Origin of the sequence: Moraxella nasibovis (genome assembly GCF_029581575.1) — a bacterium.
Classification (GTDB): Bacteria; Pseudomonadota; Gammaproteobacteria; order Pseudomonadales; family Moraxellaceae; genus Moraxella; species Moraxella nasibovis.
In genome coordinates, this window is sequence record NZ_CP089975.1 from 1438081 (window position 1) to 1899453 (window position 461373).

Genomic DNA, 461373 nt, shown 5'->3' on the forward strand with positions numbered 1-461373 from the left:
TCGGCGACAAATCAAAACCACGCTCACAAATCTCAATAAATTCATCACGGTTATAAGCGATACCACCGCCAGAGCCACCCATCGTGAATGACGGACGGATAATCACAGGAAAACCAAAGCGAGCTTGGATTTCCAAAGCCTGTTCCATCGTCTCAGCGACATCAGCTCTTGGGCATTCTAGACCGATTTTTTTCATTGCCTTGTCAAACAGCTCACGGTCTTCGGCTTTTTCAATCGCCTCTTTGGTCGCACCAATCAGCTCGCAGCCATATTTGGCAAGCACGCCATGCTTATCCAAATCAAGCGCACAGTTTAGAGCCGTCTGTCCGCCCATCGTCGGCAAAATCGCATCTGGGCGTTCTTTTTCAATGATACGCTCCACCGTCTGCCAAGTGATCGGCTCAATATAAGTGGCATCCGCCATCGCAGGGTCGGTCATGATGGTCGCTGGGTTGGAATTGACCAAAATCACACGGTAGCCCTCTTCTTTTAGGGCTTTACAGGCTTGCGCACCTGAATAGTCAAATTCGCACGCCTGACCGATGACAATCGGACCTGCACCGATGATTAGAATGGATTTTATGTCGTTACGCTTTGGCATAGGGTTCTCTCTCGCTCGTTTTATTTACTAAAATTCATAATCGGTTTGATTAATCATTATCGGATTGGGATTTGCCTTAACCCACAATACCGCTAAATTACTCAACTCAACCGCTTCATCATAACTATTGGGATTACCTTGATAAACTTTGGCTTTTAAATATTCAGCTTGATTTAATTGCTCATTGTTCAAAGGATACCCCATTTTAAAATAATTTATCAAGGCATTTAACATTTTTTGATAATCAGCTTTCCAATTCATTCCACCATTACGGTAAATTTCGCCTGCTATGCGTCCTGTAATGCGAATAACTTCGCCCTGCACGGTTGAACATTGTCCTGTTGGTAATACCAAAAAATCCCATAATTGTTTAAATGTCGCTTGCAAATCATCATTATCTGGAACAATAATTTGTGAATGACCATCATATAATTGGCGTGGCTTGATAGGCTCAACACCAAATAAACGATACAATTCATTCATTATGGATTCATTTCTTTCTATAATATATTTAGAATATTCAGACAATGTTGGATTTAATTTTTTATCTTCAAACCTTTTGCCCATTACCCCAACATATTCTTTCATTTGCTCGGTAATTGGCACACCTAAGGATAATAATAATTTGGCAATTTCCAAAGTTTCTGGAATTGGAGCAAATTGATATAATGCTTCCGTTAATGGCGAATTAAAACCTTTATCACTACCAATAGGGTCTGCACCGTGCTTTAATAAAATTTTAACTGCTGTTGGATTCAGTGAACGACACGCCAAAATTAACGGTGTTGAACTTGTATTGGTATTAACTTCTGCCCCCAATTCAATTAACAATTCAATAATTTCTGAATTATCATAGTGGATTTGCAATCCCTGCTCAAAAAATTTTTTATAAATCTCATTATCTTTTTCATTGCTCGTAAAACACGATTGTCGCCCTAATGGTGTGTAACCAAAATTATTACAATAATGAATATCTCCACCTTGCTCTACAAACCAACGCACAAATTCAGGTGTTAAGCCACGAAAAAATAAAGCCGTATCCGAACCATAACGCTCGTGAGCATTGATTTCACATTTTTTAAATACCGCTTTTAATTCGTCCAAATCGCCACGCTGAACGATCTCTTCAAAATCTTTGGGTAGTGTTTTATTTTTTCGTGCCATTTTTACACCGTTATCCCATACAAACAATAATGGTTTTGGTTTGTGGAAAAGTGGTATTCACCTTTTCTAGCCGTGAAATACTGTGAATGACTTCCACAATATTTTTGCGAGCCAAAAAACGGTTTTGTTCAAGAGTTAGGTTAAATTTATCTTGCATATGCTTTTTATGTTTCAGTTGTAAGGTGTCTATTATGCACCTTGCAGATTGAACATATTACATTCTCGCAAAATATAACCCGTATACTCATCAGACATTCGTCTTCCAAGATATTCTGCCTGCGATGTGGTTGCCCCTCCCAGCGTTGCCAATTTATACAATACCGTCACATTTTCCACATTCTCATACATTTTTAATTGTTTTGTATAGTAATCTGTACCATAGTTAGTCATTCCACTTTTACTCAAAGAGATATTTCTTACCAACTCAAGCAATTTTTTATCACTTAAAGCTGCTTGATATGCTTGAATTTCAGATTTTGTTTTATTTTGCATAAAATCAGCAATTAGTGGTAATAAAAACTGAGCATAAGTTGTATCATTACTATGATTTAGCAAACACTCAAATATTTGTTTTTTTGCAATAGGGATGTTTTGCTTGTCTAATTTCTGATATTCAGTATTTAAAAGCTGATTAAAAATTGTACCTCCTGCGTGAATATAAGCAACTTTTTCAGCAATCTGCTGATTTTGTTCGTTGTTAGCAAACACCGATTGACAAGCAATCATAGCCATGAAAATAGCAGTTATTTTTCTTTTTAACATATTAACCAACCTTAAACAAAATCAACAAATTAGCCCTTAAAATCACGCCTTAACCTTCGCCATCTCATCGGCAAAACGGTCAAATAACACCGAGCAATCGTGCGGGCCGGGGCTGGCTTCTGGGTGTCCTTGGAAACTAAATGCCACACGGTCGGTGCGTTCGATGCCTTGGTTTGAGCCATCAAACAGTGATCGGTGAGTCGCACGCAGATTGCTCGGCAAGGTCGCCTCATCTACCGCAAAGCCGTGATTTTGACTGGTGATCATCACTTTGCCATCATCAAGATTTTGTACAGGGTGGTTGGCACCGTGATGACCCAGCGTCATTTTGATGGTTTTTGCACCGCTTGCCAAAGCCAGTAGCTGATGTCCTAGGCAGATACCAAACACAGGGATTTTGGTGGTGTCGCAGATGGTCTTGATCGCCTCGATCGCATAGGTGCAAGGCTCTGGATCGCCAGGACCATTAGATAGGAAAATGCCATCTGGATTGTGTTTAAGCACTTCATCGGCAGGCGTGGTCGCAGGCACGACAGTCACATGACAGCCACGATCAACAAGCATTCTTAAAATATTGGTCTTAACCCCAAAATCATACGCCACGATGTTAAAACGATGTTCAATGTCCTCGCCCAGCTTTTTAAAGCGACCGCCAGTCTCAGTAGTTTTGGCATTGCGACCATCATTGGCAAGCTCCCAAGAACCTTGTGTCCAAATAAAGCCCTCTTGATCACAGCACACTTTCGCCAAATCCTGACCTTTCATAGACGGGGCAGATTTGGCAAGCTCGATGGCTTTTTGTTCGTCAATATTGCCATCAGCATCAGCGGTCAAAATACAGCCGTTTTGTGAGCCAGTTTTACGCAGTAGTGTCGTCAAACGGCGAGTGTCAATATCGCCAATCGCTACAACATTATTGGCAATCAAATACTCAGACAGCGAGCCTGACGCACGAAAATTGCTGTGCAATAATGGCAAATCACGGATAATCAGACCTGTCGCCCACACCTTATGAATGCGACCAGACTCCATATCTTCATCGTTACAGCCAGTGTTGCCGATGTGCGGATAAGTCAAAGTCACCATCTGACCTGCGTAGCTTGGGTCGGTCAAAATCTCTTGATAGCCTGTCATCGCCGTATTGAAGACCACTTCGCCGACGCTGCTACCGCTCGCCCCGATACTCACACCACGAAAAATCGTCCCATCAGCTAGGGCTAAAATGGCTTTTTTTGTTGTCATGACACGCTCCGAAAAATGTTTGGTTTTGTTGTAAATGTCAAAAAACGGCGGCTTTTGGCAAATTTTGGACAAAATTTTTTGGCAAAATTTGCCGAGCTTGTTTTGGCGAAACTGCCAATTTAATAAATTTTTAAATCGCCAATAAAAAAAGCGAACAACCAAAAAATCACTAACTTAATTTGCAAATTTGGCAAGTGTTAAGTCGCATTTTTCATGGTTGCTCGCTTTGGCATAGATTTTAGCCATTATACATAATTTTACAAAAAATGGCTAGCAAATTTTTATTTTATTTGCAAAGTCAGTGTTGACCCATCTATGTGCTGCGTTAAGCAGGATTTCTTTTGTTATACTGTATCGAATTATAGACAGACAAAGCAATGAACGCAATGCCGATCAAGCCTGTGATGATCTCTGGCACATGGAATTTGGTAGAAAGTAGCATGATGACCGCCAAAGCACCGATGGCATAGTGCGCGCCGTGTTCAAGATACACAAACTCGCTCAGCGTGCCTTTATCCACCAAATAAATCGTCATCGAACGCACGAACATCGCACCGATGGCAAGACCAATCATGATAATAACCACATCATTGGTGATGGCAAACGCACCAATCACACCGTCAAAGCTGAACGACGCATCCAGCACTTCTAGGTATAAAAAGCCTGCCACACCGCCTTTTAGAATCGTTGGCGACACGCCTGCGGTATTGGTGATGGGATTGCCTTTGGCGTCATAGACGACCTCATCAGGGTCACTCTCACCTTCTAGCAATGCCGACAAGACACTCACACCCAGATACACCAAGATACCCCAGATGCCTGCCACCAAAACGACGCCCTGCTTAGCCTCATCCACCCAGCTCATCGAGATCATGAGTACCACCAGCGCCACAAACACGCTCATCGCATCGACTTTGCTGAACTTCACCAAACGAGACTCAAGCCAAGTAAACCAATGCACATCTTTGTCGCCAAACATGAATTTTAAGAACACGAGCAATAGGAACATACCGCCAAAGGCAGAAATCTCAGCATGATGAGCATTCAGATGTTCAGAATATTTGACAGGGTTATTGAGTGCCAAATCGATGACTTCAAACATGCCAAGATTTGCCGTCACCGCCACGATGACGATTGGGAATACCAAACGCATACCAAAAACGGCGATCAAAATACCGACGGTCAAAAAGATTTTTTTCCAAAAATCATCCCAGCCCTTCAAGATGGACGCATTAACAACCGCATTGTCAAAGGACAGCGACACTTCCATCACCGCCAAGATCGCCGTCACACCAAGCGCCAAGAGCATGCCAGACACACCGCCATGTGAGTAGCCCCACCAAGCAGCGATGAAAAAACACACCACCGTAAAAATAATATCAAATAAAAAATGTCTCATGTCAGCCCTTAGCGCTTAAATTTTAGACATACGAATAAAACCAATAATCGCTTTGATTATTGGTTTTATGGAAAATGGTGGGGTCGGAGAGACTCGAACTCTCACACCTCGCGGCGCCAGAACCTAAATCTGGTGCGTCTACCAATTTCGCCACGACCCCAAGTTGTATCATCAAGACCTCTAAAAGAATTTTACAATGTCGTCTTGATGGGCGGTATTATACTTGGATTTTAAAATTTGGCAAGTCATTTTTTAAAAAATTGCGAAAAAATTTTATAAGCTATTGATTTTAAATATCTTTTAATTCTACCAGCCGAACACCCAAAGCGTTCATTTGATGAGCGGCAGCCTGATACGAGCCATCCACATCGATGGCGGCGGACAAATCTGTCACCACCGTGCATTCATAGCCTAATCTGGCAGCATCCATCGCCGTCCACGCCACACAAAAGTCCGTGGCAATGCCTACCACGACGACCTGCTCCACGCCAAGCTGCCTTAGATAGCCATCAAGCCCTGTCGGCGTGCCGTCCGCCTCAATGAATGCCGAGTAGCTGTCCACATCGGCACGGCAGCCTTTGCGGATAATCAAGCGTGCATGATTGATGGCAAGCTCATCGGATAGTTTCACACCCCACTCGCCCTGCACGCAGTGATCCGCCCACAAAACCTGCCGACCATAAGGCGCATCCAGCACGCCAAGCTCTGGCAAATCGTGCGTACTGGCAAAAGAAATGTGCTTAGGCGGATGATAATCTTGGGTCAAAACCACCAGCTCAAATCGCTTGGCAAATTCATTGATCGGCTTAATAATATCAGACGCACCCGCCACCGCCATCGTGCCTGTGATAAAGTCATTTTGGACATCGACGACGATGAGTGCGGTCTTTTTGGCAAATTGCTTGGCTGTGTTTGTCATTTTAAATTACCAATAATTTTCCACGGCAATGTTACCCACGCCACGGCGATTCATGGTTAAGCCCTTATCCTGCAAGGCTTTTTTGGTATCATCAATCATTTGCGGATTACCGCACAGCATTGCATGGCAATCACTTGCAAACGATGCGCCTGCCACTTGCTCCAGCTCGCCACTGGCAATCAACGCAGGAATGCGAGCATTTAGACAGCCTGACACCGACTCACGAGTAACGATTGGCACATAGATGAATTTGGCAGGATTGTCGCACAGCTTGCCAAAAGTATCGGCAAGCTCATTGATGCGGTCGGTGTAGGCAAGCTCGCTTAGCGTTCTGGCGCTATACACCAAAATAATGCTCTCATACTGCTCCCACACGCTCAAATCGCCAAGCATGGACAAAAACGGTGCAAGCCCTGTGCCAGTCGCCAGTAGCCACAGCGTCTTTGGGGCAGGTTCTTGATAGCGAGATAAAGTCAAAAACCCAAACGGCTCAGGATTAAGATACAGCGTATCGCCCACCGCCAAATGCTGTAGCTGACTGGTAAATGCCCCATCAGGCATGACCACCGAGAAAAATTCAAGATGTTCATCATAGGGGCTGGACGCCACCGAATAAGCACGAAAAATGCGTTCATCAGGGGCATTGTCGGTGTGCTGTAATTCGCAAGGATTTACGCCCAAACGAGCAAACTGCCCTGCCTCAAAACGAAAACCGTCAGGGCGTGTGGTGGTAAAGCTAAACAAAGTGGGCGACCAGACGGTCTTGGAGAGTACTTTGATGGGGGTGGCGTTTTGGTCGGACATGGTTTGCTCTTATGTTGTTATTTTTTATGATATACCTACCGAACCGACAAAGTAATACAGCTTATGTAGGTTGGGTTAGCGATAGCGTAACCCAACATTTCTATCACAAGTCTTTGAAATTTTTGGGTTTTCGAAAGCTCAACTGAACCTACGACATCACATAATTTTGTGGTAATTATATTATTCGGTAGATATATTCATCATTGTAACAATGAACCAAAAACAAAACAAGTGCCAACTTGACACTTGTTTTATTATGCTCTTTTATATTAAGGATTAAGGTGTGATGGTAGCAAGCGCCGCCAAATTCATCAGCCCATTTGGCAAAATACCAAATACAATGATGAGCGCCGTGACGACAAGCAGCATGACACCGCCCGCCTTGATGCCCCATTCGTGGTGCGCATCAAATTCAAAATGCGCTTTTGGTCGCTGATACAGCGCCGTCAAGACACGCAGATAATAAGACAGACCAATCGCACTGCCTGCGATCACCAACAGCGCCGCCCAAAATCTCATGCCCTGCACCGATGAAAAAATCACCATAAACTTCGTCATAAAGCCTGCCGTCAGCGGAATCCCTGCCAAAGACAACAGCATGATGGTCAAAACCGCCGTCAAAACAGGGCGACGCCAGAATAACCCTTGATAAAACCGCATCTCATCCGCCTCGCCCGAGATGGAAGTGCGACCACGCTCTTTATATGGGCTAGACATCAGCGTAATGACACCAAACGCACCAATGCTCGTCAAGGCATACACCGCCATATACATGCTGATCACCCCCGTACTGCCAGCGCCGACGCTAAGCAGCGCCACCAGCGCATAGCCGATGTGGGCGATGGATGAATACGCAAGCAGGCGTTTTAGGTTGGTCTGGCGGATGGCAAGCAAGTTGCCCAAAATGATGGAGCTGACGATGATCAAAATCAGCACCGCATTAAAGGCAGTCAGTGACGGTATGGCGGTCACCGTCAAAAAGCGGATGGCAAGCGCCATCATCGCCACCTTGCTGACACTCGCCAAAAATGCCGCCACGGGTGCAGGCGCGCCTTCATAGACATCAGACACCCACGAGTGAAACGGTGCGGCGGACAATTTAAAGGCGATCGCCACCAGCATCATCATCGCACCTGCCACAAACCAAAGACCGATCTGACCTTGTGCCAAAGCCAGCCCCAGCGTTTTAAAGTCAAGTGCGCCCGTATTGGCAAAAATGAACGCCATACCCATCAGTAGCGTGGCAGACGCAGTCGCTGACAGCACCAAGTATTTTAGTCCAGACTCAAGCGATCTGGCACGCAAGAAAGTATAGGCAAGCATCCCATACATCGGCACTGACAGCAGCTCTAACGCCATAAAAAACGCCGCCAAATGATTGGCACTCGCCATCAGCATCGCCCCAAGCGTGGCAATCAGCATCAGCAAATACAGCTCATCTTTATTGTCTTTTAGGGTTTCAAAATAACCATAAGACAAGGTGCAGCACGCCAAAGACGCAATCAAAATCACCGCCATATTAAAGACAGCAAAGCCATCGATGACAAATAGATGATTTGGCACACCCATCGGCAGTACGCCCACAGCTTGTAAAATCAGCACAATCAGCGCAATATTCAAACCCACCACGCTCAAAGTCGCCGACCAAAAGTGCGAACGCTTCACAGCGATGGCAAGCATCACCACCAGCGCCGTCACAGCCACCACAAGCATCGGCGCAAATGACAATAAGGATTCAAGAAAATGATTCATCACACTACTCCTTATTTGTCGTGCGTATTGGTTGAGTGGGTGGACGCATGGTCATGACCTTCATGATGATGGTCGTGATGTCCTTGATGGTGATGGTCGTGTTCATGATGATGGTCGTGCATGTGATCAATGATGCCGTGCGGTGTGTGATGCTTAACGGGCAATTCACCTGCATAAGCCTTAGCAATCCAGCCCATCGATGATTCGGACGCATTCAGTACAGGCTGCGGATACAAGCCTAGCCACACCAAACCTGCCGCCAACACCGCAAGTAAGCTGATCTCTCGCTTACCCAAATCTCTTAGGCGACCGCCATTGACTTTGGCAAGCTTAGGCGCTGTATTTTCGCCAAACAACGCCTGATAAATCAAAATCAGCGAATACAAACCACCAAGCACAAGGCTGATGGTTGCAAGCACCACAATCACAGGATACTGCTCAAATGAACCCAGCAAAATCAAAATCTCGCCAATAAAGTTGCCCGTACCGGGAATGCCCAAAAGTGCCGCACAAAAGAACATGAGTAGCGGTGCAAAGTAGCGAAATTGCCCCCACATACCGCCCATCTGTGTCAAATCACGAGTGTGCAAGCGTTCGTACAGCTGACCTGCCATGATAAACAGTGCCGCACTGGACAGACCGTGTGCGATCATTTGCACCATCAAGCCCTGCAATGACATCAGATTGCCCGCATAGATGGCAAGCAGCACAAAGCCCATGTGCGAAATACTGGTGTAGGCAAGCAGGCGCTTGATGTCAGTCTGAGCAAAGGCAATGAACGCCCCATAAAAAATACCAACCGCACCCAAAGCAATCGCAATCGGTGCAAATTCTGCCGACGCATTTGGAAATAGCGGCAATACAAAACGGAGCAAACCAAACGCCGCCGTTTTAATCAAAATACCCGCCAAATCCACCGAACCTGCGGTTGGGGCTTGGGCGTGCGCGTCAGGCAGCCAGCCGTGCAACGGAAATACGGGCAATTTGACCGCAAAACCGATAAAAAAGCACAGCATGATGACATATTCCCAGCCGCCCAGATTCAGACCCAATAGGTCATGATAATTAAAACTTAGCACACCAGATTGACTAAAATGAATGATGACCAGCATTAAAATGCCAATCAGCATGATTAAGCCTGATGCTTGGGTATAAATAAAAAACTTAGTCGCTGCGTATTCTTTGGTCCTACCACCTGTGGCATTATGCCCCCACAAAGCAATCAAAAAGTAAATCGGCAGTAGCATCAATTCCCAAAAGAAAAAGAATAAGAATAGGTCAATCGCCAAAAACACGCCAATGACACCACCCAAGCTCCATAGCAAGTTTAGGTGAAAAAAGCCCACTCGACGAGTAATCTCACCCCACGAGCAGCCCACCGCCATCACGCCCAAAAATGCCGTCAAAGCCACCATCAACAAGGACAAGCCGTCCATCGCCAGATGAAATGAAATGCCCAAAGACGGAATCCAAGGCAGCACAAACTGAGCCGCCCAAGGCAAAGCGCCTGCATCAGCGCCATCAGTGACAAGCAGACGAGCAAAGTCGCCCTGCTGCCACAGCAAAAGACTGATGCCAAAAGTCATGAGCATGGCAAGCAGTGCAATCCAGCGTGGCAGCTTGTCATTTACCTTTTCAATCAGCCAACACAAAAACCCTGCCACAAAAGGAATGGCAATCAATGTCGGCAAAAGCCAATTTTGTTCTGTCATCTTACACCACCATCATCATTGCCAAGATTAACACCAGCACCAGTCCCAAGCCAAAGCTCACGGCATGACTGCCAAGCCGCCCTGTCTGAGCCTTAGCGCTTAGGCGATTGCCCACGCTTGCCAAGGCGGGCAGCACATTCCACAGCTTATCCACAGGATCGGCTTTTAAGAGCTTACAAATCGCCAAAAACGGCTTGACGAACACGATGTCATAAAGCGCATCAAAGCCTAGCCCATGATGACACCAATGCACACAGGCAGCGCCTAAGGTGGAATTTGTCCAAGCGCTGAGCAGCTTGCCTTTGTTTAACACATATAAAAAGTACGCAAGCACCAAGCCGAGCGCCGTCACCGTCATGGCGATGATTTCTGCCGTGTGCTTACCTTCGCTTAGCGTACTGCCCACACTTGCTGGCAACACATGAGCCAATGGCGGATGAATGAGCGCCCCCACACCGGTTGACAAAACAAGCAGTACCGCCAAAGGCAGCGCATAGCTGATGCCAGACAAAGGCTCGGCGTGCGTTTTGGCTTGTCCAAAAAACACCAAATAAATCAAACGGAAAGTATAAACGGCAGTCAAAAACGCCCCAAACACGCCCGCCCAGAATAGCGTCATATGCCCTGTGGCGTAGGTTTCCCACAGAATGGCTTCTTTGGAATAAAAACCCACCGTAACAAATGGTACCGCCACAAGCGCACCGCCACCGACCATAAACGACCAAAAAGTCAATGGGATTTTTTTGGCAAGTCCGCCCATCTTAAAGATGTTTTGCTCGTGATGCGTGGCGACAATCACCGCACCTGACGCCAAGAACAGTAATGCCTTAAAAAATGCGTGCGTCATCAAGTGAAAAATCGCCACCTGCCACGCACCCACGCCCAGAGCAATGAACATATAGCCCAACTGACTCATCGTAGAGTAGGCAAGCACTCGCTTGATGTCGGTCTGCGCCAGTGCCGAAAAGCCCGCCACCAGCATAGAAACTGCCCCAATGCCGCCCACCACATACAGTAGCACCTCAGGCGTTAGGATAAATAATGGGTGCAAACGAGCAATCAAATACACGCCTGCCGTGACCATCGTCGCTGCGTGAATCAGTGCTGACACAGGCGTCGGACCTGCCATCGCATCGGCAAGCCAAGTATGTAGCGGAATCTGAGCCGATTTACCAAACGCACCGCCCACCAGCATGAGCGTGATCAAAATCATCGTTGGGTTATTTAGGCTAAAAATTTCAGGCGCTTTGGCGATGATGGCGTGAATGTCTAGCGTGCCAAATTCTCGGAACAACAAGAACAAGCCAAGCGCCAAAAACACATCGCCCACACGAGTAACGGTAAATGCCTTGATCGCTGCTCGTCCATTGGCTCGATTGTCAAAATAATAACCAATCAACAGATACGAGCAAATGCCCACGCCTTCCCAGCCTAAGTAAAGTAATAATAAATTATCCGCCTGCACCAATAAGAGCATACTGGCGACAAACAGATTTAGATAACTAAAAAATCTGGCAAAACCTGCATCGCCTTTCATGTACCAGCTGGCGAACAGATGAATCAAAAAGCCCACGCCTGTGATGATGGCGGTCATCGTCAAAGACAGACCGTCCAACGCCAAGACGAATTTTGGGGCAAAATCCCCTACTGACAGCCAAGTCCAAAGCGGCACAAGCACCGTCTGACTGCCATGATGGCTCAAATAATTGACACCCACCACCGCTGTGGTGATGGCAGATAAAAACAACGAGCCGACGCCAATGACGGTCGCCAGTTTCTCAGAGATTCTGTCTCGTCCGATTGCCAAAATCAAAAAGCCAATCAAAGGGAAAATAAAAGTCAAAGCCAACATATTCATGACACCATCACCCCTTTAACTTACTGGCATGATTGACATCAAGGCTCTTAAAGCGATGATAAAATTGCAATAAAATCGCAAGACCAATCGCCGCCTCAGCCGCCGCCAAAGTCAATACAAAAATAAACATGATTTGCCCATCAGGCGAACCCCAAATATTGCCACCAATCACGAACGCCAATGCCGCGGCATTCATCATGATTTCAAGGCTCATGAGCATAAATAGCACATTACGGCGTGCCATCACACCCACCAAGCCTATGACAAATAAGACCGCCGATAAGATCAGCGCATGCTCAGCAGGCACACCCAAGGATGCCGACTGTACAGATGTTAAGACTGCACTCATGAGTTTTCTCCCTGATCCGCATGCTCATCGATTTGATCTTGAAAATGACTGACATTTTCATCATCCAGCGCTCTTTTGCCCAAATGATATGCCGCCACAAGCGCACCCAAGAGCAAAAATGCCGCCACTTCAACGAGTAGCACATATTGGGTAAACAGGCTGACGCCCACCGCCTTGACATCAATGGTGGCGTCGCTTAGCATAGCACGCTCGCCACCCACCAAAAAGCCGACAAGCACACCGCCGATGATCAGCGTCAAGCACACAGGCGTCGCCCAAGCACTGGCGGTCAGCCATGATTTTTCTTCCAAAGTGTCCGTGCCGAGATTGAGCATCATGATCACAAAGACAAACAGCACCAAAATCGCCCCTGCATAGACGATCATTTCAAGCACGCCTGCAAAGGGCGCACCGATGATAAAGAAAATGCCTGCCACCGCAAGTAGGCTTACGATCATTGATAAGATGGCATGCACAGGGTTTGCGTGCGTCACCACTCTTAGGCTCGACCACAGCGCCACAAAGCCAAGCGCATAAAATCCGACGACCTCGCCATTCGCCAAAAAGCGTGTTAATAATTCCATCATGGCAACAGACTCCGCACATCGATCGGCTGACTTTCACGCTCATGCGACCCTTTTGGTTGATTTTCGGTCGCCATGCCCGTCACACGATAATAGTTATATTCTGGATATTTGCCCGGTCCTGAGATGAGCAGATGCTCTTTTTCATAGACCAGATTTTGGCGGTTGTATTCGCCCAATTCAAAATCAGGGGTGAGCTGAATCGCTGTCGTAGGACAAGCCTCTTCGCACATGCCACAAAACACACAGCGGCTAAAATTGATGCGGAAAAATTCAGGATACCAGCGACCATCTTCTCGCTCGGCTTTTTGTAGGCTGATACAGCCCACAGGACAAGCGACCGCACATAGGTTACACGCCACACAGCGCTCATCGCCATCTGGATCTCGTGTCAAGACAATACGACCACGAAAACGGGGTGGCACTGGCACGGGCTGTTCTGGATATAAAATCGTGTCTCGCTTACGCAGGGCGTGGCTATTCACCATCCACATCGAGCGGACAATGCTTGCAATACCGACTGCGGTATTTTTTAAAGTTGAAAGCATAAAAATCTCCACCCCTTATTGCATTAACAAAATCACGGCTGCCGTGACCAGCAAATTGACCAAAGTAACAGGCAAGCACACTTTCCAGCCAAAATTCATCACCTGATCATAGCGTGGACGCATGAGCGAGCCACGAGCCAAGACAAATAAAGTCATAAAAAACAAAGTCTTAATCATGAACCACAGCACTGGCGGTACAAACGGAATGTCAATACCGAACGGCGGCAACCAACCCCCAAAAAACAAAGTCGTCATCAACGCTGAAATCACCACCACATTGACATACTCACCGATGAAAAACATACCAAATTTCATGCCAGAATATTCCACATGATAACCCTCGGCAAGCTCTTGCTCTGCTTCTGGCTGGTCAAATGGGTGTCGGTGCGTCACCGCAACGCCTGCCACCACAAAAGTCAAAAAGCCAAAAAACTGTGGCACGACATTCCACACGGTGGTCTGCGCCATGACGATTTCACGCAGATTGAACGAGCCCGCCATCGCCACCACGCCCATCAAAGACAAGCCCAAAAACACTTCGTAGCTGATGGTCTGCGCCGCCGAACGAAGTCCGCCAAGTAGCGAGAATTTATTCGCCGATGCCCAGCCGCCAAACATCACGGCATACACCGCAAGCCCTGCCATGGCAAAGAAAAACAGCAAGCCGATGTTCCAGTCGCTCGCCCCCAAAGTCGGAGACAGCGGAATGATGGCAAAACTTGCCAAAGCAGTGAACATGGCTATCGCAGGCGCCAGCGTAAAAATACGCTTGTCGGCAAAATTTGGCGTCCAGTCTTCTTTAAAGAAAATCTTTAACATATCAGCGACAAGCTGCAAAGAGCCTTGCCAACCCACACGGTTTGGACCGTAGCGATCTTGCCACAAAGCCAGCATACGGCGCTCATAGACGATCATCAAGGCGGCGACCAGCACCAGACCTAAGAAAATCACCAACGCCTGCACAGTCAGATAAACGACCGACCACCACTCAAATGACAAACCAAGCCATGATGGCATTTCAGGAATGATACGCATCTTTATGCCCCCACCTCTTGTTTGACCGCCATTTGTGTCAATGGCTGATTATTAAAGCCTGCTTTTGGCGTAAATATCGTCTGTCTGTCGTGTGCCGCCAGCGCCTGCACGCTCTGGACATAGGCTGGAATGAAGTTTGGCGCATGATCATCGGCTTTTTTCATCACAGCTGGCACATTTGCCTCAAAAGGCACGACGCCAGACAAGAAGCCCACACACCCTTCAGCAACATAATCCACCAACGCCACAGGCAAAGTCACCGCCACGCCCTGCTGAGTGATGGTCAGTTTATCGCCATCTTTTAGCAGCCATCGATCGGCGTCATCACGCCCGATCATCCAAGTGGTAGGCTTGATTTGGCTTGCCACAACAGGACTTCGGCACACCATCGGCGTACTGGCGAACATCCGATACACTGGCACCAGCACCGCACGACCATCAAAGACACTGCTTAATGGCTCATCACCAAGCGCCAGTTTGTCAAACACCGTCTCATTCATCGGCAAATGATCAAACAAACGAATGCCGACATCACCACCTTTTAGGCGACCACCGACTTTATCTTGATATTTATTCCACGCTTGTGGCGAGTTCCAGCCTGCCGCCCACGCAAATGGAATGAGACTGGCATCGGTCTTATCGCCCACATAACCTTCCATCGAGAAAGTCAAACCGCTGTCCTTATCCTTAGGCTGCATTGGCTCGTGGATGGAGATTGGCGCACGCAGCACGGTACGACCCGAGTAGCGACGCGGCTCACGAGCGACTTTCAGACCAGTGATGCGATAGTTCGCCTCAGGGGCGACTTGCTTGATCATGGCAAATTGGGGATGGCTTGCCGCCAGCTCATTGACCACATCATCCAGATGGCACCAGCTTGGCTCGCCCGACATACCTTGTGCGGCATTATCCAGTGCGTGCAGCCAACGCCAGCTGTCCTTGATGTCACTCGTCGGCTCATAGTATTTTTTATCATAAGCAGCAAAGAACCGTGCCGCACGCCCCTCTGCCGACACCAAAGTACCATCACTTTCGGCAAATGAACCACAAGACAGCACCATGTCCGCCTGATGATGCCAGTCATAGCTTTGATGATCCAGCACGATCACGGTCTTATCCAAAAGCTTGGCTCGTTGATTGACGCTCAGATTTGCCAAATCATGCTCCATCACCAAAGCCGCCTCAAAGTCGTTTGATAAGACCTCTTCGATAGACTGACCGCCCATCAGACTCAGCCCCACGCTGTTGGCATCTGGCATGGCAAGGTACACGCCTGTTTTTTCGGCATAGTGCGCATTGACTTTTAGCAGGCGAGATTGTAGCGTTTTTTCAAAGTCAGCAGGATCACGCTCGGTCTGATGCTCGCCATCGACTTTGGCACTCTTATCAGGGTCGGTGAATTGTCGTGCCACTTCATCACGAATCTTGGCATTTTCCACTTCGATGAATTCACGCTCAACATGGGCGATTTGCGCACGCTTGGCGGTCAGAGTCTGAGCGATATAGGCGGTGGCTTGTAGCAGCGCTTTGGATGACAGGCTGGTACCAGAGATCAGTAGCGGTCGGTCTGCCATCACCAGATCATAGGCGATGTGATGCGCCAAAAACTCCATCGCCATGTTCTCATCGATGACCAGATTTGGCGCTTTTTCTTTGGCGAAAATGGCGTTCTCGGTTTCGGTGATGGCGGTCAGCTCATCAGCATAGCCTTTGATGATGTCGCCAACCATAAAGCCAAGCTTTGCGATGTCATTTGCCGTGGCGATGGCGGACACCTTAGCGATGTCATCAAGCTTGGTATCCACCACGCTCGTCAGATAGATTGGGCTGTGATTTTCTTGTCCGATGCGCTTCACCGGCTCAGCCAACCAATGCTCCGTGCGAAGTGCCGTCGCCATCTGTCGAGCTTTGTTTTTGGCAGCTTGGCGCAGTGACAATGCTGCACGGCTGGCGGTCTGAGTTAAGTCCTCACCCAGTACAAAGACGCAATCCGCCGTCTCGATCGCCGCCACAGACACCTGATGCACGGCATGATTTTGCAAAATGCTCGTCGCATGCGCCACCAAGTCTTTCACCGCTTGGCGCTCACCGGTGCTATAACGAGCCTCGCCCACCAGTTTTTTTAGGGCAAAGTTACTCTCTAAGCTTGCCCGAGTCGAGCCGATGCCGATGACTTTTTTGCCACGGATCAGATTTGCCGCCTGATCAAGAGCGGTGTTGGCGTCTAGCTCTTGCTTGCCTGCGTGCGTGTTGGCATACGGTCTGATTGGGCGGTCGCTACGATTGATGAAGCCCGTACCAAAACGCCCTTTGTCGCACAAAAAGTAGCCATTAACATCGTGGTTGTAGCGGTTTTCGATGCGGCGAAGTTCGCCATAACGCTCGCCTGCCGAGATGTTACAGCCCACCGAGCAGCCGTGGCAAATGCTTGGGGCGTATTGCATGTCCCATTTTCTATTGTAGCGGTCGGAGTGGGTTTTGTCGGTGAATACGCCAGTTGGGCAGACTTCGGTTAAGTTGCCACTAAATTCACTTTCAAACTGACCGCTCTCTTCTCGCCCAAAATAGACACGGTTATTAGACGCATACACGCCAAAATCTTCGCCGCCTGCATAGTCCTTATAAAAGCGCACACAGCGATAGCAAGCGATACAGCGGTTCATCTCGTGATTGATGAACGCACCCAAGTCTTGGTTGTGGTGCGTGCGTTTGGTAAAGCGATAACGACGCTTGCGATGCCCACTCATATAAGTCATGTCTTGTAGATGACAATGTCCGCCTTCTTCGCAAGTTGGGCAATCGTGTGGGTGGTTGGTCATCAAGTATTCTACGATGCGTTTGCGAAAATCACGGGCTTCGGCATCGTCTACCGAGATGTACATATCATTGGTAGGGGCGACCATACAGCTCATCACAAGGCGACCACGCCCTGCTTTATAATCGTCTTCGTTATTGTACTGCTTGACCGCACACTGACGGCACGAGCCGACCGAGCCAAGTGCAGGGTGATAACAAAAATACGGCACATCAATGCCAAGCGACAAACAGGCTTGCAATAAATTATCGGCACTATCAACTTCTACCGTTTTGCCGTCAATATGAATGACTGCCATCACACGCCCCCTTGGTTGTCTGACGCACTTGCTTGTGCTGATTCAATTTTTTGTTCAAATTCGTGGCGGAAATATTTTAATGCACTCATCAAAGGCTCCATCGCCCCTGGTGCGTGAGCGCAAAAAGTCTTACCAATCCACAAATCACGAGTCAGCTCAGACAGTTTATCAATGTCGTCCGCTTGCCCTTGTCCGTTGTCAATCGCATCAAGGATTTTTACGCCCCACGGCAAACCATCACGGCAAGGCGTACACCAGCCGCACGATTCTCGTTGGAAAAATTGTTGTAAGTTTTTAGAAAGGCTTACCATATCCTGCGTTTCATCAACGACCATCATCAGGCAGGTGCCAAGTCGTGAGCCTGCTTTCATAATCGGATCAAAGTCCATGACAAGGTCAAGATGTTCATCGCTTGCGGTCAGAAAATCGGTACTCGCCCCGCCAGGTAGCCACGCTTTGAGCTTAAGTCCATCTTGCATACCGCCAGCAAGCTCAATCAGTTCACGAGCCGTATAACCAAATGGCACTTCCCAAAGACCTGCGTCTTTTACTCGTCCACTACAACCCATAATCTTGGTGCCAGGGGTTTCGGATTTGCCCTTAATCTTGGCAAGGTCCAAATACCACTGTACCCCATTTAGCATGATTGCCGACATATTGTTCAGCGTTTCGACATTATTCACAACAGTCGGACGACCCCACGCCCCTGACACTTGGGGGAATGGCGGTTTGGTGCGTGGGTTGGCTCGGCGACCCTCTAGGCAGTTAATCAACGCCGTTTCTTCGCCACAAATATAACGACCCGCCCCAGTATGGACATGCAAGTCAAAATTAAAATCCGTACCCAAGATATTATCGCCAAGCAAATTGTTGGCAATCAGCTCATCAATCGCCGCTTGCAGACGCTCTGCCGCCAAAATGTACTCGCCACGGATAAAAATATAGCCTGCGGACGCACCGATGGCATAAGCGGTGATCAGCATACCTTCAATCAGTTGAAACGGTAGGCGTTCCATCAGCAGACGGTCTTTAAAAGTACCCGGCTCCATCTCGTCAGCATTACAAATAAGGTAACACATACCCCCATCAGGCGGCGTCATGAATGTCCATTTTAAGCCTGCGTTAAAGCCGGCACCGCCACGCCCACGCACATTGGCGTTTTTGATCATCTCGCCCACTTCCTTTGGCGTTTTTGATAAGGCGATTTTAAAGCCTTCAAAGCCTTTTAGCGCCAAATAATCCGCCAGTTTTAGCACGGCATCTGAGTGGAACAGTCGCCAAGTCAAAGGGTGCGTCAAAGAAGTCGGCTCCTGACCCTCTGCCAGACCCACACCCCAGATTGGGGTTTTTTGGCGGTTAAGCTGGCTTGGCGCAAGTCCGTTTTGACGAGCTTGGATTTGACTTGCCAAATCCGCCTTATTATTCGCTGCATTATAAATCATTGATAGTACTCCAACAGCATCGCCACTTCCTCAGGACGCACAGGACCATAGGTATCTTCATCTATCAGCACGCTCGGACCTTTGTCACAGTTGCCAAGACAGCAAATCGGCAATAGCGTAAAGCGACCATCAGGCGTGGTTTGTCCATAATCAATGCCAAGCGACTGCTTAAAGGCATTGGCAAGCGCTTCATAACCTGTCAAATAACAAGCGATCGAGTCGCAAAGCAAAATCACATGGCGACCGACTGGCTGACGATAAATGCGGTTAAAGAAAGTCGCCACGCCCTCCACATCTGCCACAGCAATGTCTAGCATATTGGCGATGGCGGCGACTTGGGCATCATTGACCCAGCCATTTCGTTTTTGCACGAGTTTCAACGCATCAAGGACGGCAGCCCGAGCCTGTGGGTAGTGATGGATATACTCATCAATGCCTGCAATCTCTTCGGCGCTTAGGATAGATTTGACATCTACCTTGGGGGTTTTGTCGGTTACTATTTTCATAAAGTTACCATTTTTTAGTTCGCTAAACCGTCTATCGGTTGGCTATTTTTTAAGTTTTTGATTTGTTAAAATTATGAACTTTTTATGATTGATAAATTTAACAAATCTTTAAAGAATCGGGTTTGGCTACTCCACCGCCAGTTCATAATTGATCCATTCGTTATTTTGTGTCGCTCCCAAGCGTTCATAAAATTTCATGCCCTTTTCGTTCCAAGGGGCGACCGTCCATTTGATGACGGGGCAATGATGTTCTTTGGCAATCTTTTTTAGCTTTAACATCAATTTTTCGCCGACTTTTTGATTGCGATAAAGCTCAGCCACATACAGCTCTTTCATATAAATGTTTGGGCGATTTTGGGCGGTATAAGGCAAAAAATAATACACGAGCATGCCAGCAATCACGCCATCATCGTCCGCCACCAAACAATAAAAATCGTGATTATCAATGCCTTTTTCTTTGACAATCTCTGGCGTGATTTTAAAGCTGTCAATATAATGCTCAAAAATCGCCAATTCCTTCATCAACGCAAAAGTTTGGTTAATGTCGGTCTCACGCATACAACGGATTTGCATTATTTTTCCTTAAAATTTTAACTATTCTGCCAGTCTATGTAGGGTGGGTTTAACCCACCGTTTTTAGTATAGCGATTTGGGTTGACAGATAAAGCCAATTCTATGCTCTATTGGCAAATTCACGGTCAAATTTATAATCCTTTGGCAAATGAATTTGAATATTTTTAAAAACTTCTTTCATTGTTGCATTGGGATTATAATGATAGGTTTTTTATGGCTATCACTTTGTTTAATTTCTTTTGTCTTCATCATCTTATCATTTCATCACACATCAATAATAATTTAAGCCACACCAACATACAACAAAACGCCCACCAATGCCACCAATGCCGTATTGATAACAGCAACCATTAAGGCGGTGCTTATCAATCTTTGTTCTTGTTGTGTGTCAGCTTTGGCAAGTCCTGCAATGATTGCCACCACTGGCAATGATGCCAACGCAGATGCCCCCGCCGCACTGTTCATTATCGCCGCCAAAATGGGGTTATTGTCTGTCAAAATGGGCAACATCAACACATTACCACCCACATTAGATCCTGTCAAATACCCCCCAATCGCTCCTAGCATTGTCAAAATGGGTATTTGGGCAACAGCAGGCAAACCACTTAGCAATTGGTGAAATCCCTGCAAAAACTCGCCTTTTACCATTATCTGCGACATTAACAAAAAACACAAGATGGTCGTCAATGGGCGATAAGCCCTTTTTAACCATTGGTGTATGACTGTGTTCAACGCATACTGCTGACGGTACGCCCACCAAACCACTATCACCGTCAAAGCCAAAGCAATACTGGGCGAATTTATCGGCTTAAAACTTGCCTGTACGCCTTGCCAAGCCCAATGTTGCCACCCTGTTAAAAACCCGACCACTTTCAAGAATAACACCGAGCCAAACAGTACAGCATACACCCAAATCGCTTTGGGAATGGGTGATTTTTTGCCAAGCAACAAAAAATACGCCACCACCGACAGCCCCGCCAACACGCCTGCTATCTCCACACCCACCGTTTTTGACGCACTTGCCAACACGCAGACAAACATCATACAAACCATCAAGGCATTGATAAGAGCTTGTTTGTCCAATAATTTTGCCAAAGACAATGCCCAAAGTGCAAGCCACATAAACACAGGGCTACTTACCATCGCCGAATACAAACCCAATTCAGCGGCGGACAATCCAAGCATTGATGCTCCTGTAACCGTTGCCAAGCCCAATGTTCCCCACGGCATAATCGCCATACCCACCAATGCCGTTTTTAGGGCGATTTCTTTGGGCAACAATGTCAGCAAAATCGGTATTATCGCGATCAGCGACACCCCAAATCCCGTCAGAGCTTCAAGCATTGGGGCAATGCCAAGCATCACAAGTAACACACTTTGTGATTTTGGCAAATTAAGTAAGCCAACCCAAGAAGTAAATGCCTGATTGGTTGGTGTTTTTTCAAGCAAGACCACAAGCAAAAGCCCCATTGCAATCACAGATGCCACGCTCGCAAACAAAATCATCGTATCTGTAATGATTGCCCAAGCCAACACTTGTGAATAAGGCGTTGCCACATCGCACAGCCACAAAATCAAAGCACTTAACGCCCCAAAGAACGCCGCTTCAATCGGCGAACGCTTTAAGACAATAATCAGTAGTAGCACACCAAGAATCGGTAAAAGCGTCATCAGCTCCATTGTTTAGCCTCCTGATGCGTGAACATTACTTACTTTGATTGTTTGTTTCCTTTTTAACTTTAATAAATTTAAATTAAAAACAACATTCAATTTGTTGTTGATTTTGGTATTGTAAGGGTGCGTGATACGCACCTTACACACCACACACCATTAAACATCATCTATCACAATCCGCCATGACAATATCAATACTTGCCAAATAAATAATCGCATCTGACACAAGCGAGCCATTAATCACACTTGGCATCTGCTGCAAATGAGCAAAGGTTGGTGTACGGATACGAGTACGATAGCTCATCGTTGAATTATCCGATGTGACATAATAGCTGTTTAGACCTTTTACGCCTTCTACCATACACGCAGACTCGCCTGCTGGCATCACAGGTCCCCACGACACGGAGACAAAGTGGTTAATCAAGGTTTCGATGTCTTGGAGTGTGCGGTCTTTTGGCGGTGGTACAGCCAGTGGATGCTCGGCTTTGTACGCACCTGACGGCATATTATTTAGACATTGCTCAATGATACGAAGTGATTGGCGAATTTCTTCAATTTTTACCAAACAACGGTCATAAGCATCGCCATTGTAGAATACCGGCACTTCAAATTCAAAATTCTCATAGCCCAGATACGGACGAGCCTTTCGTAGGTCAAAATCAATACCGGTAGCACGCAAACCAGCCCCTGTTACGCCCCACGCCAGTGCGTGCTTGGCATCGTACTGGGCAACAGCTTGGGTACGCCCTTTTAGGACGGTGTTGGTCATGGTCGCCTTGACATATTCATCAATGCGTTTTGGCATCCAGTCAAGGAATTCACGCACCAGACGCTGCCAGCCATTTGGCAAATCGTGAGCCGTACCACCGATTCTAAACCACGCAGGGTGCATACGATAGCCCGTTACCGCTTCGATGACATCATACGCCTTTTGACGGTCGGCAAACATATAAAACACAGGCGTCATACCACCAGCGTCTTGGATAAATGTACCCCAGTACAAAAGGTTATTGGTAATGCGGAAAAACTCACTCATCATAATGCGAATGGTATTGGCACGGTCAGGCACGGTAATGCCAGCCAATTTTTCGACTGCCATAATATAAGGCAGCTCATTCATCACACCGCCCAGATAGTCGATGCGGTCGGTATAAGGGATAAATGAATGCCAAGTTTGGCGTTCTGCCATCTTCTCCGCCCCACGATGATGGTAGCCAATATCAGGGATACAATCGACAATCTCCTCACCATCAAGCTGTAAGACAAGGCGAAACGCACCGTGTGCGGACGGGTGGTTCGGACCGATATTTAGAAACATAAAGTCCTCATCTCGACCCGAGCGTTTCATGCCCCACTCTTCTGGGACGAATCGTAGATTTTCTTGTTCAAACTGCTGTTTGGCGGTGTTCAAAAAATAAGGCGTAAACTCGGTCGCACGGGCGTGATATTCTTTACGAAGTGGGTGTCCTTCCCAGTATTTTGGCAATAAAATGCGTGTCAAGTGCGGATGTCCGTCAAACACCACGCCAAACATATCCCACACTTCTCGCTCATACCAGTTGGCATTTGGATAAATTTGTGTGGCAGACGGAATGCTCTCGCCTTCTGCCAATGCAACCTTGATACGAATGTCGCTGTTTCGCTCCAAACTCATCAAGTGATAAAACACCGTAAAATCACTTGCTGGCAAGCCATAACGATGCTGACGCAAGCGTTCGTCAATGGCGGACAAATCCACGAGCATCACAAAAGGCTTAGGTAGCTTTCGCAAATACAAAAGCACATCAAGCACTTGGGTTTTATCCACCCAAACGGTCGGAATGCCATCTACGGTTTCTTGAATGGTTAGGTTCTCAAACTTAGCATTAAGCTCGTTTAAAATCTCAAAATCGTGAATGTGGTTAATGCTCATAATTTCCAACTTATCAGAGAGTTGCCATCTTATGATGATTGTGTGATAAAATGTTTAAAAATTTATTCTGATAAAAAAATACATTTTTAAATATTTTAATCATTATTTTATTAAGGTGGTAGGGTGCTTTTATTAAGCACCTTACCTTAATCAAATCCAATTATTGACCTGTTACCATCGCAATAAACTCGACTTCGGTTAATTTTGGTGTGTCATTGGCAAGCTCATAATAACACGCCTTTTTATCAATAAAGATTTGTGATTTTAATTCAAATTTCACATCATCAAATAATCCTGCTGACAGATAATAATTATCCGTGCCTAATTGATGAAAATACAAATGCGTGCCACACGTTTTACAAAAGGCTCGTTCGCCCCATTCGCTAGATTGAAAACTGGCGATATTATCAGCATTGTTGGTTTTTATGCCTTGTACCATCGTTGTAAAACCTGCTGAACCGCCCCATTTACGGCAATGATTGCAATGGCAAGCGTGCAATTCTTGATTATCCGCCGTTTCAATGGTAACGGCTTTACATAAACATTGACCTTTCATATTTCCCCTTAAACCATATTGTATTAATCTTTTAATTAACATTTAATATAAAAATCAAAACGCCTCATCAGGACTTCTTAGATTTTTTACCGCAATCCTTTCCGCATTTTTTCTATCCCGCTCTGGGGTCATTACTGGCTGGATAATACCCTGTTCGTCCAGATGAATGCCCAGCGGACGGCGTTCGTGCGTGATGGAGTTTTGTAGTAGCATCAATGCCTGAATGACCGCTTCTGGGCGTGGCGGACAACCCGGAATATACACATCGACAGGCAAGATTTTATCCACGCCTTGCACCACCGAATAAATGTCGTACATACCGCCAGAGTTGGCACACGCACCCATACTAATGACCCATTTTGGCTCAAGCATTTGCTCATACAGACGCAAAATGACCGGTGCCATTTTGACAAAACAAGTCCCCGCGACAATCATCACATCAGCTTGGCGGGGAGATGCACGAATGACTTCCGCCCCAAAGCGAGACAAGTCATGCACGCCTGTCAAAGTCGTGGCGTATTCCACATAGCAGCAGCTTGTACCGAAGTTAAACGGCCACAGCGAGTTTTTACGCCCCCAGTTGGCGGCGGCGTGCGTTAGGTCTTCAAGCTTTGCCATAAAGACATTTTTGTCGATTTCTGCTTGCGTGATGTCATCCACCACTTCTCGTGTGGTGTGCGGATATTGGTTGCCTTGCTCGTTTGGGCGGGTTAGAGTGTATTTCATGGTCATATCATGTAAGTTGAGTATTTACTAAATTAGGATTGTCAAGCATCTTGATTATTTTTTTGGCACATCTTTGACTTTCTTGGCACCAAAAATCAAGCAGACAACCACCGAACCAATAAAGGCAGAGTTTTCAAGGGTGATTGCCATCACAAAAAAAACGATGGCAAGCATCAAAAAAATGGTGCTAATTCGATAGCTGCCGAATGTCATTGATAATCCCTAATCAAACTTCTGCGTGGTCACTCGTCCTGTATCATTGATGTGGTCGATGTTCGCCATGTCAGCTTTGTCTTTTTCAAGCACCGCTTGCAAGTCTTTTCGTCCTGCAAAAACCTTGCCAGACGACTGGGCAGGCACCTTGCCTGTGGGGTCGGTGTGCAAATCGTCAATCGTGGTAAATGCGGTGATGCTTGCCAAATCAAAATCGGCAGGACGAGACAAAATGCGTGGCTGTTTTTTGCGTTTGTCAGCAGGCGCCCAGTTCATCGCACCAAGACGCATCTCATAGACCAGACCGATAAACAAAATGGCAATAAACACTGCCGCCGCCGTAAAGCCAAGCCAACCAACTTCTCGCACGCTGACCGAATAAGCGTACAAATACAGCGCTTCTAAATCAAAAATCACAAAAAAAATCGCCACCAAATAAAATTTAGCGGACAAACGAATGCGGGCGGTACCAGCAGATACCACCCCAGCTTCAAAGTTTTCATGTTTTTGAGAACCTGATGAGCGACCGCCCAACAGACGAGGCACGACTAGCATAAAGACCACTAGCCCCAGTGCGGCTAGCAAATAGATAATGGCTGACCATTCGGCTGGCATAAATCACCCCTGCGTGATTTTTTTGAATAAAGAATTCAAGGATGGTCAAAACCTTCTGACACACCCAAATTTTGACGCATTATACCACAATTTGACACAATACTTATGAAAGATAGCGATTATTTTATCAGTTTTGCCAATAAACAGGAATACAAAAACACAAAATCCCAAGCAAATGATGCTTGAGATTTTGTAATAAAATATTTCTAAGGCAAAAACACCTCAACTCATTGGCTGATGACCTCTGCACCTCGTGGGGCGGTGAAGTTGAACTGGCTGGCGTTGATGCGCTTATTTACGCTGATGTTGCTAAATCGGATGGTGGTCTGCTGACCTGCCACATCGGTGACGATCATCTGCACAGGCTTGCCGCCATTAAAGCTGATATAAAGCTCGTTAAAGCCTGCATTGCTCGACTTTGGCGTCAGCTTAAAGTAATTTTTTTTGCTATTGGGCTGGCTGACATTAAAGCTGTTGGCGATTTTGGCAGGGTCGCCAGAAAGCAAAATGGCAGGCGAATCACCGACTTGATTATTGGTGGACTGCTTGATCACTTGATTTAAGTCAGGATCATACACCCACATGGTCGAACCATTGGCAACGATCAGCTGCTCAGCAGGCGACTTGGTTTGCCAGCGAAATTGGTTTTGGCGTTGTACTGCCATCGTACCGCTGTAATTGGTGGTTTTTTTGCCCGCTCTGGTGGTCTGGGTGAAGTTAGCAGTCATCGAATTGGTCGCCGACAAAAGGTTGTTTAGATTTTTGATGGCGGTTTGCTGACTGGCTGGTGCAGCGATGGCAACGCTTGGCAACATGGCGGCACCCACACCCAAGGCAGCACTTGCACCTAAGCACAGCGACAGACCAAAAGCTTTCATGGTATTAGATTTTGACATTATTATCTCCCAATTTAAATGGATGGTAAAAAGACGACACAAGACCAAAAGATGCATGGTCGTCTCATCAAGACAGGTGCATTGTGCCAGTTTTTGATGTTGCAATCTACTAGAAATTTGCAACCAAACAGGGCGGATTGTTGCAGATTGGCGAATTTTTGGCGCAATGGTCATCAATTTTGGCAAATTGTTACTAAATATTTCAAAATTAGCAAAAAACCTCGCCATCAAATGATGATTGGCAAGGTTTTTATAAAAACTGCCTTTTAAAACCAACAGCGGACAATTTTTCGCCTTTTATACAGCACAAGGCAATGACATTAGCCCAGTACCGCTTGCACTTTTTGAGCGATGTCTTTGGCAAGACTCTGGCACAGCGCCTCGTCTTGGCATTCCACCATCACACGAATCACAGGCTCGGTGCCTGATTTACGAATCAAAAGACGACCCTTGCCAGACAGCTTAGCCTCTGCATCAGCAAACACCTTGACAAGCTCATCATTTTCATAAGGATCTGACATCTTAGACAGGCGCACATTGATGAGTGTCTGCGGATAAGGGGTGTAGCCTTTGGTAAGCTCGCTCAAAGCCACGCCCTGCTCCACCATGCACATCAAGACTTGTAGACCTGCGACAATAGCATCGCCTGTGCGAGATTTGTCAAGGTATAGGATATGACCTGACGGCTCACCGCCAATGGACAGTCCATGCGCCTCCAAATCCTGCATGACATAGCGGTCACCCACTTTGGCACGATGAAACTCAATGCCTCGCTCACGCATGGCAAGCTCCAAGGCGACATTACTCATCAAAGTACCGACAATGCCCGCAGGCTGATGATGATTTGCCAGCGCATACAAAATGGCGTCACCATCGACGATATCGCCTTTTTCATCCACCATGATGATGCGGTCGCCATCACCGTCTAGGGCAATGCCGACATGAGCGCCATGCACCAAGACCGCTTGCTGCAAGGCTTCTGGGTGAGTCGAGCCACAGTTGTCATTAATATTGATACCATCCGGGGTGTTGTGGATGGCGATGACCTCAGCGCCCAGCTCTCTAAGCACTCTTGGGGCGACGCTATAACCTGCGCCATTGGCACAGTCCACGACGATTTTTAGGGTATTGAGATTTAAATGATAAGGAAAGCTGCCTTTGCAATACTCGATGTAACGACCCTTGGCGTCCTCCACACGATAAGACTTGCCAATACTGTCCGCCTTAATACCCGCCAAACGAGACAGACGAGCGTCCGTATTACCCACCAAAGCATCAAGCTCGACATTGATCAGCTCTTGCAGTTCGTCAGAGATTTTCTTGCCTTCATGAGAGAAAAACTTGACGCCATTATCATGATAAGGGTTGTGCGAAGCAGAAATCACCGCCCCCATGTCCGCATGGAAACTCTTGACAAGATGCGCAATGGCAGGCGTAGGCAAAGGACCCAAAAGATAAACATCCACACCTGCGGCATTAAAGCCTGCTTGCAGTGCCGCCTCGATGACATAGCCTGACAGACGAGTGTCTTTACCAATGACGACGCTTGGGCGTTTTTTGGACTTGCCCACCTGACTCACCAACACTCTGCCCGCCCCAAAGCCTAGGCGCAACAAAAAGTCAGGCGTGATCGGAAACACACCAAATTCACCACGAATGCCATCTGTACCAAAATAACTCATAGTCTTACTCCAAATCAATACTCACAGCAAAATACGCTGCTTTTTAAGGCTTGTGATACACCAAAGCCACGCCGAGACGCATTTTTGCCTTTATTTTGCCATTATTATAACACGCCTGCTCATTTTTGGCGCAGTTTTGATGATTGACCGTCCATTTAGGCGTTTATCACGACTGCTTAACATCGGTTTTGTAAGCTCATTTTGTAGTCTGTCCGTCATTTAACCAATCTTAGGTCGTTGTTTTTTCATGAATTTTCATGATTTTTCATAATTTTTATGCGTGCTTGCTGTGTTATAATGTGCTTTAAAGACATATCTTAATAAATCTTGGCAGACATCAATCATCGTTGTTTTTCAAGATTTTTAAGATTTATAAACCAAACCGCTCACCAATCCATCATGACAAAATCCATCATGAAAAAGCCCAGCCCACCACCGTCAAAAATCTACGCACTCATCTTATGCGTGCTTTTGTCTGTGGCAATCTTAGTCGCACAGACGCTGTTTGTCTGGGGGTTTGGGCGAGCGTTTGGCTTGACTGTGTTTCAGGCAAGTGAAAACAGCTTGGTGGTCAGCTTATCTTTGATGGCGACAGCGCTTTGTCTCACTGCCCCCATCATCGCTGTATTTTGGCTCAAAAATGCTCGCACCAAGCCATGCGGCACCGTGGCGCATTTACAGATGGCTGTCAGGCGGTTTGCTTGGCGTGATTTTGGCTGGTGCGTGCTGCTGCTTGGGCTGTATCTTGTCATCAGCGAAACACTAACCCGAAAGCTTAATCGGAACCCCACAGACTTCATGGACACACTCATGGACGGCTCATGGCGTGGACTTTTGGTGGTTGTGGTGGTGTTTATGGCGCCGATTTATGAAGAAATCGTCTTTCGTGGGGCGATATTTAACACGCTAAAAAACGCTTGGCAGACGAGCAGGCACGCCACCATCATCGCAAGCGTCCTTAGCAGCCTTGCCTTTGCCGTCATTCACTTACAATACGAGCTACTTGAAATGAGCATGGTGTTTGGTCTTGGGCTGATATTTTGCTACGCCAAGGTGCGCACCGGCTCGCTCATCGCCCCCATCTTACTGCACATCATGAATAATGGCTTGGCGATGCTGGTCTATCTTTTGCAAAGAAGTGCTTAATCCAAAGGCGGTAGAACGCCAGTCGAACCTTAGCCATCTGCATTGAGCGCCAACACCGCCATGCCCGCCTTCTCAATTTGACTTAGGCTCAATGATTTTTGACCACTTAATGACTGCCGCCATTTACGAGCGCCCGTCAAACCCTGAAATAGCCCCAAATAATGACGCATTACCTGTGTCAAAGGCGTGCCATTTTTTTCAAAATTTTCCAATAAAATCAAAAGCTTTTCAAAAATTTCTTGATGGCTTGGCACACTCTCACCCCAAAGCTCATTGCACCATCCCAAAAGCATGGGATTGTGATAAAACTCTCGCCCAATCATCACACCATCCACTTGGGTTAAATGGGTTTTGATTTCGTCAAGCGTCTTGATGCCGCCATTGATTTCTACAAAAAGCTCTGGAAATTCTTGTTTTAAGCGATAAACATCGTCATAGCGAAGCGGCGGAATCTCACGGTTTTCTTTGGGTGATAAGCCATTTAATAGGGCAATGCGAGCATGGACGATGAAATGATTGCAGCCAGCATTCGCCACCGCCCCCACAAAATCACGCATGAACTCATAGCTGTCAAACTCATCAATACCAATGCGGTGCTTGACCGTCACGGGCAAAGAGCAAGCGTCCTGCATCGCCTTGACGCAGTCCGCCACAAGATGAGCCTCCGCCATGAGACACGCCCCGATCTTATTAAACTGCACACGATCAGACGGGCAGCCGACATTCAGATTGACCTCAGTATAGCCATACTCTTGGGCAAGTTTGGCACACTGAGCAAGCTCAGTGGGGCTACTTCCGCCCAGCTGCAAAACCAAAGGCGGCTCATTGTCAAAAAATCGCAAATGATGCGCCGCATCACCCTTTAAAATCGCCCCTGTACTGATCATTTCGGTGTACAGATAAATATGAGGGTTAAACAGGCGAGCAAAGGTGCGGTAATGACTGGTTGTCCAGTCTATCATCGGAGCAACTGATACCCTCTTAGTTTCTTTAAAATCAATCATTTATATAAAATCTCTTTTATTTCAATAACATAATATAAAAATACAGCTTGTTTTTACTTGTTGTTGTTTGTTTTTACTTGCGTTTTGTTGTTGGTGTGTTGTACCATATTTACACCATTTTTATGCGATTAAAAATGGTGTAAATTTACCACGCAGGATCAGTACAAATGGGTGCAATATCAGAACGCCAAACAACATCGGGCAAAACTCGCTACCGTGCGGTAATACGCATCAACAAAGGTGGTGTTAAGTATAGCGAAAGTAAAACTTTTAGCAAGCGAAATTTGGCAGAAAGCTGGCTAAAAAAACGAGAAGCCGAGATCGAGCTCAACCCTGACATCATCCATCAGAGCGAACAAAAAGACGACATGCGTTTTTCAGACGCCATCAGCCTCTACTTAGAACAGGCGGGGGCAGATTTTGGGCGTTCGCACAAAAAGGGGCTATTATTCATCGCCAAGCAAGCCATCGGCGCCAAGTATCTCACCAAGCTGACCAATGCAGACTTTGCCAATTTCGCTGAGTTTCGCTTGCAAACAATCAAGCCGCAAACGCTCACAGGCGACATGATTGCCATTCGTGCCGTGTTAAGATACGCTAAGATGGTCTGGGGTATGAATGTCAATTTGGCAGGCTTTGAAGAAGTGGTGCTTGGGCTGCGTTACGCCAGAAAGATCAAGGGGTCAGACAAGCGCTCAAGATTGCCGAGCAATGAAGAATTACAACAACTGACCGACTACTTTTATGCTGTTTGGCAGCGTGGCAACCAAGTCTACCCCATGCACCTGATTATGTGGTTTGCGATATACACATCGCGGCGTGAAGGAGAGATTGTCAATCTGCTGCTAGATGACCTAACCCACACCGAAGATGGCTACTGGTGGCTGGTACGAGACATGAAAAACCCCAAAGGCTCAAAGGGAAACCACATCGAAGTCAAGATACCCGAAAAAACCATATCAGTCATCAACGCTCTTAAAGATACAGCGATCAAAAAGCGCATGCAAAAATCATCATACTACGACGACAAAAAACTTATCCCGTTAGACAGCAAGACCATCTCAAAATCTTTTACTGATGCGTGTAGAATACTAGGTATTGACGACTTAAATTTCCATGATTTACGCCATGAAGCCGCTACTCGCCTTGCCGAACAGGGTCTCACCATTCCCCAGCTTCAACAAGTGACAGGGCACCGTAGTTGGAGTAGCTTGCAGCGTTACACCAACTTAAAGCGTCGCCCCACCGTGCTTGATTTTGAAGATGCCATCGAGCAGGCAAAACAAAACCACGAGCATGGTCGTGGTTCGTTCTGATACTTTGGGGTTAGGCGTGCATGGCTTTATGGTCTAATGTTGCTTCATTTTTAATGGCATCAATCCAGCCAGCCAGGCTCTCAATCGGTACAAGATATTTTGGGCGCTTGTCCGAGCCGGTATTGATACAAGCAAAATTAAGCTGTTGATTTTTTGCCTTGCGGTGCAGCTCGGTCTTGCTGATGTCGCTTAGATAGTCATTAGCGACATTCTCCAGCGGTATCAAAGCCTTAAAGCCGTATTGCATGGCAAGCATTTGCATGGTCGTCATATTCATCAATTATTCTCCACAGGCAGCCCAAACGCTGCATTAATATTCACGATATTTTGTGGCACTAGCGGATAATTTGACTTACCTTGGTTTTCAAATTTACCGAGCAAAGATTGCGATTCTGGCCACACTTTCCACAGCTTTTTAAATGTATTGACACCAGCCAGCATCGCCTCCGCATCTCTTCTGGCATAGTTCATCTTATCGCACTCATCCTCATGAGCTTGCAAAGCCGCCAGATATTTTTTGATGATCTCATCATCTTCGGTCAATCCGTGAAAATTCTTTCCGACAACCGGCCCGAACGCCAGACCTACACGATAATCAGACAGTGAGACACGCAACCAAAAACAATTTTTAGACGATTTAATACCTTCCAGTCTTAGCTCTCTTGTGCGATTAAAGAGTAGCTCAGGCAATTTTTTAATATCATCAAGATGCTTGCCAAAAATATGCTGGTAAATCTCGTCGCCCGCCGCCTCCACAGCCTTGTGTTTGGCTCGGATATTTTCTTGGAACTTGCCATTTTTTAGTAGCTCGGCGATCATTAGAGCCTTGGTATCTTTGGTAATCCTGGTCATTAGTAATTCTCCTTGGCGTTTTTCTCTAATGCACGATATTCTGCGATTTTGGCTCGTTCGCCCTCGTAGGCTCTATCCCATGCGGCAAGCGACATCGAGACACAGCCTTTGAGTGCAAGCACGGACATGATGATGACCAGTGCAGATAGGCAGGTTTGTTTTACGGTTGGCATGATTTTACTCCATCTTGGTTACTTCATGTGATAATAGTAACTTTTCTTTCTTTATTTGTCAATAAAAAAAGTAAATAAAGTTTCTTTTTTTGTAAAAAAATTACCAAGGGGATAAAAAACCACCCATATAGGGTGGTTTTTAGCTAGTCGGTCGAACTTTTTATTTTTTTGTGCAGACTTTTTTGGATTTGCTGATGGTGCCGTCTTTGCACATGAATTTACCGCCGGAGGTACATGAGGCAATACCGCCTTTCTTGCCGCTACAAGGCTTATTGCCTTTGGCGTAAGCCATTGGGCTTGTCAAGAGTGCGCTCACAGTAAGCAATGTGATTAATTTTTTCATAACTTCATCCTTTTGAAAAATTAAGATTATCGGCATAAAGATTCACATGGCGTGCCGTCGCCATCTTTGTCCAGCTTAGACAATCCGCAAGTATTGAGATAATATTTCGCCTCTTGACAGCTAGACATCTGACCGCAGGTCTTTTTTGTGCCACATTTGCCGCTCTGTGATTTATTTAGCGCTTGGTTGAGCTTAGGGGAAGCTGTGGCACTTTTTGGCTTCGCTTGCAGGACGCTGGCGGTTTTGTTACTACGCCATGCGCTTGGATAGACAGGGTTTGGCTGTGACCACAGCCCTACGCCAGATGATCGTGCGGCATTTTCAATGGTGGCGTAGTCAAAGTCGATGAGATATTCTTGATAAGCCCACGCCATGCCGTCACGCACCATCATTTTATTGATATTTTGATGGTCAGAAAGTCGGTACACCTCCGCCAAAGTGCGGCTATACCTATCTGTGCCTGTCACCACTAAGCCAACGTTTTGCCCGTAGATGTGATCGGAAAGCGCCTGTTTGGCGACGCTGCCATAATCTTGACCGCTCTCTGGTGCATCGATCTGATTCATACGCACCTTGATCTGTATGTTAAGCTCATCAAGGCAAGTGAATGTGTCACCATCAGACACGCCCACGACTTTACACTGGACATCATAGACCTTCATCGGCGTATATGAGATGTTCTGAACGCTGGTTGTCTGAGTGGTGCTGGTAGGCTGAGTCGCCACAGATGGTGACGACTCGGACTTAGAAAATATGCCGTGCAGTACGCCGACCGCCAAACCTTTCGCCGCATCCTTGGCGTATTCTTTCCAGTCCGCCGACGCTGGGGCGATCATCATGGCGCCCAGCGCCGCCACCAATACCAGTTTTTTCATATTTATTCCTTTGAATTTGAACATCAAAATACAATTTATGAAAAAACCACCTATTAGGCGGTTTTTTTGCAGAAAAAAATAAATAATCAATATCACTTAATTGCAATAAGTTTTTGGATAATATCAGCCAATTTAATGTAAATATCTCCCTGTACTTGGGATGATTGCTGCTGATTATAGTCATGCCTGCTTTCAATGTTGCTATGGAATTCACAGTACTCCACCCATTGATTATAATCATCTAAAATATTCATTTTTTTTTCTTGATGATTATGAACAAATCTTATACATCGCATGGGCAACTTAGAAACTACATGACTTTGCAGTTTTGGGCTAATCTTAGTTACACACCGCTTAGTATGACTGTCAATACCTAAAAATTCCTCCAAACTCGCTTTAGCAATTTGACGATGCAAAAAATACACCTCATAAGACGAATGAGGATTTTGTAGCGAGTCTGCAGCGATTAAAGCTATAGTCTCCATGCGCTTAATCGTCTCATTAAGTAGGGCAAGCTGTCGATTTTTTTTAATCTGATAATAACAGATGCCAGAAGCAACTATGACGGATAGCAATGATACACCTAAGCCAAGATATTCTATCACTAATTTACTTCTTCGATGTAGCGATGAACTTTTTCGGCGATTTCTGGATTTTCGTTGGCAATAATGCAAATTTTATTTTTAAAATCCTGTTTACCAAGGATGCCATCACGAATCAACCCTGCGAATGCTTCTTCCAAAAATGAGGAGCCCGCACCTAAAACACCATCAAAATTTACTTCAATGGATTCGTTTGATTGGCTAAGTAAGTCTTTTAGCTTTTCACGAAAATGCTCGCCAGTATGACTACCATCCTTCTTATATCGCCCTGCAGGCAAAAGTGCGAAATCTTTCGCCACTTGAATTGTGCGTGTCATAATCAATCCTATATCAAAGCAATATGCCAAGCAATGATCGTCCCATCAATTCGATCGGGAAAATCCTCAAGCTGGCCATTTAACGAATGCTCAATTTGCTTATTATGGTCTCTAGCAACAACATAGCTACCATGCCGGCTTAATATCATGGTGGAAATAAAGCGGATACCATAATCCTTTAGTTCCGCATTTCCTAATTCAAAAATATCATTAAAACCCTTACCACGGTTTGGCATCTGAGTGCTTGAATAGTCAGTTTTTGTGGCAAGTTTTATTAAGCCTGAATCACTTATTGATGCAGAATCTACTAAGTGATTCTGGGTGTTAAACTGAACAGTGTAAGGTACAGATACACCTAAGTCCGATACTACCACAGAAATAGATTTATTGTCAATATTTGTCATTAAAAACCATTTACAATACTCAGGCTTATCTGGATAAGCGTGAGATACATTTTCAACAGCACCAAGAATACCTTGAATGAGCTTTTGGAAAAGCAGCTTATCCAGACGGTCTTGCATCTCCTGTATATGTGCCTGCATAGCATCACTAAAATTAGCAGTAGTGCCGTCAAAACACTCCCATCCTGCAATCTCAGGTAATTTTGCGATATGGATAGGGCAAGGCGGCATGGGGAAATATTGTGTCAATCGAAATCTTTCAAACACACCCCTAGGAATGAGGGATTTTGGACCAATTGTCTTAAATTGCCCACAGCCATATTTATCAATAATATGGTACAAATACAAAAAAGTCAGTGGATTGAGCGTTGCCACTTCACTAAAATCAATCAAATATCTTTTGTGCTCTTTAGACTTAATTATCTCTATAATTTTTAAAATCTTTTGTCGCTCACCACCAACAAATAGACTAAACTCCCCTTTTAGTTTAATATGCATCGAATTAGCATTGTCATAAGCCTGAAAGCGCTTGCGTTGCTGTCGCTGATTATGTCGCACCCTTCGTCTTGCTTTTTTCATAATTTTACCAACACTCAAAACGCCACCCACTTGCCGACAACCTTACCCACCAGCTCCCATTCGCTTTTGGGTACCATTTTTTGTTCGTGCCAATCAGGGTTGAGCGGCTTTAGGTACATGTCTTCGGCGGTATCGCCGATAATCAGTTGCTTAAATGTCGCCTCGTCATTCTCACCCTCACGCACCACGACCAGATCGCCGTTTTTAAGCTCCAAAAAGCCATAATTAGGATCAACATAAATATAATCCCCCGGCTCAAACTTAGGCATCATCGACACCCCACGCACTTTCAGCGCAAAGCCATTTTCAGGAAAATTAAACGGGCGTGGCAGATAATCAAACGCATCATACACCATCACCGCATTGGCATGAGACCATGACCCAGCTGCCACCCATTCAACCACAGGTACAGGGTTATTGATGGACAGTGCATTGCTGGGTTCAAGCGCCTCGGAGTGTGCAACTTTGCGGTTTTCGATCGCTGCAATTTTATCTTTTAGCTCTTTGAGAATATCAATGTCAAGCTTTTGGCGAATAGGCTCAACAAGCTTGGCGTTCTGCCCACCAGTTGCGAGCCAGTCAAAAGACACGCCAAAAAACTTTGCCAATGCTTGTACATGTTCAACCTTTGGCATATTTTCGCCATCTTCCCAGTTTTTGATGGCGGTTTTTGATACGCCAATTTTAGTACCCAGCGCATCTCTAGCCAGCTTTTTTTCTTTTCTAAGTTTATACAAACGCTCTGAAAAAGTACTCATAGTTACCACCTTTTAATTAATTTACTATCTTACCACTTGATAAGATAAGTTTTGTGTGCAATAATAGGTAATATTTTTTACTTTTTATCCAAAAAAGGAAACTTAAATGACCAAACAAGAAGCTCTAAAAGTCGCCAAAGGCTCAGTGAATGAACTTGGACGCCTGCTCGGTATTAGTCACGCTGCCGTTTCACAATGGAACGATGAAAAAATTCCAGAATTGCGAGCCTATCAGGTCAGAGAAATCATGGCTCGTCAGCAAGCACAGGCTCGCCCATGAAACCCAAAAAAACCCACCAAATCACCGTCCATCTCTCCGAAGAGTGCCATGCCGTCATCGGCAGACTGGCGGACGAATGTAATTTGTCCAAGTCAGAATGGCTATGTCGTCTCATTGAAGACGACCTGCGGGACCGCTACCATCGTGCTTATCATGCCATGCAAGTGCTGTCATTGCTAGAGAACGATGAGATTGTTGCGAGCGTTGAGAGCCGGCACAACACAGATAAGGACTATCCACTATGACCACCCAGACCCATTGCGACACCCTGCTCGCCCACCTGCGACTTGCTCCCATCACCCACAAAGAAGCGGTGCAAAAATATCTCATCATGGGATTTTTGGCTCGTATCAGCGAGCTAAGACAGATGGGGCACGCCATCAAAGACCGCTATGAGACCTCGACCACAGGGGCAAGGTACAAAGTGTATTATTTAGAAGGAGAATCATCAGATGCTCGCATTTAATCGCCCAACTTGCAATCTACAAGCCCAAGAACAGCTCATATCAGACGCCATCGCCAGTGGTGTGCGTGTGACAGTATTGCCAGACCACGCGCCCAAGCCACGACCAGCGCACACGGTCAAATCATGGAAAGTGATGGACCTACCCAAGCCCAAAAAACCGCCCACCGCCATCAAGCCCAGAGAAATCCACACCAACAAAGAACGCAGAAACCGCCTGCTCAAATGCTTGGAGCGTGTCGGCATCATGACGCCGGAGCAAATCACAGAAAAATTTGGCTACGCCAAGCCCGAAAAAGCCGTCAGTAAGATCAACAGCGAACATGATAGGCTCATCATCCGCACCAAAAAAGTAGCGGTCACCGGCAAAAGACGCAAAGCCGTCTACTTCTGTTATGTGGGGTGATGATGAACTTTTATAATTTTCACATCAATGATTTTAACGCCGCCACACGCCATCTGTCGCACCTAGAACGGTCGTTTTATCGTGATCTGATAGACATGTACTACGACACCGAAAAGCCCATTACGGGCGATTTGGTGGCGTTATGCCGCCGTCTTGCCGTCCGCAATGATGACGAGCGTCAAGCACTGCAAAATGTACTGGACGAATTTTTCACGCTCAAAAACGGCAGCTACCGCCACGCACGCATCGATCGTGAAATCAAAAACTACCGCCACCGCCACGGCGAGAGTAACGGGCGTAACGACCGTAACGAAAAAGTAACGGAGCGTAACGCAAAAAGTAACGGCAATAGTAACGCAAAAAGTAACGCCAATCCGTTATCCAATGCCGAGCGTCAAGCACGCCGCCGCCAAAAAGTCAAAATGCTCAAAACCCTTGAAAATAAAGGCGTAAAGATGGCAGAGGGGGCGACTTTTGACGAGATTTTGACCGCCTATGAGAGCGTAACGAATACCCCTACCGTAACGGAGCGTAACGCAAAAAGTAACGGCAAAAGTAACGCCATAACCAATAACCAAGAAATAGATATATTAGCTAGCTACGAGCAGGAGAAAAATTTTGAAAAAAACAATGCAAAAAATCAAAAACCAACGCCTACGGTCAAAACACCGACAACGCCAAATCCGACATTTGCGTTCAGTCAAGCACAACGAGACCTTTGCACCACCAAAGGTCTGAACATTGATGAGACTTTTGCCAAATTTCGCTTGTTTTACACTTCTCGCAATTTCAACTGCACCGAGAAAACTTGGATCGCCATGTTTGACAATTGGCTTGCCAAAGAACGCCTACCATCTGATCTCAACGCTAAAACCACGGCAGGCACAGGGTCAGCAGGCACAGGGTCAGTAACACCCGCAGGCGAAAGCTACATGGATTATCTTGCCAAAATCCAAGCAGAAAACCGAGCCTTCGCCATCGAGCATGGCATGGTCAATTAGGGGCTAATCATGCGAGTGTATCACAATCCCACCACAGACCAGACCGCCATCATCAACAGCGACAAGGCAGACAAAGACGGCAATGTGTGGGTAGAAATTGACGGCAAACTGCCAGAACCAGTCAATTATGACGAATTTATCCACCAATTTACCACCATCGGAGAGTTAAAACCATGAAAAATCATCACAACCACCGCCTACCCCAAACCCCCAAGCGTGGGCAAATTTGGTCGCCAAAAGATGCCGCCCACCACGATGTCATCATCGCAGACACCGCCCCAGAGATAGTGCATCTGCAATATGTGGAAAGCCCAGAATTTACTTTCATGATGGATAAGGCGACCTTTTTACGGTACTACACATTTCGCCGCCACCTCAAGCCCATCGTGCCAGTTTGCACCATCTACAATGAACCATTTTTTGCCTAATCTGCCGTTTTCGCCATCGCAATCATTCGCAATGGCGAAATCCCCCACAAAATGGGTCGTATATGCCACGCTAAGCCCCTTATTTCGCTAAGTTTTGCATCGTCCGACCCATACACCACCGCACCCATCTCGCCCTGCAATCAAAGCGAGAGATTAAAACCCCGCAAGGGGGAGGGGGCATCGCACGGCTCGCTGTCGGCGACAAAAAAACAAAACCGCCAGCGTGGGCGGTCTTGTGGTGGAGAGAAAGGATTATTGGTTAAGGGTCTGGTCATGGGCGAGTAAGGCAGCCTTGACGGCTTTGGCGACTGAACCGTAACGCTCAACCAGTCTATCCAGTGCGGCGAGAGCTTCGGCATCCTTTGGCATGAACTGCACGGTGGTGGAACGCAGAGCCTTGGCGTTGTAATTGGCTTTGGCTCGCTTGGTGTATTCGGTATTGGCATAGTTTGACATGACAAACTCCTTATGGTAGTATAATCGGTAATGTAAGGGGTGGGCGGTGTTTCCAGTCGCCCTGCCGTAGGTTAAACCCTTAGGCACTTGGTATTAGTACGCTGGAGTACTAATCATTACCAAGACCACAACGATCAGAAGTTTTACCAGAACTTTCATCTCGTTTCTCCTTACAGGTTGTCGCTGGTTTTGCTTAACAGGTCAGCGAATTAACCTACAAGGCAAGGCTCCTACCCCTTGCCTTGTTGTTTGTATTATATCCTAGATAGTATATAAAGTCAAGTAATTTATGCCATAACTGCGTGAATTATTTGGCTTTTTTTATTGCCAAAGCCTTTTGTTGTAAATCCATCATCTACAACACGCCATCATTTACCCCCACGCCATTCATCGACATAATAGCCAACAAGCAAAACGCCCAAAGCTGGCAGGCTCTGAGCGTTTTTAATTTAACCCTTTTAATGCAGAAAAGGATATAAACTTAGATGAATTTTAACATAGATTTTGGGCAGTGGGTAGTAAAAATGCTGGAAAAATATGAAAGTTCCCCAAAAGTAAGATTCTTAATTAACTGGCTGGTGGCGTGCTTAACAATTTTTGTTTTGGCGAGCCTTATCACAGCAATTCGCTGGTGGTAGGGCTTGACAAGGGTGTGGTAATGGGCTAATCAAACCCCTTTTCGTACGCACGCACCGCTTCTACAATGAGCTGGTTTTGGGGCAATCCTAGACGCTCTGCAACTTGTTCAATCATAGCGATGTCATCTAAGTGTAGCTTAAAGGCTTTGATTTTAATACCCCTTTTAGCATCGCTATCAGCTTGGATTTGGGTGCGTGATTTGGGGTTTGTGGTAACTTTTGGCATTTGACTTTTTCCTATGGGTTTGTTAATATAAAAGATAAGGAGTGGCTAGGCGTTTCCACCTAACCTGCCTTAGTAGTTCGGAGCTACCTTAGGCTTTTACTGTTAGTAAGCTGGATAGCTTAGCAACAGCAGAGCGATGATTACGATTAGTTTAAGTGCCGTTTTCATCGTTTACTCCTTGTTTTTTGATGGTAACGATGGCTACCACCTTACCAATCAAGCAACCCTTGCTTGATGGTGTATATTATAGGTTAAACCTACATTAAAGTCAAGTATTTTCTGGCTTTTTGCTAAAAATATTTGACTTTTTTATCGCCTTAAAGAAAGGGCTTGACAAAAGCTCACTCAATACGCTATGATAATTGCAAGGTGTCGAAACCTCAATCATAAGCGGATAACCGCAACCGAAATTTTAGCGGTTTTTTAATATCCAAAATTCACTATACGAATTTGTATGGTGCAAAAATCCCCAAATTTCCACTGTTGGAATTCCAACACTGCAAAAGTTTATGTTGGGGGTGGTGGCGAGATAAGGCGAGCAATCGCACGAATAAGCCCAGCCGACTTATGACGGCTTTCGAACACCCCTAACGCCCTAATCGGCAAATTTCGAAAAATTTCATAAGGAGTTCATAATGAACAATCTTTCTGTTGCCAATATCGCAATCTCCACTTACAACAACCTTTTTTCCTTGAACGATTTGCACAAAGCAAGTGGCAACGAAAATAAACACCGCCCAACTTTCTTTTTTCAAAACCAACAAACCAAAGACCTAATCCACGAAATTGAAAGCGAAAACACCATTGCCTACCACACCGTAAACGGTGGTAAAAATCGTGGCACTTATGTCTGTGAAGAACTGGTCTATGCCTATGCGATGTGGATTAGTGCTAAATTCAATCTAATGGTAATCCGAGCGTTTAAGGCTCTTAATACTGGTGCTATTCCTTGCCTAGCCAAAACCACCACCGACGACCGCCGTCATCTGGTGCAAGCGGTCAATGCCTTGGTTCATAAACACAGACTGCCCCACGATGAAGCCTATCGCATGGTGCATCAGTATATGGGCGTTGGTGGTATTGATGAGATTGCCCTTGATGATTTGCCAAAGGCGGTCGCTTATGTGCATCGTCTGACACTAGGCAGTAGCCATGATGAAACGCACGCTAAGAACAATGCCTTTTGGCGTACTGTTGGCATGATAGAATACGAGCGTCTGTGTGAAGACCTAGATGCCATCTCATCTGTCATCACCCGAGCAGGGCAAACGCTAGCCAATCTCAATCGTTCAAAGGCGCTGATTTATGACGCCTTGGCTGAACAGCGAATGGCTTGTCATGGCAAATACGACCGCCAAGCCATCACTGATGAAGCCTATGCTTTCATTGGGCGAGCATATCAACGATAAAAAAGAATGGCAGACCTAAGCCCACTCTGCCAACTCATCAAACATGTCTGGTGTACTGTCATTGCTCGGTAGACTTGGTGGTCGTCTGCCCTGCGGTAATTTGATGGCAGGGTCTGGGGTGGCGGACGGCGACAGTTCGCCATCGCATTCGCAGTTGTAAGTACCAGTCCAGCCACAAGATAGGTTTTGGCACTGCACCCACAGCCGTCGCAGTAAGATGTGTTCGTTACGACTGGTGCGAATGCGGATGGTTTTTTGTTTGCAATGTGGACAGATCCAAGACATGATTTAGCTCCTTATTTTTTTGTTAATTATACCACCGATGATTGAGAACAAAGGGACAAAATGGCTATTTTTTGGCTTTGGCGCGAGCTTGTTTTTTCTGTTCGCGGGCTTTTTGTCCGTCTTTGGATTTGGGGTTTTTGGCGGTTTTGGATTCGTCCTTGCCATCTTTGCCTTTTTTGGACTTTTTGTCGTCTTTTTCGCCTACGGTGACGGGCGGTGCGGTCTCGTCAGACTCGGACAAGAGCCGTTCACATTCGATGCTGCAAGTATAGCCGCTTTCATCCAGCTGATGGACAACATTGGTCAGCGTCCAGTCGTGGGCGTCAATACTGTCTTTGATACCGACTACCATCACAGGCATCTGTGGCATGAGTAATGGGTCGCCGTGGGCGAGCGTATAGCTTAGCTTGGCGGTATCTCGGCGTGCGCGTTTGTAGGCTGCCATCGCTGCTTCGGTGGCGCTTTTTTGGTCGCGATGCACATAGCGTATCTCACGCACGCTGTCATCTTCTGTGCCGACCAGCACGGGCACTTTGTCTTTTTTGGCAACATCATAAAAATGCGTGCGCACACCTGAGATGCTGTCTGCATTCTCGGTGTAGCTGTGGCGGTCGCCTAGGGTGCGTGTGATGACCATCGTGGGTAGTGGCTCGCCTGACACGCTCTCATGCACACCAAGCGGCATCATCAGCAAGATGTCGTCCTTAATCATTGCGGTGGCGTCAAACTCTTCGGCAAGGCGTGTTAATAGACTGATGTCCGATTCGTTCTGATCAAGGTGATAAATATCTTTTTTGGCAAGTTCTGGGTGGATCTTGGCGGTCAGACCATGCTCGTGGGCGATTTGTTGGGCGATTTTGTCCAGTGTGGTTTTTTCAAAACTGCGTTCTTTTTTCTGGCGAATGGTCTCTTTTAGATCGGCGGACATGGCTCGGATGGTGAGCGTGTCTGGTGCGCCTTGGTGGGTAATTTCGTTGACAATGAACGCCCCTTTATAGACCATGCTGGTCGTGTGCCAGCCCAAATGCAGCTCAATGAACGCTCCTTTGAGTGGAATTTCAAGCGCCCCATCATGGTCAGATAAGCTGACTTCCAGCGTGTCGGCTTCAAGCCCACGGTTGTCGGTCAAAGTCAAACTCATCAGCCGTGAATGAATGCCATCGGTCATGTTTTGCCCGTTGATGATGAGCGACCAGATGGGCTGTGGGTAGCTTTGTTCTAAGGCGTTGGCAATGTTGCCTGCCGCCAATGAGATAAAGTCCGCCCCTGCGTGCAGGACGGTTTTGCCTTGTTGCTTTAAAGCATCGATGCGTAAATTTGTCATTGCGTTCATCATTACCCCCTCCCTTTATTGCCCTTGACCAATATCCAACCCATAATCATTCGCCAAGCCGACCACTTTGCCAGTATCTACGCCATACGCGGCGGCGGTCTGTAATGCTGCACCGCCCACCGCTCGCAAGGTGTTGTCTTTCAAGGTTTTTGGCGTGCTGATTTGGGTCAATTCGATGATAAATTCCACCTTTCTTGCCGTGCCGTTCTTGAAGAACACGCTGTGTGTCTCATTGATGGACTCGATCACATATTGCCCCCACACACGCCCATTGCCACAGATGAGCGGATAGGCTTTGCCTTTGTCTGCCATGTTAGACAGCTGAATCAGTGATTTTTGGTTACCAAACTCAGGAACGATAGAGCCTGACAGCGTAATGCTGTTCTCTCCACGCCCCAAAAACTGATACGCTGGCAATGTACCAACACGGCTATTACTGGCGTGCCGCCATTCTGTTTTTTGGACAAGCTGCTGATAAGCGGCGGTGCTGATGCGAAATACGAACATACCAATAATCATCATCATAATTTCATCTCCTGTTAATCGGTCAATCTGGCACGGTGGCGAGCGGCAGATTTGGCTTGGAATTTTTCCAGCTCTTCACGCACTCGCATGGCGAGCGTGCGTTCGTCCATGCCAGAGGTTGCGTGGATATTGATAGTGATGTTGCTTGCGCTAGTATGCGATGCGCCCGCTGATGATGCGCCAGCGCCCGCCGTCACCGCATTAGCAGATCTGATGGGTGTCACATGAGCAGGCTTTGGCATCTGGGTAGCATTGCGACTCATGAGCTTAGGCAAATGGTTCAATGCCATGCCAACCAACGGATTTGCACTCAATTTTGGGGCGACCATACACACCAAATCACCAGCGACATTGTCAGAGCCAAGCGATTTGCCCACCGTTTGTGCCATTTTGATAGCAGGGGTGGCGATATTTGGGCGGCTAAGATAATCCATCACACCGCCATAGGTCTTTTTGAGCGGCTCAAATCGTCGGGCAATCCCCACCGTCATACCATCCATGATATGACCACCGATTTTTCTCATGACGCGGCTTGGGCTGTGAATGTCCATGCTTTTTCGGGAAAAACTTGGCATGTATGAATTGACCTTTTGCCACACGCCTTTCAATCGCTCAAATCCTGCTTTGATACCACCAATCAAGCCATCAATGATGTTTGTGCCGATGCTACGCATTCTTGCACCCAGACCAGACAAATAGCCGATGACAGCGTTAAACGCCGACTGAATGGCATTTAAAATGGCACTACCGCGGAAAATAGCGACTAGGCTATTCCAGGCATTACTGATGATGCTTTTGATTCTTGCCCAAACACCAGAGATGAACGCCATCACTGCATTAAATTTGGCGACAATTGCCGACCAGATGGCAGATGCTCCTGTAACAACATAAGATCTGATCATTGTCCAAGCATTCAGTGCCATCATGCTAATGTTTGTCCAAACACCAGAGATGAACGCCACCACTGCATTAAATTTGGCGACAATATCCGCCCAAATACCAGCAACAAACCCAGCGATGAGCGTTTTGATTGCTTGCCAATAGGTTGAGATGGTCGCTGTGATAGACTGCCACGCACCACTGATGGCAGCGCTAATATTGCCCCAAAGCGTGCTAAAAAACGCACTGATACTGCCCCAGTTGGCAATAATCATCCGTGGGATACCGATGATTGGGAAAATAAAATTTAAAACAGGATTATTGGTAAAAATACCATCAATCGTACCGATAATATTCTTAAATGCATTCACCACGCCATCAATCGCCCCCAAGACAATGTTTTTTACACCATCCCATGCCGAGCTGGCTGACTGACTGATGCCATCCCAAATGGCACTTGCTTTTTGCTGAATGCCATCCCAAATACCACCCACCCAAGTCGTGAACTGCGTCCATTTGGCCTTGATACCATCCCAAAAAGCCATCAGATACGGCTTAATCTTATCCCAATTGGCATAGATGAGATAAGCTGCCACCGCAATCGCTGTGATGACGGCTACGATGGGATTGGCAAGCATGAATTTACCCAACATCAAAAACGCCTTGCCCACCCCAAAAATGGCGGTTTTGGCAAAGCCAAGCACCCCTGACAAAGGCTTTAAAATATTACCAAATTTAGTAAAGATCGTCCCTAGTGTTACCGCTCCACCAGACAGGTTTGCTAAAAATAGATTTAGCGAAAAGAAGGGCATGAGCATCAAACTTGCCACCCCCGCCAAAAGTGCCAATGACCCTAAAAGCGCCACCACCGCCACCGCTGCTTTTGCAAAACCCTCAAAGAGATTAGGATGAGCGCTTGCCAATGCTGTTATCTTATCCATCACAACCGAGACACGCTCTGCAATATCTGCCAAGATTGGCAATAAATGCTTGCCGAAATCTTTGCCGAAATTTTGCATCTTAACTTTGACCTGTTCAATCTTAAAGCCTGTTGTCGAGATGGCAGAATCATATTCAGCATCGACCGAACCACCAACCTTGCCCTTATCTTTGACGGCAGCAGTATAATTTGCAAATTTGGCAGGGTCATTCATCATCTGTGCCAGCACTGGCAAAGCTTCATCACCACTAATCATACTAGCATATGCCAAGCGCTGTTCTTCGGGCAGCTTACCAAGCATTTCAAGGTATTTTTTGATGGCTTTTTCTGGATCTTTGAGCATATCTACCGCCATCTGTTCAGCGGTCGTCCCCAGAGATTCCCAAGCCTTTCTTTGAGATTTGGTCGCAGAATCTCCTTTGGTGAGTGATTTGATGATATTTTTAATGCCTGTGCTGGCACTGGATGCGTCAATACCTGACAAACTTGCTGCCATTGCTGCAATTTGCTCACCTGAGACACCAGCTGCTGCACCGACAGAGCCTGCGTATTGCACCACTTCTAGCAGGTATTTGGCGTTGTTGGTCGAATTGTTCCCAAGGTAGTTAATTTTATCAGCCAAACCCTCTACTTCATTTTGAGACAACTTCATGGTTGAGCGAAGCTCAGCGATTGCCTGACCCACATCAGATGCCGTCATATCCCACGCCACCGAAATTTTGGAGGCAGATTCGGCAAACTGCATCAGCTCATTTTTGGCAATACCACCTTGAGCGCCACCTGCAACAATGGCAGCGACATCAGCAAAACTCTTGCCAAGACGGTTTGACATCTGCGTCATCTGTGCTTCAAACTGATGATATTCTTGGGCAACTTTGCCATCAATCTTTAAACCATCAACAACTTTGGCAACATCTGCCATAGACTTCTCACCGTCAATGGCAAGTTTGGCAGGAATACTAAGGGCTGTTCCTGCAACGGTGGCAGATTTCATTGCTACGCCTGCAAGATCTTGCAACCGGGCTTTTTGTTCTTGGGCTTTTTGGTGTTGTGCGCTGACTTGTTGCAGCCGCTGATAGTTTTGCTCTTGTTTTTTTAGGGCGGCGGTAGTGCGAGCAATATCTTGCTCCATGATTTTTTGTACCTGTGCAAAACTTTTGCCTTGATGCCCTGCTTGGTTAAGTTCTTTTCGGTAACTTAATAACTGCTTTTGACTGCCAGAAACTGTATTTTCTAGCTTTTTAGTCTCATTCTGAGCCTTTTTAAGTTCTGCTGCCAGCTCTTTGCCGCCACCTTTCGCCATTTGTTGTTGTAATGCGGCGATTTTTTTTCTGTTATTGTCAAGTGCTTGGCTGGCTTGTTCAAAATCCGCCTTCATCTTGATAAAACGATCGTTTTTTAAATTTAGCTTCTCAAGTGCTAGAATTTTTTTCTGCGTATCGCCAATCTGACTCTCGAGTTTTTTAGCGGACGAATTCATTTTTTCAAGAGCGCCTGAAAGTTGATCGCTACCTTTGAAATTAATGTTTAAAAATAATACACTCATTGCAATCCTTGACTTTCACTCAAATAATGGTAAGATAAAACAAACTTAGGGGGCTTATAATGACTGACAGACTTGACGAACTTCTGAAAAAACAACTCTACCCAGAAGAAATTGCTCGACAAAAAAGAAGAGAAGAAACCCTAGAGCTTATTGCTAGAACAAACAAATCCCTAGAAGAAGCTCAAAGACAACGCCGGTTATGGGCAGAGAAAAATGCCAAACGAGCCAAAAAACGCTCAAAATTCAGCTTACTTAAAGCCGTGGGGTTATCTGCCATTATCTATTCTCTATTCTCATAATTTACTCAATAAAAACCCCGCCATTTGGCGGGGTTTTTATTATGATGTTTGATGACGCTCCACCGCCAGATTATTCCAGCTCATCAACTCATCAAGCGTAAAGTCCGCACAATCTGACAGCGTCCAGCCAAAGACCACCGCCAGATTAGCAATGACCTCTTCTACTCGCTTGGGGTAGCCGTGTTCTCGTCCGCCAAAAAACCAAGCACCTCACCGACCAGCTCCATAAATTCGCTGATTTCCATGCGTTCAAGGGCGGGCTGTGGTAGGCTTGGCGTGGTAACACGAGGAATGAGTTTTAGTAGCTCTTCGGTATCAAAATTAAACAGCTTGGTAAGACTGATGCCTTTTAGGTGGCTGACAAAAGGCTTGGCGATGGTGATTTCGGTGATGGTGTTCTCACCAAGTTTGACGCCGTGTGTTAGGGTGATTTGTTTACTTGTCATAGGATTTATCCTTTTTTTTAAAATGGTGGGAAAGCCCACCGTTACGAGTTAAAAATTACGCACCGATATTTTTACGGTGTTCCGCCAGCATGTCTTTACCATTGACATTCTCAATCATATTTGGAATATCAACCTCAATCACCACTTTGCCATCAATGGTGAGCTTGTAGTAGCTCCAAATCGTCTTGATGGTCACTTCGGTATCTTCGCCAGATTGAGCGTTGCCTAAGTCGATCTCCTCATGGCGACCACGCACCACGATTTCTACGGCGGTGGTTTCGCCTGTATCGTCCTGCTGGTAAGAGCCCGCAAAGCGTAAGCCCACCCCTGCAACGGTTGGCGTGCCAAATTGTTCCAGCACCGTCTTATCAATACCGCCCAATTTCCACTCAAATTCTGTGATGTCGTCGGATAAGCCTAGGTCAATCTTGACCGAGCCATTCATACCACCGCCACGCCAGTCTTCAAATTTGCGGCCAAGCTTAGGTAGGGTAACTTCGCCTGTCTGACCAAGGTAGCTATTACCTTCGTTGAACAGGTTCATGAGTTTTAATTTTTTTGGTAATGCCATCTTTTAGCTCCTTTTAGGCGTTCACACGAGCCGCAAACTCAGCCAAATAGCTGTCAGTAATGCGTTGGCGAAGTGTTAAGTTTTCCAGCGGCGGCACTGGTGTGTAGTCATAATCCAGACGCAGCTGACCATCTTTGAGCGTCTCTTTGGTGTTCAATTCTGGGTCGTACCAGCATGAACCATCAATGATGTAGCCTTGGGCTTTTAGGTCACGGAATTTGGCGTTAATGCCTTCGATGATGTCTCGGATAAGACTTGGATGCATTGGCTTATCCACCGCCCACATGTGAGCTTCTGCGATGGTATCTGCCAACACCTGCGCTGTGCGAGTATAATTTTCAAATGCAAATAGCGGGTCGCCCGAGCAAGTGCGAGAACCCCAAAATCTAAAGCCGTCTCGCTGAACGAGTGTGGTTACTTCGTTTTCGTTGAGATACCCTGCATCTGTCGCTGATGATTGCAGCTGAAAATAAACATCTTTGGAGATGCCGGTTACGCCGTTGACAGGGACATTGGACAGGGTCTTATGCCAGCCGACCTCTTGGTCAAGCTTTGCCCGTAAGCCTAGTGCATACGCCACGGCAGGGGCGGTGGCGTTGGCATTCTTCACAGTATCCCACGCCAAAAAGTCCGGCCAGATAACCATCATTTCACGACTACCGTGTGTGTCTCGGTAGGCTTTGGCTTCCTCTTTGGTATTTGCACCATGTGCCGACACATAAGCAAAGGCTCTAAGCTGCTGCGCCACCGCCGCCAACGCTGTCGCCACCGCTGGTGTATCAAGCCCCGGTGCGCCTAGGATGCGTGGTTTGACACCAAGTTTGGCCTCCGCCGTCAAAAGCGCTTTCATGCCAGTATAGACGCCGTTTTCGGTCGTGCCGACGATGGCCGATGCCTGCGTAGATTCGTCATCATGATGCGGCACACGCACCACCACCGTGATGGCGTTGGTCTGATCGCTGATGGCTTGTAGGGATTTGGCCAGCGTGCCTTGTTTGCCTGCCTTACCCACAGCGGATTGGACATTGGTGATCAGAACTGGCGTATTTTCTGGGAAAAATTGGGCATCGGCATCGCTTGCGGTGGCAACAAGTCCGATGACTGCTGTCGATACGGTACGAATGGGGCGTGTGCCTTCGTTAATCTCCAGCACTTTGACGCCGTGATGGTAATCGGTCATATAGACTCCTTAGGTGGTCAAATTCAAAAACACCCTTAGGATAACGACACCCATAACAAAAATCGCTCACCCCATGTTGTAGATGATTGATTTACAACAACCCACACGCCACACATCGCATGATGATGGTTAAGATAAGGCAAAATTAATTTTGGTTTGACTTATGAGCCACGACATCATCCGCAGACTTGAAAATCTTATCCGCATTGGCACAGTCGCCAGCGTGGATCATGCTGCTGCACGCTGTACAGTGGACTGCGTGGGTATCATGACCGCCCCGCTGCCGTGGATCGCCGCACGAGCTGGCACAGATAGGACTTGGGATGCTCCGACAGTGGGCGAACAAGTGCTGGTCTTTGCCCCTGGTGGCGAGATGATGCAAGCGGTGGTGCTGATGGGGCTGTATCATGATGGCAACCCAGCACCCGCTGCCCAGCCAAATATTAAGACACGACACTTTGAAGATGGCTGTACCATCACTTATGACACGAGCGCCCACGCCCTATCAGCGATTTTGCCAAGCGGCGGCACGGCAGTCATCACAGCAAATGGCGGCGTTACCATCAATGCCAACGCTGGTATCACCATCAACGCCTCTGGTGGTGCAACCATCAACGGAAACACCAAAATCAACGGCAATCTCAACATCTCAGGCGGTATCGCAGGCGGTACCGGCGGTGGCGGCGGTGCGACGATTAACGGCACAGTCAAAGCAACAGGCGATGTGGTGGCGGGCAATATCAGCGTCCAAAATCACAAACATCGTGAGCAAGGCGACGGTGCGATGACTTCGGGGGCGATGTGATGATCAGCAGACATGACGGGCAAGTGATGAGCCACATTGACCAAATCCGCCAATCCATCACAGACATTCTCACCACGCCCGTCGGCAGCCGTGTCATGCGTCGTGACTACGGCTCGCTGTTGCCTGAACTGATTGACCGCCCGATTGATGATGTGCTGATTTTACAAGCCTATTCTGCGATTTATACCGCCCTTCTTCGGTGGGAAAACCGTGTCATCATTGAGGCGATCAGCATCGGACAAGTCAAGCAAGGCATTTTGGAGGTGCGACTTTACGCCCATCTTGCCGAGTTTGGCGTGGATGGCGTGCTGGATGTCGGTGTCGCATTAAGCTAGAACTGGGGATAAAAATGAATGTTGATTTTAATACACTTGCCATGCCTGACATGATCGAGACGCTTGATTATGAAACGATTTTAAATAATCGCAAACAAGCACTCATCGCACGCTTTGATGGCAAAGAGCAGGACAATATCCGTGCAATTTTGGCTCGTGAAAGTGAGCCTTTGACGAAGTTTATTGAGGAAAATGCGTATCGTGAGCTGATTTTGCGTCATCGCATCAACACGGCCGCTCGTGCGTGTCTGTTGGCGTATGCCACGGGGGCGGACCTTGACCACATTGCTGCTAATTTTAATGTCTCTCGTCTACTGATAACACCTGCCACTGAAGATAGTCCTGCCGTCTATGAGTCGGACGAGGTATTTCGTGGGCGAGTGCAAAGAGCCTTTGACCGCCTATCAGTGGCAGGGCCAGAGGCGGCGTATAAATACCACTGCCTGTCTGCTGATGGGCGTGTGGCGGATGTGGCGGTGATTAGCCCCAGCCCTGCCGTGGTGAATATCGCCATCTTGCAGGCAGACAGTCAGACAGGCGAGGCATCAGATGAGCTGGTGGACATAGTCAATCGTGCGGTCAATGCCGAACATGTACGCCCTATCGCTGATCGTGTGAGCGTCCAGTCCGCCACCATCACACCCTACCGCATTCGCGCCAAGCTCTACATCACCAAAGACCCAGAGGCATCGGCGGTACTTGCTACCGCCAAAGCCAAAACCCAAGCCTACACTCAAGCAAAAAATCGCATCGGTCGCTCGGTACGCCTGACCGCCATCCACCACTGTCTGCACATTGATGGTGTGGCACGCATTGAGTTGATTGAACCAAAGGCCGACATCGCCATCAGTGCATTACAGGCGGCGTATTGTGAATCCATTGACATTAGCATTGGGGGTATTGAGTGAATATCAATCATCTGCTACCGCCCAACGCCACCGCCTTTGAACACGCCATCACAAGCGAGCTTGCCAGTAGCACTCATCTTGATGTCAATATTGACACGATAAGCCGCATTGATGAAGTCAGTGATGATTTTTTGGGCTTTTTAGCGTGGCAATATTCAGTGGATAGCTGGGACGAAAGCTGGCAACCATCACTCAAAAGAGAATTGATTAAAAAATCATTTCGCCAGCACCAGCTCAAAGGCACCAGAACAGCAGTACGTGAAATCTTAGAAAAATTTGGCTATGAGGCGACTTTTACTGAGTGGTGGGAGGCTGAGCCAAACCTACCAGCAGGCTCGTTTCGCCTAGAATTATCCACCGCAGGGGCGGCCATGAGCGAGGCGGTCTACCAAGAGCTTAATCGACTCATCAACGACGCCAAGCCAGTCAGCCGCCACCTGACCAATTTATCCATTACTTTAACGCCAAAAAGCGACCTATATCTGGGCGTGGCGGTGCAGATGGGTGATGAGACTACCATCTATCCTAGGGAGACAACATGACCACTTATCATACGCTGATTACCAATAACGGCAAGGCACAGATTGCCAACGCCATCAATACCAACACCAAAGTCGCCATCACACACCTTGCCGTAGGCGATGGTCGAGGGGCGACACCTGCGCCCAATGCCACCGCCACACGCCTTACCGCCGAAAAAGCTCGTGTGGCGGTCAATCATGTCGGACGCCACGCCACCACCGCCAACTGGATTGAGGTTCATGCCATCATTCCATCAAGCACGGGCGGATTCACCGTGCGTGAGTTCGGTCTGTACGCTGGCACGACACTCATTGCCGTAGGCTCATTTCCTGCGACCTACAAGCCATCCGCCACCGAAGGCGGCGCCCGTGAGATGAGCATCAAGCTCATCATCGCCGTGGAAAACGCCAGTGTGGTCAATGTAACACTTGACGATTCGCTCGTCTATGCAACACGAAAATGGGTGGAGGATAATTTTGTCAATCATGACGAAGTAATTGATAATCTAACCTCTACCGAAACAACCAAGCCGCTATCTGCTCATCAAGGCAAAATCCTAAACGACAAAATCACCGCCACAGACGCCAAGGCAGACACCAAAGCCAATCAGTCCACCACCATCATCGCAGGTAATGGCTTGACAGGCGGTGGCGATTTATCCACCCATCGTACGCTATCACTTGGCACACCCAGTAAAATCACCGCAAACAGCACCAATGTGGCAGTCTCCAATACCCATAGCCACGAGATTGATAAGGCAAGCACGACCATACAGGGCATTGTCCAACTTAATGACACCTTGACCAGCACAGCGACCAATCAGGCTTTGACAGCGAATCAGGGTAAAATCCTTGATGAGAAAATCACCGCCGTCAATGCCACTGCCAACACCAAAGCCAATCAGTCCACTACCATCACCGCAGGCAATGGCTTGACAGGCGGTGGTAATATGACCGCCAACCGCACGGTCGCACTTGGCACGCCAAGCCAAATCACCGCAAGCACAACCAACAGCGTCACAGCAACCAGCCACACCCATGCTATCGATAAGGCAAGCACGAGCGTGGCAGGTGTTGTCCAGCTGAATGACACCTTGGCAAGCACCGCCACCAATCAGGCTTTAACAGCGAATCAGGGCAAGGCGCTGAATGATAACAAACTGGATAAAACTGGAGGTGTCTTGACAGGGACACTCTATGCGGCGAACAGCGGTATTAAAGCTGCCAGCGATAATGATACAGGCATTGAGTGGTTGCGTGATGGTGTGGTGCGAATGATTGCCGATGGTCGAGAACGCTTAATAATTGAGCATGGTGGTACAACTTTAAAAACCCAAGACGGCATTAAACTTTCTCTGCAAAACGATAAAAATCTTGTGCTGTATGATGAACAAAATCGCCCTGTTTTTTCCAGTAATGCTGTATTGTCAGACCTAGCAGGCAAAGTCAATAAAGCTGGCGATACAATGACAGGACATCTTGCTGTTACCTATAATTCTGACTGGGTGGGTATGGCAGTCAAAAACCCAAATAATCAAAAAAATGGTTTTTATGATGTGAATATTGGTGGCGTAACCAGAGGGTCATTCCAAATTGCTCACGCAGGTAATAACGCTTACAACGCCATCATCAATATCACTCCACAAGGCGACAATGCAGAGGGAAGAATTGCAGGTCTAACGGTTTCAGCAACAGGATTACATTCTCACACCTATGGACATTTGCACGAGTATTTTGTAAAAACTCGTGACGATCAAACCATTGATGGTAACAAGACTTTTAGTCAAGAAGTGGTTACAACTCAAGCCAATGGCTTTCGCATTAAAAACTCCGCCAAAAATCGTTCAATTTTTTGGCGGTTTGATGGAGATGTATTGTATTTATTAAAAACCCCAAATGGAGACCCGAATGGCAACTGGGATGATGCTCGTCCCTTGGAATGGAATGTTAATACCAATCAGCTTGTGGTGCGTGGCAATGCCGATACTACAACACGACTCCAAACCGCCCGTAACATCGCAATGACTGGCGATGGCTCGTGGAATGTCAATTTTGATGGTTCTGGTAATGCCATAGGCGTGATGACTTTATCCAATTCTGGCGTAACCGCAGGCTCTTATAACTCAGTAACAGTGGACGCAAAGGGTCGTGTTACTCGTGGACTAACCCAAACGCACGGATTAGTAACAGCAACCAGTGCGACAGGCACAACCAACACCGCCACCACCAACACCAACACATTCTTGAACATCGTGGCAAGTGGCGTGGGGCAAACTGCGTCCGTTGGCTCAAGTACGCAAATCACAGGCACGAATGGCATAAGCGTATCATCAGATACTGCTGGTAAGCTTATTGTTACTCGTGATAGTAACTCGCCTACCGCTACCAAACTCCAAACCGCCCGCACCATCAGCCTAACTGGGGCGGTAACTGGTAATGTCAATTTTGATGGGTCGGGGAATGTGAGTTTAACTACTACTCAACAAGGATTTACACAAGACTTTGCTGAAAGTGGGTATTCAAAGTTGCCCAATGGATTAATCGTTCAATGGGGGAAGACACCTTTAATACCAGATGAAGGCAATGCTGATATTAGATTCCCTATTGCTTTCCCAAGGGGGGTCTTATCCATACAGCTCACCGAAGATAACAACACCACCAGAAATGCTCATGCCAGCCATTGTATTGCGAGAAATGCAAACCTGACCGGTTTTAATTTTTGGTTTAATTCAACTTTATCCATTAGCACAAAATGTTACTGGATGGCTATTGGCTATTAGGAGATTTAAGCAATGAAACAATTTAGCCCAATGACACAAGCATTTTATGATAGCGAGTTTGAATACCCATCATTGCCAGATGATTTAATTGAAATTGATGACGTCCAACACAAGCTATTGCTGGCAAATATCAATAAAGGGTGCCACATTAGAGAGGATTTGACCGCATCGCAACCACGTCCAAACCCTAATTATATCTGGAAAGATGGCGATTGGGTGCTTGGCGTAGATAAAGCTGTTTTGCAGTCCCAAATCTGGGAACAAATCAAAGCTCATCGCCATGCTGTCACCCGTGGCGGGGTCTATGTCAAATCCGTCAAAAAGTGGTTTCATACAGACGACAGCTCTCGCACGCAGTACTTGGCTTTGCAAATCTTGCCAGAATTGCCAGCAGATTTGATGTGGAAAACGATGGACAATAGCTTTGTCAAATTAACCAAGCCACTTTTGACTGAGCTTGCGATGACGATTTTGGCGAATGAACAGGCGGACTTTGCCAATGCTGAACGCCACCGCATGGCAATGTTACAGGTGGATAATCCCTTGGATTATGATTATTCAGACGGCTGGACAGCCATTTATGAACCAACTACCAAATAAGGAGATGGGCTGTGAATCAAGTCTATTTAGCCTGTTATCACGGACGAGCAAGCCGATTAAGCCACCGTATCTGTGATGGCATCACTAAGTTTTTTACCAAAGGCGGGTATTCACATTGTGAAATTGCTATCAGTCTGTCTGATGGTCGCTATCAATGCTACTCAAGCAGTTATCGTGATGGCGGCGTGCGTACCAAGACCATGCGTCTGTCCTCTGATAAGTGGGATTTGCTAGCACTTGATGGCTTGCCAGCCGCCCGCATTGAAGACTACTTTGCCCAGACCAAAGAGGCGGGCTATGACCTCTTTGGGGCGCTTGGTTGTGTGGCGGGATTAAGACAGCACGCTGATCGGTATTTTTGCTCGGAGTGGTGCTTTAATGTGATTTTTGGCAGCAATCAAGGCTGGCGATTTAGCCCCAATCAGCTTGCCCAGATTGCCTGCCATCTGGGTCATATCGGAGAATAACAGTGAATGATTTATACAACTATCTATCGGAGGTGTGGTTACACACCAAGGTCGCCACCATGAGCTTTGTCATGGCGACACTGATGGCGGTATTTCGCACCAAAGCACAGCATGGGCGTGTGGACTTGCTTGAGTCTATCATGTGCGGATTATTCGCCATCGGTATTTGGTCGTTTTTGGATTGGTTTGGTATTCCACAGACGGCAAGTGTCGGCATTGCGTCCGCCATTGGGTATTTTGGCACGCATTGGCTGGCTGACTTTATCAAAAACTATCTGTCCAAAGGAGTTAAAAAATGACTTTTATCAAAGATAATGTCTTTCAATATTTATCCGTAAAACTACCAGCACTCGGGGCATTCATCATGCTGGTACTCATCCCCGCCCTGCAAGTGGCGGTAGATTATCAGATTATCCCCACCGAATATCATGCCTTTATCACAGGTGGGGTAATGCTGGTCTTAACCATGCTGGGGCGTAAGATTTATCAACCAAGCCTACACACCCAAAGCGATGGTACGCCATCAGCCAAAGAAACGGTGAAACAGGCGGTCAAGGCAGTCGCCCACGATGCTGCCTATCGTGAGCTACACCGCCAAATCATCAAAAAACCTAAGCGTAAAAAATAAGGAGATACAATGACCCAACTCACCAAAAACTTCACCCTCTCCGAGCTAACCCGCTCAGCTACCGCCACACGGCTAAGGCTCAACAACACCCCAGACGAACGCACGACAACGAATCTAAGAATCGCCGCTCGTGCCTTGTGGCAACCTGTGCGAGACATCTTGGGCGTGCCAATGGTTGTAAGCAGTGGCTATCGCAGCCCTACGCTCAACCGTGCCATCGGTGGCAGCACCACATCAGCTCACTGTTACGGGCTTGCGATTGACTTTACCGCCCCAGCCTTTGGCAACACTCGTAAAGTCGCCCGCCACCTGGTGGCAGAATTAAAGGAGCGTGGCATTAAGTTTGACCAGCTGATCCTTGAATTTCCAGACAGCCCAAATTCATGGATTCACTTAGGCTACAAGCACCCGAACGGACAACAGCGTGGGCAAGTCTTGACCGCCGTCAAGCGTGGCGGTCGTACGGTGTATTTGAGTGGATTAAGATAAAAAAGCAAAACGCCCAAAGCTGGCAGGCTCTGAGCGTTTTTAATTTAACCCTTTTGATATGGAAAAAGGCTAAATATGAATATTGATGATTATACCAAGATTTTTGCATTTTTGCTAGACAAGGTGGATAAAATGAAGAACTCCCGTTATTGGTCGCTGTGGTTTTTTGGACTATTTACTGTTACCTTGATTTTTGCACCCAATTTTATCCATGCGATTAAATGGTGGTAGGGCTTGACAAGGCATAGGCAATGAGCTAATATAAGCCCAAGGTGTCAGAACCCCAATAACTAGCGGATAACCGCACCCGAAAGCCCAAGCGGTTTTTTATTGCCTAAAATTCCCTTTCATACCGTTCATCAAATTTGATGAACGCTCAAAATATAACCGATGTTGAAATTCCAACATCGAAAACCGAACCGCAAATTAGCGGAACGAAAAGTTATGTTAGGGGGGCGGAGAGATAAGGTGGCTTGCCACACGAATAATCCCAGCCGACTAGTTACGGCTTCTGAACCCCCTAGCACCCTAACAAGGGTAAATTTCAGAAAATTTAACTAGGAGTTCCTTATGAACGCACTTACCATTGCCAATCACTCAATCCGTACATCAGGCGATTTGTATTCACTCAACGACCTGCATAAATCATCTGGCGGAAATGCCAAACATCAGCCAGCCAACTTTATGCGTAACGAACAAACCCAAGAACTTATCCACGCCATTGAAGAAGAAGGCTCTGTCGCTTATCACACCATTCGGGGTGGCAACGCCAAACAACAAGGTACATTTGTCTGCCGTGAGTTGGTCTATGCCTATGCGATGTGGATCTCTGCCAAGTTTCACTTAATGGTCATTCGTGCTTTTGATGCGTTAAATACTGGGGCTATCTCTTGTCTTAGCAATCATCAAGGGCTGTCTGTCTGCCAAGCCGCCACATTACAAAAAGCAGTCAAGGCAAAGTGTCGCTATGACCGCCGTCATTATCAAAGACTGTACAATGCCCTGTATGATGAATTTGGCGTGAAGAGCTACAAGGATATTTTGCCTGAGGACTTTGAGACGGCGATGGATTTTATCCAAGCATTTCGGTTTGATGAACATGAAGAACTGGCACGCTCTGCCGAGCTACTGGCATGGCATACCAAGCACATCTATGACTGGTACAAGCAAATCGAACACCCCTTACGAGCCATCGCTCCACAGCTGTCGGCACAGGTGCATGACCACATCATCTATGCCAATGGCTATGCAGGTCAGGTGGGGCGTAGGCTTGCCATGACTAGATAAGCCCTTCTAGGTAGTCTAGCACCGCCTCATCAATTATCTGCTTATCCTCGTCCGAGATACCCAGTAGCTCACGCACAGGATAGGCGGCACTCGTGCCACGCTTGGCATTGATGCGGGCGGTGAGTCCGTATTGATGCACTTCGGCGACTTGTGCCATGCGTCCGACATAGCCGATGGCAAAGCCTTCACTGCTTTGTTCTATTTTCATGTGGCGGGCTTGCTTGATGGTGTTCATCATCTTTTTACGCACTCGTTGCCCACGGCGTTTACGCTGGGGCTTTTTGGGCGTGTAGGCAGAGCCATCGACATTCTGCTGGGCGGTGATACGCTTTTTTTGGTTGTTGCGTACTTTTTGGGCGAGCGTCTTTTTGAGCTTTAACATTTGCCCATCAGACAGCCCATCAATGATACGCTCTAAATGCTCGGGTAGGTAGGACAGCTCAGCCACGAATATCCACCAACGGCATCTCAAGCATCCATTTTTCTTCTGGCATGCCTGTGGGAAATTCGCCCAGCACCGCATCATTCTTGGCGTCGATGATTTGCACCTTTTGGGTGGGCGTTGGGCGTGTGTAAGTAGGCTCGGCTGGATAGTCAAAGACCGCCTTGCCGTCCGTTTCTTTGACAATAACTCGCTCGGTCAATGGCAAAGTGATGGACAGATCTACTTTGCGATTATCCAAAATATCCGCCACGAATTTTACGCCGTCTTTTGCCTTATCAAGATTTGCCAAAAGCTCGCTTTGGTGGTCTCGTAGCCATGCGTAGAGTGCCACCGCTACCGCTGCCATGTCCTCGGCAAAGTCGGTGATGATGACATTGAGCGTGTAGCGATATTCGAACGACAGCCCATTGGCAAGCGTATTAACCATTCGCCCCTCATCAACAAAGATGAGCAGACGGTCAGGGTTTTTGGCAAGTTCTGGTAGGCTTGCCAAAAGGTGCGAGCGTAGCAGATTAGGCTTTTTCATAGCGACTCCAAGCGTCTTAATTCTGCCAAAAACTTATAATCATAGCCCAGCTTTTGGTAGTCTTTGCCGTTATATAGCATAAAGACCTTATCCCAGTCGCCTTTTTGCAGTGCGTCTAATAGTCCTTTTTTGGTTTTGATGAAGCGCACAAAGGCATCGAGCTGGTGGCTCTCGCTTGTCTGCATTTGCATCACAAAGTCATCGATGGATTCATAGCCCAATGCCTGCCAATTTTCGCCCATGATTTGAAAACAGCCCCAGCTTGCCGAGCTGTGTGCCAAATCTTTATCAATGGTCTTGGCAAAATTGAGCCGTACATATTCAGATAAGCCACCTTTGTAGCCGCCTGTTTTTGGGTTGATGATATTTGGGTGGCGAGCCGTCAGTTCGTCCGCTCTGCTTTTGCCATATTTGGCTTTAACTAGACGGTAAAATACATGGCGTTCAAATAAGATTTTAGGCTTATTTGACCCAATAAAACCACCACCAGCACTCTCCACCTTAGCAAAAGCACGCACCACATTGACAGGCACGCCAAGCTCAGTCGCCGCCGTCTCATAGTCTGCCATAGACAGCAGATGAGTTGACGGCTCGCCCTGTAATGCCTGCCATGTCTTAATACCCACCACGCCATCAACGGCAAGACCTGCCTTACCCTGATAATTTATGACCGCTTTTTCGGTGGCACTGCCAAAGTCGCCATCGATGGCAAGTTTTGCCCCATGTTCATTGAGTTTGGCTTGTAGCTGGGCGACTTTTTCGCCCTTGCTGCCGTATTTAAGAGGTTTCATTGTTTAGCTCCAAAGTTGAATGGTTTGTTTGACGGGGTTGGTTTTGATGAGTGTGGGCAAGATGACCTTTGTGCCGATGGGCAAGATGACATCTGCACGGGCAAGATGCGGATTAACCGCCAGTATCTCTTCCACCACTGACCTGCCATAGTAGCGATAGCTGATGGCATCAATACTGTCATTTTGAATACTATAAACGGTGCGGTTCATATCAGCTCCACCACCGTTTGATTACGCCCCTGCATCTGGGCGATTGCCCACATTTTATTTCGCCGATATTCATCAATCGTTGCCGACAGCTCCGCCGCCTTGTCAGAGCCTTTGTTGGTGCTGTCGTAATTGCGATATTTTTCACACACTTTCGCCCCCACACCGTTGGCGATGGCGGAAAAATACCACACTTCAAAGGCGTTTCTGCCGTCAATGACAGCTGTGGATAAGTCGGTAAGTCTGCCAGCTTTCTTGGTCAATGGGTCAAGCAGTCGCATGACATCCAGCGTCTCTTCTAAGATAATCTGATGCAAGCGAAAATCCGTCACCGAGCCATCAACCCGCACAAAATCACGCACCTCACTTACGCTCACCGATGGGAAAAATTCCCCACCGTCAATCTGTGACAAGGCTGTGGATAACTCGCCATTGGCAATCAAGCTCATCTTTTATCTCCAAAAAATAACTTGCAAAATAAAATTCAATAGGCTAATATAACCACAAGGTCTCAAAAGCCTATTATCAAGCGGTCATCACACCGTCATCGTGATTTTTTTATGCCTATACCATATATGATAAGTTATGGTTAGCGGTGCGATGATATAAGGTAGCTTGCTACACGAATAAATCCGCCTGACTTGATACAGGTTTTGAGCCGCTAACCGCCCTAATTTCCCACTTACCCAATTTGGGTAAGTGAAAAAACAGGGATTATATTCAACCTATCAAAAAGGTATATCAAGATGAAAGCATTAACTTTCCAAAACATCACTCTTTCCCCTGCCAAAGTAGATAATCAAATTTGGCTAACTTCTACTGATATTGCACAAGCCTTAGGCTATTCTCAACCAAATGCGGTTACCAAGCTGTATAATCAAAATGCTGATGAGTTTCGCTCAGATACAACGCAAGTTATAGATAATCCAAAACAGAAAAATTCAACAATCCGCATTTTCTCCCTGCGTGGTTGCCATCTTATCGCTATGTTTGCCCGCACCAAAGTCGCCAAAGAGTTCCGTCAATGGGTGCTAGACATCTTGGATAAAGAAGTGGGCGAGCCTACCATCTGCACCTGTGAGCCACGCCTATCTGACCGCCAAGCCGCCACACTCCATAAAGCCATCAAAGCCAAATGCCGCTATGAACGCCGTCATTATCAACGGCTGTATAACGCCCTGTATGATGAGTTTGATGTCAGAAGCTATAAAGCCATCAACCCTGCCGACTATCAGGCGGCGATGGACTTTGTGCGACGGTTCGAGCTTGACCCCATCGCCAGTCTCAATCTGCCAGCCATCCACAGTATCCTTACCGACCAAATCCGCCAAAACCGTGAAGCCAGAAGCGAGATTGATGGTCTGCTTAGTGGATTTCGCCGAATGCTGGAGCATATCGACGACTTACAAAGCCGCCTGCATGTCAGTGAATGCAATGTCGCTGCTCTACAACGGCAACTGTTAGGCTAGGTTCACTACCCCACAGCTTAAAATCCCACCCCACGCAGCCCGACTGTGTGGGGCGTTGGTGCTACCACCAGCGAACAGCAGTGATGATGTCTGGCAATGCAAAAAACAACAGACCCATCAAAATAACCGACAAGATTGCCAAAAATCGCCAAGTTTGCATTTTTATTACCTTATCTAGTAAAAAATTAAGAAGTTTGATATAATCTTCCACAAGATTTAATCCTTCTGCATTAAGGTTAAATTTAGAAAAAGTCCAGACCGCCACAGTTTGGGCTTTTTTGTTAATTTTATTAAAAACACGGGAACGGCTGACGGCATGGTTGCAAGATAAATCAGCAATCAAGACATCAGCAGACCCGTGTTGGCGCGAGGCACGCTTTTAAGCGGCGGCAAGTTTTTTGGCGGACGCCAAATCTGCTTTACCACCGCATTTGTCATGTAGGGCTAATGCCATAGACAAGGCATCCACCGCCAAATCCGCCCCTTGACCTGTCTGCTTGGCACACGCCAGATAATGCCGACCGATGGCAAGATACAGCTTGGCACGCACTTCATCCGGCATATCACGAGCGGTGGCAGCTAGGCTTTCATCACCCAACAAATCATGCAAGGCGTGCAATGCGTCCGTGTCAATCGGCTCGTTTTGCTTTTGGCGTTTTAGCTCATTTTCGGCAAGCTCTTCGGTCAAGATACACGCCACCGTGCGTTTGAACGCATCGGGCATCACCAAAGAATGCACCAAAGCATAGCGACCGATCTGCAAGGCTTTGGCGTACTGGCGCAAATCCAAGCACCACACCAGCATCGTCATCACAACTTCATCTTGTACGCCAGCGTTGGCGGACAGCACGCCGTCCACATAGGGCAGATGATGTTCAATAAGTTTGGCTTTTAGCTCGTTTTTAAGCTCCAAGCCTTGCAGCTGTTTTAGCCTATGCCTGTCATTGGCAAGCTGTGCCAGCTGTAACTCGTACGAGCTGGCATTTTGCATAGAGCCGTATTCTGCCGCACGCTCAGCATCGGCTTTGGCTTGGTGCTGTAGAAAATGTCGTCTAGCAAGGTTCATAACGCCCCCTTATGCCACGATTTCGATGTTTTCCGCCATCGCACACAAGCCCAAATCTTCAATAAAGTAGCCTTCGTTGGAGCTTTCGTAGTTTTCGATTTGATCTCGCTTGGCGTTGTCAACGATGGTGCGACGGCGTGCGCCTTCTTGGACATAGATGGACAGATTGTCAAAAGTTGTGACCAAAATCGTCCCTTCTGGGAAAAACGGCACGGCATACACAGGCAGATTGCCCATGCGTTTTTGTGCGATGATGGTGTCAGCAGCCAGGCTTTCGGTATTTTGCTGGTCTTTATTGACCAGTGGGAAATACTTATCAGCGACCATTTTACGACTGGTAATCACCACCAAATCAGGATTATTCTGGTGCCACGGCTCAATCATCTCATCGACTAAGTTCATCACTAGTGCGTCTAGGTTGTGGTAGTCGCATTCATCGGTTTTGCCGATTTTGATTTTTTGGTCGTCTTTACCTGCTTTGAGCGTGCGAGATTCATTCTCGGTGCGTTGGTGCTGTAACCAGCCAATATTGACATCTTGCAAAAGTTGATTGGTATTAAAATCAGTCTCTTTGGCGACTTTAACGCCATTAAAGCCGATCATGATGCGATCTAGGGCCTGGCGCTTGACAATGACATCACGGAACTTGGCATAAAAATCTGGGAATTTCGCCCATTGATCCAGCTTAGCGTAAGCAATCGCCGTGTCAAAATTGGTCTTGGCGCATTCGTACTGGCGAGAATCCAGCATGGTCGGATCAATCGGCTGGCGGTCTTTTGCCTGCGTGTCAGTACGGCTGGCAATCGGACGGCTCACGCCAAGACCAATGCCCTGACCTTTCATTTCACGCACCAAATAGGTGTTAATTTTGCTCAAAAATTCGCTAGATTCTTGAATTTTGGTCTCCAAGGTCTGCTGTACGGACGGCTCAACGGTGAATTTTTCGTGGACCGAAGTAACTTGGTTAATGGCGGCAAGACTTGCCATTGCTTGATTAAATAATGCTCGTGTTTCGTTACGCATTTTTTTGCTCCTTAGCAATCAATCGCATGATGAATATGGGTATGGCTCACCGCCAGCGGTCTGTCAGGGATGGCGGCGATGCTGTCAATCTGGGTGCTTAGCGTCTGCACTTGTTGTTTTAGCTCACGGATCTCGTCAGACTTGGCGTCCAGCTGTTCTTTGAATTGCTGACACAATTCATCAAAGCACTTGGTCAGATCAACGATTTCAACTTCGTCTTCCGTCTCTTCTTGACCTTCTAAGTCGTCTTGTTCGTCCGAGCTGTCTTTGGCGTCTTTGTCGGTGAAAAACTGAGCGATGCGCTCTACGATACTATCCGCCAGCGACTTAGGCTCACTAAAATCAAAGTCCGTCAATACCGCTGCTGTGAACAGATTACCCTCTGACTGTTTGCGGTCAGCAAGGGGATTTTGTTTAGCATTAGCACAAAAGGTCAGCATCTCAGTACCAAGGCTTGCTGGGCTGTCTGTTACTGCCAAGCCCACCAAATACGCCTTGCCAGTCTTAGCAAAGTTAGTATCAATCTCCACCGAGGTGTAGATTTTTTGATTTTTAGCATTGAGTGCTTTTAGTTTGTCATTAGGCTTAATTTGGGCAAACAACGCCAAACGCTCTTCACCATCAACCATCACCGCGTCAGATTTGAGTGCCAGTACATCACCGTACGCACCAAACTCACTGTCAGGATACCAACCACGCACATGCTCTACATTGATGCGTGCGCCATAGATGGCTGGGTCATAAGTTGCCGCCATCTGCTCAATCCACTCAGGCTGAATCTCTCTGCCGTCGGTGGTTTGCCCTGCCGTAGCAATGCGAAACCATTTCATACTCATAGGAAATCTCCAAAATTCATAGACAGCAAAAGACTAACCCACCACCACCGATAAAACAAACCACCAATGTTGTAAACCTGCCATCTACAACAGCCCACACGCCACACATCGCATGATGATGGTTAAGATAAGGCAAATTTGACGACAACCGCCTTATGAGTAATTTAACCGACATTGCCAGCCTTGAATTGGTGCTAGATAACCGCCTCAAAGCCAAATTTTTATGTTGGCTGGGCTGGCGTAATGCCGACATCGCAGAAGCTCTGGGCGAAAATGAAAACACCATTGCCAGCTGGAAGTCCCGTGACAAATGGGAGCAGATACACGGCGAAAATCGTGTAGAACAAGCCCTGCAAGTACGCCTCATGACCCTTGTCATGAAAGAAAAGAAAAACTCTGGCGACTATAAAGAAATCAGCGAATTGTTCAAAAACTACAAAGAATTTGTGCGACTAGAACGCTACCGAGACGGTGGCAACGAAGCCGACCTAAACCCCAAAGTATCAGAACGAGGCAAAGCCAAAAAACGCAAAGCCAATACTTTTGATGATGAAGCGGTGGAAAAGCTGGTACTTGCCTTTGAAGAGTCGTTATTTGATTACCAGCGCACTTGGTATCAAGCTGGTGATGAGCGAACGCGTGTGATTTTAAAATCACGCCAGATTGGGGCGACTTGGTATTTTGCTCGTGAGGCATTAGTAGACGCTGTTACCACAGGACGCAATCAAATCTTTTTGTCAGCATCAAAAGCCCAAGCCCATATTTTCAAAGAATACATCAAGCAGTTCGCCCATTCTGCCTGTGGCGTGGAGCTATCAGGCGACCCGATTGTGCTGTCGAATGGGGCAAATTTGACTTTTTTAGGCACGAATGCCCGAACCGCACAGGGTCATCACGGCAATTTTTACTTTGATGAATTTTTTTGGGTTTATGGTTTTGACGAGCTAAACAAAGTCGCCTCAGGTATGGCCATGCACAAAAAATGGCGTAAAACCTACTTTTCCACGCCGTCCACTATGGCACACGAAGCCTATACTTTTTGGACTGGATCACGATTTAACAAGGGCAAGCCCAAAGACAAGCACCTTAATATTGATGTATCGCACAAAGCACTCAAAGACGGCAAACGCTGTGATGACAAACTCTGGCGGCAAGTAGTAACGATTATGGACGCACAAGCTGGTGGCTGTGATTTGTTTGATATTGACGAGCTTAGATTTGAATATTCAGCGGCAGACTTTGCCAATCTTTTGATGTGCGAATTTGTCGATGACGGCGAGTCAGTATTTCCACTTAATATGCTCCAGCCGTGTATGGTGGACTCTTGGGAAGTGTGGCGTGAAGATTATCGCCCCTTACACAGCCGCCCTTTTGGCAATAAACCTGTGTGGGTGGGCTATGACCCTGCTGAGACTGGTGACAGTGCAGGTCTTGTCGTGGTTGCTCCGCCTGCGGTGGCAAATGGTAAATTCCGTGTGCTAGAACGACAGCAGTTTAAGGGTATGGACTTTGCCGCACAGGCGAACATCATCAAAGGCATTACCCAAAGGTACAATGTTACCTACATCGGTATTGACACCACAGGCATGGGAACGGGCGTGGCACAATTAGTCAAATCATTCTTTCCTGCTCTGACGACTTTTCACTATTCGCCAGAAGTCAAAACCCAATTGGTTCTAAAAGCGTGGGATGTGGTCAAAAATGGACGGCTGGAATTTGACGCAGGACATACCGACATCGCCCACAGCCTAATGAGCATCAAAAAGACGCTCACCGCAAGTCAAAAACAGATGACCTTTGTCGCTAGTCGCAATGATGACATCGGTCATGCTGACCTAGCGTGGGCGTTAATGCACGCCCTACACCATGAGCCACTGGCAGGACAAACCGAACAGACGACAAGTTTTATGGAGTTTTCTTAATGAATATCGACTTACATCAAGGCGACTGCTTGGATATTTTAAAACAAATTCCAGATGGCTCGGTGGATATGGTGCTGACCGATCCACCGTATGGCATCAATTATCAGTCGTCGCGCAGATACAAGGTCAAGAAATTTGACAAGATCTTAAATGATGAAACGCCATTTACTCAATTTATCGCACATTTACCACGATTATTAAGCAAAGACGGCTGTGGCATGATTTTCACAAGATGGGATAAACAACAAATATTTATTGATGAGTTAAAAGCCCACGGCATCAATCCCAAAAACATCATCATTTGGGATAAGGTCGCACATGGCATGGGAGACCTAAAAAGAGCCTTTGGCTCAAGATATGAAAGCATTATTTTTTATTGCAATCATGGATTTATGTTTAATGGCAAACGCCCAACCGATATTGTGCGTTTTAATCGCATAGGGGGGAGTTTAATACACCCAAATCAAAAACCGATTGAATTGTTGCAATACTTAATAGAAAAATGCACCAGACCAAACTCAACCATTCTAGACTGCTTTATGGGTAGCGGCTCAACAGGCGTCGCTTGTGTTAATACTGGGCGAAATTTTATTGGCATTGAATTAGATGAACATTATTTTTCGGTCGCCAAAAATCGCATTAACAATCAACTTAACGAACAGGAAACATCATGACAAACCAACCCGTCGCTTTTACCTTTGGCGAGCCTGTCGCCATGCACGACCGAGAAATTTTTGACTATGTAGAATGCTGGCACAACGGTCGCTGGTACGAACCGCCTGTGAATTTACACGGTTTGTCCAAAGCCTACAAATCCACACCGTATTTATCCAGCGGTATTATTTTTAAACGCAATTTTCTTGCCAATTTATTCATCCCACACGCCAAACTTGGCCGCAAAGCCTTTGAGCAGATTGCCCTAGACTTCATCTGGTGTGGCAATGCCTATCTTGAAGAAATCCGCAGTGTGCGTGGCGGTGTGTTACGCTACCAGCCAAGCCTCGCCAAATACACCAGAGCAGGCAAAAATGGACAATTTTTCATGCTTTATGATGATGAATTGGGCTATCAAGAGCATAAATTTAGTAGCCGAATTTGCCACATCAAAGAATGCGACATTAACCAAGAAATCTATGGCTCGCCTGAATATTATGCCGCCTTGCAGTCAGCGTGGCTCAACGAATCAGCGACGCTATTTCGCCGCAAATACTACAATAACGGCTCGCACGCAGGCTTTATCTTGTATGTCAATGACCCTGCCAACGACCCCAATGACATTGACGCACTCCGCCAAGCATTAAAAGACAGCAAAGGACCGGGCAATTTTCGCAATTTGTTCTTTTACAGCCCGAATGGCAAAAAAGACGGCATTCAAATTATCCCTGTATCTGAAATCGCCGCCAAAGATGATTTTGGCACAATCAAAAACATCAGCCGAGATGATGTACTATCCGCACTGCGTATCCCACCACAACTGTTAGGCATCGTGCCAACCAACGCCGGCGGTTTTGGATCAATCCGCGATGCATCTGAGATGTTTTGGCGAAATGAAATTTTGCCACTACAAGCTCGGCTAGAAATCATCAATGAATGGGCTGGGGATGAGATTGTGAGGTTTAGGGATTATAAGGTGTCTGGCAACGAAGAATAAACCAAAAACCCAAGTCAAAACTTGGGTTTTATTGTATAATTTAACACCAAATTTACACCATTTGATATTTATTTTATAAAAAAATATTTAATTTCAATAACTTATATTAAATAGTGGAAATATCTATCATCGGTGCGACACTAATTCTCTTAGTATTTGATTTTAAAGCATTTTGTAGGGGAAGCATTGATTTATAAGCCTTGTAAGGAATTAGGATTATGGATTATTTTTGTGTATTTTAGCGTAATTTTGCGACTTTTTGGGGAATTTTATGTCAGACAAACCAGCTTTTGGCACTGATTTAAAAACACCTTAAAAAAACAAAGGCTCGACAACCATCGAGCCTTTGATGTGGTGAGTATGTGATTATTTTTTGACAGACCAGTGGCGTGCTTGCCACAGATCGAGCGGGTCTGTATTGGAAAAGCCTTGAACATGTGGCTTAACCAGTCGCACATTGGCATAGTACAAGACATCAATCTGCGTACTGTCATTTTCCATGATTTTTTCAGCCTGATTGTACAAATTGACACGACCTTGGGCATCAAGCGATGGATCCAGCGTCTTTAACATCAGCTGATCAAAGGCAGGATTGACATAGCGTGTCCAGTTGTTTGAGTTGTTGGATTTGCGCAGATTTAGGAAGGTGGATGCCTCATTATAATCACCACACCATCTTGCACGCACCATCTGATAATTACCCGCACGGCGAGAGTCAAGATAAGTCTTCCATTCTTGATTGGTCAGGCTGATGTCCACCACGCCCAGCGCTTCGCTCCAAAGACCTGTGGCAGCGACAGCGATTTTTTTGTGCTGCTCATTGGTGTCATACAAAAGCTCAAATTTTAGCGGATTTTGCGCACTATACCCCGCCTCAGCCAAGAGTTTTTTGGCTTCCTCAATGCGCTTTGCCTTATCCCACGCTTTCCACTCAGGGGTGTTGCTCACGCCACCTGCGATAGAAATCGGTGTGAATTGATAAGCAGGAATTTGACCTTGACCCAAGACCTTCTCTGTGATGATCTCACGATCCAGCGCCAATGCCAACGCACGGCGGACTTTTGGATCATCAAACGGTGCTTTGGTGTGATTTAGGTCATAATAATAAGTGCATAGGGTCGGTGCGGTTTTAAGTTCATCGCCCAAAGATTGTTTGAGCGCCTCAAACTGCTCTGGCGGCAGCTCGCTGGCGGTGATGTCCACCTCGCCTGCTTGATAGCGCTGTACATCGGTGGTTGCTGATGTGATTGGCAGCACGACAAGCTTGTCAAGCTTGGTGTTAGCATCGTCATAAAAAGCTGGGTTTCTTTCTAGGACGATTTTTTCATTGACAATCCATTCGACAGGCTTATAAGCGCCATTGACGACGATGTTCTTTGGGTCGGTCCATTTTTCACCGAAAGCCTCAACCGTCTTTTGATGTACAGGCACGACGGTGCTATGAATCATCATGTCAGGCAAATATGGCACAGCCTCTGACAGCGTGATTTGTAGCGTGTGGTCGTCCAGTGCCTCGATGCCAAGCGTGCTTGGGTCTTTTTTGGCATTGATGACATCCTCAGCATTTAAGAGCTTGGCATCTTCTAGGTAGCTGGCATAAGGTGAGCCAAGCTTGGGATCGACCAAACGGCGAAAGCTGTACACAAAGTCATGCGCCGTCACCGGATCGCCATTGCTCCACTTAGCATCGCTACGCAGCTTGAAAGTCCACACTTTATTATCAGGCGTACTCCACTCGGTCGCCATCGCAGGGACGGTCTTGCCGTCTGCGTCGGTCTGCACCAAGCCCATGCTAAACTGACGAATGATGTTCGACTCCTGCACGCCTTGGGCAAGCTGTGGGTCGAGCGTCTCGGGTTCGCTGGCGTTATTGATGGTAATGACCTGCTCGGCAGCACTGCCATCTGCGGCAGCGGCAGGTGCGGCGGCATCAGTGGCAGGCTTATTGTCATTGCCACAGGCGCTAAGACCAAGTGCGGCGATGAGTGCGAGTGCAAGTTTGTGTTTTGGTAAAATGTGGGTCATGGCAGATTCCTTGCAAGCTTGAATGAATGGTGTTAATAAATCGTCCAATTCAATCTGGACTCTGCTATGCTACACCAATATTTACCAAAGTACAATACAATAGCAAATAATATTTCAGCCTTTAATATGGTTTTATGAATAAAAGTTATCAAATCCACCACGAGTTGGCTATTGGTATTGACTAAGTAGCGCCTCAAAGTTACGACTGGTGATCTCTGCCATCTCTTCGCTCGTCTTGTCATAGACTTTGGCGAGTGCCTCCGCCACATAAGGCACATAAGTCGGCTCATTGTCACGCCCACGCTTAGGCACTGGCGCAAGGTATGGACTGTCCGTCTCGATTAGGATGCGGTCAAGCGGCAATTTTTTGGCAACTTCTCTGAGCGCATCAGATTTATTAAAACTGACAATGCCTGAAAACGAAATATACATACCCAAATCAAGCGCTCGCTTGGCAAAGGCATAATCTTCGGTAAAACAATGAATGATGCCGTGTTCGCATTTTTCGGCAGTCAACAGATCTAGCGTGTCGTGATAAGCACTGCGAGTATGTACGATGATGGGTTTTTTGACGCTTTGGCTGGCGTGAATGTGCGTGGCAAAGCTGTGTTTTTGGGCAACTTTTTTGGTGTCGTCCCAATGATAATCCAGACCCGTCTCACCAAACGCCCAGACCTTATCGTGATTATAAGACAGCAATTTTTCCACCGTCACGCCTGCCAGCACACTCTCATCTTGACAAGGGTGCAGCCCCACACTCATGCCAATGTCAAGCGCCTCGTCGGATCTGTCCACCCACGCCTTGATGTCGTCAAATTCATCATAATGACACATGATCGCCATCGCTCGGCTGACATTTGCCGACTTCATGGCATTTAAAAGATTTTGCGGCTGATGGTCGTGATTGTCCAATTTTAGATAGGTTAAATGGCAATGGCTGTCTGTAAACATGGCGTACAAGCTTTTCGTTTTGGTTATTGGGTTTTGGTAAGTCATTTAGATCCAGTGGCGATACAAGCACTCATAGCAAATCTTCACCCGCTCTGCTGCCTTAGGCGCTGCAAAGTCTTGTATCGCCACCAGATTCTGTTAAGGCAGGTATTATAACAGCTTAGCAGCACATACCGCAACGCCACAAGCTAGCCTCTCCCCGTACTAAGCCCCGCCTTCCCATTCGCCACAATCGTATTAAACAGTACTTTCCAAGCGGACAATTTCGGATTGGGCGATTTGCCTTCACCAATCAACCGCATTTGCGACATATACCAATCCATTTCAAGCACCGCCCCCACTTTTTTATCAAGCGGTGCAAAGCCTGTTTTAATGCGGTTTGTGGTCAAAGTTTGATACGAGCCATTTTGAATTTGCTTGGGCAAATCAGGCATTAGGGCAAGCGGACGGGCAATGCCGATTAAATCCAAATTGCCACTTTTTAACGCGTCATTCATCGCTGTTTCACTTCTAAATCCGCCCGTAATAATCAAGGGTACTTGGCTGATTTTGCGTCCCTTTTCGGCATAATCTAGGAAAAAGGCTTCTCTTTGGCGAGTGCTGGATTTTTCAGCCAACATTGCAGGGCTTTCGTAGTTTCCGCCAGAAATTTCAATAAAATCAATGCCCAATTCCGATAATTTGGCGACCACCGCAAGGCTGTCGTTTTCATCAAAACCGCCTTTTTGAAAATCGGCTGAATTTAATTTCACGCCCACCAAAAAATCAGAACGGACAGCTTCACGAATGCCTTGATAAATTTTTAATAAAAAATTCATACGGTTAGTCAAACTTCCGCCCCAGTCATCGGTGCGAGTGTTGTGGTGTGGCGACAAAAATTGGCTAATCAAATAGCCGTGTGCGGCGTGAATTTGCACACCGCTAAATCCTGCTTGTTCGGCGATTTTGGCGGTCGTGATGAATTCGCCAATAATTTGTTCAATTTCAACCGCTTGCAAGGCTCGTGGCGGATTGATAAAACCGTCCATTCCCTTTAACGGCACGGCACTTGGGGCGACAGGTTCACGATTGACCGCTTTGGGCGATTGTTTGCCTGCGTGGTTGATTTGCATAATCATCAGCGTGCCTGCGGTTTTGCCTGCCTGAGCCCACGCTTTGAGCATAGGGAGAGAGCGGTCGTCCGACACCACGACATCGCCCACCGAGCCTTTGCCGTTTGGCGACACCATCACATTGCCCGTAACCAGCACGCACGCCCGCCCCGCCCAATGCCCAAGTGCGGTACAGATTGACAAGGGCTTGGGTCGGCTGGTTGTCTGTGGCGAGCTGTTCTTCCATTGCCGATTTGAAAAAGCGGTTTTTGGCGGTCGTGCCGTTGGGGAAAGTAAAAGGTTGAAATAGCATAGGGGGTTCTCTTTTTGGTTTATAGGTTTAAAAATTTAAACTTATTATAAGGGGGAATGTGGGGGAAGTCAAGGGAAAATTCTGTTTGTTAATCTGTAAGGTGCGTACCACGCACCCTTAAAAATTCACGCCTAAAATGGTGCGTATTACGCACCTTACGCCTAAAAATCATCTAAATATTTTATTTTTCAAGCACCCAACTCCCAAATTTCCCCTTTCTCCAAAATCCCCGTTTTATTTTTGGCAACTGCTTGTATCATTGCCTTTGCCAAAGCATCGGTCGGCATAGGTTTGGCGGATAACAATAAACCAAAGTGATTTAAAAATGATAAGGCTTTTTCGCTGACCATTTCGCCCAAACGGTCGCTGTTTTCTCGTTTTAATAAAGGCGGTCGCAAAATGGTTAAATGGGTTAAACCAATATTTTGCAAAGCCGTTTCCAATTCGCCTTTTAAACGATAATAAAACAATCGGCTATTTGCATTCGCTCCGTCCGATGACAATACCAAAAATCGTGCAATGCCATTTTGTTTGGCGATATTGGCAAACACAAGCGGATAATCAAAATCTATTTTGCGTTGATTTTGTTGATTGCCCGCTTGTTTTAAAGTTGTGCCAAGACAGCAAAACAGCACATCGCCTTTTATTTTATCCGCCCAATCATCGGGCGTATCAAAATCAATCAAATGCACGGTTAATTTTGGGTGCGTGATTGCCACAGGTTTTCGCACAAAAATCATCACACTTTGGTAATGCTCATTATTTAATAATAATTGGGTCAGGGCATTGCCTGTCGCCCCTGTTGCACCAATAACAATTGCTTTCATTTTATTTACCCTGATTACTCGGACAATATCTTTTCATCAATTCAACCAATTCGCCCATTTTTTCAATTTCATCTTTCATTGCCAAACTGTAAAAGCGTTCTTTGCCGATTTGTTCTACGCTGACGGCATTGGCAGAAAGCATAATTTTCAAATGGTGAGACACCGCAGGGCGAGACAAATGCAGATTTTCGGTAATGTCATTGACCCGCATCGCCCCATTTTCCAGCAATAATTTCAAAATCAAATGGCGGTTTTCGTCCGCAAGCACAGTAAAAATCGGAATGCACGACTTTAACAGCGTCATAGAATTATCAATATCAGTATTTGGCATATTTGTCAAAAAGTTTAAAAATTTGGACTTATTATAGCAAAGTTTTTGGCATCTGGCTTAGATTTATGATGACTATGAATAATCCCTCGCCCCAAACAGCGCCGTCCCCACACGCACGATGGTCGAGCCATGCGCCACCGCCTCCGCCATGTCGCCACTCATGCCCATCGACAGCACATCCCAATGCGGCAGACTTGACGACGCCGCCACTTCGTCAAACAATGCCTTAGCACGAGCAAAAGCATCGCCACCCTCTTTGGCAGGAATGATCATCATGCCACGCAGGCAAAGCTTGGGCAAGTCTTTGATTTGATTCACCAAATCCATGAGCTCATCTGGCTGCACACCAGATTTGCTTGCCTCGTCATCGATATTGACCTGAATCAGCACATTCAAGGGCGGCAAATCGCCCCGCTGCTCGTTCAGACGCTTGGCGATGATGTCTCGCTCGATGGTGTGCACCCAGTCAAAATGCTGTGCGATGTCACGAGTCTTGTTGCGCTGAATGCTGCCGATGTAGTGCCAAACAATCGGCAAATCAGCCAGCTCACTTTGTTTGGGCAGCGCCTCTTGTAGGTAATTTTCACCAAAATCTCGCTGCCCAAGCTCAAACAGAGCACGAATGTCTGTCGCAGGCTTAGTCTTGGACACCGCCAGCAGCTGTGCTGGCTTTAAAAAGCCTGTTTTGGTGTTGGCAAGCGACAGCTGATGAGTGACGCTTTGATAATTATGCAAAAGCTGCTGATTCATGATAAGACCTGATGTTTGATGTTATAAAGTAAGTCATTGTATCACAGATTGTATCACAGTTTGCCATCACAAATCAGCCAAAGTCGCACCACCCTCCCCATCACTTTTTAGAAAAATGATTTGGCAAGTGCGACAAAACATGCTTTAATAAAGCGGCTTTAAGATGGTTTTGGGACAGTTTTAGGACGGTATTTATGGATAATTTGCACGCATTGCTTGCCTACGCCAAACAAAACAACGCCTCAGATGTACACCTGTCGGCAGGCGAGTCGGTGCGTCTGCGTATTGATGGGCAGACGCACGCCATCAGTACGCCGCCTTTGAGTGACGATGCGGTGCGCCATCTCATCAAGGGTGTGATGAGCGATGCTCAATACGCCAAGCTTACCTCACAAAAAGAGCTGGATTTTTCTTTTGAAATTGATGGCTTGTGCCGATTGCGTGCCAATATTTTTCACCAAAACCGTGGCATCTCGGCCGCCTTTCGCCTCATTCGTGACGACATCATGAGCCTTGATATGTTGAATACTGGCGATACTTTGAAAGATTTTTGTCAGTTAAATCAAGGGCTTATCTTAGTCACTGGCGCCACAGGCTCTGGCAAATCCACCACGCTTGCCGCCATGATAGACCACATCAACCGCACAAGAGCGGTGCACATTCTCACCCTTGAAGACCCCATCGAAGTCATTCACACTTCCAAGCACGCACTCATCAATCAGCGTGAGATCCACCGTGACACGCACGACTTTGAAAGTGCGCTGCGTGCCGCCATGCGTGAAGACCCTGATGTGATTTTGATCGGTGAGCTGCGAGATCTTCCCAGCATCCGTCTAGCGCTGCGTGCCGCCGAAACAGGACATCTGGTGCTGGCGACGCTACACACCAACAGCGCTGCCAAAGCCATCGACCGCATCATCGATGTCTTTGACGCACACGAAAAAAACATGATTCGCACCATGCTCTCAGAGTCGCTCCAAGCCGTTATCGCTCAGACGCTCGTGCCTAAGATTGGTGGCGGACGAGTCGCCGCTTTTGAGATCATGACCGCCACAAGCGCCGTGCGTAATCTGATCCGTGAAAACAAAGTCGCCCAGATGTACTCCGCCATTCAGACGGGCAGCGCTGACGGCATGGTCAGCCTTGACACCAGCCTAAGACAGCTCGCCCAAGCAGGCATCATCAGCGCTCAGACCGCCAAAAGCCTTGCCAAGCACCCAGAAAACTTCTGACAGTCTGTTGGGTTGGGTTAATCTTGAAAAATACAACAAATTCAATGAGTTACACCGTAAATGTTGGATTACGCTGTCGCTAACCTGAGCCTACGGGCTGTCCATCACTTCAATCCGATAAATCAAAGTTATTCCTGCTGGCAAATTGGGGTGATAAGGCGTGTCGCCATAGCCATTCAGATGATTTGGTACATACAGCTCAATAACGCCCCCTTGCCCAATTTGTGCCAAACCCTCACGCCAAAAACTCTGATAACAGCATTCAGATAGTTGCAAAGTCTGTTCGCCAATTTCTTGGGTGTTTTCTATGACCTGCCTACCATAAGGCTTACCCCACAGCACCAAGCCATCAATGGTACTGACTTGATAATGCACCACCACTTCATCGCCCAAAATTTTGCCTGTGCCTTGCTTGATAATTTTGTACTGTAAACCTGACGGCATTGTTTTGATATTTGGGTCTTTGGCATTGTTTGCCAAAAAGTTTTCGCCAATTTTACGATTAAACTCACCTTCTCGCCTTTTTTGATTGGTTTGTTGGATTTGCAATTCGTCATTGGCTCTTAAAAACATTTGTTCGCTATAAGCCATTGACTTGCCCGTTATCCTATCTTGTATGCCTTGTGCGTAGGCTCGTCTATCCCTATTACTCGCAACGCCCCGCTCCAACATCATATCAATGTACGCCTGCCGCTCTTGTTCATCCTTGATATTTGCGACACTTTCTGCGTGCATATAGCCAAAATAATAGCTGACAATTTTGATGTTTTTTATCATTTGTTCATCAAGTGCAATCTTTTGATGATTTGGTACGACAAAATTTTGCTGAATGTTTGTTTGACAACCCACCAAACCACACATTAGCCCAATTAGAAATATTCTTACATTCATCTTAATGCACCCAAAATCCATAAAAAACACCGCCCAATTTTGAACCACACCCCAAAAGCCCGTAGGTTGGGTTGAGGTACGAAACCCAACAAATTCAATGAGTTACGCCATAAATGCTGGGTTACGCTGTCGCTAAATTAGCCTACTGTTCTTTTTGATACATACGCAAAAGTTTAATCAATTCATCTTTATACTCATCGTTATATGGAATAAAATATTTTTTATCATTTATTGATATAAGTATTTTATCATAAACGTAATGTGAAGTTATTCTACTCCATGGCGTCATTTTTTTAATCTCAATTAATTCAATGTTATTTAAATATTCATATTGAAACGGTGAAAATTTTAATGCTATTTTTTCATCAAGAAAAAATATTCCTAGAGCGGTTTTTTTTAATAAATATCTATATGCAAGATTTTGCAAACTAAACCCAAAACCAGCAATGCAAAGAAATAGTGAAAAATATGTATGAGATGATGGAAGTAGTCCAAAGAAAATATAAAATGAACAGAGAGTAACAAAAATGGTTGGTATCATTTCAAAATTCTTTGCATCTAAATATTTTGGATTGATGTATTTATTATACCTATCATAATCCAAATTTTTAATAATATTCATTTTATCTCTCTGTCATTGGCAAGAAGTCCGTAGATACCATCTCTCCCCACCCCTTGTCAAGCCATATTATCTATCCTAACTTGTGGGGTGTAGGGAGTTTGGTGTTTGATCACACCAAAGCAGATTTGCACCAATTTACGCATACAAGCACATAAAGCTTGCATTTTGCATTTGCCATTTTGTTGTAAGCGTTCGTATTGGTCTTTAATGTCTGGATTGTACTTGGTGGCAACGACTGCTGCCATATACAGCTTAGCTCTTAATTGAGCATTGCCTGTTTTGGCAAGTCTTGATCTGCCTTTAAACAATCCTGATTCTTGTTGTTTGGGAATCAACCCTAAAAAAGCAGAGACTTGTTTGGCATTGTTAAATTGTTTGGTATTAAACAAACTAAGCATTTGTCTTGACACCACCTGTCCCACTCCTTTGATGCTTTGTAAGAGTGTTTGCTCTTCTTTAAGTTTGGGGTGGTTGTTGATATGAGTGTCAATGTCATCGTTTAATTTGCTGATTGCCAATTTTAATGCCACAATCATCTCGTCAATGGATTGTTTAACAATGGGGGTTGTGTCTGCCACTTCTGCTTTTTCTTTGCGGTTTTCTTCTCGCTGTAAGTCTTCATTTAGAGCATCAAGACGAGAAAGCAAAGACTTTAAATGACGAGCTTCAATACTTGGGGCAATCCAAGCATCAGGGTGGGTGGCTCTGCCATATCTGGCAAGGACAATACTGTCTTTTTTATCTGTCTTTTGTCTTACGCCTAAACTGTCCGCATAGTGTTTGACAAAGGCAGGATTGATGATAGAGACTTTAAAGCCTAAATCGTGTAAATAATACGCCAAAGGTTCGTGATATACCCCTGTGGCTTCCATAATAAGATGAATGTCGTTAAAGCTGACACTTGCACCAAGATTGGTTTTAAGCCAATGAATGATGTGTTCAAAGTCATCAAAGTGATTATTAAAGACTTTGGTTTTGACTTTCATTGTACTTAACTCTTTAAGCCAAGCCACATCCAGCTTGTGCTTGCTAACATCAATACCAACATAATAAGTCATTGTCATCTAGCCTTGTTCATTCAGCGTCATGATTGAAAATCAATCAAGCGCTTGGATACCATTCAGATTGTACGATGATAAGAAAGCTACTTGGGTTTAATCTACGAGACAGCATCAAAGTACTCAGGTTGGGTAGAAACTACCAAGTAACTTAGGGTGATGGTATAATCTACCATGCCATCACCAAGATAGCTAGTCTTGGTGGTGAGATACAAGGTTGGGTTGGGCTGAGCTTGCGAAACCCAACAAATTTAATGAGTTATGCCATAAATGCTGGGTTACGCTATCGCTAACCCAGCCTACGAGCTGCCATATCAGCAGCCACATTGACATCTCAGCATAGGCAGTGGTACATATTAATGCCTATATTTACACTCCGAATGTCTTGATTGCCATGATAAATCCACATACACATAAGGAACATTCTCTGATGTAATGTTAGTGCCAAAGGATAAGGCAATATCTTCTTTACAGTACAGCGCTCTATTTACATCTTGTTCAGTTAAAATCCATTGGTTGTTTTTTATATTTTGATGAATTTTTTGCATGGTGTGTTCGGTGGGATTGTAATAGTAATACATAAGTACCACAGCTCCACCCTGACGGTCAATCTGCCACTGTCGGTCAGGTTTGGTCAGGTCATAAACAATTTGATTCATCAGTCTTGGAAATTCGGTTTCAAGCAAATGTTGGCGATCACGGTAATTATGAGGTTTTGATTGATAAAAACCTTTAATTTCAACAAACATGTAGAATATAAAAACACTAGCAATGATGATATGCAAATACCCTTTAGGTTTCATTTTCCACTCCTTAAAATCAACCGCTTAATCTCAGCCCGTAGGTTGGGCTTTGCTTGCGAAACCCAACAAATTCAATGAGCTACACCACAAATGTCGGGTTTCACATTCGTTCAGCCCAACCTACCGTGCTATACTTTTGATATTTTTTATCAAGATGATATCTAAAAATTTAAATCCTCAGACTAATATTTTCTTAAAAAACAACAAAATCAATGATTTATTCCATAATGCCAAATTTTTACCATCAACCGCACCCGACCGCTTAATGGCTCATCGGCATAAACTTGGTAATAAAAATAGCCCAACTGGGCTATTTTCCAACTAAAAAGATGTTTGGATAGTACATCAAATTGATGATGCACAAACCTGACAAATGTCAGCTCTCCAAAGTCTTTTGACACTCTTCATCGCTACACACACCATGTAGCACCAAAGAATGCGCCGACAGCTTAAAGCCGTGCTCTTCTGCCACACGCAGCTGCTCTTCTTCGATGGCTTGGTTGTTAAACTCAACAATCTTACCACACACATCACACACCAGATGGTCGTGATGGTCTTCTTGAACAATCTCAAATACCGACAGATTATTCTCAAAATTATGACGCTCCACGATGCCCGCCTGCTCAAACTGGGTCAGCACACGATACACCGTCGCCAAGCCCACATCCTCACCCTGTGATGCCAGCGCACGATACACATCTTCTGCGCTCATGTGATGATGCTCAGCCGTCTCCAAAAGCTCCAAAATCTTGATGCGTGGCAGCGTTACTTTAAGTCCAGCCTTACGCAAATCTTTATTGGTAAATGCCATAGTTTTTCACCTTTTATCTTAGTATGATTGATTTTATCAAACATCGCCATCAAGGCAATTATCATCTGATAATCAATTGCAATTTTAGGCATACTTTATCACATTTTCATCAAAATTACAGCTAAAAAATGTGTAAATTCATCATAATTTCTCAACGATGACGCAATGGATTAAAAATCAACCTCATTCACATTTTACGCCATCATAAGACGGACGCACAAAAAACTTGCATATTTCATGGCTTGCGTTTAATATGGTAAGGATTTTATTGTTATTGTTTTGAGTTTTATCATGAAAAAAATCTTAGCAACCGCCCTACTGGCTTCTGTGACCGCACTGTCTGGCTGTCAAATTTTTCGTGTTTATACCATTGATTTGCCACAAGGTACGCCAATCAGCGCCCAAAGTGCCGCAGCCCTACAAGTCGGCATGACGGCAAACCAAGTGCTGTATTTGGTGGGTAGTCCTGCCGTGCGAGACACCCTAAATCCAAACCGCTGGGACTATCTGTATGACTACACCGCAGGCACAGACGGTCGCCGCAAAGGCAAAAGCGACATCAAAAATGCCAGCCAATACATGAGCGTCTATTTTGATAACAACGGACGAGTGGTGCGCATTGACGGACGAGACAGCCTACCCACAAAGGCGCAATAAGCCACACGCTCATCTTGGCTTAATTGGCATAATCGCATAATAAAAAAGCACGCATTTTAATATTGCGTGCTTTTTTAGGAATGTTACATTTTTAAAAATGCTACATTTTGGCGGTCTTAGACTTCATGCGTGATTTGGATTTTTGTTTGCGTTTTGCCATTGGGTCGTGCGTCAGCGGACGATAAATCTCAATGCGATCGCCATCGCACAGCACCGCATCTAGGCGTTTTTTTTGACTATATATGCCCACACGCCACGCCTTGTGGTTGGGGTCGGCATCTGCATTAAGCTTGCACCAGTCGCCAAGACCTTGCAGCGCTGGCAAATCAAGCCAACCACTGATGATGAGTGCTTGATGAATGGTCGTCCCCGCAGGCACGGCAAGCTCAGCATACAGCTGCTCACCATCGGCGCTCACACACCCCAAAGCGATGTCAATCACGCCAGCCATTCCATGACAAGCCCAATCAAAGCTGCGACGATCGCCAGTGGCACGACGATACGCACGAGCACTCGCCAAAGATTATAGCGCGCCTCGCTGCCAAAGTTGAGCGTCTTTCTAAGATGGCTGATTTTCATCACAAAGCCTGCAAACACCGCCAGCACCAGCACACTCGCCAAGCCAAGCACCGACAGCGCCACGATAAGCACGCTCGATGGCAAAAGCCCAAATGCCACGCCAAGCACCAATAAAATCACGCCGCCCATCACCATGCCAAAGCGAGACATGAGCTGACCGCCTGCATAAAACAGCAAAAAAGCCGCCAAGAAAATCATGCCCACGCCACTCACAGCAAAAGAAAGAGGTGTCACCATCGCACTTGCCGCCAAGAGCGCCAATGAACCAAAAATCAGCTGCGTCAGCCAAATGGGCAAAATCATGCCCGTCAAAGATTTCTTAGACTGTACAAGCTCTGGTGCCGTGCCACTACTGCCAAACCAGTAAAGACCCGTACCCACACCCACGGACAACAGCGCAAACAACACCGCCCGCCCCCACTCACCAAGGCTAAGCTCGGTCATCACAGGAATGCTCACACCACTGGCAAGCCCGCCATCAAACAGCGAAATCAATGAACCGATCAAGATGAGTGCCAACGCCATCGGCAACAGGCGTGATTTTAATAAACTTAAAATCAGCACAATCACCATCAGCCCCACACTCAGCCCAAAGCTTGGCACATTGATGCTCTGATCAAATTGGGGGAAATGCGCCTGCACGCCCTGCGCCACTCGTGCGGTGATGTTGGCTGCGATCATCACAGACAGCACCACCGACAAGCCTGCAAAAATACGCCACACCACCGACGCATCTGCCTCACGAGTCAGTTTTTGCATACCCTGCCAAGGCGGTGTGGCGCTGCGAGCCGATAATGCAAACTCTACAAACAAAATCGGCAGCCCAATCAGTGTCATCGCAATCAGCCAAACAAGCCAAAAATCAAGCTCTCTTGCCATGTTCGGCGCAAGCTGCTGAGCAAAGAGCAGCGGCAAGGCACACGCCACAAAAAACACCATCTGTCTATGGAACATATTTTTACTCATTTAATAAAGATGCGTCATTGTATCACAAAACCACAGTGATACAAGAAACCACGGACAACAAAAAACCCCAAGACGGGGCTTTTTGCATTAGCAGCAGTAGAATTAGTGAACCGCTGACAAGAACTCAGACAAGATCTTGATGTCTTTATCAGACAGCTTAGCAGCGACCATCTGCATCATGCCTTTTTCGCCTTTCTTGGCGGCATCATTGGTACGCAGCTGCTCATCCATCAAGCCTTCATCCTCACGACCTGCTGCACGGAACATTTTTAGCTGAGTCGCCAGATAAGTAGCGTGCTGACCGCCCAGACGGGGGAAAGCTGCCCACTCATTGCCCGCACCTTTGGGATCATGACAGCCTGCACACGGAATGATGCCACGAGACTTGTCACCGCCCAGATAAAGCTTTTGTGCTGCGGCATAAGTCGCCTTATTACCATAACCTGGTGTCCATGGCGCTTGACTGGCATAATAACCTGCCACATTCGCCAAGTCCTGCTGAGTCAAGCCTACAAGCTGAGCTTCCATCACCCCATTGCGGCGCGCTTTGGTCTTAAAATCCACCAGCTGCTTGTACAGATATTTGATGTTCTGACCACCAAGGTTTGGCTGAGCAGGGGCAACGCTCACACCGTTAGCACCGTGACAGGCGGCGCAGTTGGCATCAACGATTGCTTTACCCGCCTCGACATTATAGCTAGGTACAGTAACGATGGCACTGGCATTCATGCTGGCAATACCAAAACCCGTGGCAAGGACAAGTTTGGCAAGAAGGGCTTTATTTGCAGGTTTCATAACAATTTCCTACTAACTACTGGGACTATCCCAAGTCTTGGGTTTTGTTGAAAATAACTCAATTTTAAAAATTGGCTTTTGGCGGCAGACCGACCACACCAAAATAATTGCTATTATAGCAAGACTTCACTAAATTTTCCTACAAAAATTGTGGTTTTGGTAACATTTTTTTCATTTTTTTCGCTTTTTTATTGAAATTACAAGAAAAATGCAGACGATACTGCATTTTATACCGACCATCGCACTCATTTTTATTAAATAAATTTCATTAAAATCTAAAAATCATGAAAATAAATCAAAATATCACAAGACATTCATCCATCATCATAATCATTTATCATCATAATCCGTTTCAAAAACTCATTTCATCAAACCCACTTTGATGGGATTTTTTTATCCAAAGTCACTTATCGCCATGCTTATTCTTTTGGATTTTGAATGTTGCACTTCTTTAGACAAAGCTCATTTATCGCTATTTTTTGCCTTTTGTGCTACACTATTTTTATTTAAAAACAACAAGACGCAACTTATGACCACCACCGATTATCAAAAAATCATACGCCAGACCACCTTTGCCTTGTCCGCCCCCACCTTGAAACTTTGCCCTGCTGACACAGGCTTTGAAGTGGCGTTTGCGGGTCGCTCAAACGCTGGCAAATCATCCGCCATCAACACCATCACTCATCAAAAGCAGCTCGCCCGCTCATCCAAAACCCCAGGGCGCACGCAGATGATTAATTTTTTTAATGTCGGCTCGCCCCACAGTCGCATCGTCGATTTACCTGGTTATGGCTATGCGCAAGTACCAGAGGCGATGAAAATCAAATGGCAAAAAGAGCTTGAAAATTATCTGGTGCATCGGACGAGCCTGACGGGTTTGATTTTGCTCACTGACATTCGCCATCCGCTCAAATATTTTGATGAGCAAATGCTTCACTGGGCAAAGGACGGCGAGCTGCCGGTGCATGTACTTTTGACCAAAGCAGACAAACTAAAACGAGGCGCACAAAAAACCGCCCTGCTACAAACAAAAAAACAATTGCAAGCCCTAGATTTGCCATTTTCCATTCAGCTTTTCTCAGCGCTCAATAAAGAGGGGCTTGATGAGCTGGCGGATGTTTTGGGCAATTGGCTGCATTTGGGCGAGGAGCTGTCTTTTGATGACAATGCGACCGATGACTTGGCGCATGATGAGCCAGAAAATGATGAGCCAGAAAGTGCCACTTTGGACAATGCACAAGGATAAGTAATGACAGGCATTTTATACATTGTCGCCACGCCGATTGGCAATTTGGGGGACATAACGGCACGAGCCATTGACACTTTAAAGGCAGTAGATGTCATCGCCTGCGAAGACACACGCACAAGCGGTAAATTATTAAATTTTTTTAATATATCTACACCCACCATCGCCTATCATGAGCACAATGCCGACACCCAAACCGCACGGCTGATTGAACGCCTACAAAGCGGACAAAGCATCGCTCTCATCTCGGACGCTGGCACGCCACTCATCTCCGACCCCGGCTTTCGGCTGGTCAAAGCTTGCCATAAAGTCGGCGTGCAGGTAGTGCCTATTGTGGGAGCGTGTGCGGTGATTGGGGCGTTGAGCGTGGCTGGTTTGCCGTCTGATAAGTTCAGCTTTGTGGGTTTTTTACCCGCCAAACAGCACGGACGAGTAGAAAGCTTAAAGGCTTATCAAAACCATAGTGAAACCTTGATTTTTTATGAAGCACCGCACCGCATTGTGGAATGTCTGACCGACATGGTGGCTGTATTTGGCGGTGAGCGAGAAGCGACACTTTGCCGAGAAATCAGCAAGACTTTTGAGACAATTAAAAAGCTACCACTGGCTGATTTGTTAGAATTTGTAAAAAATGATGACAACCAACAACGAGGTGAAATCGTCCTTGTGGTCGCAGGAAATACCGCCCAGACGACCGCCACCGATTATGACGACTGGCTACTTGCCATCGCCAAAGAGCTGCCGCCCAAAAAAGCAAGCGGTATTGTCGCAGAAGTCTTAGGGCTTAAAAAAAGCGAAGTGTACGACAGGCTGCTTACACTGACCAAATGACGATGAGCCAGCGGTGATGTCCGTGCGCCAATGATGACTTATCAGTCTCATTGGCGCACCCAAGCCATCACACTCTGACCAAACTTTTACTATCTTTTTCCATCACCTGCTTTTGCCATCGCCTAGCCTAAGCGGTGGCAGTCAAAGATTGGCATGCTTTGGCGAATCTTGGTTTGTTTGGCTTTGTCAAATTCACCATAAATCACCAAATATCCTTGTTCACCTGTCTCAGTCTGCTCACTGTGGGCGATGATTTGCCCTTGCGCATCAACCATCATCGAATGACCCCAAGTTTCACGAGTGCTTGTGCCGATGCGATGCGTGCCACCTTGGGCGCTACCAATCATCAGGCATTGGCTGTCCAAGGCTCGAGCCTGCAATAACAGCTGCCAGTGCGCCTGACCTGTCCGATAAGTAAAAGCGGCAGGCACGCTGATGATGTCTGCGCCCATCTGACGCAGCCGCTGCGCCATCGCAGGAAATCTGGCATCAAAGCAAATCATCATGCCCAAATGCACAGTCTCCCCTTTGATGTTCATGGGCGCCACCACCAGTCGCTCACCCGCCTCAAAAGTCTTGCCCTCATCATAGCTGCCAGTGCTGTCATCAACAGTAGCACGAAACAGATGAATCTTATCATAGCGAGCGACTTGCACCCCTTGCGGGTCAAAAAGCAAGCTCGTCTGGCGGTATTTATCCTGTGTCGTCGGCGTGCCATCTGCTCGCACAGCACAAGGCAAAGTCCCCGCCAAAATATAAACGCCACACTGCTTGGCAAGCGCTGACAGCTCACAAACCATCTCATCAAATCTCAAAGCAAGTTCGCCTTGCCTGCCCATCACGCACATATTTTCAGGCAGTACGATGACATCGGCACGCACGGCAGCCTCGGTACACGCCCGTTTGATGATGTCAAGATTTGCGTCGATGTTGGTTTGGCTGTTTAGCTGAATGCTGGCGATTTGAACGCTCATGATTACTCCCCTAGCCGCCACCGACCGCTTGCACAACTTCAATACTCATGCCTTCACAAATGGTCGTGTCAGACAAGCGAGACTTTGGCACGAGCATGCCATCGATCTCCACGGCAAATCTACCCTCGGTCATGCCAAGCTCGGTCAAGAGTTCAAGTACGCTGGCGTGGTCTGTATTGCGACTTTCGCCGTTTAAAGTGATGTTTTTCATGATGGATTATAATCTTTACTTTATTGGTTTTAAAAATTGTCAAAATTTAAAGTCATCGGAATTTTATGGTGTAAGCTTAGGTTTTACTAGGTTTTTAAAGTGGTGGTCAAACTCTTAAAAGCGGTAAAACTCTTAAAATATATGGCTAAATCAGCTTTTTATTTGGCTGATTTTGATGGCAAGATGAAAGCAAGGCAAAGCCAGCCTAAAATCATCAGCACGCCACCGATGGGCGTCACCATGCCCAGCCACTTGGGCGCACCCAGTGCGATGGCATATAGCGTACCGCTAAAAATCAGCACGCCTGCTTGTAAAAGACCGGCAGGCAGATGGACACGATGACGCCCAAAAGCATCAAGCACGCCCAGCGCCAACAGCCCCAATGCATGCACAAATAAATACAGCGTGGCAGTCTGCCAAATGCCAATCTCATAAGCGCCCACCATGTCTTTTAAACCATGCGCACCAAACGCCCCCAAGGTCACACCCACCGCTAAGTTTAGGGCAGCGATTTTAAGCCAAGTCATCACACTCCACCAGATTAAAATTTACCAAAACCAAACACCAAAAAAACCAAGCACCAAGAAATCAAGCCCAACCTGACTCAATCACTCAGCATGGCGCTGTCTAGGGTCATCGCCTCACGAATCTTATCCATGGCGTTTTTTTCGATCTGACGGACACGCTCGGCGGAGATGTTGTACACCGCAGCCAAATCATGCAAAGTGGATTTTTGATCGGCAAGCCAGCGCTGAGTGATGATGTCTCGTGAGCGCTCATCCAGCTCATCCATCGCCTCTTTAAGGGCGCTTGTCGTATTTTCCTCCCAGTCAGCCTCCTCGACGACATCGGCAGGGTTGATGGCGTCCTCCAAGAACAGCTGTGGTGCATAACGCCCCTCGTCTTCGTCCGAGTCCTGCATCTCAAAAGACGCATCATAGCTCGTCAGACGACTCTCCATTTCAAGCACCTGCTTGACCGTCACATTCAAGTCACGGGCGATCGCCTCCGCCTCTTCTAAGGTGAGCTGATTGGACGATTTTTTAAGACTTCTTAGATTAAAAAACAGCTTACGGTGCGCCTTGGTGGTGGCGACTTTGACGATTCGCCAGTTTTTGATGACAAATTCATGAATCTCCGCCTTAATCCAATGCACCGCAAAGCTCACCAGACGCACGCCTTTGGTGGGGTCAAAGCGTTTCACCGCCTTCATCAAGCCCAAATTTCCCTCTTGAATGAGATCCGCCTGAGACAGCCCATAGCCAGAATAACTGCGAGCAATATGAATCACAAAGCGCAGATGACTCATCACCAAAAGCCGTGCCGCCTCGACATCGCCATCATGATAATAGCGCTCGGCAAGCTGCTTTTCTTCCTCTGGCGTCAAGATAGGAATCTGATGCACGGTATTAATATAAGCGCCCAGATTCACCCCTGGTGCTGCCAAATGAGTCGGCATGGCAGGCACCAGATCTCGTGTCGCCACCGCATAATCTGGCGCTTGCTGAGCTTTGTGGGTATGCTCGATGACAGCTCGGCTTGATTTGGCAGGCTGATAATCATCATCCAGCTCGTCGTAGTCGATGTCCTCGATGTCATCAACTTCATGAAACCCATCACCAAGCATCGCTTCATCAAGCGCATAGCCACTTACATAATCCTGCTCAAAGCCGCCCTCAAAACCACCTTCAAAGTCATCTTGAAAGTCGTCGTCATAGTCATCAAAATCGTTGCGTTTTTTTGTCATTGTCGTACTATTAAAAAAATCCCAACCCTATTGTAAGGCTTAATGACGCTAAACGCTAGCCTTTTTTGTGATGATAAAGTGAAAAAAGTTTTCTGTATTGTGCGGCTGTGTATCACTTTGCCAAGTGACGACCTCATGACCTTGTTTTTGGCAAAACGCTACCAAATCAGTCTGAGAGTTTTTGTCACTTGCCACCAGATACAGGCTCTCGCCATCTGCCACCGAGCGCAGGGCAATTTTTGCTTTTAAAAGTGGCATCGGACATGGCATGCCTCTGGCATCAAAATAAGCGCCAAGCACTTGATCTTGACTGACAAACTTATCACGAATGCTCTCATGAATTAAAGCGATGTCATCATCGCCAAGCTTGTCGCTAAGCGCATCGCTGATGGTAAGATGAAATGAAGTGGTGCGTGCTGTCATGTTGGTTGATTCTCCACATATAAACTTGATGAAACTTGCTTAAATATGGCTTATAAATCTACAACTTATCAATTAAAGCCCAAGCACATCAAAAGCTCGTTTCACTTTTTTGGTATATTTTAGCACATTTAACATTGGTACATAACACTGGTACATTTAACAAAAGGCGTCTCATCAGCGTGATGCACTGGCACCAAAAATCAAGCAACCCTCAGTCAAATCTCAGCACTGGCAAAGGATGAGCAAGCTTTTATAAAATCCAGCAAGCTTTGGCTACCAATCATCGCTTGATTATCACTTGTATTACATTTATAGTGGCTAAATTAGGATTAGCATCATCAGATTTATGAAAAAACTCAGCATCAGCGTCGCCGTCTCGTTGATGGCGATGGGCGCAGCAGCCGAACCAAACAGCCATCTGCCCAGCCAAGACACCATCAAAGCACCCGCACTCAGCGCTGGCGTCAGCTTTAATGAACAGCATCACAATCGCCAAGTCGCCCTGTGGTCGCTTAGGCAGATTAACGCCGCCTTGCCACTCATCGATGACGCATGGTCCACCCAGACACTCTACGCCATGACAGCGCAGATGAATGCCACGGTGCGCACCCAGCCCATTCTTGCCACACCCATCATCAGCGACCCTAGCATCAACGCTTTTGCCGTGCCAGGTGGCATCATCGGCATCAATACAGGGACCATTTTGCAAGCAAAAAGCTTAGATGAAGTGGCCAGCGTCCTGGCGCATGAGATCGCTCACCTTAGTCAGCGCCATTATGAACACCGCCAAGAAAACAACAAAAAACTGATGGCGCTACAACTGGGCGGTCTCTTAGCAGCGATCGCCGCCAGCGCCGTCAATGGCGATGCGGCACTGGCAGCAATGGCAGGCGCTCAGACCGCCAGCGCTGAAAACGCCGCCGCCCACAGCCGTGAACACGAACGAGAAGCAGATCGAGTCGGTCAGCAGATCTTGGTGCAAGCAGGCTACGATGCACACGCCATGCCCAGATTTTTTAATCGCCTGTACAAGCAAGTCAGCCTTCATCAATCCAAAAACGCCTTTGCGCCAAGCTTTATGCAATCACACCCCTTTACGATGGAGCGTTTATCTGAGTCCACAGCACGCGCATCAAGCCACCCCAGCACATCCATGCACGATAAGCAAAGACACGCCAAGACTTTTGATTTGCTGTATTGGCGGCTTAAATACCTAAGCAAGCAAACCACCTTGGCGGAGCTTAGCGCCAACGCCAAGCAAAGCCAAGGCGCACGGTTGGCGATGGTCATGCACCTCACCGATCATCACCAGTATCAAAAAGCCCAAAAAAGCTTTGATGAAGGTCATTTTTCGTCAGAAGATGTGCTCGCCATGATGGTGCAAGCCGATCTTTACACCGCTCAGCACCGCCACAAGGACGCCATCCGAGTGCTGACGCCATTACAAGCCATCTACCCCGAGCGGCGTGACTTGCGTCTGTATCTGGCAAAAAATCTCATCTTAGACAATCAAACTGCCGACGCCCTAGCCTTGGTACAAGACCTCACCCAAAGCCTGCCGCATGATTTACAAGCTTGGCAGCTCATCTGGCGAGCCTACGAACAAAAAGCCCGCCAAGACACAAATCATCAGTCGCTATCCACGCTCTACGCCCTACAAGCACGCTCACAAATCGAGCTTTGGACGGGCAAATACGACGGCGCACTACAATCCAACGCCCAAGCTACCAAAACCTTAGAATCCCTCATGAGTGACGACTCATACAGCGCCAGTAGCCTACACGCTTTAAGCCACTTACTTCAAAAAGACAAAGACACCATCTTGGCAGCCAAGGCCTACAAGCCCAGATAAAGCCAAAACATAAAAAAGGGTGAGTCCCCCACCCTTTTTAATAATCATATTTTTATATGTTTCAACAATCACACGGCTTTGTCGGTCAATACAGTGATGCCTTAAAGCTCATGCCAAAACTCATCATGCCGTTAAGGCTTTTTTGACCAAGCCTGAAATCACCGCAGGATCCGCCTGCCCTGCCGTCTTGTCTTTGACAGCATTCATCACACGCCCCATGTCTTTCATGCCCGCTGCGCCAAGCTCTGTGATGGTGGTGGCGACGATCTGGCTCAGCGCCTCATCCGACAGCTGCTCTGGCAAAAATTGGCTGATGACATCGATTTCAAACTGCTCTTTTTGCGCCAAATCCTCACGACCATTGGCAGTGTAGATGCCCAAAGACTCTTGGCGCTGCTTGATTTGCTTTTGCAAAATTGCCAGCACTTCTTTGTCATCAAGCTCACTTTGCCCGTCGATTTCGATTTGCTTGATTGCCGCTTGGACATTACGCAAGACCTTCACCTGCTCCATTTCTTTGGCTTTCATGGCGGTCTTGATGGCGTCGCTAAGCGTGGTTTTTAGTGTCATGATTTTCTCCAAAATTTAAATCGCCTAGATGGCGTGTGTCGTTTATGGGTTTAATTTGCCTTTGATGAAGCCGATGATCACAGGCAGCGTGGTGAATGCAATGATGCCAAAAATCACATTAGTGTCATGATTTTCTCCAAAATTTAAATCGCCTAGATGGCGTGTGTCGTTTATGGGTTTAATTTGCCTTTGATGAAGCCGATGATCACAGGCAGCGTGGTGAATGCAATGATGCCAAAAATCACATAGGTAAAATTGTCTTTGACCACTGGCTGATTGCCAAAGAAAAACCCAAGCAAAATAAAAGACGCAATCCAACAAAAGCCGCCGATCACATTATAAGCCAAAAACTTCTGATAATTCATGCTGCCTGCACCCGCCACAAAAGGCGCAAAGGTGCGAGCAAAAGGCAAAAATCTGGCAAAGATGATCGTCTTACCGCCATGCTTGTCAAAAAAAGCCTGCGTTTTTAATAGCTGCTGTTGATTGATGAAGCGATAGTTTTTTTGAAATACCTTAGGACCGATGTATCTGCCAATGTGATAATTTAAGGTGTCGCCAAGCACAGCAGCCACGAACAAAAGCCCAATGAGCAAGGCAGGATTGAGCGCACCTGTCACCGCCGCCAGCGCACCTGCGGCAAACAGCAGGCTGTCCCCCGGTAAAAACGGCATGACCACAAAGCCCGTCTCGACAAAGATAATCACAAACAAAATGCCATAAATCCACAAGCCATAATCCGTCAAAAACTGCGCCAAATGCAGGTCGATGTGCAAAATAAAATCGATGAGTTGTAGAATGATGTCCATGCTTGCTGTCCGATGGGCTTTGGTCAAATCAAAATTGCGTAACGAATCATTTTATCAAAATCTGGCTGTCATCACAAGTCATCTGTCTTTTTGGTTGGCAAGCTTTGATGAAAATTTTTAAGTTTTATGCTAATATGGTGAAAATTTTTAATTCATCAGCAGTACATTGATATGCTAGAAATTCGCCACCTTCAAATGCTTTCCACACTGGCACGCCACGGCTCACTTGCCACCACTGCCGATGAGATGAATCTGACCGCCTCAGCCATCTCGCATCAGCTCAAAGAGCTTGAAAGCCACTATGACATCACGCTGGTCAACCGTCGCACTCGCCCCGTGTCCTTCACTCCTGCTGGTAAGCTACTGCTACAGCTTGCCAATAACATTTTGCCACAAGTGGCACGCACCACCTCTGAAATCAAGCGTCTTGCGCACGGTCAGGCAGGCAGACTACGACTTGCCAGCGAGTGTCACAGCTGCTTTGACTGGCTGATGCCGATTTTGAATGTCTATCGCCGTGAGTATAGCGATGTGGAGCTTGACTTCGCCACAGGCTTTGAGCCAGAGCCACATCAAATGCTCATCGATGGCGACATTGATCTGCTCATCACCACCAGCGACTTGCCCATAGACGGCATCAGCTATCAGCCACTGTTTACTTATGAAAGCCGTCTGGTGCTGTCGCCTGCACACCGCCTTGCCAGCCAAAGCGCCATCAGCCCAGAAGACCTGACCGACGAGACGCTCATCGTTTATCCTGTCGAGCAAGAGCGCCTTGACATCATCGCCAAATTTCTAAGCCCTGCCAACATCACCCCAAAACAGCTGCGCACCACAGAGCTTACCGCCATGCTCATTCAGCTCGTCGCCAGTGAGCGTGGCGTGGCAGCACTGCCCGACTGGGTGTCCGCCGAATACGAAAAAAAAGGCTGGATCGTCAGCCGACCTTTGGGCAGCGGTGTGCATTGCCAACTGTATGCCGCCGTACGCACACGCAGCTTAGATGCTGCTTATATGAAAGGCTTTTTGGCGCTCTTAGACGGCATTGTCAAACCCTAAACATGAGCTAATCAGTCATTTAAAATGATGGTATTTTTTAAATAAATGAATATTTTAGTTTTATCATACAAACAAAATATCAGTACAGAGTCTTTAACTGCTATAATAAGCGTGCAACAAATGGAATTATTACAAGTGTGCATTTGCTGATTGTGTGATTGGCTGCCACTTGTAATTGCGGTTTGATGTTGAATTTTTATCAAATCACCAATTAACCGAATTTTATGACACGATAAATTGGAGTTTTTATGAGCAAATCTACCATCATCTACACTTATACAGATGAAGCCCCAGCCCTTGCCACCCACTCTTTACTTCCCATCGTCCAAGCCTTTACCAAAAGCTCTGACATCGACTTTGTCACCAGCGACATCTCATTGGCAGCACGCATTCTTTCTCAGTTTCCTGAATACCTAAGCGAAGAACAGCGTCAAGCGGACGCTTTGGCTGAGCTTGGTGAGCTTGTCAAACAGCCAGATGCCAATATCATCAAACTGCCAAACATCTCAGCGTCGATGCCACAGCTAACAGCCACCATCAAAGAACTCCAAGACAGCGGCTACAATGTACCAGACTATCCAAGCGACGCAAACACTGACGAACTAAAAGACATTCAAGCTCGCTACGACCGTGTCAAAGGCTCAGCGGTAAACCCTGTACTTCGTGAAGGCAACTCTGACCGCCGAGCTCCCAAAGCGGTGAAAAACTTCGCCAAAAAATTCCCGCACTCAATGGGCGAGTGGTCAGCGGACAGCAAAACCCATGTCGCTACCATGAGCGATAACGACTTTTTCAACAACGAAAAAGCCATTACCGTAGAAAAACCAACCACCGTTCGCTTTGTTTTCACCGACAAAGATGGTAATGAAAAAGATCTACGCAAGCCGCTACCACTACTTGCTGGCGAAATCCTAGATGCCACAGTTCTAAACAAAAACGCCTTGGTTAAATTCCTAGACGAGCAAGTCGCTGATGCCAAAGAAAAAGGCGTGCTATATAGCCTGCACATGAAAGCCACGATGATGAAAGTGTCTGACCCCATCATCTTTGGTCATGCGGTCAAATCATTCTTTAAGCCTGTCTTTGACAAATACGGCAAAGAGCTAGAAGATGCTGGCGTGAATGTCAATAACGGTTTTGGTGATTTGCTTGCCAAGCTTGACAACCTTGACCCTGCGGTCAAAGCCGATGTTGAGAAACTCATCGATGAGACCTACGCCAACAACCCTGATGTGGCAATGGTTGACTCTGACAAAGGCATCACCAACCTACACGTTCCAAGCGACATCATCATTGACGCTTCTATCCCTGCCATGGTGCGTAGCTCTGGCAAGATGTGGAACAAAAATGGCGAGCTTCAAGACACCAAAATCATCATTCCTGACAGCACTTATGCCCCTCTATATGAAGCCGTGGTGGAGTTTTGTAAAGAACATGGTGCCTTTGACCCAACCACGATGGGTACTGTGCCAAATGTCGGCTTGATGGCTCAAAAAGCCGAAGAATACGGCTCACATGATAAGACTTTTGAGATTGAATCAGACGGTAAAGTTGAAGTCAAAGACCAAGATGGCAATGTCCTACTGTCTCACGACGTTGAAGCAGGCGACATTTGGCGTGCTTGCCAAACCAAAGACGCCCCCGTCAAGGACTGGGTTGCTTTGGCGGTCAATCGTGCCAGACTATCGAACACGCCTGCGGTCTTTTGGCTTAACGAAAAACGTGCTCACAGTGCCGAGGTCATCAAAAAAGTCAATGCTTATCTTGCCGAGCTTGACACCGACGGTCTAGACATTCGTATTTTACCATTGGCTGCGGCTGCCAAATTTACTTTGGAGCGTCTGGTCAATGGCAAAGACACCATCAGCGTTACTGGTAATGTCATGCGTGACTACCTAACCGACCTATTCCCCATCATGGAGCTTGGCACTTCTGCCAAGATGCTCTCTATCGTGCCACTCATGAATGGCGGCGGTATGTTTGAGACTGGGGCGGGCGGCAGCGCACCAAAGCATGTTCAGCAGTTTAATAAAGAAAACTACCTGCGTTGGGACTCACTTGGCGAGTTCTTGGCGTTGGCGGTGTCACTTGAACACCTTGCCCAAAAAACAGGTAATCAAAAAGCTCAAATCCTAGCTGATGCTCTGGACAAAGCCACCGAAGAGCTGCTGATGAACGACAAGTCGCCACAGCGTAAACTGGGCTCTATCGACAACCGTGGAAGCCACTACTATCTTGCCAAATATTGGGCAGAAGCCTTGTCTGAACAAACGGACGACAAAGCCCTAGCCGATGAGTTCGCTCCCATTGCCAAAGCATTGAACGAACAAGAAGAAACCATCGTGAGCGAGCTAAATGGCGTACAAGGCGAGGCCGTTGAGACCGAAGGCTACTACTTTGCCAACCGTGAGTTGCTTGATAAGGCCATGCGCCCAAGCGCAACTTTCAACCAAATCATCGCTCAGCTGTAATCTCACTTCACAAAAAATGCCATCTGTCTAGGTGGCATTTTTTCTTGATTGGGCATTAAAATCAAGCAAAACACGCCGATTTCCATGAAAAAATCCTTTACAACCATCGTCAGTTATCTTGTGATATTTTTGCTTATTTATGGCGTCATCAACTGGTGGCGAGCCCCCGCCATGCCCCAAACGCCACAGCTTTTGTATCAAGACCGACACACAAACACCACCGATGTCATCGCCCAAAGCCATGACACGCCTATTTTATTGTACTTTTGGGGGACATGGTGCAGTGTCTGCACGCTGACCACACCACACATACAGACTTTGCACGCTGACGGCACACCCATCGTTAGCATTGCTGTCACATCGGCAAGCACGGCAGAATTATCCACATACCTAACAACGCATAATTACACTTTTATTACCATCAACGACCTAGACGGAGCGATTTTTAACGCATGGCAAGGCAAGGTGACGCCTTCTTTTGTCATTTTAAAAGACGGCAAAGTCCAGCAAAGCTTCACTGGCATCACGCCCTTGTGGCTGCTAAAATTGCGATTATACTTGGCAAATATGGGCTAAATTTTAGCGATACTCGCCCATTTTCATTAGAGTTTTTCATTATCAGGGCTTGTGTTATAATAGCAAAATTTCCACCATTAAAGAGAAACATTATGAGCGCACAAGGCACACTATACATCATCACTGCCGCATCAGGCACAGGCAAAACCAGTCTGGTCAAAGAACTGCTCGCCAGCACTGATAAGCTACAAGTCAGCATTTCGCACACCACCAGACAGCCCAGACCTGCCGAAACGGACGGCGTGCACTATCACTTTACCACCAAAGAAAATTTTGAAGCGCTCATCGCTGACGATTCTTTTTTGGAATATGCCGAAGTTTTTGGCAATTATTATGGCACCAGCAAGCAGGCGGTAGAAACCCTGCTTGCACAAGGCATTGATGTGATTTTGGAAATTGATTGGCAAGGGGCATTACAAGTGAAAGAAAAATTCGCCCAAGCGGTGATGATTTTTATCCTACCGCCAAGCAAAGCCGCCCTACAAAGCCGCCTGTCCAACCGTGGTCAAGACAGTGAAGAAGTCATCAACACTCGCCTAGCAGGGGCAGTTACCGAAATGAAAAATTACCATCATTTTGACTATGTCGTCATCAATGATGACTTTAATGTCGCACTTGGCGATTTACAAACCATCATTCACGCCAAACGCCTAAGCACCGCCCAACAACAAATCCGCCAGCGTGCATTACTTGACGCACTGCTTGCGAGCGACTGATGGCACGGCTGATTCTTTTTGGTTTATTGGCTGGATTTTTCTTTAGCAGCACCTTTGTTTTAAACGAATTGATGGCAAGTCAAGGCGGACATTGGTTCTGGTCGGCAAGCGGTCGCTATATTTTTATGTGGCTGATTTTAAGTCTGGTCATCAGCCTAAAATACGGCACATCAACCCTACTGGCACTGTGCCGACTGTTCCACGCTCACGCAGGTTTTTGGTGTGTGGCAGGCAGTATTGGCTTTGGCGGTTTTTATGCCTTTTTATGCTTTGGGGCGGATCATGCCCCCAGCTGGGTCATCGCCGCCACTTTTCAATTTACCAGCGTGGCAAGTTTGATCGTCCTTGCGATGTTTGGCGAGAGCCTAAGCAAATCCGTCATCGGCACAAGCCTGCTCATCTTTACAGGTGTTTTGATTGCCAATGTGGGCGAAGGCTTACATGATGACAGTATTTCTTTGGGTGATTTGCTATTGCTTGGGGCATTGCCTGCCCTGTTGTCAGGATTTTGTTTTCCGATTGGCAATCAGCTCGTCTGGTACGCCGCCAACAAAGCCCAAAACCCATCTGCCATGCCAAGTCGCCTACCAAACGGCGTGCCAAGCATGACATCGCCACTCATTCACAGTGCCGTGAATAAAGTCTGGCTTTTGACCACAGGCTCGTTGCCGTTTTGGTTGGTGCTAGGACTTGTGGTGGCTCCAGAATCACCCAGCTCATCACAAATCATCAACACATTTTTGGTGGCGTTATTTGCTGGTGTCATCGCCACGAGCATTTTTTTATTTGCTCGCAGTCAGGCCAGCACAGGCGGACAGGTCGCTGCCATTGACGCCACCCAAGCCAGCGAAATGATTTTTGCGATTTTTGGCGGCATGATATTACTCGGCTCATCCGCACCGTCTGCTTTGAGCTTGGCAGGCATTGGCATGGTGGTGCTTGGTCTGTATCGCTTTGCCAACATGAAATCTTAGGATTAGGATACTGATGATGGCGATATTTAGCCCAGAATTGATGATTTATCTGATGGATATGGTAGGCGTGGTGGCGTGTGCGATCGCAGGAACGACGCTCGCCTTGCACAAACGCTTTGATCTGTTTGGCTGTATTTTGGTCTCCATGATCAACGCCATCGGTGGTGGTACGATTCGTGATGTCATGCTTGATCGCCATCCGCTGTTTTGGATGACGGATTTGACTTATGTTGTCATCATCACACTCACTTCGCTCATCTGTCAGATATTTTTTAATCATTATCAAAAAATAGACCGCACGCTCAAATTCTTTGATGCGATTGGTCTGGCAGCGTTTAGCGTGATTGGGTTAAAGGTCGGCTTGTCATTTGGCGCACATCCGATGATTGCGGTGATGATGGCGGTTTTGACCAGCATTGCAGGCGGCATCATGCGTGATATGATTTGCAATGAAATCCCACTGGTTCTACAAAAAGAAATCTACATCAGCGCCAGTATCGCAGGCTCGCTGTTGTATTTTGCCTTAGAAGGCTTGGGCGTGGCAAATGGCGTTCAAGACACGCTGACACTCGCCACCATCTTTGGCGTGCGAATGCTGGCGGTGCATTTGGATTGGCATTTACCCTCCATTCGCCTAAATCATCGCAGCAACGATCCATAACCCAACAAAAAAAGGCGTGGTACATACGCCTTTTTTATATAGTAAATTAAACTCAAAATGCACCATATTAGGTTTTTTGCTCACAGTGAGCTGTCGAACCATAACAGCAAACCATTCCACCCGAAGGCAAGCTTAATGACGAACGGTTTTGGTGATTTTTAAAGTTAAATCACTACACGACCACCTTTACTGGCCTCATTCCCTTCATTTCAATCCGATGAATTTACAAATAACGACCCACCAGCTGTGCCATCAGCTCAATATGCAATTCGTCTGTATTTAACGCAGGAATGTACTCATAAGACTTGCCACCAGCGCTTAAAAAGTTATCACGATTTTCAACAGCAAGCTCTTCTAGCGTCTCAAGACAATCTGCACTAAATGCCGGGCTTAGCACCTGCACCGACACGCCCGCCTGCCCCCACTCGCTCAAAAGCTCATCGGTATAAGGCTTAAGCCATTCTTGAGCCCCGAAACGAGACTGAAAACTGATCGCCCATTCATGCGTGGCAAGTCCCAATTCAGACGCCACCAATACGGCAGTTTTACGGCACTGCTCGGCATAAGGGTCGCCCTTGTCTGCATAAGGCTTAGGGATGCCATGAAAGCTCATGAGCAGACGATCTGCTCGCCCATGCTCATCCCAAAAGCGGCGAATGCTCTGTGCCAATGCCTGTATGTACAAAGGATGATCGTGATAATCGCGCACAAATTGCACCATCGGCATATTGCGTTGTTGTTTGCAATAATCCGCCACCTTATCAAACACCGCCGCCGTGGTCGTCGCTGAGTATTGCGGGTACAGTGGCAACACAATCAAATCATCATAACCCTTATCTTGCAATGTCGCCATCACATCTTTGATGTTAGGATTGCCATAGGTTGTGGCGGCAAAAACAGGGATATTTTTTCCGTCTTTGATGAGTTTGTCTTGTAATAACGCCACTTGTTTTTTTAAAATGGCAAGCAGTGGTGAGCCATCAGCCGTCCAAACGCTTTGATAGGCATGGGCGACTCGCTTAGGACGAGTGGTCAGGACAAATACATTTAAAATGATTTGCCAGATGGGTTTTGGAATTTCAATCACCCGAGTATCGGACAAAAATTCACGCAGATAACGGCGGACGCCTGCTGGCGTTGGCTCATCAGGCGTACCCAGATTGACAAGTAAAATTGCAGTTTTCATAAAAATCGGTCATCAGGTTTTGATATTACCGCTTAGTTTATCATTTTTTGGATGAAATGACAGTTTATTTGCACCAATCTTTGTATTTTATTTGATAAATAATCCAACTTACCGCAACCAATCGCCCCAGCCTTCGACCAAAACTTTCGGATTAAAAATTGCTTAAAAGCCCTGCAAAGTGTTACAATAACGCCACATTTTACACAATGCAGCTTTTACGCAGTTTTAAAAAACACGCACAAATAACGGAATTTTTCGTGGAACAGACTACCGCCCCTTATCTTGATCCGCCATCTGTCGGCATTGTAACGCCGCAGGTTTTGCATTTTGACGAGCCACTTTTATTAGAATGCGAGCGAACTTTGCCAAGTTTTGATTTAGTGATTGAAACTTATGGCACGCTAAATGCCGACAAATCAAACGCCATCTTAATCTGTCACGCCCTGTCAGGCAGCCATCACGCCGCAGGCTACCACAGCGAGACGGACGAAAAAGCCGGCTGGTGGGACGCACTCATCGGCAATGGCAAGGCGATTGATACCAGTCAGTTTTTTGTGGTGTGCCTAAACAACATCGGCTCATGCCACGGTTCCACAGGTCCCACCACCATCAATCCTGAGACAGGTGAGATGTGGGGGGCAGATTTTCCACTCATCACCATCAAAGACTGGGTCAAGACCCAAGTCATGCTCTCCGACCGTCTAGGCATTGAAAAATGGCACGCCATCGTCGGCGGCTCGATGGGCGGTATGCAGGCGCTGCAATGGTCGGTGGACTACCCCGACCGCCTTGCTCGTGCCGTCATCATCGCAAGCACGCCCAAGCTGTCCGCTCAAAACATCGCCTTCAATGAAGTGGCACGCCAGTCCATCTTGTCCGACCCCGATTTTCACGGCGGCTCTTATGCCAAGCACGGCACCTACCCCAGACGAGGGCTGATTTTGGCACGCATGGTCGGACACATCACCTACATCACCGAGGAGGCGATGCGAGCCAAATTTGGACGAGATTTGAAATCTGGCAAATTCATGTACGGCTTTGATGTCGAATTTCAGGTGGAAAGCTATCTGCGTTATCAAGGTGAGCGATTTAGCAAAAATTTTGATGCCAATACTTATCTTTTGATGACCAAAGCTTTGGATTATTTTGACCCCACCCGAGATTACACGCCTGAACATCTGGACGAAAAAAGCGCCCTGAAAGAGACGCTGTCACGCACCAGCTGTCAGTTTTTGATCGTGTCATTCACGACCGATTGGCGATTTAGCCCAGAGCGCTCGGTGGAGATTGTCGATGCACTCATGGCAAATGGCAAAGATGTCAGCTTTGTTAATGTGGACGCACCGCACGGGCATGACTCGTTTTTGTTTGACATTCCAAGATATGTGGGCGCAGTCAAAGGATTTTTGTCCGCTTCCTTGCCGACCCAGACTCCCAAAAACAACCACATCAGCCCACAAGAGATTTCAAAATTAGCCAGACAATGATTTTATAATCAATAGACAATACAATCAAACCGACAATCAAAAACAAGGAAAACCATGACCAGCATCGACCACCAACTTGCCGAAAGATGGATACAGCCCCACGCCAAAGTGCTTGATTTGGGCTGTGGCGATGGCACGCTTTTGGCGCACTTAAAGCAGCATCTGGGCGTGTCAGGCTACGGTCTTGAAATTGACCCCGATAAGATCAATCAAGGCATCGCCAAAGGTCTAAACATCATCGAGCAAGACCTTAACGATGGTCTGGCTCGCTTTGCCGACAACAGCTTTGATACGGTGGTCATGGCTCGTGCCTTGCAAGCAGTCAAAAACCCCCAAGATCTACTCAATGACATGCTGCGTGTCGCCAAAGAAGGCATCGTTACCTTTCCTAATTTCGCCTATTGGCAAAACCGTGTGTACCTAGGCATCAAAGGCATCATGCCCATGAGTGAAACGCTGCCGCACCAATGGTACGACACGCCGAACATCCATCTTTGCACTTTCAAAGACTTTGAGCGACTTTGTCATGACAATGGCATCACCATCCTTGATACAGTCGCCATCAATGATGACGCCAATTTGCCCAACAAACTCATGAGCCGATTTGTCAAGCATGCGCCGAATCTACTGGCCGATGTGGCGATTTACCGCATTGCGAAAAATTAACTCACAAAGCCTGCACCTTTTGTAACATCTCATTCATTGAATTTTGGGTGTCAAAGTGCTAACATAGATGGATTGTTTATTTGAGTTTATGCTTTGGAGTCTTTTATGAAAATGCTTAAAATTGCCCTACTTCCTTTGGCGCTTGGTACGGCGGTGCTTAGTCATGCGCAGACCACCACGACCACGAGCAGTTTTGAAAGCAGCAATTTTGAACGCATGGACATCAACAGCCTAACCGCCAGAGCCGCTCAGGGCAACCATCACGCCCAGTTTTTCCTAGCAAAACGCCTACAAAAAGGTGAAGGCGTCGCCAAAGACCCTAGCCGTGCTGCTTACTGGTACACCCGAGCCGCCGAGCAAAACGCCTCGCCTGCTCAGCTAAATCTTGGTCTGATGTATCTGCGTGGCGAAGGCGTCAAAGCAAACATGAATGAAGCTCGTAAATGGCTAGAAAAAGCCGCTCACTTGGGTGACAACCGTGCCAGCTACGCCCTTGCGGTGCTTGATGAGCGTGAAAAACGCCTAGTCGATGCCTACAAATGGTACGACCTATCCAGCCGTGATGGCATGCTCGACCAAAACATCAAAAACAAAGCTCAAACCAAAATCGGTCAGCTTGCGCTAAACCTTTCCTCCAAAGACATCGAAAAAGCCAAAACCAGCGCTAACAACTGGTTTCAAAACCGCTGATGCCCACCTGCACAAAAAAAACCACCCCAAAAAATAGCCTTTCTGGGGTGGTTTTTTAACCACTCTTATCCAAAAATTTTCTTCAAACTTAAAAAAAATCATAAGATTAAAAAAAGCTACCTAGAACAACTCGCCCTGACCTTTGATTTCTGGCGTTTTTACCACAAAACCATAAGCGGACAATTTTTCTTTTAACATCATGATGTTATAAAACGAATGGGCGTTGGTCGTATTTTGAAAATAAATAAAAAGCTCATCAAAATTGGTACGATGACTAAAAATCTCATCAGCGATTTTACTAAGTTCATCCTCGCTATAACGATAATCGTGTCGCTCTTTGGTACTCTCTTTTTCCCACCAATCGCTACGCCGTCCGTGCAACCGATAATAGGCGGTGCGAGCATTCGCCCAAAAAGGTGTATTGGGTAAACCGATGTTTTTAGGATAATCGGTATTGACCCAAATCAGATTGGGCGAGTTGGCAAAATGGGTAAAGACAGGCTTGATGTGCCAACTGGGGTGGCGAAATTCTATGGCAAGTGCTTGATTTTCAAACCATTTTACCATTTCTGCCAAATACTGACGGTTGGCAAAATTTCGCTCAAAGCTGTGGGGAAATTGCAATAATAAGGGGGCAAGATAACCTTGCAAAGGTGTAAGAATGTTCAAAAACGCTTGGGCGGTTTTGGCGGTGGCGGTAAAATTGTGGCTAAAATCTTGGTGCAGTTTTAGGCTAAATTTAAGTCGTCCATCCGCTTTGTTTAGCATACCCAATAAGGTTTTTTGCCCAATGGAGGCGTGAAAACTTGCGTTAATTTCCACACAGTCATAATGATTGGCATAGTGGTGCAAAAACTCGCCAGCCTTTGCACCGTGTGGGTACAGCGTGCCAATCAAATCGGTATCGCTATACCCACCTGTGCCAATATAAATGGTTGATTTAGTCATCAATCAATCGGCGGTGTATAAGTACCGTTTTTGATGTCGTCTTTAATCCGCTCCGCCTCACTCAACACTTGCGCAAGCAAGGCTTGTACATTTTCAAGCGTGGCGATTGGGCTTAGCGTCGTCATCTTTAATGATTGCACATTTTGACGGCTATCAATCACCCGAGTAACGCCAATGTTGGCTTCACCACGAGCAAATAACTCATCAGCGACATTTTGGTTCAAATTATCAATGAAATCGCTAGGATAATCTTTTGGCACAACACGGAACAGCACGGACGCAAATTGTGGCTCAACCAACAACTCTAAACCATCAGTCGCTTTAATATAATCCGCCACTTGGCGAGTGAGTTTGACCCCATGGTCAATCATTGAGCCGTACAATTCTTCGCCCAACGCCTCAACCGTCATCCACAGTTTCAACGCATCAAAACGGCGAGTGGTCTGCAAAGACTTTGACACCAAGTTTGGCACGCCATGCTCTTCGTCATAAGCAGAGTTCAAATACTCCGCCTCGTAGTGCATAAAGCGGTAATTTTGCTCATCTTTAAGCAGGAATGCACCGCACGAAATGCTTTGGAAATAGTGCTTATGAAAATCAAGCGTTACCGAGTCCGACAGCTCAATGCCGTCCAGCATATTACGGTATTCGTTGGACAACAGCAATGCCCCACCCCACGCCGCGTCAATGTGCAGCCACGAGCCGAACTCATCGCACAGCTTGCGAATGGCTTTGATGTCGTCAATCGCCCCTGCGTCCGTTGTGCCAGCCGTTGCCACGACACACGCCACGATATTGCCTTTGGCGTGCAAATCCGCCATTGTTTTGGCAAGGGCGGTGGTGTCCATTTGGGCGTTGTCATTGACAGGGACAGTTACGACCGATTGAAAGCCCATGCCCATCATCGCCATGTTTTTTTGTACGCTAAAATGGGCGTTTTCTGAACAGATGACTTTCACTTTTTGCATTGCATCGGCAGGGATACCGTCTTTTTGCACGCTCCATTCTTTACCGTCAGCATTTTGGTAGTTTTTGGCGATTGCCCAATCACGAGCCAAAAGCACGCCCATCAAGTTAGACTGCGTACCACCTGATGTGAACACGCCTGCCTGCCCTGCCCCATAGCCGACCTTTTGGCGTAACCAGTCAATGAGCTGAACTTCCATCAATGAACCTGCTGGCGACTGGTCCCATGAGTCCATGGATTGATTGGTTGCATTGATTAAAACTTCGGCGATTTGCGATGTTACCATCGTTGGACAATGCAAATGTGCCAAAGAATGTGGGTGATGTACTTTTAGGCTTTTGTTCAAAAACAATTCCACAAGGCGGTCAAGCGATTTTTGTACACCCAAGCCGTCTTTTTGTGGGTTAAAGCTAATCTCTGAGCGTAGCTGTTTGATGCTACCGCCTGTGTACATTTTGTCATTTTTAAGCCAGTTTGAGACGGCTTGAACTGCTTGATTCATCGCTTGCTCATAGTCAGCGATAGAGTTTGGGTCGTTGCAAAGTAGGGCTTGGCGGTGTTGTTCAAAAGTTGGCATGGCTACATCCTAAAAGTAAAAAATGCTTTATTTTAGCATATTTGCATCATTTAATACACCTTATTATTTTCGGTCAATTCATTAACTTTTTGCACCACTTGATAGCCTACTTCATCATTTATTTCAAAAAATCGTTTGGCACACGCAATTTTAAACCGCTCTTCCCACCTCAATTTATCAACCACCACCCCATCTTGAATGGATTTATCGCCTGTATTTTTAGTCTCAGCAATAAAATAAACCTGCTCGCCATTTTTATTGATGACAACCGCCCAATCAGGATTATAATTACCAATTGGTGTTGGGATTTTAAACTTTTTGGGTAATTTAAAATAAAACGCCACTTGCTCATCATAATTTTCACAATCGGTTGCAAACTGATGCTCAGTGGTTGAATCCAAATCCAATATACCATTATAAATGGTTTTATCCATTTTATTGACATCAAAAGTATAATCATTGGCATAAATTTGATAAGTTTCAAACAAACTTTGCTCATACATATCATTAAGTTGTTCATATTGAATGCCATTTATCATCAATGATTGCAACTGACGGTTAATAATCTCTGCCACAATTTCAATAAAGCGTTGTGGGTTATTTTTAATCTCATCAATTCTGCCAGATTGCTTTAAAATCTCTACCAAAGTTTGGCGGGTTAGACCTGTTTTTTCTTGCAATGCCTTTAAAATATCAGGTATGGCAATTTTTTTGTCCAAATACTGGTAATCAGAATAAACCTCTTCTGCCTGTACACCCATTTCGCTATTTTGAATGAGTCGTGCTTTTTTAATTTCAATTTTTGGTTTGGCAATGGCTGGCATTTTGTTTAATGCTTGGCTTGCCAATTTAATCAATTCATCGCTATCAAATGCAACACGATATTTGGTTTTTTGGCGAACACGCTCCCAAATTTGTAAAAATAGTGGGTCGGTAAACGCATCAAAACGATAAGTTACCGTGCGTTCATTTTTAGCGTCTTTGATATTAGATTTTTCAAATTTAACACCACAATCATCAACATATTCCTGCTGTAAACTGCTGGCAAATTGCTCATAACTTTCATTGGGAATCACGGTCAAAATATTAACCTGTTCATCATAAATTCGCTCACCTTTTTGATTCACAGGTAAACGAAGTCCACGCCCAATTTCTTGGCGTTTTTTAATGGTAGATGTGGTTTCATTTAAAGTACAAATCTGAAAAACATTGGGATTATCCCAACCTTCTTTTAATGCCGAATGACTAAAAATAAATCGCACAGGCTCATCAAAAGACAATAACCGTTCTTTATCTTTCATAATCAATTCATAAGCATCGTTATCATCTTTGGTTGTGCCGTTACTATTTTTGGCATTGCCTTTTTTGTCTTGGCTAAAATAGCCATTATGTACGCCACTTGCTGATTGTTTGGTTTCTAATTCATACAATTCTTCAAACCACTCATAAAATTTCCCCAATTCACCTTGTGCATTGGTGCGATAATTTTCCACTTTATCAATAAAAAATAGCGACAATACTTTAATGCCTAATGGATTTAACTGCTTTTCACGCTGCAGATGTGCTTTAATTGTGGCGTGAATTTGCTGTTTCATAATATCATCTTTAAGATAATCCAAATTTACGCCACGGGCAATTTCTACGCCATTAGAAAATCTAACTATTTTGTTTTCTAAATCAATGCCTGTAACCATAAACCCTTGATAGTTGGGATTTTGTTTTGATAGTTTATATAAATCATTATTTTTGTCATTGGTTGTTACAGTAACAACTTTTCTTTTTAATTCTTTATTTTCATTAACATCAATAAGTATTTTGGCTTTTAATCCGCCTTTATTGACCACTTCTTTTAATTCAATAAAAGCATTATTTTTATCCTGCGACACCACAGAATTGACAACAATTTGTTTTACCAAATTCTTTTCAAATGCTTGTACAGGATTTAGGCTATATACTTTATTGATAATTTCTTTATGCGTTGCCGAATATCCAATCGTAAATAATGGATTTAAATTTTCAATGGCATTTTTGCGTTTATCACTGCTGATATTTTGTGGTTCATCAATAATAATGATTGGGTTTGTTGCTTGAATCAAATCCATTAACACGCCATTTTCTCGCTGTTGATTGATGATATTGCTTTCTTTTTCAAAAGACTGAATATTCATCACCAAAATTTCAATATTTGTACTTGTCGCAAAATGTTTTAATACATTGGTTTTTTGACCGCTATATTCGCCATAATGATAAATGGGCGAATTAAATTCATCTTTAAAATGGGCTTTTGTGCTATTTAAAGTTTGCAATACACCTTCACGAATGGCGACACTTGGCACAACAATGATAAATTTTCTCCAGCCATAGCGTTGATAAAGCTCAAAAATGGTATTTAAATAAACAAAAGTTTTGCCTGTACCTGTTTCCATTTCTACACTAAAATACAAACTATCCAATTTATCTGCAAAATCCATACCTTTTTGACCACCTATTCCAGCCCCAAATGGACAAAGATTCCAATTTAAAATGACCAGTCATTCCGATAAATGCTGGTCATTTGATTTTTTTATATGATTGTTATTTGGATAAATCTAATTGATCATATAAGTCGATTTTTTCCGCATGGATTCCCCTGTTAATGTAATAGGATATGATCGGTGAATAATGCGATCTAATATAGCGTCAGCAATGGTCGCCTCAGAAAATAAATCATGCCAATTTGCAACAGGATACTGACTAGTTATCATCAGACCTCCAACACTAGATTGCTTGTCAATAATGTCCAGTAACACAGGGCATATCTGTGGTAGCAATTCACCTATGCCAAAGTCATCAATGATTAACAAATCCACCTTGCAATATTTTTGCTTAACCTTGGCAATACTACCATCAGCGATTGACAAAATGATATCTTCATACAAATCAGCAGCTTGAACAAACATCACTTTTCTTAAATTGCGGCAAGCATGATTACCCAAGGCACAAGCCAGCCAAGTTTTACCCGTGCCAGTAGCTCCTACAATAATGACACCTCGATGTTTATCTATCCATTCATCTTCCAATAAATGCGAAATGGCATCAGGGTTTAATCTTTTACTACTATAATCCATATCTTCAATTCTGGCTTTACTGTAGCGAAATTTGGCATTTTTGATTAATTTATTGACATAATTATTATGTCGTTGATTAATCTCATGCTCCAACATGCCATCAATGAGTTGCGCTGTACCAATTTGAGGATTGCTTGGCGTTAGATATTGAGCTTCATAGTAATTGGCAGCATGGCTAAGTTTTAACTGTTTGAGTTTAGATATTATTTTGTTGTTAGACATACTTATCTCCTAGATTGAAATCGTGTTGTATTGATTTGCATAGTAACTTGAGCCACGGATATTTTCGTGTGTTTGATTTTTAGAAAACACAACATCTAACTCTTCCATGGTTGGAACAATCAGATGATTATTCTTTTGATAAACTTTGTTTTTAAATACCGAAACAATTCTGTCAATCGCATTGATATTAAGTTTTTGTATATAGTCAAATCCCTGTTCGATTTGCAAGGCTGGAACTTTGTTTTCAAACAGATATCGCTTTAATTGATTAAGCTTTTTAAGATTGTTGGCATATCCTGATTTGTTACTCAATATCTTTTGAATGACGAAACTGATTTGCACACCGATGCTTTGCGCCCAAGCAACCAGTCTGTCTGGTTGCATCTCATCTTGTAGTTGATGATTTCTTGGCATGTGTTCATTTAAGATGCTATTGCCTGATAGGATACGTGCATGGCTGGCAATCAATTCTCTATTTAAGTACAGATCAATTGTCCGATCTGTCATTTTAGCATCGACATATTGACCAATAAACTGATAAGGTACGGAATATCCAATACCTTCCAAGGTTACTGTATAAAACTCAGAAACTTTAAGATGATAGGTCCATTGGCATACTTCGTATCCTCTACCAGGTAGTGGATTAAGAAATTGCTGATCGGTCTTACTAAAGCAAGTGTAGCGACTCTCTGGATAGCGCTTGGTTGTTTTTGTATTTAAAATAACAAGTTCTTGTGCAAGCACATCATTCAATTCATCAAGATGGAAAAATTTACGGTTTCTTAATTTGGCCAAAATACCCATTTGCACAATGCGCACTGCTAATTCCGCCATAGACTTATCCTGAGGTTTTCTTGGACGCGAGGGAAAAATTATAATATTGTAATGATCAGCAAGCTCACTATAAGAGGCGTTTAGATGCACTCCAGTTTTATTATTGCTGATCACGGCAGATTTTAAATTATCAGTGATAAGCTTTTGAGGCACTCCACCAAAATAATCAAACATGCGAATATGACACATCTGCCAGTCATCAACCTTTTGTGAGGCGACAGCAGTGCAAAAGATGTAGCCTGATGCTGGCAATATACCGACAAATATTTGAGCATTGATGGCGACTTGACCTGTCTGTTCATTATAGATTGGCATTGTTTGACCACAAAAATCTACCTGTACCATTTCGCCAGCTTTATAAGTTTGTCGCTTACTTGGGCGTACAGTTTTCTTGTATTTGCGATACATCTCGCAAAACTGGGAGTAGCCGATGCCATCAGGATGAACGGCTTTAAATTCTTGCCATAGTAGCTCTAAAGTCACATTAGGCCGTGACATTTCTTGATCAATATATGCCCAATCAGGATGGGACTTGACATGCTTGGTCTTGTGTGGATTGTAGACCTTTTCAATTCCTAGCAGTCTACGCATTTCGAGGTCATTGACAGTCAGCAATTCATCAATATCCACCGTACAGTTATTGCATAATTGCCGTATTTTAGCCACTGTTGTTGGTGAAATCTTCTGATTGCGTGCAATTTCACGATTGCTTAGTTCTTGCTTGATTTGCCGTAGCACAGCACGGATGATTTTGTTAGCTATTTTCATAAGTTGCATTCTCATTGGATATAAATTAAGGGTTAATCTAAATTTTGAGGATTGCAAAACTCTTGAAAAGCTTGACATATCAAGCCTTTCAAGAGATAATACATATGTCTCTACCTAAAAGACATTTTGTATCAACACCCCTGATTGCCGTCAGGGGTGTTTTGCAATCAATGATTAAAAAATATTATAGCTCTACTTCATTAACTACTCCTTTTTTACATCTCAGTTTAAATATCACACATCTGCAAACAAATCAGCTCTCTTGTGTTATCTTTTTTTCTCGTCGAATCTTTTCTTCATTAATCAGCTTGGCAACAAAGCCAGACAATGACTGAAAGTCCTGCGCTGCTTGTTGTCTTGCCCATTCTTTTAATTCTGATGGAATTTTGGTGTTTAATTGCTCCATCGTCTGAGAGTCTAACATAATTACCTCTATATTTTCTTTTTACATCCAGGTTTCGTATGTTAATATAATAATGATACTTAAGTCAAGAAATTTTAATATTAAAATAATATTTTTAGTGACTAAATAATGCTATTTTATAGAGCATTGTATATAATAGGATGATTTAGTCAGTTGGGGTATAATATGAGTGCTGAAGTACAGGTTAACTTGCGTTTACCTATCGAATTAAAGGAGCGCATACACAATGAAGCTCGAAAAAATAATCGCTCATTGAATGCAGAGCTTGGAGATAGGTTGCAAAAATCTTTTGTTGGCCTGGATGATGCTCACTTTGACATACTTGATAAGTTAGAGGAATTAATTACAAGGCATCAAGCCTCCAGCAGAACAAAAAATATTGGAGATAAACTCAATAGTCTGCTGGGTGAATTATCTCATATCCCTAGTGCACCATACTTGACTCCAGCACTCATTGCTCACGATTTGGGCTTTGATAGAGCATCCATGGTAGAAAAGTGGTTTCAAGGTAGACTTGAACCTACCTTTGCACAACTAGATATGTTGGCGCATTTTTTAGGCGCTAGCCCTGAATGGCTAAGTTTTGACATAGGAGCGTGCTATCCTACACTATGCGCACCATCAATGTTTTCAGCGGAAAGTTTTGTGGAGTTTTGTTTTACGCCAGAGGAGAGCTTTAATGATGTTGAGCAAGTTCTTTTTATCAGAAATAATAGCGAAGCAGGAGAAGTACTGATTATCAAGCAATACAGCGTTAGACAAGCAAGAGTATTTGATACCAATATTCACTTAAGTCATGTGGTAGGTGTTACAGGTACTCGAGATCAGGCGGAGTTCGTTGCAGCTCTCAAAAATATTAAGCAAAGCGACAAAAAGCTAAAAACAATCAGTTATTTAATCAGCCCTGATAAGTACGAAAAGCTAATCAGAGGAGGTGAACACCCGCTGAAAGTCATTGGTAGGGAACCAGTTAGCTACTGGGCGGATGATATCTGGGACAAACAAATGTATTTGCAGCAAAAAGATAATGAATATTGGCAGGGGTGGAAAGATTTATGTATTGCGATTGATACTTATAAGGGTCGGTAATTGAAATTTAGTCCTGCATCGCACAATAGCACTACAGAGCCTGCGGCAAGTTTTGCAGTATTTAGGATTTTATTATAATCTGGTGTGCCTGGGCTGATTTCTCCTGAGTTGATTTTAGCTTGGATGTCATCATTCACCATCCAATCACCCACCATCTCACCGATAACAGCACCGACTGCTCCTGCTTCACAAGATTTGTCTTTGGCTTTGGCGGATAGACAGCCTGTCAGACCTGCGGCAAGTTTGTGAGAGAGGTTGTTGATGAGCTCATTTGTGGTGGCGATATCTAGCTTTGACAAGTAGCATAGGTGGACTAAGTCCACCCTACACGACTACCAAAGTACCCACAATCAGTCTTGGTCGGCTGATGATGTGTTCTTTTTGCTGGATTGCTGAAGTTTTGATACATCAACTGGAAACCTCGGGTTTTCCTCATCCCAAGGCACTTGATGTTCTGCAAAAATACGCTCCAAATGCTCGATAAACGGAACATTGATTTGCTCGGTATCAAAATCCTTAAAATATAACTCAATCAGCGAGCGACCTTTGGGGGTTAAGCTGGCTTCAGACACATACCAAATATTATCCTCATATGGAATGGAGTTGGATAACTGCATGCAAAAATCATCAATATTTTCATAGGTTGTCTCATGACATCTGGGGTCTTTTATAAGTACATCTGGATCAAAAATGATTATATCGCACATAACCAATCTATAAATTGCTTCCACGCTAAACTGCCAAGGACTAGGGTTTCCGACAGTCAATAAAAATGCACAACACAACCCATCATCAATTAACACATTTAAAAACCATTGAATACGCTCAGCATTAAGAGTGCTCATTTTCATAAATTATTCCTTGGGGAATTTGAGTTTTAAGTTTGTTTTACTGTTATGAGATTTATTTTTTGGCAAATTATGGATTTCTACCGTTGCCGTAGTTGGTAAAGTGTCTCTGCTTGCTTTGCCAGCAGGTCTATATACCACCCAGGCACCATCGGGAGTTTGCGCCCTCCAACACCCTTGGCAATTATTATTCATCATCGTAGCTCGGTAGGTTGGGTTGAGGTACGAAACCCAACAAAATCAAGGAGTTATATCATAATGCTAAGTTACACTATCGCTGGTTGTCTTATGAGCTATAATTAGCCTGAAGTCTATTTTATTATATAATCAAAACGATCTGCCCAGCCAAAACTCTCATCTTGCTCCTTAACTCTTTGTAAGACATTAATGATTTGGTAGAATACTGACGCGCCCATGAATTTTTTTGAATTTTCAGAATTATTCCAAATAATACAAACCGGTCTTTCCACCCCCCAGGAAAGCAAATCCCAAAGAGCATTAAGATTATACCCATAAAACTCTGTTACATCACACTGAATTGCCAAGGTTCTATGAAAATCTTTTTCAGTTTTAACAATATTACCATCAATCATAATTTGATTCATTTCCATCTACCTATAAAAGTTACAGATTGATAATGGTTTGTTGTAATATATAACAAACCATCGTTTGAATACAAGAGTCTTGTACCTAGTTGTTTTGATCTGGATATGGTATTTGTAAGACCAACATCCGCCTCATACCAGATTCTCCTAGGTGCATTAGGTACAACACTGGGAGTATTCCAAAAAATATCTCCTCCAATTTGCTTACCTGGGTTTGTGCTATTTAAAGCCTTTCCTGTTTGCCATCCATTTTTCCCCGCCTCAATTTTTGTAATGTAATGACTAGGCAACCTTCCATTTGAACGCAAGCTCTCAATAAGAGAGTTTGCTGCTTCAGTAGTTCTAAGATCCAAATTTAGCCTCATGCCACTATAAGAGCTGGTAGCATACCCATTTACATGGCTAATAGTGCCAGATAAACTTAGTTGATTGGTTGAGACTGCTTTCTTACCAATCGGCACAAACATTAAAGTTCCAGCCACAACCTGAAAAGAGCCTTGTCCTGTTTTTCCTTGTTTAACACTCTGAATGCCGCTTGCTATCATAGTGCTACCTGTGGCAATGCGAACAACATTCATTACCTTTCCAGGAGCTGCAAATACAGCATCGCCACCCAAAGATGCAACATCACTAACCTGCTTGTTTATATTGCGTTGTGTTGCAGCATTCCAAAAAATTTTCTCATATTCGCCGCCTGTACCCTTATTAAACAAATAATCATTTGGTTTGAGAGTTGCCCCAGGATAATTTGTTAGCATGGACTGCATATATGATAAGCTGTTACCACTCGCATAATAATAGTTTAGTATATCGCCTAAAGCTGTTAGTTCACTATGATTGAGTGATGATGGATTGTGGCTATATTTATCTATTAACCAATTTCCAACTTGGTCTAAAATAACTAGATTGGTTAATTCTTCAGCCTCAACCAAAGTCATTTTATATCGAAAAATAAAAATTAAATTCTTAAATAGATAAGACTTTATTTTTAAGAATATCTGTGCTAATATTCACAAAATATTACTGCTTTGTTGCTAATAATTGGCAAATTGGCAAGTATTTTGGTACATTAAGATTAGAATTTGGTAGTGTAAGATAGGTGTGCAATCATGAACCGTTTTTGTTATCGTGTGATTTTTAGCAAAAGCCTAGGCAGACTTGTGGTGGTTTCTGAAAAGACAAGATCGCAAGGCAAATCCGATAACTCAAGCATGGCCGGTAGTATGCCGGCTGCGTCATCACCTGTTGGTTTTGGTTTAAAGACTCTTACACTATCACTTCTGCTTGGGCTAGGCATGACCGCCCACGCCACCACCGTCATCGCTGATCCATCTGCCGATAAATCACTACAACCCATTGTTCTGCCTACCGCCAGTGGTGTTGTCTCTGTTAATATTGCTACCCCTAATGACAAGGGTCTGTCTAACAACCATTACAGCCAGTTTGATGTCGGCAGCACAGGCTTGGTTTTAAATAACAACCGTAAAGCGACAAATACCCAAATTGCAGGCTTTGTGGCAGCCAACCCTTTTATGGCTCGTGGCGAAGCTTCTACCATCTTAAACCAAGTCAATTCAAACCATCCAAGCCACTTGGGTGGTTTTATTGAAATTGCAGGACAAAAAGCCGATGTCATCATTGCCAACCCGTCAGGGCTTGTGGTGAATGGTGCTGGCTTTATCAATGCAGGTAATGTCCATCTGGCAGCGGCAAACAGTCAGGTTCATCAAGGGCAGTTGACAGGTTATGAAGTTGGTGTAGGTAATATTGCTGTTAATGGCAAATTAAACCTACAAAACACCGATTATGCCGCTTTAATTACCAAAACTGCCCAAATCAATGATGAGATTTATGCAGGTAATGTATTAGATGTTATTCTAGGTGAAAACCAAGTCAGTCTTCAAAATGGTGATTTTACCAAGCTTAATGCCACTAATAAACAAACCAGTGTATCATCCGCCAGTCAAACCACCAATAAAGAACAGAGGGGCGTTGCCCTAGACATCTCATCTTTGGGCGGTATGTATGCTGGTAAAATCCATCTGATTGGTACAGATAAAGGCTTTGGGGTCAATAACCAAGGGGGCATCACAGCAAATGGCAAAGGCGTACAGGTAGGCACTGGCACACTGACCCTAGATGCTCAAGGCAATCTTATTAATACTGGCATACTGTCTGCCAAAGACAAACTTGCCGTTAGCACCCATAATCATTCTGTCCAAAACGATGGCACGCTACTGAGTGAACAAGCTGACATCACCATCAATACAAAAGACCTTGAGAGCGCAGGCACCATCCACAGCACTCAGACCACCGCTATTGATGCTGCCGATACTTTAAACAATCAAGGCAGCATTTATGGTGGTGTTTTACAAATCACCACTGGTAAGCTTGATAACACAGGCAAACTTATTCAAACAGGCACAGGCAGCCTTCACATCAGCACAGACACCCTAACCAACAGCAATAAAGCCGTCATCGGTCAAAGTCTGTATGAGCAAACCACCCTTGATGCACCAAGCACGCCCAGCAGCGATCAAAGTGCTGGTACTATTGGTAGTGATTCTAAAGACAATACAACAGCCAACACTGCCAACTCATCAAACACTGTCACACCTGCAACCACAGACACAGCTCAGTCCATCCCAGTACCAAGTGCTGATGGTTTTATCACAGCCAAATCTTTGACCAATACAAACGATGAAGCACTCATCACAGCCACAGGCGACATTAGTATCACCGCCAATCAGACAAAGAACACCCATCAAGCATCCATTGATGCACAAACCTTAAACACCAAGACTCTTGCCAACACCGACAGTAAAATCGCTTTAGGTGACATTAACTGGCAATTAACCAGCTTTGACAACAGCAAAGGCGATATTAGTGCCAAAGATGGTATGGTGATTGACAGTGAATCTACCATCATTAACGCAGAGGGTAGTTTGACAAGCGGCGGTGATATGACACTTATCGCCAAAGACAACATCATCAATCAAGGTGGTAGTATCACTGCAAGAGAGCAAGCAGACATTGCTGCCAAAGAATTACAAAACGGCGGCAGCATCACGGCTGACACGCTGACCATCACCCAAGAAGTGGGCTACACTCATACGGATGATGACAAGCTCATTGCAAACAATCTTACGCTAACCACCGCTGGCAAGCTGGTAAACCAAAGCCAACTGACTGCCAATCAAGATTTGACACTGAATGCCAGTCACATTGACAATGCCCAAACAGGCAGTATGACAAGCGGTCATCTTGCACAGATAACCAGTCAAACTAACATCACAAACCAAGGCTTGATCAACAGTGAAAACACACGCATCAAAGCCAAAAACACCATCGATAACTTGGCTGGTGGCCGTATCTATGGCACACACCTTGCCATTACTGCCGACACCCTAAACAACACCCCAGCCAAAGCCAGTGATACCGACAGCCATCACACCGCCCCTGTGATTGCAGCCAGAGAGCGTCTGGATATTGGTGTTAACACATTAAACAACAACCCCAACCCTGACAGAGCGGGCAAATTTAACGAAAACTTCGACAGTCAAGCCTTAATCACAAGCCTAGGCAGCCTGCACATCGGCGGCAGTCTTGATGACAAGCATCAAGCTGCAGGCAAAGCACAGACGGTTGTTAACAAAGGAGCGACCATCGAATCTGGTGGGGAGATGGTGGTTAATACCAAAACCTTATTAAACACCAATGCTGACTTTAAAAAGCATAAGGTTGAAGTGGTAGAAGAATCCGTTCGTGGGCAAACGCTGTACCGCAACCGTGAGCAATCAGGGGCAGCTCCTGTCATTCAAAAAAGCACCAATACTGATGATTTGGGCAATAAACCCATGGCAGGATTGTTTGACTGCCCAGAGGGTAGCGACTGCATCATCAACTACGGCAATGATTCTGCCATCTGGTCGTACTTTAAAATTGAGCCACCCAAAGAGTCTATCCCAAGCATTAAAGCTCAAGATCTGTTAGATGAGCCTGATCTGCCAGAAAATGAAACCGCCGAAAGTTGTGCGCTGGCAGAAGCAAGCAACCAAGCTTGCACACAGTATAATGAAGCATTGGTCAATTATACCAAGGTCATGGGTCCTTTATTAAAATGGGAAGAGGATAATGCTGCATCCATCGAAGCGCTAAATTCAGCGATTCGAGAGTATAACCGTCAGTTCGTCAAAGACAAAAGCGATGTGGATTTGGCATTAAACATCTACACCACCGATGAAGCGTATTTGGGTCCAACCAGTAAAAAAGGTGCACCGACTGGTGCTTTATATGTCAAACAAGCAAACGGAAGCGACCAACGCGTTGGTGAAGAGATTGATGAGATCACTGTTGACTTTGTGGTCTATGAGGATAAAACCCTCACCTCTGACCCTGCTCGTATGGTGGCAGGTAATGATCTTATCATTCATGGCGATACCTTAATTAATGATAAAAGCCAGATAACTGCAGGTCATGGCTTTGCTGTCATTGGCGATACTGTCATGCAAACACCTGACAATGGCCTGTATGGTGAAAAAACCAAAGTCACGGAAAATGGTCGATATGTCAGCCGCACGGTTGAGTCATCTGCTGCAGGTCGCAGACATAAGCGTGTGGATATCGGCAGCGGCAGCTTTGTACAATCCTTTGCACCACTAGCAACTTACGAGCTCCCCATCCTAAATGCCACCATCAATACCACGCCAAGCAGCACAGGTATTGATAAACCAGCCACAGGCAATGATGCCTCTACCATCATCAAGGATGTGGGTGATGACACCATCACCTTACCAACTTCAGCCCTATACATCATCAACGCTGACGACCCAAATCAACCACTGGTTCAAACCGATGCCGCCTTCACCGATTACAAACAGTGGCTTGGTTCTGATTATATGCTAAAAGCACTACAATCAGACCCAAACCATATCCACAAACGCCTCTCTGATGGCTATGGCGAGCAACAGCGCATCAAAGATCAGTATTATCTACTGACAGGCAGACACATCAACACCGATTACCGCAGTAACGAAGAAGCCTTTAAACAGTTGATGGATAATGGCATCACTCATGCCAAACAGTTCGGCTACACACTTGGCACGGCACTCACGCCCGAGCAGATGGCAAATCTTACCACAGACATCGTCTGGTTGGTCAAACAGTCCATTACCTACACCATCAAAGACAAAGATGGCAATACCATCACCAAAACAGAAGAAGTGTTGGTGCCTAAGCTGTATCTGCGTTCTGCCAACATCGCCACAGGTGCGCTTACCCCTGATGGTAGATACAGTGCTGTCTCTGCCAGAAGCGTCAACATGCAGCTGACTGGCAACTTGGATAACAATGGTAATGTCATTGCCAAAGACACCATGAGCATCAAAGCAAATAATGTCAATAATACAGGCACCATTTATGGTAACTTTGTCGCTGTCACAGCAGATAACACCATTGCCAATCATGGCACCATGTATGCAAACAGTGCCATGAGTCTAGATGCAGGCAACCAAATCATCAACCAAAGTCTAACCACCACCCAAACAAACACACAAGGACAAAGTCACTCATCCAACACCGCCACCACACGCATCGCCACCATCAGTGTTGGTGAGGGCTTAAAAGACAAAACTGATGAAAACGGCGAACCATTAACCACCCTAAGTCTGCGTGGCAATCAGATCATCTATCAAGGTGCCACATCAGACAACGCAGGCGGCAATACCCAAATGACCGCCAAAAACGGCATTGACATCGGCACTGTTACCGTAAGCAATCACATCAGTGCGGTGGCAGATGACAATAATTACTTTAAGTACAGTCAAACTACCGATGTGGGTTCAAATATCACAAGTGCTGGTAACACCATCATCAGAACCACAGGTGAGTATGCAGACATTAACATCCAAGGCTCAAGCGTACAGTCGGAAGGTGTGACTGCTGTTAAGGCGACCGGTGATGTACGCATGGGTGAAGGTCGGCAAACACAGAGTGTAGAGAGTGAAAGTTTACACACCAATCGCCGCTTAACGGGCAGTAAAACCGAGCGGTCTAGCTTTGAGCAGCACAGCAGCACCAGCATAAAAAATCAGGTGGGCGGCAATCAAGTAGTCATCAGCGGTGTCAATACTACTTTGATGGCAACTGAAGTATTAGCGGATGGCGATATTCTTGTTAAAGCCGACAAACAGCTTAGCATTGGCTCTACCGCAGACAGTCTAAGTAGCCACAGTAGCGAGCAAACCACCAAAAAAGGCATATTTACCACCGCACCCGCCTCAGTGACCCTAGGCAAACAGCACACTCGTCAAGAAAACAGCCATGAGCAAGTCACCTACACAGGCTCATTGGTGGGTACAACAGGGGGTAACATCCGCCTTGAAGCAGGTGACGGGGTGGATGTCATTAACAGCGACATCATCGCTCAAAAAGATGAGACAGATGCCAATACAGGCAATATCTTATTTAAAGCACAAGCTGTCAATATCACAAGCCAAAACATCCAATCCAGCAATGAATCACACTTCTTACAAAAAACCACAGGGGTGACTGCCGGTGTTTCAAGCAGTGTTGTGAGTGATGTACAAAGCATTGAAAGCTTAAAAGACGCTGCCCAAGACACCGACTCTCGCCGTGCTAAGCTCATGGGGACTTTAGCAGCTGCATCTAAAATACGCACCCTTAATCAAAACTTGCAAGACGGCAAACTAGGCTCTGTCAGAGCCCAAGCTACCATCGGCAGTCAAAGCACCAAAAGCGACAGCCACAGCCATCAAGAGACCAATGACGCTGCCAACATTCATGCAGATGGCAATCTCATCTTTGATGTGTCAGGCAAAGGCGCTGACAGCACACTCACCATCACAGGTTCAAACATCACAGCTCAAGAAAACCTATACAACCGTGTTGAGGGCGATGTCATCTATCAAGCCTCAACCCAGACCAGCACCCAAGACAGCCAAAACAGCAGTAAAGGATGGGGAGCAGGTGTCTATGCCTCTGCCAATCTTGGCACCGATGGACTAAGCTCAAACTCCGCTGGCTTTACCGCTAATGCCAATAGAGCAAAAGGCAGTAGCCAAGAGATTGCCACAACCCACACCAATACCCAAGTCACTGTTGGCGGTACAACCGTCAATGACATTGGTGGCAGTCTTATCCTAGATGGTGCCAATCTTGATACCACATATCTAACAGGCACAGTAGGCGGTGATCTGATCGTCAAAAGCCGTCAAGACAGCTACCAATACACCCATGACCAAAAACAAATGGGCGGCAGTCTTGATGTCAGCTTCCAAGGCGTACCACAATCTGCCAGTATCAATGGCGGTAAAACAGACATAGACGCAAGCTATAAACAAGTCACCCACCAATCAGGCATCAAAACCAAAGAGTCCACCCTGTCTGTACAAGGGATGGGTAAATTCACAGGCGGCTATCTCATCACCGATGCAGGTAAAAACCAAACCCAGTTTGCCCAAGGTATCCAAACCCAAGACATTGAAAATCACCTAAGCTATGAAGGTGATGCCATCAGTGTCGGCATTGGTATCGGTGCAGACACCAGCAGTCCAGATGGCAAAGCAAAACCTGCCCTACAAGGCTTAGGCTATGGTACAATAGACCCAGTTAATAAAACTAGCACCACCCACTCTGCCATCACAGATCAGGCAGGGCTCTCCCACATCAACACGGAGAACTTCAACCGACAAGAAGTGCAAGATGAGCTAAATCAAATCATTACCAATGACTTTGATAAGGAGCAGGCGGCCAAAGAGTTAAATGCTCAGACAGTCATTACCACAGAGTTTGGGAGGGAAATACCTAAACAAATCGGCGATTATGCCCAAGACAAAGAGCTTGAACTACTGGCACAAGGCAATATTGAAGAAGCCAAAAAATGGGCAGAGGGTGGGATTTACCGTGTGGCATTGCATACTGCTGCAGGGCTGCTGGCAACTGGGACGATAGAGGGTACGCTTAGCACAGGAGCAGTAGCAAGTATTGCCCCCACATTTAACAAGCTACAAGCCAAACTGACAGAAAAACTCACTGAACAAGGTTTGGATGAAGACACTGCTAAAAATATCAGCAACTCTGCACTAACCCTTCTCATCATGGGAGTGGGTGCAAGCACAGGGCTTGATACCAGTAGCACAGCTTATGCGGTGAATACGGATGTGAATAATAGGCAGTTGCATCCAACTGAAAAGGAGTTGGCAAAATCTCTCTTTGAAAAAGCCAAACGAGAAGGATTAAAAACCGCTGATGGTGAGGAATATACATTGGAGCAATTTGAAGATGCTTTAAGGTTGGCAAATCATAGGGGTTATGGTGAAACTTATATGAGCAATATTCATGAAAGTTATTTTCAGTCTGGCAGGGGGGCAGCAAAGGTTATAATTTCTGCTGACAATGAAGATTTATTGGAAGATTTTGATTTGAAGAATCCTTATCGCAAATGGAGCCTGTTAAACCAATCCACCAAAGATGGTGTTACCACTTTTAATCTTATACAAAATTTGGGTAGTCTACACAAACCTGATGAAAATTTAATACGCTTTATCAAAGTCAATGATATACAAAATGATTATAGCTGGACAGATGGCTGGGTTCAGCCTTATAGACCAACGGTAGTCAATACATATGTCCCAAATAAAATACAAGCACCAATTTATCCAGAATATGCTAAAGATGCAAATAATGCAATGGTGATGAATCCTGATAATCCTATGATAGTTTCCTGCGCCATTCATAATACTAGGTATTGCAGAGAGATGAATCAAAAAGGAATGGAAGGTCTATCAAACACTTCTCATTTTATGCCTGGTATCATGAGCATCCCATTAAGAATAGTGACGGAGCCATTGGCTATCGCAACGAAAATAGAAAACGAAGGTTTTGGTAAAACTGTGGTTGGTCTCGGTGTGTCTGCAGCAACCGAAAGAGTGGTAAGAACTCCACAAACTTCAGCCATTGTTGATCAGATTGGTACGAATGATGCGATTACTAATGCGATATATGATAGCTGTATATCTCAAAATGTTAGAGGGGAACAGAAACATGAGTGTAAATAAAATCCTTATTGCTGCTCCTTTTGCTATAAGCATCATTGTATCAATTGAGTTAGATAAGAAATACTATTTTGATTTTTATGAATTTTTTATATTTTTATTTGTTTCATTGATGGTTTTTGTGAATATTTATGACTATGTTAATGGCAGGGATTTTTGGTCATTTGGAAATAAGCTAAAATCAAATGATAGCAAGCTATCAAGATTTTATTGGTTTTCTTTGATAATTATAGTTTATGCATTGGGTGTTTTTTATTTTTTATTTGAGGTTTAGCCCGTAGGCTTAGGTTAGCGACAGCGTAACCCAGCTCGTAGGTTGGGTTGAACGAATGTGAAACCCAACATTTTCAGATGCAACCCATTGAATTGTTTGATTTTGATTTGCTAAACCTCCAAATCCCAAAATCCATTAACCACAACCCCAAAAGACCCAAACCCATGACCCATACCACCTACCCATCTTACCGTATACCAGCCCTGCCAACACGACCGGCATTGGCTGTCTCTTTGACTTTGTGCTGTTCAGCTTATGCCAATACTTCTGCTGAACAGATTACCCATCAACAAATCTTGCTTAATGAACAAAGACAGGCGGTGCTTAATCAATCATTGATAACTAGCCCTAGCGTACAAGTTGATGTGCCTGCCTTTGACCCTGTTGCCAAGATGGACTCTGTTCACACTGACAATCAAGACAGACACAATGATTTGCCTTGCTTTGTTATCAATCAAATCGCTTATGCACCGCTTGATACTGCTGCTACTGGTGGCGTGGATTTGAATCAATTCGCCTTTGCTCTTACGCCCTTAACCCATGGCAAGCGTAGTGTACTGGGTCAATGCCTAAATATCAATGACATTCATCGCATAACTCGTGATGTACAAAACCGCTTGATTGAGCGTGGCTTTGCCACCACCAGAGTCTTTATCGGTGATCAAAACTTATCTGACGGTCAGCTTGTCTTGACTGTCGTGCCAGGTGTTATTGGACAGATTAAGGCAGATACTCTAAATAGTCCCAAACCTATTTATACAGTTTATACAAACCCCACAGGACTGCCTGCCAATTTTAAGACTGCTTTGCCTTTTAAAGCTTACGATGTACTAAACATCAGACAGCTTGAAACCGCCCTTGAAAACCTCAAACGAGTGCCAAGCTCTGATGCTGATTTTGCCATCATGCCAAGTGAGACTGGTAAGGTGGGAGCAAGTGATGTACTCATCAAATACGCTGCATCCAGAAAAGTGCGAGGCAGTCTTAGCCTTGATGATTCAGGGTCAAAAACCACAGGCAAATATCAAGGCAGTGCTACCCTAAGCTTTGATAATCCCACTTGGCATAATGACTTACTCTACTTAACCTACAGCCGTGATTTGGGCAATCGCATCAATAAAGACGAATATACCAATAAGACTGATAAAGGCGGCAGTAAAAACTATGGACTAGGCTATGTCCTACCCATTAAAAACACCGTCTTTAATGCCAATGCAAGTCATTACACCTATCATCAAACCGTGGCAGGGGTGAATCAAGATTATATATACAGCGGTGATTCTGATAACATCAGTCTAAATGCCAGTCACTTGGTACATCGAGATGCCAAGAGCAAAACATGGCTCAATGCAGGTGGTTTCACCAAATCACAAAAAAGCTATATTGACGACACCCAAATCGATGTACAGCGTCGCAAAATCTCAGGCTGGACGGCAGGCATTCGCCATGAGACACGCCTAGGACAAAGTCAGCTAAATACAGATGTCAGCATACAACGAGGTACAGGGGCATTTAATGCCTTGACACCACCTGAGAGTCTGTTTAACGAAGGCACGGCACGCACACCGATTTATAAGCTCAATCTAAACTTTGCCACGCCCATCAAAATGGGTGATAACTACCAAGCAGGTTATCAGGCAAATCTAAAAGCCCAATACACCCAGGAAGCCTTAGTCCCCAGTGAGCGAATGAGCATTGGTGGACGATATAGCGTGCGTGGCTTTGATGGTGAGCGGACACTGTCAGGCGACATCGGAGCAACCCTTCGCCAAGATGTCAGCTTTCCCATCAAACAATCCAATCATAGCCTATATCTGGCTCTAGATGCTGGCAGTATCGCCATGCAAAACAAAGAACAAGACAACCTACTGCTTGGGCATACTCTGGTCGGTGGGGCAATCGGCATCAAAGGACAAATCAAGCCACTACGCCTAAACTACGACTTCTTTGCAGGACATCCTATCAGACAGCCTAAGTATTTTGGTGATAAAGATTGGGTCAGTGGTGTAAGCTTGGGGATGAGTTTTTAAACGCAAGTTGACATCAAAACCATCAGTTAGGCAAATCAGCTTGGCTGGCAATTTTTTTTATTGGGTGGTCAAATGAGGGTGGAATGAGTGGTCTCGTGAAGAGTGGAACAGGTGATCATTTGGAGTGGAATGTGCAATTTATCAGACAAAGAAAGCTGATTTTGTGTTTGGATATTTTTTAAATTATCAAAAATATCATCTTTGGATAATGATAATTCATTGGCAATCACACGCATACTGTCTTTATCCGACAAGCTAAAATCATCTTGATGATGTGTGATTTCTCCTTGAAATAAATCCACGATACTATCAATCGCCTGTTTTTGATAGTCTAAATGATCATATTGAATTTGCATTACCTATTTCCCCCAATAATTAAATGCTCTCAAAATTTAGTCCAGCATCTTTAAATTGTAAAATTACATTGGATTTTTCGCTGTCATTTAAAAATGCTTTGTCCAATACAACGGTTTTGGCAGGTTTTTTGGCAATAATGGCGTTAAACTCATCCTGGGATAATGAATTTAGTACAATGGCGTACGATTTATTTTCACAAGTTAGCCAATAAACGCCATTATCAAATTTAATATCCGCCGTTAATTTTAATCCCATTTTTAATAACAGTTCATAGATAATATCCATCTCATTGGCATTATCTTTTAAGGGGTCAATATACATTTCTAATTGCTTGGCAATATCATCATTGTCAATTTGCCACGCTTTAAAATTGCTATCACTTAATTTAAATACCTTAAATCCTGTATCAAGAGCTTTATCAGGATTTTCGGCTTTGATTTTTACCCCTGCACGGCGAATGCGTTCTTTGGAGATATCGCTAATGGTTTTAAATCCAGCTTTATAGGCTTCGCTTTTTTCATCGGTTAATTCTGGTAATTGCACCATTATAAACTGACGATTACCGCCATCTTCTGAGTTTAATTGCATGACAGCGTGGGCGGTGGTTGCCGAACCTGCGAAAAAGTCTAGGATAATGGAATTTTTGTTGGTTGATATTCCTAATAAATGAATAATCAATTTTGCAGTTTTTGGAAAACTAAAATAACTAATATTATCAAATAGTTCTTTTAGTTCAATTTTTCCATTTTGAGTACGGCCAAAACGAGTATCTACTAATAAATTTCTAGGTTTCGCCCCTAATTTTTCATAACTTTTAGTATAAACATAGCCATTCTTAAATACCAATTCATTATATCTTTCTTTTACTAATTGTTCAGACCATCTCCAACGAGCAGTAGGATTATCTGGATTTGGCTGTTCAACTGTATATATTGTTCCATCAGGTGCTGTGATTGGATAGTCTAAACTTTTGATATACCCCAATGCTTTTTTATCTAATCTATCTAGAGCATATTTTCCAAACTCATCTTCATATTGATAGTTTGTTGCGGTTTCAGCTTTCAAATCATCAAACAATTCAAATTGATTGGCATCTTTAGCATAAACCATTACATACTCATAATCCGATGAAAAGAATTTTGCATCATTTCCACCGCCATTTTTACTTTTCCAAATTAAACAATCAACAAAATTCTCTCCCCCAAAAATCTCATCACACAACAACTTTAATTGAGCCTGTTCATTATCATCAATACTAATAAAAATCACGCCATCATCAGAAAGCAAAGTATGAGCCAAATGCAAACGGGGCAACATCATATTAAGCCAATTAGAATGATAATGCCCATTGTCTTTGCTGTTCTTTTTAAAAGATTTTAATAATTCGCCATTGATATTTCTATCGCCTGTGGCAATTTCATACTCTTTTTTGCTTTGGCTAAAATCATCGTGATAAATAAAGTCATTGCCCGTATTATAAGGCGGGTCAATGTATATCATTTTGATTTTGCCTGCATAAGATTTTTGTAATATTTTTAGGGCTTCTAAATTATCACTTTCAATAAAAATGTTTTGTGTGGTATCAAAATCCACACTCTCGGCAGGGCAAGCAATGAGCGTGTTATTGGTAGGGGCTTGTAGGGCTTGATAAGCGGTTGATTTTCCTGCCCAATTTAAGCCATAGCGTTCGTTTTGGGCAAAATGGTCGCCCAGTAGGGTTTTGAGTTTTTCTAGATCTAGGGTATTTTCGGAAAATATTTCGGGTAAGATTTGGCGAAGTTTGGCTAATTTTTCACCAAAAAAGTCAGTATTATGGGCAGTTTTTAGGCTGTTGGTTGGTTGGTTGGTTGGTTGGTTGGTTGGTTGGTTGGTTGGTTGGTTGGTTGGTTGGTTGGTTGGTTCATTTTGCGATTTTCCATAGCAAGTGTCAAGTAAAATTTTTTATTTTAACAAATTGTTTGATAAACATAAAGCCAGTTTTTGGCAAAAAATAAAGGCGCACCATTTAGCACGCCTTTATTTTTAAATGACAATTAACGCCTAGCCACGCACTGCTTTCACCGCTTCCGCTACCGCTTTTTTAAAGCGAGTGATGACCTCTTGGCACTCGTCCGTAGTAATGGTAATCGGACACAGCAAACGCACCACCGTACCGCCACGACCACCACGCTCTAACAGCAGCTTATTATCAAAGCACGCTTTTTGAATGGCAACGGCAAGCTCCGCGTCGGCAGGGTGTGAACCGATTTGGTCTTTTGGCTGACGCTCATCGACAATCTCGATGCCCGTCATCAGACCACGCCCACGCACATGACCGATACAGCCGAATTCTTGTGCAATTTTACGCAGCTCATCACGCAAAAACTCGCCTTGAATGCGTGAGTTTTCGGTTAGGTTATTATTGCTGATTTCGTTCAAGACATTGTAGCCTGCCGCCATGGCAAGCTGATTGCCACGGAAAGTGCCTGTGTGTCCTGCTGGCGCCCAAGCGTCAAATTTTTTGTTAATCGCCAATACGCAAAGTGGCAAACCGCCGCCCACCGCCTTAGACATGACGACCACATCAGGGACAATCTCGGCGTGTTCAAAGGCAAACATCTTGCCAGAGCGAGCAAAGCCAGCCTGTACTTCGTCTAGGATAAGCACGATGTCATGTTTGGCGGTAACTTCACGGATTTTTTGGAGCCATTTTTTGGGCGCAGGGACAACACCGCCTTCACCTTGAATGGCTTCTAGGATAACGGCAGCGGGTTTTACCACACCACTTTCGACATCCTCGATGAAGTTTTCAAAATAATAAGTCAAAGCGTCCACGCCCGCCTCACCGCCAAGCCCAAGTGGGCAACGGTATTCGTGCGGATATGGCATGAACTGCACGCCCGCCATCAGGTTGCCGACCTTTTCTTTGGCGGACAAATTGCCTGTCATCGCAAGCGAACCGTGCGTCATGCCGTGATAGCCGCCAGAGAATGCGATGACATTGTCGCGCCCTGTGTAGGTTTTGGCAAGCTTGATGGCAGCTTCTGTACCGTCCGCACCCGTTGGGCCGCAGAATTGTAGGACAAAATCTTTTGGAAAAAATGACAACAATTTTTCGGTAAATGCGTCTTTAATCGGCGTGGTAATGTCAAGGGTATGCAGTGGCAAACCGCTTTCTAGCACGTCTTTAATGGCGTTGATTGTGGCAGGGTGATTGTGTCCTAGGGCAAGTGTGCCTGCGCCAGCTAAGCAGTCAAGGTATTCATTACCCTCAACATCTGTTACCCAGCACCCTTGTGCTTTGGCGATGGCTAGTGGAAGTTTACGGGGGTAACTACGGACATTGGATTCCATCTCGTTTTGACGAGTCAGATAATATTCGTTGGTGGCGCCGTCTTTGGCGGCAACAGGGGTGTGATTTACAGAATGAACGCTCATATCGGATTACCATCTCAGATAAGGGTTAAAAGAAAAACCTATGAATACGCCATCAATTTTATCACTCAATCATGAACATTTGATGACCATATCCCTAAACCCAAACCCAATTTCACTAAAAAGCGGTCAAATTTGGGTTTAACAAGGTTCGGCGACGTTCGGCGTGTAAGTCAATCGGCAAGGTAGGATAAAAGTTGAAAAATGCCAAATTGCACACCTAATTTAACAAGAGCGGGTGAATTTAAAATCATCAAAATCACCCAACCGCTTGTACGGCAATAACACTTTTTTTAATTTTATGACAAATATCGTCAAGAGAAATTTAAAAAGTAGCAAATTATAACACACAGGGGGGATTTGGCAAGCCTTTTATGACAAAAGCATCAAATTTTTAGATGATACAAATAAAAACAAGCATCCGATTTGTCGAATGCTTGTTTTTTCTTAGTCAATGACGCCAATTAAGCAAGCTGTGCCACGCTGATCTTGTCAGACTTGGCGGTGTACTCGCTCATTTGATCGAAGTTTAGGTAATTATAAACTTCTGCTTCCATCGAAGACAGCTTACCTGCGTATGCCATGTACTCTTCAACGGTAGGCAGTTTACCAAGTACAGACGCCACAGAGGCAAGCTCAGCTGAGGCTAGGTACACATTAGCACCTTGACCCAGACGGTTCGGGAAGTTACGAGTAGAGGTGGATACTGCCGTTGAGTTTGGTGCGATACGCGCTTGGTTACCCATGCACAGCGAGCAGCCTGGCATCTCGGTACGAGCACCTGCTTGGGCGTAGGTGTTGTAATAACCTTCGTCCATCAGCTGCTTTTCGTCCATCTTGGTCGGCGGTGCGATCCACAGACGCGTGGTCAAGCTACCAGCTGGCACATCTTTAAGCAGTTTACCTGCCGCACGGAAATGCCCAATGTTGGTCATGCACGAACCGATAAACACTTCGTCAATCTTGTCGCCAGCGACTTCTGACAGCAGCTTAGCATCGTCTGGGTCGTTCGGGCAGCATAGGATTGGCTCTTTGATGTCTGCCAAGTCAATCTCATACACTTTAGTGTATTCAGCATCGGCATCAGCTTTCAATAGTGATGGATTGTCCAGCCATTTTTGCATATTTTCAGCACGGCGAGCCAGCGTACGAGCATCGCCATAGCCTTCGGCAATCATCCATTTTAGCATGACGATGTTAGAACGCAGGTATTCGGCAACTTTCTCTTCTGAAACGGTAATCGCACAACCTGCTGCCGAGCGTTCGGCAGACGCATCAGACAATTCAAACGCTTGCTCAACGGTCAAGTCATTTTCCATTTCGGTCAAGTCAATCTCTAAGATACGACCAGAGAAGATATTTTTCTTACCCTTTTTCTCCACAGTCAAGTCGCCTGCTTGAATGGCATAGTAAGGAATGGCGTGTACTAGGTCACGAAGTGTGATGCCAGGCTGCATTTTGCCTTTGAACTTCACAAGCACCGACTCAGGCATGTCCAGTGGCATCACACCAGTTGCCGCAGCGAACGCCACAAGACCCGAACCTGCTGGGAATGAGATACCAATCGGGAAACGGGTGTGCGAGTCGCCACCAGTACCTACGGTGTCAGGCAGTAGCATGCGGTTTAGCCATGAGTGAATCACACCATCCCCTGGACGTAAGCTCACACCGCCACGGTTCATGATAAAGTCAGGCAAGGTGTGGTGCGTAACAACATCAATTGGCTTCGGATACGCTGCGGTATGGCAGAACGACTGCATCACAAGGTCGGATGAGAAGCCTAAGCACGCCAAGTCTTTTAGTTCATCACGAGTCATCGGACCTGTGGTGTCCTGACTGCCCACGGTGGTCATCTTAGGTTCGCAGTAGGTACCTGGGCGAATGCCTTGACCTTCTGGCAGACCACACGCACGACCGACCATCTTTTGAGCTAGCGTGAAGCCTTTGCCAGTGTCGGCAGGTTGCTCTGGAGTACGGAACAAGGTAGAAGCAGGCAAGCCTAGAGACTCACGAGCCTTACCAGTCAAGTTACGACCGATGATTAGGTTGATACGACCGCCAGCACGCACTTCGTCTAGTAGCACTGGGGTTTTTAGTTGGCTTTGGGCAATTTGATTGCCGTCTTTGAATGCAGTAACAGTTGCGGTGGCGTGGTCGATTTTTAGGGTAACTTCATCGCCCATGTTCATGTCAGTGACATCGATCTCGACAGGCAGCGCACCTGCGTCTTCCATAGTATTAAAGAAAATCGGTGCGATTTTGCCGCCCAGGCAGACGCCGCCGTCTTTTTTGTTTGGGATGTGTGGAATGTCATCACCAAAGAACCACAGCACTGAGTTGGTCGCTGATTTACGGCTAGAACCTGTACCCACGACATCACCGACATAGGCGACAGGATTGCCCTTAGCAATCAATTCTTTGATTTGGCTTAGAGGACCCACTTCGCCATTTTTTTCTGGGCGGATGCCATCACGCTCATTTTTTAGCATGGCGTTGGCGTGTAGTGGAATGTCAGGACGGCTCCACGCATCTTGGGCTGGCGATAGGTCGTCTGTGTTGGTCTCGCCTGTTACCTTAAATACAGTAATGGTCATCTCGGTGGGGACTTCTGGGCGATTTGTGAACCACTCGCCTTCCGCCCAAGACTGCAGTACCGCTTTGGCGTTGGCGTTACCTGCTTTGGCTTTGTCTTCGACATCATGGAAGGCATCAAATACAAGCAAAGTCTTTTTCAAAGCTTCTGCTGCCAAACCGCCAAGCTTCGCATCATCCAGCAAATCAACCAACGGCGCCACATTGTAGCCGCCCAGCATCGTGCCAAGCAGATAGACAGCACGCTCTTTATTGACCAGTGGAGAATTCGCCTTACCTTTTGCGATGGCATTTAAAAAAGCAGCTTTCACATAAGCGGCTTGGTCCACACCTGCTGGCACACGATTTTCTAACAAATCAACCAGATAAGCTTCCTCGCCTGCTGGTGGGTTTTTTAATAATTCGACCAAATCGGCAGTTTGGGCATCGGTCAATGGCTGAGGTGGCACACCCAGTGCTTCACGCTCGGCAACATGTTTTCTGTATTCGGCTAACATTTGGGACATGGCTTTTTCCTTTTTAAAGTTGAGTCATAAGTGCTTGACCGCGCATTCATAACAGCATGGCGACCAAGTGCCTAGACAGTGATACAGTGATGATGTAGGAATTACCCTACTTTTAGTCTTACATATCATAGCGTAAATTTGCCATCAATTCAAAAAAATTATTCACCATAACCAACATTTATTTAAAAAATACCCTAAATCCAGCCAAGCTTGGCGGCGGTATCATAGATGATTTTGATGGCAATGAGCGTCAAACTCCAAGGCAGCAGCGCTTTGAGCCAGTGGGTAGGAATGATGTGTCTTAGCCTTACGCCCACCCAAGACCCCAGCGTGGCAAACACCACCATCATCACAATCACCCGCCAATGCGCCAAAAACGAAAAACCCAAAACACCATAAACAATGAGCTTGGTGCTGTGAATGATGGTCGCCATCAGTGCGCCTGTGGTGACGACGGTGTTGTTATTGTCGTATTTTTTGTTGAGCAGTGCGATGCTCATGGGTCCTGACACCCCCACAAATAAGCCTGTGCCGATCTGGATAAAAGCAATGGTATAAAAATTATTGGCTCTTTTGATCAGTCTATCAAAGGTCTTTGACCACTGCATCAGCAAAATATAAATGCCGATGAACAGCGGAATCAGCTCCAAAGACACAAAGCGCACCGCCACACCAAAGACGATGGCGCCGCACACCGCCCCAATCAAAAACTCCTTCATATAATCCAAGCGCAAATCTTGCCGCCCAAACCACACACGGCTGGCGTTACTGGCAAGCTGACTTGCGCCATGCACAGGAATGATGATGCTTGCCGCCATGAACATCGGCATAAGCCCGATCAAAACAATGCCGCCGCCAACGCCTGTGATGGCAGTGACGCCCGAGGTGATGAAATTGATGACCGAAAGAGCGATGTCATTGAAAAGCTGCGTATTCATGGTTAAAATTTAAAGTGTATTCGCTTAAAATCCCAGCTGAGTGTCGGTATGATTGGTTTTTGATGCATACCACTCTCGGCTGACTTGTCGTATTTTATCATCAATGTTAGGACTTGGGATTAAAAAGTGCAAAATTGATGAAATTGTCATATTGACTAGAAAACAGTGCAAGAATAAGAAAAGCTGCAACCGACCTTATGTTGATTGCAGCTTTTGGATTAAGCAACTTGATTTCTTCTGGATTTGATTGCACGATAAATCGGCAATAGCACCATAAAGATCGCCAACAACCAAAGAACAATGGTAATCGGACTGCCCCACAAGATACCGAGCTCACCACCTGAGATGGATAAAGCACGGCGAAGGTTAGACTCCATCAAATGACCAAGCACATAACCCAAGATCAGCGCTGACAATGGGAAATGCAGCTTACGCAAAAAGTAACCAAAGAAACCCAATCCCACCATCAAGATCAAATCAAAAGTGGTGCTGTGGATAGAGTACACACCCACAAAGCTTGCTGCGGCGATGGCTGGAATCAAGATGTAGTTTGGTGTGTTAAGAATTTTTGCAAAAAAGCCTACCAGTGGAATGTTTAGTGCAAGCAAAATCACATTACCCACGAACAAACTGGCAATCAAACCCCATACAATGTCAGGCTGTTCAGCAAACAGCTGAGGACCTGGCGTGATGTTATATAAAGTCAATGCGCCCATCATGACCGCTGTCGTACCCGAACCCGGCACGCCAAGCGTCAGCATCGGAATGAATGAACCACAAGCTGAGGCGTTATTTGCAGCCTCAGGTGCTGCGATACCACGCAGGTCACCCTCACCAAATTTACCTGTTTTACCTGCAATTTTGCGTTCATTAGAATAAGTCATGGCAGAAGCGATGGTAGCACCAGCACCTGGCAAAATCCCCACCACAAACCCTGTCAGACCACTTCGGATGATTGCCCCAAACGCAGACATGAACTCTTTAAAACTCACCAGACTTCTTTTGCCCTGCTCCAACGCCTTTTGTCCAACACTGGTTTGCTCGAGCATGATTAAAATCTCGCTCACACTAAAAAAGCCAATGACAATCGTGGTAAAAGCGATGCCATCGGATAAGCTGACCGAATCAAAAGTAAAACGATACACGCCTGTCACCGCGTCCACGCCCACCGTCGCCAAAGTCAAACCAATCAGCGCAGCAACCGCAGTCTTGATTGGCGCATCACCCACCAATCCACTTAAGCAAGTCAAGGCAAAGACCATGAGCGCAAAGTATTCAGCAGGACCAAATGAAATCGCCCATTTCGCCAACAATGGCGCAAACAACACCACGCCAATCGTCGCCAAAATCGAGCCGATGAACGAGCTGAATGCCGATAATGACAAGGCAATGCCCGCCTTGCCTTGCTTGGCAAGCGGATAGCCATCCAGTGTTGACATGATGGCTGCCGCATCACCCGGCACATTGATCAAAATCGCTGAAATGCGCCCACCGTACTCACAGCCCAAATATACCGCCGCTAACAAAATCAAAGCAGACTCAGGTGGTAAGCCAAATGCATAGGCGATCGGCAACAAAATCGCCACACCGTTAATTGGTCCTAGACCTGGCAACATACCTACGATCGTACCAATAAACGCCCCAATCAACGCAATCATCAGATTCTTTGGGGTCATGGCAATGGCAAAGCCATGCATCAAAAATTCAAAAGTTTCCATTAAAACCCCTACAAACCAATGACAGACAGCAGACCAGACGGCAAAGTGACATCCAGCGCTTTTTCAAATAGTAGATAAGTCAATATCGCCATAATCACAGAAGCGATTGCTGTTGGTATTTTTTTGCCATCAAACAACAACCCCACAGCAAATGCCATTAAGCTGGTGCTGATCACATAGCCTAAGATTTCAAACAAAATACCGTACAACAATAGCGCAAGACCACAAAGAACAAGGTTTTTGACAACAGGCTTACTCCACCCATAGTCAATCACATCCATGAATCTGGCAGGACGGAACGCCAGTGTCGCCGTACCAATCGCCATCAAAATCAATAGCAACATCGGATAAGGGCGAGGACCGATGGGGTCGTAAGCAATGGGAGCGGTATAGCCCCATGCCATCACCATCATCATGATGGATACGCCAAGCAATATCGCTGAGAATATCCGCTCTACTTTAGTATTCATAAATACTCCAATGAGTGTAAAACGAAGGCTGATGAACCCCATCAGCCTCACAAAACACCGCTATCAAAATTTATTTGGCAGCATTCTCAATCAAATTCATCTCAGCTGAAAGCTGGCGAAGTCTTTCGGTCTCTTTATGGACATACTCGGTCAGCTCATCGCCAGTCATGGCAAATGGGAACAGCTCACGATTGGTGCGAAGCTCAGCAAATTTTGGGTCGGCAAGCATCGAATCGATGTTTTGTTTCCACCATGCATAGCTTTCTGCCGAGACATCAGGACCCATGTAATAACCACGAATGACCGGCCACTCAATGTCATAGCCTTGCTCTTTTGCAGTTGGGATGTCTTTGGCGCTACCTTCTAGGCGCTCTGGGGCAAATACCGCAAGTACTCGCAGCTTGCCTGCTGCCACCTGTGGCATCACCTCAGCCAGACCTGAGCTGACCACTTGGATGTGATTACCCAGCGCTGCGGTTACCGCCTCACCGCCACCTTCCATTGCCACATATGACATATCGCTTGGATTAACACCTGCTGCTTTTGCCAAAAGTGCGGTTTGCAGCCAGTCTTGACCGCCGACGCTACCGCCAGCACCAAAACTTACCTTTTTCGGGTCAGCTTTTAGCGCATTGACAAGATCGCCTAAGTTTTGGTAAGGCGAATTGGCACTGACAGAGACTGCGCCGTAATCCGTACCAACAGCAGCCAGCCATTTGACATCTTTTTCGGTAAATTGTCCAAATTTACCTTGAGACAGATTGAGCAATGAACCTGTTGAAAAAGCGACGATGGCATCGCCATTGGCACGGTCGTTAGCGACGACCTTATTATACGCCACAGCGCCCACGCCACCTGGCATGTAAGTCACACGCATCGGCTTACTTAGCAGATTGGTGTCTTGCAGACCCGACTGAATCAGCTTACAAGTCAAGTCAAAGCCACCGCCTGGCTTGGCAGGTGCGATACATTCAGGACGCTTTGGTTCGCTGGCAGTTGCGGCAGCACCATCGGTGGCGGCTGCTTGATTGGCGGCAGGCTTATCATTACCACAAGCTGCCAACAAAATGGCAGAGCTGATGACCAGTGACTTTGCTAAAAATTTCATAAAAAATCCTTCTAAAAATGACGACAAACACATTTATCATTTATTCATTGATGTGTCTTGACATTATTGGATAATTGCATGGTAAAACACAACTAATTTTTCAGTAAAAACACGCAAAGATAAACAAATGTTTTGATATAGTAGTAAGCTTATAGAAACTTGTCAATACAAAATTTTTCAAATTTACAAAAAAAATTAAGAAACTATTAAGGAATAATTTTCATTTCCATCACTCCCAATCCAACAATAATCAGCGCAAATCCAAAACCCGACTTCTTTTTTTGTATTTTATCCCCATAAAGCGTATAATAAGCAGCATCAACCATTCACACTCCATTCATCATCATATTGATTATTGAAAATTAAAAAATTGGAACTCATATGACTGTCCAAACCTTTACCCCAGAAGCCCGCCCTGCCCCAAAAAAAGCCATTCAGGGCGAAAAATTGCGCGGCTATGACAAAGTTGCCCGCATTCCGATTAAGGTCATTCCAAGCGTCGAGACGCCAAAAAAGCCCGACTGGATTCGTGTCAAATTATCAAGCCCCGCCGAAGTTGAACGCATCAAAGGCACACTGCGTAAGCAAAAGCTCTACACCGTCTGTGAAGAAGCCGCTTGCCCAAATCTACCCCAATGCTTTGGCGATGGCACGGCAACCTTTATGATTATGGGCGACATTTGTACTCGTCGTTGTCCGTTTTGCGAAGTGGCTCACGGCAGACCCAATCCGCTTGATGTGGACGAGCCACGCCATACTGCCGAGACCATTCTTGGCTTGGGGCTAAAATATGCGGTGATTACCAGCGTGGACAGAGACGATTTAAAAGATGGCGGTGCAGGACACTTTGCCGAAGTGATTACCGAGAGCCGTGCTTTGAGTCCAAATTGCCTGATTGAAATCTTAGTGCCTGATTTTCGTGGGCGTGAGCAAGTGGCGCTAGACATTCTGACCGAGACCGCCCCAGATGTCTTTAACCACAACATTGAAACCGTGCCACGCCTGTATAAGGCATTTCGCCCAGGTTCGGACTATCAGCATTCGCTGAATTTACTAAAAGACTACAAGGCACGCCGTCCTGACATCGCCACCAAATGCGGATTTATGGTCGGACTTGGCGAGACCGAAGAAGAAGTCTACGCCCTGCTTGACGACCTAAAAGCGCACGATGTGGATATCATCACGATTGGGCAATATCTTGCCCCAAGTAAAAACCACGCCCCTGTGGATCGCTATGTGCATCCAGATGAGTTTGCTCGCTATACTGAATACGGCAAAAAATTGGGCTTTTTTAACATCTGGGCAAACCCAATGGTACGCTCAAGCTACTTTGCCGACCGTCAATATTATGGCGAAGACTGCCCACCGCCCGTGCGTTCGGCTAAGGCACTTGCCGAAGAGAAATTGGCGAAAGCGGAGAAGGGTGAGAAGACTGGGTGTTTTTGATAATCAAGCAAAAGGGTGTGTTTTACACCCTTTTGCTTGCAACCACCCTAAATCATCAAGAGTAAAATCATCACAAGTTGATCAACCCTAAATATCAGCAAATCAATCATGCAAACCACCAATCACAAAACCTATATCGCAACAACCTATTGTGCAAGAAATCACAAAAACAACATCTCTCTTACCTTATTAGAAGTGGCATTTGATTTATTTGACAAAAATAAACTTTGGGATACGCCTTGTACCATTTGTGGCGGTAAAATAGAGAGTATGTCAAAATCTGATTTTGAAATTACTGATGAACTTTTTAATATTTGGGCAAATAATCCTGATTATCAATTTTCAGAAGGGTTTGATGAAGATTTAGACCTTGCCGAAATGAAGTATTTACCAATGCTTTTAAGGGCGATTGATGATAAAAATTTTCCAAATTCCAAAAAGGCGGTGGTTGTCGGAGCATTGTGTGCATTATGGTATAATAATTATGAATTTCCCAAAAGCGATTATGACACACTAGAACTCAGGCAAATGCGTGAAAATAGCGAAATTTTAAAGCCCATTTTATTAGAAAGAAAAGGCATTATTTTGTATTATAAAGACTTGATGTGGGATTATATCTGGGAAGTGGTTGAAAAATTATTGTAGGCATGGTTGTTCATTTTTATAATTGATGCCACAAGCACCAGAATATACCAACATAAACCCTAACACATCGGTACAAAATTTTGTATAATAATAAAAATTAACAACTGTACACAAAAATGACCCAAACCATTCTTTCATCAAACGGCGTTCATCGCCTACACCACACTTTTTTTATCCCAACAGGCGAAATCCGTGCCACACTTCTTATCGTGCATGGCATGAGCGAACACAGTGGACGCTATGCTGAATTTGCCGAGTTTCTTACCAATCACGGCATTTTGGTGGCGACTTATGATCAGCTCGGACACGGACAGACGGTCAAGGACAAATACGAACTTGGCTTTTTTGACGAAAAACACCCAGTGCAGACGCTGTGTAAAGATGTCATCATCATGGCGGAAAAGACCAAAGAGCTTGCCCCGAATACTCCGCATTTTATCATGGGGCATTCGATGGGGTCGTTTATCACTCGGACGGTGCTGACCCACCACGCCACCAGTTTTGATGGAGTGATTTTGATGGGGACGGGCAATTCGTTTGGCGTGCTGAGTCGCTTGAGTCTGACCACTTTGGCGATGATGAATCATCTCAACCCCAAACGCCCCAACCTGCCCTTTGCCAGCTTACTTAACCATCATCTGCTGTCACAACTTCGCTCGCCCATCAGTGCATCGCCTTTTGCGTGGCTTGCCGAAAACACCAACAGCATCAAAGCCTTTGAAGCTGACCCTTTGTGCGGTTTTGCGTTTACTAATAATGGCTTTGTCGCCTTGCAAGGTCTTATCAAAAAAGCCACATCGCCCGCATGGTACGCCCACACGCCCAAAGATTTTGGTATTTTGCTTGTCAGTGGCAAGGACGACCCAGTCGGTCGCATGGGGCAAGACATCGCCGATTTGCAAGACGAACTCATCAAACACGGCAAGAGCGTTACCGCCCAACTTTATCCCAATATGCGGCACGAAATTTTGCACGAAACGGACAAAGACAAAGTCCATCAAGACATTTTGGGCTGGTTAAATCATCATATTGGCAAAATTGATTAAAACCATTGGAAATTTTGTGTTAAATCTGTGTTAAAATAGCCAAACCCCTTTAATTTCAATTTTATGATAGGAAAATTTTATGAGCATTGAACAAATCATCGAGACCGCCTTTGAAAACCGTGCCAATTTTGGTGCATCTGACTGCCCTGCCGAGATTCGCTCTGCGGTTAATGAAGTGCTTGCCAAGCTGGATTCTGGCGAGATTCGTGTTGCCGAAAAAATTGATGGCGAGTGGGTGGTACATCAATGGGTCAAAAAAGCGGTGCTTTTGTCATTCAAAATCAATGACAACCGCCCAATGGGTTCTGGCGATTTGCAATTTTTTGACAAGGTGGACAGCAAATTTGCAGGCTGGACGGCAGAAGATTTTGCCAAAGGCGGTATGCGTGTTGTGCCACCAGCGGTCGCTCGTAAAGGCTCATACATCGCCAAAAATGTGATTTTGATGCCAAGCTATGTCAATATCGGTGCGTTCGTGGACGAAGGCACGATGGTGGATACTTGGGCAACGGTCGGTAGCTGTGCCCAAATCGGCAAAAATGTGCATTTGTCAGGCGGCGTGGGCATCGGTGGCGTGTTAGAGCCACTACAAGCAAACCCAACCATCATTGAAGACAACTGCTTTATCGGTGCTCGCTCTGAAATCGTCGAAGGCGTGGTCGTAGAAGAAGGTTCGGTCATCTCAATGGGCGTGTATATCGGTCAATCCACTCGCATTTATGACCGTGAAACTGGCGAAATCCACTACGGCCGTGTGCCAGCAGGCTCGGTGGTCGTACCAGGCAACTTGCCAAGCAAAGACGGCACGCACAGCCTATATGCCGCCATCATCGTCAAAAAAGTAGATGCACAAACTCGTGCCAAAACTTCTATCAATGACCTGTTGCGTGCGGCAGAGTGATGGGCTAAAAATCATTCGCCAAACTTAAATCCATATACAGATTTGTAGGGGCTAATTGCAATTAGCCCCTACTTGTATATTTTTAAGTTTAATGGATGTAATAATAAGGCGAGCTTTTGGGTTCGTCTTTTTTATTTTTAAAATCCAATAAATCTGCTACAATGAATGAAATTACAACAAGGAAATTCCCATGATTATTGAATTTGCCACCCTACCCCCTGCCGTGCAAGCATGGGTAAAAACTTTGCCTGCCCAAGGCGATATTCATTTTGTTAAAGAAAATGACAATTTGATTATTGAAGAGCCACTTTTTGACATTGAACGAATGCAACAAGCGATTAAAGGCTGTGAAAGTAAAGAAGAAGCGTTGAAAAATGGCACGCCCATTCCAAAAGGACTTGCCAGCGATTTTGAAGCCTTTGATAAATGGATGAAAAGCCATGCAAGTTCTAATGTCTGATTGTTTTAAAGAAGTCTATCCAAAGTTTGATGATGAAATCAGACAAGCGGTGGCACGCTTTATTGACCATACAGAAAGTTATGGCATAAAAGGCTTACAAGGTCGCAATAAACCCTCAATACCATCAAATCTCCATACCAAAAAACAACTTAAAAATGCCAAATTCGCCCAAAAATATTGCCTTTGGCATTATCATTTAGGCATTCCAGAATATATTAAACAAGAGAATGGCGATTTAACCAGCGAATATATTTTGCATTATTGTTATTATGATGATTTGATTGTGTTGGTGGATATTGCAAGCCACCCACCGTTTGAATTGCCGAGTGTGGAGAAAATGGAATATTCTTAAATTTATACATTCCATTTGATAAATTTTCCCCCAAACCTGCCAATTTTTGATAAAATAGTCCGTTTTTATCTTTCTTTTTAAATTATGCCAACCCATAACCAACCTGTCAAATCCACTTTGCGCAACACCCAAATCCCCACCACTGACCCGTCCGCAGGATTAAAATTGACCGAGATTTTTTATTCCTTGCAGGGCGAAGCCTTGTCATCAGGCTTACCGACCATTTTTATTCGCCTGACAGGTTGCCCTTTGCGTTGTACTTATTGCGACACGACTTATTCTTTTACAGGCGGTGAACGCTGGGGGCTTGACGAAATTTTGAGCCACATTGCCCAATATCCGTGCAAGCGAGTCTGCGTAACGGGCGGAGAACCGCTCGCCCAGCCGAACGCCATTGCCCTGATGAAATTACTGCTTGAAAATGGCTACGAACTCTCGCTAGAAACCGCAGGGGCGTTGAGCGTGAAAGATGTGCCTTTGGCGGTGTCAAAAGTAATGGATTTAAAAACGCCAAGCTCAGGCGAGTCTGAGCGAAATTTGTGGGAAAATTTGGATTATTTGACCCCCCACGACCAGCTCAAAATCGTCATCGCTGACCGTGCCGATTATGAGTGGGCGGTGGCAAAGTTACGCCAATTTGAGCTTGATAAAAAATGCGGCGTGGTCTGGTTTTCGCCCATGTTTGAAATTGACGAGCGAAAGAGTGATGTGCCAAACATTGCCGTGCAATTAGCCGAATGGATTTTGGCGGATGGTTTGCCTGTGCGCCTGCAATTACAATTGCACAAAATCATCTGGGCGGACGCGCGGGGCAAGTAGCGATGAATAAAAGCAGTGATGAATAAAAAATACTTTTAAAACTCCATCAAGTTTGCTAAAATAACTGATTATTTTTTCAAATAACCCCAAAAGAGAGAAGTTATGGCACGAGTTACGATTGAAGATTGTCTGGATAATGTTGATAATCGCTTTGAGCTGATTTTGGTGGCAAGCAAACGAGCTCGCCAACTTGCCAAAGGCAGCGCTGAGCCTACCGTCACCGTTGAAAATGACAAGCCGACCGTTCTTGCTTTGCGTGAAGTCGCTGCTGGCAATGTCACTCGTGCCATCTTGGACGAGCCAGACGAAGAAATCGTCATCAAAGTGCCAGAATTCATGGATTTGTCAAAATTCACGCCTGCTGATTTTTGATGTCAGTCATGATTGTAGCCGCGTGATTTCATGCGGCTTTTTTTGTTAATGAAAACCATTAAAATGGCTTTATTATTGCAATCACTTGATAAAATCATCAAACAAAACCGAGCACCCACACAAGCCAAAATCTACAAGAAAATCAACCATCAGACGCATGGTCATGCGATGAAAAGGCTAAAAATAGCGCTTAATACGCTTTTTTTTAAAACACATATTAAAAACTTAATTTGTTATGAGCGTGGAGCAGCGTTTTTGATGATGTCAAAATATGGCATTGGAATTTTTAAAACTTTGCCAAACCATCATCCATCAAGTTGATTTATCATCAATCAATATAAGATGATGATAAAAATCAATAAATCCATCTATTGACAAGCATGTCAATCCTTGATATTTATAATATCTTTTTAACGCCAAGAGTATCTATGCTAGCCAATTATCGTCCGCATGACATTCCGCATCATCTGAGCCACCCTTTGGTGGATGAGTCTCGTGACAGTTTGATGCGTGCCATCAACTACCTAAGCCATGCCGAGCAAAAAGATGTGCTGCGTGCGTGTCATTTTGGTGATGTGGCGCACATTTTGGACAAGCGCAAGTCAGGCGAGCCATACATCACGCACCCCATCGCTGTGGCGGAGATTTTGGCGGGATTTCGTCTGGATAGAGACACCATCATTGCGGCGATTTTGCATGATACGGTAGAAGACACCGAAGTGACCGATGAGATGCTCACGGCAGAATTTGGCGAGACGGTCTCTCGCTTGGTGGATGGCGTCACCAAGCTAAAATCATCAAGCATGAATAAGCAGCAAAGCCAAGCCGCCACTTTTCATAAAATTCTCACCGCCACACTCATTGACCCGCGAGTACTCATCATCAAGCTCTCCGACCGCTTGCACAACATGTCCACGCTGGATGCGGTCAGCGAAGAAAAACAAAAACGCACCGCCACCGAGACGCTAAACTTCTACATCCCCTTTGCTCGCATCATGGGGCTAAACGACATCGCCGACTATATTGAGCTTTTGTGCTATCGCAATCTCAACCCAGAGATGTACACCAAATTTACCGATAAATTATTGCAACACGGCTTGGGGCGCAATTTTCAAAAAATCGAAATCAGCACTTATTTGCAAAATCTACTCAGCCATCTAAATCTACACGGTCATGTGCAAGTGCTGGACAATCGCACTTCCATGTATCGCCAATTTTTCAAAAACCGTGGGCAAATCAACCGCCTGATTCGCCAATACGACTTTGAAGTGGTGCTAGATGACATTGAATCATGTGATAAATTGGCATCGTATTTGGTGCGAAAATACGAAATCAGCAACGACCAAATCAAAGACAATATCCGTAAGCCACAAGCAGGTGGCAACCAATCACTCACGCTCATCTACGAGCGAGACTATAATCACATCAAAATCACCCTGCTCACCAAGCGAATGCAAGAAGCTGCACGCCTAGGGGTCATCAGTAGCGACAAAGGCGATGTCAGCCACTCGGTCGTGCAAGCCAGCCTGCGCAATATGCAAGACCTTGCCAACAGCGACTCAGGCGCTGATGCCAGTCAAGACAGCGAACGCTCCATCACCATCATCAATGAGCTGCTCAACTACCTGCACGAACGCAAAATCGTCTGCTACAGCCCACAAGGTCGAGCTTACGAGCTGCCCCGTGGCTCGACCGCACTTGACTTTGCTTATGCGGTTGGTCCTGCCATCGGCAACATCGCCACAGGTGCTGACATCAACGGCGAGCATGGCAAGCTAGGACTGGTGCTGGCAGATGGCGATTCTGTGAGCATTGATACGGACAAAAACGCCACGCCAAAAGCCGACTGGCTGGGCTTTGTCGCCACCAACAAAGCTCGTAGCGAGATTTTAAAATTCTTAAAACACCTGCCAGACGACCAAAAAGAACACGCTGGCAAAGAAGCGCTCATGCGTGCCTTAAAAGCCTACGATAAAGTCATCGAAGACATCAGCGATGCCGAATGGGCGGACATCTTGGCGTGGCGTGGCGTGGACAGCCAACAAGAGATTTTCATGCAGATTGCCACAGGCACACTTTTGGCGCAGTTGGTTGTTTCTAGATTATTCAGCGAAGAAGTGGACATCGCCGACGGCAATGAAATCACCCAATCCAAGCACCTACTCGCTGGCGTCAAGGGCGTGGAAGTGACCTTTGCCAAATGCTGCAACCCCATCTATGGCGATCACATTGTCGGACATCTTTCCTCTCGTCAAGGTCTGGTCATTCATCGCCACAAATGCTACTCACTGGACACCATCCGTGCCGCAAACCCTTATCAGATCATTCAGGTGAATTGGAAAGACGGCGTAAAAATCGACCACACGGCGCACCAGCTGCATTTTTCAGCCAAGCTGCGTATCTTTGCCATGCTCAACGAAGAGCAGGTCAGCCAAGCCATCTACGAACTTCGTGCCATCAATGTTGGCGTGGAAAACACCGCCATCAAAGCCGATGATAAAGACAAAAACAGCAAAGTAGGCACGACGACGCTTGATGTCGTGGTGCGCTCACGGGCACACTTAGATGACGGCATTCAAAAACTGCGTCAGATTCTCGGCTATCCAAACATCATGCGGCTGTATCAATAATCAAATCAATAACCAAGCCAAACAAAAATCGCTTGAATTGTTGGCAAGATTTCATTAAGATAATGATTTAAAATCATTAAATAGCAAACCATTTGGCAAACAAAATCATCAAGGAGCATTTATGTGCTGTAATATTGATTTAAATTCCAAAGAAGAAGCGGCTCATTTTTTGGGCAAGACAGAACCGACCATCTTGCCAAAAACCGCCGACAATGTCGCTGGCAACATCATCTACGCCAACACGCCTGCGATGAGCCTATTTGACAAAATCATCGCTCGCCTAAAAAGCGGTAAATCTTAACAATCACAAAAGTGTTGGTTGGCATTATTCAATTCATCATTTTTAAAGGACAATTCATGGCAAGACAAATCATTCATACTGACGATGCCCCTGCGGCGGTTGGTACTTATTCTCAAGCCGTCAAAATCGGCAATGTCGTCTATATCTCAGGTCAGCTTGGACTTGACCCTAAGAGCATGGAACTAAAAGAAGGTTTTGCCGCTCAAGCCGAGCAAGCCTTTGATAATCTGTCCGCCATCGCCAAAGCCGCTGGTGGTACGCTCAACGACACGGTAAAATTTAATGTCTCTTTGACTGACTTGAACGACTTTGCCAAGCTCAACGAAGTGTTCAACGCTCGTCTGTCCGCCCCATATCCTGCACGAGCTGCCGTGCAAGTCGCCGCCCTGCCTAAAGGCGGTGTGGTGGAAATTGAAGCCATTTTACACCTAGAATAATTTACACCTAGAATAATCTCACCACACACATAAAGGCTTGGATTTCAAGCCTTTATGTTTCCAACTCATCTATTCCATGCCGACCACGCTACTTCGCATCGCCCTACCAACGCCACTTTATCGCTCTTTTGACTATCTTTGTCCAAGCGATTGCTTGGTGGATCATCAGTTGCCCCAAGTCGGCTGTCGGGTGCGTGTGCCTTTTGGTCGCCAAGAGCTGGTCGGCATCATCATCGCACACATTGCCAGTAGCGACAGCGATGTGCCATTTGACAAACTAAAACCAATTTACGAATGTCTTGATGACACCGCCATCATCAGCGATGAGTTGCTACATTTGGCAAATTGGCTGTCGGCTTATTATCATTACCCTTTGGGCGAGACGCTGTCGGTCATGCTCCCAAGCCCAATCAACCAAGGCAAACCCACTGCCAAAACTTGCACCTTTTGGCAACTCATTGACGGCATTGATGACATCACCGCTCAGCAAAAACTCCCCAAAAATGCCAAAAAACAATGGCAAACTTTCCACGCCCTAAAAGACAATCCACCAAGCCTAAGCGACGCTCAAATCAAAGAGCTTGGCATCAATAAAGCCCAATTAACCGCCCTGCAAGACAAAGGGCTTATTCACGCACGCACGGACGATGGACAATTAAAAAACCCAAAAAAACCCACCCTACAAAGCACGCCACTGACGCTCAATGACGAACAACAAACAGTATTTTTGGGCATAAAAACCGCCATGGACGAGCGACAATATCGTGGCATTTTATTAAACGGCATCACAGGCTCTGGCAAGACCGAAGTGTATCTGCACGCCATGTGGCACGCCCTAGCTTTGGGCAAGCAGGTGCTGGTCTTAGTGCCTGAAATTGGGCTAACCCCACAGACCAAAGCACGATTTAGCTCACGCTTTAATGCCAATATTTGCGTTTTACACTCTGGCATGAACGATGGCGAGCGACTGCAAGGCTGGCAAGATTGTCGGTCAGGATTTGCCCAAATCATCATCGGCACACGCTCAAGCGTGCTGTATCCTTTTGATAATCTGGGCTTGATCATCATTGATGAATCCCATGATAGCTCTTATAAACAGCAAGACCATCTACGCTATCACGCCTGCGATGTGGCTTTGTGGCGTGGCTATCAGGCAGGCATTCCTGTGTTGCTTGGCACGGCGACACCCAGCCTAGAACAGCTTAAGCTCGCCCAAGACGGCAAACTTAGCGAATACAAGCTCATCAAAAGAGCAGGCAATGCCAAAAGCGCCACCATGCAGCTCATTGACATCAAGCAAGGCACCAGAAGTGTCATACAAGCAAACGGACAAGAGCAAAACACCCTATTATGCAAATCTAGCATTTGGCACATTAAAAATCGTCTGGCAAATGGTGAGCAGGTGCTGATTTTTCTTAATCGGCGTGGTTATGCCCCCATCTTGATGTGCGATGGCTGCGGCTGGCAGGCAGATTGTCCCAACTGCGATGCCCACCTGACACTGCACAAATACCCAACCAATCAGCTCAAATGCCATCATTGCGGTTTTTGTACGCACACGCCGAGCACCTGCCCTGAATGCAACAGCCAAAACCTACTAGATTTGGGGCTTGGCACGAGCAAGCTGGGCGAGCAATTACACGCCATATTCGGCAATCCACAAACCACGCCACAAACCTACCCCATCTGGCAGATTGACAAAGACACCATGCGTAAAAAAGGGGCTTGGGAGGCGATGTATGATCGCATTTTGACAGGCGAGCCTGCCATTTTGGTTGGTACACAGATGATTGCCAAAGGACATCATTTTCCCAATGTTACGCTTGTGGTTGTGGTTGATGCAGATTTGGGATTTTTATCGCCAGATTTTCGCTCGCCCGAACACACCGCACAGCGTATCATACAGGTCGCTGGGCGTGCTGGACGAGCCGACAAAACAGGCGATGTACTCATTCAAACTCGCCAACCTGACAACCCCCTACTCATCACGCTCATCAAGCACGGCTATTTGGCATTTGCTCAGATTTTGTTAAAAGAAAGACAACTACTCGGCTTACCACCCTTTACGCACGCCGCCCTAATCCGTGCCGAAAGCCCACACCAAGAACGCACTCGCACCGCCATCAGCGACATCACCAAACGACTGCCAAATTTGCCAAATCTTGCCAAAAGTGGCATGATTGACGCACCCATGAACAAAAAAAACAACCGCTATCACTCGCAGTTGCTTTTACTTGCCAAAGATAGAAAAACCTTACACACTGTGCTGTCAGAGCATTGGCAAGACATGCTCGCCCTGCCAAGCACCAAAGGTATTAAGCTGTCATTGGACATTGATCCGATGGGCTGGTGATCACATCTGCCACAGCCAAGCCAAGACAGCAATGATCATCAAATGCGCAGGATAAAACCAATAAAACACATAGCGCCCACCAAAAGACGAGCCTTTTTTACCATTAAAATAATAAATCAAAGGCACGGTCAAAAGCACGCCAAAGTGCATAAAGCCAAGCCCCACTGTCGCTTGAAAGCCATAAGTCAGCACATAAAACACAGGGCAGCCAAGCACATACGCCATCAATAGCGCTGTTGTATGGCGATAAAAATGCGCAAACAAGAGCGCCATCACAACAAGCGCAAAGCCATAGTCGGACATCTGAGCCACAGGATACAGTGCCATGATGCCAAAAAACTTGGCAAATCCATCCCAGCGACTGTGATAAATCATCAGCCCAATCAGTGCCACCAAGAGCGTAAATAGCACATTACCATGCCACAGCCCATCAAAGGACGCACCTGCCAACACCTGCTCGATGGAATGACCAAACAGCCAATAAGGCACTTGCGAGATGAGCGCAAAAAACAACAACCTACCAGCATAAGCCCTGACATCACTGCTGTAATAAAAGCCTACCACCAAAAAATAAGCCATGAGCGGTGCCACCAGCCGCCCGATGAAATGCAGTGATTCTGCCAAATAAGTACCATCGTCCAAAAAAGCCCACGCCACATGATCAGCCGTCATGGCAAGCATGGCGATACATTTGATGTCAAAAGCATTTAAGCCTTTGGTGACGGGGTTTGTGACAAGACTGTCTGGTGAATTTTTTGGTATCATACGCAGCGTTTTGGGTGGCGTTTTTTGTTGAGTGAAGTCTGGCAGCGCCACACGCTTTGCCCTGTCTCATTAAGCGTATGATAAATGATGAGCGTCTCGCCATTTAAATAGCGCACAGGGTAGCTTGCCCCAGAGACCGTCGCCACCACCGCACAGTCGGTATCGATGCCCGCCAACCGATCGACCACCACCATAGACACCCGCTGATCATCGGTGCTGACAGGCAGCGTCGTTGGGCAGGTTTTCGTGCTTTGGTAGATGTTTTGTATGCGTTTTTGCACGGCATTGGCAGAACGATGACTTTCAAAAATCACAGCTTGCTCTTGTTTTGTGGCGATGATTGGGACAAATTGCCCCACGATAATCGCCAAAAACACCCCAAAAATGGCAAAAGCCACCGACATACCAACAAGGCTTGTACCGCCTTCTTTTTTCAGATGGCGTTTTTGTTCGTCTTTTTGGGCAGGATAAAAATCCAGCGCATCAGCGATTTCACGGCGTGCCATGCGGTAATAATAAGCGTCCGCCCAGCGTGCGACCATGCTTGCCCAAAACAGCCAAACCAAGCCACCGACCACCACTCTTGCCATGATTTGATAGTTTTCTGGCAAAAAGCCAATCACCATAAATTCCAGCACCGCCAAAGCAATGGCGATATTGACCTTGATGAACGACCAACCAGCCACACAATACACAACGCAATCCAAATAGCGTTTGCGATAAAGTAGCCAGCCAAAGGTGCAAAAAAATGCCGCCCAGTGCCAGCGTGCGTGCAGTTTGCCTGCTTGATCAAATTCGTTAAAGCGTTTGAGATAATAAGACTGAGAACGCAGACCGATGAACCATTGGTCCAGTTTGGTGCGTTCGTCATTGCTAAGATTGGCACGATAAAATGGCGGCGGCGTGGTATCTTCTAAAAAAGGCAGGCGAAACATAGGCGAATTGTTAAAATGATTTGCGGTTATGGGTGGCTTGGCTTATAATGGCGTTTTTTGCATTTTACGCTTTTTTATAAGACAAATAAAGTCATGAATCAACCAAATCAACAATTTTTAGCCCCTGTGGGTGGCGACCGCCAGACTCCAGACACCGACCGTGAAGTCATCAGCGAACAAATCGCTCGCTTAGCCCAGACGCCTGAGCAATTTCGCAAAATTGACACTTTCATGAAACGCCGTACGCACATGAGTCAGGCAAGCGAGCTGGCTTTGACCGACAGCACTTATGCACCGTACATCATCAATCATGGCTTTGAGCTGGGCAAATTGGGCGATGTCAGCGGCATTCGTGATTTGCGTGCGTATTTTGCCAATACACCCAATGGTGCGGACGCCCCTTTGACGCTGGAGATTGGCTTTGGTATGGGCGACAGCTTGATTGAGATGGCGCAAAACTCGCCAGAGCGTAATTTTGTGGGTATTGAAGTGCATGAACCTGGTATTGGACGGACGGCTTTTACTTGTCATGAGCTGGGTCTTAGCAACCTAAAAGTACTTAGTGGCGATGCGATTGCACTGTTGAGCAATCTGCCTGACAATCATCTGGATACGGTGCAGCTGTATTTTCCTGACCCTTGGCAGAAAAAACGCCATTACAAACGCCGTTTTGTTACCACACATCGCATGGAAATCGTGGCACGCACGCTCAAAGTTGGCGGTGTGTTTCATGCGGCAACCGACTGGGAGCATTATGCTTTGTGGATGCTAGAAGTGTTAGAGAACATGCCTGTTTTTGACAACATGGCAGGTAAGGGTAATTTTACACCCCGTCCAGCGTTTCGCCCGCAGACGAAGTTTGAAAAGCGTGGCTTTGACTATGGGCGCAAGTCTTGGGATTTGATGTATCAAAAGACTAAAACAGCCTAAAACACCTTTGTGATAAACTTTGTGACAAACTTTGCGTTAAACAATGGCGGGCAAGACCCGTCATTTTTATTGGTAAATGCCAATCAGAGTAACAGCTCATCAGGCGGTCGAGTGGGTAGTGATAAGCACGACATCCCTACTCATTTTTAAAACGAGCGACTGACAGACGATGGTTTCACAAAATTTACACCTCTGTTATCGTTGTGAAACACGATACATCAAGTCATGGCATCGCTCATCAAAGCAGGCACAGCTTTTAACCCGCCCTCATCAGATTTTTGCCATGTTATACAAAAAACCACCGCCAGCCCTTATGGCATCTAGGCTTGAATTGATGTTAATTTTTTATCCACAAAATCTGTGGATAACTTTGTGGAAAAGACGGCATTTATCTGCCAAAAGCCAGACATATCAATGCCTATGCCGTACTTGGATAACTCACAGGACATTGTAGATAAAATTAAAAATATAAATAAAATCAATAACTTATAAAAATTTAAAATTAAATATTGACAAATCTACTTTTATAAAATATCCACCCAAAAAATCATGCAATGTTCCACAAAACCGCTCATTTTTTGCTGTGAAACCTGTGGATAAGTTTTATTCGCTATGGATTTTTACCAAAAAAGACCGTCGTCTTTATCTAAATTTTACCCCTTCATGCTCATCAAAAATACAATACAAAATACCTTAAATAAATACCTTGAATCAAGACGCACAAATTATGCTATAATGTCAAAAATCAATCATCTAATTTAGGTAATCGTATGAGTAAAGCAAAGGATACGACCGCAAGCGTCGAAGAAAACAAAGAAAAAGCCCTCAAAGCGGCACTCGCCCAAATTGAAAAAAACTTCGGCAAAAACACCATCATGTATCTGGGCGATGAGTCTGCCAAGATTGATGTGGATGTGGTCTCAACAGGCTCTTTGACATTAGACATCGCCCTTGGAATTGGCGGTCTGCCAAAGGGTCGTATCATTGAGATTTTCGGTCCGGAAAGCTCTGGTAAGACCACTTTGACACTCCAAACCATCGCTGAATGCCAAAAGCAAGGTGGTACTTGTGCATTCATCGACGCTGAACACGCCTTAGATCCCATTTATGCCAAAAAACTTGGTGTAGACATTGACAAGCTGATGGTGTCTCAGCCTGACAACGGTGAGCAAGCCCTTGAAATCGCTGACATGCTCGTGCGCTCTGGTGCGGTGGATCTGATCGTGGTGGACTCGGTAGCAGCACTGACCCCAAAAGCTGAGATCGAAGGCGAGATGGGCGACAGCCACATGGGTCTACAAGCACGCTTGATGAGCCAAGCCTTGCGTAAAATCACAGGCAACGCCAAACGCTCAAACTGCATGGTGATTTTCATCAACCAAATCCGTATGAAAATCGGCGTGATGTTCGGCAGTCCTGAGACCACCACTGGCGGTAATGCCCTAAAATTCTATGCCTCGGTCCGCCTAGACATTCGCCGTGCCGGTCAAATCAAAGAAGGCGAAGAGATCATCGGTAACGAAACCAAAGTCAAAGTCATCAAAAACAAGATGGCGCCACCGTTCCGTGAAGCTCTATTCCAAATCATGTATGGCGAAGGCATCAACCATTTGGGCGAAATCGTGGATTTGGGTGTGGACATCGGTGCCATCGGCAAATCTGGTGCGTGGTACAGCTACGGCGATGGCAAAATCGGTCAGGGCAAAGCCAACACCGTCAAATACCTTGCAGAAAATCCAGAAATCGCCCAAGAGATTGAAGCGAAAATCCGTGCCGAGAAAATGGGCAAGCCGTCATCAGCACCTGCTGGCGATGAAGCTCGCTTTGACGATGGCGAACCGCCTGAATTTGTAGAAGGCATGGAAGATGAAAATCTGTTCTAATTCAGACAAATTGCCATGACTCACATCAAAACTTTGGCAGAAATCTTGGCGGACATGGGTGAGCCTGTGTCCGCTGATTCATCTTGGTCAAACTCACCATCAAATCAGCCAACACAAAGCCAAACCAACCAACCAAACCAAACCCAAAAAACACCAAAAAGCCAAAAAAATCAGCAATCTGACAAAAAACACCTACCCAAAAAAGGCACCCAAACCAAGCCTAAGCCATCAAGCATTGGCACACTACTTGGAACATCAACGCACATTTTGGACGAGCGAACGGCTGTCGCCCTACAAAATGTCGCCATTGAACCCATTTACCAAAATGACAAAGCCATCAATTATATGCGCTGGCTGGCGTTTTATTATTTGTCCAATCGTGAATTATCACAAAAACAGCTCCGCCAAAAACTACTGGACAAAGAATGCGACCCACAGATGGTTGATGAGCTAATCACAGAATTTGCCCAAAAAAACTACCAATCCGATGAACGCTGTGCTTTCATGCTGATTCGTGAAGGGGTGCGGCGTGGGCGTGGCAAGCACCACATCGCCCAAAGCCTAAAAACCGCCGGCATTAACCTGCCATATTCCCTAGACGAGCTGATACAGATGGCGGACATCACAAGCCTAAGTGACGGCACGATTTTGGCAGACGATGATGACAAGCCAGAACACATCAACTGGCTAAAACTTGCCGTAGAAGCTCGCTGTAAAAAATACGGCAACCATCTACCCACCGACCAAAAACAAAAGGCTCGTCAGTTGCGATTTTTGCAGTATCGGGGGTTTGAGATGAGCGTGTGCTTTGATGCGCTCAAATACACACTGGACGACATGGACGAGCTGGATTTTGTTTGATGATTGGACTTAGGTTTATGCCTACCGAATGGCAAAATTACCACAAAATTTTGTGATGTCGTAGGTTGGACTCTGCTTGCAAAACCCAACAAATTCAATGAGTTACGCCATAAATGCTGGGTTACGCTGTCGCTAAATTAGCCTACCGCGCTACCGTTGCTTTATGTTTGCAACATCATATCTGAGGATTTGCTTTCAACTCCTGAATTCTTGCATATATATCTGGATGCTCTTGTTTTAAGTTTTTCATATAGTCATCTTCACCAATCAAAGATGCGATAAATTTATCAAAAGATTGATTAATTAAAGTTGTCTTACCAGTCTCATGGTCTACAAAATAAACACAACCATATTGTTCTGTTTGTTTTAAATCAATAAAGAAATGATTACCAAAACTGTCATCAGCAAAAAACAGTTCTCTATTTTTTACATCTATAGAACAATATTCAATATTGTGTAATCCATACATATGGTGAAGCGAGGTTTCGCCATCATTATCATTTAAAGGACATATGTTATTAATAGGTTTCGCCCCATTAAAATTAAGAAGATATTCTTTATAGTCTTCTGGTATTTTTATGGCAAATTTTCTTTCAAAACTCTCAATTTGACCCATATCACATGAACCAAAAGGATTGGGCTTATGAAACATTGTTGAATCAAAAAAACTCTTCAACTGTCAGCTCTCCAAATTTGATTATTTAAATTGAACATTTCCCTTTACCCCCAATCTCTTTTGAAAATCCAAATAGCATTGGTAGCCCGTAGGCTGAGCCATTCTTGCGAAAATCCAACGAAATTAATAACTTACACCAAAAATCTTGGGTTTTACATTCGTTCAACCAAGCCTACCATGCTCACCAAATCGCTCCCATACGCCCACTTGTCCTGACTTGACTTTTGCCACCGCACCCAGCTTTCGCCACGGCATATTTTCGCCATGAAAATCACTGCCCACCGACACCAAAAGACCATGCTCGGCAATACTCCGATCAATCATCGCCCTTAGGCTGTCAGGTTCATTGTTAGGCAGCTCGCAAGCATCGCCGCCCAGATGAGCAAAGTCAGCGATGAGCTTTCGGGTGCGTGTCGCCGACAGCCCATAACGAGTCGGATGAGCCAACACCGCCAAGCCCCCACATTCATGAATCAGACGGATGGTGCGCTGCATGCTGATGGTTTCAATCGCCACATACGCCGCCTTGCCATCCGCCAGATATTTATCAAATGCCGCCTGCACACTCGGCACAAAGCCCAGCTCAAAGAGTGCTTGGGCGATGTGAGCACGCCCAATGGCTCGTGGATTGTTGCCTGCCTTGGCAAGCACCGCCTGCCACAGTCGCTCGGTTAAGTCAGGATCATCGTCCGCCAAAATCTCGCCCAATTTTTCAATGATGCGTCTGCCACGCTGATGACGACTGTCTTGCAAGGCTTGCAGGGCATCGTGCATGGCTTTTGTGTCGTCAAAATCAAGGGCGACCACATGAATGATTTTTTGTAGCTCTTTTTGCCTGCCATAACCACCAGCCAGCTCATGCGTACAGCTGATCTCCACGCCATGAATCAGCCGAACCCCCAGATTTAAAGCCACTTCTTTGGCTTCCATCACGCCTGCGATGGTGTCATGATCGGTCAAGGCAAAGGTGTCAATCCCTGCCAAATGGGCTTTTTGGATCAGCTGTGTCGGCGTATTCGTGCCGTCAGATGCCGTGCTGTGGCTGTGTAGGTCAATCATAAATCCTGTCACCGTTTGGTGCTTGGTAAGAGCGGTTGTCTTTTTGGGTTGAATTGGGTATATTTTATTTGTTATATTTTACTCGTTATTGGCGTTTTTTTAAAGCGACAATGTGGCGACATCTTGCCCTGTGTATCTGTCGCCATGTTAAGCCAAATCTTATCTCAAACCATCATTAAAATCACAACCAAATCATGAAAATACTCATCGACGCAGACGCCCTACCACTCATCGCCAAAGAGCTTATCATCAAGACGGTCAATCGCACGGGCGTACCCGCCATCTTTGTGGCAAATCACTTCATCAAGCTGCCACCATCACCACACCTGACCATGCAGGTCGTCCCGTCGGGCTTTGATGCGGCAGATGATCACATCACCGCACAGATAGTAGCAGGCGACTTGGTCATCACAAGCGACATCCCACTTGCCAATGACGCACTGCTCAAAGGCGCTAAGGTCATCAGTAGCCGTGGTGAGTCATTCACCCCAGAGAACATCAAGCCTAAGCTAAACGCCCGAGATTTCATGGAAAGTCTGCGTGGCACAGGCGTGCTCGACCCTGCCAACATGGGCGGTCAAAAACCCTACGGCGATAAAGACAAGCAAGCCTTCGCCAACGCCCTAAATCGTCTGGTGCCCCGCATCAAGCCAAATTCTTAAAATAAAATTAACTATTTATTTAAAATTTTTTGTTAAAATATGATTGATGCAGCAACAGCACTCAACGATTAAGCAAGATTAAAACACATAAAAATTGCAAAAAAACCAAGCGATTTTTGTAAAAATTTGGCATAATAACGCACACGCAACGAAACCCACACCATCAAACCAAGCCAAGGCAGACACCCAACCATCATGCTAGAAAACTGGTCAAAAGAAGTCGCCATTCAGCGGCTGCTCGCCCTTACCCTACTCACCATCCTGATCATTTTGTGCTTTCAAGTGGTGAGATTTTTTATTTCGCCTGCGATTTGGGGCGCAATTTTGGCGTACATCACTTTTCCGCTGTATCGATTTTTTCATCAAAAGGTGCTGCTTAGCCCGACTTTGAGCGCACTCATCATGACTTTTGGTGTGTCTTTGATGATTGGCGTGCCTTTGGTGATTGGCGTGTTTTTCTTACAGCAAGAGGTCATCGCCTTTTATAGCATGGCGATTCATCGCTTGCAGGCGGGCTATGTCGATCTGCCTGACAGCATCAAAAACCTACCCGTCATCGGTCAGCAAATCAAAAATTTGCTTTGGGAAATCAACAAAGACCCAGAAGCATCGATGGCGGCGGTGCGCACTTGGGTGCAGTCGCATCTTTACTATGGCAAAATCGCCTTTGACGCCGCTTTGAAAAATCTGGCAAAACTCGGCATGGCGCTCATGACGCTATTTTTCTTTTATCGTGATGGTAAAAGTCTCATGCGCCAGATTCGCCAAGCCCTGCGCAACATCATCGGCGACCGCATTGACGATTACATCAACTCGGTCGGTGCGACCACTCAAGCGGTCATCTACGGCATCGGACTGACAGCACTTGCTCAGGCGCTGCTGGCGGGCATCGGCTATGTCGTAGCAGGGGCGCCAAATCCCATTCTTTTGACGCTCATCACTTTTGTGGCGGCGCTCATTCCCTTTGGCACGCCTTTTGCATGGGGGGCGGTTGCGCTATGGCTACTGTCGCAAGGTCATACCACTGAGGGCATTGGGCTTGGGCTTTGGGGGATTTTGGTGATCAGCTGGGTGGACAATCTGATTCGCCCCATCGTCATCAGTGGCGCCACTAAGATTCCTTTCATCATCATTTTTATCGGTGTGCTGGGCGGTCTGACGGCATTTGGCTTTGTGGGACTGTTCATCGGTCCTGTGGTGTTGGCGATCGGGCTTGCGGTGTGGCGTGAGTGGATCAGTCAGCACAAAGATGAGATTTTTGCCAAAAAAGACAGCGACTTTGCCATCGATGACGAGACAGCCCTCTTAAAAAACACCACCCCAAAACCCATTTTGAACGAAGACAAGCTAGAATGACGCACGCCCCATTGACCGTTTTGGCGGATGAAAATATCGCCAATCTTGACGATTATCTGACGCACCACCCAGTACGCATCATCAGGCTCAAAGGTCGCAGCATCGATCAAGCCGCCATCGACACTCACCGCCCAGATGCGCTATTCATTCGCTCGGTGACCCCCATCACGCCTGACACCATCAGCGACTTTGGCAAGGTTCGTTTCATCGGCTCTGCCACCATCGGCACCGATCATGTCGATCGCGAGCATCTGAGCGCTCACGGCATAGCGTTTGGCAATGCCAGCGGATGCAGCAAGCACTCAGTCGCTCAGTATGTGATCACCGCCATACTCAGCCTACGCCCAAAGTACCGCGGTGAGCGCATTCGCCTTGGCATCATCGGGCTTGGCAATATCGGTGGTACGCTTGCCAAATATGCCAGCGATTTGGGTTGGCAAGTGCTTGGGTTTGATCCTTTTTTGGCGACATCTAAGACAAACAACAGCACGCTTGATGAGCTGCTCTCATGCAGTGATGTCGTCAGCATTCACACACCACTCACCAAAGACAGCGCTCACCCGACACATCAGCTTTTTGACAAAACTTCACTGTCAGCATTACAAGATGGGACGCTACTCATCAACACCGCTCGTGGTGAGATCATTCATCAGGCAGCTCTTTTACACGCCATCGATAAGCAAAATCTACAAGTCGTCCTTGATGTTTTTCCACATGAGCCAAATGTCGATCAGGCACTCATTGATCGGCTCGCCATCGCCACGCCGCACATCGCAGGCTACACTTTGGAGGGTAAGCTGCGTGGTACAGACATCATCTATCAAGATTTTTGTCGGCATTTTAAACTACCCATCATGCAGCAGCTTGATCCGCTACTGCCACCCAACCCACTGAGCTGGACTGGCTTTGTCGAAGGCGTTAAAAATGACACAAAAGGCACTTTGGCGCATTTTTACGACATCAAAAAAGACGATGCCGCCTTGCGTGCGGTGAGTCAAGATGGGGTCTTGCCACATGACTTTGATGCCTTACGCAAAAATTACGCCCTTCGTCGTGAGTGGCTGTACTAAAAAACTCTAAAATTAAGAAAATCTTAACAATAAACAATCAATTTATCAAGATAATCATGACTCATCAGCCATACCAAAGTCTCACACTTGCCCGCCATCGTGCCCACATGCTGTCGCAGATTCGCCAGTTTTTCCAAGATAAAGAAGTCTTGGAGGTGACCACTCCCATCTTATCAAACGCTGGTAATACGGATGTTTTTATTGATTCGGTGGCAGCTTCGTTTCACCGTTTCGGCAAGCGGGTTGCAGGTCATCTACACACTTCGCCTGAGTTTGCCATGAAACGACTTCTGGCTGCTTGGCAAGTTCCGATGTATCAGCTGTGCCAAGTATTCCGTGACCACGAAAAGGGCGCACGCCACAACATCGAATTTACCATGTTAGAATGGTATCGTCCGCATTTTAGCTTAGAAGATCTGGCAGATGAACTGTGTGAGCTTATCAGTCTTGTGCTACAAAAAGACATTAAATTTCAAAGACTTAGCTACTCAGACAGCTTTATTCCACTAGGCATTCACCCGTTTGTCAGCAGCATCGATGGGATGAGACAGTGCGCCTTAGCACACGGTATCACACTGGACATGGGTGATGACAGACAAGGCTGGCTGGATCTTTTATTCAGCCATTTGATAGAACCAAAGCTTGGCATGGATGCACCCACGCTCATCACCGACTACCCGCCCGCCACCGCAGCCCTCGCCAAGACTGCCTACGACGAGGCGGGGCATTTGGTCGCCAAGCGCTTTGAGCTGTACATTCATGGCATCGAGATCGCCAACGCCTATGACGAGCTGGCTGATGGTGCTGAGCTTTTGGCAAGATTTGAGGCGGACAATGCCGAGCGGGCAAGACTTGGGCGAACCATCATGCCGATCGACACCCATCTCATTCACGCCTGCGACGCACTGCCGCCATGCAGTGGCATCGCCCTTGGCGTGGATCGGCTGTTCATGGTAAGGCATGCGCTTGACGACATCAAATATGCCATCGCCATCACTACCGACATTGCTTAGTTTTAATGGTGCATGATTGAAGATGAAGCGGTCATAAATTATTTAGAAATTCTAATCAATGATTAAGCAGTTTTTTCGCCCAGTCAATGACTGGCAAATCAACCATCTTACCCTGCACCGAAAACACTGCCCGCCCTGTCTGCTCATATTCTTGTAGCACTCGTCTGGCAAATTCAAGCATCTCATCGCTTGGCTGGGTGGCATCTTTGATGGGCGCTACTTGGCTTGGGTGAATGAGCAGCTGACCGCCAAAGCCGAAATCTTGGGCGCATTTGGCAAAATTTGCCACGCCTTGCACATCTTTAAAATCTGCAAAAATCGTCTCAATCGGTGCATGAAGGTCATTTGCCGATGAATGCAGCAGCAAATCAACACGGATTTTATCCAGCACCGCCTGCGCTGATGGCGTACCAAGTGTGATGCCAAGCGCCTTTGACAAATCCAGACAGCCATAAGTCATGGCAAACAAGCCTTTGGCAGATGCGATCTCACCGATGCCAAGCACGCCCCGAGCAGTCTCAACGACCGCCACGACAGGCAGCTTTGTCGCTTGATGCAAGGCGGTGACTGACAGCGCAGACTCGCTCTTGGGCAACAAAACACCTGCGACATGGTCTAGACTTTCAATCAAAGCCACATCGTGCGCATAGTCGGCGGTGTGTGCCGCATTGATGCGCAGCCAGTAATGGCGGTCAGTCTTAGCATCAAAGTCTTTGAGTGCTTGGCGTACGACAGGCTTTGACGCACTCTCCACTGCATCTTCTAGGTCGATGATGACGGCATCAGCACCGCTGTCGAACGCCTTAGCGACTCTGTCTAAGCGAGTGGCTGGCACGAATAAATACGCCAAAAACTCATCCTTGATGATGATGTCGTTGACATTGTCATTTATGGCACGGTCTTTTGTCATACCATCTTTTGCATTGTCTTTCATGATACCCTCCTAGTATAAACTTGCACAAGGTAGCACGATTGTAGGCAGTTTGTAAATAGTTTGTGGCGGCTGTGCTTGGTTTTTAATTGGTGGCTTTATTAAGCACGAACCGCACCATCACACATCATCTTTGCCACGCCCGCCCTTGTCATAGCCGCCAGTAGCAGCAATGCCGCCGTCATGGACAATAGTAGCACTGCCTGATAGCCGATACGCTCCGCCAAAGCAAAAAACAGCGATGAAGTCATAATGGAAATGAGCATCGCTACCGAAATCTGCGTGCTGTATAGGGTCGCAGGGGTATCGCTACTGGCGGCAAAGTCCATCATCGTTTTGCTATTTAAGGTGAACATCGGAGCAAAGGTCAGATAACTGCCCGTCATCGCAAGATAAGCAAAAAAAGGTGTAGCATAACCCATCGCCAGTGGCAGCACACAACCCAAAGCCACAAGCTGCAAGGCAGTCAAAACCTGCATCGCACGCAGACGAGACAGCCTTTTGGTTAAAGGAATGATGGCAACGACCGCCACCAGACCCACGAGCGTACCGTAATTTTGCAACAGACCAATCTCTTCCATCTGCCAGCCATTATCCACCAAAGACGGCGACAGCACCGTAAAGCTACCTGCATAGACCACGCCATACAAGGCAAGCATCGCAAGCCAGCTTTTTTTGTGTCGCCAAAACACAAGCATCTGCACAAAGCCGCCGACAATCTCCTTGCCAAGCCTGCCTTGATTGTCTATTACCGCTACCGCCTCACGATAGCGATACAATAAAGGCAGCGGCAATGCTGACAAGCCCATCAGTAGCAAAATTGACCCCCGCCAACCGAGCAGCGGATAAGTGCTAATAAGCACGCCTGCAATCAGCCCTGCCACCATACCACTACCCACCTGCGTACTATTGATGAGCGTCCGCCCTCGTTCATCAAGCGTACGGCACGCCAAACCGTCCAATGCCACATCTTGAATGCCAATCATCAGAGCAAATACCGTCAAAGCGGCAAACAAAGCATAAGGCTCCATCACTGGATTTAAAAACGCCATCACCACCAACAGCCCCACCATCACCCACTGCACAAGCAGCAGCCAGTTTTTAAAATGACGGCTTTTGGTTTGCCACACTCGCTCAATGACAGGCGACAACAAAAACCGCAGCGAATACGGCAAAATAGCAAGCTGAAACAACCCAATGACATCAAGGCTTACCCCCTGCTCACGGAGCAGCACAATGAGCGTTACCGAAATAAAGCTGGTCGCCAGATGCTGACTGGCATAACTGGCGGCAAACATCAGCCAAATGGCAAATGGCTGAGAACAGGTACGGTGCATCATCACAAAACATCACAATTGAACAAAATTTGCCATAGTTTACTGAGAATTCTGTAAAATTTCAATTGATAATGCCTATCATTTTTACTATAATACGCAAAAACATTAAGTTTTTTATCCAAGAGTTTATTTGCCTGTGGTCAAGCAACTTTGAAATAAGACAAAAAACGAGTAAATGGTACAAATGGTGCTGTGGGCGAGTTTGGCAAATCCCATTTCAAAGCCGGTAGACCCTATTTTGGCAGACTGCATTTCAAAGTTGGCGGACCATACATTCTAAGGACATCATTTATGCGTAACATCACTCCAAATACTTTGGGCATTGCCATCAAAATTGCCCTATTTGCCAGTATCGCCGCTACAAGCACCGCCCTTGCCGCTGCAAATACCTCCGCAGCGACCGTCGCCAATGACGATGAGCTGCCGACGGTGGATTTAGACACGCTAGAAGTCGTCATCAATGCCCAAAATTCTTATGTCTTAACTCGCACCGACAGTGCCACAGGGCTTGATTTATCGCCCAAAGAAACGCCACAGTCATTTACCACCATGACCGAAAAGCAGATGAAAGACCAAAATGTGCAGTATTTAAAAGATGCTCTACGCCAAAGCACAGGGGTCAATGCCATAGCACTAGACGGCAAGCGAGTGGTGTTTAGCTCTCGCGGTTTTGATGTGGAGCAGTATTTTGTTGATGGGCTGGATGTGGATTTCACACAGCAGCAAAGCACAGGGGAGAATCTTGCCAACATTGGCATCTACGACCACATATCCATCGTGCGTGGCAGCACAGGGCTATTGTCTGGCTCAGGCGAACCGTCCGCCGCCATCACCTTGCACCGCAAGCGAGCCACGAGCCACATGCCCACAGGCGAGATTAGCGTCAATGCCAATAATTTTAACAACTATGGCATTATGGCAGATGTTGGCAGCAAGCTCAACACCTCTGGCACGGTGCGTGGTCGTGTGGTCGCCGCCCATCAAAATGGGGGCAGCTATGTGGACAGAGAAAAGCGTGGCTTTACAACCTTATATGGCGCGATTGATGCCGACATCGGACAAAATACCGAAGTCAGTCTTGGGTACAGCCACCAAAAGACCAAATGGCGAGAGAGTATGTGGGGCGGTCTGCCTGTTTTTTATACCGATGGCAGTCGCATTGATTGGGATACGGGCAAAAATGTCTCGGCGGCATTTTCTAATTGGGATACCACCAATCAGACGCTGTTTGCCGATTTAAAGCACTACTTTACCAATGGCACAGAGCTGTCTGTCAAGGGTAGCCACAGCAACAACAAAGGCGACCCGCTGCTGATGTACGCCAGTGGTGCGGTGGACAAAGATACAGGACTATTGTGGGGCAGTTTCCCTCGTGGTCGCTTGACTGGCAGTTTGGCAAATACCCACGACTTTACCGTGATGCCCACCAAATTTCATCTAGGACGCAAGCAGCAGTCTTATCAAGCCGACTTAAAAGGTACTTTTGAGGCACTTGGACGCACGCACGACTGGCTTATTGGTGCTGACTACAGCAAAATCAAACGCTTTTCTTATTATTATGACGATGACAACGCCCTGTATCCTGCCGCTGCCTTGCCAAGCTACTACGACTGGGACGGCTCGTATGCAGGCAGACCCAGCTTTGGGGCAATCAGTCCCTATCTGGGCTACACCGATGTCGCCATCAAAGAAAAAAGTGTGTACGGCACACTTCGCATCAAGCCCACGGACAAATTGGCAATGATTTTGGGTGGTCGTGTGTCGGATTATGACCGTGATGGCGTTGTTATTAACGCCGCCAGCCACAAAGAATCTGGCGTATTCACCCCTTATGGCGGTCTGGTGTTTGATGTCAATGACAACCACTCGCTATACGCCAGTTATGCCAGTATCTACAAGCCCCAAGATGATGCCATCGGCACGGACGACAAACTGCTCGCCCCCAAAGAAGGCAACACCATTGAGGTTGGCTGGAAAGGAAGCACCACTGACGGCAGCCTAACCGCCCAAGTCGCCCTATTTGACATCAAGCAAAAAAACTACCCTGTGGACTCTGCCGTCCGCCGCAGCGACCGCCCTTGGCTGTTTTATAAAGAAGGCATCGACGCCACCAGTCGTGGTATTGAGATGGAAGTCTCTGGCAAGATTACCCCACAGCTGCACGCCACGCTTGGGTTTAGCCACGCCAAAGTGGACAACGGCAGCGGCACGCCGATTCGCACCGAACACCCTGCCACTAAGGTCAATGCTTTTGGCACTTATACGCCCACAAGCCTACCTAAGCTGACTTTGGGTGCTGGCATGACTTATAATTCATCTCGCTATCATCTAATCGTCAATCCTGTGTCAGGCAGCACCGAAAAACTCACGCAAAAGCCTGTGGTCTTGGCAAATGTGATGGCAAAATATCAGTTGAACGACCATTGGAATGCGCAGGTCAATGTCAATAATGTCTTTAACAAAAAATACTTTGACATCAATGTGCCATTTGACCAAATTATGTACCAAGAACCGCTTAGTATCGTGGGTAAAATCAGCTACCAATTTTAACCACACGCATTAAAACTCAAAATCAGGGGCGACAGTCAGGACAAGCACCGCTTCGCCCTTCATTTTAACACCAACATTCACAGCCATTTGAATCACAAAACACTATGGATACTCCAACCCCCTTTCACCACGAAGCCGTCCTTGAAATCATCGCCCACATCAATGGCGACCACGCCGATGAAGTGATGACCTTTGCTCTGTATGACGCACAATTACGGCATCAAGACACACCTCTTTCCGCCAAACTCACGCAAATCTACGAGCAAGGCTTGGAGTTTCTCATTCAAAATCAAGCAGGCGAGCATACTTTTTTCTTTGAATTTAAAAAACCCCTAACCGACATTGATCATTTACAAAAATCCTATCTGACTCTCTTAAAAATCGCAGGCAAAGCCACAGGCAGACCCTATGTCATTGAGACCCAAGACCATCTGCTTGTCAGACAAATCAGCCACATTGGTAATTTTGTCCGCATCACCGCTCTCTTGCCAGACGACACACCCACCGACCAAGCAGGCTTTGCTTATTTATTTAAAGTATCGGACACCGAAATGCGATACTACACCCTACGCCGTGCGTGGCATAGCAAAGATGGCGATGGTAACGATGAGGTGGTGGGCGAGATTGATATCTTTACGCACGGCGACACGGCAGGCTCAGTGTGGGCAAACAGCCTAAAAGCAGGCGACCATCTCATCAGTAATCGCCGCTACCCTGAAAAAACCGCCCATCTGCACGGGCAGGTGCTGCTCATCGGCGATGAAACTTCCTTGCCTACGGTATTTCGGATATTAGAGTTGCAGCAGCTTGACAATCCCATCGTCATCGCCTGCCTGCACGACACACAGGATACAGCCTATCTGCAAGAATGTCCTTGCTCTTATCATCTGTTAAGCTATAACACGCCGATAGAGCTACTCCCACCAATTGAACAGCTCATCACCAAGCAATCTGTAAAAATTGACAGCGTCTGGACAGCAATGGAAAGCAAGCTGATTAAAAAGCTGCGTGCGTCTTTTAAGGACAACTTACAGCTTGATAGAGAGGATATGGTAGTGAAAGTGTATTGGCGGCTGGATTGATGGGGTGTGGCGTTATAGCAAGGCAAAGACAAGCGGACAGCCCATCAAACTTACAATCATCACAAAATAAACAAATCTAGTAAAGTACGATTTCAAAATAAGCAAAACCATATTTTTGACAATCCATTTTTATCAACCAATTTTTATCAATCAGACTTGTCAGCCCTGCCAATAAAGCTAAGAAATATGTTATAATCATGCGTTTTTAGCTTCTAGTCATTTGCTATTATCATTCATCGTTTTAATCTGCCCACACCACCATGCTAGACATCGCCAAATACCCCATCGCTACCTACAAAAAAGAGCTGAGCGCCTTAGTCTCTTTGGCAATGCCCATGCTGCTTGCGCAGATAGCACAAGTAGGAACAAGCTTTGTTGATACAATCATGGCAGGTGGTGCGGGCAAAGGCGATCTGGCGGCGGTGGCGCTGGGCAGCAGTCTATTTACGACCGTGTATGTAACCTTGCTTGGTGTGATGGTGGCGCTAAGCCCGATGATCGCCCAAAAGCATGGCGCTGGGCAGACCGAACAAATCGGCGAGATGGGGCGGCAGGGTCTGTGGTATGGACTCATCACAGGCGTACTTGGCATGTTCATCATGTGGGCGGCGATCACGCCTTTTAAGGCGTTTTTTGATCTGAGCGCCCAGACGCTTGCCATCACCGAAGACTACCTTTGGTTCATCGGATTTGCCATGCCTGCCGCCATGATCCATCGAGGACTACACGCCTACGCATCCAGTCTCAACCGCCCAAAAGCCATCATGATCGTCAGCTGGCTGTGCTTTTTGGCAAACATTCCATTAAACTGGATTTTCGTCTATGGCAAATTTGGCATGCCTGCCTTGGGTGGTGCAGGCTGCGGCGTGGCGACCGCCATCGTCTTTTGGCTAAATACCCTCATTTTGGGCATTTACATCGCCAAAGACCGCTACTTTAAGCCCTTTGGTTTGATGGATAAATTCAGCCCGCCCAATCTCAAAACCCTCGTCGAGATCACCCGTCTAGGACTGCCCATTGGCTTGTCTTTTTTTATTGAAGTCAGCTTATTCACCTGCATCATGTTCTTTGTGGCACGCCTTAAAGGGGATGCTTCTGGCACGACCGAAGATTATGTCGCAGCCCAGCAGATTGCCATCAGTTTAAGCAGCCTGCTGTATATGCTGCCGCAGAGTCTTGGTATCGCTGCGACGGTGCGTACAGGCTTTTATCTGGGGCAGCACCGAGCTCATCGGGCACGCTATGTCTCTGGCGTGGCGATCATCAGCGCCATCATCATGTCCTTTGTGACAGCAGCGATTTTAATCACCATGCGCCATCCGCTCGCCACGATATACACCGATGATTTGGCAGTGATTGGCATCGCTGCGACGGTACTTATGTATGCTGCCGCCTTTCAGCTGGGCGATGCGGTGCAATGTGTGGCAAGTAGCGCCCTGCGTGGCTACAAAATCACCAATGTACCAATGATGATTCATCTGCTCGCCTTTTGGGGTTGTGGTCTTTTGCCAGGTTACATATTGGCGTTTCATTATGGCTTTGGCATTTATGGGTTTTGGATGGCGCTCGTCGTCTCGTTGTTGGTGGCGGCTATTTTCTTAACTTGGTATCTTGAAGTCCACAGCAAAAAAGCCATCAGACAACAAAAACAGCTCAATCGCACGGGTCAAAACAAAGCCGATAACCCCACATTTTAGCCATAAATCTTACCAAAACCTTGCCCAATGGTAGATTTTATCAATTTTGCTTTGTAAAATGACAAAAGTTTTGTACTCTATGCCCACTCATCGCAAATTGGCATAGAAATTTATTTTTGCAGGCGGTTGCAAGACACCCTTCCCAATCGGCATTGTTAGGACAAATTGCCATTTGCACCCAAGACCATCTTTGGTTTTACCTTTGGTTTTTAAGTTTGGTTGGCGCATAGCCACTTTAACAGCCACCTTATCATTTCATGTTTTAATTAACTTAGGATTTTGTATGAACAAACCCCTCAAACTCGCCCTAGCCCTAGCTGCACTAGGCACCACCTCGCAAGCCTTGGCAAATGATCTGCCCAATTTATCAAACAGCGAATTTCAGCAATGCTTGAATACTTTGAAAAACTCATCAAATTTTCAAAGCATTTCGTCCTCGACTTTTGAGACCTATCGCCCAAGCGAACCTGACCCCAGCGTCATTCGTTCGCTCAATTATCAGCCAGAATTTAAAAAAGATGTCTGGGATTATCACGCCTCTTTGGTCGATGCTGAGCGTGTGGCAGACGGCTTAAAAGCCAAAGCTGAGCAGGCGGATGTACTGCGCCGCATCGAAGCTCGCTATGGCGTAAAACCTGAGCATGTGCTTGGCGTGTGGGGGGTGGAGAGTAATTTTGGGCAGACTTTGGGTGGCAAAAACCTATTTAGCAGCCTTGCGACGCTGTCTTGCTTTGACCGCCGCCAAAGCTACTTCCGTAAAGAATTTGCCAATGCCCTTCGCATCGTCCAAAACGGCGATGTGCGTGCCCAAGACATGAACGGCTCATGGGCAGGGGCGTTCGGTCAGACGCAGTTCATGCCAAGCACCTTCTTGGAGCTGGCAGTGGATTTTGATGGCGACGGACGCAAAGACTTGGTCAATAGCAAAGCAGACGCCCTTGCCAGTACCGCCAACTTCTTGGCCAAGCGTGGCTATCGAGCAGGCGAGCCTTGGGGCTATGAAGTCAAATTAAACGGCTACACAGGCGCCAGCGGTCGCACCACCAAGCGCAGCATCAGCCACTGGCAAAATCAAGGCATCACCCTGCCAGACGGTCGCCCATTGCCAAACAACATGGCATCAGCTGGCTTACTATTGCCAGCAGGTCGCAGTGGTCCTGCCTTCTTGGTCGGCAAAAACTTTGATACTTTCTATAGCTACAACGCCTCAGAAAGCTATGCGCTCGCCATCGCTCATCTGTCCACTTTGATCGAAACTGCCAGCACCAACACCAACTTTGCCACCCCTTGGCCGACCGATGACCCCGGCATCAGCCGCCGTGAAGCCAAAGAAATCCAACAAGCGCTCATCAACGCAGGCTACGACATCGGCAATGTCGATGGCATCATCGGTGACAACACTCGCCGTGCCATCATGGATTATCAACGCAAAGTCGGCGTGACACCAGACGGTCGAGCAGGTCAAAAATTCCACCGCTTGATCACAAGCCGTGTCAGCCCAAATCCTGCACCCATCGTGCATACAAGTAGCACCATGCCGTATCAGGTGCCAGTCAGCCGTGTGCCGAGCAATCAGCAGGTCTCAACGCCTGTCAAGACCATCACGCCCAAGACCTATCAGCGTGTGGTCAATGCAGATGGCACCGTCTCACTCGTTCCAAGCCCATGATGACACTGACAAAATGATACGGCGATATGAGTTTGGCTGGCAGCCGCACAGCCCATCATTTTGTCATAAGTCATTGAATTTGTTGGGTTTTGCCATCGCTTAACCCAACACTAAGCGAGCTTGTATCATAGGCAGGCTTGTATCATTTTTAAGTTTTATAAGTTAAATAAACCTCAATTCCCACTGGGGTTATTGTGTTAATTTAATGATTTTAAAATAAAATTCGCACAATAAAAGCCACACAAAAAGCAAGGGTAGATTCACCACCCTTGCTTTTGTACAAATTTTCAAATCGGCAAATATGAGCCTTAAAGCAAAAAGACTATTCTTCTACTTTGTCATCATCCCATTTGGCATAAGTTTTGGCAGGGTCGATGCCTTGCGATTTTAGGTATGCCACCTGCTCTTCTAGGGTGCGAGATTTTTCGGCATCACGCATGCTGTCTTCTAGTTGGTCAAATTTTTTAATTTCTTGGGTAAGTTTGCTGTCCGACATATTTTACTCCTTGGATTGATTTGGGTTGGTTTAAACTTTCAGTCAGTTTCAGTCAGATGGCTCAATCTATCGGTCTAACTTTGATCCATTTGCCTGAAAAATCATAACTCTCATTAGACCAAACTTTACCCAAAAACACAATGCCAATGACGGCAAAATTTACATTTTTTCTACATTTTAATTTCATATTTTCATGCCAGCCATCAAGTCCCTTTATGAGCCTTTGGCGATTTTCACATACTCATGACCTGCCAGCGGCGCAAAGTCATGCCCCACAAAACAAACAGCATCATCGATGAGACCTGTCACCGTCGCCACCAAATTTTCATCAAAACGACTGGCATAGAAAGTCAAAGGGTGCGCCTTTGGGTTGTTGGCGGCGATCTGATAAACACCCAGCAAGGATTTCACCCGCTCAGCGATCGCCACACCAGAATCCACCAGATGAATGTTCAGCTTTTGTTCGTCAATGTATGCTTGCAAAAATTGCTTAAAAAACGGGTAATGCGTACAGCCAAGCACGATCACATCCACGCCATCAGCCGCCCAGATTTTGACCTGCTCAATGAGCAGCCTTGCGACCTCAGAGACGATCGGCATGCCAGATTCCACCCACGGCACCAAGCGTGGCTCAAAATGCTTATACACCTCGATGCCGGCAGGTCTGGCGACCTCATCAATCACTTCTGCCAGTAGGCGACCATTTAAGGTTGCCTGCGTGGCAAGCACGGCGATTTTTTTGGTCTGCGTCATGGAACAAGCGGGCTTTACCGCAGGCACAAGCCCTACAATGGGCACGCTACACCGCTGTCGCATCGCCGTGAGCGCATGAGCAGACGCACTGTTGCAAGCGATGACGATGAGCTTACAGCCCCTTTTGCATAGACGAGCCACCGCTTGCAATGTCAATAACAAAATCTCATCGCCAGACTTATTGCCATAAGGCACATTGGCAGTATCAGCATAATAAATAAAGCGCTCATTGGGCAAAGACGCCTGCAAATGCCGATACACTGACAACCCACCGACCCCTGAGTCAAACACACCAATCGGCGCCTCCTCAAAAGCATCGATAAAATCAGGATGCTGGTTAATCATGCTGCGTCTCCACTTGATGCACCCTGCCACCACTCATCAAAGTCAGCACCGTCTTATCACCCATCTCATCAAGCTCCCCCATCTCGATCAGATGATACAGCACATTGGCACCAATGCGAGCGCTCAGACCAAATCTGGTGTCGATGTACAGGCGCTGCTCAGCACGACCATCTTTGATGAATTCTTTAAAATACAAAGGCTTATCATCAAGTACGATGCGGTCGCCATTGGTCGTGCCAAAGACAATCCAAGTCTTGCCATCTTGCTCGACCTCATCCACCGTATTGACAAAAAGCGGCACATCCGCCACTTGAATGCGGTACAAATCATGCGGTGTTTTTAGAAAATATGCCTGCTTACCGTCCTCATCCCGCCCCCAAAGCACGCTGGCAAACAGATCTACAAGTGACTGGCGAGTCATTTTTACGCCCTCATGATACCACTCGCCATTATCTTTGATAATGATGTCAAAATCATGCACCGCAGTCGGTTGCCAAGCGTCAAGTGGCGGAATTTTGCGTGACGGCTCACCGTCAGAAATGGCGGACATGATGTCATTTAAGCTGCTGTTTTTATTGGTATTTTTTAATTCTTTCTCGTGGGTGCTTTGTGTGGCTTGACTCATTATTCCATCCTCGTTTTGGTTGTTTTTTAAAGCCATTTGCTTGGATATTTGCTTGGATAAAAACCCCAATCCTGCGCATTTTTAGCGATAATTGTAGCCCAGTTTTGTCCACAAAAGCAATATTTAAGCCGTTTTTCAGGGCAAAATTGACGATTGTTACGCAAAAATACAATTTGTGATGATTATTAACTTGCCTAATTCACCAAGATTGGTAAAATATAGCCACGCTTTGACACATCAAGCTTTTGCTTTTGATGGTCATTACTTTCTATCAGCCAAATCCGCATGATTTTTCGCCGTTAAAATCGGTTTTGCGGTCAAAAGTCACCAAGCCAATAGGACAGCATATGCAACACATAGAACGAGAATCGATGGAATTTGATGTGGTGATTGTCGGTGGCGGACCTTCTGGTCTGTCGGCGGCGATTCGCCTAAAACAGCTTGCCAATGAAGCTGGCATGGACGAATTTATGGTCTGTGTGGTGGAAAAAGGCTCAGAATTTGGTGCGCACATCTTGTCGGGGGCAATCATGGAAACTCGTGCGCTTGACGAGCTTTTGCCCGACTGGAAAAATATGGATGCGCCCATCACTGTCGCCGCCAAAGAAGACCGTGTCTATATGATGCTAAACGACACCAAAGCCATTCAAACGCCCGACTGGGTCGTGCCAAAGCCTTTGCACAACGAAGGCAACTACATCGTCTCTTTGGGCAATGTCGTGCGCTGGCTTGCCGCTCGTGCCGAAGAGATGGAAATCATGCTATTCCCTGGCTTTGCTGCCAGCGAGATCTTATATAACGACGACGGCTCGGTCAAAGGCATTCGCACAGGTGACATGGGTGTCAATGCCGAAGGCGAAGCCAAACCCTCATTTGAGCCAGGCTACGACCTACTTGCCAAATACACCATCTTTGCCGAAGGCTGCCGTGGACATCTTGGCAAACGCCTGATCAGCCGTTTCAACCTTGACAAAGACAAAGACCCACAGCACTACGGCATCGGTCTAAAAGAGCTGTGGGAAATCGACGCCGACAAACACGAAGAAGGCGTCATCATGCACGGCACAGGCTGGCCATTATCTGAAACAGGCGCAAGCGGTGGCTGGTTCTTGTACTTTGCCGAAGACAATCAGGTGAGCTTTGGTCTGATTTGCGACTTATCTTACAAAAATCCTTACTTTTCACCGTTTGATGAATTACAACGCCTAAAACTCCACCCAACCATTCGCCCCATCTTAGAAGGCGGCAAACGCTTGTCCTACGGCGCAAGGGCTTTGACAAAAGGCGGCTTAAACAGCTTGCCTAAGCTTAGCTTTGCTGGTGGCGTGCTGGTTGGCGATGATGCAGGATTTTTGAACCCTGCCAAGCTCAAAGGCACGCACACTTCGATGAAATCAGGCATGATCGCCGCCGAGAGCGTCTTTGCCGCCATTAAAGCTGGTCGTGCGCATGATGAAGTGACTGAGTATCAAAGCAACTTTGAAAACTCCTGGCTTTATGAAGATGCGCACACCGCGCGCAATTTCGCCCCTGCCATTCACCGCATGGGCACGCTCATGGGCGGTGCGTTTACTTATATTGAGCAAAATTTGTTCAATGGCAAGCTGCCACTAACCATCAGCGACAACACGCCAGACTACAAGCAACTAGACAAAGCCGACCACGCCTATAAGCCTGATTATCCAAAGCCAGATGGCAAGCTCACCTTTGATAAGCTGTCAAGCGTGTTCATCTCAAACACCAACCACGCCGAAGATCAGCCATGCCACCTTAAACTGACCGACCCTACCGTGCCAATCAGCCGCAACTTGCCGATGTACGCCGAGCCTGCCCAGCGCTACTGCCCTGCTGGTGTGTATGAAGTCGTGCCAGATGAAAATGCCCCAGAAGGCGCACGATTTGTCATCAACAGCCAAAACTGCGTGCACTGCAAAACCTGCGACATCAAAGACCCTGCCCAAAACATCACATGGGTCACGCCAGAAGGCGGCGGCGGTCCGAACTATCCAAATATGTGATTGTTAAAATTGATTTTGTGTAGATTTTACAATCAAAACAATCAAAACAATCAAAAAAACACGGGGCGACCAATGATCGTCCCGTGTTTTTATCATCAGTGCAGCATCATTTTGCCTGCTCAAGCATATAATCAACCGCCGCATACACCTCAGCCTCCGTCACCGTGCTGACCGCCTGAGCAGGCATTTTATTGAAGCCCTTGGCAGAATGCTCATACAAAGTATCCACGCCCTTTTCCAGACGCTTTGCCCACTCCGCCTTATCACTCAACTTTGGTGCGTCAAGCAGACCCTGATCATGGCAGACCTTGCAAGTTTGTTCATAGCGTTTTTTACCCTCCTCGATGGACAGCTTTGACGACAACGTCTTGACATCAGGCACGCCAACAGGACTGACAGCATCGGCTGCATCTTTCGGTACGGTCGGCTCTTGCACCACCGCCGCTTTGTTATCAGCAGGTGCCTCTTGCGTGGCAGGCGCTGCAACATTATTGGTAGGCTGACTACTGGCAGGTTGGCTTTGCTGCACTTCTGCCTTATCAGCACCGCAAGCACAAAGCGTCGCAGTGAGTACTGTCGTCATTAGGATGGAAAATTTTTTAGCTGGGTGTTGCATGAGTGCCTCGCCATATAAAGTAGGAAATAAAAAATCAAAAAATCTGAGTCAATCTGATGAAACATTAAGACTAATATACCTAATTTTTATAAGGATTTACAGTTAAATTTTTAAAAAAATGGCATTTGGTGTTTTTTCAGGTTACAATATTTCATAAAAATTTTCTAAAAAGTCGTCAGCTCATGGTTCAATTTTTGAACTTTTTGTATCAAATATGTATCTGCTGATTTCCTACATCTTGTTGATTTGCTATAATTTAACCATAAATCAATTTAACCATAAATCCCATCTATATTTTTTCTTTTATTTTTCTTAGGATACTTCTATGAAAGCCATCGCTTTAATCGCTGTTGCCGCTGTGGCATTGACTGGCTGCAACGCCATGACCAAAGCGTCTGACAAAATTTTCTACAAAGAAAGTAACTTTTCTTTGGTAGAGACCACCGAATACCCAGTGGGTGAAGGTCCAGAGTACGACGCACAGACCAAGGCTGATGCTGCGCTTGCCGATGTACAAAAGACCCAAGAAACAGGTGCACAGCGCCCGACTGCCCAATCATTCGTTAAGCATGACGAGATCGCAGAACAAGCAGAAGCAGCCATCGAGACGGAAGTAGCAGACGCACAATAATCCATCTTTCGTGCTATTGCTCACAAAAGACCTGCTTTAACGCAGGTTTTTTTGTTTGTAGTTTTTTGTTTACAAAAGAGTAAATTTATAAAGCTTTCATCCATCAGTTTTAAGGCGACAGATTTAAGCTGATGAATACACGCCACCTCGCTCATATTTGCGAACTTTTTGACAATTCTTAAAACAAAAACCCCAAATCGATGACTTGGGGTTTTGATCCATGATGATGGATTAGTATTTGCGCACGGTGCGAACTTGCTCACGCCATACTTTTTTCTTGTAACGCTTCACGGCAGCGGCTTTTTTGCGCTTACGCTCTTGCGTTGGCTTTTCAAAAAATTCTTTTTTGCGAACATCAGCCAAAACACCCGCTTTCTCACAAGCACGCTTGAAACGACGAATCGCAATATCAACTGGTTCGTTTTCTTTCACCTTAACAGAAGGCATAGTAACTCCTAAATACAAGACAAGTGGCATCGATCAGGCTGTGTTATATTATATAGCGTCACGGTCTTGGGCGTGGGCATCAGCTCAAATCGGAAACAAAATCCGCAGTTGCGGCGTTTGTCTTAAATCATCAGACCGACCTAAGACAAGCACCGTATTATAGAGGATAAAAAGGCAAATTTCAACCAAAATATCCAACATTTTGGCACAAAAAACGCCAAAATGTTGGATAAAAGAATTTTTATGTGCTTTTGATTATGGATTTGTCGTGGTTGCCTGCGCTTCGGTGGTGGTCTGTGTGGCAGCAGCTGCATCAGTGACAGGCTGTGCGGTGGCTGCGTCTGCGGCAGGCGTTGCATTGGCAGCTGCGTCAGCGGCACCCGAAGTCTCAGCAAAAGTCGGCTGACCATGATCGTCAAATTTGACTTCCTCAGCCTTTGGTGCTTTTGCCAATGCAGCAGCCTCTGCCTCTTTTAGCTTGTCCACTGCGTGCACGCCCTCATGCTTGCTGCACGCTGATAATACTGCGGCTGCGGCGATGGTCGCTGCGATCAATTGAGCTTTCATAATCTCTCCAAATTTAAATCGTCAATGTTCAAAGCAGGCAAGCCATCACGGTTGCTGCCGTCATGATTGGTGTCATTTTGGTTATTATGCCATAAATTCCCACAATTTTCATGGAATTTTTTCATACAAGTCCAACTGAATGATTTTTTGTAAATAGCTACCAAACTTTACAATCTTTTTGGCAAAAGTGAGTATAATAAGCAAACTTTTTACAACCTTAGGTTTGGAGCTTTATGGCTGGTGGTAGTTTACTGATGCTTCTTGATGACATCGGTACGATTTTAGATGATGTGGCGGCGATGACTAAGCTTGCCGCCAAAAAGACAGCAGGTGTCTTGGGTGATGACTTGGCGCTAAACGCACAGCAGGTCACTGGCGTCAGTGCCGACCGAGAGCTGGCGGTGGTGTGGGCAGTGGCGAAAGGCTCTTTCATCAATAAGCTCATTTTGGTGCCCGCAGCGCTCATCATCAGCGCAGTGGCAGCATGGCTCATCACACCCCTACTCATGCTTGGCGGTCTGTTTTTGTGCTTTGAAGGCGCTGAAAAAGTGGTGCATAAATTTGCCCCACAACTTTTACCGCCTGATACAGACAGCGAGACAGCGCACCAAGAGCGCTTGGCGGCGAATGCTGATGATTCGGTGGATTTGGTCGCTTTTGAAAAAGAAAAAATCAAAGGGGCGATTCGCACCGATTTCATCTTGTCAGCTGAGATTGTGGTGATTTCACTTGGGGTGATGAGCGCCACTACTTTGCAGACTAAGGCGCTGTCTTTGGCGACGATCGCCATCTTGATGACGGTGGGCGTCTATGGTCTTGTGGCATTGATCGTCAAAATCGACGATGCTGGCTTAAAGCTACTGCAAAAGCCTGATCAAGCCAGTAAAAAACTTGGTCATGCCCTACTGGCTTTTGCACCAAAGCTAATGAAATTCCTATCCATTGCAGGCACATTGGCGATGTTCTTGGTCGGTGGTGGCATCTTGGTGCATGGCATCGATATTTTACATCATCAGGCTGAGGATTTGGCAGCGCTGTCTGGCGTGTTTGGCGGTCTGACGGGCAGCCTGTATAATGGCGTGGTCGGTCTCATCGCAGGACTCATCATTTTGGCGTTTTATGTGGCATTTAAAAAAGCCAAAGGCGCCCACTGATACACCCAAACGAACACCCCAAGCCCTGCCTTTTGTGCAGGGTTTTATTATGCTTGCTTTTTCCAACATTCATCCAAAGCCAGTTTTTAATATTTTTAAAGTCAGAAAATCAAAACAAAATGCGATTTTTCGCCATCAATACTCTTGTGCTGTGTCTAGATTTTGTAAAATCCACGCATATCCTTGCTGATAATCAGCAAACCTAAGCCAGTCTTGGGGCAGATTTGAGACGATTTGCTTGCCTGTGACTGGAGCTTGGATAATCTTAGGCGGCTCAAAGCCTAAGTGCTTGCAAAGATAAGCCAGCACCTGACTGCTTGGCACAGGACAAAAATCGCTCGCCAAATATAAAGACTTGGGGTCGTCATCTAGCAAAATCCGCACCAGCACCGCCACCAAATCCACATCCATGATGCGATTGGTGTAATGCGTCTTTGCCACGCCATCCATGTGAGCGCAGGCGGCCAGACGCAGCATACGCTGTCGATTTTTGCCATAGATGCCACTGGCACGGATGATGACCGACTTTATGCCGAACGCCTGTCTGATGGTGTTTTCAGCAGTCAGCAGGACTTGGGCGGTGGGCGATGATGGCACAGCGGGCGTCTTTTCGTCGATGCGTGCGCCATCATCATCGCCATACACCGAAGTGGATGACACGAACAGCACTTGGCGCAGATTGGGCAAGCTGTTTGCCATATCTGCCACATGCCGACAGATCGCAAGATAGCTGTCCTGATACGCCTGCACCCGATCTTGTGCCGAGCCAGACGGTGCGACGATGATGGCGATGTGCGTGAAGTCTTGTAGTTTATCAGCGGTCAGTGACAAGGCATTTTGCTGCCAATGCGTAAGGCGTTCGCCCTCATCGGCATCATATTTCACATCGCTGCGGCTGACACCCACCACAGGATGCAGTGCAGCCAGCCCCACTGCCACTTGCTTGCCAATACTACCCTGCCCGATGATGAGATATTTACTCATTATTTACACCCTTTGGTTTTGTATTTTTGATTGCCAATTTTTGAAAATGACTTATTTCGACAATCATCATTTATTTGACAATTCATTAAAAATAAGCAAGCCATTCAATGCGCAAGCTGTGGTCATGTTTGTGGTGGTTTTTTTGGGCTAAGCCATTGATCCTAAGGGCATGATGGCGGTCCAAATCATACTGCATACCCAAAGCCACAGATGGCTGCACATAGCCTGAGCGCCCGATGCTGTCGTGATGATACCAGTACGGCACAGCAATCTCACCCACCGTCCGCAGCCTGTCTGTATGATGATGGATACAGCCGACACTGGTCTGCACGCCCACACGATAACCTTGATTAACCCTACCAAGCTGAACACCGCCACCACCCAGCACATAGCACACAGCATCTGGCAAGTCGCCCGTAGCTTTCGCACCCTGACCGACAGCCCACGATTTGCCTTTTTGTAGGCGGGCATCAAGCACAGTATGCGTATCATTATGCCAATCTGACGCATCGATGGTCTGACGCACACCAAGATACACTTGCGTTGCCAAAGCTTTCTTATCACTTTGTCCGTCGGCGTATGCCTTGGCGGTATTGGTCGGGTTTAATGAAGTGGTCTTAAAGATGGTCAGCTCATCAAGCCTCATCTTGCCATCTTGGTGCTTAATATCAATTGACGGCAGCACGACTTCATGAAATTTTCGCACCCCAGAAGGACGATCCAGCCAGTCTTGATAAGCACTTCGGACACTCAGATGGTAGGCTGCGCCATGTCGTTCATCATACAAAACCCCCAAGCCAAGCCGATGAATTGGGCTGGCTTTGGTTGGGTTATTGTCGTTAGGCTTGATTGCCATGAGATCAAAGTCTGCGCCATTATTGATGAGTGCTTGACGCTGAGTGGATTTGGAAGGATGATAGTGCGTGTGCGTAATCATGCCTTCTTTTTGTAACAGCTGAGCGATTTTGGCAGGTGTCGTCACCGCACCCAGTTTGGCAAATATCGACTTATCAGCACGCACCACATCCACCAGACGCACGATCTCGGTGGCGCAGTTGTCATGCGTCAGATAATAAGGGCGAGCCAGATTGCGCACCTCCCAAATATGGCGCATGATCTGATCGACCTCTGCATCACTCAAATCCAGCCGATACTCCCACAAATCTCGCTCATCCTTCACCAGATAATCATTTGCCTTGACTGAATAAGGCAAAATCTCCATCACCCCAGCATAGCCGCCAATCAAAGGCTTAATCGCCCCAGACAGCACCCCATCGCTTGGCTCCGCCTTGACGGTATAATTCATGGCGGTGGCAAACTGCCCCGTCGCATCGTCCTCACGGCTGTCGATGCGCATGAAAGTGTGCGCAAATGCCGACGCCAGATTATTACCATGCTCCTCAGCAAACACCAAAGACAGCCTCGTCGCTGCGATGTCATCCACCCACGCATGAAAATCTGCACAGCCATCATCAGACACCGCCAAAGACACCCCAAGCTTTGCCAATTCATTTGCCAAAAAATGTGCACGAGCAGGAAAACGACACAGCACCACCTGATCGCCTTGCTCGATGGCAGACAGCATGGCGACAAGCTCATCTTTGGCGTTGATGGGCTTGCCGTTAGAATCTGATAAGAAAAAATCACTCTCACCCACAAGCTTTTGGCGTCTGCTCATTGCAAAGTCATCAGGCAACAACAAAAGTCGTTGCCAAAGCACCTGCTCGCTTAGCTGCTCTATCTGCTCATCGCTTAGCATAAAAGGCGTGGCGCTTTGTTTTAAATAGCCGTAGTCTGCTGTGGCAGGCAGATTTGCACCATCAGTGATGCCATGTGCGTGCGTGTCTGCATTGGCGTTATTTGCCATTGCCGCCGCCATGAGCAGCCCATAAGAAAAGCGTTTGGAATTCATGATAATTTTGCTAAAATAAGAACGATTGTTTTTAGTATATCTCATCATGACACATTTCTCCATAAAAAATGGTGTGCTGCTCGGTGCAGATTTCATCGCCTCGCCCAATTTCAACGCACGCCCCACTGACGACAGCGGACAAATCAGCGGCATCGTCATTCACAACATCAGCCTACCACCGTCCGAATTTGGCAAAAAAGACAAAAACGGCACACACTTTGTCAAGGCGTTTTTTCAAAATCAGCTAAACGCAGACGACCACCCCTACTTTGCCACCATTCACGACATGCAAGTGTCGGCGCATTTGTTCATCGAGCGAGACGGGGCGGTGACGCAGTTTGTCAATTTTGATGACCGAGCATGGCATGCGGGCAAATCCGGCTATCTTGGGCGCAGCAATTGCAATGACTTTACCATCGGCATTGAGCTTGAAGGCGATGATTTTTCGGCATTTACTGACGCTCAGTATGAGACGCTGGCGCACATCATTGTCGCCATTTACCATGCCTACCCTGCCACACACCGCCATCTGATGGGGCACAGCGACATCGCACCACACAGAAAGACCGACCCGGGGGCATTTTTTGATTGGGTGAGACTGCGGGCGATGGTGGATGAGGCTTTAGACGGCTTATAAGGAGTAGCCCACAAAGACCCCAAATTCATTGGTAAGTTTTATGAACTGTTTGGGTTTTGAAAGTAAGTCTCATTTCTATTGATTTTTAAAATATAGGGTTATGCTTAACAAAACATTGATTGCTTCAATAGCTGTGCTTACTATAATATCATTTCCAACAGTAGCCCAAGCTAAAACTTATAAAGATACAGCAAAATGTGGGGTTATAGCCAAGAAAACACATCCAAACCCAGCCTCTCTTCCACAATGGGTAACAGGTAGTGGCACAGGCAAAACCCAAGCGAAAGCTTGTGCGGCAGCTAAAAAAGACGCTACAAGCAAAATTCCAAGAGACGCACAAGCCAAGCATTGTGATTGTGGTAAGAAAATTTAAGGAGCTTTCAAATGCCTATTAGATATGAAGAAGTAGTTAAAACTGTTGTATTTGATGTAATTGATACTGCTGATGATGGCTTGGTTTATAGACTTGAAGTTCTTAAATCCAGTAATGGTTTTAGGGGCGAATTATTTAGATTGGATACATTTTCCTTACAGTGTTCTTTTGTTGATAGTAAACCAGACGAAAGTTTTTATGTATTAGATACTCACTCACATTCTATAGATTTGGACGAAAAGATATTTGATGACGCACAAAGTTGTATTGATTTTGTTGCCAATGCCTTACAAGAAAACTTTTCTTAAAGAATTAAACCCATTATTGTTGAAATCAATAATGGGTTTTTTAATCGCTTCAACTCCGCCACACAATACCTATCGCCCTTACTGCCGTAATTGCATTTACTTTCAATGACTTTCACGCAGAACCGCTTATCGCAATTACTGGTTTGTAGGCGTTGCAGGTTTTGGGCTTTCTCAACTTGGGCGGTTAGGCAGTTTAACTCGGCTTTACGTTCGCCAATTTCATCAAGACTAGGCACAAACCACAGCATAATAAATTTGCAGCAATCAAAATAATTTATAATAGTCATCATGACAGTATGACCGATAGACCTTAATATAAAAATTGAACATATTTTTTATACGATATGTTTTCTTTTTGGCAATATTATGGTAATTTTGTATCGGCGGTATGTTTGTTAAATATATCATCATCCGTCAATATGAACTTCGCTAACTACTGCGTATTTTTCAATAAGGACTTTTATTCATGAAACAGTTATTTCTTATTCGTGAGGACGGCTCACGCTTCGCCATCAATGCTGATATGGTTCAGTCCATCACTCGCAAAAATGGCAAAATCACCGTGAAATTAAAGAACGGTCAAACGCTAATTCTCGAAGAACAAGATCAACTTGTAGCTCAAGAGCAGGCAGATCAAACAGAAAACATCAGCGAAACCATCATGACTCATGATGCCACCGATGCGCACATTGAGAGCTTTGAGGCGATTTTTGTTGAATCCAATGAGTATGCAGGATACATTCAAGCTGCTGCTGGTTTGCTTGGTGTAGGTGCCATCGTCGCCGCAGCATCTGGCGGCAGCAACAATGGGGGGGGGGAGACTGTAAAACAAACCAGTAAGCCTGTCACACCCATCACAAAACCTACCGAACCTACACCTACGCCCAAGCCTCAGCCACAACCAGAGCCTGAGCCTGAGCCACAACCAGAGCCACAACCAGAGCCACAGCCTGAGCCACAGCCTGAGCCTGAGCCAGACACCACAGCCCCCGTTTTAACCACAGCAACCCTTGCAACTGATGGCAAAGTGGTTAGTGGCAAAACCGAAAGCAATGCCACTGTTGAAGTAAAATACCAAGATAAAGTAATTGGTACTGCCAAAGCTAATGCAGCAGGTGATTATTCTGTGACTTTAGATAAAGCCTACACCAACGGCGAAGCACTCAGCGTAACTGCCAAAGATGCGGCAAATAATGTGAGTGTGGTGAAGACTGTTACAGCAGCAGACACCACAGCCCCTGTTTTAACCACAGCAACCCTTGCAACTGATGGTAAGGTGGTTAGTGGCAAAACCGAAAGCAATGCAACGGTTGAAGTGAAGTATCAAGATAAAGTGATTGGTACTGCCAAAGCTAATGCAGCAGGTGATTATTCTGTGACTTTAGATAAAGCCTACACCAATGGTGAAGCACTCAGCGTAACTGCCAAAGATGCGGCGAATAATCAAAGTGCTGCTAAGACAGTTACAGCAGCAGACACCACAGCCCCTGCTTTAACCACGGCAGCCATTACTACTGATGGTAGTGTTATCAATGGGAAAACAGAAGGTGGCGCAACCGTTGAGGTAAAATACCAAGATAAAGTGATTGGTACTGTCAAAGCTGACGCTGATGGTAATTATTCTGTTAATTTAGATAAAGCGTATGCCAATGGTGAAGCACTCAGCGTAACTGCCAAAGATGCGGCAAATAATGTGAGTGTGGTGAAGACTGTCTACGCTTCTGCAAACCTGAGCAATACCTCAGTTGAACTAGACTTAATCCCAGAATTTAGCAACCAAACCTCCTATGTACCCAAGACCATTTCAGAAAGAAGTAACTATAGCTATCTTACTGAGACGATGTCATTCACTGTTACTGGTCGAGAGGCTCTAATCACTCTAAATATCAGCAATCCATCAAACATCTTGCAAGGCTCAGTTCGTTACGAAATTACAGGACCAGGGCTATCGTCAAGTGGATCGCAAAGCTTTAATAGTGTTGGTAAATCATCGAACGACATCATTTTAAATGAACGCTCACCGCTGTCCGCTGGTACTTATACCGTCAAAATTACTGCATCTTCACAAGGCTCTGCTTTGACTTTAAAAGCCACCGAGAAAGCACCTATCACCCAAGAAGTCTTTACAAATTATGATGAAGTAACTGGATCGATTTTTGCTGACACTGACCAAAAACCTGAAAACTATCAAATCAAAGTCGGCGATACCATCATCGAGCATAAGGCAGGTCAGCCAGTTACCACAAGTGAAGTTGAGGTGAATCAAGGAGTACTAACCATCAAATCCGATGGTACTTATAGCTACACCTCTGCAGCGACGCAGCTATCCGATGATGCCACTGATAAGCTTTCTATCCAAATTCTAGATATGAATGGCAAGACATTGGCGACACATCAGGCTACCGTAACGAAAGACACCACACCGCCAGAGGCAGGTGTACTGTCGTTGGTGGACTTTGAGGATACTGGTGCGTCAGATAGCGACCGCATCACTCAAGACAACAGCTTTGGCTTTAAAGTCCAAGACAATGAGACTGACTCATCTGTGACATACGAGTATTCTATCGATCAAGGCAATACTTGGACTGCCATCGAAGGTGCATCCGTCAGCAACTTAGCGGATGGCGATTATCAATTCCGTGGCGTAGTGTCAGATAAATCACGCAACATTAGCCATACCAACATCATCAATGTTGCCATTGACAATCAAGCACCCGACCTAATCAATGCCGTTAAAGCAGGTTACGACCTCAATACATCTTTAATCTCAATCAGCACAACGACTGATGATGATTTGGCATTGTACAAAGTTACTGATGGTGTTCGCAGTGAGATTGCCAATCTTGATGCCATACCATTTGAAGTCGGTAGCTATGAAGCAGTATTGACAGATGTGGCTGGTAATAGTGTGGTGCAGGCGATTAATATGATTTCGCCATCATCCAATCATTCAGTAAATCGGTCTGAAAGCGTTATTGATATTGCACTTATCAATAATGGTAGTGGCAATAGTGTCGATAGCTATGAAGGACATGATCTACTCATCACATCAGGCAATGCTAGCTTATGGGCAGGCAATGGTAATGATATTTTAATCAATACAGGTGAAAAGAGAGATTATACTGGCTTAATCGGTGGTGCTGGTGATGATACTTATATCATTGACTTTGGTAGAAGCAATCAGACTTACACACACATCTTAGATAATTCTGGATCGAACGAACTATTCTTGCATAATGTTCTGCCTGAAGACATAACTGTCAGAGCCATTGGCACAAAAGCAGATGTTGAATTGCAGTTTAATAGCCATAAAATTTCGATTTCTGGGCAGTTCTATGATTTTGCAAAGTATGGTGTTGATCACATCTACTTCGACGATGGCACCGTGTGGGATCGTGAGTATATCCAGACGGTGATTGGTTGATTTTTCTTGTCTCCAACAAAGATGCTGCACTTAGGTGCGGCATCTTTTTTTATTTCATGTAATGATGGAGAATTTAACCCAAGTATAACTACCCGCCAATCTTGATGACAACACACCATAATAAACCTAAAATTTTCATCAGTATCAAATCAAAAAATCCATTATAATAAACACCTTTATTTTAGCATCAGAATAAACTATGGCAAAATCTCGTCTTTTTCGCTCCACGATGGTCGTCAGCGCCATGACCATGCTCTCTCGCATTTTAGGTCTGGTGCGAGACATGGTCTTGATGGGCGTGTTTGGTGCAGGCGGTCTGATGGACGCCTTTTTGGTGGCGTTTAAAATTCCCAATTTTCTACGCCGTCTGTTTGCCGAAGGCGCATTTAGCCAAGCGTTCGTGCCTGTTTTGTCCGAATATAAAGAAAAGCGCACGCTCAATGAGGTACAGCTACTCATCAGCCGAGTCTCAGGCGTGCTAAGCCTTGTGCTGCTCGTCTTGACGGTGGTGGTCATCGCCCTAGCCCCTTGGGTGGTGGCGCTGTTTGCTCCCGGCTTTCGTGGTGATGAAGCCAAATTTGCCGCCGCTACCGAGCTTTTGCGCCTGACCTTCCCTTATCTGCTGTTCATCTCTATGACGGCGTTTTTTGGTAGTATTTTGCAAAGCTATGGGCGATTTGCTGCCCCTGCTTTTGCGCCCGTTCTGCTAAACGCCTGCATGATTTTAGGTGCTTTGTTGTTTGCGCCGATGTTTGACACACCGATCATGGTGCTGGGCTATGCAGTCGCCATCTCAGGCATCTTGCAACTTATGATTCAGCTGCCACAGCTATGGCAACAAAAACTGCTCATCGCCCCTAAATTTGACACCCAACACGAGGGCGTACGGCGCATCTTAAAGCTCATGCTGCCCGCCATCTTTGGTGTGTCAGTGACGCAAATCAATCTACTACTCAACACCGTCTTTGCCTCGCTCATGATCGGCGGCTCAGTGTCATGGCTGTATGCTGCCGAGCGCCTAAGCGAGCTGCCGCTTGGTTTGATTGGGGTGGCGATCGGTACAGTCATTCTACCAAGCCTGTCATCAAGCCGTGCCAAAGCCGATGATGAAACTTTCAAAAAAACCCTAGACTGGGCGGCAAAGCTCATCATCTTGGTGGGTCTGCCTGCGTCTTTGGCGATGTTCGTGCTTTCTGATATACTGATGAATGCTTTATTCGTGCGTGGCGAATTTACCCAGCATGACGCATTGATGAGCGGTGTCGCCCTAAAAGCCCTCTCAGGTGGCATTTTAGGGTTTATGCTGATTAAGATTTTTGCTCCCGCCTTCTTTGCCGACCAAGACACCAAAACCCCAGTAAAAATCGGCATCATCGCCGTCTTTGCCAACATGATTTTTAGCGTCTTATTCATCGGTATTTTTTATCTCATAAAACTGCCCTTGCATGGCGGTTTGGCACTGGCGACGACTGCTGCAAGCTTTGTAAACGCTGGGCTTTTATACTACTTTTTACACAAAAAACAAGTGTTCCGCTTTGGCAGTCATTGGAGAAAAATGGGTGCGCAGTTTGGTCTGTCCAGTCTTTTGATGGTGCTGTCATTGTACTTGGTGCTGCCGTTTTACCCCACCGATGGCGCACAGTGGCTACGCATCGCATCGCTACTTGGCATCTGCCTGCTCGGTGCAGCGGTGTATGGCATTGTTTTGCTCGCCACAGGCTTTCGCCCCCGTCAGCTCAAACACGGCTGATAGCAGCTGATTATAATTGATTGTACAAATCACACAAATCATTTACAAATCACTACACACAAGAGCGAATAACTTGCTATAATCAATGCACAAGTTTGCGGTGCATGACATGACAATGCACTGCAAATAAACAATCACATTAACAATCAACAAGGAAAACATCATGTTAAAGCCAATCAGCCAGCCCATTGCCAAAGACTTCGACCCAAACACTAATTTAGAAAAAATCCGTCTAGAATGCCAAGAGCTGGCCAAATCTCGTGCTAAGATCTCAGCAGGCGTGGCGATCATTCCTGTACCTTTCTTGGATGTGGCGATCGATGTCGGCATGCTGTCTAAGCTTTTGCCAGAAATCACCAAAAAATTTGGTCTACAAGAACCAACCGACCCAAACAGCGGTGCCAGCGAAGCAGCTCGCAAACAAAGCATCCAAGAGCGCATCATCGCCATCGGTGGCTTGGTGGCGACTCGTGGCGTGGTTAATAAGACCATTCAAGGCTTTGGCGGTCGTATCATCGGCAAGCAAATCGCCAAATATGTCCCACTTGGTGGTCAGATGGTCGCAGCCAGCATCGGCTACATGATTTTCAAAAAAATCGCCTTCGACCACATCGAAGAGTGCTATCGTGTCGCCAAAGAAGCTCAGCTAAAAGCCCGCTGATTCTCTAAGCGCTTGATTTAAATGACGAAAAAGACCGCACCAGTGGTCTTTTTCCTTTTTTTTGAATGATTTTTCTATTTTGGCATAATAAATTTTACGGTTTTGTTTGAGAAAATTTGCCAAACAAGCTAAAATAGACCTTTAAACTGTCAGATTAAGCTTGCTTGGTGGCGTTGTCATGCAAGTTCTGTTAAGCCCACTTTACTTAGCCAATTTTTAGCCAAGGTATTCTCATGACTTTTGTTGTAACTGATAACTGTGTTTTGTGTAAATATACCGACTGTGTGGAAGTCTGCCCTGTGGACTGCTTTTATGAAGGTCCAAACTTCCTAGTCATCAACCCTGACGAATGCATCGACTGCGCCTTGTGCGAGCCAGAATGCCCTGCCAATGCGATTTTTAGTGAAGATGAAGTGCCAGCAGGTCAAGAAGAATACATCGCCTTGAACGAAGAGCTGTCTGCCATCTGGACAAACATCACTGAGAAAAAAGACCCGATGCCTGAGCATGAAAAATGGGACGGCGTGTCTGGCAAGATTCAATACCTAGAACGCTAATCACTCATCAAGCAAAAAGCCCATCATTTGTGGGCTTTTTCTTTTTGTGCTGATTAAACACACCTGCCGATTCATGGCAGATTTTATATCGATTCATGGCAGATTTTATATCAATGTTAATTCTGAGTATGCCACAAATTAAGCCCAAAAAAACCTGCTTGATGCAGGTTTTTTTTGTGGATGAACGGTAAATTACCAAATGTCGGATTTGATTTTGGCTTTTAGTTCTGGGTGATTGTCCAGTTTAAATTCTGGCTCAGCCACGCCTGCTTTGATTTGTGCATTATAGTCTTTGACCAAAGCAAACACATATTTTGACAACAGCACAATCGCAATCAAGTTAATGAATGCCATGATGCCCATCGTCAGATCACCCATGTCCCACACGACCGCAACTTTCGTGACCGCACCAAAATACACAAAGCACAGCACCAAAATTCTAAAAATCGTCAAGACGGCAGCGTTGTTTTTCAAAAACTGCATGTTCGACTCAGCATAAGCGTAGTTGCCGATGATGGTTGAGAATGCAAACATGAACAAAATGAACGCCAAGAAATACTGACCCCAAGCACCCACATGGCTTTCAAGCGCCGCTTGTGTGAGCTGCACGCCTGATAAGTCGGCGGCATTTTCTGGCATGGTCGCAAGCAAAATCACAAACGCCGTGCAAGAACACACGATCAAAGTATCCACAAACACGCCAAGCATCTGAATCGTGCCTTGCTCCACAGGGTGCTTGACGCTGGCAGCCGCTGCCGCATTTGGCGCAGAGCCTTGACCTGCCTCGTTCGAGTACAAACCACGCTTAATGCCCTGCATCATCGCCACCGACACCATCGAGCCGAACAGACCGCCGCCTGCCGCTTCAAAAGTAAAGGCATCGGTAAAAATCAGCGAAATGACGCTTGGAATCTCGCCAATGTTCATGACAATAATAAATAAAGCCACCAAAAGATACACCGCCGCCATGATCGGCACGATGACCTCAGCGATTTTTGAGACACGAGCGATACCACCAAAAATGATCGGTGCTGCCAAAATCACTAAGCCTGCTCCGACGATGTGCTTATAAATCAGCCAATCCGCCTGACAAGCATCGCTCTCGCCCACACAGCCCATCGCTGATTGAATGGACAGCGTGATGGTGTTTGACTGAATCGATTGATACACAAAACCAAAGCACACAATCAAAGCCAAAGCAAACACCAAGCCTAGCCATTTTTGACCAAGCCCTTGCTCGATGTAGTAGGCAGGACCACCACGAAAACGCCCTGTTGTCTCGTCTTTAATCTTAAACAGCTGCGCAAGGCTCGACTCCGCCAATGCCGAACACATACCAATCAAGGCAATGAGCCACATCCAAAACACAGCGCCTGCCCCGCCAAGGCTGATGGCAATCGCCACGCCTGCGACATTACCCACACCGACACGGCTGGCAAGTCCAGTAACGAACGCCTGAAACGCAGAAATACCTTCGCTTTCATCATGTCCTTTGCGGCTTGACAGCATCGTCTTGACACTGCGCCCAAACAGACGAAACTGCGCAAAACCAGTAAACAGCGTGAAAAACACGCCAACCAAAATCAACAGCCAAAGCAGCACATCCCAAAGCGGTGCGCTAAACGCATTGACCATACAGTGCAAACCATCAGTAAAAGTGGGCTGCGACACACAAGAAAACGGATTATCGTACATAACCATTCCAAAAATAACCATAAAAATACCCAGCCCAGCAATAGGCATCAAAAAAGCGACCTACCAAAAAGGAAGGTCGCCTGTCGCCATCAATTCTCTTGATTCATCGGCAAGGGGTTTGTGATTATTATAAACTTTTTATCATGGCTATGCAAACTTAATTTTACCATTTTGACAGTTTGTTAAGGGAACCTTACCCAATCCTAAAACCAAGCCCATCATCAATGCGCCAAATCATCTTGGCGATCTTCTTTTAGGCTCAAAAACCAATTTAATAAAATCGCCGCAAAAGTCGCCGTGCCGATACCGCCCAAATCAAAGCTACCAATCATCAAGCCAAAGTTACCCGTGCCTAGAATGATGGTGATGGCAGCGACCATTAGGTTTTTGTTGTTGGCAAAATTGACTTTGTTATCAATCCAGATTTTCGCCCCAGCAACAGTAATCAAACCAAACACCACGATAGACGCACCTGTCAAAACAGGACTTGGAATGGTTTGAATCAACGCACCGAATTTTGGCGACAACCCTAAGAAAATCGCAAACACGCCCGCCACCACAAAGATGATGGTAGAATACACACGAGTCACTGCCATCACGCCAATGTTTTCGCCATAAGTGGTCATGCCAGTACCGCCCACGCCTGCCGACAGCGCTGTCGCCACACCATCAGCAACAAACGCTTTGCCAAGATATGGCGTGAGATTTTCGCCAGTCATCGCACCGACCGCCTTGATATGACCTAAGTTTTCCGCCACCAAAATGAACGCCACAGGCGCAATGATGAGCATGGCGTTAGCATCAAACACAGGCGAGCTAAAATTTGGCATACCAAACCACGCCGCATCGCTAATCTTGGCAAAGTCAATCGGCGTACCCAGCCCAAAGCCATTTGCCACGATCGCATAAATCACATACGCCAGCACCAAGCCTAATAACAATAGCAAACGCTGCATAAAACCACGAGCAAACACCGCAATCATACCCATACACAGCACAGTAACCAGCGACATCCACAGCTCAAACGGCTTGCCTGCCACCGCCGACACCGTCACAGGCGCAAGGTTTAGACCAATAATCATCACCACCGCACCCGTCACCAGAGGTGGCATGAGCTTTTCAATCCAACGAGTGCCAGTCGCCATCACCAAAAAGCCAATCAAAGCGTACAAAATACCACAAGCGATGATACCACCTAGTGCCACGCCAAGATTTGGGTTCGCCCCAGAGCCTGTGGCATGAGCAGTCGCTGCCGCCACCACGCCAATGAACGCAAAAGACGAACCCAGATAGCTTGGCACTCGCCCACCCGTCATCAAAAAGAATAAAATTGTGCAAATGCCCGACATCATGATGGCAAGATTGGCATCAAAACCCATCAAAATCGGCGCAAGCACGGTCGCCCCAAACATCGCCAACACATGCTGAATGCCCAGCATCGCAGTTTGCACAGGGGGGAGGTATTCATTAGTAGCGACAGGTCGTGTGCCAAGATTGCCCGTATACGGCTGCCATTTTGGAAACCAACTCATAAAAAAGCCTTAAAATTGTGTTTAAATTGTAATTTTGTGTATTATATCGTTAATTCAAACAATTTACCAAATTTAATTTGCAATATTTGTCCTGAACTTTTGCAGATTGGACCCTTTTCATTTATAATACCCTGTTATTTTTAAAAATTTGCCAACCAAAGACGAGAGCGTCATGAGCATCGATTACAAAAACACCCTAAACCTTGCCGATACCCCATTTCCCATGCGTGCCGACCTTGCCAAGCGAGAACCAAAATGGCTTGCTGATTGGGAGTCGGATGAGCTTTATAAAAAAGTTCGTGCCGCCAAAAAAGGTCTGCCAAAGTATATCTTGCATGACGGCCCTCCTTATGCCAATGGTCAAATCCACCTAGGTCATGCGGTCAATAAAGTATTAAAAGACATCATCACCAAATCAAAAAACCTATCAGGCTTTGATGCGGTCTATGTGCCAGGCTGGGATTGCCACGGCTTGCCGATTGAACAAAAAGTAGAGGCCCAAGTCGGCAAAGTCGGTCAAAAAGTCGATGCCACCGAGTTTCGTAAGCTGTGCCGTGAATACGCCACCAGCCAAATCAAACTACAAATGGCGGATTTTAAACGCTTGGGCGTGCTTGGCGACTGGGACAATCCTTATTTGACCATGAATTTTAAGACCGAAGCAGGCATTGTGCGCGCTTTGGGCAAAATTTATGACAACGGTCATATCGTGCGTGGTCTAAAACCTGTAAACTGGTGCTTGGACTGTGGCAGTGCCCTTGCAGAAGCCGAAGTAGAATATCAAGACAAAGAATCTGATGCGATTTATGTCGGCTTTGACATCACCAATCGTGAAGCATTGTCATTAACCAGCAATATCAATGGCTCATTGCAAGCTGTCATCTGGACGACCACCCCTTGGACACTGCCTGCCAACCAAGCCATTAGTGCCAATGCGGAATTTGATTATGCGATTATCAAAGGCAAAAAAGTCAATGCCTTTGTTATTCCTAATGAAATTAACAGCGACAATTTTTTATTAAGACTTCTTAATAAAGATGATAAGGACGCTTTATTTGAAAAAGCCAAAGACCCAAGCCTTTGGGAGCTAATGCCAGAAAAAAGAAATGAACCTGATGTTTTTAAACCGTATTTTGACAAAGCGGTCAAAGAAAAGGCTTATGCCATTATTGATAAAAAAACAGGTCAAATCATTGGCACGACACGCTTTTATGATGACAAGACAGACGATGACAGCATTGCGATTGGCTATTCATTTATTACGCCTGATTATTGGGGAACTTCTGCCAATAATGAAATCAAACAAGCCTTATTAAAAGTTGCCTTTAAACAAAGAAATAAAGTTTATTTTTATATTTTTAAAGACAATGAACGCTCCAAAAAAGCGGTAGAAAAATTGGGGGCGGTTTATCAAGGTGTTAATGCTGATGAAAGATTGACTTATTTATTGAAAAATCAAAACCCAATTAACCGAGAAGGGCATTTTATTGTCGCCAAAGACTTAACCGAAGACTTTGCCAAAAATGTCAATTTAGAAAGCGTGGAAGTTATCGCAACGGTGAAAGGGGCGGATTTAACCCAATTAAAAGCTCAGCACCCAATCATCGCCGAGCGTGTCGTGCCGATCATCACAGGCGATCATGTTACTGCTGACAGTGGTACAGGGCTTGTGCATACCGCCCCTGCTCACGGTGTGGACGACTACAATGTCGGTCGTGCCAACAATTTGCCCACCGAAAATCCTGTGGGCGGTAACGGCGTATATCTGCCAGAAGCCAAAGTATTTGTCGGTGAGCATATTTACAAAGCCCAGCCACAAATCATCGAGACTTTAAAGACAAGCGGACACCTGCTTAATCACAAAAAAATCAAGCACAGCTATCCGCATTGCTGGCGACACAAGACCCCGATCATTTTCCGTGCCACGCCACAGTGGTTTATCAGCATGGAACAAGGCGGACTGCGTCAAAAAGCCCTAGACGACATCAAAAAAGTAACTTGGACACCATCATGGGGTCAAAACCGCATTGAAGCGATGGTGGAAGGTCGCCCTGACTGGTGCATCTCTCGTCAGCGCACTTGGGGTGTACCGATTGCTTTCTTTATTCACAAAGATACAGGCGATCTGCACCCAAACACCAGCGAGCTGATTGAAAAAGTCGCTCAAAAAATTGAGCAAGGTGGCATTGAAGCGTGGTTTGATACCGATGCTCGTGAATTTTTGGGCGATGATGCCGACACTTATCAAAAAGTAACGGACACGCTTGATGTGTGGTTTGACTCTGGGACGACACATTTTGCCGTGCTTGATCAAGATGACAACCTAACCAACCCTGCCGATATGTACCTAGAAGGCTCAGACCAACATCGTGGCTGGTTCCAAACTTCGCTTTTGACTTCCGAAGCCATCTACGGTCGAGCGCCATTTAAGCAAGTTTTGACACACGGCTTTGTGGTGGATGAAAAAGGTCATAAGATGAGTAAGTCTTTGGGCAATATCATCGAGCCACAAAAAGAGATTGATAAGACCGGTGCAGATATGCTGCGTCTGTGGATTGCGTCTGCCGATTATCGCTATGAGATGAGTGCTGGTCAAAAAGTCTTTGCAGGGGCGGTGGATAATTATCGCCGTATCCGCAATACCATGCGATTCTTACTTGCCAACACCAGTGATTTTAACATTCACACCGATGCGGTAGCGATGGATGAGTTGGTCAGCGTGGATAAGTTCATCCTACATCTTGCCAACGAAACCCAAAAAACCATCGTCCAATCTTATCACGACATGGACTTTCATCAGGTGGTACAAGCGGTATCTATGTTCTGCTCACAAAGTTTGGGTGGCTTTTATCTAGACATCATCAAAGACCGCACCTACACCACCCGTGCAGACGGCAAGCCAAGACGCTCAGCCCAGACAGCTCTACATCACATCGCACAAGCACTCATTCGCTGGATTGCCCCTATTTTACCATTCACCGCCCAAGAAGCGTGGGAGCTGGTGCGTGCCAATGACGATGATGCAAAATATGTCTTTACTCAGCTTTGGTACGAGCTACCAACGCCTGCCATGAACGACATCACCGCTGATGACTGGCAAGCCATTTTAAATGCCAAAGATCTAGTCAATAAAGCCATTGAAGACGCTCGTACGGACAAAAAAGTCAGCTCAAACCTTACCGCAAAAGCCGACATCACCGCTGATGCAGACACCTTCCAAGCACTTGCCAAATTAGGCGACGAAGCACGCTTTGTATTCATCACAAGCGATGCTACGGTAAGCCAAAGCACAGGCTTTGGTGTGAATATCACGCCTGCAACAGGTCAAAAATGCACTCGCTGCTGGCACATTCGCACCGATGTCGGCACACACTCAGCACACCCTGAGCTGTGCGGTCGCTGCGTAACCAACATCGAAGGCGATGGGGAGGTGCGTCATTATGCCTAATACCACTCTACCCAATGGCAACAAAGCGATGGGCTACTATCTCATCGCTCTTGTCGTACTGATTTTTGACCAGATTACCAAAGTCTATTTTAACACCCGCTTTGAGCTGTATGAGACGGTGGATGTCATCTCGCCTGTACTAAATTGGACTTTGGCATACAATCGTGGGGCAGCCTTTAGTTTTCTTGCCGATCAAGCAGGCTGGCAAAAGTGGTTTTTTGTCATCTTAGGATTGGCAGTAGCGGTGTTTATCATTCGTTATTTGCGCCAGATTCCCAAAAGTGCCAAAGTCTTATCGCTTGGGCTGGCTCTTGTGCTAGGCGGGGCGGTTGGCAATGTCATTGATCGTATTTTGTACGGCTATGTCATTGATTTTATTCATGTTCATTGGTACGACATTTGGCATTATCCCATCTTTAATACCGCTGATATTGGCATTTGTGTTGGTATGGCGTTGGTTGTTTATGATATGTTGTTTTTGGAAAAAAAACGAGAACAAAATCATTAACTTAACCAACTAATTAACGATACTGCCAAAAAAAAAAATTGCCTGTCGCAACTGCTTGGTCTATAATCCTAATCAGAGGCTAAAAAAATAAAGTCAGATTATCTTAATAATACCGCCGACACCATTGGCGGTATGTTTTAAAAAAAAGATTGTCTTGCTTTTACCGAATTGGTTTTTTCATTTAACATTTAAAAGGAAGATTATATGAACAAGATCTCTGTTTTATCTCTGGTAGGATTGACTGCCCTTAGTTTGACTGCTTGCAGTAGTGGTGGTTCGTCAGCATCTGGTACACCAAGCGCCATTCCAAATGCCCAACCTAGCGCACCAGCCAGACCTACACAGCCAGCCAGACCTGCACAGCCAGCCAATTCTGGCATTCAAGGCACAAAAATGAACATCGCCAATAACAAGGCGGGTGCAAGTGCTAACATCACCAATAGCCCAAGCCTAAATCAGGTGGTGGTCAATGGTCAAACGGTTGATTTTATTCCTAGCGGTTTTCAAGTAGGCAGATTAAACCTAACTGCGAACAACATGGCTCGTATTGGTGGTAGCTCAAATCTTGCCTATACTCGCTACGGCTATGTGCGTAGCAATGCCAATGGCGAGAGCTATCTATTTGCACAAGGTACGCCAACCACCAATATGCCAACCACAGGCACTGCCACCTATAAAGGCGATGGCGTTCATTTTGCCAACGGCAGCAACACGCTTGTCAGTGCTGAGTTTAGCGTTGATTATGGCAACAAACAACTAACTGGCACAGTAGGCAATACCGCTTTGGCTGGTACAATTAACGGCTCTACCTTCTCAGGTACAAAAAATGGCATTAGCACCACAGGTCGATTCTATGGAGCGAATGCAGCAGAGCTTGGTGGTACTTATCGCAATGCCGATGGCAGTGTTGCAGGTGCCTATGGTGCTAAAAAATAAGTCTTTTGGGATATGAACTATCCATTTTTCATCACAAGCTTGGCAGTATGTCTATTGCCAAGCTTTGTGTTTGCTGGCACACCAAAAGACGAGTTGCCGTTTACTCATCTGCCCTTGATGAATGGCAATCCCACGCCTGCACCTACTACCGCACCGCAACTGACCGAAAAAGAGCTTTTGGCGGATATGACGCTGTTTAATGAAGTCATCAGCCAAGCCATCGACAGAAACGACGCGCACGGCTTAAAGATTTTATTGCCTGTATATGCCCAAGCCGATCATCGAGACGAGATTTTATATCTATATGCTCAAGCCGTCATACAAGAACAGCAAAACATCAAGCATGCAATTGATTATTATCAACAAATATTGCATCAAAAACCAGAACTGACACCCATACGAGTACGGCTCATTTTAGCATATCTTGCCAATCATCAGATTCGCCTTGCTCAAGATGAATTTGCCATCGCCAAGCAAGATGGCACTATGCCCTATGAGATATTAGCCAGCCTAAATCAGCGGTTTAAAGAGCTTAATCAAGTCAAAAAGCACTTTTCAATGCGTTATTTAGATGATGACAATATTAATAATGCACCAAAAAACAGTCAATACCAAGATTGGCAACTGCCTGAAGCCGAATCCGCTCACGGACTAGGCTACACCGCCAAGCTCTCAAAAAGCCATCATCTAAAAAACCATTTATCCCTAGAAACAAAAGCATCTCTTTATGGTAAATATTATTGGGATAATCAAACCTATAATGACATTATTGCTGAAATCTCCCCCAGTCTGTCATACCAAAATTTTGACGGACAATTTGAGCTGGGCATTTATCAGCAATGGCGACATTTTGGCAAAGACCCTTATTCATCAACACAAGGACTGAGACTGACCAGCTATCAGTTTATCGGTCGCGATCATCAAGGCGGTATCGAAATTGACATCGCCAAAAAGACACACAGAACACGGAAATTTTTAGATGGCACAAGTCATTCAGCCACACTAAGCCTAAATCGGCACGCCAATCCCAGTTACTATTTTGGCATCAATTTTATCAAAGACGATGTTAATGATCTTAGCGAAAGCTATCAACAAGGCACGCTGTTTACTGGTCTAAACAAATCGTGGGGCAATGTCCATACAGGTCATCAGGTCAGCGTTGGCAAACGCAGTTATCAAGATTTGGACTTTTTTGGCATTAAAAGAGATGATTTGCGTTACCAAACCGAACATCGCATTTGGCATCAGAATGTACATTACAAAGGATATTATCCGAGCTTGCATTTGCGATTTGAACGCATTGACAGCAATCACTTTTCCCATGATACAAAAAGCACGCAAGTTTTTATGTCGGTTGATCGTAAATTTTAGCACCCGATCATATTGTCAATTTTGGGATTATATACGGTATGGTTATTTATCATATTAAATAAGTCGCTTTGCCAGTAAACATAAAAAAGTCGGTCATTCCCACTTTTTTTCTTATAATGTCCAATCCAAAACCTGCCCTTTCTCCAGCCTTAATCCATAAAACCGCAATTTAGTTAATCAAATAATGATTGTCGTCAAAACAGCTTGATTTAAAAACCGAGCAATTTGGCAAATTTCTGCTTTTTTAAATGAATGTCTGGCGACTTTATGCTAAACTATAACCAATTTTTTATGATTTGATATGATTATGACACAGCCGATTTTACCCAACGAAGAAATCCGCATCACAGACGGCAGTCGTGTGGAATTGCATTTTGAAGTCAGCCTACCAAATGGCACAGTGATTGACTCAACCTTTGGGCGAGATAAACCTGTCAGCCTAACCATCGGCGATGAGAGCTTGTTGACAGGCTTTGAACAGGTCCTAACCAACCTAAAAGCAGGCGACACCCGCACCGCCCACCTACCGCCTGAGCAAGCCTTTGGCGAATGGAACAGCGAAAATGTACAAACCTTTCCCCGCACCAAATTCTCACTCTCCGAGCCAAACCCTGTGGTCGGCATGATGATGGAATTTAATGACAAAGGCAAAAATTCACTCGTGGGCGTGATTAGCGAAGTGAATGACAATGAAGTCAAAGTGGATTTTAATCACCCATTGGCTGGGCAAGAAGTGTTATTTAAGGTGCAGATTTTTAAGGTAACGCCAGCAGGTCAGACTGCTTTTGAAATCCGCTAAATCCAAAAAAAATTGATAAAAATCATTTAATTATCTATAAAAAACGGTGCTTTAATCAAACACCGTTTTTTATTTGGTTTTAGGCTTTTAAAACCTGTCGGTGCAAACGAGCCAAGCCCTGCTCCATCGCCAGTTGTAGCTCAGCGGTAAGCTCTTTTTGGCTTTTATCCTGCGGATAAATCGGCTCAAGCGGCAGCACATGCGCGGTGATGCCACGACTGTCCATTACTCGTTTTAGGCTGTCCGCCATCGTACGCTCACCATAATAAGCGGCATCATCGGACAGCTTGCCATCTCGATCGACATAGGCGACGACCATCGGGCAGATGGGCAAGCCCGTATCCATGCTGGCTTGTAGCAGCTTACCGTAGATTTTCTTAATGTGCTTGCCATCTGTGGTGGTCGCTTCTGGAAAAAACACCACCGATGAGCCGCCTCGTAAAAAATCAGCGATTTGCTCAGAAACACCGCCCGAATCGCCAGAGCCTCGCTTAATAAACAGCGTACCAGCCGCTTTCGCCAACCTGCCAAAAACAGCCCACTCGCCAATCTCCGCTTTTGACAAGAAAAACACAGGCGCGACCGAACCCACCACAGGAATGTCCAGCCAGCTGACATGATTTGACGCCCACAAGCCGTGCGTCTGTGGCACAGGCTCAACCTGCACAACCTTCACCCCAAAAGAGTCTAGCATCTTACGGCAAAATGTCTGAATGTATTTAGGCAAAATCTCTCTGGGCGGCGCATCAAACGCACCGATACGGTGTGCGGTGCGATAACCTCCGACCAAAGTTGAACCCATGCCGACGATCGACTTACCACGACCAAATTGTTTTTTGATAAAACCTGTCATATACCACTCTTATTGATTACATAAAATCTGATGACAATGCTATAAAAAAACACACGAAATTGCAAGTATTTTAGTAAACAAATATTCACAAAATTACATATTTAATAAAAAACGCCACTTCACAAAATGGCGTTTTTTTAAAATTACACATCAAGCACTTGGCAAAGGTGGTGGCAGCTCGTCAAAAGGCGCAGCTGGCTGAATGCTTGGCAATTCATGCTGATAATCCTTCGGCTCTCGTGGCGACTCACCATTCATGATCTGCAAAAACTGCTCGCGATCGATGGTTTCCCACTTCATCAAAGCCTCTACCATGGCGTGCATTTTGTCGTGATTGTCATCGATGAGCTTGTACGCCACATCATACTGCTCTTCTAAAATGCGGCGAATCTCATCATCGACTTTCTGCTGCGTCGCCTCCGAAATGGTGCGAGTTGAGCCGCCGATGTAGCCGCCATGCTCTTCAGCCTCATATACCATGATGCCCAGATTGTCACTCATGCCGTATTTGGCAACCATCGCACGAGCCATCTTAGTTGCTCGCTCAAAGTCGTTGCTTGCGCCTGTCGACTGACGATTCACAAAAATCTCTTCGGCAATGCGACCGCCAAACAAGATAGACAGCTCGTTTAGCATCTTGTCTTTATAGTTGCTCACAGCATCTTGTTCTGGCAGCTGCCAAGTCACGCCAAGCGCCCAGCCTCGTGGCATGATGGTGACTTTATGCACAGGGTCAGTCTTAGGCAATAGATGCGCCACCAAAGCATGACCTGCTTCATGATAAGCAGTCGCACGGCGCTCGTCTTCTTTTAGTACCATAGACTTGCGCTCAGGACCCATGTACAGCTTGTCTTTGGCATCTTCAAAGTCATTCATGTCCACATGAGACTTATTACGGCGAGCGGCGAACAGGGCAGCTTCATTGACAAGGTTTGCAAGCTGAGCACCACTGAACCCCGGTGTACCACGAGCCAAAGCATTGACATCGACACCGATGGTCTGTGGCAGCTTTTTAAGATGCACATTCAAAATCTGCTCACGACCCTTAATGTCTGGCAAGCCGACCGGCACTTGACGGTCAAAACGACCTGGACGCAGTAGCGCCTTATCCAGCACATCGACACGGTTGGTAGCGGCGATGACGATCACGCCATCATTACCTTCAAAGCCGTCCATCTCTACCAAAAGCTGGTTTAGCGTCTGCTCTCGCTCATCATGACCACCGCCCATGCCAGAGCCACGATGACGACCCACCGCATCAATCTCATCGATGAAAATGATGCACGGAGCGTTCTTTTTGGCTTGTTCAAACATGTCACGGACACGGCTGGCACCGACACCGACAAACATCTCCACAAAGTCCGAACCAGAAATAGAGAAAAACGGCACTTTCGCCTCGCCTGCGATGGCCTTGGCAAGCAAAGTCTTACCCGTACCCGGTGGACCCACCATCAGCACACCACGGGGAATGGTCGCACCCAGCTTGGTGAATTTGGCAGGATCTCTTAGAAAATCGACAATCTCAACGACTTCTTGCTTAGACTCTTCACAGCCTGCCACATCGGCAAAAGTGACTTTGATTTGATCTTCAGAAAGCATCTTCGCTTTAGATTTACCAAAGCTCATCGGATTGCGACCGCCCATGCCGCCGCCAGCACCGCCGCCAGACATGCCACGCATGAATAGCCAAAATAGACCGATGATGAGCAAAATAGGGAAAGCTGCGATCAGTAGCTGCGAGCCGATGCCTTGACGCTCAGGCATTGTGCCTTGAATCTCGACATTATGCTCACGCAAAAGTGGCATCAGCCCATCATCACTGATGGCAGGACGCACGGTTTCAAAGGTTGAGCCATTGACTTTGGTGCCTGAAATCTCTTCGCCATCAATTTTCACTTCCTTAATCTCGCCTTGCGACACAGCGGTCACAAATGACGAATAATTGAGCTGGTCGGCGTCACTGTTGGTGCGGTCAAGATTGCTAAAAATCGCAACCACCACGCCAATAATCACCAACCACAATAAGGTATTTTTTACCATGTTGTTCACTAACTTTTCCTATTTTTTAAGCTTTTGCTTGGTATGACTTACACCGTTTGTGCAATCTGGTTCAATATAAGGACGATTGTCAAAAAAATCAAGGATACGCCACCATCCTATCACTCTTGGCTATTTAATCGCCACCCAAAACATCTCTTTGGAGCGTGGGCGTGAGGCGGCAGGCTTGATGCTTTTGATTTTGCTAAACTGTTTTTGCATTTGCGCTCTGAGCTCTTGCGAGCCTTCGCCTTGGAACACCTTCATGATTAAAGCACCGCCTTCTGGCAGCACTTTTAGGGCAAAATCCACCGCCAATTCGCACAGATACATCATGCGTGGCTGATCGACCGCCGACATGCCTGAGGTGTTCGGCGCCATGTCCGACAGCACGACATCGACCCTGCGACCGCCCACTTCGTCCATGATACGATTAAACACTTCTTCTTCACGAAAATCACCTTGAATAAAAGTAACATTTTCCAAAGTATCCATCGGCAAGATGTCAGAGGCGATGAGCACGCCGTCATCACCGACCAGCTGCCCTGCCACCTGCGACCAGCTGCCTGGTGCTGAGCCTAAGTCCACGACCGTCATGCCTTTTTTGATCAGACCTGTCTTTTCGTTGATTTCCAAGAGCTTATAAGCTGCACGGGCTCGATAGCCGTCTTTTTGCGCTTTTTGCACATAAAAATCATCGATGTGCTCTTTCATCCAAGCACGGCTAGATTTTGAAAACTTTTTATTGGTAATGCGAGTTGCCATCAGAAATTAACTACCGCTTGTTTAAATTCAACCATAAAATCAATAACGGACTAGTTTACCATTTTTATCGCATTATTTGGGATAATTTCTGCTATAATGTGCAAAATTTAGCAAATTTCTTACTTTGGAAAAATTTATGAGCAACAAAAAATCAAAAACTCAAGACCTAAAAGAGCTGCGTGGCATTGGTCATCGGTTAAATCCTGTGGTCATCGTTGGCGGCAGCGGTCTGACACCCACCTTGATCGAGGAAGTAGGTCGAGCTTTGCATGACCACGAATTGATCAAAATCAAAATCCCAGCAGGCTCAAGCGAGGAGCGCAAAGAATGTGCTGATGCCATCGCTGATGCCACCGAATCTGAGGTCATTCATCACATCGGACGCATGGTGCTGCTACTTCGCAAAAACCCTGAGCCAAACGCCAAGCTGTCCAACCTAAGCCGTTTTGGTTATTAAGCTTTGAAACAGACACATCAAGCGGTTTTTTGGGGTGAGCTTTGGGGCAAAAAAAGTAAATCACCGCCCCAAATTCATCTTTATGAGCTTGTCGCCACCCAAAGTGACGCACCTGCCGTAAGCGTTGCCGTAAGCTTTGGGCAGAACGCCATTCATTTAAGCTATTTTATTGAGCCTGCCGATTGGTTGCACCTGCCCACCATCGGCAGTCAAAACGCACGCCAAGACTACCTATGGGAACGAAATTGCCTAGAATGCTTTTTTGAATTTGGGGGGCAAGATGGCTACGCCGAGATGAATTTTTCACCCAATCCTGCCAGTGACGGGTGCAATCTTTATAATCTATATCATTTTGACAGCCATCGCACACCAAATGTCATGCCGCCCAGACAGCTGACAGGGCAAATCATCACTCGCCAAACAAATCCATCGCTCGGCATGCACGCCTACCATTTGACAGTCGTGCTTGATCGTGATGTGCAAACCATCAGCAAAATCAATCCAGCCGCCATCTTATACCAAAATGGCAAGCCGATTTTTTATGCCATTCGCCACGCCAACCCGCCTGATTTTCATAATAAGCACTACTGGGCTCAGGTCTAAGGCGGTTTTGGTGGCATCAGGAATACTGTCATCACTATTGTCATTGGTGGTGGTATGGCAGGTTGGGCTAAGGCAACAAAACCCAACAGTTATGACTATGGCACAACCCATTGAATTTGTTGGGTGTGATGTCTGGATTGTCCCACACATCTTTATTGATGGTGATTTGATTGTTATGGTATTTAGCCATGTAATCAACACCAGTAGCAAATGTTAAAGACAAGTCAGGGTAACGCTTTTCTACCACTCCCATATAAGCATCAAATAATGCACCCACCGCTTGTGTCTTTTCACGAGCAGCGACAGCTTTTTTAATGTCGTTGATGGTAAATGTTTTGTTGGTATTAGATTGTTCTTGTTGCTCAACTTCTAAATCTTTAAATCCTTTGGTTCTTTGTCTGATTGCCCCAACTGACCCATCACTGGTTTCATCAGCTGATGGATTTGCTTGGTTGAGCTTGCTTGATTGATTTGACTCATCAATGTTTGTGCGTTGGGTAGCTTGCTGTTTTGAAGCAGTTTGAGATACCCCTGCTGAACTGATTTGAGTAGCGTTTGTTCGTTGGGTATGGTTGAGTCTAACATGAAATTCTCCTACAATTTGACCAAATAGTTCGTTTAATTCTTTAACAAGTTCTGATGGCAGCGCATCTTTAACTTGGTTTTCTGCAAGTGTTACGGTTAATAACTCATGCTGATTGCCGTAAGCATACATAATTCTGTCAGCCAAGTCATCATTTATTTGAGAATAAATACTTGGTAATGTATTTAATAGCTTATCAGCCAATGCAGAAATCTGCTCATCATATTTGCCTGTGTTAATGACATCACGAGTAACGGTATGGATTAACTCATGATTTATCAATTCTAAGGGTGTTGCATACCAACGACTGTCTTCAACATTAACCTTGACTTCGTTAGTAGCTTCAAAAAACATCCCTACATCAGCCAATCCACTGTCTTTAGCATTACTATTATTCAGTATGAATAATTTTTGCTCTGGATTCAAAGAAACCAGTTTATTGAATAAATTGACAGACGCTTGGTTATCATTATTGAATTTAGATAGGATTTCACCCATCTGACCTTGTACAGAATAACGGATTGTTGCATAATCATCAATCATAATAGCACCTTCCTGAATTGTATTTACATCCATAGGTACATAGTTGGTATTGGTACTCAGTAGTTCATTTAGTGATTCATTGGTTTTAACACCACTACTATAAACCAAAGGCTTAGCAGAGATGTGTGGTGTAGGTACACTTACCCATGTTTTATCCACAGGGTTATAGACACCCCAGTGACCATATACATCTGTAGCATACACTGTCTTACCTTTTGCAGTTGCTTTATATAGGATACTTCTACCAATACTGTTTTGTCTGACTACGCCATTATCATCTTCATAAAAAGTATTGATGAGATACATCACATCAGATTCATACACAGCATGAGCGATGTTCAGCTCAGCATTACGCTGACCTACTGCTTTACTGATGGCTTTTTTGTCTTTAACATAAAAAAACCGACCCAAAAAAAGGTCGGTTGTATTTTAATCTACTTTTTGCATGACAAAGCCTAACAATGTAGAGCTTGGCATCGCCATGACAGAATTAACGATCGTTCATCGCAAGCATTGTGCCAGTGTTCGCTGAAGCGTCGTTATAACGGTGATCACGCCATACGGTATAGCCATTGTGTTGGCTGTATGGGCTGAACTTTGGTTGGCGGAAGTCTGATACCCATTGGTTGCCATCATAGATTTGAATGTGACCGTGCGGGTTTCTTGAAGTACGGTTAAATACCACGACATCGCCAACTTGTGGGACATAGTTGTCATTGCTGATCTTGGTAAAGCCTGCGCTGGCAAGCGTGCCGTGAGCGTACTGATAAGCAGATGCTTGCGGTGTGAAGCTGTATCCTGCTGATTGCAGTGCACGGCGCACATACAATGCACAGCGACCGATACTGCTACCACGAGCGGCACGAGAAGCGTGAGCGGCAGCCATACTAGGCGCACTGTTTGTGGTCAGCTGAGCGACGACAGAAGGTGATTGATAATCACTGCTAAAATTCGCCGAACGGTTGATGGTTGGCAGATTTGAACTGGTGATCGACGATACCGTGTCCGCTGATTGAGCGATGCGAGAAGTGATGGTCGTCGTATTTGTTGTTTGTGATTTGGCGATCAGTTGATTGATGGCATCATCGATGTTGATAGAAGCATTATTTGCTGCGTTGCTGGTGGTGGCGTAGCTTGCTTGACCAAACTGATAGTTTGCTTGCGCAACACTAGATTGTCCAAGAGTCAGTCCAACAACCGACATCAGCCAAAATACTCTTTTCATAGATTGTCCTCGAACCGTCAAGACTTCACTACTTCGCCCTTCGTCTTGATGTTCTAAAATTGGGTTTTGATTAAAAGCTTGTAATCAGCGGCGCACATCCAAGCACACCAGAAACCGCCAACAACCAAAAGGCAATCACACAAACACCAAGCCATCTATTTACTTGCTGTTCATTCGCTTAAAAATTGTGTGATTTTGTTGGCAATCTGCTCATAAGGCATGATACACTTGCTCTATTGGACACCATGTCCATGGTTCTTTTAAAACACAAGGTAAGACATGTCTGATTCAACAAAAATTCAATTCGTGGACGACTTATATCTAAAAAGTCACACACCCAATCATCTGGCAAGCACGCTTGAAAAGCAAGCCGCAGCAGGTGCAAAACTTCCTGATTACCTAACACAGCGCATCAAGCATCTACAATCTTGCACCACACTGCTACAACAAGCACTAAGACCGCTGCTGCCTAGCGAGATACTACAAGACTGTCAAGTCGCTTACGCCGACCAGCATCGCCTGACAGTATCGCTGTCATCAGCCACTGCCGCCAACCATTTGCGCTATCTGTCGGCAAACTGCCTTGAACTGCTGCGCAAACACGATGAGAAATTTTGTCGCTTGGAGACATTGAATGTGATCATCACAACAAAATCCGCCCAATCAGACATTCGCCAAACCAGTTCTAAAAAAACCTTAAGCGAAAACACAAAGCGTATTATAACCCAAACTGCCAGCACTGTCATCACCCATGACGGGCTAAAACAAGCATTGCTACGCTTGACAAAGGATAATTAAGAGTACAATTGTTCATCGTATGTGTTTTGATGGTGCGTTTATGAGCTTTTGGTAAGTATTGTAAAGTTTTGTAAACGAAATGGTGGATTTTTGGTGAAAATAGATAAAGATCAATACCGCCACTGACAGTCAAGCAGGCAAGCACCCAGAATCAGCCAACCGCTCATCACCCACCAAAAACCCCCAAAAAATCAAGCTTTGAACCAAAATAACAAAACCCACTTGCCAGTTAATGCAAATGGGTTTTATTATTTTTTGGCAAATGTTACCAACAATCGCAAGTACCATTTAAAGGTTACACATGATTTGCCATCATCTTGCACAGGCAAAAAACCTGCTCATTTTTTAGGGGAATTTTCAAGAGAAATTTTCGGTGGCAGATAGTCAATCGGTGCGTCATTTTGGTTACAAAAAGTTACAATTTTATAGCAACTTTCGTCCGCAAGCACCGCGCGAATGAGCATATTATTGAGCGCATGACCCGATTTGTACGCCGAAAAGTGTGCCAAAATCGGATGTCCGATGACAAACAAATCGCCCACCGCATCGAGCATCTTATGACGGACAAACTCATTTGGGTAGCGCAGACCACCTTCATTTAAGATGGCATCATCATCAAGCACGACCGCATTATCAAGACTGCCGCCAAGTGCCAGATTGCGCTCACGCAAATACTCCAAATCCTTTAAAAAGCCAAAAGTGCGAGCCTGCCCTACTTCACGGGCAAAATTGGCGGTATTAAAATCCAATGTGGTTTTTTGTTCGGTCGCCCGAATCGCCTTGTGATCAAAATCAATCTCAAAATCCATCAAAAACCCCTCCTCATACGGCTCAAAACAAGCCCACTTGTCGCCGTCTGTGACACGCACAGGCTTGATGATTTTTAAAAAGCGCTTGGGTGCGTTTTGTTCTTCGATGCCCGCCTCATGAATCAGGTGCAAAAACTGCGCTGCCGAGCCGTCCATGATGGGGATTTCAGGCGCATCAACTTTGATGATGAGATTGTCCAGGCCGCACGCCGCCACCGCCGACAGCAGATGCTCGACCGTGCCGACACGAGCCTCGCCCTGCACCAGATTGGACGACATCATGGTGTCTTGCACCAGATTTGCACTCATGGGAATGCGTGCATTGTCCATGTCAGTACGCTCAAAGACGATGCCCTCACCCACCTGAGCAGGCGCAAGCGTTAGCGTGACTTTTTTACCACTGTGAAGTCCGATGCCTGTGGCGGTGATTTCTTGGGCAAGGGTGCGCTCATAAACCATGATGATTCCAAATGTTACAAAATATGTAGCAAATAGTGTATCATTTTGACGAAATTTTGTCATCCATCGGACGCATGATTTCCATCAAACCCCATCTTTGATTTATCTGATTGATGGAAGTGGCAGGCAACGACAAAAAACAAAAAACCCCTTGAAACCAGTGATTTCAAGGGGTTTGAATATGGTAGGCGTAAACGGACTCGAACCATCGACCCCCACCATGTCAAGGTGGTGCTCTAACCAACTGAGCTATACGCCTAAAAAGTGCTGCTATTGTAGCAAAGTTTTAAGATTTTGCAAGTATTTTTTTAAATTTTTATGCACATTTTCAAGGATAGAGATTCACAGGCGTCTTATAAGGCTTATTTGGCAGCTCTTGGACAAGCTTTGGCACCAAATAGCCTGACAGATTTTCAAGCATCTGCCAATAAATCTCCACCGCACGAGTCAAAGGCACATCAAAATGCGCCGCCCCCTGCACCTTATCCAAAATGTGCAAATAATACGGCAAAATACCCGCCCCAAACAGCGCATGGCTCAGCTGACACAGCGTGGTCGCATCATCATTCACACCTTTTAATAGCACAGTTTGGTTTAGCAAAGTAACGCCCGCTTGCTTTAATAATTGGCATTTTTGTTGTAGCGTTTCGTCAATTTCGTTGGCGTGATTGATGTGCAGCACCATGACGATGTTTTTTGGCGAGTTTTTCAACAAATCCAGCAAATCCCCATCAACACGACTGGGCAAGACCACCGGCATTCTGGTGTGAATACGCATCGTCTTGATGTTTGGCAGCGCATTGATGGCATCAAACCAGTCATTCAGTCTGCGATGGCTAAGATTCAAAGGATCACCACCACTAAATATCACCTCATTCACCTCAGGTTTATTTGCCACATAGTTTGCGATCTGGGCGATTTGTTGGGTGTTTGGCATATTCGCCTGATAGTCAAAATGCTGACGAAAACAGTAGCGACAATGCACCGCACACGCCCCAGTGGTGGTGATCAGCACTCGGTTTTTGTATTTGTGCAATAAGCCTTTGATGGGATTTTGGGTGTTTTCTGCCAAAGGGTCGTGCGTGTAGCCTGCCGCCGCCACAGTCTCTTTGACATCTGGTAAAATCTGCCGCAGCAAGGGGTCATTTATGTCGCCTTTTTTCATCTTGGCAACAAAAGACTTCGGCACACGCAGACCAAATTGCTTGGGGGCATATTGCCCATCAGGTAAATCAAGTGCCAACATTCGGCACAGCTCGCCCACATCGGACACGCCATCTGCCAATTCTGCCTGCCAAGATGATCTTTGTCCTGCTTGCGCTAGGGTATGGGTAGAAATTTTTGAAAGTTGTTGCATTATTTTTTTGACAATATTTGCTAAAACTATATATAATGTGCTGTTTAGCGACATTTTGAAATGGTCGTTATGATCTGTGCTATTATAACGCAATTTCGCCCAAATTTATTTTTTCTTTTACATCCAAAAAGGTAATCATCATGGCAAGTTTTTCTACCAATGATTTTAAAGCTGGCTTAAAAGTCATGCTTGACGGCAACCCATGCGCCATCTTAGAAAACGAATATGTCAAACCCGGCAAAGGTCAAGCCTTTAACCGTGTCAAACTTCGCAACCTAAGAACGGGCAAAGTCCTAGAACAAACCTTCAAATCAGGCGACAGCCTAGAAGGTGCGGATGTTGTGGACACCGAAATGAACTATCTATACAACGATGGCGAGTTTTGGCATTTCATGCACCCAGAGACTTTCGAACAGATGCAAGCCGACAAAAACGCCATGGGCGATGCCACTCAGTGGCTAAAAGAAAACTCAAACGCACTTTGCACCATCACTTTGTTCAATGGCGCACCGCTTAGCGTCACCCCACCAAACTTCGTCGAGCTACAAATCGTTGAAACCGATCCGGGCTTGCGTGGCGATACTTCTGGCGGTGGCGGCAAACCTGCCCGCTTAGAGACTGGCGCTGTCGTGCGTGTGCCACTGTTCGTACAGCAAGAAGAAATCGTCAAGGTCGATACTCGTACTGGCGAATATCTGTCTCGTGTTTAAGATTGCAGGCATCAATTCTGACCAATCAAAAATCCCCGATCTGACGATTGGGGATTTTTCATGAGTAAAAACCGCCTGACATATCATGCCAAGCCCACAGCCGACAAGTGCCGCTACTGATGGCGCTGCTCGACCATCATCGCATCAATGCCGTTATTCCTAAGTTTCAATAACGCTTGACTTGCCTCAGCTCGGCTCGTCATCGGCATGGACACCACTTGATAAAAACTGGCGCCTGTCGCCTTGTCCACACGGCGCACGACTAAGGCGTCCACACCAGCAAGCATCACCTCCGCTCGCTTGTCATCAGCCTCTTTGGCATCAGGATAGCTGCGGATTTGTAAAATATAAGTGACGGCAGCACTTTGGGGGGCGTCGCCATCATCGCCATCATAAGTGGCATCTTCTTCCACCACTTCGATGGTCGCCTCGGCCGCCTCGCTCGACTGCACCACTGCATCCGCCGCCAAAGTCCGTGCCTCATCACTGACAGTCTCTTGGACGCTCACGCCCTCTGGCACACTGCGAAAATCCTGCTTGGGCAGCACATCATAAAACTCAAAATCAGGCGCAGGAATGGTCTGCGTCTGAGCAATCGGTCTGACAGGCTCTTCTTCCACCACCACAATTTTGGTGCTGTTACGATAACTTTGTGCCAATGGCGAAAAATACAGCACCACAAGCAGCGCCGCTGCAATCACCACCGCAAGCACCATCCACAGCAAACTCAGCAGTCCAGAGTGCTGCTTGCTTTGGGTGGATTTATAGACGGCGGATGGTTTTTGTTTGTTTGTCATATTAATCTGTTCATCTTGCTCAATTTGGCAAATTGATGGTTCAAGGATTAAAAATAAAAATCAAAGATAAATGCTTATTGTATCAATTTTTTGGCGTGCTGTGGAAAAATTATCCAACCAAAAGAGCGATTTTTCAAGTTTTACAGCGCAAGTTTGTCGGTGTGTTATCAAGCGTGGCGAAATTTGTGGTATAATCATCGCATTCTTATCAAAAAGAGAGCTGTCATGATTTTCGCCATCTCCGAAGAGACCATCACCGCCGCAGGTCTGTACATTTTGTTGCCGATTTTTATTGGTTTTTTGTTTTTTATCATGTGGGACATCGCCAAAAAATCCAAAGCGGGCAAGCAAGGCACTTTTTGGATTTTTGTGGCACTGGGCATGGGCTTTTTTGGTTTTCTTGCCAAATTGGTCATTGAATGGGTACTGGGTAAGTGGTTTATTTAAACCTTAGTAAGGGCTGATTGTAAATATAGGGGTTAATTGCAATTAACCCCTAACAACAAACCCCCATCAACAGGGTTAGGCAAGCCAAAACCCAAAAAATTCAACAACCTATAACCTACATGAATGGTGGGCAGAGCCCCGCCCTACGCCTTATTTTTATTTTTTCAAAATCATTTCTTAGCAATCATCACGGCTCTTTTTGGGCGTGGATAGCCTTCCACTGTCTTACCGTCATCATTCGGATCCAAAAAATCCGCCAATGAATGATAATCCATCCATGCTGTCGCACGCTGCTCATCAGTGCTTGTTACATCAATATCCACACAGCGAACATCGCTAAATCCTGCCTTTGTCAGCCATTTGGTCAAAGCAGGCACGCTTGGCAAAAAATACACATTGTTCATCTGTGCATAGCGATCTTCTGGCACAAGCACGGTATTTTCATCGCCATCCACCACCAAAGTCTCAAGCACAAGCACCCCGCCCTGATTGAGCTGTCCTTTTAACTGCTCCAAATGCTCAAATGGCGATACACGATGATACAGCACACCCATACTAAACACCACATCAAACAGCTCGCTGCGGCACGGCAAGCTCTCCAATGGCACAGGAATGTAATGCACTGGCAAATCCACACCCATAAAGTGCTTAATCGCCATAAACTGATGATAAAACAGACAAGACGGATCAATGACCACCACCGACTTTGCCCCATCGCCCAGCATTCTAAAGCCATGATAGCCAGAGCCGCCACCTACATCCAAAATGCGTTTTTTATTCAAATCCAAATGCGGACGCACTCGCTCCCATTTAAAATCACTTCGCCATTCTGTGTCAATATGAATGCTCGTGTCAGCATCGCCCAAGAGATAAAACGGTCCTTTACGCCAAGGTTTAAGATTGGTCAAAAGGCTTTGGGTTTTTTTAAAATCTGCCATCTGCCAGTCCAAAGTCGCCGCCACTTTGTCGCCAAGCTCAATCTGTGTGGTAGCCACAGCTGGCAGGCGATCAATGGCAGACGCATAAAATGGTGCATGAGCATAACGGCGCTTGTCTTTAACTGCCGATAGCCACGCAGGCAAACAAGCCAGCCACTCGCCTGCTTTTGGGTGATATTTGCTCAGCTGTAATAAATGCAGATACAACTGCTGTTCTGCTTGAAAAATGGTGTTGTTCATTGTTTTTAGTGGTAGGTTGAACCTAAGACAACTTATCGGTCTTTGTTAATGATGATTGTGCAACAGTTTATCCGTATAGGCGATTGCAATCGCCGACGCCAAAAATCCCAGATGCAGCAATAACTGCCACTTCATCGTCGCCTCTGTCATGTTGGCGGCATTGATGAATGTTTGAAGCATGTGAATGCTTGAAATGCTGATGATCGCCATGGACAGCTTGACTTTTAGAACCGAGGCATTGACATGATTGAGCCACTCAGGTTGGTCAGGGTGATTGTCCACATTCAGCCTTGACACGAAGGTCTCATAACCACCCACAATCACCATCACCAACAGATTGGCAATCATTACCACATCTATCAAGCCTAGCACCGCAAGCATGATGGTGTTTTCATCCATCTGCCCAAGATTAACAATCAAATTCCACAGCGACTTCATGAATTTATACGCATAAATCGCCTGCACAACAATCAAGCCCAGATAAATAGGCAGTTGCAACCAACGACTGGCAAAAATAATCTTAGCAAAAATCGTCTGCCTGCGCTCAATGCCAATGGCGCTGCTGCTTTCTATGGATTCACTTGGGGGATTTGCCACATTCATCTCCAATCAAGGCGTTAAAATGTCGGTGCGTCATACTGTCTAGACCGCTCATTTAAACGCCACAATGCTTAAAAAATTCAAAAATTTAAACCAAGTCAAACTTCGCTCAAAGCCCGCTTGACTCAGGCGCTCGTGGTGAAATTCTTCGGTATCGGTGATCAGCACATTTTCCAAAGCATTTCTTTTGCCACTGATTTCAAGCTCGCTATAACCATTGGCGCGCTTAAAATCATAATAACGCTCCACCAGCCACGCATCGTCCTGCTCATCCAGCGTGTGCGTTTTTTCGGTAAGGATTAAAATGCCGCCTTCCGCCAACGCATCGTGGCATTTTTTTAATAAATCTAGGCGTTTGTCAGGCGATAAAAATTGCAAAGTCAGATTGATGACGATCATGTCGCATTCTTGCAATTGTATTTCACAGACATCGTCCAAAATAAAATGAATGCGATGGGCAGGATAATGCTCGCCCAGCACCGCCCTTGCCTTATCAATCATCGGAGCGGAAATATCCACCGCCAAAATCTGCAATTCATCAGGCGAAAACTGCTCGGCAAGCGCAAAGCTCACCGCCCCCAACGAACAGCCCAAATCATAAACTCGGCTGAATTTTTGCCCATCATCGTTTTGGCGATAGGCACAATGACGGCGAGCCAAAATCGGCAGCATGGCAAGCATCTGCCCATAGCCCGGCACGCTGCGGCGAATCATGTCAGGAAAGCAGGCGACCACTTCTTCATCAAAACTGAAACGGGCAGACTTATCAAGCGGTGTGGTAAATATGGTATCGTGCATTTGGCTATTTTGCTTATTTACTTTTACTTAGGTTTTGTTTTGGGAAAATTTTTGTTATGATAGATGGCGACCATTTTAAAGATGAGTCTTAACATATTAAGTTTAAAATCAAGTCGCCATGATGGCTTTTGATTATTATACTACATCGAACATATTTTATCGCAGAGTTTTTGGAGAATTTATGCAAACAATCATCTTGGGCGGCGGCTGTTTTTGGTGCACCGAAAGCGTGTTTTTACACATCAAAGGCGTGTCATCTGTGGTGTCAGGCTACGCAGGTGGTCAAGCGGATACGGCAAATTATGAAGCGGTGTGCGGCGGCGATACAGGTCATATCGAAGTCATCAAGGTGGATTTTGATGACACCGTGATTGATTTGTCTGGCATTTTAGACATCTTCTTTGCCACGCACGACCCCACCACCCAAGACCGTCAGGGCAACGACATTGGGCGACAATATGCGTCCGTGATTTTTTATACCCATGATGAGCAAGTGGATATTATCCATCATAAAATCAATGAGTTAAAACAACAAGGCATCGCAGTCGTTACCGAAGTGTACTCTGCACCGACCTTTTACCCTGCCGAAAGTTATCATCAAAATTTCTACGCCAACAACCCCACGCAGGGCTATTGTAACTTTGCCATTCCACCAAAATTGGCAAAACTACGGTCAAATTTTGCCCAGTTTTTCAAAGCATCCTAAGCATGACAAGCGGCTAAGCCTCGACATAGCTTGCCGCTTCTTCTAAATTGACCGTTACCAAACTTGAAATGCCCGCCGTTGGCATGGTAATGCCTTTTAATTCGTCAGCGATTTGCATGGCAAGTTTGTTATGACTGATAAAAATAAACTGCACACTGTCCGCCAGCTCATGAATCAGGCTGGTAAAGCGTGCCACATTCGCATCATCAAGCGGCGCATCAACCTCATCAAGCACACAAAACGGAGCTGGATGCTGTTTAAAAATCGCAAAAATCAGACTTAATGCCGTCAAAGTCTTCTCACCACCTGACAGCACCGCAAGCCGTGAATTTTTCTTGCCCTTTGGCTGAGCCATCAGCACCAAGCCTGCTCGCCATTTATCCGCCTTTGTCAGATTTTCATCATCCAGCAAAGTCAAGCTCGCCTGCCCACCGCCAAACACCTTGGAAAATAAGGCATTGAGCTCTTCATTGACCGCAGACAGCGCACCCAAAAACAGCGATTTGGTCTTCTCATCAATCGTACGAATCGCATCTTCTAATTTTGCCATACTCTCGGTAATGTCGGCAATCTGACTGTCCATCGGCGACACACGCCCTTCAAGCTCGGCAAGCTCGGCTGCTGCTGCCAAATTGACCGCACCCAGTTTGGCGATGTCCGCCTTAATCTCGTCAATACGCTTGCTATTGTCCTTAAATTTTGATGGTTTGACATGAAAATCTGCCAAAGTCGCAGGCAAATTAAATCCCTCATCAAGACGCATCATCTCATCGCCCAAATCACTCAATCGACTCTCGCCCACCGCCGTGTCTGCCGTCAGCTGGGCAGCCTCTGCTTGGGCTTTGGCAAAATTAGCATGAGCCTCGGTGAGATTTTCTTGCAATTTGACCTGCATGAGCTGCAAGGCTTTGGCTGCCGCCTCATGCTCTTCGCTGGTGATTTTTAACATGGCGCTGTGCGCTTTCGCCTCTTTAAAGGCTGTTTCAAGCACAGGCACTTTGGCGGTCAGTTTCTCGGTCAAATCTTGGGTCGCCTGAATGTCAATGTCCGCCTGCTCAGCATTTTTCTTGGCAAGCTCAAGCAGTCTTTGACTGTGCGTTTTGGCTTGTAGCAGCGTGCTGTTTTTGAGCTGCAAGCCTTGATATTCATCACCCAGCGTCTTGACCGCCGCATTCATCTCATCGATGTTTTTGGTCATGGCAACCACAGCATTTTGAGCCATCTCAAAGCGTGGCAAATGCTCGGCAAGCTCTTTGCTAACGCTCTCAAGCTCCGCCTCTAGCGATTTTAATTCACTGCTGATTTCCGCCTTTTCTTCGTCCAAAATCGCTTTATTTTTGGCAAAATTCTCCCTTTTAATCGCCTCTGTTTGAATTTTCGCTTGTAATGTCGTATGAGCCTGCTGCGTCCTATGCAGACTTGCCAGCAGGGCATTTTTTTGAGCCATCCTTTCATCATGGGCGATTTTTAAGTTTTCAAGCTGAGCGGTGTGAGCTTTGAGCGTTTTTTGGCTGACATCAAGCTCATCTTCAACGCTGTTTAGCTCATCTTCAAGCTCCGTCAATCTTTGAGCGTGTTCAGCTTTTTGACTTAGCAGTGATGATTTCGCCCCAAAACTGCTGGTGTGTAGCACGCCAAACGCACCAACCAGCCAACCTGTTGTCGTCAAAATCAGCCGCCCATCAATCGCCAAATCCTGCAATGATTGCACATTATCATCATTTAGCTCGCCATCAAACAAATAGCAATGATCAAAAAACGCCAAACGAGGTGCGTCAAACAGCCCACCAAACGCAAGCAGCTTACCATTATTCACGCCATAACCGCCGCCAGTCTTTAAAATGGAATAAGTCGCCTGCTTATCATTGGCATTTGGCGTTGATAAAGCAGCTTTGATTTCTAAATTTTCAGAAATCTGAGCATTCAACCAAAAGCCCAAAAAACCGTCCAACACGCCTGCAAATCGCTCGCCTTGACGACTTAATTTGACGACATCTTTTAGGCGTGGCAAATGCGAAAAGCTCGCCTGCTGACTGTCTGACTGCTCGGTGGTGGCAGGCTTGGCGTGGAGCATTTTATGCAAAATATCGTACTCGCTGGAGAGTACCGTGTGGCGTTTTTCAAGCACACTGTGTTCTTTTTGGGCAGTTTGCACCAACTTGCCAAGCTCGTCCAGTTTGTCCTTGTCGCCCTGCTCATCAAGCGATTCTTGGCGAAGTGTGAGCGTGGCAATTTCATCAGACAGGCGTTTTAATTCTTGTTCGTCTTCTGCATTCGCCTCGCCAAGCGACTGACCGCTTAGCACCAAGTCGTTGTGCTTTTTAATCCATTTTTCACGGTTGTTCAGCACACGCACTTTTTGTGATTCGGCAAGTTTTTGGGCGTTTTCTAGGGCATTTTTTTGGGTTTGTAGAGCATTTAATTCTTCACGCACACCCTGCCAATTACCCTGCATGGTGGCAAGTTCGGCTTTTTTGGCGGTTAATTGTTCGCCAAGCGTTGCCAGATTTGGCGTCATCTCCACCAGCTGTCTGTCAAACTCTGCCAGCTCATCGGTGGCGTGTTTGATGTTGGCGACAGCTTCTGTCTTGATGGCATTTAGGCGGGCAATTTTTTCATCAATTTGGCTAAGCTCTTGATTGACTGTATAAAAATTATGCTGGGCGGTCTGCTCTGCCATCTGGGCGTTATGATATTTATCACGAGCATCGTCTTTAAGCCATTGCCCCTCGGCAACTTTGGCAGACAGGCGATCCAGTTCTATTTTTGCCTTATTGACAGTATTTTCTAGTGCCGACAAGCCATCATTGCTTGTCTTTTGCTCTTGTTGTTTTTGTTCGTGATATTGCCACGCCTCAAAAATGCGTTTTAACAAATCCTCTTTATTGATTTTTTCAAGCTCATCATTTAAGGCTTGGTATTTTTTAGCGGATTCTGCTTGGCGAAGTAGCGTGCGTTGTTGTTTTTTTAATTCGCCTTGCAAATCAGAAAGCCTATCCAGATTATCACGAGCTTCATCGAGCTTTTTTTGTGTCTCATCACGGCGAGCCTGATAACGAGACACACCTGCCCCCTCTTCGATGAACGCACGCAGCTCCATGGGACTGGACTCCACGATACGCCCAATCATGCCCTGCTCAATCACCGCATAGCTTCTTGCCCCAAGCCCTGTTCCCAAAAAGACATCGACCACATCACGGCGGCGAACCCTTTGACCATTGATGAAATAATCAGACTTACCCTCTTTGGTCACTTGACGGCGAAGGGTCAGCTCTTGATAGAGATTTAGGGCATGACGAATGCCGCTAGACTCATCTTGGGTATGCTCAAAGGTCAGCTCCACACTTGCCAAGCTCTTGGCAGCACGCCCTTCTACGCCTGCAAAAATCACATCGCTCATTGCCCCGCCACGCAGCTGCTTGGCAGAAGTCTCACCCAACACCCAGCGAATCGCATCAATGACATTGGACTTGCCACAGCCATTAGGTCCTACGATGGCAGTGATGTCGTGCTTAAAGGTAAAAGTGGTCGGATTGGCAAAAGATTTAAAGCCAGCAAGTTTTAGGGATTTTAGACGCATTGTAGTAGTTTAAAAAAATCAAAAAATAAAAGCCACCCATTATATCAAAATTTTCAATATTTTTTGCTCTTTGCAACAATCTCTCAAGGAATTAATTTATTTAGTACAAAGCAAATTGACAAAATATGCGGGGGGGGGGTAAAATATTTTCAAATTTACTCAATAATAAGTTCAAGGTGCAATATGTCTTTATTCATCGGTATGTTTAGCGGTCTAAACTTAATTTTTACCATCATTATTGTTGGTGTTTTTTGCTTAAGTATACGCTGGCTATGGAAAAATCAACAGATCAAATTTGTTAAACAAGCCCCCACTCTTTTAACATCACTTGGTATTTTTGGTACATTTTCTGGCATTGTTATTGCCCTATTAGGCTTTGATGGCGTAGACAACATCAAAGAACAAATTGATGTTATTATCAGTGGTATGCAAACCGCTTTCATTACTAGTGTTGAAGGCTTGCTACTTTCTATCATTCTAAAAATACTCATCATCTTCAAAAAAGATAATACCAATCAACAAGATGACGCAACTGGCGAACAACTCATTCAAGCTTTTATGAAGCAGACTGAAAATAGCTCACAAGCAACCGAAAAACTCACTCAATTGCTCAATGCAATTGGTCAAGATGGCGACAACAGCCTAATTGGTCAAATTCGCCTGATGCGTAGCGACTTCAATGATTATCAAAGACATAATAAAGAGTTTGAAACCAAACTATGGCAAGAAATGGATAAAGTAACCGAAACGCTTGCCAAATCCGCCACCGAAACCATCATTGAAGCTCTTAAAGATGTCATTCATGATTTCAATGCAAATCTAACCGAGCAATTTGGTGAAAACTTTAAAGAGCTCAACCATGCCGTACATGAACTTGTTACATGGCAAGAAAACTATCGACAACAAATCAACGCCATGACAGAGCAATACGCTCTTGGCGTTCAAGCAATTAATAACACCAAAGAAGCCGTCATCAAAATTGAGGATTCTACAAAAGTCATTCCGGATTACATGGAAGACCTAGGCACCATTCTTAATGACAATCAAGCACAACTTAACGAATTAACCAAGCACTTAAAAGCCTTTGAAGACATCAGAAATAAAGCTGTGGCAACATTACCTGACATCCAAAATCACATTGAGTCTATGCTAAACGACCTACAAACTGGCAGCGACAGCATTCATCACAGTAGCCAAGCCATAAGCGATAGCATCAATCAAACTAGAGAGCTTGTTCGCTCTCAGATGAATAACCTAACAGAAAACATTCAGCAGACCTACAAAAACACTCAAACTGACATTAATAAAGTCCTTAAAGAAACCCAGGAGAATATGAGCAAAACTCACGAAAAAGCCATTGAAGATATGGCTAAATCACTCGTATCCATTACAAAACAATTTGCCGACGACTATGCTAAACTAACCGAACAAATGGAGCGAGTTATCCGCCAAAATGGAGGGTTTAGATAATGTCAATCAATAAAGTTCTAGATGGCATACAAAATTCTAATAATGACGATTCAGAATGGCTACCTATCTCCGATTTAATGTCCGGTCTGATGGTTTTATTTTTATTTATCGCCATCAGTCTTATCATGCAAGTTAGGCAAACCGCCGAAAAGTATAAAGATACTCAGCAGGCAATCTATAAGGCACTCATGCAAGAATTTGAAAAAGACCTAAAACAAATGGGGGCGGATGTTGATCAGAAGACCCTAACTTTTGTCTTCAATTCGCCTGACATTTTATTTGAAGCAGGTCAATCCACCATCAAACCTAGCTACGCAAAGACCTTAAACGACTTCTTCCCACGCTATATCAAGGTCGTTAATCAGTACAAAGACCATATTGAAGAAATTCGCATTGAAGGGCATACTAGTAGTGATTGGAAAATTGGAGTAAATTCAGACACTGCTTATTTTGAGAACATGCGATTGTCGCAAGAAAGAACACGAGCAGTGCTAAATTATGTGTATAACATTCCACAGGTAAGCCAGTATCGCCCTTGGATCAAAGAAAATCTTGCAGCGGTAGGATTATCATCTGCCAAAACCATCAAAGATGAACAAGGTCATGAAAATAAATCCCAGTCCAAACGAGTAACTTTCCGAATCATCACTAATGCAGGCGAACAAATCAACCAAATTGCTGGAGAGTGGCAATGAACTTAACTGATATGTTAGAGGCATTGAAACATCTATCTCTAAAAATCAATCCCAAGCGAGATGGAAAAATTGAGATAAACCTAGCTCCACCTGATATTATTAATATTGATATTCCAATCAGCACCCCCGAGGGCATTTCGGTTAGTCTGGACGAGGTGGAAATTGATCCAAGAACAAAGGTTTGGACTTATAAAGGTCGAAATGTTCTACTGTTCATCCCCGATCAAGGCTTTAGCTTTGACGATGTAATGAGCGGGGAGAAAGAAGGTCGTAAATTCCATCTCTCCGATTGCTCAACAATTGAACATATGAAGCAAGAAAACCGTTTTGCTCGCTACCAAGCAACAAACAGCACTGAAGGAGTTTTTAAAATTCATGGGGTTGGCAAGTATGATAGAAAACCAAAATCTGGTGAAACACGACTTCATGTCTGCATTAGCTGCCTAAAACATCTTAATTATAAAAGATACAACAATGTATCTCGAAAAGAACAAAAAGAAATTTATCGCACATTTGATTTAAATGAGTTTTTCTCAGCCTACAAAACTGGTGGCGGATTTAGTAAAGAACCGCCAAATATTGGTCAAGATCAGCCAGGCTATGCTGGCAACTGGAGTCAAATTTCTCAACAATACCGTCAACACAAAGACTGGACTTGTGAAGAATGCGATGTTGATTTAACCAATCATCGACAACTACTTGATGTTCATCATATTGATGGCGTCAAACACCATAATCATTATAGCAATTTAAAAGCTCTATGCAAAGAATGTCACAGTAAACAACCTTCTCATAGCCATTACCTTAATAGCATTTCCAAAGAAGCACTGCAAACACTACAATCTATTAAAGAAAAACAAGGAATTATCTAACCAACCATGTAGCAAAAAAGATGTGATATGACATCACACCTTTTTGCTACAGTTACGCATTGCCAGCAATTCAATTTATACCATTAAACCATACTACTATACAACAACTGACAACCTACCACAATTAAAAGACAGGCAAAGGCTTTTTTGAGTGTGGCGGCTGGCATTTTGTGGGCGATTTTTGCGCCCAGCTTGGCAGTGATAAAACTTGCCGCACTGATTGCCACAAATGCAGGCAAATGCACAAAGCCAATCAGCCCCTTTACAGGCTCGCTCATGCCTGCCACATGACTTTGTCCAAAAATGATAAACCCGAGCGCCCCAGCGATGGCAATCGGCAAACCGCACGCCGCACTCGTTCCCACCGCCTGCTTAATTGGCAAGCCTGCGTGCGTCAGATATGGCACATTCAAACTGCCCCCACCGATACCAAAAATCGCCGATGCCATACCAATCACACCGCCTGCCACGCTTTGACTCACAGGACTTGGCAAAGGCTTGATGTTTTCTTCGGCTTTTTTCATGAACATCTGTATGGACATAGCGATGGCAAACACACCAATCAGTCCTTGTAGATATTGCCCATGAATGAGTGTTGCCACCCACGCCCCGAACAAAGAGCCAATCACCAAGCCATAAGTGAGATTTTTAAAGACTTCCCAGCGTACATTCCCTGCTTTATTATGAGCGGTGAATGAGCTGATACTCGTGATGATGATGGTCGCCAATGCCGTACCCACCGAGACATGGGGAATGATTTCAGCAGGAAAGGCATACGCCCCCAAAATCCACACCAAGGCAGGCACGATGATCAAGCCACCACCCACACCAAACAGCCCTGCACACACGCCAGCGAACGCCCCTGCGATGACAAACCATAAATACATCATTTTTAAAATCTCCATTTAAAATTGTGGTATTATAGCCCATTTTTAACATTTTAAAAACCAAAACCATGCACGATTTGCTCGCCCACACACATTTTGATGAGACCGACAGCACCAACACCCAGCTCATCAACGCCATCAGCACAGGCACACTCCCCCACGCCACACCTCACCTTTATACCGCAAACCATCAGACGGCAGGGCGTGGTCAGCATGGGCGAAGTTGGGTGAGCGGTATGGATAATGTGTTTTTGTCATTGTACATTCCCATCGGTCAAGACGAGCGTCAGTTGCACCGACTGTCAGGTTTATTGTCGTTGGCGGTGGGGTTTGAACTTGCCCAATTAAAAATCATTCAAGCCATCAATCAAATCCGCACTCAAAACCAATTACCCTTAATCGGCGTAAAATGGGCGAATGATGTGGGGTTTTATGATGAAAGATTGGGCGTGTTTCAAAAATTGTCTGGCATTTTAATTGAGCCTGTTTTTAAAAAATTACCAAAAAACACGCTGGTGGGCGTGGTCATAGGCATCGGTCTGAATGTCAATAATTCACCCATCATTCAAGATGGCTTGTATCAGGCGACTTGTTTAAAGGAATTAATTCCCAATGACGATTTGAGCCTTTTCGTTCGTCCTGAGCCCACCAAAGACAAAAAAACCATTCATGGTTCGACAAGCTCACCACGAACGGATTTTTCTCATTTATCCGCCCAAGCCTTATACATGCCTATGGCAAATGCCATTTTTAAGGCGGTGCAAATTTGCAATGGGCTAAATAATGAAATGACCATCAAAAAATTTATTACAGATTTTAATAAATCTCATCTTTTACAAGGCAAATGGATTGACATTTTTATCCAAAACAACATGACCGATATTCACGCCAGTGGTCTTTGTGTAGGGATTGGCGGTGATGGTGAATTGTTATTAGAAAACAACCACCAAATCACGCCCATTTATGCAGGCATGGCAAAAATTCAAGGAAAAGTACAATGAAAAAATTATGGCTGGATTTGGGCAATACTCGCCTAAAATATTGGATTGTCGATGGTGATACCATCATTACCCACGATGCCAAAGAACACCTAAAAGCCCCCAATGAGCTTTTGCTTGGACTTTTGGGGACTTTGGCAAGTTTTCAGCCAGAATTTGTCGGCATTTCTAGCGTGCTGGGCGATAAAATCAATTTGGCCTTGACCCAGACATTGCAAACGCTTGGCGTACCGTTTGAATTTGCCAGAGTCAATGCCCACCACGAGCTGTTAAGCAGTCATTACGACCCCAATCAGCTTGGCGTAGATCGCTGGCTACAAATGCTTGGTGTGGTCAATAAAAACCAAAAACAATGCGTGGTTGGCTGTGGCACGGCCCTAACCATTGATTTGATTGAGCATGGCGTACATTTGGGCGGTTATATCCTGCCCAATGTCTATATGCAGCGCCACGCCCTGTATGCTGGCACTCAGCAGATTTCGGTCAAGGCAGGACGGTTTGACAGCACCGCTTTGGGGCAGACCACCTTTGATGCGGTCAATCATGGCGTGCTGTTTGGCGTGGTGAGTGCGGTGCGCGCGATACAGGCGGATTATCCTGACTTTGTCATCACGCTGACTGGCGGTGGGGCAAATATGCTCAATCAACAATTTGGCAATGAGCTGTTTGTTGAGCCTGAGCTTTTGTTAAAGGGATTGAAACGGTATTTTTGTTGTTAAGGGAAAAATTGATGAAATGGTCGTAGGCGTAGGGTTGGGTAAGGCGAAGACCTAACATTTTTATCGTAAATCTTTGAAATTGTTGGGTTTTCGTTGCACTCAGCCCAGTCTACGACCAATAAAGCATTACAGCTTTTGTAGGTTGGGGGAGCTTAGCGTAACCCAACATTTTTTTGCAAGTCATTGAGTTTATTGGGCGTAGGGTAGGCTTAGCCCACCGTTTTGGTTTGCATTCTTGCAATGGTGAGCATAGCCCGACCTACAATAATTTATTATAAGTTATTGATTTTGTTATATTTTTCACCAAAACCAAACTACACCATCAAAATGGCAAAATAAAACAACGCCAAACAGCAAAGTAGCCCCAAAAACCAAAGCGCCGAACGCAGTACAGACAAATCCAGTGCATACGCCATGCCATAACCGATACGCAGCAGTACATACAGCCACGCCAGCACATTGATGACATTCTGCGGCACAAAACAATACATCGCCACCAAGACCGCCGCCAAAAATATCGGCAAACCTTCAAAGCTATTGGCTTGGGCGGCATTAAGCCTTGCTGCCATGCCAGTGGTTTTTGCCAAAAAAGCTCGTGGATTGGCATTATCACCAAGCCTAAATCCGCCAGCAATCTTAGCAAGCATGGCAAGCATAAAAGGCAGCAGACACGCCACCATCATCGCTTGCACCGCCACACCAATTTTTGGCGAAAAATTCGCCACAAATGCCACCACGCTACTCATCTCTGCGACCACTCAAACCATTTAAACTTCAACAATTTCATAATCATGCGTGATATTAACACCGCCATCAGCAAGCATTTTTGATGCCGAGCAGTATTTGGTCGCAGACAGCTCAATGGCCTTGGCGACTTGACTTTCTTTGATGTTTGTCCCTGCCACCACAAAATGCAAATGAATGTCGGTAAATACCGCAGGCACCGCATCGGCACGCTTGGCAGATACTTCGCAGCGAACATCTGAGATCGCTTGACGAGATTTTTGTAAAATGCTCACCACATCATAGCTGGCACAGCCACCAAGCCCCATCAAAATCAGCTCCATCGGTCTTGAACCCAACTGCTGTGCCGAATCCATCACCACTTCGTGTCCAGAGCCGCCAGTCGCTTTAAAATTAATCACTTCATTTTTTAGCCACGCCACGCTGGTCGTCATATCTGTCATAATCACTCCCACTCATTCAAATAAAAAATAAAAATCAGCCCTACTATGACGGTTTTTGTGTCATTTTTCAAGGCAATTTTAGCCCAATTTCAAACAAAGATTAGAAATCAGCAAAAAATCTGAGTCAAAGCCCAAAAAAAGCACCGCAAAAACATCTAAGAAACATTTTAATGCAAAAAAATATTACACTTTTTGTTAAAAATTTGTTTTAATAGTAGTTAAGTTCATCTGCCAAGAATTTTGGCAGAATTTTTAAAATTTTTAAAGATAGAGTTTAGTCATGATTGATTCGGACGGCTTTCGAGCCAATGTCGGCATCATCTTGGCGAATACACAAGGGCAAGTGCTTTGGGCAAAACGCATCGGACACGACAGTTGGCAATTTCCACAAGGGGGTATCGACCACGGTGAGACCCCGCTTGATGCGATGTATCGTGAGCTGTACGAAGAAGTTGGGCTGCTACCACATCATGTGGAGCTTTTGGCGGTGACGAAGGATTGGCTTCGCTATCGCCTACCAAAACGCTACATTCGAACCAATCAAGAGCCTTTGTGCATTGGGCAAAAACAAAAATGGTTTTTGCTACGCTTAGATGAAGACAACACCAAACACATCCGCTTTGATGCCTCAAAGCCTGAGTTTGACGAGTGGCAATGGGTGAGTTATTGGTACCCTTTAAATCAAGTGGTCGCTTTTAAACGAGGCGTGTATCAGCGAGCCTTGCAAGAGCTGATCAAAGAACTTCCCTTAAACAAGGAGCTATTATTGTCCGCCACTTGATTTACCAAGATCTCATCTGCCAAAAAAGACCGGATTTCGATTCGGTCTTTTTTGTTTTTGGCAAGCTTTTTGGCGAGTTTTTAATCAAACCTCCAGTCGACAGAAGGCTCAGCCAGCATCGCCCACACCACAGATCTTTCAAATTCAACGCCTTAAATCTCATTTTAGCCAAACGATAGAAATTTTAAGAAAATTTTGGCTAACTTTGTCATTAATTTTGCTATAATGACAGCATTTTATTTGATTTTGGCAAGACATGTATGGCAATTTTTCACCCGCAATTTGACCCTGTCGCCCTAGATTTGGGTTTTATACAGCTACATTGGTATGGACTGATGTACCTGCTCGCCTTTTTATCAGCCTATCTTTTGGCGACTTGGCGTACCAAAAAACGCACCGATTTTAGCACGGAGATGGTATCCGACTTGGTGTTTTTTGGGGCGTTGGGCGTGATTTTGGGCGGTCGCATTGGCTATGTGATTTTGTATAATTTTAGCGAATTCATTTCAAACCCCGCCTATCTTTTGCGTGTGTGGGAAGGCGGCATGAGCTTTCATGGCGGCTTTTTGGGCGTGGTGGTGGCGATGCTGTGGTTTGCCAAAAAATACAACAAACACCCTTTCGCCGTGCTGGATTTCATCGCACCGTGCGTGCCATTGGGGCTGCTTTTTGGGCGGATTGGCAACTTCATCAATGGCGAGCTGTGGGGGCGTGTTTCGCATGGCGACTATGCGCACCTGATGTATTTTCCACAAGCTGTCGCCGCCGACCATGAGCTTATCAATAAAGACCCAAGCCTCACCAATATCGCCACTCAGCTTGGCGAATACTACCTCTTGCCACGCCACCCAAGCCAGCTGTATCAAGCACTCACCGAAGGCGTGCTGCTGTTTGTTTTGCTTTGGTGGTTTAGCGCCAAGCCTCGCCCACGCTATGCGGTGTCTGCCTTATTCTTGCTTGGCTATGGCATCAGCCGCTTTATCACCGAATTTTTCCGCCAGCCTGATGTCGGCTATGCGCTGATTTTTGGCTGGATGAGCAAGGGTCAGCTATACAGCCTGCCGATGATTGTCGTGGGCGTCATTTTACTGACGCTCGCCTACAAACACAAAATCTACGATTGGCAAAAAGCCTAAAAGACAAACAAGAGACGACATGAAACAATACCTAGAACTCCTATCCCATATTCTAAACAATGGCGATGACAAAGGCGACCGTACAGGCACAGGCACTCGCAGTGTGTTTGGCTATCAAATGCGGTTTAATTTGGCAGATGGTTTTCCTTTGCTTACCACCAAAAAAGTCCATATGAAATCCATTATTTATGAGCTTTTGTGGTTCATCAAAGGCGATACCAATGTCAAATATCTGCAAGACAATGGCGTAACCATTTGGGACGAATGGGCAACGGCAGAGCAAACCGCCCGTTTTGGACGACAAGCGGGCGATTTGGGGGCGGTGTACGGTCATCAATGGCGTAATTTTGGCGCAAGCAAAGATGAGCGTGGCGAGTATAATCAAGACGGCTTTGACCAGCTTTCTTGGCTTATCAACGAAATCAAAACCAACCCCAATTCTCGCCGCCTAATCGTCTCTGGCTGGAATCCGATTGAAGCGGGGCAAGTGGCTCTGCCGCCTTGTCATACTTTATTTCAATTTTTTGTGGTGAATAATAAACTGTCTTGTCAACTGTATCAACGCTCGGCAGATGTATTTTTGGGTGTGCCGTTTAATATTGCAAGCTACGCCCTTTTAACGCATATGATTGCCCAAGTGTGTGATTTAGAGGTGGGCGAATTTATTTGGACGGGGGGTGATACGCATTTGTATCACAACCATTTTGAACAAGCAAAATTGCAATTAACCCGTGAGCCTTTGCCACTTTGTCAGTTAGAATTAAATCCTGATGTTAAAGATTTATTTGACTTTAAATTTGATGACATAAAGATTGTGAATTATCAATCGCACGAGAGAATAACCGCTCCTGTTGCGGTATGATATTTTTTTTAAATAGGGAATATGATGACAATTATCAGAAAAATTGCGATGATTTTTCTATTTTGTTCTATTATTCCCTTATTTTTTGTCAATGCTGATAATTTATGTATTGATAATTCCAATGATATTCTCAAATAAACAGAGATCCAAAGTTCTGGTAATGATGATAATGTGATATTTATTTTGTTTGCTATATTAACACTATTTTATTTACCTGTTTTAATTTTGGCAAAAAACAAAATCGGTTATGGAATTTTGGTGATAGCATATTGTTATTTGGTATTTTTACCATTTCAATGGCTTGAAAGTTCAACATTTCATTCTATTGTCAAAACTTCTATTATGTATTGCCAAAATTATTTTTTGGCAATATTTTTAATTGGGCAAGCGTTATTTTTGATGTTAAGTGCGTTGTTTTTGGTGTCAAAACCGACTTGTAAACCCAGCCGATTTACTAAATGCTCTTAACCGAATGTATAAAGTCTTTTTAACTTTGGCAATCACTTCACCATCTTTATCCACAATATCCACTTCATATTCTCTAAATACCGCTTTTCCTTCTTTGGCAAGTTCTTTTACCGTTTCTATTTCTTGGTTGTCAATATAAAAAGTTGCAAATACATCCGAAGTGCCCGCTTTGATAAAATCAATATGAGCCGACTTGTCCCACACCACATAATCAGAGCCTAATTTTTGCATAAGCAATGTCATAAAAAATGGGTCGGTCATGCTATATAAACTTCCGCCAAATTGCGTACCAACGATGTTTTTATTTCGCCAAGTTAAAGGCATCGCCACTTTAATAAAGCCCTCATCATAATTAACTTCCAAAACTTTGACCCCTGCTCCGACATAAGGCGAATACAGATTTAAAAAGGCTTTGGTGGCGGCAGGATTATTTAGGTTAAAATGACTTTTGACAAAGGTGCGAGCAGTTTTGGTGAATTGTTTGAACATGATAAAATCCTAAATGGGCATATCATCATTATAACACCTTCAACATCAAATAACACTTTGAAAAACCGCCAAAATCGCATAAAATACCCCAAATTTAGCGAGTAAACACCATGAAAAATACCCAAATCGTCCATGTGGTCGCCATTGACCGCAAGCATTGTATCGGCAAAGACAATCAGCTTGCATGGCACATTCCAGAGGATTTAAAGCATTTTAAAGCCATTACTGCAAATGGCGTGGTGATTATGGGGCGAAAGACTTTTGAAAGCATTGGCAAGCCTTTGCCAAACCGCATAAACTGGGTCATCACTCGTGATAAGGCGTGGCGTGCGGACGGCGTGAAAGTCGCTCACAGCTTGGAGCAGGCATTAACGCTTGCCAGCGATGACTGCACAGATGGCAAGCTTTTTATCATCGGTGGGGGTGAGATTTATCGCCAAAGCATTGATATTGCAGATATTTTGGAAATCACTCGGGTGGATTTGGACATTGGTGGTGATGCTTTTTATCCTGCCATACCGAGCGAGTTTACACTGGTTAAAAGTAAGCCGAATGTCAGTGAAGATGGCATAAATTTTGTGTTTGAGACTCATGCCAAGACAAGACACGCTGCCCAAGCTTAAAAAAGCCGCCTTTTTTGGGCGGCTGATTTTTAGGTCAAATTTAAGTTTTGTGTCAAATCCATTTATGCCAAATGTATGAAAAAATGCTAAAATGACAAAATTGCGCCAACCAACCCCAAGCCCCGATACGATTCATGGGTGAATGACCAGTTGCCCCACGGCTTGATGTTGGCTTGGCATCAGAAATTTTAAAAGACTGGGTTTAACTGAGAATTGCCATGCGTTATTTGCCGATCATCTTAACTTCTACCGCCATCTTTGTGAGCGCCTGCGCACCCAAAAGCGACTATCAGCGCATCGAAGGCGAGACGATGGGGACGAGCTATCACATCACTTTTCGTACAACAGCGCAAGATGCCAATGCCATCAAATCGGCGATAGACGCACGCCTAAATGAAGTCAATCAAAGTATGTCCACCTATGTCGAGGACAGCACGATTTCTAAATTTAACCGCCTGCCGAGCAATCAGCCACTGACGATCGATGCCGACTTTAAGCAGGTTTTAAACGACAGCCGTACGATATTTTTGGCAAGTGGCGGCAGCTTTGACCCCACCGTGTATCCTTTGGTGGAGCTTTGGGGTTTTGGCTCTCACATGAGTGTCGAGCGCCTACAATCTCCGCCAAGCGAGGAAGAAATTCACGCCCTAAAAGACACCATCGGACTGGATAAAATCGTACTGACTGGCGACAAGATACACAAGACGCACGATGGCGTTGGGCTTGATTTTTCGGCGATCGCCAAAGGCTATGGCGTGGATGTCATCGCAAGCGTGCTATCGACGCAGTATGGCATCGAAGACTACATGGTCGAGATCGGTGGAGAAGTCGCCACCAAAGGCAAAAACGACAAAGGCAAAGCATGGATGCTCGCCATCGATGCGCCCATCAAAGACAGCACCACCCAAGACCGCAAAGTCTTTACCACACTCAGACAGCCCGACGCTAAGACGCTGCACATCGCCACATCGGGCGGCTATCGCAACTCTGTGGAATACAATGGCGTGCGATACAGCCACACCATCAGCCCCACCACGGGCAAACCTGTCGCTCATGCCGCACCGAGCGTCACCGTCATTCATGACAGTGTGGCGCTTGCGGACGGCTGGGCGACTGCGCTGAGCGCCATGCCTTATGAAAAGGCACTCACCACCGCCAATCAACACCAAATCAAAGCACTGTTCATCATCGAAAACCCAGATAATACAGGCTTTAAGATGGTCAAAACACAAGCGCTTAGCCAAAGTGACATCACAAACCAAACCGCACTTTGACTTTATGCGCCCCATGCTTTACAATGCTCATATCATTCATTATTATTGGGATTTTTTATGGCGACCTTCTCTCCAAGCCCCCAGTTTTCTAAGCGCTGGCTTGCCGCACCCAGTGTCGTCAAGCAAGCCTTTCATCAAGAGCTTGATGACATCATTCACATGTTAGGCAGCGATGTGCCTGCTGCACATTATCAATTCACCCATCAAGACTTTGGCGGTGCCGTTGAAGAATTGCTCACCACTTATGGCAATAACAGCGAACCTACCAAGCTGGTGCACAGCTTTGACAGCACGCCACTTGGCACAAAAAGCACGGGCGAGTTTAGCAAAACAGACCTTGCCGAAGTTGAGGCACGCATCAGTGCCAAGCTGTCAGCACAGCTGGATGATTTTTTGAATGAACATCTAACACAGCTGTCCGCCGACCTAAAAACTTGGGTGGCAACCGCAGTAAAAAACGAGCTGAGCGGTCACCAAAAAAACGACACGCACAACGCATGATTAGCCACAGCACACCCAAGACCTACCACTGACTAACGAGAACATCATGAGCCGTCAAAGCGACATCATCGTCATCGGCGCAGGTCCCGTCGGACTTGCTTTTGCCAGATATTTTAAAGGCACAGATTTACAAATCACTGTGCTGGATAAAGCACCCCTAAGCAGCATTGAAAGCCCTGCTTATGACGGTCGAGAGATCGCTTTGACGCACCACTCCAAAGAAATCCTACAAAACTTAGGGGCATGGCAGCGCATTGATGAATCCGACATCTACCCCCTAAAAGACGCCAAGGTGTTCAATGGCGGCTTTGACTACGGTCTGCATTTTAAAGTCCCCAAAGACCTAAAAATCATGAGCTCCACCGACCGTCTGGGCAACCTTATCTCCAATCACAACATCAGACAAGCCCTGTATGATGAAGTCAAAACCCTGCCCAATGTAGAGCTTATGACCGATGTCGGCATCAAGCACATTGACACCGATGATCAGTCAGCCAAAGTTCATCTTACCGACGGCGAGACTCTGCACGCCAAGCTCATCATCGGTGCTGACTCTCGGATGTCTTTTGTGCGAAAAGCACTTGGCATCGGTGCGCAGATGAATGACTTTGGGCGCACGGTGATCGTCTTTCGAGTTCGCCACCCTTTATCCAACGAGGCAACCGCCCAAGAGTGCTTTTTCTATGGGCGCACGCTTGCGCTTTTGCCACTGCACGACCATCTGACCAACTGCGTCATCACCCTAGATAACACCCAAGCCGCCAAACTGCTCGCCCTATCACCAGACGCACTTGCCAATGAAGCTCAGCGTATGATGGGCGACAAGCTGGGTGCTTGCTCGATCGCAGGCACGGTGCATCATTATCCGCTGACGGGTGTCCATGCCAATACTTTCATCGCCAAGCGTGCGGCGCTCATCGGCGATGCGGCGGTGGGTATGCACCCTGTGACAGCACACGGCTACAATCTGGGGCTATCTAGCGTCGATACACTGGGTAGGCTCATCATTGATGCGCACCTTGATGACAAAGACATCGCAAGCCCTACCCTGCTACATAAATACAATCTAAACCACCAAGCGCACACTCGCCCACTGTATCATGGCACCAACACGCTGGTATCACTATTTACCAATGACGCCCGCCCCATGCGCATCGTCCGAGACGCTGCCTTACGCATCAGTAACAACCTACCGCCCGTAAAGCGCTGGATCACAGGTCAGCTGACAGGCAAATAACAAAAAACCTGCTAAAAAGCAGGTTTTAATACTTGCGCATCAGTGCGGATGAAACAGCTTGAAGTGATAAATCAGCGCCAAGCCCACCGCCCAAACCACCGCCTGAAACAGCAGTACGAAGCGTTTTTGTCCTGCGGTGGCAGTCGGCATTTTATTACCTGCCTTGATGCTGATAAAATCAGCCAACACGGACAGCACCGCACACAGCGCAAAGGCATGATAAGCATAGCCATTATTCTGAGTGATGCTGATCGCCACCGACATCACCCCCACAAAAAACAGCGTCAATGATAAAATATTGGCAAACCGCTTATTCATAAAAATCCCTTTATCAGCCTAGTAGCAATGCGTCATCAGCGACTTTTTCGCCACGAGTTTTTTCAAACATATCTAGTAGATCCTGCACCGTCATGCCATGGCGATCACTGCCAGAGACATCAAGCACCACCTTGCCCTGATGAAGCATTACAGTGCGAGTGCCGTGCGTGAGTGCCTGCTGCATAGAATGCGTTACCATCATCGTGGTAAGCTGCCCTTCTTGGACGATTTGATCGGTGAGTGCCAACACAAAAGCGGCAGTTTTTGGGTCCAGTGCGGCAGTATGCTCGTCCAGTAGCAAAATCTTGGACGGCTGTAAACTTGCCATCAATAGGCTCACCGCTTGGCGTTGTCCGCCAGACAGTAGCCCCATGCGGTCAGTCAGGCGGTTTTCCAGACCAAGTTTTAGCACCGACAGTTTTTCACGGAAAATCTCACGGTTATTGCCGTTCAATGCCGCCGACAGACTGCGAGTACCGCCACGCTTGAACGCCAACGCCATATTTTCTTCAATGGTCAAAGCCTCGCAAGTGCCTGCCATCGGATCTTGGAACACACGGGCGACCAGATGACTGCGTTTGTGCGTAGGCAGTTTGGTCACATCGGTGCCATTGATGACGATAGAGCCAGAATCAGGGCGAATCGCACCGCTGATGGTGTTCAAAAAAGTGGATTTGCCCGCCCCATTCGTACCGATGACGGTCACAAATTCGCCTTCTTCGATGTGTAGGCTAATGCCTTGCAAGGCGGGGTTTTCAATAGGTGTGCCTTTGTTGAAAGTTAGGCGTAAGTCGTTTGCAATCATCATAAGAACTTCTCCCAACTATTTACTTACTGTTTTTTGAGCAGTTTTACCAACGCCCAAAGCAGACAGCACTTTAGCACGGTATTTTGGTAGCATCAGCACGATAACCACAAGCAGTGCCGTTACTAGGTTTAGATCTTGCGGTCCAAAGCCAATACTACGCAAGGTTTGGCTAGATAGAGCAATTTGGATAAATAGCTTATACAGCACCGCACCGATGACCACCGACAGCGTGATCCAAAAAATTCGCTTGGCAGTCAGCACTGTCTCGCCGATGATCACAGCAGCAAGACCGATGACGATCGTACCGATACCGATGGACACATCAGCACCACCCTGCGTCTGCACGAACAACGCCCCAGACAACGCAATCAAGCCGTTGCTAATCGCCATACCCAGCACGATCATCATTGGCGTGTTAATGCCTTGCGCCTGTGCCATTTTTGGGTTTGAGCCTGTGGCACGCATCGCAAGCCCTGTTTGCGTGCTAAAAAACCAATCCAAAAATAGCTTGGCAAGCACCACCACCGCAAGAGCGACCAGCACACGCACCCAAGTGCCATTATTACCGTCAATAAATGCACTAAAAACTGTCGGCTCGCCAAGCAGTGATAAGTTTGGCGCGCCCATGATGCGTAGATTGATGGAATACAAGGCAGTCATTACCAAGATGCCAGCAAGCAGGTGCAAAATGCCAAGTTTGACATTCAAAAATGCCGTCACCACGCCTGCTGCCATGCCTGCTGCCATGCCAAGCATACAAGCGATCCACGGATTGACACCTGACACGATAGCCAGTGCCGCTACCGCACCGCCCAATGGGAAACTACCATCAGCCGTCAAATCAGGAAAATCTAAAATGCGGAACGAAATGAGCACGCCCAGCGCCATCAGCGCATAAATCAGACCGCTCTCCAACGCCCCAAAAAAGGCAATCATTGACATAAGTATTCCTAAAATTAAGCAAAAAACACACACCAAAAATCATCACGGTGTGTGTCATTGTCTTATTTTAACACTTTATGCGTCGTTTGTGTATGGGCAATTATCGTAAAAACCAATCAATACGCCATTTTTTTCGTAAAATCCAATAAAATTAACGCATGGTTATGAGTTAAATTGCCCAAAGTCTTATTCGATGACCTTGCTGGCGCGATCAACGATCGACTGCGGTACAGTGATGCCCTGCTCGGCGGCATATTTTTTACTCACCAACAAATCAAGCGTCTGCGCTGCATAGACAGGGATGTCGCCTGCTTTTTCACCTTTTAGGATACGAGCGGTGATTTTACCAGTCTCACGACCCAAATCTTTATAATTCACACCCAACGCCACAGACGCACCACGCTCGATGACGCTTGGGTCTGACGATACCAATGGGATTTTTGCTTCTTTGGCAACTTGGGTCAAGGCTTCATAAGCATTGATGACATTGTTGTCGGTTGAGGTGTAGATCACATCCACCTTGCCGACCAAGCTTTGCGCTGCCATGGCGATGTCGCTGGACTTCTGCGCTGGTGCTTCGACGATGGTGATGCCTTGTGCTTCGGCGATTTGTTTAAGGTTTTTTAAGGTGACTGTTGAGTTTACTTCACCTGGGCTATACACAAAGCCGATGTTTTTCACCGCAGGCAGCAGCTCTTTGATGAGCGCCACTTGTGGCTCTAGCGGCAGCACATCAGACGCACCTGTGACATTCGTGCCAGAGCCGTCTAGTTTGCCGACCAATTTGGCTTCCACAGGCTCGGTGACAGCCGAGAATACCACAGGAATGGTGTTGGTCGCAGAGACGACGGCTTGCGCTGATGGCGTGGCGATGGCGATGATGGCGTCTGGATTGTCAGCGGCAAATTGCTTGGCGATCTGACCTGCCGTTGCCATGTTGCCTTGGGCAGATTGGAAATTGACCGTTAAGTTGTCACCTTCTTTAAAGCCAGCAGCCGCAAGCTCTTCGATCGCACCTTGACGCACCGCATCCAAGGCTGGGTGTTCTACGATGGCGGTGATGGCGACAGTTTTGGCATCGACGCCAGCATCGGTTGAAGTGTTGGCCGCTTGGTTGTTATTGCCACAGCCAAATAAAGCAGCACTTAATAAAGTGACGCCCAGCAGTTTTGCAAATCCATTAACACGATTTGGGTTGTACATGACATTCTCCATTTTCAAGCTCATAAAAGCGCCCAAGGGCGATGTGACAAAAGATGATTTATCATAAACAAAATATTGGTAAATTTCAATCTTTCATCACGATTTTTTATACCAACCCAAGCATCGGCCAAAAGTGTCCAAATACAATAAAAAAGCTTAAAAGGCTTTGGCAGCCTTGATGAGCATTCTTATGGCGGCAGCTTGGGTGTTTAAAATCACTGAATGCCAATCACTGTGCTCTTGGCGTGGTATCGACATCGATGGCGTCTTTTTTGACTTCATCAGTCAAAGACACGCCTTGCTCGGCAGCGTGTTTTGGGCTGACATACAGGGTCAGCGTGTTCATGATTTGTGGCTGGATTTCGCTTGGTTTTTTGCCATCCAGCACGCCTGCCACCATCTTGGCAGTCACCACACCAAAATCAAAATCATTCACGCCCAATGCCGCCGCCGCACCACGACGCACGCTAAATTCATCAGAGGCGATGATTGGCAAGTCAAGCTCGTTCGCCACTTGGACCATCGCCTCCATCGCTGAGGCGACATTATTATCAAGCGAAGTATAAATCAAATCAGCACGACCGTCCAAGGCACGAGTCGCCGCCGCCACATCAGCCGAGCGGTTGGCAGGAATGTCCACCAAAGTCATGCCATATTTTGGCAAAATCTCTTGTAAGCGGTCTTTTAGGGCAAGAGAATTTGCTTCGCCTGGGCTATACACATAGCCGATACGCTTGGCATCTGGCTTGACTTTGGTAAATAGCTCAATCTGCGGTTCAAGTGGTAGCTGGCTAGACAGACCTGTGATGTTCGCCTGAGTTGCCACATTATTATTATCAATCAATTTGGCGGCAACAGGGTCGGAGACAGCCGTATAAACAAGCGGGACAGTCTGGGTGGCTGCCGCAAGGCTTTGGGCGGTTGGGGTGGAAATGGCGACAATCGCATCAGGATTGTCGGCAGCAAATTGCTTGGCGATCTGAGCGGCGGTCGCCATGTTGCCTTGGGCGGATTGGAAATTGACCGTCAAATTTTGACCGTCTTTATAGCCCAAATCAGCAAGACCTGCGATGACACCACGGCGAATGTCGTCAAGCGATGGGTGTTCAACGATGGCACTGATGGCGATCGTTTTGGCTTCTTTAGTCGCTGTTTCGGCAGTGTCCGCCTTTGGCTCTTGGGCTTGGTTTTGGGTTTTGTCTTGACCACAGCCAACCAAGCCAGCCACCGAAAGCGCAATCGCAGACAGCTTTAATGTGTGAAAATGTTGCATCTTTTTCTCCAAAAGGAATCTGCCAGCAGGCAAACTCGACACTATGAAATTTTCCGTTGTGCTAATACTGTCGTTATCCGTGATAACAGGCCATTGTAACACATTCATTACAATTTTTCATAATATATCAATATTCATTAAAATTTAATATTCATTAAAAATTCAATAATCGCAAAATCCCATTTTTCACAACAAAAAAAAATCCCAAAAATAACTTTTGGGATTTTATCAAAACAACCATCAATAGGTGTCATTGGTCTCAACGATGGTGATCTCACCAGAATTAGCAGCAGGCTGAGCGGCAGATGTGCTGTCACTTCTCGGCTCGGCGGCTGGGGTCGCCTTTGGCTCTGCTGCTTTCACGCTCGTTTTTACCGATGGTTGAGCGTTCGAGCTTTGCTCTGTTCTCACCACGGTTTTAGTTTGCTCAGTGCGTACAGATTTCACCGATGGTGTGTCAGACGCTGCTTTTTCTCGAGCTGGGCGAGTGCTTGTGTTTTCAACATTGTTGGTATTGACAGGCTCACGCTTAGGTCTTGGCTGCGTCGTCGTTTCTGTTCTCACCTCGGTTCTGGTCTTAACCTCAGGGCGCTGCACCTCTGCTGGGCGAGACTCACGCTCACGCACCTCAGACTGCTGAATGCGCGGGGTGGCAATCGGCGTCACAGGCTCCAAACGAACGGTTGGGGCATTTTGCGCATGGGTGTGCGAATCATCCGCCATGCCGTGCGTCGCCGCCACCAAAGTATCTGCCACCAAAGTCAAGATGGCATTGTCCGTACCGATGATTGCTTTATTATCCTCGATGGTATAAGTAAAGCCCTTTGCCATCAAGCGATGACCGCCCACCAGCGCAGCACCTGCCTCGGCAGCCTGCTCATCTAGTGGCGCAAGACCCGATGTCTCAAAGACCTGATTGGCATAAGCGACATCTTGGCTTGGCAATGTAAACTGCACATCTGCCTGACAAGTGGCGCCTGATGCCACGACATTTTGCAGGTCGATGTTCACTTCGGTCAGCTTTTGACGCACTTGCTGCTCCAAGCCTAGGCGTGATGCATCGTCATAATTTTGAGTCGCCGCCAGTGCCTGATCCAAAAGACCCGCTTGCAGCGCATCCACCAAACGATTACGCAGACTTGGCTCATCGCAGACAGCCACGATTTCCTGCACGACAGGCTCGCTGACCGCCACCTGCGTCTCAGGCGCTTCTTCTTTCTTACTGCACGCTGCCGCCAAAACCACCACGGATGCGCCCACGGCGTACTTTAATGCACTGATTTTTTTCATAGGACACTCATTTGCTCTAAAATTCAATCACGGATGCGCCCAGTTGTGCTAAAATACAGACCATCCGACAAATACTCGGCATTATAACACAGCCAACGGCACTTTTTAAGCACAGATAGACACAAAATCTTCGTATCCATAGCCATTTTTATCTTCCATTACCCAAAAAAGACCATGAATGTTAGCACCGACCACACCGCCACCGACCGCAATTTTGACCCCATTGCCGACCATTTTGCCAAAAAAGTCTATGGCGGTCTTAAAGGACAAATCCGTCTGGCGGTACTAGAACGAGACATCAGCCATGCCGTCCGCACACTAAGCGCAAGGCTTGGACGACCCTTAAAAGTGCTTGATGTCGGTGCAGGACTTGCCCAAATCAGTCTTGTCCTCGCCAAAGACCATCACTGCACCATCAATGACATCTCTGCCAATATGATAGACAAGGCAAAACAAGTCGCCTGCGAGCAAAATCTGCACGACATTCGCTTCATCACTTGCCCTTATCAAGAGCTTGGGCGTGCCATCAAAGGCGAAAAATTTGATCTGATTCTTTGTCATGCGGTGCTAGAATGGCTGGGCAAGCCTTGGCAAATCATGGATTTTTTTGATGAATTTTTGGCAGACGATGGCGTGCTGTCGCTGTGCTTTTATAACCCTGCCAGCCTGATTTATCGCAATCTGATTATGGGCAATTTTTATCAATTAGACAAGCCAAAACCTGCCGACAACAAAAGCCTAACACCCAACAATCCTGTACAAAATGACGAAGTGGAAAGCTGGCTGTCGTCTCGTGGCTATGTCGTACAGGCTCGCTCGGGCATTCGGGTGTTTTCAGATTACACCCCTTTAAAGCGTGGCGGGCTAACCAACCTTGATGCCGTGATTGACATGGAACTTCGCTACTCACAGCAAATGCCATTTCGCCTGATGGGTCGTTATTTGCACATTTTGGCAAACAAACCCGCCATTCGGTTGTAAAACACTCGGTCAATGATTGGCGTGCGCTATGGGCAAAAGATTTTTTACTCCTGCGATGCACAGCAAAACCCACATGATGAATGCCATTCTGCGGCCATTTTAAAAAATTGACACCAAAACCACACACCAATTTTATAACAAATACCGCCCAAGCACTGCATTGACCACACTTTCGGTGCGTAAAATACGACTGCCCAAACCCACAGGTACGACACCCACCGACTTTAACAGCTCAATTTCATAAGGCACAAAACCGCCTTCTGCGCCGATGGCAATGAATGTCGGCAAACCCTCTGTGCGACAAAATTCCCCAAAAGGCATGCTGTCATAAGGATGAAAAACCACCGCCTGCCCCACTTTTGCCCGCCCCATTTTGTCATCAGGCTTGCCATCTTTCATGCTTGGCAGAGCTGGTCTGATTACAGATGGCAACTCATCTTGCACAAAAGGCTTAAACCGCTTGGCAAGTGTGATGACAGGTGGCACGGTATCTACGCCCTGTTGCAGCCCTTCTATGACAAATTCATCAAGGCGAGCCAAAAGTGGCGAACTCCAATAGCTTTTGTCCGTGCGAACGCTATTTACCAAGATGATGTGATCCACACCGATTGCCGTCATGTCCATGACTAGCCGTCTTAGCACCTTTGGGCGTGGCAAGGCAAGCATGAGCGTTACGCCCAGTTTTTTTGGGGGTGGTGTGTCTAGCACGACATCCATCAATACCGCCTGCCGTTCGCTCATCTCCATCAGCACACCACGCCCTATTTTTCCGCCCAGACAACCGATTTTTAGCACATCGCCAATGTCTGCTTTGAGTACGCTTTTGATGTGCGCCAGCTGATTGGGGTCACTGATGGTGGCTTGATTGCCATCAAAACAGTTTGGGCTTAATAACAAAATATTCATGGGTTTTTTATAAAAATTAGAATTTGACCTGCTAAAATCTTAGCCTAGAAAGGCAAAAAATTTTCGCCCCGCAAGCCTACGCACTCACGCAAGGCATGTTGAATTAACATTCAAACACTCCATCAGCACATCTGCCTGCGCTTGGGCGGCGTGCTGTTTTTGAGCGACCAAACCTGCCCCACGCTCGCCTGCTTGCCTGGCAAGCATGCCATCAAACAGCCAATTCCCCACCGCACAAGCCACATCATTTGCCACGCCATCTGCCTGCACCAACGCCCCCACCGCCGAAAGCTCATCTACGAGCAATTCGCAATTTTTGACAAATCTTCCCATAACGACAGGCTTTGCTAGCATGGCAGGCTCAATGGGATTATGACCGCCCACATCCACAAAAGACCCTGCCACCACCGCCACATCACACACCGCATACCACGCCAACAGCTCGCCCATGCTGTCCGCCAAATACACCTGCGTATCAGGGCAAATCTGCTCGCCATCAGAGCGTCTGTGCATGACAAATCCCATCTGCTGACAAAGCTCTGCCACACGCTCAAAACGCTCTGGGTGGCGTGGCACCAAAATTAAGAGTGGATTTTTCCCACTTTGCAAAAGCTGTCTGTGAGCATCAAGCATCAAACGCTCTTCGCCTTCATGTGTACTGGCAGCCAGCCAAACAGCCCTATCGCCCAACTGCCATGTATGGATTTGAGCCAGTAGCGCTTGGGTTTTTGGCGATGACTGACTGACGCTCGCCCATTTCAAAGAATCCACCACACACAGCTTGGACTCATCCGCCCCAAGGGATATAAACCGCTCTGCCGACCGCCGATCTTGGGCGATGATGGCGGATAAATTTGCCATCATGCTTTGGCTTAATTTGCCAAATTTGGCATAGCCATCGTAGGATTTTTGGGTCAGTCTGGCATTGACCATCACCGATGGGATATGCTGACGATGCAGTTCGTACAAACAGCTCGCCCAAAGCTCAGTTTCAATAAAAATCGCCATCACAGGGCGAATGTGTGTCAAAAATGCCTGAATGATTGGCAAGTTATCCACAGGGACAAAACTATGATTTACCCGACTGCCAAGCTCTTTTTCAAATAAGGCTGGCACTCGGTTAAAGCCTGTCTGCGTTGTGCTGGTAATCCACAAGTCAAACCCTTTATTTAAAAGGATTTTTAATAGTGGATAAGCCGTATTAAGCTCGCCAAGACTCACCGCATGACACCAAATAAGCCCCCGATGACACGCCAAATCTTGCTCAGAAATTTCCAAGTTATCCACAGGGTTTTGCACAGGGTTTGCTGTCGGGTTTTGGGCGGCAGGTATGGGCAGATATTGCTTGCCAAATCGCTCGTTGATTTCTCGCTCATAGCTTGGCAAATGGTGCGATTTTTTATGCACCATATAGCGATAAATCGGCATGGCTAGGCGAATGGCGATGGGATAATAAAAAGGCGGTTTCATGATGGTATGAATTTGGTCAAAAACGCTTTATTGTACGGTTTATTCCACAAAAAAGCAAAAAACCACCCAACAAAAACCAAAAAAAATACGGCAAGATGAACCTGCCGTATCGCAAAATTTACCAAAATCACGCCGCATCAAGCATGTTGTTGATAAATTCTAAGACATTTTTGGAGGTTGCTTTGCTTTGTAGGTCGGCTAGGCACGCGCGCACCCACGCCTTATCTGACGCATTCAAAGTCGCCCAACGCCCAAGCTGTGAGAGCATTCTGGCGGCAAGCTGTGGGTTGGTCGCATCAAGTTTTACAATCGCACCTAAATATAACGCCAAGCCGTCTTTGCTCCAAAGCTGAGCAGGTTTTGCCACCAATGCCCCAAGCGTGGTACGCACACGGTTTGGCACATGCCAATCATAATCATCACGCATCATCAGCGACTCAATGAACGCCACATCACGACTGCCCGCTCGTGCCTGCACCGAAAACCATGAATCAATCACCAGCTCTTCATCGCTGAATCTGTCATAAAAGTCCACCAGATAAGCGTCCGTTTTTGGCAAATCAAACTCAATCATCGCCGACAACGCCCCCAGACGCTCACTCATACAGCTGGCACGGTCGTACTGCTCATACGCCCAACGCTCGCCATCTGCCACGCCTGCGGTCAAGGCGATATTAAGTAGCACATTTCTAAGTAGACGGCGACCACGAGCATCAGGCGTGTCTTCATAAGGCACAATTGGCAACGCCAAATACCAATCACGCACCGAATTTTGCAGGGCATTGGCGATTTTTTGTTTCAGCTCATCTCGCTGGCGTTTGACTTGTGCTGGCTGATAATCGCTCTCATACGCCATCGCCAACTCTTGCTCGCTTGGCAAATCAAACAAACGAGCGGTCAGCATCGGATCTTCATTCATCAGCGTTGGTACGACAGCATTTAGCGTATCGGTCAGTAGCGACACATTGTCCGACTGCCCAAGGAGCAGACGATTTGCCAAAGTCTGCACCGCCTGCCAACGGTTAAAACCTTCACTCTCAAAAGCGACCAACTTCATCAAATCTTCATCGCTGTATTCAAAATCCAATTTCACAGGGGCAGAAAAATTACGCAATACCGACACCACAGGACGCACGCCATTTAGTGGCAAGTCATCAAACACAAAGCGGTCGGTATCTTTGGTCAAAAGTAGCATTTTTTGGGCAAGCAGTTTGCCAGTTTGCCCATCAAAAATCGCTGTGTCCACAGGAATTGGCAAAGCCACAGGCGCATCAAACCCTGCCACATGGCGAGTTTTTTGACTAAGATTGATGACGACTTGATTGTCATTGACTTCAAAACCGCCAGACACCTCAGGCGTACCAGGCTGACGATACCACGCCAAAAAGTCCAACACACGCTCATCGCCCACCGACAACGCCGATAAAAAATCCTCAATCGTTACCGCCTGCCCATCATGACGGCGAAAATATTCATCCGTGCCTTGACGGTATTTGTCCTTGCCCAATAAATTGGCAATCATACGGACAATCTCCGCCCCCTTTTCATAGATGGTCATGGTATAAAAATTATTGATTTCCACAAAGCTCTCTGGACGCACAGGGTGAGCCAGCACGCCTGCATCTTCGGCGAATTGATGAGCTTGCAAGAGTGCCACATCCTCAATGCGTTGCACCGCCTTGGATCGAAAATCGCCAGAAAAACTCTGATCACGAAAGACCGTCAAACCCTCTTTTAAACAAAGCTGAAACCAATCACGGCAGGTAATGCGGTTGCCCGTCCAGTTATGAAAATACTCATGAGCCACCACCGCTTTTACCCGAAAACTTCGTTCATCAGTCGCCGTCTCTGGGCTTGCCAAGACGCACGAAGTATTAAAGATATTTAGCCCCTTATTCTCCATCGCCCCCATGTTAAACTGACCAGTCGCCACAATCATGTAGCGATCTAGGTCATACGCACAGCCATAATTGTCCTCATCCCATTTCATGGAGTCTTTTAAGGCTTGCATGGCAACATGGCATTTGTCCAAATCCTGCTTGGTGGCATAAATTTCAAGCAAAACCTCTCGCCCCTCACAAGTGGTAAAATGATCTTGCATGACATCCAAATCGGCAATCACGCAGGCGAACAGATAGCTTGGCTTTAAGGTGGGATCATGCCAAACGGTAAAATGACGCTCGCCCAAATCACCCTGCTCAATCAAATTACCATTGGCAAGCAAGGTTGGGTATTTTTTGTCCGCCTCCACTCTGGTGGTAAACTCTGCCAGCACATCAGGGCGGTCTGGATAAAAGGTAATTTTACGAAAGCCCTCTGCCTCGCACTGCGTGACAAACATCGCATCCGCCCCAGTGCCAGCCTGATACAAGCCTTCTAGTGCGGTGTTGGTTTGTGGCGATATTTTTACCTGCGTCTCCACCAACGCCTCGTCTGGGGCATGATGAATGATCAGCTGTTCCTCATCGAGTGTATAATCTGCCGATGACAATGCCACGCCATTGACGCTAATGGATCGTAATTGCAAATCTCGTCCCAGCAATACAAGCTCGCCCTCGTAGGCACGCTTCATTTTAAGCGTACTGCCAACGGTGGCATGATCCTCATACAGCCGAATGTCCAAATCAATTTTTTCAACAGTAAATACAGGGGGTGTGTAGTCTTTTAAATAAACTTTTGTCGGTGTTTTAGCCGTAGTCATTGTCATACTCCATCAAATCTGTCATTCATAGCAAATGTCTTAAAATCGCCATCATACTATCAAAATTTACTCACAAATAAAACCCCAATCTTTAAAAACCCGCCCCATCCCAGCAGTAAAATGTCAATTTCAACCATGCAAAACGCACAAAACCGCCATCATCTTGCAACAATATGCAAAAACCACTTGTAAAAATCGGGCAACTTTGTCATTATACACCCAAAGTTTTATCACTATTTTTACCAAACCTTTCATTTTTTATTTGGAGTCATTATGTCAATCCGTACTAAATTTGCCCTTGTCACCATTGGTGCTACCCTTGCCGTGACAGGCTGCGCCAGCAAAAACAAAAGCCAAGAAGTGCTGGTCGCTCCGATCGGTGTGTCAGGCTACACAGGTCCTGCCTATCAAGGCGGCAAACTGGTTAATAACAGCGATGCCATCAAAGCCGCAGCGACACAGATTCAAGGCGTGGTGTATTTTGACTTTGATTCAGACGCCATCAAAGCCGATGCCGCCCGAGTGCTAGACGCACAAGCAGACTTCCTAAAAGCCAACCCAACCGCTCGTGTGCTGGTCGCAGGTCACACCGATGAGCGTGGCTCTCGTGAGTACAACATCTCATTAGGCGAGCGCCGCGCCGCTGCCGTGCGTGCTTATCTGTCAGACAAAGGCGTCAATACCGCCAACATCGAAATCACAAGCTTTGGCGAGGAACGCCCTGCCGTAGCAGGTACTGGCGAGGCAAACTGGTCTCAAAACCGCCGTGCTGAGCTGTCTTACTAATCATTCTTAATCACCCGCCCTCAAAAAAAGCCTCAAATATGTTTGAGGCTTTTTGTTTTGTGTCATCAAGGCGGTAAATTTACCACCTTCAAAAATTAGCAAAAAAATAACCCCAGCAAAAACTGAGGTTATTTTATCAATCAAAAGATTGATTAGAAGCGGTAAGTAGCACCAACTTTAGCGATTGGGTACCAAGTCGCATATTCTTTGTCTTGGATACGCTGAGCAGCGTGCTCATTGAAAGCAGTATTGCTTGATTTGATGGTTACATCAGCTTTACCTAGGTATGCTGCGCCAAGCTCACCAAATACACCCCAGTGGTTGTTGATGTTTGGACGGAAGCCAACAGTTAGGTATGGCGCAAGCTTGTTGCGGTGCTCAACAGTACCTTCGATTGGACCGTTTACAATATAATCAGTACCTTGGATTGAGAAGGTCTCGTTTTGGCGAGCAGGCGCTCTTACTTTGATGTCGTTGTCAGGAACGATCACACCAGCACCAACAGTGAACCAGTTTGCCGCAGGGCGCATTTGAACGCCTAGGTATGGGTTAGAGAAGTCAGTGTCTAGTTCGAAGTCGGTACCATCTACAGAGATGTCGTCTTTGAATAGACCAGCTGGATCACCACCAGCCCAACCAGCTTGTAGTTCTGTAGTGTCGTTTACTGCCCATGCGATGTTCGCACCATAACCTAGCGTACCAACTTCTGCGCTGATGGCTGCTGGGTTTACCGCAGTTTTGAATAGAGTTTTGGTGCCGTCAACCACAGCAACAGTGGTGTTTTTTGCGCCAGTAACAACTACTGTGCCAGCGTCAGTAACAACATTTGCCATTGCGCCAGTAGATAGCAACACAGCACCAGCAATCACAGATAGCTTAATAGCTTTCATAAGTTTCTCCAAATTAAACTAATTTTACCCACAAGCACATACCGATTAAGTCTTGATGATATGTTTGCTCGTTGGGTGTATTTAAAACGATTTTTGTCGTTTTGTCTAGCTAGGTTTTTGTATGTTTTGTATGCCTTTGTGTGAGTTATCATCACAAGGTCAACAATCTTAGCAACATAAGTTAAAAACTTTACACAAAAAATACAAACCTTGCACGACTGCATGAGTTATATGGGTATTAACTCACACAATTCAATACAAGGCACGCATTGTACCACACTTTATTCATTTATAAAATCTTTCTTTGCACTTATCAGTCAAATCAGTCCGTGCTGCTACGCACATCATACCAGCGCAAAAAGCGTAATATCCGCACCAAAGCAATATCCGTTTTGCCATCAGCACCTTCCATCTTGTCAGCGCCATCAAAAGTGCCATCGACAGGCACATCAGCAAGGGTAAGATCAAGTGCGCCAGCATAAGGCATCAGCACCTGCCAAGCCAAAGATTTGCCATTGATGGACTTGGCGGCGGTAGGCTGCCAGTTGCCCTGAATGCTTTGGGCAGTCAGCATACCACTGGTGTTACGGGTTAAAAGCTGACCTGTGCGGTGATGGGCGCACACCCCAAAGGGCAAGCAAAACACCTGCGGCTGCACCGTCATCTGGTGCAGGCAGTCTGGCACTTTGGCGACGCTAAGATGATACAGCGCACGCACCCCCACCCGAGCAAAATTTCGACCACTTGGCACAAGAACGCCTTCGTGAAGTGCCGTCACATGGGTGTCGCCATCGATGCTAAGCACTCGCACCCAGCCTTTGGCACGCGCCGCCATGCCAAGCCAGTAGGCTTGTGACTGGGTGTCATCGTCAATTTTTATCAAATCATTAGCACGAATGGTCAGACGAGATTTAAGGTCAATCAACCCATCATCAAAAATACCATACACATGGCTTGTTTTGTCACGCACCAAAGGCAGCTGATCTGATGAGGCGATGCTGATGAGCGCAAAGCGTCTGTTGCCCTTAGGGTAGGCAGGGTATTGGCGAGTGTCATAAAGGCTTATGATGGGCTGCTGATAAAACCGCTGTCGCCCTTTGTCAAACAAGCCATCATAATCATCGTCTGCATTGGCGGCAAACACACGCACGATGGCGGCACGATTCACATCCATACGAAAAATCTGTCCACCCAAGTCGGCAGCATACACATACTCAAAAGTGCCATCGCCGTAGCGATCGACAAGCGTCGTCTTTGCCACAAAGCTGTGTTTCATATACCCACCTAACTCGTCCTGCCATATAAATACAGGCTCTCCTGTCAAGGCATTGATGGCATAGACAGCGGCACCGTCTGCGCTTGTCTTATGGCAAGCGACCCCATCTTGATAGCATGGATCCATACCGCCACCAAACACAAACACCGCCTGCCGCCTGCCATTTTGGCGCACATAGCCCAAGCTGACAGGCGCATAGATGTGTGACAGCTTAGGCAGCACATTCGAGGTCAGGTGATATAAAAGTCGTGGAGCATTGTCATCGGTCACATCAAGTGCCACCAAACCCTCAGCACTGCGTCCAAAGCCACCCACAGCGATCAGGCGCTCGGTAAATCCTTGATCGTGGTACTCACGCACACGGTGTAGCTGCCATGCCGCATCGATGCCGTAGGGCTTGCCCAGCGCCGACATTGGCAAATACGCCAGTCGCTCACGCCCCTCATCATCGACCAGACGCAGCACACCCTGCGTGTCCGTATAAAGCATCATGCCAGACTTGTCATCGCTATCGGACGGATACATGACAGCACCGATGTGCCAATTTTCCAATAACTGAGCGATGGCAGCACGCTCATCAGGACTGTGATTTACCAGCTGATGCACCTCCAAAGCAGACCCAATTTTCATCATGGTGCCAAAAGGACCACTTTCTTTATTCTCACTTATCCACAACGCTTTGCTTGAATACATCAGCCTGCCTTCTGTGCCAAAATCTTGGACTTCATGACCGCTTGCCCACACATCAGGATGCACGGTCGCTTGATGATTGGCATAAAGCGGCTCACCATCTGCACCCACCGCCACCCCTTGTCTGATGGGATATTTTAACAGCGCACCACGCCAGCCATCGAATTTCTGATACGCCATGCCCATGTAGGCGTGCGATGCATTGGTTCTGATACTGGTGATGATGGGAGCATCTGGCGAACAAGATGCAGCGTTCGCCGCCAACATGGCAGACCCATGCTGCATGGCAAAAGCGGGCGACAAAGCAAACAGTATAAGCAGAGTAAACAGACCAGCCAATATCATCAAACCCTGACGGCGCAGTCTAATAGCCATAATCATACTCCTGTACCAGCATTTGATGAGAAATGCCCGCCTCCTCCAAGCACGATTTCACCTGCAAAGGATGAATCGCACAAGACTCATTTGTACCGCTTTTTGCCAATGAATACAGCGTCACACGATAAGAAACGCTCTCATCTACACCCAAATCTGCAATGTCAGCCAAGCTCACCCCAGATGGCGCATAAGACAAATCATCAGCATCAGGGGTGGCGCTCAGCACCCACCACAGCTTTACCTGCCCATCAAGACAGCGCAGGCTTGGTGTGTCCAATGACAGCTTGCTTGGATGAAAATTTGCCAGCCCAGCCGCCATCTCAAAGCACATAAAACCAATGCTTTGCTTGGTCTGTTCTGGTGCGGCATTTTGGTCGGCTTGGTCTTGCGTGATGAAGTGGTGGGCGCTGTATTTTTGTTGGTGATGCGTGATGAGCTTTGATAAGATGCCATCATCAGCCAAGATGGTTTTTTGAGCGGCAGGCTGACCCAGCATGGCAAAAGGCGCATCTGCCGCCACAAACAGCGCATTCACCTTGCCCGTGGCAAAGGCAAGCCTTGTGTCGTTTAGACTTTGGCGAATGGCGAGCGCCGACAAGCTGGTAACGATCAAAATCACAATCAGCACCATCAAAAGCACATAACCTCGCTCCGCCCTCATTGCACATCTCCTTGCGCCTTGATGTTTCTTAGCTGTACGGTCAGCTGATGCAAGCGCCTGTCATGACTGCCTGCTCCATCACGCACCGCCACCGCCTCGCCAAATACTTCAAACTGCCGCTCACCCACCTCATCGCTGGGCAAAGTCAGTGGTGAATGACTCAGCCACGCCACATCCAAAGATACGATGGGCGACAAAGATGCGCTGTCATAGTCGCTGGGTCGAACAAGGCGCACGCCATCGCCTTCTTGCACACCCAATCTCACCCACATGCCCTCGACATGATGCGCCATGATCTGACCTTGACTTTGCTCACCAAAGCCGTAGATGACATTGGCGTTTTTGGTGTCTTTGGCACTCTCATCGATGATGGCGTTGATGAAAGCGGTCGAGCTTTGAGCAAAACGGCGATCTCTGGTGGCATCTCGGACGATGTTTTCGGTGATAAATTTTGCCGCATCACAGCGCAGATTCATCACGCCATCGTCATTTTGGATAAAATAACGCTCAATCACCACCTGCCCATCAACCCAAGCCATCTCGCCACTTTTGAGTCTGGCACGGCGGGGGCCCAGCACCATCTCACCTTCGCAGTTCCACATGTCCTGTGGTGCACGGTAGATGATCGTCAGCTGATCGGATGGCAAATTGGTGCCGTCATTTGGCAGATGCATACGCCCAGTCAGATAGCGTGCGATGTTTGCGCCATTGTTGTTTTGTCTGCTCAGCTGATTTTGATGAATCAAAATGCCCGAAGGCAAAGGATAAGACAGCACCGACTCATCAATGCCAAGCCCTGCCAAGCGCAGATTTGCCGCCAGCCCATCGGTGGCAAAAATCTGTCGGTTGATGTCATCGGCTGTGCGTTCTTGACTAAGCACCCCTTTCATGCTCGCCACATACACCTGACCTGCCATCAGTACGATGAGCGCACCGATGAGTAGCGCTACCATCATCTCCATCAAGCCAAATCCACTCAGCTGTTTCATCTGCCCTCCCTGCGCCCCATCTAATACGCCATCGTCATGCAGCGAGCGCCTTGGTTAATTGAGCCATTAAAGTACAGGCAGCCACCCTCGCCCCAAGTCGCAGCGGTCTCACCCCACGCTGCGATGAGACGATGCTCGCCATTATGAACCACAGCATTTAGGCGAATGCCCTCTTTGGCGGCAAGTCTGGCATTATTGATGGCTCGATGTGTGATGAGTCTTTGTGTGGTGCATTGGCTTTGATGACAGTCTGTCGATACCGCTTGCAGCGCTTGGCGATACCCCTCCATCATCTGCATACTTGTGCCATCTGCCTGATTCATGCGCCCAAACAGCCGAGCATGATCACGGCGACTCTCATCATCTGCCCCACTTAATATCTCAGCATGTGTCGTCATGTACGCCACCGCCGATGTGCGCATGGCGGCATCTTTGGTGGCATGGGTCGCTCGAGCCTGTACCATCAAAAACCCCAAAAACGCCATCGTCACCAACAAAAGCGCCACCATCACTTCAATCAAGCCAAATCCCTGCTGATGCCTTTTCATATGACACACCAAACCAAAACACCAAACCCTGTTAATATCAAAAAACCATCACAGCCAAGGCACTTTTAAACAAACCACTTTAAACAAGCCATTTAACAAAGATTCTAACACAGGTTTGAATCTTATGTCTCTACATTCAGCCAAAGCACTGACTATGAAAAATCTTGCGACCCATGCGCCACACACACCGCCAGCAGTGATGTCTTGGGTGCATGGCGAATGATGACGCTCGCCGCTGCCTGTAAGGTCGCCCCTGTTGTCGCCACATCATCAAACAAAATCACCCGTCTGGCTGACACCTCGCCACAGATGGCAAAGGCATCGCTCATGTTATCCAGTCGCTGTCTGCGGTCAAGCGTGCGCTGATGCTCAGCATCGTCAATGCGACTAAGCCCCTGCCACAAAGGCAGCTGCCAATGATGTGCCAAACATTTGGCAAGCACCATCACAGGGTCAAAGCCTCGCTTGACCAAGCGCTTTTTGGTGGTGGGTATGGGGATGATGACGGTGTGATCGGCATGCGCACCGACGGGTCTGGGCATCTGATGAATGGCGTGAAACAGCAGCATCAAGGATGGCAAATGCTCGCTGTCCTTAAAATGCGTCATCGCCTGATTGATGGGGTATTGATAAAAAGTGGCAAAATATAAAGGAAAAGTGCGATCAGGCAAGCCTACTACTTGCGCTGACAGCTTGATGGGTGGTAGTTGCCACGCCATGAGCGCATGACAATCAGCGCACAGTATCCCGCCCGTCTTAGCCATCGGCTCATGGCACAGCACGCACAGTCCGTGCCATCGTTGTAGCCACCGTGATGGCGCATAAGGGGCTAAGCGCACTCGTCTGGTGCGCCCAAGAGCATTAAAGATGCGCTTTATAGCCCCATCCAGTCGTTAAGCATGACACCCACGCCGATCGATGTCGCCTCGTGATTGTAATCAATGAACGACTGTCCATAGCCTTGAAACAGCTGCACATAGCCGCTGATGCCCTTACCGAGCGGATGCACATAGTCAAGCTGCAATGCGCCTTTACCTGTTTTTGGGTTGTAGCGCACAAGCCCTGAGATGTTTTTGTTGTTTTGTAATTGATACAAAAACTTAACATCGCCATGACCATAATAATCAAGCACATCAGGATTGTCATCAGGTTGAGCGCCATTACCCTCTTTTAAAATTCGTGCCCACAATCTTGGCATGACGGTCAAATTTCCCCACTCCATGCCCGCCATCGCATAAGCACGATTCCACGAGCGAGACAACGGATTGTCCTCACCATTAGAATGATGCACCACGCCAGCGCCCAGCATACGCAAACGCCCACCAAACGGCAAATCCGCCGAAACAGGCTGCGTCAAGAACATCTCAGGCTCATAGTCGTGCGCACGAAACGGTCTGGAATTATCCTCATTATAAATCTGCCAATGCGCCATGTGCGTATAGCCAAACCAAAGGTCGGCATTGGTGCCAAACACATCGTCCATCATTTTTGATTTTAATGACACTTGGAATTTCAGCTCAGGGGCACGCTGCTGATTTGCTGTATAGTACCGAGCCTCTTGGGTTGGGGTGCTGGGCTTACGATTTGGCTTGCCATGCAAATACATCGGCAAGATATAGACAGGATTGTGCGGACGCACACGCCACAGACCCTGCTCGCTGTTGCGGTCAAGGTCATAGCCGATGGACAGCGGTGTGTAGCGTTCGATGTTGCGCTTGATGGTGTCGCCATCAGCGTCTGCCGACTTATTGTCCACAAAGACCACTTGACGGCTGCCTGTGATGCTTTTGATAGTCTCCCCCAAAGCGATCGGCTGCTTTTGATGTAAGATGGCAGGCACCTTGCCTTGGGCAATGTCATCAAAACACGCCAAGCGAGCCGAATCACTGGCAATCAGCGCACAGTCACGAAATATCGCCTCACCTTCAAGCGGCGTTTTGATGGGCAAATCCTCTACCTGCGCCGCATTCACCGTCTCAGCAGTTGTGGTGGTTGTGCCTGATAACACCTCACTGTCTGATGGCTCATTCGTCAGCTCATTTGTCAATTCATTTGTCAGCGCCTGAATTTGCACCGACTCATCGCTTTGCGCGATCGCATTCATGGCAATGACGACTGTCGCCGCCAATGCACTTTGTTGAAAGATTTTTTGAATCATCATTTCACCTACTTTTAAGTACTTCAAATTCGCAGTTGCTGCGTTTTTGGTTTGTGTTTTTGATTTTGAAAATTTGGTCAAAACACCGCCCATCAGCCGTATTTTCGCCCATCATACAAGATGTAGCCATCTTGATGGCGAGATGCTGGGTCGTGATGTGTCCAGTGCACCACGCCGCCTTTGTCAGTGTATTCATACTCGCCATAAAAAGTCACAAAGTCGCCTTTTTTGAGTCGTGGTAAGCGTGGCGCAAGGTCAATGTTATGCGCAATCAATACCGTGTGCTTGCTGTCTTGCAAGCGGACGATGAACTTCTGATGGCGTGAGCCTTTATTGTCATCAGGCAAAACCGCCACCACCTGCCCACAGCCCAAAACCTGCACATCCGAGCGCTGCTTGGCAAAGGCATCGATGATGCGCTGATTATGACAAAAATCAGACGGCGCACCCAGATGAGCGGCATCCTCCGCCAACACCTCGGCACTCGACCCAGCGTTCGTCTTAGACTTGGCATCATCAAGACAGCCAAGCACAGACAAAGACAGCAAGCCTACCAACATCAAAGACAGCATTTTGCCAGATTTTTTGGGGAATGTTAAAAAAGTATGTGCGTTCATCTTAAATCATGCCAATCATACCAATCATGTCTATCACGCCAGTTACGCTCAGTCCTGCGCATCCAGCTCGTATGCCTTATCCAAAAGCATTCGCCCCTTCGGTGTCCGCTGAATGTAGCCTTGCTGAATCAAATACGGCTCAATGACATCTTCAAGCGTGCCTCTGTCCTCTGCCATCGCCGCCGCAATCGCCTCCACACCAGCAGGTCTGCCGTCAAACCGCTCGGCAAGCATGAGCAAATATCGTCTGTCCAGATGGTCAAGCCCCTGCTTATCCACCGACAGCATATCCAGTGCTAAGCTTGCCATCTGCTGTGTTACCACGCCATCGCCTTTGACTTCGGCATAATCTCGCACACGGCGGAGCAGGCGGTTGGCGATACGGGGCGTGCCACGACTACGGCGAGCCACCTCCATCGCTCCGCCTTTATCCATGACAATGCCCATCAGCCGTGCCGCACGCTCAACGATGGTCGTCAAATCCGCCACATGATAAAACTCCAACCGCTGAACAATACCAAAACGATCACGCAAAGGTGCGGTCAAAAGCCCCGCTCTGGTCGTCGCTGCCACAAGCGTAAAAGGGGGTAAATCGAGCTTAATGGAGCGAGCCGCAGGACCTTCGCCAATCATGATGTCGAGCTGATAATCCTCCATCGCAGGATACAAAATCTCTTCAATCACTGGGCTAAGCCTGTGAATTTCATCAATAAACAGCACATCGCCTTCTTCTAAGTTGGTCAGCATTGCCGCCAAATCGCCCGCTCGCTCGAGCACAGGTCCGCTCGTTGAACGCAAATTTCCACCCATTTCTCCGGCGATGATGTTCGCCAAAGTGGTCTTGCCCAAACCAGGCGGACCAAAAATCAGCGTGTGGTCAAGTGCCTCACCACGCTGACGAGCTGCCGTGATGAACACCTCCATCTGCTCACGCACCTTTGGCTGACCGATATAGTCGGACAAGGTTGCAGGGCGAATGGCACGGTCTAATGCATCATCTTTTTTTAAGGTAGGGTCAATCAGGCGGTTTTGGCTCATGGGTGGCTCATGGGTGGTGAAATGTGGGCCTGCTCGTCGTTGTTGATGGATTTGGCAATCAATTTGTAGGTTTGGTAAGCAAAATTCAACCAAGCAAACGATAAAACAGCAGCACAAAAATACCATTATTATAATCAACTTTTGCTCATTTGTCGCCTATTTCTACATTTAAGGCATCAGATAAGCTACATTTAAGGCATCAGATAAGACATCAAAATGTCGCACTAGCATAAGCTTTTGATTGTTACTATTGTTTAAATGCCTGCAAACTTAGCTGACATGAAAGATGATACAACCAACCGTCATTTTTAAAATTTTATGATATTTATCAATAATTTATAAAATAATTGACAAAAACACAACCTTGCATGATTTACGCTCATGTTGCTGATTTTGGTAAAAATGAACAATAAAACAACACATTTTCCTAGCTTTTAGTATGACTTTTTGATGGCAAAGATTTATTATATACGCAGTTTTGATTTTGCGTGTCGTTACTATGATCGTTACCATAAAAAGATCACCGAAAAGATCATCAAACAGTCAAAAACACCCCAATCTGACCGCCTTTTTAAGCTCGCACAGGACGCTGCTGGCGGCACTATTGGTACTGGCTTGCCTGACAAACATCAGCCACGCCAACCCTCGCTTTGTCAATATGCAAGGCAAATTCCACAAAACTTCCAGCGCTGAGCTGACCGTCTCGCAGTATGAGCTTGCCTTGGTGCAAGTGCTGTCTGAAATCTGCCCGCCAATGCTCAGCAATCAGCAGCGCATCCAGTTTGCCCACGCCTATCAGCAGCAGCTGCGCTCATTCATGCCCACCTCCACCAACCCAAACAACACCTTGCGCCAGCTACGCACTCAGCTTGGCTATCGCTCTGCCCTTCAAAACATTCGAGCATGGACAGCGACCTATCCCCCCGCCCAAAACCGCAAAATCTGCCTACAATTCACCGAAGTGGAATTTTAATGATTAGATTTTATTATATTTAAGTTAATAAAAATTAAAAAATTGGGAAATTGGCGATCGCACCAACCCACTAATGATTACAAAATACGATTTTAAATTTGTAACATTTCATCAAAACAATTTCAACTCATGGTGAATTTTGCTATAATTGCACGCTTTTTAACCTGTTGCCTTTGTGAATCATGATGAAACCACGCACCCTTTTGCCATTTTTTTCGCCGATGGCTTTCGCCCTTGCCCTATTTGGCGCCAACATCGCCGCTCATGCTGCTCCTGCCGCCCCCACGCTTGATAACACCGCTTATGTGCTGATGGATTATGACACAGGGACGATTTTGGCACAAAAAAATGCCGACACGCCCCTGCCGCCTGCATCATTAACCAAGATGATGACCAGCTACATCTTAGAGCAGCACCTGCTGTCAGGCGAGCTGTCTGAGGACACGCCCATCAAAGTGAGCGAAAACGCATGGTGCCGTGGCTCAAGCACAGAGTCGTGCATGTATGTGCCTTTGGGCGAGAGCGCTCGTGCCATTGATATTTTGCGTGGCATCATCGTGCAGTCTGGTAATGACGCATCCATCGCTTTTGCTGAGCACATCTCAGGCTCAGAGTCCGCCTTTGCCAGCATCATGAATGACGAGGCGGCAAAGCTTGGCATGACCAAGACCACCTTCAAAAACGCCACAGGCATGCCTGCCGACGGACATCTGTCGAGCGCCAAAGACTTGGCAACTTTGGCTCGTGCCATCATCAAAAACAGCGAACAATACTACGCCATCTACGCCGAAAAAGAATTCACCTACAATAACATCAAACAACAAAACCGCAACGCCCTACTCTACACCGACAGCACTGTCGATGGACTCAAAACAGGGCATACCTCAGAGGCAGGCTACCTGCTGGCTGCATCTGCCAACCGTGACAACATGCGCCTGATCGCCATCGTCATGGGCGCAAAAAGCACCAACGAGCGAGCCGACCAGATGCGTGAGCTGCTAGGCTATGGCTACAACAATTTCACCAACACCGTACTGGCACCAAAGGGTCAAATCATCACCCGTGCACCCGTCAAATTTGGGCAAGTCGGCGAGGTCGATGCCGTCGCCCTGCACGACCTAAAAGTACTCACCGACAAAGGCGAAAAAGTCACACCAAGTACCGTCATCCGCCTAAATGACAACATCACCGCCCCCATCACACAAGGTCAAGAGCTAGGACAAATGCTGGCGATGGTCAATGGCAAAGAAGTCGCCAGCACACCAATCGTCGCCGCCAACGATGTGGCAGAAGCAGGCTTTGTCAGCCGAGTGTGGCAAAGCTTGGTGGATTGGGTGGCAAACCTTTTCTAACCATTACGCATTTTAATATCCAAAAATTAATATCTAAAAAGTCGGCAACTGTCGGCTTTTTTATTTGTTGAAATGCGCATAATTTGATAAGATAAGCCAATTTTCCAAACAACTCATCTTTTAATTACAGAGCAAACCTATGTCCTATACCTTTAATCGCCAATTTCCCCACACTCGCCTTCGCCGTATGCGTGTCTCTGACGGCATTCGTGAGATGGTGCAAGAGTCGCACCTACTGCCTTGCCATTTGATTGCCCCCTTATTTGTCATTGAAGGCAAAGGCGAGCGTCAAGCGATTAAATCCATGCCAGAAGTGGAACGCTTATCCATCGATTTGACCACCGACTATGTCAAAGAGCTGTATGGTGCAGGCGTGCGTATGGTGGATATTTTCCCTGTGATTGACCCCACCTTAAAAACCCCAAATGGCGATGACGCTTACCACCCCGATACCCTTGCAGTGCGTGCCATCAAGGCGATTAAGGACGCTTGCCCTGACATGATTGTCATGACCGATGTCGCCTTAGACCCTTACACCACGCACGGACAAGACGGCATTATTGATGACAATGGCTATGTGCTAAACGACATCACCACCGAAGTGCTGGTCAAGCAAACCCTTGCTCATGCTCGTGCTGGGGCAGATGTGATTTCGCCAAGTGACATGATGGACGGTCGCATTCGTGCCATGCGTGAGGCGTTGGAGGGCGAGAATTTTCACAACACCGCCATCATGGCGTATTCTGCCAAATATGCATCCGCCTATTATGGCCCTTTCCGTGATGCGGTGGGCAGTGCAGGCAACCTAAAAGGACACAAAAAAGGCTATCAGATGAACCCCGCCAACCGCGCCGAGGCGTTGCATGAAGTGGCATTGGACATTGCCGAGGGGGCAGACATGGTGATGGTAAAACCTGGTCAGCCCTATCTTGACATCGTCCGTGAAGTCAAAGACGGCTTTGGCGTGCCGACCTTTGCTTATCAAGTCTCAGGCGAATACGCCATGCACATGGCAGCGATTCAAAACGGCTGGCTGACCGAAAGCGTGATTTTAGAAAGCTTGCTTGGTTTTAGACGAGCAGGCTGCGATGGTATTTTGACTTATTTTGCATTGAAGGCAGCCAGAATGCTGGGCGAGTAAAAATTTACAAAACCCAAAACACGCCCCAAAGACCACCCAATCTTTGGGGCGAATTTTTTGGGGTGGTTTTAGAGCAGAATTTTTAAAAGGTTTTTGTCATAATGCCCAGCCAAACCCCCAACTTTTTTCTCACTCATTCACAAAAAACACTCATCAATCAACCCTAGCACCGCCCCCAAAATCATGCTAAAATAACACAATTTTATTTATCATAACTTCATCATAATCACATAGGAACATCTCATGGCACACCAAAATGTCCCTGCGCAGGACAAAACCAAAGACACCGCTTTCGCCTCCGAAGTAGATGCACAGCGCATTCAGTTTGAACAAGCTGCCCTACACTACCACGAGCACCCACGCCCTGGTAAAATCTCTGTTACCCCCACCAAGCAAATCGCCAACCAGCGTGATTTGGCGCTTGCCTACTCCCCCGGTGTTGCCGTGCCTTGTCTTGAAATTGAAAAAGACCCAAAACTTGCAGCCCGTTACACCGCACGCTCAAACCTAGTTGGCGTGATTACCAACGGTACGGCGGTACTTGGCTTGGGTAATATCGGTGCGCTAGCATCTAAGCCTGTGATGGAAGGTAAAGGCGTTTTGTTCAAAAAGTTTGCTGGCATTGATGTTTTTGACATTGAAATCAACGAAACCGACCCTGACAAATTCATCGAGACGGTGGCAAGCCTTGAGCCGACCTTTGGCGGTATCAACTTAGAAGACATCAAAGCCCCAGAGTGCTTTAAGATTGAGCGTGAATTGCGTAGTCGCATGAACATTCCTGTGTTCCATGACGACCAACACGGCACCGCCATCATCTCGGCCGCCGCACTTTTGAACGCCTTACAATTAAACGGCAAAAACATTGGCGAGATTACCCTAGTGTGCTCTGGTGCTGGTGCTGCCGCCATCTCCTGCCTTGATTTGGCAGTTGCCTTGGGTGTCAAAAAAGAAAACATCTATGTGCTTGACTCTAAAGGCGTGATTACCACTGCTCGTGAAAACCTAGACGAATCCAAAGCCCGCTTTGCTCGTGATACCGACAAGACCACCCTTGCTGAAGTGATGGTCGGTGCTGATGTGTTCCTAGGCTTGTCAGGTCCGGGCGTGGTTACCCAAGACATGGTACGCTCAATGGCAAAAGACCCAATCATCTTTGCCCTAGCCAACCCAACGCCAGAAATCATGCCAGAGCTTGCCCATGCGGTGCGTTCTGATGTCATCATGGCGACAGGTCGTTCTGACTATCCAAACCAAGTCAATAACGCCCTATGCTTCCCATACATTTTCCGTGGTGCGCTTGATGTGGGTGCAACAGTCGTCAATGAAGAGATGAAACTTGCCTGCGTGCATGCCATCGCTGCCATGGCGCACACCGAATCTGCCGACCTAGACGCTGATGGCAAAACCGCCAAATCATTCGGTCGTGAATATCTGATCCCTGGTCCACTTGAACCAAATCTTATCCTAGAAATCGCCCCAGCCGTTGCCAAAGCTGCGATGGATACAGGCGTTGCGACTTTGCCGATTGAAGATTTTGACGCTTATCGCCAAAAGCTGTCTGAGTTCGTCTATAACACCGCCCTTGCGATGAAACCTGTCTTTAACAAGGCCAAGACCGATCCAAAACGCATCGTATATGCCGAAGGTGAAGACATCAATGTCCTGCGTGCGGTACAAGTAGTGGTGGACGAAAAGATCGCTAAGCCGATTTTGATTGGTCGTCCAGAAGTCATCAATCAAGAAATCGCTGCGTTGGGCTTGCGTTTGGTGGATGGTCAAAACATCACCATCATCGACCCAAGCAACAACCCACGCTACGATGCTTATTGCGAGCATTACTATAAAGAAAATCAGCGCAACGGTGTCAGCCCTGAGCTGGCTCGCCGTGATGTACGCCGCAAAACCACGCTGCACGCCTCGCTGATGGTTGAGCTTGGTGATGCGGACGGCTTGATTTGTGGTACATTTGGTTTCTACCACTTACACTTGCGTTATCTCAACCAAGTCATCGGCAAGCGTGATGGCGTAAACAACTTCTACGCCATGAGCGGCGTTCTTATGCAAAACCGCAACCTATTCATCGCCGACACCTACATCAACGAAGACCCAACCGCCGAAGAGCTTGCCGAGATGACCGTCATGGCAGCAGCTGCGGTGCGTCGTTTTGGCATCACGCCACGAGTTGCCCTACTGTCGCATTCTAACTTTGGCACCTCAGACCGTGAATCTGCCATCAAGATGCGTAAAGTTCATCAAATTCTGACCGACATGAAAGTGGACTTTGAATTTGATGGCGAAATGCACGGCGATGCGGCGCTTGATGAGCGTCTGCGTCAGCAAAACTACCCATTCAGCACGCTATCAGGCTCAGCAAACCTGCTGATTCTACCGACCCTAGACGCTGCCAACATCGCCTTTAATCTATTAAAGACTGCCACAGGCTCGGCAGCGCTTGGTCCTATCCTACTGGGTGCGGACAAGCCTGTGCATATCTTGACACCATCTGCGACCGCACGCCGCATTGTCAATATGACGGCGCTCACCGTAAGCGATGTACAAGACGCACAAAACGCCAAATAATCACTTTGGCACAAGAAAAAGACCCTTTCTCAGGGTCTTTTTTATGGCAAACACCAACATAAAAGCGGCAAATCAACTTTTTTGCCCGCCATATTTTCCGCCACTTTTAAGCTTTGGCTTTTAATGAAATAGTTTTTAAAGGCAATTATGCAGGGTGAGCAAAATCTGCCATTTTTTGATTTAAATCTTTGAATTTGTTAGTTTTTTTTAAATAGGCTCAACCTACGACTACCAAAAAACGGTGGGCTAAGCCCGCCCTACATGACTGCATTTGCCACGCAAAATAAAGCACACAGCCAAAACGGACGCATCTCACACTCTGCGCCAAGTCGTTCCTGCACGGCTGTCTTCAAGCTCCACGCCTTGCTCTTTTAGCTCGGCACGGATTTGGTCAGCACGGGCAAAATCTTTATTCGCCTTGGCATCTTGTCGCTCGGCGATGAGTGCCTCAATCGCCTCTGCAGACAATCCTTCATCGCTCAAACTCGCCTGCAAAAACTCACTGGCAGATACCGACAACAGACCCAGATTACTCGCCAAAGTCTTTAACAGCACGCCATATTGCACCGCCATCTCATGATCGCCTGCCTTGATGGCACGATTCACCTCGCCTGCCACCGAGAACAGCACGCTCACCGCCTTTGGTGTATTAAAATCATCATTCATCGCCTGTGCAAATTCATCAGCAAAACCTTTGGCAAATTCTGCCTGCACGATGGCATGATCTGGTGCAATCTCACCCACGCCTTCGGCAGATTTTAGGGCGTGATACAGACGGCTGATGGCGGTGTGGCTTTCGTTTAGGGCGACATCAGAGAAATTGACCTGACTGCGATAATGGCTTGATAAGATAAAAAACCGCACCGTCTCGCCATGAAACTTGGCAAGCACATCTTTGATGGTGGAAAAATTCCCCAAAGATTTACTCATCTTTTCGCCATCAACATTGATAAAGCCAACATGTAGCCAGTTGTTGGCGTAGGTTTTGCCAGTGCAGGCTTCTGATTGAGCGATTTCGTTTTCGTGGTGCGGAAATTGCAAATCATGACCACCGCCATGAATGTCAAAAGTCTCACCCAGACAGCAGCCGCTCATCGCCGAGCATTCAATGTGCCAACCTGGGCGACCATCACCCCATGGACTTGCCCACGCAGGCTCGCCCGCCTTGGCACGCTTCCACAGCACAAAGTCAAAGGGATTAAGCTTATCATCTGCCACATCCACACGGCTGCCTGCCTGCATTTCATCAAGATTTCGCTTGGATAACTTGCCATATTGCTCAAAACTATCCACCGCATAATACACATCGCCGCCTTTGGTGTAGGCGTGTTTTTTATCCATCAGTGTGCTGATGATGGCTTGCATCTCACCGATATGCTCAGTCGCCTTTGGCTCAAGCGTAGGACGCAGACAGCCCAAATTATCCGCATCTTCGTGCATGGCTGTGATGAATCGTGCGGTCAGCTCGCCAATACTCTCGCCATTTTCGTTGGCACGGTTGATGATTTTATCGTCAATGTCGGTAATATTTCGCACATATTTGACTTCAAAACCCAGCGACAACAGATGACGATAAATCACATCAAACGCCACCATCACACGAGCATGACCGATATGGCAATAATCATACACCGTCATGCCACAGACATACATACCCACCTTGCCCGCCTCAATCGGCACAAAAACCTGCTTATCGGCAGTCATGGTGTTATACATTTTTAGGCTGTTTTGATGATTGGCAAACATACTCATGGCAACATACTCACATCATAATTTTGATCAATAAAACACACTATCATACCGAAATTTGGGCAAAAATGCCATCATTTTAGCCATATTTGCATTTACCATCAAACTTATCATCAAAAACGCACAAAAAAACACCCCAAAAGCCATGCTCTTGGAGTGCTGTTGAATTTAACTAAAAATTAGTTAAACAAATGATCGATCGCCGCACGCTCTTCTTCAAGCTCGTTTAGGGTGATGTCGATGTATTTTTGGCTGAATTCGTCGATTTCTAGACCTTGGACGATTTTGTATTCGCCGTTTTCGGTGGTCACAGGGAAACCGAACATCACACCCTCTGGGATGCCATAAGAGCCGTCAGATGGAATGCCCATCGTCACCCACTCGCCATTGGTGCCAAGCGCCCAGTCACGCATGTGGTCGATGGCAGCGTTGGCAGCAGATGCTGCTGATGACAAGCCACGAGCCTCGATGATGGCGGCGCCACGCTTACCAACGGTCGGTAGGAAAGTGTTGGCGTTCCACTCTTGGTCGTTGATCATGTCTTTTACAGACTCGCCATTGATGGTGGCAAAGCGATAGTCAGCGTACATGGTTGGGCTGTGGTTACCCCAAACAGTAAGTTTCTTGATGTCTTTAACGGCTTTGCCAGTTTTCTTCGCCACTTGGGTTAGAGCACGGTTGTGGTCTAGGCGTAGCATGGCGGTGAAGTTTTTCGCTGGTAGGTCTGGGGCAGACTTCATGGCGATGTAAGCGTTGGTGTTGGCTGGGTTACCCACCACAAGTACTTTCACATCACGGCTGGCGTGGTCGTTCAGCGCCTTGCCTTGTACGGTGAAAATCTTGGCGTTTTCTTGTAGTAGGTCGGCACGCTCCATACCAGGACCACGGGGACGAGCGCCTACCAATAGCGCATAATCAGCGTCTTTGAACGCCACATTTGGATCGTCTGTGCCGATGACATCGTGCAGTAGTGGGAATGCACAGTCGTCCAGCTCCATGATCACGCCTTGTAGCGCTTGCTGAGCTTTTTCGTTAGGGATTTCTAGAAGTTGTAGAATGACTGGCTGATCCTTGCCAAGCATTTCGCCAGATGCGATGCGGAATAGTAGGCTGTAGCCGATTTGACCTGCGGCACCAGTTACCGCAACACGAACGGGAGCTTTACTCATGATGGTATTCCTTTTTTAAAAGTGAAATCATTGGGATGATTTTGTAATCATTCAGACCGCATAAAGTCTGCCAAGAACTACAAAACTTCCTTAGTGTAGCACTTTTGAGCATAAATCGCAAAGCCAAAAGCGCTTTATTTTTTAAATAAATTTCATGTATTTTTAAAACACATATCAAGCCACACCCATCAGTAGCGTGGCGACACCGTCCCCATGCGCTGAGTGATGGTCATGCCATTGCCCATGAGAGCGCCGTAGATGGTGGCATTTTCCATGACATGCTTGACATACTCACGGGTCTCAGCATAAGGAATCGCCTCAACATATTGGTCAGCGCTGATACTGCCGTGTGTCGGTAGCCACTTGCGAGCCGCCCCCGGTCCTGCATTATAGCCTGCGGTGGCAACAGCGATCTGCCCGCCTGCTCGATTGGCAAGGTCATTTAAGAACCAAGTGCCGTAGCGAATGTTCGTCTCAGGGTGGTTCATATTGCCCGCCGACTCGCCCATGCCGCGTGCGATCTGGCTGGCGGTGCCTGGCATGATTTGCATCAAGCCACCCGCTCCCACGCCTGAGCGTGCATTTGGCTGAAAGCGGCTTTCTTGACGCATGATGCCATACGCCCAAGCAGGATCGATGCCAACTTGTCGACTGTATGCAGTAACACTGCTTTGATATGGCATCGGATGCGACAGCGCCACCGCTCTGAGATTTGGCATATTATCGATGGCGGAGATGCTGCGATGGTACAGCCCTAAGTCGTGCGCACGCTTGGCGGCGGCAAGCGCTAGGGTGTTGTCATTGCTGTTGCGAGCCGATCTGACCGCCCAGTTCCACTCACGGCTGACATGCTCATTGGCGACGCCATTTTCCATCATCAAAAACGCACGGGCGAAGTGTGGGTTTTGCATGACTCTTTGGGCGTCTTTATTGCTGATATTTGGCAAAGCGCTGCCGCCCAGCTCAGACAGACTTAGTCTTTGCCCCAGTCGGTCTTTGGCGAGCAGCCCATAATAATCCACGCCAGTTGCCAGCGTCTGATAGATGCGTTTTGCCTCGGCTTGCTTGCCCGTCTGCTCATACCCACGAGCCAGCCAATACTGCCAGATTCGCTCGCCCTGCTTTGCCACCGTCATCGATGAGATGGCAGAGACGACATCTTGCCACTGACCAAAATAAATCGCCGCCTGAGCATAATCCTCCGCCTCTTCAAAATTAAACGGCTCGCCCACAGACTGCCTAAACCAAGTCACCGCATCAGCGCTAAACCCATCATCGGTATTCATGTTCATGCGCTTGACCGCAATGGAGCGATAGGCGTAGCGGCGAGCCATGTCAGATAAGAGTTTCTGCGAGCGGGCTTTGTCTTGATTGATGTCAAATTCTAGCTGCAACAGCGCCTCGGTATAAGAGCGATGAGCCAGCTGGCTGATGGCATAGACATACAGGTATTGATTCACCTCGCTATAACCACTCATGGCAAACTGGCTAAAAAAGCCATTTGGATTATTGGCGATGCCACGCAGCGTCTCATAAGAGATGGGCAGCCCCAGACGAGATGACAGATTGATGATGTCGCTTGCCTTATCCAGTGGTGCTTGACGGCTAGACAGCTGACGGCGGTCAATGCGCATCATGCGGATCAGCTGTTCGTGCTGGTCGGTGCGGCTGATGCGTGGGTTGTCCACCATTTCGGTAGCAAGCTTGTCACACAAAGACTGTCTGATCTGCGTGTTCAGCCAGACATTGTGTTTTTGCTCTAAGGTGCGGTAAGATTCTGAGCTTTGATTGTAGCCCAAAGCGATGGCGCACGCTTCAGAATCATCGGCATTTTCGATCGAATGCGCCACAGCTCGCACCGACGCATAGTCGCTCTGGCGAGCCTTGACTTCGGCGTAGTCGGCGGCGAGTTTCTCACTCATCACCTGACTTGGATACTTGGCGACAAAGCTGTTCACCGTCTGTGGGTCCTGCGACGCCAGATTATAATTCAACCGCCAGTACTCAGGATACACCGCAAACAGCGTGCCTTGCATGCTCTGCTCATATTGATACATGGCGTTTGGGCTGGATTTTTGGCGTTCGGCATCGATGAACTGATAAATACTGCCATCATTGGCATTGCCCTGAGCGCAGGCAACCTGAGCGATGGCACCAAGCGCACATAAAGCGGTGGCTAGACGCAGTTTGGTTGGGTGGATTTTCATGAAAACTCGCTTAAACGACAAAGTGAAATGATAAAATAGAGATGATAAATGACATCTAGGGTATCAAATCAAAGTTGCTTGGTTGTATAAAAGTTGTAATTTTACCCACAAATTTTGGCGATAAGACAAAATGACAATACACACATCACAGCAAAACATGGGTAGCGAAACATGGGCAATAAAACATGGGTAGCGAAAATTTTAACCACGCTTAAAGCCTGCCCTTTGCCAACATTCATCAGATTTTATATGATAAAGCTTTAAACCCATCAAGCAATGACCTTCATGACTTTCAAACGCACGCTTGCCACCGCTTTATTGGCAATAAGCCTAAGCACCGTCCCTGCGATGGCGGATGATAATATTGACGACCAACTCTTTTCTATCCCTCAAGCGCTTGCCAAGCATGCAAATGCATCAGCCGCCTACAACATCGCTGTAAGCCATCATAACGATGAAGCATCCGTCAAAACAAAAGCACCGCCAAAGAATGGTTTGGTAAAGCCTGTGATTTGGGACATCAAAAAGGCTGTGATAAATATAAAGAGCTGAATCAGGCGGAGTATTGATACCGCTTATTAAGATGTAGGGCGATGCTCAGCCTACCTTTTTTGTATTGTCATTTTAAATGGTGGGCTAAGCCCGCCCTACATGGCTAACAAATTCAAAGACTTACAAAAAAAATGTTGGGTTTCGCTATCGCTCAACCCAACCTACAAAAGCTGCATGACAACACTGATTGATTTTGTTATTTTTGGGAAATTTAACCAATCACCCCAAAAAACTGCAACAAAAACAACGCACTAAATCCTGTCAAAAAGACAATGCCACTGATGGCAAACCATCGCATGCCAGATGAAGTGGTCGGCTCATTTTTGATCAGTGAATAGTTCAGATACGCATAAATCGGTGCAGCGACAAAGGCAGAAATCATCGCAAATTTTAACAACGCCGCCATCTGCCCCAAGAAAAACGCAATGATGGCATAGCCTGACGCTAGGGCAAAAGTCGTCCAAAGTTTGAGATATTTTTCGGTCAGCTCACTACTGTCTTTGACGATGAGCGACAGACTCTCAGCGGTGATGCGCCCATAGCCGTCCGCCGATGTGATGACCGTGCCAAACATGCACAAAAACGCAATGAAAGTCACCAAAGGCTTGGTCCAGTCGCCGATGGTGGTGGCATACATATCAATCAGCTGACCAACATAAGCACCGCCTTGCATGGCGATCTCTTGCCCTGAGCCGTATTGCACAAAGACGCCAAGCGCCAAGAAAAACAGCGCCAGCACGGTCGAGACCATATAACCCACATTAAAATCCACCATGCCTTGGTAACGACTGGTGTGGTCGGTGCGGATTTTTTCGGCAGTCCAGACGGATGTGATGACCGAAAATTCAAGCGGTGCAGGCATAAAGCCCATCAGCGCCACCACAAAGCCCAGCGCCGCCAAATTCCAAGGCGACGGCTCAATAAAATCAGGCGTCATCACAGGTGGCTTGCCCGCTGCGATCGCCACCGCTGCCACCGTTGCGATGGTTAAAGCGGCGATGATCCATTTGGTCAGGCTATCAAGCATCTTGTAGCGACCGCCAATCAATAGCAACCACGATGACACCATCACGATCGCTGACAGCACTAAAGTATCGAGCTCAAAGGGCAATATATGCCCCAAAATCACCGCACACAGCAAAGCCACTGCACCTGTGGTGATGACACTTGAGATGATGCTCATCACAAAGAAAGTCCACAAATACAGCCGAGATTTGCGGGCGTAGCCGACCACGAGACTCTCGCCTGTGTTGTAGGCGTATTCAGTGGCAAAGCGATAAAAAGGATACTTAAAAAAGTTTGCCAAAATGATGATAATAGCAAGCTGCCAGCCGTACAGCGCGCCTGCCTGCGTCGATGAAACCAAATGCGACGCACCGATGGCAGCCGACGCCATCAAAATGCCCGGTCCAAAAGATCGCCAAGTGAGTTTTCGGTCAGTGCCGATTTGTGATGGCTTGGTCACAAAATTCTCCATATCAAATGTCGTAAAAATGCTACTCATTCACACCATGACAACGCCGCCGATGCTATCAATGTCAGAACGATGTCAAAAGATGCTAAAAACTGCCATATACTAAAACAAAACCGCAACAAAAACCACATTTTCTTTAATGATTTTTTATTTTGTGGCAAATATTTGGCAAATACCAACATCAAGCGTGCCCATCTGGGAAAAACCATTACCTAATCGATGCCAAATATGCTAAAATAACCCATTTTGTCATTTTGGAAAACCCCGTCATGAAAGTCGCTACGTTTGACCCAAAAGCACACCAAATCACCACCCAAAACACCCCTGTGGCAATGACCGCCCCACAAGACAACACTTCGCAAGACAGCAGTGCCAAAAAAGTCTATATCGTCACCCAAGGCTGTCAGATGAACGAGTACGACTCTGAAAAAATGGGCGATGTGTTGGGTCAGTCGCACGGCATGATCATCACCCGTGACATCAACGAAGCGGATGTGCTGATCATGAACACCTGCTCTATCCGTGAAAAAGCCCAAGAAAAGGTGTTTAGTGAGCTGGGTCGCTGGCGTAAATTAAAAGAAAAAAATCCCAATCTCATCATCGGCGTGGGCGGCTGTGTGGCAAGCCAAGAAGGCGATAATATCCAAAAACGCGCCCCTTATGTGGATATGGTGTTTGGACCGCAGACTTTGCACCGCTTGCCCGAGCTGTATGAACAATCGACCAAACAGTCTGCCGAAATCCCAAAAAATCGCATTGGTGTGGTTGATGTGTCCTTCCCAAGCATTGAAAAGTTTGACTTTTTGCCAGAGCCAAAGGTCGAAGGATACAAGGCGTTCGTCTCCATCATGGAAGGCTGTTCAAAATACTGTTCGTTTTGTGTCGTGCCTTATACGCGTGGCGAAGAGCTGTCTCGTCCGCTTGACGATGTGCTTGCTGAGATTGATAGTCTGGCTGCACAAGGTGTGCGTGAGATCAACCTGCTTGGACAAAATGTCAATGGCTATCGTGGCGAAAAAGACGATGGCACGATTTGCCGTTTTAGCGAGCTGCTTCATTATGTGTCGCACATTGATGGCATTGAACGCATTCGCTACACGACAAGCCACCCGCTTGAGTTTACCGATGATATTATTGATGCCTATAAAGTGCTGCCAAAACTGGTGTCGCATTTGCACCTGCCTGTCCAATCTGGCTCAAACAATGTCCTGGCGGCAATGAAACGCAATCACACCATTGATGTTTATATCAATCAAATCAATAAGTTAAAAGCGGTGCGTCCTGATTTGCACTTATCTAGCGACTTTATCATCGGCTTTCCAGGCGAGACGGACAGCGATTTTAATGACACGCTACAACTTGCCAAAGATTTGGACTTTGACCATTCTTATAGCTTTATTTATTCAAAACGCCCTGGCACGCCTGCGTCAGATTTGCCTGATGATGTGAGCCTTGAAACCAAAAAAGCACGCCTTGCTGAATTTCAAGAAGTCATCAAAGAATCCACCTTTGCCAAGACTCGTGCGATGGTCGGTCAAGTGGTGCGTGTGCTGGTCGAAGAGCGAGCCAACCGCCGAAATGGCTATCTACACGGCACGGCGGACAACACTCGTTCGGTGATTTTTAAGGGTGGCGACGAGCTACTTGGCAAATTCGTCAATGTGCGTATCGATCAGGCGATCAGTATGCATCTGGTGGAAGGCGAGCTTGTAGAAGTGCTGGGCTGATGTGGTGATGGCAGCTGCCATTTTATAAAACAACTTTAAAACTGTATTTCTACAAAACACCTACATTTGAGCAAGGTTTACGCCTTGCTCATTTTTTTGACTGTGTTACAATCATGGCATCGGTCGCAAGTCATTTAGGGGGTTTACGCCCCTCGCCACCGACATCACAAAAACCAAAAAAGGAGAAAGTCATGCTTGGTGAAATCGAATACAACATCAATCAATTATTTGCTCAACTGGGCTTGGAAAGCTCAGATGAGGCAATCGAAGCATTCATCCGTGAAAATCAGCTACCTCAAGAAACCAAGCTGGTTGATGCGCCCTTTTGGAGCGAGCAACAACGCGCCTTTTTAAAAGAAGGCTTTGAGTTAAATGCCGTGTGGGTTGTGCCGATTGATGAATTGAATGTGCGCTTACACGAAGACGCCATGTCAGAATAAGATCACCCCAAGATCATCAGTCAATCTCAAATCTCTGTTTTTACAGAGATTTTTTATGTCAAGGGCAGCTTGGGTGCTGATATAGTTACCTCAAAATGTCATGCCATTTGTAGCGTGTTGCATAGGCCCTTACAAACATTGACTTATCACAGTCATTTACCCTCTCCACGCCCAAAATAAATTTTTGTAGCGATCAGGGGGCATAAAAAAACCCAAACGGCTTGTTTGGGTTTTTTTGGCGATCACAAACATCACAAAGAATAATACATCTCAAATTCCAGTGGGTGCGGCGCCATTTGCAGACGGCGGACTTCTTCGTATTTAAAGTCGATGTAGCTGTCAATCCAATCTTGGCTAAACACACCGCCACGAGTCAAAAATTCGCAGTCAGCACGCAATGCTTCTAGTGCCTCATCCAATGACGCACAGACGGTCGGAATGAGTGCATCTTCTTCTGGTGGTAGGTCGTATAGGTTTTTGGTGGCAGGTTCGCCTGGGTCAATTTTATTTTGGATGCCATCAAGACCTGCCATGAGCAGTGCTGAGAATGCCAAATATGGGTTTGCCATCGGGTCGGGGAAACGAGCCTCAATGCGGCGAGCCTTGGCGCTGTTGACGGCAGGGATACGGATCGATGCCGAGCGGTTTTTGGCAGAATAGGCAAGCTTGACAGGCGCTTCAAAGTGTGGCACCAGACGCTTGTATGAGTTGGTTGATGGGTTGCAGATGGCATTAAGGGCTTTGGCGTGCTTGATGATACCACCGATATAGTACAAAGCGGTCTCAGAAAGTCCTGCATAGCCGTCGCCTGCAAATAGGTTTTCACCATCCTTCCAGATAGACTGATGCACATGCATACCGCTACCATTATCGCCCATCAAAGGCTTTGGCATGAAGGTGGCTGTCTGCCCAAAGCTTGCCGCCACATTGTGAATGATGTATTTCATGTCCTGCGTCCAGTCGGCACGCTGCACCAAAGTGCTAAACTTCGTGCCAATCTCCATCTGACCTGCGGTGGCGACCTCGCCATGATGCACCTCAACAGGGATGCCGATTTGTTCTAAGAGGCGAGTCATCATCGAACGCAAATCCTGACCTTTGTCAATCGGCGCTAGGCTAAAATAATTGCCCTTGACAAATGGACGGTGTCCTAAGTTTAGACCCAATGCTTGTGAATCTTGGGCTTGACCACTGCTCCATGCGGCACGGTCCGAGTGAATCTTAAAGCGAGTACCGCTCATGTCGGTCTCAAATTCTACGCCATCAAACACAAAAAACTCAGGCTCAGGTCCAAAGAATGCTGTATCGCCAATGCCAGTGGCTTTTAGGTATTCTTCAGCACGCTTAGCAATCGAGCGTGGGTCTCTGTCATAGCCTTGACCGCTGGTCGGATCGATGACATCGCAGGTCATGACCACAGTCGCATCGTCATAAAATGGGTCAAGATAAGCGGTGCTAGGATCGGCGATGAGCTGCATGTCAGACGCCTGAATGCCCTTCCAGCCACCGATTGATGAGCCATCGAACGCCTGACCATCGGTGAACCACTCCTCTGGATCATCAAGAACGATGTGAGCAGGAATGGTCACATGCGCCTGCTTGCCTTTGGTGTCGGTAAATCTAAGATCGACAAACACCGCTTCGCTGTCTTTCATCAGCTGAACTGCTTTTTGAATGCTCATAAGAACTCCTAAATGTGCCAAAATTGGCGGTTGGTGAAATGGTAAAGGTTATACCGAGTAAACTTTAAAATTCCCACAAATCTGGCGACTTTCCGTAGAGGCGAAATATTTTTCACCCCTGCCTGATCGCAGTAAAATTAAAGCTAGGTTTTACAAAAACTTTTGGCTGTGCTATCAATGAATAATGGTTCAAATCAGACGGCTTCACGGTCATTTGAGCTTAATATGCTTGCTTGGTTTTAAATAAAATTGACCAATCACATCAAACCGCTTAGCCCACTCCTTAAACCTCTAAAAATTCCAAGATTCCTTTGGCGGCGTCTCGACCCTCGGCGATGGCGGTCACCACCAAATCCGAGCCACGAGTCACATCGCCACCAGCAAAGATTTTTGGGTTGGCAGTCTGACCAAACAGCGTGCCTGCCTTGGCGATACGACCTCTGTCATCCACGCCCACGCCCACCGCATCGAGCCAGCTCATCTGATGTGGCACAAAGCCAAACGCCACGATGACGGCATCACAAGCGATGACTTCTTCACTGCCTTCGATGATTTGGGCGACTTTACGACCACCGCCAGCAGGCGCAACCAGCTCAGTCTTGGCGATTTTTAATCCCACGACTTTGCCTTGGCTGTCAGTATCCACCGCCAGAGGCTCTGCCTCGATCGATACAGGCTGCGTATTAAAGGCAAAGTTTACGCCCTCCTCGCCTGCATTTTGATATTCTTTTTTACTGCCTGGCATATTCTGCTCATCACGGCGATACACGCAGGTGACACGGCTTGCCCCTTGACGCACGGCGGTTCGCACGCAGTCCATCGCTGTGTCGCCGCCACCTAGAACCACGACATTTTTGCCTGCCATGTCCACATAGTCGCAAGGCAATCCCATTAGGTGCTGGGTATTGCCAATCAAATAAGGTAGCGCTGAATGCACGCCTTGTGCCGTCTCGCCTTCGATGCCCGCCTTGACCCCCTGATAAGTACCCACGCCCAAAAACACCGCATCGTACTCTTTTTCAAGCTCAGCAAGCGACACATCTTTGCCAATCTCGCAGCCAAGCACAAACTGCACACCCATCTCCTCAAAAATAGCACGGCGGCGAGTCATGACCGATTTTTCAAGCTTAAAGGCAGGAATGCCAAAGGTCAAAAGTCCGCCGATTTCGTTTTGGCGTTCATAGACCGTTACCGACACGCCCTGACGCACCAGCACATCAGCACAGCCAAGACCAGCAGGCCCTGCGCCGATGATGGCGACTTTTTTGCCTGTGGGGGCGGCTTTGACGGTGGGTTTCCAGCCTAAGTCAAAGGCTTTCTCAGTGATGTATCGCTCGACGCTACCGATGGTCACCGCTCCAAACTCTGCGTTCAAGGTGCAGTCGCCCTCACACAGGCGGTCTTGTGGGCAGACGCGTCCGCACACCTCAGGCAAGGTGTTGGTACTGTGAGCAAGCTCTGCCGCCTCGATGATGCGCCCTTCTTTGGCAAGTTTTAGCCAGTTGGGGATGTTGTTATGCAGTGGGCATTTGTTTTGGCAATAGGGGTTGCCACACGCCAAACAGCGGTCGGCCTGATGCGCTGCCTGCTGTTCGGTGAATGGCTGATAAATCTCCACAAACTTGATTTTGCGGGTTTCTAGGGCGATTTTTGGTGGATCGATGCGTGGCAAATCGATGAATTGATAAATATTTTCTTCGTATGACATGGATATTTCCTATAAATTTTTGCTTTGGGTGGATTTGCCAAAGCCCAATCTTTGACAAATCTGCCTGTATGTTCAGCGGACAAGCGGTGGTTAAGCCGTGATTTGACGAAGTTCGACCACTTTTCTTTGCTTATGCCCAAGCAAGGCGTGAACATCAACAGTCTTTGGCTTGACCAGCTTAAAGCGAGTGCTGGCATTCTCCCAGTCGGACAATAGCGCCTGCCCAATCACACTCATCGTAAGACTGATGTGGCGAGCGATGAGTCCACGCAGATGCTCTTGATGCGTCGGCAAATCTGCCAATGACAGCACTTCCACCATCTCGGTATTGACGCATTTGGTGAAGTTGTCATCTTCATCAAGCACATAGGCATAGCCACCTGTCATGCCTGCCCCAAAGTTAATACCTGTCTTGCCCAGCACCACGACCGCACCGCCTGTCATGTATTCACAGCCGTTATCGCCGATGCCTTCAACGATGGCAGTCGCCCCAGAGTTACGCACGGCAAAGCGCTCACCTGCACGCCCTGACAAGAACAGCTCGCCGCCAGTCGCACCGTACAGACAGGTATTGCCTGCGATGGTCGCTTCATGTGGCAAGAAGCTTACGCCCTGATGCGGCTTGATGACAATGCGACCGCCCGCCATGCCCTTACCGACATAGTCGTTGGCATCGCCTGTTAGGGTAAGGTTGATACCCCCTGTCAGCCACACGCCAAGGCTTTGTCCTGCCGTGCCGTTTAGGGCGATGTCATAAGTCGTCTTAGAGCCACGGTTGCCGTGCGTTTTGGCGATTTGACCTGCAAGGCTTGCACCGATACTGCGGTCGGTGTTTTTGACATCAAAGCTCATCGACACCGTCTTATCGCCATTGTCGCTTTCATGCTCAATGCGTGAGCTAGACAGAATCTGTGCGTTCAGCTCGCCTTTATCAAACGGCGGGTTCGCCTGCGTGCAGTAGCGGCTACTGCCTGCTGGTACAGCTGGAGCGTATAGCAAGGCTTGCAAGGTCAGCTTTTGCTGTTTGGCGGTATTGCCTTGTAAAATTTCAAGCAAATCGGTGCGACCAACCAAATCATTAAACTCTGACACACCAAGACTTGCCATGATTTGTCGCACATCTTGGGCGATGAATTTAAAGTAGTTCATCGCTTTTTCTTTATCGCCGTGATAGTGATTGTCTCGCAAGGTCTTATCTTGGGTTGCCACACCTGTGGCGCAGTTGTTCAGATGGCAAATACGCAGATAACGACAGCCGAGCGCCACCATTGGACCTGTGCCAAAACCAAAGCTCTCCGCTCCCAAAAGTGCCGCCTTGACGACATCCAGCCCTGTTTTTAGACCGCCATCGACTTGCAAACGAACCTTGTGGCGTAAGTTGTTTTCAAGCAAGGCTTGATGTGCCTCAGCCAGACCAAGCTCCCACGGACTGCCTGCGTATTTGACGCTAGAAATCGGACTTGCCCCTGTGCCACCATCATAGCCTGCGATGGTAATGAGATCGGCATAGGCTTTTGCCACGCCTGTGGCGATCGTACCAACGCCTGCCAAAGACACCAGTTTGACTGAAATCAAGGCTTTTGGATTGATTTGTTTTAAATCAAAAATTAACTGAGCCAAATCCTCGATAGAATAAATGTCATGATGCGGTGGCGGCGAGATGAGTGTTGAGCCTGGCACGGCATAGCGAAGCTGGGCGATGTAAGGCGTTACCTTGTCGCCTGGCAGCTGTCCGCCCTCGCCAGGTTTTGCCCCTTGGGCGACTTTAATCTGAATGACATCAGCGCTCATCAAATAAGCCGCCGTCACCCCAAAACGCCCTGACGCCACCTGCTTAATGCGTGAAACCTTATCCGTGCCATAGCGAGCAGGGTCTTCACCGCCCTCGCCTGAGTTTGAAAATCCGCCCAAGCCATTCATCGCCTGTGCCAGCGACTCGTGCGCCTCTGGGCTTAATGCACCGATGGAGATGGCGGCTGAGTCAAAGCGTTTGTAAAGATTGTCCGCAGATTCCACTTCATCGACTGAGATGGGTGTTTGCTCTTTGAGCTTTAACAAATCTCGCAAGGTCATGGCATCTCGCTCATTGACCGCTTTTTTGTAGCGTTCATAGTCGGCATAGTCGCCACTATTGACCGCTTGTTGTAGAGTATTGACGACTTCTGGGTTGTAGGCGTGATACTCAGCATTTGGCTTGAATTTCAACAGTCCGCCAGCAGGCACAGGCACACTGGCTCGCCATGCCTCCTTACCCACCTTGACAAGCTGGTCTTCAATGTCGGCAAAGTCCGCCCCACCAATGCGACTGACCATGCCATCAAAGCATACTTTGCCAATCTCATCGCCCAAACCCACGATTTCAAACAGTCTGGCACAGCGATAAGACGACACACAAGAGATGCCCATTTTTGACATGATTTTGTACAGACCTTTGTTGATGCTGTATCTAAAATTGGCATGTACCGTGCGAATGTCTTTGTCAATCGCCCCGATATTTACCATGTGAGCAAGTGATTCATACGCCAAATACGGATAAACAGCGGTCGCACCAAGTCCGATCAGTACGGCAAAATGGTGCGGGTTGCGTGGCTCGCCAGACTCTACGATGATGTTGGCATCACAGCGTAGATTATTGGCAACCAAATAATTTTGTAGCATACCCACCGCCATCGCTGATGGGATAGGCAGGCGAGATTTTGCCAGATTTCTGTCCGAGACGATGAGTAGCACCGCCCCATCTTTGATCGCCTTTTGTGCGTCATCGGCTAGGCGTGCCAAGGCACTTTGTAGGCTTTCGTTACTTGGGTCAAAAGTGGCGTCCAGTCGTGCGTGCTGATAATGCTCAGCAGGCAGATTTAGAATTTGCATCATGTCCGAATGCACCAAAATCGGCGAGTCAAAATTGACACGGCTAGACATACCTTCTGCCTCAAAGAACACACTCATCTCACGACCAATGCTCGTGGTTAGGCTCATGACATGCGCCTCACGCAAAGGGTCGATGGGTGGGTTGGTGACTTGGGCGAAATACTGACGGAAATAATCAAACAACACACGCGGACGATGGGACAGCACCGCAAAAGGCGTGTCATCACCCATAGAGCCGATCGCCTCTTGACCATCCTCGCCCATCACACGAATGATGCTTTCAAGCTCTTCTTGGTCGTACAAAAACTGCTTTTGGTAGCTTGCCAGAGTATCGCTATCCATCTGCGCCTTGCCAATTTCCTCATCAGCCACCTCACTAAATGGCGTGAGTTTTTTCACATTTTTGTCAAGCCATGCACGGTATGGGTGGCGGTCTTTAAGCTCGCTGTCAATTTCATGAGAATGCAAGATTTTACCCAGCTTGGTGTCAATCACCAAAAGCTGACCTGGTCCGACACGCCCTTTTTCCACCACTTCGTCAGGGGCATAATCCCAAATGCCCACCTCAGATGCGATGGTGATCAGGCGGTCTTGGGTGATGACAAAGCGTGCAGGGCGCAGTCCATTTCTATCAAGGTTACACGCCGCATAGCGACCGTCCGACAGCACGATGCCCGCAGGTCCGTCCCACGGCTCCATGTGCATGGAGTTAAAATCATAAAACGCTCGCAAATCATCGTCCATCACAGGGTTTTTTTGCCATGCAGGTGGCACAAGCAGTCGCATCGCACGGAACAAGTCCATGCCGCCACACACGAACACTTCTAGCATGTTATCCAGCGAGCTAGAATCCGAATCGGTCTCATTGACAAAGGGCGCAGCAGTCTGCAAATCGGCGATGAGCGGCGTGCGATATTTATAAGCTCGAGCCCTAGCCCATGCACGGTTGCCTGAGATGGTGTTGATCTCGCCGTTATGGGCAAGATAGCGAAACGGCTGAGCCAATCGCCAGCGTGGCTGGGTGTTGGTACTAAACCGCTGATGAAACAGCGCAATCGCCGACTGCATACGAAGGTCGCCCAAATCAGGATAAAACTTCGTCAAGTCCTTTGGCATGCACAGACCCTTATAGATGATGGTCTGATTGGAAAAACTACAAATATAAAAATCTTTATTTTCGGGGGTTTCAAGGCGTTTTTCGATGCGGCGGCGAGTCACAAACAGGCGTCTTTGTAGGTCTCTGACGCTCCAGCCGTTTGGGGCATTGATGAACACTTGGCAGATTTTTGGCATTTCTGCCAAGGCAATCTCACCAAGCACGCTTGGATTGACAGGCACATCACGCCAATGAGCCACCGACAAAGTCTCAGCGGTCAGCTCTTCATTGATGACATCAATGCACGCTTTGGCAAGCGCCTCGTCATTGGGCAAAAAAATCTGTCCCACCGCAAAATTGCCCGCCAGCACAAAGCCTGACTCACTGGCAATGGTGCGAAAAAAGCTGACTGGCAACTGCAAGGACAGACCACAGCCATCGCCCGTCTTACCATCTGATAAAATCGCCCCACGGTGTTGCATTCTGGCAAGCCCCAAAATGGCATTTCGCACCACTTTGTGACTTGGCACGCCGTCAATATTAGCAATCAAACCAAAGCCGCAGTTTTCTTTTGGCTCGTGGCGGTTATAAAGTGCGTTGGTCATACAATCTCCACCAAAAAAAATTTGCTCGCCAAACTGAACGCAATGCATCAATCATCGCTTATTCATCAGTTTTTATTATGCTAGCATTTGTTATGTTTATGAATGGCGGTATTATAGTTATTTTTAAAATAAATTTATATAGGTATCATAAAAAATGATAAATAAAGCAATCTTTCAATAAAAATCTGATAAATTTGCCAATAAAAAAAACCCCAAGCATTTCTTGGGGTCTTAAAAATAGGCGGTGATCGCATGAGAATTTATATGCACTGAGAAATTTTAAAGCGAATTTTAAATTACCACAAGTTAAACCACTGTCCGTAGGGGTTAATTGCAATTAGTAGGGGCTAATTGCAATTAGCCCCTACCTGACCACAGCAAAATTTAGATTTGGTTCATGTGATGGCTTATGTGGCAATTTTACTTCAAAGTCTGCCAAATCCGTTCGCCATAAACCTGCCTGCCGATAGCGGTTTTCTGCCAGGCTCTCCAAGCTCAGCTCAGACAAAATGACTAAATTGTGTTATGTTTTGGAGCTGATTGACCATATCATTTTTCAAAGTCTCTCACATCATCCTGCTGCAAATGCACGCTTTGGCTGGGCAGAGCGTGCTTGACGGCATATTGTTCAAGCTGAGCCAAGATGTCCACGATCAGCTCGCTTTGCTTACCATAAAACTCAATCACCCCACCAGCATTGATGTAGCAGCGCATCTGCACCACAAAGCAGTCTTGACGCATCTCGGTGATGTGTACCTGCGTCCATTCATCATTTACATGGTCATGTCCGCTGATGAACATCTGTATGCCACGAATCATTCTGGCAAGCTCGTCAGGGTCGGCATCTCGAGCGATGTATAAATTATGCAGAAAATGAAACATATCACGAGTGGCATAGTTTTCGATTTGCATGGAAGAAAACTCGCCATTTGGGACGGTCACCACCGTACGATTGAGCGTGCGAATGCGACTAGAACGAATGCCAATGTCAATCACCGTGCCTTCAAGATTGCCAAAACGGCAATAATCTCCCACTCGCACAGGACGGTCGGCGACCACCACGACAGAACCGATGAGATTTTCGATGGTTTTTTGCGCACCAAAGGCAAGCGCCAGACCGCCCACCCCAAGCGCTGCAATCCCTGTCGTCAGATCAAAGCCCAAATTACCCAAGATGATGATGAGCGCCAAAATGAGCATCAGCGCCTTGGCAACTTTACGCATCAGACTTAAAATAGACAGCTGCTCTGGGCGATTGCGCTTTAAGCTCATTGCCTCAGCCCGCCCAAACAGCGCATCGATGAGACGCAGCATCAGCCACGCTGTCGCACCCCATGCAATGACATCTTTAAAACGACCAAAAGACGCGCGTAAAGTTACTGGTACGCCTGCTCGCAACATGATTTCAGGCAAAAGCATTGCCACGATGATGAGCGCCAGTGGCATGATGACGGTCGGTGTGATGCGATAGACCTTACCGCTTGCCGTCTGATATACAAGCTTAGTCAGCCAGTACAGCAGCCACACGAGCGCATAGACGACCAGATACGCCCCCACCACCAAGATGATGAGCGCTAAGATGTCACCAACATTCGCCCCAAACACTTGATGGCGACTGACTTCATCAAGATCTAGACGCTGAGCAAGCGTGGGGGTAGATTTGGTGGTCTGCGGCAGCTTAGCAAGCGTCTCTTTGGAAAACTGCCAATACACCGCCCCATCGTCGCTTTCACGGCGTACCATCAAAATGTCAATATGCTCATTCATCAGCTGAATCTCGCCCACCTTATCGACATCCACAGGCAAGTGATCTGACAAATCACCCATGACATCAGCACTGATTTGCAAATCAGGAGCGAGCCTACCACCTGCATCCAGCGCTTTTTTAAAACGGCGGACGATTTCCTCATCGGAAGTCTTGGTGCCCGACAGATAACGCCCGTCCAAATAGTTTGCCGCAAGGGCTGCGTCATCAGCGGCGATTGCCTTCATGAATCCTTGCACCGCCCCTCTTGGTGTCTCTCGCCCAAAAGTATCCCTAGGCTTAGACTCCGCCTGTGTGGCGACAGGATTTAGCACCCCTTTGGCGGAGCTGGCATGACTGATGGGCGCCAGTAGCCACACCACCGCCATCAGCATCGACAGCACCATCTTTTGCATCACATTCATCACGCCTCACATCATTCATTCAACCATAAGACGCCATGCTATCAATTTTTCACAGCAAAGACAAGATGGATGCCTTGTCTAGCATGGCAACCCTCCACAAAAAAATCCACTTGATGTAGGCAAGTGGATTTTTTAAGTTTAAGCTGTGTTTTTCACAACAATCGATCATCTCCAACGATAACCCACACCAGCACCAAAAGTGCCAGCACCTGATGAAGTCGCCGAGCCGCCAAACTTATAGCTGAATTTCCCAGAAGGAGATGCGCCCGTCATGCCAATGGCAACGGCCTGTTCGCCATTGTATACGCCTGTGCCGCCCGTGATGTAATGACCACCTGCACTCGGGGCGGGCATCATGGCGAGTGCCACCGCACCAGCAATACCCGCACTCAACTCTTTGTCAAGCTCGGTTACTCTTTGATCCATGACTTGATACTGCCCTTCTAGCACCTCCAGACGACCTGTAAACGCAGTCATTTGCGTTGCCATTGCACCGACCTGCTGTTCAGCAGCGTCAATGCGAGCATCGTAACCTGCCACCTGATTGACCGCCGTCATCGCTGCATCCTGCGCCGACTGAATGCGGCCATCAAAACCCAGCACGGTACGATTTAACGCATCCACCGAGCTTTGATCAGCCTTAGTAGCAACAGTAGCATTGGTGGCGTCAAGGGCAGATTGGTCTGCTTTGTTTGCAATGACTTGATCTTGTGCTTGGTTTTGTGCATCAACATAAGTGGTGTCAGCTTTGCCATCTACTTTTGTGGTTAAAGCATCAACGGCAGTTTTGTCAGCTTTAGTAGCAACAGTAGCATTGGTGGCGTCAAGGGCTGATTGATCGGCTTTGGTTGCAATCGCTGTTGTGTTGGCATCTACTTTGTCATTGACATCATTCACTCGATTGCCCAAGGCGGTTAATTGAGTGTGTTGTTGTTTAAAACTTTCAATGGCATCAGCTTTTAATTGATCAACGGTAGATTGATCGGCTTTGCCATCTACTTTTGTGGTTAAAGCATCAACGGCAGTTTTGTCAGCTTTAGTAGCAACAGTAGCATTGGTGGCGTCAAGGGCAGATTGGTCAGCCTTTGAAGCTAGGTCAGCTTTGTCAGCTTTGGCATCAAGGGCAGATGCATCGGCTTTGCCATCAACTCTTGTAGTTAAAGCATCAACGGCAGTTTTGTCTGCTTTAGTAGCGACAGTAGCATTGGTGGCATCAAGGGCAGATGCATCGGCTTTGCCATCAACTCTTGTAGTTAAAGCATCAACGGCAGTTTTGTCAGCCTTAGTAGCAACAGTAGCATTGGTGGCGTCAAGGGCTGATTGATTCGCCTTGGTTGCAATGACTTGATCTTGTGCTTGGTTTTGTGCATCAACATAAGTGGTGTCAGCTTTGCCATCAACTTTTGTAGTTAAAGCATCAACGGCAGTTTTGTCAGCTTTAGTAGCAACAGTAGCATTAGTTGCATCAAGGGCAGATTGGTCAGCCTTTGAAGCTAGGTCAGCTTTGTCAGCTTTGGCATCAAGGGCAGATGCATCGGCTTTGCCATCAACTCTTGTAGTTAAAGCATCAACGGCAGTTTTGTCTGCTTTAGTAGCGACAGTAGCATTGGTGGCATCAAGGGCAGATGCATCGGCTTTGCCATCAACTCTTGTAGTTAAAGCATCAACGGCAGTTTTGTCAGCCTTAGTAGCAACAGTAGCATTGGTGGCGTCAAGGGCTGATTGATTCGCCTTGGTTGCAATGACTTGATCTTGTGCTTGGTTTTGTGCATCAACATAAGTGGTGTCAGCTTTGCCATCAACTTTTGTAGTTAAAGCATCAACGGCAGTTTTGTCAGCTTTAGTAGCAACAGTAGCATTAGTTGCATCAAGGGCAGATTGGTCAGCCTTTGAAGCTAGGTCAGCTTTGTCAGCTTTGGCATCAAGGGCAGATGCATCGGCTTTGCCATCAACTCTTGTAGTTAAAGCATCAACGGCAGTTTTGTCTGCTTTAGTAGCGACAGTAGCATTGGTGGCATCAAGGGCAGATGCATCGGCTTTGCCATCAACTCTTGTAGTTAAAGCATCAACGGCAGTTTTGTCAGCCTTAGTAGCAACAGTAGCATTGGTGGCGTCAAGGGCTGATTGATTCGCCTTGGTTGCAATGACTTGATCTTGTGCTTGGTTTTGTGCATCAACATAAGTGGTGTCAGCTTTGCCATCAACTTTTGTAGTTAAAGCATCAACGGCAGTTTTGTCAGCTTTAGTAGCAACAGTAGCATTAGTTGCATCAAGGGCAGATTGGTCAGCCTTTGAAGCTAGGTCAGCTTTGTCAGCTTTGGCATCAAGGGCAGATGCATCGGCTTTGCCATCAACTCTTGTAGTTAAAGCATCAACGGCAGTTTTGTCTGCTTTAGTAGCGACAGTAGCATTGGTGGCATCAAGGGCAGATGCATCGGCTTTGCCATCAACTCTTGTAGTTAAAGCATCAACGGCAGTTTTGTCAGCCTTAGTAGCAACAGTAGCATTGGTGGCGTCAAGGGCTGATTGATTCGCCTTGGTTGCAATGACTTGATCTTGTGCTTGGTTTTGTGCATCAACATAAGTGGTGTCAGCTTTGCCATCAACTTTTGTAGTTAAAGCATCAACGGCAGTTTTGTCAGCTTTAGTAGCAACAGTAGCATTAGTTGCATCAAGGGCAGATTGGTCAGCCTTTGAAGCTAGGTCAGCTTTGTCAGCTTTGGCATCAAGGGCAGATGCATCGGCTTTGCCATCAACTCTTGTAGTTAAAGCATCAACGGCAGTTTTGTCTGCTTTAGTAGCGACAGTAGCATTGGTGGCATCAAGGGCAGATGCATCGGCTTTGCCATCAACTCTTGTAGTTAAAGCATCAACGGCAGTTTTGTCAGCCTTAGTAGCAACAGTAGCATTGGTGGCGTCAAGGGCTGATTGATTCGCCTTGGTTGCAATGACTTGATCTTGTGCTTGGTTTTGTGCATCAACATAAGTGGTGTCAGCTTTGCCATCAACTTTTGTAGTTAAAGCATCAACGGCAGTTTTGTCAGCTTTAGTAGCAACAGTAGCATTAGTTGCATCAAGGGCAGATTGGTCAGCCTTTGAAGCTAGGTCAGCTTTGTCAGCTTTGGCATCAAGGGCAGATGCATCGGCTTTGCCATCAACTCTTGTAGTTAAAGCATCAACGGCAGTTTTGTCTGCTTTAGTAGCGACAGTAGCATTGGTGGCATCAAGGGCAGATGCATCGGCTTTGCCATCAACTCTTGTAGTTAAAGCATCAACGGCAGTTTTGTCAGCCTTAGTAGCAACAGTAGCATTGGTGGCGTCAAGGGCTGATTGATTCGCCTTGGTTGCAATGACTTGATCTTGTGCTTGGTTTTGTGCATCAACATAAGTGGTGTCAGCTTTGCCATCAACTTTTGTAGTTAAAGCATCAACGGCAGTTTTGTCAGCTTTAGTAGCAACAGTAGCATTAGTTGCATCAAGGGCAGATTGGTCAGCCTTTGAAGCTAGGTCAGCTTTGTCAGCTTTGGCATCAAGGGCAGATGCATCGGCTTTGCCATCTACTTTTGTGGTTAAAGCATCAACGGCGGTTTTGTCAGCCTTAGTAGCAACAGTAGCATTAGTGGCGTCAAGGGCTGATTGATCGGCTTTGGCATCAACTTTTGTGGTTAAAGCATCAACGGCAGTTTTGTCTGCTTTAGTAGCGACAGTAGCATTGGTGGCATCAAGGGCAGATGCATCGGCTTTGCCATCAACTCTTGTAGTTAAAGCATCAACGGCAGTTTTGTCAGCTTTAGTAGCAACAGTAGCATTGGTGGCGTCAAGGGCAGATTGATCGGCTTTGGTTGCAATCGCTGCTGTGTTGCCATCTACTTTTGTGGTTAGAGCATCAACGGCAGTTTTGTCTGCTTTTTTAGTCAATTCATCATTAACTTTTGCAACTTCTTGGTTGGTGTAAGTTTTTGCTGAATCGACAGAGTTTTTATAAACTTGAGCAAGTGCATCTGTCACTTCTTGAGTACTTGCTTTGGTTGCAATTGCTGCTGTGTTAGCATCTACTTTTGTGGTTAGAGCATCAACGGCAGTTTTGTCAGCCTTAGTAGCAACAGTAGCATTGGTGGCGTCAAGGGCTGATTGGTCTGCTTTGCCATTGATTTGAGTTTGTAGGTTAGGCAGAATGTTGTTGGCTAGGGTTTGTAGCTCACGGTTAGTTGCTGTTTGGGCAGATTGTAGAGCGGTGACAGTAGAAGCGTCTGCTTTACCTGCCAATTCTGTTTTATCGGCTTTGGCGTCAAGGGCTGATTGGTCTGCTTTGCCATCTACTTTTGTGGTTAAAGCATCAACGGCGGTTTTGTCAGCCTTAGTAGCAACAGTAGCATTGGTGGCGTCAAGGGCTGATTGGTCAGCCTTGGCATCGGCTGTTGTTTGTGCTTTTGTGATTTGAGTTTGAAGGTTTGGTAGGATATTATTGGCAAGTATAGCCAAATCGGACTGATTGGCTTTGGTGTTTAGCTGTGTTTGCAAGCCATTTAAGCGAGTGTCAAGTCCATTGACTTCAGAGATCTCAACAGCATGAGCAATCCCCCCCCCCTGCGCAAACGACAGACAAAGCCGCCGCCACAATCACTCGACCTTTCGAGCGAGATTTTGCCGTTTCTGCACAGACCACAGACTGACCTTGTGCGTTACGCTTTACTTTAAAAACCTTATTCATGGCATCTCCTTGACAGATTATAGATTAAATAAAACCACTGGGTAACTTTTTTAATTAAAAATACCGTCTTTAGCCATAGCCATAGCCATAGCCATAGCCATAGCCATAATAATAGCGACTAAAAATAATCCTGTCAATACATAATCATTACCGAGAGCAAAAATTGTGTAATATTTTTTCCAAACAATTTGCTTATTCCATTTTTTTCTTAAAACAGTAAGAGTAAAGTCAGTTTCATACCAAATGAATCAATACCGCCCCCCACAGCACAATCATTTGGCAAATTGACCATAAAATTTGCTATAATAGAAACCCACCAAGAGATGTTGCAACTTTTTTAAAATTTAAAAAAATTAAAAAAGTCAGGCTTGGTTTAGTTATTTTTTATCATTTCAATGTTTTGGGCGAATGTGATTCGCCCCTAAAATGAATGCGGTATTTTATAATTATAAATCAACGACATCTGTTTATCTTTTTTTAACTTTTTATAAGGAATAGACAGATGTCTACTTTTACTGACTACAAAGTCGCCGATATTAGCCTTGCCGAGTTTGGTCGCAAAGAAATCCGCCTTGCCGAAACCGAAATGCCCGCCTTGATGGGACTTCGCAAACGCTACAAAGATGCCCAGCCCCTAAAAGGTGCTAAGATTGTTGGTTGTATCCATATGACCATTCAAACGGCGGTTTTGATTGAGACTTTGGTGGCGCTGGGTGCAGAAGTGCGTTGGACTTCTTGCAATATTTTTAGTACCCAAGACCACGCAGCGGCAGCGATTGCAGCGGCAGGTATTCCTGTATTTGCGTGGAAAGGCGAAACCGAAGAAGAATACGAATGGTGCCTTGAACAGCAAATCCACAAAGACGGCAAGCTTTGGGACGCCAATATGATTCTTGATGACGGTGGCGATTTGACCGCCCTAATCCACAACAAATACCCACAAATGCTTGACCGCATTCATGGTATTTCAGAAGAAACCACAACAGGTGTTCATCGCCTGATTGAGATGCTGAACAACGGTACACTCAAAGTCCCTGCCATCAATGTCAATGACGCCGTTACCAAATCCAAAAACGACAACAAATACGGCTGTCGCCACTCGCTAAACGATGCGATTAAGCGTGGTACGGACATGTTGCTATCTGGTCGCCGTGCGCTCGTCATCGGCTATGGCGATGTGGGTAAGGGGTCGGCTCAGAGCCTACGCCAAGAAGGTATGATTGTACGAGTGTCAGAAATTGACCCGATTTGTGCCATGCAAGCCTGTATGGACGGCTATGAGCTGGTGTCGCCTTATGTGGCAGGCGATGCATCAAAAGGCGTGAACACCGCCCTACTACAAGACACCGACCTTGTCGTGACCACCACGGGCAACTATCATGTGTGCGACCGTGAAATGCTAAAAGCCCTAAAATCAACGGCTGTGGTGTGCAACATCGGACACTTTGACACCGAAATCGACACCCAATTCATGCGTGACAACTGGAAATGGGTGGAGGTCAAACCACAAGTTCATCAGGTTTATCGCTCAAATGACGAAAGCGATTATTTGATTTTGTTGTCGGAAGGTCGCTTGGTAAACTTAGGCAACGCCACAGGACACCCATCACGCATTATGGACGGCTCATTTGCCAACCAAGTGCTAGCTCAAATACACCTATTTGCCGAAAAATTTGCCGACTTGCCAGCCGACAAAAAGGCAGAAAACTTGTATGTTAAAGTTTTGCCCAAAAAACTTGATGAAGAAGTCGCCGCCGCAATGGTGGCAGGCTTTGGCGGTGTGATGACTAAGCTCACCCAAGAGCAGGCTGATTATTTGGGCGTGGCAGTCGATGGTCCGTTTAAGTCTGATGAGTATAAGTATTGATTTTTAATTGGTAATTCTCAATGGATTGGAAATGGTTTTCAATCCATTGATGAAAGAATAAAAACAATGAGCAAAAATAATTCAACCCTTAATTTTATTTGTGGTTTTGCTATTTTTTATATGCTAACCTTGATAATTTTGGTTGCTTTAGGTAAATTCCCAAAACTCATTGTTTCACTTTACTTTGTCGCCAGTATTACTAGTTTTATGATGTATTATGTGGATAAAGATTGTGCCATAAAAGGAAGATATCGCATTCCTGAAAACCAACTATTATTAGCAGATATTCTTGGTGGTTGGTTTGATGGTAGTTTTGCTCATAAATTACTTAATCATAAAAGTACAAAACTTGAATACAGATTGCTATACTACGGTACAATAAATCGCAAACACTTTATTTAATACTTTGATTTATCGCATTTATCCAAATATTTAATTTATGAATAAAATTACCATCAACCGTTGCACTTGGTGTGGCGATGACCCTTTATATGTTGCCTATCACGATAATGAGTGGGGTAAGCCCATTTTTGATGATAGAGCATTATTCGCCCTACTTTGCTTAGAAAGTATGCAAGCAGGATTAAGCTGGATTACGATTCTTAGAAAACGAGAGAATTATTATCACGCCTTTGCTGATTTTGACCCCGCTATTATTGCCACTTTTGATGATAAAAAAATAGATGAGCTAATGCAAAATGCTGGCATTATTCGTCATCGGGGAAAAATTAAAGCCATTATTGACAATGCCAAATTGTATTTAAAAATTACCCAAACCCAATCTTTTTGTGATTATCTTTGGGCAATGTCTCCGAGTGGCTTAACCAAAATCCCAAAAGACAATAAGCCAAAATCCTTATCCGACATTCCAAGCTCTACCGAACATTCCATCAAAATGGCAAAACAACTGAAAAAAGATGGTTTTAAATTTTTGGGAGCAACGACTTGTTATGCATTTATGCAAGCGTGCGGAATGGTAAATGACCATTTGGTGGATTGTGAATTTAGAAATTAAGGGAAAAGCAATGGAAACATTTCTAATAGCATTTCTTTTTTCTGGATTTTATATTTTTATCATAATTTCTTTTGGTTTTTTATTTGCCTATCTTATTTATCTTATGATACAAAAATTTAAAAATCATCAAGAAAATAACGATATAAAAATCATAAAAACCCCCAAACCTGAAAAATACATATTAACCAAACAAGAAATTCAAGAATTATTATTAAGTGAAAATTTTGATAAGTATAATTGCAAAAACTGTGCAATGAAAGAAAAGGATTTATATGAAGTGTTTAAAAATATTTTAAAAGAATATAAAATATATCCAACAAAAATGGATTTAGATGAAAAAGAAATAGAAAATCGTGAAAGCACCATAGAACTTTTAAGTGATGGTTCTTATCAAAAAGAATATACCGCCGAACCCCATATGCTGTATCATTGTCGTTATACAATACACTATCCATCATACGATGAGCTATATCAATCTTGGTTTGGTCGTATGGATTATTATCATCATATTGAAATTATAAGAGAGCTTAATTTTGATATTTTTTCAGCCCATTAAAAATTCGTTTTAATTATGCCCAGATTTTATATTGACACCCCCCTATTCCCCAATCAAATTGGACAAGAAATCACCCTGACTGACACCATTTATCATCATTGGTGCAAAGTTTTGCGTGCCAAAAATGGCGATACTGGCATTTTATTTGATGGCAATAGTGGGGAATATGCAGTTTATTTGACCGAGATTGACAAAAAACAAGCCAAAGTTTTTATTAAAGACTTTAACCCCATTAATCGCACCCCGCCCTTTATTGCCAATATTGGACTTGTGATGAGCCGTGGCGATCGTATGGATTATGCCATTCAAAAAGCGTGCGAAATGGGCGTATCACGCATTCAGCTTTTGACCAGCGAGCGCTGTCAAGAGCATCTCAAATACGAACGAGATAAGAAAAAAATCACCCATTGGCAAGGCGTGGCGATAGCGGCGTGCGAGCAGTGCGGTATGAATCTTATCCCAGAAATTCTACCACCCATCGCTTTGACCGAGTTTGTAGAGCATTGTCAAGATGAGCTAAAACTGGTGCTGGCGCTCAGCGATGGGCAAGTGGATTTTGGTGCATACCAAGATAATTTCCCCAAAACCATCAGCCTGCTCATCGGCGGTGAAGGCGGTCTGTCGCCTAATGAGATTGAGCTTGCCAGATCGCACGGCTTTTTGCCTTGGACGATTGGCGAGCGAGTGCTAAGAACAGAGACCGCCCCTGTGGTGGCACTCACGGCACTGCACACGATCTGGGACATTTATCATAAATAATGAGAAAAATCATACACCTAGACATGGATGCTTTCTTTGCCAGCGTCGAGCAAAGGGACAATCCTGACTATCGTGGCAGACCGCTCATCGTCGGCGGCGACCCCAATGGGCGTGGCGTGGTGGCGGCAGCAAGCTATGAGGTGCGTGCCTTTGGTGTGCGTTCGGCGATGAGCTGCTATGAGGCAAAAAAACGCTGTCCGCAAGCGATTTTTGTGCGTCCACGCTTTGAGGTGTACCGTGCCGTCAGCAGCCAAATCAAGACCATCATGCTAAGCCTGACTGATTTGGTTGAGCCTTTATCGCTTGATGAAGCGTATCTGGATGTGACGGGTCAGACGCATTGCGGCGGCTCAGCGACACTCATGGCAAACTGGCTGCGAGCCGAGATTTACGCCCAAACAGGACTCACTTCATCAGCAGGCGTGTCTTTTAATAAAATGCTTGCCAAAATCGCATCCGACATCAACAAACCCAATGGCATCGCCGTCATCACGCCACAAATGGCGGACGCATTCATCGACGAGCTTGCCATCGAAAAATTCCACGGCATCGGCAAGGCCAGCACCAAACGCCTGCACGAGCTGGGCGTATTTACAGGCAAAGCCTTAAAAAATGTGCCACTGGTACAGCTTGTGGAAATCTTTGGTAATAAACGAGGGCAATTTTATCACGACATCGCCCACGGACGAGACGAACGAGAAGTCAAACCCACCCGTGTGCGCAAATCCATCGGCACCGAAACCACTTTTAAAGAAAACTCCCGTGATGATGCGTTCATTCAGCAAAAAATCAGCGAACAAAACCTAGAAGCATGGCAAGATTTGACCCAAAGACAGCTACAAGCCCACACCGTCACGCTCAAACTCAAATACAGCGATTTTAGCCAAATCACTCGCAGCCACACCGCAAAAATCACCTTCAAAGACCCACAAAATACCCTGTCATGGCTCATCAAACTCTATCAAAACAGCCCAAAACACCTGCCCATCAGGCTTGTGGGCGTGACTTTTTCAAATTTTGAGCCCATAGACAGCACCCGTCAGCTTGATCTGTTTGAATGACCAAACCATCGCCACACCAAGCTTTGCAAATCGATGGTAAGATTTTTAAGCCAAGACTTAAGCCAAGACAGATGGCAAATTTTGTATCATTTTTAATGCCGTTTTGTTATACTTGCATCAGCCAAATTTGCACAAGCCAAAGCCGCCAAGCCAAGCGGTCGGTTTTGGATTTTGGCACAAAAAATTCATCAACAAAGCTAAGTCAATTTTAGAGCATTTATGAGCGACATCGAACCAACCTTAGAACAAAGACGAATCATCTATCAAGCAAGGCGAGGTCTCAAAGAGCTTGATTATTACATCGACCCTTATGTCAAGGCACACTATCTGACCGCCCCAGAGGCAGAGCAGGCGGCATTTGTGCGTCTTTTGGCGCATGAAGATCCTGATTTATTGCTGTTTTTCTTGGGTCAAGAGCGTCCAGAAGATGAGGCAGTGGCAGCACTCATCGAACGCATGAAACAGCTAAAACACACCGAATCAAACACGCCGACCTGATGACATGCCCACCAGCAAGCCTGCCAAGCGCTCAAAAAACCGCCTGCATCTGGATGTCACGCTTGGTCGTCATTTTTCAATATCGTGGCTGGCTTATGCATCGCTGACGCTCATTTTTGCGTGGCTGGCAGGTCTGCCTTGGTGGGTGCTTATGCTCTTGATTGCGTTGGCGGTCGCCCTATCTTTGCTCAGGCATTTTCAGGTCAAGCCCACAAAGCTAAGCTGTCATCACATTGACGAGCTTTGGGACATTGGCGTCAACATGGGACAAAAACACGCCCTGTGGCAGGGCTACCTTACTGACGCACGCACCCTTCACACCCCTTTAAAAGCTGTATTTTTAAGTTTTCATGTGGTCGAGCCCCGCCGCCAAAGGCTGGATGTCATCATTCATCGACACCAAGTGGATGATGCCAATTTTCGTAAGCTTTTGGGCATTTGCGTCATGGACGCCTCAAAGTTTGGCTAACCATCCACCCAAAGCCGCAGCACGCACACAAAGCCACCAAAATCTTTGGCAAAAGTCGCACAAACACCATCAAAGTTTACACAACACCGACACTTTTGGGCGCAAATTTTGATAAGATGGACGCACTTTACATGATTTTATTTTCAATGTATTTTCAATACCAACTTCATAAGGAACACTCATGAGCCTATTACAATCCATCGTTACCCAAGTCGCCCAAAACGCCTTAAAAGACAGCCGTACATCATCGCAAGGCAGCCCAGCCGATGCCCTAGGTGGTCTTTTGGGTGGTCTGTCAGGACAGCAAGCCAACAATGCAGGTCTGGGCGGTCTTTTGGGTCAGGTACTTGGCGGTCAGCCACAGGCGCAGCAAGGCGGCTTGGGCGGTCTTTTGGGTGGACTTCTAGGCGGTCAAAGCCAGACTCGCCAAGCCAGCCCGACCGATCTTGGTGGACTTCTAGGCGGTCTGTTAGGCGGTCAGTCACCGCTACCAAATCGCCAAGCAGGTGGTTTTAACAAATCCACCCTACTGCTTGCGCTGCTGCCAATCGTGCTAAGCTACATTCAAAAAAATGGCGGTCTGTCAGGCGTACTTGCCAAATTTCAAGGCAATGGTCTGGGCAACAAAGCCCAATCTTGGGTAAACATCGACACCGACAATGACGGCATCGATGCGCAGGACATCGCTCGTGTGTTTGACAATCAAGACATCGCCAAAGTCTGCTCACAAACGGGCGCCAGCGAGCAAGAAGTCTGCCAAGGCATCGCCGAGCTTTTGCCACAGGTGATGAACGACTTAACACCAAAAGGCAGCCTAGACAACGAACAGCAAGCCAACGACGAGATCGAGCAAATCCTAGCTCAGCTTAAAGGCAAATTTTAATCTTTGCTGACAGATAGACTTGATGAAAAATTGATAACTCTTGTCAGTTTATCCATAAAGCCATCGATTTTTTCGGTGGCTTTTTAGTAGGGTTCATTCATCAGCAAAATCCCACCAAAAAAAACAGTTCAGCTTTGCCTGCTTTTTTGTTATGATGGCGCATGGACTGCACTGTGCATATCCACCAAACCCAAAACAGCTCAGCTTTGGAGTGAAAATTTTGCCCCACGCAATCCACTCCAAGCCCCCAGCAAATAGACAGAGGTAAAATATGGCAAATTTGGCATTATTTGACTTAGACATGACCATGCTTGATGTGGATAGCGATCACAGCTGGGGGCAGTTTATTGTCAATAAAGGCTTGGTGGATGCAGCGGTATATAAGGACGCTAATGATAAATTTTACCAAGACTACATCGCAGGCACGCTTGATGCGGTGGAGTATAATGAATTTGTGGCGGCATTCTTGACCACCAAGACGATGGATGAGCTACACGCCTACCGTCAAGAATATCTGAATACTTGGATTGTCCCAAATATGCGTCCAAAGGCACAGGCACAAATCAACGCCCATAAAGAGGCAGGCGATACGGTGCTGGTCATTAGTGCGACCAATGATTTTTTGGTCAAGCCGATCGCCAATCTGTTCGGTGTGGATGATGCACATACACTGGCGACCGTGCTTGAGATTGCGGACAATCGCTACACAGGGCGTGTGGGCGGACGACCCAATTTTAAAGATGGCAAGCTGTATCATTTGGATAAATTTATCCAGTCTTGCCAAGATCAGGGGCTGAACTTTGAGCGGACGATTGCTTATTCAGATTCTAAAAATGACTTGCCACTTTTGTCGTTTGCCGATGAGGCGGTGTGCGTCAATCCCGATGAGATTTTAAGGGCTGAGGCGGTGCGTCAGGGCTGGCGGATTGAGGATTGGGCTTTGTGATGGCTGTAAGTCATGATCTGTAAGATGGTTCAAAGGTGTTGGTTGTGGCACGAAACCCAAAAAATTGAATGGGTTACACCATAATGCTGGGTTACGCTGTCACTAACCCAGCCTACAGGTCGAATTGTTCGGCGGTGATTTCTTGGGTTTCGGTCGTCATTACTATGCTCTCCGTTTTTGCCTACTAGGCATAAAAAAAACCTTTCGAATTCGAAAGGTTTTGGGTTTAAGTGATCAAAAACGCCATTTTTAAGGCATTTTTTATCGTCAATGCTTTGTATTTTAAGGGTTTTAAGGTCTGATCAATCCAACTGACTTTAACGCCTGCTCAACTTCTTTTTTAAATTGTGGGTCGTTAAATTGCTGTTCACTGCTTAAGCCGATTTTGATGGCTTGATTTACCAACACATTAAATTCTTGTTCGTCAATTTCTGCAATTTCACGGTCTGGCTCAAGTTCAAACCTATCACAGGCAGAAGAAATTACCCAATGGGCAATACCCTCTCTTTCATTAACATTGTCAGCAACGCCTTCTTTATGACGCTTAGACTCTAAGGCAAGATAGCCCCAAGAAAAATCCATAGCCGACATTTTTCCTTGTTGATATTCTAATGCATAATCAAGTAAAGCACTCAAAATAATACTCCGCTTTTAAGATAATTGGTTAATTGTGGCTTTTCACCGTCTTTAGGAATAAACGCTGTGATAAACTCACCTGTCTCTTTAAATACGACAGCAACCATCGTATCACTATTATAATACACAATACTGTTTTTTACATCACGATAAGTGCCTTTTGCAATGGTTTTTTCATCTGCCAAATGTGCCAAAATCGCTTGTTCGTACACCAACAAAGTATCGGCATTCTTTTTACTAATATCAATCCCAAAATCACTGGCGTGTTTAAACTTACGGTCAAGCTGTGAGCGTGTAAAGGTCATTTCACCAAATCGTGTGTTTTCAACCAGCCCGTAGGTTGGGTTGAGCTTGCGAAACCCAACAAAATCAATGAGTTACATCTTAAATATTGGGTTTTACATTCATTCAACCAAACCCACCCCATCTCCAAGATAAGCTTAACATCCTCACACCAACACTCGCCAAACCACAAAACCCACCGCAAGCAGATGAAAAATCACACCCACCCACCAAATCGGCACGGTCAGGCCAATAGCAATAAATGTGATAAACCCACCCAAAGCAATCCAATCATGGCGTTTTTGGTTGAGAAAATCTGCTCGTAGAGCTTGGAGTTCTCGCAGTTCTTTGTCTTGTCTTGCCCCAAGCGTCGCCATAGACTGCACGCCTTGGCTGATGAGTTTGGGCAGTTCGGTGGTGGAAAGTAGTAGCTCTGGCGCTTTGGCTTTGATGTCGTTAAGGTTTTTGACAGGATCGAGCTGATCTTTGACCCATGCTGTCAAAATCGGCTTGGCAAGCGACCAGATGTCAAGCTGTGGATACAGCTCACGCCCCAAGCCTTCAACATGAACGAGCGTCTTTAATAGCAGCATGAGCTGTGGCGGAATGCTCATCTGATGACGGCGAGCGATGTTTAAAATCTCAAACAAAATCCCAGCAAAGTCCAGCTCGCTCATCGGCTTGGATACCATTGGGCTGACCGTGCGAGCCATGTCTTTGATGAGTGCGTGCTTGTCGGTAGATGGCGGTATCCAGCCTGCCTGTGCGATGATGTCCACCAGCGTGGTATAGTTGCCATTCATTACAGACAATAGCAGGCGTGCCACCACCAGCTGATCTTCACGGCTCATCTCGCCCATGATGGCACAATCTAGCCCCAGATAGCGTGGATTTGCCACCGCAGTACCGTCTGGCAGAGTCTCCACAAAGATGTTGCCAGGGTGCATGTCAGCATGGAAAAAGTTATCACGAAAGACTTGGGTAAAAAAGATGGTCAAGCCGTTTTTGGCAAGTTCGGCACGGTCATAGCCCAGTTTGTCAAATTGATCAGTCTTAGAAATCGGTACGCCAAAAATCCGCTCAGACACCATCACGGACGGACTTGCCAAATACACTTCTGGCACATAAATCAGCCGTGAGCCTGTAAAATTATTCCGCATTTTGGTGGCGTTGGCAGACTCTAGGGTCAAATCCAGCTCGTTTAGCATGATTTGCCGATATTCTTCCACAATATCAATGACATGCACCGCACGAGCCGCCTCCATGCGAGCCGACAGCCAAGCAGCCATCTCACGCAATAGCTCAAAATCAGCAATGATGACCGCCTTAATGTCAGGGCGTACGACCTTGACGACCACTTCACGCCCATCATGCAAGGCGGCGGTGTGTACCTGAGCGATACTGGCGGCGGCAAGTGGCTTGTCGTCAAATCTGGCGAACAGCTCACTGATGGGTTTGCCAAGTCCTGTTTTTGGCTGTTCAATTTGTGATTTGACAATACTGACATCAAAAGGGGCGACTTTGTCCTGTAAAAGCGACATCTGGGCGATGATGTCAGGGGGGAGTAGGTCGGAGCGAGTGGAGAGCAGTTGCCCAAGTTTTAAAAACAGCGTTCCCATCTCTTCAAGGGCAAGCTTAATCCCTAGCGGATTGTGCGATTTGCCAATGCCAGCTGGGTGCAGACGAATCAGCCGAGCCAGTGGTGCAAGCTCTGGCACATCGGCAAAATGGGTGTCAAGGCGGTATTTGGCGGCGATACGGTATAGGGATAGTAGGCGGTTTTTGTGAGAGATGAGCATGGCGGTTAGGTTGGTTGATTTTGTAGGGCGGCTAGGCGTGCTTTTTCACGCTCAATGTCGGCAGTCAGGCGGAGCAGTTCTTGCTTTTTTTGGCTGATGGCGTCATCAAGCGGATGGGTTTTGGGCAGTGCCAGTGCGTCCATCAAGAGTGATTTGACCGATGACAACACAGGCGAGATGACAGGCGACAGCTCTTGGCTGACCAGATAAGCATAACTGCCAGCGTTTTTGCCGATGAGAGTTTCAAGGTTTAGTAGTTCTGGGCGAAAATTTTCTGCCAGTGCCTTAATTTGCATGAGTACCTTGTAGTCGCCTTTGATGGGCAGATTGCCAGTAGAGTCTTGCATGAGTGCCAGTAGCTGCTGTGGTGTGGCGACATGGAGCGTGCAGTCAGGCTGACAGACGACTCCGCCTTGTGGTTCAAATAGACTTTGGCTGACTGACTCAAATCGCAGATGATCATCACAAAACAGCACATCCAAAGACAAATTTGGCTCGTCTATGATGACACGCAAGGTCTTGCCTGACAAAGTTGCCAGCTGTGTCTGACTCATCGGATCACAGCCAAGCGTGCCATTGATGGCACGCTCAGCCAGTCCTAATGCTAATACACCAATCATCAGCGAGCCTTAAAGCCACGATGTACCGCCACGATACCGCCTGTTAAGTTGTGATAATCACAATTAACAAAGCCTGCTTGCTCCATCATGCCTTTTAAGGTAGCTTGGTCTGGGTGCATACGGATACTTTCGGCAAGATATTGGTAGCTTTCAGAGTCGCCTGCCACGATTTTGCCCATCAGTGGCAGGGCGGTGAATGAATACAAATCGTAAGCCTTTGAGAGCGGTTCAAAGACAGGTTTGCTAAATTCTAGCACAAGCAGTCGCCCACCAGGTTTTAGCACACGGTGCATGGCTTCTAGGGCTTTTTGCTTGTCGGTAACATTTCTAAGACCAAAGCTGATGGTGACCAAGTCAAAACTTTCATCATCAAATGGCTCAAGCGTCTCGGCATTGGCAAGCACAAAATCCACATTATTACAGCCTGCGTTAATCAGGCGAGTGCGACCGACTTCAAGCATGGCTTCGTTAATGTCGGACAATACCACACGCCCAGAGCGACCGACTTCACGGCTAAATACTTTTGCCAAATCGCCTGTACCGCCAGCAATGTCTAGCACCGACTGACCAGAATGCACGCCTGTTAAGCTGATGGCATAGCGCTTCCACAGTCTGTGAATGCCAAAGCTCATCAAGTCGTTCATGATGTCGTATTTGGTGGCGACAGAAGTAAAAACTTCGGCGACTTTGTGCTGTTTTTCTTTGGCATCGACGGTCTGATAACCAAAATGCGTGGTCGCACCGATGTTCTCAGAATAGCGATCGCTTTGGGGGGCATCGCTGGCAGGGGTTTGCATGGCGGCTTGACCTTGCGGTGTGCCAGTTGGCAAGATGTTTGGGTTGGTGAAGGTGTCGCTGTTTTGGGCGTTGTTGTCAATGCTGTTGTCGTGGCTCATGATGTTTTCCAAAATTCTCTTAAAAAATCCTTGTAATGATACCACTAATCCGCCAATTTTCCTACACCATAATACAAACAATCCAAAAATCCGCCAAATCAGCCAAAAATACGCCCTTGCGTGTGAATGCGTGCGATGGTGGCAAGCTCGGTTTGGCTAAATGGCGTGGTAAAATCGTCAATGTTTTTGATGGTTTTGATGGCAAATAGCCCATCGTGAATGAAGTCGTACAAAGGCTGGTAGCCGTGCTGATAAGCGGTGTTTTTCGCCAGTTTAAAGGCTTTTTGCAATAAAAACGAATTGAACTGCTGATAAGACGCTTGGCATACGGTGGTGATGTCGTGGATTTGGGCAATGCGTGCGTCTTTGGTGTTTAGGGTTTGATAGGCGGTAATCATCAGCTCATCAGTGATGCCATTTTCTATAAATGCTTGATAATACTTGGGATTTTGGTGGATAAATTGGGCGACTTGTAGGTCAAGCTCAATCGCTAGGACGGCGGATTTGACACCCAAAATGCCTGTGGCAAGCGTGTTTTTTGGGATGAGTTTTTCAAGGCGACCTGAGCCATTTAGGGCATTGTTACCTGCGGTCAAAAGCTGTTTGGCGAGTATGTCAAAATCTTTGTCGCCATAAATGCGATCAATCAGATAGTGTGCCAGTGGTGCGGTGTTTGGGCTGGTAAATAAGGCGTGGTTGCTTTGGTGGATGCGCTGTTTTTGCCATGCTTGCACCGCCAAAAATACCGCCCTAAGCTCATCATCGCTGTGGTGTGGCAGGGCCTGATAGGCATTGAGCGTATCTACAAGAGATTGAATTTGCGACATAAAGCATCCTTTGAATAATAGTCTTTGATGATGGTCTTAGTGATGATGGGTTAATGTTGGGCTGATGTGGCAAATTTCAATACGCATAAATCTGCTGTGATGAGCTTGTACAATTTGATAAAAAAATGACAAAAAATGGTTAATTTTCTGACAATATGTTAAAATTGTCATAAAACTGTCATGTTCGTGGGATAAAATGCCGCAGTGTTCATTGGGCAGTTTATTTTTTGTCATTATTCAGGATTAAAACACCCAAAGTCACTTTTGGTGCTTAATCAAGTCTTTTTAAGTCTTTTGGCGGATTTATGGTAAATTCAGCAAAACAAACCACGCCGATGTGGGCAAATGTGTTTTTTGCGCTACTGCTGGCGGCAGTTTGTGTTTATTTTGCATTCTGGGGGCTGGCGTACACAGCTCATCAGCAGGTCTTGCTGTTCATGGTGGCAAGTTTCTTTGGCATCTTTATGGCGTTCAACATCGGCGGTAACGATGTGGCAAATTCGTTCGGCACTTCGGTGGGCGCAGGCACGCTGACGGTAACGCAAGCCCTTGCTGTGGCAGCGATTTTTGAGGTGTCGGGTGCCGTGCTGGCGGGTGCTGCGGTGACAGACACGATTCGTAGCGGCATTGTGGACATTGGCGGCCTTGGCGTGACGCCAAATCAGTTTATCTATCTGATGCTCTCAGCGCTGGCGGCAGCGGCATTTTGGCTGCTATTTGCCACCAAAAAAGGTCTGCCAGTCTCGACCACGCACGCCATCATCGGCGGCATCGTAGGTTCAAGCATCGTGCTTGGCATCAGCATGGGCGGCACAGACCTTGCTTTTTCTACCGTTAAATGGTCAAAAATCGGTGAAATCGCCATCTCGTGGGTGGCATCACCCCTGCTTGGCGGCGTCTTGTCATACATCTTATATAGCCTGATTAAGCGCAATATCTTGGCATATAACGAAAAGGTTGAGGTGCGTGTCAAAGAGCTAAAAGCGCAGAAAAAGCTGTTAAAGCGTGAGCAAAAAGAACACTTTGAAAGCCTAAGCGACGACGACAAGCTGCCGTACACCACCGCCCTACTGCGTGACCAAGAGGCGTTTAGTGAGGGCGAATGCCACCGAGATGAGCTAGAAACGGACTATTACCGCTCGCTGCATGACATCGAAAATGAACGCAGCAGCATGGATACACTGAAAGCTTTGAAAACTTGGGTGCCGCTCATCGCTGCACTGGGTGCGGTCATCATGACGGCGATGGTGGTATTTAAGGGTCTGTCTAATACAGGTCTAAATCTGTCTCCGCTGCACGCCTGCCTTGTGATGGGTATGATCGGTGCGATGGTGTGGCTTACCGCCTTTATCTACACCAAGACCATTCGTGGCAAGCACAAAGAGGACTTGGGCAAGGCAACCTTCATCATGTTCAGCTGGATGCAGGTGTTTACAGCGTGTGCCTTTGCGTTCAGTCATGGTTCTAATGACATCGCCAATGCGGTCGGTCCCTTTGTGGCGATTTTGGATGTGATCAAAGAAAACGCCATCGCCGCCAAAGCCACCGTGCCTGCACCTGTCATGCTGACCTTTGGTGTGTCGCTCATTGTCGGACTGTGGTTCATCGGCAAAGAAGTCATTCAGACAGTCGGTACCAACCTTACCGAAATGCACCCAGCATCAGGCTTTGCCGCAGAGCTTGCGGCGGCGGCAGTGGTCATGGGCGCATCAAGCCTTGGTATTCCTGTATCAAGCACACACATTTTGGTCGGTGCAGTCCTTGGTATCGGCGTGGTGAACAAAAACACCAACTGGAAACTGATGAAACCCATCGGTCTGGCATGGATCATCACCCTGCCCGCAGCAGCTGGCATGAGCGCACTACTATTCTTATTGCTAAGCAACATTTTATAAGCCGCACTCACCAAAACCTCGCCAAGAGACTTGCTTGGCGGGGTTTTTAGATTACCAGCCTATAGCCACATGACACCCATCAAAAAAACGCAAACCAACCTGATTTGCGTTTTTTATTAAAGGCATGATTAAATCATCAGATCAATATTAAGATGCGACCACAGGTGCTTTGTGCTTGTGTGGCTTTTTGTCAAATTTGACTCTTTCGCAGTTAAGCTCTGTCGTGACATTTTTGGCATCCTTCACAGACAGCACGCCGATATTGCCCTTGCTGTGCCATTCGTATTTGGCAGAAGCATTGACATCATTGACAAAACGCTCGCCAGACGCCGCAGGTGCAGCTTTCATGTCCACTGACACCTCATTTAGGTTCCAAGATGGTGCGTTGATGCGTGTTTTGATCAGGTCATGCTCTGGCACATGATGCACTTTGATGGCAGCGTCGTTTTCACACTGGAACGCCTGGAAGTGACCACGCTCACCCTTTTTCTCGCCTTTGTGGTGCTTATGCTTTTCTACATGGTGATGGTGCGCCTTGCCCTTGTCAGCGACGGGTGCTGTGGTGCTGGCACAGCCAGTCATAACCAATGCAGAAACAACACCAGTTGCAATCAATAATTTTTTCATGATAAATTCCTTTGAATGAGTTAAAATCAGGACAGCGAATAAAATGGACAAATCCCTGAAAATGAGATTTATTTCCAAAATTCAATTTTTAGTATAACGCAAAATCTCGCTAAAATTGTTACAAAATTGCACATAATTATGGTGAAATTGTATACAAACTCTCAAATTGATGGTGTGGCTTGCTGACACTTGCTTAATATGAGCATCAAGCAAATAAATGGTGGTTATTTTAGCGGTTATTTTGCACATTGCTGTCTTTATGAACCGCCTTTATGATGGTATGATGATGGCATCTTGGCGTATTGTCAATTCAGCTTTAATATAAACTTTAAGGAGCGGGTATGAGCGCATTTATGGAAAAACTGGCATTAACCACCCCCATCATTCAAGCACCGATGGCAGGCGCAAGCAATGCCGACTTTGTGGCAAAGGCATGTCAGCTTGGTGTATTGGGCTCGCTTGGGGCGGGCATGATGTCGCCAAGCCAAATCAAAGATGAGATCGGTCGCATCAAGGCGCAGACATCTGCCGCTTTTAATGTCAATCTGATGATCCTAGACGAACAGCTGACCGAACACTATGCCGCCCCCATGCCATCTTGGCTGTCAGAGCTTTATGATGAGCTTGGCGTCACACCGAGCATGGATGCAAAGCCTGCACACACCTTTGCCGAGCAATTTGCCGTGCTGCTTGATGAGCCTGTGCCTGTGGCAAGCTTTACTTTTGGGATTTTAAGCCAAGCGCAAGTTGCAGCCTTGCATGAAGTCGGCACACTGGTGGTCGGGACGGCAAACACACCAGATGAAGTGCAGGCGTGGCAGGCTGTGGGTGCGGATGCGGTGGTGGTGCAAGGTGCTGGCGCTGGCGGTCATCAAGGCGGCTGGCTGGATGTGGATGGCAAAAAGACAGACACCTTGACGCTATTAAAGCTTGCCAAAGCCAGCTCAGACATCACTCTCATCGCCACAGGTGGCATTGCCAGCCGTGAAGATGTACGGTGTATGCTAGATGGTGGCGCAGATGCTGTGGCGGTGGGTACGACATTTTTAACCACCCAAGAAAGCCCGATCAGCCCACTTTGGAAGGATAAATTATTACAAGCCAAAGCATCAGATACTCGGCTGACTCGCCTATATTCTGGCAAATGGGCAAGGGGCATAGAGACAGACTACATGCGCCGCTTTGCCGATAAAGACAATGATAGCCTGCCCACCTACCCCACCCTAAATGCCATGACCAAGTCGCTAAGGGCGCACGGAGCAAGCAACAAAAATACCGATTATATGTCGCTTTGGTGTGGCGTTGGTGTGGCAAATTGCCGTGATGAGAGCATGGAGACGCTGATAAAAAGGCTCAGCTAGTGCTTTTATCTTAGCGCCCTTTTGTTTTGATACTCTTTACAATGACCGTTAGCGCAAAAAAACGGAATAGACTTTGAACCTCTTCCGTTTTTATTACTCTTACCTTAAGTCAAGCTCAATCAATGTTTTTTAAGCTCATCTGTCCCCAGATACATGTCATTGCTCTCGGCAAGTGTTGGGTTATCGGCATCTTTGATATTGCGACGCAGCACCAAATAGCCTACGATGCCTGCGATGAGTGAGCCGCCAATGATGCCAATTCGGGGGTCAAATTCCTCTGGAACGCCGCCAAAGGCAAGCCCTGAGATGAACAAACTCATGGTAAAGCCGATACCACAAAGCATGGAGACGCCATAAATTTGCATCATGGTTGTGTCTTTTGGCAAGCTTGCCATTTTGGTTTTTAAAGCAAGGAATACCGCACCCATGACGCCCACCTGTTTACCAATAAATAAACCTGCGGCGATGCCCAGTGGCACAGGATGTAGTAGACTGCTGATGCCTGCCCCAGCCAGCGACACGCCCGCATTGGCGAAGGCAAACAGTGGCAAAATCCCAAACGCCACCGTATTATGCAAGTCATGTTCAAGCTCTTCAAGTGGCGAATGTTCTGGGTCTTTTTTGTTTTTTAGCGGGATAAAAAACGCCAATGCCACACCCGCCAAAGTCGCATGAATGCCCGACTTTAATAGCGCCGCCCACATGATTAGTCCGATGAAAAGATAAGGTGTGATTCGCACGACATTCATACGATTTAAAATAAACAGCGGCACAAGGCACGCAAGCGCAATCCCTAACGATGCCAACGACAAATCAGCAGTATAAAACAGCGCAATGATGACAATCGCACCGATGTCATCAAAAATGGCAATCGACACCAAAAATACCTTCAACGCATTAGGCACTTTATTGCCCAAAAGGCTCAGCACACCCAAAGCGAAGGCGATGTCGGTCGCCGCAGGAATCGCCCAGCCCGCCAGATGCTCGCTGTTATTGTAGTTAAATGCAGCATAGATGGCAGCAGGCACGACCATACCACCGACCGCACACAAAGCAGGCAAAATGATCTGCTTTATGTCAGAAAGCTCGCCGATGAGCGCTTCTCGCTTTAATTCAAGCCCTACCAAAAAGAAAAAAATCGCCATCAGACCGTCATTGATCCAGTGGTGAGCATCTTTGGCAATCTCAAATGCCCCAATCTGCACAACAACAGGCGCATGAATGAAAGCATCATAGAATGTATGCAAAGGCGAGTTGGCGACGATCATCGCAAGAATGGCAGCAAGCGCAAGGATAATCCCCCCTGCGGCTTCGAGTTCAAAAAAAGACTTAATGCGGTTCATCGGCATGGCTGTATCTCTTATCGTAGGCGTTGTCGGTGAATGTCAAATTAAAAAATTAAAATATGAAAGTTAAATATAGCACAACAAAATGTGTCAAGATTTACTGATTTGCCATGTCATTCAAACAAGATGAGCGCCTGCATCAAGCTTGCTTGCACTGGCTCATCTTAATTATTGCTGTCACTTAGTGACTGATGGCTATGGGCATATATCAAAAAACCTTTCACAAGGTTAGCAATATATCACAAAAACTGATGAGGCTAAATGATTTTTGCGATATTTATAGCAAAAAGTTACAAAAAACCTATCGATAGGATAAAAAGTGGACAGTTATGACCTAAGATCATGAATTGATGACAAATGATGTCGGCAAATGGCAAATAAATGGCAAATCAAGCATTCATCAAGACGCTGCATCATTGTTAGGATACATCTTTGGCAGATCAAGCAGCTGCTGCACAAAGGCAAATTTTAAGGTCTCTCGACTGCCCAAATAACGCTGATAAAAGCTAGAATTTAACAGCCCTGCGCCGCCCTGACCCACCGCCCAAATCAGCGCCACATAGTCACGCACCGCCATGGCACTATTTTGCTCATGCAGATACTGCTCGGCAATCTCCATCAGCCGTTTCATGCGCTCTCGACGCACCTGATACAGCTCGCCAAAGACCTTGTTTAACCCCACCGAAGTGCCAGCCAGCCGCTCTTCGATGTGATTAAACAGCATCGCACGCTGTGGCAGTCTGAGCTGCAAAAGCGCCATGCGTGCCACACCAGCGCCCGCACCATCTTGCGTCATGTTCATGCGCAACAGCCTACGCTCATAGTCGATCAAAATACGCAGCAAAAGCTCATCTTTACTGGCAAAATGCTTATACAGCGTACCCTTCGCCAAATCCAGATGCTGCGCCAAGCTGTCAAGCGTCAAATCTCCCTCGCCAGACTCTAAAATAAGTTGTTCGGCAGTTTCTAGAATCTTCAACTCTCGTATTTCAAATAATTCCTTGCGATTTGGCATAAGTATCCTTGCGCAAGCCATACACTCAGACCTGCTTAGTTTTTAACCTTGATAAAATTCTCAAAAAGTCCAAAAATTATAGCAAACTCAACTGACGAAAAACAGCCATTTATGTATAAAAATTTCATAGCATCATCAGCCTGTCACATCTTCTTTAATTTTAACAAACCCAAATGTAGCCACCATAAAAAATCACACACCACATACATTCATCATTTGATGTGAATAAATGTTCACTTTTATCAATTTTTCAGCTATAATAGTAAATAGTAGCATCACTTTTATTAATTTTGACCAACAGGACATTGCCATGAGCGTCGAAAGAAATCCACAAACCTTTGACAACCCCCCGATTAACTGGGTGCCCGCCATCGTCTTGTTGTCCACTCCGATACTTGCCCTTGTGCTTGTGCCTTGGTACTTGTGGACACATGGCATCAATCCTGCCGTATGGACGGCGTTTGCGTTTTTTATGGCATGGACAGGGCTGTCGATCACCGCAGGCTACCATCGTCTGTGGGCGCACAAGGCGTATGATGCCCATCCGATCGTGAAGTACTTTTTGTTGCTTGGGGCGACTTTGGCGGTGCAAAGCTCGGCTTTTGACTGGTGCTCTGGGCATCGCACGCACCATCGCCATGTCGATGATGTCTATGACGACCCATACTCATCAAAGCGTGGATTTTGGTTCAGTCACATGGATTGGATGCTGCGCAAATACCCAAGTGGTCAATATGACTACAAAAACATCCCCGACCTAAAAAAAGACAAGGTTCTACAAATCCAGCATAAATACTACGGTCTATGGGTGGTATTGACCAATGTCTTGGTGGTGGGTCTGGCGGGTCTTTTGACTGGCGACATGCTTGGCACTTTCATCATCGCAGGTCTTTTGCGCATGGTGCTGACGCATCACTTTACTTTTTTCATCAATTCGCTGTGTCATATGTTCGGCACTCGCCCTTATACAGATGAAAACACCGCACGAGACAACCCAATTTTGGCGATTTTCACTTGGGGTGAAGGCTATCATAATTACCACCATTATTTCCAATACGACTATCGCAATGGCGTCAAATGGTGGCAATACGACCCGACCAAATGGTTCATCAGTATCCTTTCAAAAGTCGGTCTTGCCAAAGACTTAAAGCGTGTCGATGATGTCACCATCAAGCACGCCGAAGTCACCATGCAGTTTAAGCGTGCCCAAGAGCGCATCGCTCAAGGCGGCGAGATGAGTTTGGACGAGCGTTTGGCAGTATTCAAAGAGCGCATCAGCGCAGAATATGACGCTTTCATGCAGACCGTCGAGGAATGGCACGCCCTAAAAGCCAAGTCGGTCGAGCTAAAACGCACCGAATTTGCCAACCGTCTGCATGAGGCCGACGAAAAGCTCAAAGAGCAATTTGCTCAAATCGAGGCACAAATTTTGGCGCACAGCGAACGCATCGAGCACGCTTATTTGCACCTAAAAGGCAAATCCGCCTAATGCTCAGAATCCCTACATCTGGTTTCTCCTTACCCTTTATCTGCATGATAAAGGGTCTTTTTTATGGTACAATTTTGGTGATTTTAAGATTTTATATCATCAATTTTGCCTACAAGGGCATCAAATCCACCCAGCCAACATTAAGCCTAGCACATGAAACACCATCACCACTACCTGACGCTCAATCCCGCCTTATACCACCGCCAAGACGCAATGCCGCTTGACAACCCAAGACTCATGCATTTTAATCACGCACTGCATGAGACTTTGAGCGACTCACCTGTCGATAAGGTGGATTGGCGGCGTGTCATCGGCGCTGATAATGCTGCCTTTCCCAATGAATTTCAGCCCCTAGCCATGGTCTATGCTGGGCATCAGTTTGGGCAGTGGGCAGGACAGCTGGGCGACGGACGAGGACTGCTGCTTACGCAAGTGTTTGATAAACAAGGCAAATTACAAGATTTACACCTAAAAGGCGCAGGCAAAACCCCTTTTTCTCGCTTTGGCGATGGGCGTGCGATGATAGACAGCACCGTGCGTGAGTATCTTGGCAGTCATGCACTGTCCATGCTTGGTGTGCCAAGCTCAAATGCGCTTGGCTGCGTTGTCTCAGACACGCCAATCATGCGTCAGCAGATGGTGCGGGCGGCGGCACTTCTGCGAGTGAGCGACTGCCATGTCAGACTTGGGCATTTTGAGTGGCTGGCGGTGTATCATCCCGAGCTGTTTGGCGAGTTTAGTTATCAGATGATGGCGGCATATTATCCAAAGATTGACAGATACGACATCGATGAGTTTTTGCGTCAGGTGTGTAAAAACACCGCCAAGCTCATCGCCAAGTGGCAGCTTGTCGGTTTTAGCCATGGTGTCATGAATACGGACAATCTGAACATCACAGGTACGACGCTCGACTTTGGTCCGTTTGGCATGATGGAGCGTTTCAATCCCAGTTGGATCAACAACCACTCCGATCATCACGGTCGCTACACTTATCAAAATCAGCCGACCATCGGACATTGGAATTTGCAGCGCTGGCTTGCCTGCTTTGAGCTGCTGTCTGTCAAGGATTCGGTGATGGCGGACTGCCTAGATGCTTATAAGACGACGCTACACGACAGCTATGATGAGGGCATTTGCCAGAAAATTGGGCTACCCAAAGACAGCACAAGCCTTTCTTTGGCGTATGAATTTGTCGGCTTATTAAAAACTTATGAGCTTGATTATACCAACAGCTTTCGTGCGCTTGCCGCCTTACTCGATGATGGCTGTGCGCATGAGCAAGCACTGCTGGCGACGCTGAATGATGAGCTAAGGCACCAAGAGCATGGATGGGAGCGATGGCAAGACTGGTTGGCACGCCATCAGGCACACATGCGCCATACCACAAGCACGCAAGAAAGCGTGCAGAAAATACGCCAAACCAACCCTGTTTATATTCTAAGAAACGCCATGGCAGAGCGCGCCATTCAAGGCGCTCTTGATGATGATTTTTCTGAGATGGCAAGGCTCTTTGAGCTGCTCAGCCGCCCTTTTGATGTACAAAGCATCGCCGTCAAGGACGACACCACGCCGACTCACCGCCACGACATGACGCCTGTTAGCTGCATGTCTTAGGCTTGAACTTAGGCTTGGCAACACACCCAAAAATCACTAAGGGCTAACAAGGGTAATGCCAAAAGCCACCCCTGTCAGCCCCATCTTTGCCAGCAAATGAGCAAACGAACGCCTTAAAATACGCTTATGCACCTATCTGACTGGCACCAGATGAATGGCGTTTTGCATGGCGATGATTTTAAGGTCGCTGCCCTGCCGCTCAAAGCCATAGACATCACTAAGCATCCACATCACTTCATCGATGAGCTCGCTGGTGCATTCGCCATTTTGTCTGGTTGAGCGGTCGATGAGCAGCTTTTCATTGGACAAATCGTGCGTATTAAAAGTCACCAAAATCCGCTCGCAGCCATCATAAAACTCGCCCTTACCAGTGCCAAATTCTCGTAAATCAAGCATCAAATCGCCGTCAATGTCTCGCCCATTCATGCTGACCACTCGCCATTGACCCGTCATGAATTGCTCGGTTGCTTTGGTCTTACCCATGGTAACGGCTGCCGTCGGCATGGTCGCAATCGGTGCGGCTGTCGTTTGTGTCGCACTGTCTTTACCCGTAGGCGCTGGGCTGTCACAAGCAGCCAAAAATAACAAAGATGCCGCAAGCACCGTCGGCACTCGCCACTGTTTTATATCAATCATATCTTTTCTTTATGGTCTTTTTGATTTTTATGCTCAGCACTTCAAATGGCATCTCAAAGCGCAATAATAATAAAGCATGTCAAATTCAAATACACTCACTAAAATAAACTCAATATTTATCCTTTTGAGTATCAAGCATTTTTACAAAAAAGGCAAGACAAAACCCCATGCTTTTGGTTGTAATTTTGTAGTCAAAGATTTTAGTTAGACTTTTAAATTCTTTGGTGCGTCGTCCTTATGCTCCAAAGTCAACATCCTCATGCCATTTGATGGATAGTATGTTATAATAATCATTCATCATTTGGCACAACAAGACAGCCGTCAAGCAAGCGTTATCAAGCGAGCATGGCTGGCGAAACTGCAACAGGAACGCCATGTTAAGCATTTATCTACTCATTCCATTAAGTCTCATGCTCTTTGTGGTGGCGATTTGGGCGATTTGGTATGCGGTGAAGTCAAACCAGTTTGAAGATCTGGACAATGCCCCAGAACAAATCATCTTAGACGACCGTCAAGAACGCCGCAAACTTCACAAACAACTCAAATAAGCACTTAGGGCTACTTTTATGACCATGACTCTTTTATTGGCTGCGCTCGCCATGGGATTTTTTGGGTCGCCACATTGCTTGGGCATGTGCGGCGGCATTGTTGCCGCTTTTGGTATCTCGATGAGAGACCTAAGCCCAAGCAAGCGTCGAGCGCTCATCATCACCTATCACATCGGCAGACTCATCAGCTACATGATGCTTGGCGTCATCGCAAGCCTTATTGGCAGCCAAGTCATTGCACCATTTTTGACGGACAATGCCCTACCCAGAATTCTGCTGGGCGGTGCGCTGATTTTTGCCGCCCTGCTGATGCTCGGCGTACCTGTGCTAAATCGCCTTGAAAAACTAGGCTTGGGACTTTGGAATCGACTCTCGCCCATCCGCCAAAAAGTCCTGCCCATCAACAGCCTGCCCAAAGCAATGGGCGCAGGGATGCTGTGGGGGCTTTTGCCGTGCGGCTTGGTATATGGCGCGCTTGTCATGGCGGTCAGCACAGCAGCCACGCAAGTCGATGCCTTGTCTGGCGCGGTATTCATGCTGTTTTTTGGACTGGGTACACTCCCCATGCTCATCGCCACCGACTCCATGATCGCTTTTTTGCAAAAAATGGTGGCAAAATTTAACCTGCGTCAATTCAGCGGCGTACTCATGCTCATCTCAGGGCTTTCGGTCGCCCTATCGCCTGCCATCATGCACGCCATGCATGGGCATGATCACACAGCGCACGCCCATCACAGCACGCACGACCACACCAGTCATCACGGCACACGCGACCATGCCACGCACAGCGAGCACAACCATCACAGCCCCGACCACAATCATAGCGACCACAGCCACAGTACGCACACAAATCATACAGACACGCACAGCCATCACTAAAAAGACAGCACAAAAATAAAGCACCCAAAAAAGGTGCTTTATTCATGTAAATCCGACCGTACAATCAATCAAACATCAAAAATCTTGCCACGATTGATGATGTTATTCGGGTCAAACACCGCCTTAACCGCTTTCATATATTCAATCTCGGCAAGCGAGCGAGTATAATCCAAATACGGCTTTTTGGTCATGCCCACACCGTGTTCGGCAGAGATTGAGCCTTTGTATTTTTGCACCGTTTCAAAGACATATTGATTGACCACTTGGCATTTGCCAAAAAATTCATCTTTGGAGAGGTTTTCAGGTTTTAAGATGTTCAAATGCAAATTGCCATCGCCAATATGCCCAAACCAGCAAATCTCAAAATCAGGATAATTGTCCTTAACAATCTTTTCAATATCGGCAATAAAATCGCCCAAATGCGTAATTAATACCGACACATCGTTTTTGTAAGGGGTGAATACCGAGATGGTTTCGGAGATGCTTTCACGCAGCTTCCAAAGTTCGTGCAACTGCCCCACGCTTTGGCTCATCACGCCATCAACGATGAGTCCGTCTTCGGCACATTGCTCAAACACGCCCATCGCTGTGTTCAGCACTTCATCGCTGATGGCTTCAAATTCAAGCAACACATAAAATGGCGTTTGGCTGTCAAATGGGGCTTTGGCGTGTCCAGCACTGATGACTTTTTCAATGGCAACTTGGTCAAAAAACTCAAAAGCAGTCAAAGTCAAAGCGGTATTAAAGCGTTTGAGCAGTGCCACCACCGAGCCAAAATCAGGCACGCCAAGCACCATGGCGGTCAAATCAACAGGCTGTTTTTCTAATTTGATGAGTGCCTTAGTAACAAAGCCAAGCGTACCTTCTGCTCCGATGAACAAATGACGAAAATCATAGCCCGTGGCGTTTTTGAGCATACCGCCGTTCAACTCCAGAATGTCGCCTTTGCCTGTGACGACCGTCAAGCCCAAGATTTGATTGCGAGTCATGCCATAGCGAATGACCTTGATGCCACCTGCGTTTGTACCGATGTTGCCACCGATTTGGCTTGAGCCTGCGGACGCAAAATCCACGCCATAGTACAGTCCACGACTTTCGGCAAATTCTTGCAAGGCTTTGGTGATTACACCAGCTTCCACTTCTACCATGCGGTCGGCTTCATAAAAAGTACCGATGGCGCTCATCTTGTCAAAACTCACCACCACTTCGCCATTTGCCGCCACTGCCCCTGCTGACAGACCTGTGCGACCGCCAGACGGTACAAGGCAAACCTTGTGTTCATTGGCAAGGCGGACGATTTGGGCGACTTCTTCGGTGGTGCGTGGAAAAACGATGGCTGATGCATCTGGGGCGAAATGTTTCGTCCAGTCCTTACCCCAGTTGTCTAGGCTGCCTTCGTCAGTTTTGATTTGGCTGTCGGTAAGGATGCTGCGGACTTCGTCCAAAAAAGCGGTGTGGGTCATGAAAATTCTCTATACATCTTTAAAATGTGTGGAATGACTGACAAATGTCATGCAATGACGCATTATAACCTGTCAGCGATGTGGTGTAAATGGCAAAAAAGTTGTGACATGAACAACAAAAATTTTGGCTTTCAATGGCAAGCCAAGCATCAATCAAAACAAAAATCCGCCCATGACGAGCGGATTTCGGTTTGATATTTATCCATCAAAGATTATAGGTAGCCATACGCCACAAGTGCGTTCGCCACTTGGGTAAAGCCTGCGACATTGGCGCCTGTCATATAATCCACCGCACCTTTGGTTGTGCCGTATTTTTTGGCAGCTTCTAGCGAGTTGTCGTGGATGTTTTTCATGATGTCTTGCAATTGAACATCGAGTTCCTCAAAGCTCTTGTACTGACGCACAGAGTTCTGGCTCATCTCCAGACCAGACACCGCCACACCGCCAGCGTTCGCTGCTTTACCTGGTGCATAAGCGATGCCGTTGTCACGCACGATGTCGATGGCTTCTGCGGTCAATGGCATGTTTGCACCTTCGCTCACATATTTTACGCCATGCTTAACCAATGCTTTTGCATTATCTGCATCCACTTCGTTTTGGGTGGCGCAAGGCAGTGCCACATCAGCATCAAACTGCCAAGGCTTTTGACCTTCTAGCCATTCGCCGCCAAATTCTGACACATAGTCAGCCAACGCTTTACCTTCTGCCTTGTGGTTTTTCACCCAGTCAATTTTCTCTTGGGTGAAGCCGTCTTTGTCCACCAAAGTACCTTTTGAGTCAGAGAAAGTGATGACTTTACCGCCCAAGTGTAGGCATTTTTCGGCAGCGTATTGTGCCACATTGCCTGCACCTGATACTAAGACAGTTTTGCCTTCTAGGGTTTCGTTGTTTACTTTTAGCATATTGTCAAGGAAATACACGAGGCCATAACCAGTCGCCTCAGTACGAATCAGCGAGCCGCCATGACCCACGCCTTTACCAGTCAATACGCCTTCAAATTCACGGGTTAGGTTTTTGTACATCGCAAACATATAGTTTACTTCACGACCGCCCACACCGATGTCGCCTGCTGGCACATCCATGTCTTTACCGACATTTTTGTGAAGTTCACGCATGAACGCATAGCAGAAACGGCGGATTTCAGCCTCACTTTTGCCCTTAGGGTCAAAGTCTGAGCCACCCTTAGCACCGCCCATAGGCAGACCAGTCAGGGCGTTTTTGAAAATTTGCTCAAAGCCTAAGAACTTCAAAGTGCCTTCGGTTACGGTTGGATGGAAACGGATGCCGCCTTTATATGGACCGATGGCATTGCTAAACTGCACACGCCAGCCACGGTTAACTTGCACTTCACCTTTGTCATTTTCCCAAGTCACACGGAAAGAGATGATGCGGTCAGGCTCGCACAGGCGTTCAAATACTTGTAGGGTCTCAAATTTTGGGTTGTCGGCATAGACCTGCTCGATGGTCATGGCGACTTCTTTAACCGCTTGGATAAATTCTGGTTGATGAGCGTAGTTTTTTTCAACTTTTTCGATGGCTGCTTTGATGGTCATGGCAGGTTTCCTTGTTGATGTTAATGAAAATGGCTGCAAATACAGATTGATTATTTTGACCGATAGACATATCAGTATTCACAATATAATAAAATTTGGGGTAAATTGCAAATATTATTCACAAAATTTTATCAATATATTAAAATTTATGATATATAAAGAGACATCAACAGTTTTTGCAAATATATTGACATTGTACATGCCAAATTATGTTTTTAAATCTCATTTGATGGCACCAAACAGCCACAAAAAAAGCCTTGCTATGAGCAAAGCTTTTTGGGGAATTATTATTGGCAACTGGCTTTGAGCGCATCATTTGGCATCTTCAGCTTGGGTGAATTTTGGCAGCGTTACGACAGGATTGCTGGCGTGATAAAACAGCGCCTTTTCTAGCTCAGGCAACGCCGTCTGCATCATCGCACCCACCACCATCTGCGGCTCCGACGGCTCAAATCCCATCAGTGCCTCACGCTCGCCCACACGACGACGCGCCTGCTTAAATGCGCCATCAAGCGTGTTCTGCTCACGCATACTCTCTGCAAAAAACGCTCGCCCAAAGTAAGTCATGTCCGCATCGTCACTGCACCCAAAAGACGCACGGTCAGCACGGCTGGCGGTGATGATCACCGTCGTCGGGCTAGACAGCGCCTGAATGAAAGCGCCTGAATAACAAGACGACACCACAATCACCCGCCAGCGAATGCCAGACGCATCAAGTGTGCCACGCAGCCAAACAGGATCGATCTCATCGAGCGTCAAAGGCGGATTGGTCATCACCAAATCTCCCAAAATACTGCCAGACTCATCCACCGCCCCATGCGAGCTTAAAGTCAAAAACAGCACATCTTCCTCGGTGTTCATCTTCATGCCAATGTCTTTTAGCGTCCGTGCCAAGCTGGTGCGAGAGGCAATCGGATACTCCTCCCAAGTGTGTGGATTATTGATGAGCGAAATGGAGCGATCTTTCATACCAAAGCGCGCGTCAAACAGCTGATTTGCCTGCTCAATTTCGCTGGCAAAGACATTTTGCTCGGCATAGCCTGCCACACCCACAAAGTACCACTCGCTCTTGCCACGCACACCTTTGGCGATGGCGGAGAGATTTTGATCAAGCAGCAGCGCTTGGTCATAAAACTGACGCTCGCTTAATGTCGGCGAGGCTTTTTCTGCCTTAAAAATCGGCTGATCAGCGACATTTTTTTGCCACACCACCAGCAGCGCCACCGCCCCTGCCAACATCAAAAGACGCTCCCACCACGACCAATGCAGCTTTTTGGCAAAAATCCACAGCAAAGACGCCGTCTGCCACACAAACAAAAAAGTAAACAGCGTCGGCAAAACACCATACAAAAAGGACGGCAACCAACCCTTAATGTCCAAAAACTGAATGCTACTTTGCAGCAGCACCAGCATCGTGTCAGCCGTCAGCCACAGCACCACAGGCACGAACAGCAGCGAATAATTCATCGTCCTTCTTGCCAAAATGATGCCCACCACCAAGATGATGACCGGCCAGATCAAATAGCTGATGAGTCCTTGCTCATTAAACAAGCCGTGCTCACTTGCTGATAAGTAGCCAAATAAAATATTCGCCCCTGACGCTGCCAGCAGCAACACCACAAACTGCGAAAAAGTCGGACGCACTAAGGCAAAAGCACGAATGCTGCCGACAAGCATGTGCAAGGCGGCGCTGATGTTTGAAAATAAATTGGCGGAGAATCTGGGCAATGATTCGATTTTTAGGGAGGATAAAGGCACGATGAGCTTCTTTTAAAAGTAAAATTGGCAAACTGCCCTATTTTCTCAAAATACGCCCATGCACGCAAGATAAATTTAAAGCGATGACAAGATTGGATAAGATGCTTTATGGTTGATGGCAAGTATGGGCGATTGAGCATTTGCTGATGGCAAGTCATGACGCTGTCACTGCGATGTCACATCCAGCGTCTGCATGTCCCATCTTGGTACACACGCCACCGAAAGACCGTCCGTTTGTCCCAGTTTTAGGCGGCAATATCCAGCGTAGGCAATCATCGCCCCATTGTCCGTGCATAGCTCAGGCGGTGCGTAATAGACGCTGGCACCGATTTTGGCAAGTGACTTTTCAAGCTCGGCACGCAGTCGCTGATTGGCAGACACGCCCCCTGCGATGACTAGGCGTTTTAGGTTGGTTTGTTTTAAGGCTTTGGTGCATTTTTTGACCAAAGTATCCACCACCGCATATTGAAAACTTGCCGCAATATCCGCTCGCACACGCTCATCGCAGTCGGCATTTGGCGTGTCTTTGATGAGATTATGCACCGCCGTTTTCATACCGCTGAACGAAAAATCCAGCCCCTTGCCAAGCATCGGACGGGGCAATTCATACGCCAGATGATTGCCTGTTTCGGCAAGTTTGGCGACATTTGGTCCGCCTGGATAAGGCAAGCCGAGCATTTTTGCCGCCTTATCAAAGCACTCGCCTGCTGCATCGTCAATGGACTCGCCAAGCACGGTGTATTGTCCCACGCCTTCCGCCTGCACAAGCATCGTATGACCGCCAGACACCAGCAGGCACACGAACGGAAATTGCACCGCATCGCCCAAAATCATCGGAGCAAGCAAATGCCCTTCCATATGATGCACACCAATGGCAGGCACACCCCACGCATAGGCAAGCGTCCGCCCAAACAACGCCCCTGTCATCAACGCCCCAATCAGCCCAGGACCTTTGGTATAGGCGATGGCGTCAATGTCGCCTTTGTCAATATCAGCCTGTGCAAACAGCTCGTCAAGCAGCGGCACCAATTTACGAATATGATCACGACTGGCAAGCTCAGGTACGACCCCACCATAAGTGGCGTGTAGCTCAATCTGACTGTACAGCACTTGGGCAAGCACGCCGCCTTTGCCGTCATTCATCTGACTGTCATAAATCGCAAGCCCTGTTTCATCGCAGGAAGTTTCTAAACCAAGTACTTTCATGAATAGCTCTATTTTGTGATTTTATCATTATGGCTTATTATATCATGGATTTATATCGCAAATTTGCATTAGATTCACCACTTGTTATTTTGCCAATTTTAGGCAAATAAAAAGCCGTCCAAAGACAGCTTTTATGCCAATATCGCACCAATCACTGACAAACGGCTTTGGTGATGTCATCGGTCATTGGCGTTTTACCCCATTTTGGCGCATCAGAAAAATCTGACTGCATACGATCTCGGCAGTCCACCAAAATCTGCGTGTGCTGTGCTGCCATGCGTCTTTCAAAAAAGTACAAATTGGCTTTTTTAATGTCGCCTGCCATCGGCTCTTTTACACCCTCAACCGCCACAAATTTTAAAATCGGCGGCTTAGCATACGACCACGGCTTATAAAAGGCAGGCTCAGCGTGCGTCGCCACCACCGCTACCCCCTCTGGCAGGCGGCTTTTGGTATGCTCAAACCAAGTATATTCACTAAACACCTGAAACCCCATCATGCCAAGTCCTGCCGCCGCTGGCACAATCCAGTGTGGCAACTTTTTAATCAATAATCTTAACGACAGTGCCACGCCTGCCGCCATAAAACCTGACAATACTGTCGCAATCAGCTCCCAAAACATGATTTTCTTCCTTTTAGAAATACAACAATCATCTGCCCACACCGACAGACAAACATCGCTTTCACTATATCACAAAGACACTTGCTTTAATAGCAAAATTTTTGACATTTTTATAAAAATTTCTTTGATTTTCATACAGTTATAAAAAATGCAAGCCCTAGAGCCTGCATTTTTTTTTGGTTTAAGAACAATGATTAGTGATCAATCGCTGCGCCTGCACCTTTTGGATAGCGTACGCTTTCAACAAGGTCTTGAATCTCTTGTGGCGGTGGTGCTGTCATATAAGAGACAACAAATGCAACCACGAAGTTCAAGAGTGCGCCGATAGGACCGATGCCCAATGGGTTGATGCCCATGATCCAGCCTGATGCATCATCTGGTAGCATTGCTGTACCTGGAATGAAGAACCAGCCTTTGAACAAGAAGATGTACACGCAAGTGAAGATCAAACCCGCCAGCATACCCGCTACCGCACCTTTATTGTTGATGCGTTTTGAGAAGATACCCATCATCAGCGCAGGGAATAGTGATGAACCTGCAATACCGAATGCCAGCGCAACCGTTTGTGCTGCAAAGCCCGGTGGATTCATACCTAGCCATGTTGCAATCGCAATAGAGACAACCATCGCAATACGAGCAGCATTCAATTCACCCTTATCTGAAATATCTGGTTTTAGAACCATCTTAATCAGGTCGTGCGAAATTGCTGATGAGATAGCAAGGAGTAGACCTGCGGCAGTCGATAGTGCCGCTGCGATACCACCTGCGGCGATCAAGCCAATGACCCAACCTGGTAGGTTTGCAATCTCAGGGTTGGCAAGTACCATGATGTCGTTGTTTACATCCAGTTCGTTGCCTTTTAGACCTTTGGCTTCGGCAGCTGCCAAGAATGCTTCGTCTTTTGACTTGTCATTATAGTAGTCGATCTTGCCGTTACCATTTTTGTCTTCGAATTTCAAAAGACCAGTCGCTTCCCAGTTTCTCATCCACTCTGGACGAGCTTCATAGTCGATTGGCGCAGAAGTCGTGCCTTGTGGATACACAGTCTCAACCAAGTTCATGCGAGCCATAGAGCCTACCGCAGGCGCTGCTGTGTATAGTAAGGCGATGAACACAAGCGTCCAACCTGCTGACGAACGAGCATCAGAGACCTTATTTACAGTGAAGAAACGGATGATGACATGTGGCAAACCTGCTGTACCAATCATGAGTGACAAGGTCAATAGGAACATATTTAGCTTGTCTGGCACATCGGCAGTATAAGCCGCAAAGCCCAGATCAGTAACCAGTGCATCAAGCTTGTTAAGCATGGTCATGCCGCTTTCGACATCAATGCCAAACATACCAAGCTGTGGAATTGGGTTGCCAGTGATGTTTAGTGAGATGAAAATTGCAGGAACGATATAAGCAATCATCAACACCACATATTGAGCCACCTGTGTATAGGTAATCCCTTTCATACCGCCAAGTACGGCATAGAACAGTACCACGATGGCGGCGATGATAAGACCTGTGTTCTTATCCACTTCCAAAAAGCGAGAGAACGCCACGCCTGCACCCGTCATCTGACCGATCACATAAGTGGTACACGCCAAAATCAAGCACACCACCGCAATCAAGCGAGCAGGCTTAGAGTAGAAACGATCGCCAATAAAGTCAGGTACGGTAAATTTACCAAACTTACGAAGATATGGCGCAAGTAGCAAGGCAAGCAGTACAAAGCCGCCCGTCCAGCCCATCAAATAAGCAGACGCAGCATAGCCACCCATCGCAAGCATACCTGCCATCGAGATGAAGCTGGCAGCACTCATCCAGTCAGCACCAGTTGCCATGCCGTTTACGACAGGGTGAACACCACCGCCTGCGACATAGAATTCTTCGGTTGAGCCAGCACGAGCCCACAGTGCGATACCAAAGTATAGCAGGAAAGACGCACCAACGAAAATCAAATTAATGACAAATTGACTCATGGCTTAGTCCTCCTCTACGCCAAATTCTTTGTCTAGCTTGTTCATGCGCCAAGCGTAGAAAAAGATCAAAGCAACGAAAGTAAGGATGGCACCTTGCTGACCGAACCACAGTCCAAGGTCTGTACCCATGAATGTGATACCCATCAAAGCTGGGCGAAGTAGAACGGCGAAACCGAGTGAGCAAATCGCCCACACAATCAAGCAGCCGATAATGATACGCACATTGGCTTTCCAGTAGCCTGCGACGTCTTTATCTGTACCATGTGACATGGTAACCTCCTTGTAAATTGCCAAAGCAATTTAAAATACACTTCCCTAATAAAATCCTTTTAAGACCTTAATGTCCTAAAAATCTACCACTCAAAATCTTATTAAGAAAGCAGACCTAGTTATTAAAATTCCATAACATCCAGCCGATACGCAAGAGATTTACTCATACAAATCAGCCAGTGAATCGCATAATAGCATAATTTTTTAGCTTTTCAAGTACTTTTGCAAAAATTTTAGAATTTTTTTTAACTTATTTGCAACAATATAGCAACCTAAATTGCAAACTTAAACCACTTGCCAAAAGCCCTTTCCACTCCACCGCTTTTATGCTACTCTACACACTCATCATGGAGTTTTTAAATGGATTTGCATCAGCTAAGCGCCTTTATGCACATTGCCAAAACGGGCAATTTTAGCCAATCTGCCAAAGCCCTAAATATGTCGCAGCCGACCTTATCTCGGCACATTGCCCAGCTTGAGCAGGCATTGGGGCAGACGCTCATTCATCGCACACACCGTCCAATGACGCTCACGCCAGCAGGGGCTTTCTTTTATCAGCACGCCCAAAAAAGCGTCAATGAATTAAACGAACTCATCACGCTCACCCAAAACTTTGGCAAATCGCCCACAGATACGCTCACGATTGGGTTTGTGGCGTCGATTTTGTACGGTTTATTGCCTGATGTGATTGGCGAATTAAAAAGCAAATTGCCAAATCTTACCATCAAACTTTTGGAAGTTGGCTCAAATGAACAACCCACCGCTCTTAAAGCAGGACAGATTGATGTGGGCTTTGGGCGACTTATGTCGTCTGATGCATTCATTCGCCAGACTTTTTTAAGGCACGAAAAGCTGATGGTCGCTTTGCCTTGTCAGCATAAACTTGCGACCAAAAGGTCGTTGTCTTTTTCGGTATTGGCTGATGAAATGCTGATTTTGTATCATCGCACACCCTTGATTCTTGGCGAAGGACAGACGCTAGACCCCCTACTTCGTCTATTTCACGAACGCCATCTGTATCCGACACACACCCAAAAAGCCAGCGACATTCAGATTGCCCTAGGTTTGGTATCGGCAGGCGAGGGCATTACGCTTGTGCCAATGAGCCTAAAAGGCGTGCGTCGTGAACAAATCGCCTATGTGCCGCTAGAATCGCCTGATGCGACTTTTCCCATTTATCTAAATACGCTCAATAATAATCCAAACCCCAATATCCTAGCCCTGCTTGATGCAACTTATGCCATTTATCAAGCCAAAACTATCGAACATCAGCCAAGAATCATCAATTTGTAACTAAATATTTCAAAAATCACTGCCATTATCTACATTTTGCATAACTCTCTGGGCTAAATTATCCAAAATTTGACGATAAGTATTCATTTTTTGAATACTTATCTTTTTGGCAATGATTTGCTGATTTTACACAAAGATTTGGCTATGGCGTTTGGTTAAAATTGCCGTTATACTAAAAATTAACCAATCAGTTTACTTTCATTCACTCACAGCCAACTTAAGGATAATAGCAATGAGTATTTCAGCAGGTCGCCGTTTTCGTGATGCCATCAATAGTGAAAAAGCAAACGGTCGCCCCCTTCAAATCGTCGGCACAATCAATGCCTATACCGCCATGATGGCAACACAAGTCGGACACAAAGCGATTTATTTATCTGGTGGCGGTGTTGCCAATGCGTCTTTTGGTTTGCCTGATTTGGGTATGACCAGTCTAAATGATGTTTTGACTGACGCCACACGCATTACCAATGCTGTGGACACGCCACTTTTGGTAGATATTGACACAGGTTGGGGTGGCGCATTTAACATCGCTCAAACCATCAAACAAATGGAAAAAGCAGGGGTCGCTGCCGTACATATTGAAGATCAAGTCACTCAAAAGCGTTGTGGGCATAGACCAAATAAGGAAATTGTTAGTACTGCTGAAATGGTAGATCGTTTAAAAGCTGCTTTAGATGCCAAGACCGACCCTGATTTTGTGGTGATGGCTCGCACTGATGCGTTGGCAGTAGAGGGTTTAGACGCTGCTGTCGAGCGGGCGGTTGCCTTTGCCGAAGCAGGTGCTGATATGATTTTTGCCGAAGCACTTACCGACATTGAACAATACCTTAAATTTACCGATGTGTTAGACATTCCTGTTTTGGCAAATATGACAGAGTTTGGACAAACTGACTTATACACCACCGAACAATTATTCAATGTCGGTGTCGATATGGTGCTTTATCCACTTTCTGCATTTAGAGCGATGAATAAAGCTGCACTCAATGTGTATCAGACGCTAAAAGATGATGGTGTGCAAACTGCCGTATTAGATACGATGCAAACGCGTATGGATTTGTACGATTTCTTGAACTATCACGCTTTTGAACAAAAGTTAGATGAATTGTTTAAAAAAGGCAAATAATCATCGTTAAAATCCCAAAAATCACACGCCAGCATTAGCCCAATTTGCCAATGCCAGCATAATTAACAATCACTGTCAAACAAAAGGAGTTTATCATGACAGACGCTCAAACCCTACCACAAACCCCTAATTTTAAGCCCAAAAAATCAGTCGCCCTAAGCGGACAAATCGCAGGCAATACCGCCCTTTGTACCGTTGGTAAATCGGGCAATGATTTGCATTATCGTGGTTATGATATTTTGGATTTGGCAAAAACTTGCGAATACGAAGAAATCGCTCATCTTTTAATTCACGGACATTTGCCAAACCGCTATGAGTTAATTGCCTATAAGCAAAAATTAAAATCAATGCGAGGACTCCCAATTCGGGTCATTGAAGTATTAGAAAGTTTGCCTGCTCATACGCACCCAATGGATGTTTTGCGGACGGGCGTTTCTATGCTTGGCTGTGTATTTCCAGAGCGAGAAAGTATGCCAACCAGTGAAGCCCGTGATATTGCCGATAAATTATTGGCGTCTCTTGGTTCTATTCTTTTGTATTGGTATCAATATTCGCACAATGGCAAACGCATTAGCGTGGAGAGTGAAGAAGATAGCATTGGCGGGCATTTCTTGCATTTATTGCATGGCGAACGCCCATCAGAGAGCCATATTAAGGCGATGCATATCAGCTTGATTTTGTACGCAGAACATGAATTTAATGCGTCCACATTCACAAGCCGAGTCATTGCGGGAACGGGTTCGGATATGTATTCTTGCATCACAGGCTCGATTGGGGCATTAAAAGGCCCGAAACACGGCGGTGCGAATGAAGTCGCTTACGACATTCAAAAACGCTATCGCAATGCTGATGAAGCCGAAGCCGATATTAAAGAACGCATTAGCAAGAAAGAAATTATCATTGGCTTTGGACACCCTGTTTATACCATCGCTGATCCAAGGAATGTGGTGATTAAACAAGTCGCCAAAGATTTAAGCGAAGAAACAGGCGATATGCGACTGTTTGACATTGCCGAGCGATTAGAGACGGTCATGTGGGACGAGAAAAAAATGTTCCCGAATCTAGACTGGTTCTCGGCGGTGTCTTATCAAAAAATGGGCGTGCCTACTGCAATGTTTACCCCATTATTTGTCATTGCACGCACCGCAGGTTGGTCAGCTCATATCTTGGAGCAACGAGCGGACGGTAAAATCATTCGCCCAAGTGCCAATTATACCGGTCCTGAGAATTTGGCATTTGTGCCGATGAATGAGCGGTAATTAAATAAAACAAGGGCATATTTTTAATTGGGAAAATGCGCCTTTGTTTTTAAAATGCACAGTTTTATTTATAGCCATAAGCCGTAAGGTGCGTATTACGCATTGTTTAGAAGTTATATACCAAAAGAACTTTAAAGTTACCACAAAATTTATTTTTGGGCGTAAGGTGCGTATTACGCACCGTTTAGAGAACTGTCTTTTGATTGGTGCGTATTACGCACCTTACGATTGTAGGTTTTCTGGAGTTTAATTATGAAAAATATCGCAATCTCTTTATTGTGCTTATCTTTATTATTAACCGCTTGTCATAAACCTAACAATATTGATATGCAAAAAAATGATAATTTGGCGACAAAAGATGGTATTCAAAGCAATACAGAAAACAGCATTGATGGCTCAATAAATAAAAAAGTAGATATATTTTATTTATTGAATGATGATATCGTTTTACAGGATAATCTTTTTTTAGAACATAGATTTCCAGCTATTTTAACAGTCAATAAAAAATGTTTATCTATTGAGACGATAAATGAAGGAAAAATTTATACATTGGTAATACCAAATACCAATGAAGTTTTGTTTGATGAAAATAAAAATGTTATTGGGTTGTTTAATAAATCCACAAAAAGAAAAATTTTAATTAGTGAAAAAATTGGACTAAGTGACTCAAAAGCAGTAACACCAACTTCATCAAAGAAAGAAGTGCCAAAAGATTGTTCAGAAACCTTATTATTAACACAGGAAATTGTTTGAAATTAAGCGTATTCTATTTTTCACAGCCAAAGGAACTTAGCAATAAAAAACCACCGTAAACCCTACTTGTATTTGTTTGATAAATAAGGTGTTTTATGAAAAATATCTCAATCTCTTTATTATGTCTATCAATGTTGTTAAGCGCTTGCCAACAAACAAATGGTATTGATAAGACAAAACCAAATGAAGCAGAAAATCAACAAAAAACCAATATTGTTGAAAACACAAAAATCAAAAAGGCAGAACCAACAATAGAAAATAAAGAAATATTTTATCTAACAAGCGATGATATTTCTGACATGCCAACAGAACTTCGAGAACATCTAACCAGTATGGATTTAATTATCCATAATAATTGCCTGTCATTAAAATCAAGAAATGATGAAGATAAAATATACACTTTTGTTTTATCAGATGAAAAAGAAATTTTATTTGATGAAAATAAAAAAATTATTGGCTTAACCAACCCTAAGTCAAAGAAAAAATTCTTAATTGGTGAGCAGGTTGGATTAAGTGGCACAAATTCAGTTAATGCCACTTCATCAAAAAAACCAGTACCAAAAGAATGCTCGCAAACTTTATTATTCACAGGGGAAGTTTTTTAATTTCCATACCTATTAAAACTGAATAATATAATAATATTATTCAGTTTTGGAGTAAATATATGAAAATTTATACAATCTCTTTATTTTTATTGTGTTTATCAATGCTATTAGGTGCTTGTCAGCAAACTAATGGTATTGACAACATAAAAACAAATCAAAATGCCAAAACGACTGAAAATGCAGAAGTAAAAAAGATAGAACTACCAACAGAAAATAAGGAAATATTTTATTTAACCGAAAAAGATATTATTGAAATGCCAAAATATTTGGCACAAATGAGAAATGGTATGGATTTAATCATATACCATAATTGTTTATCATTAAAATCAAGAAATGGTGAAAATAAAATATATACTTTTGTTTTAAATGATGACAGTAAAGTTTTATTTGATGAAAATCAAAAAATCATTGGCATTATAAACACAACATCAAATAAAAAAATATTGCTTGGCGATATAGTTGGCTTAAATGGCTTAACTTCTGAACCAGCCACTTTATCAAAAAAACCAGTACCCAAAGAATGCTCGCAAACCTTGTTATTTACAGGGGAATTTATATAGAATTGGTTTTCTAATATTAAATTTAACAAACTTAAAATTGGAGTTCTGATGTTAAATATAGAAATTTGTGATAACAAAGACCACAAAGCCGTTTATTATCGTAACTCTGATGATGTGGCAATTCGGATTACCATTTTGGATTTAAACCATACCATTATTCAGGATGTAATTTCTGAATACGATAAAACAGGTAAACATATTTGCGATGTGTTATTTGGTACAGACCCAACCGAAATTATTGCTTATCGTGAATATCATTTTTGTGACGATAAAAATGCGAGCGGTTGGACGGATTATAAAAAAGTGAATGGCGAATTTATCAAATTGCACTCAAAAAATGGTGTTTGGATTATTCAAGATGAACTGTTTCGTTGCGATTGGTTTTATCCAAATGGCGAATTGGCATTTTATGATGTGTTTAAATTTGATGATGATATTGGCGAAATGTGCAAAGAACATTCTTATTTTGCCAACTCAGAAGTAATTTTGGATTATGCTGATAAACCAAAATTAGAGCATTTTGATGATTATTATTTAGATTTTTTATAAAAAATTTTTTCACAGCCAAAGGAACTTAGCAATGAAAAACTACCGTAAACCCCTACCAAACACCGAGCTACATTATTATGATGTAGAACAAGCGATTAACGATGTCAAGGCGGACAGCTACAAAACACTCCCCTACACCGCCAAAGTGCTTGCCGAACAGCTCGTTCGCCACTCACACGATGACCCAAAATTAGGCGAGTATTTAACACAGCTTATTGACAATAAACAAGAATTGGACTTTGCGTGGTATCCTGCACGGGTGGTATGCCACGACATTTTGGGACAGACCGCCCTTGTGGATTTGGCGGGACTGCGTGATGCGATTAGCGATGCAGGGGGCGACCCTTCCAAAGTCAATCCTGTGGTACAAACTCAGCTGATTGTTGACCACTCGCTTGCGGTGGAACACGGGGGCGATGACCCTGACGCTTTTGCCAAAAACCGTGCCATTGAAGACCGCCGAAACGATGACCGTTTTGACTTTATCAATTGGACAAAAACTGCCTTTGAAAATGTTGATGTTATCCCTGCGGGTAACGGCATTATGCACCAAATCAACCTTGAAAAAATGTCGCCTGTGGTGCAGGTTAAAGACGGCATTGCCTTTCCTGACACCTGCGTGGGGACGGACAGCCATACGCCACACACGGACGCTTTGGGCGTGATTTCGGTGGGCGTGGGCGGACTTGAAGCCGAATGCGTAATGCTGGGCTTGCCGTCAATGATGCGTACGCCTGACATTGTGGGCGTGCATTTGACAGGTAAACGGCAAGCTGGCATTAGTGCGACTGACATTGTATTGGCTTTGACCGAATTTTTGCGTGCCGAGCGAGTGGTGGGGGCGTATTTGGAATTTTTTGGCGAAGGGGCAAACTCGCTGTCGGTGGGCGACAGAGCGACCATTGCCAATATGACCCCTGAATATGGGGCAACCGCAGGGCTGTTTTATATTGACCAAAACACTTTGGATTATCTCACCTTGACAGGGCGAGAAAGCGAACAAGTGAAATTGGTGGAGCAATACGCCAAAACCGTTGGGCTGTGGGCGGATAAAATGACAAATGCCCAGTATCCACGAGTTTTGGAGTTTGATTTATCAAAGGTAACTCGTAACATCGCAGGACCTAGCAATCCGCACGCCAGAGTTGCCACGAGCGACCTTAAAGCCAAAGGCATTGCAGGGGTGGTAGAAAATCGTGATGACGGCTTAATGCCTGACGGAGCGGTGATTATCGCCGCGATAACGAGCTGTACCAACACTTCCAACCCAAGAAACACCGTTGCCGCAGGATTATTAGCCAAAAAAGCCAATGAATTGGGTTTAACTCGTAAACCTTGGGTCAAATCGTCCTTTGCCCCTGGTTCTAAGGTTGCTCGCCTTTATTTAGAAGAAGCCAAATTATTACCCGAACTTGAAAAATTGGGCTTTGGCATTGTCGCTTATGCCTGCACCACTTGTAATGGAATGAGCGGTGCGTTACGACCAGAAATTGAACAAGAAATCATAGAGCGAGATTTATACGCCACAGCCGTGTTGTCGGGCAATCGCAATTTTGACGGACGCATTCACCCACAAGCCAAACAAGCGTTTTTGGCAAGTCCGCCCCTTGTTGTGGCGTATGCGATTGCAGGAACGATTCGTTTTGACATTGAAAATGACTCACTTGGCAATGACCAAAATGGCAATCCGATTTATCTAAAAGACATTTATCCAAGCGATGATGAGATTGATGACATCGTGGCAAAATGCGTCAAACCCGAGCAATTTCGTGAAATTTATATCCCAATGTTTGATTTAGATAAATCGCAAAAGGCAAACAGTCCGCTTTATGATTGGCGTGAACAGTCCACTTATATTCGCCGTCCGCCCTATTGGGAAGGGGCTTTGGCGAAAGAATGCCAATTACAAAACTTACGACCGCTTGCCATTTTGCCTGATAACATCACGACCGATCATTTATCGCCGTCCAATGCCATTGTCAAAAATTCGGCGGCGGGTGAATATCTTGCCAAAATGGGCGTGCCAGAAGAAGATTTTAACAGCTATGCCACGCACAGGGGCGACCATTTGACCGCACAACGGGCGACTTTGGCAAATCCCAAACTCTTTAATGAAATGGTCAAAAACGCTGACGGCACAACCCGTCAAGGCTCGCTGGCTCGCATTGAACCAGACGGGCAAGTGGTGCGAATGTGGGAAGCGATTGAGACCTATATGGAGCGGGGTCAGCCTTTAATCATCATCGCAGGGGCGGATTATGGGCAAGGGTCAAGCCGAGACTGGGCGGCAAAAGGCGTACGGCTTGCAGGCGTGGAAGTGATTGTCGCAGAAGGTTTTGAACGCATTCATCGCACCAACCTTGTGGGAATGGGCGTGTTGCCATTGCAATTTATAAACGGTCAAAATCGCCATACGCTTAAATTGGACGGTACGGAAATTTATGCGGTACAAGGGGAAATCTCGGCTCGCTGTACTTTGGATTTAATCATTGAACGCAACAATGGCGAGACCCAAACCGTGCCTGTCTTATGTCGTTTGGATAGTGATAGTGATGTGAGAACTTATAAGGCGGGGGGCGTGTTAAGGGAGTTTGCGAGTAAATTTTTAGATAGCTAAAAATTTGTCAATCGTGTAAAGGCAAGGCAATTTTGCGGTAGAATCGTCTTGTTGGTTTTAATTTTTAAGAGGATTTAAATATGTCTGAACAAAACTTTGAAAACGAAATTATTGAAGGCTTGATTGGTGGCAGAGCAATTTTGTTTACTGGAGCTGGTTTTTCTGTTGGAGCAATAAATCTAGAAGGTAGGTCTCCTGTAATGGCAAGAGGGCTTTCCGCTAAAATTGCAGAATTAATTTCTGTTGAGGAAGATAAAGAAGATTTGGGTTATGTGTCAGATAAATTAATATCTCATCACAAAGAAAAAATACCTGCTTTAATAGAGCTTTTGAAAAAAGAATACAGCATCAAAGAAAGTAGCGAAGAACAAAACCTATTTGCATCCATTGATTGGCGTAGGGTTTATACCACAAATTATGACCAAGTTTTTGAAATGGCACTAAAAAGCAATGGAAAGCCATATACTTCTATTGATATGGATATGAAGACCGCTAATTATATCCAACAACAAAATACTTGTATTCACATCAATGGATTTATAGATAACCTAAAAGAAAGTGATTTGGATGGAAAATTTAAATTATCAAATTCATCTTATGTTTCTCCCGATGGTTTTTTAGAATCTGATTGGTATGGATTATTCAAAAGAGATTTGGATAATAGTTCAATTATTTTATTTGTTGGCTACTCCCTATACGATTTAGATATTGAAAAAATTTTATTTTCAAAAAATGAAGTATTTCAAAACAAAACATATTTTATAGTTGGAGAAAATTGCAATGAGAGACAAGTATACAAACTATCAAAATACGGAAAAGTAATTAAAAAAAATTATGATTTTATATCACAAATTATTAAAAATAACAGAAATATAATATCCAATAATGATAAATATATTGTATCATCTTTTGATTTATGCAGTTTTTCTGACTATGAAGATAAGTATTTTTCTGATGATGATATTAAGGATTTCTTGGTACATGGCAAGCTAAATAAGATGGCAATAAAGAATTCTGTTCTCGATGAAAATTTTGATAAATATGCTATTTACAGAGAAGATATTGATAATGTAGTTGATGCATTAAGCAACAATGATTATGATATTGCTATTGGTACCAGTGAATTTTGCAATGGAAAAAGTGTTTTTTGCGAGCAATTATCTATCATTGCTACAAGTCAGAATTATCATGTTTATATCGCCAATGAACATTTCGAATATTTTTATGACGATTTATCGTTCATAAATAAACAATCTGGAAAAGTTCTTGTAATTATTGATGATTATATAAGGTATAAAAATGAAATAAAAGATTTCATAAAAATAAAATCCAAAAATATTAAATTATTTTTAACAGCCAGAACATCAGAAAATATAAAATCATTCAATGACATTGGCATAGATAGATATTATAGCTTGGATTTAGATTACCTAAAAATTGGGGAAATCAATCAACTTGTATCTATATTTAATGGCTTGGGTGTGTGGGGTGCTAATGCCAATTTAACAGACTTAAAAAAGCTTCAAAGAATCAAAGATAACTACGAAAGTCAAATATCTTTAGCTTTGTCTGATATTTTAAACTCCGAAGTTGTTAAAAATAAAACCAAAAATATACTAAGCGAAGTATTTAATGTTTTTAGTAGAAAAACAATATTTCATATATGTTTTTTTAAAGTTGTAGGAATAAATTTGGACAAAGATTTATTGGATGAGATTATTCAGAATAAGGAAATTTACGACAGTTCAAAAATTAACAACAAATACTTTTTATCATTATTTTCAAATGAAAAGAATGTTATTTCTGGAAAATCAAGCATCTTTTGTGCTTGGATTATTAAAAATTTCTTTAATCCCAGGGAAATAATGAACGAAATGCACACTTTAGCCAAATATTTCGATACACGAAGAAGAGATTTTTATAATAGTTATCAAAGAGATAAGATTTTTAAATCTGTTTTGAGATTTTCTTTTATCGAAAGAATATTACCCGAAAGTGGAAAAAGAGATAATTTAAAATACTACTATGATAAATTAAAGAATGATATTGATTGGCTAAAATATGACCCTCATTTTTGGCTTCAATATGCAATGGCTTTCATGACATTTCCAGATAAATATGACGAAGCTCAAAATTTCCTAGACCAAGCATACTCTTTGGCTGATAAAAAAATAGGGTATTCTATTGATAATATACACAATCAACAAGCTAGATTGTTTATAAAACAAGCTAGACAAAATTCTGATGGAAAAATCTGTTTTGATTTTTTTAAGAAGGCACATAATTTATTGAGACAAACACCAAATGATGTCTACAAGTACAGACAAATGAAAGAGTATCATGAGTTATACAAGGATAGATTTCATATCTTGAGCAAAGAAAATAAAAAAGATTTTTTAAATCTAATTAAGCAATCTATTAAATCACTTGAGATGCAAATAAACAGTCAATTTGACCCTCATTTGGATTTGTTAATTAATACATTACACAAAATTACTTCACAAAATACAAGTAAGGAGTAATCAAAATGCAAACCCCAATCCCAGCCACTTATATGCGTGGTGGCACATCAAAAGGCACATTTTTTAATTTGGCGGATTTGCCCGAGCCTTGCCAAGTAGCAGGGCAAGCACGAGACTTGATTTTACTCCGTGTCGTGGGCAGTCCAGACCCCTACGGCAAGCAGATTGACGGACTGGGCAACGGCTCATCAAGCACTTCCAAAGTCGTGATTATCTCACCTTGCACGGACGGCACGCACGATGTCAATTATCTGTTTGGACAAGTGGCGATTGATAAGGCGATGATTGATTGGTCGGGCAACTGTGGCAATTTGACAGGGGCGGTCGGCTCATTCGCTATTTTTAATGGCTTGATTGATAAAGCAAAAATCCCCGAAAATGGCATTTGCACCGTCAAAATTTATCAAGAAAATATCTTTAAGACCATCATCGCCTATGTACCCATCAAGGACGGAGCGGTGGTAGAAACGGGCGATTTTGAGCTGGACGGCGTAACCTTCCCCGCGAGCGAAATCAAAATTGAATTTATTGACCCTGTGGACGACACGGGCGAGATGTTCCCCACAGGCAATTTAAAGGATACTTTGACCGTGCCTGATGTGGGCGAATTTGAAGTTACGATGATTAACGCAGGCATTCCCACGATATTTTTGTACGCTCACGAGCTTGGGCTTTCAGGCACAGAAAGGCAAGCCGACATTAACACGAATGGCGAAATTCTCGCCAAATTAGAAAAAATCCGTGCTTACGGTGCGGTCAAAATGGGCTTAATTGATGATGCCAAAGAAGCAGTCAGCCGTCAGCACACACCCAAAATCGCTTGGGTTGCACCGCCTACCGACTATGTCGCATCCAGTGGCAAAACCGTCAAAGATGATGACATTGACCTTTTGGTGCGGGCGATGAGTATGGGACAACTGCACCACGCAATGATGGGGACGGCAAGCGTGGCGATTGGCACGGCAGGGACGATTGTTGGGACGATTGTCAATGATGTGGCAGGTGGTAAGGCGTTGAACGAAGTTACTTTTGGACACCCGTCAGGCATGCTTACTGTTGGTGGGCAATCTGAATGCGTGAATGGCAAATGGGTTGCTCGTAAAGTATCTATGAGCCGTTCGGCAAGAAGGCTTATGACCGGACAAGTATGGGTGCCTGCCGATAGTTTTTAACCACCCCACCCCATCAAGCAGCATTTTCCAAGCTGGCGAGCATTCCAAGCCCAAAGATACTTGCACATCAGCTTGGCAAATGGCACGCCATCAAACACCCAAACGCACATATTTTTTATTCTTTTGAGTGCAATACTGGCATTTTTTTCATAACATGATAAAATGGCACATCTTATTCATAAAAATTCGCCTTTGATGGCAAGCTAAGACACCATGACAAAGACCACTTCAAACGCCAACAACATCTCGTTATTACCCATTCTTTTGCGCATTCTTGGCGCCATCGTTGCCTTGATTTTAATTTTGGTGCTTGCTTTTCCCATCGGCTTTTATGGCATGGCGATGTATTTGCAGCCAAATCTGCCTGATCTTAAAAACATCGACACCAGCAAATTTGAAATGCCCTTGCAGATCTATACGGCGGATAATAAGCTCATCGGTCAGTATGGCAACCGCTTTTCAATGCCCGTGACTTATGAGCAAATTCCAAAACAGCTGATCAATGCCTTCTTAGCGGCTGAGGATTCTAGCTTTTTTGAGCACAGTGGCATCAGTGTTAAAGGCATTGGGCGTGCCTTGACCGAAGTGGTCACCAATGATGACACCCAAACTGGTGGCTCGACCATCACCATGCAGGTCGCCAAAAACTACTTTTTGAGCGCAGAACGCACCCTAGACAGAAAGCTGACTGAGCTTTTCATCGCTCGTAAAATTGAAAATGAGATGAGCAAAGATGAAATCTTAACCTTGTATGTCAATAAGATTTATCTGGGTGAAGGTGCTTATGGTGTGGCTGCGGCAGCACGAAAGTATTTTAGTAAGACCTTAGATGAGCTGACGATCGCTGAGATGGCGATGATTGCAGGTTTGCCAAAAGCCCCTTCTGCTTACAACCCTGTGGTCAATCCTGAACGAGCTTTGATTCGCCGAAATTGGATCATCGGGCGTATGTTGGAGGACGGGCACATCAGCCAAGCTGAGCATGATGAGGCGGTCCAAGCACCCATCGGTCTGCATCTGTATCGTGAAAAGCTTGATTTGAACATGCCTTATTTGGCGGAAATGGCCCGTAATAGTCTGGTCGAGAAGTATGGCGAATCAGTCATGGACAGCGGCTGGCGTGTGCAAATGACTGTCAGCAGCGATGAGCAAATCGCCGCCGAGCAAGCACTCATCGCAGGACTTCGAAATTATGACACTCGTCATGGTAATGGCTGGCAAGGCGCAGAAGCCGAATCTGGTGACTTAAATAATTTCCTTAATTATGACAACATGTATCCTGCGCAGGTTACCAAAGTAACAGGCAGCGGCTTTGAGGCGAAAATCCAGTCTGGCGACACCATTCAAGTCGCTTGGTCTGGCGGCATGAATTGGGCTCGCCGCTTACTGGAACCCGGTAAGACAGGCGGCTATTTTAGCGCTCCAAGCCAGATGGTGCAGGTGGGCAACATCGTGCGCGTCACACCACTCAACGAAGAAAAAACCGCTTGGCGACTGACACAGCCACCTTCCATTCAGGGTGCTTTGGTCTCTATCCACCCTGAAAACGGTGCGGTGCGTGCATTGGTTGGTGGTTTTAATTTTAACCACAGTAAATTCAACCGTGCCACCCAAGGCTATCGCCAACCCGGCTCTATCATCAAGCCACTCATCTATGCTGCCGCCTTGGAAACAGGCAAATTTACCCCAAGCAGCCTCGTGTCTGACGCTGCCATCAGCATTGGCGGCTGGCAACCTAAGAATGCCGATGGCAGATATACTGGCGACATGCCAGTGCGCCGTGCGCTCGCCCTATCAAGAAACACGCCATCGATCCGACTGCTGCGTGCCACAGGACTTGACTACGCTCGCCAGACGCTTGACATGATGGGGCTTGAAAAAGAGCGCCTGCCAGCGACATTGGCACTGGCACTGGGTGCGGCAGATGCTACGCCACTGCAGATGGCGACTGGTTTTGCCACTTTGGTCAATGGCGGTCATCGTGTGCAGCCCTACTTTATCGAGCGCATTTATGATTTTAATAATCAAACCATCTTTCAGGCAAACCCTGTCCAAGCCTGCGCTGTGTGCTTTAATGAAGCCTTGGACAAGCTGAACGCATCCGTCGCCAAATCTTTTGAAGAAAGCAAAAATCAAGCCACAGACACCACCCAGACCGAGCCAGCCTTTGATACAAAAGGCAGCACGCTACACGACCGCTTACAACCCAAAACACCTGCCGTGTATGCCAACGCCCAGCAAGCCCCTCGTGTCATCAGCCAAAAAACCGCCTACGAGATGGCTGGCATGCTGCGTGAAGTCATTACAAGTGGTACAGCAAGAAAAGCCTTGGCGCTTGGTCGCTCAGATGTGGGCGGCAAGACAGGTACCACCAACCAAGCCAAAGATGCATGGTTTGCTGGCGTGCACCCGACCAGCGCAACGATCGTCTGGGTGGGCTTTGACAACCCTGCACCGATGGGCGCCAATGAGTATGGTGGCGTGGCAGCCCTGCCCATCTGGATGAGCTTTACTCGTGAGCAGCTGCGTGGCACGCCTGTGCGCTGGGTCTCCGCCAACGACCGCTCAAAGGCTGAGAAAGAGACTCAGCACATCATCAATCTCACCGATGATGTGCCATCAGGTCAAAAAATCACCAATTAAGCCAACGGCTCAGCTAAGAAAAACGGTTAAACTCGGTTAAAATTTCATACATATCATGGGGTGAATCATTCTCGCCCCATGATTTTTATCACACGACCACACCGAACCAAAAATACGATGCAGTCTTGCAAGGATGAATCGCAATCTCCCTAGGCATTTATGGTAAATTTTGTGTTAATTTTAACATTCTTTGTTTAAAGTCCTATGTTTAAAATCCTATAAGCGCAGCCTCACCCCATCTTTCATCAACGCTCACTTTAAACTCAGCCAATCTGAATCATAACCATCTTTTAAACACAGTAAAACAAATTTATCAAGCAAATCATCGCACATCATGGTAAGATAGGAACATACGCAGGACGCGCATCAGAAAAGGAAATATTCTTAGTTTTAACAACACAAAGGAACGACCATGCTTATTGAATTTACCAAAATGCACGGACTAGGGAATGACTTTATGGTCATCGACCTAGTAACTCAGCGTATGAATCTAACCACTGATTTGGTGCGTCTGCTTGCTGATCGTCATGTGGGCGTAGGCTTTGATCAGCTGTTGATTGTTGAGCCACCCAGCCGCCCTGATGTGGATTTTAAATATCGTATTTTTAATGCTGACGGCACAGAAGTCGCCCAATGTGGCAACGGCGCAAGATGCTTTGCGTCATTTGTACAAGCTCGCAAACTCTCCTTTAAACAACGCCTGCGTGTAGAGACCGCCAGTGGTATCATCACACTATCCACCGACCGCTACGGCTGGGTGCAGGTAGATATGGGCAAGCCAAAATTTGAACCCCACGAGATTCCATTTGCCCCACAAGCCATCACCAAAGTTGGCAACTCTTATCGCCTAAATGTCGATGGCACGCCTGTTCAGCTCTACATCGCCAATATGGGCAATCCGCACGCCGTCATCAAAGTAGATGATGTTTTGACCGCCGATGTGGAAAAATTAGGCAAAGCCATTGAAAATCACCCTGCTTTCCCTGAGCGTGTCAATGTCGGCTTTATGCAAGTCATCAACCAACGCCACATTCGCCTGCGTGTCTATGAGCGTGGTGTCGGCGAAACCCAAGCTTGTGGCACAGGTGCGTGTGCCGCTGTCGCAACCGGTATTCGTGAGGGCTGGCTTGATGAGGGCGTGGATATCAGAGCTCAATTATACGGTGGCAGTCTGGCGATTCGCTGGCAAGACGGCTATTCTGTGATGATGACAGGACCGACAGCCTTTGTTTTTGAAGGGGTGTTCAGCCCAGATGGACTTGCCGCCCAAGCAGGGATTAACCTTAGCCCTAATGAGACGGACGATTATTGATTAAGTGGTTTGTCCATTAAATGATCGTCAAGCCAAAACTTGACAATGAATATGGGGCGAAAGATTTTTCGCCCCTGCAATGCCATAAAAATCCTGCATCATTGGTAAAGCAATGTAGGTTGGGTTGAGGCACGAAACCCAACAAAATCAAAGAGTTACACTAAAAATAGTAGGCTTTGCCTACCCTACACGACTGATCTTACCAAACCCAACCCACAAAACTGATAACTTTGCCATTAAACCACCCCATCATCAGCCCCAAAACCAACCACCATGCGACTCAACAGCCTACTTGCCAAACTTACCCCCACCGAAAAGCCCATCCCATCACAGGCGGATTTACCCAAGAATTGGGCGGTCGCACAGGCATGGCTTGATGATTTGTCCTTGCAAAATTATTCCGAACACACCATCACCGCCTACACCACCGCCCTGATGCGATTGATGAATTTCATTGAGCAAGACATACGACTGCAAGGCGACTATCTGGCGTTTGACCATAAGGATTTGAGCCGATTTTTGGTATTAAGATTGGAAAAAGATGGCATTAAGGCAATCAGCGCCAAACAAACGCTCTCTGCCATTCGTAAATTTTATGCTCATTTGATTAAAATCGGCAAAGCCGCACACAACCCCACCACAGGCTACCGCCTAAAAGCCGAGCCCAGAGCCTTGCCCAAAGTCGGCGATGTGGATATGATGGCTCAGCTACTGGATCAGCCCATGCCAGATGATGCCGCCAAAGCTCGGCTATGGATACGAGACAGAGCGATGTTTGAACTGATGTACAGTAGCGGACTTCGTTTATCGGAGCTTGCCAGTCTTGATGTCAATGACATTGACCTGACGGCAGGGGTAGTCAAAGTGCTGGGCAAAGGCAATAAAATGCGTCTTGTCCCTGTGGGCAAAAAAGCCATTGACGCCATCAGCATCTACCTGCCCCACCGAGACCTATGGCAGGAAAATACTGACGCCCTATTCATCAGCGAGCGACATGGCACACGCCTAAGCACCAGAGCCATACAGCTTCGTTTAAAGGTCTGCGCCACCAATGCAGGCATCGCCCAAAATCTACACCCCCACCTACTTCGGCACTGCTTTGCTTCACACATACTGTCTGCCAGTGGCGATCTGCGTGCGGTACAAGAAATGCTCGGACACACCGACATCAGCACCACGCAGATTTACACCCAAGTGGATTTTAGCACGCTAACCAAAGTCTATGACAAAGCCCACCCAAGAGCAGTGTCTCGTGTGCTAAAATATGAGAAGTAAAATTCACATTCATCAAAACAAAACTTATCCCCAAAATCTGTGGATAACTGTGTGGAAAAACAGTACTTTTATCGGCACACCCTTTATTTTATCAAGCATTGTTCGTACTGTGATTTTTATTCATCGACTGTGGATTCATCAGAATCTTTTAATCAAAAAAACCACCCTGCCAAATGACAGGGTGGGTGGAGAAAACTTAAGAAATAACAATTAGTAAGTGAAGTTCACGCCAACACGATATTCACGACCTACGCCTGGCAAGCCAGAGATGGCTGAATGCGAATAATAGAACTCATCGCCCACATTATTCACGGCAAAATTCACATTGAGTTTATCATTGTTAAGTGGCTTCCAGTTAGCATAGATGTCTGTAACATCATAACCATATTTGGTCATGTTTAGGTCATTGCCGCGATTGCCATTTACTTGTGTTTGCCATGCACTTTGACCTTTGACATCATCAACTTTGCGATGATTAACACCAACTTCTAGGTTTGGCTGAGCAAAACGATAAGCCAAACCTGCTGTCCAAGTACGACCAATGGTGCTACCAAATTCACGATTGCTAAAAGCAATATTGCTACCATTAGCTGCTTTTTGGCTATAGTATTGTGGATCGCTCTCTGCCACACCTAGACGAGCTGTAAATCCATTCCACTTATATCGCGTATTGATTTCATAGCCTTTATTTTTGGCGTATCCCACATTAAAGATTTTATTCACCGGATCATTTTGATTATGGCGAGCACCAGAAGTTAATAGATTATCAATCTTCTGCCAGAAATAAGTACCATCTACCGATAAGTTGCCATTATTGTAGTTAAAGCCTACTTCGGTGTTTTTCGCTTGCTCCGCCTTTGTACCTTCTGCGATATCAGCTGAACGACCACCTGCCGACAAAAGTGCATCAACAAGGCGTGGACTACGAGTAGCATAGTTATGAGTAGCACTAAAACTTAGGCTCGGTGTCGCTTGATAAATCACACCAACACTCGGATTTAAAGCGCCATCAGAGGCTTTATTACCATACACCGAGGTGTAATCAAAATGATCATAACGCAAGCCACCAGTCAAGGTGAAATCACCAACATTACCAATCACCTCTCCATAAACACCGATGTCGTCTTTTTCGGTGGTTTGCAATTTGCCATTATTTTCACGGTTTGGCGAGGTTTCTTGATGGCGGTAGTTCACCCCGTATTTAAATACGGTGTCAGCATTAACCTGTTTGTCGAAACCTAAATTAGCACCAGTTGTTTTTACAGAAGTTGTATTAGCAGCTGCCACTTGACCTGCATAGCCATTACCCACATCAGAGTTAGAAAAACGCTCATTTTTCATCAAATACACATTGGCTTGTGCGCGACCCAAAGCACCAACACCGCCAGTATATTCAAGATTGGTGTTCTCCATTGATAGTTCGCGGTAGAAACCCTCATTTCCAACAAAATAGTCAAATTCCTCACGAACATTTCGCACACCTTTGTTCGTAGTGTTAAAATGGCTAAGTACGAAACGATGATCACCCAAGTTATAGCCTGCCTTAATCAGATAGCTTTCTTTATCCATCGCCTGAAAAGCAACTTCATCACTTGGATGTTTTTCATTAACTGCGGTATAAGGACTGACATACTGACCTGATTTTGCATTACTATCCTTACGACCCTCTTTACGACCTGGCTTGTAGTTATCTTGGCTTGCTTCATTGTAGCTAACCAAGAAATCAAAATTACCTGCTTTACCAAAACCAGTAACGCCATAGCTATGCTCATCATTCGAGCTGTAGCCTGCATTTACTTTTACACCCCAATCTTTGTCAGTATTTCTCAAAAGGTCGGCAGCTTCAACAGTCTTCGCTACAATCGCACCGTTGGTCGCACCAATACCTGCTGATGCTGAACCTGCACCTTTTTGTACAGAAACAATCTTCACCAAAGATGGGTCTAGCATATGGCGACCTTGATGGTATAGGATTTGGCTGTCCGAGTAGGCATTGTCCACTTTGACATCCACTGAGTTTTGACCCATACCACGAATGGTCAAGTACTGTGAAGTACCATTACCACCACTAAAATCAATCGATGGCTCGCTGTTTAGCAGCCCACGCAGATCCGTTGCTGTGCTTTCGTCCTTTTCTTGTAGTGTTACGACATTGGTCTTAACTTTGGTGCCTTGGCGGTCAATGGTAACATTTAAAGCATCCAAAGTTACCGAAGGCTCCTCTTGCGCCATTGCCACTTGCGTGCTCAGCGCACCCAGCACGGCAACTGCCAATGGTAGGCGTTTTAAGGTGTGTTTCATACATTACTCCATAATGTCTATGATTGGCAATACGCTAAGATTTTGGAGAGTTTTTATCAAAATCTTAGCACTTAGTAATAACTTGACAACAATTATATCAAATCTAAATAAATTTGCAAACAAAAATTATTATTATTTATATAATAAAATAATTCCCATATGCGATAAAAAGTAACGCAATAATCGCAAAAAAAATAACCGCTTGTTTAAGCGGCTATTTTATTTTCCCCAAATTTTCTTATATTTTGCCATCAGATCATCAGGCGTCTCAACACGCTCAGGATCCTTGATGATACAGTCAATCGGGCAGACCTTATCGCAAGTCGGCTCATCATAAAAACCCACGCACTCGGTGCATAGGTCGGGGTTGATGACATAGGTTTTTTGCCCTTTTTGGTCATAGCTGATGGCATCGTTGGGGCATTCTGGCTCGCAGATGTCGCAGTTGATGCAGTCGGTGGTGATTTTTAGTGCCATTTGGTTTGTCTTATGATTCGTTTTCGCTATAAAATTCAGGCTTGTCTTTGTCCAAAGCTTTGGTTGCCGTCCGCAAAAAATCCCACAGTAAAACCTGCTGTTCATGAAAGGCATTCCACAGCGCATCCTCGCTCATCACGCTGTATTCGCCATCGGTGGTCAAATCCACTTCCAAGCCATTTTCAATCTTTTCATAAATCTCTCGCCATTCGCCATCAAAATAAAACTCTTCCATCTGCTTAATCAAAGCGGTGCTTTTTTGTAGGTCTTGATGGGCTTGCTCAAGTTTGGCTTGTAGCTCTAGCCATTCTTTGTAGGCGGTCTGAATTTCTTTAATGCGGTCTTGGGGAGTCATGGGTTTCTCAAAATAGGTTTTTCAAATGAAATGTTCAAAAGGATTGATTAATTTAACAGGCATACCATCAAAATCTTTTACATTGCGAGTGGCAACCGTTAAATCATGGGCGATGGCGGTGGCGGCGATATAAGCGTCATTGGTGCTTTTTGGGTTGGGGATATTTAGGCTGGCGTAAATTTGAGCAACCTTTTCATCAACTGGTAGAATTCTACCGTCAAATTTCTTAAATACCCAATGATTTAGCCAATCTTCCAATACATCAGCTTGCACAAAATCCTTATTATGGCGTTTTAACAAAACACCAAATTTTAATTCGCCAACCACAATCGCACTCAAATAAACTTTTGAAAAGTCCAAAGTTTTGACCCAATGAGTTACATTGGGGTCGGCTTTATTTTGCTCTATTTTTCTGACTTCGGAAATCACATTGGTATCAAGTAAAATCATTGCTTTTTCCTTAATCGTCAAATAAAGTTTCCAAATTATTTAGATCTGGTGGCAACTCTTTAAATTCAGGAATGTCAAAATCCATATCACCAATTGCCTTATACTCCATGCACGCATCATATAAGGTTTTTGACTTGGTTGGTTCTTTTGGTAACAAAACAGACAGCAATTCTTTTAATTGCACAAAAGTAGAATAATCCAATTGCACTTTTTCAATGTCGTTGTGCTGATTTTTGATAAAAATACTATTATCCTGCAAAGCGGTATACAGCCGCCCTGCATTGGCATTAATATTAGGATTGATATTCATTTCAACTCCTTCTTGATTTAAAATCAAGTAAAAATCGGCTCATCAACTTTTTTCATCACAAGGGCGAATTTTAATAACTCTTTATCCATTTCTTTAAAAGGATTGTTGATTTGGCACACCCAACCAGAACCCAATGCCGACTCGATTGGTTCGCCTTTTTTGTCCCACATTTGCTCAAGTCGATAGACCAAATTGCCCTGCGGAGTCATGATTTCAACTTCATCGCCGACGCTTAGTTTGTTTTTGATTTGCAAAATCAATTTATCATCGACAATGTCCGATACTTCGGCGACAAATTGCTGATGGTCGGTTTTTGATGAGCCGTATTCATAGTTTTGATAATCTGAATGCACATGACGGCGTAAAAAGCCTTCGGTATAACCACGATTGGCAAGACCATCAAGCGCGGTAATAAGACTTGTGTCAAATGGCTTGCCTGCCACCGCATCATCAATGGCACGGCGATACACTTGGGCAGTTCTGGCGACATAATAATGCGATTTGGTACGCCCTTCGATTTTTAAAGAATGCACGCCCATTTGTGTCAATTCTGGCACAAGCTCCACTGCGCGCAAATCTTTTGAGTTCATAATATAAGTGCCATGCTCATCTTCGTACATTGCCATCAGCTCGCCTGGACGACCTTGTTCTTCGATCAGCACCACTTCATCAGATGGTTTTTCGACATAATCATCACCCATGATGACATCGCCGTTTAGGTTGATGGTGGCAATGTCGCTGTTTTTGCTGTCAGGAACGAAAACTTGCGGTGTGGCTGGCACAATATCGCCCGTCTCATTCTCGGTCGCCTTATAGGTATTATAAGACCAACGGCAAGCATTGGTGCAAGTGCCTTGGTTGGCATCTCGCTTATTGATGTAGCCAGACAACAGGCAACGCCCCGAATATGCCATACAGAGCGCCCCGTGGACAAACACTTCGATTTCCATCTCAGGCACTTCGGCGATGATTTGTTCAATTTCTTTTAAGGACAATTCACGGCTGACAATGACACGAGACACACCCATCTGTTTCCAAAACTTCACCGTTGCCCAGTTCACCGCATTGGCTTGCACTGACAGATGAATCGGCTGTTCTGGAAAATGCTCACGCACCATCATAATCATGCCTGCGTCCGACATAATCAGTGCGTCAGGTTTCATCTCGATGACAGGGCGAATGTCTTCGATAAAGGTTTTTAATTTGGCATTGTGGGCTTGGATATTGACCACCACATAAAATTGCTTACCCAAAGAATGTGCATAAGCAATGCCTTTGGCAAGATTTTCTTCGTCAAAATCGTTGTTCCGCACTCGCAAAGAATAGCGAGCCTGCCCTGCATACACGGCATCCGCCCCATAAGCAAAGGCGTATTGCATATTTTTAAAAGTACCTGCTGGACATAAAAGTTCGGGTTTACGGATGGTTTGGTTTGTCATAGGATTGGCTTTTTAAAATTGAAAAATTGCTCTTATTATAGCAATTTTGCAGATAAAAATCATAGTAAATTTGTAAGGTTTGTCATGTCGCCACTGCACTCATCACAGCCTAAATATCAGCCCTAAAATAAAAACAGCCACTCTGCGATGGCTGTTTTTTGGTGGACAAAGCTTGGCATCACTCGGTGATTTCCCAATCTTTGACATACCAGTTTTTAAGCGGATCATTTGGACTGATGCCTTTTAAATGCGTCTTAATCAGGCTTGGACTGACCGCAGTAAATACAGGCATGATGGCTGCATCTTTTTGTAGCAATCTTTCAGCATCAACATAAGCCTGACGACGACTCTCATCGGTCGCACCAGCAGACAGCGTCGAGTCCATCAGCCTGTCGTACTCAGCATTGCTATAAAAACTGGTGTTATTGCTATTGCCAGTACGCATCAGATTCAAGAAAGTCGATGGCTCATTATAATCTGCGCACCATGCAGGGAAAGAGATTTGGAAATTGCCCTGATGGCGCGTATCAAGGAACATTTTCCATTCTTGATTGATGACTGAGATCTGCGCATTTGGCAGATACTGCTTATACAGTGACGACATTGCCGAAGTCAAGCGCTTACCACCCTCGCTGGTGCTGTACAAAATCTCAACCTTGGCAGGATTTTGCTGGCTGTATCCAGCCTGCGCCAACAGGTCATTCGCCATCTTGGCACGCTCTTCCATAGGAAGGCTTGCCCAGTCTGGCAACACCTTCGTCATGCCTTGGGTGTAATGCGGGGTAAGCTGATAACTTGACTCCTCACCACGACCAAGCACCTCTTTGGTGATCAAATCTCGATCCAGCGCCATCGACAGCGCCGTACGCACACGCACATCATCTAGCGGCGCTTTTTTGGTGTTGTATTCAAGATAACTGGTGCATAGTGTCGGCGTCACCACCACTTCATCAGGCAGCTCCGCTTTCAAATCTTTAAACATCTCGGCAGGCACGCCAGAAAAATCCACCTCGCCAGCCTTATAACGAGACATCGCTGCTTGTGCAGTTACTGGCAAAAACGCAACACTATCAATCTTGGTATTTGCATTGTCAAAATAGCTTTCGTTGCGTTTTAAGATGATATGCCCATTGACTTTCCAGTCATCAAGCTTGTACGCACCATTGACGACGATATTGGCAGGGTCTGTCCACTTATTGCCATGTTGCTCAATGGCTTGTTTTGGCGTGGCAAAGGTCGCAGGCAAAAGCATTAAATCCGCCAAATAAGGCACAGGATCTGTGGTGGTAATTTCAAGGGTGTAATCATCCAATGCCTTGACGCCCAATGTGCTTGGCTGAGCCTTACCCTCACTGATTGCTTGAGCATTTACCACTTTTGCATCCACCAGATAAGTACCATAAGGCGAGGCGGTGCCAGGGTCGGTCAATCGCTGTAACGCAAACACAAAGTCGTGCGCTGTCACAGGTGTGCCGTCAGACCACTTGACATCATTTCTCAGCTTAAAAACCCACACCTTATCATCAGCACTCTCCCATTGTTTTGCCATCGCTGGGACGGTCTTGCCGTCTTTATCGGAGGCAGTCAAACCCAAAAACATCTGGCGATGAATGGAGAAAGAATACATATCGGAGGCTTTTTGCGGATCAAGCGACTCTGGCTCGGCGCCATTGACAATGACAACATCAGCGATTTTATTACTAGACTTGGTGCTTGATTTTGTGTCGCCTGTACCCGATGTGGCAGCTTTATCGCCACAGCCTGCCAAAAGAAGGCAACTCGCCATCAAACCTGCAAATAATGGTGTGGGTGTTAATTTCATAAATCATCCTTATTTTTGAAAATATCACTGAATGAAAAACACTCTGTTACACAACAACAAAGCACAGGTAATGTAACGCAAAATCCCTACAAAGTCCATACCCATTCATAAAAAAAATCTCAGTCCATCCAAATCTTATCAAGCCAATACTTGTACCGTATCATCAATGGCAAAACCATCAAATAAATCCAAAAATCATGCCAAGCTTATCATTCAGCCCACCACTTACGGCAGTTTTTAATACCCCCGTTTTTGTAGCCAATCCACCATTTGCAAGAGCAGATTATGCTCGCCAAAAGTTGCCACCTGCTCCCTTGCCTGCCCAAACAGCTCGTCCGCATAGGCACGGGCTTTTTCTACGCCCAAGAGCTTGACATAAGTGGATTTGTCCAATTTTTCATCACTGCCTGCCATCTTGCCAAGCGTTGCCGTGTCCGCCACCACATCCAGCACATCATCTTGCACCTGATAGGCAAGCCCAATGAGCTTGGCATAACGACCCAAACGAGCCAGCGCCTCGCCATCAGCTTTGGCACACACCGCCCCCATCAGCACACACGCCTCAATCAACGCCCCTGTTTTGTCGGCGTGAATGCCCTCCAACTCATCTTGCGTTAGGGATTTTTGTTCGCCATTTAAATCCGCCTGCTGACCCGCCACCATGCGTCTGGCATTGACGGCAAGCAGTTTGGTCAATTTGGCAAACACCGCATCATCAATCGCCCCAAACCCAGAAAAATCCTCGCCCAGCACCTCAAAGGCAAGCGACTGCAAGACATCGCCCACCAACATCGCCGCCGCCTCGCCATAGACCACATGACAAGTGGGCTTGCCACGGCGCAGCTCGTCATCGTCCATGCACGGCAAATCATCATGCACCAAAGAATAACAATGCACCATCTCAATGGCAAGCATGGCACGGCGAACATCGTCCAGACGCTCATCATCGCCACCCACCGCCAAAAAAGTCGCGAGCACCAGCAGTGGTCGCACTCGTTTGCCACCGCCTGCCACCGCATAACGAGTCGCCTCATCTAGTGGCTTTGGCAAATGCACTTGGTCAAACACCGCCTCAAAATCCGCCATCAACCGCTCCGCCACAAAAGCCTGCACGCCTGCCAGTGTTTTTTTGTCAAATACCAACGCTTTTTTGTCAAACATCGCTCATTCCAATCAGTAAAATTGCCTTTATCATACCCCAAAACTGCCTTTTTTTGGGGAATTTTGGCAAAAAATCAAAAAACTTTCAAAAATTTTAAATTTTTTTGCAAAAAACACTTGCAAAGTTCAAAAATTCGTATATAATACGCACCACTTAGCCAGCAAAGCTAATCAACGGCGCGGTAGCTCAGTCGGGAGAGCAACGGATTGAAAATCCGTGTGTCGGCAGTTCGATCCTGCCCCACGCCACCATATTTAAAAAAGCACTCAATGATTTGGGTGCTTTTTCTTTTTTAAGTTTTTTAAATATTTTAAGCATTTGCCATTTTTTCAAACCCTTTGCCCAATAAAAACTCCGCCCAATGGACGGAGTTTTAAACCTATGCTTAACGCATTCTGGCAAGAATATTGTCCTTGACGACAAACTGATGATACAAGGCAGCGCCAATGTGCAGCACGATGAGCAGCCACATCGCCGTCCAGACAAAGTCGGTGTGCCAAGCATTCATGAGTCTTGCCATGTCTGCATCTACCCCGACCAGCATCGGCATCTCAAACAGCCCAAACACGCTCACGCCACGACCGCCATACATCGACATCAGCATGCCTGTCAGCGGCATGGCAAGCATCGCCACATATAAAGCTAGGTGCGTCAAGTGCGCAATCGCCGTCTGCCAAGCTGGGGCTGACAAAGGGGCTGGCGCTTTGGTGGCGACACGAGTGATGATGCGCAAAATCGTCCAAATCAAAAAACTTGCGCCAATCGACTTATGCAGACCGATGTACTCGTCGCCCAAATTGATGGCGATGAATGCCGCCAAGATGAGCAGCGCACCCACCCAGTGAAAGATACGCACGGCAAGCGTGTATTTGTGGATTGGCTGTGCAGCACTCATAAAAGTCTCCAAAGTCAGATTTTTGACGACGATGTCAGTAGATGATAAAATAAAAACAAGTGTAGCGGATTGGCACAAAAAATCCATAGGTTTTTGTTTGTGATTTTGTTAGTAATGATAATAATTACCATATAAACCTGCCAACCACCTTATTTTTGTATTTATTTGTAGAAATCACCTTTTAAATTACATACAAATCCAAGCAACGACTCGGCAAGCCAAGATCAACCCTTAAATTTTAGGTTTGTCCATCATAAAGCGACAAATGAGCAATTAAATCAAGTAAATCACACCAATAAAAATCAAGCATCAAGGCAAGGCAAAAAAAGGTAATTATTATTTATGTTACTTACAAAATCAGCGATGGCAAAAATTGGTCTGTATAGCACGACAATCCTTGCTCTGCTTGGCTGCGATCCCGTCTCGTCTGCAACCGATGCTTTGAGTGATAAAATTGACCAGCGAGAAGATTCGTTCATCACCAAGCGAGACCAAAAACTCAAAGACGAAGTCAGCCGCGCGCCTGCCATCATCGAAGGCGACACCGTCATGCTGGATAAATCACAGCTGACCTCCGTCAAGACCGCACGCTATCAGCCCAGCTTTTCGCTAGAAGGGGTCATCAAGCCCATTTTGCACACACCAATTTACCCGCCTGATGGCACCGCCGTCAAAGAAATGCTCGTCAAAGCAGGCGAGGTGGTCGAAAAAGATCAGCCCATTGCCATCATGACTGCCACTCACACAGGCACACCGACACCGCTAACCGCCCCACACGCTGGCGTCATCAGCGAAGTGATTGACGGTGATGACAAAGAAAATGCCCCTCTGTTTTATCTGTCAGATGAGTCAAAATATCAATTTGTCAGCCGCCTGCCAAGCTACCTAAAACCACACATCCAGATTGGCAACAGTGTTGAGCTGACCATCGAAGGCAACACCTTTGGCGGTCAGGTCACCAATGCCACCATCGACCACACAAGCTTTGAATATCTTGATGTGCAGGTGCAAATTCCACCCAAAAAGGACAATCTACAAGCCCTGCGTACAGGTCAGCTGGTCAAAGGTGTCATCGAATACGGGCAAATTGAAGTCGGTGCGCTGCTGCCAGACTATGCCATCATGGGGGATGACCTAAACCCACTGGATCTAAGCGCACTGTATGTGCCGCCACACAAGCCATCAGCACCCATCACTGCGAGCGCTTGGGTTGTCAAGCAAAACGCACACTTACAGCTCGCGCCCATTCATGTCATCGAATATCAGCCCACCACACGCCGCTTTTTGGTCTCAGGCATCACCGACGACAGCCTGATCGTACTGACCACCCTGCCCAAAAATGCCGATGGCAAGCAGGTCATCATCGACTGATACGGCAAAATTGTTACAGTCAATCGCCAAAAACGGTGGATTTTTTGCACAATTCTTGGAAAAATTACGCAAAATCCATAAAAATTCAAAATTGGCTACAATTTAACACTTGCTAATATCTATAAACATTGGCAAGATATAGCATACTTATTTTTTATTGACATTTAAAACTTTTAGGACAATAACCATGAACAAACAAATCCTACTTATTGAAGACGATCCAGATTTGGCGGAGCTGGTCAGTGAATATCTGTCGATGAACTATTATGAAGTGCATCATGCCGCCACAGGTCAGGCTGGGCTTGATCTTTTGGACGCCAAAGAGCGAGACATCAGCCTCATCGTGCTTGACTTGATGCTGCCTGACATGGACGGCATGCAAGTTTGTCAAAAAGTCCGTAGCGCCAAAAACCCACAAATCAACAAAGTGCCAATCGTCATGCTCACCGCCAAGGGTGACACCACCGACCGTGTGCTGGGTCTTGAAATGGGCGCAGATGACTACATCTCCAAGCCCTTTGAGCCTCGTGAGCTGTTGGCTCGCATTCGTGCCGTATTGCGCCGCCACGAGACGCCAAACCAAGCCGATTTGCACTCTGGCAGTCTGACCTTTGGGCGCTTGACGGTATTTCCAGACAGTCATGAAGTCACCATCGATGATAAGATTGTCCGTCTGACCACACACCAATTCCAACTACTGCACTACTTTGCCACACACGCAGGCAAGGTGCTAAACCGTGAGCAGCTCTGGCAAGCCATGCCAAATGACGACAGCTCTGAGAACATTGATCGTGCCATCGATGTGCATATTTCACGCCTAAGAGCATTGATTGAAGACAATCCTCGCCAACCAAAACGCATCATCACCGTGCGTGGCGTTGGCTACCAATTTGCCACCGACCAAGTGTGATCTGACAGCAAAAGACCATCGTCCTGATGGTCTTTTTGTTTTTTGGCTTTTATTTTAGGTTTTGATTGTAAAGATTGGCGCAGCTTATGAAAACTCGGCTTGGACCCAACTCGGTATTTGCTCAGCTGTTTGTGAGCGTCTTTTTGGCGATCATTGCTTTTGCCATCGCCATGGTGCTGCTTGCTCAGCTGGTGCATAACAACTCAGACGGCATGCGTTCTCGTGCGGTGGCTGAGCAGATCATGACGCAGGTCAACCCGCTGATCACAGAAGCCGAGACGCTCAGCAAACAAAACGAGCTACTTAGAGCCAGATTCATCTTGGCGGTGGTTAAGCGCAGTTTTGACATCTTTGATGAAAGCCTCAATGCCAAAATCGGTCTGTACGCCCCCAATGGCGAGCTGATTTTGCAGACCGAAGACAGTGCTTTACCACCTAAGATCATCGATGACAGATCATGGCTAGATGCCGTCATCCCCGGCGTGTTCTCGCCTGCGCACCACCATGTCACACTGACCAATGCCGCAGGCTATCGACTGTGGTACGAAAGTCGCACGCCACCGCCAGAGCGTCCTTTTTCTGCGCTGCTCAATCTATTTACAGGTACGCTACTGCTTGTGCTTATCATGTCGGCAGTGCTTTGGTGGATCGCCCACAACATCACTTGGCGCATCAACCAAATGAGTCAGCAGATGGTCAAGCTGGGCGATGGTGATTTTAGCGTGCGAGTCAGCGAGCAAGGCAATGATGAAATCGCCGCCCTCGCCTATGGCTTTAACCAGTCCGCCCAAAAAATCGAGCAACTCATCAATGCCAACAACCTTCTGCTTGCCCATGCCAGTCACGAGTTTCGCACGCCCATCACACGCATTCGCTTACAGATTGAGATGATGGACATGCTGGCAGGCAAATTGGGCGATGACGACAAGGCAAAATTTGACAAGCGCGCCGCCGCCATCAACCGTGATTTGACAGGATTAAACGACTTGGTGGAAAGCATCTTGCTCGTCAGCCGTCTGGACGCTGGGCACGCCTTGGAGTCTGCCGAGCAGGTGGATCTGTACGACTTGGTGCGTGCTGAGTGTCAGCACTACTCGGAGGTGACGCTATTTGCCGAATCGGTCATGATGACCGCCCAACCAAAGCTTTTGACGCATTTGGTGCGAAATCTGCTCAATAACGCCATGATTCACGGCATACCGCCCATCGAAGTGTATGTCTATGAGGCGATGGATACAGCAAGCATTGGCAGCATTCCAGCCAGCCTGATGGACGCACCACTTACCATCAATGATGGCACACCCAAAAAATCCAAAAAACCACTGCTGAGCTTTTCACGACAAAAGGATGACACGCCCAAAGAGCCTGCCTTTGCCGTGCTTGCGGTCATCGACCAAGGCAGTGGCATTCCAGAGGATAAGCGAGAGGACATTTTTAGTCCCTTTGTGCGTCTAAAACAAGAGAAAAAAGGCTCAGGATTGGGTCTGTCGCTCGTCTCGCAGATCGTCGAGGCGCACGCAGGGCAAATCCGCACCGATACCTATCAAGGCAAAACTCGCTTTTTGGTCGCTCTACCACTCAAAGCAAAGACCAGTCAAAAAGATGGGTAATAAATCCAAAAATTACAAAGACGGCGCTGCTTTACTTTTGTCAGTTGATGATACATGTCAATTTGGTGTATGCAGATTGTCCGTATGGCAAATTACAATTTACCCTGCTGACCTCAGTTATATAGGTTGGGTTTAACCCTTCGTTGAAAACCACTCTTTTAACGGCGGACTGAATCTGCCCCCACACCTTCATCAAGCCCCAAACACCCAACAAAAAAGCCGTCACAAAGACGGCTTTTTTTAGGTGGGCTGCCTAACGCTTGGCATCAAACATCAAGCGTGCCGCCTCCAAGACATAAGCCTCGCTCTCTGGCAGCTTTGGTCGCAAGCTTTCTTTCATTGCGCCACGCTCCTCGGCAAGTGCATCTTGGCTGGCTTGGTAGGTCGCCCAGCTGGTATAAGGCGCCTCACCCATCGCTTGACGGCGAGCATTCTCGGCTGCCAAAGTGCGATTTTCAATCTCTTGGTTTTTAGCACGGCGCTGATCGATATTGACCGCCGAAGGTTTTTTGTCGTCATCAAGCGCACGGATGGCGTTCAGTTCTTTTAGGTAAGTAAACTGTGCGTCATTGGCTTGGCGCTCTTTGGAAATCTGCGACAATCTGGCAAGCAAATCTTGGCTGTATTTGCCTTCTGCCATAAAGTCCGCACTGGCGATGGTATCCCACTCCAAAGGGTTTTTGTATTCTCGTTCGCCAAATTCGATGCCTTCATAAATATTCACCAGCTCAATGTCAGGCACAACACCCTTGTTTTGGGTGCTGCCGCCATTAACACGATAAAATTTACGCTGAGTAATGGTCGCTGAACCAAGCGCCAAATCATCTCGCTGTGACTGCGCTGAGCCCTTGCCCGTCGTGGTACTGCCCACCACCAAGCCACGCCCATAGTCTTGGATCGCCGCCGAAAAAATCTCAGACGCAGACGCCGAGCCTAGGTTGATAAGCACCGCCATCTCGCCTGCATACAACTGCTCGCCGCCATCTTTGTCGGCATAAATCTGGACATTGCCACGGTTGTCACGGATCTGCACCACAGGACCTTCTTTAATGAACAATCCTAGCATTTTCGCCACTTCATCCAGCGAGCCGCCCGGGTTGTTTCGCAGATCAACCACCAGACCGTCGATGTTTTGCGCATTTAAGGCATTTAGGGCTTTCTCGGTATCAAGGCTCACCGAGCGATAATCATCAACATCAGCACCACTGCGACGAGCTTTAAAATTCAAATAAAAACTTGGAATCTCAATCACGCCCACACGCTTGATACTGCCTTCATAAGGCACTTCGATCACTCGGTGCTGCACGCCAGATTCGTCCTGCTTGACCACATCACGCACGATGGTGACATTGCGAGCAGCGCTGTCTGGCGTATTGGGCTGCTTGACTCTGATGGTGACAGAAGTTCCCTTAGGTCCACGAATCAAGGCGACAATCTCGCGTGTGCTAAACCCGATGGTATCGACCATCTTGCCATCTTCCTGCGCCACACCAATGATCAGGTCATTGGCACGCACCTGCCCTGTTTTTTGGGCAGGTCCGCCATCGACCAGACTGATGATGCGAGTGTAGTCAGGGTTTTTGCGGTCAGGGCGAATGGATACGCCGATGCCTTCTAGTTGCAAATTAGACATGATCTGCATTTCGTTCGCCTGCACAGGCGCAAAATAATTGCTGTGCGGATCATAAGTCATCATGGCGGCATTTAAAATACCCTCCATGATTTCGTCATCTTTTAGGCGAGCAAGCTGTTTTTGCTGGCGGTCGATACGATTGGTCAAAATCTCATTGGGCGTGCGATTTTCACCTTTGACCAAATCTTGACCTTTGGCAAGCTCAGGGTTGTCCAAAAATGCTTGGTCTTTTGCCTTGTCGCCCTCTTGATTGAGCGTGATGCTGATGAGCGCGTCTGTGGTCTGATTTTGCCAATATTGTAGCTGTTCTGCCTTATCTTTAAAACGGGGCGCCTCTTCACGATCCAGCACGATACTCTGATCGGTACGCAAATCGACCTCATGAGCCAGCATTTGCTTGGCGGTGTCGTAGTATTCGTTGGCACGAGTGCGATAACGCTCAAAAATCTCAATTCCTGCACTCAGATCACCACGCTTTAAACGCTCGGCAAAAGTGTCGCCATATTTTGCCATAAACTCATCGACATCCGACTGCAAAAGCAGCGTGCGTGATGCGTCCAGATTGTCAAAATAAGTTTCTAGGATTTTTTTGCCCATCTCACGATCTAGGGGCTGTTTTAGATAGTGGGCACGGTCAAGCAGCAGCGACACCTGACGGGCGGTGACTTTTTGTTCAACGCTCGGCTCAAAACCCTGTTTGTCAGCTGCCACCGCCACCGTGCTGATGCTTTGCGCCAACGCCACCCCGACGATCGCTGTCGCCAAGCTCGACCACAAAAATTGCTGTTTCATTGCTCATCCTTACTGTCGAAGTTAAGAAAAATTCGCATTATGTTAGCACATTCCATCTTTCTTGTGTGATGGTTTTTGTGAGTAAATTTCTTTGGATGGATACATTTGCCAAAAATCATGGCATAATAAGCAATATTTTCAATTTATTAGTAAAAAACAGGAAAAATATGGCAACTGGTATCATCATGGCGGATGTGGCAGGGACAACCCTGAGCGACGCCGACAAGGCATTTTTGGCAAATGACGCCATCGGTGGTGTGATTTTATTTGCCCGCAATGTACAAACCCCCGAGCAAGTACGCGCGCTCACCGACCAAATGCGACAAATCAGCCCTACGCTCATCATCGCCTCCGACCAAGAAGGCGGACGAGTGGCAAGATTTCGCACAGGATTTTCGCCTTTGCCTGCGATGGGACGACTGGGCGAGCTGTATGACGACAATCCACAAAAAGCCTGCCAGCTTGCCTACGATACAGGCTATCTGATGGCGTGCGAAGTGCTGGCGGTGGGCGTGGATATTAGCTTTGCCCCTGTGCTTGACATTGATGGTTGTAGCCTTGTGATTGGCGATCGAGCCTTTCACGCCGACCCAAACATCGTTACCATCTTGTCGGCACGCTTTATTGACGGCATGAATGACGCTGGCATGAAAGCCACTGGCAAGCATTTTCCTGGACATGGCTCTATCGCCCCAGATTCTCATGTTTCTGATGCCATTGACCATCGCAGCTTTGATGAAATCATGGCGTGCGACTTGATAAGCTTCAAACAAAATCTTGCCAGACTCTCCGCACTCATGCCTGCTCATGTGATTTTTAGTCAAATTGACGACAAGCCTGCTGGCTTTTCAAAAGTGTGGCTACAAGACATTTTGCGTGAGCAATTGGGCTACGATGGCGTGCTGTTCTCGGACGATTTGTCCATGAAAGCCGCTCATGTGGCAGGCGATGTTAGTATGCGTGTCAAATCCGCCATTGACGCTGGGTGCGACATGGCACTGGTGTGCAACAGCCGTGAAGATGCTCTATTGGCGGTAGAATTTGCCAAGACCATGCCCGATGTGCCAAATCGCTTTGCTCGCATGAAAAGCCAAATCCCAAGCTGGCAAGGGGATTTGCACCGCACTTGTGTGTCGGCTTTTGCTTATTATCAAACAGCCAAAGAGCAGGTGCAGGCGGCATTTTTTGCCACGCCTGCCCAAACAGACAGCGCCAAAGACCCAACCAACTATCGCCCATCATAACCATCATCACAGCTCATTTATCGGTCAAAACTTATGCACCACATTTTTGGACACACAAGCCCCGACACAGACGCATTTGCTTCGGCATTTGCGCTGGCGTATTGGCTAAACGCTCAGCATATCAATGCCATCGCTTATCGTCTGGGCGAACCCAACCTTGAAACGGCGTTCGTCATTCGCCATTTGTTTGCTCATTTTACCAAGGACTTTGCCGACACACCGAGTCAGCTTTTGCCCTATCTTGACCCAAACAATCCGCTCGCCACGCTCCAACATGGCGACAAAATCGGACTGACCGACCACAACGAAAGTAGCCAATCCATCGCCAATGTCGGCGACTTTGACATTTGTTTTGTCATTGACCACCACAAAATCAACCTTGCCACGCCGCACACCGCCTATGTTCGCATCTCGCCTGTGGGCTGTACTTGCACGATTTTGTATGAAATGTTCGCCCAAAAAGCCATCGCCATACCGCCATCGCTTGCCATGCTCATGCTGTCTGCCATCATCTCCGACACGCTCAATCTCACCAGCCCTACCACCACCAATGACGACAGGCAAGTTGTGGAAAATTTATTAAAAATCATTGGCTTATCACACGATGACAAAGATAAATTTGCCCACGCCATGTTCATGGCAAAAAGCGACATCAGCCATCTAGACGCTCGGCAAATTCTACTGATGGATTATAAAGAGTATGATTTTTGCGGACACAAATGGGGCATTGCAGGGATTGAAACCTTAAACAGTGAGCAGGTTTTGGCACGCCGTGATGAACTGTCGGTCATGGCAAACACCCTAAAATCCGACAAAAACCTTGACCATCTGATGATTGCCATTGCCGACATTGGGACAAAAACTGGCTATGCTCTTGCTTACGATGACGCTCAAAATACCATCATCGCCCAAGCCTTTAACGCCAAAGCCAGTGATGACGGTGTATTTACACTATCTGGCGTGGTCAGCCGCAAACGCCAAATCGTCCCTGCGCTTGAAAATTATTATCGTCACACACCAAACAACACCACTTAACACAAAAACAGCACAAATCAAGGTCATCTATGTTCGGCATCACCGATTTAACCGCTTATCTGATTGGCGTACTCATCATCATTCTGCTGCCTGGTCCAAACAGCTTGTACTGCCTATCCGTCTCAGCAGGGCAAGGCAAAAAGGCAGGGGCGTGGGCGATGCTTGGGATTTTGGTGGGCGACAGTCTTTTAATGCTCGCCACCGTCTTGGGGGCTGGCACCTTGCTAAAAATATATCCTGCAATTTTTGATGGCATCAAACTTATCGGTGGGTGTTATTTGGCGTACATCGGTGTGCGACTGATGATGGGAGCGTATCAAACTTTCAAAAACCGCCACGCCATCGCAGGCAAAAGCTACACACCACCTGCTGTCGCCAAGCAAAATTATTTTTATCGCTCACTTTCGCTTAGCCTGACCAATCCTAAGGCAATTTTGTTTTTCTTATCTTTTTTTGTGCAATTTGTCCGCCCTGATTATGATAAGCCGTTTTTGACCTTTTTTGTATTAGCGGTCATTCTGCAAATTGTCAGTTTTTTATATTTGACTTTGCTGATTTTTAGTGGCAAAAAACTTGCCGACATTTTCAGCTCTCGTCCGATGATCATGACGCTTGCAATGCTTGGCGTGGGCTGTTTGTTTATTGGCTTTGGGGTGAATTTGTGGCTGGCGAAGTTGTGAGTGTTAAATGTTGTTAAAACAAAAACCCCAAAACCATCACGATTTTAGGGTTTGTTTGATTGGATTTTAAGTGGTTTTAATCAGCTTAAAAACCATCAATCACTGACAATTAGCCTTGCCTGTGCGATGATTGACCGCGCCATGTTTGGCAAGCAAAGCAACCATCTCGCTGTGTCCGTTGGCACAAGCAAACGACATTGCACTGTGATCTTTGGTTGAGACCAGATTGACATTCGCCCCTTGGTCGATGAGATATTGGGTGGTTTCTAGGCGGTTGTTGCTGGCGGCGACGATGAGTAGCGTCTCACGGTCATCTTCTACGGTTTGATCGTTGAGATCCACAGGCTTCTCGGCGTTTAGTAGGGTGTGGACTTTTTTGACGATGTTGGTATTTTTACCCAAAACCGCCGATTTCATCACATTATACACATCGCCTTTGTCGGTGGCGTGCAGGCTTGCGCCCTGCTCAATCAGATAATCCACCATGTCTTCATAGCCGATGAACGCCGCCCAGCCCAGAGCCGTCTGTTCAAGGCTGCCAACATCTTTGGCTTCTAGGTTTTGACCGTTCTCCACCATATATTTGACCGTTGCCAAATCGCCTTTTTTGACCGCATCAAACCAAGCGGCATCAGGACCTGTGGACGGCTTGTCATAAAACACACGCCAAGACAGCTTGTTTGGATTGGCGATGTCCACATTTTCTTCGTGGCTAAAGCGAAAATCAGCCTGTGGTGCTGGTGCAGTGGTGGTCACAGCGGCAGACTTGGCGGCTGGCTGATTGTCCGTTTGCGTGTTGGTGCAGCCTGTAACTGCCAACGCCAATAACGATAAAACAAAAAGTTTTTTCATAACATCACCTGACATTGTCAATAAAGTTATCAATAGAGCTGCCATTATAACCATCAACGACAGTCGTCACAACCCAAATCACCCAAGGTTACACAAATCCCACAAGGCTCAAAATCAAAAAATCACCAAATCACAAACCAAGCAAGCTCGGCAATTTAACCACAGCATAAATAAATAACAAAAACAGCACGCCCAAGACCGCTTTTTCGTAGCTGCTCAATGTCAGTCTGCCATGATGCTGATGATTGGAATACAAATAAATCGCCATACCAGGAATGTACAGCACCACCGATAATAACAGATACTCAAGACCTGCGGCATACACAATCCAAAGCCCGTAGATCGACGCCATAAAGCCTGTGAGCTTGATGTACCATTTGGCGTTTGTGGTGATGGATAGTTTGAATAAATACGCACCAATCAAAAAATAAGGAATCAAAATCATCGATGTGGAGATGAGCAAAAGCGTATTATAGCTTTGTTCAAAAATAAACACCAAAACCAAGCACAGCTGCACGACAAGCCCTGTGAACCACAGCGAATGAATGGGCGTGCCATTGGCGTTTAGCTTGTCCAAAATCTTGGGGAAGGCGCCGTTTTTGGCGCCGCGATAAGGCACCTCAGCAGAGTACATGGTCCAGCTGACATAAGATGCCAAAACCGAGACGATAAGACAGGCGGTGATGATGACCTTACCTGTCGGACCCATCATCGCATCCAAAAGTGCGCCCATCGAAGGGTTGGGTAGCGCCGCGATGGTCTCGCGTGGCAAAATCCCCAATGAAAATATGGTGATGGCCACATACAGCACCAGCGCGATCAAAATCCCAAGCACAGTGGCAAGCCCAACATCGGCGCGTCTTTTGGCGTGAGCAGAGAGCACACTTGCCCCTTCGACACCAGTGAAAACCCACAGCGTGATGAGCATGGTGCTTTTGACCTGATCGGAGATGCTGCTGTTTAGACTTGCGCCTGCCATGTCCGCCTTAAAAGTGCCGAAATCAAAATACCAAAGCCCCAAGGCAATGAATAAAATGAGCGGCGCAATCTTGACAAAAGTGGCGATGAGATTGACAAATGCCGCCTCCTTGATGCCGCCTGCGATGAGCGCGTGCACAAGCCAAACGATGATCGATGAGCCGATAAAGGCGGCTAAAGTATTGCCCTGACCAAAAATCACCGTGCCGCCAACATCGGTAAAGACGCCCAAACCCTCAAAAGCAACCGTCAAATAACCGACAATGCCAATGGTGGCGCACAGCCAATAGCCCCACGCCGACATAAAGCCTGCCATATCGCCAAAGCCTTCACGGGCATAGGTATAAATACCGCCATCCAAGTCGGGTCTGAGTCTTGAAATAAAGAAAAACGACAAGCCCAAAAAGATGATGCCAATGCCTGTGATGAGCCAGCCTGTCATGATGGCTTGACCGCCTGCGACTGCTGCCATGTTTTGGGGTAAGCTAAAAATCCCCGAGCCGATCATTGAGCTCAATACGAGCGCGGTCAGGGATAATAAACCGATTTTTTTGTGTGACATAGGATGCCTTATTGATTAATGTGCAAAATGCGATGGGCGATTTTATTAATAAAAAATAGGCCAACGAACCCAAAGCTGCTTGAGTGACTTAAGCTTAAATTATTTAAGATGCTCGGCCATCTTTTGAATGTGCTCCACTCCAATGCCGCAGCAGCCGCCAACGATGTCAGCGCCTTGTGCTGCCCATTTTTTTGCCCATTGTAAATAAGCATCAGGACCCAGATCTTCGCGCACTTCATCAATCTCATCGTTGGCAGCGGCATCTTTGGCTTGGGGCGCGAAGGCATTGGCATAGACGCCGATTTGGATATCGCGAGCGCCAAGCCTGTCAAGCGTGTCTTTGGTGGTGGCGATGGCATCGCTCATCACCTCAGGCTGACTGCAATTAAACAAAATCGCCTGCACGCCAAGCTCTGCCATTTGCTCTACAGCCAATTTGACAGACTCACCAGAGCGCAGGCTCGGCTCATCGACCGTCTCATCATCGATGAGCGTAAACGACACCCAAACAGGGCGACCGTCCACGGGCAATAAAGGCTTGATGCTTGTAGGCTCGATGACGCTGCTTTGGGTCTCAAGAAGCCAAATATCAACATAAGGCGACAGCCCTTCGATGAGTGGTCCTGCGATCATCGCAAATTCATCAGATCGAATCAGATCGGCGCGATACGAGCCAAATAAAGGTGGCAGCGATCCTGCGACTTTGGCGGCGGTGCCTGTATTGATGGCAGCGTTTTTGGCAAGCTGTCCTGCCAGATCTGCCAAGCGCTTGCCATCTTTGGCGAATCGCTCATCACCGATATGAAAAGGTACGACGGCATAGCTGTTGGTGGTGATGACCTGTGCGCCTGCACGGATAAAATCTTCGTGCACCGCCTGCACCAAATGCGGCGCCTCATACAAGGATAAGGCCGACCACTCAGGCTGACGAAAAGGGGCGTTTTTGCGCATGAGTTCACGGCTCATGCCACCGTCTAAAAGGGTGATTGACATGATAAACTTCTTTTTAAAATCAAAAAACCACCCATTCTACCACAAAACAAAAACCCCAAAGCCAAAAACTTTGGGGTTTTTAAAGTCAATCAACACCAATCAATCGCCTTGATAGCCTTTTAGCTTCAAGCGCGCCTTATGCAGTAGTGGCTCGGTGTAGCCAGACGGCTCGGTCGCTCCCTTAAAGATAAGATCAGCCGCCGCATGGAAGGCAATGTTGTTGTCAAAGTCGGCACTCATCGGACGATAGGCAGGGTCAGATGCGTTTTGCTCGTCCACGACTTTTGCCATGCGTTTTAGCGTTTCCCACACTTGCTCTTCACTCACAATGCCGTGAGCCAGCCAGTTGGCGATGTGCTGGCTTGAGATACGCAAGGTTGCACGGTCTTCCATCAAGCCAACATTGTTAATATCAGGCACTTTTGAACAGCCTACGCCCAAATCCACCCAACGCACGACATAGCCCAAAATACCTTGGCAGTTGTTATCCAGCTCTTTTTGCTTGTCTTCATCAGACCAATTGGTATCGCTTGCTAGCGGAATGGTCAGCAGATCATCAATGCTTGGCATTTGCTCTGACTTGATTTCGGTTTGGCGGTTTGCCACATTACACTGATGGTAGTGAATGGCGTGAATGGTCGCACCATTCGGGCTTGGTACCCACGCACAGCTTGCTCCTGCTTGTGGGTGTTCGATTTTAGTGCGGTACATTTCGGCTAATTCGTCAGGTTTTGGCCACATACCTTTACCAATTTGAGCCTTGCCCAAAAGACCAGTCGCAAGACCAATGCCGACATTGCGTTTTTCGTAGGCGTTAAACCAAGTTTGACCCTTAATCTCACCTTTTCGCACAAATGCCCCTGCCTGCATGGCGGTGTGAATCTCATCGCCCGTTCTGTCCATAAAGCCTGTATTGATAAAGATGGTACGGTCTTTTGCCTGTGCGATACAGTTTTTAAGGTTTGTCGAAGTGCGTTTTTCTTCATCCATAATGCCCATTTTGACCGAGTTGGCAGGCAGACCGATGGCTTCTTCGGCACGACCAAACAACTCTACCGCAAACGCCACTTCATCAGAGCCGTGCATTTTTGGCTTAACAATGTACATTGAGCCTGTGCGAGAATTGCGAAGTGAATTTTCGCCACGAATGTCGATGGCAGTCAGCATTGGCGTGATCAATGCATCCATAATGCCTTCAAAAATCTCTTCACCATTCACCAAAATCGCAGGGTTGGTCATCAAATGACCCACATTGCGAAGTAGCATCACCGAACGACCGTGTAGGGTTTGGCTGTTGCCATTCAAATCGGTATAGGTGCGGTCGGCATTTAGCGTACGGGTGATGGTTTTGCCATTTTTTTCCAAGTTTTCGGACAAATCGCCTTTCATCAGACCCAGCCAGTTGCGATAGCCTTCTACCTTCTCTTCGGCATCAACGGCAGCGACCGAGTCCTCTAAGTCTTGAATGGTGGTAACGGCAGCTTCCAAAATCACATCTTTGACGCCAGCTTTGTCATCTTTGCCAATCAAATGCTCACGATCAATCTCGATGATGGCGTGCAAGCCATTGTTTTTTAGGATAATTTCTGTTGGATTGTCTGCTGTGCCGTTAAAGCCTGCCAGTTTTTCAGCGTTTTGCAAAGTTACCACTTTGTCGCCAATTTTAGCCGATAATTTGCCATTATCAATTTGATAAATTTCCACATCAGCGTGCGAGCCGCCCACAAGCGGGAAAGTTTCATCAAGGAAATTTTTTGCAAATTCAATGACTTTCGCCCCACGGACAGGGTTATAACCCTTGCCTTTTTCAGCACCGTTTTCTTCGCTGATAACATCAAAACCATACAAAGCGTCATAGAGCGAACCCCAACGAGCGTTAGCGGCATTTAGGGCGTAGCGGGCATTTCGTACAGGCACAACCAATTGAGCCCCTGCGATGGTGGCGATTTCATCATCGACATTTTGGGTTTCAATGCTAAAATCAGCCACTTCTGGCTCAAGATAGCCGATTTCGGTCAAAAACGCTTTATACGCACCCAGCTCATAGGCGTTGTTTTTGTGCCAGTTGTCAATTTGGGCTTGCAATTCATCACGGCGAGCAAGCAGTGCCTTGTTCTTTGGTGTTAAATCAAGCACCACTTGTTCAAAATTTTTCCAATAAGTGTCGCTGTCAAGTCCTGCAACTGGCAGGGCTTCATTTTCAATAAAGTCGAATAAGATTTTGTCAATGGCAAGAGAGCCTTTTTGAATGCGTTGGGTAGCCATAATTTTATCCTTAAAATTTAAATAACAGGGGTGGTTGTCAGGTGTGTCTCACGCACCAATGATAGACAAAACGGTGTCAAGGACAAGCCAAAACACCGTTTTGATAAATTTTTACATAAGGTACGCCACATTTTTCCTAGCGGTGCGTGCTACGCACCTTACGCATTATCATTTTGGGAGAATTGACATTAACCGCCAAATTGGTTCATGGTGTTCTTAGTCGCATCACCAGCTTTTAGAGCGTTTTCACCAGAGAAGATTTCTTTGTGATCATCGCCGATGTCCGAACCTGCCATTGCTTGGTGTTTCACGCAAGCGATGCCACCACGGATTTCTTTACGCTGTACGCCAGCCACATAAGCAAGCATACCTTCATCACCGAAGTAGCCCTTAGCAAGCTCGTGCGTAGATAGCGCTGCGGTATGGTAAGTTGGCAAGGTGATTAGGTGATGGAATACACCCGCTTCACGAGCCGCATCCGCTTGGAATGTACGGATTTTCTCGTCTGCGTCATTGGCAAGCTCAGAACCGTCATATTTGGCATCCATTAACTTGTCACGCTCGTAACCAGAAACATCTTTACCTTCAGCTACCCAGCGGTCATACGCTTGCTGACGGAAGTTGATCGTCCAGTTGAATGATGGCGAGTTGTTATAAACAAGTTTTGCGTTTGGTACTTGTTTTTTGATGTCGTTGACGAAACTTGCGATACCAGCCACATCTGGCGTTGGCGTTTCGATCCAAATCATGTCCGCACCATTTTGTAGCGAAGTTACGCAGTCTAGTACCACACGGTCATGCTGAGTGCCTTCACGGAACTGATACAAGCCAGACGCTAGGCGAGTTGGGCGATGTAGCTTGCCGTTACGCTTGATTAGGATTTCGTCTTCTTTGGCGTCCGCGATGTCAATCTCGGTAGTTTCTAGGTAGCTGATGTATTTGCTCGCTAGATCGCCTGGTTCACGAGATACAGGGATTTTTTGAGTTAGGTCAGCACCTTCTGAGTCGGTACGAGCAACGATGACACCTTCGTCCACGCCAAGCTCTAAGAAGGCATAACGCACAGCGTTGATTTTGGCTAGGAAGTCTTCGTGTGGTACGGTAACTTTGCCCGCTTGGTGACCACATTGCTTAGCGTCAGATACTTGGTTTTCGATTTGGATCGCACACGCACCAGCCTCAATCATTTGCTTGGTTAGTAGGTAAGTTGCTTCTTCATTACCAAAACCTGCGTCAATGTCAGCAATGATTGGCACAACATGAGTTTCGAAGTTGTCGATTTGAGCTTCGATTTCTTTTACTTTTGCTGTATCGCCAGCCGCTTCAGCTTTTTGCATTGCACGGAATAGGTCGTTCAATTCTTTTGCGTCAGCTTGACGAAGGAAAGTGTAGATTTCTTCGATCAATTTTGGCACAGAAGTTTTTTCGTGCATAGATTGGTCAGGCAGCGGACCAAACTCAGAACGAAGAGCGGCAACCATCCAGCCTGATAGGTAGATGTAGCGTTTGTTTGTGGTGCCGAAGTATTTTTTGTTGGCGATCATTTTTTGCTGAGCGATGAAACCGTGCCAGCAGCCTAGTGATTGAGTGTATTTTGAGTTGTCAGCGTCGTATTCAGCCATGTCACGACGCATGATGGCAGCGGTGTATTTGGCGATGTCCAGACCAGTTTTAAAACGGTTTTGAACAATCATGCGAGCCGCATCTTCTGGGCGGATGGCGTCCCAAGTACCGCCTAATTTTTCCTTAACAGAACGAACATGTTCGAGTGCTGATTGATAAGTCATGATAGTCTCCTAGATTCCATGTTGGTGTATCATTACTGGTGTAGCACCTTGCTGCACCCCAAAATCTGCAACCGTCTGGCTGCCTGTGATTTGAGATACAGCATACCCAAAACTTTGGCATTTATCCAATAGCAAGGCATAATGTTCGATATTTTTTAAATAAATGATTACTTAATTACCATTAAAAATCTTGATGATTTAAACATAAAAACCACCATTAACCCCATGAAAATAAAGACAATTTCTCATCTTTATTTACCCCATAAAATACAAAATTACCGCAAAAATCACCATAAAAATTTTCTCAACCTCCCATCAAATTGTAACAAATTATCCCAAATTTTTAAAAAATCATCTGCTTTTTAAGACCTTATCGCCACTTTATGTGCTAAAATCCCTGACAAAACCACTTGCAAAAATCCATTAACAAAATCACCAACAACAATCACCCCATCATCATGGCAACACCACCAAACACTCTACTGCCCTATCTGACCACACAAGGCTCTTTGACCGCATTATTAGAAGTCAAAGCAGGTCAGCCTTTGTGCGTAAAAGTCATCAAAGAAGGCTGGCAGGCACTTGATTTTCAACAAAAAAAATCGCTCGGTTTGCCCGTTCATCGCCCATTGGTGGCGTGGGTGCGAGAAGTGGAGCTGTTTGGCGATGGCAAAGTTGGCGATGATAAAGGGGCTAAAAAAGGCGCATGGGTGCGTGCCAAAAGCATTTTTCCCATCGAAAGCCTGACAGGAAATGCCAAACGCCTACGCCATCTGCACGGCACGCCCATCGGCTATGTGATGTTTAAAAAACACCGTACCCTGCCCTGCACTCGGCGGATTTTTTGTCAAGATGGGCAATGGGGTCGGCGTAGCATTTATGATTGGCAAGGCAGAGTACTTTTGATTGAAGAGCAGTTTTCGCACGAATTTGTAGCAGTGCTGTCATGAAAAATCTCAAAAAATTCGCAAAAATATCCGCCAAAGATCAGGCGGTTTGTGGTACACTACAAAGGTTTTTATTCCATCCATTTTAGTTTAAGGTAACCCCATGTTCAAAGACATTTCATTGCACGCTTACGACCCAGACATCGCCGCCGCCATCGACGCCGAAGGTCGCCGTCAAGAAGATCACATTGAGCTTATCGCCTCAGAAAACTACTGCTCACCTGCGGTGATGGCAGCCCAAGGCTCAAACCTTACCAACAAATATGCCGAAGGCTACCCAGGCAAGCGCTACTATGGCGGCTGCGAGCATGTCGATGTCATCGAACAAATCGCCATTGACCGTGCCAAAGCGCTATTCGGTGCAGATTATGCCAATGTTCAGCCGCACTCAGGCAGTAACGCCAACGCCGCCGTGTATCTTGCCCTACTAGAAGCAGGCGACACCGTCATGGGCATGAGCCTAGCTCACGGTGGTCATTTGACGCACGGAGCCAGCGTGTCATTCTCTGGCAAAACTTACAACGCCGTGCATTATGGCATTGATGACAATGGCATGATTGACTATAACGAAGTGGCTCGCCTTGCCCAAGAGCATAAGCCAAAGATGATCATCGCAGGCTTTTCTGCTTATAGTCAAGTGATGGATTGGCAAAAATTCCGTGAAATCGCAGACAGCGTCGGTGCTTATCTGTTTGTTGATATGGCTCATGTGGCAGGTCTTGTGGCGGCTGGCGTCTATCCAAACCCAGTGCCGTTTGCCGATGTGGTTACCACCACCACCCACAAAACCTTGCGTGGTCCTCGCTCAGGTCTGATTCTGGCTCGTGCCAACGAAGAAGTTGAGAAAAAACTGAACTCAGCCGTATTCCCTGGCACGCAAGGTGGTCCGCTCATGCACGCCATCGCCGCCAAAGCCGTGTGCTTTAAAGAAGCGATGAGCGATGAGTTTAAGACCTACCAACAACAGGTCGTCAAAAATGCCAAAGCAATGGCACAAGTCATTCAAACTCGTGGCTACGATGTCGTCTCTGGCGGTACCGAAAACCACCTGATGCTCATCAGCCTAATCAAGCAAGAAATCACCGGCAAAGAAGCGGACAAATGGCTTGGCGATGCACACATCACCGTAAACAAAAACTCCGTGCCAAACGATCCAAAATCGCCATTTGTAACCAGTGGCATTCGTATCGGTACGCCTGCCGTCACCACTCGTGGCTTTACCGAGACAGAATGTGTGGATTTGGCAAACTGGATCTGCGATGTATTGGACGCTCGTGGCGATGAAAAAGTGCTGGCAGAAGTCCGTGCCAAAGTCGCTGACATCTGTGCAAAATTGCCAGTTTACCAAAAATCTAAAACCAAAGAGCTGTTTGCCAAAATCAGCGACATGATCGATGAGCAAGCCGACAGTGAATTTGTCAATACTGCCAAAGAAAAATTCAACGAATTTTACGAAAAGGCGATGACCAAAATCAACAAAGCTTAATCGCAAGCAGTGATTTCATCAAAAAGCAGAGGTGGATATGATTTCACCTCTGCTTTTTTTATTATGCTTTTTAAATTTGACATCCATCATTTGGCAATCATCGCCAAACATTCTGACGCCATGACCATACCCACGACACTCGTCACCACCACCGCCGAACCGTAGCCGCCGCAGTTCAGCCCGCTCTCACACGCCGTTGCCATTTTTAGCTGCTCGGTCGAATAGACACATTTCATGCCAAATTTGCCTTTTTTGTTCTGACTGATGCCCTTTTCTTTTAAGCGAGTACGCAGCTTGGCAAGCAAAGGATCTTGAATGACATCTTTAAGATCTGCCACCTGAATCTGTGTCGGATCCACTTTTCCACCCGCACCGCCTGAGATGACAAGCTTAATCTTATTAAATCGGCAATGCAAACTGATGGCAAATTTGGCGTTCATGTCGTCCACGCAGTCAAGCACCACCACCTTAATGCCCTGCTCACCCAAACGCTGCACTTCATCTTTTGATGGTAAAATCTGCCCAACATTATCTTTGGTCAAAAAATCATCCACCAGATTTAATGTCATGTGCGGGTTGATTTGGCTAAGCCTAGCCGCCATCGCCTCAATCTTAGATTCGCCAAGCGTAGTGTCGAGCGCTGGCAGCTGTCGATTGATGTTACTTTCCACCAAGACATCCAGATCCACCAGCGTCATCTTGCCCACACCCGTACGAGCCAAGCCCTCAGCCGCCCAAGAACCGACACCGCCCACACCAATGACATACACATGCGCCTTGGCAAACTTCTCAAAATCGGCACCATACAGCGTGCGAGTGCCCGTAAAACGACGCATCATCACATTCTCACTCATCATAATTCCACGATTGGCAAAGCGCCTCGTTGCTATTTTGCCACAATTTTCTTGCCAAAACTTCTTTATCCATATCAAAAAGACAAGACAGCTCATCAAGCACATGAATCAGATTGGCAGGCTCATTCAATCGCCCCAAGTGCTGACAGTTCATCGGCATCATGTCAGGGCAGTCCGTCTCAATGACAAATGCCGACACACCATACTTTTTAAACACCGCCATCACGGCACGGCGTAGTTTTTTGGCATTGGGGTTGGTGATTTGCCCTGTAATACCAAGTTTAAAGCCCATTTTGGCAAATGCCAACGCCTCTTGCTCGCCACCGCTAAAACTGTGCGCAATACCACCAAGTTCATCAGCTTTATAATCATAACGGCGCAGCACTCGCATCACATCAGTGTGTCGCTTGCGAATGTGCAATAAAATCGGCAAATCATAAGCCTTGGCAAGCTTGACCTGCTCAACAAAAAATACCTCTTGTTTGGCGATGAGATTAATGTCGTTTTTCAATTCATCTGGATAAGTATCCAGTCCAATCTCACCGATGGCTATCGGCTGGTGGTTTTTGATGTAGCTTTCAAGAGTTTCAAGGTCTTGATGGCGCTGCTCTTTGATAAATAAAGGGTGCAGCCCAAAAGCAAGATGCGCTTGGGGCGTGCATTGATGGTTTGTCAGCTCATCACGCACCAAGGTCATTTGGTCAAAATGCTTTGCCAAAGTGCCGATCAACAAAAGGTGGCGCACCCCAGAGATGAATGCACGCTCCGCATAAATCGCACGCTCGGCAGCATACTCAGGCACATCAAAATGCGTGTGCGTATCAATCAGATGTATCATGATTTTTAGATGATTTGGAGCTACTGCGTCTTGGCAATAAAAGCAGCATGATGGCAAGAGCGGTTTTGATAATGGTAGATTTTTTCACGACTTACGCCTTTTGCGTTTTGCAACAGGTTGGAACACTTTGCTTTTTAGTGGTGCTTTGGTCAGTTCATTGAGCAAAGATGTCGAATGATAAGGCACGTGCGCCGATGGCACATGACTGCGAGCCGCATGGATGTGCTTGACATGATCGTCAAAAAAAATGTGCGGTGCAAAGGTTTGCAGCACCCGAGTTTTATTCAAACCACCCAAGAAAAATGCCACATCAACGCTCACGCCCCAAGCTCGCAAAGTCTTAATGGCGCGCATGTCAGCAGGGGCGTTTCTGGCAGTCACCAAAGCAATGCGAATGGGATTTTGATCCACTTCATCATACGCTGGCAATTTGCTTTGCAGCTTAGACAGCTTAATCAAAAAATCTGCATAAGGACCCTTATCCATCGGCAAATTCATCTTTTCATTTTCATAATGATGAAATGCCTGCAAACCATGCTGCTGAAACACCAATTCGCTCGCCTCATCAAAAAGCACAGCATCGCCATCAAAGGCAATGCGCAGCTGCTCAGTATCAAGCTCAGACACATCGATCGGCGTGGCATCCAAAATGGCGCAAGCACATACTCGTGCATCAGCCACTTTTTGCGCATCCTCTTGGTTGGTGGTTAAAAATAAATCAACATCAAAATCATCGATATATTCAGTGACCGACGCTCCCGAAACAAAAGCTGAGCGAGTAATGCCAAGCCCATGCGAACGAATGGCATTCAAAATCTGTATGCCCATGTCAGGTGTAGATTTTGATACGATCACCACCTCAACAAACGGCGATTCATCATGATAAGCTTTGTTATCTTGATATTTATTCAAATTGAGCAATGCCTTAATCAAAGGATAGCCAGTGCCCGCCGCCAAAGGCTCATTTTCATGCGCCTGCATATATTCACGAAAACGCTTGATGGCAGTCGCCTCATCCTCCTTGACAAGCTCGGCATACTTCGCCTCAATATGCGTCAAGTCAAATAAAGCCGTCGCCGAAATCGCCACGATCAGCGTCTGAGAAAAATCTACCGCCACCTTCACTCCTAACAGCCAATATCCAGCCTGTCTGCACGCCGCTCCGACACCAAGCCATGCATGTTAATGATGACTTGAAAGCTGTGCTGCTTTTGATTCAAAATATTGCAATACTTGATATTGCCAAAATTCCCACGAGGCTTACCAGTATCACCCATGAACTTTGCATAATCTCGTCCAGCCGAGACATTCATGCTAATTATACCATATTTTAGTGCCAGCTGCTCTTTACTGATGACGACATCTTTTGCATCAAATCTGTTGTTGCGATTGGTATCGACAAATACCACCAAATCGCTTTGAGCAGACCGACTACAAGCACCATCAACCATCGTACAGATCAGCACATCTTTAGCACGAGTACGACTTTCAATTTTTGCCAAACGGATGGCCTCATGAATATGACGGCGCACCGAATGAGATTCCACTCGCTGCATCATTGTTAAATAAAACGGGTGTGCAAAAAACGCAAGTGCAGCTATAATACTCAGCACCACCATCATCTCTATCACTGTAAAGCCTTGCTGATTTTGCACCTTTTGCTTCCCTCACCAAATAAAAAAATCCATCTTATCACAAAGCCACTTATCTGCACAACCTAAAAAACCAAAAACCCCCTCCATCATCCGACAGAGGGGGCTAAATAAGGTGCTGACGATGACCTACTCTCACATGGGCGAACCACACTACCATCGGCGCTAAGACGTTTCACTTCTGAGTTCGGGAAGGGATCAGGTGGTTCCATCTTGCTATTGTCGTCAGCGTAAAAGGATTAACAACGCTGTTATGAGTCTGTTATTTTATTTTTATTCAAGATTGATTCAAGCTTGTTAGGTAAAATCTTTACACTTTCCATTAACACTGTCAGTGGTAAACCACTTGGGTGTTGTATGGTCAAGCCAAACGAGCAATTAGTATTGGTTAGCTACACATATCACTATGCTTCCACACCCAACCTATCAACGTCGTAGTCTACAACGGCTCTTTAGGGAAATCTTATCTTGAGGTCGGCTTCCCGCTTAGATGCTTTCAGCGGTTATCCGATCCGAACATAGCTACCCGGCGATGCTACTGGCGTAACAACCGGAACACCAGAGGTTCGTCCACTCTGGTCCTCTCGTACTAGGAGCAGATCCTCTCAAATTTCCAACGCCCACGGTAGATAGGGACCGAACTGTCTCACGACGTTCTAAACCCAGCTCGCGTACCTCTTTAAATGGCGAACAGCCATACCCTTGGGACCTGCTTCAGCCCCAGGATGAGATGAGCCGACATCGAGGTGCCAAACACCGCCGTCGATATGAACTCTTGGGCGGTATCAGCCTGTTATCCCCAGAGTACCTTTTATCCGTTGAGCGATGGCCCTTCCATACAGAACCACCGGATCACTAAGACCTACTTTCGTACCTGCTCGACTTGTGGGTCTCGCAGTTAAGCGCGCTTTTGCCTTTATACTCTATGGACGATTTCCGACCGTCCTGAGCGCACCTTCGTACTCCTCCGTTACTCTTTAGGAGGAGACCGCCCCAGTCAAACTACCCACCATACATTGTCCTTAGATCTGTTAATCTCAAGTTAGAACCCCAACATAACCAGGGTGGTATTTCAAGGATGGCTCCATAGGAACTGGCGTCCCTACTTCAAAGCCTCCCACCTATCCTACACAAGTTAGGTCAAAGTTCAATGTAAAGCTGTAGTAAAGGTTCACGGGGTCTTTCCGTCTAGCCGCGGGTACACAGCATCTTCACTGCGATTTCGATTTCACTGAGTCTCTGCTGGAGACAGCGCTGCCATCATTATGCCATTCGTGCAGGTCGGAACTTACCCGACAAGGAATTTCGCTACCTTAGGACCGTTATAGTTACGGCCGCCGTTTACTGGGGCTTCGATCAAGAGCTTCGCTTACGCTAACCCCATCAATTAACCTTCCAGCACCGGGCAGGCATCACACCCTATACGTCCACTTTCGTGTTTGCAGAGTGCTGTGTTTTTAATAAACAGTTGCAGCAGCCTGGTATCTGCGACTGCCAACAGCTCAAAGAGCAAGTCTTATCACCATCGGCAGCGTACCTTCTCCCGAAGTTACGGTACCATTTTGCCTAGTTCCTTCAGCAGAGTTCTCTCAAGCGCCTTGGTATTCTCTACCTGACCACCTGTGTCGGTTTCGGGTACGATTTCTTTATGACTATCGCTTAGAAGCTTTTCCTGGAAGCATGGTATTTGCCACTTCGCCAGTAAACTGGCTTGCTATCAGATCTCAGTAATAGTCTAGCGGATTTGCCTACTAAACCTACCTACATCCTTCCACCTGGACAACCAACGCCAGGCTGACATAACCTTCTCCGTCCCTCCATCGCATCATAAACAAGTATCGGAATATTAACCGATTTCCCATCGACTACGCCTTTCGGCCTCGCCTTAGGGGTCGACTCACCCAGCCCCGATTAACGTTGGACTGGAACCCTTGGTCTTCCGGCGAACGGGCTTTTCACCCGTTTTGTCGTTACTCACGTCAGCATTCGCTCTTGTGATACCTCCAGCATGCCTTACAGCACACCTTCACAGGCTTACACAACGCTCCCCTACCACTTAATTGAAACAATTAAATCCGCAGCTTCGGCTCCTAGTTTGAGCCCCGTTACATCTTCCGCGCAGGCCGACTCGACTAGTGAGCTATTACGCTTTCTTTAAAGGGTGGCTGCTTCTAAGCCAACCTCCTAGCTGTCTGTGCCTTCCCACATCGTTTCCCACTTAACTAGGAATTTGGGGCCTTAGCTGGCGGTCTGGGTTGTTTCCCTCTTGACGACGGACGTTAGCACCCGCCGTCTGTCTCCCGGATAGTACTCATCGGTATTCGGAGTTTGCATCGGTTTGGTAAGTCGGGATGACCCCCTAGCCGAAACAGTGCTCTACCCCCAATGGTATTCGTCCGAGGCGCTACCTAAATAGCTTTCGGGGAGAACCAGCTATCACCGAGTTTGATTAGCCTTTCACCCCTATCCACAAGTCATCCCCTGGCTTTTCAACGACAGTGGGTTCGGTCCTCCGGTGCCTGTTACGGCACTTTCAACCTGCTCATGGATAGATCACTCGGTTTCGGGTCTATACCCTGCAACTAAATCGCCCTATTAAGACTCGGTTTCCCTACGGCTCCCCTAAACGGTTAACCTTGCTACAGAATATAAGTCGCTGACCCATTATACAAAAGGTACGCCGTCACGGAATAAATCCGCTCCGACTGCTTGTATGCACACGGTTTCAGGTTCTATTTCACTCCCCTAACAGGGGTTCTTTTCGCCTTTCCCTCACGGTACTGGTTCACTATCGGTCAGTCAGGAGTATTTAGCCTTGGAGGATGGTCCCCCCATCTTCAGACAAGATTTCACGTGTCTCGCCCTACTTAATATGTCGCATTTGCAGTTTCGCATACAGGACTATCACCTACTATGGTTGGCTTTCCCACGCCATTTTGCTACTACAAGTTTGATCGGCTCCTCCCCGTTCGCTCGCCGCTACTTGGGGAATCTCTATTGATGTCTTTTCCTCGGGGTACTGAGATGTTTCACTTCTCCCGGTTTGCCTTCTATCCAAAGGATAGAATACCTATCTTATGATAAGTGGGTTTCCCCATTCAGAAATCGCCGGGTCACAGGATATTGCCACCTCACCGACGCTTATCGCAGGCTATCACGTCTTTCATCGCCTCTGACTGCCAAGGCATCCACCATGTGCACTTCATTACTTGACCATACAACCCCAAGTAGTCTTGGTGTCATAAGGGTAATGTGTAACGATTCACCTATGTTTACGCTTGATTCAGTTCTCTTTACTTTAGGTAAGTACATTTTGGGGTGTACTTACCATGGTAATTTATTTGTTGGAATAAATAAATTACCCAGACTCATAATCATGTTGTTAAATAATGATATAAACTTCGTCAGTTTATAAGATGTTCTACATTAAGTAGAAATAAGAAATCTAAACTTGGTTTTGATTGCTTAGTTCTAATTAATGATTGGTGGAGCCAAGGAGAGTCGAACTCCTGACCTCCTGCGTGCAAGGCAGGCGCTCTACCAACTGAGCTATGGCCCCAAAATGGTGGGTCTAATAAGACTTGAACTTATGACCCCCGCGTTATCAACACGGTGCTCTAACCAACTGAGCTATAGACCCGTTTTAAACATCTTCCTAAAGAACAACTTGTTGTGAATTCTTGCTAATCAGATAATTCATTAAGGAGGTGATCCAGCCGCAGGTTCCCCTACGGCTACCTTGTTACGACTTCACCCCAGTCATCGACCCCACCGTGGTGATCGCCCTCTTGCGTTAGGCTAACCACTTCTGGTGAGATCAACTCCCATGGTGTGACGGGCGGTGTGTACAAGGCCCGGGAACGTATTCACCGCAGCATTCTGATCTGCGATTACTAGCGATTCCGACTTCATGGAGTCGAGTTGCAGACTCCAATCCGGACTACGATTGGCTTTTTGAGATTAGCATCACATCGCTGTGTAGCAACCCTTTGTACCAACCATTGTAGCACGTGTGTAGCCCTGGTCGTAAGGGCCATGATGACTTGACGTCGTCCCCGCCTTCCTCCAGTTTGTCACTGGCAGTATCCTTAGAGTTCCCGACCGAGTCGCTGGTAACTAAGGAAAAGGGTTGCGCTCGTTGCGGGACTTAACCCAACATCTCACGACACGAGCTGACGACAGCCATGCAGCACCTGTATCTAAGTTCCCGAAGGCACTCTCGCATCTCTGCAAGATTCTTAGTATGTCAAGACCAGGTAAGGTTCTTCGCGTTGCATCGAATTAAACCACATGCTCCACCGCTTGTGCGGGCCCCCGTCAATTCATTTGAGTTTTAACCTTGCGGCCGTACTCCCCAGGCGGTCTACTTATTGCGTTAACTGCGTCACTAAGTCTTCAAGAGACCCAACGACTGGTAGACATCGTTTACGGCGTGGACTACCAGGGTATCTAATCCTGTTTGCTACCCACGCTTTCGCACCTCAGTGTCAGTATGATGCCAGGGAGCTGCCTTCGCCATCGGTATTCCTCCAGATCTCTACGCATTTCACCGCTACACCTGGAATTCTACTCCCCTCTCACCTACTCTAGCTTACCAGTATCAGATGCAGTTCCCAGGTTAAGCCCGGGGCTTTCACATCTGACTTAATAAGCCACCTACGCGCGCTTTACGCCCAGTAATTCCGATTAACGCTTGCACCCTCTGTATTACCGCGGCTGCTGGCACAGAGTTAGCCGGTGCTTATTCTGTGGGTAACGTCAGGGCTAATGGGTATTAACCATTAGCTTTTCCTCCCCACTTAAAGTGCTTTACAACCAAAAGGCCTTCTTCACACACGCGGCATGGCTGGATCAGGCTTTCGCCCATTGTCCAATATTCCCCACTGCTGCCTCCCGTAGGAGTCTGGGCCGTGTCTCAGTCCCAGTGTGGCTGATCATCCTCTCAGACCAGCTACAGATCGTCGCCTTGGTAGGCCTTTACCCCACCAACTAGCTAATCCGACTTAGGCTCATCTATTAGCGAGAGCTAAAAGCCCCCTTTCTCTCGTAAGACGTATGCGGTATTAGCTATCCTTTCGGATAGTTATCCCCCACTAATAGGCAGATTCCTAAGCATTACTCACCCGTTCGCCACTAATCATATCTAGCAAGCTAGATAATCATCGTTCGACTTGCATGTGTTAAGCCTGCCGCCAGCGTTCAATCTGAGCCATGATCAAACTCTTCAGTTTAATCTTTGTGTTGCCTAATTGATTATTTACTTAGAAAGTAAAATAAAAAGTTAGGACTTTTAATTTTGGCTCATTTATTACTAGCAAAATTTGCTCATCGTGTAAATGAATTAACTTTGAGTATTTTTGCTTGATAAATGATAATTTTTATATTATCTTGTATTAGCAAAAATCCACACAAGTTGTTCTTTAGTTTTGATTTTAAATAGTGTCATTCGTTGTCGTCCAGCGAATGAGTGCGTATTATACGCTAGTTTTATTTAATGTCAAGCATTTTTTTCAATTTTTTTTAAAGTTTTTGAGATTTGTTAATTCTTATCTCATATTCTTTAAGCTAAGTTATTGAAATTAAACAATTTTTTGATTAGCTTGTCTGCTTGAGTGGTGCGTATTATACAGGGTTTTGGGTGGGGGTCAAGCACTTTTTTGAATATTTTTCTAAAATATTTGCAACTTATTGTTTTTGTTGTATTTTTATCTTTTAATTTTTGCTTGTCAGACTGCTCACATTTTACTATCTTAGTATTTTCCATTCAAAAGGACTTGCCAATGTAACTCATATCTCATCTTTACCTACGCTTAAAATTTTTAAAAACACCCAACTTTCAACATTATACAAGCCGTTGATTTATCAAGGGCGAATGTGATTCGCCCCTAAAATTCAAAAAACCATCAATAATCAATACGTTATCATTCTGAGTTGAGATTGGGTTAAAAACTTTGGAAAGTTCTGTATGAGACACGCTCTACTATTTACCCCTGCTTTTGTGGCAAGCCTTGCCTTTGTTGGTATTGCCCAGCTGATTGTCGCATCATCCACCTTTTTTATCGCAAATCTTGCCAAAAGTGTAACGGACGGCACGCTGTCGCTGCCTTATCTTATTGGTTTTGTGGCATCTTTGACACTCGTACTGATACCGCTTTATTTTGCCAGTATCTTTTTGGAAAAAGCCAAATTTAACTCGCTAGCACGTTATAACACTTTGTTTGATAAGCATTTTTTGGGAAAATCATGCCATTATAATAACCACACCCTAAAACACACCGCCACCGCCATGCTCTCCCAAGAAAGCAAACACACCCTTGATGACAGCTTGCTTGGCGTTTTTGATATGATAACGCTACTATTAAATGTCGGATTCAACCTGATTGTCATTGCATGGGTGCTAGACGGCTTTATTTTATTGGGTTATGGCGTGGGCATGGTGCTTGCCATGGGAGCGGTGCATTTATTTAAAGACAGGCTTGGTAATCTTGCCAAAACCGCCCAAATGTCTCGGCTCATGCTGATGTCGGGGCTATCAAGGGCGTGGGATAATGTGATTATTTTTAATAAATACAATTACTTACGACACAATCGCACTCTGACAGACACCCTTAACAAAGCCAAAACCGACAGTATCCATGCCAAATCCATGCGACACCTAAGCAGTAATGTGGGAATACTTGTTTTGCTTGTGTGCGTCTTGGCGGCAAGTGGCGTGCTATTTTGGCAAAATTTGGGGGATATGGCGATGCTTGCCATGCTCGTTGCTACGTTGCCACGCCAGATTCAAATGCTTCAAATGAGCCATGAACTCATTGGCTATCGGGCGGAAATTAGCACACTCATGGCTCGGCTTGACGGGCTAATCCAATTGTTTGATACGCCAAATGCCACGCTTGATAAGCACATTAAAAAAGATAGAATTTTTGTCAAACAGACCAATCAAGCCTTTGATTTTGATGAATTTTTGAAAAATACGCCCAGCACAGGACGCATTACCCTTGTTGGCGATAATGGCGTGGGCAAATCGTGCGTGCTTTTGACATTAAAGAACAGGCTTGGCGAGCGTGCTTATTATCTGCCCGCCAAGCATGAGCTGATTTTTGATAATACCGAAGGCTCAACAGGACAGCGACTTATCGTTGAAATTGATGAGCTAACGGGCGATGATACGCCTATATTGCTCCTTGATGAATGGGACGCCAATTTGGATGGCGTGAACACGGACATCATTCACGCCAAGTTAGATGAAATTGGGAAAACAAGGCTTATCGTGGAAGTTCGCCATTGATTCAGTTTTGCAGGATAAATCAAACCCCAACCAAGCCCATCATCAAAGCATTTACCACGGTCACCAGCCCCACTATCACCCCAAGCTTCTTACCCAAACAAGCAGGACTGTGGCGGTGCGTGATGACGGTCTTGGTCGGTGCCACGAATGCCGTCGCCCAAATCATTGGCAAGGTTCGACAAAATCTGCAAAGACAAAGCGGTATAAAAGCGGTACAAATAATCAGCACACACAGCACTCAATTATCTACCCCAAATCCGCCAAGCGTGCGATACGCCAAACCCTGCCCCACCCCAAGACTCATGATGGCGATGGGATAGGTGCATGGGCGAGTGGCGTGGATGAATTGGTAATGGGCAAGTTGGGAGATGGCATGATAAGCCAAGTGGGTTTGTGGTTTTTTAAAGGTATTGTTGAGTGTTTTTAAAAATATTTAGGCTTTATCTTTTTTTGCCATAAAAGTCGTCCAAAATCCTGACAAGGCATAAATCACACCAATGGCAAGCACGCCCACGGGAATGTCATACAGCACAACACCCATGATAAGCACACCTACAATGAGTGCGACAAAAGGCACTTTTTGGCGGTCGAACTCTTTAAAGCTGTAATATTTGACATTACTCACCATGAGCAGACCGCATACGACTGTCCATGCTGCGAACACAATTTCGCCCACACCGACGCTTTGACCGATACTACCCACCCAGTCAGCATGATCGATGGCGACCATCACACTTGATGCTACCAAGATGGCTGCCAACGGACTTGCCAAACCGATGAAGTATTTTTTATCCACTGCGCCGATTTGCACATTAAATCTTGCCAAACGAAACGCCGCACACGCTGCAAACACAAAAGCACACGCCAAGCCAAATCGCCCAAGCTCATGCAAGGCAAAGTGATACACCAAAATCGCAGGTGCAAGCCCAAAGGCGATGCAATCCGCTAGGCTGTCAAACTGCTCCCCGAAAGGACTTTGCGCATTGAGCATCCGAGCGGCTCGTCCGTCCATGCCGTCTAAGATTGCCGACAAAAAAATCGCCAAGCACGCCTGATGCAGCCGCCCTTCACTACTTGCCACAATGGAAAAAAACGCCGACAGCATGGATGCCGTTGTGATGAGATTTGGCACCAAATACACGCCACGGCGCACCTGCTTGCGCCCATCGATCGCCTCACGCTCCACCACCTCAAAGGTGATGCCGTCGTGATCATCGTCATGATGCGCTATATTATCTGGCAAGTGATTGTTATTATTCATATTTTCTTTAAGTTTTGCTTTATGATGATTGGTTTTTTGATCGGTTTGTTAAGCGGTTATTCACCCACCAACCATTTTACGACTGCCATCTCATCAAGATTCATGGCAGGTGCGTCCGCAGGTTTTAAAATAGGGGCGAGCGTCTGCAAAATCTGTTTGGCGTGTTCGTCAAATTGCCAAGGTGGATTGATGATGTGCAGTCCAGTGCCGTTCATGCCCACCGCCACATCATTGGGGTATAGGTTTAGCTCACAAACAAGCTGGCGGCAAATCTCGGTGCGTTTCATTTTTTTGTAAAACAGCTCAACCGCTTCTTTATTTTTAATCGGATACCAAAGCACAAAAGTCCCTGTGGCAAATTTCTTATGAGCTGCCACAAGCAAATCTACCAAACGGCTAAAATCTTTATGCTCCTGCTCAAAAGGTGGATCAAGCAAAATGATGCCTCGCTTTTCTTTGGGTGGCAGAACCGCAGGCACGCCCTCAAACGCATCACGGTGATGAATGCCAATCGGCAACTGATACAGCTGATAATTCAGTGCATCGTACTCGTCCGCCACCGCTTCAAAGGCTTCGGCACGCAAGGGTGCGTCTTTGCTGTGATTTAGGGCGTGATTGGCAATCCACCAAGGCGAACCTGGATAAACATGCTTATCATAGGTTTTACGAGCGGTTTGTAAATCCAGTAAATACTGGGCAATGGCTTTTGGCGGTGTGCCCAAATCAGCGTTTTCTAAGGCTCGAATGCCCTTATCCGCCTCGCCTGTTTTGGTCGCCTCGGTGCTTTCTAGCGAATACAGACCTCGTCCGCCATAAGCGTCCAATACATAAAAAGGCTTGCCCTTAGCGGAAAATTGAGAAAGTAGCTGTAATAGCAAAATGTGTTTGGCAACATCAGCGAAGTTACCAGCGTGGTAGGCGTGTTTGTAATTCATGGTACAAAATTCATGTTTTTTGGATTGACTTATGGTAGCATAGTTGGCAGTTTTTCGCCATTTTTTATTTTAAAACACACATCATGACAAATTTTCACACCGACTGGCACACTCTTGTTGATTCAAAATTAGAGCATTTTATTGAAACTGGCACAATGGTGCTTGATGATGTTTTTGATGCCGACAGCTTGACTGCCTTACAAACAGAAAGCGGCTTTATTGACTATAAAGAAGCCACCTTGACGCACGGCGAGCGAGAAACTGCCATTCGTGGCGACAGCATTCGCTGGATTGATGAGACCTGCCCTGCAGGCACAAAATATCTGGCAGCAATCAATGAACTGGGGCGATATTTTAATCAAACTTTATATACAGGCATTCGCTCTAGCGAAGCTCATTATGCTTGCTATCCTGCTGGCTTTGGCTACAAATGGCATAAGGACAATCCGCAAGGGCGAGACGAGCGAGTGATTTCGGCGGTATTTTATTTAAATGACGATTGGCAAAACACCGATGGCGGGCAAATCACGGTCGTCAATAAACAGGACGAAACAATCCAGCTTTTGCCACAATTAAACCGACTGGTGATTTTTGACAGCAATCTATTGCACCAAGTGGAAATCACCAATCGTCAAAGATTTTCGATTGCTACTTGGCTAAGACGAGATGAAAGGTTGATTTAGTAATGTGTTTTGAAGTCATACTTAGTACAAATTATCCTGGCGATTTGTCAAAATTTGACACAATGGGTGTTTATTTTGAAAAAATAGATACTCACAAAACACTAAAATACCTCAATCATTATAGAGTGGCAACTTTTTTGCCTAAAAATTGCAGTTGTCATTTTCGCATTTATGACGAAGCAGCACTAACCGATGACTTAAAGCATAATCCAAACGCCTTACAAGAATGGTATGGTGAAACAGATGATTGTGATAATATACTAAATACGAAATTTTTATTTCAAGTCATTAAAAATCTAGTCAATCAAGGTTATGACTTTGATAGCTATGTTGATGACTGGGATTTGGTTACATTATTAGATGAACCGCCAAGTAAATGTATTGATATTCATATCAATCACATCAAAAAAGATGATTTTTTATTTTATATTGGGCAATATTTTAATTTTAAAAAATCCGTAAGGTGAGTATGACGCACCATTTTTAAGTAAAATTTCTTTATTGTTCTTTATTTTTTGTTGATGATATATTTTAAAACTTTATGAGAATTTTATCAATGAATACCAAAAATTACCATTATAACAATCAATATTATGAGTTAAAAAATCGTTTGGAAAAGGTTGGTAATGTATTTTTATATGATTGTTGGCATATAGAAAATGCGATTGATATTGCTTATCATCGTGATATTATTCACACCACCTTAGAAGCATTCAGAGAGCAAGAAAAAATACGCACTTTTTCTTATTTGCAAGGGTTGGAAAATCGCCTTGCCAACGCCAAAACCACCAAAGAAAGAACGGATACCCAAAAACAATTACAACAATTAAAGGAATATTTACAATTTTCTAGCGATGTCAGTCAAGCAGCTTATGTTCAATTAAATTCAAATAGTATTGTTAAAATTTGCGAAAATACCAAACCTCAATATCAGCAAGATTGGTTTTATGATTTGTATTATAAATTTTCTGACCCACCTTATGGACTGCGTGGCACAGACCAAGAAAAATTAACACTATGGCAAGATTTGACAAATTTTGTTGGTTTAAAAGAAGATGATAAAAATATAATTACGGTATTGGATTGGGCAATTCATAGTCGTGGTAATTGGTCAAGTTTTTTTGATGATGGGCTTGAATGGTGGGGTATTTGGTGTTTGACGATTTATAATGCCAATCAAAAAAGTTTGGGGTGTTTGATTGCTAGTAGTACAGATTAGTTAAAAAATAATCCAATCAACAAACGATAAGTTTTAAGTTAAAATAGTACCACTTTAAATTTGTATAGGAAAAAAATATGACCCCTACCCTATCCCTATCCACTCGCCTTTTAAAAGAGCCGTCGGTTACGCCCAATGATTTTGATTGTCAAAATATCTTAGCGGACGAGCTTGGCAAATTGGGTTTTGCCAATGAATTTATGTATTTTGGCAATCCGGACAGCAAAGGCAGCGATGCTCAAATTAAAAATCTTTGGTCAGTCAAAGCTGGCAAAAACCCTGACGCACCGATTTTGTGCTTTGCAGGACACACCGATGTGGTGCCTGTGGGCGATGAAAGCAAATGGACTTATCCGCCTTTTTCGGCAACAGTAGCGGACGGCTATTTATGGGGGCGAGGAGCAGCCGATATGAAAACCGCCATTGCTTGCTTTGTCGTGGCGTGCGAAAACTTCATCAAAAAACACCCAGAGCATCAAGGCAGTATCGCCCTACTGATCACAGCTGACGAAGAAGCTGCCGCCATCAACGGCACGGTAAAAGTCGTTGAGACGCTCAAAGCTCGTGGGCAAAAAATGGATTATTGCTTAGTGGGCGAACCATCTAGCACAAGTCAGCTTGGCGATGTCATCAAAAATGGTCGTCGTGGCAGCCTTAATGCTAAATTAACCATTACTGGCAAACAAGGACACATCGCTTATCCGCACCTTGCCATCAATCCAATCCACGCTGTCTCAACTACTCTTGCCGAGCTTGTTAGCACCCAATGGGACAACGGCAACGAGTATTTTCCTGCCACCAGTATGCAAATTTCAAACATCAATAGCGGCACAGGGGCGACCAATGTCATCGCAGGCGACTGTACCGTACTGTTTAATTTTCGCTACTGCACCGAAAACACGGCAGAGAGCCTAAAAGCCAAAACGCACGAGATTTTTGATCGGCACTTTACCAATAGCGATGCCAGTTATCATATTGAATGGAATTTATCGGGCGAGCCGTTTTTGACCGAAAAAGGTGATTTTGTCGATGCGTGCTGTGATGCGATTTTGGCGGTAACAAGCACCAAGGCAGAATTATCCACATCAGGTGGCACATCAGACGGACGCTTTATCGCACCGATGATGAATGCTCAGGTGGTGGAGCTTGGCGTATTAAATGCCACCATTCATCAGATTGACGAATGTGTCGCAACCGATGATTTAGAAAAATTAACGCAAATTTATGAATTGATTTTGGAGCGGATGTTATTATAAATCGCCAAAATTGCAAAATAAAAAAACCATGCCTAAATTTAAGCATGGTTTTTTGTTGCTCATTCAAAAAGCGATTATTTGTAATTTGCTTTTCTCATTAGCATGATGGCTTTTTGTTGGTTTTGACCTGCGACAGCCACATTGATGACATCTTGCTTGAAACGCCCCCAGCCAGACACCAAAGGTGCATTACTTACACGGGCATTGGCAGGATATTCAAAGTTGCGGTCGGCGTACATTTTCTGAGCTTCTGGACTTGACAGCCATTCGATGAATTTTTGGGCTTCGGCAGGGTTCTTGCTGTGTTTTAGCACGCCTGCACCTGACACATTGACATGAGTACCTTTACCTGCTTGATCAGCAAAGAATACTTTGACATTATCAGCGATCGCTGGCGTTTTATTGATGAGGCGTCCATAGTAATAGGTGTTGGCGATACCCACATCACAGCGCCCTGCGTTAATCGCCTCCAAAAGCGCCGTGTCGTTAGAAAATGGTGCTGTCGCCAGATTGCTCACCCAGCCTTTCACCACCCTCTCAGTTGCCGCCTGACCATGATTGGCGATCATCGTACCGACTAAGGATTGGTTGTACACATTATTAGAAGTACGCAAGCACAGTTTACCCTTCCACTTAGGGTGGGCTAGGTCAGCATAGGTAGACAGCTGACTTGGATTGACCGTTTTTGCATTATAAAAAATCGTACGCGCACGCACCGACAGACCAAACCACTGATTATTCTTGGCACGCAGATGCGCAGGAATGTTGGCTTTTAGAGTAGGAGAATTGATTGAACGCAACAGCCCCATGGTAGATGCCTTCCAAAGATTTCCACCATCGACTGCAATAAGCACATCACCCTTGGTATTTTTGCCCTCGGCTTGGATTTTTGCCATCAATGGACCATCCTTATCATTTACCAGCGTTACCTTAGTGCCAGTTTTGGCTTGATATGCCTGAGCGATGGGTCTAAGCAACTCATCAGCACGAGATGAGTACACCACCAATTCGCTGGCAAAGGCTGGCAATGCCATTAAAACACCCACATGAGCTGCTAAGATTTTTTTTAACATAGTTTCATCCTTTTAAAAACGCCAAATACAATGGCAGGTTAAAATAGCACTTACAAAACCTCTAAAAATCGCCACATTTTAAGAAAAAAATTCACAAATGTGACAATTTTCTGCTATATTATAATACAGTATTCATTATTAAACAATGATTATTCTCATTACAAAGTACATTTGATAATTATTTCTATTTTAAACCACATTTTTATGACAACCACAACACTGACTGCACGCTTATGGCTTGGCTTTTGCTCATTATTAGTCCTGATTCCTTTGGGTGTGATTTTATCCTCTTTGGGCGAGTTTGATGCTGAGATTTGGCAATTCTTACTTGACTATGAGCTGACAAAACTTTTAACAAACACACTTTGGCTCGTGTTATCAGTAGGCGTAGGCGTCATTGCACTCGGCACAAGTCTTGCTTGGCTCATCGCCATGCACGACTTTCCCGGCAAGCGATTTTTTGGTTGGGCGATGATGTTACCCTTGGCGATGCCCGCCTATGTGCTTGCCTTTGTACAGCTTGGATTGTTTGATTATACAGGTGTCATCAGCACCCATTTGCGAGAGGCGTGGGGTTTTGAGCAAGGATTGCCAGAGATTCGGCATGGTGGCGGTTTGGCGGTGGTGCTCAGTTTGACCCTATATCCTTATGTATATTTGCTTTGCAAAAACGCCTTTAATGGCATGGGTGGGCGTGCTTTGGAGGTGGGTGCCTCTTTGGGTCTGTCGCCTTATCGTGCTTTTTTCAAAATCGCTCTACCCATGGCGCGTCCTTGGATTGCCAGTGGCACCATCTTGGCGATCATGGAAGTACTGGCAGATTTTGGGGCGGTTTCTATTTTTGGTTATGACACCTTTACCACCGCCATCTATCAGGCATGGTATGGGTTTTTTAGTCTTGATACTGCCAAACAGCTTGCCAGCTTATTGGTTGGTCTGGTATTCATCGTGTTAGTCATTGAGCAGATGAGCCGTGGGCGAAAACGCTTTGAAAGCACGGGTCGCACCAACCATCATCGCACCATCGCCCTGCATGGCACAAAAAAATGGTTGGCGTTCACCTACTGTGCCGTCATTTTATTTCTAGCTTTTGCATTACCCATCATTCAGCTTAGTCTATGGATCATAGATACTTGGCAAGGGATTGACTTTTTGGCAGTTTTTGAGCAGACCAAAAACGCCATCATCGCCAGTTTGTGTGCTGCCCTCTTGGTTACCAGCGTGGCTTTTTTTATCAGCCTAAGTACTCGTCATGCCGTGGGCAAATTTGGCATGGGCGCCGCCAAAATCTCAACGCTTGGCTATGCCATTCCCGGCTCAGTGCTGGCGGTGGGCGTGTTCATCCCTGTGGCGCTTTTGGACAATTATCTGATTGAGCATGTGCCAGTATTTGCCACGCATGATGCCATCTTTAAAGGCACAGTCATCATGCTACTCATCGCATATTTGATTCGCTTTTTAGCATTGGGGGTGCAGAGCGTGGATGCTGGCATGAAGCGCATCAGACCCAGCCATCTTGAGGTCGCCAAAAGCCTAGGAATATCCCCATTTAGATCGCTGTTTGCAGTGTATCTGCCTTTGGTGAAAGGGTCGCTTGGTGTCAGTCTACTCATGGTCTTTGTCGACACCATGAAAGAGATGCCCATCACTTTAATGATGCGTCCTTTTGACTGGGATACGCTGGCGATTCGCATTTACTCTTTTACCAGCGAAGGCATGTATGAACAAGCCGCCCTACCTGCTTTAATCATCGTACTAACAGGACTCATTCCTGTCATTTTATTCACCAAAATAGACCAAAAGAACTGAAACTTATGCTGGCAGTAGAACATTTATCCATCGAATTTGACAACAAAATCGTCTTGCGTGATGTCAATTTTACCTTAAACACAGGGGAAATCGCCTGCCTGCTTGGCGCCTCTGGCTGCGGTAAAACCACCATACTACGCTGCCTGTCTGGTTTTGAGACGCCAAAATCAGGAAAGATCGCCCTAAATGGTCGCATCTTATGCGATGAGCATGGTCAAATCAGCGCTCACAAACGCCAAATCGGCATGGTATTTCAGGATTATGCGCTGTTTCCGCACTTGACGGTCGCCCAGAATGTAGGGTTTGGTTTAAGCGCTTTGAATCACGCCGAAAAAAACGCTCGTATTGACGAACTTTTGGCGCTGGTTAATCTTAGTGAGCATCGACACCGCTATCCACACGAGCTGTCAGGAGGGCAACAGCAGCGAGTTGCCTTGGTGCGTGCCTTAGCCCCCAGACCCAACCTCATCTTACTTGATGAACCCTTCTCCAATCTTGACATCGAACTGCGCACAAGTTTATCCAAAGAAGTGCGCAAACTGCTCAAATCGCAAGAAGTAAGCGCCATCTTAGTCACGCACGATCAGACCGAAGCATTTGCCATGGCGGACAGCATTGGCGTGATGTCAGATGGTGTCATTCAGCAGTGGGCAGACCCACAAACCCTGTATCACGCCCCAAAGAATGCGATGGTGGCAGGATTTGTCGGCGAGGGAGTGGTGTATGACATCGCCAAAGTCCACCCCGATGGCATGACTTGTGCGCTTGGCTTTATTGCGCTTTCGCCAGTCAGTGACCGACACACTCAGATGCTCATCAGACCGCACGATGTTAAAGTCGCAACGGACGGGCAGGGATTGGCATTGAGGGTTGTGGATCGGGATTTTCGGGGTGGCAGTTGGCTTTATCAACTACAAAACACGCAGGGCAGCTCTCTACTCATGCAACAATCATGTCACACCCACGCCACTCACGACATTGGCGATGAGATTTGCGTGATTATTGAGCAGGTGGCGACATTTTAAGGCTCATCCGATGACAGCTTATGACCTTAGATCAAATCATCACATAAAAAACCTCCCGATAAAAAAACCGCTTCAAAAAAATGAGGCGGTTTTTGATTATTAAGAGGGGTATTACGGCGTGTAATAAGTCGCCGAACCCGGTCCAACTGGCAGACCCAGCACAAACACCCAAATGCAGAACAAAATCGTCCAACCAGTCAAGAAAATCAGCGAATATGGGATCATCAAGGACATCAGCGTACCTACGCCTGTGTCTTTTTTATAGCGAATCGCCACCGCCATGATCAGACCAAAATAGCTCATCATCGGCGTGATGATGTTGGTGGTGCTGTCGCCGATACGATATGCCGCCTGAATCATCTCTGGCGCATAGCCTGTCAGCATGAGCATCGGCACAAAAATCGGTGCGGTGATCGCCCACTGTGCAGATGCTGAGCCAAGCATCAGATTGACAAATGCGCACACCAAGATAAAGCCAACCAATAGCAAAGGACCCGTCAGACCGATGTCATTGAGGAAATTCGCCCCAGACACCGCCATGATCTGACCGATGTTCGACCAGTTGAAAAACGCTGTAAATTGCGCCGCAAAGAATACCAGCACGATGTACATGCTGAGCGAACTCATGGCGGCACTCATGGCATCGACCACATCATTATTGGTTTTCAAAGAGCCTGTTACACGACCATAAATGTAGCCCGGAATGGCAAAAAACACAAAGATGAACACGACAATGCCGTGCAAAAACGGCGAACCTGCCACAAGCCCCGTCTCAGGATGTCTTAAAATACCATTGGCAGGCACGACTGTCCACGCCAAAAGCAAACAAAACACCACCATAGACACGCCTGCCCACACAAGACCTTTTTTCTCAATAGCAGTCAAACGCTCGACTTTGCTGTCCAGCACACTTGGGTCATCAGCGTCATCAGGATTGTATTTACCCAAAGACGGCTCAACGATTTTTTCGGTGACAAAATAACCAAGACCACTGATCAAGAAAGTACTGACCGCCATGAAGTACCAGTTTGCCTCTGCGCCCACGACATAGTCAGGGTCAATGATGCGTGCTGCCTCTTGGCTGATGCCCGACAGCAAGGGATCGACCGTACCAAGCAAAAGGTTGGCGCTGTATCCGCCCGACACGCCTGCAAACGCCGCCGCAAGACCTGCCAGAGGATGACGACCCAATGAATGAAAAATCATCGCCGCCAATGGAATGAGCACCACATAGCCAAGCTCTGCGGCTGTATTTGACATGATGCCAGCAAAGACAACGACAAGCGTCACCATCTTTGGCGGTGCGTTCATCACAAGTCCTCGCAGCGCCGCTGAAATGAGTCCAGAACGCTCAGCGATACCCACACCAAGCAAGGCGACCAGCACCGTGCCAAGCGGAATGAACCCTGTGAAGTTTGATACCAGATTTTCAACAATCTTGGCGATGCCATCGCCGTTTAGCAAATTGACCACATAAATCATGCCGTCTTCGCTGCGACCTTTCGCCCCTTCTGGGCGTGGATCGACCACCGACACGCCCATGTATGACATCACAGCAGACATCACCAATAAAATTGCCGACATCCACACGAACAAAATCGCAGGATGTGGCAGTAAATTACCAAGCCACTCCACGCCCTTTAAAAAGCGCCCCATGCGGGTAGAATCTTTTTGTTGCATAACAATTCCTGTGTAAATTTATCCAAATATAATTCAAGCTTTATCAAGCAATTATGTAGTAAATAATGGATATTAGCGTTTGTGCGCCGCCTATTAAAACACAATTTAGCAACAAAAACAAACATTTTATCATCATAATTGATAAAATGTAGTTATCATTCAAGGCAGATTTATAAAAACAAAAAAAAAGACAGCACAAAGCTGTCTTGGATATCATAAGATGGCATTAATACGCAATCGCCAATCAAGCCAGATTGCTTGCCCCGCCTATTTGATTTACAAATTCTCAATCAAGCTCATCAAGCCACGCCATCTGAATGGCCTCCAAAATCGCCTCGTTGGACTTATTTGGGTCGTCACTAAACCCGTCAAGCTCGCAAACATAGCGGTGCAAATCGGTAAAGCGAATGTACTGCACATCGACATCAGGGTGTTTTTCAGCAAGCTCAATGGCGATGTCAAGCGTGTCGTGCCAAGTTAATTTCATATCAAACCTTTAAATGTAAAAAAAATGTAAAAAGTAAGTTTGGCAAATTTTAGCAAAATTTTGCAATCAATGCTATAATGGTCGGCATTTTAATTCATCATTTATTTTAACATCATGACCGTACAAACCCACATTCCCCAAAACCAAACCCAAAATCAGCCTCAAAAGAAAGGCAAACCACAAATCGCCAAAGCCGACCCATCCAATCCGCATTTGACCCCCATTGACCGTGAGATTTTAACCCCACCAAACGGTCATAAGAAGGTGCTGCTGCATTCGTGCTGTGCGCCGTGTTCGGGCGAGGTGATGGAGGCGATGCTGGCGAGTGGCATTGAATTTACCATTTATTTTTATAATCCCAACATTCACCCGAAAAAAGAATACGAAATCCGCAAAAACGAGAACATCGCTTTTGCCGAAAAGCACGGCATTCCGTTCATTGATGCTGACTATGACATGGATAATTGGTTCGAGCGTGCCAAAGGCATGGAGCAAGACCCCGAACGAGGCCGCAGATGCACCATGTGTTTTGACATGCGATTTGAACGCACCGCCCTATACGCCCATGAGCATGGCTTTCCTGTGATGACAAGCTCGCTTGGGATCAGCCGCTGGAAAAACATGGCGCAAATCAACGACTGCGGACATCGTGCCGTTGCCCCTTATGAAGGTCTTGATTATTGGGATTTTAACTGGCGTAAAGGCGGTGGCAGCAGTCGCATGATTGAAATCAGCAAGCGAGAAAATTTCTATCAGCAAGAATACTGTGGCTGTGCTTATTCACTGCGAGACACCAACAATTATCGCCGCAGTCAGGGGCGAGAGCCGATCAAGATTGGCGTGAAATATTATGGCGATGAGGATGAGTAAGAATTAACTTCCAGCCAAGACCACCAAAGCACTGGTGGTCTTTTTTATTTCTCAAATTTAATTAAGGATTTTTACCACTTTTATAAATTTAAAAAACAAAACAAAAAGTTAAAATCATTATATTTTACTAAATTAAAAAACGACTTATAATAGCCTCAATCATCCATGGTGAATGTATTGATGAGCTTTTAATCTCGGTGTTACGACACCCCTCATTCAAGCATTCGCCCAATCCCAAACCCTTCCAAAAAAGGAAATCTTATGAGCGACATCGTCCTTGATGAATTGAACGACAGCACAAAGCCCGACAGTGCGACCAGACAAGGCGGCTGTCCATTTCACGGCAGCAACACCCTAGACAAGCAAAGTGTGATGGCTTGGTGGCCAAAAGCCCTAAACCTTGACATTTTGCACCAACACGACAGCAAAGTAAACCCAATGGGCGAAGACTTTGACTATGCCGCCGAAGTTGCCAAACTTGATGTTGATGCCTTAAAAAAAGACATCGAACAAGTTCTACGCACCAGCCAAGAATGGTGGCCTGCTGACCACGGCTACTACGGTGGTTTGATGGGTCGTTTGGCGTGGCACTCAGCAGGTTCATACCGTGCGATGGACGGTCGTGGTGGCTCAAACACGGGCAACATTCGTTTTGCTCCATTGAACTCTTGGCCTGATAACGCCAACCTTGACAAAGCCCGCCGTCTATTACAACCAATCAAACAAAAATACGGCAACAAAATCTCTTGGGCTGACCTAATCATCCTAGCGGGCACTATGGGCTACGAGGCCGCTGGTCTAAAAACTTACGGTTTTGCCTTTGGTCGTGAAGACATCTGGCACCCAGAAAAAGACACTTACTGGGGCAGCGAGACCGAATGGCTTGCCAAAACTGGTTCACAAGGCAACCGTTGGTCTGGCGACCGTGAACTAGAAAACCCACTGTCATCTGTAATGATGGGCCTAATCTACATCAACCCAGAAGGCGTGGACGGCAACCCTGACCCAATCAAAACCGCTCGTGATATGAAAATCACTTTCGCTCGTATGGGTGTAACCGTTGAAGAAACCGTTGCCCTAGTTGCTGGTGGTCATACCATCGGTAAACAACACGGTAATGGCGATGCCTCAAAAGTGGGCGCTGAGCCAGAAGCCGCTGACCTAGCCGAGCAAGGCTTGGGCTGGAAAACTGACGCAGGTTCAGTTGCCAAAATCACTTCTGGTATTGAAGGTGCGTGGACTACCAACCCTGACCGTTGGGACAATGAATTCTTCAAATTGTTGTTCAAATACGAAGACAAATTCCAAATCGTTCGTTCACCAGCTGGTGCTCAGCAATGGGAGCCAAGCGAGATGGACATCGAGGATATGCCCGTTGACCAAAACGACCCAACCATCAAACGCAAAATCACGATGAACGATGGCGATATGGCACTTATCAAAGACCCAGAATATCGTGCGATTTCTGAGAAGTTCTTGAATGACCCACAAGCGTTTGACGATGCCTTTGCTCGTGCGTGGTTTAAATTGACTCACCGTGATTTGGGACCTCGTTCTCGCTGGTTAGGTCCATTGTTGCCACAAGAAGACCTAATTTGGCAAGACCCAATCCCTGCACCAAAATATGTACCAACTGATGCAGAAGTTGCCAGCCTTAAAGAAAAAATCTTGGCTTCTGGTTTGACTGTTAGTGAATTGGTCGCAACTGCTTGGGATTCAGCCCGTACCTATCGTGGTTCTGACTATCGTGGCGGTGCCAACGGTGCCCGTATCCGTCTAGCCCCACAAAAAGACTGGATTGGTAACGAGGCAGAGCGTCTGAGCAAAGTTCTAGCAGTTTATGAAAAACTATCTAGCGAAACCAATGTTTCAATCGCTGACCTTATCGTACTTGGTGGTACTGCTGCCGTTGAAAAAGCAATCAAAGATGCAGGCTTTAATGTGGAAGTACCATTTGCTGCTGGTCGTGGCGATGCATTGCAAGAAATGACCGATGTAGAAAGCTTTGAGTACCTAAAACCAATCCACGATGGCTTCCGTAACTTCCAAGAAGCTCACTACGAGCCAACCCCAGAAGAGTTGCTACTTGACCGTGCACAGCTCATGGGCTTGACCGCAGTAGAAATGACTGTACTTGTTGGCGGCTTGCGTGTACTGGGCGCCAACCACGGCGGCAGCAAGCACGGTGTGTTCACTGACCGTGTTGGCGTACTAAGCACTGACTTCTTCCGTAACCTAGTGGATATGGGCAACAAGTGGGAGCCAACAGGTCGCAACAGCTACAACATCGTTGACCGTAAGTCTGGCGAAACTAAGTTTACTGCGACTCGTGTGGACTTGGTATTTGGTTCTAACTCAATCCTGCGTGCCTATGCTGAGCTTTATTCACAAGATGACGCTGGCGAGAAGTTTGCCAAAGACTTTGCTAAGGCTTGGGTAAAAGTAATGAACGCTGACCGTTATGATTTACAAAAATAAGCGACCTACAAAAGTAATTTTGTAAGTTAATTGGTTAAAACAACACGCTCCAAATGGGGCGTGTTGTTTTTTTGTTACCTAATTGAATTTTAAATAGAATATTAAAAAATTTGACATCTTACCCAAAAAGTTTAGAATATTGAACTTAAATAATGAATTTGAAATAATGTTTAAGGTAAATTTATGAAGCTTAGCATTCAAAATATTGGTGTGGTTAAAGAGGCTGATATTAGCATTGATGGCTTGACAGTCATTTGTGGGGAAAATGACACAGGCAAAAGCACTATTGGGAAGACTTTGTTTGCTTTGATAAAAGGGATTATTGGTTATGAAGAAGACTTTCAATCAGAAATATCCTACGAACTTGCAACTAGATTTAGACAAATTCATAGAGTGATTGAGCAAGAAATTGACTTAAGTCAATTAGATGATGAACAGATAGGGATAATTCATAGACATATCCCCATCAGTAGTCTTTTCTTGGCAAAGCAAGTCCGCTCAGGAAAACTACAATATAACGATTTTTTGCCATTTATTGAATTATTAAAGCAATTATATGATGATAAAATTATCATATTGGAAACTTACGAAAGACTATTACACTATATTAAAGATATTGAATTTTTTTTAAATCAAGAAATTAATTCCAATAAAAAGCAAAAAATTGCTTTGGAGCGTGCTTTTTTCTCTGAATTTCAAACTTTAATTACAGATGAATCCAAAGTTCATTTGATGGATAATGATATTAATGGATTAATGATTGAGTTTAATAAAAAATCCAAAATCAAAAATGAATTATCCAATTTGGAAAATTTTTATTTTGGAGAAATTACTTATATTGAAACACCAGCTGTCGTTCAATTTTTTAAATTAATTATGAGTGCTGGTGTTAAATTACCTGAACAGAATGGTAGACGATTTCGAGAAACCGTTCCCCTACACACTAAAGACTTAACAAGAAAACTATTTAATTCTGATAGTATTTTTAGCAATGAGGCATTTAGCAATATTCATGAAATGATTTATGAAGCCATTCAGGGGGATTTTGTCTATGATAATGGAAATAATGATTTTTATTTAAATAGAAATGGGAAAAATATTCCGTCAATGGATATTGCTTCTGGCATTAAATCTTTGGGTATTATTGATATTTTGATTAAAAATAGTATTCTAAATCCAAATGATATTTTGATTTTAGATGAACCTGAAATCAACTTGCACCCAGAATGGCAAAACAAATATGCAGAAATTATCTGTATGTTGGCGGAGTATGGCATTAAAGTATTGGTGGTTACGCATAGCCCTTATATGGTTTCTGCCTTACATCACTTTTCCAAAAATAAAGATACTATTAAAAGAAGTTTTTATTTGGCTGAAAAAGATGAAAGCGGAAGTTATTTTTCAGATGAAACAGATAATGTGATGGGCGGTATTGTGAAAAGATTTGCTTATGCATTAGAAGGAATGTACTAATGCCAGCAAAAAGTTTTTATGATATTTATTCAAGACCGCAAACACAGAAAAAGATAGTAAAAGACTTATGTCTTGATTTTAGTGACGAAAACAACCCTAAGTATTTTATACAATCAGAGATAAGTATGATTGATTTTGATGCATTGGCAAAAGAAGTAGGAAGTACCTTTTGCTCTCCTGATGCATTGGAATTAAATGATGGCATATTGCATTTTATCGAATTTAAAAATCAAGACTTAAGTAATGTAGATATTAAAAATTGCCAAAAGAAATTTTATGATGGCTTATCCATTTTTGGAATTTTATCTCAAAATAATGGTATAATAAATGACATACAAATCCAATATACTATTGTGTGCAATCCTGAAAAGAATATGATTAATACAAAAAGAAGTTGTAAAGAAAACCCAGTTTTTGGCACTATGCAGAACAATATTAAAAAATCAGAAGGAAGCCTTATTTCTGACAAAGAAATAGCTAATTACCAGAGAAAAAAAGATGGCAAACTTCAAAATACAAAAAGGCTATTACTTGGGTTAGCTAAATTTGGTATTAATGTGGAGATTAATGCTCTTTTAATTCAAGAAGAAATAGATGAATTTTTATCACAATTTCAAAACTCTGCACTTACCTAAAAAAATCTTATTAGCCAAAACTGCATTGCATTAAAAACACACTTTCCATTGAGAGTGTGTTGTTTTTTATTACTTACTCTCTTGCCTTTTTGTGCCAAACCCATTAAAATACAATTATAAGTTGTATTAACAACAAAAGGTTGTATTATGAAAATTTTAAAAGAACTAAGACAGCACCACAAACTGACCCAAAAAGACATTGCTGAACGCCTAGAAGTTACCCAGCAAACCGTTGCCAAATGGGAAAATGGCAAATCTGAACCAAGCATTGCTCATTTGCGAGATTTGGCATTATTATACGATACCAGTGTTGATGAGCTGGTAAAAGAAAATGCTAATGCTAAAAATATTACTCGTAATATTTATCGGTTTTTTGGTGGAAGTGATAACTGCTTTTGGGGGCATATTGGGCTTGGCATTCCCAATCAAGAAAAATCCATTTGGTACCCCATTACTTTAAGAACTGCCAATCAGGTTATTAACAATTTAGACAATACTTTTTCTAATTTTATTCATATAGAAACATTGAATAACCGTACTTTATTTTTTAATAAAAAACACTTACTGCACATTCATATTCTTGATGACAATGCCGATTGTCCAGAAAATGATTGGGAATTGGGGTGGGACAGTTATCAAGGCTTACCTGCTGAAATCTACCCTGCTTTGTCAGATTATCTCATAGAAGGCATTCTTGACTTAGAAAATTATTCTCCAACTTTTATTGAAAATGTTAAAGAAGTTTTAAATGAATATCCCAACCTAGCAGAAGAAGATGTTAGTGATAGTAAGGTTTATACTCTATCAAAAATATATCAATATTATATTGATACGAATTGCTTTGAAGATTTTATACATTTAAATTATGGGAATGATAATGTGTGGTTAAAGATGAGAAATTTTGGAATTGGTATGGATACTTTTATATCCAGTCATCAAATTGTCTTAATTGATGTACCAACGCATTTATTTAATAAAGCATTTCAAGATGAAAATGATTAATTAAATTAACTTTAATTTGATAAGGAATTGACAATGAAACTGATAGACAACATTAACCAAATCTTTGGTGATGATTTAAAAAAACAATTGAAAAATGGTAAAAATGCCCGTCTAAAAATTGGGTCATCTTACTTTTTATGCGTTTTCTGCATTAAGAGATGAACTAATTCGCCAATGGTTTTGACTTTGTCCGCCTTGTATGAATGGATGATTGAGCAATTATTGATAAGTACGTCTGGACTGTCTGGTAAGCAGCTGTCGTCAAGCGACCCAAAGACAAATTGGACGATTGATGATAAAATACAGCACGCCCAAAAAATCGCCCAACTCACCAAAGAAATTCAAACTTTGCAACATAAAATTTATAAAGAAAAGCAGTTTAACAAACAAGTAAAGATGAATTTGGTGCTGCAAAAATTAAGGCAAGCACTGGACAACCTAACGAGAACGCTATGATTTTAGCAAATGAAATTTTTGATTTGTATGACGCCTTAAACAGATTTGGCGAAACCAACACCCTAGAAGCAAAAAAGGCAAGCCAAACCATAGGCGATTCTGTGATGCAGACCATCTGTGCTTTTGCCAATACCGCAGGCGGATATTTGTTGCTGGGTGTGTCTGAGCCCGATGAAAAGCACGATGAATTTTGGGTATCAGGCGTATCAGACAGCGATAAACTGCTCAATCAAATCCAAACAAATTGTCGCAGTCAATTTAATCAAAGCATTCCCATTGATATGGGCATTGCCAAAATTGACCAAAAAACCGTGATTGCAGTCAAAGTGGACGAATTGCCCAACACAAACAAACCTTGTAGCTTTATCGCCAAAGGCAAAAATGGCAAAAACTTTACCAAAACAGGGGTGTGGCTTCGTGGGATAAATAATGATTATGAAGCCACCTTTGATGAGTTAAAGCCTTTGCTTGTGGCGTCAGCTGGGTTTTCCCACGAGCAGATGGTGCTAGATGGCGTGAGTTTTGATGACATTGACCCCAAGCACCTTGAACGCTATCGCAAACTTAGAAAGCAAGTCAAACCAAACGCTACCGAGCTTGATTTTGATGATGAAGAGCTATTATTAGCCTTAGATGTTGCTGTCAAAAAAGATGGCAATATTTATCCCAATGTGGCAGGGCTTTTGTTATTTGGTCGTGATATGGCATTAAGGCGGTTAATGCCAATGGCAAGGGTGGATTATATTCGCCACGCAGGCACGGTTTGGGCTGAAGACAGCCAACAGCGTTTTTTGCACACCAATGATTTGCGTGAAGCGATTATCACAATGATACCCAAGCTAGAAGCTACCATCATTGATGATTTGCCCAAGCATTTTTATCTACCGCCCAATTCTCTAAGCCGTGCCGATACGCCCATATTACCCCAAGCGGTTGTGCGTGAAGCGGTGGTTAATATGCTAATGCACCGTGATTATGCCACCAACCGCCCTTCACAAATCAACCGATTTAGCGACCGCATAGAATTTACCAATGCAGGCTATTCACTCAAACCCGTGGAGCAAATCGTTGAAGGACAAAAAGGCTCAGAGCTTAGAAACCCCATTATCGCCCAAGTGCTGTATGATTTAACCTTTGCTGAAACCAAAGGCAGTGGCATTACCATTATGAATCGTGGCTTAAAAAATGCAGGACTTAGCCCCATTGTGTTTAAAAGTGTGCGTGAGTACAATGAATGCGAAATCGTACTACGCTTACAAAAACTCATTGATGAAGATGATATGGCGTGGCTTGAACGCTTTGGGGCTTTGACAGACAAAGAAGCCGAAGTTCTCATTTTGGTCAAAAAAATGGGGCAAATCACCAATAAAGACATTCAAATCAACATTGGACTAGAAACCCTAAAAGCAAGCAGTATTTTAAAGAAATTCTGTGCCAAAGGTCAGCTTATCAAACACGGTAAAGGCAATACAATGTCTTATACCTTGCACCCTAGCTTAATAGCCAACAACCCCAGCACTGGGATTAACGGCCTAAGTACGGAGATTAGCTCAACAGGTAACGAGCCTAGCTTGGCAGGTAACAAGCCTAGCTTGGCAGGTAATGAAGAGTCAGCTCCACAGGTAATCACCGATTTATCCATACTACCGACCGAGCTACAACAAAAATTTATTGAGATTACAAAGCCCGCCAAAGACAAAAAACGCTTAAAGCCAGAGCTTATGCAAGCCCTAATCATAGAGCTATGCTTAAATCACTACCTGACAAGCAAAGTTTTAGCCCAACTGCTTGACAGAAACCAGCAGTTTTTGCGAGCGGATTATTTATTGCCAATGGTAAAAAATGGCAAGCTAATACTTGCTTATCCCAACCAGCCCACCCACGAAAACCAAGCCTACAAATCCACCCAAAAGGAACGCCCCCAATGACCACCCTAAAAATGCACAGCCCCAACCTTGTGGACGACAACATTGCCAAGATTGCCACGCTATTTCCCAACTGTATCACCGAAAAGCCCAAAACAGACGAACAAGGCAATCCTTTAAAAGACAAAGACGGCAATATTATCCTTGAAACAGCCATAGATTTTGACCTACTCAAACAAGAACTCAGCCATCATCTGATAGACGGCAGTCAAGAACGCTACCGCCTAGACTGGGTGGGCAAGCGTGAAGCCATTCTCACCGCCAACAGCCCGATTGCCAAAACCCTACGCCCCTACCGTGATGAAAGCGTGGATTTTGACAATACTGGCAATCTGTTTATTGAAGGCGACAACCTAGAAGCCCTAAAACTGCTCCAAGAAAGCTATCTTGGGGCGGTCAAGATGATTTATATAGACCCGCCTTATAATACGGGCAATGACTTTATTTATAATGATGATTTTAGCGAAGATACCGAGAGCTTTTTTGCCCGTTCAGGACAAGTGGACGACAATGGCAACCGCCTAATCGCCAATCTTGAGAGCAACGGTCGCTTTCATTCAGACTGGCTGTCGATGATGTACAGTCGGCTAAAACTTGCAAGAAATTTATTAAGTGATGATGGCGTGATTTTTATTTCTATCAATGATGCGGAACAAGCCAATTTAAAGAAAATATGTGATGAGATTTTTGGTATTTCTAATTTTATAACAAGCATACCAAGAAAAGGGTCTGGCGGTCGTCAAGATAGTACACACTATGCAATTGTTCACGAATATATTTTGGTTTATACTCGTGAAATAAATAATTTTAATGCAGGAAAAGATAAAAAAGAGCTATCTGGATTTAATAAAATTGAAAAAGAAACTAATAGAAAATACAAGACACAATTATTAAGAAAATGGGGAGAAAATAGCAGAAGAGAAGATAGACCAAATCTATTTTACCCAATCAAAGCACCTGATGGTTACGATTTATATCCCTTATTTGGCGATGGGCGAGAAAGCTGTTGGCGTTGGGGTGAAAAAACTATGCAGGAAGCATTAAATAATAATGTGGTAGAATTTATAAAAGATGAGCAAGGGGTTTGGACTGCTTACGAGAAATTATATGAAGATGAAAGTAGTAATGAAAAATTATTCATTACTTGGATTGACGATGTTAGTTCAAGTAGTGGAGCAAGATTGATTAAATCATTATTTGACAATAAAAAAGTTTTTGATTATCCAAAGCCAGTTGATTTGATTAAATTACTCATTAAAATGGCAAATGTGAAAGACGGAGAAATAGTACTGGACTTCTTTGGTGGTTCGGCTACCACCGCAAATGCTGTTATTGAATTAAATAGTGAGACAGATAAAATTGGCAATATAAAATTCATTTTAGTGCAAATAAACGAAAATATAAATAAAGATAAATTAAAAGAAGCCTATGACTTTTGCACCAAAAACAACCTACCAACCACGATTGCCGAGATTTCCAAAGAACGCATTCGCCGTGCAGGGGCAAAAATCCAAGCGGAAAGTAACAAAACAGCCACCCCCCCCCGCCACTTGATGTCGGCTTTCGTGTGTTAAAGATTGACACCAGCAATATGGCGGACATTTATTATCGTCCAGATGACTATCGCCAAGATTTGCTTGATGACTTGGTGGATACGGTCAAGACGGACAGAAGTGATGAAGATTTGTTGTTTCAATTTATGCTAGATACAGGTGTGCCGTTGTCTTTGCCGATAGCGTGCGTCAAGATACAGGGGCGGACAGTGTATCAAGTTGGGGGCAATAGCTTGGTGGCAAGCCTTGATTATATTGACGCACAGATGATTGATGACATTGCTCGCCTTGCCCCTATCAAGTTTGTTACCAGCGAACAGGCGATTGCCAGCGACTCGGACAAAACCAATATCATTGAGCGGTTTAAACAATTAAGCCCACATACCGATGTTCGTTTTATTTAAGGGAGTGAGTGATGACAATTGTTTTTAAACCACTTGCTTATCAATTACAAGCCGTCAAGGCGGTGGTGGATGTTTTTACAGGACAAGAAGTCTTGGGCGGTAGCACTCGCTACACCTTAGACCGTGGGACTTTGCCACAGCCACCAAAACAAGGCACGCTTGACTTTGTGCAAGCAAGCGATGATGTGGAAGCGGTGGGGCTTGCCAATGCTCCGCTCTTTGATATGAATGAAATTTTGACAAATTTGCAACGCACGCAAATTCATCAAGGCTTACCAAAATCAGATGCACTCATCACCGCTGACAACGCCAAAAATCAAAACCTAACGAGTAGTCCCTTAAACCTAAATATAGAAATGGAGACAGGCACGGGCAAGACTTATACTTATTTGCGTACCATTTTTGAACTTAACCAAAAATACGGCTGGTCAAAATTTATCATCATTGTGCCAAGCATTGCCATTCGTGAAGGGGTCAATAAAAGCATACAAATGATGGCGGACGACCTTTTGGCAGAATATGGCAAAAAGCCCAGAGCGTTTATTTATCATTCCAAAGCCTTGCACCATTTGGAGAGTTTTAGCTCGGACGGTGGCATTAACATTATGATTATCAATATCCAAGCCTTTAACGCCACAGGCAAGGATAATAGACGCATTTATGATGTGCTAGATGATTTTGGTTCACGCCGTCCAATTGATGTCATTGCTCGTAACCGCCCCATTTTAATCTTGGACGAACCCCAAAAAATGGGGGCGGATAAGAGTTTGCAAAGTTTGGCAAATTTTAAGCCCTTGTTTATTTTGCGTTATTCAGCCACGCACAAACGAGATTATAACCTTGTGTATCGCTTGGACGCTTTGGACGCTTACAATCAAAAATTGGTCAAAAAAATCACCGTCAAAGGCATTGAAGTCAAGGGCTTTACAGGCACGAGTGGCTATTTGTATTTGCAAGAAGTGCTATTGTCCAAACAAGCTCCCATCGCTTGCCTAGAACTGGAAATCAAATCCAAGCAAGGCAATTTTCGCCGTGAAATCCGCAAGGTCAAAAAAGGCGATGATTTGTATGTCATATCAGGCGAATCTGAGCAATACAAAGACCGCTATACAGTGAGCGACATTAGCCACGAAAGCATAGAGTTTGCCAATGGCATTTGTCTTAGTGTTGGGCAGGGCAATCTTGATGACACCGATTTACGCCGTATCCAAATCCGTGAGACGATTAAGGCACATTTACAAACCGAAAGTCGGCTGTTTGCTCGTGGTATTAAGGTGCTAAGTTTGTTTTTTATTGATGAAGTTGCCAAATACCGTCAATACGACACCGATGGCAAGGCAGTCAATGGCGACTATGCCCAAATGTTTGTGGAAGCGTATCGGGCGGAAGTGGCAAACTATTTGGATTTAAACTTAGAAAACGACCCTTATCAAGACTATCTAAAATCCATTGATGTCAATGACACGCACAAGGGCTATTTTAGTGTGGATAAAAACCGCCATTTGGTCAATCCAACCACCAAAAATGTCAAAGATGAAGAACTAGGCAAAAGTGTGGCTGTGGCGGACGATGTGGACGCTTATGACTTGATTTTAAAGGACAAAGAATCATTACTTGCCTTTTCTGAGCCACACGATGATGAAATGACCAAAAAACGCAAAAGCGTGCGGTTTATTTTTTCGCATTCTGCGTTGCGAGAAGGTTGGGACAATCCCAATGTATTTGTGATTTGTACACTCAAACACTCTGACAATGTCATCTCACGCCGTCAAGAAGTGGGGCGTGGACTGCGTTTGGCGGTGGACAAATTTGGCACACGAATGGACAGCGGTTATTTGCCGTTGGGCGAAGTGCATAGGCTCAATAACTTAACGGTGATTACCAACGAAAGTTATGCCGACTTTGTGGGTGGACTACAACAAGAAATCAAAAGCAGTTTGGCAACTCGCCCAAGCCGTGCCAATCCACAATATTTTACAGGCAAAGTGGTGCTAAGTGAGCTGGGTGGGCAAATGGTAATTACCGACCAAACCGCCAATCAGATTTATAAATATTTACTCAAAAATGACTATCTTGATGATGACGACAATTTGCTTGCCAAGTTCCAAGATGACAAAGACAATGGCAAGTTGGCACAGTTTCCCGAAGAGCTAAGACCCTTTGCTGACAGTATTGTTAAATTGGTCAGTAGCGTGGTCAATCCAAATGCCCTAAATGGCATTGTCAGCGATGGCAACAAGCCCAAAAACCTGATTAACGAAGCCAACCTACAAAAGAAAGAATTTCAAGCCCTATGGCGACGCATTAACCAAAAGTCCATTTATCAAATTGGGCTAGACAGCGACTTACTTATCAAAGCAAGCATTAAGGCTATCAACACAATCAGCCGTGAACGCAATCACAACCTTGTGCCGTCTTTGACTTATACCATTAAAAGTGCCGAGCAAGCAGAAGTGATGAATTATGACAAACTTGGGGCAGGCGAAGGCTTTGGACAAGCACAAACCCACCGTGAAGGTTATGCTGTCAATGTTCATACATCACTCAAATACGACCTAGTCGGACAAATTGCCACACGCACCAAACTTACCCGCCGTACGGTGGTGGCGATATTGAATGGGATTGAGATGGTGGTGTTTAATGAATTTAAGAAAAATCCAGAAGTGTTTATTGGCGAAATCAGCCGTATCATTGATGGCGAACAAGCCAAACTCATCGTCCAAAATATCAGCTATGAATTGACCAAAGAGCGACACCATAGCACGGAGATTTTTGTGAGCAATGTGCCATTGTCGGACAATGCCACGCCTGTCAGTCGCCATATTTGGGAATATGTGGAGACGGATTCTGCCATTGAAAGAAACTTTGTAACCGCCCTAGAAGAAGCGGTGGACGATGTGGTGGTCTATGCCAAACTGCCCAAGAGCTTTACCATTCCCACGCCTTTTGGGGGTTACAATCCTGACTGGGCGATTGCTTTTAATCAAGACAAAGCAGGGCAAAAAATCCGCAATGTTTATTTTGTTGCCGAAACCAAAGGCAGTGTGAGTCAAAGCGATTTAAGAGACAGCGAAAAACACAAGATTGAAAGTGCTAAGGTGTTTTTTGCCAAACTTAGCCAAAGCCAAGATGACGATTTGCTTAATGACGACAAAAAAGCAGGCGTGGCAAGCATTCCTGTAAGCTATCAAGTAGTGGATAGTTTTGAGCGGTTGATGCAGGTGGTTGGCGGTTAAGGGACAATCAAAAAAAAACAGCACTCTTAGAAATGGGAGTGCTGTTTATCACCAATCTACCACATTCGACTGATAAAAATCTTTATCAAAGGTGCAATGATAAAATAAATTAGCAGTATCGCCTGCACAATACATAAAACAGAACCTGAGACTTTTGATAAAAGTTCAAATTGATTAGATGTCAAACCAGCCATCGGTTCAATACCTGTGGAATATAAACTGGTGTGAACATTTTGCTGATTATCAACGGCGATTTTGACCAGATTGTTTTGTATGATAGATAAAATGGTTTGAGTATCTATGGTTATTTTTGCGTTATATAGTTCCTTGTAAGCACCATAATCAAATAAGATAAGGCAACTCATAATACTTAATATGGGAGATAAAAAATGCAAGCATAAACTTTTTTTATCACCATTATAAATATCATTACCATTTATGATTGTGTTTAAGAGATATGATACTGTCTCTTGAGTGAAAATTATAGAGATGCAAAGTATTATGGACAAAAATAAAACAACATTTGCCAAGGTTTTAAAAAAATATAATAACACCCCAATGATGAAAATTGTTATAAACACACCTAAAAAATCATCGCTGGGACTATGTGATGATGTTGATACAGCGTAACTGATACCACCAATAATAATCAAGCTTATTAGGACTGAAAAAAATCCAAAATTAAAAACAGGATACAACAAACATAGAATAATGACACAGCTTAATCTTAAGCCCAAAAGCGGTATTTCTGATGAGCAATGCAAAATCATGACATTCTCTAAAACAAAAAGCTTTTTATCATAACACAGAACCACAAAAAATTGAGCAAATAAAGCAGCATTTAAAATAACAGCGCACCTTTATGACTACAAAAGACCTACAATTTTTTATTTTTTTGTCGCATAAGCTAAGTTACAATAGCTTTTGAAATGCTTGCTGTATGAGTATTTTAAGTCAAAATATCAAGGAACCCGCTTTTCGCCAGTTCTTAAAAAATTTTCAAAAAATCCCAAAAGGAAAAATCTCATGTCCGAAATGAAATGCCCCTACTCAGGCACCGTCCTAACCCACAGTAATGGCGCCCCTGTCGCCGACAACCAAAACTCACTGACCGCAGGCGCTCGTGGTCCACTGCTTGCCCAAGATTTGTGGCTAAACGAAAAGCTTGCCGACTTTGCCCGTGAAGTGATTCCAGAGCGTCGTATGCACGCCAAAGGCTCGGGTGCGTTTGGTACATTTACCGTGACTCATGACATCACCCAATATACCAAAGCTAAGATTTTTAGCGAAATCGGCAAAAAAACCGAAATGTTCGCCCGCTTTACGACCGTCGCTGGCGAGCGAGGAGCGGCGGATGCTGAGCGAGACATTCGTGGCTTTGCCTTGAAATTTTACACCGAAGAAGGCAACTGGGACATGGTTGGCAACAACACGCCTGTATTCTTCTTGCGTGACCCAAGAAAATTTCCCGACCTAAACAAAGCGGTCAAAAGAGACCCCAAAACCAACTTGCGTAGTGCGACCAATAACTGGGATTTTTGGACACTCTTGCCAGAAGCGTTCCACCAAGTGACCATCGTCATGAGCGACCGCGGCATTCCTAAGTCTTATCGCCATATGCACGGCTTTGGCTCGCACACTTATAGCTTTATCAATGCCCAAAATGAGCGTTTTTGGGTCAAGTTCCATTTCCGCACTCAGCAAGGTATCCAAAACCTAACCGATAGCGAGGCCGAAGCGGTCATCGCCAAAGATCGGGAGAGCAATCAGCGTGATTTGTTTGATGCCATTGAGCGTGGCGATTTCCCAAAATGGAAAATGTATGTACAAATCATGCCAGAAGCGGACGCCGAAAAAGTACCTTACCACCCATTTGACCTGACCAAAGTTTGGCCAAAAGGCGACTATCCTTTGATTGAAGTGGGCGAATTTGAGCTGAACAAAAACCCACAAAACTTCTTCTTAGATGTAGAACAATCCGCCTTTGCCCCAAGTAACTTAGTGCCGGGCATTAGCGTATCGCCAGATAAGATGCTACAGGCGCGCCTGTTTAACTATGCCGATGCACAGCGTTATCGCTTAGGCGTAAACCGCAATCAAATCCCTGTCAATGCCCCACGCTGCCCTGTGTACTCAAACCACAGAGACGGACAAGGTCGTGTTGATGACAACTATGGCGGTCGTCCGCACTATGAGCCAAACAGCTTTGGACAATGGCAAGAACAGCCCCAGTACGCCGAGCCTGCCCTAAAAATCAGCGGCGATGCCAAAAACTGGGATTTCCGTGAAGATGACAATGACTATTTTAGCCAGCCACGAGCGCTGTTCAATCTGATGAACGACGAGCAAAAACAAGCCCTGTTTGACAACACCGCAGCAGCGATGGGCGATGCGCTTGATTTCATCAAATACCGCCACATCAGAAACTGCCATAAATGCGACCCTGCTTACGGTGAAGGCGTTGCCAAGGCATTAGGCATGACGGTAGAAGACGCCATCAAAGCATATGACACCGACCCCGCCAAGCACCTACCAAGCTGCCTTGCACCTTGATTTGAGCTTGCTTGACAAGAAAAACCGTCTTGAATTTCAAGGCGGTTTTTGTTGTCTATACACTCAAATACTGGCAGCCAATCTTGATGGCATGACAATCTAGGGGTTTGAAAAATTTTCATGAAGTCTGATTATTTTCACCCATTTTCTATCAAAGTTTGGTATGATGAGCGCATCATCACCATCATTAAATTGCAGAATCATTTATGACAAATTACCACCTACCGCCAAGAACACTGATTGTGTTTGGCTTTGCAATTTTATTATTGCTCGCAAGCTTTTATTATCTCACCCAAGTCTGGCTCATTATTTTTGGCGCAGTGCTGTTTGCTGTATTTTTATTGGGTCTTACCGACTATGCCAAAAAAATCCCCAAACTTGGGGCTTATTTAGAGCGCCTGCCGCACACGCTGATGGTGGGTATGGTGGCAGGACTCTTACTGCTCATCATCGGTGGTTTTTTGGCAAATTTTGGTAATGAGCTTGCTAATCAGTTTTCCGACATCAAAAAGATGATTCCTGCTGCCATCATTGGCATTGATAATTATCTGCAAGGCTATCCGACCATCTATGAGTGGGTAACGACCCGAGAATGGTTCGTTGAAGTGCGCCAAAACCCAGAGATACTGTTCTCGCAGTTTGGACAAGAAGCAATCGGCAGCATACCGATGCTACTTGGTGGTTTCGTCAGCGGCGTGGGTACTTTTGTCATCATTTTGTTACTTGGATTATTTTTTGCATTAAATCCAGCCATGTATCAGCGTAGCTTCATCGCTTTGGTGCCAAAAGTCCACCGAGACAAAGCCAAATATCTGCTTGAACGCAGCTACGATGCTTTAAAACAATGGCTGGTCGGTCAGTTGGTGGTGATGTCCTTTGTCGGTATCGCAACGACGATTGCGCTGTGGCTTATGGATGTGAAATTTGCCTTGGCGCTTGGCGTTACTGCTTTTGTGCTAGACTTCATTCCCGTCATTGGTCCTTGGCTCTCTGCCGTCCCCATCTTATTGGTTACACTAATCCTTGCTCCTGATATGTTGCTTTGGGTGCTGCTCATGATCATCGTGGTGCAGCAGATGGAAAGTTACATCGTCTCGCCCATCGTCCAGCAAAGACTGGTGGACCTGCCACCTGTGGCACTACTGCTGTCTCAGATCATCATGGGATCTATGACGGGCATTTTGGGTGTGGCGTTGGCTACGCCGCTCATGGTGGTGGCGATCGTATGGGTGCAGGTGCTTTACATCAAATTCACCCTTGGTGATTATCAACTTAAAATCATGGGGCAAAATGACGAAGACCTTCGTCATGATAGATATAACCAGCCTGAGCCGATGCAAGTGGTGAAATCCGAGCACATCAAGATCAGTGATTAACCTAGGGTTTTTAAGCCTAAACCCTACTACAAACCGCCATTCACTCATAGTGAATAGCGGTTTTTTCATACATCAGCCAATTTGCACCGAGATAGACAAGACAGCCACGACTGGCAAGTGATAAGCACGCCAATCAACCCAAGCATTTGACACCACAAATATCAGCCACAACTCACCTGAAAATCCTTGCGCTTTAAGGTAATGCTTTAAGATAATTGAGATTGGATTACAAGGCTGTTATCCTTCAAAAAAACAAGCCGCCCAAGGCGACTTGTTTCATCAAGCAAAATGACCTAACGATCAGTTTTTCTCTTTGTCGATGATTTTGCTGTCAGTGATCCAAGGCATCATCGCACGCAGCTTAGCACCGGTTTTTTCGATTTGGTGCTCAGCAGTTTGACGGCGGCGAGCGGTCATTGATGGGTAGTTTAATTGACCCTCTGCGATGAACATCTTGGCATATTCGCCAGACTGGATGCGTTTTAGTGCGTTACGCATTGCCTCACGAGATTGGTCATTGATGACTTCAAGACCAGTCACATACTCGCCATATTCAGCGTTGTTAGAGATGGAGTAGTTCATGTCAGCGATGCCGCCTTGATACATCAAGTCCACGATGAGTTTTAGCTCGTGCAAGCACTCAAAGTATGCCATCTCTGGTGCGTAGCCTGCTTCTACTAGGGTCTCAAAGCCCATTTTCACAAGCTCAACCGCACCACCGCACAGAACGGCTTGCTCGCCAAACAGGTCGGTTTCGGTTTCGTCTTTGAAAGTGGTCTCGATGATGCCAGAGCGGCCACCACCCACGCCTGATGCGTATGACAGCGCCACTTGCTTGGCTTGTCCTGATGCGTCTTGGTAAACTGCGATCAAGTCAGGGATACCACCGCCATTGACAAATTCGGAACGCACAGTGTGACCCGGTGCTTTTGGTGCAACCATGATGACATCAAGGTCTTTGCGTGGCACAACTTGGTTGTAATGAATGGCAAAGCCGTGAGCAAAGGCAAGCGTTGCGCCTTCTTTGATGTTTGGCTCAATCACATCGGCATACAGCTGTTTTTGGAACTCGTCAGGCGTCAAAATCATGACAAGGTCAGCGCCTTTCACCGCATCCGCAGTCTCGGCAACTTTTAGACCTGAATTTTCTGCTTTTTTCCAAGAAGCAGAGCCAGCACGAAGGCCAACCGTCACATCAACGCCTGAGTCTTTTAGGTTTAGGGCGTGGGCATGACCTTGTGAACCATAGCCGATGATGGCAACTTTTTTGCCTTGAATGATAGACAAATCACAATCTTTGTCATAATAGATATTTAAGCTCATAAGAGTTTCCTTGATAATTACACTGGATAATCCAGCTGGAGTTGAAAAAAATTAATAAGTGTTTAAAATTTACAGACTAAGCGTCCGCTCACCCCGTGCAATGCCAATCACGCCAGAGCGTACCACTTCTAGGATTTTATCTCGTCCGATGACTTCAATAAAGCCATCAAGCTTGCCTGCGTCCCCTGTGATGAGAATGGTATACAGATTTGGGCTGACATCGACGATTTGCGCACGGAAAATGTCCGCCGTACGATATACTTCCTCACGGTGCGCACCTGTCGCACGCACTTTGATGAGCATCAGCTCTCGTTCGATTTGGCTGCCGTTTGAGACTTCCGACAGGTTTTGCACTTTGACCACTTCGATGAGCTTGTGCAGCTGTTTGGTGATCTGTTCAATCTTATCAGCAGTGGTGATGGTCGTCAAAGTCAAGCGAGACAAAGTTGGGTCTTCGGTAGCGGCGACATTGAGCGTATCAATGTTATAGCCACGCTGAGAAAACAGCCCTACCACACGAGACAGCGAGCCTGCTTCGTTTTCCATCAATACAGAAATCAGATGTTTTTGTACTTGCGCCATTAGGTACGCTCCCCTTTTGATAGCCACATATCACGCATGGATTGCCCCGCCACTTGCATTGGATAGACATGCTCCGACTTATCCACATACACATCAATAAATACCAAGCCGTCCATTTCTAAGGCTGCTTTTAGCTCTTCTTCCATGGTGGCAGGATTGGTAATTTTTACGCCTTTATGTCCATAGCTTTCGGCAAGTTTGACAAAATCAGGCAACGATTTCATATAGCTTTGGGCATGGCGACCTTCGTACAGCATGTCCTGCCACTGCTTAACCATGCCAAGCTGGGCGTTGTTTAAGTTTAAAATCTTAACAGGCAAATTATACTGCAAGCAAGTGGACAGCTCTTGGATATTCATCTGAATTGAGCCTTCGCCTGTGATACAAACCACTGTTTTTTCGGGGCAGGCAAGTTTTGCTGCCATCGCATACGGCAAGCCCACACCCATCGTGCCTAGACCGCCAGAATTTAGCCATTGGCGTGGCTCATCATATTTATAGTACAGCGCGGCGAACATCTGGTGCTGACCGACATCAGAGGTGATGATCGCTTTACCGTCGGTCAATTTATACAAAGTTTCCACCACTCGCTGCGGCATGATGGCGTGAATTTCAGCATCTGTATCGTCATTATAACGCAAACCATGACGCTTACGCCACTCATTGATCTGTTTCCACCAGTCGGCAAGTGCAGCCTCGTCAAGGCGTTTACCAGTCGCTTTAATCTGCGCCACCATCTCAGTCAAGACAGGCTTAACATCGCCGACAATCGGAATGTGAGCGGTGATGGTTTTTGAGATGGAAGTTGGGTCGATGTCAATGTGAATGATGGTCGCATTTGGACAGAATTTTTTGACATTATTGGTCACACGGTCGTCAAATCTTGCCCCCACCGCCAAAATCACATCGGCATGGTGCATGGTCATGTTCGCTTCATAAGTGCCGTGCATACCAAGCATACCTACAAACTGCTCGCCTGTGGCAGGATACGCACCAAGCCCCATCAAAGTATTAGTGACAGGCAAATTTAGCAAATTGGCAAGCTCACGCAGCTCATCAGACGCATCACCTTGCACCACACCACCGCCAGAATACAGCACTGGGCGTTTGGCAGACAGCAGCAAATCAACGGCTTTTTTGATTTGACCGCTATGACCCTTGGAAGTAGGCTGATAAGAGCGCAAACACACCGACTCTGGCATGAAATAATCAAACTTATCGGCAGGATTTGTCATGTCCTTAGGAATGTCCACCACCACAGGACCAGGTCTGCCTGTACTTGCGATAAAGAAGGCTTTTTTGATGATGGTCGGAATGTCGGCAGGATTGCGCACGACAAAGCTGTGCTTAACCACAGGTCGTGAAATACCCACCATGTCACACTCTTGGAAAGCATCATCGCCAATCAAGGTGCTTGGTACTTGTCCGGCAAGCACCACCATCGGAATCGAGTCCATGAAAGCGGTGGCGATGGCGGTGACGGTGTTTGTCACGCCTGGTCCCGATGTCGCAAGCACCACGCCCGTGCGTCCCGTCACACGGCTATAAGCGTCCGCCATGTGTCCTGCGGCTTGCTCGTGGCGCACCAAGACATGCTCGATTTTATCTTGTTTAAATAGGGCATCATAAATGTGCAGCACCGCCCCACCAGGGTAACCAAAAATGTGGGTGACGCCTTCATCAACCAAGGCTTGCACAAGCAGCTCTGCCCCACTCATGGCGACCTTTTCGCCACGGGCAAGCTTAGCTTGATTTTCATGGAAATTTTTGGCGGCATCTGCCGTCTGAGTGTGCCCCGTCATGTTGGGGGCTTGGGTGGTTTGCTCTGTCATCGCTAATCCTTTTTACCAATTCGTTGACCAATTCGGCATCAAACAAACACAAATTTACTAAAAGACGCGGGCAATGCAAGGAGCTGACAAAATTTGGCAGGAGAGTCTTGCAGACCGGTAAGTCTCATAGCAATGTTAAATAAAGTGCTGATGAACGGTAATCCATCCGCCTTTGTTTAACAAACGCAGCTTCATGATAATCGCCGCGCCGACTTCGTACTTATGATAATAAACCATAAGTTATAAAGCTTAAAACTTATTAAATAATAAGTTATCAAAATGGAACTTTGTGTATATTACCGCAAAATCATGACTTTGCCAAGTGTATTTTTAGACATTACACAAGATTTTTGTAATGTGCGCAAGATTTGCCATGTTTATATGTAAACTTCCTATCAATCATCCGCATCATCAAAGCCATTGGCACACTTCATCATTGATGCTACAATAAGGATTCATCACGCCAAATCCACACAGCCAATCAACCTATGATCAGATCACTTCACAAATCCTTGTCATTTCTTTTGGTATGCGCCATCAGTCAAAGCAGCGGCGCCATCTCCGTCTATCACAGCATTGGCAAATTTGGCGAGCCCACTTACAGCCAGTTTCCACCACAAGGACGATACACGGTGCTAAATTTTCACCTGCCTGCCGCACCAAAAGCTCAGCCGCCCACGGACATTCAAAGACAGTGTCAGATTCTGCGTGACAATCTGGCTGCGCTCGACGCTGGCGGTATCATTCATGAAATCGACGACACAGGTAAACAAACTGAGCTAAATGCTGACGAAATTGCCCTGCGAAAATCACAAACACAAAACGCATTACGGCAGCACTGCTCATGATGAGTGGATTGACTTGCCATCAAGCCGTTATTAAATGAACAAAATTAAATGCACAAAAAAAAGACCGCTTTAAAAACGGTCTTTTTTAATAAGCGCATGGCTTGGTGTTTTGTTAATGCTTAAGCAGGAATGCGCAGCACTTGACCCACATAAATCTTGTCTGGATGTGACAGCATTGGCTTATTGGCATCAAAGATTTTCATATAATCATTGGCATTGCCGTACATTTCTTTGGCGATTTTTGACAGCGTGTCGCCAGATTTGACGGTATAAAAGCGAGATTCTGGCTCTTGACTTTCCACGGCGATGTCATCGACGACAGTTTCAACATGCTGGACATTACCCACTGCCAAACGAGCACGCTCACGGTCAGCTTGTGTCTTAGCGGTACCGGTCAGTGTCACGGTGTCGGTGTCGCCGTTATAATTGACAGACAGACCGCTGATTTGCACATTTTGCGCTTGAATGCGTGCCAATAGCAAATTGGCGATTTCCTGTGCGGTAGGCTCTGCCGCTGGTGCTGCGGTATTTGCCGCCTCTGGTGCTGCGTCTTTTTTGTTGCGGTTAAAAATCTTGTCGCCAATGTCTTTGGCAAAGCTAAAAATACCCATGTTACACTCCTTATGTTGCACCGCCGCTTGTCAATCAAGCTCGTAAATGGCGGCTACGGATTTGGTTTATAAATTAAGTTCATCATTCAGTATGATGCGATCAATCAGCCAGCACGACGACCGATTGACAACCTTGTAATCATCTTACTTGAAAAATAAGCATAATATCGCTAAATTTTGCTATCAAATTGTTAGTAATTGTAGTTATTATTGCTGATCAGCATCAAAAAAGCCGCCCAAAGGCAGCTTTTATTATGATGTCACGCTTAGCGATTACAGCTTTGCAGTAACATAGTCAATGGCTTTTTGAACTGTGGTCAATTCGGCAGAATCTTCATCAGGAATGGTGATGCCGAAGTTGCTTTCAAATGCCATCACAAGCTCCACTAGGTCTAGCGAGTCTGCACCCAAATCATCCATGAATGATGCGTCATTCTTGATGTCAGCAACATTCAGACCAAGCTGCTCAGCCACTGCGTCTTTTACTTTAGCTTCGATATCGCTCATAGGATTTTCCTTTTTTAATCAAACAGATAAAAGCTGTCATCAGCACCATGCGGATGTTGGCGATTTATCTTTAACTTTTAACAGATACTGCATATCATAAAACATTTTTGCCAAGAGTGCAAGTTTTATGGATACAGTTGTTCACATTTTTATGATAATGGCAAATGCACTTTTTGTCAATCTTTTTTGTGCATAGGCTTACATATACATGCCGCCATTGACCGCCAACACCTCACCTGTGATGTAGCTGGCTTCATCGCTTGCCAAGAAAGTCACCGCCGCAGCGATCTCCTCTGGCTGAGCCATGCGCCCAAGTGGCACAGCATCAAGCATGGAAGTGATCAGACGCTCGTCAAGCTCTTCGGTCATGTCAGTCTCTACAAAGCCTGGTGCCACACAGTTCACCGTCACACCACGAGAGCCGATCTCACGAGCCAGCGCACGAGTAAAGCCCTCGACACCCGCCTTACTTGCCGCATAGTTTGCCTGACCTGCATTGCCCATCTGACCCACCACCGAAGTGATGTTAATGATGCGCCCAAAACGAGCTTTCATCATGCTGCGAATGGCTCGGCGAGAAGTGCGATAGATTGAAGTTAGGTTGGTGTCAAGCACATCTGCCCAGTCTTCATTTTTCATGCGCATGAGCAGACCATCTTTGGTGATGCCTGCATTATTCACAAGCACATTGACACCGCCATAGACACTGTCAATCTCTTCAAACAATTTGTCGATCGCCTCATCGTCGCACACATCAAGCACTCGACCGATGCCGTCTGACTCGCTCAAATACTCTTCGATCGCCTCAGCACCCTTTTCGCTGGTCGCCGTACCGATCACAAAACAACCCTCATCAGCAAAGCGCTGAGCGATGGCTCGCCCGATGCCACGAGAAGCACCTGTTACTAGGACAATTTTTCTACTCATGCCAGATTCTCCAATTTTTCAAGGCGCGCCAGCTTATAACTTGGCAAAGCACTGATTGGCTCAGCCTGACGCTTAGCAAGATTTGATAGCACATTTCCCGGACCACATTCGATGATGAGATCAATGTGCTTGTCCGCAAGTTTTTGCATGGTTTTTGCCCACTGCACTGGCATAGAAAGCTGCTCAATAAGCGCGGTTTTGATGTCATCAATGGCATCATAACTCACGGCGTGACGATTTTGAATGACAGGAATTTGTGGTGCATTAAAGCTTGTGTCATTCAATCTGGCGGCAAGTTTGTCTGTGGCAGGATTCATCAAGGCGCAGTGTGATGGTACAGATACCTTCAATGGCACCGCTTTTTTGCCCAGATTTTCAACCGCAGACAGCACATGAGCCACACCCAATTCTGTGCCCGCCACCACCACTTGCCCTGGGCTATTAAAGTTGGCTGCATTGACAATGCCAGCATTTGTCGTAGCATCCTCACACAGACTCGCCACCTGCTCGTCCTCCAAGCCAAGCACAGCAGCCATCTGAGTATCCACAGCCGCCACTGCATCCGTCATGTATTTGCCACGCTCATGCACCAGCACCACCGCATCCGACAGGCTTAACACCCCACTTGCCACCAGCGCACTGTACTCACCCAAAGAGTGGCCTGCCAAGCATACAGGTTCAAGATCTTGGCTTTTTAGCTTGTCAAAAATAATGCGCCAAATGGCAATGCTAGATGCCACAAGGGCTGGCTGAGTGTATTTGGTCTGATGTAGTCGCTCTTCGTCTTGTGTGACTTCCCACAGGTCAAAGCCCAGCGCCGCACTCGCCTCATCAAAAGTCTCTTTAACCACAGCAAAATGCTCAGCCAGCTCATTCATCATGCCGACCGCTTGCGAACCTTGCCCCGGAAAAACCACCGCTACTCGTTTGATAGCATCACTAGTCATAATTTACCCGTTTTTATTCATGCGTTCATCGATACAAAAATTGCGTTTAGTTTATCACAAAAAATAAACGCTTGTTTACTAATTTTTTAATCAAATCAACCAACTTATTGATTTTAAATGTTTTTCTTTTGATGGCAAAATTTAAAATCAAAAAAGCCAAGCGCATTGAGGAACAACGCAGCTTGGCTTATGATCAAATGATCTACCAATCAGCTTTCTTGGCTTACCTTGAATAGCTGACGACCACGGTAAAAACCGTCTTTGGTCGCGTGGTGACGAATGTGTTTTTCGCCAGTGGTAGAGTCGATAGTTAACGCATTCACAGTGATGCGGTCGTGAGAACGACGCATGTCACGGCGTGAACGGCTTTTGCGGTTTTGTTGAACTGCCATGATAGCTCCTAAAATTCGATACACTTTAAGGTAATTTAACAGCTAAATTGCCAAAAAGCACTACTATTAAAACTGTTTTGCACTCAAGATCAGCCACAAACGCAGCTCAAAGCACAGCACCTTTTGCCTTGATATCTTTGATAAGCACAATAAATGCAGTATTATACAGAAAAAATTTGTAATTTTCAAAGCCAAATTCAAAAAATATCATAAAAATTTACAAAACTTTTCAAATCATGGCTTTGATGACTCAGTTCAGTTTGCCTTTTAGCGCCGCTAATGCCGCAAAAGGATTCTCCTGCACTTCCTCTTCCTCATCGTCCACCATATCAATTGGCATGTCGCACTCATCATGTCTTGGCGACAAAGGCAGAGCAAGTAAAAGCTCATCTTCTAGCAGATCTTTGATCGGTAGCATTCTGCCTGAGCCCAGCTCATCCATCAGCACATATTCTGCACCTTGAATCGCATCAATTTGCATTTCGTCCGCCAAAATCGCCAAGCGATAATCGCCAGACACATTCACCATCATCGGATCAAGGCATCTTTGACAAGGTACGACAAGCTGCCCCATCACTTCAAAGGCTAGCCATAAGATACCTTCTGATTTTTGTAGTGTCGTCTGCACTTGTAGTGCCTCTTGCACAGCATCGACGCTCACCTGCTCAGACAAGCGATGAAAGATTGATACAGGTACGCTACCCGACCAAGTAAAGCCAATGTCTGCCCATTTATCAAGCATGATATTGGCAGGCATTTCTTTGGCTGCGGATGTCATATTCATTAAAATTCCTCGTTGATTTTTGGGTATTATTTCATAAAATGGCAAAATTTTCATCCCAATTTCAAAATTATTTGCCGATCATAAAATAATGCTATAATAACCAATCTTTTTAACGATGATTATCATGACCGCTGTTAATTTTTACGACTTATCGCCAGACGCCAATTTCAATCACTCGCCCAATCATTCAGACATCCAAGCACTCTGGCAGGATTTTTTTTGTGACGGCGATGTATGCAAAGACATTGATGACTTGGCTCAGCACATGAGCAAGCAAGACTGGCAAGACTTTAAAAATGCTTGGCGTGGCATTGACCCTGATGATGACGCAGCGCTCACCGACTGGCTGATTGATTTATTTAATCAGCTATTTAATCAGTCAAACATTGGCATCATGCCCACCGTCTTGGTGCGTGGCGATGGCGAGCCTGAATATTTTCCCGCCACAGGCGAAAGTCCTGCACGCATTGAGTTTGCGCATGGATTTTTTGCCAGCGCTTTGCACGAGATCAGCCATTGGTGCATTGCAGGCAGGCACAGGCGCACTTTGAATGACTTTGGCTACTGGTACACATCTGATGGGCGTGACGCAGAAACGCAAGCGATATTTGAGCAAGTGGAAATCAAACCACAATCCATCGAATGCCTGCTCAATCAAGCGTGCGGTCGTTATTTTTATGTCTCTCAGGACAATTTAAATGCAGACTTTGACACCAGTCAAAGCACCTTTGCCACAGATGTCTATCGGCAAGCTAACAGTTATCTTATTGAACCACAAACCCTACCAAGAGATGCTAAGCGTCTTTTGTGGGTATTTTTAAAAATTTGCCAAAATTGTTCCTAACCACACAATCTGAACCACACAATCCGAGAATGCACATGCAAACACTGCATCTACACCCACAAAATCCACAGCAAAGACTGCTTCAACAAGTCGTAAGCGCCCTAAAAGATGGCAAAATCATCGCCTACCCGACAGACATTGGCTATGCCCTGCTCACCGATTTACACGCCAAAGCAGCCATAGAGAAAATCGGGCGCATTGAGCAGGTACTTCATCAAGACGCGCACACACTGCTGTGCCAAAATATCAGCGACATGGCAAAATACGCCGACATCAACAATGCTCAATTTCGCCACATCAAAAACGCTGGTAATGACACGCGCTTTGTTCTGACTGCCAATAAAGAAGTACCAAAACAACTGATTAACAAAAACAAAAACATCGGCATTCAGCAGGTAAATAGCCCTCTACTTAATGCTCTATTAGAAATGCTCGATGGCGCCATCGTCATGCACGCGCTCAACCCAGAGCTGATACAGACAGACACGCCATACGACATTGAAGATCTCTTAGATCGCCAAATCGACCTATTGGTGCATGTGGACGCCATTGAAATATCTGACATCACAACAGATGATCTGACCGAGCTTGATGCTTAAAAAGCACTCATAAACTCCAAAAATAAAAAATCCCAGTCAAAGCTGGGATTTTTTTGAGAGTGAATCGCAAATTATGGGCGATCTACTAGCTCAACATATGCCATCGGTGCATTATCGCCATCACGATAACCGCACTTGATGATGCGCAGGTAGCCACCTGGGCGAGTTTTGTAACGAGGACCTAGTTCGTTGAATAGTTTGCCAACGATTACCTTGTTACGAGTACGGCTGAATGCCAAACGGCGATTAGCAACGCTGTCTTCTTTTGCCAAAGTGATTAGCGGCTCAGCTACACGGCGCAGCTCTTTTGCCTTAACCAAAGTGGTCTTGATAAGCTCATGTTCAAACAGAGAATTAGTCATGTTTTGGAACATTGCCTTACGATGGCTGCTGGTGCGACCCAGCTTAACGCCACTGTTACGATGTCGCATGGTCAGTATCCTTTAAATTAACGGCTACGATAAGAGAAACGATCATCAACTCTTAGATCACTTGGTGGCCATGTTTCTAGGCGCATACCAAGTTCCAAACCTTTAGATGCCAATACATCTTTGATTTCGGTCAATGATTTCTTACCAAGATTTGGTGTTTTAAGCAGTTCAGTTTCAGAACGCTGTACCAAATCGCCAATGTAATAAATATTTTCAGCTTTTAAGCAGTTTGCTGAGCGAACCGTTAGTTCTAAATCATCCACTGGGCGTAGTAGCACAGGGTCAATTTCTTCTTTCTCTTTAACAGGTTCAACCACTTCTTCAGCTTCCAAATCAACGAAAATCGCAATTTGTTGCTGCAAAATGGTTGCTGCCTTACGAATGGCCTCTTCTGGATCAATCGTACCATTAGTTTCAAGCTCAATGATCAGCTTGTCAAGGTCGGTACGCTGCTCAACACGGGCATTTTCAACATCGTAAGCCACACGCAAAATTGGACTAAAACTTGCGTCAAGTTTTAAGCGACCAATTGTTTTTGAATTGGCATCTTCACGACGCTGATTGGCAGGCTCATAGCCACGACCTGTCACTACACGCAAGCGCATTTTCAAGTGACCACGCTCGCTCAATGTACCAAGCACCAAGTTTGGATTGGCGATTTCAACATTGTGTGGCAGTTCTAAGTCAGCAGCAGTAACAACACCTGCGCCCTGCTTATCCAAAGTCAAGTATGCTTCGTTTTGATCGTGCAAAGTGATTGCCAAACCCTTTAGGTTCAAAAGCAAATCAAGCACATCTTCTTGCAGACCTTCTAGCGTGGAATACTCATGATCCACCCCTTCAATCTCTGCTTCAATAACGGCTGCACCCGACAATGAAGAAAGTAGAATACGGCGAAGGGCATTACCTAGCGTATGCCCAAAGCCTCTTTCTAACGGCTCGAGCGTGACCTTAGCAGTCGTTTCATTAACCGCATCCACATGAATGGCGCTAGGTGTTAGAAACTCAGTTGCATTTGTCATAGTGTCACCTCGATTTAGTTCGGATTATTTAGAATATAGCTCAACAATCAAGCTTTCGTTGATTTCAGCAGGTAGCTCACTGCGCTCTGGTGCAGTCTTGAAAGTACCTTGAAGTTTGCTGTGATCAACTTCAAGCCATTCTGGAATACCACGCTGTGTCGCAAGCTCAATGGCGTTTTTGATACGAAGTTGCTCTTTTGATTTCTCATGAACAGCAATCACATCACCATCTTGTACTTGGATTGAAGGAATGTTCACACGAACAAACTCATCACGGCCTGCTTTTTTAAGCAAAATCGCACGGTGGCTAACCAATTGACGAGCTTCTGCACGAGTAGCACCAAAGCCCATGCGATACACCACATTGTCTAGGCGACGCTCTAGCATACCAAGTAGGTTTTCACCAGTTGCACCACGCATACGCGCAGCTTCTTTATAGTAATTTGAGAATTGACGCTCAAGTACGCCGTACATGCGTTTAACTTTTTGCTTTTCACGAAGCTGTGATGCGTATTCAGAAGTTTTGTTCTGGCTATTGCCGTGCTGACCAGGCGCACGACTTGCTTTTTTAGTTTTCACATCATAAGGCTTAACACCTGATTTTAGTTGCAGGTCAGTACCTTCACGACGTGACAATTTTAGTTTTGGACCAATATAACGGGCCATGTGTCTTTCTCCTTAAACGCGGCGCTTCTTAGGTGGGCGGCAGCCGTTGTGTGGAATTGGGGTAACATCGCTGATGCTGTTAATTTTATAACCCAATGCACCTAATGCACGAACCGCAGACTCACGACCTGGTCCTGGACCTTTAACCAAGACATCAACATTCTTCACGCCATAGGTTTCTTGTGCTGTTTTACCAGCAACTTCAGCAGCAACCTGAGCAGCGAAAGGTGTTGATTTACGTGAACCACGGAAGCCTTGTCCACCTGAGGTGGCCCAAGCCAATGCATTACCTTGACGATCGGTAATGGTTACAATGGTGTTATTAAAAGACGCATGAATATGGGCGATACCTTCAGATACCGAGCGACGAGCCACTTTTTTGCGGCTACGAGTGTCTTTTGCCATCTTTTAGCTTCCTAAATTAGTTACTTTTTAATTGCTTTGCGTGGACCTTTACGGGTACGCGCGTTAGTTTTTGTGCGTTGACCATTTACAGGCAAGCCACGACGGTGACGAAGACCACGGTAGCAACCCAAATCGGTTAGACGCTTAATATTCATTGAAATTTCACGACGAAGGTCACCTTCGGTAGTGTAATTTGCAACTTCTGCACGGACAGCATCTAGCTGTGTATCATCCAACTGACCAATTTTGGTGGTTTCGTTGATACCTACGGCAGCAAGAATTTGCTTTGCAGTGGTACGACCGATACCAAAAATGTAAGTTAGTGAAATCACTGCGTGTTTGTTGTCCGGAATGTTTACACCGGCAATACGAGCCATTGATTTCTCTCCATTAGCACAAACGCATTTGCATTTGCTAAGTTTACTCTACTGCTGAATTTCAACAGCATGGCAAGTAGCGGATAATACATTATCCGCTACTATTTTGCAAGCGTTAATTTGTAAAAATTAACCTTGGCGTTGTTTGTGGCGTGGCTCTGAGCTACAGATTACCAAAACTTTGCCTTTACGGCGAACAATTTTGCAACTGCCACAAATCTTTTTAACTGATGCTTGAACTTTCATGTCATGCTCCTAAAAGTACGCCTATTGATTTGGCGATTTAATTAAGGTTTGGTCATGATATTGATGCTTCATCAAATGCGCTTGAATTTGCGCAATGAAATCCATCAAAACAACCACCATGATCAGCAATGAAGTACCACCCAAAGGGATGGCAGCGCCGAAAGATGATTGCACGACCATTGGCATCAAACAAATGATTGCCATATACATCGCACCAATAAAGGTTAGGCGATTTAAAACAAAATCTAAATAGCGTTTCGTCTGCTGTCCAGGTCGGATACCGGGGATATAAGCTCCGCTGCGCTTCAAATTTTCGGCCACTTCTTTAGGATTGAACATCAATGCCGTATAGAAGTAACAGAAAAAAATCACCATCGCACCAAACACCAAAAGATATAATGGCGCACCAGGTTGCAATACCAAAGAGACATTTTGGATAATGCTTTGAAATAGCGTCGGATTTTCTGTCGGTGTGGCAAAATGACCCAAGCTTGCAGGCAACATCAGCAATGAGCTGGCAAAAATAGCAGGAATGACACCAGCCATGTTGATTTTTAAAGGCAGGTGTGATTGCTGCTGAGCATAGACTTTACGACCCTCTTGCTGCTTTTGCGCATAATTCACAGGCACACGACGCTGCGCTCTCTCAATAAAGACAATCGCTGCGGTAACCGCAATACCCAAAATCAAAAACACCAAGGCAGTCAGTAATTCTTTGCTGCCGCCACCACCGCTGACAAAAATTCCAGCAATCATGGTTGGTGCACTTGCCACAATACTGGCAAGAATCAGCATAGAAATGCCGTTACCAATGCCACGCTCGGTGATTTGCTCACCCAACCACATCAAGAACATCGAACCTGCCACCAAAGAAGTAACCGCAGGTACATAAAAACTCAATCCTGTTGATAGGGTCAAGTTTTGAGAAATCAGACCTGCTGACATACCCACCGCCTGCACAAAAGCCAAAGCCAATGTGCCTTGACGGGTGTATTTATTCAATGTTCTGCGCCCTGCTTCACCTTCTTTTTTTAATGCCTCTAAAGAAGGGACAACCACAGACATCATTTGCACCACAATAGATGCTGAGATGTAAGGCATGATGCCCAGTGCCATGATCGACATACGCTCCAACGAGCCACCGGAGAACATATTAAACATACCCAAAAAGGTATTTTCCCCAGCTTTAAAAAACTCAGCCAAACGAATGGGATCCATGCCAGGCACAGGGATATGCGAACCTAGACGGTAAACAATCAACGCACCAATTAAAAACAACATACGATTCCACAACTCATCGTATTTACGGATAAATACGAATGGATTTAGCGGAATGCCAGACTTGGACGCTGATTGCTTAGACACGATATTACTCCTCGACGCTGCCGCCAGCAGCTTCGATGGCTTGTTTTGCGCCCTTGGTGACTTTAACGCCTTTGAAAGTCAAAGCACGGCTGATTTCGCCAGACAAGATGATGCGAGCACGCTTCATGTCACCACGAATGATGTTTGCAGCTTTTAGCGTTTCTACGCTAACCACATCGCCTTCAATCTTGTTCAGTTCTGAAAGACGCACCTCAGCAGTAGTCAATGCCATTTGGCTGGTAAAACCAAATTTTGGCAGACGACGGTAGATTGGCATTTGACCGCCTTCAAAACCCGCTGGAATGCTTGAACCTGAGCGTGAAGTTTGACCTTTGATACCACGACCACCAGTCTTACCAAGACCAGAACCGATACCACGACCACGGCGTTGAGCAGTCTTTTTTGCACCCAAAGCAGGTGACAATTCATTTAAACGAAGACCCATTACGCTTCCTCCACCTTAACCATGTAATTCACACGATTTACCATACCACGGATTGAAGGCGTATCCTCAACCTCAACAGTATGACCAATACGACGCAGCCCCAAACCTTTTAGGCAAGCTTTGTGGCTTGCTAAGCGATGGCTACTCGATTTTGTTTGAGTAACTTTGATTGTTTTCATCGTAACTTACCTACTTCTTAGCCCAAAATTTCTTCAACAGTTTTGCCACGCTTAGCAGCAACTTGCTCTGGTGAAACCATGTCACGAAGACCTTTGAAGGTTGCTTGCACAACATTGGCAGCATTGGTTGAACCATAGCATTTCGCCAATACGTTTTGTACGCCTGCAACTTCAAGAACGGCACGCATTGCACCGCCAGCGATGACACCAGTACCTTCAGAGGCTGGCTGCATATATACTTTAGATGCGCCGTGACGAGCGTTGATTGGGTGCTGTAGGGTAGTGCCTGCAAGCTCAACAGTAATCATGTTGCGCTTAGCAGCTTCTAGTGCTTTTTGGATGGCGGCAGGTACTTCACGAGCCTTGCCACGACCAAAGCCAACACGACCATTACCGTCGCCAACCACTGTCAATGCAGTGAAAGAGAAAATACGACCGCCTTTAACAACTTTTGCAACACGGTCAACGGCAACCAATTTTTCTACCAAACCGTCAGTTTGTTCAACTTTTGCCATGATTAGAACTCCAATCCATTTTCACGAGCAGCGTCAGCCAAAGCTTTAACACGGCCATGATATTTAAAACCACTACGGTCAAAAGCAACTTTGGTGATGCCAGCTGCTTTTGCACGCTCTGCAATCAATGCGCCAACTGCTTTTGCCGCTTCAACATTACCAGTCGCACCAGAGCGAAGGGTTGAATCAAGCGTAGAAGCTTGAGCGACAACCACACCACCAGTTGGTGAGATGATTTGCGCATAAATATGGCGTGGAGTGCGAGTCACAGTCAGACGGTTTACGCCTAGGTGACGGATGTGTGCACGGGTTTTTTTCGCTCGACGAAGACGAGCTGATTTTTTATCGAACATTTTTGCTCACCTTACTTATTTTTTCTTAGCTTCTTTACGAAGAACCACTTCATCGCTATAGCGAACACCTTTACCTTTATAAGGCTCTGGCGGACGGAAGCTACGAATTTTAGCTGCTGCTTGACCAAGTTTTTGCTTATCGCTTGATTTTAGAACGATTTCAGTTTGGCTTGGGCTTTCTGCAGTCACGCCTTCAGGTAGCGTGTATTCGATTGGGTGTGAGAAACCTAGGTTTAGGTTTACTTTGTTACCAGCAACTTGAGCACGATAACCAACGCCAATAAGTTGTAGGCGACGCTCAAAGCCATTGCTTACACCTTGAACCATGTTGTTGATCAATGCACGCACTGTACCAGTGTGCATCCACGCTTCTTTAGTGTCAGCAACAGGAGAAAGTGTAACCACACCATCTTCTTGTTTTAGCTCGACCAAATCATGCAGGCGTAAAGACAAAGAACCGTTCTTGCCTTTAACTTCAACCTGCTGACCGTTCAAAGTAACACTGGTACCAGCTGGTAGCGTTACAGGGGCTTTAGCCACACGAGACATAGGAATTTTCCTTTAATGATAATAAAAACCATCAAAATGATGGCAACGAAACAAGTGATTTTCCAACAAGCCTTAAAATCACCATACGGAGAATTTCAAAGTTATTTAGAAAAGCACGCTATTATAACAGAAAAAATCCTTGGCGTAAACCAAGGATTTTATATTTTTGTAATTTATTGATGCTAATTAAGCAACCAATGCAATTACTTCACCACCAATGCCTGCGGCACGAGCGGCACGGTCGCTCATGATACCTTTACTGGTAGAGATGATGGCAACACCCAAGCCTTTTTGAACGCTTGGTAGCTCATCTTTACCACGATATTGACGAAGACCAGGACGGCTGTAGCGTTTTAGAGTTTCGATAACGCCTTTGCCTTGGTAGTATTTTAGCTCAACAGTTAGAACTTTTTTACCATTTTCAATGTCACTTACTTCTGCAGAAGCTAGGTAACCTTCAGCAACCAATAGGTCGGCGATAGATTTACGCAGCTTAGAAGCAGGCATAGTAACAGATAGTTTATTTCTTGATTGTGCGTTGCGGATGCGGGTTAGCATATCAGCAACAGGATCTTGCATACTCATTGCGATACTCCTTACCAGCTAGCTTTACGAACGCCAGGTACATCACCTTGCATTACACGCTCACGCAATTTGTTGCGTGACAGACCAAATTTACGGAAGTAACCGTGTGGACGACCAGTCAGACCACAGCGGTTGCGTAGGCGCACTGGTGAAGAGTTGCGTGGCAGGGCTTGTAGAGCAAGCATTGCATCCAGACGCTCTTCGTCACTTGCATTGATGTCGCTGATGATTGCTTTTAATTTTGCACGCTTTTCGGCGTACTTAGCAACGGTTTTTTCGCGTTTTAATTCGCGATTGATCATGCTTTTTTTAGCCATAACGTTTTTCCTTATCTGAATGGGAAGCCGAATGCTTTTAGCAAAGCACGACCTTGATCATCGTCAGCAGCTGTGGTTGTGATGGTGATGTCCAAACCACGGATGCGATCGATTTTATCAAAATCAACTTCTGGGAAAACGATCTGCTCTTTGATGCCTAGTGAGTAGTTACCACGGCCATCAAAAGCTTTGGCAGAAAAACCACGGAAGTCACGAATACGAGGAATCGCAATGGCAATTAGACGATCTAGGAATTCATACATCTGTTCGCCACGAAGTGTAACTTTACAACCAATCGGCCATTCTTCACGAATCTTAAAGCCAGCAACTGATTTGCGAGCTTTGGTGACTACAGGCTTTTGACCAGCGATTGCGGTCATGTCAGCCAACGCACCTTCTAATAGTTTTTTGTCTTGTGCTGCACCGCCAACACCCATGTTTAGAGTGATTTTGGTGATTTTTGGCACTTGCATTACATTTTCCAAGCCAAGCTCATCTTTGATTTTTTGCTTTAGCTCGTCATTGTATAAAGATTTTAATCTTGCCATTACTATATACCCTTGGTCTCTTATGCAGTCGCCACTACTTCACCAGTTGAACGATAGATGCGCTCTTTTTTGCCATCACTGTTCACTTGGTAAGCAATACGATCTGCTTTTTGGGTTGCTGCGTTATAGATCGCAACATTTGAAATGTGTAAAAACGCTTCTTGCTTAACGATGCCACCTTCTTTACCTAGCATTTGGTTAGGTTTTTGGTGTTTAGTTACAATGTTAATGCCTTCAACTTTTACACGGTCTGCTTTAACCGCCAAAATTGTGCCTTGCTTGCCTTTATCTTTGCCAGCAATCACAACCACGGTGTCGCCTTTGCGTAACTTTGCCATAATAGCCTCTAAAAGGTTACAGTACTTCAGGTGCTAGTGAAACAATTTTCATGAATTGCTCACCACGTAGTTCACGGGTAACAGGTCCAAAAATACGAGTTGCAATTGGGGCTTTGTTATTGTTTAGAATAACTGCCGCATTGTCATCAAAACGTAGTACAGAACCGTCTGGACGGCGTACGCCTTTTTTGGTGCGTACAACGACCGCATTCATCACGTCGCCTTTTTTAACACGACCACGAGGAATGGCTTCTTTAACCGTTACCTTGATAATGTCGCCAACTGATGCGTAACGACGATGCGAGCCACCCAGCACTTTGATACACTGAACGCGTCTTGCACCACTGTTATCTGCAACTTCCAGCATTGTTTCAGTCTGAATCATCGCATTACTCCATAATAAATAAAGCAATAAAAGCCATTCGCCATCAAATATGCACAATATTTGCACATATTTGATGGATGAACATCTACAAAGATGTACATTATACTAGCAAATGACTTTTAATGCAAATAACTTAAATTTTTACCGCAGTCTCAACCACGTCCACCAAAGTCCAAGTTTTGGTCTTTGAGATAGGACGAGTTTCTTTGATACGAACGATATCGCCTTCTTGACAAACATTGTTCTCGTCGTGAGCTTTTAGCTTGGTAGAACGGCGAACTTGTTTGCCATACATTGGGTGGCGAATTTGGCGCTCAACCAGAACAGTGATAGACTTATCCATCTTGTTGCTGATTACTTTACCAGTTACAACGCCAACTTCTTGAGTTTGGGTGTTCTCGCTCATGCGTCGCCTCTTTGTTTTTCGTTAATCAAAGTTAAGATTTTTGCAATCGTACGACGATTTGCCTTAACTTCGTGAGTATTGCCCAGCTGACCCGTAGCTTTTGCCATACGCAGACGGAATGCATCAAGCTGCTTTTCGTCAAGCAATTGAGCCAACTCTTCTACTGATTTTTCGCGTAATTCGTTGGTTTTCATTACATAACCGTCCGTTTAACAATAGTCGTTTTGAAAGGTAGCTTAGCTGATGCCAAAGTTAGAGCTTCACGAGCCAATTCTTCGCTAACGCCTTGAATTTCGTAAAGCATTTTACCTGGCTTGATTTCTGCTACCCAGTACTCTACAGGACCTTTACCTTTACCCATACGAACTTCTAGAGGTTTTTCGGTAATTGGTTTGTCTGGGAATACACGAATCCAAATTTTACCGCCACGCTTAATGCGACGAGTGATGGTACGACGAGCTGCTTCAATTTGGCGAGCAGTCATACGACCACGACCGATAGATTTTAGACCAATTTCACCAAATGCAACGGTGTTACCACGCTGGGCTAGACCAGTGTTACGGCCTTTGTGCATTTTACGGAATTTGGTACGTTTTGGTTGTAACATGGCTTACCCCTTGTCTGAATTACGACGGTTGTTGGTACGGCCACGGCGTTTTGGCGCACGAGCTTTCTCTTCAACCACTGGGTTATAAACGCTGTTCATGCCGTCTAGAATTTCACCACGGAAAATCCAAACTTTCACACCGATGGTACCATAAGTGGTCTCTGCACGCACTTCTGCGTAATCGATGTCAGCACGAAGAGTATGTAGAGGCACACGACCTTCACGATACCACTCAGTACGAGCAATCTCTGCACCGCCTAGACGACCAGATAGCTCAACTTTGATGCCTTGTGCACCTGAACGCATGCTGTTTTGTACCGCGCGCTTCATTGCACGACGGAACATCACACGGCGTTCTAGCTGGTTTGCGATACCAACAGCTACCAAGCGAGCATCTAGGTCAGGCTGAGTGATCTCCTGGATGTTTACCTGAGCAGGTACACCCATGATTTTGGTCAGCTCTTTTTGTAGTGCTTCGATGTCAGCACCTTGCTTACCAATGATCACACCTGGACGAGCAGATGAAATGGTGATTTTGGCAGCGCCAGTAGGACGCTCAATGCTGATGTTGCTCACCATGGCTTCTTTTAGCTTGTTGCGCAAGAAGTCACGCACTTTAAAGTCGTTTAGCAGGTATTCTGAATATTGCTTTGGGCTGGCATACCAGTTAGCGTTATGCTTTTTGATGACGCCCAAGCGAATACCAATAGGATGAACTTTTTGACCCATGATTATGCTCCTACTTTAACAGTGATGTGACAAGTGCGCTTGCTGATACGGTCAGCACGACCTTTGGCACGGGGCATAATACGCTTCAAAGTGATGCCTTCATCAACATAGATGGTAGAAACACGCAGATTATCGATGTCTAGACCATTGTTGTGCTCAGCGTTAGCGATTGCTGATTGTAGGCATTTCTTAACCAGTTTAGCACCTTTTTTGTTGCTAAAAGTCAAGATGTCCAAAGCGCGCTCGATTGACTTACCACGAACTTCGTCCGCAACCAATCTTACTTTTTGTGCCGAAATAGCGGCACCGCGTAATTTTGCAGTTACTTCCATGGTAGCACCTTATCTCTTAGATTTCTTATCAACGCCGTGACCACGATATGAACGGGTCGGAGCGAATTCACCAAGTTTATGACCAACCATTTGTTCATTCACAATCACTGGTACATGAGTGCGACCGTTGTGAACAGAAATGGTTAGACCTACCATTTGTGGTAGAATCATCGAGCGACGAGACCAAGTTTTGATTGGTTTACGGCTGTTTGTTTCAAGAGCGTCTTCGATCTTGGCAAACAAGTGCGCATCGATAAATGGACCTTTTTTCAATGAACGAGGCATTAAATTATTCCTTATTTCTTGGCACGACGGCGACGGATGATCATATTGTCAGTACGCTTATTAGAACGAGTCTTAAGACCCTTAGCTTTCTGACCCCAAGGACTGGTTGGGTGTTTACCAAAGTTGCGTCCTTCACCACCACCGTGTGGGTGATCAATCGGGTTCATCGCAGTACCACGAACGGTAGGACGAACACCACGCCAGCGTGCTGCACCTGCTTTACCAAGCGATTTTAGGTTGTTTTCAGTGTTAGACACTTCACCAATTACCGCACGGCAGTTTGCATGGATGCGGCGAGTTTCGCCAGAGCGCAAACGAACGATCACATAAGCACCGTCTTTACCCAACAATTGAACCGCTGCACCAGCAGAACGAGCGATTTGCGCGCCTTTGCCGATTTTTAGTTCGATGTTGTGAATAACAGTACCCACTGGGATATTTTTAAGTGGCAAGCAGTTACCTGGGCGGATTGGAGAACCCTCACCAGATTGAACCTGATCGCCTACAGCCAATTTTTTAGGTGCAATGATGTAACGACGCTCACCGTCTGCATATTTAAGCAGTGCAATGTGTGCGGTACGGTTTGGATCGTACTCAATGCGTTCAACAGTTGCAATGATGCCGTCTTTATTGCGCTTGAAGTCAATCAGACGATAGTGTTGCTTGTGACCACCACCGATGTGACGGGTAGTGATACGGCCGTTGTTGTTACGGCCACCAGTTTTTGCTTTTGATTCAACAAGTGGTGCATAAGGACGACCTTTATAAAGGTGTGGATGCACTACTTTTTCAACAAAGCGGCGACCTGGTGATGTAGGTTTTGCTTTTACGATAGGCATGTCTTTAATCCTTATTCGTTAGTCGCTGTTTCACTAGTGACTTCTTCACCAGCACCGATTTGTACGTCTGAACCAGCTTTCAAGGTTACATACGCTTTTTTGACATCAGAGCGTTTGCCCACAACACGGCCAAAACGCTTAGTTTTACCTTTGGTGTTTAGCGTGTTTACTTTAACAACTTCAACACCTTCAAACATCAGCTCAACCGCTTGTTTGATGTCACGCTTAGTCGCATTGCTGTCCACTTTGAAAACTTGAACACCAAGGCTGTCGCCCAGACGCTGAGATTTTTCAGAGAATACAGGGGCTTTTAGCACTTGATACAGTCTTGCGTTACTCATGCTAGTGTCTCCTCAAATTGTTTGGCAGCTTCTACAGTCATGATAACTTTGTCAAAAGAAACCAAGCTTACTGGATCAACTTCACGAGCACCCAATACATTGACATGTGGAATGTTGCGAGCAGCTAGATATAGATTTTCGTCCACTTCGTGCGTTACGATCAAAGCACGCGGTGTGTTTAGCTCTGCTAGCTTAGCAACCAAACCTTTAGTTTTTGGTGAATCTACAGTGATGCTATCAACCAAAACCAGACGCTCTTGGCGTACCAGCTCAGCTAGGATGCACTGCATGGCACCACGATACATTTTACGGTTTACTTTTTGAGACCAATCTTGTGGTTTTGCTGCGAATGCACGACCGCCACCAACCCAGATTGGGCTACGGATAGAACCAGCACGAGCGCGACCAGTACCTTTTTGACGCCATGGCTTTTTACCACCGCCAGATACTTCGCCACGAGTTTTTTGTGCACGAGTACCTTGACGAGCGCCAGCTAGGTAAGCAGTTACTACTTGGTGTACCAAGGCTTCGTTGAACTCACGACCAAAAGTCGTTTCTGATAGCTCAACCGCCGCACCTGTAACAGTTTTTAAATTCACGTTAATCCCCTTAGGCTTTCACTGACGGACGTACGATAACATCGCCACCATTGGCACCAGGAAGTGCGCCCTTGATGACTAGTACACCTTTTTCAGCATCAATAGACACGATTTCAAGGCCTTGAACAGTAACACGCTTGTTACCCATTTGACCAGGCATCTTTTTGCCTTTAAATACTTTACCTGGTGTCTGGTTTTGACCAGTAGAACCAAGTACACGGTGAGAAACAGAGTTACCGTGAGTTGCGTCTTGAGTACGGAAGTTGTGACGCTTAACACCACCTTGGAAACCTTTACCCTTGCTTTGACCAGTCACATCAACCAACTGCCCAACTTCAAATAGATCTACCAAAATGTTGCCGCCAACTTCACGACCTTCAAGATCGCTCTCGTCTGCACGGAATTCCCAAACACCACGACCAGCGGCTACGCCAGCTTTTGCGAAGTGTCCTTTTTGAGCAGCAGTTACACGGCTGTCACGACGCTCACCAGTGGTGATTTGGATTGCGTTATAGCCATCGGTGTCTACTGTTTTGATTTGCGAGATGCGGTTTGCGTCAACCTCGACTACTGTTACAGGGATAGATGCGCCTGCTTCAGTAAAGATTCGGGTCATACCACGCTTAATACCGACTAAACCAATCGCCATTTTAGACCTCTTACTTTAATAATAGTTTAATATTAAACCAGTCTTGTTCAATTAGCCTAGGGCGATTTGAACATCAACACCAGCTGCTAGATCAAGCTTCATCAACGCATCGACAGTTTTGTCGGTAGGTTGTACGATGTCAATCATGCGTTTGTGAGTGCGAATTTCATACTGGTCACGAGCGTCTTTGTTGACGTGTGGTGATGTCAATACGTTGAACCGCTCAATACGAGTCGGCAAGGGAACAGGACCACAAACTTGTGCGCCTGTACGCTTTGCAGTATCGACAATCTCTTGTGCCGACTGGTCAATCAGACGATGGTCGAAAGATTTTAGTCGGATACGGATTCTCTGGTTAGCCATGCCAACAAGCTCCTAATTAAGTGCTTTATAAAACTTCCGTCATCAAAAAAGATGAGTTCAGCTATACCATTTTTCATATTTTTTGCCAAAAATCGATGCTTTTGACAAAATAATCCAATCCCTGCCCGTCATGCACAAATGGTCAGACAGCAGGGGTGATGTTATAGTGCCAAAAACGATGCTTCGGCTGTGGCGTTGTCCTTTTTAAATTCTCTATCGTTGTTGTAGAGAACAATTTTTATCAAATTCATTCTTTTCAATCACGACATAGCGGATTAAAAAGCGCAACGCTAAAACATAATAAGCCCATATTATACACCAAAATCGGCTAAATGCAAGGGATTTATTATGCTTTTGTCAAAATAATCGTCATTTTTATGTATGCTTTATGTATGTCGCCATTCATAAAAACTCATAAACGCATTCGATCATTTGCGTGCTATTTTATCATTTTTTTGTGATAAAAACCGCACTATTTTCATTGAATTTTTTAATTGATTTTATAAATTTAATGAAAATAATCAATAATTATGCCCCGTTTTTGGGTAATTTTCCTGCGCCTTGACACACCGCACAAGGCTGGGTGAGTTGCTCTGCCAAGCTGACTGCGGTGCGTTTTCTGGTCATTTCAAGCAGTCCAAGCCGAGTAAAGCCTAAAATGTGTGTCGGTACAGCGTCTTTTTTAAACAGCTTGGTGAGAGTGTTTAATACCTTGGTGCGACTTTGCTCACTTGTCATGTCAATAAAATCAATGATGATGATACCGCTGATGTTACGCAGTCTTAGCTGTTTGGCGATAAGATGGCTGGCTTCTAGGTTGGTTTTTTCAATCAGTTCATCAGACGAGTGCTTGCCAACGAACGAGCCTGTATTGACATCAATCACTGTCATCGCTTCGGTCTGATCAATCACCAAAAACCCACCTGACGGCAAAGCGACCTGTCGCCCCAAAGCATCACTGATTTGCGATTTGATGCCATGATGAGCGAATAAAGAAGACTCTTGGCAAGTCAACACAGAAGTCAAATGGGGCATGAATGTCTGGACAAATGCCAATATTTGCTCATACATCGCTTGATCATTGACGATGATGCTGTCAATTTTATTGTCAAGACAGGCAAAATCTTGCAAATATCTGAGCGGCAAAGGCAGGGCTTGATGTATCAGTGCGTGCTTGGATTTGGCAAGTTTGGCAGTATGGATACGCTGTGTCATCATGCCCCACAGCCGAATCAAATACACCAAATCCGCCTGCAATCGCTCCACGCCGACCGACACCGCCTGCGTGCGTGCAATCAAACCGCCCTGCACACCCAGCGCCTGACACAGCTGGCTAAGCTCGCTTTTGAGACGCTCACGCACCGCCTGATCGCCCAGCTTAGCAGAAATGCCCAGCGGTCTGTCGTCATTGGGCAAATAAACCAGCGTCTGACTTACCAAGCTGATTTTCGTGCTAAGGCACGCTCCCTTTTCGCCAAGCTCATCTTTGATGACTTGCACGACGATTCGCTCGCCTTGATAAAACAGCTTTTCAATGCCCAAACTGCGATCTGAGCGATGCACATCATCAATGGATAAAAACGCCGTCCGCTTGCGACCAATATCCACAAATACCGCCTGCATCGCCGACAAGACACGCACCACCGTCCCCAGATAGACACGCCCCACCAGACTGTCCGCTTGATTTTCAACAAAAAAATCACACAGCTCGCCATTGACGACCACCGCCAACTGCGTCTGCTCTTGCCCATGCTCAATGATGATTTGCTTGGTCATTTTATGATACTTAACGATGATTTCTAGCTATCAATATGTGATTTGACACGCTCAATCAGCGACAGCGTTTGAGCCAGTGGCAAGCCCACCACATTGGTATAACTGCCACGAATGGCCTCAACCCACGCCATCGCCCCACCTTGAATGGCGTACGCCCCTGCCTTATCCACAGGCTCGCCTGTCTGCCAATAAGCGTGTTTCATGGCGTCCGTCAGTACCACAAAATCCACCTCTGTACGACAAATCATACTTTGCCTAGCAAGCACCGCACCATCTGCCACCACACCAACACAAACCGCCGTCCAGACTTCATGAGTCGCACCAGACATCTTATCCCACATAGCATAAGCATCGGTGCGATTTGTGGGCTTGGTCAGCACCCTACCATCAGGCAATACGCCAATGGTATCTGCCGTAATGATGAGCGACTGCCCTTGTAGTGGCTCCTGACACGCCTTGGCGAATTTTTCAGAAACCATACGCATGATGTAGTCTTTGGCACACTCGCCTGATTGCCAAGACTCGTCAATGGATACCGCCATCACGGTAAAATCCACGCCTGCCGTCTTTAATAATTCTTGACGGCGTGGCGAAGTTGATGCCAAAATAATATTCATAACCTAGTCCCATCCATCAAAATATCAATATGAAAAAGCGTGCCTACCAAGCACGCTCTTTCAGCTGTCCATTCACCCAGTACAAAGGATACCAAAACAGCGGAAAAATCAAAATACTCATCACCAACGAGCCAAACCCTGCCCAAATAAAGCCATGACTGAACGACTCCAATACCCACAAAACACTGCGATAGCCAATCAAGGCCGCCGCCGCACACAGCCACGCATTCTTTAAAGTCAGCTCTGTGATATAAATGAGCAGCACTCTAAGCCCAAAGCTCATAAGCACCGCACAAAACGCCTGATGCCCCAAATGCGTATCCAACAGCAAATCCGATGACAAACCAATCAAAAACACCACCCACACACGCATGATGGTCGGGCGATACATGAGCCAAAATATCAGCACAATCGTCAAAAACATCGGGCGAAATTCCGCCACCGTAAAAGACAGCGGATAAATATTCATCGCTGATGCCATCACAAAGCTCAGCACAATACCCATCAGCAAAAAAGACTTGGCGTTCATCTGACTCATCGCCCTACTGTTTTGGCTGCAAAATCAGCACATGGCTGCTGTTTAGGATATTTGCCGCTGGGGTCACTGTGATGTCGGCAAAGTTATCCGTGCGAGTGGTGTCGATGTCAGCAATCGTCCCCACACGATACCCTGCGGGCAGACGGCTACCCAGCCCAGATGAAACCAGCTCATCGCCTACTTGCACATCAGAAGTCTTAAAAATAAAATCCAGATTAAGACCATCGGGGCGACCGCTACCAGACACCACCGCACGCTGACCTGTACGAGCCACCACCACTGCCACTGACTGCTGCTCATCGGTGATCAGCACAAGGCGTGAAGTGTTTGGATAGGTGTTGATTACTTGTCCCAAAATGCCGTTTTCATCAATGACGGTCTGCCCGATTTTCACGCCGTCATTTTCGCCTTTATTGAGCACTACGATCTGTTTTAGTGGATTGGAGTCTGTGCCGATGATGCGTGCCAATAGCAGGTCGTGATTGGCAGACTCAGTGGTGGACAGTACGCCTTTGAGTCTGGCATTTTGAGCGATGAGATGGTCTTGCTGTTGCAGCTGCACTTTGGCTTGCAAAAGCTCAGTTTGCAGGCGAATGTTTTCACGGCGCAGCGATTCTTTGCTTTCAAAAGCGCCATCAGCATAATGCGCCGCAAATGACGGTATGAGCGACATTTGGTAAATCGGCTGCATGGACGCATGGCTGGCATCACGAAAAGGCACAAACCATTCTGATTTCTGGCTGTCTAGCAGCATCAAAATCAGCGACAGCACCAAAAAACTCAGCGTAGCTCGCACAAATAATGGCTTTTGGGAAAAAATACTCAGCAGCATATCATCTTTATCATCAAAATCTTAAACACACTCATCGACATCACAAAATAAAAGCGGTATCATCACCGCTTTTATTATCATCACACAAAGATCATGTTCAGCGACTTGTCATGGATGAATTCAAGCGCCTTACCGCCGCCACGAGACACGCAGGTCAGAGGGTCGTCAGCCACCGTTACAGGCAGACCAGTCTCTTTGGATAACAGCTTGTCTAGGTTACGAAGTAGCGCACCGCCACCTGTTAGCATGATGCCATTTTCGGCAATGTCTGACGACAGCTCTGGTGGTGTTTGTTCAAGGGCCTCTTTGACGCTTGAAACGATGACAGCCAATGGCTCAGCCAATGCCGCTTGAATCTCTTTGGAAGTGACTGTGAAAGTCTTAGGCACACCTTCTGCCATCGAACGACCACGCACTTCTACTTCCAAGTTTTCATTTTCATCAAAAATCGCCGTACCCACTTCCATCTTGATGCGTTCGGCAGTGGTCTCACCAATAAAGCAGCCGTGCGTCTTTTTGACATGATGGATGATGGCATCGTCAAATTTATCGCCACCGATGGTGATGGAGTCGGCATAGACACAGCCAGACAAAGCGATGACCGCAATCTCAGTCGTACCACCACCGATGTCCACCACCATCGAACCACTGGCCTCATGCACAGGCAGACCTGCGCCAATCGCCGCCGCCATCGGCTCTTCTAAGATATGCACGCTATTTGCCCCAGCCGAACGCACCGCTTCTTCAATGGCACGGCGTTCTACCAAGGTTGATTTGCAAGGCACACACACCACAACATTTGGATTTGCCAAAAAGCGACGAGCCTTGACCTTGGTGATGAAATGTTTGAGCATTTTTTGCGTGACTTCAAAGTCTGCAATCACGCCATCTTTTAATGGGCGAATGGCGGTGATGTTATCTGGCGTACGACCGAGCATTTGTTTGGCATCAATGCCCACCGCAGCGACAGTTGGATTTTGGGTGCGGTTGGCACGCAAAGCGACGACGGTCGGCTCATCAAGAACCACGCCTTTGCCGGGGGTGTAAATCAGCGTATTTGCTGTGCCAAGGTCGATGGCAATATTGGTTGATAAAAATCCAAACAGATTCATGGGTAGCGTTTCCAGATATTAAAGCAAAACAACGCGCGTAAGCACTGCGTCAAGACAATTTACCAACAGCTCGCCTAAAACAGCGCCCGACTTAAAAAAGACAAGCAAGCCATTTTTTGTGTTTTTGGTGTCGCAAGGATGGAAAATGTGCCAAGAATGTCTGCTAATTTTGAATTGATCGGCAGATTGCGTCGCCCAAAACCAACCAAAAAAGCATCAAAAATCGTGCATTGGCGCCAGATAAAAATTTAATGGCAAATTATACCCTATTTGCACCCAAAAAATCATGCGTATTTACGAAAAATTTGCGATTTTTTGCAAGAAAATTTTGCAAACCTGTCATGAGTGCCAAAATTTTGATGATTTTTGCCAAAACTTAGCTGCCAAATGCGCATAAGTGATGTTGTCGATGGTCAAGTTATGCTACAATTAGTCAATTTTTTCAATCCTTCATTGAATGTTCATAACAACACTTACAAACAGGAAATCACCATGAGCAACACTCTAAACAGCAATGACATTTTAGGCGTCGCCAATCTCGCTCGCCTTGCCATTGATGATGCCAAATCTGAAAGCTACGCCAAAGACATTGGCAAAATCCTATCCATGATGGACATTTTGTCCGATGTCAATACGGACGATGTCAAGCCTTTAACCAATGTCCACGATGGCGTGCAAGTGCTACGCCCAGATGTGGTGGATTTGAATGGTTTGGCGGTCAATCGTGAGCAAAATCAAGCGATTGCCCCTGCGGTACAAGATGGATTGTATTTAGTGCCACAAGTGATTGAGTGATTTTAAACCGTAGGGGCGAATTGCAATTCGCCCAAAAAATGCACACAAGGGCGAATTGCGATTCGCCCCTACACACCGATTTAAAACCTATTTAAAAAAACAAAATTTAGAGAAAAAACGATGACAACTTTACATACCCTATCCGTCCGTGAAATCGCTGACGGTTTACACGCCAAACACTTTAGCTCGGTTGAATTGACTCAGCATTTTTTAGACCGCATCAATACGCACGACAAGGCGGTGAATAGCTTTGTTACCGTAACGGCTGACCTAGCCTTAGAGCAAGCCCGCCTTGCCGATGATTTGCGTGCTAAGGGCGACACTCGCCCCCTACTTGGCGTGCCAATGGCTCATAAAGACAACCTTTGCACACAAGGCGTTTTGACCACTTGTGGCTCAAAAATGCTTGCCAATTTCAAAGCTCCTTATAATGCCACGCTGGTAGAAAATATCGCGAATTTTGGCTTTATCAGTCTTGGCAAGCTCAATATGGACGAATTTGCAATGGGTTCGGACAATGAAAAATCCTATTTCGGAGCGGTACACAACCCCTACGACCTAGACCGAGTGCCAGGGGGTTCGTCTGGCGGTAGTGCGGCGGCTGTGGCAAGCAACTTTGTCCCTGTGGCGACAGGCTCGGACACGGGCGGTTCTATTCGCCAGCCTGCGAGCTTCTGCGGTGTAACAGGCATTAAGCCAACCTATGGGCGAGTGTCTCGCTTTGGTATGGTGGCGTATGCGTCAAGCTTTGACCAAGCAGGGGCGTTTGGACGCTCGGCACAAGACTGTGCGTATTTGTTACAAGCGATGAGCGGTTATGACCCCAAAGACAGCACAAGTGTAAACAAAGATGTGCCAAACTGGGTGGGCGAATTAGACAAAGTAGCAAGCGACAAACCCCTAGCAGGATTAAGAGTAGGCGTACCGCAAGAGTATTTTGGCACAGGGTTAAATGCTGATGTTAAAGCCAAAATTGAAGATGCTTTAAAAGTCTATCAAGACTTGGGGGCGACTTTGGTAGATGTCCATTTGACCGACCCACAAATCACCCTTGCCACCTATTATCTCCTTGCCCCTGCCGAAGCCAGCTCCAACTTATCTCGCTTTGACGGGGTGCGTTATGGCTATCGCTGTGAAAATCCTGCCGATTTGCACGATTTGTACACACGCAGTCGCTCGGAAGGCTTTGGGGCGGAAGTGCAACGCCGTATCATTATGGGGACTTATGCCCTGTCAGCAGGTTATTTTGATGCCTATTATGTCAAGGCTCAAAAGGTTCGCCGTTTGATTTTAAATGACTTTTTAAAAGCCTTTGAATCGTGCGACATCATCGCCACGCCAACCGCCCCAACGGTTGCCTATAAACTTGGCGAAAATCTCTCCCCTGCCGAAATCTATATGGGCGATGTCTATACCATTGGTGTGAATTTGGCGGGCTTGCCAAGTTTGTCGCACCCTGTGGGCTTTGTGGGCGGATTGCCTGTGGGCTTGCAACTCATTGGCAAACATTGGGCGGAAAGCGAGCTGTTAAAAACCGCTCACATTTACCAAAGCCATACCGATTTTCATCAGGCAAAGGCGGATTTGGTGAAGTGATTTTTGGATTGGGGTGAATGATAAACTTATCCCAAACAATAATAAATTTATCCCAAACAATAAAAGGAGATAATGATGCAACGCCGTCATTTTTTACAAAAAACCTTATTGGCACTACCTATTATTTTTTCTGGCAATTTATTAACTGGATGTAAAACGAATTTATCTGATGATTATTTGCCCGATGATAAGATAACAAACAATCCAAATTTATTACAAAATAAATTAAAAGAGATATTGCCAATTTGGGAAAATAAATTTAATGCCAAAATTGGTATGACGATTATTGCTGACAATGGTGAACTATCCAGTCATCGTGGTAATGAATATTTTCCTGTTAATAGTACCATTAAAGCCTTTATTGCAAGTCATATATTATTACTTGTAGATAAAGAAAAATTGGATTTAAACGAAAAAATCATCATTAAAGAAAGCGATTTGATAGAATATTCTCCTGTCTGTAAAAAATACTTTGATGAGAATAAACCAATTTCTATTAGTGAATTGTGCGAAGCTACCATAACACTGAGTGATAATGGTTCTGCTAATATCTTGTTGGATAAAATTGGGGGTTTGACTGCATTCAATCAATTTTTGAAAGAGATTGGGGCGGATATGGTGCTGGCAAATAATGAGCCTTTATTAAATCGCTCACATTATGGTGAAACCAGTGATACCGCAAAACCAATTCCTTACACAAAAAGCCTAAAAGCACTGATTGTAGGCAATATCCTATCCAATCAAAGCAAAGAACAGTTGATAACTTGGCTTATCAATGATAAAGTTGCTGATAATTTATTGAGAAAATATTTACCAAAAAATTGGCGAATTGGCGACAAAACAGGCACAGGTAGTGAATCAAAAAATATCATTGCTGTGATTTGGAATGAAAATAATAAACCTTATTTTATCAGCCTATTTATCACCCAGCCCCATGATGGTAAATCCCTTGATTTTAAAAATCAAAAAGATGAAATAATGGCACAAATTGGTAAAGAAATTTATCCATTTTTATAACCCATTAAATTTTTATAGTTAATAGGAAAATTTATGACTAACCAAGCCCCCCTAATTGACGGCTATGAAGTTGTCATCGGCATTGAAATCCATTGCCAATTAAACACCGCCACCAAAATTTTCTCCCCTGCCAGTACCGAATTTGGGCAAGAACCCAACACCCAAGCCAACATCATTGATTTGGCAATGCCGGGGGTGTTGCCTGTCCTAAATGCCGAAGTTGTTGAAAAAGCGGTAAAATTTGGACTTGGCGTCAATGCCCAAATCGGACAAATGAACGCCTTTGACCGCAAAAACTACTTCTACCCCGACCTACCCAAAGGCTACCAAACTTCACAAATGGCACACCCAATCGTGGGGCAAGGCTACATCGACATTTTGGTGAACGCAGGGACAAAAAACGAATACACCAAACGCATTGGCATTACCCGTGCCCACCTTGAAGAAGACGCAGGCAAATCGGTGCACGATGCCGTGCCACAGATGACGGGCGTGGACTTAAACCGTGCTGGCACGCCACTCATTGAAATCGTCTCTGAGCCTGACATTCGCTCGGCGGACGAAGCGGTTGCCTATGTCAAGACCATTCACGAGCTGGTTACTTGGCTTGGCATTAGTGATGCGATTATGGCGGAAGGCTCTTTTCGTGCCGACATCAATGTCTCGGTACATAAACCCAACACGCCCTTTGGCACTCGCTGTGAGCTTAAAAACCTAAACTCGTTTCGCTTTATTGAGCGGGCTATAAAAAGTGAAATTGAACGCCAAATTGACCTAATTGAAGACGGCGGTAAAGTGGTGCAAGCCACTCGCCTATACGACCCCGAAAAAGACGAAACTCGGGCAATGCGAACCAAAGAAGAAGCCAACGATTATCGCTATTTCCCTTGCCCTGATTTGCTCCCTGTGATGATTTCTGATGAATCGTTGCAAGCCATTAAAGACAAAATGCCAGAACTCCCCAGCGTGCGAAAAGAACGCTTTGTGAGCGAACTTGGCTTATCGGCTTATGATGCCAATGTATTAAATGGTAGCCGAGAATTGTCCGATTATTTCTTAGCAGTGGTAGAAAAAATCGGTAAAAATAATGCCAAAATCGGGGCAAACTGGATTATGGGTGATTTATTGGGTTCATTAAATAAAAATGAACTCACCATTGATAAATCACCAATCAATGCCGAACGCTTGGCGGGGTTAATTGCCCGTATTTTAGATAATACCATTAGTGGTAAAATCGCCAAAGAAGTGTTTAATTATCTTTGGGAATCTGATAAAACCGCCGATGAAATCATTGCCGAGAAAGGCTTAAAACAGACGACCGACACAGGGGCGATTGAAGCCATTATCGTCGAGGTGCTTGCTAATAATCAAGCAATGGTTGATGAATATAAAGGCGGAAAAGAAAAAGCCTTTAATGGACTTGTCGGACAAGTAATGAAAGCAAGTAAAGGTAAAGCCAATCCTGCACAGGTGAATGAATTGTTGAAGAAGTTGATTGGTTAATAAATAAGCCCCAAATATCGGTTGGTGTTTGGGGCTTATTTTATAGGAGTAACAATGATTGATATTGCAAAAGTAACCCAACATTTTAAGAAACCAGAACTCTATCTTTCAAACAGTTTTTTAAAAATATATTGTGCAAATGAAATAACAAATTGTGATAGTGGACATATTATCTATTGTCAAATGAATTGTCATTATTTTGACCTAGAAACAAATATTTATCTTATTCTTAAATCTTGTGAAAACTTTTTACAATCATCGCCTACTTGGTTTGATTATTATAGATTTAAGGAAGGCTATCCATTAAAATTAAGCAATTATATCAATGAAGCCATTCAAGAAATTCAAAGTTCAGAAAATCAAACCAACAATCATCATTTATTACAACAAATTTTAAAAGGTCAACTAGAAAAACTAAATGGAGTTGCTAAAATTTATACCTTTGAATTAAACCGAGAAAAATTTAGAAGTGCTATTTTAGACCAAATACAAGACCCGATTGACGGATTATCCAAATTGATATTTTGGATAGATAAAGATGAAAATATTCATTTTTTATGGGTGCGTGAAAGCAGGTAGTAAAATTGGTTAATAAAATAAGCCCCAAATATCGGTTGGTGTTTGGGGCTTATTATAAGGGTAAAAAAATGCCAAGCAAAAAATTTTTCCAATCCAATGATAAATTGCCACAATTTTTATCATTTGATTTTTCCGAATATCAAATTTATCCAAAATTTCAAAACAATAATCTATCATTTTATGATTATTATTTAGCACTTGCCAACATTATTCCGCATAATTTTGAAAGTTATGCAATTTGTTTACACCCGATTGGTTATTATCAAAATGAGCAATACATAGAACCAAAAATCAATAACAGAAAGTCAATATTTAAAGCATTTGAAATTTCGGTAAATGATGAGATAAACTTAGATTATTTATGTGATTTGGAAAGCGAATTATTCCAAAAATATAGCTCACTACTTTACACTTCAAATGGCGATTGTTCTGATGTGCAATTTAATTTTATGATAAATACTTTAAAAAATTTGGTTGATAATGAAATTTACTATTATTATGAACTTTTAAAAATTATTAGTTATTCAGAATACGATTATAGCAAAATATCCGAGCTATTATTTAAAGGCGAAATATTAACTCATCAAGAATTACAACAACATTCAAAAATATCCACACAACCAACTATATTATTTGATGATAGTGAAAAATGGGTGATTGCAACTGATTATGATACCCCTTATACATTTATTGGTGGAGAAAAATATTTTGTAGAGAAGTTTTTAAATAGTGAATATGATATTTATCCAATCACACCAAAATACCAATGGGTTAAGAAATATGATTAATTTGGTGCGTAATACACACCTTGCCACCAACCATTTTTGTTTTCAATAAATGGACATATGCCAGTTATCCACTTGCATTTTGATAAAAATTATCTTGTGGTGATTTTATTGTCCCTTAAACACCCTATCCCCAAACATAAAAAAACACCAAGCCCAATAACATCACGCCAAGCCCGATATATTTATGCACGCCAAGCGGACGCACAGGCATTTGAATGAGTCCAAAATAATCAATCGCCATACCTGCAATGAGCTGCCCCAAGATAATCAAAAACGCCATATTCACCAGTCCAATCTTGGGTGCCAAAAAAGCTGTGGCAAACACAAATACCGCACCAATTGCTCCACCAATCCACCGCCACCAAGCCTGCCCTGCCGCATTTTGAGCCACGCTGTGCCAATCACCCTGCCAAAGCATGACAATCCCTAAACACAGCGTACCAATCGCAAACGAGAAAAACGCCGCCGCCAATGGCTGACCGCCAAGCCCCACCGCAAGGCGTGAGTTAATCGCTGCTTGCGTGGCAACACCCATACCAATGCCAAACGCCATCAAAAAATACCACATAAATCATCTCTTAGCACACAAATAAAAAAACACACTTTAAAAAGCGTGTTTTTTTATTTTATCACAAATTAAGAATTCATCATCAGATATTCAAAGGCAGACAGACCAGCTTTTGAACCCTCGCCCATGGCGATATTGATTTGCTTATAAGGCACGGTCGTGACATCACCACAGGCGAAAATGCCCGCTTTACTGGTGCGACACTTAGCATCAATCTCAATCTCGCCTTGTGGTGTGATGTTCACCAAGCCTTTGACCACATCAGAGCTTGGCACAAGACCAATCTGCACAAATACCGCATTTAATGGCAAGGTTACATTTTCGCCAGACACTCGATCTTGGTAGATAAGGCTATCCACTTTACCGCCGTTTGCAGTAATTTCTGTCGTGGCGGCGTTTTTGATGATGGTGATGTTGTCTTTGGCTTCGGCTTTGTCAATCAACACTTGGTCGGCACGCAGTTTGTCGCCAAATTCTAGCACGGTAACATGCTCAACAATACCCGCCAAATCAAGTGCTGCTTCCACGCCCGAGTTACCACCGCCGATGACCGCCACAGGCTTGCCTTTAAAGAAAGGACCATCGCAGTGTGGGCAGTACGCCACGCCATTACCAATATTCTCATCTTCGCCTTTGACACCCAGCTTACGCCATTTCGCCCCTGTTGCGATGATCAGCGTGCGTGAAGTCCAGCTTGCGCCTGTGTTTAGGGTAACTTGATAACCGCCTTTGACTTCTTCAATGCTTGACACGCTCACATGCTCTTTGACCGTGATGGCGTATTCTTTGATGTGCGTGGTAAGGTTGCTTGCCAGAGTGTTGCCGTTGGTCAGTGGCACAGAGATTAAGTTTTCGATGTCTTGGGTGTCTTTGACTTGTCCGCCGATACGGTCAGCCACCAGTGCCACTCTTAGACCTTTACGAGCGGTATAAATCGCTGCTGCACTGCCCGCAGGACCACCGCCGATGACAGTAACATCCTGGGTTTCAAGCTGTTCTACCACGCCTTCGGCAAGCAGGTCAGGATATTCAGCTTGCAATTTGTCAATGATACGAGCGGTATCCACCTTACCGTTCAAAAATGGCTTACCGTTCAAAAATACCGCAGGCACGCCCTGAATGTTTTTCTCTTCTACAAGCTCAGGGAACACACCACCGTCAATCATTTCATTTTCAATGTCGCCATTTAATAGGGCAAATTGGTTCAAGGCTTGCACGACATCAGGACAGTTGTGGCAAGACAACGACACGAAAGTTTGGAATCTTAAGGGCTTTTGAATGCGTTTGACCAAGTCTTGAATGCCTTCGTCTAGTTTTAGTGTATGACCGCCCGCCTGCAAAATCGCCAAAATCAGCGAAGTAAATTCATGACCACCTGGAATGCCACTAAAAACAATGCCCGTATCACGGTTTTCGGTGGCAATCTTAAAGCTCATTGGTGACAAATCGATATCCACCACTGTCTTATCAAAGCCGATTTTATCCGAACAATTGGCGATTTGCTCCAAAAAATCCACCAATTCAGCACGCTTGGCGTGTTCGCCTTGACCGATGACCATTTGGATAGGACGAGTCATGTGAGCGCTGTAAGATTTGACAGCATCAAGTAGAGATTTATCTAGCATGTTTTTACCTTTTATTGATTATTGAGCCGTGCAGACCGCACTAAGCGGCTTAAATAACGATTGAAACAGCGTCTTAAATTTAGTGAAATTTGATTTTATTATTTTTATTATAAAGACAGTAGCACGAAATGAAAAATTAAGAATTTTAAAGACTAAGATTGTTAAAGCTCAACGATTGCACACACAGTGGCGCTTTTTGTTATTTTATCACTTGCCACTTGCGAAGTAGCGGCATTCTTGGTAAGATAATCATGAAGCCACTGAATGTGGTAATTTGTAACCGTTTAAGGAGAATTTTCATGTTCCCAGAATATCGTGAACTCATCACCAAACTAAAAACAGAAAACGACCTACATTTTGTCAAACTATTTGATGCGCATAACGACCTTGATGAAGAAATCAATAATCTTGAAAATGACCCAGTGGCGCACACCAGCCGCAGCGAAGAAATCGAAGGTCTAAAACGCAAGAAATTGGCACTAAAAGACGAACTTTATCAATATCTACAAACCAAAGCATAATTCATCGCTTTTTAAGACGCAGGCTCATTTGGGCTTGCGTTTTTTATTGCCCATCTCAAAAAAAAATCGCCCCATTTGGAGCGATTTTTAAAGTGGTTTTTAAATCTAATGTTTGATTAGATTTTACCAACCAAGTCAAGGCTTGGCTTCAAAGTGTCTTGACCTGCTTCCCAAGCTGCTGGGCAAACTTCGCCATCATTGTCACGCACATATTGAGCGGCTTTGACTTTACGGATAAGGTCTTTAACAGAACGACCGATGCCCAGATCGTGAATCTCAGCCACTTTGATCAGACCGTCTGGATCTACTAGGAAAGTGCCACGAAGTGCAGCGTGCTGACCTTCAATCATCACATTAAAGCCACGAGTGATCGCACCTGTGCCGTCGCCAAGCATTGGGTATTTTACTTTACCGATGGCAGGTGATGCGTCGTGCCATGCTTTGTGAACAAAATGCGTGTCGGTAGAAACTGCATATACTTCTACGCCCAAACCTTGTAGCTCTTCGTAGTGGTCCGCCATGTCTTCAAGCTCAGTTGGGCAAACGAAAGTAAAATCGTGTGGGTAAAACATGAATACCGCCCACTTGCCTTTCACATCAGCGCTAGAAATGGTCTTAAACTCACCATTGACAAAAGCTTCGGTGGTAAATTCTGGAATGTGCTGGTTGATGATCGCAGTCATATGTCACCTCTTATTTAATGGAAATTTATGAAAAACAGCAATCGCTTACTGTTTGCCTTTATCATAACAAAAAAGTTGTTTTTATACAGTTAAAACTTTTAATTATCCTGTTTTGTTTTATAAAACTTAGGCTGAACATGGTATAATAAAGCATGACATTTTAAAGACGCACAAACGGTATTTTTTATGATCACATTACGCCAACTAGAATTTGCACTGGCAGTTGCCAAGCACAAGCATTTCAAACGAGCTGCCGAAGAATGCAACATCTCGCAGTCTGCCTTAAGCCTTGGCATTGCCGAGCTTGAAAAACAGCTCGACACGCAGATTTTTGAGCGTAATAACAAACAAGTGCTCATCACGCCCATCGGCGAAGAAATCTTGGACAGAGCTCAGCGAGTGTTCAGCGAAATCAACGATCTGGTCACTCGTGCACACAGCCACCAGACACCGCTGGCTTATCCGATGACCATCGGCATCATTCCGACTGTCGCACCGTATCTACTGCCAAAGGTTCTGCCCGCCCTAAAAGCACAGCACCCACACTTTGAGCTGTCCATCACCGAAAAACAAACCGAACGACTCATCGATCAGGTGCGCTATGGGCACATCGACACCGCCATCATCGCCCTGCCTTATCCTGTGGAGGGTCTGCATACTTTTGAATTTTGGGCGGAGGATTTTTTTGCCATTTTTCCAAAAGATGCCAGCAATGAGCTTGGGCACATCACCAGCAGCGAGCTGTCAAAGACCAACTTACTACTGCTTGGCGAAGGTCATTGCCTGACCGATCAAGTGCTGTCCGTCTGTCAAATGAACAAAAGCGAAATCAAGTCTGGCTTTTCTGACGCAAGCCTAAACACCATCATTCAAATGGCACTCTCTGGCATGGGCACGACGCTCGTTCCCAAGATGGCGCTCGACCAGCTCAAAGACGCTCATGACATCACTGCCGTGCCACTGGCTGAGGCAGGTCCGCACCGTCGATTGGCATTCATCACTCGGCTGAACTATGCGCGCGTCGATGATGTGCGCCTGCTGAGCGATATATTTGGTGAGGCGCTTAAAAACGACACACAAACCAAAAGCTAATCAACCACCCTTACCCTTTAAACCACCTTTCCCTTTAAAAGGTCGTGCCATTTTTTATAATCTGGCATGGCTTTTTTTACTTCCGCCCAAAACAACGGGCTGTGATTGGCATGGATCAGATGGCACAGCTCATGCACGAACACATACTCGGTACATTCATAAGGATATGCCGCCAGATAGACCGACAGCCATACCCGCCCTTGCCGTGTGTTGCAAGTCCCCCAGCGGGTCGTCATCTTGCGCAGGCGCACCTCATTGGCAGCCCTGCCAACAATGGGTTGCCATTTTGCCGTCAGCTGCCCAATCCTTGCTTGTAGCTGCTGTCGGTATATCGCCAGCACAGCCGCCTCGTCATCGGGCAAATCCGCAGGCTCCCCCCACAAGGTCAAAAGCCGTCTTGATGGTGCGTTAAAGCGGCAGCGCAAGCGTTCATTTGCCTGCACCGCCCAATCAAGGCGCGCATAGACCGCCATGATCGCAGCTTTTTCGCTTGCCCAAGCAGGCACGCTGACATGACATTCGTTCAATTTGATGCGAAAATTGATGTTTTTGACACGCTTTTTGGTGATGACAAGCTCGATGCCCTGCACAGTAAAGGCTTGCTGTAATTCCGTTAATGTCATGGTCGCTCGTGTTTTTTATTAAAAAACAAACCACAATAACCTACATTGAAGCCATTCTAGAATTTTTAAACCAGAAAGACATCGTCTGCATAAATATAAAACAATACCAAAAGCATTCTGATTAACGCCTTAAAATAAGTAGCCAATATTTTAAACAACAGCGATCTTAATCTCAAATTTTCATTCTAAAACAACAGTTGTTAGTTAAAGTATTGAATTTAGATTGACATTATACATCAAACACCGCCAAATCAAAATCGTTATCACAACACTAAAAACGCAAAATTTAAAGGTTGTAACTATGAGCAAAAATAATTGGTTCTCCTACCCATTTAATTAAATGGTCACCCTTGCCAAGTAGTTTTTCCGCACCTGCTACATCAAGTGCTGTTCTTGACTGATCAGCAGTATCCACTTTCATGGCGAGACGACTTGGAACATTAAGGCGTAAAGTCTGTGAAAAATTCTCACTATTTGCCGTCTGCGTACTCAAAATCAAATGAAAGCCAGTTTTTCGTGCTTCTGCAGTCAAGCGTTCTAACACTTTGGATACTTCTTTATTAACTTTAACCAATCCTGCTAACTCGTCAATGACAATAATACGATAAGGCTTTGGATTGGTCTTGCGAAAATCCGCCCAGTTGGTAATGCCCAAATTTTCCATTTGCTCAAGACGATGATCCATTTCAACCAAGCACTCATTTAAAAATTCAAGCATTTTATCAGTATCTTTGATTGGCTGATTCGGCATTAAATTTTGTTCGTTTTCAAAGCATACATAATCTACTCGCGCCTTATCCAAAATCGCCACTTCAATTTTTGTGCCATCATCATTAAGCGTAAATAAACTTTGCAAAAGTCCACGCATACACGCCGATTTGCCTGATTTTGTCGCCCCCGTGATAAATAAATGCGGCGCATCAAACAAATCCTTAAAAATTGCATGACCTTGTTCATCAATACCAATACAAATTGGCAATTTAAAATCATTAGGTTGATACTGACGCAAAGCCTGTTCCAAATCCTGTTGGTTGCGCTCCAACCACTCATGTTGTGGGCGTAAAATTTTAATCTTATAGCCAAATGACACGCCATCAGCAGGCTCAATCATCACCGATGTTTCATTTCTACCCAATGCTGAACAAATTTCATCATGCTTTTTGATTAAATCTTGATATTTTGTTAATTGTACTTGGTAACAATCATAACGCAACCCTTTGGATAAATAATCAATAGATTTGACTGGAATAGATAAGCTATCAAAAGCTTCTTTTAATTTTGAATCTTGCTTAAAATCATCAAATACTGACGGATTTGTCAATTCTGATGTGGAAGTCGAGTCAGGATTTATCGGTTTGGCTAATTGTAAATTTTTATGAGCCAAATCAACCAATTCTTGAGCAAAAGCCTTACGAGCTTCCAAATCCGAGCCTTGCTTAAACTCTTTACAACGCTCCCATAACGCCCACAATTCACTCGCCCCAACATGCCAAAGCTGTGTAATATATTGATACAAATCGTCTTTGGTAATTTTTTTATCAGGATATAACTGAAATAGTTGTTCACTTAAAATCGCGAGCCATAAATGAGATTGCTTTTGAAAACACGTCTTAAATGATGAAATCTCATAGCCTTTCGTATTTGGTGTCGCTTTCAATTTTTCTAAATTTTGACCATGATTTTTAATCAGTGCATAACTCATACACAAGGTTGCCCAATCATAATGATTACTTAATGCAGGCAAAGCTCCGATTTCATTGAGCTGTTCACGGATTTTTTTACTATCAACAGTAGAAAAAATCCGCTTATCGTCCATCAACTCATAAAAATGCTCGGTATCCCACATTGCTGTCGTATTTACATTTAATTCATACATCACAAATCTCCTTTATTGAAAATACGCATTAGCAGTAATGTGCGATACAGCACCACTACTATCAAGCGAAGTGGCTTCCACCAAATAGGTTTTATTTACCGCTGACGCCAAATATTTAGCAACATCGGCATTGACTTCTGTATCTTGAGCCAACAAAATCACTTGTTGGTCGAGTGATGTCCAATGTTCAAAAATACCTTGACGATGTTCACTATCCAAACGAGCCAATGGTGTATCAATCACAAATGGCATCTGATAATCGGTTACTTCCGCCATCGCTGAAATCAGTGCAATCATCAACACTTGAATTTGCCCTGCAGATAAATCTACATTCGTCTCTAAACCATTTTTACCAAAAAGTTGCATTTTGCCTTGTTCATCAATTTTGATTTTATCAATGCGATGATCATGAGCGATTTTTTGATTAAGGCATGTTGCCACTTGAGCCACTTCATCCGTTTTGAGTTTCATTAAGGCTGTGGTCAATTCCTCAATCATGTCTTGCACTTGCTTACTGCGATTAGCTTTTTGTTGTCGTGGCGTATTGTCGCTATTTTGGTCAATCAAGCGTTGCAACTCTTGATGAACACGCTGATATTCTCGCTCAACATTCAATTTGTTATTTTCACACACACCGACTTTTTGACTACTTTCAGCATAGCTTTTTTGTTTTTGTTTCAGCTCTTCCACCAATTTATCTGTACCGTTGCCTTTCATGTCATTGAGCTGATTTCTAAGCTGTTCTTGCTCATGTTCACTTTTTTGCAAATCATCCATCACTTGACTGATTGATTGCGTATTGATTTTGCCTAAGCTACGATATTCACTTTGGATATTGGCATGGGCAGTTTGTGATAAATAATTATGGGTAATTTGATTGGCACAATTTTCAGGCAAAGGATGATAGAGCAATTCCCAACATTCACGAACAGCATCTTTCATTAAATGATGTTGTAAAATAGGCTCAGCCATAATGCCAAGAGCTTCTTTTACTTTTTGATTTTTTGAAAATTGATACCAAAAATCATCGACTTTACCTTCAATTTGGTCTTTACCTGCTTCATGCTCAAGGCGATTTTTCTCTTGCTCTAACTTATGCAAAAGTTGTTCAATTTGTGGGCGCGGTAATAATACCAATGGTAAATTCTCAAATGCAGATTGAATACTAGATTGCAAATGTTGAGCAGTTTGTTCTGCTTGGTTGATTGCATTTACAAGTTCTTCACTGGTCTGAATCGAACCATTGGTCATTGAGCCTAATTGTGTGGTTAAGTCATCAATCTGTAAGCGTAATTGCTCTTTGGTTTGAAGTTCTTGTTTCAGTAGCTCTTCAGCCATCTGTAATTTAACATGGGCAGTTTTCATATCTTTTTCAACCCTGTCAATTTGCTCTTGGATTTTTACCGATGAACCTGCTTTAACATGTTGATTGCGGTAGAATTGTAAACTTTCGCTCAGCTGCTCCAATAAAGTTACACCCAATAATCCACGCAAGGCTTTGGCAAGCCAAACGCCCGCCCCAGTAGAGCGAGCAGAGCTGACAATTTTTTCGCCATCAAAAAAGAAAAAAGGTGCGTAGTCAATCGGCAAAGCGTGCGTTGCAAAATACCCACTCGCCTGCTCATCTTCTAGTGGCATTGCTGTCAATGCAATACCGCCCTCATCGGCCAACCGAGAAATAATAGCTAGCTTATGATGCCGCACCAATTTACGCTGATCATCAAAAAACCATTGACGCTTGACACGAATCCCTTCCAATCTGCCTTGAATGTTTCGTTTGAGCAAATCAATTTCAATATCAATGCAATATTGCCGACCATAACGCATTTGAGCCTGATGATGTAAAGCATGCTGTAAATAATCAGGATAACTGCGTTTTTCACTCAAGCCTGCACGGTCCAAATGACTAATCGCATCTTCATCGTATAGTCCCAAATAAATGGCTTCTAACAATGTGGTTTTACCATGACCATTTTTTGCACCAATAATCACCAAATTTTTGCTGTCTTTAGGCTCTGGAAACTCAAAATGTGCTTCGGCATAAGATTTGAAATTCTTCAGTTTAATCGAACTAATCCACATTTTTTTCACCTATTTCCAATATTGTTCGTGTTCAAAAATACGGTCAAACACACTGCTGCGGTCGCTACTACGATTAACCAATTGCTGTCTGCGTTGCCAATCAACCAATTCAGCCAAAGCATCCAAATCAATGCCTTTTTCTTGGGCAATTTTATCTAAAATTGTCTTTGTTTTTGGGTCATTCCACAGCAACAAATCCGCCACCGTCTCTTGTGGATTTACTTTACTCATGCCTTACTCCGTTCAAAATTTTCAATCACATCTTCCGCCCACGTCCGCTTAATAAACTCAATTTCCGCAGGACTAATCAACTCTTCGCCAAATTCATCTTGCACCTGCATCAAACGTTCAAAAATCATTTGCCGTGCTTCAATGGTAAATGGGCCGGGAATGAGCTTGCCGTTTTTCATGGTTATTTGCCCATTTCTCCTCCGGTATTGACGATATTTTTCATCATTACGAATTTCCACCAACCAGTCACGAAAATCCAATAAGGGCTGAAATTCCGTCTTACCTACATCAACAAAACCTTGCAAACTTTTGTCTTTGGTAACCACCGTACATGTCCAGCACCCAAAACGGCTGGAATTTGTACCACAACTTGGTGCATCGTCTTCTGACAAAATCAACGGACATTCCCCACCTTTGGCATCACGATACAACTGCACCAAATCTCGGTGCGAACCACCCCACGGCGGATTATTGAACACCAAAAACTCCCACACTTCATCAGTGCTAATATCCACAATTGGGCGATAAACATAGGCATTTTTGAGTGATGTATGTGGCGTTAAATTGCTGTTTTCTAAATTTTGGTGGCTTTCTATACTGGCTTTGCGTGTCGTAGATTCATCTTTGCGCACACCTAACAGTAAAATCACTTCGCCATGTTCAGACACTTTATTTAAAATGTATTGACTGGTCGGCTGAATTTTTAAACGGTCAGTACACCAACGCATCCCCCGATTCGGTGATGGATAACCCTTACCAATCAACAAACTCCAAAATGTTTCACTGACTTTTGGCGTGGTAATTTCGCCATCAATCGGTAATTTTAGAATTTTGGCAGACTTTAAAATTTGAGCCAGCGTTTTTTTCATATGCGAAACAACGAGCGGACTTTCCACCAAAGTATCATTGGATACAAAATAAATTTGTCGTGTGCGTAAATTTGGTGGTAATTCCAGTAAAATATCAAACACCAAATGTGCAACCAATGTGCTATCCTTTCCCCCAGAAAAGGTAACAATCCATGGGAAATTTTGCGACTGATCCAAGTATTCATCAATCAATTCTTCACGAATGGCATTAAAATCAGTTTGAATATTTATCACATCAACAACAGAAGACATAAGCTAAACTTTGTAAAATTTATGTATTGTAACCCCCCCCCCTGCGATTTCGTCAAGACCGCAGACAATAAAAAACCCTTTGATGTATACATCAAAGGGTTTTTGAAGGTTAGGTGGTCAGCTTACATCATACCGCCCATTCCGCCCATACCTGCTGGCATGGCTGGCTCTTCTTTTGGTAGGTCAGTGATCATCACTTCGGTGGTCAGCATCAGACCTGCCACGCTTGCGGCATGCTCTAAGGCTGAGCGAGTTACTTTGGCAGGGTCAAGAATGCCCATTTCAATCATGTCGCCATACTCGCCAGTTGCTGCGTTGTAGCCGAAGTTGCCAGAGCCGTTTTTGACTTCATTGACAATCACGCTCGCTTCTTCGCCTGCGTTGGTGACGATTTGGCGAAGTGGTGCTTCCATCGCACGGCGAAGGATGTTAATGCCTGCGTTTTGGTCGTCATTTTCGCCCTTGACATCAGCCAGTGCAGACAACGCACGCACCAACGCCACGCCACCACCTGGTACAATGCCTTCTTCTACCGCCGCACGAGTGGCGTGTAGCGCATCATCCACACGGTCTTTTTTCTCTTTCATTTCGGTTTCGGTTGCCGCACCGACTTTAATCACCGCCACACCGCCAGAGAGTTTGGCGACACGCTCTTGAAGTTTTTCACGGTCGTAGTCAGAAGTGGATTCTTCAATTTGGCGTTTGATGGCTTCTACACGGCTGTCAATTTGAGCTTTGTCACCAGCACCATCAACAATCACGGTATTTTCTTTGCCAACGGTGATTTTCTTGGCAGTACCCAAATGCTCAAGGGTTGCCGCTTCAAGACTTAAGCCCACTTCTTCAGAAACCACGATACCGCCTGTCAAGATGGCGATGTCTTGGAGCATGGCTTTTCTTCTGTCACCAAAGCCAGGGGCTTTAACGGCACAGGTTTTTAGACCACCACGCAAGTTATTCACCACCAAAGTTGCCAAGGCTTCATTTTCCACATCTTCTGCGATGATCAATAGTGGACGGCTGGTTTGCATGACCTGCTCAAGCAGTGGCACGATTTCACGAATGTTAGAAATCTTTTTATCCACAAGCAAAATGTAAGGATTGTCAAATTCGCAAGTCAAAGTGTCGGTTTTGTTGGCAAAATATGGGCTGATGTAACCACGGTCAAACTGCATGCCTTCAACCACATCAAGGGCATCTTCAAAACCTGAGCCTTCTTCTACCGTGATTACGCCTTGTTTGCCGACTTTTTGCATGGCTTGGCTGATCAGCTCACCGATTTTGGTGTCAGAGTTTGCCGAGATTGAGCCGACTTGAGCGATGGCTTTAAAGTCGTCTGCTGGGGTAGAAAGGGCGTGAATTTGCTCAACTGCGACACGGGTTGCCTTGTCAATGCCACGCTTTAAATCCATTGGATTCATGCCAGCAGCGACGGTTTTCATGCCTTCTACCAAGATGGCTTGGGCAAGTACGGTCGCGGTGGTCGTACCGTCGCCTGCGATGTCGTTGGTCTTAGACGCAACTTCACGCACCAGAGCAGCACCCATGTTTTCAAATTTGTCTTCTAGCTCAATCTCTTTGGCGACAGACACACCGTCTTTGGTGATGGTTGGGGCGCCAAAAGACTTGTCAATCACAACATTGCGGCCTTTAGGACCTAGGGTTACTTTGACGGCGTTGGCTAAAATATTGACACCGTCAATCATTTTTTCACGGGCAGATACGCCAAATTTGACTTCTTTTGCCATTGTTTTTCTCTCTTATTTGGTTGTAAGGTGCGTACTACGCACCACATTTAAAGTATCAGTCTAAAACGGTGCGTGCTACGCACCTTACGGTTTGTTTTGCGGGCGAATTGCCATTCACTCCTACGATGACTTGGATTTTAAATTACTCCAAAACACCCAAAACATCACTTTCTTTCATGATGAGCAATTCTTCGCCATCCACCTTAACGGTTTGCCCTGCATATTGACCAAACAGTACTTTGTCGCCCACTTTAACATCCAAAGGACGCACGCCACTGTCGGTGATTTGACCCTTACCAACAGCAATGACTTCGCCTTGCTGTGGTTTTTCTTGGGCGGAACCTGGTAGCAGGATACCGCCTGCGGTTTTTTGCTCTTCTTCGGTACGGCGTACCACGATGCGGTCATGTAAAGGACGAATTGACATGAGATTCTCCGTTGTTTATTTGGTTTTTTGTAAAATTAGCCCAAAACAGGCTCAAGGCTAAAAATGGAGTTGGATAAAAAATTTTCAAGACAAATTGCCAATAAAATCACAAAAACAGCAAAATTTTTCCAAAGTTTTTTGACAAAGATTCAAACCAAAATTCAAAAAAATTCAAAAATACCACAAAACCTGTCAGCGCCCTAAAAACCCATCGCCCAGCCTAAATCACCGTCAGAGGCGCAAAACTTAGGACGCAAATGGTTACGAACTTCTGCCATCATTAACCAAAAACTAACCGAAAACCAACAAACAAACTCGCCCGACACCTTGAAATTGTAACAAATTTTATCCATTATAATAGGCAAAGCAATAACCAAAGCCTGCTTAAACCAAGCGGACCCAAATAATCCAAATGGAATAAATAAAAAGAGGCAAATAACATGACAATGAAAAAAACCCTACTATTCACCACGCTACTGACACTGGGCGCAGCCGCACACGCCGCCGACCTGCCAGCGTACAGCGCCACTTATGCCGTCAAAGCCTATGGCAAATCTGGCACCGCCACACGCACCCTAAGCAAGTCTGGCAACAACTATACTTATACAGTCAATGGCACCGCAGCAGGGGTGGCAAGCCTCAATCAATCAGCGAAATTTAGTCTGTCTGGCGGTAGAATCCTGCCATCAAGCTCATCGATGTCTGCCCGAGTTTTTGGTGTGGGCAACACGCACAAGATCAGCTTTAATAATGGCGCAAAAACCGCTGTTTCTACCTACAAAAATAAGTCCACCACGCTTAAAATGAATGCTCAGGCTTATGATGATTTGAGCTTAGAATCACAGATCCGTCAAGAGCTGATTAACGGTAAGTTTACTGGTACTTATCAACTGGTCAAAAAAACCGACATCGAAACCACCCGTTTTAGAAAGTCTGGCAGCTCAAAAATTACGGTGCCTGCGGGTACTTATGATGTGGTTCGCATCGACCGCATTCATGATGACAAAGGGCGCTCAACGAGTTTTTGGCTTGCACCAAGCCTTGATTATCTACCCATCAAAGTCAGCCAAACCAACGATGGCAAAACCATCTCTATGGAACTGACCAAAAGAAATTGATGACTGGCGATAATACGGCAACTTGGCACGCCAATAAGCCAAACGCCAACAAAAAAACGCACCAAAAACGGTGCGTTTTGTATATTTTGCAAAAGATGATTTATTTGCGCTGTTTGTGCATGGGCGGCAGTCGTCTTAGCAAGACAAACAAATAATAATTCACCATAAAAAGCAGCCCTGTCTCCACCAAACGCAGCACCCAGACCAAAGTGGGGGCAGATTCATAATAACGAATCAACGCCAGCACGCCTGCCACACCCAGATAAATCAGCATCACAATGCTCAAATAAATCAGCTTGCTAGGTTCATTGCCCCGCACCAGCGCTGGCGTGAATAACAGCGCTGGCATCAAAAATATCAGCTGCATCACAAGCGCCATCATGAGCGAAGCATCTGTCGTCATCGCCAATGCCAGTGGATACGCCACCGACACCATAAGCCAAAGCCACCAGACGGCAGTTAGGCGCTGATGAATGGGCTTGGTAGGCTTGGCGGGCTTTTGTGGTTTTTTATTCATGGTTGCTCTTTTTGGGATTGGCAGACTTAGGTTTGGTTGGCTAATTTTTTGGCGATATTTGCCAGTCGCTCGCCTTGATGAATGGCAAGGTGGCGCTCATCAGCGGTCATGGCAAGCTCATGCGCCGCACCTGTCACGCTGCTTGCTCCATAAGGCGTACCGCCACGCACCGTACGGCTCAGCTCGCCATGCGCATACGGCAAGCCCACCATCACCATGCCATGGTGAAACAGCACGGTCATCATGTTTAGCAAAGTCGCTTCATTGCCACCGTGCATCGTGCCACTACTGGTAAAGACGCACGCAGGCTTGCCTTGCAAAGCACCAGAGAGCCACTGGGTGACGGTATTGTCCCAAAAATATTTCATGCTCGCTGACATATTCCCAAAATGAGTCGGACTGCCCACCGCCAAGCCAGCACAATCAGACAGCTCATCCATCGTGCAATACAAATCGCCCTCATCAGGAATGGCAGGCGACACTTGCTCAGTGGCGCTAGACACCTTTGGCACTCGGCGAATTTTTACCGCCATGCCCACATTCACCACCCCTTCGGCGATGGCGTAGGCAAGCTCTTTGGTGCGCTCGAGATTGGTGTCATACAGCACAAGAATATAAGGACTGGTCATAACATCTCTTTTTTAATTTTTTTAAGTTAATATTTTAGTAAATGCTTAAAATAAAGCAAATAAGTTTTGGACAGCCGTCATTATAGCCCAAAACCAAACAAATACCAAAGAAATGAATCCATAAAACGCCAGTTTGTCATTTTTATCCATTTGCCGCCACATTTGGCATCATCAAACCAAATCATCGCACCAAAAAAAGCCGTCAGTTTAGTAATTTTGTAATATTTCACCAAAAAAACCTTTAAAAATGCGTGATATTTGCTACACTATAAGCTTTATGGATTTATCAAGTGCATTTCGGCGTTTTGCTGTTTTGCTGATTGATTTGATGCTTAGTAAATTAAACTGAACGATTATGACGAATTTTTTGAACAAATTACCCTTCGCCCATCATGGCTGGTTCATGTATCTGCGCCTTTTAGTGCGTCATTTTACAGAAGATGACTGCCAACAAAAAGCCGCTAGCCTAACTTACACCACTTTGCTGTCACTTGTGCCGATATTGACAGTGATTTTGGTGGTGTTTTCAAGCGTGCCTGCTTTGTCGGACATGCGTGAACAAATGCAAGCGATGATTTATAACAACCTTCTGCCTTCCTCAGGGGCGCAGATTGGTCAATATTTTGACAGCTTTGCTGAAAAGTCGAGCAATCTGGGTATCGTCGGTGTGATCGGTTTGTTCATCACCACCATCATGACCTTAATGACCATCGAAACAGCATTCAACAAAATCTGGCGTGTCAAAGAGCGTTCAGGTGGCACAGCAAGCATCATTCGCTACTGGGCGCTCATCACGCTTGGTCCCATCGTGCTTGGTGTGGCGTTTGGTGCGTCTAGCGCCATTCAAAGTGTCGATTTTTTGAATCGTCAAATCGGTGGCTACGGCATTGACTGGTCGATTTGGGCGTACTTGGTGTCGTTTTGTATCACTGTCGCAGGCTTTATCGGCATGTATTGGTTCATCCCAAAAGTGCAAGTTCCCATCAAAAATGCCGCCATCGCAGGCGTGGTTGCGGCAGTGTTGTTTGAGATTTTGCGCACCGTATTTGGCACCGTGATGAGCAATTTCACCAGTTATGAGGCGATTTATGGTGCTTTTGCTGCCTTGCCGATTTTCCTACTTTGGATTTATTTGTCATGGAACATCATCCTTCTAGGCGTTGAGATCAGCTACACCCTGACAATCTTTGACAACAAAGAAGTGCCTGTACGCCATCCGCTACTTAGCCTGCTAGACATGCTAAACCTCACCTACAAACGCTACAAAGAAGGCAAAACGGTCAGTGAGCATGAGCTGCGTGAGGTCTTGGGTCGCCGTGAGCTGCCAAAATGGAGCCTATACATCGAACAGTTGGTGGAAGGCGAGCTCATCACACGCACCAAAAATGATGAATACATCCTAAAAACCGACCTTAACAGCATCAGCCTTTGGCAGTTTTATAAAACCCTGCCTTATCCACTGCCCATCAAGGATGAGCTTGATGCGTTGAAAGCGGCAGATTATGACCCTTGGTTTGTCGAGCTTTACAAAAACCTAACCAAAGTCGAGCGCACTGCCAAAGATGAGCTTGACATGCGACTGGCTGAGCTGTTTGAAAGTGCGCCACTTCGTCAAAAAGAAGAAATCGTACGCATCGTGGGTGAGGACGCTGATGCCCAAAGCGATGTCGATGGCTTTACCTACGGCACTCGCCGAGAAATCGATGAAAATGGCGATGTATTCATCGTTCCTGATGGCAAGGCGATGCTTACCGAAAGCCGTCTCACTAAGACACTACGACTGCTCAAAAAGGCTTACCATCTGTTTGGTCAGGGTAAAAAAGCCGTCAATGATGTCAAGCAAAGCTTTAAATAAAGACATCATTGAAACCAAAAAAACCCCAAAAATAATCGCCAAATCAAAAAGATTTTGGCGATTATTTTTTATGATTGATAAGCTTAGACTTTTAAATAATGAATCAAGCAAAGAAGGTCTTAATCACTCTACCAGTCAAAACCTGCCCCAAAAATGGCGTGTTTTTACCCGCAGACAGCATGGTGTCTTTGCTGACCTGCCATGACAAATCTGGGTCAATCAAGACCGCACCACCGATGCGCTCATAGTCTTTGATGCCTGCGATTTTGGCAGGATTTAGGCAGATTTTTTCAATCAGTTGTTCAGCCGTCAAAACACCATCTTTGACAAGCTGCACACCCAACGACACAAAGGTATCAAAATTACTGATGCCTGCCGTGCATTCACCAAAAGGCGCCTGCTTTGCGCTGCCTGAAAGTGGCTCATGGTGCGAGCAAATGGCATCGATGGTGCCATCTTGTAGACCTTCGATCAAAGCTTTTTGATCGGTGTTGGAACGAAGTGGCGGCATGACAAAGGCATTGGCATTATAGCCTTCTAGCGCATCATCCGTCAGGTGTAGCTGGTGCATGGCGACATCGCAAGTGATCGGCAAGCCCTTTTGTTTTGCCCAGCGGATCAGCTCCACCGAAGTGCGGCAAGTAATCTGGCTAAAATGAGAAGCGATGCCCGTCTCTTCCACCATGAGTAGCTGCTTGGACAAAGCGATGGTCTCCGCCAGCCAAGGAATACCCGCCAGCCCATGAAATGAGGCGATGTAACCATCATGCGCCACGCCGCCAGACAGACTGGGTTCATCAGGATAAAAAAACACTTTAAGATCAAAAGTGGCGGCATATTCTAGACAGCGCAGCATCACCAGATCAGACTCAAAGCCACGAGCTGTATTGGTCACGCCGATGACACCGCCTTGTTTTAATCCTGCCAGATTGGCAAGCTGCTTGCCTTCTAGCCCCTGTGTCAATGCACCCAAAATATGCAAATGAATGTCGCCATCTTGCTGCGCCTTTTCACGCAATCCTTTAAACAATGAGCCGTTTTCAAGTACAGGATTGGTATCAGGTGGCAATACAATGTGCAAAATGCCATTTTCTCGTGCTGCCCTGCCCTCACTGGCTAAGGTGCCATGCGACTGATGACCTGGCTCACGCAGGCGAGCGCACAGATCTACGATGGGCGGAATCAGCCATTTGCCAGCTGTGTCGATACCATCTAAGTTTGGCTGTTGCCAAGTGGAGGAAAGTAGATTTTTCATAATTTTCTCTTTTACTGATGTTTTTAAAAATTAATAGCCTTGTTCATTTAATACTTTATAATTATAGCAACCAATTCTACCGCTATTTTCACAGGATTTACCATACCATTCTTTAGCAATATTATAATTTTGTCGAACTCCATAACCATTATAATACATCGCACCAAGATTATTTTGGGCTTTTGCATTGCCTTGATTGGCGGATTTATTATACCACTCTAGGGCTTTGGTGTTATCTTGAGGGATAATGCCACAGCCGAAGTCATATATAATTCCAAGCATATACTGAGATTTGGCATTGCCTTGATTGGCAAGTTTTTCTACCCAATAAAACGCATTGGTATAATTTTGTTTATTGTGACAATAACCTATCAATTCCATTTGAGCTTGCACATCACCATTCTCCGCCTTTTGAATTAAACCTTGCAAGAACTCATTGGCAAATACCGACACCGATAATAATAACCCTGCGGTTAATAAAGACAGTTTTTTAAACATAATTGCTCTCTTATTAAATGGGTTAAAATATGATTGCCAAGCGGGGAAGTAGGTTTTTCATAAGATTCTCTTTTGCTGATGCTTCTTGCAATTAGTGGTTTGGCTGACTTAATATCCCTGCTGCACAAGTGCTTGATGATTGACGCAACCTTGTTGATATCCTTGCTCACACGCTCGACCAACCCACAACTTGGCTTGGGTGTGGCTTTGCGCCACGCCCTGCCCAAGATAATACATCACGCCCAAATTAAATTGCGCTCTGGCATAGCCTTGCTCGGCGGATTTTTTTAGCCATGCGAACGCCTGCGCATCATCCTTGGGCACGCCTCTACCCCATCTGTACATCTGCGAAAGATTGAACTGACCCTCCCAGTAGCCTTGCTCGGCGGATTGTTGATACCAAGCCACCGCCATCTCATCGTCTTTGCTTGTGCCACGAGCGTTGGCATACATGAGCCCAAGGTTATTTTGGGCTTGGGCAAGTCCATTTTCTGCGGCTGCCTTGAACCACTCGAACGCCTTGTTATCATCCTGAGGCACACCCTGACCATCACGATACATCACACCCAGATTGTATTTGGCAGCAGCATAGTCCTGCTCGGCGGCCTTGACATACCAGTCATAAGCCTTGGCATAATCTTGGCGCACACCCTTGCCCAGTCGATACATCTGCGCCAGATTAAACTGCGCCATCAAATGCCCTTCCTCAGCAAGCCGCTGCATCCAATAAAATTGATTGGCGATGTCCTGAGTACTGCCATAATAGTCAGCAAGCGCCATCTGCGACTGCACATCACCACTGTTTGCCAGCCTGGTTAAGGTCGCAAGGTCAGATGACAACGCCAAACTTGGCACACCTAGCGACACAAATGCTGTCAATAGCGCCTTTAATATCAATCGCTTCATCAAACCAGCCCTTTGACCTCATCTTGCCCACGCATCGCCATCGCCATCACCGCCATACGAATGGCAATGCCGTTATTGACCTGCTTTAAAATCACCGACTGCTCGCCATCCGCCACACTGGATGCAATCTCCACCCCACGATTCATCGGACCCGGGTGCATAACTAGGGCGTTTGGCTTGGCAAGCTTAATGCGTGCGTCGGTAATGCCATAAACTTTAAAATACTCAGAAGTCGAAGGCAGTAGTGGCGAGCCGATGCGTTCGTTTTGGATGCGTAGTCCGATGACCACATCCACGCCTGCCAAGCCTTGCTCCATGTCCTCAAACACGCTCACGCCATAACGCTCAATGCCTTTTGGCAGTAAGGTTTTTGGGGCGATGACACGAATGTCTTTCACGCCAAGCGTCATCAACGCCGAAATGTCCGAGCGAGCCACACGGCTGTGCTTGATGTCGCCGATGATGGCTACCGACAGCTCATCAAACGATTTACCAGACTTCATACACAGCTCACGATGAATGGTCAGCATGTCTAGCATGGCTTGGGTTGGGTGAGCGTGCCAGCCATCACCTGCGTTGATGATGGCGACATTGGGCGTCACTTCTGTCGCCATAAAATGCGCCGCACCGCTTGCAGAATGACGCACCACGAACATATCGGCGCTCATCGCCTCCAAATTCCACAGCGTGTCTCGCAAAGTCTCGCCCTTGTTGGTGCTGGATTTGGCGATGTCAAGGTTGAGTACATTTGCCCCAAGGCGTTTTTGTGCCGCCTCAAAAGTCGTACGGGTACGGGTTGAATTTTCAAAAAACAGATTCATCACCGTCTTGCCAGCCAGCTCATCGGTGTTGATGAGTCGCCCGCCATCATCGAAGTATCCCATCGCCTTATCAATGATGTTCTCAAGCTGGGTACGATTGAGCCCTTCCACGCCGATAAAATGACGAATGCCGCCACCTTCGGTAAGCTGGGGGCGAGCCAAAGATTGGTGCAGGCGGGTGCGGATGTCGGTGTCAGTCATGATGATTCCTTATGATGGCTGTGATGCGTGCTGGTCGGTGCAGACCTTTTTAAAGCCTAATTTAATATTAAAAATTTATTTAAATAAAATGAACAAATTTAACAAGCTTGGCAACTTCGCCAAATCATCTTGTCAAATTAAAAACAAATTAAGTCATTCTATCAAAATTCACCACCTTTGGGCAATGCGATTTTGATAAAAATTCTTGATTATCCACAAAAAAGTCATCGGACTTGGCACGACTGTCTGACGGCTTGGCATTATGCGTCTTTTGTGAAATTTGTCTGATTTTATGGTAAAATATCTAAGGCTAAAAACGCACCATTTGGCGCTTTGCAGATTTTATTGTTAAGGATAAGGAAACATCATGACCACGCTTGCTCAGTATTTACAAACACACACCACAGCACAAATCGCCAGTACGATGACCACGCTTGCCACGGCGAGCGTTGCCATCAGCAATCTGCTCTCACAAGGGGCGCTGGCAGGCATTCACGGCGAGGCAGGCGGTCAAAATGTGCAAGGCGAAGCACAAAAAAAGCTCGATGTCATCTCAAACGACCTGTTATTGAACTCGCTAATCCAAAATCCCAACTGTGCTGGCGTGGCATCAGAAGAGCTTGACGACATCAACCCCGCCAATGAAAATGGCACGCTGCTTGTCACCTTTGACCCATTGGACGGCTCGTCCAACATTGACATCAACATGACGGTGGGAACGATTTTTTCTATTCTGCCTTATCACAATCAAGGTCAAAAAGCGACTGAGAGCGACTTTTTGCAAGCAGGCAAGCACCAAGTGGCGGCAGGTTATTTTATTTATGGCACATCCACGATGCTTGCGGTAACTTTTGGGGCAGGCGTTGCGATGTTTAGCTTTGACCCTGTTTCCCAAAACTATGTCCTGATCAACGAAAAGGTAACCATCAGCGAGCAAACAGCAGAATACGCCATCAACTCATCAAATCGCCGTTACTGGCTACCACCGATCCAGCAGTACATTGAAGAGCTGACCCAAGGCGACACTGGCGTGCGAAACAAAGACTATAACACACGCTGGGTGGCGGCGATGATCGCTGATGTGCATCGTATTTTGATTCGTGGTGGTATTTTTATGTACCCTTATGACACCAAAATCGAAGGTAAGGCAGGCAAACTTCGCCTGATGTACGAGGCCAATCCGATGAGCTTCATCATTGAGCAAGCAGGTGGGGCAAGTACCGACGGCGTACAGCGCATCATGGACATTGAGCCAACAGGCATTCATCAGCGCATCCCTGTGGTGCTTGGGGCAAAAGAAGAAGTAGAATATATCAAAGCATTGCACGAGATGGCGGGGATTTTGGCGAATGGGGAAAAGGCTTAATGCCTGCCATTAGAACGCATTAGCAAGATAATTTTCCTAATACTATTATTGATAGAAAACTTGCCGATGCAACCGCCCATTAGTGCTATCAAAAAGCCAAAGCAGGTGATACGCTTTCTGCCTACATTTTGGCAAAAGAATTGGTATCAGAAAATGCCATTGTAAAATTAACCCCATTATTAAAATCCGATGTTGTTTTAACACCTGTTTTGGCAGAAGAATGGGTTGGATTAAATAAAATTCCACTTGCAACCGCTTATGTCTTGTCTGAATATTTTAATTTAATGGTTGAAACAGAAATTCTACAAGCTGAAAAAGTTTCTCGCACCAGTGGAAGTGGCTGGCACAGATTGGCATTTTCGCCAAGTTTTGTTGGTCAAGTACAAAAAGGTCAATCTTATTTTTTGATTGATGATACCCAAACACAAGGTGGAACTTTTGCGTCTCTCAAAGGCTATATTGAAACCAATGGCGGTATTGTCATTGGTTGTTATGCTTTGACAGGCAAACAATATTCTACCCAATTAAAATTATCCCAAGAAACATTACTTACTTTAAGGCAACATTATGAATCCCTTGAACCATTCTGGCAACAAACATTCGGCTATGGATTTGACTGCCTTACAGAATCCGAAGCAAGATTTATCCTTAATAGCCGTAAAGACATTGAGCAAATCCGAACTATTATCCTTGAAACAAGAAATGCAGGACTCACTCAAACAATTACAAATGATGACTGTTCTTAAAAATAGATAGCCTTACTTCCCATTTACCCAGTACAAAATCCCCTATGATTATCACTTCCAAAGACAATCCTCTAATCAAAACCGCCCACGCCTTATTAACTGACCCCAAAAAACGCAAAAAAATGGGACAAACGGTCATCGAAGGCACGCATTTATTGGACGCTTATTTAAAAGCAGGCAAAATGCCAATCACAACCATTGTCAGCGAAAGCGGAATGGCAAATGCTGAAATTCAAAGTTTAATTGCCAAATTAAATAAAAACCCTATTATCATCAGCGATACGCTTTATAAAACTATCCGCACACTGGGGACAAGTTTGCCGCTTATGGCGATGATTGAAATGCCAAATTTGACCTTAAATCACACCATTGAAAATGATTGCTTGATTTTAAATGGCATTCAAGACACGGGCAATTTGGGGACATTATTCAGAACAGCAAGTGCCACAGGCTTTAAAACCGTCATTTGCACCACAGGCACAGCTCACGCCTACAATCCCAAGACTTTGCGGGCAAGTATGGGAGCAAATTTTAGCTTGGATATTTATGAAAATGTCAGTATTGATGAGATTTTTGAATTTATTAAAGTGCCACTGTTTGCCACTACTTCGCACGCCAATGGCCTCATTTATCAAAAAAACCTAACCAAACCACTTGCCCTAATCATGGGTAACGAAGGACAAGGCGTGGATAAAGTATTGCTAGATAAATGTGAGCCTTTGACCCTACCGCAATTTGGCGAAGAAAGCCTAAATGTCGGCGTGGCAGGGAGCGTGTGTTTGTATGAGATTTTACGGCAGAGAAAGTTTGCTTAACTAAATCGCAAAAACCCCATCTTAAAAGACGGGGTTTTTGTTGGATCAGATTGCTAGATTTACAGCTTAGCGGTCAATTCTGGCAAAGCAGTAAAGATGTCCGCTTCTAGGAAATAATCCGCCACCTGAGCGATTGGTGCTTCTGGGTCGTTGTTGATCGCCACGATGGTTTTAGAATCTTTCATGCCCGCCAAGTGCTGAATCGCACCTGAAATGCCAGCAGCGATGTACAGATTTGGCGCCACGATTTTACCTGTCTGACCCACCTGCATGTCGTTTGGCACAAAGCCTGCATCTACTGCTGCACGGCTGGCACCGACCGCTGCGCCCAATTTATCTGCCAATGGCTCGATGTATTTGGCAAAGTTTTCGCCACTTGCCAACGCACGACCGCCAGACACCACGATGCCTGCTGAGGTCAGCTCTGGACGGTCAGACTTGGCAAGCTCTTCTTTGACAAAGCTTGATTTGCCAGCGTCACTGCCTGCCGACACGCTCTCCACAGCCGCACTGCCGCCAGTCGCTGCTGCTGCATCAAAGGCGGTGGTGCGCACGCTTAGGATGACTTTGTCTTCGGCAGTTTGTACGGTCGCCGTGGCGTTGCCTGCGTAGATCGGGCGCTCAAAGGTCTTAGCATCAATCACAGCAGAGATGTCCGACACCATGCTCACATCCAAAAGTGCCGCCACTCGTGGCAAAAAGTTCTTACCAGTGGTGGTGGCAGGGGCGATGATGTGGCTGTATGGCGCAGATACTTCCACCACCAGCGGTGCGATGTTTTCTGCCAACTGATGAGCAAAAGCGGCATCATCAGCCAGCAACACTTTGCTCACGCCTGCGATTTGGGCAGCAGCGTCAGCCACGCCTTGGGCGTTTTGACCTGCCACCAGCACATGCACATCGCCATCGATTTGGGCGGCGGCAGTCACGGCAGACAGAGTCGCTGCTTTCAATTCATTATTGTCGTGTTCGGCATACACTAATACAGTCATGATTTTATCCTTTTTCAATAATTTTTCAGTAATTTTTAGTCTAAAACACTTGTCAATCAGATGACTTTGGCTTCATTTTTTAGTTTGTCAATCAGCTCATCGACGCTTGCCACTTTCACGCCTGCTTTGCGCTCTGCTGGTGCTTTTACTTTCAGCGTGGTCAGCTTAGAAGTCATGTCCACACCAAAGTCGGCAGG

Annotated in this window: 440 protein-coding genes, 5 tRNA genes, 3 rRNA genes and 6 pseudogenes (2 of these 454 cut by a window edge); 187 read left to right on the forward strand and 267 right to left on the reverse strand. The window is 45.8% G+C overall.

The window, feature by feature from the left end:
* From carB to glmM, 27 genes are all read right to left on the reverse strand, one after another.
* Nucleotides 1-601, reverse strand: partial view of a carbamoyl-phosphate synthase large subunit gene (gene carB, locus LU290_RS06840; RefSeq protein WP_277807863.1) — the 5' end (the start) only. The gene continues 2636 nt to the left of window position 1, outside the view; only the first 601 of its 3237 coding nucleotides appear in the window; it begins with the start codon at nucleotides 599-601; its stop codon lies beyond the left edge, outside the window.
* Nucleotides 602-628: 27 nt separating this feature from the next.
* Nucleotides 629-1765: an ankyrin repeat domain-containing protein gene (locus LU290_RS06845; RefSeq protein ID WP_277807864.1), complete on the reverse strand. Its 1137-nt coding sequence runs from the start codon at nucleotides 1763-1765 to the stop codon at nucleotides 629-631.
* A gap of 189 nt (nucleotides 1766-1954) precedes the next feature.
* Nucleotides 1955-2527 (reverse strand): hypothetical protein, encoded by a 573-nt coding sequence (locus LU290_RS06850; RefSeq protein ID WP_277807865.1) that lies wholly within the window; start codon nucleotides 2525-2527, stop codon nucleotides 1955-1957.
* Between the two features lie 42 nt (nucleotides 2528-2569).
* Nucleotides 2570-3769 carry a glutamine-hydrolyzing carbamoyl-phosphate synthase small subunit gene (gene carA / locus LU290_RS06855; protein ID WP_277807866.1) on the reverse strand — a complete coding sequence of 400 codons (1200 nt, stop codon included), beginning with the start codon at nucleotides 3767-3769 and terminating at the stop codon, nucleotides 2570-2572.
* A 325-nt stretch (nucleotides 3770-4094) separates the two neighbouring features.
* Nucleotides 4095-5168 (reverse strand): DUF475 domain-containing protein, encoded by a 1074-nt coding sequence (locus LU290_RS06860; RefSeq protein WP_277807867.1) that lies wholly within the window; start codon nucleotides 5166-5168, stop codon nucleotides 4095-4097.
* A 75-nt stretch (nucleotides 5169-5243) separates the two neighbouring features.
* Nucleotides 5244-5328: transfer RNA gene (locus LU290_RS06865), tRNA-Leu, on the reverse strand.
* Nucleotides 5329-5457: 129 nt separating this feature from the next.
* The gene (locus tag LU290_RS06870) at nucleotides 5458-6087 is read right to left on the reverse strand and encodes a nicotinamidase (protein ID WP_277807868.1); all 630 of its coding nucleotides are present in this window, start codon (nucleotides 6085-6087) and stop codon (nucleotides 5458-5460) included.
* Between the two features lie 6 nt (nucleotides 6088-6093).
* Nucleotides 6094-6891 carry a ferredoxin--NADP reductase gene (locus tag LU290_RS06875; protein ID WP_277807869.1) on the reverse strand — a complete coding sequence of 266 codons (798 nt, stop codon included), beginning with the start codon at nucleotides 6889-6891 and terminating at the stop codon, nucleotides 6094-6096.
* Between the two features lie 276 nt (nucleotides 6892-7167).
* A complete protein-coding gene (locus LU290_RS06880) occupies nucleotides 7168-8643 on the reverse strand; it encodes an NADH-quinone oxidoreductase subunit N (protein WP_277807870.1) in 1476 nt (491 codons plus the stop codon).
* Between the two features lie 11 nt (nucleotides 8644-8654).
* Nucleotides 8655-10355, reverse strand: coding sequence for an NADH-quinone oxidoreductase subunit M (gene nuoM, locus LU290_RS06885; RefSeq protein ID WP_277807871.1), 1701 nt, complete (start codon nucleotides 10353-10355; stop codon nucleotides 8655-8657).
* A 1-nt stretch (nucleotide 10356) separates the two neighbouring features.
* Nucleotides 10357-12213, reverse strand: coding sequence for an NADH-quinone oxidoreductase subunit L (nuoL, locus tag LU290_RS06890; protein ID WP_277807872.1), 1857 nt, complete (start codon nucleotides 12211-12213; stop codon nucleotides 10357-10359).
* 7 nt (nucleotides 12214-12220) lie between these two features.
* Complete coding sequence (gene nuoK, locus LU290_RS06895; protein WP_370688525.1) at nucleotides 12221-12562, reverse strand: NADH-quinone oxidoreductase subunit NuoK; 342 nt, start codon at nucleotides 12560-12562, stop codon at nucleotides 12221-12223.
* Complete coding sequence (nuoJ, locus tag LU290_RS06900; protein ID WP_277807873.1) at nucleotides 12559-13149, reverse strand: NADH-quinone oxidoreductase subunit J; 591 nt, start codon at nucleotides 13147-13149, stop codon at nucleotides 12559-12561. The genes nuoK and nuoJ overlap by 4 nt, the downstream gene beginning before the upstream one ends.
* Nucleotides 13146-13694: an NADH-quinone oxidoreductase subunit NuoI gene (gene nuoI / locus LU290_RS06905; RefSeq protein ID WP_277807874.1), complete on the reverse strand. Its 549-nt coding sequence runs from the start codon at nucleotides 13692-13694 to the stop codon at nucleotides 13146-13148. Before nuoI ends, nuoJ begins: the two co-directional genes overlap by 4 nt.
* A 15-nt stretch (nucleotides 13695-13709) precedes the next feature.
* Nucleotides 13710-14735 carry an NADH-quinone oxidoreductase subunit NuoH gene (gene nuoH / locus LU290_RS06910; protein WP_370688558.1) on the reverse strand — a complete coding sequence of 342 codons (1026 nt, stop codon included), beginning with the start codon at nucleotides 14733-14735 and terminating at the stop codon, nucleotides 13710-13712.
* A complete protein-coding gene (gene nuoG / locus LU290_RS06915; protein WP_277807875.1) occupies nucleotides 14732-17842 on the reverse strand; it encodes an NADH-quinone oxidoreductase subunit NuoG in 3111 nt (1036 codons plus the stop codon). Before nuoG ends, nuoH begins: the two co-directional genes overlap by 4 nt.
* The gene (nuoF, locus tag LU290_RS06920) at nucleotides 17842-19284 is read right to left on the reverse strand and encodes an NADH-quinone oxidoreductase subunit NuoF (protein ID WP_277807876.1); all 1443 of its coding nucleotides are present in this window, start codon (nucleotides 19282-19284) and stop codon (nucleotides 17842-17844) included. Before nuoF ends, nuoG begins: the two co-directional genes overlap by 1 nt.
* Nucleotides 19281-19790, reverse strand: a complete 510-nt coding sequence (gene nuoE, locus LU290_RS06925; RefSeq protein ID WP_277807877.1) for an NADH-quinone oxidoreductase subunit NuoE — start codon at nucleotides 19788-19790, stop codon at nucleotides 19281-19283. Before nuoE ends, nuoF begins: the two co-directional genes overlap by 4 nt.
* A 126-nt stretch (nucleotides 19791-19916) precedes the next feature.
* Nucleotides 19917-20363, reverse strand: a complete 447-nt coding sequence (locus LU290_RS06930; RefSeq protein ID WP_277807878.1) for a GNAT family N-acetyltransferase — start codon at nucleotides 20361-20363, stop codon at nucleotides 19917-19919.
* 282 nt (nucleotides 20364-20645) lie between these two features.
* Nucleotides 20646-22043, reverse strand: a complete 1398-nt coding sequence (locus LU290_RS06935) for an L-lactate permease (protein ID WP_277807879.1) — start codon at nucleotides 22041-22043, stop codon at nucleotides 20646-20648.
* Between the two features lie 157 nt (nucleotides 22044-22200).
* Nucleotides 22201-23949: an NADH-quinone oxidoreductase subunit C/D gene (nuoC, locus tag LU290_RS06940; RefSeq protein ID WP_277807880.1), complete on the reverse strand. Its 1749-nt coding sequence runs from the start codon at nucleotides 23947-23949 to the stop codon at nucleotides 22201-22203.
* Between the two features lie 160 nt (nucleotides 23950-24109).
* Nucleotides 24110-24505: a GFA family protein gene (locus tag LU290_RS06945; protein ID WP_277807881.1), complete on the reverse strand. Its 396-nt coding sequence runs from the start codon at nucleotides 24503-24505 to the stop codon at nucleotides 24110-24112.
* Between the two features lie 54 nt (nucleotides 24506-24559).
* A complete protein-coding gene (locus LU290_RS06950) occupies nucleotides 24560-25231 on the reverse strand; it encodes a NuoB/complex I 20 kDa subunit family protein (protein ID WP_277807882.1) in 672 nt (223 codons plus the stop codon).
* 54 nt (nucleotides 25232-25285) lie between these two features.
* Nucleotides 25286-25444, reverse strand: a complete 159-nt coding sequence (locus LU290_RS06955; RefSeq protein ID WP_277807883.1) for a hypothetical protein — start codon at nucleotides 25442-25444, stop codon at nucleotides 25286-25288.
* A 9-nt stretch (nucleotides 25445-25453) separates the two neighbouring features.
* Nucleotides 25454-26059 (reverse strand): NADH-quinone oxidoreductase subunit A, encoded by a 606-nt coding sequence (gene ndhC, locus LU290_RS06960; protein ID WP_277807884.1) that lies wholly within the window; start codon nucleotides 26057-26059, stop codon nucleotides 25454-25456.
* A gap of 227 nt (nucleotides 26060-26286) precedes the next feature.
* Complete coding sequence (lolA, locus tag LU290_RS06965; protein WP_277807885.1) at nucleotides 26287-26955, reverse strand: outer membrane lipoprotein periplasmic chaperone LolA; 669 nt, start codon at nucleotides 26953-26955, stop codon at nucleotides 26287-26289.
* Nucleotides 26956-27275: 320 nt separating this feature from the next.
* Nucleotides 27276-28637, reverse strand: coding sequence for a phosphoglucosamine mutase (gene glmM / locus LU290_RS06970; RefSeq protein WP_277807886.1), 1362 nt, complete (start codon nucleotides 28635-28637; stop codon nucleotides 27276-27278).
* Nucleotides 28638-29036: 399 nt separating this feature from the next.
* On the opposite strand from glmM, the gene LU290_RS06975 reads away from it, so the two are divergent.
* Nucleotides 29037-29783, forward strand: a complete 747-nt coding sequence (locus tag LU290_RS06975; RefSeq protein WP_277807887.1) for a CPBP family intramembrane glutamic endopeptidase — start codon at nucleotides 29037-29039, stop codon at nucleotides 29781-29783.
* Nucleotides 29784-29812: 29 nt separating this feature from the next.
* On the opposite strand, the gene dusA is transcribed toward LU290_RS06975, so the two are convergent.
* Nucleotides 29813-30787, reverse strand: coding sequence for a tRNA dihydrouridine(20/20a) synthase DusA (gene dusA, locus LU290_RS06980; protein WP_277807888.1), 975 nt, complete (start codon nucleotides 30785-30787; stop codon nucleotides 29813-29815).
* Nucleotides 30788-30954: 167 nt separating this feature from the next.
* Between dusA and LU290_RS06985 the strand changes: the two genes are divergently transcribed.
* A complete protein-coding gene (locus LU290_RS06985; protein WP_277807889.1) occupies nucleotides 30955-32103 on the forward strand; it encodes a tyrosine-type recombinase/integrase in 1149 nt (382 codons plus the stop codon).
* A gap of 10 nt (nucleotides 32104-32113) precedes the next feature.
* Here the strand turns inward: LU290_RS06985 and LU290_RS06990 are convergent, their stop codons facing one another.
* The 9 genes from LU290_RS06990 to LU290_RS07030 all read right to left on the reverse strand — a co-directional run bounded on the left by LU290_RS06990 (nucleotide 32114) and on the right by LU290_RS07030 (nucleotide 37003).
* Nucleotides 32114-32380 carry a pyocin activator PrtN family protein gene (locus tag LU290_RS06990; RefSeq protein ID WP_277807890.1) on the reverse strand — a complete coding sequence of 89 codons (267 nt, stop codon included), beginning with the start codon at nucleotides 32378-32380 and terminating at the stop codon, nucleotides 32114-32116.
* Nucleotides 32380-32955, reverse strand: coding sequence for an Nmad5 family putative nucleotide modification protein (locus tag LU290_RS06995; RefSeq protein ID WP_277807891.1), 576 nt, complete (start codon nucleotides 32953-32955; stop codon nucleotides 32380-32382). The genes LU290_RS06990 and LU290_RS06995 overlap by 1 nt, the downstream gene beginning before the upstream one ends.
* Nucleotides 32955-33128, reverse strand: a complete 174-nt coding sequence (locus tag LU290_RS07000) for a hypothetical protein (RefSeq protein ID WP_277807892.1) — start codon at nucleotides 33126-33128, stop codon at nucleotides 32955-32957. The genes LU290_RS06995 and LU290_RS07000 overlap by 1 nt, the downstream gene beginning before the upstream one ends.
* A 160-nt stretch (nucleotides 33129-33288) precedes the next feature.
* Nucleotides 33289-33471 carry a YdcA family protein gene (locus LU290_RS07005; RefSeq protein ID WP_277807893.1) on the reverse strand — a complete coding sequence of 61 codons (183 nt, stop codon included), beginning with the start codon at nucleotides 33469-33471 and terminating at the stop codon, nucleotides 33289-33291.
* Nucleotides 33472-33497: 26 nt separating this feature from the next.
* Nucleotides 33498-34346 (reverse strand): thermonuclease family protein, encoded by an 849-nt coding sequence (locus LU290_RS07010; RefSeq protein ID WP_277807894.1) that lies wholly within the window; start codon nucleotides 34344-34346, stop codon nucleotides 33498-33500.
* 92 nt (nucleotides 34347-34438) lie between these two features.
* Nucleotides 34439-34951, reverse strand: coding sequence for a hypothetical protein (locus LU290_RS07015; protein WP_277807895.1), 513 nt, complete (start codon nucleotides 34949-34951; stop codon nucleotides 34439-34441).
* Complete coding sequence (locus tag LU290_RS07020; RefSeq protein ID WP_277807896.1) at nucleotides 34951-35265, reverse strand: STAS-like domain-containing protein; 315 nt, start codon at nucleotides 35263-35265, stop codon at nucleotides 34951-34953. The genes LU290_RS07015 and LU290_RS07020 overlap by 1 nt, the downstream gene beginning before the upstream one ends.
* Before the next feature lie 8 nt (nucleotides 35266-35273).
* Nucleotides 35274-36245, reverse strand: coding sequence for a hypothetical protein (locus tag LU290_RS07025; protein ID WP_277807897.1), 972 nt, complete (start codon nucleotides 36243-36245; stop codon nucleotides 35274-35276).
* 14 nt (nucleotides 36246-36259) lie between these two features.
* Nucleotides 36260-37003 carry a helix-turn-helix domain-containing protein gene (locus tag LU290_RS07030; protein ID WP_277807898.1) on the reverse strand — a complete coding sequence of 248 codons (744 nt, stop codon included), beginning with the start codon at nucleotides 37001-37003 and terminating at the stop codon, nucleotides 36260-36262.
* A gap of 106 nt (nucleotides 37004-37109) precedes the next feature.
* Here LU290_RS07030 and LU290_RS07035 point away from each other — a divergent pair, with 106 nt between their 5' ends.
* The 8 genes from LU290_RS07035 to LU290_RS07070 are packed head-to-tail and all read left to right on the forward strand — an operon-like array spanning nucleotide 37110 to nucleotide 39866.
* Nucleotides 37110-37283, forward strand: coding sequence for a Cro/CI family transcriptional regulator (locus LU290_RS07035; RefSeq protein ID WP_277807899.1), 174 nt, complete (start codon nucleotides 37110-37112; stop codon nucleotides 37281-37283).
* Nucleotides 37280-37528 carry a hypothetical protein gene (locus LU290_RS07040; RefSeq protein ID WP_277807900.1) on the forward strand — a complete coding sequence of 83 codons (249 nt, stop codon included), beginning with the start codon at nucleotides 37280-37282 and terminating at the stop codon, nucleotides 37526-37528. The genes LU290_RS07035 and LU290_RS07040 overlap by 4 nt, the downstream gene beginning before the upstream one ends.
* The gene (locus tag LU290_RS07045; protein WP_277807901.1) at nucleotides 37525-37749 is read left to right on the forward strand and encodes a helix-turn-helix domain-containing protein; all 225 of its coding nucleotides are present in this window, start codon (nucleotides 37525-37527) and stop codon (nucleotides 37747-37749) included. Before LU290_RS07040 ends, LU290_RS07045 begins: the two co-directional genes overlap by 4 nt.
* Nucleotides 37736-38152 (forward strand): hypothetical protein, encoded by a 417-nt coding sequence (locus LU290_RS07050; RefSeq protein WP_277807902.1) that lies wholly within the window; start codon nucleotides 37736-37738, stop codon nucleotides 38150-38152. The genes LU290_RS07045 and LU290_RS07050 overlap by 14 nt, the downstream gene beginning before the upstream one ends.
* Nucleotides 38152-39153, forward strand: coding sequence for a YdaU family protein (locus tag LU290_RS07055; RefSeq protein ID WP_277807903.1), 1002 nt, complete (start codon nucleotides 38152-38154; stop codon nucleotides 39151-39153). Before LU290_RS07050 ends, LU290_RS07055 begins: the two co-directional genes overlap by 1 nt.
* Before the next feature lie 9 nt (nucleotides 39154-39162).
* Nucleotides 39163-39330, forward strand: a complete 168-nt coding sequence (locus LU290_RS07060; RefSeq protein ID WP_277807904.1) for a hypothetical protein — start codon at nucleotides 39163-39165, stop codon at nucleotides 39328-39330.
* Nucleotides 39327-39581, forward strand: a complete 255-nt coding sequence (locus LU290_RS07065; RefSeq protein WP_277807905.1) for a hypothetical protein — start codon at nucleotides 39327-39329, stop codon at nucleotides 39579-39581. Before LU290_RS07060 ends, LU290_RS07065 begins: the two co-directional genes overlap by 4 nt.
* A gap of 51 nt (nucleotides 39582-39632) precedes the next feature.
* A complete protein-coding gene (locus tag LU290_RS07070) occupies nucleotides 39633-39866 on the forward strand; it encodes a hypothetical protein (protein WP_277807906.1) in 234 nt (77 codons plus the stop codon).
* Here the strand turns inward: LU290_RS07070 and LU290_RS07075 are convergent.
* Both LU290_RS07075 and LU290_RS07080 read right to left on the reverse strand, forming a co-directional pair.
* Nucleotides 39834-40037 carry a hypothetical protein gene (locus LU290_RS07075; protein WP_277807907.1) on the reverse strand — a complete coding sequence of 68 codons (204 nt, stop codon included), beginning with the start codon at nucleotides 40035-40037 and terminating at the stop codon, nucleotides 39834-39836. The genes LU290_RS07070 and LU290_RS07075 overlap by 33 nt on opposite strands.
* Before the next feature lie 663 nt (nucleotides 40038-40700).
* A complete protein-coding gene (locus LU290_RS07080; protein ID WP_277807908.1) occupies nucleotides 40701-40901 on the reverse strand; it encodes a hypothetical protein in 201 nt (66 codons plus the stop codon).
* Between the two features lie 635 nt (nucleotides 40902-41536).
* On the opposite strand from LU290_RS07080, the gene LU290_RS07085 reads away from it, so the two are divergent.
* The gene (locus LU290_RS07085) at nucleotides 41537-42310 is read left to right on the forward strand and encodes a KilA-N domain-containing protein (protein WP_277807909.1); all 774 of its coding nucleotides are present in this window, start codon (nucleotides 41537-41539) and stop codon (nucleotides 42308-42310) included.
* Between the two features lie 15 nt (nucleotides 42311-42325).
* Here LU290_RS07085 and LU290_RS07090 read toward each other — a convergent pair whose 3' ends face one another.
* From LU290_RS07090 to LU290_RS07105, 4 genes are all read right to left on the reverse strand, one after another.
* Nucleotides 42326-42595 (reverse strand): ogr/Delta-like zinc finger family protein, encoded by a 270-nt coding sequence (locus LU290_RS07090; RefSeq protein WP_277807910.1) that lies wholly within the window; start codon nucleotides 42593-42595, stop codon nucleotides 42326-42328.
* Nucleotides 42596-42659: 64 nt separating this feature from the next.
* A complete protein-coding gene (locus LU290_RS07095; RefSeq protein ID WP_277807911.1) occupies nucleotides 42660-43931 on the reverse strand; it encodes a contractile injection system protein, VgrG/Pvc8 family in 1272 nt (423 codons plus the stop codon).
* A gap of 12 nt (nucleotides 43932-43943) precedes the next feature.
* Nucleotides 43944-44453 (reverse strand): phage tail protein, encoded by a 510-nt coding sequence (locus LU290_RS07100; RefSeq protein WP_277807912.1) that lies wholly within the window; start codon nucleotides 44451-44453, stop codon nucleotides 43944-43946.
* Nucleotides 44454-44467: 14 nt separating this feature from the next.
* Complete coding sequence (locus tag LU290_RS07105) at nucleotides 44468-47752, reverse strand: phage tail tape measure protein (RefSeq protein ID WP_277807913.1); 3285 nt, start codon at nucleotides 47750-47752, stop codon at nucleotides 44468-44470.
* Between the two features lie 125 nt (nucleotides 47753-47877).
* On the opposite strand from LU290_RS07105, the gene LU290_RS07110 reads away from it, so the two are divergent.
* Nucleotides 47878-48117: a hypothetical protein gene (locus LU290_RS07110; protein WP_277807914.1), complete on the forward strand. Its 240-nt coding sequence runs from the start codon at nucleotides 47878-47880 to the stop codon at nucleotides 48115-48117.
* Between the two features lie 39 nt (nucleotides 48118-48156).
* On the opposite strand, the gene LU290_RS07115 is transcribed toward LU290_RS07110, so the two are convergent.
* From LU290_RS07115 to LU290_RS07130, 4 genes are read right to left on the reverse strand one after another with little or no spacing between them, the layout of a single operon-like run.
* Nucleotides 48157-48270 carry a GpE family phage tail protein gene (locus LU290_RS07115; RefSeq protein WP_306417096.1) on the reverse strand — a complete coding sequence of 38 codons (114 nt, stop codon included), beginning with the start codon at nucleotides 48268-48270 and terminating at the stop codon, nucleotides 48157-48159.
* Between the two features lie 8 nt (nucleotides 48271-48278).
* On the reverse strand, nucleotides 48279-48563 hold the full coding sequence (locus tag LU290_RS07120; RefSeq protein WP_277807915.1) for a phage tail assembly protein: 285 nt from the start codon (nucleotides 48561-48563) through the stop codon (nucleotides 48279-48281).
* A 55-nt stretch (nucleotides 48564-48618) separates the two neighbouring features.
* On the reverse strand, nucleotides 48619-49134 hold the full coding sequence (locus LU290_RS07125; RefSeq protein ID WP_277807916.1) for a phage major tail tube protein: 516 nt from the start codon (nucleotides 49132-49134) through the stop codon (nucleotides 48619-48621).
* 13 nt (nucleotides 49135-49147) lie between these two features.
* Nucleotides 49148-50314, reverse strand: coding sequence for a phage tail sheath protein (locus LU290_RS07130; protein ID WP_277807917.1), 1167 nt, complete (start codon nucleotides 50312-50314; stop codon nucleotides 49148-49150).
* Nucleotides 50315-50477: 163 nt separating this feature from the next.
* Between LU290_RS07130 and LU290_RS07135 the strand changes: the two genes are divergently transcribed.
* The 12 genes and pseudogenes from LU290_RS07135 (at nucleotide 50478) to LU290_RS07190 (ending at nucleotide 59134) form a co-directional block, all read left to right on the forward strand.
* A complete protein-coding gene (locus tag LU290_RS07135; protein WP_277807918.1) occupies nucleotides 50478-51119 on the forward strand; it encodes a phage baseplate assembly protein V in 642 nt (213 codons plus the stop codon).
* Nucleotides 51119-51454 (forward strand): GPW/gp25 family protein, encoded by a 336-nt coding sequence (locus tag LU290_RS07140; protein WP_277807919.1) that lies wholly within the window; start codon nucleotides 51119-51121, stop codon nucleotides 51452-51454. The genes LU290_RS07135 and LU290_RS07140 overlap by 1 nt, the downstream gene beginning before the upstream one ends.
* Nucleotides 51455-51468: 14 nt before the next feature.
* On the forward strand, nucleotides 51469-52362 hold the full coding sequence (locus LU290_RS07145) for a baseplate assembly protein (protein WP_277807920.1): 894 nt from the start codon (nucleotides 51469-51471) through the stop codon (nucleotides 52360-52362).
* Nucleotides 52359-52904 carry a phage tail protein I gene (locus LU290_RS07150; protein WP_277807921.1) on the forward strand — a complete coding sequence of 182 codons (546 nt, stop codon included), beginning with the start codon at nucleotides 52359-52361 and terminating at the stop codon, nucleotides 52902-52904. Before LU290_RS07145 ends, LU290_RS07150 begins: the two co-directional genes overlap by 4 nt.
* Nucleotides 52901-55663: a phage tail-collar fiber domain-containing protein gene (locus LU290_RS07155; protein WP_277807922.1), complete on the forward strand. Its 2763-nt coding sequence runs from the start codon at nucleotides 52901-52903 to the stop codon at nucleotides 55661-55663. Before LU290_RS07150 ends, LU290_RS07155 begins: the two co-directional genes overlap by 4 nt.
* Nucleotides 55664-55675: 12 nt before the next feature.
* On the forward strand, nucleotides 55676-56263 hold the full coding sequence (locus tag LU290_RS07160; protein WP_277807923.1) for a DUF4376 domain-containing protein: 588 nt from the start codon (nucleotides 55676-55678) through the stop codon (nucleotides 56261-56263).
* Nucleotides 56264-56274: 11 nt separating this feature from the next.
* Nucleotides 56275-56730: an enoyl-CoA hydratase gene (locus LU290_RS07165; RefSeq protein WP_277807924.1), complete on the forward strand. Its 456-nt coding sequence runs from the start codon at nucleotides 56275-56277 to the stop codon at nucleotides 56728-56730.
* A gap of 2 nt (nucleotides 56731-56732) precedes the next feature.
* On the forward strand, nucleotides 56733-57029 hold the full coding sequence (locus LU290_RS07170) for a phage holin family protein (protein WP_277807925.1): 297 nt from the start codon (nucleotides 56733-56735) through the stop codon (nucleotides 57027-57029).
* A pseudogene (locus LU290_RS10645) lies at nucleotides 57026-57232 on the forward strand (TIGR02594 family protein); the annotation flags it as partial. The gene LU290_RS07170 and the pseudogene LU290_RS10645, both read left to right, overlap by 4 nt.
* Before the next feature lie 135 nt (nucleotides 57233-57367).
* On the forward strand, nucleotides 57368-57847 hold the full coding sequence (locus LU290_RS07180) for a D-Ala-D-Ala carboxypeptidase family metallohydrolase (RefSeq protein ID WP_277807927.1): 480 nt from the start codon (nucleotides 57368-57370) through the stop codon (nucleotides 57845-57847).
* A 75-nt stretch (nucleotides 57848-57922) separates the two neighbouring features.
* The gene (locus LU290_RS07185) at nucleotides 57923-58078 is read left to right on the forward strand and encodes a hypothetical protein (protein WP_155400189.1); all 156 of its coding nucleotides are present in this window, start codon (nucleotides 57923-57925) and stop codon (nucleotides 58076-58078) included.
* Between the two features lie 339 nt (nucleotides 58079-58417).
* Nucleotides 58418-59134, forward strand: a complete 717-nt coding sequence (locus LU290_RS07190; RefSeq protein ID WP_277807928.1) for a KilA-N domain-containing protein — start codon at nucleotides 58418-58420, stop codon at nucleotides 59132-59134.
* Here LU290_RS07190 and LU290_RS07195 read toward each other — a convergent pair.
* The 5 genes from LU290_RS07195 to LU290_RS07215 are packed head-to-tail and all read right to left on the reverse strand — an operon-like array spanning nucleotide 59127 to nucleotide 61552.
* A complete protein-coding gene (locus tag LU290_RS07195; protein ID WP_277807929.1) occupies nucleotides 59127-59582 on the reverse strand; it encodes a phage virion morphogenesis protein in 456 nt (151 codons plus the stop codon). The genes LU290_RS07190 and LU290_RS07195 overlap by 8 nt on opposite strands.
* Entirely contained in the window at nucleotides 59575-60105 is a 531-nt protein-coding gene (locus tag LU290_RS07200; protein WP_277807930.1) for a phage tail protein, read from the reverse strand. The genes LU290_RS07195 and LU290_RS07200 overlap by 8 nt, the downstream gene beginning before the upstream one ends.
* On the reverse strand, nucleotides 60102-60896 hold the full coding sequence (locus tag LU290_RS07205; protein ID WP_277807931.1) for an N-acetylmuramidase domain-containing protein: 795 nt from the start codon (nucleotides 60894-60896) through the stop codon (nucleotides 60102-60104). Before LU290_RS07205 ends, LU290_RS07200 begins: the two co-directional genes overlap by 4 nt.
* 3 nt (nucleotides 60897-60899) lie before the next feature.
* Nucleotides 60900-61106, reverse strand: coding sequence for a tail protein X (locus LU290_RS07210; RefSeq protein ID WP_277807932.1), 207 nt, complete (start codon nucleotides 61104-61106; stop codon nucleotides 60900-60902).
* A complete protein-coding gene (locus LU290_RS07215) occupies nucleotides 61103-61552 on the reverse strand; it encodes a head completion/stabilization protein (protein WP_277807933.1) in 450 nt (149 codons plus the stop codon). Before LU290_RS07215 ends, LU290_RS07210 begins: the two co-directional genes overlap by 4 nt.
* Nucleotides 61553-61849: 297 nt before the next feature.
* Here LU290_RS07215 and LU290_RS07220 point away from each other — a divergent pair, with 297 nt between their 5' ends.
* On the forward strand, nucleotides 61850-62572 hold the full coding sequence (locus LU290_RS07220) for a BRO-N domain-containing protein (protein WP_277807934.1): 723 nt from the start codon (nucleotides 61850-61852) through the stop codon (nucleotides 62570-62572).
* A gap of 379 nt (nucleotides 62573-62951) precedes the next feature.
* On the opposite strand, the gene gpM is transcribed toward LU290_RS07220, so the two are convergent.
* Genes gpM through LU290_RS07235 form a run of 3 tightly spaced genes read right to left on the reverse strand, consistent with a single transcriptional unit; the run spans nucleotide 62952 to nucleotide 65497 of the window.
* Nucleotides 62952-63638, reverse strand: coding sequence for a phage terminase small subunit (gene gpM / locus LU290_RS07225; RefSeq protein WP_277807935.1), 687 nt, complete (start codon nucleotides 63636-63638; stop codon nucleotides 62952-62954).
* Between the two features lie 9 nt (nucleotides 63639-63647).
* Nucleotides 63648-64661 (reverse strand): phage major capsid protein, P2 family, encoded by a 1014-nt coding sequence (locus tag LU290_RS07230; RefSeq protein WP_277807936.1) that lies wholly within the window; start codon nucleotides 64659-64661, stop codon nucleotides 63648-63650.
* 11 nt (nucleotides 64662-64672) lie between these two features.
* Nucleotides 64673-65497, reverse strand: coding sequence for a GPO family capsid scaffolding protein (locus tag LU290_RS07235; RefSeq protein ID WP_277807937.1), 825 nt, complete (start codon nucleotides 65495-65497; stop codon nucleotides 64673-64675).
* Between the two features lie 155 nt (nucleotides 65498-65652).
* On the opposite strand from LU290_RS07235, the gene LU290_RS07240 reads away from it, so the two are divergent.
* From LU290_RS07240 to LU290_RS07250, 3 genes are read left to right on the forward strand one after another with little or no spacing between them, the layout of a single operon-like run.
* Nucleotides 65653-67419 (forward strand): terminase large subunit domain-containing protein, encoded by a 1767-nt coding sequence (locus LU290_RS07240; RefSeq protein ID WP_277807938.1) that lies wholly within the window; start codon nucleotides 65653-65655, stop codon nucleotides 67417-67419.
* Nucleotides 67419-68093, forward strand: coding sequence for a DNA-methyltransferase (locus LU290_RS07245; RefSeq protein ID WP_277807939.1), 675 nt, complete (start codon nucleotides 67419-67421; stop codon nucleotides 68091-68093). Before LU290_RS07240 ends, LU290_RS07245 begins: the two co-directional genes overlap by 1 nt.
* Nucleotides 68090-69070, forward strand: coding sequence for a phage portal protein (locus LU290_RS07250; protein ID WP_277807940.1), 981 nt, complete (start codon nucleotides 68090-68092; stop codon nucleotides 69068-69070). The genes LU290_RS07245 and LU290_RS07250 overlap by 4 nt, the downstream gene beginning before the upstream one ends.
* 366 nt (nucleotides 69071-69436) lie before the next feature.
* On the opposite strand, the gene LU290_RS07255 is transcribed toward LU290_RS07250, so the two are convergent.
* The 6 genes and pseudogenes from LU290_RS07255 to LU290_RS07280 all read right to left on the reverse strand — a co-directional run bounded on the left by LU290_RS07255 (nucleotide 69437) and on the right by LU290_RS07280 (nucleotide 75358).
* Nucleotides 69437-71095, reverse strand: coding sequence for an ABC transporter substrate-binding protein (locus LU290_RS07255; protein WP_277807941.1), 1659 nt, complete (start codon nucleotides 71093-71095; stop codon nucleotides 69437-69439).
* A 168-nt stretch (nucleotides 71096-71263) separates the two neighbouring features.
* Nucleotides 71264-72046 (reverse strand): TatD family hydrolase, encoded by a 783-nt coding sequence (locus LU290_RS07260; RefSeq protein WP_277807942.1) that lies wholly within the window; start codon nucleotides 72044-72046, stop codon nucleotides 71264-71266.
* Nucleotides 72047-72234: 188 nt separating this feature from the next.
* A pseudogene (locus LU290_RS07265) lies at nucleotides 72235-73450 on the reverse strand (NADH:flavin oxidoreductase/NADH oxidase family protein).
* Between the two features lie 188 nt (nucleotides 73451-73638).
* A complete protein-coding gene (locus LU290_RS07270) occupies nucleotides 73639-74277 on the reverse strand; it encodes an NAD(P)H-binding protein (protein ID WP_277807944.1) in 639 nt (212 codons plus the stop codon).
* Nucleotide 74278: 1 nt separating this feature from the next.
* Nucleotides 74279-74608, reverse strand: a complete 330-nt coding sequence (locus LU290_RS07275; RefSeq protein ID WP_277807945.1) for an ArsR/SmtB family transcription factor — start codon at nucleotides 74606-74608, stop codon at nucleotides 74279-74281.
* A 72-nt stretch (nucleotides 74609-74680) separates the two neighbouring features.
* Nucleotides 74681-75358 carry a YggS family pyridoxal phosphate-dependent enzyme gene (locus LU290_RS07280; RefSeq protein WP_277807946.1) on the reverse strand — a complete coding sequence of 226 codons (678 nt, stop codon included), beginning with the start codon at nucleotides 75356-75358 and terminating at the stop codon, nucleotides 74681-74683.
* A gap of 194 nt (nucleotides 75359-75552) precedes the next feature.
* On the opposite strand from LU290_RS07280, the gene LU290_RS07285 reads away from it, so the two are divergent.
* Nucleotides 75553-76590 (forward strand): type IV pilus twitching motility protein PilT, encoded by a 1038-nt coding sequence (locus LU290_RS07285; protein WP_277807947.1) that lies wholly within the window; start codon nucleotides 75553-75555, stop codon nucleotides 76588-76590.
* A gap of 90 nt (nucleotides 76591-76680) precedes the next feature.
* Here the strand turns inward: LU290_RS07285 and LU290_RS07290 are convergent, their stop codons facing one another.
* From LU290_RS07290 to fur, 5 genes are all read right to left on the reverse strand, one after another.
* Nucleotides 76681-77367: an FKBP-type peptidyl-prolyl cis-trans isomerase gene (locus LU290_RS07290; RefSeq protein WP_277807948.1), complete on the reverse strand. Its 687-nt coding sequence runs from the start codon at nucleotides 77365-77367 to the stop codon at nucleotides 76681-76683.
* A 256-nt stretch (nucleotides 77368-77623) separates the two neighbouring features.
* A complete protein-coding gene (locus tag LU290_RS07295; RefSeq protein ID WP_277807949.1) occupies nucleotides 77624-78103 on the reverse strand; it encodes a hypothetical protein in 480 nt (159 codons plus the stop codon).
* 56 nt (nucleotides 78104-78159) lie between these two features.
* Entirely contained in the window at nucleotides 78160-79161 is a 1002-nt protein-coding gene (locus LU290_RS07300) for an IS110 family RNA-guided transposase (RefSeq protein ID WP_277807698.1), read from the reverse strand.
* 356 nt (nucleotides 79162-79517) lie between these two features.
* Entirely contained in the window at nucleotides 79518-79964 is a 447-nt protein-coding gene (locus LU290_RS07305) for a hypothetical protein (protein ID WP_277807950.1), read from the reverse strand.
* A 376-nt stretch (nucleotides 79965-80340) separates the two neighbouring features.
* A complete protein-coding gene (gene fur / locus LU290_RS07310; RefSeq protein WP_277807951.1) occupies nucleotides 80341-80775 on the reverse strand; it encodes a ferric iron uptake transcriptional regulator in 435 nt (144 codons plus the stop codon).
* 291 nt (nucleotides 80776-81066) lie between these two features.
* Here fur and LU290_RS07315 point away from each other — a divergent pair, with 291 nt between their 5' ends.
* Nucleotides 81067-81432 (forward strand): outer membrane protein assembly factor BamE, encoded by a 366-nt coding sequence (locus LU290_RS07315; protein WP_277807952.1) that lies wholly within the window; start codon nucleotides 81067-81069, stop codon nucleotides 81430-81432.
* Between the two features lie 100 nt (nucleotides 81433-81532).
* Here the strand turns inward: LU290_RS07315 and LU290_RS07320 are convergent, their stop codons facing one another.
* The 3 genes from LU290_RS07320 to LU290_RS07330 form a co-directional block, all read right to left on the reverse strand.
* Nucleotides 81533-81874, reverse strand: a complete 342-nt coding sequence (locus LU290_RS07320) for an RnfH family protein (protein WP_277807953.1) — start codon at nucleotides 81872-81874, stop codon at nucleotides 81533-81535.
* On the reverse strand, nucleotides 81871-82965 hold the full coding sequence (locus tag LU290_RS07325; RefSeq protein ID WP_277807954.1) for a hypothetical protein: 1095 nt from the start codon (nucleotides 82963-82965) through the stop codon (nucleotides 81871-81873). Before LU290_RS07325 ends, LU290_RS07320 begins: the two co-directional genes overlap by 4 nt.
* Before the next feature lie 114 nt (nucleotides 82966-83079).
* Nucleotides 83080-83772, reverse strand: coding sequence for a c-type cytochrome (locus LU290_RS07330; RefSeq protein WP_277807955.1), 693 nt, complete (start codon nucleotides 83770-83772; stop codon nucleotides 83080-83082).
* Between the two features lie 529 nt (nucleotides 83773-84301).
* On the opposite strand from LU290_RS07330, the gene yihA reads away from it, so the two are divergent.
* Both yihA and rsmI read left to right on the forward strand, forming a co-directional pair.
* Entirely contained in the window at nucleotides 84302-85018 is a 717-nt protein-coding gene (gene yihA / locus LU290_RS07335) for a ribosome biogenesis GTP-binding protein YihA/YsxC (protein WP_277807956.1), read from the forward strand.
* A 3-nt stretch (nucleotides 85019-85021) separates the two neighbouring features.
* Complete coding sequence (gene rsmI / locus LU290_RS07340) at nucleotides 85022-85849, forward strand: 16S rRNA (cytidine(1402)-2'-O)-methyltransferase (RefSeq protein WP_277807957.1); 828 nt, start codon at nucleotides 85022-85024, stop codon at nucleotides 85847-85849.
* A gap of 122 nt (nucleotides 85850-85971) precedes the next feature.
* Here rsmI and LU290_RS07345 read toward each other — a convergent pair whose 3' ends face one another.
* The 5 genes from LU290_RS07345 to LU290_RS07365 form a co-directional block, all read right to left on the reverse strand.
* Nucleotides 85972-86823 (reverse strand): nitrilase-related carbon-nitrogen hydrolase, encoded by an 852-nt coding sequence (locus tag LU290_RS07345; RefSeq protein ID WP_277807958.1) that lies wholly within the window; start codon nucleotides 86821-86823, stop codon nucleotides 85972-85974.
* Nucleotides 86824-86833: 10 nt separating this feature from the next.
* Complete coding sequence (gene thiS / locus LU290_RS07350; protein WP_277807959.1) at nucleotides 86834-87034, reverse strand: sulfur carrier protein ThiS; 201 nt, start codon at nucleotides 87032-87034, stop codon at nucleotides 86834-86836.
* A gap of 158 nt (nucleotides 87035-87192) precedes the next feature.
* Nucleotides 87193-87561 carry a DUF423 domain-containing protein gene (locus LU290_RS07355; protein ID WP_277807960.1) on the reverse strand — a complete coding sequence of 123 codons (369 nt, stop codon included), beginning with the start codon at nucleotides 87559-87561 and terminating at the stop codon, nucleotides 87193-87195.
* Nucleotides 87562-87638: 77 nt separating this feature from the next.
* Nucleotides 87639-88493 carry an RNA polymerase sigma factor RpoH gene (gene rpoH / locus LU290_RS07360; RefSeq protein ID WP_277809581.1) on the reverse strand — a complete coding sequence of 285 codons (855 nt, stop codon included), beginning with the start codon at nucleotides 88491-88493 and terminating at the stop codon, nucleotides 87639-87641.
* A 336-nt stretch (nucleotides 88494-88829) separates the two neighbouring features.
* Nucleotides 88830-89204 carry a sulfurtransferase TusA family protein gene (locus tag LU290_RS07365; RefSeq protein WP_277807961.1) on the reverse strand — a complete coding sequence of 125 codons (375 nt, stop codon included), beginning with the start codon at nucleotides 89202-89204 and terminating at the stop codon, nucleotides 88830-88832.
* Nucleotides 89205-89550: 346 nt separating this feature from the next.
* Here LU290_RS07365 and LU290_RS07370 point away from each other — a divergent pair, with 346 nt between their 5' ends.
* Nucleotides 89551-91056: a M48 family metalloprotease gene (locus tag LU290_RS07370; RefSeq protein ID WP_277807962.1), complete on the forward strand. Its 1506-nt coding sequence runs from the start codon at nucleotides 89551-89553 to the stop codon at nucleotides 91054-91056.
* A gap of 123 nt (nucleotides 91057-91179) precedes the next feature.
* On the opposite strand, the gene LU290_RS07375 is transcribed toward LU290_RS07370, so the two are convergent.
* Both LU290_RS07375 and LU290_RS07380 read right to left on the reverse strand, forming a co-directional pair.
* Nucleotides 91180-91626, reverse strand: coding sequence for a GatB/YqeY domain-containing protein (locus LU290_RS07375; protein ID WP_277807963.1), 447 nt, complete (start codon nucleotides 91624-91626; stop codon nucleotides 91180-91182).
* Nucleotides 91627-91796: 170 nt separating this feature from the next.
* Nucleotides 91797-92435 carry a DedA family protein gene (locus LU290_RS07380; RefSeq protein WP_277807964.1) on the reverse strand — a complete coding sequence of 213 codons (639 nt, stop codon included), beginning with the start codon at nucleotides 92433-92435 and terminating at the stop codon, nucleotides 91797-91799.
* Nucleotides 92436-92606: 171 nt separating this feature from the next.
* On the opposite strand from LU290_RS07380, the gene LU290_RS07385 reads away from it, so the two are divergent.
* The 6 genes from LU290_RS07385 to LU290_RS07410 all read left to right on the forward strand — a co-directional run bounded on the left by LU290_RS07385 (nucleotide 92607) and on the right by LU290_RS07410 (nucleotide 98892).
* Entirely contained in the window at nucleotides 92607-93494 is an 888-nt protein-coding gene (locus tag LU290_RS07385; protein ID WP_277807965.1) for a LysR family transcriptional regulator, read from the forward strand.
* 248 nt (nucleotides 93495-93742) lie between these two features.
* Nucleotides 93743-95965 carry an NADP-dependent isocitrate dehydrogenase gene (locus LU290_RS07390; RefSeq protein ID WP_277807966.1) on the forward strand — a complete coding sequence of 741 codons (2223 nt, stop codon included), beginning with the start codon at nucleotides 93743-93745 and terminating at the stop codon, nucleotides 95963-95965.
* A gap of 84 nt (nucleotides 95966-96049) precedes the next feature.
* Nucleotides 96050-96541: a redoxin domain-containing protein gene (locus LU290_RS07395; RefSeq protein WP_277807967.1), complete on the forward strand. Its 492-nt coding sequence runs from the start codon at nucleotides 96050-96052 to the stop codon at nucleotides 96539-96541.
* Between the two features lie 92 nt (nucleotides 96542-96633).
* Nucleotides 96634-97257, forward strand: coding sequence for a guanylate kinase (gene gmk, locus LU290_RS07400; RefSeq protein ID WP_277807968.1), 624 nt, complete (start codon nucleotides 96634-96636; stop codon nucleotides 97255-97257).
* Nucleotides 97257-98231 carry a multidrug resistance efflux transporter family protein gene (locus tag LU290_RS07405; protein WP_277807969.1) on the forward strand — a complete coding sequence of 325 codons (975 nt, stop codon included), beginning with the start codon at nucleotides 97257-97259 and terminating at the stop codon, nucleotides 98229-98231. The genes gmk and LU290_RS07405 overlap by 1 nt, the downstream gene beginning before the upstream one ends.
* A 13-nt stretch (nucleotides 98232-98244) precedes the next feature.
* A complete protein-coding gene (locus tag LU290_RS07410) occupies nucleotides 98245-98892 on the forward strand; it encodes a trimeric intracellular cation channel family protein (RefSeq protein WP_277807970.1) in 648 nt (215 codons plus the stop codon).
* A 223-nt stretch (nucleotides 98893-99115) separates the two neighbouring features.
* Here the strand turns inward: LU290_RS07410 and hemH are convergent, their stop codons facing one another.
* The gene (hemH, locus tag LU290_RS07415) at nucleotides 99116-100078 is read right to left on the reverse strand and encodes a ferrochelatase (RefSeq protein ID WP_277807971.1); all 963 of its coding nucleotides are present in this window, start codon (nucleotides 100076-100078) and stop codon (nucleotides 99116-99118) included.
* A 206-nt stretch (nucleotides 100079-100284) separates the two neighbouring features.
* On the opposite strand from hemH, the gene metX reads away from it, so the two are divergent.
* The 3 genes from metX (at nucleotide 100285) to LU290_RS07430 (ending at nucleotide 102921) form a co-directional block, all read left to right on the forward strand.
* Nucleotides 100285-101565: a homoserine O-succinyltransferase MetX gene (gene metX / locus LU290_RS07420; RefSeq protein ID WP_370688526.1), complete on the forward strand. Its 1281-nt coding sequence runs from the start codon at nucleotides 100285-100287 to the stop codon at nucleotides 101563-101565.
* Nucleotides 101566-101619: 54 nt separating this feature from the next.
* On the forward strand, nucleotides 101620-102231 hold the full coding sequence (gene metW, locus LU290_RS07425; RefSeq protein ID WP_277807972.1) for a methionine biosynthesis protein MetW: 612 nt from the start codon (nucleotides 101620-101622) through the stop codon (nucleotides 102229-102231).
* Nucleotides 102232-102336: 105 nt separating this feature from the next.
* Nucleotides 102337-102921, forward strand: coding sequence for a tetratricopeptide repeat protein (locus LU290_RS07430; protein ID WP_277807973.1), 585 nt, complete (start codon nucleotides 102337-102339; stop codon nucleotides 102919-102921).
* A gap of 120 nt (nucleotides 102922-103041) precedes the next feature.
* On the opposite strand, the gene LU290_RS07435 is transcribed toward LU290_RS07430, so the two are convergent.
* The 6 genes and pseudogenes from LU290_RS07435 to LU290_RS07460 form a co-directional block, all read right to left on the reverse strand.
* Nucleotides 103042-103869, reverse strand: a complete 828-nt coding sequence (locus LU290_RS07435; RefSeq protein WP_277807974.1) for a DUF72 domain-containing protein — start codon at nucleotides 103867-103869, stop codon at nucleotides 103042-103044.
* Nucleotides 103869-105413 carry a pyridoxal phosphate-dependent decarboxylase family protein gene (locus LU290_RS07440; protein WP_277807975.1) on the reverse strand — a complete coding sequence of 515 codons (1545 nt, stop codon included), beginning with the start codon at nucleotides 105411-105413 and terminating at the stop codon, nucleotides 103869-103871. The genes LU290_RS07435 and LU290_RS07440 overlap by 1 nt, the downstream gene beginning before the upstream one ends.
* A gap of 50 nt (nucleotides 105414-105463) precedes the next feature.
* Nucleotides 105464-107875: pseudogene (locus LU290_RS07445) on the reverse strand (restriction endonuclease); the annotation flags it as partial.
* Nucleotides 107876-108001: 126 nt separating this feature from the next.
* Nucleotides 108002-108742, reverse strand: a complete 741-nt coding sequence (gene istB / locus LU290_RS07450; protein WP_277807977.1) for an IS21-like element helper ATPase IstB — start codon at nucleotides 108740-108742, stop codon at nucleotides 108002-108004.
* 9 nt (nucleotides 108743-108751) lie between these two features.
* On the reverse strand, nucleotides 108752-110422 hold the full coding sequence (gene istA, locus LU290_RS07455; protein ID WP_277807978.1) for an IS21 family transposase: 1671 nt from the start codon (nucleotides 110420-110422) through the stop codon (nucleotides 108752-108754).
* 175 nt (nucleotides 110423-110597) lie between these two features.
* Nucleotides 110598-110768 (reverse strand): hypothetical protein, encoded by a 171-nt coding sequence (locus tag LU290_RS07460; RefSeq protein WP_277807979.1) that lies wholly within the window; start codon nucleotides 110766-110768, stop codon nucleotides 110598-110600.
* 165 nt (nucleotides 110769-110933) lie between these two features.
* Here LU290_RS07460 and LU290_RS07465 point away from each other — a divergent pair, with 165 nt between their 5' ends.
* Complete coding sequence (locus LU290_RS07465; RefSeq protein WP_277807980.1) at nucleotides 110934-111857, forward strand: Arc family DNA-binding protein; 924 nt, start codon at nucleotides 110934-110936, stop codon at nucleotides 111855-111857.
* On the opposite strand, the gene LU290_RS07470 is transcribed toward LU290_RS07465, so the two are convergent.
* The 4 genes from LU290_RS07470 to LU290_RS07485 form a co-directional block, all read right to left on the reverse strand.
* Nucleotides 111842-112156: a hypothetical protein gene (locus tag LU290_RS07470; protein WP_277807981.1), complete on the reverse strand. Its 315-nt coding sequence runs from the start codon at nucleotides 112154-112156 to the stop codon at nucleotides 111842-111844. The genes LU290_RS07465 and LU290_RS07470 overlap by 16 nt on opposite strands.
* Before the next feature lie 51 nt (nucleotides 112157-112207).
* Nucleotides 112208-112708 carry a hypothetical protein gene (locus LU290_RS07475; RefSeq protein ID WP_277807982.1) on the reverse strand — a complete coding sequence of 167 codons (501 nt, stop codon included), beginning with the start codon at nucleotides 112706-112708 and terminating at the stop codon, nucleotides 112208-112210.
* Nucleotides 112709-113016: 308 nt separating this feature from the next.
* On the reverse strand, nucleotides 113017-113310 hold the full coding sequence (locus tag LU290_RS07480; RefSeq protein WP_277807983.1) for a barstar family protein: 294 nt from the start codon (nucleotides 113308-113310) through the stop codon (nucleotides 113017-113019).
* Nucleotides 113307-114248: a ribonuclease domain-containing protein gene (locus tag LU290_RS07485; protein WP_277807984.1), complete on the reverse strand. Its 942-nt coding sequence runs from the start codon at nucleotides 114246-114248 to the stop codon at nucleotides 113307-113309. Before LU290_RS07485 ends, LU290_RS07480 begins: the two co-directional genes overlap by 4 nt.
* Before the next feature lie 171 nt (nucleotides 114249-114419).
* Between LU290_RS07485 and LU290_RS07490 the strand changes: the two genes are divergently transcribed.
* The 3 genes from LU290_RS07490 (at nucleotide 114420) to LU290_RS07500 (ending at nucleotide 124688) form a co-directional block, all read left to right on the forward strand.
* A complete protein-coding gene (locus LU290_RS07490; protein ID WP_277807985.1) occupies nucleotides 114420-122387 on the forward strand; it encodes a two-partner secretion domain-containing protein in 7968 nt (2655 codons plus the stop codon).
* Entirely contained in the window at nucleotides 122374-122658 is a 285-nt protein-coding gene (locus tag LU290_RS07495; RefSeq protein ID WP_277807986.1) for a hypothetical protein, read from the forward strand. Before LU290_RS07490 ends, LU290_RS07495 begins: the two co-directional genes overlap by 14 nt.
* A 164-nt stretch (nucleotides 122659-122822) precedes the next feature.
* On the forward strand, nucleotides 122823-124688 hold the full coding sequence (locus LU290_RS07500) for a ShlB/FhaC/HecB family hemolysin secretion/activation protein (protein ID WP_277807987.1): 1866 nt from the start codon (nucleotides 122823-122825) through the stop codon (nucleotides 124686-124688).
* Between the two features lie 134 nt (nucleotides 124689-124822).
* Here the strand turns inward: LU290_RS07500 and LU290_RS07505 are convergent.
* The 8 genes and pseudogenes from LU290_RS07505 to LU290_RS07540 all read right to left on the reverse strand — a co-directional run.
* A pseudogene (locus LU290_RS07505) lies at nucleotides 124823-125044 on the reverse strand (hypothetical protein); the annotation flags it as partial.
* Nucleotides 125045-125063: 19 nt separating this feature from the next.
* Nucleotides 125064-126638, reverse strand: a complete 1575-nt coding sequence (locus tag LU290_RS07510; RefSeq protein WP_370688527.1) for a site-specific DNA-methyltransferase — start codon at nucleotides 126636-126638, stop codon at nucleotides 125064-125066.
* A gap of 447 nt (nucleotides 126639-127085) precedes the next feature.
* Complete coding sequence (locus tag LU290_RS07515) at nucleotides 127086-128462, reverse strand: diaminobutyrate--2-oxoglutarate transaminase (protein WP_277807989.1); 1377 nt, start codon at nucleotides 128460-128462, stop codon at nucleotides 127086-127088.
* 461 nt (nucleotides 128463-128923) lie between these two features.
* On the reverse strand, nucleotides 128924-131548 hold the full coding sequence (acnB, locus tag LU290_RS07520; protein WP_277809584.1) for a bifunctional aconitate hydratase 2/2-methylisocitrate dehydratase: 2625 nt from the start codon (nucleotides 131546-131548) through the stop codon (nucleotides 128924-128926).
* A 203-nt stretch (nucleotides 131549-131751) separates the two neighbouring features.
* A complete protein-coding gene (locus LU290_RS07525) occupies nucleotides 131752-132495 on the reverse strand; it encodes a sulfite exporter TauE/SafE family protein (RefSeq protein WP_277807990.1) in 744 nt (247 codons plus the stop codon).
* A gap of 218 nt (nucleotides 132496-132713) precedes the next feature.
* Nucleotides 132714-134213, reverse strand: a complete 1500-nt coding sequence (locus LU290_RS07530) for a tripartite tricarboxylate transporter permease (protein WP_277807991.1) — start codon at nucleotides 134211-134213, stop codon at nucleotides 132714-132716.
* Between the two features lie 8 nt (nucleotides 134214-134221).
* The gene (locus LU290_RS07535; RefSeq protein ID WP_277807992.1) at nucleotides 134222-134683 is read right to left on the reverse strand and encodes a tripartite tricarboxylate transporter TctB family protein; all 462 of its coding nucleotides are present in this window, start codon (nucleotides 134681-134683) and stop codon (nucleotides 134222-134224) included.
* A gap of 70 nt (nucleotides 134684-134753) precedes the next feature.
* Nucleotides 134754-135791, reverse strand: coding sequence for a Bug family tripartite tricarboxylate transporter substrate binding protein (locus LU290_RS07540; RefSeq protein WP_277807993.1), 1038 nt, complete (start codon nucleotides 135789-135791; stop codon nucleotides 134754-134756).
* A gap of 381 nt (nucleotides 135792-136172) precedes the next feature.
* Here LU290_RS07540 and lipA point away from each other — a divergent pair, with 381 nt between their 5' ends.
* From lipA to LU290_RS07605, 13 genes are all read left to right on the forward strand, one after another.
* A complete protein-coding gene (lipA, locus tag LU290_RS07545; protein WP_277807994.1) occupies nucleotides 136173-137237 on the forward strand; it encodes a lipoyl synthase in 1065 nt (354 codons plus the stop codon).
* A 108-nt stretch (nucleotides 137238-137345) separates the two neighbouring features.
* The gene (locus tag LU290_RS07550) at nucleotides 137346-137882 is read left to right on the forward strand and encodes a hypothetical protein (RefSeq protein WP_277807995.1); all 537 of its coding nucleotides are present in this window, start codon (nucleotides 137346-137348) and stop codon (nucleotides 137880-137882) included.
* A 116-nt stretch (nucleotides 137883-137998) separates the two neighbouring features.
* Nucleotides 137999-138928, forward strand: coding sequence for an alpha/beta fold hydrolase (locus LU290_RS07555; protein ID WP_277807996.1), 930 nt, complete (start codon nucleotides 137999-138001; stop codon nucleotides 138926-138928).
* A gap of 79 nt (nucleotides 138929-139007) precedes the next feature.
* Nucleotides 139008-139829, forward strand: a complete 822-nt coding sequence (gene dapD / locus LU290_RS07560; protein WP_277807997.1) for a 2,3,4,5-tetrahydropyridine-2,6-dicarboxylate N-succinyltransferase — start codon at nucleotides 139008-139010, stop codon at nucleotides 139827-139829.
* 190 nt (nucleotides 139830-140019) lie between these two features.
* Nucleotides 140020-140289: a hypothetical protein gene (locus LU290_RS07565; protein ID WP_277807998.1), complete on the forward strand. Its 270-nt coding sequence runs from the start codon at nucleotides 140020-140022 to the stop codon at nucleotides 140287-140289.
* Nucleotides 140270-140641: a hypothetical protein gene (locus LU290_RS07570; protein ID WP_277807999.1), complete on the forward strand. Its 372-nt coding sequence runs from the start codon at nucleotides 140270-140272 to the stop codon at nucleotides 140639-140641. The genes LU290_RS07565 and LU290_RS07570 overlap by 20 nt, the downstream gene beginning before the upstream one ends.
* A gap of 84 nt (nucleotides 140642-140725) precedes the next feature.
* The gene (queE, locus tag LU290_RS07575; RefSeq protein WP_277808000.1) at nucleotides 140726-141460 is read left to right on the forward strand and encodes a 7-carboxy-7-deazaguanine synthase QueE; all 735 of its coding nucleotides are present in this window, start codon (nucleotides 140726-140728) and stop codon (nucleotides 141458-141460) included.
* 102 nt (nucleotides 141461-141562) lie between these two features.
* Nucleotides 141563-141832 carry a DNA-directed RNA polymerase subunit omega gene (rpoZ, locus tag LU290_RS07580; RefSeq protein ID WP_277808001.1) on the forward strand — a complete coding sequence of 90 codons (270 nt, stop codon included), beginning with the start codon at nucleotides 141563-141565 and terminating at the stop codon, nucleotides 141830-141832.
* A 48-nt stretch (nucleotides 141833-141880) separates the two neighbouring features.
* Complete coding sequence (locus LU290_RS07585; RefSeq protein WP_277808002.1) at nucleotides 141881-142153, forward strand: hypothetical protein; 273 nt, start codon at nucleotides 141881-141883, stop codon at nucleotides 142151-142153.
* A 107-nt stretch (nucleotides 142154-142260) separates the two neighbouring features.
* A complete protein-coding gene (locus tag LU290_RS07590) occupies nucleotides 142261-144462 on the forward strand; it encodes a RelA/SpoT family protein (RefSeq protein WP_277808003.1) in 2202 nt (733 codons plus the stop codon).
* Nucleotides 144463-144583: 121 nt separating this feature from the next.
* Nucleotides 144584-144763, forward strand: coding sequence for a hypothetical protein (locus LU290_RS07595; protein ID WP_277808004.1), 180 nt, complete (start codon nucleotides 144584-144586; stop codon nucleotides 144761-144763).
* 56 nt (nucleotides 144764-144819) lie between these two features.
* Nucleotides 144820-145200 carry a RidA family protein gene (locus LU290_RS07600; RefSeq protein ID WP_277808005.1) on the forward strand — a complete coding sequence of 127 codons (381 nt, stop codon included), beginning with the start codon at nucleotides 144820-144822 and terminating at the stop codon, nucleotides 145198-145200.
* A gap of 76 nt (nucleotides 145201-145276) precedes the next feature.
* Nucleotides 145277-147553, forward strand: coding sequence for a primosomal protein N' (locus LU290_RS07605; protein WP_277808006.1), 2277 nt, complete (start codon nucleotides 145277-145279; stop codon nucleotides 147551-147553).
* On the opposite strand, the gene LU290_RS07610 is transcribed toward LU290_RS07605, so the two are convergent.
* Together LU290_RS07610 and LU290_RS07615 are read right to left on the reverse strand one after the other, a co-directional pair.
* Complete coding sequence (locus LU290_RS07610; RefSeq protein ID WP_277808007.1) at nucleotides 147554-148318, reverse strand: TraX family protein; 765 nt, start codon at nucleotides 148316-148318, stop codon at nucleotides 147554-147556.
* Nucleotides 148315-149253 carry a DUF2628 domain-containing protein gene (locus tag LU290_RS07615; protein ID WP_277808008.1) on the reverse strand — a complete coding sequence of 313 codons (939 nt, stop codon included), beginning with the start codon at nucleotides 149251-149253 and terminating at the stop codon, nucleotides 148315-148317. Before LU290_RS07615 ends, LU290_RS07610 begins: the two co-directional genes overlap by 4 nt.
* A gap of 93 nt (nucleotides 149254-149346) precedes the next feature.
* Between LU290_RS07615 and trmB the strand changes: the two genes are divergently transcribed.
* The 4 genes from trmB (at nucleotide 149347) to LU290_RS07635 (ending at nucleotide 152927) form a co-directional block, all read left to right on the forward strand.
* Nucleotides 149347-150183 carry a tRNA (guanosine(46)-N7)-methyltransferase TrmB gene (gene trmB / locus LU290_RS07620; protein ID WP_306417081.1) on the forward strand — a complete coding sequence of 279 codons (837 nt, stop codon included), beginning with the start codon at nucleotides 149347-149349 and terminating at the stop codon, nucleotides 150181-150183.
* Nucleotides 150184-150204: 21 nt separating this feature from the next.
* The gene (locus tag LU290_RS07625; RefSeq protein WP_277808009.1) at nucleotides 150205-150333 is read left to right on the forward strand and encodes a hypothetical protein; all 129 of its coding nucleotides are present in this window, start codon (nucleotides 150205-150207) and stop codon (nucleotides 150331-150333) included.
* 620 nt (nucleotides 150334-150953) lie between these two features.
* The gene (gene recA / locus LU290_RS07630; RefSeq protein WP_277808010.1) at nucleotides 150954-152066 is read left to right on the forward strand and encodes a recombinase RecA; all 1113 of its coding nucleotides are present in this window, start codon (nucleotides 150954-150956) and stop codon (nucleotides 152064-152066) included.
* A 15-nt stretch (nucleotides 152067-152081) separates the two neighbouring features.
* Nucleotides 152082-152927 (forward strand): regulatory protein RecX, encoded by an 846-nt coding sequence (locus tag LU290_RS07635; RefSeq protein WP_277808011.1) that lies wholly within the window; start codon nucleotides 152082-152084, stop codon nucleotides 152925-152927.
* A gap of 175 nt (nucleotides 152928-153102) precedes the next feature.
* Here LU290_RS07635 and LU290_RS07640 read toward each other — a convergent pair whose 3' ends face one another.
* Nucleotides 153103-153579, reverse strand: a complete 477-nt coding sequence (locus LU290_RS07640; RefSeq protein ID WP_277808012.1) for an SMI1/KNR4 family protein — start codon at nucleotides 153577-153579, stop codon at nucleotides 153103-153105.
* A gap of 186 nt (nucleotides 153580-153765) precedes the next feature.
* Nucleotides 153766-154662, reverse strand: coding sequence for a PHP domain-containing protein (locus tag LU290_RS07645; protein ID WP_277808013.1), 897 nt, complete (start codon nucleotides 154660-154662; stop codon nucleotides 153766-153768).
* A gap of 194 nt (nucleotides 154663-154856) precedes the next feature.
* Between LU290_RS07645 and LU290_RS07650 the strand changes: the two genes are divergently transcribed.
* The 4 genes from LU290_RS07650 to epmA all read left to right on the forward strand — a co-directional run bounded on the left by LU290_RS07650 (nucleotide 154857) and on the right by epmA (nucleotide 158763).
* Nucleotides 154857-155324 (forward strand): YaiI/YqxD family protein, encoded by a 468-nt coding sequence (locus LU290_RS07650; RefSeq protein ID WP_277808014.1) that lies wholly within the window; start codon nucleotides 154857-154859, stop codon nucleotides 155322-155324.
* Between the two features lie 195 nt (nucleotides 155325-155519).
* Entirely contained in the window at nucleotides 155520-156680 is a 1161-nt protein-coding gene (locus LU290_RS07655; protein WP_277808015.1) for an AI-2E family transporter, read from the forward strand.
* On the forward strand, nucleotides 156677-157750 hold the full coding sequence (locus LU290_RS07660) for a 4-phosphoerythronate dehydrogenase (RefSeq protein WP_277808016.1): 1074 nt from the start codon (nucleotides 156677-156679) through the stop codon (nucleotides 157748-157750). Before LU290_RS07655 ends, LU290_RS07660 begins: the two co-directional genes overlap by 4 nt.
* A gap of 53 nt (nucleotides 157751-157803) precedes the next feature.
* Complete coding sequence (gene epmA, locus LU290_RS07665) at nucleotides 157804-158763, forward strand: EF-P lysine aminoacylase EpmA (protein WP_370688559.1); 960 nt, start codon at nucleotides 157804-157806, stop codon at nucleotides 158761-158763.
* A 55-nt stretch (nucleotides 158764-158818) separates the two neighbouring features.
* Here the strand turns inward: epmA and LU290_RS07670 are convergent, their stop codons facing one another.
* Together LU290_RS07670 and LU290_RS07675 are read right to left on the reverse strand one after the other, a co-directional pair.
* Nucleotides 158819-159697: an HpcH/HpaI aldolase/citrate lyase family protein gene (locus tag LU290_RS07670; protein WP_277808018.1), complete on the reverse strand. Its 879-nt coding sequence runs from the start codon at nucleotides 159695-159697 to the stop codon at nucleotides 158819-158821.
* 98 nt (nucleotides 159698-159795) lie between these two features.
* The gene (locus LU290_RS07675) at nucleotides 159796-161034 is read right to left on the reverse strand and encodes an MFS transporter (RefSeq protein ID WP_277808019.1); all 1239 of its coding nucleotides are present in this window, start codon (nucleotides 161032-161034) and stop codon (nucleotides 159796-159798) included.
* Nucleotides 161035-161322: 288 nt separating this feature from the next.
* Between LU290_RS07675 and LU290_RS07680 the strand changes: the two genes are divergently transcribed.
* From LU290_RS07680 to LU290_RS07695, 4 genes are all read left to right on the forward strand, one after another.
* Nucleotides 161323-163581: a TonB-dependent siderophore receptor gene (locus tag LU290_RS07680; RefSeq protein ID WP_277808020.1), complete on the forward strand. Its 2259-nt coding sequence runs from the start codon at nucleotides 161323-161325 to the stop codon at nucleotides 163579-163581.
* Between the two features lie 104 nt (nucleotides 163582-163685).
* Entirely contained in the window at nucleotides 163686-164663 is a 978-nt protein-coding gene (locus LU290_RS07685) for an SIP domain-containing protein (protein ID WP_277808021.1), read from the forward strand.
* Between the two features lie 260 nt (nucleotides 164664-164923).
* Nucleotides 164924-166360 (forward strand): MATE family efflux transporter, encoded by a 1437-nt coding sequence (locus LU290_RS07690; protein ID WP_277808022.1) that lies wholly within the window; start codon nucleotides 164924-164926, stop codon nucleotides 166358-166360.
* 283 nt (nucleotides 166361-166643) lie between these two features.
* Nucleotides 166644-168029: a lytic murein transglycosylase gene (locus LU290_RS07695; protein ID WP_277808023.1), complete on the forward strand. Its 1386-nt coding sequence runs from the start codon at nucleotides 166644-166646 to the stop codon at nucleotides 168027-168029.
* Nucleotides 168030-168351: 322 nt separating this feature from the next.
* Here LU290_RS07695 and LU290_RS07700 read toward each other — a convergent pair whose 3' ends face one another.
* The 3 genes from LU290_RS07700 to LU290_RS07710 form a co-directional block, all read right to left on the reverse strand.
* The gene (locus tag LU290_RS07700; RefSeq protein ID WP_277808024.1) at nucleotides 168352-168525 is read right to left on the reverse strand and encodes a hypothetical protein; all 174 of its coding nucleotides are present in this window, start codon (nucleotides 168523-168525) and stop codon (nucleotides 168352-168354) included.
* A 213-nt stretch (nucleotides 168526-168738) separates the two neighbouring features.
* Nucleotides 168739-169623 carry a glutamate racemase gene (gene murI / locus LU290_RS07705; RefSeq protein ID WP_277808025.1) on the reverse strand — a complete coding sequence of 295 codons (885 nt, stop codon included), beginning with the start codon at nucleotides 169621-169623 and terminating at the stop codon, nucleotides 168739-168741.
* Nucleotides 169616-170248, reverse strand: a complete 633-nt coding sequence (locus LU290_RS07710; RefSeq protein ID WP_277808026.1) for a DUF1285 domain-containing protein — start codon at nucleotides 170246-170248, stop codon at nucleotides 169616-169618. Before LU290_RS07710 ends, murI begins: the two co-directional genes overlap by 8 nt.
* Before the next feature lie 347 nt (nucleotides 170249-170595).
* Here LU290_RS07710 and LU290_RS07715 point away from each other — a divergent pair, with 347 nt between their 5' ends.
* Nucleotides 170596-172266: an electron transfer flavoprotein-ubiquinone oxidoreductase gene (locus tag LU290_RS07715; protein WP_277808027.1), complete on the forward strand. Its 1671-nt coding sequence runs from the start codon at nucleotides 170596-170598 to the stop codon at nucleotides 172264-172266.
* Between the two features lie 106 nt (nucleotides 172267-172372).
* Here the strand turns inward: LU290_RS07715 and LU290_RS07720 are convergent, their stop codons facing one another.
* The gene (locus LU290_RS07720; RefSeq protein ID WP_277808028.1) at nucleotides 172373-172882 is read right to left on the reverse strand and encodes a c-type cytochrome; all 510 of its coding nucleotides are present in this window, start codon (nucleotides 172880-172882) and stop codon (nucleotides 172373-172375) included.
* A gap of 325 nt (nucleotides 172883-173207) precedes the next feature.
* On the opposite strand from LU290_RS07720, the gene LU290_RS07725 reads away from it, so the two are divergent.
* On the forward strand, nucleotides 173208-173513 hold the full coding sequence (locus tag LU290_RS07725; RefSeq protein ID WP_277808029.1) for a hypothetical protein: 306 nt from the start codon (nucleotides 173208-173210) through the stop codon (nucleotides 173511-173513).
* Nucleotides 173514-173744: 231 nt separating this feature from the next.
* Here the strand turns inward: LU290_RS07725 and rpsU are convergent, their stop codons facing one another.
* The 3 genes from rpsU to LU290_RS07740 form a co-directional block, all read right to left on the reverse strand.
* Nucleotides 173745-173960 carry a 30S ribosomal protein S21 gene (gene rpsU / locus LU290_RS07730; RefSeq protein ID WP_242748412.1) on the reverse strand — a complete coding sequence of 72 codons (216 nt, stop codon included), beginning with the start codon at nucleotides 173958-173960 and terminating at the stop codon, nucleotides 173745-173747.
* A gap of 255 nt (nucleotides 173961-174215) precedes the next feature.
* The gene (locus LU290_RS07735) at nucleotides 174216-174527 is read right to left on the reverse strand and encodes a hypothetical protein (RefSeq protein ID WP_277808030.1); all 312 of its coding nucleotides are present in this window, start codon (nucleotides 174525-174527) and stop codon (nucleotides 174216-174218) included.
* Nucleotides 174524-174652 (reverse strand): hypothetical protein, encoded by a 129-nt coding sequence (locus tag LU290_RS07740; protein ID WP_277808031.1) that lies wholly within the window; start codon nucleotides 174650-174652, stop codon nucleotides 174524-174526. Before LU290_RS07740 ends, LU290_RS07735 begins: the two co-directional genes overlap by 4 nt.
* A 108-nt stretch (nucleotides 174653-174760) precedes the next feature.
* Here LU290_RS07740 and LU290_RS07745 point away from each other — a divergent pair, with 108 nt between their 5' ends.
* Nucleotides 174761-175681 carry a DUF808 domain-containing protein gene (locus LU290_RS07745; protein WP_277808032.1) on the forward strand — a complete coding sequence of 307 codons (921 nt, stop codon included), beginning with the start codon at nucleotides 174761-174763 and terminating at the stop codon, nucleotides 175679-175681.
* 135 nt (nucleotides 175682-175816) lie between these two features.
* On the opposite strand, the gene LU290_RS07750 is transcribed toward LU290_RS07745, so the two are convergent.
* Both LU290_RS07750 and LU290_RS07755 read right to left on the reverse strand, forming a co-directional pair.
* Nucleotides 175817-176665: an NAD-dependent epimerase/dehydratase family protein gene (locus LU290_RS07750; RefSeq protein WP_277808033.1), complete on the reverse strand. Its 849-nt coding sequence runs from the start codon at nucleotides 176663-176665 to the stop codon at nucleotides 175817-175819.
* 85 nt (nucleotides 176666-176750) lie between these two features.
* Entirely contained in the window at nucleotides 176751-178625 is a 1875-nt protein-coding gene (locus LU290_RS07755; protein ID WP_277808034.1) for an Lnb N-terminal periplasmic domain-containing protein, read from the reverse strand.
* Here LU290_RS07755 and ampD point away from each other — a divergent pair.
* The 3 genes from ampD to LU290_RS07770 all read left to right on the forward strand — a co-directional run bounded on the left by ampD (nucleotide 178624) and on the right by LU290_RS07770 (nucleotide 179895).
* Complete coding sequence (gene ampD / locus LU290_RS07760; RefSeq protein ID WP_370688528.1) at nucleotides 178624-179214, forward strand: 1,6-anhydro-N-acetylmuramyl-L-alanine amidase AmpD; 591 nt, start codon at nucleotides 178624-178626, stop codon at nucleotides 179212-179214. The genes LU290_RS07755 and ampD overlap by 2 nt on opposite strands.
* Nucleotides 179215-179314: 100 nt before the next feature.
* Complete coding sequence (locus LU290_RS07765) at nucleotides 179315-179587, forward strand: hypothetical protein (protein WP_277808035.1); 273 nt, start codon at nucleotides 179315-179317, stop codon at nucleotides 179585-179587.
* Nucleotides 179588-179598: 11 nt separating this feature from the next.
* Nucleotides 179599-179895: a hypothetical protein gene (locus LU290_RS07770; protein WP_277808036.1), complete on the forward strand. Its 297-nt coding sequence runs from the start codon at nucleotides 179599-179601 to the stop codon at nucleotides 179893-179895.
* On the opposite strand, the gene LU290_RS07775 is transcribed toward LU290_RS07770, so the two are convergent.
* A complete protein-coding gene (locus LU290_RS07775; protein WP_277808037.1) occupies nucleotides 179892-180143 on the reverse strand; it encodes a hypothetical protein in 252 nt (83 codons plus the stop codon). The genes LU290_RS07770 and LU290_RS07775 overlap by 4 nt on opposite strands.
* 218 nt (nucleotides 180144-180361) lie before the next feature.
* On the opposite strand from LU290_RS07775, the gene LU290_RS07780 reads away from it, so the two are divergent.
* From LU290_RS07780 to fdxA, 4 genes are all read left to right on the forward strand, one after another.
* Nucleotides 180362-183319 carry an Ig-like domain-containing protein gene (locus LU290_RS07780; protein ID WP_277808038.1) on the forward strand — a complete coding sequence of 986 codons (2958 nt, stop codon included), beginning with the start codon at nucleotides 180362-180364 and terminating at the stop codon, nucleotides 183317-183319.
* A gap of 199 nt (nucleotides 183320-183518) precedes the next feature.
* Nucleotides 183519-185069, forward strand: a complete 1551-nt coding sequence (gene murJ, locus LU290_RS07785) for a murein biosynthesis integral membrane protein MurJ (RefSeq protein WP_277808039.1) — start codon at nucleotides 183519-183521, stop codon at nucleotides 185067-185069.
* A 163-nt stretch (nucleotides 185070-185232) separates the two neighbouring features.
* Nucleotides 185233-185730, forward strand: a complete 498-nt coding sequence (locus LU290_RS07790) for a hypothetical protein (protein ID WP_277808040.1) — start codon at nucleotides 185233-185235, stop codon at nucleotides 185728-185730.
* A gap of 233 nt (nucleotides 185731-185963) precedes the next feature.
* On the forward strand, nucleotides 185964-186287 hold the full coding sequence (gene fdxA / locus LU290_RS07795) for a ferredoxin FdxA (RefSeq protein WP_277808041.1): 324 nt from the start codon (nucleotides 185964-185966) through the stop codon (nucleotides 186285-186287).
* Nucleotides 186288-186479: 192 nt separating this feature from the next.
* Here the strand turns inward: fdxA and LU290_RS07800 are convergent, their stop codons facing one another.
* Nucleotides 186480-187922: an alanine/glycine:cation symporter family protein gene (locus LU290_RS07800; protein ID WP_277809587.1), complete on the reverse strand. Its 1443-nt coding sequence runs from the start codon at nucleotides 187920-187922 to the stop codon at nucleotides 186480-186482.
* Between the two features lie 281 nt (nucleotides 187923-188203).
* Entirely contained in the window at nucleotides 188204-189514 is a 1311-nt protein-coding gene (locus tag LU290_RS07805) for a solute carrier family 23 protein (RefSeq protein WP_277808042.1), read from the reverse strand.
* Between the two features lie 172 nt (nucleotides 189515-189686).
* Here LU290_RS07805 and ileS point away from each other — a divergent pair, with 172 nt between their 5' ends.
* The 5 genes from ileS (at nucleotide 189687) to LU290_RS07830 (ending at nucleotide 196576) form a co-directional block, all read left to right on the forward strand.
* Nucleotides 189687-192962, forward strand: a complete 3276-nt coding sequence (ileS, locus tag LU290_RS07810; protein ID WP_277808043.1) for an isoleucine--tRNA ligase, N-acetyltransferase domain-containing — start codon at nucleotides 189687-189689, stop codon at nucleotides 192960-192962.
* Nucleotides 192955-193470: a signal peptidase II gene (lspA, locus tag LU290_RS07815; protein WP_277808044.1), complete on the forward strand. Its 516-nt coding sequence runs from the start codon at nucleotides 192955-192957 to the stop codon at nucleotides 193468-193470. The genes ileS and lspA overlap by 8 nt, the downstream gene beginning before the upstream one ends.
* A gap of 204 nt (nucleotides 193471-193674) precedes the next feature.
* Entirely contained in the window at nucleotides 193675-194406 is a 732-nt protein-coding gene (locus LU290_RS07820) for a transferrin-binding protein-like solute binding protein (RefSeq protein WP_277808045.1), read from the forward strand.
* Nucleotides 194407-194418: 12 nt separating this feature from the next.
* Complete coding sequence (locus LU290_RS07825; protein WP_277808046.1) at nucleotides 194419-195777, forward strand: surface lipoprotein assembly modifier; 1359 nt, start codon at nucleotides 194419-194421, stop codon at nucleotides 195775-195777.
* A gap of 307 nt (nucleotides 195778-196084) precedes the next feature.
* Nucleotides 196085-196576, forward strand: coding sequence for an FKBP-type peptidyl-prolyl cis-trans isomerase (locus tag LU290_RS07830; protein WP_277809588.1), 492 nt, complete (start codon nucleotides 196085-196087; stop codon nucleotides 196574-196576).
* Nucleotides 196577-196655: 79 nt separating this feature from the next.
* Here the strand turns inward: LU290_RS07830 and LU290_RS07835 are convergent, their stop codons facing one another.
* The 3 genes from LU290_RS07835 to LU290_RS07845 all read right to left on the reverse strand — a co-directional run bounded on the left by LU290_RS07835 (nucleotide 196656) and on the right by LU290_RS07845 (nucleotide 200231).
* Nucleotides 196656-197429: a lysophospholipid acyltransferase family protein gene (locus LU290_RS07835; protein ID WP_277808047.1), complete on the reverse strand. Its 774-nt coding sequence runs from the start codon at nucleotides 197427-197429 to the stop codon at nucleotides 196656-196658.
* 150 nt (nucleotides 197430-197579) lie between these two features.
* Nucleotides 197580-199469 carry an ATP-dependent zinc metalloprotease FtsH gene (ftsH, locus tag LU290_RS07840; protein ID WP_277809589.1) on the reverse strand — a complete coding sequence of 630 codons (1890 nt, stop codon included), beginning with the start codon at nucleotides 199467-199469 and terminating at the stop codon, nucleotides 197580-197582.
* A gap of 129 nt (nucleotides 199470-199598) precedes the next feature.
* Nucleotides 199599-200231 carry an RlmE family RNA methyltransferase gene (locus LU290_RS07845; RefSeq protein ID WP_277808048.1) on the reverse strand — a complete coding sequence of 211 codons (633 nt, stop codon included), beginning with the start codon at nucleotides 200229-200231 and terminating at the stop codon, nucleotides 199599-199601.
* A 136-nt stretch (nucleotides 200232-200367) separates the two neighbouring features.
* Here LU290_RS07845 and LU290_RS07850 point away from each other — a divergent pair, with 136 nt between their 5' ends.
* Nucleotides 200368-200688: a YhbY family RNA-binding protein gene (locus tag LU290_RS07850; protein WP_277808049.1), complete on the forward strand. Its 321-nt coding sequence runs from the start codon at nucleotides 200368-200370 to the stop codon at nucleotides 200686-200688.
* Between the two features lie 3 nt (nucleotides 200689-200691).
* Entirely contained in the window at nucleotides 200692-201291 is a 600-nt protein-coding gene (locus tag LU290_RS07855; RefSeq protein WP_277808050.1) for a DOMON domain-containing protein, read from the forward strand.
* 67 nt (nucleotides 201292-201358) lie between these two features.
* Here the strand turns inward: LU290_RS07855 and LU290_RS07860 are convergent, their stop codons facing one another.
* Nucleotides 201359-202828: a hypothetical protein gene (locus tag LU290_RS07860; protein ID WP_277808051.1), complete on the reverse strand. Its 1470-nt coding sequence runs from the start codon at nucleotides 202826-202828 to the stop codon at nucleotides 201359-201361.
* Between the two features lie 79 nt (nucleotides 202829-202907).
* Nucleotides 202908-203642, reverse strand: a complete 735-nt coding sequence (locus LU290_RS07865) for a CHAP domain-containing protein (protein WP_277808052.1) — start codon at nucleotides 203640-203642, stop codon at nucleotides 202908-202910.
* A 279-nt stretch (nucleotides 203643-203921) separates the two neighbouring features.
* On the opposite strand from LU290_RS07865, the gene LU290_RS07870 reads away from it, so the two are divergent.
* The gene (locus tag LU290_RS07870; RefSeq protein WP_277808053.1) at nucleotides 203922-204440 is read left to right on the forward strand and encodes a DciA family protein; all 519 of its coding nucleotides are present in this window, start codon (nucleotides 203922-203924) and stop codon (nucleotides 204438-204440) included.
* 338 nt (nucleotides 204441-204778) lie between these two features.
* On the opposite strand, the gene lpxC is transcribed toward LU290_RS07870, so the two are convergent.
* The 3 genes from lpxC to epmB all read right to left on the reverse strand — a co-directional run bounded on the left by lpxC (nucleotide 204779) and on the right by epmB (nucleotide 207065).
* Nucleotides 204779-205708 carry a UDP-3-O-acyl-N-acetylglucosamine deacetylase gene (lpxC, locus tag LU290_RS07875; RefSeq protein WP_306417082.1) on the reverse strand — a complete coding sequence of 310 codons (930 nt, stop codon included), beginning with the start codon at nucleotides 205706-205708 and terminating at the stop codon, nucleotides 204779-204781.
* A gap of 182 nt (nucleotides 205709-205890) precedes the next feature.
* Nucleotides 205891-205967, reverse strand: a tRNA-Val gene (locus LU290_RS07880).
* A 69-nt stretch (nucleotides 205968-206036) separates the two neighbouring features.
* Nucleotides 206037-207065 carry an EF-P beta-lysylation protein EpmB gene (gene epmB, locus LU290_RS07885; RefSeq protein WP_277808054.1) on the reverse strand — a complete coding sequence of 343 codons (1029 nt, stop codon included), beginning with the start codon at nucleotides 207063-207065 and terminating at the stop codon, nucleotides 206037-206039.
* Between the two features lie 140 nt (nucleotides 207066-207205).
* Here epmB and efp point away from each other — a divergent pair, with 140 nt between their 5' ends.
* Nucleotides 207206-207775: an elongation factor P gene (gene efp, locus LU290_RS07890; protein ID WP_277808055.1), complete on the forward strand. Its 570-nt coding sequence runs from the start codon at nucleotides 207206-207208 to the stop codon at nucleotides 207773-207775.
* A 113-nt stretch (nucleotides 207776-207888) separates the two neighbouring features.
* Here efp and LU290_RS07895 read toward each other — a convergent pair whose 3' ends face one another.
* The gene (locus LU290_RS07895; RefSeq protein WP_277808056.1) at nucleotides 207889-208572 is read right to left on the reverse strand and encodes an SPOR domain-containing protein; all 684 of its coding nucleotides are present in this window, start codon (nucleotides 208570-208572) and stop codon (nucleotides 207889-207891) included.
* Between the two features lie 225 nt (nucleotides 208573-208797).
* On the opposite strand from LU290_RS07895, the gene LU290_RS07900 reads away from it, so the two are divergent.
* The gene (locus tag LU290_RS07900) at nucleotides 208798-209019 is read left to right on the forward strand and encodes a DUF2788 domain-containing protein (RefSeq protein ID WP_277808057.1); all 222 of its coding nucleotides are present in this window, start codon (nucleotides 208798-208800) and stop codon (nucleotides 209017-209019) included.
* Between the two features lie 170 nt (nucleotides 209020-209189).
* Here the strand turns inward: LU290_RS07900 and cmoB are convergent, their stop codons facing one another.
* From cmoB to cmoA, 3 genes are read right to left on the reverse strand one after another with little or no spacing between them, the layout of a single operon-like run.
* Entirely contained in the window at nucleotides 209190-210197 is a 1008-nt protein-coding gene (cmoB, locus tag LU290_RS07905) for a tRNA 5-methoxyuridine(34)/uridine 5-oxyacetic acid(34) synthase CmoB (RefSeq protein WP_277808058.1), read from the reverse strand.
* 45 nt (nucleotides 210198-210242) lie between these two features.
* Nucleotides 210243-210794, reverse strand: coding sequence for a TIGR00645 family protein (locus LU290_RS07910; RefSeq protein WP_277808059.1), 552 nt, complete (start codon nucleotides 210792-210794; stop codon nucleotides 210243-210245).
* 54 nt (nucleotides 210795-210848) lie between these two features.
* Nucleotides 210849-211595: a carboxy-S-adenosyl-L-methionine synthase CmoA gene (cmoA, locus tag LU290_RS07915; protein WP_277808060.1), complete on the reverse strand. Its 747-nt coding sequence runs from the start codon at nucleotides 211593-211595 to the stop codon at nucleotides 210849-210851.
* Between the two features lie 181 nt (nucleotides 211596-211776).
* Here cmoA and msrA point away from each other — a divergent pair, with 181 nt between their 5' ends.
* The gene (msrA, locus tag LU290_RS07920) at nucleotides 211777-212301 is read left to right on the forward strand and encodes a peptide-methionine (S)-S-oxide reductase MsrA (RefSeq protein ID WP_277808061.1); all 525 of its coding nucleotides are present in this window, start codon (nucleotides 211777-211779) and stop codon (nucleotides 212299-212301) included.
* Nucleotides 212302-212314: 13 nt separating this feature from the next.
* Here msrA and smc read toward each other — a convergent pair whose 3' ends face one another.
* Nucleotides 212315-215881: a chromosome segregation protein SMC gene (smc, locus tag LU290_RS07925; protein ID WP_277808062.1), complete on the reverse strand. Its 3567-nt coding sequence runs from the start codon at nucleotides 215879-215881 to the stop codon at nucleotides 212315-212317.
* 183 nt (nucleotides 215882-216064) lie between these two features.
* Here smc and LU290_RS07930 point away from each other — a divergent pair, with 183 nt between their 5' ends.
* Genes LU290_RS07930 through LU290_RS07940 form a run of 3 tightly spaced genes read left to right on the forward strand, consistent with a single transcriptional unit; the run spans nucleotide 216065 to nucleotide 218918 of the window.
* The gene (locus LU290_RS07930; RefSeq protein ID WP_277808063.1) at nucleotides 216065-217351 is read left to right on the forward strand and encodes a MotA/TolQ/ExbB proton channel family protein; all 1287 of its coding nucleotides are present in this window, start codon (nucleotides 216065-216067) and stop codon (nucleotides 217349-217351) included.
* On the forward strand, nucleotides 217351-218046 hold the full coding sequence (locus LU290_RS07935; protein ID WP_277808064.1) for an OmpA family protein: 696 nt from the start codon (nucleotides 217351-217353) through the stop codon (nucleotides 218044-218046). The genes LU290_RS07930 and LU290_RS07935 overlap by 1 nt, the downstream gene beginning before the upstream one ends.
* On the forward strand, nucleotides 218043-218918 hold the full coding sequence (locus tag LU290_RS07940) for an HNH endonuclease signature motif containing protein (RefSeq protein ID WP_277808065.1): 876 nt from the start codon (nucleotides 218043-218045) through the stop codon (nucleotides 218916-218918). Before LU290_RS07935 ends, LU290_RS07940 begins: the two co-directional genes overlap by 4 nt.
* Before the next feature lie 83 nt (nucleotides 218919-219001).
* Here the strand turns inward: LU290_RS07940 and LU290_RS07945 are convergent, their stop codons facing one another.
* Complete coding sequence (locus tag LU290_RS07945) at nucleotides 219002-219808, reverse strand: sulfite exporter TauE/SafE family protein (protein WP_277808066.1); 807 nt, start codon at nucleotides 219806-219808, stop codon at nucleotides 219002-219004.
* Between the two features lie 65 nt (nucleotides 219809-219873).
* Here LU290_RS07945 and LU290_RS07950 point away from each other — a divergent pair, with 65 nt between their 5' ends.
* A complete protein-coding gene (locus tag LU290_RS07950) occupies nucleotides 219874-220806 on the forward strand; it encodes a biotin--[acetyl-CoA-carboxylase] ligase (RefSeq protein WP_277808067.1) in 933 nt (310 codons plus the stop codon).
* Nucleotides 220803-221522 (forward strand): type III pantothenate kinase, encoded by a 720-nt coding sequence (locus LU290_RS07955; RefSeq protein WP_277808068.1) that lies wholly within the window; start codon nucleotides 220803-220805, stop codon nucleotides 221520-221522. The genes LU290_RS07950 and LU290_RS07955 overlap by 4 nt, the downstream gene beginning before the upstream one ends.
* A 314-nt stretch (nucleotides 221523-221836) precedes the next feature.
* On the opposite strand, the gene LU290_RS07960 is transcribed toward LU290_RS07955, so the two are convergent.
* Together LU290_RS07960 and LU290_RS07965 are read right to left on the reverse strand one after the other, a co-directional pair.
* The gene (locus LU290_RS07960; protein ID WP_277808069.1) at nucleotides 221837-222268 is read right to left on the reverse strand and encodes an MAPEG family protein; all 432 of its coding nucleotides are present in this window, start codon (nucleotides 222266-222268) and stop codon (nucleotides 221837-221839) included.
* 21 nt (nucleotides 222269-222289) lie between these two features.
* Nucleotides 222290-222700, reverse strand: a complete 411-nt coding sequence (locus LU290_RS07965) for an OsmC family protein (protein WP_277809591.1) — start codon at nucleotides 222698-222700, stop codon at nucleotides 222290-222292.
* Nucleotides 222701-222989: 289 nt separating this feature from the next.
* Between LU290_RS07965 and LU290_RS07970 the strand changes: the two genes are divergently transcribed.
* From LU290_RS07970 to LU290_RS07980, 3 genes are all read left to right on the forward strand, one after another.
* Nucleotides 222990-223490 (forward strand): RNA pyrophosphohydrolase, encoded by a 501-nt coding sequence (locus LU290_RS07970; RefSeq protein WP_277808070.1) that lies wholly within the window; start codon nucleotides 222990-222992, stop codon nucleotides 223488-223490.
* A gap of 260 nt (nucleotides 223491-223750) precedes the next feature.
* Nucleotides 223751-224626 carry a prolipoprotein diacylglyceryl transferase gene (gene lgt, locus LU290_RS07975; protein ID WP_277808071.1) on the forward strand — a complete coding sequence of 292 codons (876 nt, stop codon included), beginning with the start codon at nucleotides 223751-223753 and terminating at the stop codon, nucleotides 224624-224626.
* A 19-nt stretch (nucleotides 224627-224645) separates the two neighbouring features.
* The gene (locus tag LU290_RS07980) at nucleotides 224646-225488 is read left to right on the forward strand and encodes a thymidylate synthase (RefSeq protein ID WP_277808072.1); all 843 of its coding nucleotides are present in this window, start codon (nucleotides 224646-224648) and stop codon (nucleotides 225486-225488) included.
* Nucleotides 225489-225911: 423 nt separating this feature from the next.
* Here LU290_RS07980 and LU290_RS07985 read toward each other — a convergent pair whose 3' ends face one another.
* Nucleotides 225912-226445, reverse strand: a complete 534-nt coding sequence (locus LU290_RS07985; RefSeq protein ID WP_277808073.1) for a DUF4442 domain-containing protein — start codon at nucleotides 226443-226445, stop codon at nucleotides 225912-225914.
* Between the two features lie 110 nt (nucleotides 226446-226555).
* On the opposite strand from LU290_RS07985, the gene LU290_RS07990 reads away from it, so the two are divergent.
* The 4 genes from LU290_RS07990 (at nucleotide 226556) to ubiM (ending at nucleotide 230080) form a co-directional block, all read left to right on the forward strand.
* Nucleotides 226556-227068: a dihydrofolate reductase gene (locus LU290_RS07990; protein WP_277808074.1), complete on the forward strand. Its 513-nt coding sequence runs from the start codon at nucleotides 226556-226558 to the stop codon at nucleotides 227066-227068.
* Nucleotides 227069-227286: 218 nt separating this feature from the next.
* Nucleotides 227287-228342 (forward strand): FAD:protein FMN transferase, encoded by a 1056-nt coding sequence (locus LU290_RS07995; protein WP_277808075.1) that lies wholly within the window; start codon nucleotides 227287-227289, stop codon nucleotides 228340-228342.
* Between the two features lie 57 nt (nucleotides 228343-228399).
* Entirely contained in the window at nucleotides 228400-228843 is a 444-nt protein-coding gene (locus tag LU290_RS08000) for a hypothetical protein (protein ID WP_277808076.1), read from the forward strand.
* A gap of 46 nt (nucleotides 228844-228889) precedes the next feature.
* Nucleotides 228890-230080 (forward strand): 5-demethoxyubiquinol-8 5-hydroxylase UbiM, encoded by a 1191-nt coding sequence (gene ubiM, locus LU290_RS08005; RefSeq protein ID WP_277808077.1) that lies wholly within the window; start codon nucleotides 228890-228892, stop codon nucleotides 230078-230080.
* A gap of 39 nt (nucleotides 230081-230119) precedes the next feature.
* Here ubiM and LU290_RS08010 read toward each other — a convergent pair whose 3' ends face one another.
* The 6 genes from LU290_RS08010 to LU290_RS08035 all read right to left on the reverse strand — a co-directional run bounded on the left by LU290_RS08010 (nucleotide 230120) and on the right by LU290_RS08035 (nucleotide 235914).
* Nucleotides 230120-230398 (reverse strand): hypothetical protein, encoded by a 279-nt coding sequence (locus LU290_RS08010; RefSeq protein WP_277808078.1) that lies wholly within the window; start codon nucleotides 230396-230398, stop codon nucleotides 230120-230122.
* 13 nt (nucleotides 230399-230411) lie between these two features.
* Nucleotides 230412-231206, reverse strand: a complete 795-nt coding sequence (locus LU290_RS08015; RefSeq protein WP_277808079.1) for an ABC transporter ATP-binding protein — start codon at nucleotides 231204-231206, stop codon at nucleotides 230412-230414.
* A gap of 15 nt (nucleotides 231207-231221) precedes the next feature.
* A complete protein-coding gene (locus LU290_RS08020; RefSeq protein ID WP_277808080.1) occupies nucleotides 231222-232148 on the reverse strand; it encodes an ABC transporter permease in 927 nt (308 codons plus the stop codon).
* A 186-nt stretch (nucleotides 232149-232334) separates the two neighbouring features.
* Nucleotides 232335-233351 carry an ABC transporter substrate-binding protein gene (locus LU290_RS08025; RefSeq protein ID WP_370688561.1) on the reverse strand — a complete coding sequence of 339 codons (1017 nt, stop codon included), beginning with the start codon at nucleotides 233349-233351 and terminating at the stop codon, nucleotides 232335-232337.
* Between the two features lie 229 nt (nucleotides 233352-233580).
* On the reverse strand, nucleotides 233581-234624 hold the full coding sequence (locus LU290_RS08030; protein ID WP_277808082.1) for an ABC transporter substrate-binding protein: 1044 nt from the start codon (nucleotides 234622-234624) through the stop codon (nucleotides 233581-233583).
* A 240-nt stretch (nucleotides 234625-234864) separates the two neighbouring features.
* The gene (locus LU290_RS08035; protein ID WP_277808083.1) at nucleotides 234865-235914 is read right to left on the reverse strand and encodes a hypothetical protein; all 1050 of its coding nucleotides are present in this window, start codon (nucleotides 235912-235914) and stop codon (nucleotides 234865-234867) included.
* A 174-nt stretch (nucleotides 235915-236088) separates the two neighbouring features.
* Here LU290_RS08035 and LU290_RS08040 point away from each other — a divergent pair, with 174 nt between their 5' ends.
* Nucleotides 236089-236895, forward strand: coding sequence for a methyltransferase domain-containing protein (locus LU290_RS08040; protein ID WP_277808084.1), 807 nt, complete (start codon nucleotides 236089-236091; stop codon nucleotides 236893-236895).
* Between the two features lie 132 nt (nucleotides 236896-237027).
* Here LU290_RS08040 and LU290_RS08045 read toward each other — a convergent pair whose 3' ends face one another.
* The 3 genes from LU290_RS08045 to pepN form a co-directional block, all read right to left on the reverse strand.
* Nucleotides 237028-237801 carry a 16S rRNA (uracil(1498)-N(3))-methyltransferase gene (locus LU290_RS08045; RefSeq protein WP_277808085.1) on the reverse strand — a complete coding sequence of 258 codons (774 nt, stop codon included), beginning with the start codon at nucleotides 237799-237801 and terminating at the stop codon, nucleotides 237028-237030.
* An 84-nt stretch (nucleotides 237802-237885) separates the two neighbouring features.
* Nucleotides 237886-239271, reverse strand: coding sequence for a 3-deoxy-D-manno-octulosonic acid transferase (locus LU290_RS08050; RefSeq protein WP_277808086.1), 1386 nt, complete (start codon nucleotides 239269-239271; stop codon nucleotides 237886-237888).
* 127 nt (nucleotides 239272-239398) lie between these two features.
* A complete protein-coding gene (pepN, locus tag LU290_RS08055) occupies nucleotides 239399-241972 on the reverse strand; it encodes an aminopeptidase N (protein WP_370688529.1) in 2574 nt (857 codons plus the stop codon).
* A gap of 270 nt (nucleotides 241973-242242) precedes the next feature.
* Here pepN and pal point away from each other — a divergent pair, with 270 nt between their 5' ends.
* On the forward strand, nucleotides 242243-242758 hold the full coding sequence (pal, locus tag LU290_RS08060) for a peptidoglycan-associated lipoprotein Pal (protein WP_370688562.1): 516 nt from the start codon (nucleotides 242243-242245) through the stop codon (nucleotides 242756-242758).
* Between the two features lie 152 nt (nucleotides 242759-242910).
* Here pal and LU290_RS08065 read toward each other — a convergent pair whose 3' ends face one another.
* From LU290_RS08065 to ruvB, 9 genes are all read right to left on the reverse strand, one after another.
* Nucleotides 242911-243648, reverse strand: coding sequence for a hypothetical protein (locus LU290_RS08065; protein WP_277808089.1), 738 nt, complete (start codon nucleotides 243646-243648; stop codon nucleotides 242911-242913).
* Between the two features lie 322 nt (nucleotides 243649-243970).
* On the reverse strand, nucleotides 243971-245989 hold the full coding sequence (locus tag LU290_RS08070) for a PilC/PilY family type IV pilus protein (protein WP_277808090.1): 2019 nt from the start codon (nucleotides 245987-245989) through the stop codon (nucleotides 243971-243973).
* A complete protein-coding gene (locus LU290_RS08075) occupies nucleotides 245979-246653 on the reverse strand; it encodes a hypothetical protein (protein ID WP_277808091.1) in 675 nt (224 codons plus the stop codon). Before LU290_RS08075 ends, LU290_RS08070 begins: the two co-directional genes overlap by 11 nt.
* On the reverse strand, nucleotides 246650-247642 hold the full coding sequence (locus tag LU290_RS08080) for a hypothetical protein (protein ID WP_277808092.1): 993 nt from the start codon (nucleotides 247640-247642) through the stop codon (nucleotides 246650-246652). The genes LU290_RS08075 and LU290_RS08080 overlap by 4 nt, the downstream gene beginning before the upstream one ends.
* A 20-nt stretch (nucleotides 247643-247662) precedes the next feature.
* Nucleotides 247663-248190 carry a type IV pilus modification PilV family protein gene (locus LU290_RS08085; RefSeq protein ID WP_277808093.1) on the reverse strand — a complete coding sequence of 176 codons (528 nt, stop codon included), beginning with the start codon at nucleotides 248188-248190 and terminating at the stop codon, nucleotides 247663-247665.
* 152 nt (nucleotides 248191-248342) lie between these two features.
* Nucleotides 248343-249029, reverse strand: coding sequence for a ComF family protein (locus LU290_RS08090; protein WP_277808094.1), 687 nt, complete (start codon nucleotides 249027-249029; stop codon nucleotides 248343-248345).
* A 35-nt stretch (nucleotides 249030-249064) separates the two neighbouring features.
* On the reverse strand, nucleotides 249065-250351 hold the full coding sequence (locus tag LU290_RS08095) for a phospholipase A (protein WP_277808095.1): 1287 nt from the start codon (nucleotides 250349-250351) through the stop codon (nucleotides 249065-249067).
* A gap of 89 nt (nucleotides 250352-250440) precedes the next feature.
* A complete protein-coding gene (locus LU290_RS08100; RefSeq protein WP_277808096.1) occupies nucleotides 250441-250965 on the reverse strand; it encodes a DUF3465 domain-containing protein in 525 nt (174 codons plus the stop codon).
* A gap of 48 nt (nucleotides 250966-251013) precedes the next feature.
* A complete protein-coding gene (ruvB, locus tag LU290_RS08105; protein ID WP_277808097.1) occupies nucleotides 251014-252003 on the reverse strand; it encodes a Holliday junction branch migration DNA helicase RuvB in 990 nt (329 codons plus the stop codon).
* A 499-nt stretch (nucleotides 252004-252502) separates the two neighbouring features.
* Between ruvB and LU290_RS08110 the strand changes: the two genes are divergently transcribed.
* The 4 genes from LU290_RS08110 (at nucleotide 252503) to LU290_RS08125 (ending at nucleotide 258052) form a co-directional block, all read left to right on the forward strand.
* Nucleotides 252503-252976 carry an MCR_0457 family protein gene (locus LU290_RS08110; protein ID WP_277808098.1) on the forward strand — a complete coding sequence of 158 codons (474 nt, stop codon included), beginning with the start codon at nucleotides 252503-252505 and terminating at the stop codon, nucleotides 252974-252976.
* A gap of 182 nt (nucleotides 252977-253158) precedes the next feature.
* Entirely contained in the window at nucleotides 253159-254328 is a 1170-nt protein-coding gene (locus tag LU290_RS08115) for a D-alanyl-D-alanine carboxypeptidase family protein (RefSeq protein ID WP_277808099.1), read from the forward strand.
* 139 nt (nucleotides 254329-254467) lie between these two features.
* Complete coding sequence (gene hemB, locus LU290_RS08120; protein ID WP_277808100.1) at nucleotides 254468-255469, forward strand: porphobilinogen synthase; 1002 nt, start codon at nucleotides 254468-254470, stop codon at nucleotides 255467-255469.
* A gap of 243 nt (nucleotides 255470-255712) precedes the next feature.
* Nucleotides 255713-258052 carry an NADP-dependent malic enzyme gene (locus LU290_RS08125; RefSeq protein ID WP_277808101.1) on the forward strand — a complete coding sequence of 780 codons (2340 nt, stop codon included), beginning with the start codon at nucleotides 255713-255715 and terminating at the stop codon, nucleotides 258050-258052.
* 312 nt (nucleotides 258053-258364) lie between these two features.
* Here LU290_RS08125 and cysS read toward each other — a convergent pair whose 3' ends face one another.
* From cysS to LU290_RS08140, 3 genes are all read right to left on the reverse strand, one after another.
* Complete coding sequence (gene cysS, locus LU290_RS08130) at nucleotides 258365-259804, reverse strand: cysteine--tRNA ligase (protein WP_277808102.1); 1440 nt, start codon at nucleotides 259802-259804, stop codon at nucleotides 258365-258367.
* A gap of 176 nt (nucleotides 259805-259980) precedes the next feature.
* The gene (locus tag LU290_RS08135) at nucleotides 259981-260970 is read right to left on the reverse strand and encodes a malate dehydrogenase (protein ID WP_277808103.1); all 990 of its coding nucleotides are present in this window, start codon (nucleotides 260968-260970) and stop codon (nucleotides 259981-259983) included.
* 188 nt (nucleotides 260971-261158) lie between these two features.
* Nucleotides 261159-263177, reverse strand: a complete 2019-nt coding sequence (locus tag LU290_RS08140) for a lytic transglycosylase domain-containing protein (RefSeq protein ID WP_277808104.1) — start codon at nucleotides 263175-263177, stop codon at nucleotides 261159-261161.
* A gap of 285 nt (nucleotides 263178-263462) precedes the next feature.
* On the opposite strand from LU290_RS08140, the gene LU290_RS08145 reads away from it, so the two are divergent.
* Nucleotides 263463-263729 (forward strand): hypothetical protein, encoded by a 267-nt coding sequence (locus tag LU290_RS08145; RefSeq protein ID WP_277808105.1) that lies wholly within the window; start codon nucleotides 263463-263465, stop codon nucleotides 263727-263729.
* A 211-nt stretch (nucleotides 263730-263940) separates the two neighbouring features.
* On the opposite strand, the gene LU290_RS08150 is transcribed toward LU290_RS08145, so the two are convergent.
* Nucleotides 263941-265206 carry an NRAMP family divalent metal transporter gene (locus tag LU290_RS08150; RefSeq protein ID WP_370688563.1) on the reverse strand — a complete coding sequence of 422 codons (1266 nt, stop codon included), beginning with the start codon at nucleotides 265204-265206 and terminating at the stop codon, nucleotides 263941-263943.
* Nucleotides 265207-265472: 266 nt separating this feature from the next.
* On the opposite strand from LU290_RS08150, the gene miaB reads away from it, so the two are divergent.
* Nucleotides 265473-266930: a tRNA (N6-isopentenyl adenosine(37)-C2)-methylthiotransferase MiaB gene (gene miaB, locus LU290_RS08155; RefSeq protein WP_277808106.1), complete on the forward strand. Its 1458-nt coding sequence runs from the start codon at nucleotides 265473-265475 to the stop codon at nucleotides 266928-266930.
* Nucleotides 266931-267121: 191 nt separating this feature from the next.
* On the forward strand, nucleotides 267122-267370 hold the full coding sequence (locus tag LU290_RS08160) for a DUF2789 family protein (RefSeq protein WP_277808107.1): 249 nt from the start codon (nucleotides 267122-267124) through the stop codon (nucleotides 267368-267370).
* Nucleotides 267371-267621: 251 nt separating this feature from the next.
* Here the strand turns inward: LU290_RS08160 and glnA are convergent, their stop codons facing one another.
* The 6 genes from glnA to LU290_RS08190 all read right to left on the reverse strand — a co-directional run bounded on the left by glnA (nucleotide 267622) and on the right by LU290_RS08190 (nucleotide 282209).
* Nucleotides 267622-269052, reverse strand: coding sequence for a type I glutamate--ammonia ligase (glnA, locus tag LU290_RS08165; protein ID WP_277808108.1), 1431 nt, complete (start codon nucleotides 269050-269052; stop codon nucleotides 267622-267624).
* A 283-nt stretch (nucleotides 269053-269335) separates the two neighbouring features.
* Complete coding sequence (locus LU290_RS08170; protein ID WP_277808109.1) at nucleotides 269336-270760, reverse strand: glutamate synthase small subunit GltD family protein; 1425 nt, start codon at nucleotides 270758-270760, stop codon at nucleotides 269336-269338.
* 90 nt (nucleotides 270761-270850) lie between these two features.
* Nucleotides 270851-275329, reverse strand: a complete 4479-nt coding sequence (gene gltB, locus LU290_RS08175; protein WP_277808110.1) for a glutamate synthase large subunit — start codon at nucleotides 275327-275329, stop codon at nucleotides 270851-270853.
* Nucleotides 275330-275878: 549 nt separating this feature from the next.
* Nucleotides 275879-277498 carry a mechanosensitive ion channel family protein gene (locus LU290_RS08180; RefSeq protein WP_277808111.1) on the reverse strand — a complete coding sequence of 540 codons (1620 nt, stop codon included), beginning with the start codon at nucleotides 277496-277498 and terminating at the stop codon, nucleotides 275879-275881.
* Nucleotides 277499-277663: 165 nt separating this feature from the next.
* Nucleotides 277664-282118: a YadA-like family protein gene (locus LU290_RS08185; protein WP_277808112.1), complete on the reverse strand. Its 4455-nt coding sequence runs from the start codon at nucleotides 282116-282118 to the stop codon at nucleotides 277664-277666.
* Nucleotides 282060-282209, reverse strand: coding sequence for an ESPR-type extended signal peptide-containing protein (locus LU290_RS08190; protein WP_277808113.1), 150 nt, complete (start codon nucleotides 282207-282209; stop codon nucleotides 282060-282062). Before LU290_RS08190 ends, LU290_RS08185 begins: the two co-directional genes overlap by 59 nt.
* 502 nt (nucleotides 282210-282711) lie before the next feature.
* Here LU290_RS08190 and ahcY point away from each other — a divergent pair.
* From ahcY to LU290_RS08240, 10 genes are all read left to right on the forward strand, one after another.
* Nucleotides 282712-284076, forward strand: a complete 1365-nt coding sequence (gene ahcY / locus LU290_RS08195) for an adenosylhomocysteinase (RefSeq protein WP_277808114.1) — start codon at nucleotides 282712-282714, stop codon at nucleotides 284074-284076.
* 66 nt (nucleotides 284077-284142) lie between these two features.
* Entirely contained in the window at nucleotides 284143-284478 is a 336-nt protein-coding gene (locus tag LU290_RS08200) for a DUF1294 domain-containing protein (protein WP_277808115.1), read from the forward strand.
* A 37-nt stretch (nucleotides 284479-284515) separates the two neighbouring features.
* Entirely contained in the window at nucleotides 284516-285091 is a 576-nt protein-coding gene (locus LU290_RS08205; RefSeq protein ID WP_277808116.1) for a DNA-3-methyladenine glycosylase I, read from the forward strand.
* Nucleotides 285057-285647 (forward strand): hypothetical protein, encoded by a 591-nt coding sequence (locus tag LU290_RS08210; RefSeq protein WP_277808117.1) that lies wholly within the window; start codon nucleotides 285057-285059, stop codon nucleotides 285645-285647. The genes LU290_RS08205 and LU290_RS08210 overlap by 35 nt, the downstream gene beginning before the upstream one ends.
* A 15-nt stretch (nucleotides 285648-285662) precedes the next feature.
* Nucleotides 285663-286406 carry a 16S rRNA (uracil(1498)-N(3))-methyltransferase gene (locus LU290_RS08215; RefSeq protein WP_277808118.1) on the forward strand — a complete coding sequence of 248 codons (744 nt, stop codon included), beginning with the start codon at nucleotides 285663-285665 and terminating at the stop codon, nucleotides 286404-286406.
* On the forward strand, nucleotides 286406-287467 hold the full coding sequence (gene dinB, locus LU290_RS08220) for a DNA polymerase IV (protein WP_277808119.1): 1062 nt from the start codon (nucleotides 286406-286408) through the stop codon (nucleotides 287465-287467). The genes LU290_RS08215 and dinB overlap by 1 nt, the downstream gene beginning before the upstream one ends.
* 219 nt (nucleotides 287468-287686) lie before the next feature.
* Nucleotides 287687-287965: an FAD assembly factor SdhE gene (locus LU290_RS08225; RefSeq protein ID WP_277808120.1), complete on the forward strand. Its 279-nt coding sequence runs from the start codon at nucleotides 287687-287689 to the stop codon at nucleotides 287963-287965.
* 4 nt (nucleotides 287966-287969) lie between these two features.
* Nucleotides 287970-288434, forward strand: coding sequence for a UbiA prenyltransferase family protein (locus tag LU290_RS08230; RefSeq protein ID WP_277808121.1), 465 nt, complete (start codon nucleotides 287970-287972; stop codon nucleotides 288432-288434).
* Between the two features lie 181 nt (nucleotides 288435-288615).
* Nucleotides 288616-289317 carry a YidB family protein gene (locus LU290_RS08235; RefSeq protein ID WP_277808122.1) on the forward strand — a complete coding sequence of 234 codons (702 nt, stop codon included), beginning with the start codon at nucleotides 288616-288618 and terminating at the stop codon, nucleotides 289315-289317.
* Nucleotides 289318-289588: 271 nt separating this feature from the next.
* Nucleotides 289589-290263, forward strand: a complete 675-nt coding sequence (locus tag LU290_RS08240; RefSeq protein ID WP_277808123.1) for an HAD family hydrolase — start codon at nucleotides 289589-289591, stop codon at nucleotides 290261-290263.
* Between the two features lie 291 nt (nucleotides 290264-290554).
* Here the strand turns inward: LU290_RS08240 and LU290_RS08245 are convergent, their stop codons facing one another.
* The 6 genes from LU290_RS08245 to LU290_RS08270 form a co-directional block, all read right to left on the reverse strand.
* Nucleotides 290555-290899 (reverse strand): hypothetical protein, encoded by a 345-nt coding sequence (locus LU290_RS08245; protein WP_277808124.1) that lies wholly within the window; start codon nucleotides 290897-290899, stop codon nucleotides 290555-290557.
* The gene (locus LU290_RS08250) at nucleotides 290896-291204 is read right to left on the reverse strand and encodes a colicin D domain-containing protein (RefSeq protein WP_277808125.1); all 309 of its coding nucleotides are present in this window, start codon (nucleotides 291202-291204) and stop codon (nucleotides 290896-290898) included. Before LU290_RS08250 ends, LU290_RS08245 begins: the two co-directional genes overlap by 4 nt.
* A gap of 144 nt (nucleotides 291205-291348) precedes the next feature.
* Nucleotides 291349-292980: an ABC1 kinase family protein gene (locus tag LU290_RS08255; protein ID WP_277808126.1), complete on the reverse strand. Its 1632-nt coding sequence runs from the start codon at nucleotides 292978-292980 to the stop codon at nucleotides 291349-291351.
* A gap of 5 nt (nucleotides 292981-292985) precedes the next feature.
* Nucleotides 292986-293600, reverse strand: coding sequence for an SCP2 sterol-binding domain-containing protein (locus LU290_RS08260; RefSeq protein WP_277808127.1), 615 nt, complete (start codon nucleotides 293598-293600; stop codon nucleotides 292986-292988).
* Nucleotides 293600-294496, reverse strand: coding sequence for a bifunctional demethylmenaquinone methyltransferase/2-methoxy-6-polyprenyl-1,4-benzoquinol methylase UbiE (gene ubiE / locus LU290_RS08265; RefSeq protein WP_277808128.1), 897 nt, complete (start codon nucleotides 294494-294496; stop codon nucleotides 293600-293602). Before ubiE ends, LU290_RS08260 begins: the two co-directional genes overlap by 1 nt.
* A gap of 98 nt (nucleotides 294497-294594) precedes the next feature.
* Nucleotides 294595-295323 (reverse strand): FFLEELY motif protein, encoded by a 729-nt coding sequence (locus tag LU290_RS08270; protein WP_277808129.1) that lies wholly within the window; start codon nucleotides 295321-295323, stop codon nucleotides 294595-294597.
* 305 nt (nucleotides 295324-295628) lie between these two features.
* Between LU290_RS08270 and LU290_RS08275 the strand changes: the two genes are divergently transcribed.
* Entirely contained in the window at nucleotides 295629-297218 is a 1590-nt protein-coding gene (locus tag LU290_RS08275; protein ID WP_277808130.1) for an inorganic phosphate transporter, read from the forward strand.
* Nucleotides 297219-297365: 147 nt separating this feature from the next.
* Here the strand turns inward: LU290_RS08275 and LU290_RS08280 are convergent, their stop codons facing one another.
* Nucleotides 297366-297845, reverse strand: a complete 480-nt coding sequence (locus tag LU290_RS08280; RefSeq protein ID WP_277808131.1) for an MliC family protein — start codon at nucleotides 297843-297845, stop codon at nucleotides 297366-297368.
* A 341-nt stretch (nucleotides 297846-298186) separates the two neighbouring features.
* On the opposite strand from LU290_RS08280, the gene LU290_RS08285 reads away from it, so the two are divergent.
* Nucleotides 298187-299206 (forward strand): NAD(P)H-dependent flavin oxidoreductase, encoded by a 1020-nt coding sequence (locus LU290_RS08285; RefSeq protein WP_277808132.1) that lies wholly within the window; start codon nucleotides 298187-298189, stop codon nucleotides 299204-299206.
* Nucleotides 299207-299325: 119 nt separating this feature from the next.
* Here LU290_RS08285 and nhaA read toward each other — a convergent pair whose 3' ends face one another.
* Nucleotides 299326-300555 carry a Na+/H+ antiporter NhaA gene (gene nhaA / locus LU290_RS08290; protein WP_277808133.1) on the reverse strand — a complete coding sequence of 410 codons (1230 nt, stop codon included), beginning with the start codon at nucleotides 300553-300555 and terminating at the stop codon, nucleotides 299326-299328.
* A 397-nt stretch (nucleotides 300556-300952) separates the two neighbouring features.
* Nucleotides 300953-301567, reverse strand: a complete 615-nt coding sequence (locus tag LU290_RS08295) for a TetR/AcrR family transcriptional regulator (RefSeq protein ID WP_277808134.1) — start codon at nucleotides 301565-301567, stop codon at nucleotides 300953-300955.
* A 310-nt stretch (nucleotides 301568-301877) separates the two neighbouring features.
* Here LU290_RS08295 and LU290_RS08300 point away from each other — a divergent pair, with 310 nt between their 5' ends.
* Complete coding sequence (locus LU290_RS08300; RefSeq protein WP_277808135.1) at nucleotides 301878-303056, forward strand: acyl-CoA desaturase; 1179 nt, start codon at nucleotides 301878-301880, stop codon at nucleotides 303054-303056.
* 153 nt (nucleotides 303057-303209) lie between these two features.
* On the forward strand, nucleotides 303210-304670 hold the full coding sequence (locus LU290_RS08305) for a protein adenylyltransferase SelO family protein (RefSeq protein ID WP_277808136.1): 1461 nt from the start codon (nucleotides 303210-303212) through the stop codon (nucleotides 304668-304670).
* Between the two features lie 132 nt (nucleotides 304671-304802).
* On the opposite strand, the gene LU290_RS08310 is transcribed toward LU290_RS08305, so the two are convergent.
* Nucleotides 304803-305306, reverse strand: coding sequence for a hypothetical protein (locus LU290_RS08310; protein WP_277808137.1), 504 nt, complete (start codon nucleotides 305304-305306; stop codon nucleotides 304803-304805).
* Between the two features lie 374 nt (nucleotides 305307-305680).
* On the opposite strand from LU290_RS08310, the gene ccoS reads away from it, so the two are divergent.
* Complete coding sequence (gene ccoS / locus LU290_RS08315; RefSeq protein WP_277808138.1) at nucleotides 305681-305854, forward strand: cbb3-type cytochrome oxidase assembly protein CcoS; 174 nt, start codon at nucleotides 305681-305683, stop codon at nucleotides 305852-305854.
* Nucleotides 305855-305872: 18 nt separating this feature from the next.
* Nucleotides 305873-306733, forward strand: a complete 861-nt coding sequence (locus tag LU290_RS08320; RefSeq protein WP_277808139.1) for a sulfite exporter TauE/SafE family protein — start codon at nucleotides 305873-305875, stop codon at nucleotides 306731-306733.
* 68 nt (nucleotides 306734-306801) lie between these two features.
* On the opposite strand, the gene LU290_RS08325 is transcribed toward LU290_RS08320, so the two are convergent.
* Together LU290_RS08325 and gdhA are read right to left on the reverse strand one after the other, a co-directional pair.
* The gene (locus LU290_RS08325; protein ID WP_277808140.1) at nucleotides 306802-308196 is read right to left on the reverse strand and encodes a D-2-hydroxyglutarate dehydrogenase; all 1395 of its coding nucleotides are present in this window, start codon (nucleotides 308194-308196) and stop codon (nucleotides 306802-306804) included.
* Between the two features lie 212 nt (nucleotides 308197-308408).
* On the reverse strand, nucleotides 308409-309749 hold the full coding sequence (gene gdhA, locus LU290_RS08330) for an NADP-specific glutamate dehydrogenase (RefSeq protein WP_277808141.1): 1341 nt from the start codon (nucleotides 309747-309749) through the stop codon (nucleotides 308409-308411).
* Between gdhA and LU290_RS08335 the strand changes: the two genes are divergently transcribed.
* A complete protein-coding gene (locus tag LU290_RS08335) occupies nucleotides 309748-310056 on the forward strand; it encodes a hypothetical protein (protein WP_277808142.1) in 309 nt (102 codons plus the stop codon). The genes gdhA and LU290_RS08335 overlap by 2 nt on opposite strands.
* A 5-nt stretch (nucleotides 310057-310061) precedes the next feature.
* Here LU290_RS08335 and LU290_RS08340 read toward each other — a convergent pair whose 3' ends face one another.
* The 5 genes from LU290_RS08340 to LU290_RS08360 all read right to left on the reverse strand — a co-directional run bounded on the left by LU290_RS08340 (nucleotide 310062) and on the right by LU290_RS08360 (nucleotide 315575).
* Nucleotides 310062-311507, reverse strand: coding sequence for a C13 family peptidase (locus LU290_RS08340; RefSeq protein ID WP_277808143.1), 1446 nt, complete (start codon nucleotides 311505-311507; stop codon nucleotides 310062-310064).
* Nucleotides 311508-311672: 165 nt separating this feature from the next.
* Nucleotides 311673-312713 carry a tRNA (adenosine(37)-N6)-threonylcarbamoyltransferase complex transferase subunit TsaD gene (tsaD, locus tag LU290_RS08345; RefSeq protein WP_277808144.1) on the reverse strand — a complete coding sequence of 347 codons (1041 nt, stop codon included), beginning with the start codon at nucleotides 312711-312713 and terminating at the stop codon, nucleotides 311673-311675.
* Nucleotides 312714-312864: 151 nt separating this feature from the next.
* Entirely contained in the window at nucleotides 312865-313335 is a 471-nt protein-coding gene (locus LU290_RS08350; protein ID WP_277808145.1) for a hypothetical protein, read from the reverse strand.
* Nucleotides 313336-313529: 194 nt separating this feature from the next.
* Nucleotides 313530-315305 carry a sodium:solute symporter family protein gene (locus LU290_RS08355; RefSeq protein ID WP_277808146.1) on the reverse strand — a complete coding sequence of 592 codons (1776 nt, stop codon included), beginning with the start codon at nucleotides 315303-315305 and terminating at the stop codon, nucleotides 313530-313532.
* A gap of 3 nt (nucleotides 315306-315308) precedes the next feature.
* Nucleotides 315309-315575: a DUF4212 domain-containing protein gene (locus LU290_RS08360; RefSeq protein WP_277808147.1), complete on the reverse strand. Its 267-nt coding sequence runs from the start codon at nucleotides 315573-315575 to the stop codon at nucleotides 315309-315311.
* 360 nt (nucleotides 315576-315935) lie between these two features.
* Here LU290_RS08360 and LU290_RS08365 point away from each other — a divergent pair, with 360 nt between their 5' ends.
* From LU290_RS08365 to LU290_RS08425, 13 genes are all read left to right on the forward strand, one after another.
* Nucleotides 315936-316868, forward strand: coding sequence for a LysR family transcriptional regulator (locus LU290_RS08365; protein ID WP_277808148.1), 933 nt, complete (start codon nucleotides 315936-315938; stop codon nucleotides 316866-316868).
* A gap of 232 nt (nucleotides 316869-317100) precedes the next feature.
* On the forward strand, nucleotides 317101-317991 hold the full coding sequence (gene prpB, locus LU290_RS08370) for a methylisocitrate lyase (protein WP_277808149.1): 891 nt from the start codon (nucleotides 317101-317103) through the stop codon (nucleotides 317989-317991).
* A gap of 95 nt (nucleotides 317992-318086) precedes the next feature.
* Complete coding sequence (prpC, locus tag LU290_RS08375; RefSeq protein ID WP_277808150.1) at nucleotides 318087-319250, forward strand: bifunctional 2-methylcitrate synthase/citrate synthase; 1164 nt, start codon at nucleotides 318087-318089, stop codon at nucleotides 319248-319250.
* Nucleotides 319251-319502: 252 nt separating this feature from the next.
* Complete coding sequence (locus LU290_RS08380) at nucleotides 319503-320003, forward strand: hypothetical protein (RefSeq protein ID WP_277808151.1); 501 nt, start codon at nucleotides 319503-319505, stop codon at nucleotides 320001-320003.
* Between the two features lie 95 nt (nucleotides 320004-320098).
* Nucleotides 320099-320608 carry a hypothetical protein gene (locus LU290_RS08385; protein ID WP_277808152.1) on the forward strand — a complete coding sequence of 170 codons (510 nt, stop codon included), beginning with the start codon at nucleotides 320099-320101 and terminating at the stop codon, nucleotides 320606-320608.
* A 59-nt stretch (nucleotides 320609-320667) separates the two neighbouring features.
* A complete protein-coding gene (locus LU290_RS08390) occupies nucleotides 320668-321168 on the forward strand; it encodes a hypothetical protein (RefSeq protein ID WP_277808153.1) in 501 nt (166 codons plus the stop codon).
* Nucleotides 321169-321216: 48 nt separating this feature from the next.
* Entirely contained in the window at nucleotides 321217-321717 is a 501-nt protein-coding gene (locus tag LU290_RS08395) for a hypothetical protein (RefSeq protein ID WP_277808154.1), read from the forward strand.
* 31 nt (nucleotides 321718-321748) lie between these two features.
* A complete protein-coding gene (gene acnD / locus LU290_RS08400) occupies nucleotides 321749-324334 on the forward strand; it encodes a Fe/S-dependent 2-methylisocitrate dehydratase AcnD (RefSeq protein ID WP_277808155.1) in 2586 nt (861 codons plus the stop codon).
* Nucleotides 324335-324414: 80 nt separating this feature from the next.
* The gene (locus LU290_RS08405) at nucleotides 324415-326856 is read left to right on the forward strand and encodes an SIR2 family protein (protein WP_277808156.1); all 2442 of its coding nucleotides are present in this window, start codon (nucleotides 324415-324417) and stop codon (nucleotides 326854-326856) included.
* 5 nt (nucleotides 326857-326861) lie between these two features.
* Nucleotides 326862-328028, forward strand: coding sequence for a 2-methylaconitate cis-trans isomerase PrpF (gene prpF / locus LU290_RS08410; protein WP_277808157.1), 1167 nt, complete (start codon nucleotides 326862-326864; stop codon nucleotides 328026-328028).
* Nucleotides 328029-328241: 213 nt separating this feature from the next.
* Nucleotides 328242-330671, forward strand: a complete 2430-nt coding sequence (locus LU290_RS08415; RefSeq protein ID WP_277808158.1) for a penicillin-binding protein 1A — start codon at nucleotides 328242-328244, stop codon at nucleotides 330669-330671.
* A 412-nt stretch (nucleotides 330672-331083) separates the two neighbouring features.
* A complete protein-coding gene (dapF, locus tag LU290_RS08420) occupies nucleotides 331084-331983 on the forward strand; it encodes a diaminopimelate epimerase (protein WP_277808159.1) in 900 nt (299 codons plus the stop codon).
* A 273-nt stretch (nucleotides 331984-332256) separates the two neighbouring features.
* Nucleotides 332257-333258 (forward strand): tyrosine recombinase XerC, encoded by a 1002-nt coding sequence (locus LU290_RS08425; protein WP_277808160.1) that lies wholly within the window; start codon nucleotides 332257-332259, stop codon nucleotides 333256-333258.
* A 210-nt stretch (nucleotides 333259-333468) separates the two neighbouring features.
* Here LU290_RS08425 and LU290_RS08430 read toward each other — a convergent pair whose 3' ends face one another.
* The 8 genes and pseudogenes from LU290_RS08430 to LU290_RS08465 all read right to left on the reverse strand — a co-directional run bounded on the left by LU290_RS08430 (nucleotide 333469) and on the right by LU290_RS08465 (nucleotide 341573).
* A complete protein-coding gene (locus tag LU290_RS08430) occupies nucleotides 333469-335559 on the reverse strand; it encodes a TonB-dependent receptor domain-containing protein (RefSeq protein WP_277808161.1) in 2091 nt (696 codons plus the stop codon).
* 219 nt (nucleotides 335560-335778) lie between these two features.
* Nucleotides 335779-336036: a YfhL family 4Fe-4S dicluster ferredoxin gene (locus LU290_RS08435; RefSeq protein ID WP_277808162.1), complete on the reverse strand. Its 258-nt coding sequence runs from the start codon at nucleotides 336034-336036 to the stop codon at nucleotides 335779-335781.
* 10 nt (nucleotides 336037-336046) lie between these two features.
* Nucleotides 336047-336391: a DUF4298 domain-containing protein gene (locus tag LU290_RS08440; protein WP_277808163.1), complete on the reverse strand. Its 345-nt coding sequence runs from the start codon at nucleotides 336389-336391 to the stop codon at nucleotides 336047-336049.
* Between the two features lie 21 nt (nucleotides 336392-336412).
* The gene (locus LU290_RS08445) at nucleotides 336413-336841 is read right to left on the reverse strand and encodes a type II toxin-antitoxin system VapC family toxin (RefSeq protein ID WP_277808164.1); all 429 of its coding nucleotides are present in this window, start codon (nucleotides 336839-336841) and stop codon (nucleotides 336413-336415) included.
* Between the two features lie 10 nt (nucleotides 336842-336851).
* Entirely contained in the window at nucleotides 336852-337151 is a 300-nt protein-coding gene (locus LU290_RS08450; RefSeq protein ID WP_277808165.1) for a hypothetical protein, read from the reverse strand.
* A gap of 23 nt (nucleotides 337152-337174) precedes the next feature.
* Complete coding sequence (gene trhP / locus LU290_RS08455) at nucleotides 337175-338590, reverse strand: prephenate-dependent tRNA uridine(34) hydroxylase TrhP (protein ID WP_277808166.1); 1416 nt, start codon at nucleotides 338588-338590, stop codon at nucleotides 337175-337177.
* Between the two features lie 424 nt (nucleotides 338591-339014).
* Nucleotides 339015-340412 (reverse strand): annotated as a pseudogene (locus LU290_RS08460) (ABC transporter substrate-binding protein); the annotation flags it as partial.
* A 237-nt stretch (nucleotides 340413-340649) separates the two neighbouring features.
* Nucleotides 340650-341573 carry a polyprenyl synthetase family protein gene (locus tag LU290_RS08465; RefSeq protein ID WP_277808168.1) on the reverse strand — a complete coding sequence of 308 codons (924 nt, stop codon included), beginning with the start codon at nucleotides 341571-341573 and terminating at the stop codon, nucleotides 340650-340652.
* Between the two features lie 176 nt (nucleotides 341574-341749).
* On the opposite strand from LU290_RS08465, the gene LU290_RS08470 reads away from it, so the two are divergent.
* Nucleotides 341750-341825 (forward strand) — tRNA-Phe (locus LU290_RS08470).
* Between the two features lie 134 nt (nucleotides 341826-341959).
* Here the strand turns inward: LU290_RS08470 and LU290_RS08475 are convergent.
* Nucleotides 341960-342556: a cytochrome b gene (locus LU290_RS08475; protein ID WP_277808169.1), complete on the reverse strand. Its 597-nt coding sequence runs from the start codon at nucleotides 342554-342556 to the stop codon at nucleotides 341960-341962.
* A gap of 255 nt (nucleotides 342557-342811) precedes the next feature.
* Here LU290_RS08475 and LU290_RS08480 point away from each other — a divergent pair, with 255 nt between their 5' ends.
* From LU290_RS08480 to LU290_RS08490, 3 genes are all read left to right on the forward strand, one after another.
* Complete coding sequence (locus LU290_RS08480; protein WP_277808170.1) at nucleotides 342812-343840, forward strand: biotin/lipoyl-containing protein; 1029 nt, start codon at nucleotides 342812-342814, stop codon at nucleotides 343838-343840.
* A gap of 187 nt (nucleotides 343841-344027) precedes the next feature.
* On the forward strand, nucleotides 344028-344750 hold the full coding sequence (locus tag LU290_RS08485; protein ID WP_277808171.1) for a response regulator transcription factor: 723 nt from the start codon (nucleotides 344028-344030) through the stop codon (nucleotides 344748-344750).
* A gap of 86 nt (nucleotides 344751-344836) precedes the next feature.
* Nucleotides 344837-346360, forward strand: a complete 1524-nt coding sequence (locus LU290_RS08490) for a sensor histidine kinase (protein ID WP_277808172.1) — start codon at nucleotides 344837-344839, stop codon at nucleotides 346358-346360.
* Nucleotides 346361-346613: 253 nt separating this feature from the next.
* Here the strand turns inward: LU290_RS08490 and LU290_RS08495 are convergent, their stop codons facing one another.
* Nucleotides 346614-348785 carry a carboxy terminal-processing peptidase gene (locus LU290_RS08495; protein WP_277808173.1) on the reverse strand — a complete coding sequence of 724 codons (2172 nt, stop codon included), beginning with the start codon at nucleotides 348783-348785 and terminating at the stop codon, nucleotides 346614-346616.
* A 167-nt stretch (nucleotides 348786-348952) separates the two neighbouring features.
* On the opposite strand from LU290_RS08495, the gene nagZ reads away from it, so the two are divergent.
* Genes nagZ through leuE form a run of 3 tightly spaced genes read left to right on the forward strand, consistent with a single transcriptional unit; the run spans nucleotide 348953 to nucleotide 351744 of the window.
* The gene (gene nagZ / locus LU290_RS08500; RefSeq protein ID WP_277808174.1) at nucleotides 348953-350029 is read left to right on the forward strand and encodes a beta-N-acetylhexosaminidase; all 1077 of its coding nucleotides are present in this window, start codon (nucleotides 348953-348955) and stop codon (nucleotides 350027-350029) included.
* A gap of 33 nt (nucleotides 350030-350062) precedes the next feature.
* A complete protein-coding gene (locus LU290_RS08505; RefSeq protein WP_277808175.1) occupies nucleotides 350063-351064 on the forward strand; it encodes a manganese-dependent inorganic pyrophosphatase in 1002 nt (333 codons plus the stop codon).
* 29 nt (nucleotides 351065-351093) lie between these two features.
* Nucleotides 351094-351744, forward strand: a complete 651-nt coding sequence (gene leuE / locus LU290_RS08510) for a leucine efflux protein LeuE (RefSeq protein WP_277808176.1) — start codon at nucleotides 351094-351096, stop codon at nucleotides 351742-351744.
* A 99-nt stretch (nucleotides 351745-351843) separates the two neighbouring features.
* Here the strand turns inward: leuE and LU290_RS08515 are convergent, their stop codons facing one another.
* From LU290_RS08515 to LU290_RS08535, 5 genes are all read right to left on the reverse strand, one after another.
* Nucleotides 351844-352596, reverse strand: coding sequence for an ankyrin repeat domain-containing protein (locus LU290_RS08515; RefSeq protein ID WP_277808177.1), 753 nt, complete (start codon nucleotides 352594-352596; stop codon nucleotides 351844-351846).
* Nucleotides 352597-352726: 130 nt separating this feature from the next.
* Nucleotides 352727-354136: a basic amino acid/polyamine antiporter gene (locus LU290_RS08520; RefSeq protein WP_277808178.1), complete on the reverse strand. Its 1410-nt coding sequence runs from the start codon at nucleotides 354134-354136 to the stop codon at nucleotides 352727-352729.
* 99 nt (nucleotides 354137-354235) lie between these two features.
* Entirely contained in the window at nucleotides 354236-355123 is an 888-nt protein-coding gene (locus LU290_RS08525) for a homocysteine S-methyltransferase family protein (RefSeq protein WP_277809593.1), read from the reverse strand.
* A 105-nt stretch (nucleotides 355124-355228) separates the two neighbouring features.
* Nucleotides 355229-357394 carry a malate synthase G gene (locus tag LU290_RS08530; RefSeq protein WP_277808179.1) on the reverse strand — a complete coding sequence of 722 codons (2166 nt, stop codon included), beginning with the start codon at nucleotides 357392-357394 and terminating at the stop codon, nucleotides 355229-355231.
* A 188-nt stretch (nucleotides 357395-357582) separates the two neighbouring features.
* On the reverse strand, nucleotides 357583-359184 hold the full coding sequence (locus tag LU290_RS08535) for an isocitrate lyase (protein ID WP_277809594.1): 1602 nt from the start codon (nucleotides 359182-359184) through the stop codon (nucleotides 357583-357585).
* Nucleotides 359185-359591: 407 nt separating this feature from the next.
* Between LU290_RS08535 and LU290_RS08540 the strand changes: the two genes are divergently transcribed.
* Both LU290_RS08540 and glyA read left to right on the forward strand, forming a co-directional pair.
* Complete coding sequence (locus LU290_RS08540) at nucleotides 359592-360131, forward strand: chorismate--pyruvate lyase family protein (RefSeq protein ID WP_306417083.1); 540 nt, start codon at nucleotides 359592-359594, stop codon at nucleotides 360129-360131.
* A gap of 100 nt (nucleotides 360132-360231) precedes the next feature.
* On the forward strand, nucleotides 360232-361614 hold the full coding sequence (gene glyA, locus LU290_RS08545; RefSeq protein WP_277808180.1) for a serine hydroxymethyltransferase: 1383 nt from the start codon (nucleotides 360232-360234) through the stop codon (nucleotides 361612-361614).
* A gap of 86 nt (nucleotides 361615-361700) precedes the next feature.
* On the opposite strand, the gene LU290_RS08550 is transcribed toward glyA, so the two are convergent.
* The 9 genes from LU290_RS08550 to LU290_RS08590 all read right to left on the reverse strand — a co-directional run bounded on the left by LU290_RS08550 (nucleotide 361701) and on the right by LU290_RS08590 (nucleotide 370189).
* Nucleotides 361701-362468: a tRNA threonylcarbamoyladenosine dehydratase gene (locus LU290_RS08550; protein ID WP_277809596.1), complete on the reverse strand. Its 768-nt coding sequence runs from the start codon at nucleotides 362466-362468 to the stop codon at nucleotides 361701-361703.
* Nucleotides 362461-363306: a TatD family hydrolase gene (locus LU290_RS08555; RefSeq protein ID WP_277808181.1), complete on the reverse strand. Its 846-nt coding sequence runs from the start codon at nucleotides 363304-363306 to the stop codon at nucleotides 362461-362463. Before LU290_RS08555 ends, LU290_RS08550 begins: the two co-directional genes overlap by 8 nt.
* A gap of 84 nt (nucleotides 363307-363390) precedes the next feature.
* Nucleotides 363391-364425 carry a 5'-nucleotidase gene (locus LU290_RS08560; RefSeq protein ID WP_277808182.1) on the reverse strand — a complete coding sequence of 345 codons (1035 nt, stop codon included), beginning with the start codon at nucleotides 364423-364425 and terminating at the stop codon, nucleotides 363391-363393.
* 8 nt (nucleotides 364426-364433) lie between these two features.
* Entirely contained in the window at nucleotides 364434-364961 is a 528-nt protein-coding gene (locus LU290_RS08565; RefSeq protein ID WP_277808183.1) for a GspH/FimT family pseudopilin, read from the reverse strand.
* Between the two features lie 113 nt (nucleotides 364962-365074).
* A 5S ribosomal RNA gene (rrf, locus tag LU290_RS08570) occupies nucleotides 365075-365188 on the reverse strand.
* Nucleotides 365189-365315: 127 nt separating this feature from the next.
* Nucleotides 365316-368173 (reverse strand): 23S ribosomal RNA (locus LU290_RS08575).
* A 268-nt stretch (nucleotides 368174-368441) separates the two neighbouring features.
* Nucleotides 368442-368517 (reverse strand) — tRNA-Ala (locus LU290_RS08580).
* Nucleotides 368518-368521: 4 nt separating this feature from the next.
* A tRNA-Ile gene (locus LU290_RS08585) sits at nucleotides 368522-368598 on the reverse strand.
* A 60-nt stretch (nucleotides 368599-368658) separates the two neighbouring features.
* Nucleotides 368659-370189: ribosomal RNA gene (locus LU290_RS08590) — 16S ribosomal RNA — on the reverse strand.
* The 16S, 23S and 5S rRNA genes sit together here with 2 tRNA genes alongside, the layout of an rRNA operon.
* Before the next feature lie 734 nt (nucleotides 370190-370923).
* On the opposite strand from LU290_RS08590, the gene LU290_RS08595 reads away from it, so the two are divergent.
* The gene (locus tag LU290_RS08595; RefSeq protein WP_277808184.1) at nucleotides 370924-372246 is read left to right on the forward strand and encodes an ATP-binding cassette domain-containing protein; all 1323 of its coding nucleotides are present in this window, start codon (nucleotides 370924-370926) and stop codon (nucleotides 372244-372246) included.
* 89 nt (nucleotides 372247-372335) lie between these two features.
* Here the strand turns inward: LU290_RS08595 and LU290_RS08600 are convergent, their stop codons facing one another.
* The 4 genes from LU290_RS08600 to LU290_RS08615 are packed head-to-tail and all read right to left on the reverse strand — an operon-like array spanning nucleotide 372336 to nucleotide 374442.
* Nucleotides 372336-372488 (reverse strand): hypothetical protein, encoded by a 153-nt coding sequence (locus LU290_RS08600; protein ID WP_277808185.1) that lies wholly within the window; start codon nucleotides 372486-372488, stop codon nucleotides 372336-372338.
* The gene (locus LU290_RS08605) at nucleotides 372485-372631 is read right to left on the reverse strand and encodes a hypothetical protein (protein ID WP_277808186.1); all 147 of its coding nucleotides are present in this window, start codon (nucleotides 372629-372631) and stop codon (nucleotides 372485-372487) included. Before LU290_RS08605 ends, LU290_RS08600 begins: the two co-directional genes overlap by 4 nt.
* A gap of 48 nt (nucleotides 372632-372679) precedes the next feature.
* The gene (pssA, locus tag LU290_RS08610) at nucleotides 372680-373507 is read right to left on the reverse strand and encodes a CDP-diacylglycerol--serine O-phosphatidyltransferase (RefSeq protein WP_277808187.1); all 828 of its coding nucleotides are present in this window, start codon (nucleotides 373505-373507) and stop codon (nucleotides 372680-372682) included.
* 56 nt (nucleotides 373508-373563) lie between these two features.
* Nucleotides 373564-374442, reverse strand: a complete 879-nt coding sequence (locus LU290_RS08615) for a 23S rRNA (adenine(2030)-N(6))-methyltransferase RlmJ (RefSeq protein WP_277808188.1) — start codon at nucleotides 374440-374442, stop codon at nucleotides 373564-373566.
* An 83-nt stretch (nucleotides 374443-374525) separates the two neighbouring features.
* Here LU290_RS08615 and LU290_RS08620 point away from each other — a divergent pair, with 83 nt between their 5' ends.
* The 4 genes from LU290_RS08620 (at nucleotide 374526) to dapE (ending at nucleotide 377600) form a co-directional block, all read left to right on the forward strand.
* Nucleotides 374526-375125 (forward strand): 2OG-Fe(II) oxygenase, encoded by a 600-nt coding sequence (locus LU290_RS08620; protein ID WP_277808189.1) that lies wholly within the window; start codon nucleotides 374526-374528, stop codon nucleotides 375123-375125.
* Between the two features lie 2 nt (nucleotides 375126-375127).
* Entirely contained in the window at nucleotides 375128-375592 is a 465-nt protein-coding gene (locus LU290_RS08625) for a hypothetical protein (protein WP_277808190.1), read from the forward strand.
* A gap of 89 nt (nucleotides 375593-375681) precedes the next feature.
* A complete protein-coding gene (locus LU290_RS08630; RefSeq protein WP_277808191.1) occupies nucleotides 375682-376344 on the forward strand; it encodes a hypothetical protein in 663 nt (220 codons plus the stop codon).
* A 77-nt stretch (nucleotides 376345-376421) separates the two neighbouring features.
* Nucleotides 376422-377600: a succinyl-diaminopimelate desuccinylase gene (gene dapE / locus LU290_RS08635; RefSeq protein ID WP_277808192.1), complete on the forward strand. Its 1179-nt coding sequence runs from the start codon at nucleotides 376422-376424 to the stop codon at nucleotides 377598-377600.
* A gap of 74 nt (nucleotides 377601-377674) precedes the next feature.
* Here dapE and LU290_RS08640 read toward each other — a convergent pair whose 3' ends face one another.
* On the reverse strand, nucleotides 377675-378673 hold the full coding sequence (locus LU290_RS08640; RefSeq protein ID WP_277808193.1) for an extracellular solute-binding protein: 999 nt from the start codon (nucleotides 378671-378673) through the stop codon (nucleotides 377675-377677).
* Nucleotides 378674-378877: 204 nt separating this feature from the next.
* On the opposite strand from LU290_RS08640, the gene LU290_RS08645 reads away from it, so the two are divergent.
* Both LU290_RS08645 and LU290_RS08650 read left to right on the forward strand, forming a co-directional pair.
* Nucleotides 378878-380482 (forward strand): ABC transporter permease, encoded by a 1605-nt coding sequence (locus LU290_RS08645; protein ID WP_277808194.1) that lies wholly within the window; start codon nucleotides 378878-378880, stop codon nucleotides 380480-380482.
* 5 nt (nucleotides 380483-380487) lie between these two features.
* Nucleotides 380488-381507: an ABC transporter ATP-binding protein gene (locus LU290_RS08650; RefSeq protein ID WP_277808195.1), complete on the forward strand. Its 1020-nt coding sequence runs from the start codon at nucleotides 380488-380490 to the stop codon at nucleotides 381505-381507.
* Between the two features lie 111 nt (nucleotides 381508-381618).
* Here the strand turns inward: LU290_RS08650 and LU290_RS08655 are convergent, their stop codons facing one another.
* Nucleotides 381619-383187, reverse strand: a complete 1569-nt coding sequence (locus tag LU290_RS08655) for an AbgT family transporter (protein ID WP_277808196.1) — start codon at nucleotides 383185-383187, stop codon at nucleotides 381619-381621.
* A 286-nt stretch (nucleotides 383188-383473) separates the two neighbouring features.
* The gene (gene iscX / locus LU290_RS08660) at nucleotides 383474-383674 is read right to left on the reverse strand and encodes a Fe-S cluster assembly protein IscX (RefSeq protein ID WP_277808197.1); all 201 of its coding nucleotides are present in this window, start codon (nucleotides 383672-383674) and stop codon (nucleotides 383474-383476) included.
* 213 nt (nucleotides 383675-383887) lie between these two features.
* Here iscX and LU290_RS08665 point away from each other — a divergent pair, with 213 nt between their 5' ends.
* From LU290_RS08665 to LU290_RS08705, 10 genes are all read left to right on the forward strand, one after another.
* Nucleotides 383888-384544 carry an epoxyqueuosine reductase QueH gene (locus LU290_RS08665; protein WP_441942474.1) on the forward strand — a complete coding sequence of 219 codons (657 nt, stop codon included), beginning with the start codon at nucleotides 383888-383890 and terminating at the stop codon, nucleotides 384542-384544.
* Nucleotides 384545-384805: 261 nt separating this feature from the next.
* Nucleotides 384806-387022 carry a catalase/peroxidase HPI gene (gene katG, locus LU290_RS08670; RefSeq protein WP_277808199.1) on the forward strand — a complete coding sequence of 739 codons (2217 nt, stop codon included), beginning with the start codon at nucleotides 384806-384808 and terminating at the stop codon, nucleotides 387020-387022.
* Nucleotides 387023-387205: 183 nt separating this feature from the next.
* Complete coding sequence (locus LU290_RS08675; RefSeq protein ID WP_277808200.1) at nucleotides 387206-388495, forward strand: AAA family ATPase; 1290 nt, start codon at nucleotides 387206-387208, stop codon at nucleotides 388493-388495.
* Nucleotides 388495-389130 carry a hypothetical protein gene (locus LU290_RS08680; protein ID WP_277808201.1) on the forward strand — a complete coding sequence of 212 codons (636 nt, stop codon included), beginning with the start codon at nucleotides 388495-388497 and terminating at the stop codon, nucleotides 389128-389130. The genes LU290_RS08675 and LU290_RS08680 overlap by 1 nt, the downstream gene beginning before the upstream one ends.
* 147 nt (nucleotides 389131-389277) lie before the next feature.
* Complete coding sequence (locus LU290_RS08685; protein WP_277808202.1) at nucleotides 389278-390132, forward strand: helix-turn-helix transcriptional regulator; 855 nt, start codon at nucleotides 389278-389280, stop codon at nucleotides 390130-390132.
* 180 nt (nucleotides 390133-390312) lie between these two features.
* Nucleotides 390313-390588 carry a DUF4391 domain-containing protein gene (locus tag LU290_RS08690; RefSeq protein WP_277808203.1) on the forward strand — a complete coding sequence of 92 codons (276 nt, stop codon included), beginning with the start codon at nucleotides 390313-390315 and terminating at the stop codon, nucleotides 390586-390588.
* Nucleotides 390585-392516 (forward strand): RNA/DNA-binding domain-containing protein, encoded by a 1932-nt coding sequence (locus LU290_RS08695; protein ID WP_277808204.1) that lies wholly within the window; start codon nucleotides 390585-390587, stop codon nucleotides 392514-392516. Before LU290_RS08690 ends, LU290_RS08695 begins: the two co-directional genes overlap by 4 nt.
* Nucleotides 392513-394087, forward strand: coding sequence for a site-specific DNA-methyltransferase (locus LU290_RS08700; RefSeq protein ID WP_306417084.1), 1575 nt, complete (start codon nucleotides 392513-392515; stop codon nucleotides 394085-394087). The genes LU290_RS08695 and LU290_RS08700 overlap by 4 nt, the downstream gene beginning before the upstream one ends.
* Entirely contained in the window at nucleotides 394081-394470 is a 390-nt protein-coding gene (locus LU290_RS10650) for a hypothetical protein (RefSeq protein WP_306417085.1), read from the forward strand. Before LU290_RS08700 ends, LU290_RS10650 begins: the two co-directional genes overlap by 7 nt.
* A gap of 11 nt (nucleotides 394471-394481) precedes the next feature.
* On the forward strand, nucleotides 394482-397706 hold the full coding sequence (locus LU290_RS08705; protein WP_277808205.1) for a restriction endonuclease: 3225 nt from the start codon (nucleotides 394482-394484) through the stop codon (nucleotides 397704-397706).
* 56 nt (nucleotides 397707-397762) lie between these two features.
* On the opposite strand, the gene LU290_RS08710 is transcribed toward LU290_RS08705, so the two are convergent.
* Entirely contained in the window at nucleotides 397763-398476 is a 714-nt protein-coding gene (locus LU290_RS08710; RefSeq protein ID WP_277808206.1) for a hypothetical protein, read from the reverse strand.
* A gap of 256 nt (nucleotides 398477-398732) precedes the next feature.
* Between LU290_RS08710 and LU290_RS08715 the strand changes: the two genes are divergently transcribed.
* Together LU290_RS08715 and LU290_RS08720 are read left to right on the forward strand one after the other, a co-directional pair.
* On the forward strand, nucleotides 398733-400259 hold the full coding sequence (locus LU290_RS08715; RefSeq protein ID WP_277808207.1) for a catalase: 1527 nt from the start codon (nucleotides 398733-398735) through the stop codon (nucleotides 400257-400259).
* A 206-nt stretch (nucleotides 400260-400465) separates the two neighbouring features.
* Nucleotides 400466-401635, forward strand: a complete 1170-nt coding sequence (locus tag LU290_RS08720; RefSeq protein ID WP_277808208.1) for an AI-2E family transporter — start codon at nucleotides 400466-400468, stop codon at nucleotides 401633-401635.
* Between the two features lie 300 nt (nucleotides 401636-401935).
* Here LU290_RS08720 and ilvC read toward each other — a convergent pair whose 3' ends face one another.
* The 3 genes from ilvC to LU290_RS08735 all read right to left on the reverse strand — a co-directional run bounded on the left by ilvC (nucleotide 401936) and on the right by LU290_RS08735 (nucleotide 405258).
* Nucleotides 401936-402958 carry a ketol-acid reductoisomerase gene (ilvC, locus tag LU290_RS08725; protein ID WP_277808209.1) on the reverse strand — a complete coding sequence of 341 codons (1023 nt, stop codon included), beginning with the start codon at nucleotides 402956-402958 and terminating at the stop codon, nucleotides 401936-401938.
* Between the two features lie 69 nt (nucleotides 402959-403027).
* Nucleotides 403028-403540: an acetolactate synthase small subunit gene (ilvN, locus tag LU290_RS08730; RefSeq protein ID WP_277808210.1), complete on the reverse strand. Its 513-nt coding sequence runs from the start codon at nucleotides 403538-403540 to the stop codon at nucleotides 403028-403030.
* Nucleotides 403540-405258, reverse strand: a complete 1719-nt coding sequence (locus LU290_RS08735; protein WP_277809597.1) for an acetolactate synthase 3 large subunit — start codon at nucleotides 405256-405258, stop codon at nucleotides 403540-403542. Before LU290_RS08735 ends, ilvN begins: the two co-directional genes overlap by 1 nt.
* A 602-nt stretch (nucleotides 405259-405860) precedes the next feature.
* Here LU290_RS08735 and LU290_RS08740 point away from each other — a divergent pair.
* On the forward strand, nucleotides 405861-406220 hold the full coding sequence (locus LU290_RS08740) for a hypothetical protein (protein WP_277808211.1): 360 nt from the start codon (nucleotides 405861-405863) through the stop codon (nucleotides 406218-406220).
* A 119-nt stretch (nucleotides 406221-406339) separates the two neighbouring features.
* Here LU290_RS08740 and lysM read toward each other — a convergent pair whose 3' ends face one another.
* The 6 genes from lysM to LU290_RS08770 all read right to left on the reverse strand — a co-directional run bounded on the left by lysM (nucleotide 406340) and on the right by LU290_RS08770 (nucleotide 410388).
* Complete coding sequence (gene lysM, locus LU290_RS08745) at nucleotides 406340-406831, reverse strand: peptidoglycan-binding protein LysM (RefSeq protein ID WP_277808212.1); 492 nt, start codon at nucleotides 406829-406831, stop codon at nucleotides 406340-406342.
* Between the two features lie 273 nt (nucleotides 406832-407104).
* On the reverse strand, nucleotides 407105-407338 hold the full coding sequence (acpP, locus tag LU290_RS08750) for an acyl carrier protein (RefSeq protein ID WP_249101133.1): 234 nt from the start codon (nucleotides 407336-407338) through the stop codon (nucleotides 407105-407107).
* A gap of 198 nt (nucleotides 407339-407536) precedes the next feature.
* A complete protein-coding gene (gene fabG / locus LU290_RS08755; protein ID WP_277808213.1) occupies nucleotides 407537-408265 on the reverse strand; it encodes a 3-oxoacyl-ACP reductase FabG in 729 nt (242 codons plus the stop codon).
* Nucleotides 408262-409212 (reverse strand): ACP S-malonyltransferase, encoded by a 951-nt coding sequence (fabD, locus tag LU290_RS08760; protein ID WP_277808214.1) that lies wholly within the window; start codon nucleotides 409210-409212, stop codon nucleotides 408262-408264. Before fabD ends, fabG begins: the two co-directional genes overlap by 4 nt.
* 209 nt (nucleotides 409213-409421) lie before the next feature.
* A complete protein-coding gene (gene rpmF, locus LU290_RS08765; RefSeq protein WP_277808215.1) occupies nucleotides 409422-409604 on the reverse strand; it encodes a 50S ribosomal protein L32 in 183 nt (60 codons plus the stop codon).
* 250 nt (nucleotides 409605-409854) lie between these two features.
* On the reverse strand, nucleotides 409855-410388 hold the full coding sequence (locus LU290_RS08770) for a YceD family protein (protein ID WP_277808216.1): 534 nt from the start codon (nucleotides 410386-410388) through the stop codon (nucleotides 409855-409857).
* A gap of 124 nt (nucleotides 410389-410512) precedes the next feature.
* On the opposite strand from LU290_RS08770, the gene LU290_RS08775 reads away from it, so the two are divergent.
* Both LU290_RS08775 and LU290_RS08780 read left to right on the forward strand, forming a co-directional pair.
* Complete coding sequence (locus LU290_RS08775) at nucleotides 410513-411232, forward strand: elongation factor P hydroxylase (RefSeq protein WP_277808217.1); 720 nt, start codon at nucleotides 410513-410515, stop codon at nucleotides 411230-411232.
* A gap of 35 nt (nucleotides 411233-411267) precedes the next feature.
* Complete coding sequence (locus LU290_RS08780) at nucleotides 411268-411831, forward strand: Sua5/YciO/YrdC/YwlC family protein (protein WP_277808218.1); 564 nt, start codon at nucleotides 411268-411270, stop codon at nucleotides 411829-411831.
* Between the two features lie 71 nt (nucleotides 411832-411902).
* Here LU290_RS08780 and rplQ read toward each other — a convergent pair whose 3' ends face one another.
* The 33 genes and pseudogenes from rplQ to LU290_RS08945 form a co-directional block, all read right to left on the reverse strand.
* Nucleotides 411903-412262 carry a 50S ribosomal protein L17 gene (gene rplQ / locus LU290_RS08785; protein ID WP_277808219.1) on the reverse strand — a complete coding sequence of 120 codons (360 nt, stop codon included), beginning with the start codon at nucleotides 412260-412262 and terminating at the stop codon, nucleotides 411903-411905.
* A 17-nt stretch (nucleotides 412263-412279) separates the two neighbouring features.
* Nucleotides 412280-413284, reverse strand: coding sequence for a DNA-directed RNA polymerase subunit alpha (locus LU290_RS08790; protein ID WP_277808220.1), 1005 nt, complete (start codon nucleotides 413282-413284; stop codon nucleotides 412280-412282).
* Between the two features lie 24 nt (nucleotides 413285-413308).
* The gene (gene rpsD / locus LU290_RS08795) at nucleotides 413309-413950 is read right to left on the reverse strand and encodes a 30S ribosomal protein S4 (protein ID WP_277808221.1); all 642 of its coding nucleotides are present in this window, start codon (nucleotides 413948-413950) and stop codon (nucleotides 413309-413311) included.
* A gap of 12 nt (nucleotides 413951-413962) precedes the next feature.
* On the reverse strand, nucleotides 413963-414355 hold the full coding sequence (gene rpsK, locus LU290_RS08800) for a 30S ribosomal protein S11 (RefSeq protein ID WP_003656963.1): 393 nt from the start codon (nucleotides 414353-414355) through the stop codon (nucleotides 413963-413965).
* A 20-nt stretch (nucleotides 414356-414375) separates the two neighbouring features.
* On the reverse strand, nucleotides 414376-414732 hold the full coding sequence (gene rpsM, locus LU290_RS08805) for a 30S ribosomal protein S13 (RefSeq protein ID WP_277808222.1): 357 nt from the start codon (nucleotides 414730-414732) through the stop codon (nucleotides 414376-414378).
* Nucleotides 414733-414861: 129 nt separating this feature from the next.
* Nucleotides 414862-414978 carry a 50S ribosomal protein L36 gene (gene rpmJ / locus LU290_RS08810; RefSeq protein ID WP_036364264.1) on the reverse strand — a complete coding sequence of 39 codons (117 nt, stop codon included), beginning with the start codon at nucleotides 414976-414978 and terminating at the stop codon, nucleotides 414862-414864.
* 21 nt (nucleotides 414979-414999) lie between these two features.
* On the reverse strand, nucleotides 415000-416343 hold the full coding sequence (secY, locus tag LU290_RS08815; protein ID WP_277808223.1) for a preprotein translocase subunit SecY: 1344 nt from the start codon (nucleotides 416341-416343) through the stop codon (nucleotides 415000-415002).
* Nucleotides 416344-416347: 4 nt separating this feature from the next.
* Nucleotides 416348-416788: a 50S ribosomal protein L15 gene (gene rplO / locus LU290_RS08820; protein WP_277808224.1), complete on the reverse strand. Its 441-nt coding sequence runs from the start codon at nucleotides 416786-416788 to the stop codon at nucleotides 416348-416350.
* A complete protein-coding gene (gene rpmD, locus LU290_RS08825; protein ID WP_277808225.1) occupies nucleotides 416788-416967 on the reverse strand; it encodes a 50S ribosomal protein L30 in 180 nt (59 codons plus the stop codon). The genes rplO and rpmD overlap by 1 nt, the downstream gene beginning before the upstream one ends.
* Before the next feature lie 17 nt (nucleotides 416968-416984).
* Nucleotides 416985-417482: a 30S ribosomal protein S5 gene (rpsE, locus tag LU290_RS08830; RefSeq protein WP_277808226.1), complete on the reverse strand. Its 498-nt coding sequence runs from the start codon at nucleotides 417480-417482 to the stop codon at nucleotides 416985-416987.
* A 2-nt stretch (nucleotides 417483-417484) separates the two neighbouring features.
* Entirely contained in the window at nucleotides 417485-417835 is a 351-nt protein-coding gene (gene rplR, locus LU290_RS08835; RefSeq protein ID WP_078318453.1) for a 50S ribosomal protein L18, read from the reverse strand.
* 15 nt (nucleotides 417836-417850) lie between these two features.
* Nucleotides 417851-418384 (reverse strand): 50S ribosomal protein L6, encoded by a 534-nt coding sequence (rplF, locus tag LU290_RS08840; RefSeq protein ID WP_277808227.1) that lies wholly within the window; start codon nucleotides 418382-418384, stop codon nucleotides 417851-417853.
* Between the two features lie 186 nt (nucleotides 418385-418570).
* Entirely contained in the window at nucleotides 418571-418969 is a 399-nt protein-coding gene (rpsH, locus tag LU290_RS08845; RefSeq protein ID WP_277808228.1) for a 30S ribosomal protein S8, read from the reverse strand.
* A gap of 11 nt (nucleotides 418970-418980) precedes the next feature.
* Nucleotides 418981-419286 carry a 30S ribosomal protein S14 gene (rpsN, locus tag LU290_RS08850; protein WP_277808229.1) on the reverse strand — a complete coding sequence of 102 codons (306 nt, stop codon included), beginning with the start codon at nucleotides 419284-419286 and terminating at the stop codon, nucleotides 418981-418983.
* An 11-nt stretch (nucleotides 419287-419297) separates the two neighbouring features.
* Nucleotides 419298-419834 carry a 50S ribosomal protein L5 gene (rplE, locus tag LU290_RS08855; protein WP_277808230.1) on the reverse strand — a complete coding sequence of 179 codons (537 nt, stop codon included), beginning with the start codon at nucleotides 419832-419834 and terminating at the stop codon, nucleotides 419298-419300.
* Between the two features lie 20 nt (nucleotides 419835-419854).
* Entirely contained in the window at nucleotides 419855-420172 is a 318-nt protein-coding gene (gene rplX / locus LU290_RS08860) for a 50S ribosomal protein L24 (RefSeq protein ID WP_277808231.1), read from the reverse strand.
* Nucleotides 420173-420188: 16 nt separating this feature from the next.
* Nucleotides 420189-420557 (reverse strand): 50S ribosomal protein L14, encoded by a 369-nt coding sequence (rplN, locus tag LU290_RS08865; protein ID WP_029102638.1) that lies wholly within the window; start codon nucleotides 420555-420557, stop codon nucleotides 420189-420191.
* A gap of 133 nt (nucleotides 420558-420690) precedes the next feature.
* Complete coding sequence (gene rpsQ, locus LU290_RS08870; protein ID WP_249101073.1) at nucleotides 420691-420963, reverse strand: 30S ribosomal protein S17; 273 nt, start codon at nucleotides 420961-420963, stop codon at nucleotides 420691-420693.
* Entirely contained in the window at nucleotides 420960-421157 is a 198-nt protein-coding gene (rpmC, locus tag LU290_RS08875; RefSeq protein ID WP_036364307.1) for a 50S ribosomal protein L29, read from the reverse strand. The genes rpsQ and rpmC overlap by 4 nt, the downstream gene beginning before the upstream one ends.
* Nucleotides 421157-421570, reverse strand: a complete 414-nt coding sequence (rplP, locus tag LU290_RS08880; RefSeq protein WP_029102635.1) for a 50S ribosomal protein L16 — start codon at nucleotides 421568-421570, stop codon at nucleotides 421157-421159. Before rplP ends, rpmC begins: the two co-directional genes overlap by 1 nt.
* Nucleotides 421510-422299 (reverse strand): annotated as a pseudogene (rpsC, locus tag LU290_RS08885) (30S ribosomal protein S3). The gene rplP and the pseudogene rpsC overlap by 61 nt, the downstream one beginning before the upstream one ends.
* A 2-nt stretch (nucleotides 422300-422301) precedes the next feature.
* On the reverse strand, nucleotides 422302-422631 hold the full coding sequence (rplV, locus tag LU290_RS08890) for a 50S ribosomal protein L22 (RefSeq protein WP_277808232.1): 330 nt from the start codon (nucleotides 422629-422631) through the stop codon (nucleotides 422302-422304).
* Nucleotides 422632-422640: 9 nt separating this feature from the next.
* Nucleotides 422641-422916, reverse strand: coding sequence for a 30S ribosomal protein S19 (gene rpsS / locus LU290_RS08895; protein ID WP_277808233.1), 276 nt, complete (start codon nucleotides 422914-422916; stop codon nucleotides 422641-422643).
* A gap of 11 nt (nucleotides 422917-422927) precedes the next feature.
* Entirely contained in the window at nucleotides 422928-423755 is an 828-nt protein-coding gene (gene rplB / locus LU290_RS08900; RefSeq protein ID WP_277808234.1) for a 50S ribosomal protein L2, read from the reverse strand.
* 11 nt (nucleotides 423756-423766) lie between these two features.
* A complete protein-coding gene (rplW, locus tag LU290_RS08905) occupies nucleotides 423767-424096 on the reverse strand; it encodes a 50S ribosomal protein L23 (protein ID WP_277808235.1) in 330 nt (109 codons plus the stop codon).
* A complete protein-coding gene (gene rplD, locus LU290_RS08910) occupies nucleotides 424093-424695 on the reverse strand; it encodes a 50S ribosomal protein L4 (RefSeq protein WP_277808236.1) in 603 nt (200 codons plus the stop codon). The genes rplW and rplD overlap by 4 nt, the downstream gene beginning before the upstream one ends.
* Before the next feature lie 10 nt (nucleotides 424696-424705).
* Nucleotides 424706-425344 carry a 50S ribosomal protein L3 gene (rplC, locus tag LU290_RS08915; protein WP_277808237.1) on the reverse strand — a complete coding sequence of 213 codons (639 nt, stop codon included), beginning with the start codon at nucleotides 425342-425344 and terminating at the stop codon, nucleotides 424706-424708.
* Nucleotides 425345-425395: 51 nt separating this feature from the next.
* A complete protein-coding gene (gene rpsJ, locus LU290_RS08920; protein ID WP_003656991.1) occupies nucleotides 425396-425707 on the reverse strand; it encodes a 30S ribosomal protein S10 in 312 nt (103 codons plus the stop codon).
* A 528-nt stretch (nucleotides 425708-426235) separates the two neighbouring features.
* Nucleotides 426236-427483: an Rne/Rng family ribonuclease gene (locus tag LU290_RS08925; RefSeq protein WP_277808238.1), complete on the reverse strand. Its 1248-nt coding sequence runs from the start codon at nucleotides 427481-427483 to the stop codon at nucleotides 426236-426238.
* A gap of 23 nt (nucleotides 427484-427506) precedes the next feature.
* Nucleotides 427507-428100: a Maf family protein gene (locus LU290_RS08930; protein WP_277808239.1), complete on the reverse strand. Its 594-nt coding sequence runs from the start codon at nucleotides 428098-428100 to the stop codon at nucleotides 427507-427509.
* Between the two features lie 43 nt (nucleotides 428101-428143).
* Nucleotides 428144-428638: a rod shape-determining protein MreD gene (gene mreD, locus LU290_RS08935; RefSeq protein WP_277808240.1), complete on the reverse strand. Its 495-nt coding sequence runs from the start codon at nucleotides 428636-428638 to the stop codon at nucleotides 428144-428146.
* Between the two features lie 4 nt (nucleotides 428639-428642).
* Nucleotides 428643-429470, reverse strand: a complete 828-nt coding sequence (gene mreC / locus LU290_RS08940; RefSeq protein WP_277808241.1) for a rod shape-determining protein MreC — start codon at nucleotides 429468-429470, stop codon at nucleotides 428643-428645.
* A gap of 80 nt (nucleotides 429471-429550) precedes the next feature.
* Complete coding sequence (locus tag LU290_RS08945) at nucleotides 429551-430582, reverse strand: rod shape-determining protein (RefSeq protein WP_277808242.1); 1032 nt, start codon at nucleotides 430580-430582, stop codon at nucleotides 429551-429553.
* Nucleotides 430583-431074: 492 nt separating this feature from the next.
* Here LU290_RS08945 and gatC point away from each other — a divergent pair, with 492 nt between their 5' ends.
* From gatC to LU290_RS08975, 6 genes are all read left to right on the forward strand, one after another.
* Nucleotides 431075-431377 carry an Asp-tRNA(Asn)/Glu-tRNA(Gln) amidotransferase subunit GatC gene (gene gatC, locus LU290_RS08950; protein WP_277808243.1) on the forward strand — a complete coding sequence of 101 codons (303 nt, stop codon included), beginning with the start codon at nucleotides 431075-431077 and terminating at the stop codon, nucleotides 431375-431377.
* 120 nt (nucleotides 431378-431497) lie between these two features.
* Entirely contained in the window at nucleotides 431498-432973 is a 1476-nt protein-coding gene (gene gatA / locus LU290_RS08955; RefSeq protein WP_277808244.1) for an Asp-tRNA(Asn)/Glu-tRNA(Gln) amidotransferase subunit GatA, read from the forward strand.
* Between the two features lie 75 nt (nucleotides 432974-433048).
* Nucleotides 433049-433990 carry a class A beta-lactamase BRO-1 gene (locus tag LU290_RS08960; protein WP_003657002.1) on the forward strand — a complete coding sequence of 314 codons (942 nt, stop codon included), beginning with the start codon at nucleotides 433049-433051 and terminating at the stop codon, nucleotides 433988-433990.
* A gap of 33 nt (nucleotides 433991-434023) precedes the next feature.
* A complete protein-coding gene (gatB, locus tag LU290_RS08965) occupies nucleotides 434024-435493 on the forward strand; it encodes an Asp-tRNA(Asn)/Glu-tRNA(Gln) amidotransferase subunit GatB (protein WP_277808245.1) in 1470 nt (489 codons plus the stop codon).
* Between the two features lie 54 nt (nucleotides 435494-435547).
* Nucleotides 435548-436072 (forward strand): hypothetical protein, encoded by a 525-nt coding sequence (locus tag LU290_RS08970; protein ID WP_277808246.1) that lies wholly within the window; start codon nucleotides 435548-435550, stop codon nucleotides 436070-436072.
* Nucleotides 436073-436140: 68 nt separating this feature from the next.
* Nucleotides 436141-436860, forward strand: coding sequence for a hypothetical protein (locus LU290_RS08975; RefSeq protein ID WP_277808247.1), 720 nt, complete (start codon nucleotides 436141-436143; stop codon nucleotides 436858-436860).
* Nucleotides 436861-436984: 124 nt separating this feature from the next.
* Here LU290_RS08975 and LU290_RS08980 read toward each other — a convergent pair whose 3' ends face one another.
* Both LU290_RS08980 and ahpF read right to left on the reverse strand, forming a co-directional pair.
* Nucleotides 436985-437428, reverse strand: coding sequence for a DMT family transporter (locus tag LU290_RS08980; RefSeq protein ID WP_277808248.1), 444 nt, complete (start codon nucleotides 437426-437428; stop codon nucleotides 436985-436987).
* A gap of 68 nt (nucleotides 437429-437496) precedes the next feature.
* The gene (ahpF, locus tag LU290_RS08985; protein WP_277808249.1) at nucleotides 437497-439053 is read right to left on the reverse strand and encodes an alkyl hydroperoxide reductase subunit F; all 1557 of its coding nucleotides are present in this window, start codon (nucleotides 439051-439053) and stop codon (nucleotides 437497-437499) included.
* Nucleotides 439054-439352: 299 nt separating this feature from the next.
* On the opposite strand from ahpF, the gene LU290_RS08990 reads away from it, so the two are divergent.
* Complete coding sequence (locus LU290_RS08990) at nucleotides 439353-439574, forward strand: HP1242/YdcH family protein (protein ID WP_277808250.1); 222 nt, start codon at nucleotides 439353-439355, stop codon at nucleotides 439572-439574.
* A 116-nt stretch (nucleotides 439575-439690) separates the two neighbouring features.
* Here LU290_RS08990 and ahpC read toward each other — a convergent pair whose 3' ends face one another.
* Nucleotides 439691-440257, reverse strand: a complete 567-nt coding sequence (gene ahpC, locus LU290_RS08995) for an alkyl hydroperoxide reductase subunit C (RefSeq protein ID WP_277808251.1) — start codon at nucleotides 440255-440257, stop codon at nucleotides 439691-439693.
* Between the two features lie 186 nt (nucleotides 440258-440443).
* Here ahpC and LU290_RS09000 point away from each other — a divergent pair, with 186 nt between their 5' ends.
* On the forward strand, nucleotides 440444-441349 hold the full coding sequence (locus LU290_RS09000) for a hydrogen peroxide-inducible genes activator (protein ID WP_277808252.1): 906 nt from the start codon (nucleotides 440444-440446) through the stop codon (nucleotides 441347-441349).
* Between the two features lie 17 nt (nucleotides 441350-441366).
* Here LU290_RS09000 and LU290_RS09005 read toward each other — a convergent pair whose 3' ends face one another.
* The 7 genes from LU290_RS09005 to LU290_RS09035 all read right to left on the reverse strand — a co-directional run bounded on the left by LU290_RS09005 (nucleotide 441367) and on the right by LU290_RS09035 (nucleotide 449457).
* Nucleotides 441367-441972: a M48 family metallopeptidase gene (locus tag LU290_RS09005; RefSeq protein ID WP_277808253.1), complete on the reverse strand. Its 606-nt coding sequence runs from the start codon at nucleotides 441970-441972 to the stop codon at nucleotides 441367-441369.
* Between the two features lie 286 nt (nucleotides 441973-442258).
* Entirely contained in the window at nucleotides 442259-443848 is a 1590-nt protein-coding gene (locus tag LU290_RS09010; protein WP_277808254.1) for an FtsK/SpoIIIE domain-containing protein, read from the reverse strand.
* Between the two features lie 12 nt (nucleotides 443849-443860).
* Nucleotides 443861-445939, reverse strand: a complete 2079-nt coding sequence (locus LU290_RS09015) for an AAA family ATPase (protein ID WP_277808255.1) — start codon at nucleotides 445937-445939, stop codon at nucleotides 443861-443863.
* Nucleotides 445940-446161, reverse strand: a complete 222-nt coding sequence (locus tag LU290_RS09020; RefSeq protein WP_277808256.1) for a DNA modification system-associated small protein — start codon at nucleotides 446159-446161, stop codon at nucleotides 445940-445942.
* Nucleotides 446158-447282 carry a DNA phosphorothioation system sulfurtransferase DndC gene (dndC, locus tag LU290_RS09025; RefSeq protein ID WP_277808257.1) on the reverse strand — a complete coding sequence of 375 codons (1125 nt, stop codon included), beginning with the start codon at nucleotides 447280-447282 and terminating at the stop codon, nucleotides 446158-446160. The genes LU290_RS09020 and dndC overlap by 4 nt, the downstream gene beginning before the upstream one ends.
* Nucleotides 447283-447404: 122 nt before the next feature.
* On the reverse strand, nucleotides 447405-449030 hold the full coding sequence (groL, locus tag LU290_RS09030; RefSeq protein ID WP_277808258.1) for a chaperonin GroEL: 1626 nt from the start codon (nucleotides 449028-449030) through the stop codon (nucleotides 447405-447407).
* 142 nt (nucleotides 449031-449172) lie between these two features.
* Complete coding sequence (locus LU290_RS09035; RefSeq protein WP_277808259.1) at nucleotides 449173-449457, reverse strand: co-chaperone GroES; 285 nt, start codon at nucleotides 449455-449457, stop codon at nucleotides 449173-449175.
* Between the two features lie 446 nt (nucleotides 449458-449903).
* Here LU290_RS09035 and LU290_RS09040 point away from each other — a divergent pair, with 446 nt between their 5' ends.
* On the forward strand, nucleotides 449904-450575 hold the full coding sequence (locus LU290_RS09040; protein ID WP_277809598.1) for a DUF3108 domain-containing protein: 672 nt from the start codon (nucleotides 449904-449906) through the stop codon (nucleotides 450573-450575).
* A 100-nt stretch (nucleotides 450576-450675) separates the two neighbouring features.
* Here the strand turns inward: LU290_RS09040 and LU290_RS09045 are convergent, their stop codons facing one another.
* Together LU290_RS09045 and wrbA are read right to left on the reverse strand one after the other, a co-directional pair.
* Nucleotides 450676-451092 (reverse strand): hypothetical protein, encoded by a 417-nt coding sequence (locus LU290_RS09045; protein ID WP_277808260.1) that lies wholly within the window; start codon nucleotides 451090-451092, stop codon nucleotides 450676-450678.
* Between the two features lie 26 nt (nucleotides 451093-451118).
* Nucleotides 451119-451721 carry an NAD(P)H:quinone oxidoreductase gene (gene wrbA / locus LU290_RS09050; RefSeq protein WP_277808261.1) on the reverse strand — a complete coding sequence of 201 codons (603 nt, stop codon included), beginning with the start codon at nucleotides 451719-451721 and terminating at the stop codon, nucleotides 451119-451121.
* A gap of 355 nt (nucleotides 451722-452076) precedes the next feature.
* Here wrbA and LU290_RS09055 point away from each other — a divergent pair, with 355 nt between their 5' ends.
* Complete coding sequence (locus LU290_RS09055; protein ID WP_277808262.1) at nucleotides 452077-453576, forward strand: YihY family inner membrane protein; 1500 nt, start codon at nucleotides 452077-452079, stop codon at nucleotides 453574-453576.
* Nucleotides 453577-453679: 103 nt separating this feature from the next.
* On the opposite strand, the gene LU290_RS09060 is transcribed toward LU290_RS09055, so the two are convergent.
* The 4 genes from LU290_RS09060 to LU290_RS09075 form a co-directional block, all read right to left on the reverse strand.
* Complete coding sequence (locus tag LU290_RS09060; protein WP_277808263.1) at nucleotides 453680-454831, reverse strand: dihydroorotase; 1152 nt, start codon at nucleotides 454829-454831, stop codon at nucleotides 453680-453682.
* 30 nt (nucleotides 454832-454861) lie between these two features.
* Nucleotides 454862-455329, reverse strand: coding sequence for a tetratricopeptide repeat protein (locus LU290_RS09065; RefSeq protein ID WP_277808264.1), 468 nt, complete (start codon nucleotides 455327-455329; stop codon nucleotides 454862-454864).
* A gap of 108 nt (nucleotides 455330-455437) precedes the next feature.
* Nucleotides 455438-456235 carry a tetratricopeptide repeat protein gene (locus LU290_RS09070; RefSeq protein WP_277808265.1) on the reverse strand — a complete coding sequence of 266 codons (798 nt, stop codon included), beginning with the start codon at nucleotides 456233-456235 and terminating at the stop codon, nucleotides 455438-455440.
* Nucleotides 456235-457257, reverse strand: a complete 1023-nt coding sequence (locus LU290_RS09075) for an aspartate carbamoyltransferase catalytic subunit (RefSeq protein ID WP_277808266.1) — start codon at nucleotides 457255-457257, stop codon at nucleotides 456235-456237. The genes LU290_RS09070 and LU290_RS09075 overlap by 1 nt, the downstream gene beginning before the upstream one ends.
* 367 nt (nucleotides 457258-457624) lie before the next feature.
* Between LU290_RS09075 and LU290_RS09080 the strand changes: the two genes are divergently transcribed.
* From LU290_RS09080 to LU290_RS09090, 3 genes are all read left to right on the forward strand, one after another.
* On the forward strand, nucleotides 457625-458623 hold the full coding sequence (locus LU290_RS09080) for a class 1 fructose-bisphosphatase (protein ID WP_277808267.1): 999 nt from the start codon (nucleotides 457625-457627) through the stop codon (nucleotides 458621-458623).
* A 128-nt stretch (nucleotides 458624-458751) separates the two neighbouring features.
* Complete coding sequence (locus LU290_RS09085; RefSeq protein ID WP_277808268.1) at nucleotides 458752-459369, forward strand: phosphoribosyltransferase; 618 nt, start codon at nucleotides 458752-458754, stop codon at nucleotides 459367-459369.
* A gap of 44 nt (nucleotides 459370-459413) precedes the next feature.
* A complete protein-coding gene (locus LU290_RS09090; protein WP_277808269.1) occupies nucleotides 459414-460184 on the forward strand; it encodes a TrmH family RNA methyltransferase in 771 nt (256 codons plus the stop codon).
* Nucleotides 460185-460243: 59 nt separating this feature from the next.
* Here the strand turns inward: LU290_RS09090 and LU290_RS09095 are convergent, their stop codons facing one another.
* Together LU290_RS09095 and LU290_RS09100 are read right to left on the reverse strand one after the other, a co-directional pair.
* On the reverse strand, nucleotides 460244-461176 hold the full coding sequence (locus tag LU290_RS09095) for an electron transfer flavoprotein subunit alpha/FixB family protein (RefSeq protein WP_277808270.1): 933 nt from the start codon (nucleotides 461174-461176) through the stop codon (nucleotides 460244-460246).
* Nucleotides 461177-461232: 56 nt separating this feature from the next.
* On the reverse strand, nucleotides 461233-461373 hold the 3' end of the coding sequence (locus LU290_RS09100) for an electron transfer flavoprotein subunit beta/FixA family protein (RefSeq protein ID WP_277808271.1). Its footprint extends 609 nt past the window's final position; the window shows 141 of its 750 coding nt (coding positions 610-750); its start codon lies off the right edge, out of view — the gene reads right to left on this strand; its stop codon occupies nucleotides 461233-461235.

Excerpts from the sequence above, each read along its gene's own strand:
- gltB (WP_277808110.1), bottom strand. The coding sequence starts at position 275,329 with ATGACCAACGCACTTTATAACCGCCACGAGCCAAAAGAAAACTGCGGC.
- LU290_RS07275 (WP_277807945.1), bottom strand. The coding sequence starts at position 74,608 with ATGCCAAATACTGATATTGATAATTCTATGACGCTGTTAAAGTCGTGC.
- istB (WP_277807977.1), bottom strand. The coding sequence starts at position 108,742 with ATGTCTAACAACAAAATAATATCTAAACTCAAACAGTTAAAACTTAGC.
- LU290_RS07000 (WP_277807892.1), bottom strand. The coding sequence starts at position 33,128 with ATGCCAACCGTAAAACAAACCTGCCTATCTGCACTGGTCATCATCATG.
- LU290_RS07090 (WP_277807910.1), bottom strand. The coding sequence starts at position 42,595 with ATGTCTTGGATCTGTCCACATTGCAAACAAAAAACCATCCGCATTCGC.
- LU290_RS08235 (WP_277808122.1), top strand. The coding sequence starts at position 288,616 with ATGAGCCTATTACAATCCATCGTTACCCAAGTCGCCCAAAACGCCTTA.
- wrbA (WP_277808261.1), bottom strand. The coding sequence starts at position 451,721 with ATGACCAGTCCTTATATTCTTGTGCTGTATGACACCAATCTCGAGCGC.
- dndC (WP_277808257.1), bottom strand. The coding sequence starts at position 447,282 with ATGTCTTCTGTTGTTGATGTGATAAATATTCAAACTGATTTTAATGCC.
- LU290_RS07985 (WP_277808073.1), bottom strand. The coding sequence starts at position 226,445 with ATGTTCAAACAATTCACCAAAACTGCTCGCACCTTTGTCAAAAGTCAT.
- LU290_RS07695 (WP_277808023.1), top strand. The coding sequence starts at position 166,644 with ATGAACAAACCCCTCAAACTCGCCCTAGCCCTAGCTGCACTAGGCACC.
- LU290_RS08930 (WP_277808239.1), bottom strand. The coding sequence starts at position 428,100 with ATGAATATTATTTTGGCATCAACTTCGCCACGCCGTCAAGAATTATTA.
- rpsE (WP_277808226.1), bottom strand. The coding sequence starts at position 417,482 with ATGGCAAAAGTTGAACAAACTGACGGTTTGGTAGAAAAATTGGTTGCC.
- LU290_RS08080 (WP_277808092.1), bottom strand. The coding sequence starts at position 247,642 with ATGAAACAGCTGAGTGGATTTGGCTTGATGGAGATGATGGTAGCGCTA.
- LU290_RS08485 (WP_277808171.1), top strand. The coding sequence starts at position 344,028 with ATGAACAAACAAATCCTACTTATTGAAGACGATCCAGATTTGGCGGAG.
- LU290_RS07270 (WP_277807944.1), bottom strand. The coding sequence starts at position 74,277 with ATGAAAGCAATTGTTATTGGTGCAACAGGGGCGACAGGCAATGCCCTG.
- pepN (WP_370688529.1), bottom strand. The coding sequence starts at position 241,972 with ATGACTACGGCTAAAACACCGACAAAAGTTTATTTAAAAGACTACACA.
- LU290_RS07585 (WP_277808002.1), top strand. The coding sequence starts at position 141,881 with ATGAAAACCATTAAAATGGCTTTATTATTGCAATCACTTGATAAAATC.
- LU290_RS07675 (WP_277808019.1), bottom strand. The coding sequence starts at position 161,034 with ATGATGCACCGTACCTGTTCTCAGCCATTTGCCATTTGGCTGATGTTT.
- LU290_RS08970 (WP_277808246.1), top strand. The coding sequence starts at position 435,548 with ATGATTGATATTGCAAAAGTAACCCAACATTTTAAGAAACCAGAACTC.
- rpmD (WP_277808225.1), bottom strand. The coding sequence starts at position 416,967 with ATGAAAACAATCAAAGTTACTCAAACAAAATCGAGTAGCCATCGCTTA.
- LU290_RS08520 (WP_277808178.1), bottom strand. The coding sequence starts at position 354,136 with ATGTCACACAAAAAAATCGGTTTATTATCCCTGACCGCGCTCGTATTG.
- LU290_RS07645 (WP_277808013.1), bottom strand. The coding sequence starts at position 154,662 with ATGATTGACCTACACAGCCACAGCACGGCATCTGACGGCACGAATACG.
- LU290_RS07845 (WP_277808048.1), bottom strand. The coding sequence starts at position 200,231 with ATGGCAACTCGCATTACCAATAAAAAGTTTTCAAAATCTAGCCGTGCT.
- LU290_RS08640 (WP_277808193.1), bottom strand. The coding sequence starts at position 378,673 with ATGTTAAAAAAAATCTTAGCAGCTCATGTGGGTGTTTTAATGGCATTG.
- LU290_RS08150 (WP_370688563.1), bottom strand. The coding sequence starts at position 265,206 with ATGGAGAATTTTGTGACCAAGCCATCACAAATCGGCACTGACCGAAAA.
- LU290_RS08515 (WP_277808177.1), bottom strand. The coding sequence starts at position 352,596 with ATGAAAAAACTTTTTGTTTTATCGTTATTGGCGTTGGCAGTTACAGGC.
- LU290_RS07330 (WP_277807955.1), bottom strand. The coding sequence starts at position 83,772 with ATGAAACCTGCAAATAAAGCCCTTCTTGCCAAACTTGTCCTTGCCACG.
- LU290_RS08360 (WP_277808147.1), bottom strand. The coding sequence starts at position 315,575 with ATGTCACATGGTACAGATAAAGACGTCGCAGGCTACTGGAAAGCCAAT.
- LU290_RS07715 (WP_277808027.1), top strand. The coding sequence starts at position 170,596 with ATGCAACACATAGAACGAGAATCGATGGAATTTGATGTGGTGATTGTC.
- murJ (WP_277808039.1), top strand. The coding sequence starts at position 183,519 with ATGGCAAAATCTCGTCTTTTTCGCTCCACGATGGTCGTCAGCGCCATG.
- LU290_RS07610 (WP_277808007.1), bottom strand. The coding sequence starts at position 148,318 with ATGATACCAAAAAATTCACCAGACAGTCTTGTCACAAACCCCGTCACC.
- LU290_RS08070 (WP_277808090.1), bottom strand. The coding sequence starts at position 245,989 with ATGGCTATTAGACTGCGCCGTCAGGGTTTGATGATATTGGCTGGTCTG.
- LU290_RS07940 (WP_277808065.1), top strand. The coding sequence starts at position 218,043 with ATGAACTTAACTGATATGTTAGAGGCATTGAAACATCTATCTCTAAAA.
- ruvB (WP_277808097.1), bottom strand. The coding sequence starts at position 252,003 with ATGAGCCAAAACCGCCTGATTGACCCTACCTTAAAAAAAGATGATGCA.
- LU290_RS08440 (WP_277808163.1), bottom strand. The coding sequence starts at position 336,391 with ATGACTCCCCAAGACCGCATTAAAGAAATTCAGACCGCCTACAAAGAA.
- rpsM (WP_277808222.1), bottom strand. The coding sequence starts at position 414,732 with ATGGCTCGTATTGCCGGTGTAAACATTCCGGACAACAAACACGCAGTG.
- LU290_RS08490 (WP_277808172.1), top strand. The coding sequence starts at position 344,837 with ATGAAAACTCGGCTTGGACCCAACTCGGTATTTGCTCAGCTGTTTGTG.
- recA (WP_277808010.1), top strand. The coding sequence starts at position 150,954 with ATGAGTAAAGCAAAGGATACGACCGCAAGCGTCGAAGAAAACAAAGAA.
- LU290_RS07380 (WP_277807964.1), bottom strand. The coding sequence starts at position 92,435 with ATGGACATCATTCTACAACTCATCGATTTTATTTTGCACATCGACCTG.
- rplX (WP_277808231.1), bottom strand. The coding sequence starts at position 420,172 with ATGGCAAAGTTACGCAAAGGCGACACCGTGGTTGTGATTGCTGGCAAA.
- LU290_RS07945 (WP_277808066.1), bottom strand. The coding sequence starts at position 219,808 with ATGATGTATTTATGGTTTGTCATCGCAGGGGCGTTCGCTGGCGTGTGT.
- LU290_RS07100 (WP_277807912.1), bottom strand. The coding sequence starts at position 44,453 with ATGATGATGATTATTGGTATGTTCGTATTTCGCATCAGCACCGCCGCT.
- LU290_RS09070 (WP_277808265.1), bottom strand. The coding sequence starts at position 456,235 with ATGAAGCGATTGATATTAAAGGCGCTATTGACAGCATTTGTGTCGCTA.
- LU290_RS07780 (WP_277808038.1), top strand. The coding sequence starts at position 180,362 with ATGAAACAGTTATTTCTTATTCGTGAGGACGGCTCACGCTTCGCCATC.
- LU290_RS07220 (WP_277807934.1), top strand. The coding sequence starts at position 61,850 with ATGAAAGCATTAACTTTCCAAAACATCACTCTTTCCCCTGCCAAAGTA.
- LU290_RS09035 (WP_277808259.1), bottom strand. The coding sequence starts at position 449,457 with ATGTCAATTCGTCCTTTACATGACCGCATCGTGGTACGCCGTACCGAA.
- LU290_RS08960 (WP_003657002.1), top strand. The coding sequence starts at position 433,049 with ATGCAACGCCGTCATTTTTTACAAAAAACCTTATTGGCACTACCTATT.
- LU290_RS07865 (WP_277808052.1), bottom strand. The coding sequence starts at position 203,642 with ATGAAAAGAGTATTTTGGCTGATGTCGGTTGTTGGACTGACTCTTGGA.
- dapD (WP_277807997.1), top strand. The coding sequence starts at position 139,008 with ATGAGCATTGAACAAATCATCGAGACCGCCTTTGAAAACCGTGCCAAT.
- rplF (WP_277808227.1), bottom strand. The coding sequence starts at position 418,384 with ATGTCTCGTGTGGCTAAAGCCCCTGTAACGCTACCAGCTGGTACCAGT.
- LU290_RS09040 (WP_277809598.1), top strand. The coding sequence starts at position 449,904 with ATGAAAAAAACCCTACTATTCACCACGCTACTGACACTGGGCGCAGCC.
- LU290_RS07095 (WP_277807911.1), bottom strand. The coding sequence starts at position 43,931 with ATGATGAACGCAATGACAAATTTACGCATCGATGCTTTAAAGCAACAA.
- LU290_RS08645 (WP_277808194.1), top strand. The coding sequence starts at position 378,878 with ATGACAACCACAACACTGACTGCACGCTTATGGCTTGGCTTTTGCTCA.
- LU290_RS06880 (WP_277807870.1), bottom strand. The coding sequence starts at position 8,643 with ATGAATCATTTTCTTGAATCCTTATTGTCATTTGCGCCGATGCTTGTG.
- LU290_RS07080 (WP_277807908.1), bottom strand. The coding sequence starts at position 40,901 with ATGCCAAAAGTTACCACAAACCCCAAATCACGCACCCAAATCCAAGCT.
- LU290_RS08190 (WP_277808113.1), bottom strand. The coding sequence starts at position 282,209 with ATGAATAAGGTTTTTAAAGTAAAGCGTAACGCACAAGGTCAGTCTGTG.
- LU290_RS07200 (WP_277807930.1), bottom strand. The coding sequence starts at position 60,105 with ATGAAAAAGCCTAATCTGCTACGCTCGCACCTTTTGGCAAGCCTACCA.
- LU290_RS08695 (WP_277808204.1), top strand. The coding sequence starts at position 390,585 with ATGATTTTAGCAAATGAAATTTTTGATTTGTATGACGCCTTAAACAGA.
- LU290_RS06875 (WP_277807869.1), bottom strand. The coding sequence starts at position 6,891 with ATGTCCGACCAAAACGCCACCCCCATCAAAGTACTCTCCAAGACCGTC.
- LU290_RS06950 (WP_277807882.1), bottom strand. The coding sequence starts at position 25,231 with ATGAAATACACTCTAACCCGCCCAAACGAGCAAGGCAACCAATATCCG.
- LU290_RS08280 (WP_277808131.1), bottom strand. The coding sequence starts at position 297,845 with ATGAAAAAATTATTGATTGCAACTGGTGTTGTTTCTGCATTGGTTATG.
- LU290_RS07805 (WP_277808042.1), bottom strand. The coding sequence starts at position 189,514 with ATGAGTTGGTTTCCAAAATGGCAGCCGTATACGGGCAATCTTGGCACA.
- LU290_RS07110 (WP_277807914.1), top strand. The coding sequence starts at position 47,878 with ATGACTGACAGACTTGACGAACTTCTGAAAAAACAACTCTACCCAGAA.
- LU290_RS08710 (WP_277808206.1), bottom strand. The coding sequence starts at position 398,476 with ATGATTTTGCATTGCTCATCAGAAATACCGCTTTTGGGCTTAAGATTA.
- LU290_RS07555 (WP_277807996.1), top strand. The coding sequence starts at position 137,999 with ATGACCCAAACCATTCTTTCATCAAACGGCGTTCATCGCCTACACCAC.
- LU290_RS07070 (WP_277807906.1), top strand. The coding sequence starts at position 39,633 with ATGGGTCGTATATGCCACGCTAAGCCCCTTATTTCGCTAAGTTTTGCA.
- LU290_RS07640 (WP_277808012.1), bottom strand. The coding sequence starts at position 153,579 with ATGTTTCATAAGCCCAATCCTTTTGGTTCATGTGATATGGGTCAAATT.
- LU290_RS08990 (WP_277808250.1), top strand. The coding sequence starts at position 439,353 with ATGTTCCCAGAATATCGTGAACTCATCACCAAACTAAAAACAGAAAAC.
- LU290_RS07820 (WP_277808045.1), top strand. The coding sequence starts at position 193,675 with ATGAACAAGATCTCTGTTTTATCTCTGGTAGGATTGACTGCCCTTAGT.
- LU290_RS07085 (WP_277807909.1), top strand. The coding sequence starts at position 41,537 with ATGAACAATCTTTCTGTTGCCAATATCGCAATCTCCACTTACAACAAC.
- LU290_RS08255 (WP_277808126.1), bottom strand. The coding sequence starts at position 292,980 with ATGCTCATCTCTCACAAAAACCGCCTACTATCCCTATACCGTATCGCC.
- nuoK (WP_370688525.1), bottom strand. The coding sequence starts at position 12,562 with ATGAGTGCAGTCTTAACATCTGTACAGTCGGCATCCTTGGGTGTGCCT.
- LU290_RS07800 (WP_277809587.1), bottom strand. The coding sequence starts at position 187,922 with ATGGTCAATGCGTTTAGCGCACCGCTTTGGGATGTGCTGCTTTGGCTG.
- LU290_RS07750 (WP_277808033.1), bottom strand. The coding sequence starts at position 176,665 with ATGAGTAAATATCTCATCATCGGGCAGGGTAGTATTGGCAAGCAAGTG.
- LU290_RS08430 (WP_277808161.1), bottom strand. The coding sequence starts at position 335,559 with ATGAAACACACCTTAAAACGCCTACCATTGGCAGTTGCCGTGCTGGGT.
- LU290_RS07740 (WP_277808031.1), bottom strand. The coding sequence starts at position 174,652 with ATGAAAAAATTCCATGAAAATTGTGGGAATTTATGGCATAATAACCAA.
- LU290_RS06870 (WP_277807868.1), bottom strand. The coding sequence starts at position 6,087 with ATGACAAACACAGCCAAGCAATTTGCCAAAAAGACCGCACTCATCGTC.
- LU290_RS07480 (WP_277807983.1), bottom strand. The coding sequence starts at position 113,310 with ATGAATCAAATTATGATTGATGGTAATATTGTTAAAACTGAAAAAGAT.
- LU290_RS08230 (WP_277808121.1), top strand. The coding sequence starts at position 287,970 with ATGCCCACCAGCAAGCCTGCCAAGCGCTCAAAAAACCGCCTGCATCTG.
- LU290_RS07045 (WP_277807901.1), top strand. The coding sequence starts at position 37,525 with ATGACCACCCAGACCCATTGCGACACCCTGCTCGCCCACCTGCGACTT.
- dapF (WP_277808159.1), top strand. The coding sequence starts at position 331,084 with ATGCTTATTGAATTTACCAAAATGCACGGACTAGGGAATGACTTTATG.
- LU290_RS07060 (WP_277807904.1), top strand. The coding sequence starts at position 39,163 with ATGCGAGTGTATCACAATCCCACCACAGACCAGACCGCCATCATCAAC.
- LU290_RS07300 (WP_277807698.1), bottom strand. The coding sequence starts at position 79,161 with ATGACTTATTATGTTGGTATTGATGTTAGCAAGCACAAGCTGGATGTG.
- rplW (WP_277808235.1), bottom strand. The coding sequence starts at position 424,096 with ATGAGTAACGCAAGACTGTATCAAGTGCTAAAAGCCCCTGTATTCTCT.
- LU290_RS08260 (WP_277808127.1), bottom strand. The coding sequence starts at position 293,600 with ATGATTGGTGTATTAGCATTAGGACTGGCTGAGCGTGCCATCAATGGC.
- LU290_RS07615 (WP_277808008.1), bottom strand. The coding sequence starts at position 149,253 with ATGTTTCGCCTGCCTTTTTTAGAAGATACCACGCCGCCGCCATTTTAT.
- LU290_RS07140 (WP_277807919.1), top strand. The coding sequence starts at position 51,119 with ATGATCAGCAGACATGACGGGCAAGTGATGAGCCACATTGACCAAATC.
- LU290_RS08000 (WP_277808076.1), top strand. The coding sequence starts at position 228,400 with ATGGCGACCTTCTCTCCAAGCCCCCAGTTTTCTAAGCGCTGGCTTGCC.
- LU290_RS07830 (WP_277809588.1), top strand. The coding sequence starts at position 196,085 with ATGACACAGCCGATTTTACCCAACGAAGAAATCCGCATCACAGACGGC.
- LU290_RS08065 (WP_277808089.1), bottom strand. The coding sequence starts at position 243,648 with ATGAAAGCTATTAAGCTATCTGTGATTGCTGGTGCTGTGTTGCTATCT.
- LU290_RS07205 (WP_277807931.1), bottom strand. The coding sequence starts at position 60,896 with ATGAAACCTCTTAAATACGGCAGCAAGGGCGAAAAAGTCGCCCAGCTA.
- LU290_RS07440 (WP_277807975.1), bottom strand. The coding sequence starts at position 105,413 with ATGCCAACTTTTGAACAACACCGCCAAGCCCTACTTTGCAACGACCCA.
- prpF (WP_277808157.1), top strand. The coding sequence starts at position 326,862 with ATGCAAACCCCAATCCCAGCCACTTATATGCGTGGTGGCACATCAAAA.
- nuoE (WP_277807877.1), bottom strand. The coding sequence starts at position 19,790 with ATGAAAATAGTAACCGACAAAACCCCCAAGGTAGATGTCAAATCTATC.
- LU290_RS07025 (WP_277807897.1), bottom strand. The coding sequence starts at position 36,245 with ATGAAAAAAGCAAGACGAAGGGTGCGACATAATCAGCGACAGCAACGC.
- LU290_RS07280 (WP_277807946.1), bottom strand. The coding sequence starts at position 75,358 with ATGAATCAGCAGCTTTTGCATAATTATCAAAGCGTCACTCATCAGCTG.
- LU290_RS07950 (WP_277808067.1), top strand. The coding sequence starts at position 219,874 with ATGCACGATTTGCTCGCCCACACACATTTTGATGAGACCGACAGCACC.
- LU290_RS08310 (WP_277808137.1), bottom strand. The coding sequence starts at position 305,306 with ATGATTGATATAAAACAGTGGCGAGTGCCGACGGTGCTTGCGGCATCT.
- LU290_RS08015 (WP_277808079.1), bottom strand. The coding sequence starts at position 231,206 with ATGATGATTGCAAACGACTTACGCCTAACTTTCAACAAAGGCACACCT.
- ahpC (WP_277808251.1), bottom strand. The coding sequence starts at position 440,257 with ATGACTGCGATCATCAACCAGCACATTCCAGAATTTACCACCGAAGCT.
- LU290_RS08275 (WP_277808130.1), top strand. The coding sequence starts at position 295,629 with ATGGTAAATTCAGCAAAACAAACCACGCCGATGTGGGCAAATGTGTTT.
- carA (WP_277807866.1), bottom strand. The coding sequence starts at position 3,769 with ATGACAACAAAAAAAGCCATTTTAGCCCTAGCTGATGGGACGATTTTT.
- metW (WP_277807972.1), top strand. The coding sequence starts at position 101,620 with ATGACCAGCATCGACCACCAACTTGCCGAAAGATGGATACAGCCCCAC.
- LU290_RS08435 (WP_277808162.1), bottom strand. The coding sequence starts at position 336,036 with ATGGCACTAAAAATCACCACCGACTGCATCAACTGCGACATCTGCGAG.
- LU290_RS09080 (WP_277808267.1), top strand. The coding sequence starts at position 457,625 with ATGACCACGCTTGCTCAGTATTTACAAACACACACCACAGCACAAATC.
- LU290_RS07685 (WP_277808021.1), top strand. The coding sequence starts at position 163,686 with ATGGATACTCCAACCCCCTTTCACCACGAAGCCGTCCTTGAAATCATC.
- LU290_RS08095 (WP_277808095.1), bottom strand. The coding sequence starts at position 250,351 with ATGATGATTCAAAAAATCTTTCAACAAAGTGCATTGGCGGCGACAGTC.
- LU290_RS08530 (WP_277808179.1), bottom strand. The coding sequence starts at position 357,394 with ATGGCTACCCAACGCATTCAAAAAGGCTCTCTTGCCATTGACAAAATC.
- LU290_RS08305 (WP_277808136.1), top strand. The coding sequence starts at position 303,210 with ATGAAACACCATCACCACTACCTGACGCTCAATCCCGCCTTATACCAC.
- LU290_RS07825 (WP_277808046.1), top strand. The coding sequence starts at position 194,419 with ATGAACTATCCATTTTTCATCACAAGCTTGGCAGTATGTCTATTGCCA.
- LU290_RS09060 (WP_277808263.1), bottom strand. The coding sequence starts at position 454,831 with ATGAAAAATCTACTTTCCTCCACTTGGCAACAGCCAAACTTAGATGGT.
- LU290_RS08250 (WP_277808125.1), bottom strand. The coding sequence starts at position 291,204 with ATGACCTTTACACGCTCACAGCTTGACCGTAAGTTTAAACACGCCAGT.
- LU290_RS07050 (WP_277807902.1), top strand. The coding sequence starts at position 37,736 with ATGCTCGCATTTAATCGCCCAACTTGCAATCTACAAGCCCAAGAACAG.
- LU290_RS07465 (WP_277807980.1), top strand. The coding sequence starts at position 110,934 with ATGAGTGCTGAAGTACAGGTTAACTTGCGTTTACCTATCGAATTAAAG.
- LU290_RS08180 (WP_277808111.1), bottom strand. The coding sequence starts at position 277,498 with ATGAATGTGATGCAAAAGATGGTGCTGTCGATGCTGATGGCGGTGGTG.
- LU290_RS07305 (WP_277807950.1), bottom strand. The coding sequence starts at position 79,964 with ATGAAACCTAAAGGGTATTTGCATATCATCATTGCTAGTGTTTTTATA.
- LU290_RS07680 (WP_277808020.1), top strand. The coding sequence starts at position 161,323 with ATGCGTAACATCACTCCAAATACTTTGGGCATTGCCATCAAAATTGCC.
- LU290_RS08715 (WP_277808207.1), top strand. The coding sequence starts at position 398,733 with ATGTCCGAAATGAAATGCCCCTACTCAGGCACCGTCCTAACCCACAGT.
- LU290_RS08450 (WP_277808165.1), bottom strand. The coding sequence starts at position 337,151 with ATGAATATCAATCCTAATATTAATGCCAATGCAGGGCGGCTGTATACC.
- nuoG (WP_277807875.1), bottom strand. The coding sequence starts at position 17,842 with ATGGCAGTCATTCATATTGACGGCAAAACGGTAGAAGTTGATAGTGCC.
- LU290_RS07075 (WP_277807907.1), bottom strand. The coding sequence starts at position 40,037 with ATGTCAAACTATGCCAATACCGAATACACCAAGCGAGCCAAAGCCAAT.
- miaB (WP_277808106.1), top strand. The coding sequence starts at position 265,473 with ATGAAAGTCGCTACGTTTGACCCAAAAGCACACCAAATCACCACCCAA.
- LU290_RS07260 (WP_277807942.1), bottom strand. The coding sequence starts at position 72,046 with ATGTTTACAGACAGCCATTGCCATTTAACCTATCTAAAATTGGACAAT.
- LU290_RS08685 (WP_277808202.1), top strand. The coding sequence starts at position 389,278 with ATGAAAATTTTAAAAGAACTAAGACAGCACCACAAACTGACCCAAAAA.
- LU290_RS07530 (WP_277807991.1), bottom strand. The coding sequence starts at position 134,213 with ATGGAAACTTTTGAATTTTTGATGCATGGCTTTGCCATTGCCATGACC.
- LU290_RS08240 (WP_277808123.1), top strand. The coding sequence starts at position 289,589 with ATGGCAAATTTGGCATTATTTGACTTAGACATGACCATGCTTGATGTG.
- LU290_RS08630 (WP_277808191.1), top strand. The coding sequence starts at position 375,682 with ATGAATACCAAAAATTACCATTATAACAATCAATATTATGAGTTAAAA.
- LU290_RS07500 (WP_277807987.1), top strand. The coding sequence starts at position 122,823 with ATGACCCATACCACCTACCCATCTTACCGTATACCAGCCCTGCCAACA.
- LU290_RS07475 (WP_277807982.1), bottom strand. The coding sequence starts at position 112,708 with ATGAAAATGAGCACTCTTAATGCTGAGCGTATTCAATGGTTTTTAAAT.
- LU290_RS08365 (WP_277808148.1), top strand. The coding sequence starts at position 315,936 with ATGGATTTGCATCAGCTAAGCGCCTTTATGCACATTGCCAAAACGGGC.
- LU290_RS07120 (WP_277807915.1), bottom strand. The coding sequence starts at position 48,563 with ATGACAAGTAAACAAATCACCCTAACACACGGCGTCAAACTTGGTGAG.
- cysS (WP_277808102.1), bottom strand. The coding sequence starts at position 259,804 with ATGAGTATGTTTGCCAATCATCAAAACAGCCTAAAAATGTATAACACC.
- rpsD (WP_277808221.1), bottom strand. The coding sequence starts at position 413,950 with ATGGCCCGTTATATTGGTCCAAAACTAAAATTGTCACGTCGTGAAGGT.
- LU290_RS08770 (WP_277808216.1), bottom strand. The coding sequence starts at position 410,388 with ATGAATATGACATCCGCAGCCAAAGAAATGCCTGCCAATATCATGCTT.
- mreC (WP_277808241.1), bottom strand. The coding sequence starts at position 429,470 with ATGCTGCTGAGTATTTTTTCCCAAAAGCCATTATTTGTGCGAGCTACG.
- LU290_RS08385 (WP_277808152.1), top strand. The coding sequence starts at position 320,099 with ATGAAAAATATCTCAATCTCTTTATTATGTCTATCAATGTTGTTAAGC.
- rplB (WP_277808234.1), bottom strand. The coding sequence starts at position 423,755 with ATGCCTATCGTAAAAGCAAAACCTACATCACCAGGTCGCCGCTTTGTT.
- LU290_RS08425 (WP_277808160.1), top strand. The coding sequence starts at position 332,257 with ATGCGACTCAACAGCCTACTTGCCAAACTTACCCCCACCGAAAAGCCC.
- LU290_RS08295 (WP_277808134.1), bottom strand. The coding sequence starts at position 301,567 with ATGCCAAATCGCAAGGAATTATTTGAAATACGAGAGTTGAAGATTCTA.
- LU290_RS08285 (WP_277808132.1), top strand. The coding sequence starts at position 298,187 with ATGAGCGCATTTATGGAAAAACTGGCATTAACCACCCCCATCATTCAA.
- LU290_RS08615 (WP_277808188.1), bottom strand. The coding sequence starts at position 374,442 with ATGAATTACAAACACGCCTACCACGCTGGTAACTTCGCTGATGTTGCC.
- LU290_RS08270 (WP_277808129.1), bottom strand. The coding sequence starts at position 295,323 with ATGTCGCAAATTCAATCTCTTGTAGATACGCTCAATGCCTATCAGGCC.
- nuoJ (WP_277807873.1), bottom strand. The coding sequence starts at position 13,149 with ATGATGGAATTATTAACACGCTTTTTGGCGAATGGCGAGGTCGTCGGA.
- lgt (WP_277808071.1), top strand. The coding sequence starts at position 223,751 with ATGGCAATTTTTCACCCGCAATTTGACCCTGTCGCCCTAGATTTGGGT.
- LU290_RS07565 (WP_277807998.1), top strand. The coding sequence starts at position 140,020 with ATGATTATTGAATTTGCCACCCTACCCCCTGCCGTGCAAGCATGGGTA.
- LU290_RS08170 (WP_277808109.1), bottom strand. The coding sequence starts at position 270,760 with ATGTCATACGAAGAAAATATTTATCAATTCATCGATTTGCCACGCATC.
- LU290_RS09055 (WP_277808262.1), top strand. The coding sequence starts at position 452,077 with ATGACGAATTTTTTGAACAAATTACCCTTCGCCCATCATGGCTGGTTC.
- LU290_RS08735 (WP_277809597.1), bottom strand. The coding sequence starts at position 405,258 with ATGAGTGGGGCAGAGCTGCTTGTGCAAGCCTTGGTTGATGAAGGCGTC.
- ndhC (WP_277807884.1), bottom strand. The coding sequence starts at position 26,059 with ATGCCAGCCGAATGGTCAGCCATTATCTATTTGCTAGCCGCACTGGGG.
- LU290_RS07720 (WP_277808028.1), bottom strand. The coding sequence starts at position 172,882 with ATGCAACACCCAGCTAAAAAATTTTCCATCCTAATGACGACAGTACTC.
- ahcY (WP_277808114.1), top strand. The coding sequence starts at position 282,712 with ATGTCTACTTTTACTGACTACAAAGTCGCCGATATTAGCCTTGCCGAG.
- LU290_RS08980 (WP_277808248.1), bottom strand. The coding sequence starts at position 437,428 with ATGTGGTATTTTTTGATGGCGTTTGGCATTGGTATGGGTGTTGCCACG.
- LU290_RS08445 (WP_277808164.1), bottom strand. The coding sequence starts at position 336,841 with ATGATTTTACTTGATACCAATGTGATTTCCGAAGTCAGAAAAATAGAG.
- LU290_RS06860 (WP_277807867.1), bottom strand. The coding sequence starts at position 5,168 with ATGAGACATTTTTTATTTGATATTATTTTTACGGTGGTGTGTTTTTTC.
- mreD (WP_277808240.1), bottom strand. The coding sequence starts at position 428,638 with ATGAGTCAGATGAACGCCAAGTCTTTTTTGCTGATGGGTATTGTGCTG.
- LU290_RS07600 (WP_277808005.1), top strand. The coding sequence starts at position 144,820 with ATGGCAAGACAAATCATTCATACTGACGATGCCCCTGCGGCGGTTGGT.
- LU290_RS07995 (WP_277808075.1), top strand. The coding sequence starts at position 227,287 with ATGCGTTATTTGCCGATCATCTTAACTTCTACCGCCATCTTTGTGAGC.
- LU290_RS06850 (WP_277807865.1), bottom strand. The coding sequence starts at position 2,527 with ATGTTAAAAAGAAAAATAACTGCTATTTTCATGGCTATGATTGCTTGT.
- rpsK (WP_003656963.1), bottom strand. The coding sequence starts at position 414,355 with ATGGCAAAAGACACTCGTAGCCGCAAAAAAGTGGCTCGTCGCTCGGTA.
- LU290_RS07250 (WP_277807940.1), top strand. The coding sequence starts at position 68,090 with ATGACAAACCAACCCGTCGCTTTTACCTTTGGCGAGCCTGTCGCCATG.
- gmk (WP_277807968.1), top strand. The coding sequence starts at position 96,634 with ATGAGCGCACAAGGCACACTATACATCATCACTGCCGCATCAGGCACA.
- nagZ (WP_277808174.1), top strand. The coding sequence starts at position 348,953 with ATGGCAACTGGTATCATCATGGCGGATGTGGCAGGGACAACCCTGAGC.
- rpsU (WP_242748412.1), bottom strand. The coding sequence starts at position 173,960 with ATGCCTTCTGTTAAGGTGAAAGAAAACGAACCAGTTGATATTGCGATT.
- LU290_RS07955 (WP_277808068.1), top strand. The coding sequence starts at position 220,803 with ATGAAAAAATTATGGCTGGATTTGGGCAATACTCGCCTAAAATATTGG.
- glnA (WP_277808108.1), bottom strand. The coding sequence starts at position 269,052 with ATGAGCATTCAAAAAGCAGTTCAGCTGATGAAAGACAGCGAAGCGGTG.
- LU290_RS08135 (WP_277808103.1), bottom strand. The coding sequence starts at position 260,970 with ATGAGTAAAGCTCCCGTTCGTGTTGCGGTAACTGGTGCCGCAGGTCAA.
- LU290_RS08925 (WP_277808238.1), bottom strand. The coding sequence starts at position 427,483 with ATGACCAAGCAAATCATCATTGAGCATGGGCAAGAGCAGACGCAGTTG.
- lipA (WP_277807994.1), top strand. The coding sequence starts at position 136,173 with ATGACTGTCCAAACCTTTACCCCAGAAGCCCGCCCTGCCCCAAAAAAA.
- LU290_RS08740 (WP_277808211.1), top strand. The coding sequence starts at position 405,861 with ATGATCAGATCACTTCACAAATCCTTGTCATTTCTTTTGGTATGCGCC.
- rpsN (WP_277808229.1), bottom strand. The coding sequence starts at position 419,286 with ATGGCTAAAAAAAGCATGATCAATCGCGAATTAAAACGCGAAAAAACC.
- LU290_RS07710 (WP_277808026.1), bottom strand. The coding sequence starts at position 170,248 with ATGAGTCAAGCCACACAAAGCACCCACGAGAAAGAATTAAAAAATACC.
- ccoS (WP_277808138.1), top strand. The coding sequence starts at position 305,681 with ATGTTAAGCATTTATCTACTCATTCCATTAAGTCTCATGCTCTTTGTG.
- LU290_RS08020 (WP_277808080.1), bottom strand. The coding sequence starts at position 232,148 with ATGTCAATGATTGCCTTTTTTGGGGCGTTGGAGAGCGGTCTGATTTAT.
- glyA (WP_277808180.1), top strand. The coding sequence starts at position 360,232 with ATGTTCAAAGACATTTCATTGCACGCTTACGACCCAGACATCGCCGCC.
- msrA (WP_277808061.1), top strand. The coding sequence starts at position 211,777 with ATGCAAACAATCATCTTGGGCGGCGGCTGTTTTTGGTGCACCGAAAGC.
- rpoH (WP_277809581.1), bottom strand. The coding sequence starts at position 88,493 with ATGCCGACTCATTTGGCAGCACCAGGGGTGAATCTGGGCGCTTATATT.
- prpB (WP_277808149.1), top strand. The coding sequence starts at position 317,101 with ATGAGTATTTCAGCAGGTCGCCGTTTTCGTGATGCCATCAATAGTGAA.
- ileS (WP_277808043.1), top strand. The coding sequence starts at position 189,687 with ATGAGCATCGATTACAAAAACACCCTAAACCTTGCCGATACCCCATTT.
- LU290_RS07660 (WP_277808016.1), top strand. The coding sequence starts at position 156,677 with ATGACGCACGCCCCATTGACCGTTTTGGCGGATGAAAATATCGCCAAT.
- LU290_RS07790 (WP_277808040.1), top strand. The coding sequence starts at position 185,233 with ATGTTAAAGCCAATCAGCCAGCCCATTGCCAAAGACTTCGACCCAAAC.
- LU290_RS08025 (WP_370688561.1), bottom strand. The coding sequence starts at position 233,351 with ATGTACAACCCAAATCGTGTTAATGGATTTGCAAAACTGCTGGGCGTC.
- LU290_RS07895 (WP_277808056.1), bottom strand. The coding sequence starts at position 208,572 with ATGACAAACAAACAAAAACCATCCGCCGTCTATAAATCCACCCAAAGC.
- LU290_RS07850 (WP_277808049.1), top strand. The coding sequence starts at position 200,368 with ATGAGCAACAAAAAATCAAAAACTCAAGACCTAAAAGAGCTGCGTGGC.
- LU290_RS08350 (WP_277808145.1), bottom strand. The coding sequence starts at position 313,335 with ATGTTTTGGGAGCTGATTGCGACAGTATTGTCAGGTTTTATGGCGGCA.
- LU290_RS07155 (WP_277807922.1), top strand. The coding sequence starts at position 52,901 with ATGACCACTTATCATACGCTGATTACCAATAACGGCAAGGCACAGATT.
- LU290_RS07755 (WP_277808034.1), bottom strand. The coding sequence starts at position 178,625 with ATGATGAGATATACTAAAAACAATCGTTCTTATTTTAGCAAAATTATC.
- LU290_RS08705 (WP_277808205.1), top strand. The coding sequence starts at position 394,482 with ATGACAATTGTTTTTAAACCACTTGCTTATCAATTACAAGCCGTCAAG.
- katG (WP_277808199.1), top strand. The coding sequence starts at position 384,806 with ATGAGCGACATCGTCCTTGATGAATTGAACGACAGCACAAAGCCCGAC.
- LU290_RS08655 (WP_277808196.1), bottom strand. The coding sequence starts at position 383,187 with ATGCAACAAAAAGATTCTACCCGCATGGGGCGCTTTTTAAAGGGCGTG.
- LU290_RS08380 (WP_277808151.1), top strand. The coding sequence starts at position 319,503 with ATGAAAAATATCGCAATCTCTTTATTGTGCTTATCTTTATTATTAACC.
- fdxA (WP_277808041.1), top strand. The coding sequence starts at position 185,964 with ATGACTTTTGTTGTAACTGATAACTGTGTTTTGTGTAAATATACCGAC.
- LU290_RS07960 (WP_277808069.1), bottom strand. The coding sequence starts at position 222,268 with ATGAGTAGCGTGGTGGCATTTGTGGCGAATTTTTCGCCAAAAATTGGT.
- rplQ (WP_277808219.1), bottom strand. The coding sequence starts at position 412,262 with ATGCGACATCGTAACAGTGGCGTTAAGCTGGGTCGCACCAGCAGCCAT.
- LU290_RS06845 (WP_277807864.1), bottom strand. The coding sequence starts at position 1,765 with ATGGCACGAAAAAATAAAACACTACCCAAAGATTTTGAAGAGATCGTT.
- rpmJ (WP_036364264.1), bottom strand. The coding sequence starts at position 414,978 with ATGAAAGTTCAAGCATCAGTTAAAAAGATTTGTGGCAGTTGCAAAATT.
- gatA (WP_277808244.1), top strand. The coding sequence starts at position 431,498 with ATGACAACTTTACATACCCTATCCGTCCGTGAAATCGCTGACGGTTTA.
- LU290_RS08045 (WP_277808085.1), bottom strand. The coding sequence starts at position 237,801 with ATGAATATTTTGTTATTAAGCCCAAACTGTTTTGATGGCAATCAAGCC.
- acnB (WP_277809584.1), bottom strand. The coding sequence starts at position 131,548 with ATGTTAGCCGAATACAGAAAACATGTTGCCGAGCGTGAAGCACTGGGT.
- LU290_RS07635 (WP_277808011.1), top strand. The coding sequence starts at position 152,082 with ATGACTCACATCAAAACTTTGGCAGAAATCTTGGCGGACATGGGTGAG.
- LU290_RS07365 (WP_277807961.1), bottom strand. The coding sequence starts at position 89,204 with ATGACAGCACGCACCACTTCATTTCATCTTACCATCAGCGATGCGCTT.
- gatC (WP_277808243.1), top strand. The coding sequence starts at position 431,075 with ATGAGCAACACTCTAAACAGCAATGACATTTTAGGCGTCGCCAATCTC.
- lysM (WP_277808212.1), bottom strand. The coding sequence starts at position 406,831 with ATGGGTATTTTTAGCTTTGCCAAAGACATTGGCGACAAGATTTTTAAC.
- LU290_RS07690 (WP_277808022.1), top strand. The coding sequence starts at position 164,924 with ATGCTAGACATCGCCAAATACCCCATCGCTACCTACAAAAAAGAGCTG.
- iscX (WP_277808197.1), bottom strand. The coding sequence starts at position 383,674 with ATGAAATTAACTTGGCACGACACGCTTGACATCGCCATTGAGCTTGCT.
- LU290_RS09045 (WP_277808260.1), bottom strand. The coding sequence starts at position 451,092 with ATGAATAAAAAACCACAAAAGCCCGCCAAGCCTACCAAGCCCATTCAT.
- LU290_RS08780 (WP_277808218.1), top strand. The coding sequence starts at position 411,268 with ATGCAAACACTGCATCTACACCCACAAAATCCACAGCAAAGACTGCTT.
- LU290_RS07550 (WP_277807995.1), top strand. The coding sequence starts at position 137,346 with ATGCAAACCACCAATCACAAAACCTATATCGCAACAACCTATTGTGCA.
- metX (WP_370688526.1), top strand. The coding sequence starts at position 100,285 with ATGCAGCTTTTACGCAGTTTTAAAAAACACGCACAAATAACGGAATTT.
- LU290_RS07525 (WP_277807990.1), bottom strand. The coding sequence starts at position 132,495 with ATGAATACGCAGCTTTTCAATGACATCGCTCTTTCGGTCATCAATTTC.
- LU290_RS06985 (WP_277807889.1), top strand. The coding sequence starts at position 30,955 with ATGGGTGCAATATCAGAACGCCAAACAACATCGGGCAAAACTCGCTAC.
- LU290_RS07135 (WP_277807918.1), top strand. The coding sequence starts at position 50,478 with ATGAGCCACGACATCATCCGCAGACTTGAAAATCTTATCCGCATTGGC.
- LU290_RS08675 (WP_277808200.1), top strand. The coding sequence starts at position 387,206 with ATGAAGCTTAGCATTCAAAATATTGGTGTGGTTAAAGAGGCTGATATT.
- LU290_RS09065 (WP_277808264.1), bottom strand. The coding sequence starts at position 455,329 with ATGTTTAAAAAACTGTCTTTATTAACCGCAGGGTTATTATTATCGGTG.
- LU290_RS08210 (WP_277808117.1), top strand. The coding sequence starts at position 285,057 with ATGACCATTTGGTGGATTGTGAATTTAGAAATTAAGGGAAAAGCAATG.
- LU290_RS07370 (WP_277807962.1), top strand. The coding sequence starts at position 89,551 with ATGAAAAAACTCAGCATCAGCGTCGCCGTCTCGTTGATGGCGATGGGC.
- LU290_RS06945 (WP_277807881.1), bottom strand. The coding sequence starts at position 24,505 with ATGAAAGGTCAATGTTTATGTAAAGCCGTTACCATTGAAACGGCGGAT.
- LU290_RS08205 (WP_277808116.1), top strand. The coding sequence starts at position 284,516 with ATGAATAAAATTACCATCAACCGTTGCACTTGGTGTGGCGATGACCCT.
- LU290_RS07180 (WP_277807927.1), top strand. The coding sequence starts at position 57,368 with ATGACCCAACTCACCAAAAACTTCACCCTCTCCGAGCTAACCCGCTCA.
- LU290_RS07345 (WP_277807958.1), bottom strand. The coding sequence starts at position 86,823 with ATGAGCGTTCAAATCGCCAGCATTCAGCTAAACAGCCAAACCAACATC.
- LU290_RS07595 (WP_277808004.1), top strand. The coding sequence starts at position 144,584 with ATGTGCTGTAATATTGATTTAAATTCCAAAGAAGAAGCGGCTCATTTT.
- LU290_RS07005 (WP_277807893.1), bottom strand. The coding sequence starts at position 33,471 with ATGAAAAAATTAATCACATTGCTTACTGTGAGCGCACTCTTGACAAGC.
- LU290_RS09090 (WP_277808269.1), top strand. The coding sequence starts at position 459,414 with ATGATTATCACTTCCAAAGACAATCCTCTAATCAAAACCGCCCACGCC.
- LU290_RS07900 (WP_277808057.1), top strand. The coding sequence starts at position 208,798 with ATGATTTTCGCCATCTCCGAAGAGACCATCACCGCCGCAGGTCTGTAC.
- LU290_RS08325 (WP_277808140.1), bottom strand. The coding sequence starts at position 308,196 with ATGACCCACACCGCTTTTTTGGACGAAGTCCGCAGCATCCTTACCGAC.
- pssA (WP_277808187.1), bottom strand. The coding sequence starts at position 373,507 with ATGAATAATAACAATCACTTGCCAGATAATATAGCGCATCATGACGAT.
- LU290_RS07655 (WP_277808015.1), top strand. The coding sequence starts at position 155,520 with ATGCTAGAAAACTGGTCAAAAGAAGTCGCCATTCAGCGGCTGCTCGCC.
- LU290_RS06935 (WP_277807879.1), bottom strand. The coding sequence starts at position 22,043 with ATGGAGCTGATGACGCTTTTACCGATTCTTGGTGTGCTACTACTGATT.
- LU290_RS07775 (WP_277808037.1), bottom strand. The coding sequence starts at position 180,143 with ATGCTGTGGTTTGTGCCTAGTCTTGATGAAATTGGCGAACGTAAAGCC.
- LU290_RS07535 (WP_277807992.1), bottom strand. The coding sequence starts at position 134,683 with ATGAATACTAAAGTAGAGCGGATATTCTCAGCGATATTGCTTGGCGTA.
- LU290_RS07605 (WP_277808006.1), top strand. The coding sequence starts at position 145,277 with ATGCCGACCACGCTACTTCGCATCGCCCTACCAACGCCACTTTATCGC.
- LU290_RS06995 (WP_277807891.1), bottom strand. The coding sequence starts at position 32,955 with ATGACCAGGATTACCAAAGATACCAAGGCTCTAATGATCGCCGAGCTA.
- LU290_RS07430 (WP_277807973.1), top strand. The coding sequence starts at position 102,337 with ATGAAAATGCTTAAAATTGCCCTACTTCCTTTGGCGCTTGGTACGGCG.
- LU290_RS08115 (WP_277808099.1), top strand. The coding sequence starts at position 253,159 with ATGATGAAACCACGCACCCTTTTGCCATTTTTTTCGCCGATGGCTTTC.
- LU290_RS09010 (WP_277808254.1), bottom strand. The coding sequence starts at position 443,848 with ATGTATGAATTAAATGTAAATACGACAGCAATGTGGGATACCGAGCAT.
- LU290_RS08050 (WP_277808086.1), bottom strand. The coding sequence starts at position 239,271 with ATGAAACCGCCTTTTTATTATCCCATCGCCATTCGCCTAGCCATGCCG.
- LU290_RS08405 (WP_277808156.1), top strand. The coding sequence starts at position 324,415 with ATGTCTGAACAAAACTTTGAAAACGAAATTATTGAAGGCTTGATTGGT.
- LU290_RS07315 (WP_277807952.1), top strand. The coding sequence starts at position 81,067 with ATGAAAAAAATCTTAGCAACCGCCCTACTGGCTTCTGTGACCGCACTG.
- LU290_RS08465 (WP_277808168.1), bottom strand. The coding sequence starts at position 341,573 with ATGTTTGACAAAAAAGCGTTGGTATTTGACAAAAAAACACTGGCAGGC.
- LU290_RS06990 (WP_277807890.1), bottom strand. The coding sequence starts at position 32,380 with ATGAATATGACGACCATGCAAATGCTTGCCATGCAATACGGCTTTAAG.
- LU290_RS07290 (WP_277807948.1), bottom strand. The coding sequence starts at position 77,367 with ATGATAAAAAACATCAAAATTGTCAGCTATTATTTTGGCTATATGCAC.
- LU290_RS07990 (WP_277808074.1), top strand. The coding sequence starts at position 226,556 with ATGAAAAATACCCAAATCGTCCATGTGGTCGCCATTGACCGCAAGCAT.
- rpsS (WP_277808233.1), bottom strand. The coding sequence starts at position 422,916 with ATGCCTCGTTCATTGAAAAAAGGTCCATTTATCGATGCGCACTTGTTT.
- LU290_RS08790 (WP_277808220.1), bottom strand. The coding sequence starts at position 413,284 with ATGACAAATGCAACTGAGTTTCTAACACCTAGCGCCATTCATGTGGAT.
- LU290_RS07020 (WP_277807896.1), bottom strand. The coding sequence starts at position 35,265 with ATGACACGCACAATTCAAGTGGCGAAAGATTTCGCACTTTTGCCTGCA.
- LU290_RS08030 (WP_277808082.1), bottom strand. The coding sequence starts at position 234,624 with ATGCAACATTTTCACACATTAAAGCTGTCTGCGATTGCGCTTTCGGTG.
- cmoA (WP_277808060.1), bottom strand. The coding sequence starts at position 211,595 with ATGCACGATACCATATTTACCACACCGCTTGATAAGTCTGCCCGTTTC.
- LU290_RS07055 (WP_277807903.1), top strand. The coding sequence starts at position 38,152 with ATGATGAACTTTTATAATTTTCACATCAATGATTTTAACGCCGCCACA.
- rpsJ (WP_003656991.1), bottom strand. The coding sequence starts at position 425,707 with ATGGCTAACCAGAGAATCCGTATCCGACTAAAATCTTTCGACCATCGT.
- nuoC (WP_277807880.1), bottom strand. The coding sequence starts at position 23,949 with ATGAGCATTAACCACATTCACGATTTTGAGATTTTAAACGAGCTTAAT.
- LU290_RS08620 (WP_277808189.1), top strand. The coding sequence starts at position 374,526 with ATGACAAATTTTCACACCGACTGGCACACTCTTGTTGATTCAAAATTA.
- rplP (WP_029102635.1), bottom strand. The coding sequence starts at position 421,570 with ATGTTACAACCAAAACGTACCAAATTCCGTAAAATGCACAAAGGCCGT.
- LU290_RS08225 (WP_277808120.1), top strand. The coding sequence starts at position 287,687 with ATGAGCGACATCGAACCAACCTTAGAACAAAGACGAATCATCTATCAA.
- LU290_RS07130 (WP_277807917.1), bottom strand. The coding sequence starts at position 50,314 with ATGACCGATTACCATCACGGCGTCAAAGTGCTGGAGATTAACGAAGGC.
- trmB (WP_306417081.1), top strand. The coding sequence starts at position 149,347 with ATGAATCAACCAAATCAACAATTTTTAGCCCCTGTGGGTGGCGACCGC.
- rplO (WP_277808224.1), bottom strand. The coding sequence starts at position 416,788 with ATGGGTCTTCGTTTAAATGAATTGTCACCTGCTTTGGGTGCAAAAAAG.
- LU290_RS07485 (WP_277807984.1), bottom strand. The coding sequence starts at position 114,248 with ATGACTTTGGTTGAGGCTGAAGAATTAACCAATCTAGTTATTTTAGAC.
- LU290_RS07745 (WP_277808032.1), top strand. The coding sequence starts at position 174,761 with ATGGCTGGTGGTAGTTTACTGATGCTTCTTGATGACATCGGTACGATT.
- nuoL (WP_277807872.1), bottom strand. The coding sequence starts at position 12,213 with ATGAATATGTTGGCTTTGACTTTTATTTTCCCTTTGATTGGCTTTTTG.
- rpoZ (WP_277808001.1), top strand. The coding sequence starts at position 141,563 with ATGGCACGAGTTACGATTGAAGATTGTCTGGATAATGTTGATAATCGC.
- LU290_RS07405 (WP_277807969.1), top strand. The coding sequence starts at position 97,257 with ATGGCACGGCTGATTCTTTTTGGTTTATTGGCTGGATTTTTCTTTAGC.
- LU290_RS07295 (WP_277807949.1), bottom strand. The coding sequence starts at position 78,103 with ATGAATATTATTAAAAATTTGGATTATGATAGGTATAATAAATACATC.
- LU290_RS08650 (WP_277808195.1), top strand. The coding sequence starts at position 380,488 with ATGCTGGCAGTAGAACATTTATCCATCGAATTTGACAACAAAATCGTC.
- LU290_RS08945 (WP_277808242.1), bottom strand. The coding sequence starts at position 430,582 with ATGAATCTGTTTGGATTTTTATCAACCAATATTGCCATCGACCTTGGC.
- rpmF (WP_277808215.1), bottom strand. The coding sequence starts at position 409,604 with ATGGCAGTTCAACAAAACCGCAAAAGCCGTTCACGCCGTGACATGCGT.
- LU290_RS07030 (WP_277807898.1), bottom strand. The coding sequence starts at position 37,003 with ATGAGTACTTTTTCAGAGCGTTTGTATAAACTTAGAAAAGAAAAAAAG.
- lolA (WP_277807885.1), bottom strand. The coding sequence starts at position 26,955 with ATGTCAAAATCTAATACCATGAAAGCTTTTGGTCTGTCGCTGTGCTTA.
- ilvC (WP_277808209.1), bottom strand. The coding sequence starts at position 402,958 with ATGAGCTTAAATATCTATTATGACAAAGATTGTGATTTGTCTATCATT.
- lspA (WP_277808044.1), top strand. The coding sequence starts at position 192,955 with ATGCCTAATACCACTCTACCCAATGGCAACAAAGCGATGGGCTACTAT.
- LU290_RS06955 (WP_277807883.1), bottom strand. The coding sequence starts at position 25,444 with ATGACATTCGGCAGCTATCGAATTAGCACCATTTTTTTGATGCTTGCC.
- LU290_RS07325 (WP_277807954.1), bottom strand. The coding sequence starts at position 82,965 with ATGTTCCATAGACAGATGGTGTTTTTTGTGGCGTGTGCCTTGCCGCTG.
- LU290_RS07410 (WP_277807970.1), top strand. The coding sequence starts at position 98,245 with ATGATGGCGATATTTAGCCCAGAATTGATGATTTATCTGATGGATATG.
- rpsQ (WP_249101073.1), bottom strand. The coding sequence starts at position 420,963 with ATGAGCGAGAACACCCAAACTCAAGAAGTTGGCGTTGTAACTGGTAAA.
- smc (WP_277808062.1), bottom strand. The coding sequence starts at position 215,881 with ATGCGTCTAAAATCCCTAAAACTTGCTGGCTTTAAATCTTTTGCCAAT.
- LU290_RS08110 (WP_277808098.1), top strand. The coding sequence starts at position 252,503 with ATGATCGTTACCATAAAAAGATCACCGAAAAGATCATCAAACAGTCAA.
- nhaA (WP_277808133.1), bottom strand. The coding sequence starts at position 300,555 with ATGCCGATGAACCGCATTAAGTCTTTTTTTGAACTCGAAGCCGCAGGG.
- nuoF (WP_277807876.1), bottom strand. The coding sequence starts at position 19,284 with ATGATTTATAATGCAGCGAATAATAAGGCGGATTTGGCAAGTCAAATC.
- LU290_RS07230 (WP_277807936.1), bottom strand. The coding sequence starts at position 64,661 with ATGCGTAACGAAACACGAGCATTATTTAATCAAGCAATGGCAAGTCTT.
- LU290_RS08720 (WP_277808208.1), top strand. The coding sequence starts at position 400,466 with ATGACAAATTACCACCTACCGCCAAGAACACTGATTGTGTTTGGCTTT.
- LU290_RS08300 (WP_277808135.1), top strand. The coding sequence starts at position 301,878 with ATGAGCGTCGAAAGAAATCCACAAACCTTTGACAACCCCCCGATTAAC.
- LU290_RS07970 (WP_277808070.1), top strand. The coding sequence starts at position 222,990 with ATGATTGATTCGGACGGCTTTCGAGCCAATGTCGGCATCATCTTGGCG.
- LU290_RS08550 (WP_277809596.1), bottom strand. The coding sequence starts at position 362,468 with ATGAGTGAGAATGTGATGATGCGTCGTTTTACGGGCACTCGCACGCTG.
- LU290_RS07355 (WP_277807960.1), bottom strand. The coding sequence starts at position 87,561 with ATGACTTGGCTTAAAATCGCTGCCCTAAACTTAGCGGTGGGTGTGACC.
- LU290_RS07870 (WP_277808053.1), top strand. The coding sequence starts at position 203,922 with ATGTCTGATTCAACAAAAATTCAATTCGTGGACGACTTATATCTAAAA.
- LU290_RS07980 (WP_277808072.1), top strand. The coding sequence starts at position 224,646 with ATGAAACAATACCTAGAACTCCTATCCCATATTCTAAACAATGGCGAT.
- rplR (WP_078318453.1), bottom strand. The coding sequence starts at position 417,835 with ATGTTCGATAAAAAATCAGCTCGTCTTCGTCGAGCGAAAAAAACCCGT.
- gdhA (WP_277808141.1), bottom strand. The coding sequence starts at position 309,749 with ATGACCATCAAAGCAGCCATCGAAAAAGTTGAAAAAAACTACGCTCAT.
- LU290_RS07390 (WP_277807966.1), top strand. The coding sequence starts at position 93,743 with ATGAGCAAATCTACCATCATCTACACTTATACAGATGAAGCCCCAGCC.
- LU290_RS07735 (WP_277808030.1), bottom strand. The coding sequence starts at position 174,527 with ATGAAAGCTCAATTGATCGCAGCGACCATCGCCGCAGCCGCAGTATTA.
- LU290_RS08625 (WP_277808190.1), top strand. The coding sequence starts at position 375,128 with ATGTGTTTTGAAGTCATACTTAGTACAAATTATCCTGGCGATTTGTCA.
- efp (WP_277808055.1), top strand. The coding sequence starts at position 207,206 with ATGGCAAGTTTTTCTACCAATGATTTTAAAGCTGGCTTAAAAGTCATG.
- LU290_RS08035 (WP_277808083.1), bottom strand. The coding sequence starts at position 235,914 with ATGAAAAAAATCAGTGCATTAAAGTACGCCGTGGGCGCATCCGTGGTG.
- LU290_RS07650 (WP_277808014.1), top strand. The coding sequence starts at position 154,857 with ATGAAAATACTCATCGACGCAGACGCCCTACCACTCATCGCCAAAGAG.
- LU290_RS08075 (WP_277808091.1), bottom strand. The coding sequence starts at position 246,653 with ATGAGGGCGGAGCGAGGTTATGTGCTTTTGATGGTGCTGATTGTGATT.
- prpC (WP_277808150.1), top strand. The coding sequence starts at position 318,087 with ATGACAGACGCTCAAACCCTACCACAAACCCCTAATTTTAAGCCCAAA.
- LU290_RS07460 (WP_277807979.1), bottom strand. The coding sequence starts at position 110,768 with ATGTTAGACTCTCAGACGATGGAGCAATTAAACACCAAAATTCCATCA.
- dusA (WP_277807888.1), bottom strand. The coding sequence starts at position 30,787 with ATGATTGATTTTAAAGAAACTAAGAGGGTATCAGTTGCTCCGATGATA.
- LU290_RS08215 (WP_277808118.1), top strand. The coding sequence starts at position 285,663 with ATGCCCAGATTTTATATTGACACCCCCCTATTCCCCAATCAAATTGGA.
- LU290_RS07065 (WP_277807905.1), top strand. The coding sequence starts at position 39,327 with ATGAAAAATCATCACAACCACCGCCTACCCCAAACCCCCAAGCGTGGG.
- LU290_RS08475 (WP_277808169.1), bottom strand. The coding sequence starts at position 342,556 with ATGGATTTTTTGTGCCAATCCGCTACACTTGTTTTTATTTTATCATCT.
- LU290_RS07770 (WP_277808036.1), top strand. The coding sequence starts at position 179,599 with ATGCCTATTAGATATGAAGAAGTAGTTAAAACTGTTGTATTTGATGTA.
- rpsH (WP_277808228.1), bottom strand. The coding sequence starts at position 418,969 with ATGAGTATGCAAGATCCTGTTGCTGATATGCTAACCCGCATCCGCAAC.
- LU290_RS07435 (WP_277807974.1), bottom strand. The coding sequence starts at position 103,869 with ATGACTAAATCAACCATTTATATTGGCACAGGTGGGTATAGCGATACC.
- queE (WP_277808000.1), top strand. The coding sequence starts at position 140,726 with ATGCCAACCCATAACCAACCTGTCAAATCCACTTTGCGCAACACCCAA.
- ftsH (WP_277809589.1), bottom strand. The coding sequence starts at position 199,469 with ATGGTAAAAAATACCTTATTGTGGTTGGTGATTATTGGCGTGGTGGTT.
- LU290_RS08480 (WP_277808170.1), top strand. The coding sequence starts at position 342,812 with ATGTTACTTACAAAATCAGCGATGGCAAAAATTGGTCTGTATAGCACG.
- gpM (WP_277807935.1), bottom strand. The coding sequence starts at position 63,638 with ATGAACCTTGCTAGACGACATTTTCTACAGCACCAAGCCAAAGCCGAT.
- LU290_RS07145 (WP_277807920.1), top strand. The coding sequence starts at position 51,469 with ATGAATGTTGATTTTAATACACTTGCCATGCCTGACATGATCGAGACG.
- hemB (WP_277808100.1), top strand. The coding sequence starts at position 254,468 with ATGTCCTATACCTTTAATCGCCAATTTCCCCACACTCGCCTTCGCCGT.
- LU290_RS07670 (WP_277808018.1), bottom strand. The coding sequence starts at position 159,697 with ATGAAAGACAATGCAAAAGATGGTATGACAAAAGACCGTGCCATAAAT.
- LU290_RS07935 (WP_277808064.1), top strand. The coding sequence starts at position 217,351 with ATGTCAATCAATAAAGTTCTAGATGGCATACAAAATTCTAATAATGAC.
- trhP (WP_277808166.1), bottom strand. The coding sequence starts at position 338,590 with ATGACAAACCAAACCATCCGTAAACCCGAACTTTTATGTCCAGCAGGT.
- LU290_RS07285 (WP_277807947.1), top strand. The coding sequence starts at position 75,553 with ATGGATAATTTGCACGCATTGCTTGCCTACGCCAAACAAAACAACGCC.
- murI (WP_277808025.1), bottom strand. The coding sequence starts at position 169,623 with ATGATTAACCAGCATCCTGATTTTATCGATGCTTTTGAGGAGGCGCCG.
- LU290_RS07010 (WP_277807894.1), bottom strand. The coding sequence starts at position 34,346 with ATGAAAAAACTGGTATTGGTGGCGGCGCTGGGCGCCATGATGATCGCC.
- LU290_RS08010 (WP_277808078.1), bottom strand. The coding sequence starts at position 230,398 with ATGAATAAGCGGTTTGCCAATATTTTATCATTGACGCTGTTTTTTGTG.
- rplN (WP_029102638.1), bottom strand. The coding sequence starts at position 420,557 with ATGATTCAGACTGAAACAATGCTGGAAGTTGCAGATAACAGTGGTGCA.
- ahpF (WP_277808249.1), bottom strand. The coding sequence starts at position 439,053 with ATGCTAGATAAATCTCTACTTGATGCTGTCAAATCTTACAGCGCTCAC.
- hemH (WP_277807971.1), bottom strand. The coding sequence starts at position 100,078 with ATGAAAACTGCAATTTTACTTGTCAATCTGGGTACGCCTGATGAGCCA.
- LU290_RS08145 (WP_277808105.1), top strand. The coding sequence starts at position 263,463 with ATGACTTTCAAACGCACGCTTGCCACCGCTTTATTGGCAATAAGCCTA.
- LU290_RS08595 (WP_277808184.1), top strand. The coding sequence starts at position 370,924 with ATGAGACACGCTCTACTATTTACCCCTGCTTTTGTGGCAAGCCTTGCC.
- rplC (WP_277808237.1), bottom strand. The coding sequence starts at position 425,344 with ATGGCGATTGGTTTAGTCGGTATTAAGCGTGGTATGACCCGAATCTTT.
- gatB (WP_277808245.1), top strand. The coding sequence starts at position 434,024 with ATGACTAACCAAGCCCCCCTAATTGACGGCTATGAAGTTGTCATCGGC.
- LU290_RS07540 (WP_277807993.1), bottom strand. The coding sequence starts at position 135,791 with ATGAAATTTTTAGCAAAGTCACTGGTCATCAGCTCTGCCATTTTGTTG.
- yihA (WP_277807956.1), top strand. The coding sequence starts at position 84,302 with ATGACCACCACCGATTATCAAAAAATCATACGCCAGACCACCTTTGCC.
- LU290_RS07035 (WP_277807899.1), top strand. The coding sequence starts at position 37,110 with ATGACCAAACAAGAAGCTCTAAAAGTCGCCAAAGGCTCAGTGAATGAA.
- acnD (WP_277808155.1), top strand. The coding sequence starts at position 321,749 with ATGAAAAACTACCGTAAACCCCTACCAAACACCGAGCTACATTATTAT.
- LU290_RS07700 (WP_277808024.1), bottom strand. The coding sequence starts at position 168,525 with ATGTCGGACAGCAAACTTACCCAAGAAATTAAAAAATTTGACCAACTA.
- LU290_RS08415 (WP_277808158.1), top strand. The coding sequence starts at position 328,242 with ATGACAAAGACCACTTCAAACGCCAACAACATCTCGTTATTACCCATT.
- LU290_RS07190 (WP_277807928.1), top strand. The coding sequence starts at position 58,418 with ATGAACGCACTTACCATTGCCAATCACTCAATCCGTACATCAGGCGAT.
- LU290_RS08160 (WP_277808107.1), top strand. The coding sequence starts at position 267,122 with ATGCTTGGTGAAATCGAATACAACATCAATCAATTATTTGCTCAACTG.
- ampD (WP_370688528.1), top strand. The coding sequence starts at position 178,624 with ATGACACATTTCTCCATAAAAAATGGTGTGCTGCTCGGTGCAGATTTC.
- LU290_RS07930 (WP_277808063.1), top strand. The coding sequence starts at position 216,065 with ATGTCTTTATTCATCGGTATGTTTAGCGGTCTAAACTTAATTTTTACC.
- LU290_RS07210 (WP_277807932.1), bottom strand. The coding sequence starts at position 61,106 with ATGAACCGCACCGTTTATAGTATTCAAAATGACAGTATTGATGCCATC.
- nuoM (WP_277807871.1), bottom strand. The coding sequence starts at position 10,355 with ATGACAGAACAAAATTGGCTTTTGCCGACATTGATTGCCATTCCTTTT.
- LU290_RS08320 (WP_277808139.1), top strand. The coding sequence starts at position 305,873 with ATGACCATGACTCTTTTATTGGCTGCGCTCGCCATGGGATTTTTTGGG.
- rplV (WP_277808232.1), bottom strand. The coding sequence starts at position 422,631 with ATGGAAGTAACTGCAAAATTACGCGGTGCCGCTATTTCGGCACAAAAA.
- LU290_RS06975 (WP_277807887.1), top strand. The coding sequence starts at position 29,037 with ATGACAAAATCCATCATGAAAAAGCCCAGCCCACCACCGTCAAAAATC.
- LU290_RS07570 (WP_277807999.1), top strand. The coding sequence starts at position 140,270 with ATGCAAGTTCTAATGTCTGATTGTTTTAAAGAAGTCTATCCAAAGTTT.
- LU290_RS07385 (WP_277807965.1), top strand. The coding sequence starts at position 92,607 with ATGCTAGAAATTCGCCACCTTCAAATGCTTTCCACACTGGCACGCCAC.
- LU290_RS07835 (WP_277808047.1), bottom strand. The coding sequence starts at position 197,429 with ATGACAGGTTTTATCAAAAAACAATTTGGTCGTGGTAAGTCGATCGTC.
- epmB (WP_277808054.1), bottom strand. The coding sequence starts at position 207,065 with ATGCAACAACTTTCAAAAATTTCTACCCATACCCTAGCGCAAGCAGGA.
- glmM (WP_277807886.1), bottom strand. The coding sequence starts at position 28,637 with ATGAGTTATTTTGGTACAGATGGCATTCGTGGTGAATTTGGTGTGTTT.
- LU290_RS07375 (WP_277807963.1), bottom strand. The coding sequence starts at position 91,626 with ATGACACTAAAAACCACGCTTAGCGACGCCATCAAGACCGCCATGAAA.
- rplE (WP_277808230.1), bottom strand. The coding sequence starts at position 419,834 with ATGGCAAGATTAAAATCTTTATACAATGACGAGCTAAAGCAAAAAATC.
- dapE (WP_277808192.1), top strand. The coding sequence starts at position 376,422 with ATGACCCCTACCCTATCCCTATCCACTCGCCTTTTAAAAGAGCCGTCG.
- LU290_RS07515 (WP_277807989.1), bottom strand. The coding sequence starts at position 128,462 with ATGAGCGTTCATTCTGTAAATCACACCCCTGTTGCCGCCAAAGACGGC.
- LU290_RS07725 (WP_277808029.1), top strand. The coding sequence starts at position 173,208 with ATGAAAGCCATCGCTTTAATCGCTGTTGCCGCTGTGGCATTGACTGGC.
- LU290_RS08200 (WP_277808115.1), top strand. The coding sequence starts at position 284,143 with ATGAGCAAAAATAATTCAACCCTTAATTTTATTTGTGGTTTTGCTATT.
- LU290_RS08040 (WP_277808084.1), top strand. The coding sequence starts at position 236,089 with ATGAATGTTAGCACCGACCACACCGCCACCGACCGCAATTTTGACCCC.
- ubiM (WP_277808077.1), top strand. The coding sequence starts at position 228,890 with ATGAGCCGTCAAAGCGACATCATCGTCATCGGCGCAGGTCCCGTCGGA.
- istA (WP_277807978.1), bottom strand. The coding sequence starts at position 110,422 with ATGTCAAGCTTTTCAAGAGTTTTGCAATCCTCAAAATTTAGATTAACC.
- LU290_RS07765 (WP_277808035.1), top strand. The coding sequence starts at position 179,315 with ATGCTTAACAAAACATTGATTGCTTCAATAGCTGTGCTTACTATAATA.
- LU290_RS07105 (WP_277807913.1), bottom strand. The coding sequence starts at position 47,752 with ATGAATTCGTCCGCTAAAAAACTCGAGAGTCAGATTGGCGATACGCAG.
- ubiE (WP_277808128.1), bottom strand. The coding sequence starts at position 294,496 with ATGAGCCACGACAACAGCATTGACAACAACGCCCAAAACAGCGACACC.
- LU290_RS07245 (WP_277807939.1), top strand. The coding sequence starts at position 67,419 with ATGAATATCGACTTACATCAAGGCGACTGCTTGGATATTTTAAAACAA.
- LU290_RS08355 (WP_277808146.1), bottom strand. The coding sequence starts at position 315,305 with ATGAGTCAATTTGTCATTAATTTGATTTTCGTTGGTGCGTCTTTCCTG.
- LU290_RS08125 (WP_277808101.1), top strand. The coding sequence starts at position 255,713 with ATGGCACACCAAAATGTCCCTGCGCAGGACAAAACCAAAGACACCGCT.
- LU290_RS07495 (WP_277807986.1), top strand. The coding sequence starts at position 122,374 with ATGAGTGTAAATAAAATCCTTATTGCTGCTCCTTTTGCTATAAGCATC.
- LU290_RS08555 (WP_277808181.1), bottom strand. The coding sequence starts at position 363,306 with ATGATACATCTGATTGATACGCACACGCATTTTGATGTGCCTGAGTAT.
- LU290_RS08140 (WP_277808104.1), bottom strand. The coding sequence starts at position 263,177 with ATGAAAATCCACCCAACCAAACTGCGTCTAGCCACCGCTTTATGTGCG.
- fabD (WP_277808214.1), bottom strand. The coding sequence starts at position 409,212 with ATGACTAGTGATGCTATCAAACGAGTAGCGGTGGTTTTTCCGGGGCAA.
- thiS (WP_277807959.1), bottom strand. The coding sequence starts at position 87,034 with ATGAAAAACATCACTTTAAACGGCGAAAGTCGCAATACAGACCACGCC.
- tsaD (WP_277808144.1), bottom strand. The coding sequence starts at position 312,713 with ATGAAAGTACTTGGTTTAGAAACTTCCTGCGATGAAACAGGGCTTGCG.
- LU290_RS07965 (WP_277809591.1), bottom strand. The coding sequence starts at position 222,700 with ATGACGACCAGCGTGGCGTGGCTAAAAAATGAAGTGATTAATTTTAAA.
- LU290_RS08395 (WP_277808154.1), top strand. The coding sequence starts at position 321,217 with ATGTTAAATATAGAAATTTGTGATAACAAAGACCACAAAGCCGTTTAT.
- LU290_RS09075 (WP_277808266.1), bottom strand. The coding sequence starts at position 457,257 with ATGACTGACACCGACATCCGCACCCGCCTGCACCAATCTTTGGCTCGC.
- cmoB (WP_277808058.1), bottom strand. The coding sequence starts at position 210,197 with ATGAACAACACCATTTTTCAAGCAGAACAGCAGTTGTATCTGCATTTA.
- LU290_RS07490 (WP_277807985.1), top strand. The coding sequence starts at position 114,420 with ATGAACCGTTTTTGTTATCGTGTGATTTTTAGCAAAAGCCTAGGCAGA.
- rpmC (WP_036364307.1), bottom strand. The coding sequence starts at position 421,157 with ATGAAAACCAACGAATTACGCGAAAAATCAGTAGAAGAGTTGGCTCAA.
- LU290_RS07255 (WP_277807941.1), bottom strand. The coding sequence starts at position 71,095 with ATGACCCACATTTTACCAAAACACAAACTTGCACTCGCACTCATCGCC.
- LU290_RS07185 (WP_155400189.1), top strand. The coding sequence starts at position 57,923 with ATGAATATTGATGATTATACCAAGATTTTTGCATTTTTGCTAGACAAG.
- LU290_RS08975 (WP_277808247.1), top strand. The coding sequence starts at position 436,141 with ATGCCAAGCAAAAAATTTTTCCAATCCAATGATAAATTGCCACAATTT.
- lpxC (WP_306417082.1), bottom strand. The coding sequence starts at position 205,708 with ATGGTTTATGAGCGCACCCTTGCCCAAGAAATCACCGCCACAGGCATC.
- leuE (WP_277808176.1), top strand. The coding sequence starts at position 351,094 with ATGTTCGGCATCACCGATTTAACCGCTTATCTGATTGGCGTACTCATC.
- LU290_RS07160 (WP_277807923.1), top strand. The coding sequence starts at position 55,676 with ATGAAACAATTTAGCCCAATGACACAAGCATTTTATGATAGCGAGTTT.
- LU290_RS08775 (WP_277808217.1), top strand. The coding sequence starts at position 410,513 with ATGACCGCTGTTAATTTTTACGACTTATCGCCAGACGCCAATTTCAAT.
- LU290_RS07240 (WP_277807938.1), top strand. The coding sequence starts at position 65,653 with ATGAGTAATTTAACCGACATTGCCAGCCTTGAATTGGTGCTAGATAAC.
- LU290_RS08495 (WP_277808173.1), bottom strand. The coding sequence starts at position 348,785 with ATGAAACAGCAATTTTTGTGGTCGAGCTTGGCGACAGCGATCGTCGGG.
- LU290_RS08085 (WP_277808093.1), bottom strand. The coding sequence starts at position 248,190 with ATGAAAAGGCATCAGCAGGGATTTGGCTTGATTGAAGTGATGGTGGCG.
- nuoI (WP_277807874.1), bottom strand. The coding sequence starts at position 13,694 with ATGCTTTCAACTTTAAAAAATACCGCAGTCGGTATTGCAAGCATTGTC.
- LU290_RS08700 (WP_306417084.1), top strand. The coding sequence starts at position 392,513 with ATGACCACCCTAAAAATGCACAGCCCCAACCTTGTGGACGACAACATT.
- rsmI (WP_277807957.1), top strand. The coding sequence starts at position 85,022 with ATGACAGGCATTTTATACATTGTCGCCACGCCGATTGGCAATTTGGGG.
- LU290_RS07235 (WP_277807937.1), bottom strand. The coding sequence starts at position 65,497 with ATGAGTATGAAATGGTTTCGCATTGCTACGGCAGGGCAAACCACCGAC.
- LU290_RS08335 (WP_277808142.1), top strand. The coding sequence starts at position 309,748 with ATGGCAGGTTTCCTTGTTGATGTTAATGAAAATGGCTGCAAATACAGA.
- acpP (WP_249101133.1), bottom strand. The coding sequence starts at position 407,338 with ATGAGCGATATCGAAGCTAAAGTAAAAGACGCAGTGGCTGAGCAGCTT.
- LU290_RS09005 (WP_277808253.1), bottom strand. The coding sequence starts at position 441,972 with ATGACATTAACGGAATTACAGCAAGCCTTTACTGTGCAGGGCATCGAG.
- LU290_RS09095 (WP_277808270.1), bottom strand. The coding sequence starts at position 461,176 with ATGACTGTATTAGTGTATGCCGAACACGACAATAATGAATTGAAAGCA.
- LU290_RS09020 (WP_277808256.1), bottom strand. The coding sequence starts at position 446,161 with ATGAGTAAAGTAAATCCACAAGAGACGGTGGCGGATTTGTTGCTGTGG.
- LU290_RS07215 (WP_277807933.1), bottom strand. The coding sequence starts at position 61,552 with ATGAGCTTGATTGCCAATGGCGAGTTATCCACAGCCTTGTCACAGATT.
- LU290_RS06930 (WP_277807878.1), bottom strand. The coding sequence starts at position 20,363 with ATGCAAATCCGTTGTATGCGTGAGACCGACATTAACCAAACTTTTGCG.
- ilvN (WP_277808210.1), bottom strand. The coding sequence starts at position 403,540 with ATGGCGCAAGTACAAAAACATCTGATTTCTGTATTGATGGAAAACGAA.
- LU290_RS07040 (WP_277807900.1), top strand. The coding sequence starts at position 37,280 with ATGAAACCCAAAAAAACCCACCAAATCACCGTCCATCTCTCCGAAGAG.
- LU290_RS08680 (WP_277808201.1), top strand. The coding sequence starts at position 388,495 with ATGCCAGCAAAAAGTTTTTATGATATTTATTCAAGACCGCAAACACAG.
- LU290_RS09000 (WP_277808252.1), top strand. The coding sequence starts at position 440,444 with ATGATCACATTACGCCAACTAGAATTTGCACTGGCAGTTGCCAAGCAC.
- fabG (WP_277808213.1), bottom strand. The coding sequence starts at position 408,265 with ATGAGTAGAAAAATTGTCCTAGTAACAGGTGCTTCTCGTGGCATCGGG.
- LU290_RS07395 (WP_277807967.1), top strand. The coding sequence starts at position 96,050 with ATGAAAAAATCCTTTACAACCATCGTCAGTTATCTTGTGATATTTTTG.
- LU290_RS08505 (WP_277808175.1), top strand. The coding sequence starts at position 350,063 with ATGCACCACATTTTTGGACACACAAGCCCCGACACAGACGCATTTGCT.
- LU290_RS07590 (WP_277808003.1), top strand. The coding sequence starts at position 142,261 with ATGCTAGCCAATTATCGTCCGCATGACATTCCGCATCATCTGAGCCAC.
- LU290_RS08390 (WP_277808153.1), top strand. The coding sequence starts at position 320,668 with ATGAAAATTTATACAATCTCTTTATTTTTATTGTGTTTATCAATGCTA.
- LU290_RS08100 (WP_277808096.1), bottom strand. The coding sequence starts at position 250,965 with ATGAACGCACATACTTTTTTAACATTCCCCAAAAAATCTGGCAAAATG.
- groL (WP_277808258.1), bottom strand. The coding sequence starts at position 449,030 with ATGGCAAAAGAAGTCAAATTTGGCGTATCTGCCCGTGAAAAAATGATT.
- dinB (WP_277808119.1), top strand. The coding sequence starts at position 286,406 with ATGAGAAAAATCATACACCTAGACATGGATGCTTTCTTTGCCAGCGTC.
- LU290_RS07125 (WP_277807916.1), bottom strand. The coding sequence starts at position 49,134 with ATGGCATTACCAAAAAAATTAAAACTCATGAACCTGTTCAACGAAGGT.
- fur (WP_277807951.1), bottom strand. The coding sequence starts at position 80,775 with ATGGCATTTACCAATAAAGATTTGCGTAAGGCTGGACTTAAAGTAACG.